Origin of the sequence: Klebsiella sp. P1CD1 (genome assembly GCF_003790505.1) — a bacterium.
GTDB lineage: Bacteria > Pseudomonadota > Gammaproteobacteria > Enterobacterales > Enterobacteriaceae > Klebsiella > Klebsiella variicola.
In genome coordinates this window covers 57,672-513,164 of record NZ_CP033631.1, presented here as the reverse complement: position 1 = coordinate 513,164, position 455,493 = coordinate 57,672, and the positions used below count along the sequence as shown (strand labels likewise).

Here is a 455,493-nt window from a genome sequence, read left to right as displayed (position 1 = left end):
GCTGGGTACCAAATATATCAGCCAGCAGGAATACGATCAGGCGGTGGCCACCGCACGCCAGGCCGACGCCGACGTCATCGCCACCAAAGCCGCCGTAGACACCGCCCGTATCAACCTGGCCTACACCAAAGTGACCTCCCCCATAAGCGGGCGCATCGGCAAATCGAGCGTCACCGAGGGCGCGCTGGTCACCAACGGTCAGTCGGATGCCCTGGCCACCGTCCAGCAGCTCGACCCCATCTATGTCGACGTGACGGAGTCCAGCAATGACTTTATGCGCCTTAAGCAGGAAAGCCTGCAGCGCGGCGGTGATACAAAAAGCGTTGAGCTGGTGATGGAGAACGGCCAGGCCTATCCGCTTAAAGGGTCGCTGCAGTTCTCTGACGTCACTGTCGATGAAAGCACGGGCTCTATCACGCTACGCGCTATCTTCCCTAACCCGCAGCATGCCCTGCTGCCGGGGATGTTCGTCCGTGCTCGCATAGACGAAGGTGTCGATCCGCAGGCCATCCTGGTGCCGCAGCAGGGAGTGACCCGCACGCCGCGGGGCGATGCCTCCGTGATGTTGGTGAATGACAAAAACCAGGTTGAAACCCGGGAAGTGGTCGCGACTCAGGCCGTTGGCGATAAATGGCTCATCACCAGCGGGCTGAAGCCGGGCGATAAAGTGATTGTCAGCGGCTTACAGAAAGTCCGTCCAGGCGTCACCGTCAAAGCGGAAGCGGAGCGTGCGGCACCGGCCGCACAATAAGGATACTCAGCCATGTCTAAGTTTTTTATCCATCGACCGGTCTTCGCCTGGGTGCTGGCCATCATTATGATGATTGCCGGCGGCCTGGCCATCCTGCAGCTACCGATAGCGCAGTATCCGACGATTGCGCCCCCTGCGGTGGCGATCTCCGCCACCTACCCGGGTGCGGATGCCCAAACCGTGCAGGATACGGTCACTCAGGTTATCGAACAGAATATGAACGGTATCGACAACCTGATGTATATGTCGTCGACCAGCGACTCCGCTGGCTCGGTAACCATTACGCTCACCTTTAAGTCCGGCACCGATCCGGATATCGCCCAGGTGCAGGTGCAAAACAAACTGCAGTTGGCTACGCCGCTGCTGCCTCAGGAAGTACAGCAGCAAGGGATTAGCGTCGAAAAATCCAGCAGCAGCTTCCTGCTGGTTGCCGGCTTTATCTCTGATAACCCGGCCACCACCCAGGACGATATTTCTGACTATGTCGCCTCCAACGTGAAAGACCCTATCAGCCGCCTCAACGGCGTGGGCGATGTGCAGCTGTTCGGCGCGCAGTACGCCATGCGCGTCTGGCTGGACGGCAATTTGCTGAATAAATACAACCTCACGCCGGTCGACGTCATCAATGCGCTGAAGGTTCAGAACGATCAGATCGCCGCGGGTCAGTTGGGCGGTACGCCGGCGCTGAAAGGTCAGCAACTGAACGCGTCGATCATCGCTCAGACGCGGCTTAAAGATCCGCAGGAGTTTGGCAAGGTTACACTCCGGGTCAATGCCGATGGTTCGGTCGTCCATCTGAAAGACGTCGCCCGCATTGAGCTGGGGGGAGAAAACTACAACGTCGTCGCGAGAATTAACGGTAAACCCGCCTCTGGTCTGGGTATTAAGCTTGCGACCGGCGCCAACGCGCTGGATACTGCCACCGCGATTAAAGCGAAGCTGGCCGAGCTACAGCCCTACTTCCCTCAGGGGATGAAGGTTGTCTATCCGTACGATACGACCCCTTTCGTCAAAATCTCCATCCACGAAGTGGTTAAAACGCTCTTTGAGGCAATTATCCTCGTCTTTCTTGTCATGTATCTGTTTCTGCAGAACATGCGCGCAACGCTCATTCCGACGATTGCCGTTCCTGTCGTGCTGTTGGGTACCTTTGCGGTACTGTCGATGTTTGGCTACTCCATCAACACCCTGACGATGTTTGGCATGGTGCTGGCGATAGGTCTGTTGGTCGATGACGCCATCGTGGTGGTGGAAAACGTCGAACGTGTAATGGTTGAGGAGAAGCTCTCGCCAAAAGAAGCGACAGAAAAGTCGATGTCGCAGATCCAGGGGGCGCTGGTGGGTATCGCCATGGTGCTCTCTGCGGTATTCGTCCCGATGGCCTTTTTCGGCGGCTCGACTGGCGCGATTTATCGTCAGTTTTCGATCACTATCGTCTCCGCCATGGCGCTCTCCGTGCTGGTTGCGCTGGTACTGACGCCGGCGCTCTGCGCCACGTTGTTGAAGCCAGCCTCAGCCGAACACCATGAGAAAAAAGGATTTTTCGGCTGGTTTAACGCCCGCTTTGACCAGAGCGTCAATCACTATACCAACAGCGTTAGCGGCATTCTGCGTGGAACAGGCCGTTATCTGGTGATCTACCTGGTGATAGTAGTGGGGATGGCCGTGTTGTTCATGCGTTTGCCCACGTCCTTTCTGCCCGACGAGGATCAAGGCGTCTTCCTGACCATGATCCAGCTGCCTTCCGGCGCGACCCAGGAGCGCACGCAGAAGGTGCTGGATACCGTAACCGACTACTATCTGCATAACGAGAAGGCCAATGTTGAAAGCGTCTTTACCGTTAACGGCTTCAGCTTCAGCGGCCAGGGGCAAAACTCCGGCATGGCGTTTGTCAGCCTGAAACCCTGGGAAGCGCGTAGCGGTGATGAAAACAACGTTGAGTCGATTATTAAACGAGCCACCATGGCCTTCAGCCAGATAAAAGACGCCATGGTTTTCCCGTTCAACATGCCGGCCATTATTGAGCTGGGTACCGCCACCGGCTTCGACTTTGAGCTGATCGACCAGGGTGGACTTGGCCATACCGCCCTGACCCAGGCGCGAAACCAACTGCTCGGTATGGTGAAACAGCATCCGGATCAGCTGGTCCGGGTACGGCCCAATGGGCTGGAAGATACGCCGCAGTTCAAACTGGATGTCGATCAGGAAAAAGCGCAGGCGCTGGGCGTATCCCTCTCCGATATCAATGAAACGATATCCGCGGCGCTGGGGGGGTACTACGTCAATGACTTTATCGACCGCGGCCGCGTGAAAAAAGTGTACGTCCAGGCTGATGCCCATTTCCGTATGCTGCCGAGCGACATTAACAACATGTACGTTCGTAGCGCCAACGGCGAAATGGTTCCGTTCTCCGCCTTTGTCACTTCACGCTGGATCTATGGCTCGCCGCGTCTGGAGCGCTACAACGGCTTGCCGTCCATGGAGATCCTCGGTGAAGCCTCGCCAGGAAAAAGTACCGGGGAAGCCATGGCCCTGATGGAACAACTGGCCAGTAAACTGCCGAGCGGCATCGGTTACGACTGGACCGGGATGTCTTACCAGGAACGGCTCTCCGGCAACCAGGCGCCTGCACTTTATGCCATCTCATTGATAGTCGTCTTCCTGTGCCTGGCAGCGCTGTATGAGAGCTGGTCGATCCCCTTCTCAGTCATGTTAGTGGTTCCACTGGGGGTCATTGGCGCGCTGTTAGCGGCCACGCTGCGTGGGCTGAATAATGACGTTTACTTCCAGGTCGGTCTTTTGACTACGATCGGTTTGTCGGCAAAGAATGCGATCCTGATCGTTGAGTTCGCCAAGGATCTGATGGAGAAAGAAGGGAAAGGGATCATTGAGGCTACGCTGGAGGCATCGCGGATGCGCCTGCGCCCTATTCTTATGACATCTCTGGCTTTTATCCTCGGGGTTATGCCGCTGGTGATTAGCCATGGTGCCGGTAGCGGGGCTCAGAATGCAGTGGGCACCGGCGTGATGGGCGGGATGCTTACCGCGACACTGCTGGCGATCTTCTTTGTTCCGGTGTTCTTCGTGGTCGTTAGGCGACGCTTTACCCGGCACGCTGAATAATTCGGCTATGTCTTGAAGGCGCCCCCTCCGGGCGCTTTTTTTTGCATGGAATATTGGACGCCAGCTAAACTAAACTCCCCGCAGTCTGGCAACCGCCATCGCACGCAGCATCGCTGAATCACAATCTTTCTCTCCATCTTTTCTGCATATTCCCGGGCTTATCTTCACGATATTTACGCGGCTCATAAATTGAGATGATTTCGGCATCCGGGCCGGACAATCCGCGGTGATAAAATAAGCCATTCCGTTCTGCACTGGCTCTCAGTACAACCCTGCGGATTATCCAGAGGTAATATCATGAAAAAGTATTTAATCGTGGCGCTGCTGGCCTCTCTGCTGGCAGGCTGTGCCCATGACTCTCCTTGCGTGCCGGTTTATGACTCGCAAGGCCGCTTAGTCCACACCAATACCTGTATGAAAGGCACAACAGAAGACAACTGGGACACCGCAGGTGCGATCGCCGGGGGGGCCGCCGCGGTAGCCGGCCTCACGTTAGGGATCGTCGCGCTGACTCGTTAGCAACTCCGCTCCACAAATGCTCAGCCTGGAGGCGTTCCCTTCGGCTCAGTCGCCAGAAAGACAAAAGGCCCAGTCACACGACTGGGCCTTTCATTTACGTTGATATGACCGCTGCTTTCCCCAGAGGCGGTGCTGCGCACCTTTTCCGGGCTACGGGGTCTGTAGCCCCGGTAAGCGCAGCGCCACCGGGGGAGCTGGCGGCGCGTCTGGCCGCAAAAAACAAAAAAGCCCGGTCTTCCGCTGAGCCTTTCGTTTTATTTGATGCCTGGGAATGATGGCGGGCGTCCTGCCCGCTACCCTCCGGCCGTTGCTGCGCAACGTTCAAATCCGCTCCCGGCGGATTTGTCCTGCTCCGGAGAGCGCTCATCGTCAAACAACAGATATAACAAAAACAAAAGGCCCAGTCTTTCGACTGGGCCTTTTGTTTTATTTGATGCCTGGCGATTCCCTACTCTCACATGGGGAGACCCCACACTACCATCGGCGCTACGACGTTTCACTTCTGAGTTCGGCATGGGGTCAGGTGGGACCGCCGCGCTATTGTCGCCAGGCAAATTCTTTACAACGTGCCGAACTTTAACCTAAAAAGTGGTGCTGATACCCAGAGTCGAACTGGGGACCTCACCCTTACCAAGGGTGCGCTCTACCAACTGAGCCATATCAGCACGCTAAATTTGATGCCTGGCAGTTCCCTACTCTCACATGGGGAGACCCCACACTACCATCGGCGCTACGGCGTTTCACTTCTGAGTTCGGCATGGGGTCAGGTGGGACCACCGCGCTATCGCCGCCAGGCAAATTCTGTTTTATCAACACGTCTCACGGACGCATCGAGTAATCTGTATCAGAGCTGAAAATCTTCTCTCAAATCGCCAAAACAGCTTCGGCGTTGTAAGGTTAAGCCTCACGGTTCATTAGTACCGGTTAGCTCAACGCATCGCTGCGCTTACACACCCGGCCTATCAACGTCGTCGTCTTCAACGTTCCTTCAGGAGACTTAAAGTCTCAGGGAGAACTCATCTCGGGGCAAGTTTCGTGCTTAGATGCTTTCAGCACTTATCTCTTCCGCATTTAGCTACCGGGCAGTGCCATTGGCATGACAACCCGAACACCAGTGATGCGTCCACTCCGGTCCTCTCGTACTAGGAGCAGCCCCCCTCAATTCTCCAGCGCCCACGGCAGATAGGGACCGAACTGTCTCACGACGTTCTAAACCCAGCTCGCGTACCACTTTAAATGGCGAACAGCCATACCCTTGGGACCTACTTCAGCCCCAGGATGTGATGAGCCGACATCGAGGTGCCAAACACCGCCGTCGATATGAACTCTTGGGCGGTATCAGCCTGTTATCCCCGGAGTACCTTTTATCCGTTGAGCGATGGCCCTTCCATTCAGAACCACCGGATCACTATGACCTGCTTTCGCACCTGCTCGCGCCGTCACGCTCGCAGTCAAGCTAGCTTATGCCATTGCACTAACCTCCTGATGTCCGACCAGGATTAGCTAACCTTCGTGCTCCTCCGTTACTCTTTGGGAGGAGACCGCCCCAGTCAAACTACCCACCAGACACTGTCCGCAACCCCGGTCAGGGGCCTACGTTAGAACATCAAACATTAAAGGGTGGTATTTCAAGGTTGGCTCCACGCAGACTGGCGTCCACGCTTCAAAGCCTCCCACCTATCCTACACATCAAGGCTCAATGTTCAGTGTCAAGCTATAGTAAAGGTTCACGGGGTCTTTCCGTCTTGCCGCGGGTACACTGCATCTTCACAGCGAGTTCAATTTCACTGAGTCTCGGGTGGAGACAGCCTGGCCATCATTACGCCATTCGTGCAGGTCGGAACTTACCCGACAAGGAATTTCGCTACCTTAGGACCGTTATAGTTACGGCCGCCGTTTACCGGGGCTTCGATCAAGAGCTTCTCCTTACGGATAACCCCATCAATTAACCTTCCGGCACCGGGCAGGCGTCACACCGTATACGTCCACTTTCGTGTTTGCACAGTGCTGTGTTTTTAATAAACAGTTGCAGCCAGCTGGTATCTTCGACTGGTCTCAGCTCCGTCCGCAGGGACTTCACCTACACACCAGCGTGCCTTCTCCCGAAGTTACGGCACCATTTTGCCTAGTTCCTTCACCCGAGTTCTCTCAAGCGCCTTGGTATTCTCTACCTGACCACCTGTGTCGGTTTGGGGTACGATTTAATGTTACCTGATGCTTAGAGGCTTTTCCTGGAAGCAGGGCATTTGTTACTTCAGCACCGTAGTGCCTCGTCATCACACCTCAGCGTTAAAAGGTACCGGATTTACCTGGAACCTCCGCCTACATGCTTAAACCGGGACAACCGTCGCCCGGCTAACATAGCCTTCTCCGTCCCCCCTTCGCAGTAACACCAAGTACAGGAATATTAACCTGTTTCCCATCGACTACGCCTTTCGGCCTCGCCTTAGGGGTCGACTCACCCTGCCCCGATTAACGTTGGACAGGAACCCTTGGTCTTCCGGCGAGCGGGCTTTTCACCCGCTTTATCGTTACTTATGTCAGCATTCGCACTTCTGATACCTCCAGCAACCCTCACAGGCCACCTTCGCAGGCTTACAGAACGCTCCCCTACCCAACAACACATAGTGTCGCTGCCGCAGCTTCGGTGCATGGTTTAGCCCCGTTACATCTTCCGCGCAGGCCGACTCGACCAGTGAGCTATTACGCTTTCTTTAAATGATGGCTGCTTCTAAGCCAACATCCTGGCTGTCTGTGCCTTCCCACATCGTTTCCCACTTAACCATGACTTTGGGACCTTAGCTGGCGGTCTGGGTTGTTTCCCTCTTCACGACGGACGTTAGCACCCGCCGTGTGTCTCCCGTGATAACATTCTTCGGTATTCGTAGTTTGCATCGGGTTGGTAAGTCGGGATGACCCCCTAGCCGAAACAGTGCTCTACCCCCGAAGATGAGTTCACGAGGCGCTACCTAAATAGCTTTCGGGGAGAACCAGCTATCTCCCGGTTTGATTGGCCTTTCACCCCCAGCCACAAGTCATCCGCTAATTTTTCAACATTAGTCGGTTCGGTCCTCCAGTTAGTGTTACCCAACCTTCAACCTGCCCATGGCTAGATCACCGGGTTTCGGGTCTATACCCTGCAACTTAACGCCCAGTTAAGACTCGGTTTCCCTGCGGCTCCCCTATACGGTTAACCTTGCTACAGAATATAAGTCGCTGACCCATTATACAAAAGGTACGCAGTCACACCCGAAGGTGCTCCCACTGCTTGTACGTACACGGTTTCAGGTTCTTTTTCACTCCCCTCGCCGGGGTTCTTTTCGCCTTTCCCTCACGGTACTGGTTCACTATCGGTCAGTCAGGAGTATTTAGCCTTGGAGGATGGTCCCCCCATATTCAGACAGGATACCACGTGTCCCGCCCTACTCTTCGAGTTCACAACCTGTGCATTTTGGTGTACGGGACTATCACCCTGTACCGTCGGACTTTCCAGACCGTTCCACTAACACACAAGCTGATTCAGACTCTGGGCTGCTCCCCGTTCGCTCGCCGCTACTGGGGGAATCTCGGTTGATTTCTTTTCCTCGGGGTACTTAGATGTTTCAGTTCCCCCGGTTCGCCTCGTTAACCTATGTATTCAGTTAACGATAGTGTGACGAATCACACTGGGTTTCCCCATTCGGACATCGCCGGTTATAACGGTTCATATCACCTTACCGACGCTTTTCGCAGATTAGCACGTCCTTCATCGCCTCTGACTGCCAGGGCATCCACCGTGTACGCTTAGTCGCTTAACCTCACAACCCGAAGATGTTTCGTAAAACACCATCGTGTCGCGAAAATTTGAGAGACTCGAACACACCATTAAAGATGTGTCGTTTCAATTTTCAGCTTGATCCAGATTTTTAAAGAGCAAAATTTCACAATGCACTTCGCAGTACATTTTGAAATTTATCATTTATCAAACAATCTGTGTGGACACTACAAAGGCAGGTTCTTTAAGGTAAGGAGGTGATCCAACCGCAGGTTCCCCTACGGTTACCTTGTTACGACTTCACCCCAGTCATGAATCACAAAGTGGTAAGCGCCCTCCCGAAGGTTAAGCTACCTACTTCTTTTGCAACCCACTCCCATGGTGTGACGGGCGGTGTGTACAAGGCCCGGGAACGTATTCACCGTAGCATTCTGATCTACGATTACTAGCGATTCCGACTTCATGGAGTCGAGTTGCAGACTCCAATCCGGACTACGACATACTTTATGAGGTCCGCTTGCTCTCGCGAGGTCGCTTCTCTTTGTATATGCCATTGTAGCACGTGTGTAGCCCTGGTCGTAAGGGCCATGATGACTTGACGTCATCCCCACCTTCCTCCAGTTTATCACTGGCAGTCTCCTTTGAGTTCCCGGCCTAACCGCTGGCAACAAAGGATAAGGGTTGCGCTCGTTGCGGGACTTAACCCAACATTTCACAACACGAGCTGACGACAGCCATGCAGCACCTGTCTCACAGTTCCCGAAGGCACCAATCCATCTCTGGAAAGTTCTGTGGATGTCAAGACCAGGTAAGGTTCTTCGCGTTGCATCGAATTAAACCACATGCTCCACCGCTTGTGCGGGCCCCCGTCAATTCATTTGAGTTTTAACCTTGCGGCCGTACTCCCCAGGCGGTCGATTTAACGCGTTAGCTCCGGAAGCCACGCCTCAAGGGCACAACCTCCAAATCGACATCGTTTACAGCGTGGACTACCAGGGTATCTAATCCTGTTTGCTCCCCACGCTTTCGCACCTGAGCGTCAGTCTTTGTCCAGGGGGCCGCCTTCGCCACCGGTATTCCTCCAGATCTCTACGCATTTCACCGCTACACCTGGAATTCTACCCCCCTCTACAAGACTCTAGCCTGCCAGTTTCGAATGCAGTTCCCAGGTTGAGCCCGGGGATTTCACATCCGACTTGACAGACCGCCTGCGTGCGCTTTACGCCCAGTAATTCCGATTAACGCTTGCACCCTCCGTATTACCGCGGCTGCTGGCACGGAGTTAGCCGGTGCTTCTTCTGCGGGTAACGTCAATCGGTGAGGTTATTAACCTCACCGCCTTCCTCCCCGCTGAAAGTGCTTTACAACCCGAAGGCCTTCTTCACACACGCGGCATGGCTGCATCAGGCTTGCGCCCATTGTGCAATATTCCCCACTGCTGCCTCCCGTAGGAGTCTGGACCGTGTCTCAGTTCCAGTGTGGCTGGTCATCCTCTCAGACCAGCTAGGGATCGTCGCCTAGGTGAGCCGTTACCCCACCTACCAGCTAATCCCATCTGGGCACATCTGATGGCATGAGGCCCGAAGGTCCCCCACTTTGGTCTTGCGACGTTATGCGGTATTAGCTACCGTTTCCAGTAGTTATCCCCCTCCATCAGGCAGTTTCCCAGACATTACTCACCCGTCCGCCGCTCGTCACCCGAGAGCAAGCTCTCTGTGCTACCGCTCGACTTGCATGTGTTAGGCCTGCCGCCAGCGTTCAATCTGAGCCATGATCAAACTCTTCAATTTAAGTTTGATGCTCGTGAATTAAACTTCGTAATGAATTACGTATGTTCACTCAGAGACTTGGTATTCATTTTTCGTCCGAGGACGTTAAGAATCCATGTCACTTTGAGTGCCCACACAGATTGTCTGATAAATTGTTAAAGAGCAGTTGCGACGCGCTTTAGCGCTCTGTCGCGAGGTGGCGTATATTACGCTTTCCTCTTTCAGAGTCAACCCTGAATTTCAGGATTTTTCTCTTCAACCGAACCGGCTGTTTGTGTGAAGTGATTCACATCTGCCGTGTCAGTGGGAGCGCATTATAGGGATCCCATTTTTTTGCACAAGCCTTTTTTCGATCTTTTTTTCTGAATGGTGATTTTTCACCCTTTTCGTCGCGTAATTGCACGATTTGCTCAATTTTCACCGTTTTCAGGGGTTGCACAGGGAGATAAAAGCCACCAAAGTCTTCTTACATTCCCGTATTTTGAGGTCTATATGTCTGCTCAGCTGCGCCCCTATAAAGCATTTTTCCCACAAATCGGTCTTCGCGTCATGATTGACGCATCCAGCGTTGTTATCGGTGATGTCAGAATTGCCGATGATGTCAGCGTCTGGCCTCTGGTGGCTATTCGCGGCGACGTCAACTATGTATCGATAGGTCAACGCAGCAATATTCAGGACGGTAGCGTTCTCCATGTGACTCATAAGTCCTCTTATAAGCCGGAGGGAAATCCGCTGATCATTGGTGAGGATGTAACTGTTGGTCATAAAGTGATGCTGCACGGCTGCACTATCGGCAACCGCGTGCTGGTTGGTATGGGTTCGATCTTATTAGATGGTGTCGTCGTTGGCGATGACGTCATGATTGGTGCAGGCAGTTTGGTACCGCAGAACAAACAACTGGAAAGCGGCTACCTTTACTTTGGCAATCCGGTCAAACAGATCCGCCCCCTGACGGAGACGGAACGGGAAGGACTGAAGTATTCAGCAAATAACTATGTGAAATGGAAAAATGAATACCTGGATCAGGATAACCAGATCCAGCCCTGAGCATCTTCCTGACCATCGCGGATCAATGCTTCCACCTCTTCCTCTAGATCCCAACGATGTTCCTGGAAGGCGGCCAGCCACTGCGCTGGCCCCTCTGCACCAAAACGCTGCTGCAGGCTCTGTCCTGAAATTGCGCAGGTTAATTGCATCCCATTGACCAGCACAGGAAAAACCACACCCTGCCGTTCGGCATCCCATGATTCCCGGTCAGGAAACTGAATCGCCTGATTCATGCATTCAGTTCCTGCTGCAGCGTTTCGATGACCGGAGCGATAGCCGGCAGGACGCCGTGCCATAGCAGAACAGCATGGGCGGCTTGCGCCACCAGCATTCCCAGCCCATCAGCACAGTGGACTGCGCCATACTGCTGGCACCAGTGAAGAAACGGTGTTGGCCCTTTCTGGTAAAACATGTCATAGCAATACACGTCAGCGTGGACAACAGATGCCGGGATAGCCGGTACATCACCGTCTATTCCACTGGACGTCGCATTGATGATCAGATCGAATGTTTCCCCGGATAAGGTATCCATCTCTCTTGCGCTGACGCTACCGGTATGGGCGAAGAGAGTGGCTAACTCATGGGCACGAGAATAGGTTCGATTCACGATCGTGACGGCACATCCCAGCGACAGAAGCGGCAAAAGAACCCCGCGTGATGCGCCACCAGCACCTACCAGCAGGATCCGCTGGCGCGGCTTAATGAACCCCAGGCGTTCCAGATCGCTCAGGAGGCCAATACCGTCGGTGTTGTCCCCCAGTAAACGGCCATCTTCCAGGCGTTTCAGGGTGTTTACTGCTCCCGCCAGCGCAGCGCGTTCTGTCAGCTCGTCCGCGCGCGCAAAAGCTTCCTCTTTAAAAGGAACGGTGACGTTGGCCCCCTTTCCTCCTTCTGCAAAGAACTGATTCAGAGAAGAGACAAAATCGTCCAGTGGCGCCAGCACACGTCCATAAGGATGAGTAATCCCTAACTGGCGGGCAAACAGCTGATGAATAGAAGGCGACTTGCTGTGCGCGATCGGATTACCAAAAACGGCATAGGTTTCCATGGTTCACCCCTGGCGGAACAGTTTACCCGTCAGGGCATCACGGATTTCAGATGGATTTTGCCGTCCACCCGTGGCGCCATCCACAACCGGGAAGCTGTCACCAAACTGAGCATGAACCTCTGCGGTGGTACGACACGGTGGTTGCCCGGTGAGATTGGCGCTCGTCGAGACCAGCGGTTTCCCGTAAGCTTCGCACAATTCAATCACCAGCGGATGGTTGGTCACGCGTACGGCCAGCGAATCAAAACGCCCCGTCAGCCAGCGCGGCGTTTCAGGACGCGCCGGGAATACAAACGTCACCGGTCCCGGCCAGCAGGAAAAGATAGCGTCCCGCTGCGAGTCACTTAACCGTGAATCATCAACATAAGGCTTCAACTGCTCAAAGCTGGCGGCGATAAGGATCAATCCCTTGTCAACAGGACGCTGCTTCAGCTCCAGCAGACGCATGACGGCCGTTTCGCTGTCTGGATCGCAGCCAACGCCAAAAACGGCTTCTGTGGGGTAGGCGATGACATGTTCATTTTTCAGTACCGCCACGGCATGGGCGACGGTTTCTGAGGGCAGGTTATTGTTCACTGATTTATTCCGCCGGGATCGGCTTTCCACATTGTTTACTGGCACAGAAGCGTCTGAGCCCCTGCGCCGTCTTCTTTTCAATTAACAGCGGGTAATGGCATTCAGGGCATTCGCCCGCTACCGGTTTAAAATTGATAACGAACTGGCAATCAGGGTAGCGATCGCAGGAATGAAAGGTTTTACCGAAACGAGAGCGACGCTGGACCAGATGCCCTTGTCCGCATTGCGGACAGGCGATAGCGGTCTCATCGGGTTTATCAATCAGCTCGGTATGCTCGCATTCGGGATAGCGACTGCAGCCGATAAACATACCAAAGCGCCCCTGGCGTAACACCATGACAGCGCCGCAAGATGGGCACTCCTGTCCCTCCAGCACCTTAACGATATGACCGTCCGCCTGACTTTTCAGGGGACGGATATAGTCACAGTCCGGATAATGCGAACAGCCGAGAAACGGGCCATGTTTCCCGGAACGGATCACCAGTTCAGCCCCGCACTGCGGGCAGGGCTCATTTTTACGCACCGAAAACAGTGCTGATTTGGTCATAACAACTCGATGTTGCTGCAAAAAGATTAATGCAGCATACCTTCATTTACTTCGAAGAGTAATTCTTCCATTTGCTGATAGGCGTTTTCACAGCCCGGAATGTTGAACAGTACCATCAGGATGACCCATTTCAGGTCTTCCAGTTCAAATTCTGCTGTATCCAGCGCCAGGACGCGCTCTATCACCATTTCTCGCGTTTCGAGGTTCAACACCTGAATCTGCTCGAGGAAGAGTAAAAATCCCCGGCAACTGGCATCCAGACGCTGGCACTCCTCTTCGGTATACACCCGAAGCGACAGCGGGTCGGAAGCGAGCTGCATGGGTTCAACGAGACCTTCCTGATAATCAGCCAGTTTCTCGAGCCACATTAACGCGTTATAGATATCTTCCCGCTCAAAGCCTGCATCGGTAAGATCCCGCGTCAGTTTGTCCTGATCCACGCGCATTTCTGCTTCGTTATGGATGTAAGTTTCAAACAAATACATGAGTACGTCGAACATGGCTTGCCCTCCTTAATCGGACATAGCCGCCGGGTACAGCTGCGATCCAGCCTGCTAACTCCAGTTCAAGTAGCTGAGCTACGGTTACTGGCACAGATTGGCCGGCACGTTCAGCGACAACGTCAACAGGTGTTACCTCATCTCCTACGTTAGCCAGGAGCTCCGGAAATGGCAATGCTACAGACGGCTGATCGGCGCAATTATTTATCGAATCAGACGTATCAGTAAGCCAGGCCAGCTCGTTTTGCCAGTACTCCACGATATCCTCTGGCGAGGTCACCGGTACCGCGCCTTGCTTGATTAACCAGTGCGGACCTTCAGATCCCGGATTACCAATCGGGCCAGGCAGGGCGAACACATCTCTTCCCTGCTCCAGGGCGCAACGGACGGTGACCAGCGATCCGCTTCGCAACGCCGCCTCAATCACCAGCACGCCCAAACTTAAGCCGCTGATAATACGGTTACGTCGGGGAAAATGAGCGGGAAGCGGCGGCGTAATGAGTGGAAATTCAGAGACCAGCGTACCGCCATTGTCGATGATCTGTTGGGCGAGGTTTGCATGGCGCCGCGGATAAACCTGTTCCAGCCCGTTGCCCAGCACCGCGATGGTTTTCCCCTCCGCGGCCAGCGCGCCGCGGTGCGCAACGCCATCAATGCCTAACGCCAGCCCACTGGTGATGGTGATCCCTCTACGCGCCAGCGTTTCGCTGAACAGTTTTCCCCAGCGGGCGCCATACCAGGAGTGCAAACGGCTGCCAATAACGGCAAGCTGCGCGCTGTGAAGCAGGGCGGGGTCGCCACTGACCAGCAACGCGCCGGGGTAATCAGCGATAGCCCTTAGCCGCAACGGATAGCGCGGATCGTCAGCCCGTAACAGATGATGATCCGGGTGTTCCAGCCAGCGCTGCGTCTCGTCAAGCTCTCGCTCGTCAAACCGTAAAAATGGCTTCACCTGCGCCGCGGTCATCCCAACGGCATGTAGCGCTTCACTATCCACGAAAGCGGCTGCGCATAACCGCTGCGCAATATCCAGCATCCTGTCGCCATACAAATTATTGACCTTCATCAGCCGCAGCCAAATCTCGTCGGGCGTCATCCTTACCCCCTGCCATAAGCGGCATTGACAATCTTTGCGATTGGACAGTGAGACTGTCAATTGCAGGGGGTTTTGTCTAGAATAGAGCTAATAATCTTATCAACTCCTGAATACGACTCTGGAACTTTATGGCAGTTTTGCAAGTGTTACATATTCCGGACGAGCGCCTTCGCAAAGTCGCCGAGCCGGTCAAAGAAGTGAATGCGGAAATTCAGCGTATCGTCGATGATATGTTCGACACCATGTACGCCGAGGAAGGCATCGGTCTGGCCGCAACCCAGGTCGATATCCATCAGCGCATCATCGTGATCGATGTGTCGGAAAATCGTGAAGAGCGGCTGGTGTTAATCAACCCGGAGCTGCTGGAAAAAGACGGCGAAACCGGTATTGAAGAAGGCTGCTTGTCCATTCCGGAACAGCGTGCTCTGGTACCCCGTGCGGAAAAAGTGAAGATCCGTGCGCTGGATCGCGACGGTAAGCCGTTTGAGCTGGAGGCCGATGGCCTGCTGGCGATCTGTATCCAGCATGAAATGGATCACCTGGTTGGCAAACTGTTTATTGACTATCTGTCACCGCTCAAACAACAGCGCATTCGTCAGAAGGTTGAGAAACTGGATCGTTTACGTTCCCGTGCCTGATAACAAGGAATACCGTGTCACATTCACTACGTATCATTTTCGCCGGCACCCCCGATTTTGCAGCGCGTCATCTTGACGCGTTGTTGTCGTCTGAACATCAGATCGTTGGCGTGTTTACTCAGCCAGACCGTCCCGCGGGACGCGGCAAAAAATTGATGCCGAGCCCGGTAAAAGTGCTGGCTGAAGCCCATGACGTCCCCGTATTCCAGCCATCGTCTCTTCGTCCGCAGGAGAACCAACAGCTCGTCGCCGATTTAGGCGCCGATATCATGGTGGTGGTGGCGTATGGTCTGATCCTGCCAAAAGCGGTGCTTGAGATGCCGCGTCTGGGCTGCATCAACGTTCATGGCTCCCTGCTGCCGCGCTGGCGTGGCGCCGCGCCGATCCAGCGTTCGCTGTGGGCGGGCGATAGCGAAACCGGCGTGACCATCATGCAGATGGACGTCGGCCTTGATACGGGTGACATGCTGTATAAGCTTTCCTGCCCCATTACCGCTGAGGATACCAGCGGCAGCCTGTACGATAAGCTGGCCGGCCTCGGCCCACAGGGACTGCTGACAACCTTAGCGCAACTGGCAAACGGAACGGCACAGCCTGAAGTCCAGGACGAGTCACTCGTCAGTTATGCCGAGAAGCTGAGTAAAGAAGAGGCCCGCATCGACTGGTCGCTTTCCGCTGCACAGCTGGAACGTTGCATCCGGGCGTTTAATCCTTGGCCAATGAGCTGGCTGGAGATTGACGGGCAGCCAGTCAAAGTCTGGCGGGCATCGGTTATTGCCGAAGTCACGCACGCCGAGCCGGGAACAATAGTGGCAGCAACCAAACAGGGTATTCAGGTCGCCACGGGTGATGGGATCCTCAGTCTGGAATCGCTACAGCCAGCGGGTAAAAAAGCGATGAGCTCGCAGGACTTACTCAATTCCCGCCGGGAGTGGTTCATCCCTGGTACCCGTCTCGCCTGACGGTTGTCTCTTTAAAAGCCCGGGTTAGCCGGGCATTTTTATTTTTGCGCTTATGAAAAACAAAATAAACTTACGCAGTCTGGCCGCCCAGGCTATCGAGCAAGTGATTGAACAAGGTCAGTCTTTGAGCAACGTTCTGCCCCCTCTGCAGCAGAAAGTCAGCGATAAAGACAAAGCGCTGTTGCAGGAGCTGTGCTTTGGCGTATTGCGTACGCTCAGTCAGCTTGAGTGGCTTATCAACAAGCTGATGGCGCGTCCGATGACCGGCAAACAGCGCACCGTGCATTTTCTGATCATGGTTGGGCTTTATCAGTTGCTCTATACCCGTATTCCTCCGCATGCCGCACTGGCGGAAACGGTAGAAGGCGCGGTGGCCATTAAACGCCCGCAGCTTAAAGGGCTGATCAACGGCGTGCTACGCCAGTTCCAGCGCCAGCAGGAAGCGTTATTAGTCGAATTTGCTGAGCATGAAAACCGCTATCTTCATCCCAAATGGCTGCTGAAACGCCTGCAGCAGGCCTGGCCGCAGCAGTGGCAGGAGATCGTCGATGCGAACAACCAGCGCCCGCCGATGTGGCTGCGCGTTAACCGCAACCATCATTCCCGGGATGAATGGCTTGCTCTGCTTAAAGAGGCCGGCTTAGAGGGCTTCACCCATCCTGACTATCCCGACGCCGTGCGTCTGGCCACCCCTGCCCCAGTCCATGCGTTGCCAGGTTTTGCCGAAGGCTGGGTCACCGTCCAGGATGCCTCGGCCCAGGGCTGTATGCGCTACCTGCTGCCGGAAAATGGCGAACGCATTCTCGATCTTTGCGCCGCACCGGGCGGCAAGACGACGCATATTCTGGAGGTTGCCCCGCAGGCTCAGGTCATGGCGGTGGATATTGATGAACAGCGTCTGTCACGCGTCTATGACAACCTGAAACGGCTGGGCATGAAAGCCGAAGTCAAACAGGGCGATGGTCGCTTCCCTGAGCAGTGGTGTGGCAACGAACAGTTCGATCGTATTCTGCTGGATGCCCCCTGCTCCGCCACCGGCGTCATTCGCCGCCATCCGGATATCAAATGGCTGCGCCGGGATCGGGATATCGCCGAGTTAGCCCAGCTGCAGGCCGAGATCCTGAATGCCACCTGGGAGCACCTGAAACCAGGCGGTACGCTGGTTTACGCTACCTGTTCTATTCTGCCGGAAGAGAATAGTCAGCAAATTTCCGCCTTCCTCGCACGAACCCCGGATGCTGAACTTCATGCAACCGGTACGCCGGCGAGCCCCGGGCAGCAAAATCTGCCGGGCCCGGAAGAAGGTGATGGCTTCTTTTACGCTAAGCTAATCAAACGTCGGAATTAATGGGTCACTGCAGATGAAGATTATTATTCTGGGCGCCGGCCAGGTCGGCGGCACGCTGGCGGAAAACCTTGTCGGCGAGAACAATGATATTACGCTGGTTGATACCAATGGTGACCGTTTGCGCAGCCTGCAGGATAAGTTCGACCTGCGTGTCGTCCAGGGACATGGCTCTCACCCTCGCGTACTGCGCGAGGCGGGAGCCGATGATGCCGATATGCTGGTAGCGGTCACCAGTTCGGATGAAACCAATATGGTGGCCTGTCAGGTCGCCTACTCATTATTCAATACCCCAAACCGTATTGCGCGTATTCGTGCGCCTGATTACGTTCGTGATGCGGATAAGCTCTTCAATTCTGAAGCGGTGCCCATCGATCACTTAATCGCCCCGGAACAGCTGGTCATCGACAATATTCACCGGCTGATCGAATATCCTGGCGCGCTTCAGGTCGTGAACTTCGCCGAAGGGAAAGTCAGCCTCGCCGTAGTAAAAGCCTATTACGGTGGTCCGCTGGTAGGGAATGCGTTGTCCACCATGCGGGAGCATATGCCGCATATCGATACGCGTGTGGCCGCTATTTTCCGCCACGATCGTCCTATTCGCCCACAGGGTTCGACGATTGTGGAAGCCGGCGATGAAGTATTCTTTATTGCCGCCTCGCAGCATATTCGCGCGGTCATGAGCGAACTGCAGCGACTGGAAAAGCCGTATAAGCGTATTATGCTGGTCGGCGGGGGCAATATTGGCGCGGGTCTGGCCCATAAGCTGGAAAAAGATTACAGCGTCAAGCTTATCGAACGTAATCAGCAGCGAGCCGCTGAGCTTGCGGAAAAGCTGCAGCATACAATCGTCTTCTACGGTGATGCATCGGACCAGGAGCTGCTGGCTGAAGAGCATATTGATCAGGTGGACCTGTTTATTGCCGTCACTAACGACGATGAAGCAAACATTATGTCGGCGATGCTGGCGAAGCGAATGGGCGCGAAAAAAGTGATGGTGCTGATCCAGCGCAGAGCCTACGTGGATCTGGTCCAGGGCAGTGTCATTGATATCGCGATATCACCTCAACAGGCCACAATTTCCGCACTCCTCAGCCATGTTCGTAAAGCCGATATTGTCGGCGTCTCCTCCCTTCGCCGCGGTGTTGCCGAAGCGATTGAGGCCGTGGCGCACGGTGATGAGAGCACCTCCCGGGTGGTCGGGCGTTCGATCGATGAGATCAAGCTGCCGCCAGGTACGATCATCGGCGCCGTTGTGCGGGGCAACGACGTAATGATCGCGAATAATAATCTGCGGATCGAGCAGGGCGATCATGTGATCATGTTTTTGACCGATAAGAAGTTTATTTCCGATGTAGAAAGGCTGTTCCAGCCAAGTCCTTTCTTCCTGTAATTCCCAGGGCGCCGAACAGGCGCCTTTTTATTATCCCTTATTATTCAAAGGTTAATATTTTGCGGTAACTATCTACTGGGAATGGCAAATGAAAATACATTTGTTAAACTTACAACGTCAGCTGGCACAAGGAGAATAAAATGAGTTTTTTAAAAGAGTTTCGCGAATTCGCGATGCGCGGGAACGTTGTCGATTTGGCAGTGGGTGTGATCATCGGTGCAGCATTCGGTAAAATTGTTTCATCGCTGGTCGCAGATATTATTATGCCACCACTCGGCCTGTTGATTGGCGGGATCGATTTTAAACAGTTTGCCGTCACGCTACGTGATGCCCAGGGCGATGTCCCGGCTGTCGTGATGCATTATGGGGTATTCATTCAGAACGTTTTCGATTTCATCATCGTCGCGTTTGCCATCTTCATGGCGATTAAACTGATGAATAAGTTAAATCGTAAGAAAGAAGAGGCTCCGGCGGCGCCGCCAGCTCCTTCTAAAGAAGAAGTCCTGCTGAGCGAAATTCGCGATCTGCTGAAAGAGCAAAACAACCGTTCTTAATCAGCACCGAAAGCAGAAGGCCAGTGGTAAAAAAGCGATTCGCTTGCTTGCCACTGGCCTCCCGGTCAACCCTTCCTGCATGTTTATCTTTACGTTGATAGCTTCCTTTCCCTTTCTTGTTTTTCTCTACACGCTGCCTGAATAACGGATCGTGGAGAAGTGCCTCAATGGCGTTATCTTTAATTTGCCCTTTAGTATGCTGATAGCGACTCATATAAACTCCAGTGCATGTGTGAATTCCGCGCGAGTGTAGATCCGCGCGATGAAAAAATCAACGTCCCGTAGCGCCATTGCTGGCGCCTTGTTCAAGGGCCTCAAGAATCGAACAATAAACACTACTGTGCGCAGTCCCACAGCAGGCATCATTAAGCCGCTGCAAAGAGCGACGCATCGTCTGTAACTCTTTGATCCGCGCCTCGACTTCGCTTAATCGCGCCTGAACGATCCCTTTCGATTCCTGGCAGGTATGGTGCTCCGGATCGATACGGATCGACAATAATTCGCGGATCGCTTCCAGAGTGAAGCCCAGCTGACGGGCATAGCGAATAAAGCGTAGCCGCTGAAGATCGTTATCCGAGTAAAGACGAAATCCCCCCTCGGTGCGCACGTCATGATCCATCATTTGCTGTTTCTCATAATAACGGATGGTATCTGGCGTGACGTCAGCCAGCTTAGCCAGCTCACCAATACGATACATATTTACTCCTGATTCATTCTTTGTAGCAAAGCCTCGGCATACTCACCGCGTAAAAAGTCGGTACTCAGGCCAGCCTGACGAAGCTTCAGTTCGAGCAAGGCAAGCCGTTTGCTCAGTTCAGCATGACGCGGATCGTCCTGGCGGACGCCCTTCAGTAAATCAGCCAGTGCCACCGCTTCTCTTCGCTGCTCCAGCTCCGGGGGAAGGCATCCAGCATTCTTCAGAAGGCGATAACCTGCCCGCAGCTCCGCCGGCACATGCGAATCGTCATCGAGAGTCAGCGGCTCGCCGCTGCCGGGTAAGTTATCGAACTCACCTTTAGTTTGGGCATCGAGGATATGGCGTTCCGCCCACTGATCCAGTAACCACATTCTACGGCTCCGGGGGATGAACAAAAAGAGTACAGATAGTGTAGTGAAGTGGGGATGCGGTAGATATAAAAAAACCCGCCGGGGCGGGTTTTTTTACGTTACTACAGATTACTCTGCAGCAGCTTCTGCTTTCGGCTCAGCACGATCAACCAGCTCGATGTATGCCATCGGCGCGTTGTCGCCTGCACGGAAGCCACACTTCAGAATGCGAGTGTAACCACCGGCGCGGCTCGCGAAACGCGGGCCCAGCTCGTTAAACAGTTTTGCCACGATCTCGTTATCACGAGTGCGGGCGAATGCCAGACGACGATTAGCAACGCTATCAGTCTTGGCAAGAGTAATCAGCGGCTCAACTACGCGACGCAGTTCTTTCGCTTTCGGCAGGGTCGTCTTGATGATTTCATGACGAACCAGCGAACCTGCCATGTTACGGAACATAGCCTGGCGATGGCTGCTGTTGCGGTTCAGTTGACGACCACTCTTACGATGGCGCATGACCTTATCCTTCTCAGTAAAACCTTAACCTGTGATCCGGTTACTCGTCAGCAATGCTTGCTGGTGGCCAGTTTTCCAGGCGCATGCCCAGAGACAGTCCACGGGAAGCCAGCACGTCTTTAATCTCAGTAAGAGATTTTTTACCCAGGTTCGGCGTTTTCAGCAACTCAACCTCGGTACGCTGTACCAGATCACCGATATAGTGGATAGCTTCTGCCTTGAGGCAGTTAGCAGAGCGGACAGTCAATTCCAGATCGTCAACAGGGCGCAGCAGGATCGGATCGAACTCTGGTTTCTCTTCTTTCACTTCTGGCTGACGTACATCACGTAAGTCAACAAAAGCTTCCAGTTGTTCAGCCAGAATGGTTGCCGCACGACGAATCGCCTCTTCAGGATCGATTGTGCCGTTGGTTTCCATTTCGATGACCAGCTTGTCCAGGTCGGTACGCTGTTCTACACGCGCAGCTTCAACATTGTAGGCAATACGCTCTACAGGGCTGTAGCAGGCGTCGACCAGCAGACGGCCGATTGGGCGCTCATCTTCTTCCGAATGAATTCGGGCAGAAGCCGGCACATAACCGCGACCGCGCTGAACTTTGATACGCATGCTAATAGCAGCGTTCTCATCAGTCAGGTGGCAAATCACGTGCTGCGGCTTGACGATTTCGACATCACCGTCGTGGGTAATGTCGGCTGCAGTCACAGGGCCAATGCCAGATTTATTCAAAGTAAGGATGACTTCATCTTTACCCTGAACTCTCACCGCCAGCCCTTTCAGGTTGAGCAGGATTTCAAGGATGTCTTCCTGAACGCCTTCTTTGGTGCTGTACTCGTGCAGTACACCATCAATCTCAACCTCGGTCACCGCGCAACCCGGCATCGATGAGAGCAGAATACGGCGCAGTGCGTTACCCAGAGTATGGCCGAAGCCACGCTCTAAAGGCTCAAGGGTCACCTTGGCGTGCGTCGAACTCACTTGCTCGATATCGACCAGGCGCGGTTTTAGAAACTCTGTCACAGAACCCTGCATTGTGTCCTCTCTTTGGTACTAAGCTTTACTTGGAGTAAAGCTCGACGATCAGGTGTTCGTTAATGTCCGCAGACAGATCAGAACGCTCCGGCTGACGCTTGAACGTACCTTCCATCTTGCCAGCATCAACTTCCAGCCAGGTTGGCTTTTCACGCTGCTCAGCCAGCTCCAGAGCGGCTTTCACGCGAGATTGCTTTTTCGCTTTCTCACGAATGCTGACAACGTCATTCGCTTTAACCTGATAAGAAGCGATGTTAACAACACGACCGTTTACCATAATCGCTTTGTGGCTAACCAGCTGGCGTGCTTCAGCACGAGTGGCGCCGAAGCCCATACGGTATACAACGTTGTCCAGACGACCTTCCAGCAGAGCCAACAGGTTTTCACCGGTGTTGCCTTTCAGACGTGCTGCTTCTTTATAGTAGTTACGGAACTGACGCTCCAGCACACCGTACATACGGCGAACTTTTTGCTTTTCACGCAACTGCACACCATAGTCAGACAGACGCGGTTTACGCGCACCGTGCTGGCCAGGAGCTTGTTCAATTTTACACTTGGTATCGATCGCGCGAACGCCAGACTTAAGGAATAAGTCGGTGCCCTCACGACGGCTCAGCTTGAGCTTAGGACCCAAATATCTTGCCATTTTCTTTCTCCAACTAACCTGGAAAACGTAGCGTTATACGCGACGTTTTTTCGGCGGACGACAACCGTTATGAGGGATCGGAGTCACATCAGTAATATTAGTGATGCGGAAACCAGCGGCGTTCAGTGCACGAATGGTAGATTCGCGACCCGGACCCGGACCTTTGACCATAACTTCCAGATTCTTGATGCCGTATTCTTTTACGGCTTCTGCGCAACGCTCTGCTGCAACCTGAGCTGCAAACGGAGTGGATTTGCGAGAACCACGGAAACCGGAACCACCGGCTGTTGCCCAACCCAGTGCGTTACCCTGACGATCAGTGATAGTAACGATGGTGTTGTTAAAAGAAGCATGGATATGAGCCACGCCATCAGAGACTTGTTTTCTTACACGCTTACGTGCACGAACTGGTGCCTTTGCCATTATTCAATCACCCCGATTATTTCTTGATCGGTTTACGCGGACCCTTACGGGTACGTGCGTTGGTCTTGGTACGCTGACCGCGAACCGGAAGACCACGACGATGGCGTAAACCACGGTAGCAACCAAGGTCCATCAGACGCTTGATGCTCAGGGTGATTTCACGGCGCAGATCACCTTCAACGACAAATTTACCTACTGCTTCACGCAGAATATCAATTTGTTCTTCAGACAGCTCACTGATCTTAACATTTTCAGCGATGCCCGTTTCAGCGCAGATAGCTTTAGAACGGGTTTTGCCGATACCGAAAATAGCGGTTAAAGCGATTACGGTATGTTTGTGATCAGGAATGTTAATGCCTGCTATACGGGCCACTATGCACTCCTACTATTTAATATGTACGTACCATGCTGAAAAGCCCGTTTTCAGGATACTCAAATGGAAACGTACAGACATACAAAAGATTGGCTGGCTAATCTAGCCAGCTCAATCCAACTTTGCAAGAAAAATATGCGAATAAATCAGCCTTGGCGCTGTTTATGCTTCGGCTCGGCACTGCAAATCACACGGATGACGCCATCACGCTTAACGATTTTGCAGTTACGGCATAATTTCTTGACGGAAGCACGAACTTTCATTTTTACTCTCCGTAACTTCTCGGGCGACCAGTTTTAACGGCCGTAGCCTTTCAGGTTCGCCTTCTTCAATGCAGACTCATACTGACTGGACATCATCAGAGTTTGCACTTGAGCCATAAAGTCCATAATCACGACAACAACGATAAGCAGCGATGTCCCACCGAAGTAGAACGGCACTTTCATCGCGTCACGCATGAACTCCGGGATCAGGCAGATAAAAGTAATATACAACGCACCAACCAGTGTCAGGCGAGTCATCACTTTATCGATATACTTCGCCGTTTGCTCTCCCGGACGAATTCCTGGTACAAATGCACCGGACTTCTTCAGGTTATCTGCTGTTTCACGCGGGTTGAAAACCAACGCCGTGTAGAAGAAACAGAAGAAGATGATTGCAGACGCATAGAGTAACACATAAAGCGGTTGCCCAGGCTGCAAATACAGCGAAATTGTTGTCAGCCAGTTCCAACCAGTACCACCCCCGAACCATGACGTGATGGTTGCCGGGAACAGTATAATACTGGAAGCGAAGATTGCCGGGATTACCCCCGCCATATTCACTTTCAGCGGTAAATGTGTGCTCTGTGCAGCATAGACACGACGACCCTGCTGCCGTTTCGCGTAGTTTACCACAATGCGGCGTTGACCACGTTCAACGAATACAACAAAGAAGGTCACTGCAAATACTAATACTGCAACCAACAGCAACAGGAGGAAGTGCAGGTCGCCTTGACGCGCTTGCTCGATAGTATGGGCGATGGCCGGCGGGAGTCCCGCAACGATCCCGGCGAAGATCAGGATCGAGATACCGTTACCGATACCGCGTTCAGTGATCTGTTCGCCGAGCCACATCAGGAACATAGTCCCTGTGACCAGACTTACAACAGCGGTGAAATAGAACGCAAAGCCTGGATTAATCACCAGGCCCTGCATACCAGGCATATTCGGCAGACCGGTAGCAATACCGATCGACTGGAATATCGCCAGCACCAGAGTACCGTAGCGGGTGTACTGGCTGATCTTACGACGACCAGACTCCCCTTCTTTCTTCAGCTCTGCCAGCGGTTGGTAAACCACCGTCAGCAGCTGCACGATGATAGATGCCGAGATATACGGCATAATCCCCAGTGCAAAGATAGAAGCACGGCTGAGAGCACCACCAGAGAACATGTTGAACATTTCAATGATGGTGCCTCGCTGTTGCTCAAGCAGTTTGGCAAGTACAGCGGCATCAATACCAGGGATCGGAATAAAAGAGCCAATACGGAACACTATCAGCGCACCGACCACAAACAGAAGTCTGCGTTTCAGTTCGCCAAGGCCACCTTTGGCACTTTGAAAATCTAATCCCGGTTGTTTAGCCATCTGCTACTTATTCCTCAATTTTACCGCCAGCAGCTTCGATAGCAGCACGAGCACCTTTAGTCACACGCAGGCCACGAACAGTTACCGGACGAGTTACCTCACCAGACAGGATCACTTTCGCGAACTCGATCTGGACACCGATAATGTTTGCCGCTTTCAGCGCGTTCAGGTCTACTACATCGCCTTCTACGTGAGCCAGATCGGAGAGACGGATCTCTGCGGTGATCATCGCTTTACGAGAAGTGAAGCCGAATTTCGGCAGACGACGGTACAGAGGCATCTGACCACCCTCGAAACCGCGACGTACGCCACCGCCAGAACGAGACTTCTGACCTTTGTGACCACGACCACCGGTTTTACCGAGGCCAGAACCGATACCACGACCCAGGCGTTTACCCGCCTTTTTGGAGCCTTCGGCCGGAGACAGAGTATTTAAACGCATCTCTTACTCCTCAACTTTAACCATGAAGGAAACCGCGTTGACCATACCACGAACAGCAGGAGTATCCTCGCGCTCTACGGTGTGACCAATACGACGCAGACCCAGGCCAAGCAGTGTTGCCTTGTGTTTCGGCAGACGACCGATTGCACTGCGGGTTTGAGTAATTTTAATAGTCTTTGCCATGGTTTATTTCCCCAGAATTTCTTCAACGGATTTACCACGCTTGGCAGCGACCATTTCTGGAGAATTCATATTTTCCAGGCCATCAATAGTTGCACGAACCACGTTGATCGGGTTGGTGGAACCGTATGCTTTAGCCAGAACGTTATGAACCCCAGCAACTTCCAGAACGGCGCGCATTGCACCACCGGCGATGATACCGGTACCTTCGGAAGCTGGCTGCATGAATACACGAGAACCCGTGTGAACACCTTTAACCGGGTGTTGCAGGGTGCCGTTGTTCAGCGCGACGTTAATCATGTTGCGACGGGCTTTTTCCATCGCTTTCTGGATCGCTGCTGGAACTTCACGCGCTTTACCGTAACCAAAACCAACGCGACCGTTACCATCACCAACTACAGTCAGAGCTGTGAAGGAGAAAATACGACCACCTTTAACGGTTTTAGATACGCGGTTTACCGCGATCAGCTTTTCCTGCAGTTCGCCAGCTTGTTTTTCGATGTGAGCCATCTTACACCTCTACCTTAGAACTGAAGGCCAGCTTCACGGGCAGCATCTGCCAGTGCCTGGACACGACCATGATATTGGAACCCGGAACGGTCAAAGGAAACATCTTTGATGCCTTTTTCCAGAGCGCGTTCAGCAACAGCTTTACCCACAGCTGCAGCCGCGTCTTTGTTACCGGTGTACTTCAGTTGTTCAGAGATAGCTTTTTCTACAGTAGAAGCAGCTACCAGAACTTCAGAACCATTCGGAGCAATTACCTGTGCGTAAATATGACGCGGGGTACGATGTACCACCAGGCGAGTTGCACCCAGCTCCTGGAGCTTGCGGCGTGCGCGGGTCGCACGACGGATACGAGCAGATTTCTTATCCATAGTGTTACCTTACTTCTTCTTAGCCTCTTTGGTACGCACGACTTCGTCGGCGTAACGAACACCCTTGCCTTTATAAGGCTCAGGACGACGGTAGGCGCGCAGATCTGCTGCAACCTGGCCGATCACCTGCTTATCAGCGCCTTTCAGCACGATTTCAGTTTGAGTCGGACATTCTGCAGTGATACCGGCCGGCAGCTTATGTTCAACAGGATGAGAGAAACCTAAAGCCAGGTTTACTACATCCCCTTTAACCGCTGCACGATAGCCTACACCAACCAGCTGAAGCTTTTTAGTGAAGCCTTCGGTAACACCGATAACCATTGAGTTCAGCAGGGCACGCGCGGTACCAGCCTGAGCCCATCCGTCTACGTAACCATCACGCGGACCGAAGGTCAGAGCATTATCTGCATGTTTAACTTCAACAGCATCGTTGAGAGTACGAGTCAGCTCGCCATTTTTACCTTTGATCGTAATAACCTGACCGTTGACTTTAACATCAACGCCGGCAGGAACAACGACCGGTGCTTTAGCAACACGAGACATTTTTTCCTCCGATTAGGCTACGTAGCAGATAATTTCGCCACCAAGACCAGCCTGGCGCGCTGCACGATCAGTCATAACACCTTTAGAGGTAGAAACAACTGCGATACCCAGACCCGCCATAACTTTCGGCAGCTCATCTTTACGTTTGTAGATGCGCAGACCTGGGCGGCTGACACGCTGAATGCTTTCTACAACAGCTTTACCCTGGAAATACTTAAGAGTCAGTTCCAGTTCCGGCTTGATGTCGCCTTCAACTTTAAAATCTTCAATAAAGCCTTCTTCCTTCAGCACGTTGGCAATTGCCACTTTCAGCTTGGAGGAAGGCATGGTGACCGCAGCTTTATTCGCGGCCTGACCGTTACGGATACGGGTCAGCATATCCGCGATCGGATCTTGCATGCTCATCTGTCTTTACTCCCGTGATTCAATTGGTGACAATTACCAGCTAGCCTTTTTCAGACCCGGGATTTCACCGCGCATAGCGGCTTCACGGACCTTAATACGGCTCAACCCGAACTTCCGCAGGAAACCATGCGGACGACCTGTTTGACGGCAGCGATTACGCTGACGAGACGGGCTGGAATCACGCGGCAGAGTCTGCAGCTTGAGAACAGCGTTCCAACGATCTTCGTCGGTTGCGTTCACATCAGAGATGATAGCTTTCAGTTCAGCGCGTTTAGCGAAGAATTTATCAGCTAAAGCCACGCGCTTTACTTCGCGTGCTTTCATTGATTGCTTAGCCATTAAGTAACCCTACCTTACTTGCGGAACGGGAAGTCAAAGGCAGCCAGCAGAGCGCGGCCTTCTTCATCAGATTTCGCAGTAGTGGTAATGGTAATATCCAAACCACGAACGCGGTCGACTTTATCGTAGTCGATTTCTGGGAAGATGATCTGCTCACGGACACCCATGCTGTAGTTACCACGGCCGTCGAAAGACTTAGCGGACAAGCCACGGAAGTCACGGATACGCGGTACAGCAATAGTGATCAGGCGCTCAAAGAACTCCCACATGCGCTCGCCGCGCAGAGTTACTTTACAGCCGATCGGATAGCCCTGACGGATTTTGAAGCCTGCAACTGATTTGCGTGCTTTGGTGATCAGCGGTTTTTGACCGGAGATTGCTGTCAGGTCAGCTGCTGCGTTATCCAGCAGTTTCTTGTCAGCGATCGCTTCACCAACACCCATGTTCAGGGTGATCTTCTCGACCCGAGGGACTTGCATGACAGAATTGTAGTTAAACTCAGTCATGAGTTTAGCGACTACTTCGTCTTTGTAGTAATCATGCAGTTTCGCCATCGTACTACTCCAAATTACTTGATAGTTTCGCTATTAGATTTGAAGAAACGGACTTTTTTGCCGTCTTCGAATCTAAAGCCTACACGGTCAGCCTTGCCGGTTGCCGCGTTGAAGATAGCAAGGTTAGAGATCTGAATAGCTGCTTCTTTCTCTACAATGCCGCCTGGTTGGTTCAGGGCCGGAACCGGCTTCTGATGTTTCTTAACCAGGTTGATACCTTCAACAATGACCTTGCCGGAAGACAGGACATTTTTTACTTTACCGCGTTTACCTTTATCTTTACCGGTTAACACGATAACTTCGTCATCACGACGGATTTTAGCTGCCATGATTCGCTCCTTAGAGTACTTCTGGTGCCAGAGAGATAATTTTCATGAACTTCTCGGTACGAAGTTCACGAGTTACCGGCCCAAAAATACGCGTACCGATAGGCTGCTCGCTGTTATTGTTCAGAATAACGCATGCATTACCATCGAAGCGAATGACAGAACCGTCCGGGCGACGAACACCCTTCTTGGTGCGCACCACTACCGCCTTCAGCACATCACCTTTTTTGACCTTACCACGCGGAATTGCTTCCTTGATGGTGATCTTGATGATGTCGCCTACGCCTGCGTAGCGACGGTGCGAGCCACCCAGAACCTTGATACACATTACGCGACGTGCACCGGAGTTGTCGGCGACGTTCAGCATAGTCTGTTCTTGGATCATTTTAGTGCTCCGCTAATGTCAACTACTACTGAGACCCGAAAATTAGGGTCGTTAAAAAGCCCCATATCGAGGGCGCGGCATTATAACACCACAAACCAGATATGGGTAGAAAAAATAAACGGCTCATCGCTGAGCCGTTTATCCGTATCGAGAATGCGTACTCTATTACAGAACCGCTTTCTCTACAACGCGAACCAGCGTCCAGGACTTAGTCTTGGACAGCGGACGGCATTCGCGGATTTCAACCACGTCACCGATACCGCATTCGTTGTTCTCGTCATGTACGTGCAGTTTGGTCGTACGTTTGATGAATTTGCCGTATACCGGGTGTTTCACCATACGTTCGATAGCAACAACAATGGATTTCTCCATTTTGTCGCTAACTACGCGACCTTGCAGAGTACGGATTTTATCGGTCATTACGCACCCGCCTTCTGAGTCAGTAAAGTCTTAACGCGTGCAACATCACGACGCACTTGCTTCAGCAGATGAGTCTGTTGCAGCTGGCCACTTGCAGCCTGCATACGCAGGTTGAACTGCTCACGCAGCAGGTTCAGCAGCTCAGCGTTCAGCTCTTCAACGCTTTTTTCACGCAGCTCTTTTGCTTTCATTACATCACCGTCTTAGTTACAAAGGTGGTTTTGATCGGCAGTTTCGCTGCTGCCAGGCCGAATGCTTCACGGGCCAGCTCTTCCGGTACGCCGTCCATTTCATACAGGACTTTACCCGGCTGAATCAAGGCAACCCAGTACTCCACGTTACCTTTACCTTTACCCATACGAACTTCCAGCGGCTTCTCGGTGATCGGTTTGTCCGGGAATACACGGATCCAGATCTTACCTTGACGCTTAACTGCACGGGTCATAGCACGACGTGCTGCTTCGATCTGACGGGCAGTCAGACGACCACGGCCAACAGCTTTCAGACCGAAAGTGCCGAAGCTAACATCCGTACCCTGCGCCAGACCACGGTTGCGGCCTTTGTGCACTTTACGGAATTTTGTACGCTTTGGTTGTAACATCAGCGACGCTCCTTATTTACGGCCTTTACGCTGCTGCTTTTTAGGTTGAGCAGCCGGTTCCGGTTGTTCAACAGCAGCCATACCACCCAGGATCTCACCTTTGAAGATCCATACCTTAACGCCGATTACACCGTAAGTGGTGTGCGCTTCAGAGGTGTTGTAGTCGATGTCAGCACGCAGAGTGTGCAGCGGTACGCGACCTTCACGGTACCATTCGGTACGTGCGATTTCCGCGCCGCCCAGACGGCCGCTAACTTCAACTTTGATACCTTTAGCGCCCAGACGCATTGCGTTCTGTACAGCACGCTTCATCGCACGACGGAACATAACGCGACGTTCCAGCTGAGAAGTGATGCTGTCAGCAACCAATTTAGCGTCCAGTTCAGGCTTACGAACTTCGGCAATATTGATCTGTGCAGGTACGCCAGCGATATCCGCTACGACCTTGCGCAGTTTTTCTACGTCTTCGCCTTTCTTACCGATAACGATACCCGGGCGAGCAGTGTGAATGGTCACACGGATGCTCTTAGCCGGACGCTCGATAACGATGCGAGATACAGACGCTTTAGCCAGTTCTTTTGTCAGGAACTGACGTACTTTAAAATCGCTGTCCAGGTTGTCAGCGAATTCTTTGGTGTTCGCGAACCAGGTAGAGTTCCATGGTTTGACAATACCCAGGCGAATACCATTAGGATGTACTTTCTGACCCATTGCTAGTCTCCAGAGTCTCAGCGATCGGACACAACCACAGTGATGTGGCTGGTGCGCTTCAGGATGCGATCTGCACGACCTTTAGCACGCGGCATAATGCGCTTCATGCTCGGGCCTTCGTCTACGAAAATTTTCGCAACTTTCAGATCATCAATGTCAGCGCCATCGTTGTGTTCAGCGTTAGCAATGGCAGATTCCAGTACCTTCTTGACCAGTACAGCAGCTTTTTTGTTGGTGTAGGTCAGAATATCCAGGGCCTGCGACACTTTCTTACCGCGAATCAGGTCAGCTACGAGGCGAACCTTCTGAGCAGAAGAACGAGCATGGCGATGTTGAGCTAAAGTTTCCATCTCTTCCTCCTACCTTATTTCTTCTTCGCTTTTTTATCAGCAGCGTGGCCGCGATAAGTACGAGTCGGTGCGAATTCACCCAGTTTGTGACCAACCATTTCGTCGGAAACAAAGACTGGAACGTGCTGACGACCATTATGGACAGCGATGGTCAAACCGATCATGTTAGGAAAGATCGTTGAACGACGGGACCAAGTGCGCAGGGGCTTCTTGTCTCCGCTTTCCACCGCTTTCTCTACCTTCTTCAGCAAGTGCAGGTCAATAAAAGGACCTTTCTTGAGAGAACGTGGCATGGCTTATCCTCTAAAATTATTTGCTACGGCGACGTACGATGAATTTATCAGTACGCTTGTTGCTGCGGGTCTTCTTACCTTTGGTCTGCAGGCCCCACGGGGATACCGGGTGCTTACCAAAGTTACGACCTTCACCACCACCATGTGGGTGGTCTACTGGGTTCATCGCAGTACCGCGAACGGTAGGACGAACACCACGCCAGCGTGCAGCACCTGCTTTACCCAGAACGCGCAGCATATGCTCAGCATTGCCAACTTCGCCCAGAGTAGCGCGGCAGTCTGCTTCGACTTTACGCATTTCACCAGAACGCAGACGCAGGGTGACATAAGCACCATCACGAGCAACGATCTGAACGTAAGTACCAGCGGAACGTGCCAGCTGACCGCCTTTACCTGGTTTCATTTCTACGTTATGAACGGTAGAACCAACCGGGATATTGCGCATCGGCAGGGTGTTGCCTGCTTTGATTGCAGCATCAACGCCAGACTGAATCTGGTCACCAGCTTTCAGGCCTTTCGGGGCCAGGATGTAACGGCGCTCGCCGTCTTTGTACAGAACCAGCGCGATGTTCGCGGAGCGGTTCGGATCGTACTCAAGACGTTCAACAACTGCCGGGATACCATCTTTGTTGCGTTTGAAGTCAACAATACGGTAAGCCTGCTTGTGGCCACCACCGATATGACGGGTGGTGATACGGCCATTGTTGTTACGACCACCGGATTTGCTGTTTTTTTCCAGCAACGGAGCAAAAGGTTTGCCCTTGTGCAGCTCTGGGTTAACCACTTTAACGACGTGGCGACGACCCGGAGATGTCGGTTTACATTTAACAACTGCCATTGTATTACTCCTCCGACTTACTCAGCGCCGCCAACGAAGTCCAGATTCTGGCCTTCCTTCAGGGTGACGTAAGCTTTTTTCCAGTCGCTACGACGACCGATACGCTGTCCGTGACGTTTAACTTTCCCTTTAACAACCAGGGTGTTAACGACTTCGACTTCGACTTCAAACAGTTTCTGCACAGCAGCTTTGATTTCTGCTTTGGTCGCGTCTTTAGCAACTTTGAGAACGATGGTGTTTGTTTTTTCCATCGCAGTAGACGCTTTTTCAGAAACGTGCGGTGCGCGCAGCACCTTCAGCAGACGTTCTTCACGAATCATGCCAGCATCTCCTCAACTTGCTTAACAGCATCAGCAGTCATTACGACTTTGTCGAAGGCGATCAGGCTAACCGGGTCGATACCGTTCGCATCACGTACGTCAACCTTGTGCAGGTTACGTGCGGCCAGGAACAGGTTCTCGTCCAGCTCACCGGTGATGATCAGCACATCTTCCAGAGCCATGTCTTTCAGTTTCTGTGCCAGCAGCTTAGTTTTCGGCGCTTCAACAGAGAACTTCTCGACAACGATCAGACGATCCTGACGTACCAGTTCGGACAGAATGCTTTTCAGCGCGCCGCGGTACATCTTCTTGTTAACTTTTTGACTGTGGTCCTGCGGACGAGCAGCGAAGGTCACGCCACCGGAACGCCAGATCGGGCTCTTGATAGAACCAGAACGCGCACGGCCGGTACCTTTCTGGCGCCACGGTTTTTTACCGGAGCCAGTGATTTCAGCACGAGTCTTCTGAGCACGAGTGCCCTGACGCGCACCAGCTGCATAAGCAACAACAACCTGGTGAACCAGCGCTTCGTTGAAATCACGACCGAAGGTAGTTTCGGAAACAGTCAGCGCGCTCTGCGCGTCTTTCAATACTAATTCCATTGCTATCTCCTCACGCCTTCACAGCTGGTTTAACGATCAGGTCGCTACCGGTAGCACCCGGGACAGCACCTTTAACCAGCAGCAGGTTGCGCTCAGCGTCAACACGTACTACGTCCAGGCTCTGAACGGTTACACGCTCATTACCCAGCTGACCTGCCATTTTCTTGCCTTTGAACACTTTGCCCGGAGTCTGGTTCTGACCGATAGAACCCGGAACGCGGTGAGACAAGGAGTTACCGTGAGTAGCGTCCTGGGTACGGAAGTTCCAGCGCTTAACGGTACCAGCAAAACCTTTACCTTTAGAGGTACCGGTTACGTCAACTTTTTTAACGTCAGCAAACAGTTCAACGCTAATGTTCTGACCTACGGTGAATTCTTCGCCGTCAGCAAGACGGAATTCCCACAGACCACGGCCAGCTTCAACGCCAGCTTTAGCGAAGTGACCCGCTTCCGGCTTGGTTACACGGTTAGCTTTTTTAGCACCGGTGGTAACCTGGATTGCGCGGTAGCCATCGTTAGCCAGGTCTTTAACCTGAGTAACGCGGTTTGCTTCAACTTCGATTACGGTTACTGGGATAGATACGCCATCTTCAGTGAAGATGCGGGTCATGCCCACTTTTTTACCGACTAAACCAATCATTGTTTCAACCTCTCAATCGCTCGATGACCTGATTAACCCAGGCTGATCTGCACGTCTACACCGGCAGCCAGATCCAGACGCATCAGAGCATCAACGGTTTTTTCAGTTGGCTCAACGATGTCAACCAGACGCTTGTGAGTGCGAATCTCGTACTGATCACGCGCGTCTTTGTTGACGTGCGGGGAGATCAGAACGGTAAAGCGCTCTTTGCGGGTCGGCAGCGGGATCGGACCACGGACTTGCGCACCAGTGCGCTTAGCAGTCTCGACGATTTCCGCGGTTGATTGATCGATCAGACGATGATCAAACGCTTTAAGGCGGATACGGATTCTTTGGTTCTGCATGAGACCAGAGCTCCAATTATTTTATAGACGAAATGATTACTCCTCATACCCATTACGATTGATGGGAGAGTGTAACCGTTCTTACATAGTCCCCCGATTGGGGACATTGTTTGATAGCAAAAAGCACTATCAGGGTTCATATCGAACCGGCTGTCAACTTTGACAGGCCCGCGCATTATACGCAAATTCTGGCACGACGCAAGCGCTGTTTAGAAAATCATCACCGGGATTTGCGCGTCTTCGCGATAGTGCGCTGTGCAAGCGCCGTAACGCTGCCAATAAATCCGCAAAGCGCCATCCACTCTCGAAAATTGCATTTTGCCCTGCGCCGAGCCGATAAGCATAGTGAGGCCATGTTCATTGCTCATCACGGGGTAACCTATGCTCGCCGCCCTCCCCTTCTTACTGTGCTATAGCGGATTGACGCTAGCATTATGTCAGCAGGACCTGCGTTACGGCTTGCTGCCAGACCGTTTCACCTGTCCCCTGCTATGGAGCGGCTTGCTTTTTTATCTCTGTCTGGCGCCGCATCAGCTCAACGAGGCTGTCTGGGGAGCACTAGCCGGCTATCTCTCGTTTGCCGCCCTTTATTGGCTATACCGCAGGGTCCGTGGGCATGAAGGATTAGGCTATGGCGATATAAAATATCTCGCCGCCCTTGGGGCCTGGCATGGCTGGCGAATGCTGCCGCAGCTGGTGCTGGTAGCGTCATTGCTCGCCAGCATGGCGTGGGTGATATTGGGACTGTCCGCCAGGTGCGGCGGCAACAGAAAATGGGAAAAGAATAACCCGCTGCCATTCGGGCCATTTCTGGCGGCAGCAGGTTTCTGGTGCGGGTGGCAAACGCTGGCTAATCTGACACTTTGATCTGCGACTGCAGGTAATTCTGCAGGCCAATTTTGCCAATGAGATCGAGTTCGGTTTCCAGCCAGTCGATATGGCCTTCTTCATCCGCCAGGATCTCAATCATCATATCGCGGCTGACATAGTCATGTACGCTGTCGGCATAGGCGATCGCTTCACGCAGGTTTTGCGCGCCTTCCAGCTCCAGGCGTAAATCTGACTGCAGCATCTCTTCCACATCTTCACCGATGCCAAGTTTGCCGAGATCCTGCAGATTAGGAATGCCTTCGAGGAAAAGAATACGCTCGATGTACTTATCGGCGTGCTTCATTTCATCAATTGATTCGTGGTACTCAATATCGTTGAGGCGCATCAGACCCCAGTTTTTGAACATTCTCGCATGGAGAAAGTACTGATTGATTGCGACCAGCTCATTTCCCAATAATTTATTGAGATAACTTATGATTTTGACATCACCTTTCATTATATAGTCCCTCCGCTTCCACTTATTGAAGCGTAGTCCGGCCTATAGGGATGTCAAAAGAGAAGCGCGGACTTCAGGCGATTTCTTTGAATTCCGGCATGGTGGTTAATTCATCTTCCATCACTTCACGTGCAGCTCGAACACACTTACCGCATTGATTTCCAACGGGAACAAACTTACGTAATTGCTGAAAAGATTGCGGTTGAAACTGGCGAACAACCTGGCGAATTTTTTTATCGCTAACGCCATTGCACAAACAAACGTACATATAAACTCCCGTTCAATTTATGCACAAATATTAAATGAGAATAGTTATGATTACAATAGACCATTTGCGCATTATCCGCCGCAGCGCACGTTATGAATGGTGTGTTGTACACGTTATTTCGCGGAACTGCGCGCAGCAAAAAGGGCGCCGAAGCGCCCTTTTTATTCGAAGCTAACGAATTAGCCCAGAACTTTAGCTACAACGCCCGCGCCAACGGTACGGCCGCCTTCACGGATTGCGAAACGCAGACCGTCGTCCATCGCGATCGGGTGGATCAGGGTAACAACCATTTTGATGTTGTCGCCCGGCATAACCATCTCTACGCCTTCCGGCAGTTCGATGGTGCCAGTCACGTCAGTAGTACGGAAATAGAACTGCGGACGGTAGCCTTTGAAGAACGGAGTATGACGGCCGCCTTCGTCTTTGGACAGGATGTACACTTCAGATTCGAACTTGGTGTGCGGCTTGATGCTGCCCGGCTTAGCCAGTACCTGACCACGTTCGATTTCTTCACGTTTGATACCACGCAGCAGAACACCAACGTTCTCACCAGCACGGCCTTCGTCCAGCAGTTTGCGGAACATTTCAACGCCAGTACAGGTGGTTTTCGCGGTATCTTTGATACCAACGATTTCAACTTCTTCACCGACTTTGATGATACCGCGCTCTACACGACCGGTAACAACGGTACCACGACCGGAGATGGAGAATACGTCTTCGATCGGCAGCAGGAACGGCTTGTCAATCGCACGCTCTGGTTCCGGGATATAGGTATCCAGGTGGCCAGCCAGTTCGATGATTTTCGCTTCCCACTCTGCGTCGCCTTCCAGCGCTTTCAGAGCAGAACCACGAACGATCGGGGTGTCGTCGCCCGGAAAATCGTACTGAGACAGCAGTTCACGAACTTCCATCTCAACCAGTTCCAGCAGCTCTTCGTCATCAACCATGTCGCATTTGTTCAGGAACACGATGATGTACGGAACGCCTACCTGACGACCCAGCAGGATGTGCTCACGAGTCTGCGGCATCGGGCCGTCAGTCGCAGCAACAACCAGGATCGCGCCGTCCATCTGCGCAGCACCGGTGATCATGTTTTTAACATAGTCGGCGTGGCCCGGGCAGTCTACGTGCGCGTAGTGGCGAGTCGGGGTGTCATATTCAACGTGAGAGGTGTTGATGGTGATACCACGAGCTTTTTCTTCCGGTGCGTTATCGATCTGGTCGAATGCACGAGCAGAACCACCGTAGGTTTTAGCCAGAACGGTAGTGATGGCAGCAGTCAGGGTAGTTTTACCATGGTCAACGTGGCCGATAGTACCAACGTTGACGTGCGGTTTTGTACGTTCAAATTTTTCTTTAGACACGGCTATATTCCTTACTATAGTGCTCTCCCCTTCGGAGAGAGCACGGGACTTAGGTTTTAATCCTGTGGATTATTTACCACGGGCTTCAATAACGGCCTGAGCAACGTTGTTCGGCGCATCATCATACTTCAGGAATTCCATGGTGTATGATGCACGACCTTTGGTCAGAGAACGCAGCTGAGTTGCATAACCGAACATTTCGGACAGCGGTACTTCAGCGTGGATCTTAACGCCGGTTACTTCGGATTCCTGACCGCGCAGCATACCGCGACGACGGCTCAAGTCACCGATAACGTCACCCGTGTTCTCTTCCGGAGTTTCTACTTCAACCTTCATGATCGGCTCAAGCAGAACTGGTTTTGCTTTCTTAAAGCCTTCTTTAAAGGCAATAGACGCAGCCAGTTTAAACGCCAGCTCAGAGGAGTCAACGTCGTGGTAAGAACCGAAGTGCAGACGGATACCCATATCAACTACCGGGTAACCTGCCAGCGGACCAGCTTTCAGCTGTTCCTGGATGCCTTTATCAACGGCCGGGATGTATTCGCCAGGAATTACACCACCTTTGATGTCGTTGATGAACTCGTAACCTTTCGGGTTAGAGCCCGGCTCCAGCGGGTACATGTCGATCACAACGTGACCGTACTGACCACGACCACCAGACTGCTTGGCGTGTTTACCTTCGATATCGGTAACTTTCGCGCGAATCGCTTCACGGTAAGCAACCTGAGGTTTACCGACGTTCGCTTCAACGTTGAATTCACGCTTCATACGGTCAACGATGATGTCGAGGTGCAGCTCACCCATACCGGCGATGATGGTCTGGTTAGACTCTTCGTCAGTCCATACGCGGAATGACGGGTCTTCTTTAGCCAGACGACCCAGAGCCAGACCCATTTTTTCCTGGTCAGCTTTGGTTTTCGGCTCAACGGCGATGGAGATTACCGGCTCAGGGAATTCCATACGCTCCAGAATGATCGGCGCATCCGGGTCACACAGGGTGTCACCAGTGGTTACGTCTTTCAGACCGATAGCAGCAGCGATGTCGCCCGCGCGAACTTCTTTGATCTCTTCACGTTTGTTAGCGTGCATCTGTACGATACGACCGAAACGCTCACGTGCAGCTTTCACGGAGTTCAGTACGGTATCACCAGAGTTAACCACACCGGAGTACACACGGAAGAAGGTCAGGTTACCAACAAACGGGTCGGTAGCGATTTTGAACGCCAGTGCAGAGAACGGCTCTTCGTCGCTTGCGTGACGCTCAGCCGGGGTATCTTTACCGTCGTCCAGAATACCGTTGATTGCCGGAACATCAACCGGGGATGGCAGGTAATCAATTACCGCATCCAGCATCGCCTGAACACCTTTGTTCTTGAACGCAGAACCGCAGGTTACCAGGATGATTTCGTTGTTCAGAACACGCTGACGCAGAGCTTTTTTGATCTCTTCTTCAGTCAGTTCTTCACCACCCAGGTATTTCTCCATCAGCTCTTCGGAAGCTTCCGCAGCGGACTCGATCAGGTTCTGGTGCCATTCGTCAGCCAGGTCCTGCATGTCAGCCGGGATATCTTCGTATTCGAAGGTAACGCCCTGGTCTGCATCGTTCCAGTTGATGGCTTTCATTTTCACCAGGTCAACAACACCGGTGAAACCTTCTTCAGCACCAATCGCCAGCTGCAGCGGAACCGGGTTCGCGCCCAGACGGGTTTTGATCTGACCAACAACTTTCAGGAAGTTCGCACCCATGCGGTCCATTTTGTTAACGAACGCAATGCGCGGAACTTTATATTTGTTTGCCTGACGCCATACGGTTTCAGACTGTGGCTGAACACCACCAACTGCGCAGTAAACCATTACCGCACCATCAAGAACACGCATGGAACGTTCTACTTCGATAGTGAAGTCAACGTGCCCCGGGGTGTCGATGATGTTTACACGGTGCGGTTCATACTGCTTAGCCATACCAGACCAGAATGCAGTAGTCGCAGCGGAAGTGATGGTGATACCACGTTCCTGCTCCTGCTCCATCCAGTCCATGGTAGCGGCGCCGTCATGAACTTCACCGATTTTGTGGTTTACACCGGTGTAGAACAGAATACGTTCGGTAGTAGTGGTTTTACCGGCGTCGATGTGCGCACTGATACCGATGTTACGGTAGCGTGCGATGGGTGTTGTACGAGCCATTTGATTCCTCGTTTATTTCTTTAGGCGTTCAGTTAAGTTATCCAGAGCGGGCGACTCATCTGAAGCGCCCGCCTGGTGACTATGACTCCGAAGGGATTACCAACGGTAGTGTGCGAACGCCTTGTTGGCTTCGGCCATACGGTGAACGTCTTCACGTTTCTTAACTGCAGTACCTTTGTTGTCTGCAGCATCAGTGAGTTCGTTCGCCAGGCGCAGAGCCATGGATTTATCACCGCGTTTACGAGCAGCTTCAACGATCCAACGCATTGCCAGAGCATTACGACGAACCGGACGAACTTCAACTGGAACCTGATAAGTAGAACCACCAACGCGGCGAGACTTAACTTCTACAGTCGGGCGCACGTTGTCGAGAGCGACTTCGAAAGCTTCCAGTTCATTTTTACCAGAGCGCTGAGCCAGGGTCTCCAGCGCGCTGTATACGATTGCTTCTGCAGTAGATTTTTTACCATCTACCATCAGGATATTGACAAATTTAGCCAGCAGTTCTGATCCGAACTTCGGATCCGGCAGAATTTTACGCTGACCAATGACGCGACGACGTGGCATGGAAATACTCCGTTGTTAATTCAGGATTGTCCAAAACTCTAAGAGTTTAGTATGACATTAAGGTAAATCAGTTTGGCCTTACTTAACGGAGAACCATTAAGCCTTAGGACGCTTCACGCCGTACTTGGAGCGAGCCTGCTTACGGTCTTTAACGCCGGAGCAGTCAAGCGCACCACGAACGGTGTGGTAACGAACACCCGGAAGGTCTTTAACACGACCGCCACGGATCAGGATCACGGAGTGCTCCTGCAGGTTGTGACCTTCACCACCGATGTAGGAGGTGACTTCGAAACCGTTAGTCAGACGCACACGGCAAACTTTACGCAGTGCGGAGTTCGGTTTCTTAGGAGTGGTGGTATATACGCGAGTACATACGCCACGTTTCTGCGGGCAGGCTTCCAGCGCAGGCACGTTGCTCTTTGCAACTTTGCGTGCGCGTGGTTTGCGTACCAGCTGGTTAATTGTTGCCATTAAATAGCTCCTGGTTTTAGCTTTTGCTTCGTAAACACGTAATAAATCGCCTCATATAATATGAGGACGCAGAATTTTAGGGCGGTGCCGAAAAGGTGTCAAGAAATATACAACGATCCCGCCATCACCAGGCCAGCTGACCGGCATGTTTTACCGTGAGTCTGACGAAATCAGTATAGCTAACCCTACCGACACTGTCCGCAATTTGACCAGCCAGCCCGCGGGCGTCAACGTCGTCTTGCAGCACATAGAGGGTTATGGGGGCGGATTGCAGGATCTCAAGGAAGCGACCGCCGGCGATGGCCGCCGTGACGCCATCAGACAGCAATAACAGATCGTCGCCGTGATCCATCACGCGAAGCATTGCTGCGATATCGGCATGCCAGGGAGAAACACTGAGCGTATGGAGCATGGGGGCCTCAGAAACGCAAAATCACATCAAATTCATGCAGACGGGCGCGCAGGGCATCCGGCGCCAGGCATTCGACATCCACCACCCACGGAGTAGCGGGGTCCAGACCGCGCTCCCGCGCGGAGTCGGCACACAGCCAGCACTGATCGATATCATACAGTGACAGCAGTTTAAAGGTGGCTATGTAGTCGCGAGCCAGCACTGCACCCGGCCGTTGATCGGGCAGCAGTTGAAAAACGCCGTCGCCTACAAAGAACACGCCAATCTCGTCGGTGAGCGCGGAGGTTGCTAATAAGGCATCGAGCCCTTCCCTGCCGGCGGCGCTGCCGTGCGGCGCGGAGGAAAAAATAAAAGCCACACGTTTCATCAGAACTGCACCATCCGATCGCAAGTGAGCGCGGCTTCCGCCAGCGCGCCGAGCCCGCTCAGCGTGAAACCCGGCTGCAAATTGTGGCTGGCCAGCGCGAGCTGTTGCGCTTCACGTTCGTCCGTTACGCCTCGACGTAAGGCTGCCGCCACGCAGATGTGCAATGCCACACCTTGTTTATCGTGCAGTGACTGCCATGCGCGCACCAGATCGAACTCATCGCTGGCGGGCGCCGTCAGCTGATTAGCGTTGAGTACGCCTTCGCGATAGAAAAAAACACATGCCAGTTCATGACCTTCCTGCAATACGGCCTGGGCAAACTGCCAGGCGCTGCTCGCCTGCTGGGTCCCATAGGCAGGGCCAGTCACCGTGAGGGCAAAACGCATTACTTATCCAGCCCCTGGAAATCGCCGCTCTTGAACTGGCGGATATAGAGGTAGACGGTATGCTTGGAGATATTCAGACGATCGGCCACCTGGTTAATGGCGTCTTTGATATCGAAGATCCCTTTTTCGTAGAGATTCAGCACGATTTGGCGGTTTTTCGCATTATTAGACACGCTGCGATCGGCGTTCACCTCTTCAATGGTGAATTCCAGCGTCTGCGCGACCAGATCGTCAACCGAGGAAGCAAAGTTCACCGGTGAGTTGACCTCCGGCGTTTCTGGCGGAATAAAGGTGCTCATGATCTGTGAAAAAGGCACATCCAGATTCATGTTGATGCACAGCAGACCGATCACCCGATGATCGCGATTGCGAATGGCAATCGTCACCGACTTCATCAGTACGCCGCTTTTGGCGCGGGTGAAGTAGCATTTGGAAACGCTGCTATCGGCGCCCGTCATATCGTGCAGCATGCGCAGCGCAAGATCGGTAATCGGTGAACCGATTTGGCGGCCGGTATGTTCACCATTGGCGATACGGATGGCAGAGCATTTAAGATCCTGCAAAGAATGCAGCACGATTTCACAGTGCGAACCGATGAGCATCGCCAACCCGTCCACCACCGCTTCATAAGATTTAAGGATATCGAAATCGGTCTGGTCAAAGGGACGTTGATCCAGCAGGTCAAGCTCGCTGGTTTCGTTGGTTAAAAGCGACCTGGACATGAAAAAAAGCACTCCTTTTCAGGAGCCTGTCGTTATTGTCAGGGCAGGCTCATCATCATTATTAAGCTATCTAAAGTAATACAGCGCCTGAGGATCTTTCCAGTTTTAATTATATCTGCGCTCAATAAAAAAGCCGCCGCCTCTGACGAGACGGCGGCCTGAACCCGATTACTTCTTAGCGTCAGCGTTCGCGTCTGCGGCTTTCGCGTCGCCAGCGGCTTCCGGCTGTGCATCCGCCTTCGGCGCCGGTTTGATATCCAGCAGTTCTACGTCAAAGACCAGCGTAGAGTTGGCCGGGATCCCCGGAACGCCGGTTTTGCCGTAAGCCAGATCCGGTGGAATGACCAGCTTGATTTTACCGCCTTTCTTGATGTTCTTCAGGCCTTCCGTCCAGCCCGGGATCACGCCGTCCAGGCGGAAAGAGAGCGGCTCACCGCGGGTATAAGAGTTATCAAACTCTTTACCGTCGATCAGGGTGCCTTTGTAGTTAACCACCACGGTGTCGCTGTCTTTCGGCGCATCACCAGTGCCTTCTTTCTCGACTTTATACAGTAGGCCAGTTTTCGAGGTTTTCACGCCCTTCTCTTTAGCAAAGCTATCGCGGAAGGTTTTGCCTTTGGCTTCGTTCTCAGTCGCGTCTTTTTCCATTTTCTGCTGAGCCGCGGTCTTCACGCGCGTTTCAAAGGCCTGCAGAGTCTGTTCGATCTCCTGGTCGGACAGCTTGCTCTTATCGGCAAACGCGTCCTGTACGCCGGCGATCAGCTGGGCTTTGTCCAGCTTAATGCCCAGCTTTTCTTGTTCTTTCAGGGAGTTTTCCATGTAACGCCCGAGAGACGCACCCAGTGCATAGGCGGATTTCTGATCGTCATTTTTAAATGCCGATTTACTCTCAGCCGCTGGGGCTGCCTTCGCCGCCGTATCTGCAGCAAAGGTCAGCGGTGCATTCAGGGCGACGGCCATTGTGGTCGCCAGCAGCGTTACTTTAAACAGTGATTTCATCCATTTCTCCAGGGCCGGGGCCTCTCACCCCAGGGTTATCGTAAAAAGCAAAAAACGTACTATAGAACGTTGCCGTTAAAATCTACATACGGACGTTCCTGAATATCGCCTCTTTTAGGACTATTTTTGTATGAATAAGTTTCCTGTCAGACGCAGCGATGCTGCGCGAAAAGAGAAACTTAAGTAGAATCCGCTCGCAGGATCAGACTAAAGAGGTTACCCATGCACGATAGCACATTAGAAACGCGCCTTGCAGAGCTGGAAAGCCGGCTGGCGTTTCAGGAAATCACCATCGAAGACCTCAATAAAACCGTGACCGCCCACGAGATAGAGATGGCGAAGATGCGGGAGCATATGCGTCTGATGATCGAGAAACTGAAGGCGACCCAACCGTCCCATATCGCCTCTCAGGCAGAAGAAACGCCGCCCCCCCATTATTGAGACGTAAAAAAAGCGGGTTTCCCCGCTTTTTTTGGCTATCCGCGCGAACGCGACGCCATTAGTGGCAACCGCAACCGCCGTTACCGCAACCACCTTTGCCGTGTTCATGGTCGTGACCATGATCGTGGCCGTGGCCGCCGCAGCAACCGTCATGACCATGGTCATGATCGTGGCCATGCGCGCCATGCACGTGACCATGCTCCAGCTCTTCAGCCGTTGCTTCACGAATAGCGACAACTTCCACATTGAACTTCAGATTCTGGCCAGCCAGCATGTGGTTGCCATCAACCACAACGTGGTCGTCTTCAACTTCAGTGATTTCTACCGGTACTGGGCCCTGATCGGTTTCCGCCAGGAAGCGCATACCAACCTGCAGTTCATCAACGCCCATAAAGACGTCTTTCGGTACACGCTGCACCAGGTTTTCGTCATACTGGCCGTAAGCGTCGTTAGCGCCGACGGCTACGTCAAATTTGTCGCCCACTTCGTGGCCATCCAGCGCGTTTTCCAGGCCGGAAATCAGGGAGCCGTGACCGTGCAGGTAATCCAGCGGCGCGCTTACCGGAGACTCATCAACCAACACACCGTCTTCTGTACGTACCTGATAGGCCAGGCTGACCACCAGGTCTTTTGCTACTTTCATGATATCTCCTGAGATGGGAAGAATAGTGGCGCAGATTGTAGCGGAATTCTGCAGCCGTGTACCCTCTAGCTTAAAAAAAGCCGACGGATAACGCTAGTCGGGATGAAAAATGCCAATCACCTGCTCCTCTTTGCGTACATGCTCACGGGCCTCTTTATCCGCCTCACGCATCTGATGACCGCACTTAACGCATTCAACGACATCGACATTATTCTCACGCCACATCGCCAGCGAATCCTGCGCCTGGCACGCCGGACATTTCGCCCCGGCAATAAAACGTTTACGCACTGCCATATGATTTACCTTTATTCAAACTCGTCCCAGCCGTCCAGCTGCCGGCTTTCTTTCTGCATTTCACGCTGAAAAATCTCTTCCAGTTCGCGTCGGGCTTCCCGCACGCGAGATACCTGTACCGTATCAGTATGCACTGGCATTAACTCGCGCAGCATTCGCATATCGAGCCGTCGGAAGTGCAGTTGCGCGCGCTGGGCCTGGTGAGGATGCATCCCCAGGGTGATGAGCGCTTTGCGCCCCAGTTCCAGTGCACTGGAAAAGGTTTCACGAGAAAACTGCGTCACACCGGCCTGCAGCAGCTCATGCGCCTCAACGCGACCGCGAGCGCGGGCCAGAATATGCAGATGTGGAAAATGTTGTTGACACATTTCCACCAGCCGCATGGTGTCTTCTGGCTCATTACAGGTGATGACGATCGACTGCGCCTCTTCCGCTCCCGCCGAGCGCAGCAGCTCCAGCTGGGTGGCATCGCCAAAATAGACTTTATAGCCATAGTTACGCATCAGATTCACCGCGCTGATGTCCCGCTCCAGCACCGTAATACGCATCTTATTGGCCATCAGCAGGCGACCGATAACCTGACCAAAGCGACCAAACCCGACAATAATCACCTGCGGCTTGTCATCCTCCACCCACGGCGCCTCATCGGTATCATCTGCCGGATTCAGCCGTCGCGACAATAGCTTATCTATCCCCTTCATCAGCAGCGGCGTCGTCATCATCGACAACGTCACCGCCACCAGCAGCAGCGCCATCTGGTCATGCTGGAACAACCGCTGAGAGGCGGGCAGCGAAAAGAGGACAAACGCGAACTCACCGCCCTGGCTTAATACGCCCGCGAACTGCATCCGCTCTGAACTTCGCAGGCCATAGAAGCGGGCCAGGAGATAGAGCACCAGCATTTTTACCGCCACCAGCACCGCCACGCTCACCGCCACCCACAGCAGATGGGTATACAGCACGCCAAGGTTCAGCGCCATGCCGACGGAGATAAAGAACAGCCCGAGCAGCAGCCCCTTGAACGGATCGATAGCGATTTCCAGTTCGTGGCGATACTCGCTTTCCGCCAGCAGCACGCCGGCGATAAAGGTACCCAGCGCCATCGACAACCCCAGCGCCTCCATAAACAGCGCCGACCCAAGGACCAGCAGTAGCGTGGCGGCAGTAAAGACTTCCCTGACCCCCGAGCTGGCGATAAAGCGGAACACCGGCCGCAGCAGATAGCGTCCGCCAATCAGCATCCCGGCAAAGGCCAGGACCTTCATACCGACCGTCAGCCAGTTAACATGCTCATCCACTGAACCGGCCAGCAGGGGCACCAGCGCCAGCGCCGGGATCACCGCCAGATCCTGAAACAGCAGGACCGAAAAGCCTAACTGCCCCGATTCGCTGCGGCTCATTCCCTTCTCACGCATCAGCTGCAGCGCCATGGCGGTGGAAGACATCGCCAGGCCGATCCCGCCGACCACCGCCGCCTGCCATGAAAACCCGGTCGTCATCAGCAGACCGCCGAGGATCGCCGCGCTGAGCATCACCTGCGCCGCGCCAACGCCGAAGATGGAGCTTCGCAGCCGCCATAGCTTGGCCGGATTAAGCTCCAGGCCGATGATAAACATCAGAAACACTACACCGAGCTCAGAGAAATGGAGAATTTCATCCACATCGCTGATAAACCCAAGTCCCCACGGGCCAATCGCAATGCCGGCCAGCAGATAGCCCAGCACCGCGCCAATACCCAATCTTGAGGCCAGAGGTACGGCAATAACGGCGGCGAACAAAAAAAGAACGCCCGCCAGCAGCAAATCAGATCCCGCCATGTATACCTCCGGCGGTAAGGGGATTGGCCAGCCAGTCCCGGTAGGCCCGAGCGCGGCTACGCAATTCCTCTGGCTGTTGCCGCCGGGCCCAGTAGACAATAATGGGGCTCATCCAGTGCATACGGCACATGCCGGCGGTCAGTTCAAAAGGACGTAAAATATCGTTCATCGGATAGCGATTGGCATCGCGACGGTAGGCGCTCTCAGGTTCGCCGGTGGTGATCACACTACGCCAGTACTTTCCCGCCAGTTCGTTCCCCCCGGCACCGCTGGCGAAGCCGCGGCTTAACACACGATCCAGCCACTCCTTGAGCAGCGCCGGACAGCTCCAGGTATATAAAGGATGCTGGAAAACAATCACCTCATGCTGGCGCAGCAGGTCCTGTTCATGAGCGATATCGATAAAAAAATCCGGATAGTGCGCGTAAAGATCGTGCACAGTGACGTTCGGCAACTGTAAGGCCGGCTCTAATAAAACCCGGTTGGCCACGGAATCATGAGATTCTGGGTGGGCATACAGCAGCAACACTTTCGCTGTCTGAGACATCATTCCCCTCCCGTAGGTCTTCTGGCGGCCTGCGCAGCCCCGGTGTTCTGACACCGCCAGAATGACTTTGTGTATCGTCTTCGTTTTGGGCTACCATGGCGGCCCGGTGAAGCGATTCGCTTCCACACTACATTATCATAATGACAAATTAACATAGTCTGAACATACGGCGCCTTATGATTGTTTTCTCCTCGTTACAAATTCGTCGCGGCGTACGCGTCCTGCTGGACAACGCCACCGCTACCATCAACCCTGGCCAAAAGGTCGGTCTGGTGGGGAAAAACGGCTGCGGGAAATCGACGCTGCTATCGCTTTTGAAAAACGAGATAAGCGCTGACGGCGGCAGTATGACCTTTCCAGGCAGCTGGCAGCTGGCATGGGTGAATCAGGAAACCCCGGCGCTGCCTCAGCCGGCTATCGATTATGTTATTGATGGCGATCGTGAATACCGCCAGCTGGAAGCCGCGCTCCAGCAGGCAAATGAGCGCAACGACGGCCATGCCATCGCCACGGTCCACGGCAAGCTGGACGCCATCGACGCCTGGACCATCCGTTCGCGCGCTGCCAGCCTGCTGCACGGTCTGGGATTCAGCAACGAACAGCTGGAGCGGCCGGTCAGCGATTTTTCCGGCGGCTGGCGTATGCGCCTTAACCTCGCCCAGGCGCTGATTTGCCGCTCCGATCTGCTGCTGCTCGATGAACCGACTAACCACCTCGACCTCGATGCCGTCATCTGGCTCGAAAAATGGCTTAAGGGTTACACAGGGACGCTGATCCTGATCTCCCACGATCGCGATTTTCTCGATCCTATCGTCGACAAAATTATCCATATCGAACAGCAGACGATGTTTGAGTACACCGGTAACTACAGCTCGTTCGAAGTGCAGCGCGCTACCCGTCTCTCTCAGCAGCAGGCGATGTACGAAAGCCAGCAGCAGCGCGTTGCGCATCTGCAAAGCTATATCGACCGCTTCCGCGCTAAGGCCACCAAGGCCAAGCAGGCGCAAAGCCGTATCAAAATGCTCGAACGGATGGAGCTTATCGCCCCGGCGCACGTAGATAACCCATTCCACTTCAGTTTCCGCCAGCCAGAGAGTCTACCTAACCCGCTGCTGAAGATGGAGAAAGTCAGCGCCGGCTACGGCGAGCGTATTATCCTCGACTCCATCAAGCTCAATCTGGTGCCGGGCTCGCGCATCGGCCTGCTGGGCCGCAACGGCGCCGGGAAGTCGACGCTGATTAAGCTGCTGGCAGGTGAACTCCAGCCGGTGAGCGGCGAGATCGGCCTCGCAAAAGGTATCAAGTTCGGCTACTTTGCCCAGCATCAGCTTGAGTTCCTGCGTGCCGATGAATCGCCGCTGCAGCACCTGGCTCGCCTGGCGCCGCAGGAGCTGGAACAAAAGCTGCGTGATTATCTGGGCGGCTTTGGTTTCCAGGGCGATAAGGTCAGCGAAGAGACCCGCCGCTTCTCTGGTGGAGAAAAAGCGCGCCTGGTACTGGCCCTGATCGTCTGGCAGCGCCCTAACCTGCTGCTGCTCGATGAACCGACCAACCACCTTGACCTCGATATGCGTCAGGCCTTAACCGAAGCGCTGATCGACTTTGAAGGGGCGCTGGTTGTCGTGTCGCACGATCGTCACCTGATCCGTTCCACCACCGACGATCTGTACCTCGTCCATGACGGTAAAGTCGAGCCGTTCGACGGCGATCTGGAAGATTATCAGCAGTGGCTCAGCGATTCGCAAAAACAGGAATCACAGAGCAGCGACGCGCCAAAAGAGAGCGGCAACAGCGCCCAGGCGCGCAAGGACCAGAAGCGTCGGGAAGCGGAACTGCGCAGCCAGACCCAACCGCTGCGCAAAGAGATCGCCCGTCTGGAAAAAGAGATGGACAAGCTCAACGCGCAGTTGGCCAGTGCGGAAGAAAAACTTGGCGACAGTGAGCTTTATGACGCCTCACGTAAAGCCGAACTAACCGAATGCCTGCAGCAGCAGGCCAGCGCGAAGTCCGGGCTGGAGGAGTGTGAAATGGCCTGGCTGGAGGCCCAGGAGCAGCTGGAGCAGATGCTTCAGGAAGGCTAATATTGACTTCCTCATCCTGCCTGCGCGTACGATGCCGCTGGCAGGGTGGGTTTCTGCCCTCTCCATGGCCTGCCATCAGTGACATCAATGATTTGTTTTTGCTGTAACCTGGCGTCGCTGGCCACAAGACCACATATTGGCTAACCCCTGTGCGCCCTGCGCGGTATAGTCATCATCACGTTTATTAATTGTTCTGGTGCTATGGTTGAAATCATCCCCACAGACATGACGCCCCCCGAAAACGATTCGCGTGAGTTCCATCCGATGCGCGGCGTGGGCAATCGTCATCTGCAAACCATGCTGCCGCGGCTGATCCGCCGTAAATTGCGCTTTACCCCGCACTGGCAGCGCCTTGAGCTGCCAGACGGCGATTTTGTCGATCTGGCCTGGAGCGAAGACCCGCATCAGGCGCGCCATAAGCCGCGCCTCGTCGTCTTTCATGGTCTCGAAGGAAGCCTGCACAGCCCGTACGCCCATGGTCTGATCCACGCGGCGATGCAGCGCGACTGGCTGGGCGTGGTTATGCATTTCCGCGGCTGCAGCGGCGAACCTAACCGCAATAACCGCATCTATCACTCCGGCGAAACAGAAGATGGCACCTGGTTTCTGCACTGGCTACAGCGCGAGTTTGGCCCCGCGCCGACCGCGGCCGTCGGCTATTCACTGGGCGGCAATATGCTGGGCTGCCTGCTGGCAGAAGAAGGCGACCGCTGCCCGCTGGATGCGGCGGTGATCGTCTCCGCGCCTTTTATGCTGGAAGCCTGCAGCTATCATATGGATAAGGGCTTCTCGCGGGTTTATCAGCGCTATCTGCTCAATCTGTTAAAAGCCAATGCCTCACGCAAGCTGAAAGCGTATCCTGGCTCACTGCCTGTCGATTTACGCCAGCTTAAAGGGATGCGCCGCATCCGGGAATTTGACGATATGATCACCGCCAAAATCCATGGTTTCGCCGATGCGCTGGATTATTACCGGCAATGCAGCGCCATGCCGCGGCTCAGCGATATCACTAAGCCAACGCTCATCATTCACGCGAAAGACGATCCATTTATGGATCACCACTCCATACCACCGCAGGAGCAACTGCCGGCGAACGTTGAGTATCAATTAACTGAGCAAGGCGGCCACGTTGGTTTCGTCGGCGGCACCCTGCGTAAGCCGGAGATGTGGCTGGAAAGACGCATCCCGGACTGGTTAAACCGTTGGCTGGAGGCCCCCGTATGATTATTCCCTGGCAGGATCTGGATCCCGAAACGCTGGATAACCTGATTGAAAGCTTTGTGTTACGTGAAGGCACCGATTATGGTGAACATGAACGTTCACTTGCCGATAAAGTCGCCGATGTAAAACAGCAGTTGAAACGCGGAGAGGCGGTTCTTGTGTGGTCGGAACTGCATGAGACGGTCAATATTATGCCGCGTGCGCTGTTTAACGGCTAAGGCGACGCCACTACATCGTTTAACCAGGGAGTTGTTATGTCTGCCAAACATCCGGTGATCGCCGTCACGGGCTCCAGCGGCGCGGGCACTACCACCACCAGCCTTGCCTTTCGCAAAATCTTCGCGCAGCTAAACCTGCACGCCGCGGAGGTGGAAGGCGATAGCTTTCATCGCTACACCCGCCCGGAAATGGACATGGCGATCCGCAAGGCGCGGGATCAGGGCAAACATATCAGCTACTTTGGCCCGGAGGCGAACGATTTTGGCCTGCTGGAGCAGACCTTTGTCGACTATGGCCGCCACGGAACAGGCCAGTCGCGGAAATACCTGCACACCTATGACGAAGCCGTACCGTGGAATCAGGTGCCAGGGACTTTCACCCCCTGGCAGCCGCTGCCGGAGCCGACAGACGTACTGTTCTATGAGGGGCTGCACGGCGGGGTTGTCACGCCGCATCATGATGTCGCCAGCCATGTCGACCTGCTGGTCGGCGTAGTGCCTATCGTTAACCTCGAGTGGATCCAAAAGCTTATTCGCGACACCAGCGAGCGCGGCCACTCCCGGGAGGCGGTGATGGACTCAGTCGTCCGCTCGATGGAAGACTACATCAACTTCATTACCCCGCAATTTTCCCGCACCCATATCAACTTTCAGCGCGTGCCGACGGTAGACACTTCCAACCCGTTTGCCGCGAAAACTATTCCCTCGCTGGACGAGAGCTTTGTGGTGATCCATTTCCGTAACCTGCAGAATATCGACTTCCCCTGGCTGCTGGCGATGCTGCAGGGGTCGTTTATCTCGCACATGAACACGCTGGTGGTGCCGGGCGGTAAAATGGGGCTGGCGATGGAGCTTATCATGACGCCGCTGGTCGAGCGCCTGATGGAAGGCCGCAAGATCGGCTAACAGAAAAAACCCCGGCCAGGCCGGGGTTGAGATGCTTCACAACGGCAGGCGAAGACTACGCCTCGATCACTTCATAGGAGTGGGTGATCTTCACTGCTTTTTCCAGCATCAGCGCCACCGAGCAGTATTTCTCTGCCGACAGATCCACCGCCCGGGAGACCGCGGCATCTTTCAGCGCCTTACCGGTGACGATAAAGTGCAGATTAATATGCGTAAACAGACGCGGCGCCTCTTCGCGGCGCTCCGACGTCAGCTTCACTTCGCAGTTGGTCACCTCATGGCGACCTTTTTGCAGAATAGAAACCACATCGATCGCACTGCAACCGCCCGCCGCCATCAGCACCATCTCCATCGGGCTGGGTGCCTTATCCCCGGAGTTGCCATCCATCAGAATCTGGTGTCCTGACGCGGACTCCCCGATAAAGGTTAACCCTTCAACCCATTTCACACGCGCTTGCATAAAATTTAACTCCAGTATCGCAATTTTCCTGTCAGATTACGCGCACATAACAATTCTCGCAACGGAAGGCGACCTGCGTCATGCTGAAGCGAGACACCAGGAGACATGCGGCGAAAGCTATGCTAAAACAGTCTGGATGCTACAGTATTACATTGATGTACTGCATGTATGCAGAGGAGTTCACATTACGGGCTGTCGAAAAATCATCAGCCAGCTTCCCAGGTATAGGGAAACAATACGATTGCATGCCCGGACGCCGTGTAGTGTCGGCGCCCGGAGATAGCTTATAACAGAGGATAACCGCGCATGGTGCTTGGCAAACCGCAAACAGACCCTACCCTTGAATGGTTCTTGTCTCATTGCCACATTCATAAGTACCCATCAAAGAGCACGCTGATCCACCAGGGTGAAAAAGCAGAAACGCTGTACTACATCGTTAAAGGCTCCGTGGCTGTACTCATCAAGGATGAAGAAGGTAAAGAGATGATCCTCTCCTACCTCAACCAGGGCGATTTCATCGGTGAATTAGGCCTGTTTGAAGAGGGTCAGGAGCGTAGCGCCTGGGTACGGGCGAAAACCGCATGTGAAGTGGCCGAAATCTCTTATAAGAAATTCCGTCAGCTGATCCAGGTTAACCCGGACATTCTGATGCGTCTCTCTTCGCAAATGGCTCGCCGTCTGCAGGTCACGTCTGAGAAAGTGGGCAACCTCGCCTTCCTCGACGTGACGGGCCGTATCGCCCAGACGCTGCTGAACCTGGCGAAGCAACCTGATGCCATGACCCACCCGGACGGTATGCAAATTAAAATTACCCGTCAGGAAATTGGTCAGATCGTCGGCTGCTCTCGTGAAACGGTTGGCCGTATTTTGAAAATGCTGGAAGATCAGAACCTGATTTCCGCACACGGTAAAACTATCGTCGTCTACGGCACCCGTTAAGTTGCTAAGCGGCGTATTGCTCCTGCAGTACGCCGTTTTTGTTTTTCCCTCATGTGGCGCAGGCTGATTTACCACCCGGAAGTCAACTATGCACTGCGGCAAACGCTGGTGCTGTGTCTGCCTGTGGCCATCGGTCTTCTGCTCGGCCATCTCCAGCAGGGGCTGTTGTTTTCCTTAGTGCCCGCCTGCTGCAACATTGCCGGTCTTGATACCCCACATAAGCGCTTTTTCAAACGTCTGATTATCGGCGGCTGTCTGTTTGCCGGATGCAGTCTGGTGGTGCAGTTGCTGCTCGCTCAGGCCATTCCCCTGCCGCTTATTCTCAGCGGCCTGGCGCTATTGCTCGGCGTCACCGCGGAGATCAGTTCGCTGCACGCGCGCCTGCTGCCCGCGTCGCTGATCGCCGCTATCTTTACCCTGAGCCTGGCGGGCAATATGCCCATCTGGGAACCACTGCTGATCTACGCTTTCGGTACGCTGTGGTACGGCGTGTTTAACTGGCTCTGGTTCTGGCTGTGGCGCGAACAGCCGCTGCGGGAGTCGCTCAGCCTGCTTTACCGGGAACTGGCTGACTATTGTGAAGCCAAATACAGTCTGTTGACCCAGCATACCGATCCGTCGACCGCCCTGCCGCCGCTGCTCACCCGCCAGCAGAAGGTAGTCGACCTGATTACCCAGTGCTATCAGCAGATGCATATGCTGGCCGCCAACCAACGCAACGACCACAAGCGTCTGCTGCGGGCGTTCCAGGTTGGGCTGGATCTACAGGAACATATTTCGGTTAGCCTGCATCAGCCAGAAGAGGTACAAAAGCTGGTGGAACGCAGCCATGCCGAAGCGGTGATCCGCTGGAATGCGCAAACCGTCGCTGCCCGCCTGCGCGTGCTGGCGGATGATATTCTCTATCATCGCTTTCCGCAGCGTTTTCAGATGGATAAACAGATTGAGGCTCTGGAAAAGATCGCCCGCCAGCATCCGGACAACCCGGTCGGTCAGTTCTGCGCCTGGCACTTTAGCCGTATCGCCCGGGTGCTGCATACCCAGCGCCCCCTGTATGCCCGGGATCTGATGGCCGACAAAGAGCGTCGTTTACCGCTGTTTCCCGCGCTAAAGAACTATCTGTCGCTGAAATCACCCGCACTGCGCAATGCCGCGCGCATCAGCGTCATGCTGAGCGTCGCCAGCCTGATGGGCAACGCCCTGCATTTGCCGAAGCCCTACTGGATCCTGATGACGGTGCTCTTCGTCACGCAAAATGGCTATGGCGCCACGCGGGTGCGAATTGTTCACCGGGCGGCGGGAACGCTCGCCGGCCTGGTCATCGCCGGGCTAACCTTGCACTTTCACGTTCCGGAGAGCTATACCCTGAGCGGGATGCTGCTGATTACCCTGCTCAGCTATCTGATCATCCGTAAACACTATGGCTGGGCGATGGTAGGCTTTACGGTGACGGCGGTGTATACCCTGCAACTGCTGACGCTCAACGGCGAACAGTTTATTGTCGCCCGGCTTATCGACACGCTTATCGGCTGCCTGATCGCCTTCGGCGGGATGGTCTGGCTATGGCCGCAGTGGCAGAGCGGCCTGCTGAAAAAAAACGCCCACGATGCGCTGGAGGCCGACCAGCAGGCGATTCGCCTGATCCTCAGCGCCGATCCAAAAGCCCCCGCGCTGGCCTACCAACGCATGCGCGTCAACCAGGCGCATAACGCGCTCTACAACTCCCTGAATCAGGCGATGCAGGAGCCCGGTTTTAATACCCATTATCTGGAAGATATGAAGCTGTGGGTGACGCACAGTCAGTTTATCGTCGAACACATCAACGCTATGACCACCCTGGCCCGGGAGCATACGATGCTCACCCCGGATCTTGCCCAGCGCTATCTCGAATCTTGTGAGATTGCCTTGCAACGCTGCCAGCAGCGGCTGGACAGCGATGGTCCCGGCAGCGCAGGGGATGCTAATATTCTGGAGTCGCCGGAAACAGAGGTGCCGAACGGTCCGTTAAGCACCCTGGAGCAGCACCTGCAACGCATTCTGGGCCATCTGAACACCATGCATACCATATCGTCAGTAGCATGGCGTCAGCGGCCGCATCATGGCATCTGGCTGCGGAAGATCAGCCGTTAATCACCTTTGCCACTGCCTGGGCAAAACGCGCCATCCCCTCGGCAATATCCTGCTCGTCGATGATCAGCGAGGGAACAAAACGCATCACGTCCGGCCCGGCGTTGAGCACCATGACGCCGGCTTGCGCAGCGGCATAGAGGAAATCACGCGCGCGGCCCTTGTGCTGCGGCTTGAGTTCGGCGCCAATCAGCAGGCCCATCCCGCGAATATCACTGAACAGATCAAATTCAGCATCCAGCTGCTGCAGGTGTTTGACGAACAGTTCGCGCTTCGCGCTCACGCCATCCAGCACCGCCGGGGTATTGATTAGATCGAAGGCGGCGTTGGCGACCGCGCAGGCCAGCGGGTTGCCGCCGTAGGTTGAACCGTGGGATCCCGCATGGAAGGCGCTGGCGATCTCATGGGTGGTCAGCATGGCGCTGACCGGGAAGCCGCCGCCGAGCGCTTTGGCGCTGGTCAGAATATCCGGCGTCACACCGTAATGCATATAGGCGAACAGCGATCCGGTACGCCCCATACCGCACTGCACTTCATCAAAGACTAACAGCGCCTGGTGCTGATCGCACAGCTCACGCAGCCCCTGCAGGAAGGCCGGCGTCGCCGCCGTCACGCCGCCTTCGCCCTGAATCGGCTCCACCACCACTGCGCAAGTGTGGTCATCCATCACCGCTTTTACCGCCTGCAGGTCGTTGAAGGGAACATGGACAATATCCGCCGGTTTCGGGCCGAAACCATCGGAGTACTTCGGCTGCCCACCGACGGAAACGGTAAACAGGGAGCGGCCATGGAAGGCATTATGGAAGGCAATGATTTTGGTTTTATACGGGCTATGGCGGGTCACCGCATAGTGACGCGCCAGCTTAAAGGCCGTTTCATTGGCTTCCGTACCGGAGTTCATAAACACCACGCGCTCGGCGAAGGTGGCCTCGACAAGTTTACGTCCCAGACGCAGCGCTGGCTCATTGGTAAAGACGTTGCTGGTGTGCCACAGCGTTTCGCCCTGCTCGTGGAGCGCCGCCACCAGCGCCGGGTGGCAATGGCCGAGCGCCGTCACCGCGATACCGCCGGCAAAATCAACATACTCTTTGCCCTGCTGATCCCAGACGCGGCTGCCTTTCCCTTTCACCGGGATGAATTCTGCTGGTGCATAAATCGGCAAAATAACTTCATCGAATGTGGCGCGGGTGATTGCCGGTTGTTCAGTTGCCATGTCTTGCCCATCCCTCTTCGTTATGCAGATGTAATCATGAAAATATAATCACAAAATATGCATAAAAAATCAGTCAATGGCAACTGAAAATCACCGCTTCAGAAAGTTTTCCAGCAATTGATGGCCCTGCTCGCTGAGGATGCTTTCCGGATGAAACTGCACGCCCTCAAGATCCCAGTCGCGGTGGCGGATCCCCATAATCTCAGCGCTGGCGCTGCGGGCGGTGACGATAAACTCGGGCGGGAGCGTCGGCGGATCAATCACCAGCGAGTGATAACGGGTCACCGTCAGGGGATTATTCAGCCCCTGAAACACCCCTTCGCCGTTATGCTCGATAAGCGAGGTTTTACCATGCATCACCTGTGCCGCCCGTACGATGGTCGCGCCAAACGCCTGGGCTATCGCCTGGTGCCCGAGACAGACGCCCAGTAGCGGCGTTTTCCCCGCATAGTGGCGGATAACCGCGAGGGAAATCCCCGCCTCATTCGGCGTGCAGGGGCCTGGCGAGATCACGATTTTCTCCGGCGCCAGCGCCGCTATCTCCTCCAGCGTCAACGCATCATTGCGCCTGATCAGTACTTCCGCACCCAGTTCGCAGAAGTACTGATACAGATTCCAGGTGAAAGAGTCATAGTTATCGATAAGCAGGATCATAGCGGCTCCGGAACAATCAAAACCGGGCTATTCTACTCAGATTCCCGCGCTTCGCTTACCACTTTGCGAAAGATCGCCACCAGCGGAGCCGGATCGCCCATCGCGCTCTGCTGGCAGGCCGCGCTCCAGCCGGCAGGGTCGACGTCACGCCAGTCAAGCAGGTAGCCGGCATGTATTGCCAGCTGTTCAAAGAAAATGCGCTGGGTCAGGCCATTGCCAAGACGAAAAGGGTGCAGCACATTAATTTCGCCATAGAACCAGCTCAGGCGTTCAATAAAGGTCTCGCGCGGCAGGCCATTGAGATAATCCTCCTGCTCAAGGGCCTGCATCAGGGCGTTCCCCTCCTCCTCGATCCGGGCAAAGTGGCAGAACGGCGTATCGCCCAGGTAGAGGTTCACTTCACGTAACCGGCCGGCCCAGTCAAACAGATCCTGATACAGCTGATGATGAATCGCGCACAGATAGGGTAAGCCGCGCACCCGCGGCCCCAGCGGCAAGGTTGCCGCCCGCAACGCCGTCATCTCAAAGGCGGCCTGTTGCAGATTTTTAGCCTGCCGGATGCCGAGGCGGTTGCGCAGGACATTCAGCGCCGGGTAGAGGTAAGGATCGCGTTCATCGCCGAATTTATCGCTCATACTCCCTCCGCAGCGTCGCCAGACGCGCCAGCGCCTCTTCGGCAGTTAACGTAACCAGCGGCACCGTCACGCCTTCAAGGCGACGACTGGCCTGAAAATTGGTATTGCGTGTCTGTTCCCAGAGTCGGGATTTTTGCTTTTCGGTGAGTGGACGCATCGTCGCCCCCCTTATCGTCCCCTGTGTGCCACAAGTATAAGCAGCAATTTCAGGTTATGCCGGGAGGCAACCGGGCGCGGCGATAGCACACCGCGCCGTGGAAGGATTAGGGCAGCACTTTCGCAGAGAGGATAACGACCGGTTTGGTCGGCACATTCTGGTATGGGCCGACGTTATGGGTCTGGACCTGGGAGATCTTATCCGCGACGTCCATACCTTTCACTACCTTGCCAAACACCGCATAGCCAAAGTCGCGCTGACCATGGTCAAGGAAGGCGTTATCCGCCACGTTGATGAAGAACTGGCTGGTGGCGCTATCCTGGTCGGCGGTACGCGCCATCGCGATGGTCCCGCGGGTGTTGCGCAGGCCATTGTCTGCTTCATTCTTGATCGGCGGGTTAGGCTGTTTCTGCTGCATCTGCTCGTTAAAGCCGCCGCCCTGCACCATGAAACCCGGGATCACGCGGTGGAAGGTGGTGTTGTTGTAGAAGCCGCTGTTGACGTACTTCAGGAAGTTATCCACGGAAATCGGGGCTTTCTGACTGTTTAACTCAAGCTCAATGTTCCCTGCCGAGGTGGTCAGCAGCACATGCGGATCGCCCTTTGCCGCCATGGCCGGGGAGAACGCTGAAATGGCGAAAACGGCAGCCATCGCCGCCAGTGTTGATTTGAGCATGGAAATTCCTTAACGGAGCAGAATAAAAGCGAGTGCCTTGATTCTAAAGAGCCTTTGCATCCTGGGCCAGCCTTTTACCAAATTTTACTTAGCTGTAATAATTGTAACCGCGCAAACGTTCTCCTGTGCGGCGAATAAAGTGTGATACATGTCACATTAAACCATGCAAAAGATAACCACTTTCACAATAAACATTTGATTACATCACCTGAACGAATAAAATCTGTCCGCCCGGCGCAGCGTCAACGCGCTTTACCTTTCTATTCACAGGCCAGTCATGACTAACAGCAACCGTATTAAGCTCACATGGATCAGCTTCTTCTCCTACGCCCTGACCGGCGCGTTGGTGATCGTCACCGGGATGGTGATGGGTAACATTGCGGATTATTTCCATCTGCCCGTTTCCAGTATGAGCAACACCTTTACCTTTCTGAACGCCGGTATTCTGATCTCTATCTTCCTCAATGCCTGGCTGATGGAAATCGTGCCGCTGAAAACTCAGCTGCGCTTTGGCTTTATTCTGATGGTGCTGGCGGTGGCCGGCCTGATGCTCAGCCACAGCCTGGCGCTGTTTTCCGCGTCGATGTTCGTTCTCGGGCTGGTGAGCGGGATCACCATGTCGATCGGGACCTTCCTGATCACCCATATGTATGAAGGCCGTCAGCGCGGAGCGCGTCTGCTGTTTACCGACTCCTTCTTTAGCATGGCGGGAATGATTTTCCCGATGGTCGCCGCCGTCCTGCTGGCGCGCAGCATCGAGTGGTACTGGGTCTACGCCTGTATTGGTCTGGTGTATGTCGCCATTTTCGTCCTGACTTTCGGCTGTGATTTTCCGGTGTTGGGCAAAAAAGCGCAGAGCGAAAACAGCCAGCCGGTAGTGAAAGAGAAGTGGGGCATCGGCGTGCTGTTCCTCTCCGTTGCGGCGCTGTGCTACATCCTCGGTCAGCTGGGCTTTATCTCCTGGGTACCGGAATATGCGAAGAGCCTGGGCATGAGCCTCGGGGATGCCGGTAAACTGGTGAGCGATTTCTGGATGTCCTACATGATCGGCATGTGGTCATTCAGCTTCATCCTGCGCTTCTTCGACCTGCAGCGTATCTTAACCGTCCTCGCCGGGCTCGCGACGGTGCTGATGTACCTGTTTATCAATGGTTCCCCGGAGCATATGCCGTGGTTTATTCTGACCCTGGGCTTCTTCTCCAGCGCCATCTACACCTCGATCATTACGCTCGGCTCGCAGCAGACGCGGGTCGCTTCGCCGAAGCTGGTGAACTTTATCCTCACCTGCGGCACCATCGGCACCATGCTCACTTTCGTGGTCACCGGCCCGATTGTGGCTGCCAGCGGTCCACTGGCAGCGCTGCACACCGCTAACGGCCTCTATGCCGTGGTATTCGTGATGTGCTTTATCCTCGGCTTCGTCTCCCGTCACCGCCAGAACAACGCTCAGGCGGCGTCTCACTAAGCCTTCGGCCCCTTTGCGTCCGCAAGGGGGCTGTTCCTCATAAAAGAGAGCTCCTCGCCACCGCGGTCGGTCTGGATCCAGGTTTGCGCCAGCTGGGTGGTCGCGATCACCCTTCCCTGACGAATTGACCAGCGCACAGGCACCTGGCAGCGGACGGCCTCAAAGCCATTCTCCGCCGGGAGAATGATCAGGTTAGCCGGGTTGCCGCTGACAATGCCGTAATCCTCCAGGCCAAACGTGCGGGCGCTGTTGGCGGTGATAAGCTTCAGACCGTCGTTGATCTGCTGGTAGCCCATCAGCTGGCAGACGTGCAGGCCCATATGCAGGACCTGCAGCATATTGCCGGTCCCCAGCGGGTACCACGGGTCAAAGACGTCATCATGACCAAAGCACACGTTGATCCCCGCCGCCATCAGCTCCTTCACCCGGGTAATCCCCCGTCGCTTAGGGTAGTCATCAAACCGGCCCTGCAGATGAATATTCACCAGCGGATTGGCGACAAAGTTGATACCGGAGAGCTTAAGCAGGCGGAACAGGCGCGAGGTATAAGCGCCATTATAGGAGTGCATGGCGGTGGTATGGCTGGCCGTCACCCGCGCCCCTATCCCCGCCTTTAACGCCAGCGCGGCAACGGTTTCAACAAAGCGCGACTGTTCATCGTCAATTTCATCGCAGTGAATATCCAGCGGGCGATCATATTTTTGCGCCAGCCGGAAGGCGATATGCAGCGACTCCACCCCATATTCACGGGTGAACTCAAAATGCGGGATGGCCCCAACAACATCCGCCCCCAGCTTGAGGGCCTCCTCCAGCAGCGCTTCGCCATTGGGGTAAGAGAGGATCCCCTCCTGTGGAAAAGCAACTATCTGCAACTCGACCCATGGCGCGACCTCCCGTTTGACCTCCAGCATCGCCTTCAGCGCCGTTAATGTGGGATCGGAGACGTCAACATGAGTGCGGACAAACTGCACGCCATTGGCGATCTGCCACTTCAGGGTTTTCCACGCCCGGGCTTTGACGTCCTCATGGCTGAGCAGCGCTTTTCGCTCCGCCCAGCGCTCAATCCCCTCGAACAGGGTGCCGGACTGGTTCCAGTGCGGCTCGCCGGCCGTCTGGGTGGTATCCAGGTGGATATGCGGCTCAATAAAAGGCGGGATCGCCAGCCCGCCGCGAGCGTTCAACACTTCGTAGCTTTCGTCGCGCGCCTCGCCCATCGGCGTGATCTCGCCAAAGCGGCCCTTATCAATCGCTATTTGCCACAGGCCGTCGCGGTCTGCCAGGCGTACGTTCTGAATTAACCAAAGCGGCGCTGCTGTCATATCACCTTCTCCATTCAATATGGCTAGTTTTCTGCCCAACCCCAATCGCGGCCCATCCAATTCTTGTACACAAAATCAGCAAAAAGGAAAAGCCAGCGTTTTCCATAACTTAGAAAAATACAGACAAATCAATTATATACCCATTAAGTGGTAGGTGAAGTTGTCATTGATTTGCATCAATAAGCCTGATGGCTGAATCGTTAAGGTAGGCGGTAATAGAAAAGAAATCGAGGCAAAAATGAGCAAAGTCAGAATCGCTATCATCGGTAACGGCATGGTTGGCCATCGCTTTATCGAAGAGCTTCTCGATAAGGCGCCTGCCGGACAGTTCGACATTACCGTGTTCTGTGAAGAACCGCGTATCGCCTACGACCGTGTCCACCTGTCGTCTTATTTCTCCCACCATACCGCAGAAGAGCTGTCGCTGGTGCGCGAAGGTTTCTATGAGAAACACGGCGTCAAGGTGCTGGTCGGCGAACGGGCCATCACCATCAACCGCCAGGAGAAGGTGATCCACTCCAGCGCCGGGCGCACCGTGTTCTACGACAAGCTGATTATGGCGACCGGCTCATACCCCTGGATCCCGCCGATTAAAGGCGCGGAAACTCAGGATTGCTTCGTTTATCGCACCATCGAAGATCTTAACGCGATTGAATCCTGCGCCCGTCGCAGCAAACGCGGCGCGGTGGTCGGCGGTGGCCTGCTAGGCCTGGAAGCCGCAGGCGCCCTGAAAAACCTCGGCGTGGAAACCCACGTGATCGAGTTCGCGCCGATGCTGATGGCCGAGCAGCTCGACCAGATGGGCGGCGAGCAGCTGCGGCGCAAAATTGAAAGCATGGGCGTGAAAGTTCACACCAGTAAAAATACCAAAGAGATCGTCCAGCAGGGCACCGAGGCTCGTAAAACCATGCACTTCGCCGACGGTAGCGAGCTGCAGGTCGATTTCATCGTCTTCTCAACCGGAATCCGCCCGCGCGATAAGCTGGCCACCCAGTGCGGGCTGGCGGTCGCCCAGCGCGGCGGCATCATGGTCAACGATAGCTGCCAGACCTCCGACCCGGACATCTACGCCATCGGGGAATGCGCCAGCTGGAACAACCGCGTGTATGGCCTCGTCGCCCCGGGTTATAAAATGGCCCAGGTGGCCGTCGACCATCTCCTCGGCAGTGAAAACAGCTTCACCGGCGCCGACCTCAGCGCCAAGCTGAAGCTGCTGGGTGTGGACGTGGGTGGGATCGGCGATGCCCACGGCCGTACGCCGGGCGCCCGCAGCTACGTCTATCTCGACGAAAGCAAAGAAGTTTATAAGCGCCTGATCGTCAGCGCCGACAATAAAACGCTGCTCGGCGCGGTGCTGGTCGGTGACACCAGCGACTATGGCAATCTGCTGCAACTGGTGCTCAACGCTATCGAGCTGCCGGAAAATCCGGATTCGCTGATCCTTCCGGCCCACGCCGGCAGCGGCAAGCCGTCGATCGGCGTCGATAAACTGCCGGACAGCGCGCAGATCTGCTCCTGCTTTGACGTCAGTAAAGGCGACCTGATCGCCGCCATCAACAAAGGCTGCCACACCGTCGCGGCGCTGAAAGCGGAAACCAAAGCCGGAACCGGCTGCGGGGGTTGTATCCCTCTGGTGACGCAGGTGCTCAATGCCGAACTGGCGAAACAGGGCATCGAGGTCAACAACAACCTGTGCGAACACTTCGCTTACTCCCGCCAGGAGCTGTTCCACCTGATCCGCGTGGAAGGCATTAAAACCTTCGACGAACTGCTGGAAAAACACGGTCAGGGTTATGGCTGCGAGATCTGTAAGCCGACCGTCGGCTCTCTGCTGGCCTCCTGCTGGAATGAGTACATCCTCAAACCGCAGCACACGCCGCTGCAGGACACCAACGACAACTTCCTTGCCAACATTCAGAAAGATGGCACCTACTCGGTGATCCCGCGCTCCGCTGGCGGCGAAATCACGCCGGAAGGGCTGGTCGCCGTGGGCCGTATCGCGCGTGAATTCAATCTGTACACCAAAATCACCGGCTCCCAGCGCATCGGCCTGTTTGGCGCGCAGAAAGACGACCTGCCGGAGATCTGGCGTCAGCTGATTGAAGCGGGCTTCGAAACCGGCCACGCCTACGCCAAAGCGCTGCGGATGGCGAAAACCTGCGTCGGTAGCACCTGGTGCCGCTACGGGGTCGGCGACAGCGTCGGCTTCGGCGTGGAACTGGAAAACCGCTACAAAGGCATCCGCACCCCGCACAAAATGAAGTTCGGCGTCTCCGGCTGCACCCGCGAATGTGCGGAGGCCCAGGGCAAAGACGTGGGGATCATCGCCACCGAGAAAGGCTGGAACCTGTACGTGTGCGGTAATGGCGGGATGAAGCCGCGCCACGCCGATCTGCTGGCCGCGGACCTTGATCGCGAGACGCTGATTAAGTATCTCGACCGCTTTATGATGTTCTACATCCGCACCGCCGATAAGTTGACCCGCACCGCGCCGTGGCTGGACAACATGGAAGGCGGCATCGACTATCTGCGCAGCGTCATCATCGATGACAAGCTGGGCCTGAACGACCATCTGGAAGAGGAGCTGGCTCGCCTGCGCGCCGCCTTCGCCTGCGAGTGGACCGAAACCGTCAACAACCCGGCGGCGCAGACCCGCTTCAAACACTTTATCAACAGCGACCAGCGCGACCCGAACGTACAGGTGGTGCCGGAACGTGACCAGCACCGCCCGGCCACGCCCTATGAGCGCATCCCGGTCACGCTGGTGGAGGAAAACGTATGAGCCAGTGGGTAAACATCTGCAAAATTGACGACATCCTGCCGGCCACCGGCGTCTGCGCGCTGCTCGGCCAGCAGCAGGTGGCAGTCTTCCGTCCCTACCAGGACGACAGGGTATTCGCCATCAGCAACATTGACCCGTTCTTCAACGCCAGCGTGCTGTCTCGCGGGATTATCGCCGAACATGACGGCGCGCTATGGGTTGCCAGCCCGCTGAAAAAGCAGCGCTTCCGCCTGAGCGACGGCCTGTGCATGGAAGATGCCAGCCACTCCATCGCCCGCTTCGACGCCCGGGTGAAAGACGGCCAGGTGCAGCTTAAAGCGTAAGTCCTCTTCCTCCCCCCGGCTACGGGGGGAGACATAAGCAACACTTCTGACCGACAACGCATGAGTGCGGGATAAGTCGCATGTTTTGTATTACCTTTGCTGCTATTCTACGACCACGCATTTTCTACCCCTTATTTTCATGAGGTTATTCTGTGGATCACTTACCCATATTCTGCCAGTTGCGCCAGCGGGATTGTTTACTGGTTGGCGGCGGGGATGTCGCCGAACGCAAGGCCCGTCTGCTACTGGATGCTGGCGCAAACGTCACGGTCAATGCGCTCGACTTCACCCCGCAGTTTCAGGTGTGGGCCGATTCACAGATGCTAACCCTGGTGCAGGGGGAGTTTATCCCCTCGCTGCTGGACACCTGCTGGCTGGCCATCGCCGCTACCGATAATGAGACGGTGAACCAGCAGGTCAGCGATGCAGCCGAAGCGCGGCGTATCTTCTGTAACGTGGTGGATGCCCCGCGCCAGGCCAGCTTTATTATGCCGTCCATCATCGACCGCTCGCCGCTGATGGTCGCCGTCTCTTCGGGCGGGACATCGCCGGTGCTGGCGCGCCTGCTGCGCGAGAAGCTGGAGTCAGTCTTACCCCTGCATCTCGGCCAGCTGGCCCGCTATGCCGGCCATCTGCGCGCGCGCGTTAAGCAGCAGTTTGCCAGCGTGGGCGAACGCCGCCGCTTTTGGGAGAAGCTGTTTGTGAACGACCGGCTGGCGCAGTCGCTGGCCAATGACGATCGGCAGGCGGTGGCGGATACCACCGAGCAGCTACTGACGGAGCCGTTGGAGCATCGCGGCGAGGTGGTGCTGGTTGGCGCCGGCCCCGGCGACGCCGGGCTGCTCACGCTCAAAGGCCTGCAGCAGATCCAGCAGGCCGACGTGGTGGTTTATGACCGGCTGGTTTCCGACGACATCATGAATCTGGTGCGTCGCGATGCCGACCGGGTGTTCGTCGGCAAACGTTCTGGCTACCACTGCGTCCCGCAGGAGGAGATCAACCAGATCCTGCTGCGTGAAGCGCAAAAAGGAAAACGCGTGGTCCGGCTGAAAGGCGGCGATCCCTTTATCTTTGGCCGCGGAGGGGAAGAGCTGGAAACCCTCTGTGAGGCAGGCATCCCCTTCTCCGTTGTTCCAGGCATCACCGCCGCCTCCGGCTGCTCCGCCTACTCGGGGATCCCGTTAACACACCGCGATTTCGCCCAGGGCGTCCGCCTGGTCACCGGCCACCTGAAAACCGGCGGCGAGCTGGATTGGGCGAACCTGGCGGTGGAGAAGCAAACCCTGGTGTTCTACATGGGCCTGAACCAGGCGCCGGCGATCCGCGAGAAGCTCATTGCTCACGGCATGGCTGAAGATATGCCCGCCGCCATCGTCGAGAACGGCACCGCCGTGTCGCAAAAAGTGGTCAGCGGCACCTTAGGGCAACTGGATATCCTGGCGCAGCAGATGGCTAGTCCGGCGCTGATCATCGTCGGCCGCGTGGTCGGCCTGCGGGATAAACTGAACTGGTTCTCGAACCACTAATCTTCGCCTCCCCCGCGTGGACGACAGACATAAAAAAGGCGGGATAATATCCCGCCTTTTTAGCTGTTGCGTCGCTTACGGCCTGGCGACAAAACCAATCGCTTCGTATACCGCTTTCAGGGTCTGAGATGCGCGCGCGCTGGCTTTCTCTGCGCCGTCTTTCATTACCTGGTTGAGAAACGCTTCGTCGTTACGGAAACGGTGATAGCGCTCCTGCAGCTCAGTCAGCATGCCCGACACCGCTTCAGCGACTTCGCCTTTCAGGTGGCCATACATTTTGCCTTCAAAATGCTGCTCCAGCTCAGGAATGGTTTTCCCGGTGACCGCGGAGAGGATATCCAGCAGGTTGGAGACACCCGCTTTTTCTTTCAGGTCGTAGCGTACCACCGGCGGCTCGTCGGAGTCGGTCACCGCGCGTTTGATCTTCTTGACCACCGATTTCGGATCTTCCAGCAGGCCGATGACGTTGTTGCGGTTGTCGTCGGACTTGGACATCTTCCTGGTCGGCTCCAGCAGCGACATCACGCGTGCGCCGGACTTCGGAATAAACGGCTCAGGCACTTTAAAGACATCGCCATAGATGGCGTTAAAACGCTGGGCGATATCGCGGCTCAGCTCCAGGTGCTGTTTCTGATCTTCCCCTACCGGAACCTGGTTGGTCTGATACAGCAGAATGTCAGCGGCCATCAGTACCGGGTAATCAAACAGACCGGCGTTGATGTTTTCCGCGTAGCGTGCGGACTTGTCTTTAAACTGGGTCATGCGGCTCAGTTCGCCGAAATAGGTGTAGCAGTTCAGCGCCCAGCCTAACTGGGCGTGTTCCGGCACGTGCGACTGAACGAAGATGGTGCTTTTTTGCGGATCGATGCCGCAGGCCAGATACAGCGCCAGGGTATCCAGGGTCGCCTTGCGCAGCTGCTGCGGATCCTGGCGCACGGTAATGGCGTGTTGGTCCACGATGCAATAGATGCAGTGGTAATCGTCCTGCATGTTTACCCACTGACGCAGCGCACCCATGTAGTTGCCAATGGTCAGTTCACCTGAGGGCTGTGCGCCACTAAAAACGATGGGCTTAGTCATGTTTCAATTCCTGAGTTTCACTGTGCGGTAACCCGAGAGCGGGTAAGAGTTCATTAAACTGGTCGAAGAGATAGTCCGGCTCGCTCAGCGCAAGCGGTTCGCCATAGTTATAACCGTAGGTCAGGCCGACAGAGCAGCAGCCTGCCGCTTTGGCCGCCTGAATATCATTGCGCGAATCGCCGACGAACAGCAGCTCGGCAGGAGTCAGAGAGAGCTTTTCCGCCACCAGCAGCAGCGGTTCCGGATGCGGCTTTTTATTCTGCACGTCATCGCCGCCAATCACCACGGTAAAATATTTCGCGATATCGAGCGCGTCCAGCAGCGGGGCGACAAACGGCGTCGGCTTATTGGTGACCAGTGCCAGCGGCAGGCCTTTGGCATGCAGCGCGCCGAGCGTATCGGCCACCGCCGGGAACAGGAAGCTACCCTCTTCCGCCGTTTCGGCGTAATAGCGGTCAAACAGTTTACGCAAAATGCGCAGCTGTTCGTCTTGCGGAATATCATGATCGTCGACGGAAGGCTTACCCATCGCCGCCCGTAACGTCGCACGCTCCTGACGAGCCCAGGTCAGCGCCCGCTCCATCAGGACATCGGCGCCGTTGCCGATCCAGGTGACAACGCGTTCTTCTCCCGCCACCGGCAACTCCAGGGCGTAGAGGGCGTTATCAACCGCCGAGGTTAGACCCGGCGCACTGTCCACCAGCGTGCCGTCGAGATCAAACGCGATGCCGCGGATCGCCTGTAATTTATCCATGACTCACCTTCGCTAATTCACTACGCATTTGATCAATCACTTTCTTGTAGTCCGGCTGACCGAAGATCGCCGAACCGGCAACAAACATATCCGCACCCGCCGCGGCGATTTCGCCAATATTGCTGGCTTTCACGCCGCCATCCACTTCCAGGCGAATATCGTAGCCAGAAGCATCGATGCGCTGGCGTACTTCACGCAGTTTATCCAGCGTCTGGGGAATAAAGGACTGGCCGCCAAAGCCCGGGTTAACCGACATCAGCAGGATCACGTCCAGCTTATCCATCACGTAATCGAGGTAGCTCAGGGGCGTCGCCGGGTTAAACACCAGGCCCGCTTTACAGCCGTGCTCTTTAATCAGCTGCAGGCTGCGATCGACGTGTTCGGAGGCTTCAGGATGGAAGGTGATGATGCTGGCGCCGGCTTCGGCAAAATCAGGAATGATGCGGTCGACCGGCTTCACCATCAGGTGGACGTCGATTGGCGCGGTAATACCGTAATTGCGCAGCGACTTCAGCACCATCGGGCCAATCGTCAGATTCGGCACGTAGTGGTTGTCCATGACGTCGAAGTGCACGACATCCGCACCCGCCGCCAGCGCCTTCGCGGTATCCTCACCCAGACGGGCAAAATCAGCTGACAGAATCGAAGGGGCAATCAAATACTGCTTCATCCGCATCTCCTTGAAATTTATTTGGTCTTAGGCGGACGGTAGAGCGCTAACAGCTCATCCACCTTTTTACGCGTACCACCGTTGCTGCTGATGCTGCGCCGAACCTTCACAATATGTGTTTCTGCCGCGTTTTTATACCATTCCTGCGTCAACGGTGTGCGGTGGTTGGAAATCAGCACCGGGATCCGCTTTTTCATCAGCGATTCCGCCTTTTGCGCCAGCAGTACCTGTTGTTCCAGATTGAAGCTGTTGGTGTGGTAGGCGGTAAAGTTCGCCGTCGCCGTCAGCGGCGCATAGGGTGGATCGCAATATACCACCGCGCGGCTATCTGCACGTTGCATGCACTCTTCATACGATTCGCAGTAAAACTCGGCGTTTTGCGCTTTCTCGGCGAAATGATAGAGCTCTGCCTCGGGGAAATAGGGCTTTTTATAGCGGCCAAACGGCACATTAAACTCGCCGCGCAGATTGTAGCGACACAGGCCGTTGTAGCCGTGGCGATTCAGATACAGGAACAGCACCGCGCGACGCAGCGGATCCTGGCTTTGGTTGAATTCATCACGATACTGGTAGTAGCGCTCAGCGACGTTGTTTTCCGGGACAAACATCTCACGCGCAGCGGCGACGTATTCGTCGGTACGCAATTTAACGATGTTGTACAGGCCAATTAAGTCACTGTTGATATCCGCGAGGATATAACGAGAAAAGTCGGTATTGAGAAATACCGACCCGGCGCCCACAAAGGGCTCGATTAAGCACTCGCCTTCCGGCAAATGCTTTTTAATATCGTCAAGCAGGGGGTACTTCCCCCCTGCCCACTTCAGAAAAGCGCGATTCTTTTTCATGCTGCCTAACTAATTACACGTTCTCCGGCTGTGGAGAAAGCTCCGACAGCATCCTGCGCTTAAGACTACCCCACGGCATTATTTCAGGTCAGCCTGTACCTGATGCAGTGGTTTTGCCCATGGATTTTTCGCCTGCACGTCCGCCGGCAGCGAGGTGACAGCGCGTTTCGCTTCTTCTTTCGAAGCATAGATACCGCTCACCAGCACGTACCACGGTTGGCCGTTACGCGACGTTTCATAGACAACATATCTATCCAGCTTCTCTTTCTTCGCCCAGTTGTTCAGGTTGTCGTAGTTAGAGGAGCTGCTGAGCTGCAGGGTATAGTTACCCGACGGCGCAGATTTCATTGAGCTCACGTCACCTGCCGTTTTACCGCTCTTCGCGGCTGGCGCTGCCGTTGCGGCTGGCGCGGCAGTGGTGGTGGACGCTGTTGCTACCGGTTTGCTCTGCGCTGTTGCCACCGGTTTGCTTTCGGTTACGGTGGTTTTCGCCGGGGCGGTAGTCGCCGCGCTTTCAACATGCTTCGGCTGAACCGGCTTCGTTTCTACCGGCGCTTTTGCCACGGCCTGAGGCTTCGTCTGCGGCTTCGCTTCGATAACGGTGTGCTTACGCTCTGCCGGACGCGGCGTTGCAGCCGTCTGACGCTCGGTCGCCTGGCGCGGCGCCGCAGTGCTATTGGCGCCATTACGGATCGGCGCGACGGTTGCCGGTTCAGTTGGCAGCGTCGAGTTAGCCACGGCGCCGTCCAGCTGGCCCTGCTGCTGGGTCAGCGCATTGTTCAGATCGCCCTGAACTTCAATACGCTGCTGGCCCTGCGGCTCTGATACTGCCTGGCCCTGCGTCGGGTTCGCGGCAATAGGCGGAACCGTTACGTCCTGCTGTGGGGTGGTGTTGGCAGCAGCAGTCTGATCCTGACCGGCAGCAGGCGTGCTGGTGGACTGATCGTCAGACAGATTAATGCTCTTCTCGCCGGAAGCGGTCTGCTGGCTGGACGAGGATGGCGATTTCAGCGCAGAACCAATACCCACGATTAACAGCAGCAGCACCAGAATCCCCACGCCCATCATGATGTACTGACGGGAGGCAGGTTTGGCCGGCGCTTTTTTACGCTTGCGCGGACGACGCTCTACAGGCTGCTCTTCGAGCAGTTCCTCGTCTTCCGCATCCAGTTCTTCTTCGAACTCTTCCTCTTCACGCTCGCGACGGGCCTTACCGGCGCGCGTCGGACGGCCTTCATCGGCATCAAGATCGACGTCGTCAAAATTGATCTGCGGATCGGCATCACGCTCGGAAGACTGACGGGAACGACCAGCACGACGATCGTTGCGATCGGCTTTCATATCGTCTTCTGGTTTGAAATCATCCATTTAACACCCCACTAAAAGGCTTATGCTCACGATTATTGCACATCACCCGAAATGATAACGCCGCGCGAACGCGGCCAGACCTTCTTATTGTTGCGCCTGCTGAGTATCAGCAATCGCGCCAAGAACCACATCGTGCGGCACTCCGCCGCGCAGCTCGCTGCTTCCTATTGCGAGCGGGAGCACCAGCCGCATGTCGCCCGCCAGTACTTTTTTATCGCGCATCATATGGGGCAAATACGCCTGCGCACTCATCTCCTGCGGGCCGCGTACCGGTAAGCCTGCACGCTTGAGCAGATCGATAATGCGCTGTGTATCCTGCGCGCGGAACTGCCCCAGCCGTTCGGACGTATGCGCCGCCATCACCATACCTGCCGCCACCGCTTCGCCGTGCAGCCAGTTACCGTAGCCCATTTCCGCCTCGATAGCATGGCCGAAGGTATGTCCAAGATTGAGTAAAGCACGTAACCCGGTTTCACGCTCGTCGGCAGCCACAACTTCCGCTTTCAGCTCACAGCAACGGCGAATACAGTACGCCATCGCTTTTTCATCCAGCGCCAGCAGCGCATCAATGTTGTTTTCCAGCCAGCTGAAGAATTCGCCGTCGAGGATCACACCGTACTTGATGACCTCAGCCAGTCCGGAAGCGAGTTCACGCGCCGGGAGGGTCTTCAGACAGTTAAGATCAACCACCACCGAAACCGGCTGCCAGAAGGCGCCAATCATATTTTTGCCGAGAGGATGGTTCACTGCGGTTTTGCCGCCGACCGACGAATCGACCTGTGACAGCAGAGTGGTAGGGACCTGGATAAAACGCACCCCGCGCTGATAGCTTGCCGCGGCGAAACCGGTTAAATCACCGATTACGCCACCGCCAAGCGCCACCAGCGTGGTGTCGCGGCCATGCGGTTTTTGCAACAGCGCGGTAAAAACAGTATCCATCACCGCCAGGCTTTTATACTGCTCGCCATCGGGCAGGATCACGCTGTCAACGTTGACCCCTGCCTGCTCCAGCACAGAGCGGACGGTATCCAGATAAAGCGGCGCCAGCGTTTCGTTGGTGACCAGCATAGCCTGGTCGCCCGACTTGAGTGGCAGGAAGGAAGCTGGATCGTTAAACAAACCAGCCGCGATGGTAATCGGGTAACTACGTTCCCCGAGGGTAACAGTAAGCCTCTCCATAACGCGACGTCCACCTCAGTGACTTTTACTCTGACGCACTTTTATTAAGCCAGAATCAATTGCTTTCCAGCATATGAATAATCTGGTTCGCGACGACTTTCGCACTCTGATCGTCTGTGCGGATAGTCACATCGGCGATCTCTTCATACAGCGGGTTACGCTCGTCAGCCAGCGCTTCCAGCACTTCACGAGGCGGCGCATCGACTTGTAGCAAAGGACGCTTTTTATCGCGCTGCGTACGGGCCAACTGCTTCTCGATTGTCGTTTCCAGGTAGACCACCACGCCGCGGGCGGAGAGACGGTTACGCGTTTCACGGGATTTTACAGAGCCGCCGCCAGTCGCCAGCACAATCCCCTGTTTTTCCGTCAACTCATTGATAATTTTTTCTTCACGGTCGCGGAAGCCTTCTTCGCCTTCAACATCGAAGACCCAGCCCACATCAGCGCCAGTGCGTTTCTCAATTTCTTGATCGGAATCGTAAAATTCCATGTTGAGCTGTTGGGCTAACTGGCGCCCAATAGTGCTTTTGCCGGCACCCATAGGCCCAACCAGAAAGATATTGCGTTTCTCTGCCATTTTTTCGGTACTACTAAGACTATTCGTTAATGATAAACCCGCTTCGCAGACACCCAGCGCCGCAGGGCATGAACTGAAACCTCATATGCAATAGAGCGAGAGTCAGACTAAAAATTATCTCAATACTCCGGCTGGTTTGGCAACTGAATAAAATCGCCGGACAATAAAGGGAGGATTGATGTCGTACCCGACTCTCAAATCGGTACCCCTTGTATGCTAAATCCGTCCTCACGTCAAACACCTGAAACGTGTTTAGCATGAAAAACCTGCTTAACGTACCGCCAGAATCCGTGGCGTAATAAAGACAACCAGTTCACGGCGTTCATTATCTTTCCAGTCGCGACGAAACAGACGCCCCAGCACCGGGATATCGCCAAGCAGCGGGACGCTGTCGCGGGCGGTTTTGTTTTTCTGCGAAAAGATGCCGCCCAACGCTAACGTCTCGCCGCTGCGAACTTCCACCAGGGTTTCTATCTCCTGTTTATCGATGGCCAGCGCCTCGCCATTATCCTGCTTCAGCACCTGACCCGGCGTATTTTCGCTGATCCTCAGCTTCAGCCGCACTCTTCCCTGCTGCAGCACCGTCGGCGTCACCTCCATGCCCAGCACGGCCTCTTTAAACTCCACCGACGTGGCGCCGCTTTCACCGCTGGAAACCTGATAGGGGATCTCGCTCCCCTGCTTGATGCTGGCGGGCTGCATATGCGAGGCCAGCAAACGAGGGCTGGCGATAATATCGACCTGCTGCTTGCGCTCCAGCGCGGAAAGTTCCAGTTCGAGTAAGCGACCGTTAATCTTGCCGATGTTAAACCCCGCACGGGTGCTGGCATCGTTCACCGACATATCGCTGCTCAGGGTGGTAATTTGTCCTGATCCCGGCGAGCCTCCGGCCTCCGCCAGCCGCCACTTCACCCCCAGCTCGCGAAGGCTGGTTTCGCTCATCGACACGATATGAGCGGCCAGCTCCACCTGTCCGACGGGCAAATCCATCTCCTGCGCCCAGTCTTTCAATGCCGGCAGATGCCGGGCATCATCGCGGATCAGCAGCCGGTTGGTCCGTTTGTCCGCCATCAGGTGCCCCCTGGCGCTCAGCAACTTACCGCCCGTTTTAGCCAGCTCCTCGGCATCGGCATAGTGCAGGGTCACGTTCTCGGCCTGCAGGGGCAGGTTCTGCAGGCGTTTCTCCTGTTCCGCTTCACGCTGCGCCTGATTCGCCTTTTGCCAGGCCTGGGTATGCGCGTAGATGACCGTCCCCTGCTGTTGCAAAGAGAGGCCTGCGCTATCCGCCACCGCCCGCAGCGCCTGGGTCCAGGGGACCGTTTGCAGATGCAGGGAGAGCGTACCGCTAACGTCCGGCGCCACAACAAGGTTCTTGTGGTTCATTTCGGCCAGCGCTTGCAGCACATGAGCCACCGGCGCGTCATCAACCACTAGCGAAATTGTCTTTTCATTTCGGGCGGCGGGCGCCGCCAGCGGCAGCAGCAGAAGCAGTAGGCTTATCCATCGCATCATATTGTTTCCCTTCACGTTGCCAGCGCCACGCTGGCGGTTCACACCCCGCAGGCGTGGCGATCTCCAACTCACCGGTCGTCAGCCGGCTCACCCGCCAGCCCGTGGGCAATTGATCATCCATGCGCACCCGCCGCCATTTGCCGCTCCCGTCCTGCAGAAACCCCGTCCAGCCTGCGCCATCCCCGGCCGCGCCGCCATAGCGCCATTGTGATAACTGCGCCGTGCGGCAGGGATCCTCTACCGGCTGAAAAGGATCGCGCTCGGCCGCCAGCAGCGACAGCGGCAGCCACAGTAAAGCCCAGCGTTTACGTCCCATCTTCCGCCTCCAGTTGCAAACGCAGGCGGAGCACCTGCGCCTCACGCTCCAGCGAGAACGATCGCGGGTTCATCCCGCAGCGCGCCAGCCAGGAAAAAAACGCGGGCAGCGTCTGCCAGGGCAGGGTCAGCTCCATCTCGCCCCCGCTTCCCTGAGGTCGCCAGGCGATAAGCTTCACCCCGGCAAGCGGAATGGCTATCGGCGAAAACGGCTGCTTGTCGATGCGCCCTCCGGGTGTTTCACCGGCAGGCATGCGCAATGCCATCACCCGGCGCCACTGCGTTTGCAGGACGGGGTCGCGGGACACAGCCGCCAGCGGCGGCCCGGCAGCACACCAGAGCGTAACGCCGAAGCCCAGCCCCCCCATCGCGAGCAGGGTCAGCAGCACCGCCTGGCTGCGCCGGCTGCTAATCCACATCGGCACGCTCTTCTGCAAGGGTAAAACTGAACTGCCAGCGTCCCTCGGCGTCGCGCTGCGTTCCGCCCGCTTTTGCCGGCGCGAATCCCGCCACATTGGTCAGAATGCGCTCCAGTCCGGCCAGCGCCTGAAGGTTGAGGGCCAGGCCATTCACGGTCAGAACCGCGCCCTGGTAATCCAGCCGCGTCAGCCACGCCTGCGCGGGCAGATCTGCCGCCAGCGCCAGCAGCCTGGGTTGCCAGGCGGCGATCGCCGCTCTACGCCGTTGCTGTTGACGATGACGCTGGTGCTGCTGCCACGCCTCGCGCATTGGAAGCTCGCGCTGTTTAAGCGAGGCGAGCAACTGCGCGTCGGCCGTCGCGTGGAGTGTCGCCAGGGCGAGATGCTGCAGACGGACCGTGCGACATACCTGCAGGATCATCAATCCCAGCAGCATAATGCCGGTAGCAATCAGCAGGATGAAGCGCAGGCGCTGGCGCCGCCGCAGGTCGCGCCAGGGGAGAAGATTAACGGCATGCGTCATGGTGTTCACTCCCCAGCGCCAGCCCAAGGGCGATAGCGTAGCGATCGCCATCGACCGGCAGAGGAGGCTGCCGGCGGTGAATGACCTGCCAGACATCTAAGTTGCTGGCCTCGTCGCCAGCGTCAGCGCACAGACGCAAAGGAACCTGAAGCTGCTCCGCCAGCTGGCTTAACGACTTCACCTCATCGCAGGTGACACAACCCCAGGCCTCCTGCGTCGCCCATAGCCAGTGATTTTCATCCCGCCACGCGAGGCCCTGCGACTGCGGGTTCAGCAAGGGGACAAACGCGCCGAGCGCGCTGGCATCCGGCACGATGGCCGCTACCCGCAGTCGTAGCCGTCCTGCCAGCGCCCGCAGGACATTGATGTCCAGCCGCTGCGCCGCCGTGACCTGCCAACCGTCATCCCGCGAGGTGGGAGCATAATCAATGCTTAAGGAGGCGGCGGGCATCGCCAGTTGCTGGGTCATCGCGCTGGCTATCCACGTCGCCTGTTCACGATCCCGCAGGGCGAACTGGGGATAAGGCAGGCGCTTTTGCAGCGTGCGAACGGCGGGGAAAGCGATACTGACCTGATGCTGCACCGGTAGCTCCCGCCGCCAGGCGCTAAGCTGTGCGCCAAGGGCGCTGACGTCCACCACCATCCCCTGCCGTACCAGGCCTGGCGGCAGCGGAATACGCCACCAGCGGCGCAGCGCCCAGTGTGAGCGTTCATGCAATAGCGCGACAATGGCGATGCTATCCTGCTGGATATGCATCCCGATCCGCCAGTTTCTGAAAGCCATGCTTACGATCTCCTTATCCGGCAAAACTGTCCGGCTATATCAATGCACCTGGCTTGCCTTTATACTACCGCGCGTTTGTTTATAAACTGCCCAAATAAAACTAAATGGGAAAACACCGGTGAAGTTCGTAAAGTATCTATTGATCCTTGCAGTCTGTTGCGTACTGCTGGGAGCAGGCTCGATTTTTGGCCTCTACAAATACATAGAGCCGCAACTCCCCGACGTCGCAACCCTGAAGGATGTGCGTTTGCAGATCCCGATGCAGGTCTATAGCGCCGACGGTGAGCTTATTGCGCAATATGGCGAAAAACGCCGAATCCCTGTGACGCTGCAGCAAATTCCCCCCGAGCTGGTGAAAGCGTTTATCGCCACTGAAGACAGCCGTTTCTATGAGCATCACGGCGTCGATCCGGTGGGTATTTTCCGCGCCGCCAGCGTGGCGATGTTTTCAGGCCATGCCTCCCAGGGCGCCAGCACCATCACCCAGCAGTTAGCACGTAACTTCTTCCTCAGCCCCGAGAAGACGTTGATGCGTAAGATTAAAGAGGCCTTTCTGGCTATCCGCATCGAGCAGTTGCTGAACAAAGATGAAATCCTTGAGCTGTATCTGAACAAGATCTACCTCGGCTACCGCGCCTATGGCGTCGGCGCCGCGGCGCAGGTCTATTTTGGCAAACCTATCGACCAGTTGACCCTGAGTGAGATGGCGGTGATTGCCGGTCTGCCGAAAGCGCCTTCTACCTTTAACCCACTCTATTCCATGGATCGCGCGACCGCCCGTCGCAACGTGGTGCTGTCGCGTATGTTGAGCGAGGGGTACATCACCCAGGCGCAATATGATGAGGCGCGCAGCGAAGCGATCGACGCCAGCTATCACGCGCCGAAAATCGCTTTCTCCGCCCCTTACCTGAGCGAAATGGTGCGCCAGGAGATGGTGAATCGCTACGGCGAGCAGGCCTATGAAGATGGCTACCGGGTTTACACCACCATTACTCGCAAGAATCAGCAGGCAGCCCAGCAGGCGGTACGCAATAACGTGCTGGATTACGATATGCGTCACGGCTACCGCGGCCCGGCCAGCGTGCTGTGGAAAGTCGGTGAAACGCCGTGGGAGACGAAGAAAATCATCGACTCGCTGAAGCGTCAGTCTGGCTACGGCCCGCTTTTCCCGGCGGTGGTCACTTCCGCGAATGCCCAGGAGGCCGTCGCGCTGTTGGCTAACGGCGACTCGGTTTCTCTGACGATGGACGGCGTGCGCTGGGCCCGGCGCTTTATCTCGGATACGCAGCAGGGGGCGACCCCGCGTAAAGTCAACGACGTCCTGCAGGCCGGGCAGCAGATCTGGGTTCGTAAAGTGGCTGACGGCTGGTGGCTGTCACAGGTCCCGGACGTCAACTCAGCGCTGGTCTCCATTAATCCGCAAAACGGCGCGATTATTGCTCTCGTCGGCGGGTTTGACTTTAACCAGAGCAAGTTCAACCGCGCCACTCAGGCGCTGCGTCAGGTCGGCTCCAACATTAAGCCGTTCCTCTATACCGCCGCGATGGATAAAGGCTTAACGCTGGCCAGTATGCTCAACGATGTGCCGATCTCGCGCTGGGACGCAGGCGCAGGATCCGACTGGCGGCCGAAGAACTCGCCGCCGCAGTATGCCGGTCCGATTCGTTTACGCCAGGGGCTTGGACAGTCGAAAAACGTGGTGATGGTGCGCGCTATGCGCGCCATGGGCGTTGACTATGCCGCCGAGTATCTGCAGCGCTTTGGCTTCCCGGCGCAAAACATTGTCCACACAGAATCGCTGGCCCTGGGCTCCGCCTCCTTTACGCCCCTGCAGGTTGCCCGCGGATATTCGGTGATGGCCAACGGCGGCTTCCTGGTCAACCCGTTCTTTATCAGTAAGATTGAGAATGATCAGGGCGGCGTTCTCTTCGAAGAACGTCCGAAAATCGCCTGCCCGCAGTGTGATTTACCGGTCATTTACGGTGATACGCCAAAATCCAACGTGCTGGAAAATAAAGATGTGGAAGATGTCGCCACCTCGACGGAACCGCAGAACGGCAACGTGCCGCCACAGCCGCAGCTGGAGCAGGCCAACCAGTCGCTGGTTGCACAGAGCGGCGCCCAGGAATACGCGCCGCATGTGATTAACACGCCGCTGTCGTTCCTGATAAAAAGCGCACTGAACAGCAACATCTTTGGCGAACCGGGCTGGATGGGAACCGGCTGGCGTGCCGGACGCGATCTGCAGCGGCATGACATCGGCGGGAAAACCGGGACCACCAACAGCTCGAAGGATGCCTGGTTCTCAGGCTACGGCCCAGGTGTAGTGACTTCGGTATGGATCGGCTTTGACGATCATCGTCGCGATCTTGGCCGCACCACCGCCTCCGGGGCGATTAAAGATCAGATCTCCGGCTATGAGGGCGGTGCTAAAAGTGCCCAGCCGGCCTGGGACAGCTTTATGAAGAGCGTGCTGGAGGGGGTGCCGGAAGAGCCGTTAACCCCGCCGCCGGGGATCGTCACGGTGAATATCGACCGCAGCACTGGTCAGTTGGCTAACGGGGGCAACAGCCGCGCGGAATACTTCATTGAAGGAACCCAGCCCACGCAGCAGGCGGTCCATGAGGTGGGCACCACCCTGACTGACGGCGGTGGTGAAACCCACGAACTGTTCTGACAAAAAAAGCGCCTGCGGGCGCTTTTTTATTGCTGCTAACGGCGCGCTTTCTCTCAGAGTCGGCCCTGAGCCAGCAGCCACTCGCGCACCAAAAACAGCGCGCTGACGTTACGGGCTTCGTTAAAATCTTCTTCATCCAGCAGCGACATCAGCTGCGCCAGCGGCCAGCGCACCTGCGGCAGCGGCTCAGGTTCATCGCCCGGCAGTGACTCAGGATAGAGGTCTTCCGCCACCAGGATATTCATTTTGCTGGAGAAGTAAGAGGGGGCCATACTGAGCTTCTTCAGAAACGTCAGCTTATTGGCGCCAAAGCCAACCTCTTCTTTCAGCTCGCGATTCGCTGCTTCATCCACGGTTTCACCCGGGTCAATCAGCCCTTTGGAGAAACCCAGCTCGTAGGATTCCGTGCCGACGGCATACTCGCGAATCAAAATAATGTGATCATCAACAATCGGCACAATCATCACCGCTTCACGGGTGGATGGCCGCATACGTTCATAAACGCGACGCACACCGTTGCTGAATTCCAGATCGACGCTTTCGACATTAAAGAGGCGCGAACGGGCGACAGTTTCAACATTGAGAATGGTGGGTTTTTGTAATGATTTGCTCATTGTCATCGGTCTATGCTGTGATTAAGCAGTCATTGTGCGATACGCAACACGCTTTCGGCAATCCAAATCGCTACTTATTTACAGAGTTGTAACCTTTTACCGGCAAAGGGGAAAGTAATAAAGATAAAAAAGTCAATAGCTTGAATTCTGTTTGAGAATTTACCGATTTCTGCGCATTAACGTTTTTGGTAAGCTTATACGTTGCTGCATGACATATTCACTACCCTGTAACCAGGTGCGCCACTAACACTGCAGCTTGACGTTAGTCTTCACGTTCACCGACGATATCGTAAGAAAAAATAACTATGATGGGATGGGCATGGGCACCTTTCTGATTTTCCTTACAGCTCTGCTAATCTGCGTATTGCTCATCGGATGGTGGTACCGCGCTCACGCCAGACGCCGACGCCTTCCTCTACTGCACGCCTTTAGCGACGCCACTACGCGGCCGCTTCCTGCCGATGAGCGTCAGGCTATCGAAAAGTATCTTGCGGAGCTCAGTCGCACCCTGCAGGTCCCGGCGTCCGGCGCAACGACCGCACCCGTCGCTTTGGCGCTGAATGAACAGAGTGATACGGTCTACGCGGTGACGCGAGCCATCACTCGCTACGGGATCACTACCGACGCGCCGAATAAATGGCGCTACTTTCTCGATTCGGTGGAAGTCCATCTGCCGCCGTTCTGGGAACAGCATATCAACGACGAAAACAGCGTTGAGCTGATCCCCACCGACAGCCTGCCGCTGGTTATCACCCTTAACGGACATAGCCTGAGCGACTATCGTCAGGAGGCGCAAAGCTACGCCCTGGAACGCGCATCGGCCACCCAGGCCTCCATTCGCGGCGAAGAGAGCGAACAGGTAGAGCTACGGCAGATCCGTCGGGAAAGTCGGGAAGAACACGCCCTCAACCGGCCGGATGGGCTGCGCGAAGCGATCCTGATCGTCGCCTCCTTTCTGTTCTTTTATTTCAGCCTGATTGGGCCAGCCGTTTTTACCCCCTGGCTGGTGGCCGCGGGGGTACTGCTTCTCGCCGCTGGCGTGGGGGGGATCTATGCCCCGCCGCGCCGCGCCGCGTTGCGCGAAATTCACTGCCTGCGGGGCGTTCCCAAACGCTGGGGTCTGTTTGGCGAAAACGATCAGGAACATATCAATAACATCTCGCTGGGTATTATCGATCTCATCTATCCGCGCCACTGGCAGCCATGGATCGCCCAGGACCTGGGACAGCAGACCGATATTGATATCTATCTCAACCGTCACGTGGCCCGCCAGGGACGCTACCTGTCGCTCCATGATGAAGTGAAAAACTTCCCGCTACAGTACTGGCTGCGCAGCGCGATTATCGCCGCCGGCGCGCTGGTAGTGGTGATCATGCTGTGGGTCAGCGTACCGCTAAATATGCCGTTTAAGTTCACCCTGTCGTGGTTGAAGGGCGCCCAGACGATTGAAGCGACAACCGTCGACCAGCTGGCAAAAGCCCATGTGCGCATTGGCGATACGCTGCGCCTGACAGGCACCGGGATGTGTAATATCCGTACGCCGGGTAGCTGGTCGGCCAAAGAGGATTCGCCGTTCCTGCCTTTCGATTGTTCACAGATTGTATGGAACGACGCCCCTCCTCTGCCGCTGCCGGAGTCTGATATTGTCAGCAAAGCGACCGCCCTGATGCAGTCCGTCCAGCGCCAGCTGCACCCGGAAACCGACGATGACTCCCGCGTCAGCCCGGCGCTGCGCTCCGCGATTCAGAAATCAGGCATGGTGCTGCTGGATGATTTCGGCGATATCGTCCTGAAAACCAACGATCTCTGCTCGGCAAAGGATGACTGCCTGCGCCTGAAAAACGCGCTGGTCAATCTCGGGAATACCCGTAACTGGGAGGCATTAACCAAGCGCGCCACCGCCGGAAAACTGGACGGCGTGAACGTGCTGCTGCGCCCGGTCAGCGCGGAGTCGCTGGAGAATCTGGTGACCACTTCCACCGCCCCCTTTGTAATGCGTGAAACTTCGCGAGCCGCGCAGGCGCTAAACAGCCCGGCGCCCGGCGGTTTCTTGATCGCCAGCGATGAAGGCAGCGTGCTGGTCAATCAGCCGTGGCCGGCGGTGAGCCTGTATGATTATCCGGCACATGAGCAGTGGAGCGAGCTGCGGCGGCTGGCCGGTATGCTCATGCATACCCCTTTCCACGCCGAAGGGATCGTCACCAATCTGTTTACCGACGCCAACGGCACCCAGCATATCAATCTGCACCGCATCCCCGACCGCAGCGGACTGTGGCGCTATCTGGGCATTACGCTGCTGCTGTTGTCGATGCTGGGATGCATGGCTTACCACGGCATACAGGCGCTGCGTCGTTATCAACGCCATCGCCAGCGTATGGAAGAGATTCAGAAATATTACGAAAGCTGCCTGAACCCGGTACTGCTCCCCGCGTCTGACCCGCAAGATTAATTTTCCCGGCGACAGGGTATGATACCCTGTCGCCCATTTTCTGCTCGCTGGAGAGTCATCATGCATTTTGATATCGCCTGGCAGGAGGTCGATACCGTTCTGCTGGATATGGACGGCACGCTCCTGGACCTCGCTTTCGACAACTATTTCTGGCAAACGCTGGTGCCTGAAACCTGGGGAGCCGCCCGCGGCCTCAATCTGCAGGAGGCGAAAGACGCCATGCGCCAGGAGTATCACGCCGTGCAGCATACGCTAAACTGGTACTGTCTGGATTACTGGAGCGAGCGCCTGGGTTTGGATATTTGTGCGATGACCAGCGAACAGGGTCCGCGCGCCACGCTGCGCGAGGATACGGTGCCGTTCCTTGATGCGCTCAAGGCCTGCGGTAAGCGACGCATTCTGTTGACCAATGCCCATCCCCACAATCTGGCGGTGAAGCTCAAACACACCGGCCTGGATGCGCACCTTGATTTATTACTTTCCACCCACACATTTGGTTATCCGAAAGAGGATCAGCGCCTGTGGCGCGCCGTGGCGGAGGAGACTGGCCTTGAGGCCCATAAAACGCTGTTTGTCGACGACAGCGAGGCGATTCTGGATGCCGCGAGGGAATTTGGCATTCGTTACTGCCTGGGCATTACCAATCCCGACTCCGGGCTGGCGGAAAAGCAGTATCTGCGCCACCCAGGATTGAATGATTACCGGCGACTGATCCCTTCGCTTACCCCGAAGGAGAGGCGATGAAAGAGAAGCCCAGCGAAACCGTCAGACTGGACAAATGGCTTTGGGCCGCCCGCTTTTACAAGACCCGCGCGCTGGCGCGGGAGATGATTGAAGGCGGCAAGGTGCATTACAACGGACAACGCAGCAAACCCGGGAAAATTGTCGAGCTGGACGCCATGCTGACGCTGCGCCAGGGCAATGACGAGCGTACGGTACGGATTGTCGGTATTACCGAACAGCGCCGCCCGGCAAGTGAAGCCGTCGCCCTGTATGAAGAGACGGCGGAAAGTATCGAGAAGCGTGAAAAAGTGGCCCTGGCGCGCAAAATGAACGCCCTGACCATGCCGCACCCTGACAGACGTCCGGACAAGAAAGAGCGCCGCGACCTGATGAGATTTAAACACGGCGAGAGTGAGTAACTCGCGCCAGAAAGAGAGATGATTATGACTCAACACGATCAATTACATCGTTATCTGTTTGAAAACTATGCCGTACGCGGCGAGCTGGTGACGGTGTCGGAAACCCTGGAACAGATTCTGGCCAATCACACCTATCCACAGCCGGTGAAAACGGTGCTGGCGGAGCTGCTGGTCGCCACCAGCCTGCTGACCGCGACGCTGAAGTTTGCTGGTGATATTACCGTTCAGCTGCAGGGCGATGGCCCTTTACAGCTGGCGGTGATCAACGGCAATAACCAGCAGCAGTTGCGTGGCGTCGCGCGCGTGCAGGGCGATATTGCGGACGATGCGGATCTGAAAACGATGGTCGGCAACGGCTATCTGGTCATTACCATCTCCCCGAAAGAGGGTGAACGTTATCAGGGTGTGGTCGGTCTGGAAGGCGATACGCTGGCCGCCTGCCTGGAAGATTACTTCCAGCGTTCAGAGCAGCTGCCGACGCGCCTCATCATTCGCACCGGGGAACATGAAGGTCAGCCGATGGCCGGTGGGATGCTGCTGCAGGTGATGCCGGCGCAGGATACCCAGACGACCGACTTCGAGCACCTGGCGACGCTCACCGAGACCATCAAGGCGGAAGAGCTGTTCACCCTGCCGGCGAACGATGTGCTGTGGCGCCTGTACCATGAGGAAGAGGTCACGGTCTACGAGCCGCAGAGCGTCGAGTTCAAATGTACGTGTTCTCGTGAACGCTGCGCTGGCGCGCTGAAGACCCTGCCGGATGAAGAGATAGATAGCATCCTCGCCGATGAAGGCGAGATTGATATGCACTGCGACTACTGCGGTAACCACTATATCTTCAATGCCATGGATATTGCCGAGATCCGTAATAACGCCTCTCCGGCCGACCCACAGGTCCATTAATCCCCGCTTCTTCCACAGGTACAGGGTGGCGATGTTGTTCGTCGCCTTGTGCCTGACTTTTATTTATTCACGAGTTGAATCGATTTTCCCTGAAAGAGTTACGTAATTTTATTCCAGGAAAGCGATTACATTCACAATTCAGTAGTTTTTTTAATTACTTTTTAACCATTAATAAACATCTACCCCCAACATCCGCCCATTTCCTGAGATAATCCACTTCACTTCGTGACAGGAGTCACCGTTTTTTTCGTCATTCTGAGGAATGTCGAGATACGTAAATCTATGAGCCTGGTCGCGGTCAATACCCGGTAAGAAACCCTACAATTTACAGCAGTACATCTTGGCTAAGGAGCAGTGACATGCGCGTTAATCATGGTTTAACCCCGCAGGATCTCAAGGCTTATGGTATCAATGACGTTCAGGATATCGTCCACAACCCCAGCTACGATATGTTGTTTCAGGAAGAGCTCGACCCCAGCCTGGAAGGTTACGAACGTGGCGTATTAACCAGTCTGGGTGCTATCGCCGTCGACACGGGCATTTTTACCGGTCGTTCTCCGAAAGATAAGTATCTCGTTCGCGACGACACCACCCGCGATACCGTCTGGTGGTCCGATAAAGGCAAAGGTAAAAACGACAACAAGCCGCTTTCACAGGAAACCTGGCAGCATCTGAAAGGGCTGGTGACCCAGCAGTTGTCCGGTAAACGGCTGTTTATCGTCGACGCCTTCTGCGGCGCCAACGCCGATACCCGTCTCAGCGTGCGCTTTATTACCGAAGTGGCCTGGCAGGCGCACTTCGTTAAAAACATGTTCATCCGCCCGAGCGATGAAGAGCTGGCGGACTTCGAGCCCGACTTCATCGTGATGAACGGCGCGAAGTGCACCAATCCGCAGTGGAAAGAGCAAGGTCTGAACTCAGAAAACTTCATCGCCTTCAACCTCACCGAGCGCATCCAGCTGATCGGCGGCACCTGGTACGGCGGCGAAATGAAGAAAGGGATGTTCTCGATCATGAACTACCTGCTGCCCCTGAAGGGCATCGCCTCCATGCACTGCTCAGCCAACGTCGGCGAAAAAGGCGATGTCGCTATTTTCTTCGGCCTCTCAGGCACCGGCAAAACCACCCTCTCCACCGATCCAAAACGCCGCCTGATTGGCGATGATGAACATGGCTGGGATGACGACGGCGTGTTTAACTTCGAAGGGGGCTGCTACGCCAAGACCATCAAGCTCTCTGAAGCGGCCGAGCCGGATATCTATCACGCCATTCGCCGCAATGCTCTGCTGGAAAACGTGGTGGTGCGCGCCGATGGCACTATCGATTTCGATGACGGTTCGAAGACTGAAAACACCCGCGTCTCCTACCCCATCGACCATATCGACAACATTGTTAAACCGGTTTCCAAAGCGGGTCACGCCACCAAAGTGATCTTCCTGACGGCCGATGCGTTCGGCGTCCTGCCGCCGGTCTCCCGCCTGACCGCCGATCAGACCCAGTACCATTTCCTGTCCGGGTTTACCGCCAAACTGGCCGGCACCGAACGCGGCGTGACCGAGCCCACGCCAACCTTCTCCGCCTGCTTTGGCGCCGCCTTCCTGTCGCTGCATCCGACACAGTACGCCGAAGTGCTGGTTAAACGTATGCAGGCGGCCGGCGCGCAGGCTTATCTGGTCAATACCGGCTGGAACGGCACCGGCAAGCGTATCTCGATTAAAGATACCCGCGCCATCATCGACGCCATCCTCAATGGCTCGCTGGACAACGCGGAGACCTTTACCCTGCCGATGTTTAACCTGCAGATCCCAACGGCGCTCCCGGGTGTGGATACCCAGATCCTCGATCCGCGCAGCACCTATGGTTCCCCGGAGCAGTGGCAGGAAAAAGCCGATCAGCTGGCGAAGCTGTTTATCGAGAACTTTGAGAAGTATACCGATACGCCAGCGGGCGCCGCGCTGGTGGCGGCAGGGCCGCAGCGCTAACGGGCGTAGAGGTGAAAAAGCCGGGCTTGCCCGGCTTTTTGTTGTGCAACGTCCTGATTAGCCAACCTCGGCCGCACTCAGCTCTCTTTGGCGGGTTTCATCGGCGCCAGCATCCGGTGCACCGGTAGCCAGGCGCGGATCAGTAATCCGCCGCGTTCGCTGGAGCCAATCTCCAGCCGGCCGTTGTGATTGTCGATAATACGCTGAACAATCGCCAGCCCCAGCCCGGTGCCGCTGGTACTGCGGGCGCTATCGCCGCGTACAAACGGCTGGAACAGATGTTCGCGCTGCTCAGGTTTGATCCCCGGCCCGTCATCTTCCACCTGGAACCAGGCCCGGCTCGCTTCGCTGCCGCTGCTGACCTTGATCCAGCCATTGCCGTAGCGGGCCGCATTCACCACCATATTCGCCAGCGCACGCTTGATAGACAGGGGATGCATGCGTACCGGGATTTCACCGGCCTGCAGGGCGGTGGCGATCTCACGTTCATAGCCGCTCTCTGCGGCGATCACTTCCCCCAGCACCGCATTGAGGTCCGCCAGCTCCATCGGCATCTCCTGCCCGGTGCGCAGATAGTCGATAAACTGCTCGATGATGGCGTTGCACTCTTCGATATCTTTGTTAATCGACTCAGCGAGATACCCGTCCTGCTCGCCCATCATCTCGGTGGCCAGACGAATGCGCGTCAGCGGAGTACGTAAATCGTGGCTGACCCCGGCCATCAGCAACGTACGGTCGTCAGCCAGCTGCTTCACGCCCGCGGCCATATGGTTAAAGGCGCGGGTCACCGAACGCACCTCAGAGGCGCCGTACTCTCGCAGCGGCGGCGGGATAATACCGCGCCCGACCTGCAGCGCCGCGTGTTCGAGATCTACCAGCGGACGGTTCTGAATACGGATAAACAGCCAGGCGCCGCCTATCGCCAACAGCATGATCGCCAGGGTATAGCGGAACAGCGGCGAGAAGTCGCCCTGATGGATCTCGGTCAGCGGTACCCGCACCCAGATATTGGGCGACAGCCAGGTCTTCAGCCACACCACGGGGGAGCTTTTATTGACCTCCACCCGCACCTCAGTGGGGCCGCCGAGCTGATGCGCCATCTGCTGGCTTAAGAATTCATAATGCTGCGCCCAGCGCAGCCCTGCGTCTTCCGCCGCTTCATTGGAATAGAGCGAAATCCCCAGCTCACGATAAATTTCACGACGAAACGCCGGGGGCACCACCAGCTGGGTGCCATCCTCCAGCTGCAGTTTGTCGGTCATCAGCATACGGACTTCGTAGGCTAATACTTTATTAAACTGCTGGAGACTCGGCAGGATCGCGAAATTCAGTACCACCAGATAGGTCGTCACCAGGCTGACGAACAGCAAGGTGACGATCAGGAGCAGCGTGCGAGCAAATGAGCTGCGCGGCGAAAAGCGCACGCGTTTCATGCCTTAGAGCCGTCCGGGACGAAGACGTAGCCCAGACCCCAGACGGTCTGGATATAGCGCGGATGCGCCGGATCCTCTTCCACCATGCGGCGCAGGCGGGAGATCTGAACGTCGATGGAGCGCTCCATCGCAGAATATTCGCGCCCGCGGGCGAGGTTCATCAGCTTATCGCGCGACAGCGGTTCGCGAGGATGACTCACCAGCGCCTTCAGGACCGCAAATTCGCCGCTGGTCAACGGCATCGGCTCGTCTTCACGGAACATCTCGCGGGTGCCCAGGTTCAGTTTGAATTTACCAAAGGCGATAACCGCCTCTTCCTGCGATGGCGCGCCCGGCAGTTCATTCGCCTGACGACGCAGCACCGCCCGAATACGGGCCAGCAGTTCACGCGGGTTAAACGGCTTCGGAATGTAGTCGTCAGCCCCGATTTCCAGGCCAACGATCCGGTCAACCTCTTCACCTTTCGCCGTCACCATAATGATCGGCATCGGGTTGCTCTGACTGCGCAGACGACGGCAAATCGAGAGACCATCTTCCCCAGGCAGCATCAGATCCAGCACCATCAGGTGGAAGGATTCACGGGTTAACAGACGATCCATCTGTTCGGCGTTCGCCACGCTACGAACCTGGAAGCCCTGCTCGGTCAGATAACGTTCGAGCAGCGCACGCAGGCGCATGTCGTCATCCACAACCAGAATCTTATAATTCTCTTGCATTGTTTGTACTCCCAAAGGTTCACTGCAATAGTCAGTGCGTATTCTCAAAAAAGCCCGGCACGCTCACCAGCTAAATCTGGTATATATTCCAGGCTAAATTGTTACAAAGCATATTTAACAGCAGGTTAAGTATACATTTAATCATAAGACACAGTATTTATCCTGTCGGTATTATTACGCGCTACAAATTGTGCGCAACGACAGACTGTCAGAAGGTTGAACTCACGATGAAAACGCCGCTGATCACCCGCGAGGGATATGAAAAACTGAAGCAGGAAATGGACTACCTGTGGCGCCAGGAGCGCCCGGAAGTGACCAAAAAGGTCACCTGGGCCGCCAGCCTTGGCGACCGCAGCGAGAACGCGGACTACCAGTACAACAAAAAGCGCCTGCGGGAGATCGATCGCCGGGTCCGCTATCTGACCAAATGTCTGGAACAGTTAAAGATCGTCGATTATTCCCCGCAGCAGGAAGGCAAAGTCTTCTTCGGCGCCTGGGTAGAGATCGAAAACGACGAGGGCGATACCAAACGCTTTCGCATCGTCGGCTACGATGAGATTTTTGGCCGCAAAGACTACATCTCCATCGACTCACCGATGGCGCGGGCCTTGCTGAAAAAAGAGGTCGGCGATCTGGCTATCGTTAACACGCCGGCGGGCGAAGCCAGCTGGTATGTCAACGAGATCGAATACGTAAAATAGACAAGAACTTTCCGAGAGACACCGGGCGCGACTGGCATTTTCAGCCGTCAGTCCGTATAACTAGTCCCTGATTTTTGACCCTAAAGATGAATTAAAAGCCATGATGAATGATTCGCTCTGCCGCATTATTGCGGGTGAACTTCAGGCCAGAGCCGAACAGGTAGAAGCTGCCGTTCGCCTGCTTGATGAAGGGAACACCGTGCCGTTTATTGCACGTTATCGTAAAGAAGTCACCGGCGGTCTGGATGACACGCAGCTGCGTAATCTGGAAACCCGCCTTGGCTATCTGCGCGAACTGGAAGACCGTCGTCAGGCGATCCTCAAATCCATCGCTGAACAGGGCAAACTGACCGACGCGCTGGAAAAAGCCATCACCACCACGCTCAGCAAAACCGAACTGGAAGACCTCTACCTGCCGTACAAGCCGAAGCGCCGTACCCGCGGGCAGATCGCCATCGAAGCCGGGCTGGAGCCGCTGGCTGACCTGCTGTGGAACGAACCGGCCCACGATCCGGAAGCGGAAGCCGCAAAATATATTAACGCTGACAACGGCATCGCCGACAGCAAAGCGGCCCTGGACGGCGCGCGCTATATTCTGATGGAGCGGTTTGCCGAAGACGCCGCGCTGCTGGCGAAGGTCCGCGACTATCTGTGGAAAAACGCCCACCTGGTCTCCACCGTCGTCAGCGGCAAAGAAGAGGAAGGCGCCAAATTCCGCGACTACTTCGATCACCATGAACCGATCGCCACCGTGCCGTCGCATCGCGCGCTGGCGATGTTCCGCGGTCGCAACGAAGGCGTGCTGCAGCTCTCTTTAAACGCCGATCCGCAGTTTGACGAGCCGCCGAAAGAGAGCCACGGCGAGCAAATTATTATCGACCACCTTGGCCTGCGCCTGAATAACGCCCCGGCGGACAGCTGGCGTAAAGGTGTCGTCAGTTGGACCTGGCGTATCAAAGTGCTGATGCACCTCGAAACCGAGCTGATGGGCACCGTGCGCGAGCGCGCGGAGGACGAAGCCATCAACGTCTTCGCCCGTAACCTGCACGACCTCCTGATGGCCGCGCCCGCCGGGTTGCGCGCCACCATGGGACTCGATCCGGGTCTGCGCACCGGGGTGAAAGTGGCCGTCGTCGACGCCACCGGTAAACTGGTCGCCACCGATACCATCTATCCCCATACCGGCCAGGCCGCCAAAGCGGCCGTCGTCGTCGCCGCGCTGTGTGAAAAGTACAATGTTGAGCTGGTGGCCATCGGCAATGGTACCGCCTCGCGTGAAACCGAGCGTTTCTTCCTCGACGTGCAGAAGCAGTTCCCGAAAGTCACCGCCCAGAAGGTGATCGTCAGCGAAGCCGGGGCTTCCGTTTACTCCGCCTCCGAGCTGGCGGCCCAGGAGTTCCCGGACCTCGACGTGTCGCTGCGCGGCGCGGTCTCCATCGCCCGCCGTCTGCAGGATCCCCTGGCCGAGCTGGTGAAAATCGACCCGAAATCGATTGGCGTCGGCCAGTATCAGCACGATGTCAGCCAGACCCAACTGGCGCGTAAGCTGGACGCAGTGGTGGAAGACTGCGTGAACGCCGTCGGCGTTGACCTGAATACCGCCTCCGTTCCGCTGCTGACCCGCGTCGCCGGCCTGACCCGCATGATGGCGCAGAACATCGTTGCCTGGCGCGACGAGAACGGCCAGTTCCAGAATCGCCAGCAGTTGCTGAAGGTCAGCCGTCTGGGGCCGAAAGCCTTTGAACAGTGCGCCGGCTTCCTGCGTATCAACCATGGCGACAACCCGCTGGATGCCTCCACCGTGCACCCGGAAGCCTATCCGGTGGTCGAGCGCATTCTGGCCGCCACCCAACAGGCGCTGAAAGATCTGATGGGCAACAGCAGCGAACTGCGTCATCTGAAGGCCGTGGATTTCACCGATGAGAAGTTCGGCGTTCCGACCGTCACCGACATTATCAAAGAGCTGGAAAAACCGGGCCGCGATCCGCGTCCGGAGTTTAAGACGGCGAAGTTCGCCGACGGCGTAGAGACCATGAGCGATCTACTGCCGGGGATGATCCTGGAAGGCGCCGTCACCAACGTCACCAATTTCGGCGCGTTTGTCGATATCGGCGTCCATCAGGATGGACTGGTACACATTTCGTCGCTTTCTGACCGGTTTGTTGAAGATCCGCACACCGTGGTGAAAGCGGGCGACATCGTGAAGGTCAAGGTCATGGAAGTCGATCTGCCGCGTAAACGTATCGCCCTGACCATGCGTCTCGACGAGCAGCCAGGCGACAGCAACGCCCGCCGCGGCGGCGGTCAGGATCGCCCCCAGGGTAACCGCCCGGCCGCGAAGGCCGCCAACCCCCGCGGTCGCGAGGCACAGCCTGCCGGTAACAGCGCAATGATGGATGCCCTCGCTGCGGCGATGGGTAAAAAACGCTAATCTCTCTCTGCCCCTTTTCAGGGGCAGTTTTCATTTTTCATCCCCTGGCGATACGGCCGCCATTACGCGCAAAACGGGTTCAGTCATTTCTGATAACCTGCATTAATTCCGTTAAGGAAAGGTCGCGAAATTATTATTTTCATTTCGTTAACTTAAGAAACCTTAATTAAACATTAGATCGCCGAAATAATATTTTGCGCCTATTTGATCACCGACTGGATTTTGCGGCATATCAATAAAAAGGTGATTTTCGCTATAAAAATAGCGCGAAGCGCATCATATGTATTGATGATAAAAACCATTCTCATTATCATCACTTTCAGAACGTTTTTTCCTTTTTCGTTGGCTACGGTCCCCGGCGCAGCTGCCTCCAGGCGTCCGGAAAATTCTTCTTCGGTTAGCGATAGACAAGTAGGCCCTATGCAATTCACACCTGATAGTGCGTGGAAAATTACCGGATTCTCCCGCGATATTAGCCCAGCATACCGTCAGAAATTACTCTCCCTCGGCATGCTGCCCGGTTCCTCTTTTCATGTGGTTCGCGTAGCGCCGCTCGGCGATCCTGTTCATATTGAAACCCGACGCGTCAGTCTGGTATTACGCAAAAAAGATCTCGCCTTAATCGAACTGGAAGCGGTTGCACAATAACGGCTGGCCCGGCACAAGAGTCTGAAATATGAAAAAATTAACCGTTGGTTTAATTGGTAATCCTAATTCTGGCAAGACCACCTTATTTAATCAGCTGACCGGCGCCCGCCAGCGCGTAGGCAACTGGGCCGGGGTCACCGTTGAGCGTAAAGAGGGCGTTTTCGCCACCACTGACCATCAGGTCACGCTGGTCGACCTCCCGGGAACCTACTCCCTGACCACCATCTCTTCGCAGACCTCGCTGGACGAGCAGATTGCCTGCCACTACATCCTGAGCGGCGACGCCGACATGCTGATTAACGTGGTTGATGCCTCCAACCTCGAGCGAAACCTCTATCTGACGCTGCAGCTGCTCGAGCTGGGGATCCCCTGCGTCGTCGCGCTGAACATGCTGGATATCGCCGAAAAGCAGCAGGTGCGTATCGATATCGACGCCCTCGCCGCCCGTCTCGGCTGCCCGGTCATTCCGCTGGTCTCAACCCGCGGACGCGGAATCGAAGCGCTGAAGATTGCCCTCGACCGTCATCAGGCGAACAGCGATATTGAGCTGGTTCACTATCCGCAGCCGCTTCTGCGCGAAGCTGACCTGCTGGCGCAGCAAATGTCAGCGCAGATCCCGACCCGGCAGCGGCGTTGGCTGGGTCTGCAGATGCTGGAGGGCGATATCTACAGCCGGGCCTATGCCGGCGACGCCGCCGATAAACTGGATATTGCTCTGGCGAATCTCAGCGACGAGATCGACGACCCGGCGTTGCATATCGCAGACGCACGCTATCAGACCATCGCCGCCATTTGCGACGCCGTCAGCAACACCCTGACCGCCGAGCCGAGCCGCTTCACCGCGGCGATGGACAAAGTGATCCTCAACCGCTTCCTCGGGTTGCCGATTTTTCTCTTTGTCATGTACCTGATGTTCCTGCTGGCGATAAACATCGGCGGCGCGCTGCAGCCGATTTTTGATGCCGGCTCGGTCGCGGTCTTTATTCACGGTATTCAATGGCTGGGCTACACCCTGCACTTCCCGGACTGGCTGACCGTGTTCCTCGCCCAGGGGATCGGCGGCGGTATCAACACCGTGCTACCGCTGGTGCCGCAGATCGGCATGATGTATCTGTTCCTCTCCTTCCTTGAGGACTCCGGCTACATGGCGCGCGCCGCCTTTGTCATGGACCGCCTGATGCAAGCCCTCGGCCTGCCGGGGAAATCCTTCGTCCCGCTGATTGTCGGTTTTGGCTGCAACGTGCCGTCGGTGATGGGCGCCCGCACCCTTGACGCGCCGCGCGAGCGTCTGATGACCATTATGATGGCGCCGTTTATGTCCTGCGGCGCGCGGCTGGCGATCTTCGCCGTCTTCGCGGCCGCGTTCTTTGGGCAGAACGGCGCGCTGGCGGTCTTCTCGCTCTATGTGCTGGGCATTGTGATGGCCATCCTCACCGGCCTGATGCTGAAGCACACCATTATGCGCGGCGAAGCCTCGCCGTTCGTGATGGAGCTGCCGGTGTACCACGTCCCGCATATCAAGAGCCTGATTATCCAGACCTGGCAGCGCCTGAAAGGCTTTGTGCTGCGCGCCGGGAAGGTGATCGTCATCGTCAGCATCTTCCTCAGCGCGCTGAACAGCTTCTCACTGAGCGGTAAGGTCGTCGACAACATCAACGACTCCGCGCTGGCCTCGGTGAGCCGGGTCATTACGCCGGTGTTTAAACCGATCGGCGTGCATGAAGATAACTGGCAGGCCACCGTCGGCCTGTTTACCGGCGCGATGGCGAAAGAGGTGGTAGTGGGTACGCTGAACACCCTCTATACCGCCGAAGATATCCAGAATGAGGAATTCAATCCGCAGACCTTCAGCCTCGGCGAAGAACTGCTCGCCGCCGTCGATGAGACATGGCAGGGACTGAAAGACACCTTCAGCCTCAGCGTCCTGGCCAACCCCATCGAAGCCAGCAAAGGCGATGGCGAAATGGCCACCGGCGCCATGGGGGTGATGGGCAGTAAATTTGGCAGCGCGGCGGCGGCATACAGCTACCTGATCTTCGTCCTGCTCTATATTCCCTGCATCTCGGTGATGGGCGCCATCGCCCGCGAATCAAGCCGCGGCTGGATGACCTTCTCCATCCTGTGGGGGCTGAATATCGCCTATTCGCTCTCGACGCTCTATTACCAGACCGTTAGCTTTAGCGATCACCCGCGCTACAGTCTGGTGTGTATCCTGGCGGTAGTGTTGTTCAACGTGGTGCTCTTCGGCCTGTTGCGCCGGGCGCGCAGCCGGGTGGACGTCTCGCTGCTTGCCACGCGAAAAACGCCGGCCTCCTGCTGTTCCAGCCCGGCTGGCGATTGCCACTAAGGAGGGACTGTGGCGTCGTTAATGGAAGTCCGCGATATGCTGGCCCTGCAGGGCCGCATGGAGGCGAAACAGCTCAGTGCTCGCCTGCAGACGCCTCAGCCGCTGATTGACGCCATGCTTGAGCGAATGGAAGCCATGGGTAAGGTGGTCCGGATCAGCGAAACGAGCGAGGGCTGCCTCTCCGGCAGCTGTAAAAGTTGCCCTGAAGGGAAAGCGGCGTGCCGGCAGGAGTGGTGGGCGCTGCGATGAAAGGAGTCAGGCCAGGTCGCGCAACGAGGTAAAACGAGTAAGACAGCTATGAAAAACGGGCCAGCAGGCCCGTTTTCTTATGACTGGATTATTTATAAACGTCAGCGTTAGCGTGTACGGTTTTTTCGTTTTTCTGCCCGGCAATCACCACAAAGTATTTCCCACCCAGCTCATCGGCTTTTTTCGACAGATCGCGTCGGGCATCCATCGGCGACGTCGTCCTGGAGGTCGTAATGCTACCGACCTTGGTCAGATTCATCTTCGCCACGTCTTCTTTTTGGATCTCTTTCGCGGCGAATGCGCCGAAAGAGAGGGTGCCTATCACCAGAGATGCAACCATTCCTGTAACAAGTTTCATAGCCTCTACTCTCCATAAGGTTGTTATTGTAGGTCACGGTGGCGGATTGAAATAATCAACCACCGTAACAACCTAAGTATTGCTAGGAATGGCCCTTTTACCATGGCGCGGCAAAAAAAATTACCCCAGCCGCGTCTTCAGCGCCAGCAGCGGCTCGCAGAAGGCCGCGGGATGGGAAACAAACGGCGCATGCGCGGCCTTATCGAAGAGGATTGACTCGCTTTCCGGCCACAGGTCATCCAGCAACGGGACGATCTTGCGCGGCACCAGTCCATCCAGCCGGCCATACAGCCGCAGAAACGGCATCGGCAGCCTGACCAGCGCCTGACGCAGATCGACGGTTCTGAGGATCTCCAGTCCGCCATTCAGCGCCTCGGCGGAAGGCATCGGCAGCGAAAGCACCGCCTGCTTTAACGCCCGCGCATCCTGACGCGCGCTCTCTGTGCCCATGGTTTGCAGGGCGAGGAATCGCTCGACGGTGCGCTGGAAATCGTCGCTCAGCTGCTGCTGAAATCCGGCCAGCACCTCGGGCTTGATGCCGGGCCAGTCGTCACGAGCCGCGAAACAGGGGGAAGAGGCAACCGTCACCAGCGCCTGCATGCGTTCCGGACGCATAATCGCGACCTGGCTGGCCACCAGCCCGCCCAGGCTCCAGCCCAGCCACACCGCCTGTGGAGGGGCCTGCTCCAGCACCCGCTGCGCCATCGCCTCCAGCGACATCGCCCCAAACCCGCCGCTGCGGCCATAGCCCGGCAGATCCACCAGGTGGAGGGTAAAATGCGAAGCCAGGTGCGGCGTGATGCAATCCCATACCTGAGCGTTCAGCCCCCAGCCGTGCAGCAGCACAAGATGACAATCTCCTTCGCCGATTGTTTGCCACCAGATGTCGTTCATCCGTTACCGTTCTCTTTTTACTGGACAGAAGGCCAAATATGCTAACAGCACACAGCTTATGCTGGCTATGCCAAATGCCGCTGGCAGTCGCCCGCTGGGGGATCTGCTCCCGCTGCAGCCGCGTCCTGCTCGCCTGTCCCCCGCTCTGCCCGCAGTGCGGCCTGCCGGCGGCGGCATCCCGTCACCCCTGCGGCCGCTGCCTGCAAAAGCCGCCTCCCTGGCATCGGCTGGTGGCGGTCAATGACTATCGCCCGCCGCTGAGCGGTCTGGTGCAGCAGCTGAAGTTTCACCATCGCCCGGAGCTGGGCCCCGCCCTCGCGCGTCTGCTGCTGCAGCGCCTTCTGCAGCGTGACGATTTGCCGCCAGTAGACGCTCTGGTCGGCGTGCCGCTATGGCATCGCCGTCGCTGGCGCCGGGGTTATAATCAGTGCGACGAACTGTGCCGACCGTTAGCCCGCTGGCGAGGATGCGTCTGGCATCGCGAAGGCCTGACTCGCCAGCGAGCCGGCGCCGTCCAACATTCGCTCAATGCCCGCCAGCGCAGGCAGAACCTGAAAAATGCCTTTCAGCTTGAATTTGCCGTGCAGGGACTCCATATCGCTCTGGTGGATGATGTCGTCACGACCGGCAGCACCGTCGCCGAGATATCCCGCCTGCTTTTGCGAAACGGCGCCGCGACGGTTCAGGTATGGTGTTTGTGCCGTACCTTGTAGACCCCCGCTGATGGGCGTATTATAACCCAGTAAAATAGTCAACTATTAGGCCAACGCTATGATCCGTATTTCCGATGCTGCACAAGCGCACTTTGCCAAACTGCTGGCAAATCAGGAAGAAGGGACGCAAATTCGCGTATTTGTGATTAATCCCGGCACCCCAAACGCTGAGTGCGGCGTATCCTACTGCCCACCGGATGCGGTGGAAGACACCGACACGGCGCTGAAATTTGAACAGCTGACCGCCTATGTCGATGAGCTCAGCGCGCCCTATCTGGAAGACGCTGAAATTGATTTCGTCACTGACCAGCTCGGCTCGCAGCTGACGCTGAAAGCGCCGAACGCCAAAATGCGCAAAGTCTCTGACGATGCCCCGCTGATGGAGCGCGTCGAGTACCTGCTGCAGTCGCAGATTAACCCGCAGCTGGCAGGCCACGGCGGCCGCGTATCGCTGATGGAGATCACCGACGACGGTCTGGCTATCCTGCAGTTCGGCGGCGGATGCAACGGCTGCTCGATGGTCGACGTGACCCTGAAAGAAGGTATTGAAAAACAGCTGCTGAACGAGTTTCCGGAGCTGAAAGGGGTTCGCGATCTGACCGAGCACCAGCGTGGCGAGCACTCCTACTACTAAACCCTTCCTCCGGCGGCAGCCTGCCGCCGGATCGCCGTGATCCATTCTGTGTTACCGCGCAACATCTCTCGCTAAACGACCGGCAAAAACCGGGGAAAGAGTATGACTTAAGTCTCATATTTAACATTTTCCCCCGTCAGGTGATTCTCAACCCTCACATGTTACCCGTATCATCCATTTCAGGCGCCACCGGCAAAAAAATAGCCAGCTATCCTTTCTCTGGGTAAGGATAATGCAAGCGTTTACGGTGCCAGACTATTTTGCTCCCTGACGGAGCGGATGCTCTACAGGTTCGAACTTTGACGTTACCCATAACAAATTAAGGCCAGGTAAATCATGCCATTAGTCATCGTTGCTATCGGGGTTGCCCTGTTGTTGCTGTTAATGATCCGTTTCAAAATGAACGGCTTCATTGCGCTGGTTCTGGTGGCGCTCGCCGTCGGATTAATGCAGGGTATGCCACTGGATAAAGTGATCGTCTCCATCAAAAACGGCGTTGGCGGCACCCTTGGCAGCCTCGCGCTGATCATGGGCTTCGGCGCTATGCTCGGTAAGCTGCTGGCAGACTGCGGCGGCGCCCAGCGTATCGCCACCACGCTTATCAATAAGTTCGGTAAGAAGCATATTCAGTGGGCGGTGGTCCTGACCGGCTTCACCGTTGGCTTCGCCCTGTTCTATGAAGTGGGCTTCGTGCTGATGCTGCCGCTGGTGTTCACCATCGCCGCCTCGGCCCGTATTCCGTTGCTGTACGTCGGCGTACCGATGGCAGCCGCGCTCTCCGTCACCCACGGCTTCCTGCCGCCGCATCCGGGTCCGACCGCGATTGCCACCATCTTCCATGCCGATATGGGCAAAACGCTGCTCTACGGCACCATTCTGGCTATCCCGACGGTTATCCTGGCAGGGCCGGTGTTTGCGCGCTTCCTGAAAGGCATTGATAAGCCGATCCCGGAAGGCCTGCATAACCCGAAAGTGTTCACAGAAGAAGAGATGCCTGGCTTTGGCGTCAGCGTCTGGACCTCGCTGGTACCGGTGATCCTGATGGCGATGCGCGCCGTGGCCGAGATGATCCTGCCGAAGGGCCACGCCTTCCTGCCGATTGCTGAGTTCTTCGGCGACCCGGTGATGGCCACCCTGATTGCGGTACTGATCGCCCTGTTCACCTTCGGTTTGAACCGCGGCCGCTCCATGGAGCAGATCAACGATACCCTGACTTCTTCTATTAAAATCATCGCGATGATGCTGTTGATCATCGGCGGCGGCGGCGCCTTCAAACAGGTGCTGGTGGATAGCGGCATGGATAAATACATCGCCTCTATCATGCACGAATCGAACATGTCTCCGCTGTTTATGGCGTGGTCAATCGCCGCAGTGCTGCGTATCGCGCTGGGTTCGGCGACCGTTGCCGCCATCACCGCAGGCGGGATTGCCGCGCCGCTGATCGCCACCACCGGCGTCAGCCCGGAACTGATGGTTATCGCCGTTGGCTCCGGCAGCGTTATCTTCTCTCACGTCAACGATCCGGGTTTCTGGCTGTTCAAAGAGTACTTTAACCTGACCATCGGCGAGACCATCAGGTCCTGGTCGGTGCTGGAAACCATTATCTCAGTATGCGGCCTGGTAGGCTGTCTGCTGCTGGGGATGGTGGTGTAAGGAGACTCCCGCACAGAAAAAGGCCGGTCCGCATAATGCGGACCGGCCTTTTTTATCGGACATGCTCATCGCCGCGCAGCAAACGACGCGGCGGGAAGTCATCTGGCGGCGGCTTTCTTGCTCGCCGCCTTGCGCCGTTTATCCAGATCCTTAATCAGCTTATTGACCTGTTCATCGGCAAACATCTGTTCCAGGGTGACGGACAGCTTCCGGCGCCAGTTCGGGTACTCAGTGCTGGTGCCCGGAATGTTAACCGGCGACGCCATCTCCAGCCAGTCTTCCGGCTGCAGGCCCAGTAGCGCACTGTTACTGTCGGCAATGTAACGCTGCATCCCCCGGTTGAGGATCCCGGTCATGCTCATCAGCGAGGCCTTATGCCCGGCACGTTTGGGCAGACAGCCATACTTATGCAACGCATCCAGCAGCCCTTGCTTCGCCAGCTCGCGGTCCTGGTACAGCCCGCGCAGCACCACCTCATCAGGATAGAGCCCCAGCGCTTTACCTAGCGTCAGATCGCCGCTTTCCCAGTAGCCGCGGAGGGTGGGCAGGTCGTGCGTCGTCGCCACAGCCATTGATTGCTCCGGGTACAGCGCCGGCGCGCGGAACGTTTTCTCTGCATCACTCTCAAAATAGAGCACCTTATAAGAATAGACGCCGCTGTTGCGTAACTTGCTGACAATCTCCACCGGTACCGTGCCCAGGTCTTCGCCGATCACCATGCAGCGATGACGCTGGCTTTCCAGGGCCAGGAGCGACAGCAGATCGTCGACGGGATACTGAACGTAAGCGCCATGGTCGGCGGTTTCACCATAGGGGATCCACCACAAACGCAGCACCGACATCACGTGATCGATGCGCAGCGCGCCGCAGTTCTGCATATTGGCGCGCAGCAGGTCGATAAACGGCTCATAGGCGCGAGCGGCAATAATATGCGGATCCATCGGCGGCAGGCCCCAGTTCTGGCCCAGCGGGCCCAGAATATCCGGCGGCGCGCCCACGGACGCTTTCAGGCAGTACAGCTCACGGTCGCACCAGGTCTCCGACCCGCCTTCGGCGACGCCCACCGCCAGATCGCGGTAGAGGCCAATCGGCATCCCGTCGCGCTGGCTGGTTTCCCAGCAGGCGGCAAACTGGCTCCAGGCCAGCCACTGCAGCCAGAGATAGAAACTGACGTCGTCCTCATGCTCAATGCAGAAGGCTTTCACCTCCGGGCTGTCGATATCCTGAAAGGCCTTCGGCCAGGCCGGCCAGCCCCAGCGCAGCAGGTCCTGTTGTACCTGCCAGGCGTGCAGCGCATCGAAAGCGGCCTGCCAGTAGAGGCTTTCCCCTTCGCGCAGAACAAACTCGCGGAACGCTGTCATCTGCTCATCTTCACGACGAGAGAATCGTTTCCACGCCATACGCAGCGCGGTCATTTTCAGCGTGGTGACCGCGGTATAGTCGACATCATCCGTTTGCCGCGCCGCCTGCAAGGCCTGCTGGGTCGCTGCGGACTGCCACCACGCCTGCGCCTCTTCGCTACGCTGGAAATCTTCAACCGCATTAACGTCGATGTAGATGACGTTCAGCCAGCGACGTGAAGACGGGCTATACGGACTGGCGCTCTCCGGGTTCGCCGGATAGAGAGCATGTATCGGGTTAAGGCCAATAAACGACCCGCCGCGGCGGGCGATTTCCGGCAACATGGCCCGCAGATCGCCAAAATCGCCGATCCCCCAGTTTTTCTCCGAGCGCAGGGTATAAAGCTGCACGCAGGTGCCCCACAGCTTTTTCCCCTCTTTCAGCGGCTGCGGTTCGTAGCAGCGCGCCGGCGCGACAATGGTCCGGCAGTGCCAACGCTCTCCCTCCTGGGTGAGCGTCAGGGAGTGGTACCCCTCCGGCAGTTTAGCCGGCAGCGGCAGCGTCTCGCCGCCGCGGGTTTTCCCTTGATACTGCTTACCGTCCTCAGTGGTCAGGATCCACTGATACTCACCGCGTCCTGCCACCGGCAGCGACATTTTTTTGCCGTGGGTGAAAATTTTCACGTTCGGCAGCGGGTTAACCGCCACTTTCGTGGCGGCGGTAGAGCGATGCATCGCATCCAGCAGGCGCTGTTTGGTGACAGCCGCGATAGACTGCGGCTTACCGTGCGCATTGATATAGCTGGGGCTGATGCCCGCCGCCAGCGCGGCATTATCGAGGCGTTTACTCTCCATAGGCCTTCCTTTAGCGTTTCGCCTGCCAGATACGTTGCTGATAATCGCGGATCGAGCGGTCGGAGCTGAACATGCCGCAGCGCGCGGTGTTGAGGATAGCCGCGCGGGTCCAGGCCTCCTGGTCGCGATACAGCTCATCTACCCGTTTTTGCGCCGCTACGTAGGCTTCGAAATCGGCCAGCACCAGGTACGGATCGCCGCCCTGCAGCAGGCTGTGCAGCATCTGATCGAAGGCATGCTTGTCGCCGTTGCTGTAGGTGCCGTTCTCCAGCTCCTTAAGCACCGCATCGAGCAGCTTGTCTTTTTTACGCCATTTCAGCGGATCGTAGCCTTTCGCTTTCAGGGCTTTCACCTCTTCAACCGTGTGGCCGAAGATAAAGATGTTTTCCTCGCCCACCTGCTCAGCGATTTCCACGTTAGCGCCATCCAGCGTCCCGACGGTCAGCGCGCCGTTCAGCGCCAGCTTCATGTTGCCGGTGCCAGAGGCTTCTTTACCCGCGGTGGAGATCTGCTCGGAGATATCCGCCGCCGGGATCAGTTTTTCCGCTGCCGATACACAATAGTCCGGCAGGAAGACCACCTTCAGCTTATCGCCGACTTTCGGGTCATTGTTGATCGCTTCCGCTACCTTATTGATGGCAAAAATAATGTTTTTCGCCAGATAGTAGCCCGGCGCCGCTTTCGCGCCGAACAGGAAGACGCGCGGCACGCGGTCCGCCTGCGGGTTTTCGCGGATCTCTTTGTACAGCGCAAGAATATGCAGCAGGTTAAGGTGCTGACGCTTGTACTCGTGCAGGCGTTTGATCTGAATATCGAAAATCGCCTGCGGGTTGATCTCAATCCCGGTACGCTGCTTCACAAACTCGGCCAGATGAACTTTGTTGGCCTGCTTGATATCGCGATAGGTCTGACGGAATGCCGCATCGTCAGCGTATTTTTCCAGATTGATCAGCTGGTCGAGGTCATTGGCCCACTCTTTTTTCAGCGTCTCATCCAGCAGCGAGGCCAGCGCCGGGTTGCACTGCTTGATCCAGCGGCGCGGCGTGATGCCGTTGGTCACGTTATGGAATTTGTTCGGCCACAGCTGGTTATATTCCGGGAACAAATCTTTTACCACCAGGTCCGAGTGCAACGCCGCCACGCCGTTGACAGCAAAGCCGCCCACCACGCACATGTTGGCCATCCGAACCTGCTTGTCATGCACCACCGCCAGCTTCGCCCAGACCTGCTTATCGCCCGGCCAGGTTTTGTCCACCAGCTGTTTAAAGCGGTCGTTGATCTCTTTAATGATCTGCATATGGCGCGGCAGCAGCGCTTTCACCAGCTTCTCATCCCAGCACTCCAGCGCTTCCGGCATCAGGGTGTGGTTGGTGTAAGCAAAGGTTTTACTGGTGATCGCCCAGGCGTCGTCCCAGCTCAGCTGGTGCTCGTCGATCAGCACGCGCAGCAGCTCCGGAATGGCGATGGTCGGGTGCGTATCGTTCAGCTGGATCACTTCGTAATCCGCCAGCTCGGCCAGCTTGCGGCCTGCCAGATGATGACGACGCAGGATATCGGCCACTGAGCAGGCGCACTGGAAGTACTGCTGCATCAGGCGCAGTTTTTTACCGGCCTGATGGTTGTCGTTCGGGTACAGCACCTTGGTCAGTTTTTCCGCGTCGATGCCCTGCTGCTCGGCGCGCAGGAAATCGCCATCGTTGAATTTGGTCAGGTTGAACGGATGAGCGTGTTTGGCCTGCCACAGACGCAGCGGCTGGGCGACGTTGTTGCGATAGCCAAGCACCGGCAGGTCCCAGGCTTCGCCGGTAATGACGAACGCCGGCTGCCATTCGCCGTTTTTGCTGACTTTCCCGCCGATGCCGACCTGGACATCCAGCGCTTCGTTATGACGGAACCACGGGTAGCTGTTACGCCCCCAGTCGTCCGGGGCTTCCATCTGCTGGCCATCGTCAAATGACTGGCGGAACAGGCCATACTGGTAATTGAGACCGTAACCGGTCGCCGACTGCCCCACCGTCGCCATGGAGTCGAGGAAGCAGGCTGCCAGACGTCCCAGGCCGCCGTTACCCAGCGCCGGGTCTGTCTCTTCTTCCAGCAGATCGGTGAGGTTGACGTCGTAGCCTTTCAGCGCGTCGCTAACGCCCTCGTACCAGCCCAGGTTGAGCAGGTTGTTGCCGGTCAGGCGACCAATCAGAAACTCCATCGAGATGTAGTTAACGTGACGCTGTCCTTGCGCCGGTTTCGCTACCGGCTGCGCCGCCAGAAGTTCCGCCAGCGCTCCGCTGACCGCGCGCCACCATTGACGCTGTGTCATCTCGGAAGCGGACTGTAAACCAAAATGCTGCCACTGACGCGTCAGTGCAGCCTGAAACTGAGCTTTGTTAAATGAAGTCTGTGACATAATGAGATCCGGGTCCTTTACTAAAACGATGGCGCTAGTGTGCCGACCTCCCGATTCATCGTCCTCATCCCGACGGGGATTAGACAGGGAGGAGTGGCGGGGATGAGCGAAAAGTGTGATCCTGGACACTATAGTGTGGGTGAGAAGGCAAAAATATGCTGTAAAAATCACCGCGATATGACAATCGAGAGGTTACGTCCGCAGGGAAAAAATTTGTTACAGGCCAATACGCGCTAAAAATCTTTCCGCCTCTCGCCAGGTTATTAAAAAAATAAATAGAGAGCTCTGGAGAAATAAGCACATTTCATCACATTGATCCGCAAAAAAGATTACTTCTAAGAAATCACTGACAATAATTTAATAAAAACAAACAACTACTCTTCACATAAAATAAATCTCTCCCCGCTCCGCCAGCCGCCGCCTGAAAACCGCTGGCGGCGAGTTCTGCCTGCGATTTTTCCCCATTCTCAACCAATGTCAAAATTTGTGACATAGAGCAAATTCAAGAGCATAAAGTTCGGACATAACTTGCAATAAATTTCATAATCACCGACCTTATTAGATATTAATTACGAAGCGCAAAAAAAATCGCAACCTCTCTCTTGCACAGCGAAATGTAGAACTATGTTGATTCCGTCCAAATTAAGTCGTCCGGTCCGCCTTGAACACACTGTGGTTCGTGAGCGTTTACTGGCGAAACTTTCCGGCGCGAACAATTATCGTCTCGTGCTGATCACCAGCCCTGCCGGGTACGGTAAAACAACGCTCATTTCTCAGTGGGCCGCGGGTAAAAACGATCTCGGGTGGTTTTCGCTGGACGAAGGCGACAATCAGCAGGAGCGTTTTGCCAGCTATCTGATCGCGGCGATCCAGCAGGCTACCGGCAACCACTGCGCGGCCAGTGAAGCGATGGTGCAAAAGCGCCAGTACGCCAGCCTCTCCTCTCTTTTTGCGCAGCTGTTTATTGAACTCGCCGACTGGCAGCGCCCGCTGTACCTCGTCATTGATGATTATCACCTGATCAATAATCCGGTGATCCATGACGCGATGCGCTTTTTCCTCCGCCATCAGCCGGAGAATATGACCCTGGTGGTGCTGTCGCGTAACCTGCCGCAGTTGGGCATTGCCAACCTGCGCGTCCGCGATCAGCTTCTGGAGATTGGCAGCCAGCAGCTGGCCTTTACCCACCAGGAAGCGAAACAATTTTTCGACTGCCGTCTGACGTCGCCAATCGAAGCCGACGACAGCAGCCGGCTGTGCGACGATGTCGCCGGGTGGGCCACCGCGCTGCAGCTCATCGCCCTCTCCGCCCGCCAGAATAACTCTTCCGCCCAACACTCCGCCCGCCGCCTCGCCGGGATTAACGCCAGCCATCTGTCGGATTATCTGGTGGATGAAGTACTGGATAACGTCGACGCCCGCACGCGTAACTTTTTGCTGAAGAGTTCTCTGCTGCGCTCGATGAACGACGCGTTAATCGTGCGCGTCACCGGCGAAGAGAATGGCCAGATGCAGCTGGAGGAGATCGAACGCCAGGGGCTGTTCCTGCAGCGGATGGATGATTCCGGTGAATGGTTCCGCTATCACCCGCTGTTTGGCAGCTTCCTGCGCCAGCGTTGTCAGTGGGAGCTGGCGGTTGAACTGCCGGAGATCCACCGCGCTGCGGCGGAAAGCTGGATGGCGCAAGGGTTCCCCAGCGAGGCCATTCATCATGCTCTGGCCGCTGGCGATGCCAAAATGCTGCGCGATATCTTACTCAACCACGCCTGGGGCATGTTTAACCATAGCGAACTGGGGCTGCTGGAGCAGTCGCTGTCGGCGCTGCCCTGGTCAAATCTGCTGGAAAATCCGCGCCTGATCCTGCTGCAGGCCTGGCTGATGCAGAGCCAGCATCGTTACAGCGAAGTCAACACCCTGCTGGCGCGCGCCGAGCAGGAGATGAGTGTGGAAATGGACACCGCGATGCATGGCGATTTCAACGCGCTGCGCGCACAGGTAGCGATTAACGACGGCGACCAGGACGAAGCGGAACGTCTGTCGATGGTGGCCCTGGAAGAGTTGCCGCTGGCCAACTATTACAGCCGCATCGTCGCCACCTCGGTGCATGGCGAAGTCCTCCATTGCAAGGGGAAACTGACCAAATCCCTCGCCGTGATGCAGCAGACCGAACAGATGGCCCGCCGTCACGACGTGTGGCATTACGCGCTGTGGAGCATTATTCAGCAAAGTGAAATTCTCTTTGCCCAGGGCTTCCTGCAGGCTGCCTGGGAGAGCCAGGAGAAAGCCTTCCAGCTGGTGCGTGAACAGCACCTTGAGCAGTTGCCGATGCATGAGTTCCTGCTGCGCATCCGTTCTCAGCTGCTGTGGGCATGGGCGCGCCTCGACGAAGCTGAAGCCTGCGCCCGCCAGGGAATGGACGTTCTCTCAACTTATCAGCCGCAGCAGCAGCTGCAGTGTCTGGCGCTGATGGTCCAGTGCTCGCTGGCGCGCGGCGATCTCGATAATGCCCGTAGCCACCTGAACCGGCTGGAAAACCTGCTCGGTAACGGTCACTATCACAGCGACTGGGTCTCCAACGCCGATAAGGTGCGGGTGATCTACTGGCAGATGACCGGCGATAAAACCGCGGCGGCCAACTGGCTGCGCCAGACGCCGAAGCCGGAATTCGCCAACAACCACTTCCTGCAGAGCCAGTGGCGCAACATTGCCCGGGCGCAGATCCTGCTGGGCGATTTCGAACCGGCGGAAATGGTGCTGGAAGAGCTGAACGAAAATGCGCGTTCGCTGCGTTTGATGAGCGATCTCAACCGCAACCTGCTGCTGCTCAACCAACTGTACTGGCAGGCAGGACGCAAGAGCGAAGCGCAGAAAGCCTTGCTCGAAGCCCTGACGCTCGCCAACCGCACCGGCTTTATCAACCACTTTGTGATTGAAGGCGAGGCGATGGCTCAGCAGCTGCGCCAGCTGATCCAGCTGAACACTCTGCCGGAGCTGGAGCAACACCGCGCCCAGCGTATTCTGCGCGACATCAACCAGCATCATCGCCACAAATTCGCCCACTTTGACGAAGGGTTCGTCGAGCGGCTGCTGAATCACCCGGAGGTGCCGGAGCTTATCCGCACCAGCCCGCTGACCCAGCGCGAATGGCAGGTGCTTGGCTTAATCTATTCCGGTTACAGCAACGAGCAGATTGCCGGCGAGCTTGACGTGGCGGCTACCACCATCAAGACCCACATTCGCAACCTGTATCAGAAACTGGGCGTCGCCCACCGGCAAGACGCGGTGCAGCATGCTCAGCAGTTACTCAAGATGATGGGATACGGCGTCTGACGACGCCGTTGCCGTTTAGCACAGCTCCAGCTGGAGGTTGTTATCGGTGATGACCTTCAGCACGCCCGCCGGCGGCAGCACGTCGGTATAGACCGCATCGACCATACTGATACTACCCATATTGACCATCGCATTGCGGCCAAACTTGGTATGATCCACCACCAGCATCACGTGGCGTGAATTCTCAATGATCGCGCGCTTGGTGCGCACTTCATGATAATCAAACTCCAGCAGCGAGCCATCGCTGTCGACGCCGCTGATGCCAAGAATGCCGAAGTCGAGACGGAACTGCGAGATAAAATCCAGGGTCGCTTCCCCAATGATCCCGCCGTCGCGACTACGCAGTTCACCACCGGCGAGAATAATGCGGAAGTCCTCTTTAACCATCAGCGTGTTGGCCACGTTCAGGTTATTGGTGACAATGCGCAAATCGTGATGATCGAGCAGGGCGTGCGCCACCGCTTCCGGCGTGGTGCCGATATCAATAAACAGCGTCGCCCCATCGGGGATCTCGCTGGCTACCCGCCGGGCGATACGCTCTTTTTCCGCCGTCTGGGTCGCTTTGCGATCGTGCCAGGAGGTGTTCACCGAGCTGGAGGGCAGCGCCGCGCCGCCGTGATGGCGGAGGATCATTTTCTGTTCGGCTAAATCATTCAGGTCGCGGCGGATGGTCTGCGGGCTGACCGCGAACTGCTCAACCAGCTCTTCCGTGCTGACGTAACCCTGTTTTTTTACCAGCTCGATAATCGCGTCATGACGTTGTGTTTGTTTCATGAAATATCCCTGGAAAAATGTCGCCTACCCGACCCCTGTCGGTAAGTCTTTATGCGCGTTTTCGCCCATGCAAGGTATCAACAAACGCCATCGCCAGGCCGGTCGCCAGACCAGCCACATGCGCGCCGTTAGCGATCGCCATGCCGAAAACGTCAAACCAGCCAGCAATTAACCACACTAAAGAAAAGAGTATCAACCCGCGCTGCAGATAAATACCGCTCTGCGGATCGCGCTCGCCCCGCAGCCAGACGTAGCCCATCAGCGCATAGACCACGCCCGATAAGCCGCCAAACCACGGGCCGCTAAACTGATGCTGCACGAAGCCGCTCAACAGGGCGCTGATAACGGTGATCACCACCAGTTTGCCGCTGCCGATGCGTTTTTCCACCGCGCCGCCGAGATACCACCACCATAGCAGGTTGAAGAGAATATGCATCAGCGAGAAATGCATGAAAGCATGGCTGAAATAGCGCCAGGCTTCGAACTGCAGCGAAGGATCGTAGGGCCAGGCCAGCCAAATCATCACCGGCTGATCGCCCAACAGATTTTGCAGGATAAACACCGCGATGCAGATGAGCAGAATGGCCCAGGTGAACGGGCCGGCGTTATGCCGCAGCGTGGCAAAGAAAGGAAAGCGCTGATAGCGCAACCCGCTATTGGTCTGTCCGGACTGCCAGCTCGCCGCCAGATAACGCGGATCCGCCGGGTTCTCAAGGAAGCGGGCCAGCTCAGCCCTGACACGCCCGGCCTGACTCTCATCAGCCAGCCAGACGTCGCTCTGAGCGTGCTGCTGAATGGTCAGGATAATCCCCTGCGTCGCCATATAATCGACAAACGCCTGGGCCACCCGTGGATTGGCAAAAGAGGTAATCATTAACATGCAGCGAATCGCTTATTCCACACAAAGGGGGATAGTATACCTGCCAGCCGTTAAAACGTCCCGTGCGCCACTTCCGCCGGGAAATGGCGATGCCAGGCGTCGAACCCGCCATCAACGCTGTAGACCTTATCAAACCCCTGCTGCAGCAGATACTGCGCGGCGCCCTTGCTGCTGTTGCCGTGATAGCACATCACCATCACCGCCGTGTCAAAGTCGTGGTCACGCATAAACGCGCCCAGCGTATCGTTGGTCAGATGAAACGCGCCCGGCGTATGGCCCATCGCATAGCTTTGCGGATCGCGGATATCCACCAGCACCGCCGTCTGCTGATGCAGCTTCTGGTGCGCTTCTTCAACGTTGATACATTCAAACTGTTCCATGGTTCTCTTCTCTTTCTCGTCATGACGGGCGATGGCCGGCCCAATTTTACCCTGTAGTGTACCGTCAGGCGGTAAAGAAACGCCAATATGTTACACCCATCACTCCAAAATGTTTTTTTGATGTTACCAAAAGCGCGTTTGTTTGCTATAGTGAGCGATATCGAGCATTTGTGAGCTTAAACGAAAGTGTGAGAGGGTAAGAACGTGGAAACCAAAGATCTGATTGTGATAGGCGGAGGCATCAACGGTGCCGGTATCGCGGCAGATGCCGCCGGGCGGGGTTTATCCGTACTGATGCTGGAAGCGCGCGATCTCGCCTGCGCTACCTCCAGCGCCAGTTCCAAACTTATCCACGGCGGGCTACGCTACCTCGAACACTATGAGTTCCGCCTGGTCAGCGAAGCGCTGGCCGAGCGTGAAGTGCTGTTAAAAATGGCTCCGCATATCGCCTTCCCGATGCGCTTTCGTCTCCCGCATCGTCCGCATCTGCGTCCGGCATGGATGATCCGTATCGGCTTGTTTATGTACGATCATCTGGGCAAACGCACCAGCCTGCCGGGCTCCACCGGCTTGCGTTTTGGCGCAGAATCGGTACTTAAGCCGGAAATTGTGCGCGGTTTCGAATATTCCGACTGCTGGGTCGACGATGCCCGCCTGGTGCTGGCCAACGCGCAGATGGTTGTCCGCAAAGGCGGCGAAGTGCGGACCCGCACTCGCGCCATCTCGGCAAAACGAGAGAATGGCCTGTGGGTGGTGGAAGCGGAAGATATCGATAGCGGCGAGAAGTTTACCTGGAAGGCGCGCGGTCTGGTCAATGCCACCGGTCCATGGGTCAAACAGTTCTTCGACGAAGGGATGCATCTGCGCTCGCCTTACGGTATCCGCCTGATCAAGGGCAGCCACATCGTGGTGCCGCGAGTGCATACTCAGAAGCAGGCCTATATTCTGCAAAACGAAGATAAACGTATTGTGTTTGTTATCCCGTGGATGGATGAGTTCTCCATCATCGGCACGACGGACGTCGAGTATAAGGGCGATCCGAAAGCGGTAGCCATTGATGATAAAGAGATTAATTACCTGCTGAACGTCTATAACGCGCACTTTAAAAAGACTCTCAGCCGGGACGATATCGTCTGGACCTACTCCGGCGTCCGTCCGCTGTGTGATGACGAGTCGGATTCGCCGCAGGCGATCACCCGCGACTACACGCTGGATATTCACGATGAGAACGGCCAGGCGCCGCTGCTCTCCGTCTTCGGCGGGAAGCTGACCACCTATCGCAAGCTGGCCGAGCATGCGCTGGAAAAACTGACTCCCTATTACAAAGGAATCGGCCCGGCATGGACCAAAACCGCGGTGCTCCCCGGCGGCGATATCGGCGGCGACCGCGACGACTATGCAGCAAAACTACGCCGTCGCTTCCCGTTCATCAGCGAATCACTGGCCCGCCATTATGCCCGCACCTACGGGAGCAATAGCGAGTGGATCCTGAAGGAAGCCAGCGCCCTGAGCGATCTGGGGGAAGATTTCGGCCATGAGTTTTATGAAGCCGAGCTGAAGTATCTGGTTGAGCACGAATGGGTGCGCAGCCTGGATGACGCCATCTGGCGTCGTACCAAACAGGGCATGTGGCTGAATGGCGAGCAGCAAGCGCGCATCAGCGAATGGCTGGCGCAGCATGCGGGAAAGTCTGAACTGTCGTTAGCGTCCTGACATCGCGTGGCGCCAGGAGAGAAATACCCGGGCTATGGCTTGCGCTTGGCCCGGATACCTGTTCACAAATTAAACGAGACTTTTTTTCCAGTCGGCAACGTGACATTTATACTGAGTTCTCCCCCCAATGCCGCAATGTAGCGTTTTAGGGTCGAAAGCCGCGGATCGTTATCAGCCTGTTCCATTTTAGCGATCGTTGGCTGCTTTACCCCCATAGCCGCAGCCATCTCTGTTTGCGACATTTGCAACTCTTCTCGAAGCAAGTTTAAAGCGACAGACTGGCGTATCTCTGCCGCTTTCGCTGCAATACGCTGCTGGCTTTCAGGACTCTGTTTCGCCATGAGTTCTTTTAGCGTGGCCATTATCGCTCCTTAGTCAGGTGTTGGCTGAATTCTCTGTCAGCCAGAGTAATCATCTCTTTGTAAAAACGTTTCTCATTCATGCCATCCTTATTGCCCGCACATAAAACGATAGCTTTCCGCAGAGGATCAAAAGCAAAAAAGCGCGGATGGGGAGCCCATGATGCTGAACCCGGAGTTCTTTCATATTCTGAAACGTTGAATCTTTCACCGTATCAACATACGGGCGCCCAAGCTGCGGACCAAAATCAGATAAGATGAGCATCGTGGCCAACATATCCTCTTTTAAAGCTCTACTTTGTAATTCGAACCAGGCATCAAACGTATCCGTCGTTTCTACATCCCACATAGGCGATCCCTCATAGCCTAAAGGCTATCATCCATATTATAGCCATTAGGCTATGAACGTAAACTTATTGAGCATTTATCGTACTGCTGGCGAATTCACGTCAATAGTATATTCCCGCAATAGCCTGAATCCTCCCCGGCACTTTTCCGAATAAAACGTTCTCCGCACAGACAGAAACGGGGCCAAATGGCCCCGTTGAGTTGCATTGACTGGCTTACAGCCTTACCGGGTCGATATGCCAGATATATTTCGCGTACTCCTGGATCGTCCGGTCAGAGGAGAAGTAGCCCATGTTGGCAATATTCAGCATCGCCTTATAGGCCCACTCTTCCGGATGTTGATACAGCTCGTCGACGCGATCCTGACAGTCCACATAGCTGCGATAGTCCGCCAGCACCTGGTAGTGGTCGCCAAAGTTAATCAGCGAATCCAGCAGGTCGCGGTAGCGCCCCGGTTCCGCCGGGCTGAACACGCCGGTACCGATCTGCGTCAGCGCCTGGTGAAGCTCTTCATCCTGCTCGTAGTATTCGCGTGGTTTATAGCCGCTGCGACGTAGCTCCTCCACCTCTTCCGCGGTGTTGCCGAAGATAAAGATATTCTCTTCGCCCACGTGCTCCTGCATCTCCACGTTCGCCCCGTCGAGGGTGCCGATAGTCAGCGCTCCGTTAAGGGCAAACTTCATATTGCTGGTGCCGGAAGCTTCAGTGCCTGCGAGGGAGATCTGTTCCGACAGGTCTGCCGCCGGAATAATCAGCTGCGCCAGGCTGACGCTGTAGTTGGGGATAAAGACCACCTTCAGCTTGTCGCCAATCTGCGGATCGTTATTGATCACCGCGGCCACATCGTTGATCAGGTGAATAATATGCTTGGCCATGTAGTAAGCCGAGGCCGCCTTACCGGCGAAAATGTTCACTCGCGGCACCCACTCCGCCTGCGGATCGGCTTTGATCCGGTTATAGCGGGTAATGACGTGCAGCACATTCATCAGCTGGCGTTTGTACTCGTGGATGCGTTTGATCTGCACATCAAACAGCGCCTTCGGATTCACCACCACATTAAGCTGCTGCGCAATATAGCTGGCCAGCCGCTGTTTGTTTTCCAGTTTAGCCTGACGCACCGCCTGATTGACCGTCGGATAGTCGATATGCTGCTTCAGCTCGTCAAGCTGGCTCAGATCGGTCCGCCAGGTGCGGCCGATATGCTCATCCAACACTTTCGACAACGGCGGGTTGGCCAGCGCCAGCCAGCGGCGCGGCGTGACGCCGTTGGTGACGTTGGTAAAGCGCATCGGGAAGATTTTAGCGAATTCGGCAAACAGCGACTCCACCATCAGCCGCGAATGCAGCTCCGACACGCCGTTGACCTTGTGGCTGACCACCACCGCCAGCCAGGCCATCCGCACGCGACGGCCGTTGGACTCGTCGATAATCGAGGTTCGGCTGAGCAGCGCGGTATCATTGGGATACTGCTCCTGCAGGGTCTTGAGGAAGTAATCGTTAATCTCGAAGATAATCTGCAGATGGCGCGGCAGAATTTTGCCCAGCATATCCACCGGCCAGGTCTCAAGCGCCTCGCTCATCAGCGTATGGTTGGTATAGGAGAAGACCTGACAGGTCACCTCGAACGCCTCGTCCCAGCTGAATTTATGTTCGTCGATAAGCAGGCGCATCAGCTCCGGTATTGACAGCACCGGGTGGGTGTCATTGAGGTGAATGGCAATCTTGTCCGCCAGGTTGTCAAAGGTCTTATGCAACATGTAATGGCGGCTCAAAATATCCTGTACCGTCGCCGACACGAGGAAATACTCCTGGCGCAGACGCAGCTCGCGTCCGGAGTAGGTCGAGTCATCCGGATAGAGCACGCGGGAGACGTTTTCGGAGTGGTTTTTATCCTCTACCGCAGCGAAGTAGTCGCCCTGGTTGAATTTACCAAGGTTAATTTCGCTACTGGCCTGCGCGCTCCACAGACGCAGCGTGTTGGTGGCGTCGGTGTCAAAGCCGGGGATGATCTGGTCGTAGGCTTCCGCAATAATCTCTTCCGTCTCAATCCAGCGGGTTTTCTTTCCTTCCTGCTGAATGCGGCCGCCGAAACGCACTTTATAGCGGGTGTTGTGGCGCTCAAACTCCCACGGGTTACCGTACTCCAGCCAGTAGTCAGGGGACTCTTTTTGTCGGCCATCGACGATATTCTGTTTAAACATCCCGTAGTCGTAGCGGATCCCGTAACCGCGTCCCGGCAGGCCCAGCGCCGCCAGGGAATCCAGGAAGCAGGCCGCCAGACGGCCCAGACCACCGTTGCCAAGACCAGGGTCATTCTCTTCATCGATCAGCTCTTCCAGATCGAGCCCCATCTCCGCCAGTGCGCTGCTCACATCGTCATAAATGCCCAGCGACAGCAGCGCGTTAGAGAGGGTACGGCCAATCAGGAACTCCATCGACAGATAGTATACCTGGCGCACTTCCTGCGAGAGCTGCGCGCGGTTGGAGCGCAGCCAGCGCTCCACCATGCGATCGCGGACGGCAAACAGCGTGGCGTTAAGCCATTCATGCTTGTTGGCGATGGCCGGATCTTTACCGATGATAAACATCAGCTTATAGGCAATAGAGTGCTTTAACGCCTCAACGCTCAGCGTCGGTGATGCATAGCTAAAGGGTACATTCATAACAATGACTCCAGTGGTTACATCAAGCGTTGATAAAGTTCGCGATAGGAGTTCGCGGCAACCTGCCAGCTAAAATCCATATTCATCGCCTGACGCTGCACATAGCGCCAGAGCGACGGGCGCGACCAGAGAACAAAGGCGCGACGGATAGCGCGCAGCAATGACAGCGCATTGCTGTCCTCAAAGACAAACCCTGTCGCCAGACCATCGGCAAGGTTCTCCAGCGAACTGTCAGAGACCGTGTCCGCCAGCCCCCCGGTGCGGCGCACCAGCGGCAGCGTGCCGTACTTCAGACCATACAGCTGAGTTAAGCCGCACGGTTCAAAGCGGCTCGGCACCAGAATGACGTCGGCGCCGCCCATAATGCGATGGGAGAAGGCCTCATGGTAGCCAATCTGCACCCCCACTTTGCCCGGATGTTCGGCGGCGGCGGCGAGGAAACCTTCCTGCAGCACCGGATCGCCGGCGCCCAGCAGCGCCAGCTGGCCGCCCTGCTCAAGCAGACCCGGCAGCGCTTCGAGCACCAGATCCAGCCCTTTCTGGCTGGTCAGGCGGCTGACCACGGCAAACAGCGGCGCTTTGTCATCGACCTTCAGGCCCATCGCAATCTGCAGCTGACGCTTGTTCTCCGCCTTCTCCTCCAGCGTGTCGCGATCGTAGCGCATCGGCAGCAGCAGATCGTTTTGCGGACTCCAGATACCGTCGTCAACGCCGTTGAGGATCCCCGACAGCCGTCCTTCATGATGGCGCTGGCGCAGCAGCCCTTCCATGCCGTAGGCGTATTGCGGTTCGGTGATCTCGCGCGCGTAGGTCGGGCTTACCGCCGTAATATGGTCGGCGTAGTAAAGACCGGCCTTCAGAAACGAGATCTGACCGTTAAACTCGAGGCCATGCATGTTGTAAAACGACCACGGCAGCTCGATATCATTCATATGCCAGGAGTAAAACATCCCCTGGTAGGCCAGGTTGTGCACGGTAAAGACCGATTTAGCCGGGCGTCCGCGCGCCGCCAGGTAGGCCGGCGTCAGGCCGGCGTGCCAGTCATGGGCATGCACCACATCCGGGCGCCAGAACGGATCCAGTCCGCTGGCCATTTCGCTTCCCACCCAGCCCAGCAGCGCAAAGCGCAGGACGTTGTCGGTATAAGCGTGCTGGTTGGTATCGTGGTATGGGCTCCCCGGCCGGTCATAGAGATGCGGGGCGTCTATCAGGTAGATCCCCACGCCGTTAAAGTGGCCGTACAGCAGCGTGATCCGCCCGGCGAAGGTATCGCGGCGGGTTACCACCTGGGCATCCACCACGCCGCGGCGGATATCGGGAAACGCCGGCAACAGCACGCGGGTGTCGATACCCTCCGCAATTTGCGCCGCCGGCAGTGCGCCGATGACGTCCGCCAGACCGCCCGTCTTTAACAGCGGGAACATCTCAGAACATACATGTAAGACCTGCATTAGCGCTCCTGTTTGTGCCCCAATTTCCGCAGCATGTCGCGGGTCACCAGCACGATACCTTCCTCTGAGCGATAGAAGCGGCGTGCATCCTCTTCCGCGTTCTCACCAATCACCATACCTTCCGGGATGACGCAGGCGCGGTCAATCACGCAGCGACGCAGGCGGCATGAGCGCCCCACCCAGACATCTGGCAACAAGACTGCCGAATCAATGTTACAGAATGAGTTCACCCGCACGCGCGGGAACAGCACCGACTGCACCACCACCGACCCGGAGATAATGCAGCCGCCGGAAACCAGCGAGTTCAGGGTCATGCCGTGGCTACCGGAGCGGTCCTGGACGAACTTCGCCGGCGGCAGCGATTCCATATGGGTGCGGATCGGCCAGTTCTGGTCGTACATATCCAGTTCCGGCGTGACTGACGCCAGATCGAGGTTGGCCTTCCAGTAGGCCTCCAGCGTTCCCACATCGCGCCAGTACGGCTCAGCGTTCGGGTCAGACTGCACGCAGGAGAGCGGGAAAGGATGTGCATAAGCCATGCCAGCTTCAGTGATCTTCGGAATGATATCTTTGCCGAAATCGTGGCTGGAGTTTTCGTTGCGATCGTCTTCTTCCAGCAGCTCATAAAGATAGGCGGCGTCAAAGATATAAATGCCCATACTGGCCAGTGATTTGGTCGGGTCGGTTGGCATCGCCGGCGGGTTAGCGGGTTTCTCGACGAACTCAATGATTTTTTCGTTTTCATCGACCGCCATGACGCCGAAGGCGGATGCCTCTTCAATGGGCACCGGCATGCAGGCCACGGTGCAACGCGCCCCTTTTTCGACATGGTCAATCAGCATGCGCGAGTAATCCTGCTTATAAATATGATCGCCCGCGAGGATCACCACGTACTCCGCTTTGTAGCGACGGATGATGTCCAGGTTCTGCGTCACTGCGTCCGCCGTGCCGCGATACCAGTTTTCGCCGTGCACGCGCTGCTGGGCTGGCAGCAGATCGACAAACTCATTCATCTCTTCGCTGAAGAACGACCAGCCGCGCTGGATATGCTGCACCAGCGTGTGCGACTGATACTGGGTGATGACGCCGATACGGCGGATCCCTGAGTTAATGCAGTTAGATAATGCGAAATCGATAATACGGAACTTGCCGCCGAAGTGAACGGCAGGTTTCGCACGCTTAATGGTGAGATCCTTGAGCCGGGTGCCACGCCCGCCCGCGAGGATCAACGCCACGGATTTGATGGGTAATTGACGCGCCAGCATCAGCGGATCGTTTTTTTCAAGCCTAACCATGATTAACTCCTTTTTACACCCCAGCTTTCCTTCTCATCCCGCCGCGCCGCCGCCACGAGTTCAACCGGAAGCTTCAGGGATTACGACCTTTGAAATACGCACACTCCGTGCGCGGGCCCATGCCAGACAGCCATGATGACCGGATTATCCTCTCCGGCGAAGGGAGGAACGGCGCGCCATTCCCCCTCAGGTAACACCATATCGACCACCTCTGCGGTGGCGTTCAGCGTGAGCAGCCAGCGATCAGACAACTGGATCTGCATACACGCTGCGCCCTGCTGCCACTCCCCGGCAGTCAGCGGCTGGGCGTTGCGATTAAGCCAGCGGACATTGCCATCGCCCTCCTGCCACCAGCGGTTGCGGGTGAGCGCTGGAATGCGACGGCGCAGGTGGATCAGCGCCGCGGTAAACGCGGTTAATCCCGGGTTCGCCTGACGCCAGTCCAGCCAGGTCAACGCGTTATCCTGGCAGTAGGCATTATTGTTGCCGTGCTGGCTGTGGCCCTGCTCATCGCCCGCCAGCAGCATTGGCGTGCCCTGAGCCAGCAGCAGCGTCGTCAATAGCGCATGCACGCTGGCACGCCGCCGTTCAATCACCGCAAGATTGGCGTCTAAACCCTCTATACCATGATTGTTGCTGTAGTTATTGTTAGTCCCATCGCGATTCTCCTCCCCGTTTGCCTCATTGTGTTTCTGATTGAAACAGACGCAGTCGCGGAGCGTGAAGCCATCGTGGGCCGTCACCAGGTTCACCGTCGCCGATGGCCGTTTGCCATCGCGAGCAAAGAGATCGCTGGAGGCCGCGAAGCGTTGCGCAAAGTCACCGAGGGAGACGTTTTGCTGCAGCCAGAAACGACGGGAAATATCGCGAAAATGGTCATTCCATTCGGCGAACAGCGGTGGGAAATTAGCCACCTGATAGCCGCCCGGGCCGATATCCCAGGGTTCCGCAATCAGTTTCACCTGCGACAGCACGCTGTCGCGGCGGATAGCCTCGAACAGCGGCGCATCCTGGCGGAATTCCGGCGTCCGCCCCATCACTGAGGCGAGGTCGAAGCGAAAGCCGTCAACATGGCACTCATCCACCCAGAAGCGCAAACACTGGCGCGCCCATTCCACCACCCCGGGGTGGCTGAGATTGAGCGTATTACCGCAGCCGGTCCAGTTGTGATAATCGCCATCCTCCCTTACCCAATAATAGCTACGGTTGTCGATTCCGCGCAGGGAGACGGTGGGCCCTTCGAGATCAATTTCCGCGCTATGGTTGAGCACGATATCCAGAATCACCTCGATGCCGGCGGCATGAAGCGCCTTAACCGCATCACGAAACTCATCGAGGGCACGCGCGGGCTCGCTGGCATAGCGCGGATCCAGCGCGGACCATGCCAGCGGGTTGTAGCCCCAGTAGTTGCTCAAGCCCATCCGCTGCAGTCGCGGCTCGCTGGCGAACTGCGCTACCGGCAACAGCTCGAGGGCGCTGATGCCCAGCGATTTGAAGTAAGCGATCATCACCGGGTGGCCCAGCGCCTTATAAGTTCCGCGAATGGCTTCCGGCAGCTGCGGGTGCAACAGGGTGAGCCCTTTCACGTGCGCTTCATAAATCACCGTTTCCCCCCACGGGGTACGCGGCGGCTTATCGCCCCGCCAGTCGTAATGCAGATCCACCACTTGCGATTTTGGCGCGATTGCGGCGCTGTCGCGATGATCCGGCTCCCACATTCCACCATGCAGGCGTTCGTCATCCGGCAGATCGCCCTCGACCCGATACGCGCAGGGATCGAGCAGCAGCTTCGCCGGGTTAAAGCGGTGCCCCTGCGCCGGGTCCCAGGGACCATGCACCCGATAGCCGTAGCGCAGGCCCGGCCCGGCAGCGTCCAGCCAGCCGTGCCAGATGTCGCCGCTGCGCGCCGGGAGATCGACGCGTTGCTCGTTGCCCTGCTCGTCGAATACGCACAGCTCCACCCGCTCCGCATGGGCGGAGAAGAGGGCGAAATTCACGCCCTTGCCGTCATAGCTGGCGCCCAACGGCGCAGGTTTGCCTGCCGCCAGTGAGGTCATTGCGCCTCCCGGACCAGCCAGATCGTCGCCAGCGGAGGCAGGGTCAACGATAGCGAATGTTCGCGGCCATGGCTGGCGATCGCGTCGCTCTCCACCACACCGCCGTTACCCTGGTTGCTGCCGTGATAGTGCATGGAGTCGGTATTCAACGCCTCGCGCCAGCGTCCCGGCTGGTTAATGCCGAAGCGGTAGTCATGGCGCGGCACCGGCGTGAAGTTGCTGGCGACGATAATCTCATTCCCGGCCCGGTCGCGGCGCACAAAGACAAACACCGAACGCTCATGGTCGTCGACCACCAGCCATTCGAAACCGTAGGGGTCAAAATCCAGCTCGTGCAGCGCTTTATGGTGACGGTAGGTATGGTTCAGGTCACGCACCAGTCGCTGGACGCCATGGTGCCAGTTGTCGCCGCCCTCCAGCAGATGCCAGTCGAGGCTGCCGTCGTGGTTCCACTCGCGGCCTTGAGCGAACTCATTGCCCATAAACAGCAGTTTTTTACCCGGGAAGGCGAACAGCCAGCCGTAGTAGGCGCGCAGGTTGGCAAACTTCTGCCAGGCATCCCCCGGCATGCGGTCGAGAATCGATTTTTTGCCGTGCACCACTTCATCGTGGGAGAGCGGCAGCACAAAATTCTCGGTGTAGTTGTAGAGCATGCCGAAGGTCATTTTGTCATGATGGTAGCGGCGATGCACCGGATCGAGCTTCATGTAATCCAGGGTGTCGTGCATCCAGCCGAGGTTCCATTTGAACCAGAAACCGAGGCCGCCGCCGGCTGGCGGACGGGTCACCCCGGCAAAATCGGTGGACTCTTCCGCCATCGTCACCGCGCCCGGCGTCTGTTCGCCGAGGATGCGGTTGGTGCTGCGCAGAAACTCAATAGCTTCCAGATTTTCCCGGCCGCCGTATTCGTTGGGGATCCACTCACCTGCCTTGCGGCTGTAATCGCGATAGATCATTGAGGCCACCGCGTCGACCCGCAGGGCATCAATACCGAAGCGCTCGATCCAGTACAGCGCGTTACCGACGAGGAAGTTGCTGACTTCGCGGCGACCATAGTTGTAGATCAGGGTATTCCAGTCCTGGTGATACCCCTCGCGTGGATCGCTGTGCTCATACAGCGAAGTACCGTCAAACGAGGCAAGGGCAAAATCATCCGCCGGGAAGTGGCCGGGCACCCAGTCAAGAATGACGTTCAGCCCGGCGGCGTGCGCGGCGTTGATAAAGTAACGGAAATCGTCGCGGGTGCCGAAACGGCGGGTCGGCGCATAGAGCCCGGTGGGTTGATAGCCCCAGCTGCCGTCGAACGGGTGCTCGTTAACCGGCAATAGTTCGAGATGGGTGAAGCCCATCCATTTCGCGTAGGGCACCAGCTGGTCGGCCAGCTCGCGGTAGCTCAGCCAGAAATTATTATCGGTATGACGGCGCCAGGAGCCGAGATGCACTTCATAGATAGAGATCGGGGCATCAAACTGGTTCGCCGCTTTGCGGTCCGCCGGCTGTTCCACTTTGGGCGGCAGGTCGCAGATAAGCGAGGCGCTTTCCGGACGCATTTGCGACTCAAAGGCGTAAGGGTCGGCTTTGACCCGCAGATGGCCGTGGGCGTCAATCAGTTCGAATTTATACAGCTGGCCATTATGCGCGCCGGGAACGAACAGCTCCCAGATCCCGGACTCTTTGCGGAATCGCATCGGGTGGCGTCTGCCATCCCAGTAGTTAAACTGCCCCACCACCGACACGCGGCGGGCATTCGGCGCCCACACCGAGAAACGCGTACCAGTGACGCCGTCCATGGTGGCAGCGTGCGCGCCCAGCGTTTCGTAAGGACGCAGGTGGGTCCCTTCGGACAGCAGCCAGACGTCAAGATCCTGCAACAGCGGACCAAAGCGATAAGGGTCATCAATCAGATTCTGCTGCCCGTGCCAGGTGACGGCCAGCTGATAGCGAAAGGCGTTTTTGCGACGTGGCAGGACGCCGCTGAAGAAACCACGCGAGTCGAGGCATTCGAGCTTGCCGACTTTGCGTCCGGTTTTCGGTTCAATAACCCACACGTCGGTGGCGTCGGGTAATAATGCGCGTACTTCCAGCCCGGCGTCAGTTCGGTGCATGCCGAGCACGGAAAAGGGATCCGCGAAATGACCGGCGATTAGCGCATTAATCACGTCTCTATCAATATGATTAGACATGCTTTCATCCTGTTGTAAGTGTCGCTCATTCCTGTAACTGGCGACTTTTTTTGACCTGAACGGCGCAGTGCTCTCAGCATCCTCCTGCTCCGTCCCACCTTCAGGTAAGGAATTCCTTACTTAAAGCATAGCCAAGGCTGAGTTACCTCCGTGGGGAAAAATCTAACATCCGCGTTTACTCCTTGTATTACGCAAAAAAAAAGGGGGCTTGAAGACCCCCTTTCTGTTCATCCTGCGCTTACGCCAGCTGGCGAAGCATCCGGCGCAGCGGCTCCGCAGCGCCCCACAACAGCTGGTCGCCAACGGTAAAGGCCGACAGATACTCCGGCCCCATGTTCAGTTTACGCAGGCGTCCGACCGGGGTGGTCAGGGTGCCCGTCACCGCGGCTGGGGTCAGCTCGCGCATGGTAATCTCACGATCGTTCGGTACCACTTTGGCCCACGGGTTGTGCGCGGCCAGCAGCTCCTCAACGGTCGGGATAGACACATCTTTCTTCAGCTTGATGGTGAACGCCTGGCTGTGGCAGCGCAGCGCGCCAACGCGGACGCACAGGCCGTCTACCGGGATAACGGACGAGGTGGCGAGGATCTTGTTGGTCTCCGCCTGGCCTTTCCACTCTTCGCGGCTCTGGCCGTTATCCAGCTGTTTGTCGATCCACGGGATCAGGCTGCCCGCCAGCGGTACGCCGAAGTTATCCACCGGCAGCTCGCCGCTGCGGGTCAGCGACGTCACTTTGCGCTCGATATCCAGAATGGCGGAAGCCGGATTCGCCAGCTCTGCCGCAACATGGTTGTGCAGCTGACCCATCTGGCTCAGCAGCTCGCGCATATGACGCGCGCCGCCGCCGGAAGCCGCCTGGTACGTTGCCACGCTGACCCACTCCACCAGATCCTGGGCAAACAGGCCGCCGAGGGACATCAGCATCAGGCTAACGGTACAGTTGCCGCCGACAAAGGTTTTGATGCCGTTATTCAGGCCGGCGGTGATCACGTCCTGGTTAACCGGGTCGAGGATAATGATCGCATCATCCTTCATGCGCAGCGAAGAGGCGGCGTCAATCCAGTAACCCTGCCAGCCGCTTTCGCGCAGCTTCGGGTAAATCTCGTTGGTGTAATCGCCGCCCTGGCACGTGACAATAATGTCCAGTGCCTTCAGCGCGTCCAGATCGAACGCATCCTGAAGCGTGCCACCGGTGCTACCGCCGAATGACGGCGCTGGCTGTCCCAGCTGGGAGGTAGAGAAGAACACCGGGCGAATGGCGTCGAAATCGCGCTCTTCAACCATGCGTTGCATGAGAACAGAGCCGACCATTCCGCGCCAGCCGATAAAACCAACATTTTTCATAACGTATTCCTGCGAGGTGTGTGCTGTTTGTGCCTGGCCAGTTTCCAACTGGATTATCCCTCACCTTACAAAATGCAGCTAAAGTCGCAAGTGAAATTAATCAATGATTGCTGAACAATCAGAAAAGCAACTTATCCTGCACATTGTCCACCGTCGCTGGTCGTCGTCAAAAACGCAACGATTATCGGGGAAATCCCCTGCGCAATGGAATATTTTCCGTTGCTATTTTATTGATCCTGATTATGGATTGAGCGCGAAATCAGGTGATTTACCGCTTGCCAAATAAACGCATCAAACCCAGGCACAGCAAGGGCTGACGAGGGATACGAGTATCGTCGTAGCGCTAATAAGGGCGAATAGCAGGCAAGGAAAAGGGGGAAAAAGGGCGGCTTATTACAAAGAAGCCAGGGTAAGCAGCGTTACCCTGGCTTTTTATACCCCGCGAGCGGGAGGTGAGCGGGCTTAGCTCAGCAGCTGGAAAGCGATCATACCGACAATCGCCCCGGTGGTACCCAGGATGGTTTCCATCATGGTCCAGGTTTTCAGCGTCTGGGCTTCCGTCGCACCGGTAAATTTACCGAACAGCCAGAAGCCGGCATCGTTCACGTGGCTCACCACAATCGAGCCGCCGGCGATACAGATAGACAACGCTGCCATCTGCGCGCCGCTGTAGTTCAGTTGCTCAATGACCGGCATCACCAGGCCAACCGCCGTCAGACAAGCAACGGTGGCAGAGCCCTGAATGATACGGACGGCAGCCGCCAACACGAAGCAGGTAATCGCAATCGGCAGACCCAGGCCTGTCAGCGCTTCGCCGAGCGCCGGGCCGACGCCGGAGTCAACCAGCACCTGCTTGAAGACGCCGCCGGCGCCGATCACCAGCAGGATAATCCCCGCCGGCTGCAGCGCGTGGCCACAGATCTCCATCACGCGGTCTTTCGCCATCCCCTGGCGCATCGCCAGGCCGTAGATCGCGACCAGGCAGGCAACCAGGATCGCGGTGAACGGATGGCCGATAAACTCGAACCATTCGTAGGCAGTGGAACCCACCGGCACAAAGCGCGCGGCGATGGTTTTTAGACCCACCAGCACCAGCGGCAGCAGGATCAGCGACAGGCTAAAGCCGAAGGAGGGCATTTTTCCTTCGCCGAGATGCGGTTCGCTGATATCGTCAGGAATATGCAGCTCAACGTAGCGGCTAATGAAGTTACCCCACAACGGACCGGCGATAATCATCCCCGGGATCGCGGCGCACAGGCCAATCAGGATCATCCAGCCAAAGTCGGCGTGCATTTGCGACGCCAGCAGCATCGGCGCCGGCCCGGGAAGCAGGAACGCGGCGGCGGCGGCCACCCCTGCAAACAGCGGGATCACCAGCTTCACGAGGTTAGTGCCGGTATGGCGCGCCATCGAGAAAGCGACGCTGATCAGCAGGACAATGGCCACTTCGAAGAACAGCGGCAGCGCGCAGATAAGACCGGCAAGACCAATCGCATAGTGCGCGCGGTTGTGGCCGAAGGATTTGAGCATCTTGACGGCAATCTGATCGACCGCCCCCGTTTCATGCAGGATCTTACCGAACATCGCGCCGAGCGCGACGACGATCGCCAGGAAGCCCAGCGTACCGCCCATCCCTTTCTCCATCGTCGCCGCGATTTTATCCAGCGGCATGCCGGAGAAAAGACCTGCACCAATAGAAACCACCATCAAAGCCACGAAGGCGTGCATCCGCGCTTTCATGACTAAAAACAGCAGCAGCAATACCGAGCCGACTGCTGTTAAAACAAGCGTTAAAGTACTCACTAGTGACTGCCTTTGTTGATCACCTCGATGGTGCTGGCCACCACGCCTTCCAGCGGCTGGTCGATATCGACGATAAGCACATCGCTCTCGTCGGCGCCTGGTTCCTGCAGCGTTTCAAACTGCGTCACCAACATTTGGGTTTTGAAGAAGTGTCCTTTGCGTGCCTTCAGACGGTTTTCGATCACGTCGAAATCGCCTTTCAGATAGATGAAGGAGAGGTTCGGGTTGCCCTTGCGCAGAATGTCGCGGTAGCTCTTCTTCAGCGCCGAGCAGACGATCAGCGACACCTTGTTGGTACGCTGCATAGCAAACGCGGCGTCATTCAGCGCCTGCAGCCACGGCGTGCGGTCATCATCGTTCAGCGGCTCACCGGAGGCCATCTTGGTGATGTTGCTGCGCGGATGCAGAAAGTCGCCGTCGAGAAACGCGGCATGCAGTTGATGCGCCACTTCGCTGGCGACAGCGGATTTCCCGCTGCCGGAAACGCCCATCAGAACATAGACGTGGTGATCATGATTAGTCGTGCTCAAAGCATCCTCCCACCGGACAGGTACGCCGCGCCATGGCTGACTCATCCAGCGCGAAGGCGGCGTATCGGTTAATTGTTACGGGTAACTGTTATCGGTAACATTGTCATGCCGGACCTGTGGAGAAGCAATATCCATTCGTGCCAGATGTGAATATGTGTGATCTACTTCAAACTTGTCAGTTTAAATTGATCCGCCCGGTGACAATGTGAAACCTAAATCTAACATCTTAGGGGTAATCGCTTCACCACGAATGCGCGCCAGCAGCCGTTCGGCGCCGATGCGTCCCATCCGCTCGCGCGGGGTCAGGACGCTGGCGAGACGCGGCTCCATCACCTGGCCGATATCATGGCCGTGGAACCCGGCGATCGCCATATCATCGGGGATCTTCAGCCCCAGACGCTGGCATTCAAACGCCGCGCCGACCGCAAGGTCATCGTTGGTACAGAAGATACCGTCGAGCTGCGGATATTCGCGGCGCGCCTGACGCATCAGCTCAATACCCGACGAGTAGGACGAAGACTGCTCCACCATCACGCTATAGGGCGTCATCCCGGCGTCGAGCATCGCCTGCTCGTACCCCTTCTGTTTGATGATAGTTCGTTCATCGAGACGCGCCCCCAGATAGGCGACGTGGCGGTGGCCGCGGGCGATAATCGCTGCGGTCATCTGCCGGGCGGCTTCAAAGTTATCAAACCCGACGGCGATATCGAGGCACGGCGACCGGCTGTCCATCAGCTCCACCACCGGAATGCCGGCGACTTCAATCATCTTCAGGGTGCGAGGCGTATGAGTTCGTTCGGTGAGGATCAGGCCGTCAATGTTCCAGGAGAGCATCGATTCGAGGCGTTTCTCTTCCATTTCCGGCTTATAGCCGTAGTGCGCCAGCATGGTTTGATAGCCGAAGGCGTCGGTGACGCTTTCGATACCGCGCAGCACTTCCGAGAAGACCTGGTTAGTTAACGACGGCAGCAGCACGCCGATGGCGCGGCTGGTCGCGTTGGAGAGAATGTCAGGGGCGCGATTGGGAATATAACCCAGTTCATCGAGGGCAACGGCAATCTTGCCACGCAGCGCTTCGGAGACCTGCTCCGGGTTGCGTAAATAGCGACTGACCGTCATTTTGGTCACGCCGACAAGATCGGCTACATCCTGAAGTACGGGTCTTTTCTTTTTCATCGTCCTGACTGTGATCAACGGGGAAACATTTTCTCAGTTTATCACGGACAAAGCGCAACCTTCGCCGATGTTGGAGAAGGTTGCGCAATTTATTTAACCTGGCTCAGATAACTATCAAACCGGCGGCAGATCGAACAGCAGGATCTCGCTATCGCTGTCGGCATGAACCGAAATCGCCTGCTCGTCCCAGATGGCCAAACCGTCGCTGGTGGTGGCTTTGGTACCGTTGATGGTCACTTCGCCTTTGACCACCTGGATCCACACGCGGCGTTCCGCGGCAATCTGGTGAACCGACTGCTCATCTTTCAGCAGCGCCCAGCGATAGAGTTCCATATCCTGGTACACCTTCAGCGAGCCATCTCGCGCATCTGGCGACAACACCAGCTGTTTGCCCTGGGCGGCGTCGAAGCGGCGCTGCTCGTAGCGCGGGGTAATGCCGGTTTCTTCCGGAATAATCCAGATCTGATACAGACGCAGACGATCGGTTTTGCTCGGGTTGTACTCAGAGTGGCGCACCCCGGTACCCGCACTCATGATCTGGAACTCGCCTGCCGGCACCTGCTCTTTGTTGCCCATACTGTCCTGGTGCTCCACCGCCCCTTCCAGCACATAAGTCAGGATTTCCATGTCTTTGTGTGGATGGGTACCGAAGCCCTGACCAGCGTCGATGACGTCGTCGTTAATCACCCGCAGGGCAGAGAAGCCCATAAAATTCGGGTCATAATAGTTGGCGAAAGAGAAAGTATGCCAGGAATCCAGCCAACCATGGTTAGCGTGGCCACGTTCGTTCGCTTTGCGTAAGTAGATCATGTTGCACCCCCGTATGTTTTCGATGGAGTCAGTGTGGACCCATTTCGCCGTCGATCATAGAGGGTGAAAATTGACTCCTCTGTTCAAAAAATATGAACAAGCGTCGAGGAGCCCGTTTTGCTTATTTTGCCAGGGTGATGGTGGCCGGAGAAGGCTGTTCAAAGCCGCGCTCCAGGATCTCCATATTGGTGAGAACGTCAGATTCCTTGACGTAATTCGGCTGGCCGTTGACGAGAGTGTCATACAGCGCGTCGTACACCCGACCGTAGTCGCCGGTCTCCAGCGGCACCGCTTCACGCACCGTCTCCCCCGCCTCGTTGACGTACACCAGCTCGCCGACGCTGTCGTCCGCGCCAAAACCCGGCTCGCCCGGCATGATATTGGCCTTCAGGCTGGTCTCCTGCTGGTCAATGCCGTATTTCACAAACGAACCTTTATGGCCGTGAACGATGAATTTCGGGTAGTCGATCTGCACCAGGTGGCTGGTTTTGACGATGGCCTTCAGATCGCCGTAGAACAGTTGGGCCTCAAAGGTGTCATCCGGGTTGGCTTTATTGCGCAGCGAGCGCAGATCGTAAGAGACATGGTCCGGACGGCCGAACAGCGAAATGATCTGATCCAGGGTATGCACGCCGAGACCATAGAACTCGCCGTTTTGCGGGCCGCCGGGGTTGGTCTCCGCCACCGGGCGGTAGTTATCGAAATGACTTTCGATCTCCACCAGTTCGCCGAGTTTCCCGCTCTCAATCACCTTTTTGGTGGTCAGGAAGCAGGAGTCGAAGCGACGATTCTGGTAGGGCGTCACCGTGAGGCCCTTGCTGTTTGCCAGGGAAAACAGGGTTTTTGCTTCCTCAAGCGTCGGGGTGAACGGCTTTTCCACCAGCACGTTTTTCCCCGCCTCCAGCGCCTTTTTCGCATATTCGAAATGACTGTCGGCGTGGGTGCAGACCACCACCAGTTTGACCTGTGGGTCGTTTAACACGTCATCAAGATCGCTGGTGAAATGGATATGGGAATACTGCGGCGCCTGCTCCTCGGGCTTCGCCCGGCGGCGGTAGATATGCGCCACATGCCAACGGTCTTTGCGGTGCAAAACGTAAGGAAGATGGTAGCGGGTGGTGCTTTTACCAAAGCCAATAAATGCGCAGTGCAGAGTCATAACGCTGTCCTTAGTTGATGAGCTACCTTCAACCATAGCGCAAGCCGGGCCATCACTTCATCCTCTCTGTCCGCTTTCCTGGAAGATTCGCCAGCAAAATAGTTCAAGCATCACTTATACGAAAATATTAATAACCAATTGATTAACCAAGAATTAATTCGCCATTTTCCAGCTAAAAAACTTGATCCTAACGGCGAAACTACGGATAAGTGGAGGGCAAACCAGGACGTTACTGATGACTAACGGAGTAGCCAGCCGCTGCTAATGGACAAACAGTATTTCGCCATAAACGGCACCCTTTTTTTCTGGCTTCTTGGACTGATCGCCTGGTCTGTCGATGCCATCGCGCTGGCGCGCCTGGCGGCCGCCTGCGCGCTTGTCGCTTTCCTCCTCCATAGCCAACGGAACAAGATTAACGCGATGTTTATTAAGAAAAATAAAACGGAACCTCAAGCGTCAGAAGCAGCCACACTTCCGGCAATAAACCCAGAACCCGAAGCGGTCGCCAGCAAAAAACACGAGACCACGATCATCGCCAGCGGGGTACATTTCGTCGGCAATATCGTCGCCAGCGGCCATGTCTATATTCACGGCCAGTTGACCGGCAACATTGAGGCCAAAGAGCATCTGATTAAGGTAATGCGTGAAGGCCAGGTGGAGGGCAACATCAGCTGCCGGGAGCTGATTATTGACGGCAAGGTGCAGGGCCAGTGTCATGGCGATAGCATCACCATCGAGGAGCACGGCCATCTGGATGGTACCCTCGCCTATCGCGCGCTGGCGATCAAGAAAGGCGGGGTTTTTAGCGGTCGCGCTGAAATGCTGGCCGCAGCGGAGAACAAAAGTCATATTCTCGGTCTGGTAGCAGACACGCCATCCAAAGCCGACGCGGAGCCCGCCAGGCCGCAGAGCGCCTGAAATAGCGGCAAAAAAAAAGCCAGCACCCGGCTGGCTAAAGTAATACTGGAAGCAATGTGAGCAATGTCGTGCTTTCAGGCTTTCCGCAAGGGTCTCCCTGAATGCAGGACAATAATAATCATTCTCATTCGCACTTGTCTACTTTTTTTTGCAAATAATGCGTGTTGACTCGAACGCCGTAGTCAGTGATGTTTAAAGGGACTTTTCACCTGAATGAGGAACAAGGAATGAGTGACATCGTGATACGCCATGCTGAACCGAAAGATATTGACGCGATTCGTCAAATTCACGCCCAGCCGGAGGTGTATCACAACACGCTACAGGTCCCTCATCCATCCGAACATATGTGGCGGGAGCGGCTAACCGATACGCCCGGCGTGAAGCAGCTGGTGGCCTGTATCGATGAGCAAGTCGTCGGCCATTTAAGCATTGCCGTCGTCCAACGTCCCCGCCGTAGCCACGTCGCCGATTTTGGTGTCAGCGTGGATTCGCGCTGGCACAACCGCGGCGTCGCCAGCGCGCTGATGCGTACCATGATTGATATGTGCGACAACTGGCTGCGGGTTGAACGTATTGAGCTGACGGTGTTCGCCGATAATGCCCCGGCGATTGCGGTGTATAAGAAGTACGGCTTTGAGATCGAAGGCACCGGCAGGCGTTACGCGCTGCGCAACGGTGAGTATGTGGATGCGTATTATATGGCGAGAATGAAGTAGCGTGTTGCCGGGTGGCGGCTTCGCCTTACCCGGTCTACGGTCTGTGCGGCCTGTCTTTAATTTATTCACCGTGCTGGCTGAAACCGCCGGTGTTGGTGGCCTCAAAATCGCTGAGACGTTCCCGGCAGGCCGGGATAAGTCGAAGGTACCACGAAGTGGCGATTTTGGCGGCCAGAGCCCGGGAGTACAGAGGGTGGCGGCGACTGGCCGCCCTCTGTGCGCTCCCTGCGCCATGAGAGTCATAACGCAGAAGAAATATCGGGAGCGCAATGTGCTCTGAATTAACACAAAGCACATATTTTTCCCGGACCAAAAAGTTGCAAACCGATAACAGTATCTACGTTCGCACAGTTGTAGGCCCGGTAAGCGCAGCGCCACCGGGCAACACATCAATACCCCGCCGTTAAATCATCCGGCGAACGCGGATCGGAGGCGCCATACAGCATGCCGTCCGGCCCTACCATGATGCTTTGGGTACTGCCCATCGCCTCTTTCAGCGCCACTTTCTGCCCCTTCGTCTCGAGCAGCTTCAGGGTATCCGGGCTAAAGCCTTTCTCCACCCGCAGCTCATCCGGCAGCCATTGATGGTGGAAACGCGGCGCATTGGTGGCTTCCGCGACGTTCATCCCGAAATCGATGGTATTGACCACCATCTGCAGTACGGTGGTGATGATCCGACTGCCGCCCGGGCTGCCTGTCACCAGCCAGGTTTTGCCGTCTTTCACCACAATGGTCGGCGACATCGACGACAGCGGGCGTTTTTTCGGCTCCACCGCATTGGCGTCGCCGCCCACCAGACCATAAACGTTAGGCACGCCGGGCTTCGCCGAGAAGTCATCCATCTGGTTATTCAGCAGAATGCCGGAGTCCCCCGCCACGATGCCGGTGCCAAAGGTGGTATTCAGCGTATAGGTCACCGCCACCGCATTACCCTCTTTATCGACCACCGAGAAGTGGGTGGTCTGGTTACTTTCATACGGCGCCAGCTTGCCCGGGCGGATCTGACTGGAAGGTTTGGCCTTGTTGACATCAATCTCGGCGGCAATTGCTTTGGCGTAAGCTTTGCTGGTCAGCGCCTGCCACGGCACTTTGACGAAGTCAGGGTCGCCGAGATATTCAGAACGGTCGGCATAGGCGTGTTTCTCCGCCTCCGCCATCACCTGCATAGCATCGGCACTGCCAAAGCCATATTTCTGCATATCGAAGTTTTCGAGGATATTGAGGATCTGCACGATGTGGATCCCGCCGGAAGACGGCGGCGGCATGGAATAAACCTCATACCCGCGATATTCGCCGCTAACCGGCGTACGCTCCACGGCCTTATAGCTGGCAAGATCGGCTTTGGTGATTAGCCCGCCGTGCTTTTTCATCTCGTCAGCGATCTGGTCGGCGATGGCCCCTTTATAGAAGGCCTCCGGGCCGTGCTCGGCAATCAGCTCCAGGCTCTTACCGAGATTCTTTTGCACCAGCCGGTCGCCCTTTTTCAGCGGCTCGCCGTTCTTCCAGAAGATCGCTTTACTGTTTTCATGCTGCGGGATCACTTCGCTGCCATAGGTCTTCAGATCGTCCGCCAGCGCATCGTTAACGATAAAGCCCTCTTCTGCCAGCTTAATCGCCGGGCGGATCACTTTGTTCAGCGGCATGGTGCCGTACTTTTCCAGGGCGAGGGAGAAACCGGCGACGCTGCCTGGCGTGCCGGAGGCCAGATGCGAAGTCAGTGATTTTTTACTGTCCGGGTTGCCCTGGTCGTCAAGGAACATGTCGCGGGTGGCCTGTTCCGGCGCCATTTCGCGGAAATCGATCGCCGTGGTCTTGCCGTCTTTAGTCCGCAGCATCATAAAACCGCCGCCGCCGATATTCCCGGCCTGCGGATGCGTGACCGCCAGCGCGTAGCCAACCGCCACCGCCGCATCGACAGCGTTGCCGCCCTGGCGCAGAATATCCACGCCGACTCGGGTCGCCAGCGCGTCCACCGACGCCACCATCCCCTGCCGGGCGCGTACCGGGTGGAACACATCTTCCTCTACGCCATAAGAGACCGGCGGCGGCGGTGGCGGATTGGCGGCGACGGTGAAACTACCGCCCGCCAGCAACGCAGCGATGACCACCTGGCGCCATATTGTTGTTTTTATCATTGTCTTACTCCTGAAAGGTAGGTTTCATTCCCCGCTTAAGCCTGGTTGATAACTCCTAAAAAATCATTGTTATGGCGGATTCGAGGTACACTTAAGTGATCCCACGCACGGGAGGAGAAAACCATGAAAGCGATTCTGTTTCTGGCGGCGCTGATGCCGCTTGGCGTATTAGCCCAGCCGATCAATATTAATAACAACCCTAACCAGCCGGGTTACGTGGTGCCCAGCCAGCAGCGCATGCAAAATGAGATGAAGGTGCAGCAACAGCAGCAGCAGAGCATGCTGAAGCAGGATCTGAACAATCAGACCCGCTCGCAGCAGCAGCATTTGCAAAACCAGTTGCAGACGAATCAGCAGCGCGCGGCCCAGGGCGGCAATCTCAATCCGCCGCAGCAGGTGCTACCGAACAATAACGGTGGAATGCTGCGGCAGACCAACCCGTAAAGGTCAGCCGCCGCAAATCCGTCTTAAGGGTGGAAATTCGGCCCGATGACGTCAATGGCATCGGTGCAGATGCAATCTACACCCCAGCGCAGCAGCTCGGCGGCGCGCTGGGGTTTATTGACCGTGTACACCAGAATATGCAGGCCGGCCTGTTTCAGGCTCGCCACCCGCGCCGCATCCAACAGCTTGTGATTGAGGTGAATCGACACGCAGCCCAGCCGGGTGGTCAATTCGCGCCAGTCATCGCGCCACTCATCCAGCAGCAGCCCGCGCGGCAGCTCGGGCGCGGCTTCCTGCGCCGCCTCCAGAGCATCGATTTCAAAAGAGGAGAGCAGCGGCGCGGCCATGCCTTGCCACAGATCGCGCGCAGCCAGGGCCACCACGTTGCCGGTCTGCGGCCCCAGCCCGGTGGTCGGCTTAATTTCGATATTCGCCATCATACCGTGACGGCGGCAGCGCTCCGCCACCTGAGAGAGCAACGGCAGCGGCTCGCCCTTAAATTCACGGCTGAACCAGCTGCCGGCATCGACCTTCAGCAGATCGTCCCACGCCAGCTCCCCCGCCACGCCCCAGCCGTTGCTGGTGCGTTCGAGATTATCGTCGTGCAGCAGAAAGATCTGCCCGTCCTTCGACAGCTTGACGTCAAATTCAATCATCGTGTGCCCGTAGCGGGCGCCAACGTCTATAGCCGCCAGGGTGTTCTCCGGCGCCAGTTTACCGCCGCCGCGATGGGCGACGATGCGGGGATAAGGCCAGTTACTCATGCGCGTTGTCCTGTTTCACCATCAAAGAGATGCAGATGTTCCAGGGGCAGATGCAGCCATAGCGTGCTGCCGCCCGCCGGGCGCTGCTGATGCGGCAGTCTGACCACCAGCTTCTGCTCGCCCCAGCGCCCGTGGGCGAGGTTATCGGCACCTAAAATTTCCAGGGTATCCATCAGCAGCGGGATGCCGCCTTGCGCCTGCGAGCTTAAAATAAAGTGCTCCGGGCGGATACCGAGCGTCATTTTACGCCCGGCGTAGCGCCGATGCTCGTGATTCATCGGCAACGCCATGCCACCGGCCAGCTCGAAGCGGCCGCCGTCATCGCTCACCCGCCCTTCCAGCAGATTCATGGCCGGGCTGCCGATAAAGCTTGCCACAAAGCGGCTGGCGGGCTTCTCATACACTTCCACCGGGGTGCCGATCTGCTCGGCAACGCCTTTATTCATCACCATCACCCGCTGGGCCAGGGTCATCGCTTCGACCTGATCGTGGGTGACGTACAGCGAAGTCGTTTTCAGGCGGCGATGCAGCTGCTGCAGTTCCAGACGCATCTGCACGCGCAGCTTGGCGTCGAGATTTGACAACGGTTCGTCGAACAGGAATACCGCCGGATCACGCACGATAGCGCGGCCCATCGCCACGCGCTGGCGCTGACCGCCGGAGAGCTCCCGCGGGCGACGCTTGAGCAGACCATCCAGCTCCAGAATACGCGCCGCCTCCTGCACCCGCTCGGCAATCAATCCCTTACCCATGCCGCGGATCTTCAGCCCCCACGCCATGTTCTCTTCCACGCTCATATGCGGATAAAGCGCATAGTTCTGGAACACCATGGCGATGCCGCGATCTTTCGGTTCCATCTCAGTCACCCGTTTGCGATCGATCCAGATATCGCCGCTGGTCACTCGTTCAAGCCCGGCGACCATCCGCAGCAGCGTTGATTTCCCGCAGCCCGACGGGCCGACCATGACGATAAATTCCCCGTCCGCCACGTCCAGCGTCAGCGGTTGAATCACCTGGGTTTTGCCATCCCAGCTTTTGCTTACTGCCTGTAGTTTTAAACCAGCCATTTTATTTCTCACTATCGACCAGGCCGCGCACAAACGCGCGCTGCATGGCTAAAACGATGACGACCGGCGGGATCAGGGTCAGCAGCATCGCCGCCATCACCTGATTCCACTGGGTAGTACCTTCACCGGTGGCGATCATGCCTTTAATACCGGCGACGGCGGTGCCAAGATTCACATCCTGAATAATCAGCAACGGCCATAGATACTGGTTCCAGCCGTAGATAAAGGTGATGACGAACAGCGCGGCGAGGTTGGTTTTCGACAGCGGCAGCACGATGTCGCGAAAGAAGCGCATCGGCGAAGCGCCATCGATACGCGCCGCTTCAATCAGCTCGTCCGGCAGGGTCATAAAGAACTGGCGGAACAGGAAGGTGGCGGTAGCCGAAGCCATCAACGGCAGCGTTAACCCGGCATAACTGTCGAGCATTTTGAGGTTGGCGATCACTTCCACCGTCGGGAAAATACGCACCTCGACCGGCAGCATCAGAGTGATGAAGATCATCCAGAAGAACAGGTTACGCAGCGGAAAGCGGAACCAGACGATGGCGAAAGCCGAAAGCATCGACACCACGATTTTGCCTACCGTAATGGCGAACGCCATGATGAAGCTGTTGAGCATCATCAGCCAGAACGGCGCGCTGTTGACGCCGACGCCGTTCACCCAGATGGTCTTCATGTTCTCCAGCAGATGGCCGCCGGGGATCAGGGTCATCGGCGTTTCAAACACCGATTGGTTATCCAGCGTCGCCGCCACGAAGGCGACGTACAGCGGGAATAAAATGACGGCAATACCCAGAATGAGCATGGTGTGGCTGAAAATCGTCAGCCCGCGACGGTTCTCAATCATTGGTAACGCACCTTACTTTCAACGTAACGGAACTGCACCACCGTCAGAATAATGACGAGGAACATCAGCACCACCGACTGTGCGGCGGAAGCGGAAAGATCGAGTCCGGCAAAACCTTCGCGATAGATTTTGTAGATCAAGGTGGTGGTGGCCTGCACCGGGCCGCCGGCGGTGGCGGCATCGATCACCGGGAAGGTGTCGAAGAAGGCGTAAACCAGGTTGACCACCAGCAGGAAGAAGCTCACCGGCGCAATCAATGGCAGCGCCAGCTTAAAGAAGCGACGAATCGGCCCGGCGCCGTCGATGGCGGCGGCCTCAACCAGCGAACGCGGGATCGACTGCAGCGCGGCGAAGAAGAACAGGAAGTTATAGCTTATCTGCTTCCATACCGAGGCGAAGACCACCAGGAACATCGCCTGGCCGCTGTTTTGCGCGTGGTTCCAGTCGTAGCCCAGCTCGCCGAGGAAATGGGTGATCAGCCCGCGCCCGGGGTTAAAAAGGAAGATCCACAGCACCGCCGCGACGGCGGGGGCCACGGCGTACGGCAGCAGCATCAGCGTTTGATAAAAGCGGCTGCCTCGCACCACATAGTCGACCAGCGCGGCAAAAAACAGCGAAACGAGCAGGCCGCTGACAGTCACCAGGGTGCTGAATTTTATAGTGGTCCAGAACGAGTCCAGATAGTACGGGTCGTGGAACAGCGCAACGAAGTTATCCAGGCCGACAAACTGGCTGGAGAGACCAAACGGATCGACACTCTGCAGCGAGTACCACAGCGCTTCGCCCGCGGGCCAGATAAAGAAAATCAGCGTGATAATCAGCTGCGGCGCGACCAGCACATAGGGCAGCCAGCGCGAGCGGAATACCGGACGGGATGATGACATTGAGATTGGGTTCCTGAACAATGCCGGGAGGCGGCTACGCCTTACCCGGCCTACATAGGGCACATCGTAGGCCCGGTAAGCGCAGCGCCACCGGGCAAGTTACAGATTACGATTTGGTCGCTTGCTCGAAGCGACGCAGCAGCTGATTCCCACGCTGAACAGCGGAATCCAGCGCCTGTTGCGGGGTTTTCTTGCCGGTCCACACGCTCTCCAGCTCTTCATCGACGATGGTGCGGATTTGCGGCATGTTGCCCAGACGCAGGCCTTTGGTGAACGGCAACGGCGGCTTGTTCAGCATCTGGCGGGTGGCGATATCGGCGCCCGGGTTCTTATCATAGAAGCCCTGCTGGCGCGTCAGATCGTAGGCCGCAGTGGTGATCGGCAGATAGCCGGTTTTCTGGTGCCATTCGGCGGCGATTTCCGGTTTGGTCAGGAAGTCGAGGAACTTCGCCACGCCGGTGTAAGTCTCTTTGTCTTTACCCTGCATCACCCACAGGCTGGCCCCGCCGATGATGGCGTTCTGCGGCGCGCCTTTCACGTCGGCATCGTATGGCATCATGCCGACGCCGTAGTTGAATTTGGCATACTGACGAATATCGGCCAGCGAGCCGGATGACGCGGTAGTAATCCCGCAGTCGCCGTTATAGAACTTCTCGGTGGATTCGTCTTTACGCCCGAAGTAGCTGAAATCGCCCTTCTTGTTCATCTCTTCGAGCAGGGCGATATGCTTCACCTGCTCCGGCTTATTGAACTCCAGTACCGCATCGGTACCGTCGAAGCCGTTATTTTTCGTGGCCACCGGCAGACCATGCCAGGCGCTGAAGTTTTCAATCTGGATCCAGCCCTGCCAGCCGCTGGCGTACCCGCACTTCATCCCGGCGGCTTTCAGCTTCGCGGTATAGGCCGCCAGATCCTGCCAGGTCTTCGGCGGCTGCTCCGGATCTAAGCCGGCTTTTTTGAAGGCGTCTTTGTTGTAGTACAGCACCGGCGTAGAGCTGTTAAATGGCTGGGAGAGCAGATGGCCGGTTTTCGAATCGGTGTAATACCCGGATACCGTCGGCACGAACTGCGATTCATCAAACTTGATGCCCGCCTCGCTAAACACCTGGTACACCGGCTTAATGGCTTTTGACGCCATCATGGTGGCGGTGCCGACTTCATACACCTGCAGGATCGCCGGGGCGTTGCCGGTACGGAAAGCGGCGATACCAGCACTCAGGCTCTGTTCATAGTTGCCTTTGTATACCGGAACGATTTTGTAATCAGGATTGGCCGCGTTAAAGCGTTGCGCCAGAGAATCCACTTCTTTACCCAGCTCGCCTTCCATTGAGTGCCAGAATGGGATGGTGGTAACCGCCAGGGCCTGACCGGCAAAAGCCAGGCTCAGCGCCAGTCCTAAAGCTGTATGTCGTAACGATATCATCGGTTATCTCTCTTGTTGTGCCGGATGCGCGATTTCACGCGTTTTATGCTCGCGGGGTAACATGACATGTTCGAATTACAGAAAAATAACTTTTTTATTACAAAAAAAAGATAGTAACGGGTCAGAGAGATGACAAGCCGATGAAAGGACGGGGGAAGTAAAGTGGGAGCTGAGACACGGATAATAGTTGCGCGATCGGCTCCCGGGGTCGGCGCAAGCGCCTCGCCCGGGCTACAACGGCTTGGGTAGCCCCGCCAAGCGAAGCGCCGCCGGGTTGCAACGATTTAACCGTCATCCGCGCAAGCGCGCGACAATCTGTTCCAGGGTAAGTTGCCCCGCTGCCGCCTCGACGGTCATGCCGACGAAGTCCGGATTCGCCGGCAATATAATTCCATTTCGCTTTAAAAAAAGCAGGGTAATAAACAGTGCCGTACGCTTATTTCCATCATTGAAAATATGGCCGCGAGAAATCGCCAGCAGGTGCATCGCAGCGAGTCGCCACACGTCTGTCACACCTTCATATTCAATTTTGTTTAGCACCCTATACATTATCGCTTCGGCACGCCCCGGGTCGGGCATACCGGCAACGTCAGGCGTGACGCGGAGCAGCCTGTCGTGAAACTGTATTATCTCTTCCGCTGAGATAATCTGCAGCGTCATTTATCCGCAAGCTCCCTGATCTCATCACCATGAACCGCCATAATAGCCGCGAACTCATCATCCATTCTGGCCGCCTGGTAGCGTTCAAACTCTTCTGCACTAATGATGACCGCAGATTTATGCCCACGACGGGTAATGGTCACAGGTACACCTGTCACTGCGCTTTCCAGCACATCGGCCAGATTTTGTCGGGCTTCGCTATAGTTAACCGTTCTCATAAATACCTCCAAAGCTGTACTCTTTTATTGTACAACATACATGTACAAAAAAGAGCCATCAGGCTCTTTTAAAGGTATTTGTGCGATCGGCTCCCGGGGTCGGCGCAAGCGCCTCGCCCGGGCTACAAACCGGCGAAGCGAACGACGCCGGGTTGCGATGAATTAACCGCCGAGATAGGCGCTGCGCACCGCCTCGTTGGCCAGCAGCGCGTCGCCGGTATCCTCCAGCACCACGTGGCCGTTCTCCAGCACGTAGCCGCGGTCGGCCAGCTTTAGCGCCTGGTTGGCGTTCTGCTCAACCAGGAAGATCGTCATCCCCTGCTCGCGCAGCTGCTCGATGGTGTCGAAAATCTGCTGAATGATAATCGGCGCCAGCCCTAATGAGGGCTCATCAAGCAGCAGCAGGCGCGGCTGGCTCATCAGAGCGCGACCGATCGCCAGCATCTGCTGCTCGCCGCCGGACATAGTGCCGGCGCGCTGAATACGGCGTTCATGCAGACGCGGGAACAGCTCATACACCCATTTGATGCGGGTCTGGAACTGATCGCGGTCGGCAAAGAAACCGCCCATCGCCAGGTTCTCTTCCACCGTCATACGCGAAAAGACGCGCCGCCCTTCCGGGACGATCGCCACCGCTTCACGCATGATTTTCGCCGTCTGCCAGTCGGTAATATCCTTACCGTCAAAGACAATGCGCCCGCTGGAAGCGCGCGGATCGCCACACAGCGTGCCGAGCAGGGTGGTTTTCCCCGCGCCGTTGGCGCCGATCAGCGTGACGATTTCACCCTGTTTGATATGCAGGCTGACGTTGTGCAGCGCCTGAATCTTGCCGTAGTGGGCGCTGACATTGTCAAAAGTTAACATCGCGTTTTCCATCTTATGCCTCACCAAGGTATGCGCGGATCACGTCCGGGTTATTACGAATCTCTTCCGGCGTCCCGTTGGCCAGCGGCGTCCCCTGGTTCACGACGTAGATGCGATCGGAAATGCCCATCACCAGCTTCATATCGTGTTCGATAAGCAGAATGGTGGTGTTGTGATGGTTACGCAGCTCGGCGATAAGCTCGTCCAGCTCTTTGGTCTCTTTCGGGTTCAGCCCCGCCGCCGGTTCATCAAGCATAAGAATTTCCGGCTGGGTCACCATGCAGCGGGCAATCTCCAGCCGGCGCTGGTCGCCGTAGGCCAGGTTGCTGGCCTGGCGGTTGGCGTGCTCCAGCAGGCCGATACGCTCCAGCCAGGTGGCGGCCCGGTCCAGCGCTTCGCTCTGCGCCCGACGGAAGGCCGGCGTTTTCAGCAGGCCGGAGAAGAGCCCGGTTTTCAGCTGCTGATGTTGCGCCACCAGCAGGTTTTCAATCACCGTCATTTCGCGGAACAGACGCACGTGCTGGAAGGTTCGCACCACCCCCATCCGCGCAATCTGCTGACCCGGCAGCCCTTCCAGGTGCTGGTCGCGCAGCATAATGGTGCCGCCAGTGGGCTTGTAGAAACCGGTCAGGCAGTTAAAGACGGTGGTCTTCCCGGCGCCGTTGGGGCCGATCAGCGAGACAATCTCGCGCTCTCTGAGCTCCAGCGACACATTGTTGACGGCCAGCAGGCCGCCGAAACGCATCATCAGGCCGCTGACGGATAATAATGGCTGACTCATGCCTGCTCTCCTTTCGCCTGACCGTTTTTCAGCTTCAACTGCACGCGCGTCATTGGCAGAAGCCCCTGCGGACGCCAGATCATCATCAGCACCATCAGGCCGCCGAGCATTAACATGCTGTATTCGTTGAAGTCACGCATCAGCTCGCGCGAGACCACCAGCAGAATAGCCGCGAGGATCACCGCGAACTGCGAGCCCATCCCGCCCAGCACCACGATCGCCAGTACGAAGGCCGACTCAGCGAAGGTGAAGGACTCCGGGCTGACAAAGCCCTGGCGCGCAGCGAACAGCGTCCCGGCGAAGCCAGCAAACGCGGCGCTGATGGTAAAGGCGGTCAGCTTGATGCGCGTCGGGCTCAGGCCCAGCGAACGACAGGCGATCTCATCTTCACGCAGCGCTTCCCACGCCCGCCCCAGCGGCATTCGCAGCAGGCGGTTGATGACGAACAGGCTGAGCACGACCAGCAGCAGCGCCACCAGGTAGAGGAAAATCACCCGATCGGAGGGATCGTATTTGACGCCGAAGAAGTTGCTGAAGGTATCCCAGCCGCCTTCGCGGGCGGTACGGCTAAATTCAAGGCCGAAGAAAGTCGGTTTCGGGATCTGGCTGATGCCGTTCGGCCCGCCGGTGATCTCGGTATTGTTGAGCAGCAGAATACGCACAATTTCACCGAAGCCTAAGGTCACAATCGCCAGATAGTCGCCGCGCAGACGCAGCACCGGGAAGCCCAGCAGGAAGCCGGCCGCCGCGGAGACCAGGCCAGCCAGCGGCAGACAGGTCCAGAAGCCGAGACCGTAATAGTGGTTCAGCAGCGCGAAGGTATACGCGCCGATGGCGTAGAACCCGCCGTAGCCCAGCACCAGCAGGCCGGAAAGGCCGACCACCACGTTCAGCCCGAGGCCGAGGATGATATAGATCATCGTCAGGGTGGCGATATCCACCGTGCCGCGCGACACCATAAACGGCCAGGCCACGGCGATCACCAGCAGGGCTATCAGGAACAGCTTCTGCTTCACCGTTGAGCCGTCAATCGCCGGCATAATAAACTTCGGCCCGGAGACGTTCTTAACCGCTTTCTGGAACAGCGGCCGCAGCAGCTGGAAGAAAAAGACCACCGCGGTGCCGATAAAGATCCACTGCCAGCGAATATCGGCGGCGGTATCGACCACCAGCTTGGTGCCGTCCAGCTCCAGCTGCACGCCCATAAAGACGCCCGCCAGAATGAAGAACATCACGGCAGACAGCAGCGCCATTGCAATTTGCATCGGTTTCATACTTTTTCCACCTCCGGGCGGCCCAGAATGCCGGTCGGCATCACTAACAGCACCAGAATCAGCAGCGCGAAGGAAACGACGTCCTTATATTCAGTGCTGAGATAGGCAGAAGAGAGCGCCTCGGCAATACCCAGGATCAAGCCGCCGATCATTGCGCCAGGAATACTGCCGATACCGCCGAGCACGGCGGCGGTGAAGGCCTTCATCCCGGCCATAAAGCCGATATAGGGGTTAATCACGCCGTAGAACTGGCCGAGCAGCACGCCCGCCACCGCCGCCATCGCTGCGCCGATGACAAAAGTCAGGGCGATGACGCGGTCGGTGTTAATCCCGAGCAGGCTGGCCATTTTCAGGTCTTCGGCACAGGCGCGGCAGGCGCGCCCCATCCGCGAGTAGCGAATAAACAGCGTCAGGGCCAGCATGGCGATAAAGGTCACCACCCAGATCACCAGTTGCATGGTGGTGATCGTCGCGGAGAAGCTGTCGCTGTGGCCGACGATCCACTGGCCGTTAAACAGGCTTGGCAGCGCCACGTCGCGCGACCCCTGGGTCAGGCTGACGTAGTTCTGCAGGAAGATAGACATCCCGATAGCGGAGATCAGCGCAATCAGACGCTTAGAGTTACGCACCGGCCGATAGGCAACGCGCTCGATACTCCAGCCGTAGGCGCTGGCAATCACAATGGCGCCCACGAATCCGGCGGCGACCAGCAACCAGCTGGTGTCGATGCCCATCATCATCAGCGCGGCGATGATCATGAAGGAGACATAGCTGCCAATCATGTAGACCTCGCCGTGGGCGAAGTTGATCATGCCAATAATGCCGTACACCATCGTGTAGCCGATGGCGATCAGCGCGTAGGTACTGCCCAGCGTGACGCCGTTAAACATCTGCTGCAGAAAATAGAGAAACTGCTCGGACATAAGGTAACCTTTTTCAAACCGCCCGCGGTTCGCGGGCGGAGGGATAACTCGTCTTCAGCGCTTATTTCGCCGCGCTCGAAGAGCCGTCGGCGTGCCACTGGAAGACACCAAACTCAAATCCCTTCAGATCGCCTTTTTCATCCCAGGTCAGCGGCCCAATCACGGTTTTCGCCCCGTGCGCTTTCAAATCTTTGATTAAATCCAGCGGCTGCTGGCTGCCGGTTCTGTCCATCGCCTGCGCCAGCGACTGAACGGCGGCATAGGTGATCCAAACATACGGCCCGCTCGGATCTTTCTTCTCCGCTTTCAGCGCGTTGACGATGGCGCTATTGGCAGGGTCCTGATCGTAGCGTTTTGGCATTGTCACCAGCATGCCTTCCGCCGCGGCGCCCGCGATATTGGACAGCGAGGCGTTGCCGACCCCTTCCGGCCCCATAAACACGGTTTTCAGCCCGACGGAGCGCGCCTGGCGCAGCATCTGGCCCATTTCCGGGTAGTAGCCGCCGTAGTAGACGAAGTCAATGTTCTCTTTCTTCAGGCGCGCCAGCAGGGCGGAGAAATCTTTTTCCCCCGCGGTGATGCCGTCGAAGAAGACGATATTGGCCCCGGCTTTCTTCAGGTTGTCCTGCACCGAACGCGCCAGCCCTTCGCCGTACTGCTGCTTGTCATGAATGATGGCGATACGCTGCGGTTTCACTTTCTCGACGATATATTTCGCCGCGGTCGGCCCCTGCGAGGAGTCGAGGCCGGCGGTACGCATGATGTACTGATAACCGCGCTGGGTCAGCTCCGGATTGGTCGCCCCGGGGGAGATCATCAGGATGCCTTCATCCTCATAGATGTCGGAAGCCGGCTGGGTGGAAGAGGAGCAGAGGTGGCCGATAACGTACTGAATGCCGTCGTTGACGATTTTGTTGGCCACCGCGACCGCTTGCTTCGGATCGCAGGCGTCGTCATATTCGACGGCCACCAGCTTGTCACCCTTAATACCGCCGCTGGCGTTGATGTCTTTAATCGCCTGACGCGCGCCATTGAACTCCATGTCGCCCCACTGGGCCACCGGACCCGACATCGCGCCGACCACGGCGACCTTAATATCCTTGGCCATCGCCGCGTGCGACATCGCTAATGCGACAATGCCCGCGACGATGGTTTTCGCGTTCCTTTTCATGCTGCAGAACCCCGTTCGTGATGTGGTGTAAATGTTTTGTATTTTTATGGTTAAAAAGCATTCTGTGCTTTTATTAAACAACGCCATTTTTACCATTGAGTTTAATGGTTTAGCGCAGCTTTTCACTAAAAAACAGATTAAAATCTCTATTTTTCAGTCGATTAAGCAAAGATAATATTCTGTATTTTGGTGAAGATAAACAAAAAAAAGTCCATCCTGCAGCATAAAATAACGATACATAAGGCGGAATAAAACGCTGCGCATTAGGTTAAAATTCTGCTTATTTTTCGATCCATGACGGATTGCGCTACCCTGACAACGTCAGGAAAACGAATCCCCTGATGTACGCGCAAAAAACAGCGCTCCGCCAGACAGCAATTTTGGGTACACTGGCGCCTCTGTTTTGCACTGGATTTGCCGCCCATGAAACTGACCATTATCCGTTTACAGCACTTCAGCGATCAGGATCGCATCGACCTGGGGAAAATCTGGCCGTCGCAGGATCTGTCGACCCTAACCCTGGACGAGAATCATCGTCTCTACGCCGCCCGCTTTAACGAACGCCTGCTGGGCGCCGTGCGCGTCACCCTGCGCGGCGTCGAAGCCGAGCTCAGCGATCTGTGCGTGCGTGAAGTGACCCGCCGCCGCGGCGTCGGGCAATACTTAGTGGAAGAGACGTTGCGTGATAACCCGGCCATCAATAGCTGGCGCGTCGCCGACCAAGGGGTGGAGGACCGCGGCGTGATGGCCGCATTTATGCAGGCGCTCGGCTTTAGCGCCCAGCAGACCGGTTGGGAAAAGCATTAAGCCGTAGCCCCAATATGCGGAGCATGACCAAGGAAGAACCCGGCGGCGCTTCGCTTAGCCGGGCTACCTGGAAATTGTAGCCCCGGTAAGCGCAGCACGACTGGGGTCTGACAACGCATCTGTGGCGTGAAAGGCCCCCCCCATTTAACCCAGCATTTCGCGTTGCAAAAAGGCGTCAAGACCCGAAATCCCCGGGAGCTTACATCAGTAAGTGACCGGGGTTGAGGGCCGCAGACAACGCATCGGCAGCGGGAAAGGCGCCCCCCACCCATTTAACCCAGCATTTCGCGTTGCAAAAAGGCGTCAAGACCCGAAATCCCCGGGAGCTTACTCAGTAAGTGACCGGGGTTGAGGGCCGCAGACAACGCATTTGCAGCGTGAAAGGCGCCCCCCATTTAACCCAGCATTTCGCGTTGCAAAAAGGCGTCAAGACCCGAAATCCCCGGGAGCTTACATCAGTCAGTGACCGGGGTTGAGGGCCGCAGACAACGCATCGGCAGCGGGAAAGGCGCCCCCCACCCATTTAACCCAGCATTTCGCGTTGCAAAAAGGCGTCAAGACCCGAAATCCCCGGGAGCTTACATCAGTAAGTGACCGGGGTTGAGGGCCGCAGACAACGCATTTGCAGCGTGAAAGGCGCCGGTTAAATTATTTGGCGTCGGTCGCCGTACCGTTAGCATGCCAGGTAAAGACACCGAACTCGAAGCCTTTCAGGTCGCCTTTCTGATCCCACGACAGCGGGCCCATCACAGTGTCTACCGTCGCGCCTTTCAGGTATTTAGCGATTTCCGCCGGATCGTCAGACTGATTCAGGCCCGCCTGCAGCGACTGCAGCGCCGCGTAGGTGGTCCACACGAAGGCGCCGCTCGGATCCTGTTTCTTCGCCTTGATCGCATCCACGATCGGTTTGTTCGCCGGCACCTGGTCGTAGTTCTTCGGCTTGGTCACCAGCAGGCCTTCCGCCGACTCGCCGGCGATGTTAGACAGGGAGACGTTCGCTACGCCTTCCGGGCCCATAAACTGGGTTTTCAGACCGGCAGCACGGGCCTGACGCAGGATCTGGCCCATTTCCGGGTGGTAGCCACCGTAGTAAACGAAATCGATATTCTCTTTCTTCAGGCGCGCCACCAGGGTGGAGAAATCTTTCTCACCGGCGGTGATGCCGTCGAAGAAGACCACGTTCGCCCCGCCTTTTTTCAGGCCATCCTGCACCGCACGGGCCAAACCTTCACCGTACTGCTGTTTATCATGTACCACAGCGATACGCTGCGGCTTCACTTTGTCGAGAATGTATTTCGCTGCGGTGGGTCCCTGATCGGAGTCCAGGCCGGTGGTGCGCAGGATCAGCTTATAGCCGCGCGCGGTCAGCTCCGGGGCAGTCGCTGCCGGCGTGATCATCAGAATGCCTTCGTCTTCATAGATGTCAGACGCCGGCTGAGTGGAAGAGGAGCACAGATGGCCAATAACGTACTTGATGCCGTCGTTGACCACTTTGTTGGCGACCGCTACCGCCTGTTTCGGGTCGCAAGCGTCATCATATTTGACGATCTGCAGCTTATTGCCCTTGATGCCGCCCTTAGCGTTGATATCCGCTACCGCCTGCTCGGCACCGGTAAACTCCTGGTCGCCGTACTGAGCCACCGGGCCGGACATCGCCCCGACGACCGCGATTTTGATGTCTTCCGCCAGCGCCGCGCTGCTCATAACTAAGGCAATACATCCTGCCAGTAACGCTTTACCCTTCATATTCATCCTGAGGCTCCCCATTATTATGGTTTTTGCATTTGTTGTGATGTTGTTTGTTAGCGCATTATTTTGTTTATATCGATAGGAAAAGCATATGATAGCTAATCCACCGGGGGCTGCTCGCGCTTTTGCAGCACACTATGCTAAACATACCGTCATTCTGAGGAATTTGAAACGACTAAATTGCGGGCTATGTAACAGATAAGTGACAAATAAAAAAACCGCGCCAGCATGAACCGGACGCGGTGCAAAACAGGCCCTGATTACCAGCCAGCGGGCAGGTAGCCTACCGCGGACGCTATCGCGTAGACGGCGCTGCAAAGATACAACAACACAATGAAGCATTGGATAAGCGGATGGGTCATCCAGGCCGGACAGGTCCAGCCTGGGGTCAGGTCGCCACGCTGGCGGGCGCCCTTCAGCATCAGGATCGGCATAATTGATAAAATGACGCCGCTGAACACTCCGGCAAAATAGAGCGCGTTGACGAAAGAAACCATGCCGCTATAGGCCAGCACGAACGGCGGGATCGCCACCACCAACAGCACCATCAGGCGCCGGGCGGGCTGTTCGTCATTCCCCAGGCGGAACTGATCGAAGATATTGGTCAGAAAGCTGCCGCCCAGCCCCCAGTAAGAGGTCAGCATGGCGCACAGCGCAAACAGGTTGGCCGAGAAGAACGCCCATTCGCAAAGCGCCCGGCCCCAGGAGATGGTGGCCACATCCGAGATATTGTCCAGGCCATTAAGCGAGATAACCGATAGCGGCACCAGCGCCAGCAGGGCAAAGGTCAAAGCCATACCGACCATAATGGCCCTGGGCAATTTTTCCGGTTTGTCGGCGAAGCCCCGCGCCATCTCCGGCACGATATACTGTGCCGAGAAGCAGAATGCCACGACGTTGAAGACCGGAACCATATACAGCCAGTTGCCGTCGAGCAGATAGCCCACGCGGGTGGTCTCTTTCAACAGCGTGGCAATCACCAGCACCGAGATCATCACCACCATGCCGATGCTGATAAATTTCTCGCCGCGGCCGATCGCCTTCAGGCCCAGGTAGAGCACCCCTGCCGCCGGGACGAAAAACAGCACGCTGCCCAGCGCCGGCGAGATGCCAAACAACGAGTGCAACAGCTTGCCGCTGCCGGTCATATAAGCCGTCAATGCGCCGACGCTGTTAACGCAAACGGAGAGGAACATCATCAGCGCGCCAAAGCCGCCGACGTAGCGCTTCGATAAACCACTGAGCTGCAGATGTTTACGGGTGCGGAGCGTGGATTCCGCGACATAGAGCATAGTCACCGTCGTCAGGCTGCCCACCAGCACCAGCCAGAACAGCAGCGGTAAGAAGCCCGCTTTGCTCGACGCATAGGCGATAGAGAGGACACCCGCACCGATATTGGTACCGACAATCATCGATACCCCTTCGATGAAGCTCAGAGATTTTGTAGGGACAGCCGTACGTTCCCGGCCGGTGAGGACGGGAGAAAAGGTGGAGTTTTCAGACATAATACTTTCCGTTTTACTCCGGCGGTTTTTACCGCCGGAAAAAAGGTGATATCAGGGTGATAAACCACTCACGCTGAGCATGAACAGCCGGCTGCGGCGTCCTGTTTCTGTTCGGCTTCCCTGCCGCCGCAGCCCGCCGGGGAGACGTTAGCTCTTCAGGATGCGCGCCAGAATATCCAGCGCTTTCGAGAACTGGGCGTCGGGGATAGTCAACGGATACAGGAAGCGGATCACGTTGCCGTAGACGCCACAGCTCAGCAGCAGCAGGCCGTTTTCCTGCGCTTTCTGTTGCACAAGGCGGGTGAACTCCGGCGACGGCTCGCCTGTTTGCGGATCGTTAAACTCCACCGCCACCATCGACCCCCGGCCACGGACATCCACGATCGCCGGGCAGGTAGCGCGCGCCTGGTTGAGCACTTCCTGCAGATGGCTACCCAACTGCTCAGCGCGCTGGCACAGCTGTTCTTCGGCAATGACATCCAGCACCGCGTGCGCCGCGGCCACCGCCAGCGGGTTACCGGCATAGGTTCCGCCCAGCCCGCCTGGGGCTGGCGCATCCATCACCTCGGCGCGACCGACAACGCCCGACAGCGGGAAACCGCCGGCGAGGCTTTTCGCCATCGTCATCAGATCCGGTTTCACCTCATAGTGCTGCATAGCGAACAGCTTGCCGGTGCGGGCGAAACCGGTCTGCACTTCATCAGCGATCAGCAGAATACCGTGGGTATCGCACAGATCGCGCAGCGCCTGCATAAAATCGGCCGGCGCGACGTTAAAGCCGCCTTCCCCCTGGATCGGCTCGAGGATGATGGCCGCTACCTGGTCCGGCGCAATATCCGCTTTGAAAATGCGCTCCAGGCTTTTCAGCGCATCCGCGGTGGTCACGCCGTGCGCCTCATTGGGATAAACGCCGTGATACACCGATCCCGGGAACGGCCCGAAGCCGATTTTGTAGGGCGCGACCTTACCGGTGAGGGCCATGGTCATAAAGGTACGGCCGTGGAAGCCGCCGCCGAAAGTAATCAGCCCCGGGCGGCCGGTGTAAGCGCGGGCAATTTTCACTGCGTTCTCAACCGCTTCCGCGCCGGTGGTGAAGAAAGCCGTTTTTGCCGGCCCGTCAATTGGCGCCAGATCGTTGATACGCTCCGCCAGCGAAACATAGCTTTCGTACGGCACAATCTGATAGGCGGTGTGGGTGAACGCCTGCAGCTGATCGGCGACCGCGGCGACCACTTTCGGATGACGGTGACCGGTATTTAACACGGCGATCCCGGCGGCGAAATCGATCACCTCATTACCTTCGATATCCCACAGCGTGGCGTTTTCCGCCTTCTCGACAAAGTAGTTACACATTACGCCTACGCCGCGCGGCGTCGCCTGCTGGCGACGTTGATTCAGTTCTGAGCTTTTCACCTGCGAATCTCCTGTCGTGTATGTCACGTTATCGCAACAAATTAGAAACGATGTCGTTTATTTACACAGGAGTTGGCCCTATAATCGAGTACCAATTTAGAATATCTGAGGGATCCAATTGCGTTCGCTGGTGGGTGACCTGGTGCTGGTCCGTCTGCAGGAAGAGCGGGATCCTCTTCTGCACAAACGCTTATATAACGCGCTGCGCCGCGCGATCCTCGATGGTTCGCTGGCGCCGCAAAGCCGCCTGCCGCCGTCGCGCGATCTGGCGGGTGAACTCGGCGTATCAAGAAACACCATATTAACAACTTATGAACAATTACTGGCGGAAGGATATGTGGTTTCCCGCCGGGGAAGTGGAACATTCGTTGCCCAAACCGCCCCTGAGAGCTCATTGACGGCTAAAGGTCAGCAAGAAAACAGCAGTATCGCGGCACCGACGGTGCATCTTTCACGCCGAGGCCAACATCTGCTCGGCCAGGTCAGCGCCAGCCCGCGCCAGTGGGGGGCGTTTATACCCGGCGTGCCGGACGTTAACGCCTTTCCCCACCCGCTGTTCAGTAAGATCCAGGCCCGTATCAGCCGTCGGCCCAAGCCGGAGCGGCTCAGCTATAGCTGCAACGGTGGCACCCCGGAACTGCAGCAGGCGCTGGTGGATTATCTGCGCGTGTCGCGCGGCGTCCACTGTCAGGCAGATCAAATTCTTATCACCGAGGGGATCCACCAGGCGATCGATCTGGTCACCCGCATGCTGTGTGATAACGGCGATCTGGCGTGGGTGGAGGAGCCTTCCTATTGGGGGATCCGCCACGTGCTGGCGATGAACGACGTTCGGGTGGAACCCCTGACCGTCGATGCCAACGGCCTGTGCCCGCCGGAAACGGTTGACGACGCGCCGAGGCTCATCTTCGTTACGCCTTCCCACCAGTACCCGCTGGGCGCGGTGATGAGCCTTGAGCGCCGCCAGCGACTGCTGGCGCTCGCCCGTCAGCAGGGGAGCTGGATCGTCGAAGATGATTATGACAGTGAGTTTCGCTTTTCCGGCCAGCCGATCCCCGCCCTGCAGGGTCTGGTCCCCGATGCCCCGGTGGTCTATATCGGCACCTTCAGCAAAACGCTCTATCCCGGCCTGCGCCTGGGCTACGTGGTGCTCCCCCGTCCGCTGGTCAGCGATCTGAAGCACGCCCATGCCGAGCTTTACCGCGGCGGCCATTCGCTGATCCAGATGGCGCTGGCGGAGTTTATTACCGCCGGCCACTATTCGGCCCATATCCGCCGTATGCGGTTGCTCTACAGCCGTCGCCGCGCCTTTTTAACTGAGCTTATCCAGCGGCACTGTATGCCGTACGCCCTGTCTGACTTCAGCGATAATGCCGGGCTGCATTTGATCCTCAATTTGCCCGCAGAGGCTGACGATGTGGCGATTGCCAAAGAGGCTAATGCGCGCCACATTCTGGTGCGGCCACTGTCGCGCTACTACCTGACGGCGGCGCGGAAGAAAGGATTACTGATGGGATTCGCCAGCCAGCCCGAAGAGCAGATGGCGCCGGCGTTCAGCATCTTACTCGGCTGCCTGCAGACGCACTGCCCGCAGATGCTCCTGCCCCGGGAGGACGCAGAAAAACAAAACGCCCCAACCTGAGGCGGGGCGTTATCGGGGAGCCTGATATCAGGTATCAGGCAGGCGTGGCGTATCAGGCTTCGATAGCGGCACGCAGTTTTTTCATGGCGTTCTTTTCCAACTGACGCACACGCTCTGCGGAGACGCCGTAGCGGTCGGCCAGTTCCTGAAGCGTGGACTTGTTGTCTTCGTCCAGCCAGCGGGCGCGGATGATGTCCTGGCTACGCTCGTCCAGGCCCTGCATCGCGTCAGTCAGCTTATTCGCCGCCTGCTCTTCCCAGTTGTCGTCTTCGATGCCGTCGGCAAAGTTAGACGTTTTGTCCTGCAGATACAGGACCGGCGCCATCGGCTGGCTGTCGGACTCATCGTCGGAAGACATGTCGAAGGTCATGTCCTGGGCCGCCATGCGGGATTCCATCTCGCGGACGTCTTTGCTCGACACTCCCAGCTCACGGGCCACCATTTCCACTTCATCCTGGTTGAACCAACCCAGACGCTGTTTGGTTTTACGCAGGTTAAAGAACAGCTTACGCTGTGCTTTGGTGGTAGCGACCTTCACAATACGCCAGTTACGCAGCACGTATTCGTGAATTTCGGCTTTAATCCAGTGCACGGCGAAGGAGACCAGGCGCACACCCACTTCCGGGTTGAAGCGACGCACGGCTTTCATCAGGCCGATATTGCCTTCCTGGATCAGATCCGCCTGCGGCAGGCCATAGCCCGAGTAGTTACGAGCAATGTGAACAACAAAGCGCAGGTGAGACAGAATCAGCTTTTTCGCTGCTTCCAGATCGCCCTGGTAATGCAGCTTTTCAGCAAGCTCCCGCTCTTCATCAGCCGACAGCATCGGCCAAGTGTTAGCGGCCCGGATGTACGATTCCAGGTTACCAACGGGGGCTAAAGCTAAAGTTTGCATTTCTTTGGTCATTCAAATCCTCTCAATTGATATCTTCTGACGCGTTCTTGTCCCCATCAGGCAACAAGCATGCCAGCATTCATGAGCAACGAGAATATCACTCACATTAGTATCAGACAGTGATTTTATCCACAAGTTCCATGCAACGGTGTGAATAAATTACGCACAAAATGTGACACCACGATGAACAAGTGAGGGCAGGAAAAGGAGAACAAGCTTGCGGTATCTTTCCCTGCGAACAGGAACTCATTGCAGCAGGGAAAGATTATATCACGCTTTTTTTAATCGGGAGTAAAGTGACGTAAATGTTGCACTGTCGCCAGCCAGGCGGCGACCCACCCGATCATCGAGCAGACAATCAGCATCAACAGGCACTCGTCGAAGCCCAGGCCGCTCAGCTCAAACTGGGTGCCGAACACTTTCGCCACTTCGGTCACTGCCGACGAGAGGCGCATCACCAGAATCTCCGACAGGATCAGCGATAAAAACGCGCCGGAGAATCCCAGCATCGCCCCGCCGTAGAGGAACGGACGCAGGATAAAGCCGTCGGTGGCGCCGATCAGCTTCTGCACGTTAATGGTATCGCGGCGGGCAAAGATGCTCAGGCGCACGCTGTTGCCGATCACCAGGAACACCGCCGCCACCATCAGCACGCCGATCATCGCCGACACGCGGCCTACCAGCCCGGTAAGCGAGGAGAGACGGGCAAACCAGCTGTCGTCCATCCGCACCTCATCCACCCCCTGGATCCGCGATACCCGCTCGCGCAGGGTATTGAGCGCTTCCGTGCTCTGGAAATCCAGCTTCGGCACCACGATGGCGACCGCCGGCAGCGGGTTCTCTTCCAGCATATCCAGTGCGCCGCCAAAGCCTGACCAGTTACGGAATTCACCCAGCGCCTCGTCACGGGACAAATAGTTTACCTTGTCGACGCCCTGCTCCGCCTGCAGCTGGCCCACCACCCGCGCCGCGGCGTCGTCATCCAGCGTTTTTTCCAGATAAACGGTGATCTGCGGCGATGGATAGTACTGTGACGCCGCGCTGCTGACGTTTTTGTAGACCATGTAGCAGACGCTTGGCAGGGTCAACGAAATGGCGATGACCATCACCGTCAGGAAGGTCGCCAGCGGCGTGCTTTTGAGATCCTGCAACGCGCCGTGCCAGGCATAGCGCACCTGTTCGTTGAACACGTTACTCTTACGCGAGGCCGGGTTAGGCGCCGCTTTCGGCCGTTTTGGCGCATTGCGCCCGCCGCCGCTGCCACCCGCCGCGTTGCGCAGGCGATCGAACTTACTGCCGAACTGGCGAATCTGGTTCATTGCGTCGCGCTTATTCACCCCGAATGCCTCCATGCAGATGGCCGTCGCTGAGCGACAGCACGCGGTACGGACGACTGGAGATAAGCCCCAGATCGTGCGTCGCCATCAGTACCGTCACCCCAACGCGGTTAAACTCTTCAAACAGACGTAAAATCCCCTCCGAGAGCGCCTCGTCGAGGTTACCGGTCGGTTCATCCGCCAGCAGCACCGCCGGCTTGTTGACCACCGCGCGGGCAATACCGACGCGCTGCTGCTCACCGCCGGAGAGCTGAATCGGAAAGTTCTTCGCTTTGTCCAGCAGGCCGACCTTGTCCAGCGCCGCCGAGACGCGGCGACGAATGTCATCGCCGCTGGCGCCAGCGATAATCAGCGGGATCGCCACGTTGTCATACACGGTACGATCCATCAGCAAATGGTGGTCCTGGAAAATCATGCCGATCTGGCGGCGCAGGAATGGCACCTCACGGCTCTTCAGGCGGCTGATTTCATGACCGCTGAAGAAAATTTTCCCGGCGCTGGGCCGTTCGATACCACAGATAAGCTTCAGCAGGGTACTCTTCCCTGCGCCGGAATGGCCGGTCAGAAACGCCATCTCGCCCGGCTGCAGGTGGAAGGTCACCCCCTGCAGCGCTTGTCTCCCACCGAGATAGGCTTTGCTGACTTGTTCAAAGCGAATCATTCTTAATCCTCTCGGGCAAAAAGTGCCTCAATAAAGTCGCCCGCATTAAACGGACGCAGATCCTCAATACGCTCGCCGACGCCAATATAGCGAATCGGAATGCCGAACTGATCGGCCACCGAGAAGATCACGCCGCCTTTGGCGGTGCCGTCCAGCTTGGTCAGGGTGATCCCGGTCAATCCTACCGCCTCATGGAACAGTTTGGCCTGGCTAATGGCATTCTGCCCGGTGCTGGCGTCAATAGTTAACATCACCTCATGCGGCGCGTCGACGTCCAGTTTTTTCATCACCCGGACAATCTTCTTCAACTCTTCCATCAGGTGCGATTTATTCTGCAGACGCCCGGCGGTGTCGGCAATCAGTACGTCAACATGGCGCGCCTTCGCCGCCTGAATGGCGTCGAAAATCACCGAGGCGGAGTCCGCGCCGGTATGCTGGGCGATCACCGGGATATTGTTACGCTGACCCCAGACCTGCAGCTGTTCCACCGCCGCCGCGCGGAAGGTATCCCCCGCCGCCAGCATCACCGATTTACCCTGCTGCTCAAACTGACGCGCCAGCTTGCCGATGGTGGTGGTTTTCCCCACCCCGTTTACGCCGACCATCAAAATAACAAATGGCGTTTTGCCTTCTACGTTCAGCGGCTCATCCACTTTGGCGAGAATCTCGCCCATCTCTTCTTTCAGCAGGCCGTACAGCGCTTCCGCATCGCGCAGTTGCTTACGGCTAGCGCCTTCCGTCAGGTTAGTAATGATCTTGCGGGTGGTTTCCACCCCGACGTCGGCGATCAGCAGTTGCTCTTCCAGCTCTTCAAACAGATCATCGTCGATCTTCTTGCCGCGGAACAGGCTGATAAATCCGGAACCGAGATTTTCTTTGGTTTTCAGCAGGCTACGCTTGAGGCGGGCAAAAAAGCCTTCTTTCGTCGGTTTTTCCTGCTCCTGAGCCAGCGCTTCCACCGGCGCCTCGTCCTCGGGCTCCGGCACTACGACCGCCGCCTCTTCGGCCGCCTCGGCCGCCAGCGCCAGTGCTTCCAGCTCTTCATCGCTTAACGGGGCGTCCTCTTCAGGGACCTCCGTCTCCTGCGGCTCGGCGATAACGTCTGCCACAGGCTGCTCTGCTACGGCTTCCGCCACCACCGGTTCGGCGATCACCTCTTCCGCCAGCGGCTCAACCACCGCAGGCTGTTCAGGCGGTTCGCTGACCGCGGGCTCCGGTTCAACAACAGGCGCGTCTTCGACCAGAGCAGGCGTTTCCACCCACTCTTTTTCCTGCACGCTGGCAGGCTCCGCGAGGTGCGCTTTTTCGCTTTCGACCACCGTCTCGGTCACTTCGACGACATCTTCGGCAAACGCCTCCGGGTCTGCTTTCGGCGCGCTCGGCTCAGCAGGGGTTTCCGCTACCGGCGACTCATCGGCAACCGCTTGTTGTTCTTCTACTTTTTGTTCAGTCTCGGTTTCCTGTGCCTGTTCTTTCTGTCCAAAGCCCAGCCAGGAAAAGAAGCCACGTTTTTTCTCTTTTGCCATTTGCGACCACACTCCTCGCTGTTTTATTCATGGCGCAGCTTCATCAGAAGCTGAAAAAATGATGAAATTAGTCGGATAGTCTATCACTTAACTTAACTCGCAGCACCGCCCCCGGATTAAGGTTTCGTCAACCGCCGTCGATCGCTAGAATAGCAGGCCGGAAGTTGAGACTTGAGCAGAGAGATGAAAAAACCAAACCACGCGGGCAGCGGCCAGATCCGCATTATCGGTGGGCAATGGCGCGGCCGTAAATTACCGGTGCCGGAGAGCCCGGGCCTGCGGCCGACCACCGACCGGGTTCGCGAAACCCTTTTTAACTGGCTGGCGCCGTCCATCGTTGACGCGCACTGCCTCGACTGCTTTGCCGGCAGCGGCGCGCTGGGGCTGGAGGCGCTGTCCCGCTATGCGGCCAGCACCACGCTACTGGAGATGGAGCGCGGCGTAGCCCAGCAGTTGCAAAAAAATCTCGCCACCCTGAAAGCGGATCGCGGCAAGGTGATCACCACCAACACCCTCAGCTTCCTGAGCCAGCCGGGGACACCGCACCAGATCGTGTTCGTCGACCCGCCGTTCCGTCAGGGGCTGCTGGAGGAGACGCTACGTCTGCTGGAGACACAAGGCTGGCTGGCCGATGAGGCCCTGGTGTATGTCGAAAGCGAAGTCGAAAACGGTTTACCGCCGGTGCCCGCTAACTGGCAGCTGTATCGTGAAAAAGTGGCCGGACAGGTCGCCTACCGTCTTTACCAACGTGAGGCCCAAGGAGAGCACCATGCTGATTAATTTAGGCCGCCTGCTGATGCTGTGCGTCTGGGCCTTTCTGTTATTGAACCTGTTTCAGCCCTTCCCGAAGCCGCTGAATATCTTCGTCAACGTCGCGCTGATTTTCATGATCCTGATGCACGGACTGCAGTTGACGCTGCTCAAGGCGACGCAGCCGAAAGAGGCGCCGCCGCTGAGCCGCTTTGAGCAAATCCGCATTTTTATCTTCGGCGTGTTTGAGCTCGTCGCATGGCAGAAAAAACTGAAGGCGACGCTGAAAAAGTAGTCCTGAAAAGGGCTCAGGGGTCGGGCGTAAACGCCACGAACGCTGTGCCCTTATAACTCAACATCCCGCGATCGCCCACGCTCAGCGCATGATATTGCGGCGCGTCGAGGCGAAACATCACCTCCAGTCCACCGTTTTCGGGGCGAAAGCTCGCTTCATAGCGCATCTCACTGCCTGCGGGCGTCACCGTCTGCTGCCGCGAGCGCCGATCGTTAATCACTTTTTCCCGTTTATTGCTGACGATAACCCGCTTTTGTAGCAACGGCGCGGCGTCATTCGCCTGTTTCTCACGGCGCTGCTGGACATAGCGAAACGAAGCCGCCACCACAATCACCGCGACGACCAGAACAAAAAAGAGGGGCATTTTACTCATCAAGGTTACCCATAAAAAATATCAGGAATCAGCATACTGCGTCGGGAATAACATTGTCATCTGCTACGCCAAACCACTACACTGAGTTGTAGCATCACGCATCCGTAACTTTCTTTATGATAACAGATACAGGGACTTACTATGCTTTGGTCATTTATTGCTGTCTGTTTCTCCGCATGGCTTTATGTCGATGCATCCTATCGTGGGCCGGCCTGGCGACGCTGGGTATTTAAACCAGTCACCCTGATTCTGTTGCTGTTACTGGCCTGGCAGGCGCCGATGTTCAATGCCATCAGCTATCTGGTGCTGGCTGGCCTGTGCGCCTCGCTGCTCGGCGACGCCCTGACCCTGCTGCCGCGCCAGCGGGTGATGTACGCGGTGGGCGCTTTCTTCCTGTCACATCTGCTGTATACCATCTGGTTCGCCAGCCAGCTGACGCTGTCGTTCTTCTGGCCGCTGCCGCTGGTGCTGCTGGTATTCGGCGCCCTGCTGATGGCGGTGATCTGGAGTCGGCTGGAAGAGATGAAAATGCCGGTGCTGACCTTTATCGGAATGACGCTGGTGATGGTCTGGCTGGCCGGTGAGCTGTGGTTCGCCCGCCCCACCAACACCGCGCTGTCCGGTTTCGCCGGCGCGGCCTTGCTGCTGCTGAGTAATGCCGTGTGGCTGGTGAGCCACTATCGTCGCCGCTTCCGCGCCGATAACGCCATTGCCGCCGCGTTCTACTTTGCCGGCCACTTCCTGATCGTGCGCGCGCTATACCTGTAATTTAGTCCTTGACTCTGGAGTCGACTCCAGAGTGTATCCTACGGCTAATGAGAAAATTATCATTTCCCGGAGGGTGCCATGTCGACTCCAGACGCGCAGGATAAAAAAGTCCCACAATTCTCGTCATTCACCATGCGGCCAGCGACCGCGCCGGCGGAGAGCTGCTGTACAGATCACGCCTGCGCCACAGAATCCGCCCCTGCCGCCGAAGCGCTCGACGACGCCCGCTATAGCTGGCAGGTTGATGGCATGGACTGCGCCGCCTGCGCCCGCAAGGTGGAAACCGCGGTTCGCCAGGTACCCGGCGTCAGTCAGGTCCAGGTGCTGTTCGCCACAGAAAAGTTGCTGGTTAACGCCGAGGGTGATATCCGCGCTCAGGTTGAGAACGCGGTCCGCCAGGCGGGCTATACGCTGCGCGATGCCGATGCTCCCGCAGCAGAGAAAACCCGAGGGTCGCTGCTGCGCGACAATCTGCCGTTACTGACGCTGGTTATCATGATGGCCCTGAGCTGGGGGCTGGAGCAGGCCAACCACCCCGCCGGTCAGTTGGCCTTTATTGCCACCACCCTGGTTGGCCTGTGGCCGGTTGCTCGCCAGGCGCTGCGCCTGATCAAAAGCGGGAGCTGGTTTGCCATTGAAACGCTGATGAGCGTCGCCGCCATCGGGGCGCTGTTTATCGGCGCCACTGCGGAAGCGGCGATGGTCCTGCTGCTGTTCCTGATCGGCGAGCGTCTCGAAGGCTGGGCCGCCAGCCGCGCACGGCAGGGGGTGAGCGCGCTGATGGCGCTGAAGCCCGACACCGCCATCCGTCTGCGCAACGGCGTGCGGGAAATCGTCGCCCAGCGCGACCTGCGTCCCGGAGATGTGATTGAAGTGGCCGCCGGCGGGCGTCTGCCGGCGGATGGCCAGCTGCTGTCGCCGTTTGCCAGCTTTGATGAAAGCGCCCTGACCGGTGAGTCGGTGCCGGTGGAGCGTCAGGCCGGGGAACGAGTCGCGGCGGGCGCCACCAGCGTCGATCGCCTGGTGCAGCTTACCGTGATATCCGAACCGGGCGACAGCGCCATCGACCGCATCCTGAAGCTGATTGAAGAGGCAGAGGAACGTCGGGCGCCAATCGAGCGTTTTATCGATCGCTTCAGCCGGATCTACACCCCGGCCATTATGGTCGTAGCTTTGTTGGTCGCCATTGTCCCACCGCTGTTCTTCGCCAGCGCCTGGCTGCCGTGGATTTATAAAGGGCTGACGCTGCTGCTGATCGGCTGTCCGTGCGCGCTGGTCATCTCCACGCCGGCGGCCATCACCTCCGGCCTGGCGGTCGCCGCCCGCCGCGGGGCGCTAATCAAAGGCGGCGCGGCGCTGGAACAGCTGGGCCAGGTGCGGCAGGTGGCGTTCGATAAAACCGGCACCCTGACCGTCGGCCAGCCGCAGGTGACTTCGGTGATCGCCACGGCTGAGTTTGACGACAACGCGCTGCTGGCGCTGGCGGCGGCGGTGGAGCAAGGCTCCAGCCACCCGCTGGCGCAGGCCATCGTCCGTGAAGCACAGCGGCGTCAGCTGAGTATTCCGCTTGCCAGCGGCCAGCGGGCGCTGGCGGGCTCTGGCATCGAAGCCGAGGTGAACGGCAGCCGCATCTTGATCTGCGCCGCCAGCAAAGCCGCCCCGGCAGAACATGAGGCGCAGATCCAGCAGCTGGAAAGCGCCGGGCAAACGGTAGTGCTGGTGATGCGCGGCGAGACGCTGCTCGGTATTCTGGCGCTGCGCGACACCCTGCGCGACGACGCGCGTCAGGCGGTGGATGCTCTGCATCAGTTGGGGGTTCAGGGGGTGATCCTTACCGGGGATAACCCGCGCGCCGCGGCAGCCATCGCCAGCGAACTGGGGCTGGAATTCCGCGCCGGTCTGCTGCCGGCGGACAAAGTGAAAGCCGTCATGGCGCTGAATGCCGATGCGCCGCTGGCGATGATCGGGGACGGAATCAACGACGCCCCGGCGATGAAAGCGGCCACCATCGGCATCGCCATGGGCAGCGGCACCGATGTGGCGCTGGAGACGGCCGACGCCGCGCTGACCCATAACCGTCTGACCGGCCTGGCGCAGATGATTTCCCTGGCGCGCGCCACCCATGCCAATATTCGCCAGAACATCGCGATTGCCTTAGGGCTGAAGGGGATTTTCCTCGTCACCACCCTGCTTGGCCTGACCGGGTTGTGGCTGGCGGTGCTGGCGGATACCGGCGCCACCGTGCTGGTAACGGCTAACGCGCTGCGGTTATTGCGTAAGAAGTTGTAGCATAGATACCGGCTTCCCTGCTCGCGCTACGCTTAGCAGGGCTACGGTTCCGGACCGTCGGGTAGCCCGGATAAGGCGCTACGCGCCGCCATCCGGGATATTCCCTGCTCGCGCTACGCTTAGCAGGGCTACGGTTCCGGACCGTCGGGTAGCCCGGATAAGGCGCTACGCGCCGCCATCCGGAGTATTCCCTGCTCGCGCTGCGCTTAGCAGGGCTACGATTCCGGACCGTCGGGTAGCCCGGATAAGGCGCTACGCTCCGCCATCCGGGATATTCCCTGCTCGCGCTACGCTTAGCAGGGCTACGGTTCCAGACCGTCGGGTAGCCCGGATAAGGCGCAACGCGCCGCCATCCGGGGTATTCCCTGCTCGCGCTACGCTTAGCAGGGCTACGATTCCGGACCGTCGGGTAGCCCGGATAAGGCGCTACGCGCCGCCATCCGGGATATTCCCTGCTCGCGCTGCGCTTAGCAGGGCTACGGTTCCGGACCGTCGGGTAGCCCGGATAAGGCGCTACGCGCCGCTATCCGGGAAAAGCTCAGTGGCTTTTGCGGATCAGATAGCGGTACGGCAGGGCTTCGGTTTCCTGGGCCACCAGCTCATGCTCCATAAAGCGGCAGAATCCCGGGATATCGCGGGTGGTGGCCGGATCGTCAGCAATAATCAGCAGCGTCTCGCCGACCGGCATCGTCCGCACGGTTTTACGCACCATCATGACCGGCTCCGGGCAGCGGAGCCCCAGGGCATCCAGGGTATGGTCAGGAGTGGAGAAAAGTTCGCTCATTTTAGTCTCACGTTAACAAAACGGCCCTAGTTTACCCCCAGTTCGCCAGTACGCAAGCCAGGTTAACGTTTGCGCGAAAAACAACCATTGCATTACGCCGACAACGCAGTATCATGCAGCCGTTTTTTATTGGGTTCCCTCACCCCAACGTTCCGCTGCCGATTGCTCATTCACCTGAAGCATGACGGGCATAAAAAGGTCACAATATGAATCCGTTTACTACCGTACAGCGCAAAAAAGCGCTCGTCTGGCTTTCGCTATTTCATCTGCTGGTCATCACCTCCAGCAACTATCTGGTTCAGCTGCCGATCTCCATTTTTGGTTTCCATACCACCTGGGGCGCGTTTAGTTTTCCGTTTATCTTTCTCGCCACCGATCTGACGGTACGCATTTTTGGCGCACCGCTGGCGCGACGCATCATTTTCGCGGTGATGGTCCCGGCGCTGGTTATCTCTTACGGCATCTCTGCGCTGTTCTACATGGGCGAGTGGCAGGGCTTTGCCGCGCTGGGCACCTTTAATCTCTTCGTCGCGCGCATCGCCATCGCCAGCTTTATGGCCTATGCACTGGGGCAGATCCTCGACGTCCACGTCTTCAACCGCCTGCGGCAGAGTCGCCACTGGTGGCTGGCCCCCACCGCCTCGACGCTGTTCGGCAACATCAGCGATACCGTCGCGTTCTTCTTTATCGCTTTCTGGCGCAGCCCGGACCCGTTTATGGCCGCCCACTGGGGGGAAATCGCCCTCGTCGACTACAGCTTTAAAGTGCTTATCAGCATTATTTTCTTCCTGCCGATGTACGGCGTGCTGTTAAATATGCTGTTGAAAAGACTGGCGGATAAATCTGATTTGTCGGCATTACAGCCGAGTTAAAGGTACTCGCGGGCCGATGTGTTAAGATAGCCGGATGAGCCATTAGTGGCCGTTTATCGAAAGGAAGATGTCAATGCGCAATTTGGTTAAATATGTCGGTATTGGCCTGCTGGTAATGGGGCTTGCCGCCTGCGATAACAGCGATTCAAAAGCGCCAACCGTTGGCGCAGCAGCGGAGAGCAATGCCAGCGGCCAGGCAATCAGCCTGCTGGATGGCAAACTGAGCTTCACCCTGCCTGCGGGCATGGCCGACCAGAGCGGCAAACTGGGTACCCAGGCGAACAACATGCACGTCTACTCTGACGCTACCGGCCAGAAAGCGGTCATCGTCATCGTCGGCGACAGCACCAATGAAGATCTGGCGATACTGGCGAAACGACTGGAAGATCAGCAGCGTAGCCGCGACCCGCAGCTGCAGGTGGTGAGCAACAAATCGCTGGAGATGAAAGGCCATACCCTGCAGCAGCTGGACAGCATCATCTCTGCCAAGGGGCAGACCGCCTGGTCTTCAGTGATCCTCGGCAAAGTGGATGACAAACTGCTGACCCTGCAGGTGACCCTGCCGGCGGACAACCAGCAGCAGGCGCAGACCGAAGCAGAAAGCATCATCAACACCCTCACCATCCAGTAATTACTGGCCTGGTGCGATGGCCTCCGGTTCGCTAACCGGGGGCCGTTTTTTTAGCCGCCAGCCCAACAGCAGCGCCGCCATCACCAGCCCAGCCGCGGCGAGATAAATCATCGAGATCCCGGTCCACGCCATCAACAATCCGGCCAGCGGCCCGGTGACCCCCAACGACAAATCCATAAACACGGTATAGGTCGCCAGCGCCGACCCCTGATTGTGCTGCGGCACCGCTTTGACCGCCACCACCCCCAGCGCCGGGAAGACCAGCGAGAACCCCGCCCCGGTAAGGAAGGTACCGATTTTCGCCAGCAACGGCGTATCGGCAAAGCCGACCAGCAGTAGTCCGATAATCTCCACGCTAAAGCAGAGCATCGCCACGTTCAGTCCACCGAGGCGATTAATGCCGTTAGGAAACAGCAGCCGCGTGCCAACGAACGCGCAGCTGAATAACGTCAGAGCGAAAGCCGCGCCGTCCCAGCCTTTGGCGTCATAAAACAGCGTGATAAAGGTGGCGATCACCCCGAAGCCGGCGGAGGCCAGCGCCAGCGCCATACCGTAGGGCCAGACCCGGCCAAGCACCGCGCGAAACGACATCGCTTTACCTTTGGTAGCCTTCACCGCCGCGCGGGGCAGCGCACAGAGGATCGCCACCAGCGCCACCGCCATAATGACTACCGCCAGGCCGCTGAGGCCAATGTGTGAATAGCACAGCACGCCGAGCGGCGCGCCCATCGCCATCGCCCCGTAGGTCACAATCCCGTTCCACGAGATCACCCGCCCGATATGCAGCGAACCGACCACGCCGACGCCCCACAGCGTCGAGCCTGTGCCGGCGAAGCTCTGGCCGATACCAAGGATCACCCGTCCGAGGCATAACAGCAGCAAGCTAACCAGAGGCCAGCCGCTGCTCCAGGCCGCCAACAGATAGCTCAAACCGCTCAAAAAACAGCCGCAGAGACCGAAGACGACAATCTTTTTAGGCCCCAGCAGGTCGGCATAGCGCCCGGCATGCGGGCGGCTGAGCAGCGTGGCGAAATATTGCAGACTAATCACCAGCCCGGCCCAGAAAGCGCTAAAGCCCATGACATCATGCACATAGCCGGGCAGCACCGCCAGCGGCAGGCCGATGGTGAGATAGCTGGCAAAGTTAAAGATAACGACAGAGACAATCCGCAGATTGAGGCGCAGTCCATTGAGCGCCGGCTCGGCGACGGGTTCGGGCATCAGGTTCCACCAGATTTCGACAATCAGCTTTCACTATTACCACGCTGTCGGCGGAAAAGCAGCCCTCCTTTCGGAATATTGGCAGTCGGCGAACCGCTACACTTATCTGGCGCGACTCATAAAAGGAATCCCTATGTCCTCTCCGCAGGCTGATAAAGCCGGGCTCCATATTTTACTTAAGCTGGCAGCGTTAGTGATTATCCTCGCCGGGATCCACGCCGCCGCCGATATTCTGGTGCAGCTGCTGCTGGCGCTGTTTTTCGCTATTGTTCTCAACCCGCTGGTCACCTGGTTCATTCGCCGCGGGGTGCGGCGTCCGTTCGCCATTACCCTGGTGGTGACGGCGATGTTGGTGATGCTCACCGCGCTGCTTGGCGTACTGGCGGCGTCGCTCAATGACTTTGTCGCCATGCTCCCCGATTTCAACCGCGCCCTGACGCGCAAGATCCTCCAGCTCCAGGAGTATCTCCCCTTCCTTAATCTGCATATCAATCCGGAGCGCATGCTGCGGCGCATGGATTCAGAACGGCTGATGACCTGGGCCACGACGCTAATGACCCAGCTTTCCGGGGCGATGGCCAGCATCGTGCTGCTGGTGATGACGGTGATCTTTATGCTGTTTGAGGTTCGCCACCTGCCCTACAAACTGCGTTTTGCCCTCAATAACCCGCGCCTGCATATCGCCGGCTTGCACCGGGCGCTGAAAGGCGTCACCCATTATCTGGCGCTGAAGACGCTGATTAGCCTGTGGACCGGGCTGATTGTCTGGCTGGGGCTGCTGGCGATGGGGGTACAGTTCGCCCTGATGTGGGGGGTGCTGGCGTTTCTGCTGAACTATGTGCCGAACATTGGCTCCGCTATCTCCGCTATCCCCCCGATGCTGCAGGCGCTGCTGTTTAGCGGCATTTATGAGTGCCTGTTGGTCGGGGCGCTGTTTCTGGTGGTGCATATGGTGCTGGGCAACATGGTGGAGCCGCGCATGATGGGCCATCGGCTGGGAATGTCGACCCTGGTGGTGTTCCTGTCGTTGCTGGTCTGGGGCTGGCTGCTGGGGCCGGTGGGGATGCTGCTCTCGGTACCGTTAACCAGCGTCTGTAAAATCTGGATGGAGACCACCGTCGGAGGCAGCAAGCTGGCGATCCTGCTCGGCCCGGGCCGTCCCAAAAGCCGGCTCCCCGGCTAGCGGCGTTTGACCGGCCAGAAGATGGTCAACACGCCGGCGACAATGATCGTCACGCCCAGCAGCGATTGCCAGTAGAACGGCTCATGCCAGCCGGGCAACCAGATGGCGGCGGCCCACACGAGGATATAGCTCAGGCTCAGCAGGGCATACGCTTTCGACAGCGGCAGGCGATGCAGGGCAAAGTACCAGCAGACCATCGACAGCAGGTAGCCCAGCAGGCCGAAAAACAGGCCGAAGGTCCCGGGCTGGAAATGCAGAAGATGCTGGAGAAATGCCACAATATCGGTCAGCGGCGGCAAGGCCACCATGGCGCTGCGCAGCAGCAACTGCGCGGCGCTGACGAGGCCGACGCTGAATAATGCCCAGAGAAAGCCCATCAGACGCTGGTCCCCAGAATGACAATGCCCACGACGATCAACCCGACGCCAAGCCAGTGACGGCGAGCGACCGGCTCATGCCAGATGCCCCAGCCCGCGAGGGTAACCCAGACGAAATTCAGGCTCAGCATCGGATAGGCGATGCTGACCGGAATAGACTGCAGCACGCTCAGCCACAGCAGCATGCCGCAGCCCAGGCATAACAGCGCCATCCCCAGCCAGAAGAGTATATGGCGACTCCGCCGTCCGCGACGGGACGGGCGGGTCGCCTGTTTCTGGCATAGTTGCCCGGCGCAGCTCAGCAGGCTGGCGAACACCAGACAGATCCAGACGCTCATTGCGGCAGATACTGAAGGAAGACCACCCGACCCAGCTCGTAGGCGTTATCTGGCTTCGGTAACGGTAAGTCAACCATACTCTCTCCTTTATCCATCAACAGCACCAGCGAGACCGGCCCCTGCTGACGGTGCGTGGCCAGCCAGTCGGCAAAACCGGCCTGGCTGACAAAGCTTCCCTGAGCATCCGGCCAGTCGAGACCGTACTTCAGCTCACCCTGTTTGTCGAACATAATAATATCGCTGCGCTTCAGCTCCCAGGCCAGGCCGCCGGCGATCCCAACGTTGTTGGTCAGGACGTAACGGCTGGGCTGCAGGGATTCACTGACGATATCCACGAGGAACTGCGGCTGTTTGCTGTCGATAACCCGGTCCGGGATGGCGAAGCCCACCAGCAGCGCCAGGCCGAGCGGACAGAGCGCGGCGAGGCTCCAGCGGCGGCACGGTTTTTTCATCGCCAGCCAGCCCATCAGCGCCCAGACGGCGAAGGCGATCGCCGCCAGCAGACATTTATACAGCTCAATCTTGGTCCACACCGGCTTGTGCATCACGCCCCAGGGTGAGACCACCAGCACGGCGATCAGCCCCAGCAGGCCAACGCCCAGGTTGATCATCCCGTTGATGCGCAGCGCTTTTGCGCCGGTCTTTGCGGCCTCCAGCGCGTAGCGGGCCATCAGAATCGACAGCGGCGCAAAGCACGGCAGGATATAGGTCGGCAGTTTGCCTTTGGCGATACTGAAGAACAGGAACGGCATCGCCACCCAACCCAGCAGATACAGCGCGCCGCGAGCCTCATCGCGCTCAAGCCAGCCGCGCTTCAGCGCCCCCGGCAGCAGAGCCAGCCACGGCAGGCTGCCGGCGATCAGGAACGGAATGTAGTACCAGAACGGCGCTTTGTGCTGGGCATCTTTTTCGGCAAAACGCTGAATATGCTCGACCCAGAAGAAGTAGCGCCAGAAGTCCGGCTCGCGCTGGGCGATAGCCAGCCCCCAGGGCAGCACCACCAGCGTACAGACGATCACCGCCAGCCAGCCGTAGGTCAGCACTTCACGCCAGCGTTTACGGGCGATCACCCACGGCAGCACGCCCACCACCGGCACCGCCAGCGCCAGGAAGCCCTTGGTCATCACCCCCATACCGCAGGCGACGCCCAGCAGCGCGTAGCCCAGTATTTTGCCGCTGCGGCTCTGCGCCTGCGCCGCGCCCCAGAAGCTGCACATCGCCAGTGCCAGCCACAGGGTGATCATCGGGTCCAGCACCGCATAGGTGCCAATCGCATACACCAGCATCGCGGTAAGGAAAATCACCGGCGACAGGACAGCCACCTTTTTGTCGCGAAAGACGCGCCACGCCAGCCAGGCCACCAGCAGGGCAGTCATGGTGATAGCGAAGACCGACCCAAAGCGTACGCCGAAGTTATTATGGCCAAACAGCCACTGACCGATACTGTTGATCCAGTAACCGGCAATCGGCTTTTCGAAGTAGCGCAATCCGAGAAAATGCGGCACCACCCAGTCACCGGTGGCCAGCATTTCACGGCTGATCTCCGCATAGCGGGTTTCATCGGGTTGCCAGAGCAAACGAAAATTAAGCGGCAGCAGGTAATACAGCGCAAACAGCGCAATCAGAGAGACGCCATAGCGAATGCTTTTCATCAAACACCCGAAGTCAGTAATTGTTCACGTCCGAGCCAGCCTTCTCGGCCAGCCAGTTCACCCCGAACCACTTTGCCAGACGGCAGCTCGCTAAAGTCAGCGGGCAGCAGCTGGCTCAGTGGGCAAAACTGAATTTCCTCTTCCGCCGCCATGGTCAGCAGTTCATTGAACTGATCGGCGTAAGCAATACCTTCCACTTCGGCGTGAATGGTATAGACCGGCACGCCCGGGTCGCGATGGATGCAGTCGAGCAGGTAGCGGTTAAAGCCGGCGATATCGACCGCCGTGCCCACCGCCTCATCCCAGGTCGGCAGCGTGACCGGGATCTGCACCGTACCAAACGTGCCGCTACCGAGCTGGGGCAGGAACGGCCGCGTGCCGCGACAGTCGCTGTTGTAGAGAAAATCGAAGGATTCTTTGGCTTTGACCACCCGCTGATCGGCGCGCCAGCCGGCGACAGCCGAACAGGTGACCGGCCGGCCGATGATGCGTTCCAGTTCGAGCAGGCCGCGCTCAACCTCCAGCGCCAGCCGTTCCTGCGGCCAGACGCCGCTCCACGCCTGCCAGCTGTAGTGATCCCAGGCGTGCAGCCCGACTTCATGAGACTCGGCGGCCGCGCGGATCACCGCTTCGTTCCCCGCGCCGATGCGGCGTCCCGGCCACGCGGTGCCAGCCAGCAGAATATCCCAGCCGTACAGCGAAGCCGCTCTGGAACGCAGCATCTTCCACAGAAACTTCGGTTTTACCAGGCGCCACAGATGGCGCCCCATATTGTCCGGCCCGACGCTGAAGAAGAAGCTTGCCTGGATCCCGTGCTGGCCCAGCAGGTCCAGCAGCCGCGGAACGCCGTCCCGCGTTCCGCGAAAGGTATCGACATCTATGCGTAAGCCGACCTGTTTCATGGATTTTTATCGTCCACCAGTTCAACTGTACGCAGGAAGAAGTCCAGCGTGTGTTCGACCGTTTCTTCCATCTCCACCTTCGGTTCCCAGTTCAGGCAGCGTTTGGCGTTGCGAATGCTCGGCTTACGATGCTCAACGTCCTGGTAGCCCTTCCCGTAGTAATCGCTGCTTTCCACTTCACGGAAGCCGGCAAACGGCGGGAAGCGATCGCGCAGCGGATGGCGTTCGAAGCAGGCGAGCAGCATTTCGGCCAGCTCTTTGATGCTCGCTTCGTTTTCCGGGTTGCCGATGTTGATGATCTGCCCGTCGCAGCGGCCGTCTTTGTTCTCGATGATGCGGAACAGCGCTTCGATACCGTCGCTGATATCGGTGAAGCAGCGCTTCTGCTTGCCGCCCTCGATGAGCTTGATCGGCGACCCTTCCACCAGGTTGAGGATCAGCTGGGTGATGGCGCGGGAACTACCGATACGCGCGGCGTTGAGGTTATCCAGGCGCGGTCCCATCCAGTTGAACGGACGGAACAGGGTGAACTTAAGATCGTACTTATCGCCGTAGGCCCAAATCACGCGGTCCAGCAGCTGTTTAGAAACCGAGTAGATCCAACGCTGTTTGTTGATCGGCCCGACCACCAGATTGGAGGTATCTTCGTCGAAGTTTTTGTCGGTGCACATGCCGTACACTTCAGAGGTCGACGGGAAGATGATGCGCTTATTGTATTTCACGCAATCGCGGATGATCTTCAGGTTCTCTTCGAAATCCAGCTCGAACACGCGCAGCGGGTTGCGGGTGTATTCGATAGGGGTGGCGATGGCCACCAGCGGCAACACCACGTCGCATTTCTTAATGTGATACTCGATCCACTCGGAGTGAATGCTGATATCGCCTTCCACGAAGTGGAAACGCGGGCTCTCAAGGAAACGGCTGATGGCGTCGGAGCCGATATCCAGGCCGTAAATTTCATAGTTGTCGTCCTGCAGCAGGCGCTCGGTCAAATGGTTACCGATAAAGCCATTGACGCCAAGGATCAGCACGCGGGTGCGACGCTTAATCGCCACCACCGGTTTGCTGCTGATCACCGCCCCGGACACCAGGCCCAGCGCCTGCGCCAGCTGAGCGCCCTGCATGTACACACCGCGTTCGGTCTGGCCGGTGACAATTTCCAGCGCCCCGTCCTGGCACGCCACGATCAGCGGCGCAACGGAGATAACGGTACCCGGTTTGGCTGCCGGCAGATCGTGGCGGACGCGGGATTTCCAGACGATAAACTTGTTCGCGCCAGCGTAGCCGAAGGCGCCCGGCCACGGATCCGAGACGGCACGCACCAGATTGTGCAGGGTCTGCGCCGGCTGCTCCCAGTCGAGGCGGCCATCCTCCGGGGTACGACGCCCCACGTAGGTCGCCTGGCTGTGATCCTGCGGGCGCTCTGCGGTTTTTCCTTCAAGGATCGCCGGCAACGCCTGGCCCAGCAGCTCAGTGGCGGCGGCGCACAGCTTACGATGCAGCGTCAGGGCCGCGTCATCCGGGCCAATCGCCACGGTTTGCTGGGCGACGATATCGCCGGCATCCGCGCGGTTCACCATGCGGTGCAGGGTGACGCCGGTTTCGCTTTCGCCATTGACCAGCACCCAGTTCAGCGGCGCACGGCCACGATATCTCGGCAGCAGCGAACCGTGCAGGTTGAACGCCCCTTTCGGCGCCAGATTGAGGATCTCATCGCCCAGCAGGTTGCGGTAGTAGAAGGAGAACAGCACGTCCGGCTTCATCTCGCGGATACGCTCAATCCACAGCGGATGGTTCACGTCTTCCGGCGCCCACACTGGAATGCCCTGCTCGGCGGCAAGGCGCGCCACGGAGCCAAAGAAATGGTTTTCGCCAGGGTTATCCGGGTGGGTGAAAATAGCAGCGATATCATACCCGGCGTCCAGCAGGGACTGGATACCGGTGCAGCCCATATCGTGATAAGCGAAGACTACGGCTTTCATGAACGATCTTCCTCTTTAGATGCCGTTTCCGGCTGGCGAACAACACGTTGAATAAAGTAGCGGGGACGAGCGCGAACGTCGTTATAGATGCGTCCGATATACTCGCCGAGCAGGCCCATACCGATAAACTGGGCGCCGATGAACATAAACAGCACGGCGAAGAGCATGAACACCCCTTCTGCCGCCCACTGCGGCCCAAAGGCCAGGCGCAGCACCACCAGCAGCAGGCCGAAGGCGAAGCCCAGCAGGGCAATCACGCTGCCGAAAATGCTGAGCAGACGCAGCGGCGTGGTGGTCAGACAGGTCACCAGGTCGTACATCAGGTTGATCAGGCGCATGAAGCTGTATTTGGAGTCGCCGAATTCGCGCTCGGCATGCATCACCGGGATCTCGACCGCGCGACGGGCGAAGGTATTCGCCAGGATCGGGATAAAGGTGCTGCGCTCGTGGCAGTTGAGCATCGCGTCGATAATATGGCGGCGGTAAGCGCGCAGCATGCAGCCGTAGTCGCCCATCGCTTTGCCGGTGGTGCGCTGGATCAGGCGGTTGATCATCTTCGAGGCGCTTTTGCGGAAGATGCTGTCCTGACGGTTCTGGCGGACGGTGCCCACCACGTCGTAGCCTTCATCAGCCTTCTCTACTAACCGCGGAATTTCCTCCGGTGGGTTTTGCAGATCGGCATCAAGGGTAATAATCAGATCGCCCGTCACATGGCTAAAGCCGGCCATGATCGCCGAGTGCTGGCCGTAGTTACGGTTTAACAGCACGGCGACGACGTGACTGCCTTCCGCCTCGGCGGCTTCGGTCAGCATGCGCGCAGAATCGTCGCTGCTGCCATCGTCGATCAGCAGAATTTCATATTGCCGCCCCAGCGTGGCGCAGGCGGTATCCGTACGACGAAGCAGTTCCGGCAGACTATCCTGTTCGTTATAAACCGGGATAACCACCGAGACCTTCTTCACGGGAGGGTAAGTAAGCATATCAACGTCCTGACAGCTGGCGCAGTGCGGAAATGACGCGAGTGACATCGTCATCGGTCATGTCCGGGAACAACGGGAGAGAACAGATGCGGGCGCTGTTCCATTCGGTATTTGGCAGGGAAACCTCAGGGAAGCGCTCGCGGTAATATTTTTGCGTATGAGCCGCACGGAAATGCAGACCCGTGCCGATACCCATCGCCTTCAGCTTTTCCATCAGCGCGTCGCGGCTGATGCCGCATGCGGCCTCATCGACGCGGATGATAAACAAGTGCCAGGCGTGCTGGTGATCCCATGCCGGGACGGTCAGCGGTTTAAACGGCGTGTCCGCCAGCTCGCGCAGGTAGCGCTGGGCAATCTCCGTCCGGCGCTGATTGGCGTGGCTCAGTTTTTCCAGCTGGACCAGCGCCAGAGCGGCGTTGATATCGGCAAGGTTGTACTTGAAGCCCGGGGTGATCACCTCCGCCTGCGGCGCGCGGCCGTGGGTCTGACGATCATAGGCGTCCACGCCCAGACCATGGAATTTCAGACTGCGGATACGGGAGGCCAGCTCGTCGTCGTCGGTGACAATCAGCCCGCCTTCGGCGCAGGTCATGTTCTTGATCGCGTGGAACGAGAAAATGGCGGTCCCCTGCCAGCCAATGTGGCGGCCTTTATAATGGGTACCCGCCGCATGGGCGGCATCTTCAATCACCGGAATGCCGTGGCGCTCGCCCACCGCGCGAATGGCGTCGATGTCGGCTGGCGCGCCCGCGTAGTGCACGGGAATTATCGCTTTGGTACGCGAAGTGATCGCCGCTTCCACCGCGTCAGGGGTAATCATCAGATTGTCGTTATCGACATCGATCATCACCGGCGTAGCGCCCAGCAGGCAGATCATATTGAGAGTGGAGACCCAGGTCTGGGACGGCGTAATGACTTCATCGCCGGGGCCAATACCCAGCGCCATCAGGGTCACATGCATCCCGCCGGTCGCTGAACTGACGGCAATCGCGTGGCGGTTGCCGGTCAGCTGGCAGAATGCCGCTTCGAGTGCCTGATTCTTCGGTCCGGTGGTGATCCAGCCCGACGCTAAAACTTCACGCAGCGCAGCCAGCTCTGCGTCGCCCATCGACGGGCGCGAAAACGGCAAAAAATCGCTCATCATCATCCTGTTCTGTAGTTGACCCACGCACAAATCAGGGTCGTTAGAATAAAATATCCTGCGCCTGCGGACTTAAACGAAATTAAAATGAAGTGAGTTCAGCGCGGCATTCCATTTCAGGGTATTTCGACCACTATTAATGTAGTCGACCTTGCTTAGGATAATATTAAGAAATTAATATTTTCTCAGAATAAGTAATAACTCATTACTAAACAGTATGATAGGAATTTTTTATGGCAGGGGTATGACAGGAAAGCGTTCCTGTTAAGCGGCAAGAAACAGGAACGCAATAGCAAAAAGTAAACGGGAATTAAACCAATACACAATACTTAAATTAGCGATCGTCACGCTTAATGACAAAATGTTAGCGCAGATCACAAAGTTATTTCTGCTGAATTACAAATTTGCAGGAAAATCCGCAGGTAATTCGCTCGCCGGGCAATTAATGACCTCGTCATTATCGGCGCCACAGTCGCGAATGAAGGTGATAGTGGCGAACTCGTCAATCACTTCCGTTGGATAGGCCGGGCCGGCATCACGGTACGAATTCATCAGCGGAATATGGTCGTTCTGGAAGCAGACGGTTTTTTCCGGGTTATTCATGATCCAGCGCGGGAAGAAAATGGTGCCGTGGAACAGTTTGTCGCCCAGGTTGACGATCAGGCTGACGTCGGTGCCGGTCGGTTCGGTCCAGGAGATTTTGTAGATACTTTCCCCCACCCGCACGATGTACGCTTCCTGATCTTTCACCCAGCGATTGCCGACGATGCCGCTGTGAATACGGTAGTCGAGGGTGTGGCCATTTTTGACGTAAATCTCGTAGTTCCAGCCGTTGTCGTAGGTATAGACCAGATGTTTACCGATAAAGCCGCTGAGGTCATGTTTGTCGAAAGTGCTCATCATTTATTCTCCTCTGTTTTGTTGAGGACAGCATACGTCTTTAAAAAATGAATGAATAACGCTATGTTTGGATTAAATACATCCAAATTTTAGATTGATTATGCACAAGACAACCCTGGAGCAGTGGGCGTTACTCGAAAAGGTAGTGGAATTGGGGAGCTTTGCCAGAGCGGCGGAGGAGACCAACCGCAGTCAGTCTTCGGTGAGCTATAACCTCGCGCTGCTGCAGGAGCGCTTAGGCGTGGCGCTGCTGGCGCCGTCCGGCCGGCGGGCGGTGCTGACCCCGGCCGGCGAACTGCTGCTAAATCAGGTCAAACCGCTGCTGCAGGCCTTCGCCTACGTCGAGACCCACGCCGCCACCTTACGCAACGGGGCGCGTACCCGCCTGGATCTGGTGGTCGACAGCATTTTCCCTCGTCAGCGACTATTCGCCATTCTGCGCCAGTTTCAGCAGCACTATCCGCAGACCCAGGTCAGACTCACCGAAGTGCTGGAAAACGTTGATGACGAGAGCGCGGCGCGGACGGAAGCTGATGTGATGGTGCTGACCCGCCGCCAGGATATTACCGGCCGCGGAGAGTGGCTGATGAATATTGATTTTATCGCCGTCGCCCACCGCGACCACCCTCTCGCCACGCTCGACGGGCCGCTGGAGGACAGCACGCTGGCGCCGTGGCCGCTGGTGCGCATTGCCGATCAGACCGGCGATGGCCAGGCGACGCGTGACGCCTGGACCTTCTCCACCATTGACGCCGCCATTGATGCGGTGATGTATCAGGTCGGGTTCGGCTGGCTGCCGGAAGAGCGCATTCGCCCCCATCTCGACCAGGGCGTGCTGAAGCGGCTGCCCCTCAGCCACGGCGCGCGCCGCGCGACGCCGCTGCACCTGATCGTTAAGCGGGACCTGGCGCCGATCGACGAGCAGGTAGCCACGCTGCTGGGCTTATTCCGGGCGCCCTGAGAAGCGCAGGCGGTGTTTACCGCCCGCGTGTAATGATACGATTTTCTTATACTTTCCGGCGCAATATTGATCCAGGTTACTCCCAAAGTATGATGAATCACTAAAATCGTCATACTTTCCTGTCGCTGAGATCACCGTCTTGTCTACTATCCGCCTCACCCTGCTGGCGCTGGTTGCCTGCGTCCCTTTACTGGCTCAGGCCGCGCCGCACCAGCTCACCACCGCCTGGCCGGTTAACGTCGGCCCGCTGAATCCCCATCTCTATACACCCAACCAGATGTTTGCCCAAAGCATGGTCTATGAACCGCTGGTGAAGTATCAGGCTGACGGCAGCGTACAGCCCTGGCTGGCGACCCGCTGGCGTCACGCCGCCGATGGTAAAACCTGGTGGTTCACCCTGCGCGACGATGTGACCTTCTCCAATGGCGAACCGTTTAACGCCCAGGCCGCGGCGGCCAATTTCCAGGCGGTGCTGGCCAACCGCCAACGCCATGCCTGGCTTGAGCTCGCCAACCAGATCACCGACGTGCGGGCGCTCAGCGCCACTGAGTTGCAGATCACTCTGAAAAGCGCCTACGCGCCCTTACTCCAAGAGCTGGCCCTGCCCCGCCCGTTCCGCTTCATCGCGCCCTCGCAGTTTATCGATGGCGGCACCGCCAGGGGCATTAAAGCCCCGATCGGCACCGGTCCGTGGCGACTGGCGAGCTCGCAGCTCAATCAGCGCGATGTGCTGGTACGCAATGAGCGCTACTGGGGTCGTAAACCGGCACTGCAGCAAATCACCATCAAGGTGATCCCCGACGCCACCAGCCGGGCGGTGGCGTTCGAAACCGGGGAAATCGATATGCTCTACGGTGACGAAGGGCTGCTGCCGCTGGACACCTTCGAACGTTTTCGCCATCACCCCGGCTACGTGGCGCGCCTGTCCGCCCCGGTGGAAACGGTGATGCTGGCGCTGAACGCCAGCCAGGGCCCGACCCGCGAGCAGGCGGTTCGTGAGGCGCTCAACTACGCCGTCGATAAACAGACCCTTGTCGATAGCGTGTTGTATGGCACCCAGCAGGTTGCCGACACCCTGTTTGCCCCCTCGGTCCCCTACGCGCCGCAGGATCTGACGCCGCGCCGTTACGACCCGGCAAAAGCCCGCGCCCTGCTGGAGCAGGCTGGCTGGCAGCAGCCAGAGGGCCAGCCCTGGCGACAAAAAGCCGGGCAACCGCTGGCGATTGAGCTGGCGTTTATCGGCACCGACGCGCTGGCTAAATCAATGGCCGAAATTATTCAGGCCAATCTGCGGCAGGTCGGCGTCCAGGTCACCCTGGTGGGTGAGGAGGAGAGCAGCATTTACGCCCGCCAGCGCGAAGGCCGCTTCGGTATGATCTTCAATCGCACCTGGGGCGCGCCCTACGATCCGCATGCCTTTTTAAGCTCGATGCGCGTCCCGTCGCATGCGGATTACCAGGCCCAGCGAGGCCTGCCGGACAAGGCGCTGATTGATAAAGAGATTAGCGAAGTACTGACCACGGGGGACGAGGCGCTGCGGAGAAAACGGTACCACGATGTGCTGACCCGCCTGCATCAGGACGCGGTGTATCTGCCCATCAGCTATGTCTCGCTGATGTCGGTTGCGCACCAGGAGGTCGGGGAGATCCCGTTCGCCCCGGTGACCACCGAGATCCCTTTCGATCAGATTAACCCGGTAACGCCATAATGCTACGCTATATTTTACGCCGCCTGCTGCTGCTGATCCCGCTGCTGCTCGCCGCCTCCGCCATCATCTTTCTGCTGCTGCGGCTCGGCACCGGTGACCCGGCGCTGGATTATTTACGCCTGTCGAACCTGCCGCCCACTGAAGAGATGGTTGCCTCGACCCGCGAGCTGCTGGGGCTCAACCAGCCGCTGGCGATGCAGTATCTGCACTGGCTGTGGCGGGCGCTGCACCTGGATTTCGGTCTCTCCTATGCCACCCAGCGTCCGGTCCTGGATGACCTGCTGCACTTCCTGCCTGCCACCCTGCTGCTCACCGGCGCGGCGCTGGCGCTGATCCTCGTCACCTCGCTGCCGCTGGGCATCTGGGCGGCGCGCCATCGCGATCGCCTGCCGGACTATGTGGTACGGCTGATTGCCTTTCTTGGCGTCTCAATGCCGAACTTCTGGCTGGCCTTTCTGCTGGTGATGCTCTTTTCCGTGCATCTGCAGTGGCTCCCGGCGATGGGGTATGGCGACTGGCAGCACCTGATTTTGCCCGCCGTCTCCATCGCCTTTATGTCGCTGGCGATCAACGCCCGCCTGCTGCGCGCCAGCATGCTGGACGCCGCCAGCCAGCGTCACGTGATATGGGCGCGGCTACGCGGATTGAGCGCGCGCCAGGTGGAGCGCCGACATATCCTGCGCAATGCCACCCTGCCGGTGGTGACCGCCATGGGCATGCACATTGGCGAGCTGATCGGCGGCACCATGATTATCGAAAATATCTTTGCCTGGCCCGGGGTCGGCCGCTACGCAGTTTCCGCCATTTTCAATCGCGATTACCCGGTGATCCAGTGCTTTACCCTGATGATGGTGACGGTGTTCGTGCTGGCTAATCTGGCGGTAGATGTGCTTAACGCGGCGCTCGACCCGCGCCTGCGCCGCCACGAGGAGGTGAGCGCATGAGATGGCTACAAAGCTTTCGCTGGCCGGTAAAACTGGCCATGCTGGTTATCGCGCTGTTGGCAGTCATCGCCATCGGCAGCGGCTGGTGGCTGCCCTGGGATCCAGCGGCGATTGACCTTCAGCAGCGGCTGCTACCGCCGGGCGCAGCGCACTGGCTCGGCACCGATCATCTCGGCCGGGATATTTTCTCACGCCTGCTGGCCGCCACCCGCGTTTCGCTGGGGGCGGTGATGGCTTGTCTGCTGCTGGTGCTGCTGATCGGTCTGGCGGTCGGCGGCAGCGCCGGGCTGCTGGGCGGTCGCGCCGACCGCGGCCTGATGCGCCTCGCCGAACTGTTTATGACCTTTCCGACCTCGATCCTGTCGTTCTTTATGGTGGGGGTGCTGGGTACCGGGTTGACCAATGTGATCCTCGCCATTGCGCTGTCGCACTGGGCCTGGTATGCCAGAATGGTGCGTAACCTGGTGGTTTCCCTGCGCCAGCGCGAATTTATCCTCGCCGCCCGACTGAGCGGCGCCAGCCAGTGGCGGCTGTTCAGCGACCATCTGGCCGGGGCGGTGATCCCCTCGCTGCTGGTGCTCGCCTCGCTGGATATCGGCCATATGATGCTTCACGTGGCCGGCATGTCGTTCCTCGGTCTCGGCGTCAGCGCGCCGACGGCGGAATGGGGGGTAATGATCAACGACGCCCGACAGTATATCTGGACCCAGCCGCTGCAAATGGTCTGGCCGGGGCTGGCGCTGTTCATCAGCGTGATGGCTTTTAACCTGCTGGGCGACGCGCTGCGCGATCGTCTCGATCCCCACCTGATCGCGGAGCATAGCCACTGATGCCGCAGAAGATCCAACTGGAACAGATCTCGCTTGCCGCTGACCGACCGCTGGTCAGCGACGTTTCCTTCACCCTGCGCCGCGGGCAGGGGCTGGCGCTGCTCGGCAGCAGTGGCTGCGGAAAATCGCTGACCTGCGCCGCCGCGCTGGGCATGTTGCCGCCTGGCGTCAGGCAAACCGCCGGCCGGGTGCTGCTCGACGGCATTCCGGTGCACGGCGAACAACTGCGCGGCACGACTATTGCCACTATCATGCAAAACCCACGCAGCGCCTTTAATCCACTGCAGACCATGGCCGCGCACGCCCGGGAAACCTGCCGGGCAGCGGGTCGTGAAACGAATGACGCCGTGCTGCTGGCAGCGATGGAGGAAGTGGGTCTGGACAATCCGCGGGCGCTGCTGAAGCGCTACCCCTTTGAGATGAGCGGCGGCATGCTGCAGCGGATGATGGTCGCTCTCGCCCTGCTCAGCCGCGCGCCCTTTATCATCGCCGACGAGCCGACGACCGATCTCGATGCCATCGCCCAGGCGCGCATTCTCGATCTGCTGGCGGATATCGTCGCCAGGCGCGGTCTGGGGCTGCTGCTGGTGACGCATGATATGGGCGTCGTGGCGCGGCTGGCGCATCACGTGACGGTCATGGAGAACGGTCGCCTCGTTGAACACTGCGATGTGAATACGCTATTTAGCGCCCCGCGGCACCCGCTCAGCCAGCGCCTGCTGGCCGCGCATCTGGCGCTGTACGGCCTGGAGAAAACACCATGAATTTACTCAGCGTCACCGGAGTGAGTCACGATTATCCTCACCACGGCAGGGTCCTGCATGCGATCCATCTCGCCATCGCCCCCGGCGAAACGGTGGCCCTGCTCGGACGCAGCGGCTGTGGGAAAAGCACCCTGGCGCGGATGCTGGTGGGTCTGGAAACGCCGCAGCACGGTGATATTGCCTGGCGCGGCACGCCGCTGACTGCCCTCAAGGGCGAGGCCATCGGCGCCTTCCGCCGTGATATTCAGCTGGTATTTCAGGATGCCTTCAGCGCGGTGAATCCGCGCAAAACGGTGCGCGAGATCGTCAGCGAGCCGCTACGCCATCTGTTACGCTTGTCGCGTGAGGCGCGTTCGCGGCGGGTGGAAGAGATGCTGCTGGCCGTCGACCTCGCGCCGTCGCTGCTCGATAAGCGCCCGGCGCAGCTCAGCGGCGGACAGCTGCAGCGCGTCTGCCTGGCACGCGCCCTGGCGGTACGGCCGCAGCTGTTGATCCTGGATGAAGCGGTTTCAAATCTCGATCTGCTGCTGCAGGCGGAGATTATCGCCCTGCTGAAGCGTCTGCAGGCGCAGTTTGACACCGCCTGCCTGTTCATCACCCACGACCTGCGGCTGGTGGAGCGCTTTTGCCAGCGAGTGCTGGTGATGGAGCACGGGCGCATCGTCGAAACCGCGACGGTCAGCTTACCGCTGCGCCTGCACTCCCCTGCCGGACAGGCGCTCCAGCAAGCGGTGCTCCCCCCTTTTCCTGCCACTCTGCTAAACGAGGCCATGCCATGCAGCGCGTAACCCTGACCCTTGATGATGACCTGCTGGCCGCCCTCGATGCGCTCAGCGCCCGCCGTGGCTACCACAATCGCTCGGAGGCGGTACGCGATATTCTGCGCGACGCCCTCAACCAGGATCCTCCGTCGCCGGAATCACGGCGCGGGTATGCCGTCCTGTCGTACGTGTATGAACATGAGAAACGCGAACTGGCGAGCCGGCTGGTGGCCACCCAGCATCATCATCACGATCTCTCCGTCGCCACGCTGCATGTGCATATCAGTCATGACGACTGCCTCGAGATTGCGGTGCTGAAAGGTGACATGGCCGAGGTACAGCATTTTGCCGACGACGTGATTGCCCAGCGCGGCGTGCGCCATGGGCATTTGCAGTGTTTAGCGGATGAAAATTAAAACGATGGCGAGCTGCTGCATACTGTTTTAAGCCTGTTTGAGACGTTCATTGAGCGTCTCAAGGATCCAGGTATTTACGGAAACCTGCTCCTCCGCAGCGGCGGAGCTAAGACGCTCGCCAAATGACTCAGGATAGCGCAGCGTGAAGGTTTTCATCTTTTCCGGGTGAGCATAAGGCTCAATCCCCGCTTCATGACAATCTGCGAGATACTCCTGTAATGATATCTCGCCCTCCTGTTGTAACCCTTGAATACTATCGGAAACAAAATCGCAATATCCTGATAATCCAAGGAACTTACCGCGGAATGCATTGAGCTCAGGCACGTAATTGATAACGGCAGGCTGGCCGGCAATCTCCATTGAGTTTGGCGTTTTAGGTTTGATCATGGTTTTACCCCTATAGTGATTAACCAATCGCGCACGCTCTCCACGGCGCCTTTGTCGGTATCCGGCGAAGGATGAGGCCTGTGAAAGCTGGCAATGCTGTGGTTCAACAAAAATTTACAGCGCGAGCCGCGTCCTTCTTTAATCTCCCCGCCTAACGCTTTAATTAGCGATTCAATGTCGGCCCATTTAATGCCCTGTGGCACAGGGATTTTAAACAGTTGCTCCAGCGTGTGGCGCTGTTTATTACGTAAAGATAAAACCTGCTGCTCCATCGCCCTGCCCCATGACTTCATCCATTGAAGTCAAGCTAATGATAGCACAAGATGAAGTCAAGCCAAATTCTGATGAAGTTTGTTTATCAACAGTTGATAAACCACATAAATTATACGCTTTGTGAATTATCCCGCTTCGCCAATAATGGCGCCTCATTTAACGATCTCGTTATGGCGAGGCTCCTGCATAAATACAAGTTACCGCCCTGTTGGTATCGAGAGAGACCACTCAGGGAAATACAGGCTTCCATCGAATCAAGGTGTTGCCAAGGTAACTTCTGGCGGTCATGACCGTTCAGATACGTTATGCAGTGCTAAAACCAGGACGTAGGGATCTGCCTGCGCTAACCCTGTCTTGTTCGCCCCTATGAGTGATTTTTTATAGGGATTTTAATCATGTCTTCCATTCAACTCTGCGCCGCCCATCAGGCGACCTCTGGCTTCGACGGCGATGCGATCGCCCAGTACATGCGTACCGATTTTATTACGCTGCAGGAACATCTCAGCGTCCATGAGGCGCGCGAACACTTTATCTCCCAGCTGGACAGTGATGACATTCCCGGCCAGGTGTTTGTCGTCGCCGGCAGGAAACTGCGCGGCAGCCTGTCGGTCAAAAAGCTCCTGCAGGAAGGGGATGTCGGGCAGTCTATCCGCTACCTGATGGACAGCTGCCTGTTTCGCGTCAAACCTGACGACGAGCGCCCGCAGGTGATTGCCGAACTCACCGAGCGCGGCCTCGACCTGGTACCGGTTGTCGATAAAGGCGAGCTGGTCGGCTGCCTGATGGAAAAGGAGATCGCCCATCTGCTGGAGGATGACGTCACCGAAGACGCCCAGCTGCAGGGGGCGACGCTACCGCTGGAAAAACCGTATCTGGAAATCAGTCCGTGGACGCTGTGGAAGAAACGTTCGGTCTGGCTATTGCTGCTGTTCGTGGCCGAAGCCTATACCAGCAGCGTGCTTCAGCATTTCGAAGAGGCGCTGGAATCGGCCATCGCCCTCGCCTTCTTTATTCCGCTGCTCATCGGCACCGGCGGCAATAGCGGAACGCAGATCACCTCGACGCTGGTGCGCTCGATGGCGCTGGGGGAAGTGCGGCTGCGCGATATGGGGCGGGTGATCCGCAAAGAGGTGTCGACCTCGTTTCTGATTGCCCTGACCCTGGGTCTGGCGGGCTGCCTGCGCGCCTGGATGATGGGGATTGGCATGGAAATCACGCTGATCGTCAGCCTGACGCTGGTATGCATTACCCTGTGGAGCGCGATTGTCTCGTCGATCATTCCGATGGTGCTTAAGCGGATCGGCATCGACCCGGCGGTGGTTTCCGCGCCGTTTATCGCTACGCTGATTGATGGCACCGGGCTGATTATCTATTTCAAAATCGCCCAGTATTTTCTTGGGTTGAACTGATCAAGTAAGCCCGGGTGCCACAGTACCCGGGCCCTTGGATTACCCTTCCACCAGCGCCTGCGCGCAGGCCCAGGCGCTTGACCACGCCCACTGGAAGTTATAGCCGCCGAGCCAGCCGGTGACGTCCATCACTTCGCCGATAAAGTAGAGACCCGACGCCTTACGCGCCTCCATGGTACGTGACGAAAGTTCGTTGGTATCCACGCCGCCGAGGGTCACCTCCGCCGTCCGGTAGCCTTCGGTGCCGTTCGGCTGCACGCGCCAGGCGGTCAGTGTCTCCACCAGCGTCTGCTGATCGCGAGCGTTCAGTTGCTTCAGTGTTACATCAGGTATCTGTCCCAGCTGCTGCAGACACTCCACCAGCCGCTTCGGCAGCTGCATCGCCAGGGTATTTTTCAGGCTCTGGTTGGGATGCGCGCTGCGCTGCTCGTTAAGGAAGTCCTCAAGATTGCAGTCCGGCAACAAGTTAACAGTGACGAACTCGCCGGGCTGCCAGTAGCTGGATATCTGCAGCACCGCCGGCCCGGAAAGGCCACGATGGGTAAACAGCAGATTTTCGCGGAACAGGGTGCCGTTCTCGGCGGTAATGGTAGAAGGCACCGAAACACCGGAGAGCACCTGAAGCTGCTCGAGCAGCGGCTTATGCAGGGTAAACGGCACCAGCCCGGCGCGGGTCGGCAGCACCTTCAGGCCGAACTGCTCGGCCACCTTGTAGCCAAACGGCGAGGCGCCGAGCCCCGGCATCGACAGACCGCCGGAGGCAATCACCAGCTTTTTGGTCATCAGCGTTTCGCCGTTCACCTGTAGCCGGTAGCCTTGTTCATCTCGCTCGACGCTGAGAATTTCGCTGCGCAGGCGGATCTGCACGTCGCCCTTTTCGCATTCCGCGAGCAGCAGATTGACGATCTGCTCCGCCGAATCATCACAAAACAGCTGGCCGAGCGTCTTCTCATGCCAGGCGATGCCATATTTGCCGACCAGCTCGATAAAGTCCCACTGGGTGTAGCGCGCCAGGGCAGATTTGCAAAAATGCGGGTTTTGGCTCAAATAGGCCGCCGGCTCAACATACATGTTGGTAAAGTTGCAGCGGCCGCCGCCGGACATCAGAATTTTTCGTCCCGGCTTTTTGCCGTTATCGAGCAGCAGGACGCGGCAGCCGAGCTGGCCCGCCTGCGCTGCGCAAAACATTCCCGCCGCTCCGGCGCCAACGACAATGGCATCAAACCTTTCCACACCGCGTTCCTCGTTCCCCAATTGTCGGGTTTTGTAAATATTTCACTCTGGTCACACCAGCGGGAAAAATCCCGCATTAGATACATCATTGAAAGATATAGGATTACTCCCAACAGGGTAAAACCTAAACAGGAAGAAAATCAAAAAAAGTCTATATTTCACTTTGCCCGCGCCGCTAAAGTCACTGATAATGCGCCGCGTTCATGTCCTCAAAATGGCGTAACGTCCTATGCTACATTTATTTGCCGGTCTGGATTTACATACCGGACTATTATTATTGCTTGCTTTAGCTTTTGTACTGTTTTACGAAGCGATTAACGGTTTCCATGATACCGCAAACGCGGTGGCTACGGTTATCTACACTCGCGCAATGCGGTCGCAGCTTGCTGTGGCGATGGCGGCGCTCTTCAACTTCTTCGGCGTTCTGCTGGGCGGTCTCAGCGTAGCCTATGCCATTGTGCATATGCTGCCCACCGATCTGCTGCTTAACATGGGTTCCGCACATGGCCTCGCCATGGTGTTCTCTATGCTGCTGGCGGCGATCATCTGGAACCTCGGCACCTGGTATTTCGGCCTCCCGGCCTCCAGTTCTCACACCCTGATTGGCGCCATCATCGGTATTGGTTTAACCAATGCGCTAATGACCGGTACTTCAGTGGTTGATGCGCTGAATATCCCGAAAGTCATCGGCATTTTTGCTTCGCTTATCATCTCGCCGATCGTCGGTCTGGTGATTGCGGGCGGCCTGATTTTCATTCTCCGTCGCTACTGGAGCGGTACCAAAAAACGCGCGCGTATCCACCTGACCCCCGCAGAGCGTGAAAAGAAAGACGGTAAGAAAAAACCGCCGTTCTGGACCCGTATCGCCCTGATCCTGTCCGCTATCGGCGTGTCGTTCTCCCACGGCGCCAACGATGGGCAGAAAGGCATTGGTCTGGTGATGCTGGTGCTGATTGGCGTCGCCCCGGCGGGCTTCGTGGTGAATATGAACGCCTCCGGTTACGAAATCACTCGTACCCGCGATGCGGTCAACAACGTGGAAACCTTCTTCCAGCAGCGCCCTGACCTGCTGAAGAAAGCCACCGGTGTTGACCAACTGGTTCCGTCTCCGGATACCAATACCGCGGCCAACGGTGAGTTTCATTGCCATCCAGCAAATACTATCAACGCGCTTGACCGCGTGAAGACTATGCTGACCGGCGTTGAAACCTACGATTCACTGTCACCGGATCAGCGCGGTCAGCTGCGTCGCATTATGCTCTGCATCTCCGACACCACTGATAAAGTGGCGAAGCTGCCGGACGTCAGCGCTGACGACCAGCGTCTGCTGAAGAAACTGAAAACCGATATGCTGAGCACCATCGAGTACGCGCCAATCTGGATTATTATGGCGGTCGCGCTGGCGTTAGGTATCGGCACCATGATCGGCTGGCGCCGCGTGGCGACCACCATCGGCGAGAAGATTGGTAAGAAGGGCATGACCTACGCTCAGGGGATGTCGGCACAGATGACCGCAGCGGTTTCTATCGGTCTGGCGAGCTACACCGGAATGCCGGTTTCCACCACCCACGTGCTCTCCTCCTCGGTGGCGGGGACAATGCTGGTGGATGGCGGTGGTCTGCAGAAAAAGACCGTGACCAGCATCCTGATGGCCTGGGTGTTGACCCTTCCGGCAGCGATTATCCTTTCAGGCGTCCTTTACTGGCTCTCCCTGAAACTGATTTAAACGTCATTCGATCAAAACGGGTCAGCTTGCTGGCCCGTTTTTTTATCCCGAAGATGTCGTTAGTGCCAGATCATCAGCGCAATCAGGCTCACCACCACCAGACCGCACAGCGCGCTGGTCAGGATAAACTGACGACGGACACGTTCGCAGCGACGAATAAATTCATCATCGTGATGGTCACGGTAACGCTGGGCGTAGATATACCAGACCAGCCGCATCTGTTTGCTGGGCTGCCCATGCGAGGTAAAAAAGCCGCCGCCATCAACATACTGATAGAGCAAGGGATCGCAACCACGTAGCACCACCAATAATGCACGCAACGATGAGAAGTAGCGTGCCATATTCACCACACAAACGACACACAGGGCCCAAAACAGCGCAATAGTGCTGATCATACCTCCTCCCCGGCGACCCGCCCACGGAGAAATCCTCCGCGGCTACCGCTCCCCAAATAACCCACGACGATACCGTAAAGAGTGCGATTCCGATCACATTTATTTTTCCGACCGGCTCATTAAATAGTGTAGGAGATCCATTAATTTTTTTACCACAAGGTTATTCGTTATCAATACGTAAGACGGATAAATTTGTTTAACTTTTAGGTGAACCCAGTGCATTGACGGAGTGCGGGGGGCGCTATAAGGTAGGAAATATCTTCTACAATGAAGTCCTTAAAGGCTACCCTCCCGCGAATGTAGCACGCAGGACGCGGGCGAAACGGCAGCGCCAGCTGTCAGGTCCAATGGTCATCGACAAACTTATGGAAGGAGTAACACTATGGCTTACAAACATATTCTTATTGCAGTAGACCTGTCCCCGGAGAGTAAAGTACTGGTTGAAAAAGCCGTTTCTATGGCCCGCCCGTATAACGCAAAAGTGTCCCTGATCCACGTGGATGTGAATTACTCCGACCTCTACACCGGGCTGATTGACGTTAACCTCGGCGACATGCAAAAACGCATCTCCGAAGAGACCCATCACGCGCTGACCGAGCTCTCCACCAACGCGGGCTACCCGATCACCGAGACCCTGAGCGGCAGCGGCGACCTCGGCCAGGTGCTGGTCGATGCGATTAAAAAATATGATATGGATCTGGTGGTCTGCGGCCACCATCAGGACTTCTGGAGCAAGCTGATGTCTTCTGCCCGCCAGCTGATCAACACCGTCCATGTCGACATGCTGATCGTCCCGCTGCGCGACGAAGAAGACGAATAACCGTCCCGTTTTATCCGCGTAAGACGCCCGCCGATGCGGGCGTCTTTATTTTCGCTTTCCCCTCACCGCATGGCAGAGATTAAAGCCATAAAATCGCCATTCAATTAGTGTGATCAACCAGTTATTCGCCAAAACATCTATATAATAATCTATTCACTAAGCCAATAACCGCAGCATGGCGAGTTATCAGACATTTTCGGCGCGTTCTGGCATACGCGTTCATACTTTTTGGGAAAGTAAAACAAGGCGAAGGAATATGAATACAACTGCACCTACGGGCTTGCTGCAGCAACCTCGTCCGTTCTTCATGATCTTCTTTGTGGAGCTCTGGGAACGTTTTGGCTATTACGGCGTTCAGGGGATCCTGGCGGTCTTCTTTGTCAAACAGCTGGGCTTCTCTCAGGAACAGGCCTTTATCACCTTCGGTGCCTTCGCGGCGCTGGTTTACGGGCTGATCTCCATCGGCGGCTACGTGGGCGACCATCTGCTGGGGACCAAACGCACGCTGGTGCTCGGCGCCATTGTGCTGGCTATCGGCTACTTTATGACCGGGATGTCGCTGCTGAAACCGCAGCTGATCTTTATCGCTCTCGGCACCATCGCCGTCGGCAACGGTTTGTTTAAAGCCAACCCGGCGAGCCTGTTGTCAAAATGCTATCCGCCTAAAGACGCCCGTCTCGACGGGGCGTTTACCCTGTTTTATATGTCGATAAACATCGGTTCACTGCTGTCGCTCTCGCTGGCGCCGGTGATCGCCGAAAAGTTTGGCTATGCCGTGACCTATAACCTGTGCGGCGCGGGGCTGATTATCGCGCTGCTGGTCTACTTCGCCTGCCGTGGGATGGTGAAAGATATTGGCTCCGAGCCGGATCATCGCCCCCTCAGCCTGCGCAATCTGGCGCTGGTGCTGGCCGGGACGGTGGTAATGATTTTTCTCTGCGCCTGGCTGATGCATAACGTGATGGTCGCCAACCTGGTGCTGATTGTCCTGTCGATCGTGGTCATTGCGTTCTTTTTCCGCGAAGCGTTTCGCCTCGATAAAACCGGACGCAACAAAATGTTCGTCGCCTTTATCCTGATGATCGAGGCGGTGTTGTTCTACATTCTGTATGCCCAGATGCCGACCTCGCTAAACTTCTTCGCCATCAACAACGTCCATCATGAGATCCTGGGCTTTACCATCAATCCGGTCAGCTTCCAGGCGCTCAATCCCTTCTGGGTGGTGGTTGCCAGTCCGGTGCTGGCGGCGATCTACACCCATCTCGGTCACAAAGGGAAAGACCTGACCATGCCGGTGAAGTTTACCCTCGGGATGTTGCTCTGCGCGCTGGGCTTCCTGACCGCCGCAGCCGCCGGGATGTGGTTTGCCGACGCCCAGGGATTAACCTCGCCGTGGTTTATTGTGCTGGTCTATCTGTTCCAGAGCCTGGGCGAACTGCTGATCAGCGCCCTGGGGCTGGCGATGGTTGCCGCGCTGGTGCCGCAGCATCTGATGGGCTTTATTCTGGGGATGTGGTTTCTGACCCAGGCCGTCGCGTTCCTGCTGGGCGGCTATGTGGCGACCTTCACCGCAGTGCCGGAAAACATTACCGATCCGCTGCAGACCTTGCCGGTCTATACCAATGTGTTCAGTAAAATTGGCCTGGTGACGCTGGGCGTCACGGTGGTGATGGCGCTGATGGTGCCGTGGCTGAACCGGATGATTAATACCCCGGCCAGCGCCGAGTAACCGTTTAAGATGGCCGATCCGCGCTGGCGCCGTTTGTTCAGATATTGCGGTTCCCGGCTTGCGCTACGCTGAGCCGGGCGACAATTCGGTAGCCCGGATAAGGCGCGTTGCGCCGCTATCCGGGAGATACCACCACGGCGTAATATTACTCCGGCGTACCGGCGTAAATATCAAACCGATGCCCTTTGGTCACCACCGCGTTCGGCGTGGCGACCTCCGCCAGCGGCGGCGCGTAATCCGGGCGCTTCACCACCACCCGTTTGGTCGCCAGCTGGCGCGCCGGGGCCAGCAGGCCATCGGCGTCTAAATCGGGCCCCACCAGCGACTGAAAGACGCGCATCTCTTTCTTCACCAGCGCGCTTTTCTGCTTATGCGGGAACATCGGATCGAGGTACACCACCTGCGGACGCGGGGTGATATCGGTCAGCGCCGTCAGGCTGGAGGCGTGGATCAGCTGCAGCCGCTCCTCCAGCCAGCCGCCAATTTCCGCATCGGCATAGCCGCGCGCCAGGCCATCGTCGAGCAGCGCGGCGACCACCGGATTACGCTCCAGCATTCGCACGCGACAACCGACCGACGCCAGCACGAAGGCATCGCGTCCCAGCCCGGCGGTGGCGTCGACGACATCCGGCAGGTAATCACCTTTAATACCCACCGCTTTGGCGACCGCTTCACCGCGGCCGCCGCCAAACTTGCGCCGGTGGGCCATCGCCCCGCCGACAAAGTCGACGAAGATGCCGCCAAGTTTGGGCTCATCGCGCTTACGCAGCTCCAGATGCTCCGTCGTCAGCACCAGCGCCATCGGGTTATCTTCATCCTGCTCCAGCCCCCAGCGGGCGGCTAAAACAGATAAGGCGCCGTCTCCGGCGCCTGTTTCATCAATTAAGCAGATCTTCACCGCAGACTTAACCCTTGATCCCGTAGTGCTCCAGCATCGCGTCCAGCTGCGGCTCACGGCCGCGGAAGCGTTTGAACAGCACCATCGGCTCTTCGGAACCACCGCGGCTCAGGATATTGTCGAGGAACGACTGACCGGTTTCGCGGTTGAAAATCCCCTCTTCTTCGAAGCGTGAGAAGGCGTCCGCCGCCAGCACGTCGGCCCACAGGTAGCTGTAGTAACCTGCCGCATAGCCGCCGGCGAAGATGTGGCTGAACGCATGCGGGAAACGGCCCCAGGTCGGGCCCGGCACCACAGCGACCTGCTTTTTAATCTCGGCCAGGGTCTCAAGAATTTTCGCCCCCTGCTCCGGCTTGTATTCCGCATGCAGGCGGAAATCGAACAGGCCGAACTCCAGCTGGCGCAGAATAAACATCGCCGCCTGGTAGTTTTTCGCCGCCAGCATTTTCTCCAGCAGCTCCTGCGGCAGCGGTTCACCGGTTTCATAATGACCGGAGATAAACGCCAGCGCTTCCGGCTCCCAGCACCAGTTTTCCATAAACTGGCTCGGCAGTTCGACTGCATCCCACGGCACCCCGCTGATGCCGGAAACGCCGGCGGTATCAATGCGGGTCAGCATGTGGTGCAGACCGTGGCCGAACTCGTGGAACAGGGTAATCACTTCGTCGTGGGTGAACAGCGCCGGTTTGCCGTTGACCGGGCGGTTGAAGTTACAGGTCAGGTAGGCGACCGGCTTCTGCAGGGAACCATCCAGTTTACGCATTTGGCCGACGCAGTCGTCCATCCACGCCCCGCCGCGTTTATGTTCGCGGGCATACAGGTCAAGATAGAAGCTGCCGCGCAGCTCGTTGTGTTCGTCATACAGCTCGAAGAAGCGCACTTCCGGATGCCACACATCGACATCGGTACGCTCTTTGGCGGTAATGCCGTAAATGCGCTTAACCACTTCGAACAGGCCGTTAACGGCTTTGTTTTCCGGGAAATAGGGGCGGAGCTGCTCATCGCTGATGCTGTAGAGGTGCTGCTTCTGTTTTTCGCTGTAGTAGGCAATGTCCCACGGCTGCAGTTCATCAACGCCAAACTCGGCTTTGGCGAAGGCGCGCAGCTGGGCCAGCTCTTTCTCGCCCTGCGGACGGGCGCGTTTTGCCAGGTCGGTGAGGAAGTCGAGCACCTGCTGTGGATCCTCCGCCATTTTGGTGGCGAGGGATTTAAAGGCATAGCTGTCAAAGCCCAGCAGCTGCGCCAGCTCATGGCGCAGAGCGAGGATCTCCGCCATCACCGGGCTGTTATCCCATTTACCGGCGTTCGGCCCCTGATCGGAGGCACGCGTGGAGTAGGCGCGGTACATCTCTTCGCGCAGCGCCTGGTTGTCGCAGTAGGTCATCACCGGCAGGTAGCTCGGGATATCCAGGGTCAGCAGATACCCTTCCTGCTCTTTCGCCTGGGCCTGAGCCTGAGCGGCGGCCAGCGCGCTTTCCGGCATACCGGCCAGATCGGCGACGTCGGTCACCAGCTTGTTCCAGCCCATGGTGGCGTCGAGGACGTTGTTGCTGTACTGGTTACCCAGCTCAGAGAGGCGCGCGGCGATTTCACCGTAGCGTTTCTGCGCCTCCGGCGGCAGGCCAATACCGGATAATTCAAAATCGCGCAGCGCGTTGTCGACCGCTTTTTTCTGCGCGGTATTCAGCGTGGCGTAGTTATCGCCATCGCGCAGGTCACGGTAGGCTTTATACAGGCCTTCATGCTGGCCGACCCAGGTGCTGTACTCGGAGAGCAGCGGCAGGGTCTGTTCGTAAGCTTCGCGCAGTTCCGGGCTGTTTTTTACCGAATTCAGATGGCTGACTGGCGAGAAGATGCGTCCCAGCACATCGTCCACTTCCGCCAGCGGCTGGCAAAGATTTTCCCAGCTATACGGCGCGCCGTGCGCCACCGCGCTTTCCACCGCGGCCCGGCAATCATCCAGCGCTTTGGTGACCGCAGGGACCACGTGTTCCGGTTTGATCGCAGAAAAAGGCGGCAGGGAAAAAGGCGTCAGTAATGGATTGGTCATATGCGCTGTCCTGTTGAAAAGGGTGAATGAAGCGCGCGTCCGGCGCTTATGCATGAGATCTAGAATGGGGGATAGTTGGGGGAATTTCAATGACGGGCGGTGCGTCATCCTGGGTATTACTGCGATAAGTCCGCCCGTTGCGGGAAAAGGCCGACACGCGGTGCAGCGTGCCGGAAACCGCATTAATGCCTTTTTTGCGCCATCTCCCAGGCCGCCGACAGATTCAACCGCTGCCAGAACTGTTGTTCGGGGGTGGTGCCGGAAAGGGGGTAACCCGCCGGCAGCGCGGTGTTGACCATCAACGCCCGACGCTGGGCCGCTGACAGTTGCGGCAGGGCAGCCTCCAGCAGCACTTCCGCCCCCTCAGGCACCTGCAGACGCGGCTGCGGCCCCTTCTGCTGCGGCAGGTCGTAGGTCATGGTGAAACGAGAGAAATCACGCATCGCCGGATCGCGCCAGGGATCGTCTTTCACGCTGCTCTTCGCGCACTCAGCAAGCGATGTGCCGCAGGCTTTCGCCAGCGCGGCGCGCAGCTGATCGCGGGCTTCGTTAAATAATACCCGGTAGTGCGGATCGTTAAGATAGTGGGCCACGTTGCGCTCGGCCACCATCCGCGAGCCGATCACGTCCAGCGGATAGTGGACGCCCAGCACGATGCGCGAGTAGCCATAGCGGGCGCCGCGGGTTACCAGCGCGTCGTAGCGCTCCGGGATCATCGCCGCCAGCAGCAGAGCATCGGTATAGCCGGTGTTGGTGTGGCCGCTGGGGAACGAGCCGCCGTCAGCGGTGTAGGGCTGGTTATCCTTCACCACCACATCGTCAGGCACCAGGTGAATGGTGTTGCCCTGAACCAGAAACGGCCGCGGATTGTTGAAGTGCTTTTTCGCCTCGCCGGTGCTGACTTCCGAGGCTTTGATCAATGCTGCCGCTTTCCCCAGCGCGCCCTGGTCATAGGCGGTCAGAAACGCTTTGCCCAGCCGCGGCCCCAGCGCATCGCTGAGGAAGTAGAGGTAGCTAATCCCTTCCGCATCGGCCAGCGCCTGACGGCGTGTCGTCTGCACGGCATCGCGATTGATGCTAGTCACCGTCGCCAGATTCTGCTTCACGACGGTCTCCGGCAGGGTGCTGAACGCCGACAACAGCGCAATACCCGCCTGCTGGTTGGCCCGGGTCTGGAAGTCATAGCCGCTGGCCTTCAGCCAGGCGGTATCGGCCTGAGTTTTGTTTTGTTTCGTGTGCGCCAGCCGATCGCGGGTCAGCGTGGCGGCATCCCCCTGCAGAGCGTGACGTAGCTGCGTCAGCGCCTGTTGCTCAAGATCGTCATACGCCTGGCTGGAGGCAGCCGGCGTCACGCTATTAGCGAGGGCCGCCGCCCTGTCCAGCGGAATGTCTTTGGCCAGAACCGGTTGCGCCAGCAGCAGCGCGACGGCCAGCAGTGAGAGTTGCCTTTTCATTATTTTTCCTTTTATTCAGATAATTACCTTGCCTGCACCCGACGCTAGCGCGGCCGTTTGACGTTTTTATGACAGCGTTATGTTTTGCAACGCTTTTGGCAGAAATGAAACAGCGCGGCGGCGCAGCGGTAATCTCGGCCGATCTGCGGTAAACTATCGGTTAACTTGTTTACTTCCCGGAATCTCTGTATCCATGCTCAGTTATCGCCACAGCTTTCACGCAGGCAACCACGCCGACGTCCTCAAACACACCGTTCAGAGCCTGATCATCGAAGCGCTGAAAGAGAAAGAAAAACCGTTTCTCTACCTGGACACCCACGCTGGCGCGGGCCGCTATCAGCTGAGCGGCGAGCACGCCGAGCGTACCGGCGAGTATCTCGAAGGCATCGCCCGCATCTGGCAGCAGGACGACCTGCCGGCAGAGCTGGAGCCGTATATTTCCGTGGTCGAACACTTCAACCGTAATGGCCAGCTGCGCTACTACCCGGGCTCGCCGCTGATCGCCCGCCAGCTGCTGCGCGAGCAGGACAGCCTGCAGATGACCGAGCTGCACCCGAGCGACTTCCCGCTGCTGCGCGCTGAATTCCAGAAAGACAGCCGCGCGCGCGTCGATAAAGCCGATGGCTACCAGCAGCTGAAAGCCAAGCTGCCGCCGGTATCGCGCCGCGGTTTGATTCTGATCGACCCGCCGTACGAAATTAAAACCGACTATCAGGCGGTGGTGACCGGGATCCACGAAGGCTACAAACGCTTCGCCACCGGCACCTACGCCCTGTGGTATCCGGTCGTGCTACGCGCACAGATCAAACGCATGATCAAAGAGTTAGAAGCCACCGGCATTCGCAAAATTCTGCAAATCGAGCTGGCGGTGCGTCCGGACAGCGACCAGCGCGGCATGACCGCCTCCGGGATGATCGTCATCAACCCGCCGTGGAAGCTGGAGCAGCAGATGAACAATGTGCTGCCGTGGCTGCACAGCAAGCTGGTTCCGGCCGGCACCGGCCACGCCACCGTCAGTTGGATCGTACCGGAGTAATCGCAACCATCGGTGGAACCTTTTAAGCCTCGCGCTACAATCGCGGCAATCAACGATTAAGGACATATGGGCATGAGCAAACATTATGATTACCTCGCCATCGGCGGCGGTAGCGGCGGTATCGCCTCGATTAACCGCGCGGCCATGTACGGCCAGAAGTGCGCGCTGATTGAAGCCAAAGAACTGGGCGGCACCTGCGTCAACGTCGGCTGCGTGCCGAAAAAAGTAATGTGGCATGCGGCGCAGATCCGCGAAGCGATTCATCTTTACGGCCCGGACTACGGTTTCGATACCACCATCAACCATTTCGACTGGGAGAAGCTGGTCGCCAGCCGTAGCGCCTACATCGACCGCATCCATACCTCCTACGACAACGTACTGGGTAAGAACAACGTCGACGTGATCAAAGGCTTCGCGCGCTTTGTCGATGCCCATACCGTGGAAGTGAACGGCGAGACGATCACCGCTGACCATATCCTGATCGCCACCGGCGGCCGGCCGAGCCACCCGAATATTCCGGGTGTGGAATACGGTATTGATTCCGACGGTTTCTTTGAACTGCCGGCGCTGCCGAAGCGCGTGGCGGTGGTCGGCGCGGGCTATATCGCCGTTGAGCTGGCGGGGGTGATTAACGGCCTCGGCGCCGAAACGCACCTGTTCGTGCGTAAACACGCGCCGCTGCGCAGCTTCGATCCGCTGATCGTGGAGACCCTGGTGGAAGTGATGAACGCCGAAGGCCCGCAGCTCCACACCAACGCGATCCCGAAAGCGGTAGTCAAGAATGCCGACGGCAGCCTGACGCTGGAGCTGGAAGATGGTCGCAGCCAGACCGTAGATTGCCTGATTTGGGCGATTGGCCGCGAACCGGCGACCGATAACTTCAACCTGGCGGCTACTGGCGTCAAAACCAACGAAAAAGGCTACATCGTCGTTGATAAGTTCCAGAACACCAACGTGCCGGGCATCTACGCGGTGGGCGATAACACTGGCGCCGTCGAGCTGACCCCGGTGGCCGTGGCCGCAGGCCGTCGCCTCTCCGAACGCCTGTTTAACAACAAGCCGGAAGAGCATCTGGACTACAGCAACATCCCGACCGTGGTCTTCAGCCACCCGCCTATCGGCACCGTCGGCTTAACCGAGCCGCAGGCGCGCGAGCAGTACGGCGACGACGCCGTGAAGGTCTACAAATCCTCCTTCACCGCGATGTACACCGCCGTCACCTCGCACCGCCAGCCGTGCCGCATGAAGCTGGTGTGCGTCGGCCCGGAAGAGAAGATTGTCGGGATCCACGGCATCGGCTTTGGGATGGATGAGATGCTGCAGGGCTTTGCGGTGGCCCTGAAGATGGGCGCCACCAAAAAAGACTTCGACAACACGGTTGCCATTCACCCGACGGCGGCAGAAGAGTTCGTCACCATGCGCTAAGACGCGATCGCCGGATGATAAAAAGAAGCCCCAGGGGCTTCTTTTTTTATGTTCAGGCCACGCCGTTATTGCCGTGGCGCATAAACGCCGGGCGCTGGTTGAGCGCCATATACCAGCGTTCCACGGCCGGCATCTCCGGATGGGCAAAAGGGGTCATCTTCCAGCGATGCACCGACAGCCCCAGCACGATATCGGCGAGAGTGAAGCGCTCGCCGGCTATCCACGCCCCGGTACGCTGCAGTTGCGCTTCGACAATGCGCACGCAGTGGGTCCAGGTGGCAATACTCTCTTTAATCGCCGCCGGATCCTGAAAGCGCGGATCTTTACGCACCAGCCCCATAAAGGCATGGCGCCAGGCAGTGTTAAACTCGGTCGCCTGCCAGTCCATCCAGTGCTCCACCTCGGCGGCGGGCTGTGGCTCGGCGGGCAGCAGATCCCAGCGCTCCGCTTTCCGCGCCAGATAGCGGCAGATACTGTTCGACTCCCAGAGCACGAAGTCACCGTCCAGCAGCACCGGCACCAGGCTGTTAGGATTCAGGCGCTGAAACTCAGGCGTATCCAGAGGCTTAAATCCGCTGCCGTAATCCTCCTGCTGGTACGCCAGCCCGGCTTCCTCGCAGGTCCACAACACTTTCCGTACATTGATTGAAGAGCGTTTGCCCAGAATTGTTAGCATTGTCAGCGATTCCTCAGCCATAAAAGAGAGATCTTTCACTCTACTCTATTGTCAGCCTTGCCAGCCAGCAACAAGGCAGAGTAGTGGATAATGTGTATAGTTGATTCCAGCCTGTTTGCCGAAAAGGAACCCGACATGTTGACCCCTTTTACCGTTTTGATGCCCGCAAATATTCGTTTTGGCCGTGGTCAGGCCCTGAGCGCTGCCCCCTGGCTGGCGCAGCAGGGCGGCCCCATTCTGCTGGTGCATGGCGCCAGCCCGCAGCGGGCGGCGTTTCTGCGCCATCAGCTGGAGGCGCTGCAGCTGGAGGTCACGATGCTGGCGATAAGCCGCGAACCCTGGCTTATCGATATCGAGCAGGGCGTCCAGCTGGCGCGCGAGAAAGGCGTCCGGGCAGTGGTCAGCCTCGGCGGCGGCGCGGTGATTGACGCCGGTAAGGCGATTGCGGCGCTGGTGCCCGCCGCCGGCCCGCTGGTCGACTATCTGGAGGTGGTGGGAACGGGTCGTCAGCTGGAAGCCAGTCCGCTGCCGTTCGTGGCGATCCCGACCACCGCCGGGACGGGCGCGGAGGTCACCAAAAATGCGGTGATCAACGTCCCGGAACAACAGCGGAAAGTGAGCCTGCGCGACGACCGAATGCTGCCTGACCTGGCGATTGTCGACCCGGCGCTGACCGACAACGCGCCGCGGAGCATCACCCTGAGCTCCGGCCTCGATGCCCTGACCCAGGTGATCGAGCCCTGGCTCTGCAGCCGGGCCACTCCCTTCACCGATGCCCTCTGCCAGCAGGCGATCCCGCGGGGCATCCGCGCGCTGAAAATCCTGATGGAACAAGAGTGTCCGGCCAGCCGCGACGAGATGGCCTGGGTCAGCCTGTGCGGTGGACTGGCGCTGGCGAACGCCGGGCTGGGAGTGATCCACGGCCTTGCCGGCCCGCTGGGCGGCCTGAGCCGCGCCTCGCACGGTGCTTTATGCGGCAGCCTGCTGCCGTTTGGCCTGGCGCTCAATGAGTCGCAGATAAGCGACCCTGCCCTGCGCCAGCGCTTCAACGACGTTCGCCGCTGGCTGGCCGACGGGCTGGACGTCCCTGTGGATCGGGTCTGGGACAGTCTGCGGGAATGGAGCCATCGCGCTGGCCTTGGCACCCTGCGCGACCTCGGCGTAGCGCGCGATGCGCTGGAACCGGCGGCGCTGGCCGCCAGCACCTCCTCATCAATGAAGGCCAATCCGGTCAGCCTGAGCGGCGAACAGCTGCTGGAGATGCTGGAGGCGGCGTGGGAGTGAGCGCCCCGGGATAAAATTTTGTTGCATAATGAATGCTCCGAATTTCATCTGTGCCAGGATGTACAATTTTTAATTAATTATCAACAGCATACTTTAAAATGACAGCTTTTCTTCTCGGCGGAAAAGCGTGATCTCACGCACAGTTTGCTTCACACTCACCGAAGCGACTGTCTACGCTTAATAGACAAGGCCGGGTATGCCCGGCCCCGAACTCACGCTATCCGGAGGTCCGTATCGCTATGTTCAGCCAGAAATTACGCCACGTTGAAGACGACGAGTTAAGGATCGACATCGATCCCTGCTACGAAGCCGATCCGTACGAATTAAAGCTGGATGAGATGATAGACGCTGAACCGGAGCCTGAGGTGATCGAGGGGCTTCCGGCGTCCGATGCCCTTACCCCGGCGGATCGCTATCTTGAGCTGTTTACCAACGTGCAGAAATCACGCATCTTTGCCGACAGCAAAACCTTCCCCGACTGCGCGCCGAAACACGATCCGCTGGACATCCTGCGCAACTACCGCAAGGTCAAACGTCAGCCCGACTTCGACCTGCGACAGTTCGTGGAAGACAACTTCTGGCTGCCGGAGAACCAGACCGACGTCTACACCTCGGACCCCAGCCTGACGCTGAAAGAGCACATCGATAAGCTGTGGCCGGTGCTGACCCGCGAGCCTCAGGATCATATTCCCTGGTCGTCGCTACTGGCGCTGCCGCAGGCCTATATTGTGCCTGGCGGTCGCTTTAGCGAAACCTATTACTGGGACTCTTATTTCACCATGCTGGGGCTGGCGGAGAGCGGCCGGGAAGATCTGCTGAAATGCATGGCCGATAACTTTGCCTGGCTGATTGAAACCTACGGTCACATTCCGAACGGCAACCGCACCTACTACCTCAGCCGATCGCAGCCGCCGGTGTTTGCCCTGATGGTCGAACTCTTTGAAGAGGATGGCGTGCGCGGCGCGAAGCGCTATCTGGACCATTTGAAGATGGAGCACGCCTTCTGGATGGACGGCGCCGAGTCGTTGATCCCGCACCAGGCGTATCGCCACGTGGTGCGTATGCCGGATGGCTCCCTGCTCAATCGCTACTGGGACGACCGGGACACGCCGCGGGATGAGTCCTGGCGCGAGGACGTGGAGACCGCCCGACACTCCGGGCGGCCCGCCAATGAAGTGTACCGCGACCTGCGGGCGGGCGCCGCGTCCGGCTGGGACTACTCCAGCCGCTGGCTGCGGGATATCACGCGGCTGGCCAGCATCCGCACGACGCAGTTTATCCCCATCGACCTGAACGCCTTCCTGTTCAAGCTGGAGACGACCATCGCCAATCTCTCCGGCCTGAAGGGCGATCGCGAGACAGAGGCGGCCTTCCGCCAGAAGGCTCAGGATCGGCGGGCGGCGGTCAACCGCTATCTGTGGGATGATGAGAACGGCTGTTTCCGCGATTATGACTGGCGCCGTGAACAGCTGGCGCTGTTTTCCGCGGCCAGCATCGTCACCCTTTACGTCGGCCTGGCGACTCACGAGCAGGCAGAACGCCTTGCCGATGCGGTGCGGGCCCGCCTGCTCACCCCCGGGGGGATCATGGCCACCGAATATGAAAGCGGTGAGCAGTGGGATAAACCTAACGGCTGGGCGCCGCTGCAGTGGATGGCGATCCAGGGATTTAAACGTTACGGCCAGGATCCGCTGGGGGATGAGATTGCCTGGAGCTGGCTGCAGACGGTCAATCACTTTTACAAGCAGCATCACAAGCTGATTGAGAAATACCATATTGCCACCGGCGTCCCGCATGAGGGTGGCGGCGGGGAGTATCCCCTGCAGGATGGCTTTGGCTGGACCAACGGCGTGGTGCGCCGACTGATTGGCCTGTACGGTGAGCCAACCTAGTCGGGCTGTTCCCGGCGGCTTTCTCCTGCTATGTTCAGAGGATTCGCCCTGCCTGGAATGACGCTTATGCCTGAACTCCTGACGCCGCGCCTGCGCTGCTCACCGCTGCAGCTGGACGACTGGTCGTTTTTTCTTTCCCTGCAGCAGGATCCGCAGGTCATGCTCTACGTCGCCGACCCCCGGCCGCAGGCGGCCATCCGCGAGGCGTTCGATTCGCGGCTGCCGCCGTGGGCGCCGGGGGATGAACACTGGCTGTGCCTGGTGGTGCGCGACAGGCTCACCCATACCCCGCTCGGCCTGACCGGTTACCAGCATCATCAGCGCGACATTGCCGAGGTCGGCTTTCTCTTCGCTCCGGCGGCGCAGGGCCGGGGCTACGGCTACGAATCGCTGCGCGCGCTGTGCGACTACGCCTTTGCCACCGGCGGCGTCCGCCGCCTGACCGCCAGCGTCACCGCCGGCAACGAGGCGTCTAAGCAGTTGTTGCTCAAAGCCGGCTTCCGGCTGGAGGGGGAGTTGCGGGAGAACTACTGGCTGAACGGCCGCTGGCACAATGACTGGCTGTTCGGTCGGCTGCGTGGGGAGGGCGATGCGCCGTAGCGCACCGCCCGGCGTCAGTCTGGCTCAGAGGAACATCCCGCCCGAGACTTCCACGCGCTGCGCGTTCATCCACGCCAGCTCATCGCTGAGCAGGGCGGCGATGGCGTCGCCGATATCATCCGGCAGCCCGACGCGCCCCAGCGCGGTCTGGGCGGCGATATGCCGATTCACCTCGGCGTTATCGCGCACCACGCCGCCGCCAAAGTCGGTCTCGATGGCTCCCGGCGCAATGATATTCACCGAAATACCGCGCCCGCCCAGCTCTTTCGCCTGATAGCGGGTCAGGACCTCCATCGCCCCCTTCATCGCGGCGTAGGCCGCATAGCCCGGCAGGGCAAAGCGCGCCAGGCCGCTGGAAACGTTGAGGATCCGTCCCCCGTCCTGCAGGAGGGGCAGCAGCCGCTGGGTCAGGAAAAATGGCCCTTTGAACTGGATGTTCATCAGCTCGTCAAACTGCGCTTCGCTGGTCTCGGCGAAGGGGACGTTAAGGCCGATCCCGGCGTTGTTCAGTAAATAATCAAAGGTGGTTCGCCCCCACTTCTGCGCCAGCACCTGTGCCACCTCGCTGGCGAAAGCGTCAAAACTTGATATATCCCCGACGTTCAGCGCTAATGCTGCCGCTTTGACCCCTTTTTGCTCGATTTCTGCTACCACGTCGAGGGCCGCCTGGCGGTTGCTGTGGTAAGTCAGAAGAATATCGGTTCCCTTCGCCGCCAGCTTCAACGCGGCGTTTTTACCCAGACCGCGGCTGCCGCCGGTCACTAAAGCGATACGTTGTGTCATCAGAAAACCCCTTTCAGGTTGCGTTGTGATTGTGTTCTAGCTTATTAACTGCCAGTGAAACAATAAATACGCTACATTACGTTTTACTGTTTCATTCATAACAACAATAGGCGATCGGCATGGATAAAATTCATGCAATGCAGTTATTCATTCGCGTAGCGGATCTGGAGAGTTTTTCCCGCGCCGCCGAGACCCTGGCGCTGCCGAAAGGCAGCGTCTCGCGGCAGATTCAGGCCCTGGAAAGCCATCTTGGCGTGCGGCTCCTGCACCGTACCACCCGTCGGGTTCAGCTCACCCAGGATGGGATGGTCTACTACGAGCGGGCGAAGGATCTGCTGAGCAACCTCGACGAACTGGACGGCATGTTCCAGCACGATCCGGCGAGCATCAGCGGCCGGCTGCGGGTGGATATGCCGGTCGGTTTTGCTAAAAAACTGGTGATCCCTCATCTGCCGACTTTTTTACAGCAGTATCCGGGCATCGAACTGGAGCTGAGCAGCAGCGACCGGCTGGTGGACGTGATCCGCGAGGGGTTTGACTGCGTGGTACGCGTCGGCGCGCTCAAAGACTCAGGGCTTATCGCCCGCCCACTGGGCAAGCTGACGCAAATTAACTGCGCCAGCCCGGACTACCTTGCGCGATTTGGCTATCCGCAATCCCTTGAGGATCTGGCGGATCATGCCCTGATCCACTACGCCAGCACCCTCGGGGTCCGTCCCCCCGGCTTTGAGGTGGTGATCGATGGCGCGGTGCGCTGGGTAAAAACCGGCGGCATATTGACAGTCAACAGTACGGAAACCTATCAGGCAGCCTGTATCGCCGGGCTGGGGATCATTCAGGTGCCGCGTACCGGCGTGCGCGAGGCGTTACGCGCCGGCGACCTGACGGAGATCCTGCCCCAGTACCGCGCCGAGCCGCTGCCGGTCTCGCTTATCTACCCCCATCGGCGCAATCTCTCCCGTCGCGTACATCTGTTTATGGAGTGGCTGGGCGGGTTGATGAAAGATTATGTCGATTGATCCCCGCGGATGGTGAACGGGTGGCGGGTAGATGCGTTCCTGCAGGATACGCCATTTAAGGTATACTTTTTGCTGAATCTCGCGGTAAAAAAGGAAGAAATCACGTATGACGCCGGAAAACGACGATCGACGCCCACCACAGGAACCGGACACGCAGCCGGAGAAAAACAAAAGCCCCCTCGACGCTCTCAATGACACGGCCGTCGGGCAAAAAGCCAGCCAGGCGCTGAAGACCGTCACCGGAACGGCGGCCAAAGTGCAGCGCAACCCGGTGATCGCCCACTTACTGCGCGCCGCAGAACGTTTCAATGACCGGCTGGGCAATCAGTTCGGCGCGGCCATCACCTACTTCTCGTTCCTGTCGATGATCCCAATCCTGATGGTCTCCTTTGCCGCCGCCGGTTTCGTGCTGGCCTGGCACCCGACCCTGCTGCAGGACATTTTCGACAAGATTCTGCAAAACGTCAGCGACCCGACGCTGGCGGCGACGTTGAAAAACACCATCAACACCGCGGTGCAGCAGCGCACCGCCGTCGGTCTGGTCGGCCTGCTGGTCGCCCTCTATTCCGGTATTAACTGGATGGGCAATTTGCGCGAAGCGATCCGCGCCCAGTCGCGCGACGTCTGGGAGCGCCGGCCGCAGGACGAAGAGAAAATCTGGATAAAATACTTCCGCGATCTTATCTCGCTGATCGGTCTGCTGGTGGCGCTGATTATTACGCTGTCCATCACTTCTGTCGCGGGTTCCGCCCAGCAGTTGATTATCTCCGCGCTGTATCTCGACAACATTGAATGGCTGAAGCCCGCCTGGCGGCTGATCGGCCTCGCCATCTCGATTTTTGCCAACTATCTGCTCTTTTTCTGGATCTTCTGGCGGCTGCCGCGCCATCGTCCGCGGCGCAAAGCCCTGTTTCGCGGCACGCTTATCGCGGCGATTGGCTTTGAAATCATCAAAATCGTCATGACCTGGACGCTGCCGGCGCTGGTGAAATCCCCCTCCGGGGCGGCGTTCGGTTCGGTGCTGGGGCTGATGGCTTTTTTCTATTTCTTCGCCCGCCTGACGCTATTCTGCGCCGCATGGATCGCCACCGCGGAGTATAAAGACGACCGGCGGATGCCTGGCAAAACCCACCGTTAACGCATTGCGAGGATGAATTGAAGAGGCAAAATTCATCCTCGCGCTTTATTTCAGTAGATAAATCCACCCATTAACTTTTATTTAACCAAAAACTGGTTTTATCCTCTATCTTTTTAATTGTGTGAAGCATTTCATAGAACCATTTTTACTGGTGTAAAAATTATCCGCTTTTTGCCTGTTTTTTACCCACTTTCCACGTTTGTTACAGATTGAAATGTCCCTGTGGCTGTGGCTATATGGCTTTTCGTTCGCGCAAAAATAAGAAAGATCTATGCAAGCCACAGCCACCACACTCGAAAACTCGCAGGAAACCGCCCCGGTCAATTCACGCAACAAAGTCGTTGTCGCCTCGCTCATTGGCACCGCCATTGAGTTTTTCGACTTCTACATCTATGCCACTGCCGCGGTCATCGTCTTCCCGCATATCTTTTTCCCGCAGGGCGATGCCGCCGCGGCCACCCTGCAGTCGCTGGCCACCTTCGCCATCGCCTTCGTCGCCCGGCCGATCGGCTCCGCGCTGTTTGGTCACTTTGGCGATCGCGTCGGCCGCAAGGTCACTCTCGTGGCCTCGCTGTTAACCATGGGGATCTCCACCGTGGTGATCGGCCTGCTGCCCGGCTATGAAAGCATTGGCATTGTCGCGCCGATGCTGCTGGCGCTGGCGCGCTTCGGTCAGGGGCTTGGCCTCGGAGGGGAATGGGGCGGCGCAGCGCTGCTGGCAACGGAAAACGCCCCGGCGCGCAAGCGCGCCCTGTACGGCTCCTTCCCGCAGCTGGGCGCGCCGATCGGCTTCTTCTTCGCCAACGGCACCTTCCTGCTGCTCTCCTGGCTGTTAACCGATCAGCAGTTTATGGAGTGGGGCTGGCGCGTGCCGTTTATCTTCTCCGCGGTGCTGGTGATCATCGGTCTGTACGTGCGCGTCTCGCTGCACGAAACGCCGGTCTTCGCCAAAGTGGCAGCGGCGAAAAAACAGGTCAAAATCCCGCTGGGTACCCTGTTGACCAAACACGTCCGCGTGACGGTGCTGGGCACCTTCATCATGCTGGCAACCTATACCCTGTTCTACATCATGACCGTCTACTCGATGACCTTCAGCACCGGCGCCGCGCCGAATGGCCTGGGCCTGCCGCGTAACGAAGTGCTGTGGATGCTGATGATGGCGGTGATTGGCTTCGGCGTGATGGTGCCTGTCGCCGGCCTGCTGGCGGACGCCTTTGGCCGTCGCAAGAGCATGATTGTCATCACCACGATGATTATTTTGTTCGCCCTGTTCGCTTTTAAACCGCTGCTGGGTTCCGGTAACCCGCTGCTGGTCTTCGCCTTCCTGCTGCTGGGTTTAAGCCTGATGGGACTGACTTTTGGCCCGATGGGCGCGCTGCTCCCGGAGCTGTTCCCGACGGAGGTGCGCTACACCGGCGCGTCGTTCTCCTATAACGTTTCGTCGATCCTCGGCGCCTCGGTCGCGCCGTATATTGCCGCCTGGCTGCAGGGCAACTATGGCCTGGCGGCGGTCGGCACCTATCTGGCGGCGATGGCGGCGCTGACGCTGATCGCCCTGCTGCTGACCCACGAGACCCGCCACCAGTCGTTGTGATCCTTCGCCCTGACGCCGCTGGCGTCAGGGCTCTCCCCTACTTTTTCATCTGTGACAAAATGGTCCGACACTGGTTGCTATCGCCCTCCGCCGGGGAGACCAGCGCCAGCAGCGCGGCAGCCGGCGTCACCAGGGTCGCCAGCGCCGCCGCTACCGCACCGCGGACAATCAGCGGCCCGGCCTTCACTCCCGCCTGCGGCGATTTAAAGGTGCCCCGTACATACAGCGGTGAACGCAGGGTGATCACCCGGAAGCCTTTGCTTTCCGGATCGATGGTCAGGTCCAGCTGCTCGGAGGCGAAGCTGGCGGTTCCGGTCACATTGATCAGCGCGTTTTCCGTATCGAAGGCAAAAATCTGCGGCCGGGCGACGCCGTTGGTCACGTCGATATTGGCCGCCGCACAGTTCACCCGAACTTCCTCATCACCAAAAATCTGGCCGATCAGGTAGTTGCCGACGTTAAGACCGAGAATTTCCATCAGGTTACGACTGATCAGGCCGTCGTTCATCAGCAGTTTCAGGTTGCCATTACTGTTGCCGAGCAGGGCCGCCACCGAGTTGCCGCTGCCGCGCAGCTGAACATCGCCATTCATCTCGCCAAGGGTTTTCTGCATCATCTCGACGTTCGGCATCAGCGCCTTCAGCTTCAGGCGTCGCGCCTGCAGATTGGCCTCACCCTGCAGCGGCTTTTTATCGCCCTGCAAGTGTACGCTGCCGGCAATCGACCCGTTGGCCAGGCCAAAGCGCACCGGCTGCAGGCGCAGGTCGCCATCTTCCAGGATCACATGGGTCGACAGATCGCTGATCGGCAGGGTGCCGCCGTGCTCAATTCTCCGGCCCTTAAAGCGTACATCGGCATCCATCACCTGCCATTTATCGGTTTCAAAACGGTCTGCCGGCAGCACTTTACCCGCCGGCTGCGGTCGGTCGCCCGCCTGGCGCGCAGCGCCTTTCTTCGTCCCTTTGCCGGAATCGACGCCGATTAACGGCCCGAGATCCGCCAGCCGCAGCTGCTTCGACTCCATATCGCCGCTGAGTTTCGGTCGCGGTTTGCCGGTGGTATAGGTGAGGGAGCCATGAATGTCGCTATCGCCGATCCGACCATTAAAATCCTGGTAGTCAAAACGCATGCGGTTTTTCTGCTTAAAGTCGGCGCGCAGGCGGCCATCGGTAGAGAACGATGGCGTCTCCGGCAGCAGCACACCGGTCAGGTCGTAGAGATCGCGCAGCGAGTCGCCGGCGAATTTCAGCCGCAGGTCAATACCGCCGACGTTGAGCGGGTCGCTGACCGTGCCGCTGAATGCCACCCGGGTGTTGCCGGAGTGGAAGTCGCCCTGCAGCGGGAAAGGCGTGCTTGCGCTGCGCAGGGCCAGCATGCCGCCGATTTTACCGTTACCGGTGACCGGCTGGTCCTTGTAGCGGCCCTTCAGCGACAGGCCAAAGACGTAATCGCCCACTTTCGCCGCGCTATGCTGATCCTTCGTGCCGGTCACTTCGCTGAACGGCAGCGGTTTGCCGAGGGGATCGACAAGGATGGTGATATCGCTGCGGGTGATCTTGTCATCGATGGCGATAGTCCCGCGGTCAAAGAGAATATTATCGAGGCGAAAGGACCAGCTGGAGGGCGCGCTGTCGCCCGACGTACGCTGATCGCCAGCCAGCTGAAAGGTCCAGTTATTATTGTCTTCCGCCAGGCGGATCAGCCGCACGTCGGGCTGTTCCAGCTTGATCCACGGCAGGTACACCGTTTTGCTCAGCAGCGCCAGCGGGGCGAGGGTCGCCTCCACCCGCGGCAGGTGGATCATAGTCACCTGGGGGATGGCCGGCGGGTTGCCCAGCACGATATCTTCCGCGTGCACATGGGGCCACGGGATCCAGCTGCGCCAGCCGCGCTCGTCCGGCTGCCGCTCCCAGACCACGCCGAGATCGCCGCGGATGGCGAACGGGCGGTTAAGTTCGGCGGACACTTTCTGATTGATCGTCGGCTTCAGCCGGTTCCAGTCAAAGGTGGCCAGCACGATAAAGAAGAGAACGATCAGCAACAGTATCGTTCCTGTGATGATAACCAACGTTTTACGGGTTCTGCTCATCCCTACTCCGCTCCTTTTGCATCACGTCAGTCCTGAATATAGTCAAAACGCGGCGTTTATCCTGGAAATGCGCTTTTCGTCACATTACGCGCGTCAGGTCAAAAAAATAATGGAACGATGTTTTAATATGATTGACCAGCAAAACAGCGCAGCGCACACTAGCGCTTATATCGATTCCATTGCAGGTTCTGGCTATGTCTAAAAAAATTGCCGTTATTGGCGAATGCATGATTGAGCTGTCAGAGAAGAACGGGGCCGTTAACCGCGGCTTTGGCGGCGATACCTTAAACACCTCGGTCTATATCGCGCGGCAGACCGATGCCAGCGCACTGAGCGTCCACTATGTCACCGCGCTGGGAACCGATGCGTTCAGCCAGCAGATGCTCGACAGCTGGCAGCAGGAAAACGTCAACACCGATCTTATCCAGCGGATGGCCGACCGCCTGCCGGGGCTGTATTACATTGAAACCGATGACACCGGCGAGCGCACCTTCTACTACTGGCGCAACGAGGCGGCGGCAAAGTTCTGGCTGGAGAGCGATCGCGCGGCGGCGATTTGCGAAGAGCTGGCCACTTTCGACTATCTCTATCTGAGCGGCATCAGTCTCGCCATTCTCAGCCCGGCCAGCCGCGACAAGCTGTTCACGCTGCTGCGTGAGTGCCGCGCCAACGGCGGCAAGGTGATCTTCGACAACAACTATCGTCCACGCCTGTGGGCCAGCCAGGCGGAGACGCAGCAGGTCTATCAGGAGATGCTTGCCTGCACCGATATCGCGTTTCTGACGCTCGATGATGAAGACGCGCTGTGGGGGGAAAAACCGGTTGCTGAGGTGATCGCCCGCACGCATGCCGCCGGCGTGGAAGAGGTGGTGGTGAAGCGCGGGGCGGATGCCTGCCTGGTCTCGGTTAGCGGGCAACCGCTACAGGAAGTGCCGGCTGTCAGGCTGGCCAAAGAGAAGGTGGTGGATACCACCGCCGCCGGAGACTCCTTCAGCGCCGGCTACCTGGCCGTTCGCCTGACCGGCGGCGATGCTGAATCCGCCGCCAAACGCGGACACCTGACCGCCAGCACGGTGATCCAGTATCGCGGGGCGATCATCCCGCGGGAAGCGATGCCGCAGTAATTCTCCGCAGGAAGCGCTCTCCGGCCGCCGCTGGCGCGCCGGAGAGGCGTTAGTTACTGCCCTGGCGGGATGTCGCTGGCCTCGCTGTGGGCATCAACTGTATCAGCGCTGCCGCTGACCGCCGCGGCCGCCGGATTCGGCGCCATCAGTTTTTCCCACGTGGCCTGCAGCTCCTTCATGTTGTATTCCGGTTCGCCTTTCGGCTGTTGTAGCACCAGCGCCATATCCTGGGACAGCTGCTGACGCAGGTACTGATTCAGCATGTCTACCGTCAGGGAGTTGAGGAACTCCTGGCGCAGCTTCTGATACTGCTCCGGCGCGATATCCACCACCTGATTCTGCAGGGAGCGCATGCGCTGGCTCATCAGAATATCGGTGTCAGTGCGCGCATAGGTGGCAAACAGCCTCTGCAGCTCGAGGCTTTTCTGGGCGATAAGCGCGTCAAACTCCTCCTGCGGCAGGCCGTTGTCCCGCACTTTCGCCAGCTCGCGCGAGACCACGCTCAGGTTGTTGTTCAGACGCTCGCCCGGCGATTCGATGTTGATCGCGCACTGCGCGCGTTGATAGAGCACCCGGCAGTCAAAGCCAAGACCAATATCCTTCACGTTATTTTTGCTCAGGCTCTGCTGCACGTGCCAGAACAGCGCTTCGCGGGCGAGGTCGTCGCGCCAGTAGCGCTGCAGCGCCGCGGAGTCGCGGATTGGCTGCCAGGGCGCATCCCACATGATGGACAGTTTGTCCTGACGCACCGCGCTGGTCATGATGCTGACCGGCACGGTAGGCAGTGGCGATAAGGTCGGCACCGCCGCGGGCGTTTCCCGCTTGCCCTTCAGATCGCCGAAGGTTTTGCTGATTTGCTCAGCGACGCTGCGGCTGTCGACGTTACCGACCACAATCAGCGTCATGGCGTCGGGGGTGTACCATTTATGATAAAAGTCTTTCAGTTGCGCCACGTCTATCGGCTGCTTCAGCGGCGCGGCAGGATCATGGCCCAGCATGGTGGACCCTTTCAGGCGGTAGCGCCACCAGCCCTCTTTGGTATCCAGCGGCCACGTCGCCACCATGTCGCTGCCCTGCAGCGCATGATTGATCGATTCAGGCGTAATGGTCAGCTTACCGCTGGCGTCCGCCAGCCAGCTCAGCGCCTCTTTCAGCAGATCGTTGCGGTTATTGGGCAGACTGAGATTAAACATTGTGTAATCGTAGGAGACGATGGCCGGCGGCAGAGGACGCTTCGGGTCAATACTCTGCTGCCATAAAGAGCGCGCCTGCATCGTCGGCAGGCTGCCGCTTTGCGTCAACGCCAGGCGAGGAACAAAGCGGCTGAAACCACTCTGCTGAGTGCTTTCGCTCAGCGAGCCAATATTCACGGACAGACGGACTTCAATACGGTCGCTGGGACGCTGCGGCGTGGCCAGCACCTGCCACGTCAAACCATTCGCTAAGGTCCCTTGTTGCCAGGCCGGATCAGGCTGGAGCGCTTCTGCCTGCACATAACCGGCCGCCGCTACCATCAGCAAACCGCCCGTTAAGAGTTTAATTGTTGTGCCCTGCATGTGAACCCCTGATGAACATTCCTGGTTACAACAGCACCCCACTGACGGGCTGCCGAAAAAAAGTGAGAGTGAAATACGTCGGTTAGACCACACGGAGACGAAAATGTCGCATGACAACGCAAAATAATCATTTCGTGTCATTTCCGCCAAGCGGAAATGACCTCTAATTATGCGCAGGAGCCCGTACTCCAGCAAGGGAGTACGGGCCTAAGAGGAGGATTTAAGAGGATAATTCGTGCGATTTGTTCGCTGGAACACGGTTATTCAGAACATCATCCATCTGTTTGGCATCGAGTTCTTTGACCCATTTAGCCACCACCACCGTAGCGACGCCGTTACCCACCAGGTTGGTCAGCGCACGGGCTTCGGACATAAAGCGGTCGATACCGAGGATCAGCGCCAGGCCCGCCACCGGCAAATGCCCGACGGCGGAGATGGTCGCCGCCAGCACGATGAAGCCGCTGCCGGTCACCCCCGCCGCCCCTTTCGAGGAGAGCAGCAGCACCACCAGCAGGGTGATCTGATGGAAAATATCCATATGGCTGTTGGTCGCCTGGGCGATAAAGACCGCGGCCATCGTCAGGTAGATGGAGGTGCCATCGAGGTTGAACGAATAGCCGGTCGGGATCACGAGGCCCACCACCGATTTGCGGCAGCCCAGCTTCTCCATCTTGTCGAGCATTCTCGGCAGCGCTGATTCTGACGAGGAGGTTCCCAGCACAATCAGCAGCTCCTCACGGATATAGCGGATAAATTTGAAGATGCTGAAGCCGGTAGCCCGGGCGATACTCCCCAGCACCACCACCACGAACAGAATACAGGTGATGTAGAAGCAGATGATCAGCTGCCCCAACTGCACCAGGGTGCCGACGCCATATTTACCGATGGTAAAGGCCATGGCCCCGAAGGCGCCAATCGGCGCCAGGCGCATGATCATATTGATGATGCCGAAGATAACCTGGGAGAAGCTTTCAATGACGTTGAAAATCAGCTGGCCCTTGCTGCCCAGACGGTGCAGGGCAAAACCAAACAGGACGGCGAACAGCAGCACCTGCAGAATGTTGCCGCTGGCGAAGGCGCCAATGACGCTGCCCGGGATCACATCCAGTAAAAAGGCCACCACCCCCTGGTCTTTCGCCTGCTCAGCGTACACCGCCACCGCTTTCGCATCGAGCGTTGACGGGTCGACGTTCATCCCGGCGCCAGGCTGCACCACGTTGACGATAATCAGACCGATAATCAGCGCGATGGTGCTGACCACTTCGAAATAGAGCAGCGCCACCGCCCCGGTACGGCCGACGGCTTTCATGCTTTCCATCCCGGCGATCCCCGTCACGACGGTACAGAAGATAACCGGAGCAATCACCATTTTAATCAGCTTAACGAAGGCGTCGCCGAAGGGTTTCATTTGCGCGCCCAGTTCCGGGTAAAAATGGCCCAGCAGAATACCGATCGCTATGGCCGTCAGAACCTGGACATAGAGGCTTTTAAAGATAGAGGTTTTCATAGGGTGTCCTTTGGGAATAACCACAGAGCAAGAAGGGATATTTGACGTCTGTGGCTTAAAAATAACACCCTGGAAACATTTCAGAAATAACTAACGCCGAAAGTGCAACGCAATTGTTAAAATCTTTGAGCTGACTCGCACAAGTCAACAAAACATTTACAAATTTTCATCCTCACGAACCGGGGAGAGATAGCGCGCGCTGAATGCCTCCAGCGGCAAAGCGCAACCGAACAGATGGCCCTGGAGCACCTCGACGCCCGCGGCTTGCAACCAGCGGTACTGGGCGTCGTTCTCCACCCCTTCCGCCACGATACGCAGCGACAGGCCGCGCGCGAGCTGGATCATCGCCGGCACCATGCTGACATCCTCCGGCAGCATATCGATGAATACTTTATCGATTTTCAGAATATCCACCGGCAGAGCTTTCATCTGCTGCAGCTGGTGCAACCCGGCATAACCCATGCCAAAATCATCCAGCGCAATCTGTACCCCGGCCTCGCGCAGCGGTCGCAACCGCGCCATCACATCCTGCGGATCGTCCATCCGGCAGCTCTCCGTCACCTCGAGGATGAGGGTGCCAGGGGCGATACGGTAGCGGGCGATCAGCTTTAGCATCTCCTCGCCACGGTCGTGTTCCAGCAGCTGGAGCAGGGAAACATTGACCGACAGCGGCAGCATAATCCCCTGGCTTTGCCAGGCCGCCAGCTGGCGGCAGGCCTCTTCCATCACCCAGTAGCCGACCGGGATAATCAGCCCGCAGGACTCAATGCGCTCAATCAGCGACGGCGGTAGCGACCAGCTGCCATCCGCCTGCCGCTGGCGCAGCAGCACTTCGGCGCCGCAGATCTCGCCGCTGGCGCAGGCCACCTGCGGCTGCAGCCAGATAGCGAACTGCTGGTTGTCGAGGGCGGTAATAATGTCGTGCTCTTCCATCAGACGGCGCTGAGCCTTTTCCATCTGCTCGGGATCGAAGAACTCAATCTGGTTTTTGCCTTTACGTCGTGCGGTGACGGCAGCCGACACCGCGCGCCGGTAAAACTGCTCGGCGCTGAGCCCGGCGTGGAACATGGCGATCCCGACGCTGGCGTAGGGCCGCAGCTGCAGCCCATGCAGCGGCAAACGCTCATTAATAATAGTGAGCACTTGCTTACTTAACGTCACCGCCTGCCACGGTTCGGCAAGGCCATCGGCGAGAATCGCGAAGTCATACCCGCTCACCTGAGCCAGCACCATTTGCGGCGGAATGGCGGCTCGCAGCTTCTCCACCAGCGTCAGGAGCAGCATTTCGCGCTGGCTCTCCTTGAGGACCCCGGCGGCATCCTGCAGGGTTTCGCAGGCGACGACGATTAGCGCGGCGCTCTGGGGGCGGGCCACCGTCTGCTCCAGCATCGCCAGCAAAAAGGCTTTATTCGGCAGCTCTGAGACCGGGAAGCGGGTCGACTGGATGGACAGTTCATCATGCTGGCGCACCAGGCTCTGCTGGTTGCGGTTATAGCTGCGCACCAGCATACCGATCTCGTCGTCATGGTGCAGGCGCGGGAGCGTTAGCTGATGGCCGAGACGATCCTGCTGGGAGAGATCGTTCAGCTCGCGGGCGATACGCCGCAGGGGGCGCACCATCAGCCGGTTGATGCACCAGGTAAGCGCCACCGTCAGCATCAGCACCAAAAGTAAGTAAGCCGTCACTAACGTAGCAAGGGCGCTCATGACGAATTTATACATGCGGTATGAATCCGCCTGCAGCACCAGATAGGCCAGCGGCTGGGGATTAGCCGGCCGTTCCAGTGAATAAATAGGCAGCGAAATCTGCACCGGCAGCTCAAACAGCCGGGTGATGGTCACCGGCACCGGCCGCTCGGGGATAAATCGCATCCGCAGCGCCTGGAACTGGTTCGGCAACACCACATCCGCCCGGCTGACGATGCCAGCAGGCTGGATACGGCTTAAAATGGCTTCCGCTTCCGGAATATCGGCTTTCAGAATAGCCGCAGACAGCGGTTCGCGAACGGATCGCGCGATACTTTCTAACTGCGTGGCCGTGGTAAAGCGACTCTGTTGCACAAAGTGAAACAGCAAAATAGTGCAAAAAACCAATACAAAGGCCATGGACACGCTCGCGACCATCGCCATCTGTTTGATTGTAAGTGAACGGCTGACGCGCAACGGTGTTCTCCACTGATACTGAATGCATACCCGGTATCAATCCTTCAATGCCGGTCGTTTCAGGCTGATTATATACTCAAATCCTTCGCCCACGCCCGCGAGGGATGAAGTGACGGGATATTTCCGCGCGGTGGCGCAGACGCCGGGGAAATCGCCCCGGCGGCCGACGGTGGGCAATGCCTCACGAGTATACGCGAAGCGCGTCGTGGAGTGGCGCTCTGTGACGTAATTCAGCCTATTCTGCTACCAGTCGGCGTAGGGCACCAGCGGCTGGGGCGGCATATCCAGATCCCCCTGCCAGCCGGCCGCCGAGTAGCGGACGTAAAGCAGCGCATGGCTCGGGGTGTAATCCTTCGCCTGCTGAATATCGACCGCGGCGCCGACGAACCAGTTGCTGGTCACCCGCCGCTCCACCAGCGCTCTGGCGGTGTAACCGAATCCCTGACTGCTGCTCCCCTCCTCCGTCAGCTCGCTGGCGCGCTGGCGGTAGTCGGACGGGATCAGGTTCAGCAGCGGATAACGGGCTTGCGTCTGGGTGCGCGAATGGGACCATGACACCGACCCGCCGAGCTCCCAGGACCAGTTCTCGGTACGCTGACGCCAGGTCACCGGCACGGCGAATGAGAGATACTCCTGCGGGCTGTAATAGCCGCCCTGGCCGAGGGTGTAACCGCTGAGATCTTTGTCGTAGTGCCAGATCATATTGTTGAGGCCGACGGTGACGCGACGATTATTCTCGTTGATGACCTTGTAGTAGTACCCGGTCATCCAGCGCACGCGCCAGTTATCCGCCACGTTTTTACCGGTCAGCGAATCGGCCCCCAGCGAGGACCAGATGCCGTGCGCTTCGCCCCGGTCATAACTGAGGCTCAGGCCGCCGCCGTCGGCGCGGACGCCGCCCCAGGTGGTGCCGGTATGGCTGCTGCTGTCTTTCTGCCCGCCAAAGGAGAGCAGCGAGCTGGAGATGGGGCGCCGGTGGACGTTGACCGTGTACCCCACCGGCCCGACGTCGCTGCTGTAGCTCAGCCCCCCCACCACATCGACGACATTGAAGCCCATCGGGGTGGTGCCGATATCGCCGCTCCAGGTGTCATTCTTCCAGCCAACCGCCACGCTGGCCCCGCTGTCGGTCTGGTTTTTACTGCCGCTGGTACAGGCGATCTCCCCGCAGGTGCCCCAGCTGGGCGAGTAGCTCCCGTCGCTGTGGGTGGAAAAGCTGCCGGCATCCATATTGACCAGATCGGTGCGAAAGAACATCCGGCCATCCGCCAGCGGAGCATCCACCTGCAGCATGGTGGTATGCGCCTTCAGGTCGGAATAGCCGCCGGTGCCGCTGGAACCCCAGAAGTCGTGTTCCAGGGTGACGTTCAGATCCTGCTGGCGATAAAGATCGGCGGCATCGCTACGGATCCCGCGCTTCAGCCAGTCATCCTGGCTGTCGTTGCGCGTCAGCCGCGTAAAGGTATCGTTATTCTGCGGCTGCACGGGGGCGATGCCGGAGGCCACCATCGCCTCCCGGTAGTGCGTCAGCGCCTGCTGCGGCGCCCCGGTCTGGGTGGCAAAGCGCGCGGCATCGCGCAGCACCAACGCGCTCTCCATCGAGGGCGGCTGCGCCTTCGCCTGCGGCACAATCTGGTTAAAAATCTGTTGGGCATCAGCGGTATCGCCAAGGCCGGCTCGCGCCAGCGCGACCCGACGCTGCATATTCATGGATTCGGTCTCTGCGCCTTTCAACTGCATGACCTGCGCCCGGGCGGCCTGTTTATCGCCCTCGGCCAGGTAGACTTCCGCAAGGCCGAGGCGCGCATCGCCATTGTCGGCCTCCTGGCGCAGCACCCGCTGATAGTCGGCAATCGCCGTCTGGCTGTCGCCGCGCTGCTGCGCCCAGTCGGCCAGCGTCAGGTCATAGCGCACCGAGGCGGGCTGCTGTTGGATAAGGGCGATCGCCTGCGCTTCGTTACCGCTGTCGCGCAGCTGGTTGGCCTGGCGCAGCACCCGGTCGCTTTGCAAACGCGCTTCGAGCTCACGAATATTATCCGTCCACGCGCTGCGCGGCAGAGCGGCGATTTGCGCCAGGGCCAGATCGTCCTGGTCGTTTCCCGACAGGTAGAGCCCCGAGGCGTAGACCCGTTCAGCATCCTGCGGCTGGCGGTTGACCATCGCCCGCATCAGCGCGTCGGCCTCCTGGCGTTCACCGGCGCTAACCAGATCGCGCGCCAGACGGTAGGTTATCCACACGCTGTCCGGATCCAGCGCCAGGCGCCGACGCTGGACTTCCGCCGCCTGCGCCCAGTTGCCCTGACTTTCCAGGGCCTGCGCCTGTTTCTCCAGCCGGTCGTTGGTCAGACTGCGCTCAATATCATCGATGCTCCGCCGCTGAGCGGGAGGGAGGCCGGCGATCCAGGCGCTGGCTTTCTCCGGCGATTCGGCGCGATAGAGGTTGGCCAGACCGCGCACCGCCAGATTATTACCGCGATCCAGGCGCAACGCCTGCTGGTAATAGCGCTCCGCCGCTGCCGACTCTTTGCGCGCCGCCGCGACGTCCCCCAATCCCAGCACGGCATAACTGTCGGTGCGATCGACCCGCTGCGCCTGGGCATAATAGTTCTGCGCCTGCGAAAGCTGGCCGGCTTTCAGGGCGTTATCCCCCTGCTTGATCAGCAGCCAGTAACGGTTGGTTTGCAGCAGGCTGTCCCATTTGCCGCGGTTCGGGCTGTCGGGGTCCATGGCAATCGCTTTATTGAGCTGCGCCACTGCCCGCGCGCGATCGCCGCGCTGGGAATAGGCCTGGCCGAGGGCGCCCACCGCATCGCTGTCGCGGCTGTCGGCCTGAACGGCTTTCTGAAGATCCGCGACCGCCTGCGAGGCATTCCCGGACTTGACCGCCGCCAGCCCTTCCGAGCGGGCGCGGAAGGTCGGATCCTGCAGCTGCGCCTGCTGCTGGTCGAGCAGAACGCGGGCGTTCGCCGCCACCGAGCCGGTGGGAAACTGCAGGAGAAATTGCTGCAGCGCCTGCACGCTGGCCTTGCTCACCGGCATGCTTTTCACTTCACTGAACCACATGTCGGCGGCGATGCCGCGTCCTGAGGCCGAGCGGGCCATCTCCGCCAGATAGGCAAACCCTTCCTGCGGTTTGTTATCGGCAAACATCTGCTTCGCCAGCGAAGTCAGCAGGCTGACGTTGCCCGGCGCGCTGGCGTTCAGTTTTTTCAACTGGCTGACGCCTTCGCTATGGCGAGCGGGCAGGCGCGCCACCAGCGTCCAGTATTCAATGGCGACGTCAACGTCATCCGGCACCCCGCCGTACAGTTGTTCATAGGCGGCGATGGCTTCATCGACCTTCCCGGCCACGCCCAGCAGTCGCGCCTGCTGCAGCGCCTGCCGGCCCTCGCCGGTGTTGCTTTTCATCTCATTGCGCGACGCCTTCAGCTCCGGGGAGTCCGGCGCCAGCTTCGTCAGTCGTTCCAGCTCTTTTTGCGCCCCGGCGGCATCCCCCTGACGCAGCAGGTAGCGCATCCGCGCGGCAATCAGATCCGGGTTGTTGGGATCAATCAGCTCCAGGCGGTACAGCGACTGGCGCACCAGGTCTTCACGATTACTGGCCTCGCCAAGGCGGACCTGCTCCAGCAGATGCTCCTGGGCAGGCGTCGTCGCCGCCTGCGCTAACGGCAGCAGCGCCACGCCGAGGGACAGCGTGAGTAAACTTAGTGAGAGCTTGCGCATTCCTGGTTCCAGTCAGGTTGTAATTCGCCACCCGCAGTGAAACGAAAACGGTGTTGATCCCAACCCTGGCCGAACAGCGTCAGAACTGCGCTGTAGTAGGCATCCGCGCCGGGATAGTTATCGGCGACGCGCTGGCGTTGCACCGACCGGGCCTCGTCGTCCTGTAAAAACGGTAGCATCACCGCGGAGAAGCCCACGGGCCCCTGGCCGCTGGTTTTGCCGGTGGCGATATTCACTTTCTCCGGCGGTACCCCCTGCTCCGTGGTCTGCGCCGCCATCGGCGCGAAGCGTTGCAGCAGGCGCGCTTTCTGCTTATCGCCATCATGGAGCATGCCCACCCACAGGTAGACGCGAATCGCGTCATAGCTACCGATCAGCGGCTTTTCGGTTTTCAGCTGCCAGCCTTTCCCTTTCTCATAGCGCACCCAGTCCGGGGTAAAGCCTTTCGGCGCGGTCTCCAGCAGCAGGCGCAGGTTGCTGTCGCGCAGGGCAGGCCACGGCGCGCCAAAACGCACAAAGTAGGTGGCCAGCTGCGGCGGAAGATAGCTGGGGTTAAACCGCCAGCCGCTGTCATCGGCAAAACCGACTTTTCCCGGCAGCAGCATCGTGCCAAGACCGGGCACCGCCACCGTCTCTTCCTCGACAATCCGCGCCAGCAGTGCTTTGCCGGTCTCGGTGTACTGCGGCTGCTGCCACAGGCGGCCCGCCTCCAGCAGCGCCCAGGCTATCCACAGATCCGAGTCGGAGGCCGAGTTGCTGTCCAGCAACGTCCACTGCTCATCGTCCTTTTTGCCCCACAGCCAGCCCGGCAGATGTTGCCGCAGGTCGCCTTCCGCCAGGTTGTTCTGCGTCCAGGTCAGCAGTTTGTCGAACCCCGCGCGATCGTTGGCGGCCAGGGCGAAAAACAGGCCATAGCTCTGTCCTTCCGAGGTGGAGATTTTGCGCGCATCGCTGGGGTCAATCACCCGTCCCTCAGGGCTGACGTACGCTTTTTTAAACTGCTCCCAGGCGGGCCACTGGCAGGCGGCGCTCACCGGGCCCGCCGCCAGCAGCAGCGCGGAGAGCACCGCACCACAAAGTACTTTCATCATGGTTTATTCATCATCCAGGCTAAGACGGCGGCGACTGATGATGCGCAGCATGCGCCACAGCACCCACGCCAGCAGCACAATACTGATAGCGGCGAAGATCGCCAGCAGTATCGGGTGGTTAGAGAGCGCGAACCAGATGCGCTCGAACCAGGGCAGATGACCCACGTAGTAGATATCCCCTACCCGCAGACTGTTGACGCCGGACTCGCGGATCACCGCTACCGAGCCAAACATTGCTGCCCGCTTACCGCTGTCGTTGAGGGCGTTGGTCAGCAGTTCATTACCGCGCGGGCTGTCGGCCAGCAGGGCCACCACGCTGCGCTGATCGTTATACGGCGACTGGAAGCCAATCACCGCCGCCATCGGCCCGGAAGAGGTAATGTCGGTGCGGGTATTGGGCGTGCGGGCATCGTCATCGGGATAAATGCTCGCCAGGTCATAGTGGCGCATCGGCATTTTCACCCAGCTTTTGGTCGCCTCGACCAGCAGGTTGATTTTGGTGTCGTCCTTGAGGGACGACGGGATCGCGCCGATCAGCAGCAGATCCGCATCTTTGTTCTTGATCTGGTTGCCATCGTCGGTCATCTGCAGATTAATCGCCGCCAGACCGGTCTGCGAACCGATACCGCCCAGCGCCTGCAGCAGCGTCGCCACCTGGCCCTGGGTCGGCGCTTTCGGCACCACCACCAGCGTGTCGGAGAGGTCGGCCATACGGCTGTAAGGGAAGCCCGCATTGGCGAAGACGCGCAGGTCCGGCAGGGCGATAAAGTGATAATACTTCGAGAAGTCGATGGTCGAATCGTCGCCAATCACCACATGGTTCTGCACCGGCTGGAAGGTAATACAGTTGTCGATGGAGCCGCCCGGCATCGGGTTCATGTACTGGAAGTCAAAGCGCAGCTGGTTGACCGCCCCGAGACGCAGCGCGGGGATGGTGACCTCTGATTTGCCGTCCAGCAGCCCCTGCAGCACCGGCAGGCGCAGGATCAGTTTGTTCACGTCCTGAGCGCTGTTCAGGCTGAACGACTGCAGGAACTGGTCGTTGAGGCTGATATCCATCCGCGAACTGTCCTTCACCGGCGGCATGGTGTAGCGATATTTCAGATCCATATCGATGCCGTTGGCCCGCAGCAGATAGAGATCCGGCGGCAGATTAAGCGCCACGGTGATGGCATCCGGCACCAGCCCGCTGGACTGCAGCTGTTGCTCATAGGTTTTCAGCTCAGCGAAGGTGACCGAGCGGTCGGTGCGCACCCAGTTCGGTGCGTCGTAAGGCTGACGCGGCTGCAGGGTTTTGATGCCGTCCACGGTGACGCTGCTGCCGCGGAACAGAATATTGCCCTGGGCAATCCCCTTCGCTGCCAGCAGCAGGTCGTTATCATCGCGGCCGAAAATTACCAGCAGCTTGACGTAAGGATCGTTCGGGTTGTCGATCATTTCGATGGTCGGCGCCTTGACCGGCGGATGATCGCGCAGGAAGTCCGGGCGCTTGTCGTTGGTGGCGAAGACAATGGCGTTACGATCCGGCAGTTCGTTGAAATAGACCGGGAACTGCTGGCCGCGCCAGCCGGCCTTGCTGCCGAACCAGGAGGCGACAATCGCCGCCGCCTGCTGCTGGGCCACCGCTGGCGAGCCCGGGAAAATCATCGGTAGCGTCAGCGGGCGGTTATCGCGCGGATCGTAGAACGGCACCGGGAAGTGTGACAGATCGTTATGCACCTTCAGCGACTGGTAGGTGAGATCCAGATAGCTTTCGCGCCCGACGTCCAGCCACAGCGTGCTGCTGGCGGGGTTTTCGCAGACATCGCGGTAGTGACCGACAAACTCCAGCCGTACGCGGTTGAAGTCGGTGATGTACAGCGGGTCAATCGGCAACTGCGCGCGGATCTTTTTCCCCAGCTGCTCTTTGGTCACGGGCAGGACGCCCATCAGCTCATCGTTGAGATAGACTTTCAGCTGCGACTGCACGGGCAGCAGCGAAGGCGATGGGGTGTATTCCAGGTTGAGCAGCGCGTTGGCGACCAGCTCATCGCTGCGCATGCCGAATTCGACCGACGCGTCAGGCCGTGAGCCTCGCAGCACGATGCTGCCGGGCGGCGGCGCGATGGTGGCAAAAGTCAGCTTCACCTCCCGCTGCGGGACGTTCTCGGCCACCGCCGCCGGGGCGGTCGGTTCGGCAAGGGCCGCCGTTGGCTCGCCCACCACGATCGGCGCGCCCGGGGTCGCTACCTGCGGCTGAACGCCAGGGGCGGCGTTCGCCACGACGGCCGGCGCCGCATAAGAGGCCAGCGGATACCAGCTGCACATGCCCACCGCTACTGCACACATCCAGGAAAGTTTTCTTTTCATCGCATTATCATCATTGTTGAGCCATTGCCGGGTCTGCGGAGAGCGTCGGCGCGGCGCGTTCAGGGCGTCGGGGTACAAACGACACTATCCAGGCCACCAGCGAAGTGAGCGCGCGGAAAACCACCTTCACCGACGGCGGCGAAAACTCCGCCAGGTGACGATAGCCACGGAAGCCCAGCTTGAGGATATCCAGCAGGCTTTCCATCGGCTTGTCTTCCGGGAAGCTATCCTGCCAAAGCGCCCACGTATCAGCGCGGGCAAACGTACACTGCACAAAATCGATATGCTGTTGGTTGGTCAACGGCAGTAGCTGGAGCCCCACCTCGCTGCCGTTGACCCGCGCGACCCTTACCGGGAAGGCATACTCCTGCTGTCCTCGTTTGAGCAACAGCCTGGCGTTCTGGCCTTCCAGCACCTGCGCGTCGCCGTGAATTTTGATCCCCAGCCCGCCGTCGGAATAGTCGTGAACCGTGCAGGAGAACAGATGGCCATCTTCGCGGGCAATCGCCGCCGGCATGCTCATTTCGACACGATGCGAACGGCGAACCTGCTTGCTTTCGACCGAGACCGCCACCGCGCCGCCAAGAATAATCAGGTTGTAGAACACCCAGACAATACTCACCCAGACGGTGAGAATTTCGTTTTCCGGGCCATACATAAATCGCCAGATCCCCACCGCGACGCCGACCAGATTGAGCAGTACAAGGTAGATATAGGGCCGGGAGATCACCCAGTCGACATACTCTTCTTCCACCAGCCCGCCCTTCGCGGTGACGTTGAACTTACCTTTATGCGGGTTAATCAGCGCCACAAAGGTGGGCGGCGCGATATACCAGGCCAGCACCGTCTCGTAGATTTCACTCCAGAACGAATGGCGGTATTTGCCCTGAATCTTCGAGTTGGTCAGGCTGGCGTGGATCATGTGCGGCAGCACGAACAGCGCGATCATCAGCGCGGGCGCATAAATGATATAGGCATGGAGCAGCAAAAAGGCCAGCGGCGCCGTGAGGAAGATGAGGCGCGGAATACCGGAGAGGAAGTGGAGCATGGCGTTGGCGTAGCAGACGCGCTGCGCCAGCTTCAGGCCTTTGCCAAACAGCGGGTTATCGAGCCGGAAAATCTGCACCATCCCGCGCGCCCAGCGGATGCGCTGGCCGATATGCGCGGACAAACTCTCCGTCGCCAGCCCCGCCGCCTGCGGGATCCGCATATAGGCTGAGGTGTGTCCCCGCCGGTGCAGACGCAGAGAGGTATGGGCATCTTCGGTTACCGTTTCGACGGCTATCCCGCCAATCTCATCCAGCGGGCCGCGACGGATAACGGCGCAGGAGCCGCAGAAGAAGGTGGCGTCCCACATGTCGTTCCCGTCCTGCACCAGGCCGTAGAACAACGTCCCTTCGTTCGGCGTTTTGCGAAAGCGGCCAAGGTTGCGCTCAAAGGGATCGGGCGAGAAGAAGTGGTGCGGGGTCTGCATCATCGCCAGCTCTTTCTCTTTCAGGAACCAGCCCATGGTCATCTGCAGAAACGAGCGCGTCGGCACATGGTCGCAGTCAAAGATCGAGACGAACTCCCCTTTGGCGTATTTCAGCGCATTGTTGATGTTACCGGCCTTGGCGTGCTCGTGGCTGGTACGGGCGATATAGTGCACCCCGACATCTTTGGCAAACTGGCGAAACGCTTCCCGTCCGCCGTCGTCGAGGATCCAGATGTTCAGCTTGTCCTTCGGCCAGTCGATGCCCTGCGAGGCGTAAATAGTGTTTTTCACCACGTTGAGATCTTCGTTATAGGTGGGGACGAAGATGTCCACGGTTGGCCACAGATCCATATCCTCCGGCAGCGGCACCGGCTGGCGGTTCAGCGGCCAGACCACCTGGAAGTAGCCCAGCACCAGCACCACCCAGGCGTAGGTCTCTGCGAACAGCAGAATGATCCCGCACACCAGGCTTACCGGGTCGTTCCAGTTCAGCGTCGAGGTGTAGCGCCACCAGATATAGCGGCACGACACCGTCAGCGACAGCACGATAAGCATCAGCGCCGAGAAACGCCCCGGGATGCGGCGCACCAGCAGCGCCACGCCCCACAGCAGCATCAGGAAGATAAACTGCGACAGCGGGTTAAAGGGCTGCGTAATACACATTAGCGCCAGCACCAGCGAGCAGAAGGTCACCCCCCCAAGGATTGCCCGGCGCAGCTTCGGATTAAGGTGCGCCAGCTCTTTCTGTTTATCCAGATGGCCGGTGCGGGCGTTCACCTGTTCAGGCAGTTTCTCCAGCCATTGCGTATAGCGACCGTGCACCCCTTCCAGGGCCGCCAGCGAGCGCCAGTTGACCTTTTTTTCCGGCTCCGGCACGCGCGTCGCCAGCAACCACAGGGATTGCAGCAGGTAGCGCAGCGGATCCAGCGGACGCGGGCGATGCGGATTAATATGGGGAAAATAGGTTTCATGGTGGGCCAGAATCGCCTGCCAGCGCGGCGTCTCCAGCGGCATCAGCGCCCAGACCAGCGACGCCCACAGACAGCCAAGCGACGCCGAAAGCCAGGAGGCCCCGTGCTGCCGATAGTCGTCATAGCGCGCGCGCAGCCGTTCCCCCACCGGCGGAGCCAGCAGCAGCGTGCTGAGGCGGATCATGCCGGCCTCCCGCCGGAATAGTGGATCAGGCACCAGTTCGCCAGGGTCAGCACCTCTTCCGCCGCCAGGGAGTCCTGACGATACTCCCCAAGAGGCTGTTTCGCCGCCAGGCACTCGGCCATCGCCTCGTCGCGGTGAATCGTCACCGGCAGGATGCGCGGCTGGCTCTCCAGCCACAGCTGGTAGAGATCTTCCTGTAGCTGGCTGCCGACCCGCAGATCGTTAATCAGAATGTCGCTGTTGGCCGGGAGGGGCTGCTGGTGTAGACGGATATGGCTATTGGCGTCGGGATGAACCACCACCAGTGTGCGATCGCACAGCGTCAGCAGCTCGCGGGTTAATGGCGAATAACCGTTCGGCAGATCCAGCAGCAGCCAGCGGTACTGGCTCTGCAGCTGCTGCACAGCCTCCGCCATCGCCCCCAGCGCGGGCTGCAGCTGGTCAGCATTTTCTCTTTCGCCGGCGCTGAGCTGGCCAAACGGCAGCAGATCGATATGTTGCGTATAGCGCAGACCCGCGTCGCGCCAGTCCCGGCCGTCGAGCAGCGCCCGCGCCCAGCCGTCCTGATGATGGACATCGGTATTGAAAAAAAAGCGCAGCATATTATCCGGGCTGGCGTCGATCGCCAGCACCGTTTCACCGAGCAATTGCAGCGCCCAGGCGAGTGCAGCCGTAATGGACGTGACGCCAGTCCCCCCGCGCACGCCCTGTAATCCCAGAATAGCCATCTCCGGCTTCCTTATTTTTTCTCTGCAAACTCTGCCAGTAACGGCCAGCGCTTCAGCGCCGCATTCAGCTGCTCGCGCCGGGAAATATCATGATAATCAATATCCGGCAGGGAAAATGCCCGGCTTAGCGCCAGAAAATCATTTTGAAAGGTGTACCCCAGCGTGGCGTCCGTGGGTACTGCAGGATCTTTTGCTGGCATATCTCTGTCCGTTTGAAATTTATTATTAAACCAGAGGACGAATACAGCGCATCCTTAAAAGCAGGTGTACATGCTAAAACTGATGACCTTTAATTTCAATGTTAGGTTTACTCTGCCGGTTTCGCTAGTAAACTTATCCAGTGTCAATCAGGGCGCACGAGGGATGCCGTGGATAGTGTATTTACTTTGGGTATTTCATCATTATGGGATGAAGTGTGCCATATGCCGGTCGGTGGGGTATGGTGGCTCAACGTTGACCGTTATACCGATGCCGTCAGTCTGTTTAATCAGACGCTGGCCGCGCAGGCGAAAAACAGCAAGATCGCCGCGCTGGTAATGGGAGACAAACCTAATAATATCATTTCATTAGATAATGAAGGTGGCCCGGATAATATCGCGCTGTTCACCCTGCCGAATCGTCCGGAAGCACTGGAAGAAATACATCGTGATTTAGTCTGCTCCCTCGAACCTGGCAATTACTTGTTTATTCTGCTATGCGCTGAAAATACCTGGCAAAATATAAATAAAGATAAGCTATGCGCGTGGGTGGAAAAGACCAGCCGCTGGGCGCAATATCACCGTTGCGCTTTCCTGGCGATCAATTCCGCCCAGGATATCGATCGACAGCTCACCCCATTATTACGCGAGTACCGTTCCCTTTCCGGCCTGGCAAGTATTCGTTACCAGGGCGACCGGCATCTCTTTGATATTGCCTGGTGGGGAAGCGACAAAGGCATCAGCGCTCAGCAGCAGCTGATGGTGCAACACGATGATGCCGGCTGGCGGCTGGCGCAGGAGGCTGAAACCAACGTTCAGCCACGTAGTGATGAGAAGGTGATCCTCAGCAATATGCGCGTGCTGGAAGGCGCCCCGCCGCTGTCGGAATACTGGACCCTGTTCGATACCAACGACGAGGTTTTCAACGCCGGGCGCACCGCACAAGCGGCCACGGTACTTTTCTCCATCACCCAGAATACGCAAATTGAACAGCTGGGCCGCTATATTCATACCCTGCGTCGCCAGCGCGGTACGGCGCTGAAAATTATTGTCCGTGAACAAACGCCCAGCCTGCGCGCGACAGATGAGCGGCTACTGCTTAGCAGCGGCGCCAGTCTGGTGATCCCCAGCAGCGCGTCGCTCTCCCGCTGTCTGACGTTGATCGAAAGCGTGCAGAACCAAAAATTCTCCCGCCATATTCCGGAGGATTTCGCCACGCTGTTGACCTGGAGCCAGCCGTTAAAGCTGCGCGGCTACCAGAAGTGGGATGCTTTCTGCGAGGCGGTACAGAACGTGATGGCCAATACCCTGCTGCCCGCCGACAGCAAAGGCGTAATGGTGGCCCTGCGCCCGGCGCCAGGGCTGCGCGTTGAGCAGGCGCTGACGTTATGCAAACCCAACCGGATGGGCGATATCATGACCATCGGCAATAACCGGCTGGTGCTGTTTTTGTCGTTTTGCCGGATTAATGACCTCGATACCGCGCTAAACCACATTTTCCCGCTGCCGACCGGCGATATTTTTTCTAACCGCATGGTGTGGTTTGAAGACAAGCAGATCCTCTCGGAAATCGTGATCATGCGCGGCGTCGAACCGGCGCGCTGGAACACGCCGCTGCCGCTGTCGGTGGGTAAAAACGAGACCATCAACGCCACCCACGATGGACGCCACTGGCGACGCTACCCCGAGCCGCACCGGTTAACCACCCGCGAGGAGCAAGCCTGATGATGTCTATCGCCGATATTCTGCAACTGGTGGTGCTCTGCGCCCTGCTGTTTTTTCCGCTGGGCTACCTGACGCGCCATTACCAGCGCCGTATTCGCACGACGTTAAGATTGATGTTCTTTAAACCCCGTTACGTGAAACCGGCAGGCGTATTACGCCGGGGAGCCACGGTTAAGCAAGGCAAAGCGAACAAATGACAAACACTAAACCGACCGCGACACCGCTTCCGCTCTGGCAGTACTGGCGCGGCCTTGGCGGCTGGAACTTCTACTTTCTGGTCAAATTTGCCCTGCTGTGGGCCGGGTATCTCAATTTCCACCCGATGCTGAACCTGGTGTTTCTCGCCTTTCTGCTGGTGCCGATCCCGCGCGAAAAGCTACACCGTATCCGCCACTGGATCGCTATTCCGCTCGGCTTCGCGCTGTTCTGGCACGATACCTGGCTGCCCGGTCCGGAGACGCTTCTTAGCCAGGGTTCGCAAATCGCCGGCTTCAGCGCCAGCTATATCTGGGATCTGATCGTCCGGTTTATTAACTGGAGCATGGTCGGCGCCTTCTTTGTTTTACTGGTCCTGTGGCTGTTTATCAGTCAGTGGCTGCGCGTCACCGTGTTTGTCTCCGCGATGGTCGTCTGGCTGGCGGTCAGCCCACTGCTGCCGGCCTTTACCCTGTGGCCCGCCGGTCAGCCCACCACGGCCGCCGCCACGACCGCGCCGGCCAATACCGGGGCCAACGCCGCCGCTGGCACCGCGACCAGCCCCGCCAGCAGCGATATTCCACCGCAGACCGAGCCGCCGACGTCAGCCAATCTCACCAACTGGCTGAACGGTTTCTATGCCGCCGAGCAGAAGCGCAAAACGCCGTTCCCGGACCAGCTGCCGGCGGATGCCCAGCCGTTTGACCTGCTGGTGATCAATATCTGCTCGCTCTCCTGGTCGGATATTGAAGCCGCCGGTCTGATGGACCATCCGCTGTGGAAGCATTTCGATATTGTCTTCAAAAACTTTAACTCCGCGACCTCCTACAGCGGCCCGGCGGCGGTGCGCCTGCTGCGCGCCAGCTGCGGCCAGCTGTCGCATACCAACCTGTATCAGCCGTCCGGCGCCGATTGCTACCTGTTTGAAAACCTGGCGAAACTCGGCTTCAACCAGCAGCTGATGCTCGGCCATAACGGTCTGTTCGGCGACTTCCTGAAAGAACTGCGTTCGCTGGGCGGCATGCAGAGCCCGCTGATGGACCAGACCGGGTTGCCGGTCAGCCTGCAGGCGTTTGACGGCTCCCCGGTGTATGAGGATCTGGCGGTCCTCAACCGCTGGCTGAAGACCGAAGAGGCCAGCAGCAATCCGCGGAGCGCCACCTTCTATAACACCCTGCCGCTGCATGACGGCAACCACTTCCCGGGGCAAAGCAAAACTGCAGACTACAAAGTGCGTGCGCAGAAGCTGTTTGATGACCTGGATAACTTCTTCACCGAGCTGGAGAAATCGGGGCGGAAAGTGATGGTGGTGGTGGTGCCGGAACACGGCGGCGCGCTGAAGGGCGATAAGATGCAGGTCTCTGGCCTGCGCGATATCCCGAGCCCGTCGATCACGAACGTCCCGACGGCGGTAAAATTCTTCGGCATGAAAGCGCCGCATGAAGGGGCGCCGATTATCATCGATCAGCCCAGCAGTTACCTGGCGGTGTCGGAGCTGGTGGTGCGTGCCCTCGACGGCAAAATGTTCAGCGAGGACAGCGTCAACTGGCAGCAGTATGTCGCAAACCTGCCGCAGAGCGCAGCGGTGTCCGAAAACGCCAACGCCATCGTCATCCAGTATCAGGGCAAGCCTTATGTCCAGCTGAATGGCGGTAGCTGGGTGCCTTATCCGCAATAAGCGACAAGGCCGCCCAAACTGGCGGCCTTACATCGTGAGACGTTCCCATTCTCCCTTCCCCACCCTCATGCCTACGGGCGGGGAAGGCGGCAAATCAATCACCGTCTCTAACGCTGATCCTGTTTCGCCAGCCAGACCAACTGCTTGAGGCTGGCAGAGTAATAATCATCCTTGTCGTCAATCTGCGGCGCCTCCTGCGGTTCACCCAGCGTCAGATCGCGCACCGCCAGCAGGCCGCCGGCCATATACCAGGGTGCCACCTCGTTGGTGCTGACGTTGATCCACGCCGGGGTTTGCAGGCGCGGGTAACTCTGCATCCAGGCCTTCCACGGCGCGAGCAAAGCGCTTTGCGGATCGGCCCATGAGAGATACAGCGGGATACGAATCGCATCGAAACTCATCCGCGGCGGCCACTCTTTGGCTGGCAGCATCTTGCCATCTGCCCGCAGCGCCACCCAGTCGCTGGGCAGGTGTGATTTCCCCCACCCCATCTGCCCCAACAGCGCCTGTCCGTCGGTCTGCAATGTCCGCCAGGCGGTCAGATGCGTCCGCTCCGCGAAGGCGCGCCAGGCCGGAAAGATGAAATAGGAGGGATTAAGGTTCAGATGGTCGTTGAGATTGAACCCTTTCACGCCCGGGAGCATCACCTGACGACCGGCGAAGGTCACCACCGTATATTTCAGCAGGGAGGCGGTGATGGCATCCGAGGCAATCGCGTAGCGCTTGTCCTGCCACTGCTTTTGCGCACGCAACAGCGCCCAGGCGATCAGAGTATCGCCATCAGAGGCGTTGTTTTTATCGGCGATAGGGTCCGGTGCCACCGGGTTATAACGCCAGTAAAACAGCCCGTTAGACTTATCGCGCAGGGTGCTGTCCGTCCACTGCCACAGCTTGTCGAACGCCGGGCGATCGTTATTCGCCACCGCCAGGAGCATGGCAAAGCCCTGACCTTCCGTATGCGACACATTGCCATTGGCGGTATCAATGATACGGCCGTCCGACATCATAAAACGGGCCTTATAGCGCTCCCAGGCCGTATCCGCCCACGCCCGGGGCACCAGCATCACTGCCGTTGTCACTATCACCGCCACTAAAGCACGCAGGGGCATACATTCACTCATTATGGATGGTAGTAAAGAAACTGAACGTCAGAGACAGAGAACACCCGCTCACGTTGTAAAACGACATGAGCACTGCCTCCCTGACTCTGCAGCCAGCGAGAATATAACCCCTCCAGTATGGCACAGAACGCGTTGCACCAGCGCACGCGTCCCGCGTCGTCCCGGCAGACCGGCAACGCCTGATGGCGCAGGCGCAGGCCATCCTCACCGACATCAATCGTCACCACGCCCCAGTGGAAATGGGTCAGCAGCCGGTTGATATTCGCCTCCAGCTCTCCCACCGTCTCCGACGCCGGCAGCGGATGGGTCTCCGCCAGCGAGGCGCCCATCTGACGCAGGAAGGGCTGGCTTTCCAGCTCGCCGGCATTATTTAACATACCTTCGACCATAATAACCAACAGATCGAACCATCCGGCAGGCGTCTGCTGCTGCTGGAACCAGGTCGTGACCACCGGGTTATTGTTCTCCGTCATCATCAATGATCTCCCAACATATAGCGGATATAGAGCCCGGCGGTGCTTTCGTTATAATCCCCGAAGGTGTCATAGCCAATCTGGCCCCCCAGCGTCATCTGTTTGTTAACCTTGTAGTCCGCCCCGGCGCGCAGGGTATAGCCGATGCCGCTCTTCGAGGTCGCGGAATAGTAGGCTTCCTTGGCAAACCCATTGCTCACCGCCGTCTCCAGGGTCTGCTGCCACTCTGAATTGGTCGGGAAATAGGCGCTCTTATCCTGACTGTAAGACTGGTAGCCCACCGAGCCGCCAAGCTTCATGGTCCAGTTATCATATTTCTCCGTCAGACTGACCGGCAGCGACACGCTGACATAGTTTTGCGGGCTAAAGTAGCCCCCCTGGCCATAGGTGAAGTAGCTGAGGTTCTTGGAATAATCCATATAGCTCATGCTCAACCCGGTCTGTAACTGGCGGTATTCGTCATGATAGGGCCGCAGATAGACCCCGGCATTGGCGTTAATGCTGGTGTTGCTGGCGACGTTCTGCCCCAGATAGCTGTATCCGCCACCGCCGACATAGAAGCCCGCGTCGCCGTCGTCATAGCTCAGCTGCAGGGTGCCGCCGTTTTTCGTCACCTGCCCCCAGGTTTTACCGGAATAAGTGTCCTTCAGACCAACGTAAGAAAGCAGGCTGTCGGTCAGTGAGCGGCGTTCGCCGGTCAGGATCAGCGACAGGTAGTTGCTCAGCTTAGGCGACCATTTCACCCCACCGACAACGGTATTGAGATCCTGGCCCAGCGGCGTGCTGCCAATATCGACGCGATAATCGTCACCGCTTAACGCCAGCGCCAGCTCGACGCCGTTAGCCTTCTGCGAATCGGTTGAGCCGCTGGTCTGGTCAACGTTCGGCTTAAGGCTGGAAGAGGCCAGATAGCTGGCGACCTGTCCCGAATCATAGCTCCCGAGCTTCGCCAGGTTTTCCATCCCGCTGCTGGTGGTCGGATTGAAATCTGCCGCATTCAGGGTGCCCAGGCCGCTTAAGGCTTCGGCCCCCGGATTGCTGGCAAAATAGGCCGTCCGCTCCGCCTCGGTCATCGAGGCGATCGCCGCCTGCTCGCTGGTGGCGGTACTCACCATATTGGAGACCGCGTTAGCCAGCGGGTTGGCGCCGTAGCGACGCCAGGCGTCGCCGCTGGCGGTTCCGGCGTTCAACGACACCGGGGTGACGGTAAAGTCAAAGCGCGAATCGCCAAATGGCGAAGAAGACCAGGTCAGCGGCGTCCGGAGCTCCGTCAGCTTGCTGGTACCCGATTCGCCGTCGCGCCCGCGCACGTCCATACCGCCCTGCAGCCAGCTGCCGGTTTTCTCCTGCAGAGACTCCATCATGGTGTCCACCTGGCGCAGCATCCGCGTCTCGGCGGTGTCCACTGGCAGATCGGGGCGCTGGATCCCCGGCAGCGTGGAACCGGGCGCGGCGGCCGACTGGGCGACCTGCCACGGCATATACTGTCCGTAGGTGGAAGCGGTCCGCGTCGGCGCCGACGTTTGCGACACGCCGATAAAGGGGTTGTCTGCCGCCAGCACCCCGCCGACGGTTGGCGTTTCGCTGCTGTTGGTGCTTTGCATACCCAGCAGTTTGCCGCGGGCGCTACGCAGGTAGGTCATCGCCTGCTGATGATGGCCCTGCGCCTCTGCGACTCTCGCCAGCAGCAGTAAGCGATCCGGGGAGTTATCCTGGCGCAAACCGCCGGCCAGCTGTTCGGCACGATCGTTGTTCCCCGCCGACAGCGCCACGTCGATGGCCCCGGCGCGCGCGTCCTGGTTCGGCGTATCGCGCGTCATCAGGTAGTCATAGACCACCCCGGCCTCTTTGTTCATTTTGCCGCTCTGGTACAACCGCGCCATCGCGAACATCAGATCGGTATTCTGCGGATCGCTTTGCATGGCGCGGATCAGCTTGTCATACGCCGCAGCGTAATTGCCCTGCTCGCGCAGGCGATCGGCTTCGTTGATCACATAGCCATTGCGAATACTCGCCAGCTGCGTCGGCGTACTGCTGGCCTGCAGCTGCGGATTGCTGAGCAAGTTCTGCGCCTCGCCGGTCAGCCCGGCCTGATTCAGCACCGCAATCTGATCGGCGTAATCACCGGCGTTGCCGGACACCCCGCTGCTGATATTGTTGCGCACCAGCGAGACCGCGGTAGTCAGATCGCCGCTCTCGGCCAGCAGCCGCGCCAGCTTGCCGGCGTCCGCCGGGGCTTTCGGCGGCGTGGAGGCCATCGCCCGCAGGGTATTGCTGGCGGCAGTGCGGTTGCCCTGCGCCAGATAGTTTTCGGCGGTCGCCAGCTGCAGGTTGTAGTTCACCCGCTGGCGTAAATCGCGCATGTCGCTGGTCTGGCTGCCGCCGGGAATGCGCGCCAGCAGCGTCTGCGCCTGCTGCCAGGCGCCGTTTTCGCTGGCAAACAGGGCGGCGGCATACAGCGCATTGTTGCTGGCGCCGGGGCGATAGGCCGCCGACATCAGCGAAGAGGCCTCGCTGCCGTTACCCGATTTTTGCAACAGCCGGGCCAGATCAAGGCGCAGCCAGGGATCGTCCGGATAGCGGGCGACGCCTTCGCGCAGAGTGGCAATCGCGCCGGCTGGATTACCGCTGCTGACCTGCGCCTGGGCCTGACGGCGCACGGCATCGCCCGGCATACCGGCCACCACCCGCGGCTGCAGTTTTTGCTGCAGGCTCTGCGGGAGCGTCTGCAGCATCGCCTGCGCCTCGGCGGATTTATTCTGCTCGCGCAGCACGTAATAGAGGTTTTCCCGCCCCGCCGCGTTCTGCGGATCGTCGCTTAACAGCGAACGTAGCGTTTGCTCCGCCTGGGGCAAATCTTTGTTATGCCGCAGCACATCGGCGCGGAACAGCTTCGCCGAGGCGCCCCGCGCCCCGCTCTGCTGCGCCAGCGGCGCGGAGAGCGCCAGCGCCTGGCTAATATTGCCCTGCTTATAAGCCTGCTGAGCCTGCGCCAGCTGGCCGTAGAACAGCGCATCGGCCGCCTGCTGACGACGGGTCGCCGAGGCGTCGCCGCCGAGATCCGCCGCCCGGCTCAGATACTGCGACGCGGCCTGGTAGTCGCCGCTGCGCTGCGCGATATAGCCCATGCCCGCCAGCGCATCGGCATCCTGCGGGTTGGTCTGCAGCACCTCTTCAAATTGCTGCTTCGCGGCGGCGGTATTGCCGCTGTTGAGATTGGCATAGCCCTGGCCGCGCGCCTGACCGCTGCGCCGTTCGCGAAAGTAATTCTGAACTTCGCTATCCTGCGGATGCCGCTGCATCCAGGTATCGTAATACTGCTCATCCCCGGCCTGCGGGCCCAGCCAGAGCAGCGCCTGACGCAAGCCGCTGTCCGCCTCTTTATTGCCGCTGGCCATCGGCTCAAGCAGAGCGATCCCTTCCCGGCGGGTCTCTTCCCGCCAGGTTAAGGCTTTGCCCAGCGCCACCCGCGGGGCGTTCTCCTGCGGATGCTGGGCCACGTACTGGCGCAGTTCGCTGATGGCCTGCGGATAAAGCGATTTGTCGCTGGCCATGGTCAGGTAATATTCCGCCGCCAGCCCGGCAGGCGGCGTATTGCCATTAAACATGCTGCGCCAGGTCGCCAGCGCCCCGGGGATATTGCCGCCGCGCGCCTGCTGGCGGGCCAGGCTGAGCTGCCCCTGCGGCACCTGCGACATCTTTTTAGCGTTGTCTAAATCCTGCAGCCCCGGGCTGTCCGGCGCCGCTTTCGCCAGCCGGGCGCGCCACTGCGCCGCCGCCTGCATATCGCCACCCTGCTGCGACCAGAGCGCCATCAGATACAGCGCCTGGGTGTTATTGGCATCGACCGAAAGCACCTTCTGCAGGGACTCCATCGCCAGTTCGTCATGGGATTTCTCATGCCAGTAGTTGGCCTGGGCGAACAGCGCCTGCAGCGCCGCGTCGTTACCTGCCGCCAGCGCGCCGCCAGAAGCACCGAGAGTCAACGCGCCGGTGAGGCAGAACGTCGTGAGCCGGCGGGAGGTTTTCATCGTTATTGTTATCTTTCTTTTCATTAGTTATCCCCCGAACCCAGACGCTTACGGGCATGACGTTTAAACATCGCGGTCAGCGCCAGTCCCATTATCGAGGTGGCAATCAGCCCCAGCACCGCCAGGAAACCGGAATGCTGGCTGGCATACCAGACAGCCATCATGTACCACGGCATCTGACCGCTGGGGAACGGCGTGCTGACCTGGAAGCTGCGCATCCCGTTATCACTGGTGATCACCGCGGTATCGCCACGGATCCCGGCGTTGATACGCGGCGAGTCCAGATCGGTCTTCAATCGCGCCAGCTGGTCATCATTGCTGGCCATCGCCACCACCACCAGGCGAGTCGCGTTCCACGGCGAACGATAGCTGATGAACCCGCGCCAGGCGCTGCTGGACGAGAAGTAGCGATCGGCATCGAGGCTGGCCGAGGTCCAGTCGCCGGTGAGCCGACGCTGCACTTTTTGCCACAGGTCAGGCTCACGGACGCTCAGTGTGTTATCCACCGGACGATACGGTGAATCAGCCAGCAGGCTCTGGTTAAAGGCCTGCTGATCGAGAGCGGTGACTGCCAGCACGTCACGTTCGCGCAGCGACTGCAGATCCGCGCCACCGGTCGGCATCCCGAGCACGACGCGGTTATTCGCCAGCGCAGTGCCGGTCGCATTTCCGGAGCGCGCCGCCAGATTCAGCAGGGTGGCCACCTGGGTCTCAGACGGGTCCGCCGGCAGCATAAGCGTCGTTTGCGAATAGTCCGCCAGTCGCGAGAAAGGGAATGAGGCGCCAACGAAATAGGAGAGGTTTGGCAGCAGCGAGAAGTGTCGCGTTTTGCTCAAATCAATCCAGGAATCGTCAGTGATCCGGCTCTTGATATTGTTATTCAGCAGTACCGAGCACGGAACATCATCCTTCGGCACCACATTGAAGTACATCGACAGCTGGTTATCGCCGTAGATCAGATAGGGCGCCAGCGGGATGGTAAAGCGCTCCTGGCGCGCATCGCCCCCGAGGTGGCGCCAGACTTTCTCCAGCGGCCCCTGCTTGTTCATCGCCAGGTTATTGAGGAAGGTACCGTTGAGCGTGACGCTCAGCAGGGACTTGTCCTCATTAATCCAGCTTTCCGATGGGAAGCGGTAGCCAACCTGTAGCGGGATCGTCTCGCCATCCCAGAGATAGAGGTCGGGCGCGGCGCGAAAGGCGATACGTAAAGGCTCATGCCAGACGCCGCTGACGGTCGGGCTTTGATCCTTACGCAACAGTTCGCTGAGCCTGACCGGACGATCGGTGGGGATCCAGCGCGGCGCATCGTACGCTTTACCAACCGGGATGGTCTGCGGTTCGACATCCTGCGTCGCGGTTTGCGGGGCGAAGTTGCCGCGGGTCAACCGCCAGGCGGCCATGCGCAGCGCCATATCGTTTTTACCGACAATCAGCAGCAGTTTGTAGGCCGGATTGGCGGGGTTGGCGATGATGCGCAGCAGCGGTTTATCGGTTTCCGGCAGCGTCATGCCGCCCACCTGCTCGCCCGGATGGCCAATCACAATACCATGGCGTTCCGGCAGGCGATCGCGCAGGGCGCTGAAGGCGATGCCGCGATAGTCCGCCTGGATACCCAGCCATGAAGAGACCAGCGCCGCGGCGCTGAAGACGTCAGCCGACGGCTTCGCCCCATAGGCGACCGCGATGTCCGCCGGGGTCATCTGCATACTGTCAAAGAAGGGGCGTGGGAAGTGGCTCAGGTCGTCGCTGATGTTCAGTTGCTGGCTTTCCCAGCTGAAATGCGACGTGGGCAGCACCGTCACCCGCGACGAATCATGAATATCACGCTGGCACTGCAGGGTATCGCCATCGTTGATCTTCACGCTCAGGTTATTGCTGGAGACCATCAGCGCGGGCGGAATATCCAGCTGATAATGGGAGACATCCTCGCCATCGGCACCCAGCGGCAGAGTGCCGAGGGGCTGACCGTTGAGCATCAGCTGCAGGGTGGCATTGCGGCTCGCCATTTCCGGCGATACGCGGACGGCAAGGCTGAGCTGGGAATGGATCACCACCTGGTCGGAAGGCAGCGTAAAGCTAACGCCCCCCTGCCGCTGGCCGCCGCTGAGGATAATGCCATCCGGCATCCCCATTTGCGCCAGATTCAGATCGCCTCCCCAAACCGGGGCGACGGGGATGACATCGGGCGCAACCGTGTCGCTCACCGGCGGGGTTACTGCGGGCATCTCAGGCACAGGCGTTGTCAACGCCGCATCGCCTGCGGGGGCGGGCGCTACCGCTGGCGTGGCCTCTTCCGGAGCGGCCGCCGGAGGTTCGTCACCGGGCTCATTGTCCGCCGCGCCGTTGAGCTGCGGAAAACTCAGCGGGGCTGAAGCGCCAGTAGCCGGCTCTTCACTGTGCAGCGCAGGCGCAGAGAACATCCCTGCCAGCAGCGCCAGCGTCGTTAATCGCTTCATAACGTCCCATCCTCCTGCGCCGTTTTCGCCACAGCCGTCCGGCTGCGCTGGCTGCGACGGGTTTTCCACGTCAACCAGAACAGTTCGAACACGCAGCGCAAAATGGTGAAGAAGGAGCGGAACGGGTTATCCTGCGGGCGCGGCGGATTAATCCAGGCATCCGCGCGGGCCAGCACCACCCGCACCAGTTCACGGCGGCGTGAGAGAGGAATATCTTCATCAAACTTGAGGCGCAGGAAGCGCTCATCCGAGGTGACCAGCTGAGCCGGGATGGAGATAGCCCCGGACTGCAGGATCAGCTCAATCTCTTCGATATCATCCTCCAGATGGCGCATATCCGGCGCGGCCACGCGGCAGCCGCCCATCGACAGGTCCGCGGTATGGCTGCGGGAAACGATACCGCTGGCGTAATGGATCACCACCGGAATGTCGACATCGATACGAATGGTTTTTCGCACCTGCCGCGTTTCGCGCGCTACGGCAATCGCCGCCAGCAGGAAGATCAGACTGTAGATCCCCCACCCGACGTTGAGGGCGATAACGTTGGGATCCGAGCCAAAGTAGTCATGGCCAATCGCCCGGACGATGCCGACCACCACCCCCAGGGCTAGCAGGCAGGCCACCACCAGGTGCGGCCGCACCACGGTGAAATCGAAGTAACCGACGTCAAGCAGCCCACCCTTATCGGTAACGTTGAATTTGCCGCGTTTGGGGAAAATCATCGTCACCAGTGTCGGCAGCACCAGGTGGAAGGCCAGCACAATATCGTAGATCTCCCCCCAGAAGCTGTAGCGATAGCGGCCGTTCATTCGCGAACCAACGTAAATAGCGAGGAACAGATGCGGCAGGGCATAGGAGACAATCAGGCTCGCTGAAGAGTAAATAATATTGAGGTTAAACAGCAGATAAGCCAGCGGGGCGGTGACAAACACCACCCTCGGGAGCGCGAACTGGTAGTAGAGCATGGCGCTCAGGTAGCACAAGCGCTGCTGGAAGGTCAGGCCGCGACCAAACAGGGGATTATCGACGCGAAAGATCTGCGTCATCCCGCGCGCCCAGCGGGTTCGCTGGATGACGTGCACCACCAGACGTTCGGTGGCGAGACCAGCCGCCAGCGGAATATCGAGAAAGGCCGACTTCCATCCCAAACGCTGAAACTTCAGCGCCGTATGGGCATCTTCGGTCACCGTTTCGACAGCGAAACCGCCGATCTGCGCCAGCGCCTCGCGGCGGATCACCGCGCAGGAGCCGCAGAAAAAGGTGGCGTTCCAGTTGTCGTTCCCCTGCTGAATCGGGCCATAGAACAACATCCCTTCGTTCGGGATGTTGCGCCCGACGGAGAGGTTACGTTCAAACGGGTCCGGGGAATAGAAATAGTGCGGCGTCTGCACCAGAGCCAGCATCGGATCTTTCAGGAAACCGCCGACGGTGGCCTGCAGGAAGACGCGCGTGGCGACGTGGTCGCAGTCGAAAACGCAGATAAGCTCCCCGTGGGTCAGGGTCAGCGCATGGTTAAGGTTCCCCGCTTTGGCGTGCTTGTTGTCGTTACGGGTGATATAGCCCACGCCGACGTCGGCGGCGAACACGGCAAACTCACTGCGTTTGCCATCATCCAGAAGATAGATCTTCATTTTATCTTTTGGATAATCAATGCATTGTGCCGCCAGGACGGTATCGCGCACCACCTCTAACGGTTCGTTATAGCTCGGAATATAGATATCGACCGTCGGCCACTTGCTCATATCATCCGGCAGTGGAACAATGCCGCGCTTCAGCGGCCAGACCGTCTGCAGGTAGTTAAGCAGCAGCATCACCCAGATATAGACCTCCGCCAGAAAGAGTCCCATTCCGAGAATGGCTTCAATGGACGAGTTGAAGTGCAGGGTCTGCGTGAGGCGAAAATACATGTAACGCGTGGACATCAGCAGCGACGTGACGACCATAATGACCGATACGCTGCGGCGCTTGCTGAAGCCCATCAGAAAGAGAATACCGATACTTAGCAGACCAAAAATATACTGCTTTTGGCTGTCCATCGGCGTGATCACCACCAGCACGGCGACGGGAGACAGCACCAGCGCCAGCAACCAAAAAAGAGATTTTTTCATTCAGCAGCCCTGCAATAAGTTAAAGCCCTGACATGCGTGGCTGGCTGTGCACCGTGCCATCGCCAATGTGGATACCCAACAGCGAAGATATTTTTTTAGCCATGATTTCAATATCAAAGGCCGCTGCGGAGGAGGCGTTGAAGTCCAGGATCGACTTCTGCGAGGCATTAGCCTCTACCACGCTTTCATCACGATGGATCACGCCAAGCAGTCGCTCGCCCAGTTTCTCTTCCATCAGGCTGGTGACGTCCCGGCTGACCTGGCGACGGCTATCGCTTTGGTTTATGACGAAATAGTGCCCGTGCTTGTGATTCAGCGCCCCGCCGGTCAGGCGCTGCTTTTCCACGTGCGCCAGGGTCGACATTGAGGCGGTATCCGCCAGCAGCGGGATCAGATGCAGATCCGCCAGCCCCGTCAGGGCCTTCAGCGCCGGTGAAGGCCCTGGCGGCATATCGGCGATGGTGATAAGCCCGGGATAGTTGAGCAGCGCCGACAGACCGCGCTGGAGAAAATGGTCATTGTGGGTCAGTTGCTCATCAAACGCCTGACGCTGCGCTTCGCTCACTTCGCCGTAAGGCAGGACGAAAATATTGCTGCCGGCGCTCAGCACACACTGGCTCCAGTCATGCAGTTCCAGCGCCTTCGCCACGTAGCCCCGCTCATCGCTCAACGGCACGCCAAAATGCAAACGCAGCGCATTCTGGACGTCAAAATCCAGCGCCAGGACTTTGCTGCCGGTCCGCGCCAGCGAATAAGCTAAATTGGCCGCAAGGGTCGTTTTCCCCACGCCACCTTTCGGTGAACAGACGCAAATCAACGGCATGTAGCGATCCTTTCCAGAAGAGATTTCAAAGGCTGGTCTTTATTTTTCGCCACCGGCTCCGCGGTTTTTGCCGCGAACAGGTGGGCATAGTTGTCGGCGCCCGGCGCAGGCCGCGGGGCCATCCTCGGCGGCGGGGACATCACCGGTTCAGGTACTGGCGTCGCTGCCAAGGGCTCTGACGTCATCGCCGGCGCCGGAGCGACAGGTTCCGGCATTGCAGGTTCTGCGACCGGCAGTGGGATCGCGGCAATAACTGGGGGGACTGGCGCAACCGGAGGTGATGCTGGCGCGGCGACCACAGGGTCGACACGCTGGAAGAGATCCGCAGGCACGGGCTGCGGCAGCGGCGCGGAGACCGACCCTCCCAGCGCCAGAGAAGCGGGTTTCCCGGCGTCGGGATTCAGCTGATTGAGGATCGCCCAATCCCCATGTTCCCGCGTGGCGGCTTGCGAAGAAAGATCCTGAAATTTGAGGTTTTGCGTCCGCGTTTTTTCTTGAAAGCGCTGCAGATCATCATAATGGTTCATTGATAACCTCATGATTTTAAAAATTTCATATTAAGTTTGTTGTTATTTTCTGGGTATATTAAAAATATCGTGACGCTTCTGGTATGGCAGATAAAGCGCCGGTGGTGACGTACCAATACACACGATTGACAGGGTTATAATAGTTTAGAATTTGATTTTTGGGATGATTCCACGGCAGAAGTATCGCTACACTAACACTTCCCTTTCAGAAGGATAGCCCCATTTTTTAGGTATGCGTACATCCTTAACCCCCGCAACCATCGCGCTTCCCAGTCGTTTTTATATAAAAGTATTACGCCATGATGAAATCATAGCGTCAGTTGAGCGAAAGAATAAACCTGAACCATTTTAATTTCTCTTTAATTCTATAAAAATGGACTGAAAGGCTTATTTTTTCGGATAATCGACGAAGAATGCTCCGAGAGTATGGCAGAAACTGCGGTAATAAACGGTGTTGCCAGGTTTCCTCTCCGGCGGAAGAGAAACTCCCGGTCCTGGGACCGGGAGTGTGCCATCAGGCGTGGGGTTTTTGCGGATTCTCATCCTGATCGACGGCAAAACAGGCTACCAGCTGGCCGCCGTAATCCTTAAGCTGCGGCTGAAGCTGGGTGCAGGGACCAAAGCGTCGGCGGCAGCGCGCGTTAAAGGCGCAGCCCGGCGGTGGGTTCAGCGGGCTCGGCAGTTCGCCGGTCAGCTTGATCCGCTCGCGCCGATCGTCCGGATTCAGACGCGGCGTCGCCGACAACAGCGCCTGGGTGTACGGATGACGCGGATTGTTGAAGATCTGGTCCTTGGTGCCCTTCTCCACGCAGCGGCCGAGATACATCACCATCACTTCATCAGCGATGTGCTCGACGACCGACAGGTCGTGGGAGATAAACACGTAGGACAGCCCTAAATCCTGCTGCAGATCCATCATCAGGTTCAGCACCTGGGCACGTACCGAAACGTCCAGCGCGGAAACCGGCTCATCGGCAATCACCACGTCCGGATCCAGCATCAGCCCGCGGGCAATAGCGATACGCTGGCGCTGACCGCCGGAAAACATATGCGGGTAGCGATCGTAATGCTCGGTTTTCAGGCCGACCTTCGCCATCATCGCCAGCGCTTTTTCACGGCGCTGCTCTTTACTCAGGCTACTGTTAATCAACAGCGGCTCTTCCAGAATCTGCCCCACTTTTTTACGCGGGTTTAGCGAACCATACGGGTTCTGGAACACAATCTGGATTTTCTGCCGCCGCAGCTTCTGCGCCTGCGGGTCGTGCTTAAGCAGATCCTGCCCCTGATAATACAGCTCACCGCCGGTGGGGATCTCAATCATTGTCAGCAGACGACCGAGGGTCGATTTGCCGCAGCCCGACTCCCCCACCACCGCCAGCGTTTTACCACGCTCAAGGGTAAAGGAGACGCCGTCCAGTGCTTTCACCAGTCGTTCCGGGGCGAATATTCCCTTCTTCACCGGGTAGTGTTTTTTCAGATCAATGGCCTGCAACAGCGGTTGTTGCGCGGCGGCCTTTTGCGTACTCATAATCCAGGCCTCCCGGCATCATCGAGTGGGTAGTGACATTTAGACTGACGGCCGCCGGTAAGATCCGCGAGCGCGGGCTCTTCGCTCCGGCATTTATCCGTGGCATAGGGGCAGCGCGGGTTCAGCAGACAGCCGACAGGACGGTCATATTTCCCCGGCACCACGCCCGGCAGCGACGCCAGACGCGCCTTATCCTGGGCGAACTCCGGCAGCGCGCGCAGCAGCGCCTGGGTGTACGGATGACGCGGCGCGCGGAAGATATCCTTCGCATCACCGGTCTCCACCACCTGACCCGCATACATGACGATAATTTTATGCGCCGCCTCGGCCACCAGCGCCAGGTCGTGGGTGATCAGCACCAGCGCCATATTCTCTTGCTGCTGCAACTCCAGCAGCAGCTCGATGATCTGCGCCTGAATAGTCACGTCCAGCGCGGTGGTCGGTTCATCGGCAATCAGCAGTTTTGGCCGACAGGCAATCGCCATCGCGATCATCACGCGCTGACTCATCCCGCCGGAAAGCTGGTGCGGGTAAACGTCGAGCCGCGACGCCGGATCGGGAATGCCCACCAGGTTCAGCAGGTCGATGGCCCGCTGACGGCGAGTTTGCTTATTGCCGCCCTGATGAACTTTGATCGCTTCCATAATCTGGTAGCCGACGGTATAGCACGGATTGAGGCTGGTCATCGGATCCTGGAAGATCATCGCCACTTCCGCCCCCACCAGCTGACGCCGCTCTTTTTCAGAGATGCGCTGCAGGTCGCGGCCATTGAACTCCAGTTTGTCCGCCATCACCCGGCCGGGATAGTCAATCAGGCCCATAATCGCCAGCGAACTGACGGATTTACCGGAACCGGACTCCCCCACAATACCGACCACTTCACCCTGATTCACGCTATAGCTGATGCGGTCTACGGCGCGGAACGGCGCGTTCTCATCGCCGAAATGCACCGATAATTTATCTACATTTAATAACGCCATCTCGAACCTCTTACTGCTTCAGTTTGGGATCGAGCGCGTCACGCAGACCGTCACCCATCAGGTTAAATGCCAGCACCGTCAGCAGGATCGCCACGCCCGGGAAGGTCACCACCCACCAGGCGCTTTGCGCGAACTGCAATACGTCGGAGAGCATGGTGCCCCACTCAGGCGTCGGCGGCTGCGCGCCCATGCCGAGGAACCCCAGCGCTGCCATGTCGAGAATGGCGTTAGAAAAGCCCAGCGACGCCTGAACGATCAGCGGCGCGAGACAGTTGGGAAGAATATTGACGAACATCTGGCGCATCGCGCCGGCGCCCGCTACGCGGGAAGCGGTCACGTAGTCGCGGTTGACCTCCACCAGCACCGCGGCGCGCGTCAGACGCACATAGTGCGGGAGCGCCACGAAGGTTAGCGCCAGCGACGCGTTGACGATAGATGGCCCGAAGATAGCCACCAGCACCAGCGCCAGCAGCAGGCTCGGCAGCGCCAGCATAATATCGACGACGCGCATGATGATGGAATCCACCGCCCCGCCGAAATAGCCCGCCACCAGACCGAGCACCACGCCAAGGATCAGCGACAGGACCACCACCAGGCAGCCCACCAGCAGCGACAGGCGGGCGCCGTACATCAGACGCGACAGAATATCGCGGCCCACGTCGTCGGTGCCGAGCAGATGCGCCAGGCTGCCGCCATCCTGCCAGAACGGCGGCGCCAGCAGCGAATCACGGAACTGATCCGCCGGGTTATACGGGGCGAGGAAGTTGGCGAACACCGCGATGATAATCATCACCGCCACGTATACCAGACCGACGACCGCGCCTTTGTTGCGTTTGAAATAGTGCCAGAACTCCTGCAGCGGGGTCATTGGCACCGGTGCAGCAATCGCTTTATTCTCAGAAACTTGTGACATGATGGCCCCTTACTTCTTATGCCGGATACGCGGGTTCACCACGCCATACAGCAGGTCGACCAGCAGGTTGACGAGGATAATCATCGTCGCCACCAGCAGCACCCCGCCCTGCACCACCGGATAATCGCGACGCTGCAGCGCGTCGATCAGCCAGCGGCCTAAACCAGGCCATGAGAAAATGGTTTCCGTCAGGATGGCGCCCGCCAGCAGCGTGCCCACCTGCAGGCCAATGACCGTGACCACTGGCAGCATCGCGTTGCGCAGCGCGTGGACCACAATCACTCGCATCCGGGTCAGCCCTTTGGCGCGCGCGGTACGAATATAGTCTTCGCCGAGCACTTCCAGCATCGACGAACGGGTCATACGCACAATCACCGCCAGCGGGATGGTGCCCAGCACGATAGCCGGCAGGATCATATGCATTAAGGCGTCAATAAAGTCGCCCTGCTCGCCCCAGATGGCGGTGTCGATCAGCATGAAGCCGGTCAGCGGCAGAGTATCGTCAAGGAACACCGTATCGCTGATACGCCCGGAGACCGGCGTCAGGTTCAGCTGCACCGAAACCAGCATAATCAGCATCATGCCCCACCAGAAGATAGGCATGGAGTAGCCGGTCAGCGCCAGACCCACGGCGGTGTGGTCAAAGATGGATCCGCGTTTTACCGCAGCCAGCACGCCCACCGGAATACCGACGGCGACAGCGAAAATCATCGCGCAAACGCCCAGCTCAAGGGTGGCTTTAAAGCGCGGGACAAACTCTTGCCACACGGGAATGCGGCTTTTCAGCGAGATGCCTAAATCACCGTGCAGTACGCCCCAAATGTAATGGGCATATTGCTGCCACAGCGGCTTATCAAGGCCCATTTCGGCCAGCAGCTGCGCGTGACGCTCGGGGGAAATACCACGTTCACCTGCCATAATCATCACCGGATCGCCGGGGATCATATGGACGAAGGCAAAGGTGAGAAGGGTGATACCGATAAATGTCGGGATGACGAGTCCCAGACGTCGGAGAATAAACTGCAACATAACCCGGATTCTCTCTAGTGACGCCCCGCCTGGCGACAGGGCGTCTGTATTGCTCACAAAAGCATTCCCCGGAATAGCGGGAATACGCCCCCTACCTCTCCCGCGCGGGGAGAGGGGGTCAGGCATCGTGCTTATTATTCGACGGAGACGTTATCGAAGTGGTGTTTGCCCAGCGGATCCACCACATAGCCTTTGACTTCTTTACGCACCGGCTCATAGACGGTGGAGTGGGCGATGATCAGCGCCGGAGCCTGGTCATGCATCACTACCTGAGCCTGTTTGTACAGTTCAATACGCTTGTTGTGGTCGTCGGTAGCGCGGGCCGGCTGAATCAAATCTTCAAACGGCTTATAGCACCAGCGCGAGTAGTTGGAGCCGTCTTTCGCTGCGGCGCAGCTGAACAGGGTCGCGAAGAAGTTATCCGGATCCCCGTTGTCACCGGTCCAGCCCATCATTACGGTCTGGTGCTCGCCCGCTTTCGCCCGCTTCAGATACTCACCCCACTCATAGGTGACAATCTTGGCCTGGACCCCGACTTTCGCCCAGTCAGCCTGGATCATTTCAGCCATACGGCGAGCATTCGGGTTGTACGGACGCTGTACTGGCATTGCCCACAGGTCGATGGTGAAGCCTTTTTCCAGGCCCGCTTCTTTCAGCAGCTGTTTCGCCTTCTCCGGATCGTAGGTGTAATCCTTAACGTCGTCGTTATAGCCCCACATAGTCGGCGGGATCAGGTTCTTCGCCGCCTGGCCTGCGCCCTGGTAAACGGCTTTGATGATCGCTTCTTTGTTGACCGCGTAGGTCAGCGCCTGACGAACTTTGACGTCGTCCAGCGGTTTCTTCTCGGTGTTGAAGGAGAGATAACCGACGTTCAGGCCCGGCTGTTCCAGCAGGGTAATGTTCTTATCTTCCTTCATGCGCGCGATGTCCGCCGGGTTCGGGTACGGCATCACCTGGCACTCATTTTTCTGCAGTTTGGCATAGCGCACGGAAGCGTCCGGGGTGATGGAGAAGACCAGACGATCGATCTTCGGCTTGGTACCCCAGTAGCCCGGGAAGGCTTTATACAGAATGCGGGAATCTTTCTGGTACTGCAGCAGCTGGAATGGGCCGGTACCGATAGGATTGAGGTCCACTTTTTCCGGCGTGCCGGCTTTCAGCATGTTATCGGCATACTCTTTCGAGAGGATAGAGGCGAAGTCCATGGCCAGGTCAGCGAGGAACGGCGCTTCCGGGCGAGTCAGGACGAACTGGACGGTTTTATCGTCCACTTTCTTCACTTCGCTAATCAGGTCCGGTAACCCCATCCCTTCAAAGTATTCATAGCTGCCGCCAGAAACTTTATGGTACGGGTTATTGGTATTCTTCTGGCGATCGAAGGAGAACACGATGTCATCGGCGTTCAGGTCACGGGTGGGTTTGAAGTCTTTATTATCTTGCCACTTCACGCCCTGGCGCAGATGGAAAGTATAGGTTTTGCCATCAGGACTGACTTCCCATTTCTCAGCAAGCCCTGGAATAACTTCCGTGGTACCGGTTTTAAATTCGACCAGGCGGTTATAGATCGGTACGGAACTGGCATCATAGGTGGTGCCAGAGGTGAAGAGCTGTGGGTTAAAGCCTTCCGGCGAGCCTTCAGAACAATAAACCAGGGTTTTCGCTTGCACGCTGGCGGCGACGGTCATGGCGACCAGGCTCAGACCAAGCTTCAGCATCCCTGATTTCTTCAAGGAAATACTCATTATTCTGCTCCAAAACTGTGATGTTGTTTGCATATATCCGCCGGACCTTTATTTATTTTTATTCGTCCTATTTCAAACAACGGATGCGTTGGCTGCGCTCGATCATCCCAGTCACATCGTTATCTATGCTCAGGGGAGCTCGTACACTTGCCGCCTTTCCGCAGCTCGAACTATTTAGAATATACCCGGTCCAGTCGGTGGTGCCCGAAGGCGTAGAGAGAGATGGGGATTCCTTTCGCAAAAACGACTGAGTTGCAGTACGGATTCTCCATGAAATGCCCCTCATGCCCTACAATCTGTCAACAGAATGGGGAAACGTCAATACAGCCAGCCGGGTTTTACATCCAGCGTGAGAAACGGCAGGCAAAGATTAAAAAAACTTCAAGGCGCTATTTTCAGCAGAGAAATTTATGCTACGGGTCAATAAGCAGAATAATGACCTTAATAATTTGCAACACGCAGAGGGAAACAATTCCAACAAATGAGAAAAATTTCTTGCCGTGTGACCAATATGTGAGCGATTAATAGCGCGAACGTTAAAGCGCACAGCGGAAAATGCTACATTTAGCCATAAGCTTCGCGAAAAAAGATCTGTTCATCGATAAAAAAATGCAATGGAAGATGTCACAAAATAGCGAATAGCTGGCTGGAAACGTGGGTAAAGACGTTTATTGTGATTTTGGTGGAATTTTTGGCCGGTCCCTACTTACGGAACCAGACGGCACGGCATGTATATCGTCCTGACAAATGGCAAAAGGGGTATTGCGCGAATCATAAAAACGAAGGGCGGCATTGCGTCGGAAGCTCACGAACAAAAGGCTAGACCACCGTATACCCTTGTCGAGGTGAGTTAGGCTTGTTGGGAAACGCCAGTTTGAGTTGCCTCGCATCCACCATGGGCTTTAAGTAATTCTGGCGAATACTCTGCGCCTTACGTCCCAATAATTTCTCCATAACTGCGACGGATAAGTAATGACCAGCGCACAACTGGACAAGCAACGCCTTCATCACCTCGGTTTCCAGTCGTCGTTGCGCCCGGGATGGCGCGGTTAACACTTCAAGCTCATGCCGGAATCCATCACTTAATGCGTCAAGATCATCAATGAACGGCTTATCTAAAAAGTGGCTGATGAACCGACCATATTCATCCCTTCCCTGAGGGTTACCGACTAAATCAGGAACGCTATGCGTTAAGCTGTTGCCACTATGCGTTAAGCCCTGAGCGTTATGCGTTAAGCTCGATGTAGAACTTAACGCATTTGCAAATATGTCTTCCGGCGATGGCAGTGCCATTCCAGGTAAACTATATGATTTATCTCGCTTTTGACCGCTGGCAACCAGAAATCCCCTATCGACTAATTTGGGAAATGCCAGGGTGACATCACGCGAATGTCTGCTCGTTAGCTGACAGGCTCGCTCATGGTTTACCCATCCCTCTGTCGCCGCGGTGATAACGATCATCCTTTCAAGATCATCAAGCAGAGAAAAACGGTGCCCAAACAAACCATTGAGCCGCTCAGTCACTACCTGTGATACAAGGCTTACTGTGGACAGTTCAAGCAACGTTTGTTCAGAGGGTTCCGTTTTTTCATATAACTTTGGTGTGCGCCAGTTTGCCCATTTCCAGCCGCTTATAATTTTCGGAACCCCGGACCCCGCTCGCTCCCCCGCCCCAATCATTAAAAACATCTGATGCATACGGCGGTTACGACAGTCGCTTTCTCCACCTTTCACTGCGATTTCCGGCGGTATTCGCATCAGCCCTGGATTACGGAAGCCAAAAAGATCCGGCCGTCTGACCACTAAGATTGAGCTTCGACCCGTATAATCAGCATGCACCAGGGTATTAACAAGCGCCTCTCGGATAGCTTCATGAACTTTGGTTTCATCCAGCCGAATACCGTCCTGCAATTCAAAAGGTACCTTAAGATCAGTGATCAGTTTTCGATAAGTCCGGCGGTAAAAATCAAAAACATTGCCTGACCATGAGCCATCCGGATAGATACGGTCGATCCAGCGGGAATCAGGTTGTGCATCGTCCCGTTCACGATAATCAACAAAATAGTTAGGGACCGCATCCTGAATGGCATTCCAGGTGCCAAACATCAGGATACCAGCAAGAGTTATGCCCTCCTCCCCGCTCTGACGATTTTGACGCCAGCCGCCGATATTCTTAAATAAATCAACGAGATTTAGTTCCTGCCATGGATGCTGAGGTTTCGCCACCGCAAAGAGATTACGGTAGGCGCGCAAACTGTCCTGATCGATATCACTGAAATCAAACCCGGTCAGGATCCGGTCATCACGGCTATCCTCGACCTGCTCTGCAAGCATTCTTTTGATTTGCTCTGCAGAGCAGTGGCAGTCCGCTTCATGACGGCGGAGATAGGTTTCCGTCATCGGCTGATTATTGAGATAGACGGGTTTTTGTTCTCGTCTTGCTATGGGAATCTCAATGACAATGACTTCTTTATTATCAAGTTTGATGACTTGTAGCGACTCTTCGGTCAGTAAATTGACATTGACTTTCTTCTTATTGTTAGCAATATCAAAAAGTTGCTTCGTAACAGTAGCCATATCGCTAATCCCTTCAACGATAAAGTTTCCTTTCTTTTCCCTGACACCTAACACGACATAGCCACCGCGGGTGTTCGCCATCGCACTGTACGTCCGCCAGAAATCCTCTGGCAGTTTACCTTTACCCTCCGCTCCCTGCGCCAGCTTAAACTCCAGTTCAACTGATTCAGAAAGCGTTTGTAAGTCCAGCAAATCACTGACAGGAAACATAATCGAATTGGCACCTGTTTGATTTTTCAATCAAGGGATGAAAAGGACAACCTGAGCGCTCAGTTAATCTCATTACCAATACATTTGCCTGCTGTGCCTGCAAAAACTTCGGCTTAATACGCAAAAAAAGCCTGCTCATTGAGCAGGCTTTCAGATTGCGGTTAAACGCACGCCCGGCGGCGCTGCGCTTGCGCGGGCCTACGGAACACAAGTCGAACTCTGCCCCCGGAGGTTCTCATCCTCGCAGGCCACAGATGCAAAAAAGCCTGCTCGTTGAGCAGGCTTTCAGATTGCGGTTAAACGCATGCCCGGCGGCGCTGCGCTTGCGCGGGCCTACGGAACACAAGTCGAACTCTGCCCCCGGAGGTTCTCATCCTCACAGGCCACAGATGCAAAAAAGCCTGCTCGTTGAGCAGGCTTTTCGAATTTGGTCGGTGATAGAGGATGACTCGCCACTTCGTGGCTCGCCCTGCGGGCCGTTGCTGACGCAACGTTCTCTCGCTTCGCTCGAGTCGAACCTCCTGCCCCCGGAGGTTCTCATCCTCACAGGCCTCAGATGCAAAAAAGCCTGCTCATTGAGCAGGCTTTTCGAATTTGGTCGGTGATAGAGGATGACTCACCACTTCGTGGCTCGCCCTGCGGGCCGTTGCTGACGCAACGTTCTCTCGCTTCGCTCGAGTCGAACCTCCTGCCCCGGAGGTTCTCATCCTCACAGGCCTCAGATGCAAAAAAGCCTGCTCATTGAGCAGGCTTTTCGAATTTGGTCGGTGATAGAGGATTCGAACCTCCGACCCCTTCGTCCCGAACGAAGTGCGCTACCAGGCTGCGCCAATCACCGAATGCGGGGCGCATCTTACTGCTGGGATGCCTACCCGTCAATGCCTTATTTTCAAAAAATCGCTCAACCGGCGAGAAACTCAGCAGCCTGAGCAGCGAATCGCCGGTTGGTTATCGTTTTCAGCGGCAGGTCACCTCAAACGCTTTGCGATACTCGGATACCTTACAGGTCACCGGCTCACCGAGATAGGTCGAGCCCGCCGGGTTGAATTTAAATTCCCCCAGCAGCATCGTCAGTTCCCCCAGCTCCGGGCAGGATTGCTGATGACGCATAATATCCGGGCGGGTATCGTTATTCACCGCGCGGGCGATGTCGCTGTATGCCAGCTTGTCGGCAAAGGCATTAGCACAAAACTGCAGTTCGCTTTGCGCCATATGCGCGGCCTGCCCCTTCAGCTCGGCATGCTGCGCCAGCAGCAGCTGGCGAACCTCGCCGGCCCGGCTGTAACCGATCGCCGTATAGCCGGCCTTATTGCTGAGGTTGACGCTGGCGCCAGCCTCAAGCAGCGCCTCGACATTGGCTTTATTATTCATTTTGACCGCCAGCATCAGCGGGCTGAGGTCGTTGGCGGAGAGCTGGTCCACCTTTGCGCCGCGCTGCACCAGCGCCGCGATCACCGCAGGCGACCCCTGACCCGCCGCCACCTGCAGCGCCGTGAGTCCTTCACGGTTCGGCTTATCCACCTCCACACCGGAGGCCGACAGCGCCAGCACCAGATTGGGATCATCCCCCGCCGCCGCCAGCATCAGCGGGGTGGTGCCGGATTTATCCGCCAGGCTGGTGTCCGCCCCGGCGTTAGCCAGCGTCGTGATGGTTTCCGTCGAACGCGCGTGATCGACCGCGAGGAAAAAGGCCGATTCCCCTGACGCATTGACGGCCTTCACGTCCGCCCCATGCCTGATCAGCAGCGCCACGATCTCGTCGACATTCTTCTTAAACGCGCCGGGCGCCAGTTGTAACGCCATGTCTTCGGTCATCAGCGCGCGGTTACCCGTCGCCAGCGATTTCGCCGCCGTTGCGCCGACAATTTTATCCAGCGCGCTCTCCTTCTCGACAGGCGCATCGGGCTTTTTCATCGCCAGAATATGCTGATAGTCGTTTCTGACGTCCCCGCCGTCGGCAATGGCGGACATCAATGCCGTACTCTTCTCGACGCTGGTCTGATTTACCGACGCGCCGGCCTGGAGAAGATCGCCGATAATCGCGGCATCGCTGCCGCGCGCCGCCGCCAGCATCAGCGCCGTGACGCCCTGGCGCGTCTGGAGATTCGGCTTCGCCTGACGCTTAAGCAGTAACGCTACCACATCACGACGATTTTCCGCGGCAGCGACCATCAGGCCACTTAAGCCGGTTTTATCCTGACCATCCACATCGATGCCATTATTCAGCATGGCTTCGATCGTCGCTGGCGCATCGTATTTACAGGCCAGCAGGAACTGGCTGGTCTCTTCCTCAGACTGGCAGCCCGCGAGCATCAACAGGCACAGTAAGGCCAACCCCTTTATCACCTTCATCCTTTCTCTCCATGAAAAGTTCGTGCACAGGGGGAGCGAGAAAACTGGAGGGTAATCAAAGAAGAAGAGGCAACCTGCCAGACACATCCACTGTGCGAAAAAAATCCCTCGCGCGGCGTCTGCCGGCGAGGGATTAGCTTATCCTGGGCTCAGGAAGGGAGAACAGACCCGAGAATCTGAAAATAAACCCCGAGCCTTACTTTTTCCACCGGCACCAGTTGTTATTCTCATTGATCCCGCCATCCGGCGAGGTATAGCCGAGACAGCCCATAATGGTGTCATACAGCTCGACGTGACGGCGCGGCACCTTCATCGCAGCCTGCTGCTGCAGATGGGCAAACGCGGCGGCATGATCGGGGTTCTCCAGGTATTTATCCGACATCCACACCATCATCGGCACGCGGAACTGCTCCGGCGGCGCCATCTTGCGCGGCGTTCCGTGCAGGTGTTCGCGTTCATTAATCGACTCCCCATGATCGGCGGCATAGAACACAATCGCTTTCTTATCCCGCAGCTGGTCGAGGACGCTGACGATAAAGTGATCGACGTAGGTCACGCTGTTATCGTAGGAGTTAATCAGCTCCGCTTTCGAGCACTTGTTGTCGACGCCGACGCACTCCGGCTTCCACTGGGCGAAGCTGCGCGGGTAGCGTTGGGTGTAGTTAAAGTGAGACCCTTTGGTGTGGAGAATGATCAGGTGCTTACCGGAGGCGTTGCCCTGCGCCATACCGCGCTTCATCTCATCCACCAGCAGCATATCGTCAACGCTCTTACCGCGGTTGCGCGGCTCGGCGCCAATTTGCTCGCGGTAGGCGATATTGTTGGCCATCGTGTTGCTGTAAAACCACATCTCGCTCTGCATGGCATAGAGATTGCCGTTGAAGCCCAACTGATGAAGCACGGCAAAGACGTTCTGCTCTTTGAGCGTTCGCTGCGGGTTATCCTCCGCCCCGCCCTGACGCACAAACATACAGCGTAACGACAGCTTGGTGGCGGTATCGCAGGAGTAGCCGCGGAAAGCGACAAGATTCTTCTCTTTCTCCAGCTCTGGCGTAGTATTGCGGCTATAGCCGAGGATGCCCATATGGTCCCAGCGGGTCGTTTCGCCAATGATAAACACCACGTAGGTGTCATCCAGGCCTTCCGGCGCGACGTAGGTAAACTTCTTCGCCGGGTTAATCAGCGATTTATTATCCGAGGATTCATCCACCTGCGCCCAGGCGTACAGCCCCAGCGCCGACAGCCAGTTTGATGGCAGATAGGAGTTGGCGATCACCCCGCCATAGCTCGGCATATCCACTTCCGAATGGCGCTCCACATCATGCTGACGCAGCTCAAGCAGGCGAATGGGACCCCAGACGATGAGCCCGGCCAGCACGACGATCAATACGTTTTTAACCCGCTGCCCCGGGGTGCGCAGTTGGCGCAGCAGCGTATGGCGGCAGCGGTTGCTCCAGATGAACAGCAGCGGCGGCGCGCTCACCACCACCAGCCAGAGGATCAGGTGCCAGCCAATGACCTCTTTCGACAGGTCGATATCGGTGGTCATCACCGAAGCGATAATTCCGTAGCCAATCACCACATTGAGGAACGTCATGTAGTAACTGGCGGCGGCGGAAAACAGGACAATCAGCGTCGCCAGAATGCGCCAGATGCGGCGACCAAACAGTGACAGCAGACGTAACAGGAAGAAGGTGACAAAGACCGTGGCGACCAGTTCAACGACACCGGAAAGCCCTTTCCAGAAAGTGAACTCTTGAGCATAACCATCGAAACGCCGGAAAAAAACGGCGATGTTCATAAACCAGCCGATGTACAGCGCCAGCCAAAAACTAAGCTTCTGCTGCGTCATCGTTCTAATATATTTCATGCAAGCAAACCTGGAAAAAGAAGAATAAAACACCGCCTGACGCTGTGGCACGAGTCAGTAGGCTAATAGGGTGCGTTAGGGTTGGTTATCAGAAACCTCTACAAAGCGCGATAAGTAGACCACAGGGAACGGGAAAAGTATCAGGAGGGAATGTGATCCAGCCAAACATTTACAAAACATTTGGCTGGATTGGCACTATTTGCTTAGGGGATTAACCAGGGGCACGTTTCGCGCTGCAGGTTTCAGGCGTGCGCCTCGCTATAAACACTGCCTTTCGGCTGACGGATGGTGGTGGACAGCGCCAGCGACAGAATCAGCAGGGCGAAGATCACGCAGAAGGTCACGTAGAAGCCGCCGAACAGCGAAGCGATGAGAGAGCCGCAGATGCTGCCGATACCAAAGCCCAGATAAATCACGCCGTAGTTTTTCGCCAGATTGTTCAGGCCAAAGAACTCACTCACCAGCGACGGGAAGACGGTGATGGTGCCGCCGAAGTTAAAGGCGACGCAGGCGATGGCGGCGAAGAAAGTCATGGCATTCAGCGGGGCGAACAGCAGCGCGGCCATCCCTACCAGCGACACGATCTGACCGAGGGTAATCACACGAATGCGGGAGATCTTGTCGGACAGGATGCCTAACACCAGGCGGCCGCTAAGGTTAGCAATCGAGATAACGGTTACCGCGTTTGCCGCCGTGGCGACATCCAGGTGGACCATCCCCTGGGCAATATCTTTCGCCACGCCAATCACGTACAGTCCGCTCATGCAGGCCGTCAGGAACATCACCGCCAGCATCCAGTACTGCGGTTTGCGCATCGATTCGGCGAGAGTAAAGTCATTTTCCACAACGCCGTTGGCCGCGGTGGTCGCCGTATGATTCGGCGCATCTTTCATCAGGGTCGCGCCAAAGACGATCATCACCAGCACGATAGCGCCCCAGATGACGAAGGTTTTTTCCAGGCCGACGGTGGCCAGCAGATGGGAATCAATGAATTTGAACCCCAGGCTGCCGAGCCCATAGGAACCAATGGAGAAAGCAGAGATCAGCCCTTTACGCTCCGGGAACCACTTCACGCAGTTCGACAGGGTCAGCAGATAGCCGGCGCCGTCCGCCAGCCCCACCAACACGCCCGCGCTCAGCCACAGCATCATCAGGCTGTTGGAGTGCGCGGTCAGGAAGAAGCCCAAACCGAGCAGTATCCCGGAGGCCATGGTCACACGCTTAACGCCAAAGCGTTCCTGCAACTTCCCGGCGACCGACGAGGAGAGCGCCAGCCCGAGGCTCAGCAGGCCAAAGGAGAAAGCCACCTGGCTGACCGGCTCGCCCAGTTTGTCAGACAGCGAACTATTAAACAGGCTCCAGGTATAGACCGAACCGAGAGCAAATTGGGTGATGATGGTGCCGATTAGCGTAAGCCAGCGGATCGATTGACGGTTTGCAGCGTTCATAGCAGTTGTCCTGATAAATTAACTGCCGCCACAATAGCGAAGGCCCCTCATCCTGTGGGGAAAAAGGCATGAACTGCCACCAGCAGGGAATGAAATGCATTAATGGCGGAACGAATGACATTGCAAAACATTCATTCCGCGAATTTCAGGAAAAAAGTTAGTGTGCGCTATCTCACAGAAATGCGCCATTACTGAGATTTAACAATAACCGCGTCGTTTCAAACGCGTAACAATATCGGTCAAAAGTTGGCGCTGACGCCCATCAAATAGAGCGTATTTTCCCCGGATGGGACATTGTCCGCCTGCGACAGCGTCGCCCATGCCGCAACATGGGATCCCAACCGCATATCGGCGCCCAGGGTGACATCACTCCAGCCACCCTCTCTGGCGCGGGTCGTCGGCGACCAGGCATCGCTGGTAAGCGACTGGTTATAGCTCACCTGAGCCCAGGGATGCACGCCCCACAGCGACTGATAATCCATGCGCCAGCCGAGCGTGTTGACATACCCCGTCTCGCCAGCGCTTCTCGTCACTGGCGCGGTGACGTCACTGCGCAGGCTGGCCACCGGCCCGGAGGTCATGCCATTTGCCAGCAGATAATTCCAGCCAACGCTCTGACCACGGCTGCTGTCCGGTGGCGCCAGCGCCTGGTTTAATGCCAGCCCGCCAGGCGTCTCTGAGGACTTCATCCGCTCAGCGAGAATATCTTCGTAACGTGGTTGGTGATCGCTATCCCATGTATAGCGTTCCGGCGTATTACTTTTTGTATCGATAGCGATATATTCCTGTTGCCAGGCATTCGCTCCAGAGACACACGTCATCCAGACGGATACGCTCGCCGGGAACAAGAAGCCCCGGAGGCCATTGCATTTCTTTATTATCATTAATGCGACTCCAGAAAAGAGCCGAATCGGCAATATTGCTGTGTTTTTTTTGGGGATACGATTTCCCTGTATTAACTATTATCTTTATCTTTCAGCCGTCAAGCCGGGGCGTCCACTTTTTTAGCGCAGAGGGAGAAATAGCTATGCAACGTTGCGGATGGGTGAGTCAGGATCCGTTATATATCGAATATCACGATACCGAATGGGGTGTGGCGCAAAAAGAGGGCCGCCAGCTGTTTGAAATGATCTGCCTGGAGGGCCAGCAGGCCGGTTTGTCATGGATCACGGTGTTAAAAAAACGGCAGAACTACCGTCAGGCTTTTCACCAGTTCGACCCGGTGCGCGTGGCAGCGATGGGGGAAGACGATGTCGAGCAGTTGCTGCAGAATGCCGGCATCATTCGCCATCGGGGAAAAATCCAGGCCATTATCGGCAATGCCCGCGCCTATCTGGCGATGGAAGAAAATGGCGAGTCGTTCACTGATTTTGTCTGGTCCTTCGTCAACAATGAGCCGCAGGTGACCTGCGCCGCGACGCTGGCGGAGATCCCCACCACGACGCCGGCCTCCGATGCGCTGTCGAAGGCATTGAAAAAACGCGGCTTTAAATTTGTCGGCTCGACAATCTGTTATTCCTTTATGCAGGCCTGTGGGCTGGTCAACGACCATATCACCGGCTGCTTCTGTCACCCTGGAGGTCAGGATGATCCGCAAGTGGGACACTAAAGATACCGCGCCGCTGCTGGCCCTGTGGCTGGACAGCACGATTCATGCCCATCCTTTTATCAGCGAAAGTTACTGGCGCGACAGCGTCGCGGTGGTACGGGATGTCTATCTTCCCGCCGCCAGCACCTGGGTCTGGGAACGCGATGGGGAATTAAAAGGCTTTGTTAGCGTGCTGGACTCCCGCTTCGTCGGCGCGCTGTTTGTCGCGCCGGACGCCATCCGCCAGGGCATTGGCCGGGCGCTGCTGGATGAAGTCAAACAGCACTACGCCTGGCTGAGTCTCGAGGTTTACCAGAAGAACGAATCGGCGGTCAGTTTCTACCATGCGCAGGGCTTCCGGATTGAAGACTGCGCATGGCAGGACGACACTCAGCACCCGACGTGGATTATGCGTTGGCCGGCGGATCAAATGCTGTAAGCGGCAGCGTCGGGCCGGTATATTTCTCCAGCCACGCCAGGGCGGTGTTCCCGGCACAGCCGTTGCCCAGCCGGGATGTCGGGATATCTTTGGTTAAGACATTCACCGCCCCGTTTTTGCAGATGCCCACCCGCGGATCCAGGTCGGGCCATGCCCCTTCATGCAGGCAAATCACCCCCGGGCGGATCCCCTCCGTCACCACCGCGCCGGCCAGCACCTGACCGCGGGCGTTCCACACCCGCACCAGATCGCCATCGGCAATCCCCCGGGCCCGGGCATCCTGCGGATGAATAGTCACCGGTTCGCGTCCGGCGACAGCATAGCGTTCGCGCAGCGTGGTGTGGTTCAGTTGACTGTGCAGACGGTGGGCCGGATGGGCCGACAGCAGCTGCAGCTGCCCCGCCTCAGCGTTGCCATGCCACTCGTCGGGCTCCAGCCACATCGGGTGCGGCGGGCAATCGGCGTAGCCAAAGGCGGCGATGGTCGGCGAGTGGATCTCAATTTTACCGCTCGCCGTTTTCAGCGGATTAGCCTGCGGATCGGCGCGGAAGGCGGCGAAGCGCGCAAAACGGGCATTCTCCGGCTCCTCTGGCATCTCAATCAGCTGGTTAGCCTGCCAGAATTCGGCAAACGGCGGCAGCGTCACCTGCTGGTGAGCCCCGCGCTGGGCGGCGATCTGATAGAAGGTCTCCAGCCACTGCAAATCACTCTTCCCTTCGGTGAAGCGCTCGCGGCCGCCCACCTCCCAGCGTTCGCTGAGGTCGGCAAAGACCGCGAAATCGTCGCGCGCTTCATCTCGCGGGGCGACCACCTGCTTCATCGGCACCAGATGCTGATTGCTGTAATCTCCAGTCATGGTCAGATCGTTGCGCTCAAACGAGGTGGTCGCCGGCAGGACGATATCGGCATGGCGCGCGGCGGCGGTCCAGAAGCATTCGGAGATGACGATCAGCTCCGGCTTCTGCCAGGCCTGAATCAGGCGGTTGGTGTCCTGATGATGAGTAAAGTTGGCCCCGCCGGCCCACCAGATAAAGCGAATATCGGGGAAGCGACGCGCCATGCCGTTGTGCTGATACTCTGCCCCCGGATTCTCCAGCGCCTCGACGATCCGCGCGACCGGGATCTTCTCCACCGCGTCCACGCCCCCGGCGACGCTTCCCTGCATCGAGCCCAGTACCGCCGCGCGGCGCGTCGGGTTGCCGCCGTTGGCGAAATGATAGGAAAGACCAAACCCGCCTCCCGGGGTGCCAATCTGCCCCAGCATGGCGGCCAGGGTGACCAGCATCCAGTGCTTCTGCTCGCCATACTGCTGGCGCTGCATGCCCCAGCCAGACATCAGCATGGTGGTATTTTCATGGAAAATTTTCGCCAGTTCACGGATCTTATCCGCTTTCACGCCGCAGATCGCCGCCGCCCAGTCAGCGGTTTTCGCTACGCCGTCGCTTTCGCCGGTCAGATAGCGGGCAAAAATATCGTAGCCGCTGGTGCAGCGGGTAAGAAACGCATCATCCTGCCAGCTATTCTCCACCAGCGTATGGGCGATCCCCAGCATCAGCGCGACATCGGTGCCCATATGCGGGGCGATCCATTCCATCGAATCGCCAAAGAAATCGACGGTTTCCGATCGCATCGGATCGATGCAGATCAGGCGCTTACCGCTCTGGCGCAGCCGGTCGAACCACGGGATCCCCTGCTCGTCGGAGGCGTTCCAGGCAATTTTCAGGGTGTTCAGCGGGTTGGCGCTCCACAGCACCACCACTTCGCTGTGCTCGAGCACCAGCGGCCAGCTGGTCTGCTGCTGATATACCTCATTCCCGCCCACGACGTAAGGCATGATCGCCTGCGCCGCGCCAGTGGAGTAATCGCCAAGATGGCCGGTATAGCCGCCCGCCAGGCTCATGTAGCGCTGCAGCAGGGTGGCCGCCTTATGCAGGACGCCGTTAGAGCGCCAGCCGTAGGAGCCGGCGAAAATCGACTGCGGACCGTAGCTTTCGCGGATCCGCCGATGCTGGGCGTCAATTAAATCCAGCGCCTGATCCCAGCTCACCCGCACGAATTCATCCTGACCGCGGACCCCCTGGGGCTTGTCCGGTGAAGCAAGGAAGCCTTTGCGCACCATCGGATAGCGCACGCGGGTTTTGCTGTGGACCTGATCGCGCACCGCCGTTTGCAGCGAGTTGGCAAACGGTGTCGCCAGCGCGCCGCGGGAAGAGAGGACGTTTTCACCGTCCGTTTCCACCAGCATCGGTCCCCAGTGGGCGGCGGTTAAGATGGTTTTGGTTGCAGATGAGGTTGGCAAGGGCGGCTCCTGGTCAGCGAATGCAGGTGTCATGACGGCGTGATGGGCAACCGTTCAATGTTATTTACAAAATGAGATGGTATCCGGGGAATTTTCTACGTAATCACGCGTCATAATCAACCGTCACGTTCGCTGTGACAAAGAATAAAAAGGATTAAGGACATTAAATGAAAAAACGCGTACTTATGATTGCGGCGCTGGTCAGCGGCACTCTGGCCATTTCTGGCTGCACCACCAACCCCTATACCGGTGAACGTGAAGCAGGTAAATCCGGTATTGGCGCAGGTATTGGCTCCTTAGTGGGCGCTGGCGTCGGCGCGCTCTCCTCTTCCAAACATGACCGCGGCAAAGGCGCGCTGATTGGCGCAGCGGCCGGCGCGGCGCTCGGCGGCGGCATTGGTTACTACATGGACGTGCAGGAAGCGAAGCTGCGCGACAAAATGCAGGGAACCGGGGTCAGCGTGACGCGAAATGGCGACAATATCGTGCTGAACATGCCGAATAACGTCACCTTCGACAGCAATAGCGCCAACCTGAAGCCGGCCGGCGCCAACACCCTGACCGGCGTGGCCATGGTGCTGAAAGAGTACGAGAAAACCGCTGTTAACGTCGTCGGCTACACCGACAGCACCGGCAGCAAGGATCTGAATATGCGTCTGTCGCAACAGCGTGCAGACAGCGTCGCCAGCGCGCTGATCACTCAGGGCGTGGCGGCCAATCGCATTCGCACCACCGGCATGGGGCCGGCGAATCCTATCGCCAGCAACAGCACGGCGGAAGGCAAAGCGCAGAACCGTCGCGTGGAAATTACCCTCAGCCCGCTGCAATAAGCGCATCCTCATGTCGCCCGGCAGCCGCTCTGCCGGGCAAAATGCTTGATATCGCTATTTTTCGCGCTAAGGTGTTGGCAGATTTTCAGCAAAGGAAGCCACCATGGCGAAAGCGGCGCGTGCAACTATCAGCGATGTGGCGAAAGCCGCAAAGACCGGCAAAACCAGCATTTCACGTTATCTTAACGGCGAGAAGCATCTGCTTTCCGACGATCTGTTATCACGTATTGAAAAAGCCATTGCCGAACTCGACTACCGCCCCAGCCTGATGGCCCGCGGCCTCAAGCACGGCCGAACCCGCCTTATTGGCCTGATCATCGCCGATATCACCAACCCCTACTCGGTCAATGTCATGAGCGGCATTGAAGCGGCCTGCCGGGAAAAAGGCTTCACCCTGCTGGTGTGTAATACCAATAACGAGCTGGATCAGGAACTGCACTACCTGGACCTGCTGCGCAGCTACCAGGTGGAAGGCATCGTGGTCAACGCAGTCGGTATGCGGGAGGATGGCCTGAACCGCCTGCAGCAGTCGGCCCTGCCGATGGTGCTGATTGACCGTAAAATCCCCGACTTCGCCTGCGATGTGGTCGGGCTTGATAACGCCCAGGCCGCCACCACCGCCACCGAACACCTGGTGGAGAAAGGGTTTGAGGCCATCCTGTTTCTCAGCGAACCGCTGGGCTCGGTGAATACCCGCCGCGAGCGTCTGAGCGCTTTTCGCGCTACCCTCACTCGTCACCACGGCGTGGTGGCTGAAAACGCCGAAGTGCAGCTCAACGACGGCGCGATGATGGACAACGTCCTGCGCCAGTTCCACGCCCGTCACCGCGGGATGCGCAAAGCGGTCATCTCCGCCAACGGCGCCCTGACGCTGCAGGTGGCCCGCGCTCTGAAGCGCGTCGGCCTGATCTGGGGGAGCGATATCGGCCTGCTGGGCTTCGACGAACTGGAGTGGGCGGAGCTGGCTGGCGTCGGTATTACCACCCTCAAACAGCCGACGTGGCAGATCGGCTACGCCGCGGTCGAACAGGTGATTCGGCGCATTGCCGGCACTAACGACCCCATCCGCGAGCGGGTCTTCTCCGGCGAGCTTATCGTCCGCGGATCAACCTCCCGTTAACGATCCTTCGTGATGCCGATCATAAATTAAACATCTCGCCCTTTCTTATGGAACCGATACCATCTAGCGTATTAAGGAGATTAAGCAACAAACGCCGGGAGTAAGAGCGCGATGGCCAGAAAAATTATTGTCGTTACCGCTGCGTATGGTAATGACCATGTTAAATCCTTAGGCGGCCAGGCCGCTGTCCTGCCGTTCATCGCCGACGCCGGTGCGGACGGTGTCGAAATCCGCCGCGAGCTGTGCAGCGCGGAAGAGCTCAACGCTCTGCCGTCGCTGGCGGCCACCATTGAGCGCCACGGCCTGCTGGCCTGCTACTCCGCGCCGCAGGCGCTGTTCGCCGATAACGGCGAGCTCAACCCGGAACTCCCGGCGCTGCTCGCGGAAGCGCAAACCCTTAACGCCCTGTGGCTAAAGCTCTCCCTTGGCCATTTCCTTCACAATCAGCAGTTGGATGAGCTGCGCGAGATCCTCCGCGACAGCGGCATGGCGTTGGTGGTAGAGAATGACCAGACCGACTGCGGCCAGCTGGCGCCGATGCAGCGCTTCAAAGCCGCCTGCAGGGTCCATCAGTTGCCGGTCACCTTAACGTTTGATATGGGCAACTGGCTGTGGGTCGGCGACTCGCCGGAAGAGGCGGCACGCCACCTTGCGCCGGCGGTCAGCTATATTCATGTGAAAGCGGCGGAGCCTCATCATGAGAAATTCCGCGCGGTACCGCCGGATCAGGCCGCCGATCGCTGGCTGGCCCTGCTCGATAATCTTCCTGCCGACGCGCCGCGTGGAATCGAGTTCCCGCTGACTGGCCATGACCTGACGGCCGTGACCCGCCGCTACGTCAACCTGTTACGCGAGGATTAAGCCGTGGAAAATTTAGATGTCATCACCATCGGCGAAGCCATGGCCATGTTTGTCGCCACCGAAACCGGCGATCTGGCCGAGGTGGAGCATTTCATGAAGCGTGTCGCCGGCGCCGAACTGAACGTCGCCACCGGCCTGGCGCGCCTGGGTCTGAAGGTCGGCTGGGTCAGCCGCGTCGGCAACGACAGCTTTGGCCGCTTCGTACTGCAATCGCTGGCGAAAGAGGGGATCGATAGCCACGCTGTCGCCATCGACAACCGCTTCGCTACCGGTTTCCAGATGAAATCGAAAGTCGAAAATGGAACCGATCCCATTGTGGAGTATTTCCGCAAAGGCTCTGCCGCCAGTCATCTGTCGCCGGACGATTTTCGCGCCGACTACTTCACCAGCGCCCGCCATCTGCACCTGAGCGGCGTGGCCGCCGCGCTCTCTGAAAGCTCATATGCGCTGCTGGAGCATGCGGCGAAGGTGATGAAAGCCGAGGGAAAAACCCTCTCTTTCGACCCTAATCTGCGCCCGGTGCTGTGGAAAAGCGAAGCCGAGATGGTGGAGAAACTCAACCGTCTCGCCTTCCAGGCTGACTGGGTTTTGCCAGGCTTAAAAGAGGGCGTGATTCTCACCGGCCAGCAGACCCCGGAAGGGATCGCCGATTTTTATCTCTCCCGCGGCGTCAAGGCGGTAGTCATTAAAACCGGCTGCGACGGCGCCTGGTTCAAGAGCGCCAGCGGCGAACAGGGAACGGTTGATGCCATTAAAGTCGAAAACGTCGTCGATACCGTCGGCGCCGGCGACGGCTTTGCCGTCGGGGTGATTAGCGCCCTGCTGGAAGGCAAAACCCTGCTTCAGGCGGTGAACCGTGGCAATAAAATCGGTTCGCTGGCGATTCAGGTCCAGGGCGACAGCGAGGGGCTCCCCACCCGCGATGCGCTGGGCGAATAACATTTATACGCAACAATAACAGCCGTCCTGTACCCTACCTGCAGCGCGGCACAGCAGCGTCCGTTTCGACGGACGGATGTCACCTCATTGACAGAGGCAAGCCTATGAATAGCTCAACAAATGCAACGAAACGCTGGTGGTACATCATGCCTATCGTGTTTATCACGTATAGCCTGGCGTACCTCGACCGTGCCAACTTCAGCTTCGCCTCCGCGGCAGGCATTACCGAAGACCTGGGCATCACCAAGGGGATCTCCTCCCTGCTGGGGGCCCTGTTCTTCCTCGGCTACTTCTTCTTCCAGATCCCCGGCGCTATCTATGCGGAGCGCCGCAGCGTTCGCAAACTGATCTTTATCTGCCTGATCCTCTGGGGCGGCTGCGCCTCGCTGACCGGTGTTGTGCATAATATCCCGGCGCTGGCGGCCATTCGCTTTATCCTCGGCGTCGTCGAAGCGGCGGTGATGCCGGCGATGCTGATCTATATCAGCAACTGGTTCACCAAATCAGAGCGCTCTCGCGCCAACACCTTCCTGATCCTCGGTAACCCGGTGACGGTCCTGTGGATGTCGGTGGTCTCCGGCTACCTGATTCAGGCCTTCGGCTGGCGGGAAATGTTCATCATCGAAGGGGTGCCGGCAGTGATCTGGGCCTTCTGCTGGTGGGTGCTGGTAAAAGACAAACCGTCGCAGGTTAACTGGCTGGCGGAGAGTGAAAAAGCCGCGCTGCAGGAACAACTGGATCGTGAACAGCAGGGCATCAAAGCGGTGCGTAACTATGGCGAAGCCTTCCGCTCCCGCAACGTGATCCTGCTCTGCGCGCAGTACTTTGCCTGGAGTATCGGCGTGTACGGTTTTGTACTGTGGCTGCCGTCGATTATCCGCAGCGGCGGTGAAAATATGGGGATGGTGGAAGTGGGCTGGCTCTCTTCGGTTCCGTACCTGGCGGCCACTATCGCCATGATCGTGGTCTCCTGGGCCTCCGATAAAATGCAGAACCGTAAGCTGTTCGTCTGGCCGCTGCTGCTGATTGGCGGACTGGCCTTCATCGGCTCCTGGGCGGTCGGCGCCAACCACTTCTGGGTGTCTTATACCCTGCTGGTGGTGGCCGGTGCGGCAATGTATGCGCCTTACGGCCCCTTCTTCGCCATTATTCCGGAAATGCTGCCGCGTAACGTCGCCGGAGGCGCCATGGCGCTGATCAACAGTATGGGCGCTCTGGGCTCCTTCTGCGGCTCGTGGTTTGTCGGCTACCTGAACGGTGCCACCGGCAGCCCCGCAGCCTCCTATATTTTTATGGGGGTGGCGCTTTTCGCCTCAGTATTGCTGACTTTGATTGTTAAGCCTGCTAATAATCAAAACATTCCGCTTGGCGCTCACCACGCCTGAACTATTTCTACTACGGAGATTCGCATGAAGCCGTCTGTCATTCTCTATAAAACGCTTCCCGACGACCTGCTACAGCGCCTGGAGGAGCACTTTTCCGTCACTCAGGTAAAAAACCTGCGGCCGGAGACCGTTTCGCAGCATGCAGAGGCCTTCGCCCAGGCTGAAGGCCTCCTGGGCTCCAGCGAAAAGGTTGACGCCGCGCTGCTGGAGAAGATGCCGAAGCTGCGTGCGACCTCTACCGTTTCCGTTGGCTATGACAACTTTGACGTCGAGGCGCTGAACGCTCGCCGGGTGCTGCTGATGCATACCCCGACCGTACTGACCGAGACCGTCGCCGATACGGTCATGGCGCTGGTGCTGAGCACCGCGCGCCGGGTAGTGGAAGTGGCGGAGCGCGTCAAAGCGGGCGAGTGGACGAAGAGCATTGGCCCGGACTGGTTCGGCAGCGACGTGCACCATAAAACCTTAGGTATCGTCGGCATGGGCCGCATCGGTATGGCGCTGGCGCAGCGCGCCCACTTCGGGTTCGGCATGCCGATCCTGTATAACGCGCGCCGCCAGCATCCGCAGGCGGAAGAGCGCTTCAATGCCCGCTATTGCGATCTCGATACCCTGCTGCAGGAAGCCGATTTCGTCTGCCTGATCCTGCCCCTGAGCGAAGAGACCCACCATCTGTTCGGTCAGGCGCAGTTTGCCAAAATGAAATCTTCCGCCATCTTCATTAACGCCGGACGTGGCCCGGTGGTGGACGAGCAGGCGCTGATCGCTGCTCTGCAGGCGGGTGAAATTCATGCTGCCGGCCTTGATGTCTTCGAACACGAACCGCTGGCAAAAGACTCGCCGCTGTTAACCCTACCAAACGTTGTCGCGCTGCCGCATATCGGCTCTGCCACCCATGAGACGCGCTACAACATGGCGGCCTGCGCGGTGGACAACCTGATCGATGCCCTGAACGGTAATGTAGAGAAAAACTGCGTTAACCCGCAGGTCAAATAAGCCATAAAAAAACCCGGGTAGCGGCGGCAATCGCCCTCCCCGGGTTCTTTTTGCATCTTATCCATCATCCTGCTCGTTCGCCGCAGCCAACGTCAGTCAGATGAGACATTAACGGGTGGCGTTCACCGCTGCCGTCCATGCCTGATTAAACGCCTGATGCTGCGCCGCCAGCGGCCCAATCAGCGCATTGTACTGGCTGGCCTGCTGCGAGGTGGGGAACTGAATGCCGTTGGCCACAAAGCTCACCTGGGTCCCCTGCTGAGCGACAAAATCCCCCACCTGAACCAGCTGCTGGGTAAAGATTTGCGCGGCCGGGATCAGCGGCTGCAGCGCGTCAGCTGGCGCGGTCACCACCTTGGCGTAAACCTGATCGAAGACCGGCTTAAGATCGTCAGCCTGCTTCAGAGCGCTATGCGCGGCATCGGCCTGCATTTTCGCATTCTGCAGCTGCTGGCTGAGCACGCCCAGCGCGCCGTTCGCCTGACGCAGCGGCTCACGCTGGGTCATATAGTCCTGCGGGACGCGGATAGCATTGACGCTGTCCACCACCGGGCGCAGACCAGCGTCCATCGCCTGGCTCACCTGCTGCGAGTAACCGTAGATCACCGCGTAGTCAGAGACAAAAGGCCCAAACTGTTTTTTCTGATCGGCGGTCAGCGTCGGCAGACGTTCACCGCTACGCATCGCCGTATTCTGCAGGAAGTCGATAAACGCTTTGCGCTGATCGCCTTCTTTATCAAAACACCCACTCAGGCTAACCACCATCAATAAGGCCGCCATAGCCGCAAACCAGCGAGAGCAGGACTTTCCTGTCGCCATTTTTTTACTCCTTTCAGCCAAAAAAAGCGCACAACGACACACACGTGCCAGACGCTGACAAGGATAGTCCAGCTCGGCCTCGCAGGATACCCTTTACTGCTAATCTTACGCAGGAAAAACGCCATTTCGCACGCCATCGTCGCGGTGTAGAACGTCTGTTATGCACATCACAAATATAGTCATCACATTCTGCGAGCGAAGTTTATATAACCATCTGATTTTTATGGCACTAAAAAAGTTTCCGTACGACGTGGCGTCCTAAAACGGACGATAATCGCACGCTTTGGCGCGCGCCTGCATTGCCTGCCCCCCACTTCAATGATTTGATGAATGAGCGATTAACGGCGATACGTTCGATTATCGCACAAATCAAACTCAATGACGCGAGGACGACGATAAAAACAGACCTCTGTCCCTCGCTCACTCTGCCAGGAAAGCCGTATGACTAAGACAACCATCGACATTCAGGCCTTTATCAACGAGCACCCCTTCACCCGCTACCAGTGGATGATCCTTGCGCTCTGCTTTATCACCGTCGCGATGGACGGATTCGACACCGCGATCATCGGATTTATCGCCTCCGACCTGGTACAGGAATGGGGCGTGGAAAAATCGGCGCTCGGCCCGGTGATGAGCGCCGCGCTGGTGGGCCTGGCGGTCGGCGCCTTAACCGCGGGGCCGCTGGCTGACCGCATCGGCCGCAAAAAAGTGCTGATTATGTCGATCGTGGTGTTCGGCGGATTCAGCCTGCTTACCGCCTTCGCCACCAGCCTTAATCAGCTGACGCTGCTGCGTTTCCTGACCGGTCTCGGGCTCGGCGCGGCGATGCCGAATGCGGCCACCCTGATGAGCGAATATGCGCCGGAGCGCCGTCGGGCGCTGCTGGTGAACCTGATGTTCGTCGGCTTTCCGATGGGATCATCGCTGGGTGGCTTTTTATCCGCCTGGATGATCCCGCACTATGGCTGGCAGAGTGTGCTGGTGCTGGGCGGCGTGATGCCCCTCCTGCTGGCCGTAGCGTTAATTTTTCTGCTGCCGGAGTCTGCCCGCTATCTGGTGGTGAAGCAGCAGCCGGCGCAGCGCATTGCCGCCATCCTGAAACGCATCGCGCCGCTGCCGGAGGCGGTGGAATTTGAGCTGCGCGAAGCAGGCCAGGTGAAAGAGAAATCGGCCATCGGCGTCATTTTCTCCCCACGCTACGCGGTGGGTACCGTGATGTTGTGCCTGACCTACTTTATGGGCCTGCTGATTTTCTACCTCCTGACCAGCTGGCTGCCGCTGCTGATCCGCGAAACCGGCGCCTCGATGAGTCAGGCCTCCATCATCACCGCCCTGTTCCCGCTGGGCGGCGGGATTGGCGTACTGATCCTTGGCGCCCTGATGGACAAGATCAATCCCAACAAGGTGGTGGCCGTCGGCTGGTTGCTGACCGGCGTTTGCGTCTGCCTGGTGGGTTTCTCCACCAGCAGCCTGGTGCTGATGGGGGTGATGGTGTTTATCGCCGGTAGTATTATGAATGGCGCGCAGTCGTCGATGCCCGCGCTGGCGGCAGGCTTCTACCCGACGCAGGGGCGCGCCACCGGCGTCGCCTGGATGCTGGGTATCGGCCGCTTCGGCGGGATCCTCGGCGCGTTCAGCGGCGCCTTCCTGATGCAGGCGCAGCTCTCCTTTGAAACCATCTTCACTCTGCTGGCCATCCCGGCGTTCCTGTCAGCCCTCGCGCTGCTGATCAAATACCGGGTCAGTAAATCCGCGCCGGCGACGAAAGACGACGCGAGAGGTCTGCAGAAAGCCTGATTGTTAAGCCGGCGGCCCGCGCCGGCTTTGCCGCTTTTTTCTTATCCGTTTACAAAAATTTTCGAAGCCATCTCATCGCGTTAGTAATCATTCTCTTAGGCTCCACTGCCGTTTGGCTGCCGGGGCCGATTCGATAGCCTGTTGGCAAATAATCACGGACGTTACCATCCGCTGCACGATTTTCTGACTATTCTTAAAGAGCTTTATAAAAAATCTCTTCCGCTGTGTGATAAGAGGAGTTCTCAATGGAATATAAAGATCCCGTGTTTGAACTGCTGAGCAGCCTGGAACACATCGTATTTAAGGATGATAATCAGAAACTTACCTCAAACCGTAAGTCCACTGTGTTTAGTGAATTTGAGCAGCTGCGTAAAGGCACTGGACTTAAGATTGACGACTTTGCCAACGTCATGGGCGTGAGCGTCGCCATGGTAAGAGAGTGGGAGTCGAGACGGGTTAGACCGTCTCCCACCGAGCTGAAATTGATGCGCCTGATTCAGGCCAATCCACAGCTTTCACGACAGTTACTCGATTAATCCAGCGCGCAGCGGCATGGGTCAGTAAGGGGGCTTTTGCCGCTGCACCGTAAAAAAAAGTTTGCTATCAGGTGCTGAACGTGCGTTAATGCTCGCAGGTTTGATGTACAGACCACAGAGCAGTCGAATAGAGCAGTCCTTCTAAGGTTATCCAAAGATACCCCCGTAGTGAACTTTCCCTTTATCGCTTTAAATCTGTAGTCCAGACCGCTACGCCGCAAGGCTCACTTATTTTTTTAAAGGTAATTCACTATGTCCGGTAAAATGACTGGTATCGTAAAATGGTTCAACGCTGACAAAGGTTTCGGCTTCATCACTCCTGACGATGGCTCTAAAGACGTGTTCGTACACTTCTCTGCTATCCAGAACGATGGCTACAAATCCCTGGACGAAGGTCAGAAAGTTTCCTTCACCATCGAAAGCGGCGCTAAAGGCCCGGCAGCTGGCAACGTAACTTCTCTGTAAGTTCAAGCCGCTAAGAATCGAGAATCCCTGCCTGATGGCGGGGATTTTTTTTATCTGTCGCCAACAGCCGCCAGCATACGATGGCGGCTGTTGGGCATTCAGAGCAGGGAAAAGTGCCAGCCCGTCTCCCGCCACGCCAGGCTATGGGTCAGCTTCAGACCGTGTAAAAAAGCCTCATCATGTGACACCACCAGCATCGCGCCTGGAAACGCCGCCAGCGCGCTTTCAATAGCCTGTGTCGATGCTAAATCGAGATGGTTGGTCGGCTCATCCAGCAAAAGCAGCTGAGCGGGATCGCGTCGCCAGAGCACGCACGCCAGGGCCGCTTTCAGACGCTCGCCGCCGCTGAGCGTCGCCAGCGGCAGAGTGACCTTATCCGCGCCAAGCTGGAGCTGCGCCAGACGGGTGCGCAGAAGGCCCTCATCCAGCGGGGTATCGTCCAGGCTCAGGTGCGCCATGACCGATAACGACAGATCCAGCTGCGTCAGATGTTGATCCAGATAAGCCGCGCTCACCGACAGCCGGACATCGCCTGAGACGGCCTGCTCCAGCCCCAGCAGCGTTTTCAGCAAAGTGGTTTTGCCACAGCCGTTCGGTCCCTTTAGCGCAATACGCATCGGACCATCCATACGCCAGTCCAGCGGCGCAGCGGGTGAATGGGCGAGCTGCAATGCTTCCACCACCAGAACCTGCTTGCCGGCGGCCACTTCGCTACCCGGCAGGGTGAACATCACCGGATTGTCGTCTTCTACCCGCTCCCGTGCCTGCTGCACGGCGGCATTCAGACTGCTGTTCTGTTCACGATGCTGACGGCGCAGCGTTCCCGGGCGCTCTTTTGCCGCACCTTTGTACTTCACACGTTCAAACGAGGCGATATTTAGCGTATCAACGGTCCGCAGCGTCTGAGCCGAGCGCCGCTGGGCGGCGTCATGCTCCTTTTGCATTCGCGCGCGGGTGCGCCGTCGCTCGGTCACAGCATGCTCCAGCGCCGCGCGCGCAGCCTGCTGCTCCGCCATACGCTGGCGCTGATATTCATCATAGTTGCCGCCGTAGCTGTGCAGCGCCGTCGGCGTCAGCTCAATAATCCTCGGCATCCGCGTCAGTAACTCGCGGTCGTGGCTGGCGATCAGAGCCCCACCCTGCCAGCTTTCCAGTTGGTGATAGAGCCACTCCCGCCCCTGGCGGTCCAGATGGTTGGTGGGCTCATCCAGCAGCAGATAATCGGCGCCGGAGACAAAGGCGCCGCACAGCAGAGCCTTCATCCGCTCGCCGCCGCTGAGTGAAAAAGCGGGACGATCGGCAGAGAACGGCGGGAGAGCGGCTTCACGGAAAGCTAAACTCAGGCGATCGGGGAGATCCCAGTGGCCATCCAATAGATCGAAATCGGCAGCCAGCACTTGACCCTGTTCAAGGCGAGACAAGGCATCAAATATCGGCGCATAGCCCAGCAGCGCCGCGAGGGTCATCTCTGGCGTGACGTTCGGCTGCTGCGCCACCCAGGCAATGGAAGCCGCGCGTTCAATATGACCGTCGGCGGGGGAATCCAGACCGGCCAGCAGACGTAGCAGACACGTCTTGCCGACGCCGTTCCGGCCGACCAGGCCGCAAAGCGACGATTCCAGCGATAAATTCAGCGGACCAAATAGCGTATCTCCCGTCGCAAACTGACAGGTGACCTGATGTAAAACAAAAGCGGGGATATGGGCGCAATGAGCCATAAGCACTCCTGAATGAAATCAATACTCCCCTACCCGCAACATCTGCGAGGTAAGGCGTGAAATTCATCAGTCGTGTTTGTTCATTTGTGGGGCGCGCTCCGGTGAGACGAGGAATTCGTCGGGACATAGGATAGCCACACTCCGGTATGCGTTGCAAGCCTGTTTTATTCAACGATCGTGTAAAAATAAAAAGGCCTCCTGATATCAGGAGGCAAATGATTTATTTGGTGAACAATGAAAGGGTGCATTGAGAATGCCTGACACTGCAAGCATGGTGGGGATAGATCCCCACCAGATGCTCTTACTGTTTAATATCACAGGCTAAGAATGCCACCAGCTCAATATTTCCCTGCCTGAGCTGTAATTCACATAGCGAATCACGAACCATCCAGGTCAATAATAAAATAGTGAAGCAAATCACTACTAAGCCAAACAACAGATACTTTTGCGGCATTCCTCGCCTCCAGTGTTGATTTTCAACAAGTAAGAGGCTACTCTTATGGTGTTCATGCATAGGGGAGCCTCACTTTGATTACTATCAGGTGGGGCTTTTCTCTGTCTGTCTCCCGCTGAATACCTGAGACACACAGTCTCAAGCACCCGCCGCCATTCTAGCGTAAATACCTCACGGAATTATGTTTATATATTCCTAAAACATTTCTTATCGATGAATGTAAATAATGGAGATATCAATGACAGAATTATTAACGGTTCATCTATTTATATTTCCCGTATAAAAAAACCTGCCCTGAGGCAGGTCTTTTATTATTACCGATACGCTTACTGCAGCAGAGAAATATCCGCGACCTGCAGGAACAGTTCACGCAGTTTGGACAGCAGCGTCAGACGGTTGATGCGAACATCTTTGTCTTCAGCGTTAACCATCACGTTCTCGAAGAACTCATCCACCGGCTCGCGCAGCGCAGCCAGCTCAATCAGCGCATCCTGATAACGGCCTGCGGCGAAATACGGCTGCAGTTTGTCGCGCAGCACCACCAGATTGCCCGCCAGCTTGATTTCCGCCGCTTCTTTCAGCACTGAAGCGTGAACGATGTCGTTCAGCGTCTCGTCGGATTTCGCGAGGATGTTGGAGACACGTTTGTTTGCCGCCGCCAGCGCGGAGGACTCTTCCAGGGTACGGAAGTGCGATACGGCTTTCATGCGCGCATCAAAATCCGCCGGGCGGGTTGGACGACGCGCCAGTACCGCCTGGATCGTGTCGACGCCGTAACCTTCGTCCTGATACCAGGCGCGGAAGCGGCCCAGCATAAAGTCGATCACATCATCAACCACGTTGGCGTTGGTCAGCTTCTCACCGTACAGACGCACCGCTTCTTCGGTCAGCGTTTGCAGATCGAGATTCAGGTTCTTCTCAACGATGATACGCAGCACGCCCAGCGCGGCGCGGCGCAGCGCAAACGGGTCTTTATCGCCTTTCGGATGCTGCCCGATACCAAAGATACCCGCCAGGGTGTCCATCTTATCGGCAATCGCCACCGCGCAGGCCACCGGGTTAGACGGCAGCGCGTCGCCGGCAAAGCGCGGCTGATACTGCTCGTTCAGCGCTACGGCCACGTCTTCCGCTTCGCCGTCATGGCGCGCGTAGTGCATCCCCATCACGCCCTGGGTGTCGGTGAACTCGAAGACCATGTTGGTCATCAGGTCGCACTTGGACAGCAGGCCCGCGCGGGTCGCATGGTTCACATCAGCGCCAATCTGCCCGGCAATCCAGCCCGCCAGCGCCTGGATGCGATCGGTCTTGTCGCGCAGAGTCCCAAGTTGCTGTTGGAACAGCACGGTTTCCAGACGCGGCAGGTTATCTTCCAGACGTTTTTTACGGTCGGTGTTGAAGAAGAATTCAGCATCGGCCAGACGCGGACGAACCACCTTCTCGTTACCGGAGATGATCTGCTGCGGATCTTTGGACTCGATGTTGGCCACGAAGATAAAGTTCGGCAGCAGTTTGCCGGCATTGTCGTAGACCGGGAAGTACTTCTGGTCGCCCTTCATGGTGTAAACCAGCGCTTCGGACGGCACCGCGAGGAATTTTTCTTCGAACTTCGCCGTCAGCACCACCGGCCATTCCACCAGCGAGGTGACTTCTTCCAGCAGGCTTTCGCTCAGATCGGCTTGACCGCCAATCTTACGCGCCGCTTCTTCCGCATCGGCTTTGATTTTGGCTTTACGCTGTTCGTAATCGGCGATGACTTTACCGCGCTCCAGCAGGATCTGCGGGTACTGGTCGGCATGATCGATAGTGAACTCCGGCTCACCCATAAAGCGATGCCCGCGAATCACGCGATCGGACGGAATACCGAGGATAGTGGCCGGGATCACTTTGTCACCCAGCAGCAAAGTCACCGTGTGAACCGGACGCACGAAGTGGACGTCAGACGCGCCCCAGCGCATCAGTTTCGGGATCGGCAGCTTCGCCAGCGAGCTGGCAATCATGTTCGGCAGCAGCGCTTCAGTGCTTTCGCCCTTTACATGGGCGCGATACAGCAGCCACTCGCCTTTGTCGGTGGTCAGACGTTCGGCCTGATCGACGGTGATACCGCAGCCGCGCGCCCAGCCTTCGGCCGCTTTGCTTGGCTTGCCTTCGGCATCGAACGCCTGGGCAATAGCCGGGCCGCGTTTTTCCACTTCGCGATCGGCTTGCGCCGCCGCCAGGTTGGCTACCTTCAGCGCCAGACGACGCGGGGCGGCAAACCATTCCACTTTACCGTGTGCGAGGCCGGCATTATCCAGCTCCGCGGTCACGTTCGCAGCAAAAGATTCCGCCAGGCTGCGCAGCGCTTTTGGTGGCAGCTCTTCAGTGCCGATTTCCACCAGAAAAGTATTCTCAGACATGGCCGCCTCTTATTTATTCTTGTTGCACATCGGGAAGCCGAGCGCTTCACGGGAAGCGTAGTACGCTTCCGCCACTGCTTTAGTCAGGGTGCGAATGCGCAGAATATAGCGCTGACGCTCGGTGACGGAGATGGCTTTACGCGCATCCAGCAGGTTAAAGCTGTGAGCCGCTTTCAGAATACGTTCATAGGCCGGCAGCGGCAGCGGGGTCTCCAGCGCCAGCAGCTGCTGGGCCTCTTTCTCATACTGCTCAAAGCAGGAGAACAGGAAGTCGACGTCGGCGTATTCGAAGTTATAGGTGGACTGCTCCACTTCATTCTGGTGGAACACGTCGCCGTAAGTGGTTTTACCCAGCGGGCCATCGCTCCAGACCAGGTCATAAACGCTGTCCACGCCCTGGATGTACATCGCCAGACGCTCCAGACCGTAGGTGATCTCGCCGGTCACCGGCTTACACTCGAGGCCGCCCACCTGCTGGAAGTAGGTGAACTGCGTCACTTCCATGCCGTTGAGCCACACTTCCCAACCCAGACCCCAGGCGCCCAGCGTCGGGTTTTCCCAGTTGTCTTCGACAAAACGAATATCGTGAATGGTCGGGTCCATACCCAGCTCTTTCAGCGATCCGAGGTACAGCTCCTGAATGTTGTCCGGAGAGGGCTTAATCACCACCTGGAACTGATAGTAGTGCTGTAAACGGTTCGGGTTTTCGCCATAGCGGCCATCGGTTGGACGACGGGAAGGCTGCACGTAGGCGGTCGCCATTGGCTCCGGCCCTAACGCGCGCAGGCAGGTCATCGGGTGAGAGGTGCCGGCGCCGACTTCCATGTCCAGTGGTTGAACAATGGTGCAGCCCTGACGAGCCCAGTAATCCTGTAAGGTCAGGATCAGGCCCTGGAAGGTCCTGGTATCAAACTTTTGCATATGATTTCGTGCTGGATACGTGTGGATTTAAAGGAAGGAGTCAGTATACCCGCTGGCTGCGAGATATACAGTACGAAACGGCGTTGTTTCAGGAAAACGGACGAAATTTACGCCAGCCGGGGTCGATTCAGCGCATCGAAAGATGCATAAACTGGCCGTCCGGGTCAAAGGAACAGATGAAACGCTCATTCTTGCCGGTCCGCCCCGAAAGCTCATAGCTCGCCTGGAATTGTTCAAAATGGTTCACGTCAACGAGCTGCGTTTGCGTGTTGTAGCGAATAGCGGCCTGATCCTTGCAAAGCTGGGCCATATTGAGCGTCGTTTGCGGAGTAATGCGTGCGCGCTGCGCTTTTTGCGCCGGGGGAGAAATGGTCTCGCTGCAGCCCGCGAGGAGCAGCACCAGCATAATGGAAACAACACCTTTCACCACGTACTCCTCCACCGCCTTGTTAGCAAGTTGTTATCGTAAAGATTCAGTATTACAGGTATTTTGCGAATATCATAAAACCGCGACAAGTCTGTGACCGAAAACTCAGACTAATCTATTGCGACACCGGGACATAAGGCGGGTCAGACCTTATTTCGCCAGCAGACTTTGAGGGACTGATGCAAGAAAAGATACACTGGATCACCAACCTGCGCGGTATCGCCTGCATGATGGTGGTGATGATCCACAGTACCAGTTGGTATATCACTCATCCGCATGCCATCACCCTTATGGAATGGGACATCGCCAATCTGCTCAATTCCGCCTCCCGCGTCAGCGTGCCGCTGTTTTTTATGATCTCGGGATACCTGTTTTTTGGCGAGCGCAGCGCCCAGCCGCGCCATTTCTGGCGAATTGGTTTGTGCATTGCGTTCTATAGCGCGCTGTCTCTGCTGTATATCGCGCTGTTTACCCATATCAACGTCGAGCTATCGTTAAAGAATTTGCTGCAGAAGCCCGTCTTCTACCACCTGTGGTTTTTCTTTGCTATCGCCGTCATCTACCTGCTCTCGCCGCTGATTCAGGTTAAGTCCGTCAGTGGCAAAATGCTGCTGGTGCTGATGGCGATCCTCGGTATTCTGGCCAACCCCAATATGGTCAGCGTCAAAGCCGCCGGGATTGAGTGGCTGCCAGTCAACCTCTATATCAACGGCGATACCTTTTATTACGTGCTCTACGGCGTGCTGGGCAGAGCCATTGGCACCCTGGACACCAATAAAAAATGGCTGACCCCGTTCTGCGCCGCGCTGTTCATCGCCGCCGTGTGGGTTATCTCCCGCGGCACGCTGCATGAGCTGCGCTGGCGCGGAGACTTTGGCGACACCTGGTATCTCTACTGCGGGCCGGCGGTGTTCGTTTGCGCGGTCGCCCTGCTGACGCTGGCCAAAAACTGGCTTAACGCACGTCCCCTGCCCGGTATCGCCTGCATTGCGCGACATTCACTGGGGATCTACGGTTTCCATGCCCTGATAGTGCATGCGCTGCGCGCCAGCCATCTGGAGCTGTCCCGCTGGCCGCTGCTGGACATTGTGTGGATATTTAGCGCCGCCCTGCTCGGCAGCCTGCTGCTGTCAGGCCTGGTGCAGCGGATTGATAGCCGCCGGCTGGTCAGCTAACGGTCCGCCACCCGGAGGGGCCCGAATTACGACTCAGGCCCCTCTTCCGTCACGCTGAGAGGTTCCCGTAAGCGCGTCGGGTCCCAGGCATCACGCACGTTTTTCTGCACCGCAACAGCGCCAAACAGGCTCAAAAAGTACGCCAGCCCATAGAACCCTTTCTCGCTGAGCAGCAGAGTGGCATTCCACAGTCCGATAACCAGCAGACCTACAGCGATAACGAAGACCACCAGGCAGGTGGTGTAGTACAGCGCGGTGGTCGGAATGGCTTCATACTTATCGCGCACCGTCTTTTGATAAGATGCCGCGGCAAACAGCCCCAGTACCAGGACAGCAAAATAATAGCCTTTCTCATTCAACTGCATATCGGCATTCCACAGCCCCACCAGATAGGTGACGATGCCGCCGATCAGGGCAATCCAGGAGATCAAATGAAACGCCGGAGAATACGTCGCGTGCTTGTTTTCCATCACTTTTTACCTTTTACGCGCCTCGGAGCGGCGCTTATTCCGTTTTTTGCATCGCCCGGGCGACGCGGGTCCGTTCGGGGGTTGCCGATGCGCCATATAAGCAGACAAACCATGCCGCGATATAGACGGCTTTTTCATGCCAGTCTGCCGGCACATACCAGGCGCCGACCAGCAGCAGGCCGACCGATAGCAGCAGCACCAGCCGACATAAGGCAATAAAACCGTCGTCCTGTTCCTGCCACTGGCTGGCGCGCTGATGGGCGAGGACGGCAAACATCCCCATCACCAGTACGCCAAGAAAATAACCTTTACCGCTAAACAACGGGCAGGTTCGCCAGATACCGAGCAGATAAACCAGCGATCCTGCTGCCATCATCACCCTGGCAATGTTGCGTTTTGTGTTCATCTCACCTCCCTGGTCGACAGGGGCTGATTATGACCGAGTCACCCGACGATGCCGCAGGTTATGCACGGCAAAGCGGTGATTTCGGAATAAACAAATACGCTTTTTTGGATGGATGTAGCCGGGACATTCAGGGAGGGAATCCGCCCGGCGCTGCCGGACGGACTGAGGCTAAGACATCAGCGATTTCAGCTGCTGATAAATCTGGCGGAAGGTTTCCCGCTGTGGCGCATAGTGGGCCACACGGCGATCGTCCGGGCGATGGGCTTGTTCAAGCGGCAGCGGCTTCAGCAGCCCGGCGCGGTCTGCCTCGTCGTGCACCGCCAGCTGCGCCAGCCGGGCCGCCCCCAGCGCCGGGCCGACATCGCCCCCGGTACGGTAATCGAGCTGCAGGCCGCTAATATCCGCCAGCATTTGCCGCCAGTAAGCGCTGCGCGCCCCGCCGCCGATAAGCGTGATGCTCTGCGGCTTGATGCCGCAGGCGTGTACCACGTCCATGCCATCCGCCAGCGCATAGCCCACTCCCTCCAGCACCGCCCGCGCCAGCTCTGCCGGCCCATGCTGATGCGTCAGGCCAAAAAAGACGCCCTTGGCCTGCGGGTTGTTGTGCGGCGTGCGTTCGCCCGACAGATAGGGCAGGAACCACACCGGACCGGCGCTTTCATCCGCCGTCTGCGCCGCCGCGATCAGCGCCGGCACGCTGGCCAGGCCGGTTAATTTCGCCGCCCAGTCCAGGCAGGAGGCCGCGCTGAGCATCACCGACATCAGATGCCAACGGCCCGGCAGCGCATGGCAGAAGCTGTGCACCGCGCTTTCGGGTTTGCTGAGGAACCCTTCGCTGACGGCGAAGTAGACGCCTGAGGTGCCCAGCGACAGCATTGCCTGCCCGGCGTCGGCCATTCCGACCCCGACCGCGCCTGCGGCGTTGTCGCCGCCGCCGCCCACCACCAGCGCCTGCGGCATATTCCACGCCTGCGCCACCTCAGGTCGCAGTTGTCCGGTGACGTCGCTGCCTTCAAACAGCGCCGGCATCGCATCCCGACTGAGATCGCAGGCGGCGAGCATCTCATCGCTCCAGTCACGCCGGGCGACGTCCAGCCACATCGTACCGGCGGCGTCAGACATGTCGCTGGCAAGCTCGCCGGTCATGCGCAGGCGCAGATAGTCCTTCGGCAGCAGCACTTTATCGACCTGGTTGAACACCGCCGCCTCGTGGCGCTGCACCCAGAGTAACTTCGGCGCCGTAAAGCCCGGCATCATCAGGTTGCCGGTGATCTGCCGGGAAGCGCTGACTTTTTCCTCCAGCAGCTGGCACTCTTCGGCGCAGCGGCCGTCATTCCATAAAATGGCCGGACGCAGCACCTGTAACGATTTATCCAGCAACGTGGCGCCGTGCATCTGACCAGCGATGCCCAGCGCCTTCACGTCGCGCAGGCTATACTGCGCGCCCAGGGCTTTCATCGCCGTGTCTGTCGCCAGCCACCACTGTTCGGGATCTTGTTCCGACCACAGCGGATGAGGACGCGAGACGGTGAGTTTTTCGGTATGCGATGCCACTACCTCACCCTGCTCATTCAGCAGAATGGCTTTGACGCCCGATGTTCCCAGATCGATGCCGATATACATACTACCTCTCCTTAAACGCGCGCCACGGCTAAGCGTGGCGCGAACAGAGCATCCTGGTTGCGACGCCGGTCACGCCGGGCGCCGCCGCATGATTACTTATCAAACAGATAATGGTTGACCAGGTTTTCCAGTTGTTCCTGCTGGCCGCTGCGATGCTGCGGCGCCAGCTGATGCTGAGTGGCATACTGGGCTATGTCGCTGAGGGTCATCTGCCCGTTAAGGATCTGCTGCCCCAGCTCACCGTTCCAGCCGGCGTAGCGTCTGGCCACGCGTTTATCCAGCTCACCGTCCTCAATCATCCGCGCCGCAACTTTCAGCGACAGCGCCATGGTATCCATCGCGCCAATATGACCATAGAACAGGTCGTATTTGTCGGTACTCTGCCGGCGCACTTTCGCATCAAAGTTGAGGCCACCGGTGGTGAAGCCGCCCGCTTTAAGAATTTCATACATCACCAGCGCATTCTCTTCGACGCTGTTCGGGAACTGGTCGGTATCCCAGCCCAGCTGCGGATCGCCGCGGTTGGCGTCGACGGAGCCGAACAGCCCCAGCGCGATGGCCGTCGCGATTTCATGATGGAACGAATGGCCGGCGAGCGTGGCATGGTTAGCTTCAATATTCAGTTTAATCTCTTTTTCCAGACCAAACTGTTTGAGGAAGCCGTAAACGGTAGAGGCATCATAGTCATACTGATGCTTGGTCGGTTCCTGCGGTTTGGGCTCAATCAGCAGCGTGCCTTTAAAGCCAATTTTATGCTTATGCTCCACCACCAGTTGCATGAAGCGGCCAATCTGTTCACGCTCCTGGCGCAGGTCGGTATTCAGCAGGGTTTCATAGCCCTCGCGACCGCCCCACAGCACATAGTTTTCGCCTCCCAGCTGATGAGTGGCATTCATGGCGGTGACCACCTGGGTGGCCGCCCAGCTAAACACTTCCGGATCCGGGTTGGTGGCCGCGCCAGCGCCGTAGCGCGGGTTGGTAAAACAGTTTGCGGTCCCCCACAAAAGCTTCACGCCGCTCTGCTGCTGTTTCTCTGCCAGCACCTCGACCATGCGGGCGAAGTTATTGCTGTACTCCTTGAGCGAAGCGCCTTCCGGCGAGACGTCAACGTCGTGGAAGCAGTAGTAAGGCACGTTGAGTTTGTGGAAGAATTCAAACGCCACATCGGCTTTACGTTTGGCCATCTCCAGGGCGTCGCCAGGCTGCTGCCATGGACGGTCGAAGGAGCCCACGCCAAACATATCGGCGCCATTCCAGCAGAAGGTATGCCAGTAACAGGCCGCAAAACGCAGATGATCTTCCATCCGTTTGCCCAGCACCAGTTCATCCGGGTTGTAGTGACGGAAAGCCAGCGGGTTAGTGGATTTCGGGCCTTCGTAACGAACGCGATCGAGTTGATCGAAATAGGTCTGCATAGAGAACTCCATATTCAGAGATGCGGCGAATAACCAATCAGATACCCTAAATAATTCGAGTTGCAGGAAGGCGGCAAGAGCGTGAACCTCCAGGCGCTGGTACCAGCAAGAGGTCGGAGCAACGAATGTCACCAACCCACCTACAACTTGAAGTATGACGGGTTTAAGCCAATATAGAATTTCACTTTCCATCTCCTCAATTACGTTATTTCACACCGCCATTGAGAGAATCCACAAACGTGCGCCAGCTCGCAAAAAATAATATACTTCCGCCTTCTCCGTGCCCTGTCGGACAAGTCCAGTGCAATAATAAGAGTGTGCATGAATAAAATACGATCGCCGTCATAATTTGCACATTAAACGAAATTTCATAACGGCAAAATAAGAACCGGTAATTGCCAGCCCTGCTTTCCGCGTTAAGAATCTGTAACGTATCCGCAACCTCATGTATCAAACATTATTTTTCCGTTCGTCTTATCTACCCTTACAAAAAAGGTATCATTATTATGAAGATAAAGAACCTTTGCCTTACACTTTGCGCCAGCTCCCTCCTGCTCGCCAGCATGGCGGGGATGGCGAAAGAAGTGAAGATTGGCATGGCCATCGACGATCTGCGTCTGGAGCGCTGGCAGAAAGACCGTGATATTTTCGTCAATAAAGCGGAATCCTTAGGCGCCAAAGTTTTTGTCCAATCCGCCAACGGCAATGAAGAAACGCAGATGTCGCAAATTGAAAATATGATCAACCGCGGCGTCGATGTGTTAGTCATTATTCCTTATAACGGTCAGGTACTCAGCAACGTGATTAAAGAAGCCAAGCAGGAAGGTATTAAAGTCCTGGCCTATGACCGTATGATTAATAATGCTGATATTGATTTCTATATTTCTTTCGACAATGAAAAAGTTGGTGAAATGCAGGCGCAAAGTCTGGTCGACAAAGTGCCGCAGGGTAATTATTTCCTGATGGGCGGCTCGCCGGTGGATAATAACGCCAAACTGTTCCGCGCCGGGCAGATGAAGGTCCTCAAACCGTATGTGGATGAAGGCAAAATTAAGATTGTCGGCGATCAGTGGGTTGACGGCTGGCTGCCGGAGAACGCGCTGAAAATAATGGAAAACGCGCTGACGGCGAATAATAACAAGATCGATGCCGTGGTCGCCTCCAATGACGCCACCGCCGGCGGCGCCATCCAGGCCTTAACCGCCCAGGGGCTGGCCGGTAAAGTGGCGATCTCCGGTCAGGATGCTGACCTGGCGGGTGTGAAGCGCATTATTTCCGGTACTCAGACGATGACCGTCTATAAACCGATTACCACCCTGGCCACCAACGCCGCTGAAATCGCCGTTGAGCTGGGTAACGATAAGCAGCCGAAGGCCGATACCACGCTGAATAACGGCTTAAAAGATGTCCCTTCGCGCCTGTTAACGCCCATTGAGGTGAATAAAGAGAATATTGACGCCACGGTGATTAAAGACGGTTTCCATAAAAAGAGTGAATTGTAATGGCTGACGCCCCGCTCCGGGGCGTCATTTTCATCCCGCCGGATATCACTTTTGCGGAGTCTTTATGGCCTGGCTACTCGAAATGAAGAACATCACCAAAACCTTCGGCGCCGTTAAAGCCGTGGATAACGTCAGCCTGCGTCTGAACGCTGGCGAAGTGGTCTCGTTATGCGGTGAAAATGGGTCGGGGAAATCGACGCTGATGAAGGTGTTGTGCGGTATCTATCCGCACGGAAGCTATGAGGGCGAGATTATTTTTGCCGGCGAAACGCTGCAGGCAAACCATATTCGCGATACCGAACGCAAAGGCATCGCCATTATTCACCAGGAGCTGGCGCTGGTGAAACATCTCACCGTGCTGGAGAATATTTTCCTCGGCGCCGAGATCTCCCGCCACGGTCTGCTGGATTATGAAACCATGACGCTGCGCTGTCAGAAGCTGTTGGCGCAGGTCAATCTGCCCATATCGCCCGACACCCGCGTCGGCGACCTCGGCCTTGGCCAGCAGCAGCTGGTGGAGATAGCCAAGGCGCTGAATAAACAGGTTCGTCTGCTGATCCTCGACGAACCGACCGCTTCCTTAACCGAACAAGAGACCGCGACGCTGCTGACGATCATTCGCGATCTGCAAAACCACGGTATCGCCTGCATTTATATTTCTCACAAGCTCAATGAGGTCAAAGCGATCTCCGACACGATCTGCGTGATCCGCGATGGCCAGCACATCGGCACCCGCGACGCCAGCGGCATGAGCGAAGACGATATCATCACCATGATGGTCGGCCGCGAGCTCACCGCGCTCTATCCCAGCGAGCCGCACGCCCACGGCGAGGAGATCCTGCGGGTCGAACATTTAACCGCCTGGCACCCGGTAAACCGCCATATTAAACGCGTCAATGACGTCTCGTTTTCCCTGCGTCGCGGGGAAATCCTCGGCATCGCCGGGTTGGTCGGCGCCGGACGTACCGAGGCGGTACAGTGCCTGTTCGGCGTCTGGCCGGGGCGCTGGCAAGGGGAGATCTTTATTGATGGCCAGCCGGTGAGCATTTCTAACTGCCAGCAGGCCATTGCCCACGGCATCGCCATGGTGCCGGAAGACCGCAAAAAAGACGGCATCGTGCCGGTGATGGCGGTGGGCAAAAACATTACCCTGGCGGCGCTCAACCAGTTCACCGGCGCGATGAGCAGCCTGGACGACGCCGCCGAGCAGCACTGCATTCAGCAGTCCATTCAGCGTTTGAAAATTAAAACCTCCTCGCCGGAACTGGCGATTGGCCGCCTGAGCGGCGGCAACCAGCAAAAGGCGATACTCGCGCGCTGTCTGCTGCTCAATCCGCGCATTCTGATCCTCGACGAACCCACCCGTGGCATCGATATCGGGGCGAAGTATGAAATTTATAAACTGATTAACCAGCTGGTGCAGCAGGGCATCGCGGTCATTGTCATTTCATCAGAACTGCCCGAGGTGCTCGGTCTCAGCGATCGGGTGCTGGTCATGCACGAAGGTAGACTAAAAGCCAATTTGGTTAATCAACATCTGACCCAGGAACAGGTGATGGAAGCCGCGCTGAGGAGCGAACGCCATGTCGAAGAACACGTCGTCTGAAATCAAACTCACCCCAACCGCCCCCGCCGCCTTGCCGGCGCTGAAGGGGCTGAATCTCCAGGTCTTTGTGATGATCGCCGCCATCGTCGTCATTATGCTGTTTTTCACCTGGGTTACCGATGGCGCCTACCTGAGCGCACGCAATATCTCCAACCTGCTGCGCCAGACGGCCATCACCGGCATCCTCGCCGTTGGCATGGTGTTTGTGATTATTTCGGCAGAAATCGACCTGTCCGTCGGCTCGATGATGGGGCTGCTGGGCGGCGCCGCGGCAATCTTTGACGTCTGGCTCGGCTGGCCGCTGCCGCTCACCATCCTGGTGACCCTGGTGATGGGCCTGCTGCTCGGGGCGTGGAACGGATGGTGGGTGGCCTATCGCAAGGTTCCCTCGTTTATCGTCACCCTCGCCGGGATGCTGGCGTTTCGCGGCATTCTGATCGGCATCACCAACGGGACCACCGTCTCGCCCACCAGCCCGGCGATGGCGCAGATCGGCCAAAGCTATCTGCCAGACGGTATTGGGTTTGGCATCGGCGTTGTCGGCATGGCGGCGTTTATCGTCTGGCAGTGGCGCGGGCGGATGCGCCGTCAGGCGTTAGGTCTGGCGACCTCGTCCTCCACCGCCGCCGTTGGCCGTCAGGCCATTACCGCGGTGATTGTGCTGGGCGCAATCTGGCTGCTCAATGACTATCGTGGCGTGCCCACCCCGGTGCTGATCCTCGCTGCCCTGCTGCTGGCAGGTCTGTTTATGGCCACCCGCACCGCCTTTGGTCGTCGCATCTATGCCATCGGCGGCAACCTGGAGGCGGCCCGCCTCTCAGGGATCAACGTCGAGCGAACCAAGCTGGCGGTGTTTGCCATTAACGGCCTGATGGTCGCCATTGCCGGGCTGATCCTCAGCTCGCGCCTCGGCGCCGGGTCGCCCTCGGCGGGCAATATCGCCGAACTGGACGCCATCGCCGCCTGCGTCATCGGCGGCACCAGCCTGGCGGGCGGCATCGGCAGCGTCGCCGGAGCGGTAATGGGGGCGTTTATTATGTCAGCCCTGGATAACGGCATGAGCATGATGGACGTCGCCACCTTCTGGCAATATATCGTTAAAGGCGCCATTTTGCTGCTGGCGGTGTGGATGGACTCCGCCACCAAGCGGCGCGCGTGAGGAGAGACTCTCTGGAGAATGTCTGAATTCTTTGCGCTACCGCCAAACTTCGCCACAAGGCGCTTGAAATATCTCGGGCATTAGCCGGTAGTGTATACCCAACAGCATTCGGGTTGCAGACGGCGCCCCCGGGCTGCGTACCGGCGTACGTGGCCCGGGTGAGTGAGGAAGCCAGGCCATCGGCAACATCATGAATGAAGGGGTATGACCGGGGTTAGAGCAGGAACATTATCTATGTTTGAAAAGCGTCACCGTATTACGCTGTTATTCAATGCCAACAAAGCTTATGACCGCCAGGTGGTTGAGGGCGTCGGCGAGTATCTGCAAGCCTCCCAGCTGGAGTGGGATATCTTTATTGAAGAGGATTTTCGGGCACGAATCGAAAACATCAAAGAGTGGTTGGGCGATGGCGTTATCGCCGACTATGACGATCCCGAAATTGAAAAGCTGCTGGCCGATGTCCACGTGCCCATCGTCGGCGTCGGCGGCTCTTATCATCAGCCAGAGCAGTACCCGCCGGTCCACTATATTGCCACGGACAACGCCGCGCTGGTGGAAAGCGCCTTTCTTCATTTGAAGGAAAAAGGGGTGCACCGCTTCGCGTTTTACGGACTCCCCACCTCCAGCGGTAAACGCTGGGCGGTAGAGCGCGAGTATGCCTTCTGCCAGCTGGTCGCGAAGGAGAAGTATCGCGGCGTGGTCTACCAGGGGCTGGAGACGGCGCCGGAAAACTGGCAGCACGCGCAAAACCGGCTCGCCGACTGGCTGCAAACCCTGCCGCCGCAAACCGGCATCATCGCCGTCACCGACGCCCGCGCCCGCCACGTCCTGCAGGCCTGCGAGCTGCTGCATATCCCGGTGCCAGAGAAACTGTGCGTTATTGGCATCGATAACGAGGAGCTGACCCGCTATCTCTCTCGCGTCGCCCTCTCCTCCGTCGCCCAGGGCACCCGCCAGATGGGTTATCAGGCGGCAAAATTACTCCACCGGCTGCTGAATAACGAGGTGCTCCCGCTGCAGCGCCAGCTGATCCCGCCGATGCGCGTCGTTGAGCGACGCTCCACCGACTACCGGTCATTGAACGATCCCTCCGTGATTCAGGCGATGCATTACATTCGCAACAATGCCTGCAAAGGCATCAAGGTGGAACAGGTGCTCGACGCCGTGGGCATCTCTCGCTCCAATCTGGAGAAACGCTTCAAAGAGGAAGTCGGGGAGACCATCCACACGGTGATCCACAGCGAGAAACTGGAAAAGGCGCGCAGCCTGCTGGTGTCCACCAGCCTGTCGATCAATGAGATATCACAGATGTGCGGCTACCCATCGCTGCAATATTTTTATTCGGTGTTTAAGAAGGAGTACGACGTGACGCCGAAGGAGTACCGTGACCGGCACAGCGAGGTGATGCTGTAGGGCAAAAAAATGCCCGGCGACAAGGCCGGGCATCCGGATTACAGATGGGCGGCGATGAGCCGCTGATTGTCCTGATACATCGCGAAGAGATAGTTGTTGTAGCTCGACCCTTTGGTCGAATAACCCTTCAGCTTATGAATCATGGTACTGGCCGTCACTTCCTGATCCGCCTTGCGCAGCTGCAGGCGCGATTTGCGGAATGAAGAATAAGCCGGGTGGGTGTTCAGGTTGGTGACATAAGCCTGCACCGACTGCTCCACTGATTCGAACTGCGAGTAGCCTTTCATCGCCCCGCGGCAGCGACCGGCGCCGCACTTCATGCCAAACAGGTTGTTGTTCTCACGCGCCAGCTTGGAGGTACCCCAGCCACTTTCCGCCGCCGCCATGGTTGCCACCATGCTGTTCGGAATAATGTCGACACGCTCAAGCAGCGCGTTCCAGGGCACATGACGCGTATTGCCTGACCACTTCACCTTATAACGGGCAGCGATATCTTTCAGACGCGCCTTCTCAGTCGGCGACCAGCGAGCATCGTACTGCTTGGAAACAAGCCAGTTACGATCCGCAGTAATCGCCTGATTCTGCTTGGTAATATAAGGCATGACCGTCCGGAGAAACGCTTTTTTCCTTGGTGTTCCGGAAGGGTATTTTCGCAAGTCAGGAAGTGAACTGCTCTTTACACTATTGCGAGAATACTCTTGTTTACTGCTTACCTTAGTACTACTGATCTTCTTAACCGTTGGGGCTTTATGACTCTTTGTTGCTGTGTGCGTTGTTGCCAACACACTACCTGAAAATACACAGGTTAGTAACATAAGTATGGCGGCCCCATATCGTCGTATGGGATTCGATATCATCAGGTCTCCTGGTCGGATATATGCATTCCAACACCTTGTTTTTCACAAAAAAACGATAGCTGAATCGCTAATAGTATCAAAAATACGCAATGAGAGCATCAACAGAAATAGTCCAATTCCGAATTGGTGTCATCTGAAATCGGTTTCTGCGCCGCATCGCCAGTGCGAAAATGCTAGCTTCGTCTCATTTTTAGCCTATTTTTTGAGCGGTGTCACTCACCCCTTTTCATCCTCCTGGTAAAACGCCCGCCAGGAGGAGTTCACCCGTGCGGCAACAAGGCACACTAGATAAAAACCGCTCACAGGATCCCGCAATGAAACTCGCTGCGCTTGCCACGTTATTCGTGCCTGGGATGGCCTTTGCCGCCTGGACTACTACCGACTTCCCTGCCTTTACCGAAGAAGGGACGGGCCGATTCATCAGCCAGAAAGTGGTTGAGAAGGGTACACGTCCTCTGCAGCTAAATTTTGACCAGCAGTGCTGGCAGCCTTCCGGCGGCATTAAGCTCAACCAGATGCTGTCCATGGAGCCCTGCCGTGGCACCCCGCCGCAATGGCGTATCTTCCGCCAGGGGTTGTATACCCTGGAGGTGGATACCCGCTCCGGCACACCGACAATGATGATTTCGCTGGAGGAAAAAGAGGCCAGCGCCGCGGCGCCGCAGATCCGTCAGTGTCCGAAGTGGGATGGAAAACCGCTGACCATCGACGTCAGCAAAACCTTCGCCGAGGGCAGCAAGGTCCGCGATTTCTACAGCGGCAATGTCGCGACCGTCAGCGGCGGCAAAATCACCCTGCAGCCCGCCTTCGGCAGCAATGGCCTGCTGCTGCTCGAGCGTGCCGAGACCGCCGCCCCGGCGCCGTTTGACTGGCACAACGCCACTGTCTACTTCGTCCTGACCGATCGCTTTGTAAATGGCAACCCGGCCAACGACAACAGCTATGGCCGTCATAAAGACGGCATGCAGGAGATCGGCACCTTCCACGGCGGTGACCTGCAGGGATTAACCAGCAAGCTGGATTATCTGCAGCAGATGGGGGTTAACGCCCTGTGGATCAGCTCCCCGCTCGAGCAGATCCACGGCTGGGTCGGCGGCGGCACGAAGGGCGATTTCCCGCACTACGCCTACCACGGCTATTACACCCAGGACTGGTCGAAACTGGACGCCAACATGGGGACCGAAGCGGATCTCCGCCGACTGGTGGATGAAGCGCATAAGCGCGGCATACGCATCCTGTTTGACGTGGTGATGAACCATACCGGTTACGCTACCCTGGCCGACATGCAGGAGTTCCAGTTCGGCGCCCTGTATCTGCAAGGCGATGAGCTGAAAAAAACCCTTGGCGAGCGCTGGACGGACTGGAAACCGGGCGCGGGCCAGACCTGGCATAGCTTTAACGACTACATCAACTTCAGCGACAAAGCCGGCTGGGAGAAATGGTGGGGCAAGAAGTGGATCCGCACCGATATCGGCGATTATGACAACCCAGGCTATGACGATCTCACCATGTCGCTGGCCTTCCTGCCGGACCTGAAAACCGAATCGAAGGAAGCCTCAGGCCTGCCGAACTTCTATAGCCATAAACCAGACACCGCAGCGAAAGCGATCCCGGGCTATACGCCGCGCGACTACCTGACCCACTGGCTGAGCCAGTGGGTACGCGACTACGGCATCGATGGCTTCCGCGTCGATACCGCCAAACATGTGGAGATGGACGCCTGGCAGCAGTTAAAAACCCAGGCCACCGCCGCGCTGGCGGAGTGGAAGAAAGCCAATCCGGATAAAGCGCTGGATGCGGCGCCGTTCTGGATGACCGGCGAAGCCTGGGGACATGGAGTGATGCAGAGCGATTATTATCGCCACGGTTTTGATGCGATGATCAATTTCGACTATCAGGATCAGGCGGCGAAAGCGGCGACCTGTATGGCTAATATTGACCTCACCTGGCAGCAAATGGCGGACAAGCTGCAGAGCTTTAACGTCCTGAGTTACCTCTCCTCGCACGATACGCGCCTGTTCCGCGAAGGCGGCACCACCGCGGCGGAGCTGTTGCTGCTGGCCCCTGGCGCCGTGCAGATTTTCTATGGTGACGAATCATCGCGCCCGTTCGGCCCCACCGGCTCGGACCCGCTGCAGGGCACCCGTTCGCAGATGAACTGGCAGGATGTTAACGGCAAGGCGGCCCGCAGCGTCACTCACTGGCAGAAGATCGGTCAGTTCCGCGCTCGCCATCCGGCAATCGGCATGGGCAAACAGACAACGCTGTCGATGCCGCGTGGTTACGGGTTCGTGCGTGAGAGCGGTGAAGACAAAGTGATGGTCATCTGGGCCGGACAACAGCAGTAATCCACAGGTGGCTCTCCGCCCTGGCGGGGAGCCATTCAGAACAAAACGCTAACAAAATAGCAATTTACAGGATAAAGATAAAAAGCCGTCTCCTCCCGCCGATTTGCACCACGCTAGCGCTGGCGTTATGGTTAGCCACTTTCCAGAACCACCGATAGACTATTCGCGATGACATTTTCCCTTTTCGGCGACAAATTCACCCGTCATTCAGGCATCACCCGCTTGATGGAAGACCTTAATGACGGTCTGCGCACGCCGGGCGCTATTATGCTGGGCGGCGGCAACCCCGCTCAGATCCCGGAAATGAATGACTACTTCCAGCAGCTGCTGTCCGACATGCTGGATAATGGCAAAGCCCTTGATGCGCTTTGTAATTATGATGGTCCGCAGGGCAAAAGCGAGCTGCTGAGCCTGCTGGCGAACATGCTGCGCGACGAGCTGGGCTGGGAGATCGAACCACAGAATATTGCGCTAACAAACGGCAGTCAGAGCGCATTTTTCTACTTATTTAATCTGTTTGCAGGCCGTCGGGCAGATGGCACCACGCGTAAGGTACTGTTCCCACTGACGCCGGAATATATTGGTTACGCCGATGCCGGTCTGGAAGAGGATCTGTTCGTTGCCACCCGGCCGAACATCGAACTGCTGCCGGAAGGCCAGTTCAAATACCACGTTGATTTTGAACATCTGCAGGTGACGGAAGAGACCGGGATGATCTGCGTCTCGCGCCCCACCAACCCGACCGGCAACGTCATCACTGATGAAGAGCTGATCAAACTGGATGCGCTGGCGAATCAGCACGGGGTCCCGCTGGTGATTGATAATGCCTACGGCGTGCCGTTCCCGGGCATTATCTTTAGCGACGCCCGACCGCTGTGGAATCCAAACATCGTGCTGTGTATGAGCCTGTCCAAACTGGGCCTGCCGGGCAGCCGCTGCGGGATTATCATCGCCAACGAGAAAATCATCACCGCCATCAGCAACATGAACGGCATTATCAGCCTCGCCCCTGGCGGCATTGGGCCGGCAATGATGTGCGAAATGATTAAACGACAGGATCTGCTGCGCCTGTCAGAGACGGTGATCAAGCCCTTCTATTACCAGCGGGTGCAGGAAACCATCGCCATTATTCGCCGTTATTTACCGGAGGAGCGCTGCCTGATCCACAAACCGGAGGGAGCCATTTTCCTCTGGCTATGGTTTAAGGACCTGCCGGTCTCCACCGAGCTGCTGTATCAGCGGCTGAAAAAGCGCGGCGTGCTGATGGTGCCGGGGGATTACTTCTTCCCGGGTCTGGATAAGCCGTGGCCGCACACTCACCAGTGTATGCGCATGAACTATGTGCCAGACCCGCAAAAAATTGAGGCCGGGGTGAAAATTCTCGCCGAAGAGATTGAATTCGCCTGGCGCGAACAGGAAGCATAGCCTCTGACGCCACGGGCGGTTAACGCCCGTCAGCGCCCCCACTCACGCCAGCGCCAGCCGCTGGCGTTTTTGCGCACATAGCGCCTCCAGCTCCGCGGGAACCATCACCCGCAGCGCCTGCGTCGGGCAGGCGGCCACGCAGGCTGGTCCTTCAGCGCGGTGATGGCATAAATCGCATTTCAGCGCCTGCGCCTGCTCCTTCACTACCGTAACGGTCATCGCGCCGTACGGGCAGGCCACCATGCAACTTTTGCAGCCGATGCAGCGCCGCTGGTCGACCCACCAGACGTCATTGTCGCGCTGAATCGCCCCTTGCGGGCAAACGCTGGCGCAGGGCGCATCCTCGCATTGCCGGCACGCCGTCGCCGTCGATATGTCACCGCTTTTCACCACCCGGATACGCGGCGCGAAATGGTTCGTCGACAGGGCGGCGACATCCTGCGCCTGCTGGTGCGCCACCGCACAAGCCACTTCACAGGTACGACAGCCAATACACCGCTGGGCATTGGCAATAAGAAACTGGTTCATCCTCTGCTCCCTGGGGATAAAACCGCAGGGTGCCAGAATAGTCCCTGCCCGCGCTTTGATCCTGAATGGAATCAGCGCTGTTTTTTGTCAGATGGCCTGCAGGATGTGGTCATTTGCCTGACGCTTCACGCACCGTGAAACCCAGCTCACGCGAAATTGCTTCGGCGGTCTCACGCAGCGGTTTTAACAAGTTCTTTTCGCCTATCTGCTTGAGGCGCGACGTCGAAAGAGAAATAGAGATGGCATAGGGCACGCGCTGATGAATATCGAAAACCGGCACCGCCAGACAGGACACCCCCAGCTCATTCTCTTCCCGATCCATGGCCATGTTACGTTCACGGATCTGCGCCAGCTCATCATGCATGGCCGGTAAGCCGGTGATGGTGTTGCGGGTCAGCGGCTGAATAACATCCTGATGAGTATTCCAGTAATGCTCAACATAATCAGGATGGCCGAACGCCATGTAAATCTTCCCCATCGCGGAACAGTAGAGCGGCATATGCTGGCCAATGTAAGCACGGGTACGCAGCATTCCGGTTGTCGGCTCGAGCTTGTAAATCAGGATCGCATGATCGTCTTCCCGACTGGAAAAGTTCACCGTCTCGCCCGTCGCCAGATTAAGCGTTTCAAGATGGGGGGCCGCCACATGAATGATATTCAGCGAGGACAGCGCCTTCTGTCCAACCGCGATGAACTTGGTGGTGAGCCGATAGCTACCCGCAGCCGGCGCTGGCGTGACATACCCGCAGGACTGCAAGCCCTGCAGCAATCGATGGACCGTGCTTTTATTCAGCCCCGCCAGCTCTGACAGATGCGCCAGCGGGCAACCGTTTGGATAGTTGCTCAGGATTTCAATCAACATCAGTCCACGGAACAGGCTCTGACTTCCCGCCGGCCTCTCTTTGTCTTGCCCTGTCTCGCTCTCTTTCATCACCATCGCTTCCGCTCCCCTTTCGTTGCGTTCTGATGGTAGCGCAAAGTGTGTGTCAGTTCACGATCTGAGATCAAAAAACATAACCAATTGATTTTTATTGTTTTTAAAAAACACCCCTGCCGTTGATCTGACAAATTTTGATCGTTATATTTGAAATCAGATTTCGCATTGTGAAATTTAACGATAAAAAAGCGATCAAAACTCACCAGGGAAACTCGTATGAAAGTAACTTTTTCGCAGTTAAAAGAGGCCTTCAATCAGGTACTGCTTAAACGCGGCGTGGCGGCGGAAACCGCCGATGCCTGCGCGGACATGTTCGCCCGCACCACGGAATCCGGCGTCTATTCACACGGCGTGAACCGCTTTCCCCGCTTTATCCAGCAACTGGACAATGGCGATATCATCCCTGAAGCCAAACCGCAGCGTATTACCAGCCTCGGCGCGATTGAGCAGTGGGACGCCCAGCGGTCCATCGGCAACCTGACGGCAAAAAAGATGATGGACCGGGCGATGGAACTGGCATCCGATCACGGCATTGGGCTGGTGGCGCTGCGGAACGCCAACCACTGGATGCGCGGGGGGAGCTACGGCTGGCAGGCGGCGGAAAAAGGCTACATCGGCATCTGCTGGACCAACTCCATCGCCGTGATGCCGCCGTGGGGCGCCAAAGAATGCCGTATCGGTACCAACCCGCTGATCGTCGCCATTCCTTCCACACCAATCACCATGGTGGATATGTCGATGTCGATGTTCTCCTACGGCATGCTGGAGGTGAACCGCCTGGCGGGCCGTGAACTGCCGGTAGACGGCGGATTCGACGATGAGGGCAACCTGACCAAAGAACCGGGCGTCATCGAGAAAAATCGCCGCATTTTACCGATGGGCTACTGGAAAGGCTCCGGCCTGTCGATCGTGCTGGATATGATCGCCACCCTGCTTTCCAATGGATCTTCTGTTGCCGAAGTGACCCAGGAAAACAGCGATGAATATGGCGTTTCGCAGATTTTCATCGCCATTGAGGTCGATAAGCTTATCGACGGCGCAACCCGCGATGCCAAGCTGCAACGGATTATGGATTTCATCACCACCGCCGAACGGGCCGATGAAAACGTGGCCATCCGTTTACCGGGACATGAGTTTACCCGCCTGCTGGAAGAGAATCGTCGCGACGGTATCACCGTCGATGACAGCGTCTGGGCGAAAATTCAGGCGCTGTAAGGAGTTAAGCCATGATCTTTGGACATATCACGCAGCCTAATCCGTGTCGGTTGCCTGCGGCAATTGAGCGAGCCCTGGATTTCCTGCGCAGCACCGATTTCAGCAAACTGGCCCCCGGCGTCGTGGAGATCGACGGCAAAAATATCTTCGCGCAGATTATCGACTTAACCACTCGCGAAGTTGCCGAAAATCGCCCGGAAGTGCATCGCCGCTATCTGGATATCCAATTTCTGGCCTGGGGCGAAGAGAAAATAGGTTTCGCTATTGATAACGGTAATAACGCCATTAGCGAATCGCTATTAGCACAGCGCGATATTATTTTCTTTCACGGTTGCGAACATGAATCGTTCCTTGAAATGATCCCGGGAAGCTACGTCATATTTTTCCCACAGGATGTTCATCGCCCCGGATGCCATAAGTCGGTCGCCACGCCGATCAGAAAAATCGTGGTTAAAGTGGCCATCGACGCTTTATAAAAGAATTATATTCAGGAGCACATTATGAAAAATAATACCGGTTATATTATCGGTGCGTATCCCTGTGCACCCTCTTTTCACCAGAAAAGTGAAGACGAAGAAAAAGCATTCTGGCGGCAACTGGCCGACACCCCGGATATTCGAGGGCTGGAGCAGCCCTGTCTTGAACATCTCCACCCACTGGGCGACGAGTGGTTATTGCGCCATACGCCTGCCGACTGGCAAATCGTCGTCACGGCGATTATGGAAACCATGCGCCGCCGCGGAGGTAACGACGGCTTTGGGCTGGCGTCCAGCGACGAAGAACAGCGTAAAGCCTGCGTGGCGTACTATCGCCACCTTTACCAGAAAATCAACACGATCAATGCGGCAAACGCCGGGAAAATCGTGGCGCTTGAACTCCATGCCGCCCCTTGCGCCAGCAACCCTAACGTCACCCAGGCTACCGACGCCTTTGCCCGTTCGCTGAAGGAAGTCGCCAGCTGGGACTGGTCGTGCGACCTGGTGTTGGAACATTGCGATGCGATGACCGGCCCCGCGCCGCGCAAGGGATTTCTGCCTTTAGATAATGTGCTGGAAACCCTTGCCGGTTATGAGATCAGCGTTGGCATTAACTGGGCACGCTCTGCCATTGAAGGCCAGGACACCACCCTGCCGCTGGCCCATACCCGGCAGGCCAGCCAGGCCGGTAAGCTTGGCGCACTGATGTTCTCCGGTACCACGCAACATGGCGAATACGGTGAATGGCAGGATTTACACGCACCGTTCTCCCCCTTCTGTGCAGAAAGTTTAATGACCCACACACATGTGCGTGAATTATTAGCCTGTACTGACAGCAAGCCTTTGCAATTTCTCGGTATTAAATTACTGGAAATTAATCCTGATGCGGACGTCAATCATCGCATAGCGATATTACGCGACGGCATTACTGCCTTAAATAAAGCACAACAATAATAAAAAACAGAACACTTACTCTACGAGGCTACAACTATGAATATGACCTCTCGACCAGGACTAAAAGATATCCCTCGTCAGCGTTGGCTGCGAATTATTCCACCAATTCTGATCGCCTGTATTATCTCTTATATGGACCGCGTCAATATCGCCTTTGCGATGCCGGGCGGCATGGATGCAGAACTGGGTATTTCCGCCACCATGGCGGGACTGGCAGGTGGTATTTTCTTTATTGGTTATCTGTTCTTACAGGTTCCCGGCGGCAAAATTGCCGTTCACGGAAGCGGCAAGAAGTTTATTGGCTGGTCGCTGGTCGCCTGGGCGGTAATCTCCGTCCTGACGGGATTAATCACCAACCAGTATCAGTTGCTGGTGCTGCGCTTCCTGCTGGGGGTGGCGGAAGGTGGGATGCTCCCGGTAGTGCTAACCATGATCAGCAACTGGTTCCCGGACGCCGAACGCGGGCGCGCTAACGCCATTGTCATTATGTTTGTCCCCATCGCCGGGATTATCACCGCCCCGCTTTCGGGATGGATCATCACCGTACTCGACTGGCGCTGGCTGTTCATTATCGAAGGTTTGCTCTCAGTGGCCGTTCTGTTGCTCTGGGCCTATACCGTCTATGACCGCCCACAGGAAGCGCGCTGGATCTCTGATGCCGAGAAGCACTATCTGGTGGAAACGCTGGCCGCAGAACAAAAGGCGATTGCCGGAACCGAGGTGAAAAACGCTTCGCTCAGCGCAGTGCTTTCCGATAAAACCATGTGGCAGCTTATCGCGCTGAACTTCTTCTATCAGACCGGGATTTACGGCTACACCTTGTGGCTGCCCACCATCCTCAAAGAGCTGACCCACAGCAGCATGGGTCAGGTCGGGGTGCTCGCCATTCTGCCCTACGTCGGCGCCATTGCCGGCATGTTCCTGTTCTCCTCCCTCTCGGATCGCACCGGCAAACGCAAGCTGTTTGTCTGCCTGCCGCTGATTGGCTTTGCCCTGTGCATGTTCCTGTCGGTGGCGCTGAAGAATCAGATCTGGCTGTCCTACGCCGCGCTGGTCGGCTGCGGGTTCTTCCTGCAATCGGCGGCTGGCGTGTTCTGGACCATTCCGGCACGGCTGTTCAGCGCTGAAATGGCCGGCGGCGCGCGCGGGGTTATCAACGCCCTCGGCAACCTCGGCGGCTTCTGCGGTCCCTACGCGGTGGGCGTACTGATCACTCTCTACAGCAAAGACGCGGGGGTGTATTGCCTGGCTATCTCCCTGGCTCTGGCCGCGCTGATGGCTGTGCTGCTGCCGGCGAAATGCGATGCCGGCGCCACTCCCGTCAATACAGTGAACTCGCGGAAGCACGCCGCCTAAAAAATCGCCAGGCCTGTGGGTCATCTTCCCGCAGGCCGGCTAAGCGCAGCGCCATCCGGCAACATTGAGAGATAAAAAATGAGTGAGAAAGCACGCTTCTGGCTGGGCATTGACTGCGGTGGTACCTATCTGAAAGCCGGATTATATGACGCGCAAGGCCGTGAACATGGCATTAACCGACAATCACTGCAGACGCTGTCGCCTTTGCCAGGTTATGCCGAACGCGACATGGACCAGCTCTGGCAGCAGTGCGCCGCCACCATCGCCGGGCTGTTACGACGTACCGGTATCTGCGGTGAACAAATTAAAGGCGTGGGCATCTCCGCGCAGGGCAAGGGGCTGTTCCTGCTTGATAAACAGGATCGCCCGCTGGGCCATGCCATGCTCTCTTCCGACCGCCGGGCGCTGGCGATCGTCCAGCGCTGGCAACAGGATGGGATCCCGGAAAAGCTCTATCCCGTCACCCGCCAGACCCTATGGACCGGACATCCGGCCTCGCTGCTGCGCTGGGTGAAAGAACATGAACCGCAGCGCTACGCGCAAATTGGCTGCGTGATGATGGGCCATGACTATCTGCGCTGGCGCCTGACCGGCGTGAAAGGGTGCGAAGAGAGCAACATCTCTGAATCCAATCTCTACAACATGACCAGCGGCCAGTACGACCCGCGTCTGACCCAATGGTTGGGTATCGGCGAAATTGACGGTGCGCTGCCACCTCTCGTCGGTTCAGCAGAAAAAGGCGGGGAGATCACCGCTCAGGCAGCCGCCATCACCGGTCTGGCGGCGGGAACCCCCGTCGTCGGCGGTCTGTTTGATGTGGTCTCCACCGCACTCTGCGCCGGTATCAAAGATGAATACACGCTCAACGCGGTGATGGGCACCTGGGCCGTCACCAGCGGGATCACCCGTGGCCTGCGCGACCATGAAGCGCACCCTTACGTCTACGGCCGCTACGTCAACGACGGGCAGTACATTGTTCACGAAGCCAGCCCCACCTCGTCGGGCAACCTCGAATGGTTCACCGCCCAGTGGGGCGAACTCTCTTTTGACGATATCAATCAGGCCGTCGCCGGCCTGCCAAAGGCCGGTAGCGACCTCTTTTTTCTGCCGTTTCTCTACGGCAGCAACGCCGGGCTGGAGATGACCTGCGGCTTCTATGGCATGCAGGCGCTCCACACCCGCGCGCATCTGCTGCAGGCGGTCTATGAGGGCGTGGTGTTCAGCCACATGACCCACCTCAACCGCATGCGCGAACGCTTTACCCACGTGCAGGCCCTGCGCGTCACCGGCGGCCCGGCGCACTCCGACGTCTGGATGCAGATGCTGGCGGACGTCAGCGGCCTGCGCGTCGAGCTGCCGCAGGTAGAGGAGACCGGCTGCTTTGGCGCCGCGCTCGCCGCCCGGGTCGGCACTGGCGTTTATCGCGATTTCAACGATGCCTGCCGCCACCTTCAGCACCCGGTGCGCACGCTGCTGCCTGACATGTCCGCCCACGCGCGCTACCAGCAAAAATATTGCCATTACCAACATTTGATTGAAGCACTACAGGGCTACCACGCCCGTATTAAGGAGCATGCATTATGAGCCGACCATTACTGCAACTGGCGCTCGACCATACCAGCCTTGAAGCGGCCAGCCGCGATGTCGCCCTGTTACAGGACCACGTCGATATCGTTGAAGCCGGCACCATCCTCTGCTTAACAGAAGGCCTTAGCGCGGTGAAAGCCCTGCGCGCCCAGTGTCCGGATAAAATCATCGTCGCCGACTGGAAGGTTGCCGATGCGGGAGAAACGCTGGCTCAGCAGGCCTTTGCCGCTGGCGCCAACTGGATGACCATCATCTGCGCCGCGCCCCTCGCCACGGTGGAAAAGGGCCACGCCGTCGCGCAAAGCTGCGGCGGTGAAATACAGATGGAGTTGTTTGGCAACTGGACGCTGGATGACGCTCGCGCCTGGTACCGCACCGGCGTCCGCCAGGCGATTTACCATCGCGGCCGCGACGCCCAGGCCAGCGGCCAACAGTGGAGTGACGTCGATCTGGCGCGGATGAAAGCACTCTCAGATATCGGCCTTCAGCTGTCGATCACCGGTGGCATCACCCCAGCCGATCTGCCCTTGTTCAAAGATATTCAGGTAAAAGCGTTTATTGCTGGTCGCGCGCTAGCCGGAGCACCGCAACCGGCGCAGGTCGCCGCGGCGTTCCATGCGCAGATCGACGCGATCTGGGGAGATAAGCATGCGTAACCATCCGTTAGGGATCTATGAGAAAGCACTGGCGAAAGATCTCAGCTGGCCGGAACGGCTGGTGCTGGCGAAAAGCTGCGGTTTCGATTTCGTCGAGATGTCGGTGGATGAGACCGACGAGCGGCTGTCGCGTCTCGACTGGAGCGCAACACAGCGCGCCTCGCTGGTCACCGCTATGCTGGAAACCGGCGTGGCGGTCCCGTCGATGTGCCTCTCCGCGCATCGCCGTTTCCCTTTTGGCAGCCGCGATGCGGCCGTGCGCCAACGGGCACGAGAGATCATGAGTAAAGCCATCCGTCTGGCGCGCGATCTCGGCATCCGCACCATTCAGCTGGCAGGGTATGACGTCTATTACGAAGCGCATGATGAAGGTACCCAACAGCGCTTTGCCGAAGGGCTGGCGTGGGCAGTGGAACAGGCCGCAGCGGCGCAGGTGATGCTGGCGGTGGAGATCATGGATACCGCTTTTATGAACTCCATCAGCAAATGGAAAAAGTGGGATGAGATGCTCGCCTCGCCGTGGTTCTCGGTCTACCCCGACGTGGGCAATCTTAGCGCCTGGGGAAACGACGTCACCGCCGAGCTGAAGCTGGGTATCGATCGCATCGCCGCCATTCATTTAAAAGATACCCAGCCGGTGACCGCGCAGAGCCCAGGTCAGTTCCGCGACGTACCGTTTGGCGAAGGCTGTGTGGATTTCATTGGCATCTTCAAAACGCTGCATGAGCTGAACTATCGCGGCGCATTTCTGATTGAGATGTGGACGGAAAAAGCCAAAGAGCCGGTACTGGAAATTATCCAGGCCCGACGCTGGATAGAAGCGCGGATGCAGGAAGGAGGATTCGCATGTTAGAACAGTTAAAAGCCGACGTGCTGGCGGCCAACCTGGCGCTCCCGGCGCACCAGCTGGTGACGTTTACCTGGGGCAACGTCAGCGCGGTCGATGAAACCCGCACGCTGATGGTGATCAAACCTTCCGGCGTGGAATACGACGTGATGACCGCCGAGGATATGGTGGTGGTCGAGATCGCCAGCGGCAAGATAGTGGCTGGCGGTAAAAAGCCGTCATCGGACACGCCGACCCATCTGGCACTCTATCGCCGTTATCCGCAGATCGGCGGGATCGTGCATACCCACTCCCGCCACGCGACGATCTGGTCGCAGGCGGGTCTCGATCTGCCCGCATGGGGCACCACCCACGCCGACTACTTTTATGGCGCGATCCCCTGTACCCGCCTGATGACCGAAGAGGAAATTAACGGGGAATATGAGTATCAGACCGGCGAAGTGATTATTCAGACCTTCGAAGAACGACACCTCGATCCAGCACAGATTCCGGCGGTACTTGTCCATTCACACGGTCCGTTCGCCTGGGGAAAAGACGCCGCAGACGCCGTACATAATGCCGTGGTGCTTGAGGAGTGCGCGTATATGGGGCTGTTCTCGCGCCAGCTCTCGCCTCAGTTGCCGGAGATGCAGTCGGTATTGCTGGATAAACACTATTTGCGCAAGCACGGCGCGAACGCCTATTACGGGCAAAACTGACGCCAACCGCCTCTCTTCCCCGGCAGGACGCCGGGGAGCTGGCGTGAATGATTACAGAAACAACGCCTTATCGCGCAGGATATGATCGTTACCGCGACGGCGGGTGAAGCCAATCCGATCGAAATACTCCAGGATCTGAATCGCCAGCTTACGCCCGACGTTTAAGGTGTCGCGGAAATCCGCGGCGCAGGTTGATCCGCGCAGCTGATCCAGCTCGCGCACCCGTTGGGCGAACTGCACAATGCGATCGTTGCGGTAGTAACGATCCTTGACGATCGCAGTAATCATCCCCTGCTGCGCCGCCTGGCGCAGCACCGCGCGCATCAGGGACTCTTCAACATGGACTTCGCGCGCGAGATCGCGCACCCACCACGGATCGTCGCCGAAAAGAGCCTCCACCTTCTGCCAGACCGCCTGCTGCTCGTCGGTAAACCCGGCTTTATGCTCCGGCAAATGCAGCCAGCCGTGATGGCTGTGGACTAAGCCACTCTCACGCATCTGCTCAATCAGCAGCAGCACCAGCGCTTCATCTTCCATCGGCAGCGCGATGCGGCGCAGGCGCTCCCGGCCAGGGCCCGGCTCGTCGCGATGCTGCTCATGGTAGCGCGCCAGGGCATCCAACAATTTTCGCTGCCAGCGGGCGGCAAGCGGCGCACTGAGCAGGCGCTGTCCGGCCTGCAGATAGTCCGGTCGCTGGATCAGGGCCGCCATTCCGGCTTCGCTGAGCTGCCGCGCCCAGGCGAAGCGCTCAAGCCGGACGGCATCCCGCTGCAGATGCAACTCCAGCGCCGGCGCATCGTCAGCGCCAACTGCCGCCAGGGCGTGCAGCCACTGCAGATACTCCGGTTTACGTTTGCCACGACGCGGGGGATCCAGCGTCACCACCCGTGCGCCGGCCAGCGTCATACGCGCAGAGATATCGCGGAGCACCAGCCGGTCGTTATCCGCCAGCCACAGCGGGGTATCCAGCACCAGCTCCGCCAGGTTGTCCTCGAGGAGCGACACCCGGCCGGTAATGTGGCTGGCAGCATGGTGAATATGCAGCGGTTGCCACTGGCTGAGCGGCGTATGGCACTGCAGCTCGACAATCACCCGTTCCGCAGGCTCCGGCGGCGGTGAGGACAACAGCCAGTCGCCGCGGTGCACTGCCTCTTTCTGTGCATCGCCGACAATATTCAGCGCAATGCGCTGCCCGGCGTGCGCCTGCTCAACCGCTTGATTCTGGGCATGCAGACCCCGCACGCGCATCGGCGTGTTCACGCCGGTGAGCCACAGAGTATCCCCGACCCGTACTTCACCGGAGAGCGCCGTCCCGGTGACCACCAGCCCTGCCCCTTTGACGGTAAAAGCGCGGTCCAGCGCCAGGCGAAACCGCTGCTGCTGCGGGCGGGGGCGCTCTGCAAGCTGCAGCAGATGGCTGCGCAGTTCGGCAATACCGATGTTTTCCGCCGCCGCGGTGGGAAAGAAAGCGACGGCGTCAAAGCCCAGCTCGCGCAGAGTCTGCTCGACCTCCGCCCGGACCTCCTCCACCCTGGCGGCCGCCACGCGGTCCGTTTTGGTGAGCGCCACGGTCAGCGTCGGCTTTCCGGTCAACTGCAGGATCGCCAGGTGTTCGCGGGTTTGCGCCATCACCCCGTCATCGCAGGCCACCACCAGCAGCGCATGGTCAATACCCCCTACCCCCGCCAGCATGTTGGACAAAAACTTTTCGTGCCCGGGAACGTCAATAAATCCCAGCACCCGCCCGTCCGGCTGCGGCCAGTAGGCATAGCCGAGATCGATCGTCATTCCCCGCGCTTTCTCTTCCGGCAGACGATCGGCATTTACGCCGGTTATCGCCTGCAGCAGCGTCGTTTTGCCGTGGTCAACATGTCCAGCGGTGGCAATAATCATCGTAACAACATCTCCATAAACCGGGTTTCATCTTCCAGACAGCGCAGGTCCAGCCAGAGCCGACCATCATCAATGCGGCCAATCACCGGACACGGCAGCGCGCGCCAGCGGGCAGCCAGCGCCTCCAGCCGGCTGCCGCGGCCGTCATGCGGGGTAAAGGTCAACGCCGCGCTGGGCAGGCGGTCAACGGGTAACGAACCGCTGCCAATCTGCGACTGGCAGGCTGCCACGCTGACGGCAAAGTCAGCATAGTGTGCCGCCAGGTCAGGCAGCAGGCGTTCAGCCAGCCGGCGGATCTCTTCCGCCGGACGGGTGAGCAAGCGCAGCGTCGGTAATCTCTCCGTCAGCACCTCCGGGTGCTGATAGAGGCGCAGCGTGGCTTCCAGCGCCGCGAGGGTCATTTTATCCGCGCGCAGGGCCCGCTTCAGCGGATGGCTTTGCAGCCGGGCAATCAGCGCGCGTTTGCCGACGATAATTCCGGCCTGCGGGCCGCCGAGCAGCTTGTCGCCAGAGAAACTGACCAGGCTCACCCCGGCGGCGATCATCTCCTGCGGCATCGGCTCCTTCGGCAGGCCATACTGGCTGAGATCCACCAGCGACCCGCTGCCCAGGTCGGCCACCACCGGGATGTCCAGTTCGCGGCCAATGGCCGCCAGCTCCGCTTCGTCGACGGCTTTAGTAAAGCCTTCAATGCTGTAGTTGCTGGTGTGAACCTTCATCAGCAGCGCGGTATTGTCATTCACCGCCTGACGATAGTCTTTGGCATGGGTGCGGTTGGTGGTACCCACTTCGTGCAGCTGACAACCCGCCTGACGCATCACATCAGGAATGCGAAATGCGCCGCCGATCTCCACCAGTTCGCCGCGGGAAACCACCACTTCGCGGCCGCTGGCGGTGGCCGCCAGCATCAGCAGAACGGCCGCCGCGTTGTTGTTCACGATACAGGCATCTTCCGCGCCGGTGATCTGGCACAGCAGATCGGCAATGGCGCGATCGCGATGGCCGCGCCCGGCGTCGTTGAGATCATATTCGAGCGTCACCGGCGCGCGCATCGCGCTGGCAACCGCCTCCACAGCCGACTCCGCCTGGATGGCGCGCCCCAGATTGGTATGCAATACCGTACCGGTGAGATTAAACACCGGACGCAGGGCGCTCCGCTGGCCGGCGGTGAGCCGCTGCTCACAGGCGTGCAGCCAGTCATGGCTCCAGTCAGGGAGCGTCTGCCGTTGGCTAATCTGTTCCCGCGCCTCATCCAGCATCTGGCGCAGCTGCGCCACCACCTGCGAATGGCCGTGCTGCGCCAGCAGGGGAGAAAAAGCGGGGTCGCGTAGTAAGCGGTCAATGGCCGGAAGCCGGGTATAAAGCGCACGAATATCGGTAGTCATGAATGGGCCTGGCGGTAAGTTATTTTCCCCCCTCCCGACGGGAGAGGGAGTCAACAATCAGCGGCGATTGTAACGCCTCCTTGCGCAAACTGTTACCTGCCTGGGTCAAGTCCGCGGCGGTTCGGTACGCGCAAAGCTGGCGCGCTGGAACAACGCATCCACCAGCTTCACCAGTTGCGGCCGGGTGGCGCACCAGCCGGGCGCGACCCGGCGAAAGTTCAGATAAGCAATGGCGCAGGCCGTTGAAATGGTCGCCAGATTAACCTCGTCGCCGCGCAGCGTTCCGTCTGCCGCGCAGGCTTCCAGCCGGTCGAGGCCGCGAGCCACTTTCTCCCGCTGGCGGAGCAGCTCTTGCTCTGACTGTTGCGCGCCCGGGCGAGCCTTTTCACGCACCAGCGCCTGGGCGGCCTCCATCACCCCATCCGCAAGCGCCTCTAGCTGACGCATCCTGAGAGCGGCTCTGGGGTCGGCGGGGATCATCGGCGGCGCCACGCCCAGCAGCTCCAGATACTGGGCGATGACCGGGGAGTCAAACCAGCACTCACCGTCGTCCGTCACCAGCGCCGGTACCTTGCCCAGCGGGTTATAGCGCGCCACACCGTTGCTTTCGCTGTAGGGGGATTCGTTGACAAACTCAAAAGGGATGCGCTTTTCCAGCAGGATCACGGAGATTTTGCGCACAAAGGGACTGGTGTAGCTGCCGATCAGTTTCATAACCTGCTCCTTATCGCCAACAAATTATCGCCAACAAAGATATGAGTATGGCTCAGGGCGGGGCAAAAGGCAGGTGAGCGTCCCGCTCAACCTGCCGCCGATCGCATTAATGATCGAGATAGAGGTAGTGCATCCAGCTGGTCATCCGCAGCAGCACTTTACGCATCACCGAGACGTGGGCGAAATGGTCGGAGTAGACCGCCACCTGCGCGTAGATACCATCAGGCAGCGCATCAATTTCGGCATTGGGGTCGAGCTCGATGGTCGCCAGCACGCCATCGCTGCCCGGCGTCACGGTCAGCGACTGTAACGCCCCTTGCGCCTGATAACTTCCTCCCGGCACCACCGGTAAAATACTCACCAGTTTGCCGTGGAACACCTGCCCGGGCAGGGCGTTAAACACCGCTTCCGCGTCGTCGCCTTTCTCCAGCCTTAACAGGGAATTTTGCCGAAACTGGGCGACGATCAGCCGTTTTTGCTCGGGGATAAACACCATCACCGGACGCAGCGGCAGCGAGGCGGCATAGGTCCCCGGACGGATCAGCACCTGGGTGATATACCCATCGCTTGGCGCCCGCACGGTGGTCTGATCGAGATTATATTTCGCCTCCGCCAGCTGGGCGCGCAGGCTGGCCACTTACGACTGCTCGCCGTTGATCATGCTGTCCAGCTGGCTCTGGATCTGCGCCTGCTCCGCCACCGACGCCTTGACCAGCGCGTCCTGGGCAAGGTAATTCTGCCTGGCGTTATCGATGTCGCTTTCCGAGAACGGGTTCACCCGCGCCTGGCTCCCTTTCAGGTAGCGCTGATAGTCCTTGTATAAGCGATCGCGTTCCGCCGACACGCGGGTGGTGTTGGCCTGGGCTTCAGAGAGCTGCGCTTTGAGGGTGTTAATACTGTGCAGCGCCGTCACCAGGTCGGCCTGCAGACGGTCGACCCGCGCCTGATAGCGCGCCGGGTCAATAGTAAAAAGCACCTCACCCTTTTTGACGCGCTGATTCGCTTTGTCGGTGACGCTGTTAACCACTCCGGTAACCTGCGGCGTAATAGGAATAGATATCACCGCCTTTTGCGCCAGAAAGGTGTAAGGGTGGTTATAGTTCATTAATAAAATAAGCGCGCTAACAATAAATACGCCCCCCAGCGCCGCGGTAGGTACCGTCCATTTATTTACCGGTATTTTGAAGATTTTAAATATCGACCAGGCGATGGCCACGTAGGTCAAAATTATCAACAGATCCATAGATTATTTCTCCGCCGCAGAGGTGGACTGCGGCCGCTGGATGGCCGCCACCTGGTGTTCAAGGTCGCTCAGTCGTTGGCGAAGCTGTTGTATATCGGTCTCTTTTTCAGGTTCATCAGGGGCCGTATTCGCCTTATGCTGCATGCCCCAGCCGCGCTCAGGCTGGTACAACGTGGCCCAAATCCATAAAAACGGCCAGATGACGTGGAGAGTAAAAAGACTGACCCATCCGGCGACATGAATAGCATCGGAATGAGGGTGGTTGCGTTTTTTGGCGATCAAATAAGGAATATCGTGAATAATGATAATCCCATAAAAAATGACCAGAAAAACGAAGATCAGAACGCCCAGCGCAAAATAATTGAGAAACATAATTCCCTCGGCTTTACGCTAATAATTTATATGAATTTTATTCACGACCCACTGACATTCGGGCCGCTATTTTGAGCATAATTCACGCCTTTCATTTTTGCCATCCGGCGTAAAAAAGTTATTCGGCAGTTAAGGTTGCTTAGTTACAGAGCCATCTCGCCCTGGCCGCAAAACCGGGCCGAGATCACAGCGGCAAAAATCCACCGTGAAATTCTTTGTGATCAAAATCACAAACAAACAACAAAACCACGAAACAAAATTGTGACAAACATCACACAAAAAGGCAGATCAGCGGCTAAAAAGGCGCTGTGTTGTTTTTTTACACAGGAATTATGTGATCAGCGTCACTACAAAAAGCGCTTTGCCCCCTATATTCATGTGATCCGAATCACACAAAAAGGCGCTGGCTGGACAGCTAAACGATTCAGTGCCAGATTTCGCACTATCAATCAGGGCCCGGCTACCTCTGCCGCCACATTAACAACAAACCTCGGGCTTTAAGCCTGCGCGATACGCAAAACAGAAGAAGGGGTGTTTTATGTCATCCGATATCAAGATCAAGGTGCAAAGCTTTGGTCGTTTCCTCAGCAATATGGTGATGCCGAATATCGGCGCGTTTATCGCGTGGGGTATCATCACCGCGCTTTTCATTCCGACAGGGTGGTTGCCAAACGAAACGCTGGCGAAGCTGGTCGGTCCGATGATCACCTACCTGCTGCCGCTGCTGATCGGTTACACCGGCGGTAAATTAGTCGGCGGCGAACGTGGTGGCGTGGTCGGGGCGATCACCACCATGGGCGTTATCGTCGGCGCGGATATGCCGATGTTCCTCGGCTCAATGATTGCCGGCCCGCTGGGCGGCTACTGCATCAAGAAGTTCGATAACTGGGTAGACGGTAAGATCAAATCCGGTTTTGAAATGCTGGTGAATAATTTCTCCGCTGGCATCATCGGGATGATCCTCGCCATTCTGGCCTTCCTCGGCATCGGCCCGGCGGTTGAAGTTCTGTCGAAAATTCTGGCGGCTGGCGTTAACTTTATGGTGGCGCACGACATGCTGCCGCTGGCGTCTATCTTCGTGGAACCGGCAAAAATCCTGTTCCTCAATAACGCCATTAACCACGGTATCTTCTCGCCGCTGGGTATTCAGCAGTCCCACGAGCTGGGTAAATCTATCTTCTTCCTGATTGAAGCTAACCCGGGTCCGGGGATGGGCGTTCTGCTGGCATACATGTTCTTTGGTCGCGGCAGCGCAAAACAGTCAGCAGGCGGGGCGGCTATCATCCACTTCCTGGGGGGTATCCATGAAATCTACTTCCCGTACGTGCTGATGAACCCACGTCTGATCCTGGCCGTTATCCTCGGCGGGATGACCGGTGTCTTCACCCTGACCATCCTCAATGGCGGTCTGGTCTCTCCGGCTTCCCCTGGCTCTATCCTGGCGGTGCTGGCGATGACGCCGAAAGGCGCCTACTTCGCTAACATCGCCGCGATTATCGCAGCGATGGCGGTCTCCTTCGTGGTCTCTGCGGTTCTGCTGAAGACCAGCAAGGTAAAAGAAGAAGACGATATCGAAGCCGCAACGCGTCGTATGCATGACATGAAAGCGGAATCCAAAGGTGCCAGCCCGCTGGCGGCCGGTAATGTCACCAACGACCTGAGCCATGTGCGTAAAATCATCGTCGCCTGCGACGCCGGGATGGGTTCCAGCGCCATGGGTGCCGGGGTGCTGCGCAAGAAAGTGCAGGATGCCGGACTGAGTAACATCTCGGTTACCAACAGCGCGATCAATAACCTGCCGCCGGATGTTGACCTGGTCATCACTCACCGTGACCTGACCGAGCGGGCGATGCGCCAGGTACCACAGGCGCAGCATATTTCGCTGACCAACTTCCTCGACAGCGGTCTGTACACCAGCCTGACCGAGCGTCTGGTCGCGGCCCAGCGCCACATCGAGAATGAAGTGAAAGTTACCGATAGCCTGAAAGACAGCTTTGATGATGGTGACAAAAACCTGTTCCAGTTGGGTGCGGATAACATCTTCCTCGGGCGCAAAGCAGCCACCAAAGAAGAAGCCATTCGCTTCGCCGGCGAGCAGCTGGTGAAAGGCGGCTACGTCGAGCCGGAATATGTGCAGGCGATGCTGGACCGCGAAAAACTGACCTCGACCTATCTCGGCGAGTCCATCGCGGTCCCGCACGGCACCATCGAAGCGAAAGACCGTGTGCTGAAAACCGGCGTCGTCTTCTGCCAGTACCCGGAAGGCGTGCGCTTCGGGGAAGATGAAGACGATGTCGCCCGCCTGGTGATCGGTATCGCGGCCCGCAACAACGAGCATATTCAGGTTATCACCAGCCTGACTAACGCCCTGGATGACGAAACCGTGATTGAGCGCCTGGCGAAAACCACCAGCGTCGACGAAGTTCTGGCACTGTTGAATAAATAACCAAAGCGGTCCATTCCCTCTCCCTTTGGGAGAGGGTTTGGGTGAGGGGAAAAGCCTCACCCCAGCCCTCTCAGGTAAAAACATTAATTGAAGGTTAATACTATGAAAGCATTACATTTTGGCGCAGGTAATATCGGACGTGGCTTTATCGGTAAATTGCTGGCCGACGCGGGCATTGAACTGACGTTCGCCGATGTCAATCAGACCGTACTTGATGCCCTGAATGCCCGTCATAGCTATCAGGTTCACGTCGTCGGTGAGAATGAGCAAGTGGATACTGTCTCCGGCGTCAATGCCGTCAGCAGCATCGGCGATGAGGTTGTGGACCTGATCGCTGAGGTGGATCTGGTCACCACCGCCGTCGGTCCCGTCGTACTTGAGCGCATCGCCCCGGCCATCGCCAAAGGACTGGCGAAGCGCAAAGCGCAGGGCAGCGAACGTCCGCTGAACATTATCGCCTGCGAAAATATGGTGCGCGGCACCACGCAGTTAAAAGGCCACGTGTTTAACGCGCTGGCGGAAGAAGATAAAGCGTGGGTTGAAGCCCATATCGGCTTTGTCGACTCTGCCGTTGACCGTATTGTGCCGCCATCGGCTTCCGCCACCCATGACCCGCTGGAAGTCACCGTGGAAACCTTCAGCGAGTGGATTGTCGATAAGACGCAGTTCAAAGGAGCGCTGCCGACTATCCCGGGAATGGAATTAACTGATAACCTGATGGCATTTGTCGAACGCAAGCTCTTCACCTTGAACACCGGGCATGCTATAACCGCCTACCTCGGAAAACTGGCGGGCCACCAGACGATTCGCGACGCGATCCTCGACGAGAAAATTCGTGCCGTCGTGCAGGGCGCGATGGAAGAGAGCGGCGCGGTGCTGATCAAACGTTACGCCTTTGACCCGCAGAAACACGCGGCTTATATCCAGAAAATTCTTGGACGTTTCGAGAACCCGTACCTGAAAGACGATGTTGAGCGCGTTGGCCGTCAGCCGCTGCGCAAACTGAGCGCTGGCGACCGTTTAATTAAGCCGCTGCTGGGTACCCTGGAATACGGTCTGCCGCACCGCAACCTGGTGAAAGGGATTGCAGCGGCGATGCATTTCCGTAGCGAAGACGATCCGCAGGCGCAGGAGTTGGCAGCCCTGATCGCCGACAAGGGGCCGCAGGCCGCGCTGGCGCAGATTTCCGGCCTGGATGCCGCAAGTGATGTCGTCGCGGAGGCCGTTAACGACTACAACGCGGAAAAATGATGCACAACCTGGCGCGACCAACGTCGCGCCCATTACGACTCCTGTCAGATATGCAGGCAATGATGGAAGAAACACAAGCATTTGAAAACCGTGTGCTTGAGCGTCTGAATGCTGGCAAAACCGTACGAAGCTTCCTGATCGCCACCGTCGAACTGTTAACGGAAGCGGTCAATATTCTGGTGCTTCAGGTGTTCCGTAAAGACGACTACGCGGTGAAATACGCCGTCGAGCCCTTGCTGGAGGGCAGCGGGCCGCTCGGCGATCTCTCTGTACGCCTGAAGCTGATTTATGGCCTTGGGGTGATAAGTCGTGCCGAATATGAAGACGCCGAACTGCTGATGGCCCTGCGCGAAGAGCTTAACCACGACGGCAATGAGTACAGCTTTACCGACGACGAAATTATCGGGCCGTTCGGCGAGCTGCACTGCGTCGCCGCCCTGCCGCCAACGCCGCAGTTTGATGACAGCGATGCCGAACTGCTGGCAATGCAGAAGCTGCGTTACCAGCAGATGGTGCGCTCAACAATGGTGTTGTCCCTGACTGAGCTGATTTCGCGAATCAGCTTAAAAAAAGCCTTCCAGAAATCAACGCTCTGACTCCGGCTCCGTCTGGTCGCAGGTCGGCCGGTAAAGCTGACGATAATATTCCAGACGCTGCAGAAACAACGCTTCCTTATCCTGGGGAATATCTCGCGGTATATGCTGCAGACGCGGAGATTTTTTCAAATACTCCATAAACGCCTGACTGGAAGCCATAAAATCAACCGCTTTATCGATTAAACGTGGTACGCCGTCGCCGATCTTTGCCATCACGTCCTCCTTTTGGGAATAATCTGATTAAGCATTAGCCAAATCACCGGCGCGGGTTAAGGAAAACGTGCTTATCTGCCGACGGGCTTCACAGAAATGAAATTAGAACGGGTATTAGGTGGAATATTAATAAAATTCAAATTATTAGCGAGCGCTGGTATAGCATTCTGCGGGCGATAAACGGCGAATTTTTGATAAATAACTATCAACAATGGCGGTCACGGCACATACTATAGGCGAATGAAGCCCCTTTATTAACAGATTAAGTCACCATGAAAGAAGTCGAAAAAAATGAAATCAAGCGCCTGAGCGACCGTCTCGACGCCATCCGCCATCAGCAGGCCGAGCTGTCGCTGGTGGAAGCCGCCGACAAATACGCCGAGCTGGAAAAAGAAAAAGCCACCCTGGAAGCGGAGATTGAACGTCTGCGTTCCGTCCAGAGCCAGAAGCTGAGCAAAGAGGCGCAGAAACTAATGAGCCTGCCGTTCCGCCGCGCGATCACCAAAAAAGAGCAGGCCGATATGGGCAAGCTGAAGAAAAGCGTTCGCGGTCTGGTGGTCGTCCATCCGATGACCGCCCTGGGCCGGGAAATGGGTCTGAAAGAGATGACCGGTTTCGCCCGCAGCGAATTCTGATCCCCTGCCCTCTCCGCCCGGAGAGGGTCATTCTGTCTTCACTTCCCACATTTTTACCCTCAGCCAGGTCGATTGGTCCAACCAATAATTTCATCTACCCCCCAGCAGTTCACAAATCCATCAAAATACATCACAAACACGTTGCTTAAGAGCAACATCTGATTAACCATTCGTTGTCATCAACCCTGATACCCTTAATTGGCCGGGCCAATTTTACCTACGATGGGATCGGCAATGAGCGCAGACTCAGCCCTCCTCTCCTGGCGGCCCGATGGAGACCCTGCATGAATCTCTGGCAACAAAACTACGATCCCGCCGGTAATATCTGGTTATCCAGTCTTATCGCATCGCTACCGATTCTGTTTTTCTTTTTTGCGCTGATTAAGCTCAAACTGAAAGGCTACCTCGCAGCCACCTGGACCGTCGCTATTGCGCTGGCCGTCGCCTTGCTGTTCTATAAAATGCCGGTGGACCGCGCCTTAGCCTCGGTGGTCTACGGCTTCTTCTACGGCCTGTGGCCTATCGCGTGGATTATTATCGCCGCGGTCTTCGTCTATAAAATCTCGGTGAAGACCGGGCAGTTCGACATCATCCGCTCATCGATTCTGTCGATTACGCCGGACCAGCGCCTGCAGATGCTGATCGTCGGCTTCTCGTTCGGCGCCTTTCTCGAAGGGGCGGCGGGTTTCGGCGCGCCGGTGGCGATTACCGCCGCGCTGCTGGTCGGCCTTGGGTTTAACCCGCTGTATGCGGCTGGCCTGTGCCTGATCGTCAACACCGCGCCGGTGGCCTTCGGCGCGATGGGCATCCCGATCCTGGTCGCCGGCCAGGTGACCGGTATCGACAGCTTTGCTATCGGCCAGATGGTGGGCCGCCAGTTGCCGTTCCTGACCATTATCGTCCTGTTCTGGATCATGGCCATCATGGATGGCTGGCGCGGCATCAAAGAGACCTGGCCGGCGGTGATGGTGGCAGGCGGTTCGTTCGCTATTGCCCAGTACCTCAGCTCTAACTTCCTTGGCCCGGAGCTGCCGGACATCATCTCGTCGCTGGTCTCCCTGGTCTGTCTGACCCTGTTCCTCAAACGCTGGCAGCCGGTACGCATCTTCCGCTTCGGCGATATCGGCGCCTCGCAGGTGGATATGACGCTGGCCCGCACCCGCTACACGGCGGGACAAGTGATCCGCGCCTGGTCGCCGTTCCTGTTCCTGACCGCCACCGTGACCCTGTGGAGCGTACCGCCGTTTAAAGCGCTGTTCGCACCGGGCGGCGCAATGTATGACTTCGTGATCAATATTTCGGTGCCGTTCCTCGACAAAATGGTTGCCCGTATGCCGCCGGTGGTTAGCGCCGCGACGCCATACGCCGCGGTGTATAAATTCGACTGGCTGTCGGCAACCGGCACCGCCATTCTGTTCGCCGCCCTGCTGTCCATCGTCTGGCTGCGCATGAAGCCAAAAGACGCGCTGACCACCTTCGCCGGGACGCTGAAGGATCTGGCGCTGCCGATCTACTCTATCGGCATGGTGCTGGCGTTCGCCTTTATCTCCAACTACTCCGGGCTGTCGTCGACCCTGGCCCTGGCGCTGGCGCATACCGGCCACGCGTTTACCTTCTTCTCGCCGTTCCTTGGCTGGCTGGGGGTATTCCTGACCGGTTCGGATACCTCGTCTAACGCCCTGTTCGCCGCACTGCAGGCAACGGCCGCGCAGCAGATTGGCGTCTCCGATATTCTGCTGGTCGCGGCCAACACCACCGGCGGTGTCACCGGCAAGATGATTTCCCCTCAGTCGATCGCCATCGCCTGCGCCGCGGTAGGCCTGGTGGGTAAAGAGTCGGATCTGTTCCGCTTTACCGTCAAACACAGCCTGATCTTCACCTGCATGGTGGGCCTGATCACCACGCTGCAGGCCTACGTTTTAACCTGGATGATCCCGTGATAGTGATGCCTAAACGCCTGGCCGACGACGTGGCGCGTCGCGTCCGGGCGCTGATTGAAGAACAACAGCTGGAGGCGGGCATGCGACTGCCCGCTGAACGCCAGCTCGCCGCCCAGCTCGGCGTCTCGCGCAATTCCCTGCGCGAAGCGCTGGCGATGCTGGTCAATGAAGGCGTGCTGCTGAGCCGTCGCGGCGGCGGCACCTTCGTCCGCTGGCAGCATGAACCGTGGTCGGAGCAAAACATCGTCCAGCCGCTGAAGACGCTGCTGGCCGATGACCCGGACTACAGCTTCGACATCCTCGAAGCCCGCCACGCCATCGAGGCCAGCACCGCGTGGCACGCAGCGATGCGGGCCACCGACGCCGATAAAGAAAAAATTCGTCTGTGCTTTGAAGCGACCCAGAGTGAAGACCCGGATATCGCCTCGCAGGCGGATGTCCGCTTCCATCTGGCCATCGCCGAAGCCTCGCATAACGTGGTGCTCCTGCAAACCATGCGCGGTTTTTTCGACCTGCTGCACTCCTCCGTTAAGCAGAGCCGCCAGCGCATGTATCTGGTGCCGCCGGTGTTTGCCCGCCTGACTGAACAGCACCAGGCCGTTATGGAGGCTATTGTTGCCGGTGACGCCGAGGCGGCGCGCCAGGCGATGATGGGCCACTTAGGTTTTGTCCACGCCACGATTAAACGTTTTGATGAAGACCAGGCCCGCCAGGCGCGAATTACCCGCCTGCCCGGTGACCACAATGAAAATTCCAGGGAGAACTCGTGATGATTATTTCCGCCGCCAGCGACTATCGCGCCGCCGCACAGCGTATCCTGCCGCCGTTTCTGTTCCACTATATCGACGGCGGCGCCTACGCCGAACATACCCTGCGCCGTAACGTCGAGGACCTGTCCGATGTGGCCTTGCGCCAGCGTATTTTGCGCAATATGTCGGATCTGAGTCTCGAGACCACTCTGTTCAATGAGAAGCTGGCGATGCCGACGGCGCTGGCGCCGGTCGGGCTGTGCGGCATGTACGCTCGCCGCGGCGAAGTGCAGGCCGCCGGCGCGGCGGACGACAAAGGCATTCCGTTCACCCTCTCTACCGTTTCCGTTTGCCCGATTGAAGAGGTCGCCCCGACCATCAAACGCCCGATGTGGTTCCAGTTATACGTCCTGCGCGACCGCGGCTTTATGCGCAATGCGCTGGAGCGCGCCAAGGCCGCCGGCTGCTCGACGCTGGTCTTTACCGTCGATATGCCGACCCCTGGCGCCCGCTACCGCGACGCCCATTCCGGCATGAGCGGCCCGAACGCCGCCCTGCGCCGCTACTGGCAGGCGGTGACTCATCCGCAGTGGGCGTGGGACGTCGGCCTTAACGGTCGCCCGCACGATCTGGGCAATATCTCCGCCTATCTCGGCCAACCGACCGGTCTGGAGGATTACATCGGCTGGCTGGCGAATAACTTCGATCCGTCGATTTCATGGAAAGACCTCGAGTGGATCCGCGATTTCTGGGACGGTCCGATGGTGATCAAAGGGATCCTCGATCCGGAGGACGCCCGCGACGCGGTGCGCTTCGGCGCTGACGGCATTGTGGTCTCTAACCACGGCGGCCGCCAGCTCGATGGCGTGCTCTCCTCGGCCCGCGCCCTGCCGGCGATTGCCGACGCGGTGAAAGGCGACATTACCATTCTCGCCGACAGCGGCATCCGCAATGGTCTCGATGTGGTGCGGATGATTGCCCTGGGCGCCGACAGCGTACTGCTGGGCCGCGCGTATCTGTACGCCCTGGCGACCCACGGTAAGCAGGGCGTGGCGAATCTGCTGAACCTGATCGAAAAAGAAATGAAAGTGGCGATGACCCTGACCGGGGCGAAAACCATCCGTGAAATCAGCCGTGATTCGCTGGTGCAGAACGCCGAAGCGCTGCAGACCTTCGATGCGCTCAAGCAGAATAACGCCGCGTAGGCGGCGGCGTCATTCTCTCCCCTCACCCTAACCCTCTCCCTCAGGGAGAGGGGACTGTCCGGCAGACAGGTTAGCGGCGGCGTTTCCCTGAGCCTCTGTCCACGAGAAGTATCGACTGATGGGTGAGTCCTTTACCCGCACCCTCCGATCCACCGACCGGCGCCGGTTTTCCCCCTCTCCCTCAGGGAGAGGGTCGGGGTGAGGGTTCGCCAAATATCTGCTATTCTGCCCCCCGCAATTAAGGGGGCAGTATGCTGAACATCGTGTTATTCGAACCAGAGATCCCGCCGAACACCGGGAATATTATCCGCCTGTGCGCCAACACGGGCTTCAGTCTGCATATCATTGAGCCGATGGGCTTTACCTGGGACGATAAACGCCTGAGACGCGCCGGACTGGACTATCACGAGTTCACTGCCGTGCAGCGCCATGCGGATTACGCGGCGTTTCTCGCCAGCGCGCAGCCACAGCGGTTGTTCGCCCTGACCACCAAAGGCACGCCGGCGCACAGCGCAGTGAGCTATCAGGATGGCGATTTCTTGATGTTTGGCCCGGAAACCCGCGGTCTGCCGGCCAGCATCCTCGATGCCCTGCCGCCAGAGCAGAAAATCCGTATTCCGATGATGCCGGACAGCCGCAGCATGAACCTGTCAAACGCGGTGTCGGTGGTGGTGTATGAAGCCTGGCGCCAGCTGGGGTATCCGGGCGCCGTGTTGCGCAGCTAACCTGAGCCATTCCCGGATGGCGGCGCACCGCGCCTTATCCGGGCTACATATCTAAGCTTAACAGCGGCAAATGGCAATACATCAAATCCCGTCGCCGTACTCGAAGGTGTGGTGGATGCCGTTGAAATGCTGATCCATGTCCATCGCCGGCTTGTCGCTCTCCGGCTTGCCAACGATGCGCGCCGGTACGCCCGCCGCGGTGGTGTGCGGCGGAACCGGCTGCAATACCACCGAACCGGCGCCAATCTTCGCCCCACGTCCCACTTCGATGTTACCGAGGATCTTCGCCCCGGCGCCAATCATCACGCCTTCGCGAATTTTCGGGTGACGGTCGCCGCTGGTTTTACCGGTACCGCCGAGGGTGACCGACTGCAGAATAGAGACGTCATCTTCAATCACCGCCGTTTCGCCGACCACAATGCCGGTGGCGTGGTCGAGCATGATCCCGCGGCCGATTTTCGCCGCCGGGTGAATATCCACCTGGAAGGAGACGGAGACCTGATTTTGCAGGAAAATCGCCAGCGCACGTCGGCCCTGAGTCCACAGCCAGTGGCCGATACGGTAGGCCTGCAGCGCATGGAAACCCTTCAGGTAGAGCAGCGGCGTGGAGTATTTATCCACCGCCGGGTCGCGCGTGCGCACCGCCTGAATATCGCAGGCGGCGGAGGCGATCATTTCCGGATCGGCGGCATAGGCCTCTTCGACCACTTCGCGAATGGCGATCGCCGGCATAATCGGCGAAGCCAGCTTGTTGGCCAGCATATAGCTCAGCGCACTGCCCAGATTTTCATGCTTGAGTAGCGTAGCGTGGTAAAAACTGGCGAGCATCGGCTCACAGTCAGCCAGAGCCCGGGCTTCGGCTTTAATATTATTCCAGACGATATCCAGTTCTTCACACGGCATTGCATACTCCAGACGATATGATAATGACCTGCCAGTTCTGCGCTGGCAGGGTCATTCAGGTGACAAAGGAAAGCTAATTGCTGCTGCGCTCGTCCTTGCGGGCGCGACCCAATAAGGTCAATGCTGCCTCGCGCGCAATTTTTCCGCAATACAATACCTGATAAATTTCCTCGGTTATTGGCATTTCGACACCTAAACGCTGTGCCAGAACGCGAACCTCCTTGGTATTGCGGTAGCCTTCGACCACCTGGCCAATCTTGTCCTGGGCGCTCTGCACGTCCATACCCTGGCCGAGCATCATGCCGAAGCGACGGTTACGGGACTGGTTGTCGGTGCAGGTGAGCACCAGGTCACCGAGGCCGGCCATGCCCATAAAGGTTTCCGGATCGGCGCCCAGCGCCGCGCCGAGACGGGACATTTCCACCAGCCCACGGGTAATCAGCGCCGTACGCGCATTGGCGCCGAAGCCGATGCCATCCGACATACCGGCCCCGATGGCAATGACGTTTTTCACCGCGCCGCCGAGCTGCACGCCGATAAAGTCCGGATTGATGTAGACGCGGAAACTTTTGCCGCAGTGCAGCAGGTGCTGCAGATCCTCGGCAAACTGCGGATCCGTCGCTGCCAGCGAAATCGCCGTCGGCAGACCGGCGGCCAGCTCTTTGGCGAAGGTTGGTCCCGAGATCACCGCCAGCGGGATATCATCGCCCAGCGCTTCACGCGCCACGTCCTGCAGCAGGCGGCCGGTTTCAGCCTCGAGGCCTTTGGTCGCCCACACCAGACGTGCGTCGGGACGCATCAGCGGTTTAATCTGACGTAATACCTGGCCGAACACATGGCTTGGCACCACGACAAGGATGTCGCGGCTGGCGGCCAGCGCGGTGGCCAGGTCGCTCTCAAGATGCAGCGTATCCGGGAAAGGCACATCGGGAAGGAACGCGGCGTTGCAGCGATCGTGTTGCAGCGTCGCGATATGTTTCGGGTCATGGCCCCAGAGCACAACGTGGTGGCCATTTCTTGCCAGGGTGATGGCAAGAGCGGTGCCGTAAGAGCCGGCACCGATCACAGTCATTGCAGCATTAAGTGCGTTCATCAGGCATCCTGATGTTGTTCAGCACCTTCGCCAGCCTGCTGCTGCAGATAGTTCATAAACAGCGCGTCGAAGTTCACTGGCGCAAGGTTAAGTTGCGGGAAGGTGCCGCGGGAAACCAGGCTGGTGATGCACTCACGCGCGTACGGGAACAGAATGTTCGGGCAGTATGCGCCGAGGCAGTGCGCCATCTGGGTGCCTTCGATGCCGTCGATGGAGAAAATACCGCCCTGCTGTACTTCACAGAGGAACGCGGTTTCTTCGCCCAGCGCGGCGGTCACGGTCACACGCAGCACCACTTCATAAACGCCTTCAGCCAGCTGGGTGGAGGCGGTATCCAGATCAAGTTTAACTTCCGGCTGCCAGTCTTTCTGGAAAACTTGCGGCGCGTTCGGCGCTTCAAAAGAGATATCTTTGGTATAGATACGCTGGATCTGGAAGGTCATTTCGGTGCTGTTTTGTTCTGACATAGTAAAACCCTTTCGTGTTGTCCTTAAATACGCGCTTCCGCCAGGGAAAGCGCGCAAAAATTAGCGCAAGAGGGGATCAAGTCCACCACGTGAATCAAGCGCATACAAGTCGTCACAGCCGCCAATGTGCTGCGCATCAATAAAAATCTGCGGAACCGTCGTCCGTCCGCTGCGCTGGATCATCTCCTCACGCTTCGCGGCATCGCCATCGATCGGCAACTCATGGAACGTTACGCCTTTGCTGTTCAACAGCGCTTTCGCGCGTACGCAGAACGGGCAGGTCGCTTTGGTGTAGATCTCAATATTGGCCATGACTTTACTCCTGTTTTTACCCTGGGGTTTTACGCCGCAGCCTGAGCTTCCCCTCACGTCAGGCATGAAGGGGAAAGCGCGGCGGCATTACCACGCGAGGTAAGTTATTTGCCGCGTACCAGAGGAAGGTTTTCGCCGCTCCAGCCTGCGATGCCCTCTTTCAGTACAAAGACTTTTTCAAACCCGGCTTTGTTCAGCGCGCTGGCTGGCTCTTGCGCCTGCATGCCGGAACCGTCTACCACAATAATGGGTTGCGATTTGTGTTTTTCCAACTCGCCGACGTTATTGGCTTTGATATCGGCAGGCAGCAGGTTGATGGCGCCGGCAATATGGCCTTTACGGAAATCGTCACGCTGACGCAGGTCGACCACCACCGCATCTTCTTTATTGATAAGACGCGTCGCTTCACCACGGGTGATGACTTTAACTTTCGACATCAACCCTTTAAAGGTGGTGAAGAGTACCGCACCCAGCAGCGCGATCCACGCGATGCTCAGGACCGGGTGACGGCCGATGAATTGCATAATTTCTTGCATGGGGGGTTACAACTCCCGACTAAGTGATAAAAAACCAGGGAAGGAGTATACCTGTGCATTGCGGCAAATACAGCCAGTGAGCGCGATGTAATGTATTTTCTGCGGGCGGTCACGAAAAAAAAGCCGCCTTCATCATCGCCTCTGACGCCGCCCCTTCCCTTTCTTTGATCTTTCACGGGGATTTAAACGATTCAGCTGTAGTAAAATTACGCAAAATTTCTGTCTTTGAGCATGAGGTTGTCGCAATGTCGGTTTCTAAAAAACCTATGGTACTGGTGATTCTGGATGGCTACGGCTATCGCGAAGACCAACAGGATAACGCCATTTACAGCGCTAAAACGCCGGTAATGGACGCCCTGTGGGCCAAACGTCCGCATACCCTGATCGATGCATCTGGCCTGGAAGTCGGCCTGCCGGACCGTCAGATGGGGAACTCCGAAGTAGGCCACGTCAACCTGGGCGCCGGTCGTATCGTCTACCAGGACCTGACCCGTCTCGATGTTGAAATTAAAGAACGCACCTTCTTCGCCAACCCGGTACTCACCGCCGCGGTCGACAAAGCGGTTGCCGCCGGTAAAGCGGTCCACATCATGGGCCTGATGTCCCCGGGCGGCGTCCACAGCCACGAAGATCACATCATGGCGATGGTGGAGCTGGCAGCAGAGCGCGGCGCTGAGAAAATCTATCTGCACGCCTTCCTTGATGGCCGTGATACGCCGCCGCGCAGCGCGGAAAAAACGCTGGCGACATTCGAAGCCAAATTTGCCGCGCTGGGCAAAGGCCGCATCGCGTCTATTATTGGCCGCTACTATGCAATGGATCGCGATAACCGCTGGGATCGCGTGGAACAAGCTTATGATCTGATGACCCTGGCGAAAGGCGAATTCCAGGCCGATACCGCCGTCGCGGGTCTGCAGGCCGCCTACGCCCGTGACGAAAACGACGAATTCGTCAAAGCCACCGTTATCCGCGCCGCCGGCCAGGCCGATGCCGCGATGGAAGACGGCGACGCGCTGATCTTCATGAACTTCCGTGCTGACCGCGCGCGTGAAATCACCCGCGCCTTCGTCAACGCCGACTTCGACGGCTTCGCGCGTAAGAAAGTGGTTAACCTCGACTTCGTGATGCTCACCGAATACGCCGCCGACATCAAAGTCGCCTGCGCTTATCCGCCCGCCTCACTGGCTAACACCTTCGGCGAGTGGATGGCGAAGCACGATAAAACCCAGCTGCGCATCTCCGAAACCGAGAAATACGCTCACGTCACCTTCTTCTTCAACGGCGGCGTAGAAGAGCCGTTTAAAGGCGAAGAGCGTATTCTGATTAACTCACCAAAAGTGGCAACCTACGATCTGCAGCCAGAAATGAGCTCCGCCGAGCTGACCGAGAAACTGGTCGCCGCCATCAAAGGTGGCAAATACGACACCATCATCTGTAACTACCCGAACGGCGATATGGTTGGCCATACCGGGGTGATGGAAGCGGCAGTGAAGGCGGTTGAAGCGCTGGATCACTGCATCGACCAGGTGACTCAGGCGGTGGAATCCGTTGGCGGCCAGTTGCTGATCACCGCCGACCACGGCAACGCCGAGCAGATGCGCGACCCGGCCACCGGTCAGGCGCACACCGCCCATACCAACCTGCCGGTTCCGCTGATCTACGTCGGTAACAAAGCGGTCAAAGCGGTCAATGGCGGTAAACTTTCCGACATCGCCCCGACCATGCTGTCGCTGATGGGAATGGAAATCCCGCAAGAGATGACTGGCAAGCCGCTGTTCATCGTGGAATAATCCTTCCCCATGAGGGGAAAGGCGACGTATTCAACTACATGGATCGCAACGGCAGTTCGATCCGTCCTTTACGCCAGCGCGCTCAGCGCTGGCGTATTGCTGTGCGCGTCATCTGCGCACGCCGACGATCGCGATCAGCTAAAGTCCATCCAGGCCGACATCGCCGCCAGGCAGCGGGCGATTAAGCAACAGCAGCAGCAGCGCGCAAGCCTGCTCGCCCAGCTCAAAGCGCAGGAAGAGGCGATCGCCGCCGCGGCCCGCAAACTGCGTGAAACCCAGGACAGCCTGAACCAGCTCAATAAGCAGATTGACGAGATGAACGCTTCTCTCGCGAAGCTGGAGCGTCAGCGCGCGTCTCAGGAACGTAACCTCGCCGCGCAGCTTGACGCCGCGTTCCGCCAGGGGCCGCATACCGGCATCCAGATGGTGCTGAGCGGTGAAGAGGGCCAGCGCAATCAGCGGATGCAGGTCTACTTCAGCTATTTCAACCAGGCCCGTCAGGAGACTATTGCGGAGCTGAAGAAAACGCGCGAAGAGATGGCGGTGCAAAAGTCGATGCTCGAAGAGAAGCAGAGCCAGCAGCAGACGCTGGTCTACGAACAAAAAGCCCAGCAGGCGAAGCTGGAGCAGGCGCGTAACGAACGGAAAAAGACCCTTTCCGGTCTGGAGTCCGCCATTCAGCAGGGTCAGCAACAGTTAAGTGAATTGCGGGCTAACGAATCGCGCCTACGCGGTCGTATCGCCCAGGCGGAGGCTGCCGCCAAAGCCCGAGCCGATCGGGAAGCTCGCGATGCGCAGGCGGTGCGCGACCGCCAGCAGGAAGCATCGCGCAAAGGCACCACCTATAAACCAACGGAAAGCGAGCGTTCGCTGATGTCACGCACCGGCGGGCTGGGCTCGCCGCGCGGCCAGGCGTTCTGGCCGGTTCGCGGTCCGCTCCTTCATCGATATGGCGAACAGCTGCAAGGTGAACTACGTTGGAAAGGGATGGTTATCGCCGCGTCTGAAGGCACCGAAGTCAGAGCCATTGCCGATGGTCGGGTCATTCTGGCTGACTGGCTGCAGGGCTATGGTCTGGTGGTGGTGGTCGAACATGGCAAAGGCGACATGAGCCTGTATGGCTATAACCAAAGCGCGCTGGTCAGCGTCGGTACGCAGGTTCGTGCTGGTCAGCCTATCGCGCTCGTAGGCAGCAGCGGCGGTCAGGGCCGTCCGTCGCTCTATTTCGAAATTCGCCGCCAGGGTCAGGCGGTCAATCCACAGCCGTGGTTGGGAAGATAAGTTTTGCTTCAATTTCGCGCAATTGCTCTTGCCGTAGCCGGTTCGCTGGCTCTGGCGGCGCCAGCGTTCGCTGGCAAACTCTCCATCGTTATTGACGATTTTGGCTACCGCCCGCAGACCGAGAATCAGGTGCTGGCGCTGCCGTCAACTATCTCCGTCGCCGTGCTGCCGAACGCGCCGCACGCCCGGGAAATGGCCACGAAAGCGCATAATCTGGGCCATGAAGTGCTCATCCACCTGCCGATGGCGCCGCTCAGCAAACAGCCGCTGGAAAAAGACACCCTGCGTCCCGAAATGAGCAGCGAGGAGATCGAGCGCATCATTCGCGAGGCTTACGGCAAAGTTCCCTACGCCGTCGGGCTGAATAACCATATGGGCAGCGCGATGACCTCCAACCTGTTTGGTATGCAGAAGGTGATGCAGGCCCTGGAGCGCTACAATCTCTATTTTCTCGATAGCGTCACCATCGGCAACACCCAGGCCATGCGCGCCGCGCAGGGCACCGGGGTGAAGGTGATTAAGCGCAAGGTGTTTCTTGACGATACGCAGAATGAAGCCGATATCCGCACCCAGTTCAATCGCGCCATCGCCCTGGCGCGGCGCAACGGTTCGGCAATAGCCATTGGCCATCCGCATCCGACGACGGTGCGGGTGCTGCAGCAGATGGTCTATAACCTGCCGCCGGATATCACGCTGGTGCGCCCGAGCAGCCTGCTCAACGAGCCGCAGGTCGACAACTCGACGCCAAACTACGCTCAGCCGCCCGCGCAACAAACGCCGCCGCAGCAGCAGAAGCCGCGTAATCCGTTCCACGGCGTGAAGTATTGCAAGCCGAAGCGCCCGCTGGAGCCCGTGAACGCCAGCCGCTTCTTCACTATCCTCAGCGACAGCATCAGCCAGAGCGCGCTGGTCCAGTACTATCGCCTCAAATGGCAAGGCTGGGACAATCCCGGCAACTAGACCACTCAGGGGTCCGTTCGCTTTTGCGCGACGGGCGCCTGGTTATCTTCGTGGGCGTACCACGCCTTAAAATATTTGAGAAAGCTGTAAAACGTGGCGTACAGGCCGGTGACCACGCCGACTTTGCCAAAGCGCCACGCTCCGCTAAAGAGATACCACTTAAAGAAAGCGCCAATGGCGCTGACGATCCCCCGCGTCAGCGAAGGTTTGATCTGCTGGTACTTCACCAGCCGGGTGGTATAGCTGTTCAGCTTATTAAACACTTCATGCAGCGAATAAAAGGTGTCATGGCGTACAAAGCCCGGCAGCCTGACGGAGCGTGCGTGTCCGACCACCTGGTCATCCACCGGCCGGTCGTTAAACCGCGCCTGCTGGCGGTTAAAGAGACGCACCGGGTAATCCGGCGAAGAAATAGGGTAGATCGTTCGCACCTGCGTGCCGAGCACAAACCAGTAGCGCGGCAGACGCCAGGCGCAGGTTGGGTCCGGCTCCTCCCCCGCTTTTAGCGCCTGAATGGCCGCCACTACGTCATTATCAAGAATCTCATCGCTATCCATACACAGCACCCAATCATGGCTGGCCAGCCCGATGGCGTAGTTCATCTGGGCGCCGTGGGCTTTATAGGCATGATGATGGACGGTGAGGCCAAACTGCTGACAAATAGAGACCGTTTCGTCGGTGCTGCCGGAGTCGACGACGATACATTCATCGGCCACCTTCAGCAGCGGCGGCAGCACCTCCATCAGCAGGCGCGCAGAGTTACAGGTCAGTAAGCATACGGAGAGTTTAAGCATGATAGTTACAAAGTTAAACCGCGACTAAACACACTGTATAAGCGAATAACCGTAAAATCGATGTAGAAATTGTGCGCTTAATATTAAGCAGGCTAAAAATGTTATCCAAATCTAAATTAAGGCGCCCGCAGGCGCCTTTTTTGCTGATTTTTACAACAGCCCGGAGGCGTTATTCCCAGCTCAGAACCACTTTACCGGACTGGCCGGAGCGCATCGCGTCAAAACCTTTCTGGAAATCATCAATGCCGAAGCGGTGGGTGATGATCGGTGAAAGGTCCAGACCAGACTGGATCAGCGCCGCCATTTTGTACCAGGTTTCGAACATTTCGCGACCATAGATCCCTTTAATAAACAGCCCTTTGAAGATGACCTTGGTCCAGTCGATGGACATATCCGACGGCGGGATACCCAGCATCGCGATACGGCCGCCGTGGTTCATGGTATCGAGCATGCTGCGAAACGCCGGCGGCGCGCCGGACATCTCCAGGCCCACGTCGAAACCTTCGGTCATGCCCAGCTCGGCCATCACGTCGTTGAGGTTCTCTTTCGCCACGTTCACCGCGCGGGTGACGCCCATTTTGCGCGCCAGCTCCAGACGGTACTCGTTGACGTCGGTGATCACCACGTTACGCGCGCCGACGTGTTTCGCCACCGCCGCCGCCATCACGCCGATCGGACCGGCGCCGGAAACCAGTACATCTTCCCCGACCAGATCGAAGGAGAGCGCGGTGTGCACCGCGTTGCCGAACGGGTCGAAGATAGACGCCAGGTCATCAGAGATATTGTCGGGGATTTTAAAGGCGTTAAAAGCCGGGATCACCAGATACTCGGCAAAGCAGCCCGGGCGGTTGACGCCCACGCCGATGGTGTTGCGGCACAAATGGGTGCGGCCCGCGCGGCAGTTGCGGCAGTGGCCGCAGGTGATATGCCCTTCGCCGGAGACGCGGTCGCCAATCTTAAAGCCGCGCACTTCCTGACCAATCCCCACCACTTCGCCGACGTATTCGTGACCGACCACCATCGGCACCGGAATGGTCTTCTGCGACCACTCATCCCAGTTGTAGATGTGCACGTCGGTTCCGCAAATGGCGGTTTTGCGGATTTTAATCAGCAGATCGTTATGGCCGACTTCCGGTTCCGGTACGTCGGTCATCCAGATGCCTTCTTCCGCTTTCAGTTTGGATAACGCTTTCATCTCACACCCTTATTAGGCGATGACGCCCAGTTGTTTGCCGATGCGGGTAAAGGCTTCCACCGCACGCTCAATTTGTTCAGGGGTATGCGCCGCCGACATCTGGGTGCGAATACGCGCCTGGCCTTTCGGTACCACCGGATAGAAGAAGCCGGTGACATAGATCCCTTCTTTCTGCAGCTCGCGGGCAAAGTTCTGCGCCACCACCGCTTCACCCAGCATCACCGGAATGATGGCGTGGTCGGCGCCCGCCAGCGTGAAACCTGCCGCGGTCATTTTTTCGCGGAACAGACGCGCGTTAGCCCACAGCCGATCGCGCAGGTCTGCCCCCTCTTCAACCATCTCCAGCACTTTGATGGAGGCGGCCACAATGGCCGGCGCCAGAGAGTTGGAGAACAGATACGGACGGGAACGCTGGCGCAGCCACTCAACCACCTCTTTGCGTGCGGCGGTGTAGCCCCCGGAGGCGCCGCCCAGCGCTTTACCCAGCGTGCCGGTGATGATGTCGACGCGACCCATCACGTCGCAATATTCATGAGAGCCGCGGCCGTTTTCGCCGACGAAGCCGACGGCGTGGGAGTCATCGACCATCACCAACGCATCGTATTTATCCGCCAGGTCGCAAACGCCTTTCAGGTTGGCGATCACGCCATCCATCGAGAAGACGCCATCGGTGGCGATCAGCACGTGACGCGCGCCGGCCTCGCGCGCTTCTTTCAGACACGCTTCCAGCTCCTGCATGTCGTTGTTGGCATAGCGGAAGCGCTTCGCTTTACACAGGCGCACGCCGTCGATGATCGAGGCATGGTTCAGGGCGTCGGAGATAATGGCGTCTTCCGGCCCGAGCAGCGTTTCAAACAGGCCGCCGTTGGCGTCAAAGCAGGAGGAGTAGAGGATCGCGTCTTCCATACCGAGGAAATCGGCCAGCTTCTTCTCCAGCTGCTTATGCGTGTCCTGGGTACCGCAGATGAAGCGCACCGAGGCCATCCCGAAGCCGTGGCTGTCCATACCGGATTTCGCTGCGGCAATCAGTTCCGGGTGGTTCGCCAGACCCAGATAGTTATTGGCGCAGAAGTTAATCACATGGCTGTCGCCGACGGTAATGTCCGCCTGCTGCGCCGAGGTGATGATCCGCTCTTCTTTGAACAAGCCTTCGGCCCGAGCGGTTTCCAGATTACTCGTTAACTGTTTGTAGAAATCACCACGCATTGCAACTCTCCAGATTCGGCAAAATTTGGCACATATTACCCAAAGCTATACGCTGATACGAGATGATGCAGGCCTGAATGAATTATTTGCAGCATAAATCACGTCAGCCCAGCACCTTATTCTGCGAATGGCTGTAGGCTTGCTCATGTGGTGATATGATATGAGCATTCATGCCCGGATTGTCTTCGGGCTCCCAACTTCAAAGGTACAGTTATGATCATCGTTACCGGCGGCGCAGGCTTTATCGGCAGCAACATCGTTAAAGCGCTGAATGACAAAGGCATCACCGACATTCTGGTTGTCGACAATCTGAAAGACGGCACCAAGTTTGTGAATCTGGTTGACCTGAACATCGCTGACTACATGGATAAAGAAGACTTTCTGATCCAGATAATGGCGGGTGAAGAGTTCGGTGAAATCGAAGCGATCTTCCACGAAGGCGCGTGCTCTTCCACCACAGAGTGGGATGGCAAGTACATGATGGATAACAACTATCAGTACTCTAAAGAGCTGCTGCACTACTGCCTGGAGCGCGAAATCCCGTTCCTGTACGCCTCTTCCGCCGCCACCTACGGCGGACGCACCAGCGACTTCATCGAGTCCCGTGAGTACGAACAGCCGCTGAACGTCTACGGCTACTCCAAATTCCTGTTCGACGAATACGTCCGCCAGATCCTGCCGGAAGCCAATTCGCAGATCGTCGGCTTCCGCTACTTCAACGTCTACGGGCCGCGCGAAGGCCACAAAGGCAGCATGGCGAGCGTCGCTTTCCACCTCAACACCCAGCTGAATAATGGCGAAAGTCCGAAACTGTTCGAAGGCAGCGACGGCTTCAAGCGCGACTTCGTCTACGTGGGCGACGTGGCAGACGTCAACCTGTGGTTCTGGGAAAACGGCGTGTCCGGGATCTTCAACCTTGGCACCGGCCGCGCGGAATCCTTCCAGGCGGTTGCCGATGCGACCCTGGCTTTCCATAAAAAAGGCAGCATTGAGTACATCCCGTTCCCGGACAAACTGAAAGGCCGCTACCAGGCATTCACCCAGGCCGATCTGACTAACCTGCGCAAAGCGGGCTATGACAAACCGTTCAAAACCGTTGCCGAAGGCGTAACGGAATATATGGCCTGGCTGAATCGGGATGCGTAAGAGATAACATGAAAATTCTGGTGGTAGGCCCGTCTTGGGTGGGCGACATGATGATGTCGCAAAGTCTTTATCGTACGCTCAGGGCGCGCTATCCCCAGGCGATTATCGACGTGATGGCGCCAGCCTGGTGCCGTCCGTTGCTATCGCGCATGCCGGAAGTGAATGAAGCGATCCCGATGCCGTTGGGCCACGGCGCGCTGGCTATCGGCGAACGCCGCAAGCTCGGCCATAGCCTGCGCGAGCGTCGCTACGATCGCGCTTACGTGCTGCCGAACTCGTTTAAATCGGCATTAGTCCCCTTCTTTGCCAACATCCCGCTGCGCACCGGCTGGCGCGGCGAGATGCGCTACGGTCTGCTCAACGACGCCCGGGTACTGGACAAAGACGCCTGGCCGCTGATGGTGGAACGCTACGTGGCGCTGGCCTACGACAACGGCGTGATGCGCTGTGCCAACGATCTGCCGCAGCCGCTGCTGTGGCCGCAGCTGCAGGTCAACGATGGCGAAAAATCACAGGCCTGCAACGCCTTTAATCTCTCAAACGAGCGGCCGATCATCGGCTTCTGCCCCGGCGCGGAATTCGGTCCGGCCAAACGCTGGCCGCACTATCACTATGCTGCGCTGGCTAAAAAGCTTATCGACGATGGCTATCAGATTGCGTTATTCGGCTCGGCGAAAGATAACGAGGCCGGCAAAGAGATCATCGCCGCCCTCAGCAGCGAGCAGCAGGCCTGGTGTCGTAATCTGGCGGGTGAAACCCAGCTGGAGCAGGCGGTCATTCTGATCGCCGCCTGTAAAGCTGTAGTGACTAACGATTCGGGGCTGATGCACGTCGCCGCCGCGCTGGACCGCCCGCTGGTGGCGCTGTATGGCCCGAGCAGCCCGGACTTCACCCCGCCGCTGTCGCATAAAGCGCGGGTTATCCGCCTGATTAGCGGCTACCACAAGGTGCGCAAAGGCGATGCCGCGGAAGGCTATCATCAGAGCCTGATCGACATCACCCCAGAACGCGTCCTGCAAGAGCTGAACGAACTGTTAGCGGAAAAAACCGAGCACGAGGAAGCGTAACGGATGCGGGTATTGATCGTAAAAACCTCGTCCATGGGCGACGTGCTGCACACGCTGCCCGCGCTAACCGACGCTGCGCAGGCCATCCCCGGCATTCGCTTCGACTGGGTGGTTGAAGAGGGTTTCGCGCAGATCCCCTCCTGGCATGAAAGCGTCGAGCGGGTGATCCCGGTGGCGATTCGCCGCTGGCGTAAAGCCTGGTTTTCCGCGCCGATTAAAGCGGAGCGTCAAGCCTTCCGCGAGGCCGTTCAGGCGGTAAAGTATGACGCCATCATCGACGCCCAGGGGCTGGTGAAAAGCGCCGCGCTGGTTACTCGCCTGGCGCACGGCGTCAAGCACGGTATGGACTGGCAAACGGCCCGCGAGCCGCTGGCCAGCCTGTTTTACAACCGCCGCCACCATATCGCGAAACAGCAGCACGCGGTGGAGCGTACCCGCGAGCTGTTCGCCAAAAGCCTTGGCTACGCGAAACCCCAGACCCAGGGGGATTACGCCATTGCGCGCCATTTCCTGCAGCACGAGGCTAGCGCTGCCGCGCCCTATCTGGTGTTTCTGCACGCCACCACCCGCGATGATAAGCACTGGCCGGAAACCCGCTGGCAGGAGCTTCTCGATCTGCTGGCCGACAGCGGCGTCCGCATTAAGCTGCCGTGGGGCGCCCAGCACGAAGAGGCGCGGGCAAAACGACTGGCGGAAGGCCGGGAGTATGTTGAAGTGCTGCCGCGCATGAGCCTTGAGCAGGTGGCGCAGGTTCTGGCCAGCGCCCGGGCTGTTGTCTCGGTCGATACCGGACTGAGTCATTTGACCGCCGCGCTGGATAAACCGAACTTCACGCTCTACGGCCCGACCGATCCGGGGCTGATTGGCGGATACGGTAAAAACCAGCATATCGTCAGGCCGGAAAACAGCACCAGCACCAGCGATATTCCGGCCAGCCGGGTTCATCTTCTCCTGCAAAATCAGGGGCTGCGCTGATGGGATCCCTGTTTAAACAGATCTACCGCTATACGCGCCCTCGCGCTTATCGCCACAATGAAAATCTGTGGCCTTTTACCCGTATTACGCGCGCGCCAAGCGGCGAAATCAGCGCGTTACGCTATAAAGGGAAAACGGTGCCGCTGGTCAGCCTGAGCGCGCTGAAAAACAGCATGCAGGGCGAAGTCCTGCTGACCGCCACCGGCCCCTCAACCCGCAATATCGATTTTTCCCTGTTGTCGAAAACGATCCCGGTGATGGGCGTCAATGGCGCCTGGCATCTTGCCGACCGGCTACACTTTTCGCTCTATACCATCGTCGACATGGAATTTTTCGATAAGAAGCCTGATATTATCCGCGCCATTGTCAGCCAGCCGGAGATTCTGCTGTTCACCACCATGCACGGGATCGCCAAAATCCTCGATCGCTATGGGGACGCACTACGCTGCCGTTTGGCGTTGATTGAGGACGGTTGCTATAAGATTTACCAGCCGAAAGTCGCCAGCGAAGCGATAAAGCGCACTTACCAGCAGAATGCGGCGATGTGCTTTCATCCTCAGCGCCCGGATATCTGTTTTAGCACCGATATTCGCCAGGGCATCTTTGATGCCGGCACGGTGGTCTACTGGGCGCTGCAAATTCTCGCCTGGCTGGGCTTCAATACTATCCTGGTGAGCGGCCTGGATATGACCAACTTTAACCAGCCGCGATTCTACGAAACACAACAAGAAAAATTGCCTTCTTACCTGGCAACAAAAGTGGATACCCTCGTCATGCCCTCCTTTGCGCATGCCGCGCAGGTACTGCAGCAACGTCAGATTCGGGTGATTAATTTTTCCCCAGAAAGCGCTGTGCCGGATACTATCTTCGAAAAGGTTGCGTTTAATGAGTACTTTAAAAGTGAGTAACTTCGCCAGACAGGGTTACTCGATTGTCTTTCCTTTGTTTTTATTTTTCAGCGCGATTTTTTGCATGTCCACCCGGACCAATAATCTGCTGCATTTATCGATCCTGCTGCTATTGCTGTCGCTGGTACGCCAGGAAAACCGCCAGGCGCTGGCCGGGGTGTTACGCGAGCAGTGGCAGACCTGGACGCTGCTGGCAGCTTTCTTTATCTATTACGCCCTCAGTAACCTGTGGGGACATACGCCACAGCATATTGACTCGCCGATCACCCACGGCGTGTATCTGACGGGGTATCTGTTGCTGATGACGATGCTGCTCAGCGACGAACGAACCCGCCGCCTGGCCATGCTGGCGGTGGTTGGCGGGATCACCGTGCTCTCCCTGTGGACGCTGATTATCGACCATACGCTGGTCCTCACCGAACGAGCGGTCTCCCCCGAGAACCCCGGACCAACGAACGTTATCGACCTTGCCGGTTACTGCGGCATCGGCATTTTAATCTGCGGCATGCTACTGAAAGAAAAAGCCAGCCACTGGCTCTATCTGCCGGTGGTCATCATGCTGGTGATGCTGCTGCTCACCCAAAGCCGTGGGCCGATCATCGCCCTGGTGCTGGCGGTCGGCTGCACGTTGCACCTGCACGTCTTCACCCGCCGCAACCTGCTGATCGCCGCGGCGCTGGCTGTGCTGGTAGCGCTGCTTTTGGTCATGACGCCGGTGGGTGACATGCTGCTCGCCCGTTTCGAAGAGCTTGGCACCCAAAGCGGGCTGCGCCTGAGCATCTGGCACCATACGCTGTCGGAGATGGCCAGCCAGCCATGGCTGGGGCGCGGTTTCAGCTATGAACTGGATTTCATCAACTACAGCGGCGAGCACATCACCACCACCCACAGCGTGTATATGGGCGCCCTGCTGAAAGGCGGCATCCTGGGGTTACTGCTGCTGCTGGCGGTCATTGCCTGCGGGCTATGGCAGGCGTGGCGCAAGCGCCACACCGACAGCCGCTACAGTCTGGCGATCCTGTTTTACGCGCTGGTGTTTATGGCCTCGCAGGGGATGTTTATCATCAGCAACCCCCGGGAAACCTGGGTGCTGTTCTGGCTGCCGCTGGGCATCGCGCTCAGCAAAGGGCTGGCGGAAAAACGCTAACAAAAAGGGCCGTCAGCGGCCCTTTTTTATATTCACTTTTAAATCAACTGCGGGCGGCGACCAGCCGGTCGGCCTGCTCTTTAATCACGGGCCACACTGACTCAATCGCCACATCGGCGACATTCGCTTCTTCACAGACGATCTGTTTCGCCTTGTCATAGCCCGGCGCCCAGATGTGATAGCCGGGCAGCCCGGTATCCTTGAGTTTGCGCTTGTTATAGACCGCCACCATCGGTTTATCGAAGGCCCGGGCGATATGCACGATCGAGGTGTCTGGCGTAATGACTAAATCACAGCTGCGGATCACTTCGACGGCGGAGTTGATGGTACTGTCGGCGATATACAGCGCCATATCCAGCCCCAGCTGGCGGATTTTCTCACTACGCCCCACCATCACGATACAGACCCGGTAAGGTAGGGCGCGTAACCGCTCGACCAGGGTCGCCACCTGGTGACGACAGAAGTCTTTATCCTCGGACGCGGTAAAAGGGTTAATGGCGATACGCAGTTCGACCTCTCCGGCCTGGGAAAGCAAGCGAGCCACTTTCTCCCGCTCATGGCGGCAGCCGGGGAGATGATAGTGATACGGGTGGTCGTCAACGATGCCAAACAGTTTCACCACCTGTTTATAGCGCTGGGAAATATGGCTGTTGCTGTCAAAAAAAGCGATCGAATGATCGTAAAGTTTATATTGATCTTTATTAAAACCAATCACGCTGGCCGCCCGTAAATCGGCGAGTAATTTAAAGCGTTCATAGCTGGTGACGTCATCAAAATCGATAACTGCATCAAAACCTACCGCCCGCAACGTATTTAAGGACATGCGCGGCCGATATAAATATACTTGCTGAATGAATTCTGAGCCTGCTAATATTTCGCAGCATATTGGTCCGGTTAACACCGAAACCTGATATCCCCGTTCGGCCAGTATTCTGGCGCAGCCGGTCGTGACCACCATATCCCCGACTTTATCGTCCAGGCGCAATAGCAGTACGCGGCGGACAGCCGCTGGGTCGAAGGCTTTACGCGCCGGCTTATTTCTGTATCGATAGTTAATTAAATTAAATTTAATGCCGCGGAAAAAAGCATTCTTTTTCCGCGTTAATTGTTTAAGGATACGCATACGGTACCTTGAGCTGTGTTAGCGCTGTGTGATTTTCCGCTGGTAATATTCTGCCAACGTCATGCCCTTCACCTGCGGCGCCAGCCAGCTAAAAAAGGCTTCAAGGTCAGCGTATAAACGCTCAATATCCCGTTCATTCTGGAACGTGGGGCTGCCGCCGGGCATATACTCTGAAGAGTGGAGCATATATTCCACGTAGTCATTGCCCTGCGTCAACGTTTGTTCGACGACTTTTTTCATCGTCTCCACGTTGCCGCCCATCGGACGCAGCCAGTGTACGGAGGGGGAACGCACTTTACCCCGCAGGCGATCGTAGCCCTGCTTCACGCTGTTCATCCACGCTGAGTGCTTGTACTGAATGCTCATCGGCACTTCCAGCAGCGGAGAGTGGCCTTCGCGGCTGATATCATTTTCATCGAGAAAATAGGCATGCTGCGGGAAGCGGCGATAATCGGTCCCGCCATCGCCCTGCGGCGCTCCCTTGGCGGTCTTCCAGTTCACCCGCGGGGTCACCGAGCAATCCACCTGATAACCGTGCTCCACCAGCAGACGCGCATAGCGCTCGTCAAAGGCCCAGCGCCCGGCGCGATGGCTGACCATTTTGGTCTGGAAAGTATCCTCCAGCAGATGCGTCATATAGTCGACCTTCTCACGCATCATGGCATCGCTGTATTCAATGAGATAAGGCTTATGCCGCCAGTCATCGGCGGTCAGCGGCTCGGTCGGCGGGCTGTTCCACGCATGCAGATGCATGCCGACTTCCGCGGTGCCGCGGGCAATCACGTCTCTGGCGAATTCGATATAAAAGGGGTCGATGGCCATTTCATAGTTGGTCAAATAGACCGGTTTAAAGCCATACTTTTCGCAAAGCTGCTGAAAACGCGGGAGATAACGCGCATTCTCGGTGGTGATGCTGTCATGTTTTTGCCAGAGGTTATCGCCCTCTGTATCAATCGTGATGAGAAATGCGGGATTGTGCACGAAAACGTCCTCAGGCCATACGTATCGGGTCATGGTAGAGCAATACAACGCTTCTCTCAATCTGTCTGATCCCCTAGAATCGGAACCCTTATCCTGGATGAAGAACAGAGTATGACGCCTGAAACCCTCTCCCGCGGCCCGTTGAACCCGGCGCGGATCCTGGTCATTAAGCTGCGCCATCATGGCGACATGCTGTTGATCACGCCGCTTATTCACGCGCTGAAACAGCAGTATCCCGCCGCCAGCGTGGATGTGCTGCTGTATGAAGAGACCCGGGATATGCTCGCCGCCAACCCCGATATCCATCATATTTATGGTCTCGATCGCCGCTGGAAAAAGCAGGGAAAAAGGCATCAGTTGAAGATGCAATGGCAGCTCATTCAGACGCTGCGTCAGCAGCGATACGATATGGTGCTTAACCTTGCTGACCAGTGGCCGAGCGCGATTATCAGCAAACTGACCGGCGCCGCGACGCGGATTGGTTTTGATTTTCCGAAGCGCCGCCACCCGGTCTGGCGCTATTGCCACACCGCGCTGGCCTCCACCCAACAGCACAACCAGCTGCATACGGTACAGCAGAATCTCTCTATTCTCGCTCCGCTCGGTCTCCCGTTGAACGACGCGCCGGCGCGGATGGGCTACAGCGAAGCAGACTGGGCCACCAGCCGCGCCCTGCTGCCGGAGGAGTTCCGGGAAAACTACATCGTCATCCAGCCAACGTCGCGCTGGTTTTTTAAATGCTGGCGCGAAGATCGTATGAGCGCCCTGATCAACGCGCTGTCCGCCGAGGGGTACGCGGTGGTGCTCACCTCCGGCCCCGACGATCGAGAGAAGAAGATGGTGGACACCATCATCGCCGGCTGCCCGCAGGCGCGTCTGCACTCTTTAGCCGGCCAGTTAACGCTGCGCCAGCTGGCGGCGGTGATCGATCACGCCCGCCTATTTGTCGGCGTCGACTCGGTGCCGATGCATATGGCTGCGGCGCTCGGCACTCCGCTGGTCGCCCTGTTCGGCCCCTCGAAGCTAACTTTCTGGCGTCCGTGGCAGGCGAAAGGCGAGGTGATCTGGGCCGGCGACTTCGGTCCACTGCCCGATCCGGACGCCATCAACACCAACACCGAAGAACGTTATCTCGATTTAATTCCTACCGACGCCGTGATCGCGGCGGCGAAAAAGGTACTGGCATGAGTAAATTCAGGCTGGCTCTGGTGCGGCAGAAGTACCGCCCGGACGGCGGCGCAGAACGGTTTGTCTCCCGCGCGCTGGAAGCCCTCGACAGCAGTCATCTGCAGCTGAACGTCATCACCCGCGAATGGCAGGGGCCGGTGAAACCGGACTGGCAGATCCATATCTGTAACCCACGTAAATGGGGGCGCATCAGCCGCGAGCGCGGCTTTGCCAACGCCGCGCGCGCGCTCTGGCAGCGTGAGTCTTTTGACCTGGTGCAGAGCCATGAACGTATTCCCGGCTGCGATCTCTACCGCGCTGGCGATGGCGTTCATCGCCGCTGGCTGCAGCAGCGCTCGCGCATTTTACCGGCCTGGAAAAGCCGCCTGCTGTTCGCCGACCGTTACCACCGCTACGTCATGCAGGCGGAGCGCGAGATGTATGAAGACTCACACCTGCGCGGGGTGATCTGCAACGCCGAGATGATCAAGCGCGAGATCATCGAAGACTTTGGCCTGCCGGCGGAGAAGATCCACGTTATTTACAACGCCATTGATAACCAGCGCTTCCTGCCGCCGGGCGAAGAGACCTTTGCCGCCTTACGCGCCAAATGGCAGCTACCGCTGCAGGCAACCTGCCTGATCTACGTCGGCTCCGGCTTTGAGCGCAAGGGACTGGCGGCGGCAATCCGCGCCATCGCCCCCACCAATCGCTATCTGCTGGTGGTTGGCAAAGATAAGGATCAGCCGCGCTATCAGGCGCTGGCGAAGAGTCTCGGCTGCGAAGCGCGGGTGCGCTTCTTCGGCATGCAGTCGGAGACGCTGCCCTTCTATCAGATGGCCGATGGTCTGCTGCTGCCCACCCTCTACGATCCGTTCCCCAACGTCATTCTCGAAGCGATGGCCTGCGGTCTGCCGGTGATCACCACCACCGGCTGCGGCGGGGCGGAGTTTATCGTCGACGGCCACAACGGTTACGTCTGCGACGCCCTGGATATCCCGGCGCTGCAGCAGGCGGTGATGGCTCTGCCGCCGCGCGCGCTGGGCTCTGCGCAAGGCGGTCACGCCCGCAAGCGCATCATGGCCTGCACCAGCGAGCGACTCTCAACCCAGCTGCTTTCTCTTTATCAGGATCTGGTGAAATAACGATGCGCATCTTATTTGTGATTGACGGTTTACCCGGCGGCGGCGCGGAAAAAGTGGTCCTGACCCTAGCGGCACAGTTCCTGCGCGACGGCGATCGGGTGTCGCTCATTTCGCTGCGCGATGTCTGCGAGTATCCGTTGCCCGAGGGTCTCGACTATCAGGTGGTGGCCGATCGCTGCCGTAAACCGTGGCGCAAGCTGACCGAGCTGTCCCGCCGCGCCCGCCAGCTGGACGCCGCGGTCATCCGGGCCGAACAGCAGGGGCAATTTGACCTTGTACTTTCCAACCTGCACAAAACCGACCGCATCGTCGCCCGCAGCCGGGCGCTGCGCGAGCGTAACGTCTGGTTCTGCCTGCACGGCGTATTCTCTGCCTCCTATCTCGGGCACCGCACCGGCTTTGACCTCTGGATGAAGCAGCAGAAAATTAAGCGAATTTACCAGGGTCGCAACGTGGTGGCGGTTTCCGACGCCGTGGGACGCGATCTGGTGGAAGCCTTCGCCCTGCGTCCGGCACAGCTGAAAACCATCTACAACCCCTTCGATATCGCCACTCTGCGCGCCGAGGCGGAAGCCGACAGTGAGCGACCGGCCGGTGACTATCTGATTCACGTCGGCCGCTTCCATCCAGGCAAACGCCACGACCGCCTGCTTGAAGCCTATGCGCAAAGCGGCATTGACGCGCCGCTGGTGCTGTTAGGCCAGGGAAAACCGGAGCAAGAGCAGCGCCTGCGCCAGCTGGCCAAAACGCTGCAGGTTGACGATCGGGTGTGGTTCAAGGGTTTTCAGAAAAACCCCTTACCGTGGATCAAAGGCGCACGGATGCTGGTTTTAAGCTCCGATAGCGAAGGATTCGGCAATGTGGTGGTGGAAGCGCTGCTGTTGCATACGCCGGTTGCCAGCACCCGCTGCCCCGGCGGCGTCACCGAGATCCTCACCGGCGAACTTGCCCGCGGTCTGGCGGATCTGACCAGTCCGGCGCTGGCTCAGACGATGCAAAGCATTTACCATAACCCGCCGACTATCGACGACGCCGCGCTGGAAAAATTCAGCGTCGTGTCCATTTGTCAGCAGTACCGTCAGCTGCAGCGCACCTGACGCCGTTAGTTAACCAGGATCGAAGATTTATGAGTCAAACGCCTTTATTGAGCATCGTGGCTGCCGTCTACAACGGTGAGAAATTTCTTGCGCAGTTCTTTGAGTGCCTTGAACAGCAGCAGCTGGAAAGCTATGAACTGATCCTGGTGAACGATGGTTCGACGGACAACAGCCTGGCGGTGATCGCCGAATGGCGGGATCGGCTGCAGAACGTCCAGGTACTGGAGCAGGAAAACCAGGGCGTCTCGGTCGCGCGCAATACCGGCCTCGCCGCCGCCAGCGGCAAATATCTGGCGTTTCCGGATATCGACGACAAACTCTATCCGGGCATGTATCGCACGCTGCTGGAGATGGCCGAGAAAGAACATCTCGATATCGCGACCTGCAACGGCACCTACGTGTATGAAAAGCGCCGCGAGAGCCACCCGATCTTCCCGCTGGATCGCCTGCCCTCGACCGGCGTGCTGCCGGGCCATGTCTGGCTCAAGCAGGCCCTGGACTCGCGGAAGTTTCTGCACGTCACCTGGCTCAACATCTATCACCACGACTTTATCCGCCAGCACCACTTCCATTTCGAGCCCGGCCTGCGCCATCAGGATATCCCGTGGACAACAGAGGCGCTGCTGGCCGCGGAGCGCGTGCAGTACACCAGCCAGCAGTTCTATGATTACTACATCCACTCTGAGTCGGTGTCGCATAAGCCGGACAACGACGACACGCTGATGCGTTCGGCGCGCCACTATATGAAGATTCTGGAGATGCTGGAGGCGATCAACCAGCGCTACCCGGATAAAGTGCGCCATATCGCCGCCTGTCGCTGGCAGATCGCCAAAGAAGGCCTGGGGATCATCCACACCTTCGACAGCATGAAAGATGAGTCGAAAAAGCATGTTATTATTAACGAATTCTTCGACCGCGGTATCTGGCGGTTAATCTGGAAAAACGCCTGTACTTTCCGTTTACGCTGGCGCCTGGGACGCCGTTATCTGCGTATTAAGCGTTATCGCCACGCGGTATAGACCAAAAACCCGCTGTTTCCGCCAAAGAGATAGCTTTACGCGGGCTAAATGCTTAGAATTTGCCCGCCAAAACAGAGAACGGATAAATAGTTTGGAATTGCTTTATACCACCCTACTTTACCTTATTCAGCCGCTGGTGTGGCTGCGGCTGCTGCTGCGCAGTCGTAAGGCTCCTGCCTATCGTAAACGCTGGGCGGAACGCTATGGCTTCTGTCAGAACAAGGTAGAGCCGGATGGCATTCTGCTGCACTCCGTTTCCGTCGGAGAAACCCTGGCCGCCATTCCGCTGGTTCGCGCTCTGCGCCACCGCTACCCTTCGATGCCGATCACTGTCACCACCATGACGCCGACCGGCTCCGAGCGCGCCATGTCGGCGTTCGGCAAAGATGTCCATCACGTCTATCTGCCCTACGATCTGCCCGGCGCCATGAACCGCTTCCTGAATACCGTTCAGCCGAAGCTGGTTATCGTGATGGAAACCGAGCTATGGCCGAATATGGTGGCCGCGCTGCATAAGCGTAAGATCCCGCTGGTGATCGCCAACGCCCGCCTTTCTGAACGTTCCGCCAAAGGCTATGCCAAACTGGGCGGTTTTATGCGCCGTCTGTTAAGCCGTATTACGCTTATCGCCGCGCAGAATGAAGAGGATGGCAACCGCTTCCTTGCTCTCGGACTGAAGCGCAACCAGCTGGCGGTCACCGGAAGTCTGAAATTCGATATCTCCGTCACCCCGGAGCTGGCGGCCCGCGCGATTACGCTGCGCCGCCAATGGGCGCCGCACCGCAAGGTCTGGATTGCCACCAGCACTCACGACGGCGAAGAACAAATCATCCTGCAGGCGCATAAAAAACTGCTGGAGACCTTCCCGAACCTGCTGCTGATCCTCGTTCCCCGGCATCCGGAGCGCTTCCCCGACGCGCGTGAGATGGTGCAAAAGGCCGGAATGAGCTTTACTCTGCGCAGCACCGGCGAGATCCCCTCCTCCAGTACCCAGGTGGTGATTGGCGATACCATGGGTGAACTGATGCTGCTCTACGGCATTGCCGACCTCGCCTTCGTTGGCGGCAGCCTGGTGGAGCGCGGCGGCCATAACCCGCTCGAGCCGGCGGCGCATGCCATTCCGGTGCTGATGGGGCCGCATACCTTCAACTTCAAAGATATCTGCGCCAAGCTGCAGCAGGATGATGGCCTGATCACGGTCACCGACGCCGACTCGCTGGTCAGGGAAGTGTCCACGCTCCTGACCGATGAAGACTACCGCCTGTGGTATGGCCGTCACGCGGTGGAAGTGCTGCACCAGAACCAGGGCGCGCTGTCGCGTCTGCTCAAGTTACTGCAACCTTACATGCCGCAACGGAGTCATTAATGTCGAACCGGCTTTCCGTGGTGATGATCGCCAAAGATGCAGCGGACCTGCTGCCGGATTGTCTGGACTCCGTTAGCTGGGCAGATGAAATCATCGTCCTCGACTCTGGCAGTACCGACAACACCGTCGAGCTGGCCCGCCGCCTCGGCGCCCAGGTCTATACCCATACCGACTGGCGAGGCTATGGTATTCAGCGCCAGCGCGCGCAGGACTATGCCACCGGCGACTGGGTGTTGATGATCGATACCGATGAGCGCGTCACGCCAGAACTCAGGCAGGCTATTCTTAAGGTGCTGGCAGCGCCGCAGCGCGGCGCTATCTACAGCATCGCTCGTCGCAACTACTTTCTCGGACGCTTTATGCGCCACAGCGGTTGGTATCCCGATCGCGTGCTGCGCCTGTACGAACGCGCCCGTTACCGCTATAACGATAATCTGGTCCATGAATCGCTGGATAGCCTGGGCGCTGAGGTCATTCCGCTAACCGGCGATCTCCTGCATCTGACCTGCCGCGACTTCGCTGGCTTCCAGCAAAAACAGCTGGCGTATGCTGCCGCGTGGGCGCTTGAGCGCCACCGCAAGGGCAAGAAGACCTCGATGGCGGGCATTTTCAGCCATACCCTGGGCGCGTTCCTGAAAACGCTGCTGCTGCGCGGTGGGGTGCTGGACGGTAAGCAGGGCTGGTTACTGGCGATGGTCAACGCGCAGTATACGTTTACGAAATATACCGAGCTGTGGGCGCTGAGCCACGGCTACTCGGAGAAAGGGTAATCATGAGCACAAAAGCGATCTATCCGGGTACCTTTGATCCCATCACCAACGGTCATATCGACATTGTCACCCGCGCGGCGAGCATGTTCGATAAAGTGGTGCTGGCTATCGCCGCGAGCCCGAGCAAAAAGCCGATGTTTACCCTCGACGAGCGTATCGCGCTGGCCACTCAGGCAACAGCGCATCTGGTTAACGTGGAGGTTATCGGCTTTAGCGACCTGATGGCCAGTTTCGCCCGCGCGCAGCAGGCCAATATTTTAATTCGCGGCCTGCGGGCGGTGGCGGATTTCGAGTATGAGATGCAGCTGGCCCACATGAACCGCCACCTGATGCCCACCCTTGAGAGCGTGTTCCTGATGCCGTGCAAAGAGTGGTCATTTATCTCTTCCTCACTGGTGAAGGAAGTGGCGCGTCACCAGGGCGACGTTTCTCATTTCCTGCCAGCTAACGTCCACCAGGCGCTGTTGAATAAGCTGAAGTAACGCATCTATCTGCTGGGGCATGAGCCACGCAGGCTGGCGCTGCACTGCGCCGCCCATCCACACCGGCTCTGTCCCGGTCTTTGTGCCAGGTGGCGCTACGCTGACCTGGCCTACAAACGTTCCTGTTCCTGAGAACTACTTCTGGCACTGACGGCAATAAAAGGTCGCCCGCTGGGCATGTTTGGTCCCGACAACCGGCGTGCCGCAGATCCGGCACGGTTCGCCCTTGCGGCCATAGACCTGCAGCTCCTGGGCAAAATAGCCCGGCTTGCCATCGCTTTGCAGGAAATCCTTCAGCGTGGTGCCGCCCTGCTCTATCGAACGCAGCAGGACCAGCTTAATCACTTTCACCAGCTGCTCACACTCTTCCCGCGACAGTGAAGAAGCCAACCTGTCGGGATGGATCCCGGCCGAGAACAGCGACTCGCTGGCGTAGATATTGCCGACCCCTACCACCAGCTTGTTATCCATCAGCCAGGGTTTGATCGCAGTTTTTTTCTTCGCGCATTTCTGCTGAAGATAGTCGGCGTTAAATTCATCGCTGAGCGGCTCCGGGCCAAGGTGGGCCAGTACCGGATGGTCTTCCAGCGTTTTGGTCCACAGCCAGGCGCCAAAGCGGCGCGGATCGGTATAGCGCAGCACCTTGCCATTACTCATGACCAGGTCAACGTGATCGTGTTTTTCGGCCGGTAGCTCTTCGCTCAGGATACGCAGGCTTCCCGACATCCCGAGATGAACGATGATCCAGCCGTCCGGCAGTTCCAGAAGCAGGTATTTGGCACGACGCCGCACGCTGAGTACCGGAACGTCGCTCAGGCGATAAATCTCTTCGGAAACCGGCCAGCGCAGCCGTCCATTGCGCACAATGGCGTGCAGAATAGTTGCGCCAACCAGGTGCGGCTCGATGCCGCGGCGGCTGGTTTCAACCTCTGGTAATTCAGGCATGATTTTCCTCCATTTACCCGACGTATTGTGCTTCACGGACAGGTGACTGAAAAGGGAGTATGTGAAAGCAATATGGGGGAGTTTTAAAAACAAAAAACCCCGCCGAAGCGGGGTTTTTATACAAGGAGGCTAAAATTATTTGATTTTAGCTTCTTTGTAGATAACGTGCTGACGTACAACCGGATCGTACTTTTTCAGTTCCATTTTTTCCGGTTTGGTACGCTTGTTCTTCGTGGTGGTATAGAAGTGACCAGTACCAGCGGAAGAAACCAGCTTGATTTTCTCACGAATACCTTTAGCCATGATTTATTTCCTCTAAGTACTTAGTACTTTTCGCCACGGGCACGCAGTTCAGACAGAACTGTATCGATGCCTTTCTTATCGATTACACGCATACCTTTAGCAGATACGCGCAGGGTGACAAAACGCTTCTCGCTCTCAACCCAGAAACGGTGAGAGTGCAGGTTCGGCAGGAAACGGCGTTTAGTCGCGTTCAGTGCGTGGGAACGGTTGTTACCGGTCACCGGACGCTTGCCAGTAACTTGGCAGACTCGGGACATGTCTATTCTCCAAAAATCAAATTAGCTCGAGCTTCGTATGGGGTATTGGCGCCTCGTCAGGCTTTACAGCCTGGTCATCGCAGTTCAATGTGAACTCTCGACTGCCAGGCCCAAATGCCAAACCCGAGATTCTCAAAGGTGGCGTAGTATACGCTGACTCGGCGATGTGCTCAAGTCCCGAACAGACAAAGATCCCGAAGGATCGCCAGTTCGGGGCTAAATCCAGCCACGCTCGGCAAAAGATACATACGCACCGCGGCCGATAACCAGATGGTCAAGCACGCGTATCTCCATGAATCGACAACATTTTACCACCCTTTCGGTAATCAGCCTGTCTGCCTGGCTCGGCTCCGGACTACCGGAGGGATGATTATGCGCAAGGATCACGGCGGCAGCGTTCACTTTGATGGCTTCGCGTACAATTTCTCGCGGATGCACCTCAACGTGGCTAAGAGTACCAGAAAAAAGGCGACTATGTTTCAACACCCGGTTCTGATTATCTAAAAAGATCACCATAAAGATCTCGCGCTCTTCTTCCGTAAGCTGGCTTTGTAAAAATTCCCGCGTCGTCGAGGGACTGACCAGCGCAGCCTCCTCGACCAGCTGTGAGCTAAAATAGCGTCGCGCCAGCTCGGCAATACCCTTCAGTTGCGCATATTTCGCCAGCCCCAGTCCATCCACGGCAATCAGCTGCGCTTTATCCGCGGAAAGCAGAGCGTAGAGCGAGCCAAAACGCTGCAGTAACGCCTGCGCATAGCCGAGCACATCCTGACGACGCGTGCCGACGCGCAGAAACAGCGCCAGCAGCTCAACATCCGTTAGCGCTTCGATGCCGTACTGCAACATCTTCTCTCGTGGCATCAGATTTTCCGTTTCGTCCATGCGCCCTCCTGGGTGAATTTGCCTATCCTGGCACAGCCTGACGGCGCTGCCGACCCGCGGCTTTTCACCCTGCGTAGCCGCTCGCAAAGTGAATGCCCGCCAGAGGCACGACGACGACAGGATTGTGATAAGATGCGCGGATTCTGGTCTACGGCAACAGGAAGACATCATGATGACTCTGGCGGGTAAAAAAATCGTCCTGGGCGTCAGCGGCGGTATCGCGGCGTATAAAACCCCGGAACTGGTGCGCCGACTGCGCGAACGCGGCGCGGAGGTGCGTGTCGCGATGACGGAGGCGGCAAAAGCGTTCATCACCCCACTCAGCCTGCAGGCGGTATCCGGCTATCCGGTTTCCGACAGCCTGCTCGATCCGGCGGCGGAAGCGGCCATGGGCCATATTGAGCTCGGGAAATGGGCCGACCTGGTGATCCTCGCCCCGGCAACCGCTGATTTAATCGCCCGCGTGGCGGCCGGCATGGCCAACGACCTGGTGTCGACGATCTGTCTTGCCACCCCTTCCCCGGTTGCCGTGGTGCCCGCCATGAACCAGCAGATGTATCGCGCGCAGGCCACCCAGCAGAATCTGCAGACGCTGGCTTCCCGCGGCCTGCTGCTGTGGGGACCGGACAGCGGCAGCCAGGCCTGCGGCGACGTCGGCCCGGGGAGAATGCTCGATCCGTTAACCATCGTGGAGATGGCCGCGCAGCATTTCGCCTCCCCTGTCAAAGATTTGCAACATCTCAACCTCATGATTACCGCGGGCCCGACCCGTGAGCCGTTGGATCCGGTGCGTTACATCAGCAACCACAGCTCAGGCAAAATGGGCTTCGCGATTGCCGCCGCCGCCGCGCAGCGGGGCGCGAACGTGACCCTGGTCAGCGGCCCGGTATCACTACCGACACCGCCGTTTGTTCAGCGCATTGATGTCACTACCGCACTGGAAATGGAAGCCGCCGTCCAGGCCGGCGCTCAGCAGCAGCATATTTTTATTGGCTGCGCCGCGGTGGCGGATTACCGCGCCGCCGTCATCGCCGAAGATAAAATTAAAAAACAAGGTGATGAATTAACAATAAAAATGATTAAAAACCCGGATATCGTGGCCGGGGTTGCGGCGCTAAAAGCCCATCGCCCTTACGTCGTTGGGTTTGCCGCCGAAACGAATAATGTGGAAGAATATGCGCGGCAAAAACGTGCCCGCAAAAACCTCGACCTGATTTGCGCTAACGATGTTTCTCAGCCTGATCAGGGCTTTAATAGCGATAACAACGCATTACACCTTTTCTGGCAGGATGGGGAAAAGCGCTTACCACTTGAGCGCAAGGAACTCCTGGGCCAATTATTACTCGACGAGATCGTGACCCGTTATGATGAAAAAAATCGACGTTAAGATTCTGGACCCGCGTGTCGGCCAGCAATTTCCGCTGCCGACCTATGCCACCTCCGGCTCCGCCGGACTTGACCTGCGAGCCTGTCTCGACGACGCCGTAGAGCTGGCGCCGGGTGCAACCACGCTGTTGCCGACGGGCCTTGCGATTCATATCGCCGATCCCTCTCTGGCGGCGGTAATTCTGCCACGCTCCGGCCTGGGCCATAAGCATGGCGTAGTACTGGGCAATCTGGTGGGCCTCATCGACTCCGATTACCAGGGGCAACTGATGGTGTCCGTCTGGAACCGCGGTCAGCAGAGCTTTATTATCGAGCCGGGCGAACGTATCGCGCAGATGGTCTTTGTGCCGGTCGTGCAGGCGGAATTTAACCTGGTGGAAGAGTTTGACGCCACCGACCGCGGCGAAGGCGGCTTCGGTCACTCAGGGCGTAAATAAGCCCAGCAACACGGAACCTGCATCCCAACGCGCATAACGCAATAACATCACCGCAAACTCCGGTTTGCGGTCGCGTTGTGGATGTCTGCCTGACAAGTGCTTATTTTCAGGGGTATTTTAAAACATGGCAGAAAAGCAAACTGCGAAACGGAATCGTCGCGAAGAAATACTTCAATCTCTGGCGCTCATGCTGGAATCCAGCGATGGTAGTCAACGTATTACCACCGCGAAACTGGCGGCTTCCGTCGGCGTCACCGAAGCCGCGCTGTATCGCCATTTTCCCAGCAAAACCCGCATGTTTGACAGCCTGATCGAGTTCATTGAAGACAGTCTGATTACGCGCATCAATTTGATTTTGAAAGATGAAAAGGACACCACCGCGCGCCTGCGCCTGATCGTTCTGTTGATTCTTGGGTTTGGCGAGCGTAATCCTGGGCTGACGCGTATCCTCACCGGGCACGCGCTAATGTTCGAACAGGACCGGCTACAGGGCCGCATCAACCAGCTTTTTGAGCGCATCGAAGTGCAGCTGCGTCAGGTGATGCGCGAGAAAAAAATGCGTGAAGGCGAAGGCTACACCCTCGACGAAACCCTGCTGGCCAGCCAGCTGCTGGCCTTCTGCGAGGGTATGCTGTCGCGCTTTGTGCGCAGCGAGTTCAAATATCGTCCGACGGATGATTTCGAGGCCCGCTGGCCGCTGGTCGCCGCACAGCTGCAGTAAATCCTCACATGCAGCCGCCAGGCTGCATGATTCTCCTCGCAATCTGCGTAAGTTTGTTGCAAATCCCAGGGCCATTGGTTGAATTGCCCAATGCGCGTTTCCGCTTTCCTTTCCTACTATCCAGCTTGCTGATCGTTTCACCCTCCCCCAACACCACCCGACAAGGAGAGATTTGATGGCGACGTCACGGCGGGATTTATTGAAGATAGGCGGGTTGGCAACCGCATCGCTACTAGTCAGTCAAAAAAGCTTCGCAGCATGGGCCCCTTCTGAACGCTATCCTGACCCACGCATCGTGGCCGTCGATGACAGCTTTCGTCGCTATATGCTTGCCAGCGCAAAGGTTGAACGCATCGCCAGCGGCTTCCGTTGGGCGGAAGGCCCGGTCTGGTTCGGCGACATGCGAATGCTGCTGTGGAGCGACATTCCGAATAACGCCATCATGCGCTGGGATGAAATCAGTGGAGAAACCAGCGTCTTTCGCTACCCGGCCAATTATAGCAATGGCCACGCCCGCGACAGACAGGGGCGCTTAATCAGTTGCGAGCACGACACCCGCCGCATTACGCGTACCGAATACGATGGATCTGTCACCGTACTGGCCGATAGCTACCAAGGTAAGCGCCTCAATTCCCCAAACGATATCGTTGTGAAGTCAGACGGTACCATCTGGTTTACCGACCCGCCATTTGGCATCAGCGGCTTTTACGAAGGCCACAAAGCAACGCCAGAATTGCCGCAAAACGTCTATTGCCTGGAGCCGGAAAGCCGCAAACTAAGCGTGGTATTGGGCGACATAAAAGGGCCAAATGGTTTGTGTTTCTCGCCGGACGAAAAGACCCTGTACGTGGTGGAAAGCCGGGCGACACCGAACCGCTTAATTCTGGCGTGGGACGTGGAAGGCAATACGCTGAAAAATAAACGGGTGTATCTCGACTGTGGCAACGGTACCGCCGATGGGATCGCCTGCGACGCAGACGGCAATCTGTGGTGCGGATGGGGAAGCGGAAACGAAGAACTCGACGGCGTGCGGATCTTTAACCCTCAGGGTAAGCATATCGGCACCATTCAACTGCCGGAGCGCTGCGCGAACTTGTGTTTTGGCGGCGAACAGCGCAATCGGCTGTTTATGGCGTCCAGTACGTCAATCTATTCGCTGTACGTCAATGCGCAGGGCGCTAAGCTGGTATAGAGGAAATATCCGGCAGCCGAGGCTGCCGGATGCATCATCAGATGCCGTAGGCTTCACGATAGGCACGAACTGACGCCAGATATTCCGCCATCTCGGGTTTCTCTTCCAGATAAGCAATCAGCTCTTTCAGAGTGATGATTGAGATAACCTGGCAGCCGTAATCCCGCTCCACTTCCTGAATAGCGGAAATCTCGCCGCGGCCGCGCTCCTGACGATCCAGGGAGATCAGTACGCCCGCCAGCTGGGCGCCCTGGGCCTGGATAATCTCCATGGATTCGCGGATCGCCGTACCGGCGGTGATCACGTCATCCACCAGCATCACACGCCCCTGCAGCGGGCTACCGACCAGGTTGCCGCCTTCGCCGTGGGTTTTTGCCTCTTTGCGGTTAAAGCAGTAAGGCAGATCGCGGTCATGATGCTCAGCTAACGCCACCGCGGTGGTGGTGGCGATCGGAATACCTTTATAGGCCGGGCCAAACAGCAGGTCGAACTCAATCCCGGAATCCACCAGCGCCTCGGCATAAAAACGGCCCAGCAGTGCCAGATCGCGCCCGGTGTTAAACAGGCCGGCGTTGAAGAAATAGGGGCTCTTGCGCCCGGATTTCAGCGTGAACTCGCCAAACTTAAGAACCTGCTTGCTAAGCGCAAACTCAATAAACTGGCGCTGATACGGCTTCATGGATTCGCTCCTTTTGGTACTTTCATCATTGTCAGACTACGCGCTCATCCTTCGCAGGTGTAATGAAGGATGAAGCGCAAAAAAAAGGCGACTTCTCAGTCGCCTTAATCATTAATTTTCTAACGCCGCCTTCTGCGTCGTGATGATGGATTCGATCCCCCCTCGGGCTAACGCCAGGAGAGTGAGGAGCTCTTCATGGGTGAACGGCTCGCCTTCTGCCGTCCCCTGCACCTCAATAATGCGGCCATCTTCGGTCATCACCACGTTCATGTCGGTTTCCGCTGCGGAATCTTCGATGTACTCCAGATCGCAAATGGCTTCGCCGTTAACGATACCAACGGACACCGCGGCAACCATCCCCTTCATTGGGTTGGTTTTCAGCTTGCCGGCTGCCACCAGTTTGTTCAGCGCATCGGCCAGCGCCACGCAGGCCCCGGTAATCGACGCCGTACGGGTGCCGCCATCGGCCTGCAGCACATCGCAGTCGAGTGTGATGGTGAATTCACCCAGCGCTTTCAGGTCAACCGCCGCGCGCAGCGCGCGAGCGATCAGACGCTGAATTTCCATCGTCCGGCCGCCCTGCTTGCCTTTTGCTGCTTCACGCGCGTTACGCGTGTGCGTTGAGCGCGGCAGCATGCCATATTCAGCGGTGATCCAGCCCTGCCCCTGTCCTTTCAGGAAACGCGGAACGCCTTCGTCAATGGAAGCGGTGCACAACACTTTGGTATCACCGAATTCGACCAGCACGGAGCCTTCAGCGTGTTTTGTGTAATTACGGGTCAGGGTGACGGGACGCACCTGATTAGCGCTACGGCCTGCTGGACGCATGATAGAAATCTCCGGCTTGAAACGAATGTGGGGCGCATTATACGAATTTCATGGCGAAAAGCCTATGCCAACACGTGCCGGGCACGCACATAATGTCAGTCCAGTGTTTTACGATAAGATTTCAACCCCACGCCAATCACTATCACCGCCAGGCCGATCAGTGGCAAAAGGTCGGGTAATAATGCCATCGCAGAATAGCCTTTCAGCATGATGCCCTTAACCAGTCGGATGAAATAGGTCAGCGGTAAACAGGAGCCAATGGCTTTCGCCCAGTCAGGCATACTAATAAAGGGGCTGATAAAGCCGGAAAGCATAATGGAAGGAATAAAGTAAAATGACGACATTTGCAGCGCCTGCAGTTGGTTTTGTGCCAGGCCAGAAATACCAATGCCAATTGACAGGCAGAGGAAAACATATATTAACAGCACAAAAAAAAGCAGAAAAACGCTACCATGAAGGGGAATATCGAACAATAGCACAGCGGCAATCAGAATTAACGTCGCCTGGAACAAACCGATGACAACAAAAGGCGTTATCTTCCCGACAATGACCTCAAACCCGGTCAAAGGAGAGACCAGTAAATTTTCTAACGCCCCGTTTTCTCGCTCACGGGTAATAGACAGGGCGGTCATCAGGATCAAGGTGGTACTGAGTATCGATCCCATAATACCTGGAATAGTATTAAACTGGGTAATCCCCTCAGGGTTAAACATCCGATGGATAATAAGCTCGAAATCATCCTCTTTTTGCGAGACACGCATGTCGCCCGGCAAGTCGTGTTGAAACATCGATTTCGCCACCTGTACAAGGGCACTTAGCGCATTCCCCGTGGTTATCGGATCGATGGCATCCCCCTGAATTAACAGCTGAGGCTTTTCTCCACGCAGCATCTTGCGCGTAAACCCCTCAGGAATCGTCACGATAAAAGTGACATCTCCCCGAACGAACGCTTTCTGCGCCGCCTCTTCTGAATCGACAGGAATCATTGAAAAATACCCTGTATTTTGCGCTTCCGTCACAAAAATATGACTCATGCGTTCGGTATCGTAATTTAATAACGCGGTAGGAAGATTATGGGGATCCATATTGATCGCATAGCCAAGAATGATCAGCTGAAAAATAGGTGTCAGGAGCACCATACTAATGCTGACTTTATCACGACGTAATTCGTGGATTTCCTTAATAACCACGCCGATCCAACGGGTAAAGGAGAAGCTTAAATTAATTTTTTTCACAATCGTTTTTCATCAAGTAGGTAAATGCATCTTCCAGATTGGTAGCCACCTGACAGAACTCATAGCCCTGTTGTGTAAATGCAAAAAGCGTGGACTTTAATTTGGCTTCATCTCTGGAAGTAATATAAAGCTGATTGCCAAAAATGACCGTTTGCTCAATCTCCGGCAAGCGTTGTAGCTGGTTTTCAAGCAGCGTCAGACCGGTGCCGCTGGTTCGCATGGTGATCAGATTCTGGGACGCGATAATCGACGAAATAGTGCCATTCGCCAACAGACGGCCATAAGACAGATAGGCAACCTTATGGCAGCGCTCGGCCTCATCCATATAATGCGTGCTCACCAGGATTGAGATCCCTCTGTCCGATAACTGATGCAGCATTTGCCAGAACTCTCGCCGCGCTTTCGGATCCACGCCAGCGGTTGGTTCATCGAGAAACAACAAAACGGGTTCATGCAACATGCAAGCGGCGAGGGCCATTCTTTGCTTCCAGCCGCCAGAAAGCTCCCTGGCCTGCTGATGCTGTCGGGTAGTGAGGCCTAACTCTGAAAGCGCGCGTTCAACCCGGGCTTTACGTTGGTCGAGGCTATACAACTGCGCGATAAAAAGTAAGTTTTCCCGGATGGTTAAATTTCCCCACATTGAGAAATACTGGGTCATATAACCTATCTTTTTTTTTATTTTTTCCCGCTGCGTAAAGATGTCCATGCCCAGACAAGAGCCTTCACCTGAATCCGGGGTAATCAAACCACACATCATCCGAATCGATGTTGTTTTCCCGCTACCGTTCGGCCCAAGAAAACCATAAATTTCGCCTTTTGCCACCTGCAAAGAGAAATCCTTTACGACGTGATGCTCACCAAAATACTTATTGAGATTTTTTACATCAATACAAAGATTATTCATTACCAATAACCTCCACATCAAACGGCTGGCCGATTTTCATCCGCTCAGCCTGCTTCCGGGCAGGAACAGCCTCAGCCATAAAAATGAGTTTCTCCCGGCGTTTCGTACTATAAATAACCGGAGGCGTAAATTCCGCTTCAGGACTGATGTAGTTAATCACGCCAGCAATGGGCTCAGCGCAACCATCGCATATCAGTTTTACCTTAGTTCCGATTTTAAATTTACCAAGCATCGCCTCGGGTATAAAAAAGCGTACTTTTATATTCTCAGGAGGTAACAGACTAATTATTGGTCTGCCGGCAGTGGGCCGTTCCCCGGCACGATAAATAATATCGAAGACTTTAGCATTGACCGGAGAAACAATCGTCGTTTGCTGGACATCCCAAAGCGCCTTGTCACGTTCGAGTTTTGCCGCGGCCACCATCGAGAGCTGTTTGCTAATCTCATCCTGACGGGCAGGCAGTTGCCGCGCTTTGAGTTGATTAATTAACTCTTCAACCTGCGCGCCTTTTTGCGTTAACTCATCCCGGATATCCTCCCATTCTGCGAGCGAGATGGCGCGACTGGCGTAAAGATTACGATACCGCTCAAGCTGACGCTTTACCTGGGATTCCGCCGATCGTGCTTTTTTAATCTGGGCACGAATAATATCCAGCTCTTCAGGCCGCTCTCCCGACTCCAGATTTCGCAATAATGCGCTCTCTGCAGAAAGTTTTTCCTCAGCTCGCAGGAAAATATTTTGCGCATCAAAGGACTCAATCTTCACTAACTCTTGCCCAGGCGTGACATTATCTCCTTTCTTAATGAATAGCTGTTCAATTTTTGCAGTGGAAGAATAAGAAAGATAGACAAATTCGCCATGTGAATAACCAGATAACCTGTTCTCCGGTTTGTTATCACACCCCGTTATCATCAGCATCGCTATCACAACAATAAATATATTTACTGGCTTTTGCATTAAAACGCATCCGTACGCATAGAGTTTTTCATTACTGATGTCTGGATTGAATTATTCTCATTCCAAACCCTAACGTTATCGTCAGTTTAATCCTTTAAATAATGCTTAAAGTATATTTCATTCAATTTATCGAGAGCACTCAGGTTTAAACCAGCGATCGAGTGAAAAGCATCATCTTTTGTGAATGCAAGAATCGACGATCCGCCTGGAGAAAACCATTTAGCGCTCTGTTTAAAAGGCCATGGTAGTTCATAACCTTTTTCTCTCAGTAAATCGTTAAGCACACGCCAGTCGTCTCTAAAATCATTTCCGGAAAATGGGCTATCACTTTGTGCACCTTCTGCAGTGAATAATTGAATTGGCGTACAAAAGTTAACCGAACTGGGAAAGTACATATTATAAAAGCTTACAATGAGTTTCTGCACCTCTTCAGGAAAAGAGCCGGGGATCGTCAACACACCTAACAAATATTTATAGTCTGGATATCTTTTTATAAAATCAAATATCCCGCGCCATAAATAATCAAGAACATTACTTTTTTGATAAGGCTTCTGGATAAATCCACGGCCGATTTCCACACACTGGCTTAAACAGGAATAGGCATTATTATGGTACTTGAACAGGCTGTTGCTATAGAGGCCTGTTATTCCATGTTGCGCTAACTGCTCACCAACGGGTATTAGACGATAGGCACCCAGTATTTCTTCATCAGAAGGATCCCATAAAATGATATGGTAATAGGTTTCATCAAAAACATCATTATCTCTGTCTTTACCGGATCCAGCGCCAATATCGCGATAACAGCGCTCGCGTAAGCGCCCTAGCTCATCAATAATGGGTGAGTCTCCGAGGGTATTGCAGCGAAATATCAATAATTTTCTACCATCATCAAATTGTCTTAATACTTCGCACTCTTCTATTGCGTTTATTAAACTCTCTCGACTACCTGTTAATTGTTGCGGAGAAACCGTATCTACCAGCGCCGGGCCATTCTCTCCGATGCTCTGGAGATGCATCAAGCATACACTTGACGCGGCAGACAGATCTTTATTAAATCGATTAAACGAAGATAAGGCTATTTGCTGCCCTACTTTGATTTTCATGGTCTTACCACGATGGCGTAGCGCTTCACGAATAATCATTATATTTGACAGTTGCCGCCAGACCGTCGCAGTTATATAATAAGTTTTGCTGTTTGATCCCGTAATATGGACAGGTACCAGCGCCGCGTTGTTTCTCATCGCCAGTTGTAAAAAACCGGGATTCCATTGATGTTCCTGTAAACCTGAAAGAGACCAGCTAGCCAACTTACCTGCAGGACAAATAATCAACACACCACCGTTCTTCAGGTGATCGTTCATTTCCCTGAATTTCTTATGGCTCATCTTACCAGCCATATTCTCAATACCAATGGTAAGTTCTGCCACCTGTGGGAATATCATTGGCAAAATATGGTTAGCCACTATTTTTATATCTTTCCTGACCTGAGCGATAGTATGTATTAAAGCAATACCATCCATTACCGTCGGATGATTTGAAATAACAACTGTAGCACCCTGTCGGGGTATATTATTAAAGTCAGAGTATTCCGTTTCACATTGGACGTTAAAAAAATCAATGACCGAACTAACCCAATGCACACCATTTTTATCAATTAACCGTTCGTCGTTTATTAAACGAGAGAATATCCTATTGCCAAATGCGGCTCTGAAAACCCATTTTTTCCAGTGTGGAATATGGGTATCCGGGAAAAACTCTCTAATGACTCTGTCAAAGATAGCGTTCATATTAAAATCCTTTTTATAGAACTAATCTAAAACGACTATACTCGTGATCCTTCTGTCGGACAATACCGCCCAAAATGAAAACCCACTAATACAAAATTAATGAATATAGTTGAAGTGATAATATTCATGAAGACAATATAAACAATAGCAGGTTTAATATATTCGCCGCAATAAATTCAAAAAAAGCATACATAATACTTAAAGATAATACACCGTAGTATTTCCAGTGGTTATATTTGACACGAAAGCATCACTCTGATCAGATTTTCCGCCAAGAAACTAGCTCGTATAGCATCATCTGTATTTGATGTTCACGCCAAATAACATAAAACCATTAACTACAGCAAAAAGTAATATCTCCCCGCGGTCAACAAAGCGCAGAAAAACCATTTCTTCAGTAACCCCAAATAATTAACCACATATAACTTAACAGCGTCATTGACGTAAAATTGCCAATACAAAACGTCTTATTTTTACCCACAACAGAAGCATACCGCTCGCTTAACTTAGTAATTGCATGAAATAGATTGCGGCTATGCCCCTCAAAACAATCGCCATCCAGGTATTTCATCACTATTCCTGTTAAGTCACCGCCCGCATAGCTATAATCCTTGCATTCATTATTACGAAAACAGGAACGTCTATGATCCGCAGTATGACCGCCTATGCCCGCCGTGAAATCAAGGGTGACTGGGGTAGCGCCGCATGGGAGCTGCGCTCGGTAAACCAGCGCTATCTGGAAACGTACTTCCGCCTGCCGGAGCAGTTCCGTAGTCTGGAGCCCGTGGTACGCGAGCGCATTCGCGCCCGCCTGACTCGCGGTAAAGTCGAATGCACCCTGCGTTTTGAACAAGATCCCAGCGCTCAGGGTGAACTTATCCTCAACGAAAAGCTGGCTAAACAGCTGGTCAATGCTGCCAACTGGGTGAAAATGCAGAGCGATGAAGGGGAAATCAACCCGGTTGATATCCTGCGCTGGCCGGGCGTGATGGCCGCCAAAGAGCAGGATCTCGACGCCATCGCCGCCGACATTCTGGCCGCTCTTGATGGCGCGCTGGACGACTTCATCGTCGCCCGCGAAACGGAAGGCCAGGCCCTGAAAGCGCTTATCGAGCAGCGGCTTGAAGGGGTGAGCGGCGAAGTGACCAAAGTTCGCGCCCATATGCCGGAAATCCTCCAGTGGCAGCGCGAGCGTCTGGTTGCCAAACTGGAAGACGCGGAAGTGCAGCTGGAAAATAACCGTCTTGAGCAAGAGCTGGTGCTGATGGCGCAGCGTATCGACGTTGCCGAAGAGCTGGACCGCCTTGAAGCGCACGTTAAAGAGACCTACAACATTCTGAAAAAGAAAGAGGCTGTGGGTCGCCGTCTCGACTTTATGATGCAGGAGTTCAACCGTGAGTCGAACACCCTGGCGTCAAAATCGATTAACGCCGAGGTCACCAACTCCGCGATTGAGCTGAAGGTACTGATCGAGCAAATGCGCGAACAGATCCAGAATATCGAGTAACGCTTTCTCACCCATCCAGGCACTACCGTATAAAAGGTCATGATCAATCATGGCCTTTTTATTTATCTCTCCCGCCGGCTGACGATAAGAATCTACGTATAAAAATAGTCGTCCAGTTTTCGGTTGTGGCAAATGAGCCCAACGCGGCACAGTCTGGGGACACACCACCGCGGGAGAAAAGAATGAACTTCAACGCGCTTCACCAGCAAAACCAACCGTTGTTGCTTGCCAACGTCTGGGATGCCAGCAGCGCTCAGGCCGCTCAGCAGGCCGGTTATCAGGCGCTGGGCTCCTCCAGCGCTGCTATCGCCGCAATGTTAGGGTATGAAGATGGCGAAGAGATGAGTTTTGACGAGCTGTTATATATCGTCTCACACATCAAAGCTGTTAGCGAACTGCCGTTAAGCGTCGATTTAGAGGCGGGCTACAGCGCCACAACCAGCCACATCATTGACAATATCCAGCGTCTGGCGCATCTCGGCGTGAGCGGAATAAACCTCGAGGATAGTCATGTGGTGAATAATACGCGTCGTCTTGACGATGCCGTGGTCTTTGCCGCCAAAATCCAGGAAATCACCCACGCTTGTCCCGATATGTTTGTTAATGTCCGCACCGATACCTTTCTTCTCAACATACCAAATGCACTGGATGAGACGCTCTATCGCGGTCAGTTATACGCTAACCATGGTGGATGCGGTTTTTTTGTGCCTTGCGTCACCCGCGCGGAAGATATTACCGCCATTGTCCGCCACGTGCCTTTACCCTTAAACGTAATGTGTATGCCTGAGCTGGCAGACTTCAGTACCTTATCGGCACTGGGCGTAAAACGAATTTCGATGGGCAATTTTATTCATGCTGCCACACAGGCCAGACTGAAAGACTTATTATGTCAGGTGCAAGCTAACTACTCTTTCTCGGGTGTTTTTTGACCATGAAAATTACCGACAGCATCCAGTGCGATATCTGGTATCAGGCGCTGCTTGAACGCGCTGTGGAGTTTACCGGCGTCTTTTTCGTTGGCGTGAAAACCACCGGCGTATTTTGTATCTCGGTCTGTCGGGCGCGAAAACCCAGGCGGGAAAACGTCGAATTCTATAATGACGTTAAATCCGCGCTGGATGCCGGGTTCCGGCCATGCAAAGTCTGTCGCCCGACGGAGAATGCCCGGACAGCCCCCGCCTTTGTTGAGCAAGCGCTCCGCCTGCTGCGAGAAGACCCGAAGGTTCGCCTCAGTGATAGCGAACTACGTCAGCACGATATTAGCCCGGAACGCGTTCGCCGCTGGTTCCTGCAAAACCACGGGATCACCTTTCAGGCTTTTCAACGGATGCAGCGCGTTAATATGGCGCTTCAGGAGCTGAAAGCAGGCCGATCAACCACCGATGTCGCTTTCGATAGCGGCTATGAGTCCTTAAGCGGTTTCGGCTATACCTGCAAAAAATTGACCGGTTCCGCACCCAGCGCGCAACGCCAGGTTGTTTTAATTCATCGTTTTACCACCCCGTTAGGGCCAATGTTTGTTTGTGCAACGCAGCGGGGGATTTGTCTGCTGGAGTTTGTCGACAGACGAGCGCTGGAGACAGAATTCAGCGACCTGCAGCGACGGTTCGACGCCAGCATCATCGCCGGTGAAAACGCCCACACCCGGCAGGCGCAACAGGAAATAACGGAGTATTTTGCCGGGCGGCGTCAATCGTTCGAGGTGGCGCTTGATACCCCTGGCAGCGAATTCCAGCGAGCGGTCTGGCGCCATTTACAGTACGTTAGCTTCGGTGAGACGACGCATTATCAATCGATTGCGATGGATATCGGTAAACCAACGGCCACGCGCGCGGTGGCTGCTGCAAACGGCGCTAACCGCGTCGCGATTATCATCCCCTGCCATCGAATTATCGGCAAAGATGGTTCGATGACCGGTTACGGCGGCGGCATTGCACGTAAAAAATGGCTTATTAACCATGAGGCAACCATCAGGGAAAAATGCGGCTGATTTTACTTCCCGGATGAAGGGCCCCTCCCTGTTCACTTTCACTGCGGCTCGGTAAACCTATTTTTTGTCCAGCGCCCGGCAGGTTAAAAACGCCCCTGCCGCGCACAGCAGCGCCGGAGCCAGATAGCTGTGATCCATGTGGGTGAACTCCATCACCAGCGCCACCGCGGTCAGCGGCATCTGCATGGAGGCGGCGAGAAACGCGGCCGCCCCCACCAGAGCGAAGCTGCTTTTATCTCCGCCAGGGAAGCCGAGCTGCCAGAGCGCGCAGAGCAGCAGACTGACCAGTCCGCCTACCGCCAGCCCCGGGGTTAACAATCCACCCTCCGCGCCGCCGCGCAGCACCGCCAGGATCACCACCATCTTCAACACTAACAGGATAGCGACCATAGAGAGAGGCAGCCCGTCGCTGAGCGCCAGCTGCATTGGTCCCTTGCCGTTGCCCGGAAGTTCCGGGAAATAAAGGCTCAGGATGGCAAGAAGGGAAAACCCCAGCAGACAGAACACCGGCATCTGCCAGTTACTTCGGACGCGTGAACGCGCTGCGCTGGTCGCTTTACGAAAGAGCCAGGCGCCGGTGCCAAGAATCGGGCCCGCCAGAATCGCCCACCAGAGAAAGGAATGCGGAAGCGTGCTGGAAACAAAATGGTATTGCGATTCATCCCCTAACCCCAGGGTAGCCGTCCACGCGGCAATCGCCGAGGTCATTATCGCCGCCAGCGTTTTTTCCCAGCTAAACGACAGCAGCATGACCTCAAGGCTGAACAACGCCCCTGCCAGCGGGACGTTATAGACCGCCGCCAGACCGGCGCCCGCCCCACAGGCGATCAGGGTGCGGGTTTCATCTTCCAGCAGGCCCAGCTTACGCGCCACCATCCCCGCCCCCAGCGCGCCCATTTCCCGGGGCGCCACTTCGCGGCCAAGCGGGGAACCCAGCGCTACGGTGACGATCTGCAGCAGGGCGTGGATCGTCGTGGTGCCTGCTGGCATGGGTACGGAAGGGTTGGCCACCGCCGCCGCAATGGAAACCCGCTTCTGCCCATAGCGACCAAGCAGCCACCAGCCAAATCCGGCGACGACGCCGCCGGCCACGATTGCCGCGATGCGGCGTGGCCAGGACGACTCCGTGACGCCCTGTAAAAATGACACCGAACCGACGATCTGCCCGGCACTGTAGCCAAAAGCCAGGTGCTGTATCGCGTGTAAAATCAGCGCCAGCACCATGCCGGCCAGGCCAGCCAGAATCCCGGTTAATACCACGGCTATCAGGCGGGTCAGATTGTTTTTATTCCCGGCGGCGACGCTCATTTTCTCAGGCCTTGAAAAGGAAAAATAAAAGAATAAAGGACGAGACTTAAACATTGCGTAATCATAGTGTCTTCGATAGTGATACCCGTCGCTTCACTTAGCATTACTTTTTCTAATCAATAAAAATACCTAAAAAATCAATAAACCTTTAAATCAAGCCATCACAGATACTACTTCCATTAATTTTTCCTGGCGTAAATGATTCGCTTTAGAAAATCTCAATCGTGATCCTGCGCACAAATCGTTAACCTGCCCGCCATTATCTGGGGGGATCTATGCTGCTTCATGTTCTGTATTTAATCGGTATCACCGCGGAAGCCATGACCGGCGCGCTGGCTGCCGGGCGTCGGCGGATGGACACGTTTGGCGTCATCATTATCGCCACCGCGACCGCGCTGGGCGGGGGTTCCGTTCGCGATATCCTGCTGGGACATTATCCTCTCGGCTGGGTGAAACATCCGGAATATGTCATTATTGTCGCTGTCGCCGCTGTCCTCACCACCATTGCCGCTCCAGTGATGCCTCACCTTCGCCGGCTGTTTCTGGTGCTGGACGCGCTGGGGCTGATCGTGTTTTCCATCATCGGCGCGCAGATCGCCCTGGATATGGGCGAAGGTCCGATCATCGCCTCTATCGCCGCGGTCATCACCGGCGTTTTTGGCGGCGTACTGCGCGATATGTTCTGCAAACGCATTCCGCTGGTCTTCCAGAAAGAGCTCTATGCCGGGATCTCGTTTGCCGCAGCCGTACTCTATATTGCCCTGCAACATTACGTCAGCAGCCACGATGTGGTGGTGCTGGCTACGCTGCTGTTCGGCTTTACCGCCCGCATGCTGGCACTGCGCTGGAAACTGGGGCTACCGGTCTTCCACTACACCCATGATAGCCACTAACCGCCTCAAAATCCGGGGATGCGCTGACCACTGAGCCATTGCGCCAGCGCCACCACATCCGGATGGTGCAGGAAGGCCACCAACTGGCGGGCTCTGATCTCCCCCACGTCCGGCAGCGCGCGCCATTGCGCTTCACTTTTTGCCGCCAGCAGATGCCAGTTTTCGCTTTCGAGCTGCGTCAGCGCCCCCTGAGGCACCGGGAGCCCCATCGCCAGCACCCAGCGGATAAAAGGCCGTTTGCGAACGAGATCAAATTGATGCCAGAGGTGCTGCCCGCGGGCGGCGGAGATCCCTGGCACCGCCTGCAGCTGCTCCACCGTAAGCGCCAGCCAGGAAAAAATATGCGTCATCGGGTTTTGCTGCTGAATGGCGCGCCATAAATGTTCCCCCACGCCATCGACATCCAGCGCGGACTTTGATGACAGCCAGATCAGCCGGGAAAGAAACTGTTCGCTGCACTCAGGGGTGGCGAAATAGCAGGTTAGCGCATTGAATTTCGCCGCCGGCGGCGTCGGTTTATGGCGCTCGGCCGTCCGCCAGACGACGGCGTCGATCCGAGGAATCCCCTGCCCTGCCAGACTGATCTGCAGCTGATCGCCAACCCCAATATCCAGCGCCTGCCAGCGGGCCACAGAGCCAACATTAACCCGCTGCACGCGTTTATCATCCAGCCGCTGGGGCTCAAGCTGGGCCACGACGTTGAGCCTGCCGCTGCGGCCAGTGCTGAAATGGATCGCCCGTACCTCCATCACTTGCGAGGCCGGAGGATACTTCCAGGCCGCCAGCCACTCTCCCTTTCCGGGAGACCAGGCACGTCCCGGCGGTTCGCGCCCTTCGCGCACAATCACGCCATCGCTGACGAAGGGAAGCGGCGAGCGATACCAGCGCTGGCGCCACTGCGCCACCTGTTCGACGCGCGTCACCGGGTGGGTATATTGCCCGCTGTACTTAAACCCCGCCTGCGTCAGCAGCTGCTGTCGACGGCGCATATCCGACGGGCCGTCTGGCCAGGCCCAGATAAAAACGTCCAGTTGACTGAGCGCCGCCGCCGCGTCGGCTCGCATCATCAACCCGGCGACTTTCGCCCGCGCGTTCATCCCCCCAGCCTGCTGCTGAACATGGCCGTCCCGGCGCAGAAACAGCTCCCCCTGCAGCACGCTGTTGGCCAGTTCACCGGTCGTCACTTTCGCCAGCGCCGGGATCTGCCGCGCTCGGGCGGTCCATGCCTCACCGCGCAGACCATCGCCGCGGCTAATGGCCTGAACCAAACTCCCCTGGCGATAGACCAGGGTCACCGCCACGCCGTCCACTTTAGGCTGTATCCACAGGTCGGTTTTATTTTTCATCCAGTGGGCCACGCTGACCTCATCCGCCAGCTTGCGCACGCCGGTATGGGCCACCGGATGACGCGCATCGCCGGTGGGCGGAGGCAGATCGTCATCTTCAGGCGTCGCGCCCGGAAAGCATTGTCGCCACTGCGTCAGGCGCAGGGTGAGCTGGTCGTAAACCTCATCGCTCACTTCGCTGGCGCCTTGTCGCCAGTAGTCCTCTTTCCAGGCGACAATTTGCTGATGAAGGCGTGAAATCTCCTGCCTTCCTCTGGCCGGCGGCCAGTCCGGACACGTCGCCAGCGCGCTGGCAGAGAACATCCCTAGCGCCAGCCACCACCCTCCTTTACGCATTGCAGTCCCTCCTTCATCACCTGGCGGAGAGTCTGCTGTAGAACACCGCGAGCCGCGACGGGTACTTTTTCGCCTTGCGAAGCGTCTTCCAGGATTTACGCTTCATTGCAGCAACGGCTAGCGAATTCAGGAAAACGGCAGGCAAAATGAAAGAAACAGCGGCAAAAAGTGTGACAATGACTGCGTCACGCCGCGGCGACGTGTATAATAGGCTCGTATGTAGGACCTCTTTCGATAACCACATACAAAAGACACTCATGGCTCAAGGCACGCTTTATATTGTTTCCGCCCCTAGCGGCGCGGGTAAATCCAGCCTGATTCAGGCTTTATTAAAAACCCAACCGTTGTATGACACCCAGGTATCGGTTTCCCATACCACGCGGGCGCCGCGTCCGGGTGAAGTGCACGGCGAACACTATTTCTTCGTGAATCACGACGAATTCCGCTCGATGATTGGCGAAAACGCGTTTCTGGAACATGCAGAGGTCTTTGGCAACTATTACGGCACGTCGCGTAAAGCGATCGAGCAGGTGCTGGCGACCGGCGTCGATGTCTTCCTCGATATCGACTGGCAAGGTGCGCAGCAGATCCGTAAAAGCATGCCCGGCGCACGCAGCATTTTTATTCTGCCGCCGTCAAAAGATGAACTGGACCGTCGCCTGCGCGGCCGCGGCCAGGACAGCGAAGAGGTGATCGCGAAACGGATGGCCCAGGCCGTTGCGGAAATGAGCCATTACGCGGAATATGATTACCTGATTGTGAACGATGATTTTGACACCGCCCTGAGCGACCTGAAAAATATCATCCGCGCTGAACGTCTGCGCATGAGCCGCCAAAAGCAGCGACATGGCGCTTTAATCACCAAACTATTGGCAGACTGAACCCACATTCAGTATCATGCCCAGTCATTTCTTCACCTGTGGAGCATTTTAAGTATGGCACGCGTAACTGTTCAGGACGCTGTAGAGAAAATTGGTAACCGTTTTGACCTGGTACTGGTCGCCGCGCGTCGCGCTCGTCAGATGCAGGTAGGCGGAAAGGATCCGCTGGTACCGGAAGAAAACGATAAAACCACCGTTATCGCACTGCGCGAAATCGAAGAAGGTCTGATCAACAACCAGATCCTCGACGTACGTGAGCGCCAGGAACAGCAAGAGCAGGAAGCCGCTGAATTACAAGCCGTTACCGCGATTGCTGAAGGTCGTCGTTAATCACACAGCGGGTCGCCCTTGTATCTGTTTGAAAGCCTGAATCAGCTGATTCAAAACTACCTGCCGGAAGAGCAAATCAAGCGCCTTCGGCAGGCGTATCTCGTTGCACGTGACGCTCACGAGGGTCAGACACGTTCAAGCGGTGAACCCTATATCACGCACCCGGTCGCGGTAGCCTGCATTCTGGCCGAGATGAAGCTCGACTATGAAACGCTGATGGCCGCGCTGCTGCATGATGTGATTGAAGATACCCCCGCCACCTACCAGGACATGGAACAGCTTTTTGGTAAAAGCGTTGCCGAACTGGTAGAGGGGGTGTCGAAACTTGATAAGCTCAAGTTTCGCGATAAGAAAGAGGCGCAGGCCGAAAACTTTCGCAAAATGATCATGGCGATGGTGCAGGACATCCGCGTCATCCTCATCAAGCTTGCCGACCGCACCCACAACATGCGTACTCTGGGCTCGTTACGCCCGGATAAACGCCGCCGCATCGCCCGCGAAACGCTGGAAATTTACAGCCCGCTGGCGCACCGTTTAGGTATCCATCACATCAAGACCGAGCTCGAAGAGCTGGGCTTTGAAGCGCTGTACCCTAACCGCTACCGCGTCATTAAAGAGGTGGTCAAAGCGGCGCGCGGCAACCGTAAAGAGATGATCCAAAAAATCCTCTCCGAAATCGAAGGACGGTTGCAGGAAGCGGGCATCCCCTGCCGCGTCAGCGGTCGCGAAAAGCATCTGTACTCCATCTACTGCAAAATGGTGCTTAAAGAGCAGCGTTTTCACTCGATCATGGATATCTACGCCTTCCGCGTTATCGTCCATGATGCCGATATCTGCTATCGCGTGCTCGGCCAGATGCACAGCCTCTACAAACCGCGTCCAGGTCGTTTCAAAGATTACATCGCCATTCCGAAAGCGAACGGCTATCAGTCTTTGCATACCTCGATGATCGGCCCCCACGGCGTCCCGGTCGAGGTACAAATTCGTACCGAAGACATGGACCAGATGGCGGAGATGGGGGTTGCGGCGCACTGGGCTTATAAAGAGCACGGCGGCGAAAGCAGCACCACCGCGCAAATCCGCGCTCAGCGCTGGATGCAAAGCCTGCTGGAGCTGCAGCAGAGCGCCGGCAGCTCGTTTGAATTTATCGAGAGCGTAAAATCCGATCTGTTCCCCGATGAGATTTACGTTTTCACCCCGGAAGGTCGCATTGTCGAACTGCCCGCTGGCGCCACGCCGGTGGACTTCGCCTATGCGGTGCATACCGATATCGGCCATGCCTGCGTTGGCGCGCGCGTCGACCGCCAGCCTTATCCGCTGTCGCAGCCGCTCTCCAGCGGCCAGACTGTCGAAATTATCACCGCGCCGGGCGCACGCCCGAATGCCGCCTGGCTGAACTTTGTCGTCAGCTCGAAAGCGCGCGCCAAGATCCGTCAGCTGCTGAAAAACCTTAAGCGCGACGATTCGGTCAGCCTTGGCCGTCGTCTGCTCAATCACGCGCTGGGCGGAAGCCGCAAACTCGCCGAGATCCCGCCGGAGAATATACAGCGCGAACTCGATCGCATGAAGCTGGCCACGCTTGACGATCTGCTGGCGGAAATCGGTCTGGGCAACGCCATGAGCGTCGTGGTGGCGAAAAATCTGCAGCAGGGCGAAGCCGCTGCGGCGCCGGTACCGGCTAACGCGTCGAACCACGGCCATCTGCCGATCAAAGGCGCCGATGGCGTGTTGATCACCTTCGCCAAGTGCTGTCGCCCGATCCCAGGTGACCCGATTATCGCCCACGTCAGTCCGGGTAAAGGGCTGGTTATCCACCATGAATCCTGTCGTAACATTCGCGGCTACCAGAAAGAGCCGGAGAAATTTATGGCGGTTGAGTGGGATAAAGAGACCGCTCAGGAGTTCATCACCGAAATCAAGGTGGACATGTTTAACCACCAGGGCGCGCTGGCTAACCTGACGGCGGCGATCAACACCGCGTCTTCCAATATCCAGAGCCTGAATACGGAAGAGAAAGATGGCCGCGTATACAGCGCCTTTATCCGCCTGACCGCGCGTGACCGCGTGCATCTGGCGAATATCATGCGCAAAATCCGCGTCATGCCGGACGTGATTAAAGTCACCCGTAACCGAAACTAGCTTTATGAACTCAAAGCGCTACGAGCGTATCTGCGAGATGCTCGCCAGGCGTCAGCCTGACCTGACGGTCTGCATGGAGCAGGTCCATAAGCCTCATAACGTCTCTGCGGTCATTCGGACCGCAGATGCCGTTGGCGTACACGAAGTGCATGCCGTCTGGCCAAGCAGCCGGATGCGTACCATGGCCTCCGCCGCCGCGGGCAGCAACAGCTGGGTGCAGGTGAAAACCCACCGCACCATCGCAGATGCCGTCGGCCACCTGAAAGGCCAGGGTATGCAAATCCTCGCCACTCACCTTTCCGACAAAGCCATCGATTTTCGTGAAATCGACTATACGCGTCCAACCTGCATCCTGATGGGCCAGGAGAAAACCGGCATCACCCAGGAAGCGCTGGCGCTGGCCGATCAGGACATCATTATCCCGATGATCGGCATGGTGCAGTCGCTGAACGTCTCCGTCGCCTCGGCGCTGATCCTTTACGAGGCGCAGCGCCAGCGGCAAAACGCCGGGATGTACCAACGCGCCAACAGCATGCTGCCGCCGGAAGAGCAGCAGCGCCTGCTGTTCGAAGGCGGTTATCCGGTGCTGGCCCGCGTCGCCCGACAAAAAGGTCTGCCTTACCCCCACGTCAACGAGCAGGGCGAAGTGGAAGCCGATGACGCATGGTGGGCTACCATGCAGGCAACGAGGTAAACCTGATGTCAGGCCGCCTGCTCGATGCCGTTCCGCTCAGCTCACTCACCGGTGTGGGCGCTGCGCAAAGCAGTAAACTGGCGAAGATCGGCCTGCATACGGTTCAGGACCTGCTGCTGCACCTGCCGCTGCGTTACGAAGATCGCACCCATCTTTACCCGATAGCCGAGCTGCTTCCCGGGGTTTATGCCACCGTGGAAGGCGAAGTGCTCAACAGCAATATCACCTTCGGCGGCCGGCGGATGTTGACCTGCCAGATCAGCGACGGCACCGGCATCCTCACCATGCGCTTTTTCAACTTTAACGCGGCGATGAAAAACAGCCTCGCGACTGGTCGTCGGGTGCTGGCCTACGGTGAAGCCAAACGCGGGAAGTACGGCGCCGAGATGATCCACCCGGAATACCGCGTCCAGGGCGATATGAGCACCCCGGAGCTTCAGGAAACGTTAACTCCGGTCTATCCGACCACCGAAGGCATCAAGCAGGCGACCCTGCGCAAGCTCACCGACCAGGCGCTTGAGCTCCTGGAAACCTGCGCGATTAGCGAACTCCTCCCACCGGAGCTGGCGCAGGGGATGATGAGCCTGCCGGAAGCGCTGCGTACGCTGCACCGTCCGCCTCCCTCCTTGCAACTTAGCGAGCTGGAAAGCGGCAAGCACCCGGCGCAGCAGCGTCTGATTCTGGAAGAGCTGCTGGCGCATAACCTCAGCATGCTGGCGCTGAGGGCAGGCGCCCAGCGCTATCACGCCCTGCCGCTCGGCGCCAACGATACCCTGAAAAACCAGCTGCTGGCCTCCCTGCCCTTTAAGCCCACCGGCGCGCAGGCGCGGGTTACCGCCGAGATCGAACACGATATGGCGCTGGACGTGCCGATGATGCGCCTGGTGCAGGGCGATGTTGGCTCCGGTAAAACGCTGGTCGCCGCGCTGGCCGCCGTGCGCGCTATCGCCCACGGCAAACAGGTGGCGCTGATGGCGCCCACCGAACTACTTGCCGAACAGCACGCCAATAACTTCCGCAGCTGGTTTGAACCGCTGGGCATAGAAGTCGGCTGGCTGGCGGGCAAACAGAAAGGCAAAGCCCGTCAGGCGCAGCAGGAGGCTATCGCCAGCGGCGAAGTGCAGATGATTGTCGGCACTCACGCCATCTTCCAGGAGCAGGTGCAGTTTAACGGCCTGGCGCTGGTGATTATCGACGAACAGCACCGCTTCGGCGTGCATCAGCGGCTGGCGCTGTGGGAAAAAGGTCAGCAGCAGGGGTTCCACCCGCATCAGCTGATCATGACCGCCACGCCTATCCCCCGCACCCTGGCAATGACCGCCTACGCCGATCTGGACACCTCGATTATCGACGAGCTGCCGCCGGGCCGAACCCCGGTGACCACCGTCGCCATCCCGGACACCCGGCGCAGCGATATTATCGACCGCGTACGCAACGCCTGCACCCACGAAGGGCGCCAGGCCTATTGGGTTTGTACGCTAATTGAAGAGTCCGATCTGCTGGAAGCCCAGGCGGCGGAAGCGACCTGGGAAGAGCTCAAACTGGCGCTGCCGGAACTGAATATCGGCCTCGTCCACGGGCGGATGAAACCGGCCGAGAAGCAGGCGGTAATGCAGGCCTTCAAGCAGGGCGAGATGCATCTGCTGGTGGCCACCACGGTGATTGAAGTCGGTGTTGACGTGCCTAACTCAAGCCTGATGATTATCGAAAACCCGGAACGTCTGGGTCTGGCGCAGCTGCACCAGCTCAGAGGGCGCGTCGGGCGCGGCGCGGTCGCTTCCCACTGCGTGCTACTCTATAAATCGCCGCTCTCCAAAACGGCTCAGAAACGCCTGCAGGTCCTGCGCGACAGCAACGACGGTTTCGTCATCGCCCAGAAAGACCTCGAAATCCGCGGTCCCGGCGAGCTGCTCGGCACCCGCCAGACTGGCAACGCCGAATTTAAAGTGGCGGACTTGCTGCGCGATCAGGCGATGATCCCCGACGTTCAACGCATTGCTCGCCATATTCATGAACGCTATCCGCTGCAGGCCCAGGCGCTTATCGAGCGCTGGATGCCGGAAACCGAACGCTATTCCAACGCGTAGCGCGCGCTTTTGCCGCGCTGCGGGCAATTTTTCTACACAACGAGTGGATTATGAAACGAGAACTGGCCATCGAATTTTCGCGTGTCACCGAAGCCGCCGCGCTGGCGGGCTATAAATGGCTGGGCCGCGGCGATAAGAATACCGCCGACGGCGCAGCGGTTAACGCCATGCGCATTATGCTTAACCTCGTCAATATCGACGGCACCATCGTCATCGGCGAGGGCGAAATCGATGAAGCGCCGATGCTCTATATCGGCGAAAAAGTGGGTACCGGCAAGGGCGATGCGGTAGATATCGCTGTCGATCCCATCGAAGGCACCCGCATGACGGCGATGGGCCAGGCCAACGCCCTGGCGGTGATGGCGGTCGGCGATAAGGGCTGCTTCCTCAACGCGCCGGATATGTATATGGAAAAGCTGATCGTCGGCCCGGGCGCTAAAGGCGCTATCGATCTCAATCTGCCGCTGGAAGAGAACCTGCACAATATCGCCCGCGCCCTGAACAAGCCGCTGGGCGAGCTGACCGTTACCGTGCTGGCGAAACCGCGCCACGACGCGGTCATTGCCCAGCTGCAGCAGCTGGGCGTGCGTGTATTCGCGATTCCCGATGGCGACGTCGCGGCCTCTATTCTCACCTGCATGCCGGATAGAGAAGTCGACGTACTGTACGGCATCGGCGGCGCGCCGGAAGGGGTGGTTTCCGCCGCGGTGATCCGCGCCCTCGACGGTGATATGCAGGGGCGTCTGCTGGCTCGCCACCACGTGAAGGGCGATAACGAAGAGAACCGCCGCATCGGTGAAAACGAACTGGCGCGCTGCAAAACCATGGGCATTGAAGCAGGCAAAGTGCTGCGTCTGGATGAAATGGCGCGCAGCGATAACGTCGTCTTCTCCGCCACCGGGATCACCAAAGGCGATCTGCTGGACGGCATCACCCGCAAGGGCAACATGGCCACCACCGAGACGCTACTGATCCGCGGCAAGTCGCGCACTATCCGTCGTATTCAGTCGATTCATTACCTCGACCGTAAAGATCCGGACATCCAGCAGCACATCCTGTAATACCGCTTTTTCTCTCCCAGGCAACCGTCCGCAGGCGGTTGCCCTGTTCTTCGTTTATATTTGATCAATAGAGCTTTCTTGTGCCTTCGGGGTGGAAATCTTACTCGTCTGGACCGAAGATAAGGCATCGCTTGGCAACAGGAGAAGACGATGGCGGACTGGGTTAGCGGCAAAGTGACAAAAGTGGAGTACTGGACGGATGCCTTGTTCAGTTTATACGTGCGGGCGCCTGTTCATCCCTTTACCGCCGGGCAGTTTACCAAGCTCGGACTGGAAATCGACGGAGAACGCGTGCAGCGCGCCTACTCCTACGTCAATGCCCCCGGCAATCCCGATCTCGAGTTCTATCTGGTCACCGTCCCGGAAGGCAAGCTGAGCCCGCGTCTGGCGGCGCTGAAGCCGGGCGATGAAGTCCTGGTGGTGAGTGAAGCGGCAGGTTTCTTCGTCCTCGAGGAGGTACCGGATTGCGATACCCTGTGGATGCTGGCGACCGGCACTGCCCTCGGGCCGTACCTGTCAATTTTGCAGGAAGGCAAAGATCTTGAACGCTTTAACAACCTGGTGCTGGTCCACGCCGTCCGCTACGCCGCGGACCTGAGCTATCTGCCTCTGATGCGCGAGCTTGAGCAGCGCTACGCCGGTAAATTACGCATCCAGACGGTGGTCAGCCGCGAAACCGTGGAAGGCTCGCTGACCGGCCGGGTGCCGTTCCTGATTGAAACCGGCGCGCTGGAAGAGGCGGTTGGCCTGCCGATGACCACCGACACCAGCCATGTGATGCTGTGCGGCAACCCGCAAATGGTGCGCGATACCCAACAGCTGTTAAAAGAGACCCGGCAGATGACCAAACATCTGCGTCGCCGGCCAGGCCACATGACGGCTGAGCACTACTGGTAATCAGGCGTCCGCTTTCCAGCGCACGTCCTGGGTCTCCTTGCCGAACTTATTCTCGCCCTGGGTGCCGACAAACGCCCCCAGGTCGATCAACATCATGACGATAATCAACGTCGGCACAAAGCGCCCGACGCCCCACTGCCAGACCTGCGGCAGCATCGCCCAGTTCCCCGCCAGCAGCATCCACGCCAGAATCATCAGCAGCGCCCACAATCCGGATTTGCCGCGATCGTGCAGCCGCTTGACCACCACCGCCGCCGTCGGCCACAGCAGGCAGACGATAATAAACGCCGCCGTCTGCAGGTTGAGAAGATTGCTGCCTGCCAGGGTAAACAGGGCGCTCATGGTCACCAGCCAAATGGCAATCCAGATCCAGAAATCGCGGCGGCCAATGCGCCCTTTAATTGAGAATAACCACTGCTGTAGGGTCATGCGTTTTTCCTTATCATCATCGTCTGCGTAGTTTACCCTGGCGTCGTGACTTTTTGACAAGCGCCGCGCTTCCCGATTTAATCGTCAGCAGGCAAAAAAAGGAACGACGGGCATGAAGAAGTGGACAATCTTGTGTTTAAGTGGGCTGATGGGCCTGACCGTCGGCCCGCACGCGTTGTCCGCAGAAAGCGAATCGGCGACAGCGGCGCCCTATCTGCTCTCTGGCGCCCCGAGTTTTGACCTGTCGATCAGCCAGTTCCGGGAAAAATTTAACGCCGATAACCCGAAGCTGCCCCTGAACGAATTCCGTTCCATCGCCACCAGCCGGGATCAGGCTAATCTGACCCGCGCCGCCAGCAAAATTAATGAAAATCTCTATGCCTCGACCGCGCTGGAGCGCGGCACGCTGAAGATCAAATCTATGCAGATCACCTGGCTGCCAATCCAGGGGCCGGAGCAAAAAGCGGCGAAGGCCAAAGCGCTGGAGTATATGAGCGCCATGATCCGCGCCTTCGTGCCCACTCTTAGCCCAGCGCAAAGCCAGCAAAAGCTGCAGAAACTGCTGACTGCCGGCAAGGGCAAACGCTATTTCGCCGATACCGAAGGCGCCGTTCGCTATGTGGTGGCAGATCATGGCGAAAAGGGTCTGACCTTCGCCATTGAACCGATTAAGCTGGCGTTATCTGAAACGCTGGAAGGTAACAATAAATGACAAAAAGCAAAGCCTTTCCAGTGACGAGTCTCTATACTGTTTCACAGACCATGCTGCCCTCTGGGGCGGCTATATTCCTTAATTCGCTTAAGTAGCGTGGAGAATTAAAATGCGACATCCTTTAGTGATGGGTAACTGGAAACTGAACGGCAGCCGCCACATGGTAAACGAACTGGTTGCGAACCTGCGTACCGAACTGGCTGGCGTAAGCGGCTGTGCAGTTGCCATCGCCCCGCCGGAAATGTATCTGGACCTGGCTAAACGTGCGGCAGAAGGCAGCCACATTCACCTGGGCGCGCAGAACGTTGACGTGAACCTGTCCGGCGCATTCACCGGTGAAACCTCCGCCGAAATGCTGAAAGATATCGGCGCACAGTACATCATCATCGGCCACTCTGAGCGTCGTACCTACCACAAAGAATCCGACGAGCTGATCGCGAAGAAATTCGCTGTGCTGAAAGAGCAGGGTCTGACTCCGGTACTGTGCATCGGTGAAACCGAAGCGGAAAACGAAGCGGGCAAAACCGAAGAAGTTTGCGCACGTCAGATCGACGCCGTGCTGAAAACGCAGGGCGCTGCCGCTTTCGAAGGCGTGGTTATCGCTTACGAACCGGTATGGGCTATCGGTACCGGCAAATCAGCGACCCCGGCTCAGGCTCAGGCGGTGCACAAATTCATCCGTGACCACATTGCTAAAGCTGACGCGAAAATCGCTGAGCAAGTGATCATCCAGTACGGTGGTTCCGTTAACGCTGGCAACGCAGCAGAGCTGTTCACCCAGCCGGACATCGACGGCGCGCTGGTTGGCGGCGCCTCCCTGAAAGCTGACGCTTTCGCGGTGATCGTTAAAGCAGCAGAAGCAGCGAAAAAAGCGTAATTCGCTTTTCCCGGTGGCGACACGCGACCGGGGTGACTGACAAAACTCGGGAGCCCGGCTTAGCACAGCGCAAGCCGGGCTTTCTTTTGCCGTTACAGTTTCCCCAACAGCTGATACCACGCGTAGTCCAGCGGCAGTAAAATCAGATAACTCACCGCCGCCAGCACCAGACATAGTTGCATCCCCGCCCTCGCCGGGACCTTGCCTAACCCCATCGCCACCACGATCGGCGACGCCTGATAGGGCAGCAGCGGCGTGGAATACCCCAGCACCTGAATCATGATCACGCTGAGCAGCGGAAAGCCGGTCGCGTCGGCAAAGCTCTGCGCAAAAGTGGTATACAGCGCCGGCACGCCGTTGGCGGTCATAATAAAGTTCAGCGCGCTGGTTATCCCGGTCAGGGCGAGGAAGCTGGTGAACGGATTGTCTTTATCCAGCGGCATCACCTGCAGCAGCGCATTGCCCACCGCACCGCCAATTCCGGTTTGGGTAACGGCGATCGCCAGTCCCAGAATCCCGGCAACATAAATGCAGGTGCGCATATTCACCCCGCTGGCAAACTCCTCACCGTTGATAAAGCCCACCCGCGGCAGCAGCGTGACCACTGCCGCCGCCAGGCCGGTCCACGCCGGGCCGACGCCGTGCCAGCTCTCGGTCACCCATAGCGTAAGGACTACCGCCAGCAGCCACGCCAGACGTTTCTCGTCGCGGCTCATCGGCGGCAGCGGCGCCAGGTCACGAGGTGGATGCGGCTTGCCGGGAAACAGCCAGCAAATCAGCGCCACCAGCACCGCCCCTTTCAGCCAGCCAAGCACCGGCGTATGCAGCAGCAAATAGGGAACATAATTCAGATGGATACCGTACGAGCCTTCCGCCGCGCCGCTCATCACCAGATTTGGCACGTTAGCGGGCAAAATCGTCGCCGAAAGCTGAAAGGTGCCGAACCCCACCGCCAGCGCCAGGCCGAACCAGCCGCGGCTGCCATCGACAATGCCCGCGCGGCGGGCCATCGCCGCCACGATCGGCATCAGCAGCGCGATACGTCCCATGTTGGAAGGCATGACAAACGCCAGCGCGTAGCTCAGCAACACCACGCTGCCGACCATCCGCGGCCAGGAGTCAGTGAGCCGCGCAGACAGCGCCTGCGCCGCCCGGTCTGCCAGCCCGGTTTTACGGATCGCGATGCCGAGCACAAAGCCGCTGAACACCAGCCAGAACGCCGAAGAGGCAAAGCCGCCGAAGATCACCTCCGGTGGAGCGATTTTCGCCATCATCGCCGCTGCGAAGAACAGCAGCGCGGTGATAAATTCCGGCAGCAGCGACGTCGCCCAGAGCACAATGGTGACGCCGACAATCAATGAAGGAAGGAACAGCGGGTGGGTAAGCCAGAGCGACATGCCTGTCTCCTGTCGTTTTTTTCAGCAAGAATACGACGACAGGTAAGACAGGTAAACGCCAGAACTAGTGGCTTGCGTTAAGAATGGCGCAGCGATGATCCTGAATTTCTTCCGCTGAAGCCCGGTTCAGGGTCAGCAGGTTACGCTCCGTCGCCAGCAGCACCAGCGAGCCGTCGCTCTGCTGCGCCATCGCCAGCGCGAAGCGTCCCATATGTTCGCGCGCCTCCGGCACCTCTTCCGCCAGCATCAGGAACGGGCTGCGCTGGGCCAGTTCGGCCTCCGTCACCCGGCGCGCCAGGTATTCATGGCCCTGAAGCCCGCCCGGCAGCGGCAGCCAGCGGCTGCTGACCGCGCCCGCATCCTTATCTAACTGCGCGCGCACATCGGGGCGCAGGCAGGAGATATGAATATGGAAATGGTTTTGCGTGCGTCCGCTGCGCGAGTTAATCGCCAGTGATATCGCGTTATCAGGAACCGGCGCGCCGTGACGCTGACTCATGATTTCACGTCCCTGCCAGGCCTGCCAGAAGAAGTTCGGCGTCAACGGGTCCAGCAGCAGCGGGCTTTCGGTGCCGTTAATGCGGTAGGTCGGCATTAGCAAATACTGCAGCGGGCCGTTACGGTCTTTAAACAGCACATAGCCGCCCTTGAGGTTCACTTCCGCGCACGGCGACGGGTTTTGCTGCTGTTGCTGATGGGGTACGCACTGCTGCAGGACAATCTTGCGTAATGCGTCCGGGTTGCCGGAGTGCAGCCAGTAGTAGCCGCCCGCCAGCGCCGCGAGGATCGCCACCAGCAGCGCCAGCAAAAAGTATCTTACTCTTCTCATTTTCATTCCCTGTTAAGCCTGAAGCGGAAGAGTAACGTAATTTGATGACTAAATGAAAACAGATGGCGGGCGGGGCGTTATCCCGGGTAGCGGCTGACGCCTTACCCGGGCTACGGACGGTGCAAATAGTAGCCCGGCTAAGCGCAGAGAAAGCCGGGGATTCCCCGGGTTGCGGCGTTCCGCCTTACCCGGGCTACCAGACGAAGCAGAACTGTAGCCCTGCTAAGCGTAGCGCAAGCAGGGACAAGAGGATTAACGCTGGCTAATCTGGTCGAAGGTGCCGCCGTTGGAGAAGTGCTCTTTCTGCGCTTTCGTCCAGCCGCCGAACTCCTGATCGATAGTAAACAGCTTCAGTTTCGGGAACTCGTTAGCATATTTCTTCGCCACATTCGGATCGCGCGGGCGGTAGAAGTTCTTCGCCGCAATCTCCTGGCCTTCCGGCGAGTAGAGATACTTCAGGTACGCTTCCGCCACCTGGCGCGTGCCTTTTTTATCCACCACTTTGTCGACCACCGAGACGGTCGGCTCAGCCAGAATCGACTCACTCGGGGTCACGATTTCAAACTTGTCTTTGCCCAGTTCGTTGGTCGCCAGCAGCGCTTCGTTTTCCCAGGCAATCAGCACATCGCCGATGCCGCGTTCTACGAAGGTATTGGTCGAACCACGCGCGCCGGAGTCCAGCACTTCCACGTTTTTATACAGCGCCTTGACGAATTCCTGGGCTTTGGCCTGGTCGCCGTGATTCTGATGCAGAGCATAGCCCCAGGCTGCCAGATAGTTCCAGCGGGCGCCGCCGGAGCTTTTCGGGTTCGGGGTAATGACCGACACGCCCGGTTTGATCAGGTCGTTCCAGTCATGGATCTGTTTCGGGTTGCCCTTGCGGACGAGGAACACGATGGTTGAGGTATACGGTGCGGAGTTATCCGACAGGCGTTTCAGCCAGTTTTTATCGATACGGCCGCGTTCAGCAATGGCGTCTACGTCGTAGGCCAGCGCCAGCGTGACCACATCCGCTTCAATACCGTTAATCACTGAGGTCGCCTGTTTGCCAGAACCACCGTGCGACTGGCGGATCACCACGTTGTCGCCGGTCTCTTGCTTCCAGTGCGCGCTAAACGCTTTGTTGTACTGTTCGTACAGCTCGCGCGTTGGATCATAAGAAACGTTTAAAAGCTGAATGTCTTTTGCCAGAACGCTGGCGGATGCCAGCAACAGAGTTAACCCTACGCCCCACTTATTCATCGCACCGCTCTCTTTATGTGTGTTGTGATGGGCTAAGCGTGCCAGAAAGCGATTCAATGATTAAAGAATAAAAAAAGATTGGCTATAACTTGTGGATATAAAGAGGTGAATAAGGATTGCCCCCTCCCGGCCGGGAGAGGGCGCGAAGCGATTAGACTTCTTCCATACGGCCCAGCAGCGCCTGCAGGCGATCCTGCCAGCCCTGCTGTTGCTCTTTCAGCTGGCTGTTTTCGCGCTCCAGCTCTTCACGACCGTGCTGCGCGCTCTGAACTTCCTGAACCAGGGTGTTGTTCTTTTCTTTCAGCTCTTCGATTTCCATCTGCAACAGAGTGATGGTATCAATCGCCTGCTGAACTTTAGATTCTAATTTCTCAAACACTTCTAATGACATCGTCATACCTCTCCTGAACTTGCAAGGCGTTGATAGAAACTCGTGTTTCGTATACGCGGTCCCGCCTTAACGAAAATTAGCGCACATAGCGGTGTTATCGTCGATTGTATGAATCCCCGCCGCCCCTGTCCAGCGGCAAGCCGCGCAGATTGCGGTTTGCAACACTTTTCAGTCTTTACCTGGTGCTTTCAGCGCAGTTCGCTCGTACTTCATGGGTCATTGTTAATTTTATGGTTAACAAAATGCGAGGTGAAACGCTCCGTCACCGGTCTCAATGCGCGCGGATGGCGCGAAAACGCTCATTTTCTTGACGCGGCACACACATTTGAAGTTCGATATTTCTCGTTTTTGCTCGTTAACGATAAATTAACACTATGCCTACATGGCAATATGGTCGTCTGTGACCACCCTACATACAATAATCATCACCACGCTTCAGGATTCGATTATGAGCCAAACATCAACCTTAAAAGGCCAGTGCATCGCAGAGTTCCTCGGTACCGGGTTGTTGATCTTTTTCGGCGTTGGGTGCGTGGCTGCGCTCAAGGTCGCGGGAGCCAGCTTCGGGCAATGGGAAATCAGCATCATCTGGGGTCTGGGCGTCGCCATGGCGATCTACCTGACCGCTGGGGTCTCCGGTGCGCACCTTAACCCTGCGGTAACTATCGCACTGTGGCTGTTCGCCTGCTTCGATGGCCGCAAAGTGGTCCCTTTTATCATTTCGCAATTCGCTGGCGCCTTTTGCGCTGCGGCATTAGTTTACGGGCTTTACTACAATCTTTTCCTCGATTATGAAACCACCCACCATATGGTCCGCGGCAGCGTAGAAAGCCTCGATCTGGCCGGCATCTTCTCCACCTATCCGAACCCGCATATCAATTTTGTGCAGGCCTTCGCGGTAGAGATGGTGATTACCGCTATCCTGATGGGCGTCATCCTGGCGCTGACCGACGATGGCAACGGCGTGCCGCGCGGCCCGCTTGCTCCGCTGCTGATCGGCCTGCTGATTGCGGTGATTGGCGCCTCCATGGGACCGCTGACCGGCTTCGCCATGAACCCGGCGCGTGATATCGGCCCGAAAGCTTTCGCCTGGCTGGCCGGCTGGGGCGACGTCGCCTTCACCGGCGGCAAAGATATTCCTTATTTTCTGGTGCCGCTGTGCGCACCGGTGGTCGGCGCGGCGCTGGGCGCATTCAGCTATCGTAAGCTGATTGGCCGTCACCTGCCTTGCGACACCTGCGTGGAGGAAGAGCAACAGAGCCCCTCCTCTTCCACCACTCAACATAAAGCTTCGCTGTAATCTGACTACGGGACACCGACTATGACCGACAAAAAATATATCGTTGCGCTTGACCAGGGCACTACCAGCTCCCGGGCCGTTGTGATGGATCATGATGCCAATATCGTCAGCGTCTCCCAGCGAGAATTTGAACAAATTTATCCTAAGCCAGGCTGGGTCGAACATGACCCGATGGAAATCTGGGCTTCCCAAAGCTCGACGCTGGTCGAAGCGCTGGCCAAAGCGGATATCAACTCCGATCAGATCGCGGCCATCGGCATCACCAACCAGCGTGAGACCGTGGTGGTGTGGGAGCGTGAGACCGGTAAACCCATCTACAACGCCATCGTCTGGCAGTGCCGCCGTACCGCGGAGATCTGCGAGCAGCTCAAGCGTGACGGAATGGAAGAGTATATCCGCAAGGCCACAGGCCTGGTGGTGGACCCCTACTTCTCCGGCACCAAGGTAAAATGGATCCTCGACCATGTCGAAGGTTCCCGTGAACGTGCGAAACGCGGCGAGCTGCTGTTCGGCACCGTTGACACCTGGCTTATCTGGAAGATGACCCAGGGCCGCGTGCACGTTACCGACTACACCAACGCCTCACGTACCATGCTATTCAACATCCACGAGTTGGACTGGGACGACAAAATGCTCGACGCGCTGGACATTCCGCGCGCCATGCTGCCGGAAGTGCGTAAATCATCCGAAGTGTACGGCCAGACCAACATCGGTGGTAAAGGCGGGACCCGTATCCCTATCGCCGGGATCGCCGGTGACCAGCAGGCGGCCCTGTTCGGCCAGCTATGCGTCAAAGAAGGGATGGCGAAAAACACCTATGGCACCGGCTGCTTTATGCTGATGAACACCGGTGAAAAAGCGGTTACCTCCACCCACGGTCTGCTGACCACCATCGCCTGCGGCCCGCGCGGCGAGGTGAACTACGCGCTGGAAGGGGCTGTGTTTATGGCCGGCGCGTCCATTCAGTGGCTGCGTGACGAGATGAAGCTCATCAGCGATGCCTTCGATTCTGAGTACTTCGCCACCAAAGTGAAGGATACCAACGGCGTATACGTGGTACCCGCGTTCACTGGTCTTGGCGCACCATACTGGGACCCGTATGCCCGCGGCGCGATTTTCGGCCTCACCCGCGGCGTGAACTCCAACCACATTATCCGTGCGACGCTGGAGTCCATCGCCTATCAGACCCGCGATGTGCTGGAGGCGATGCAGGCAGACTCTGGCATTCGTCTGCACGCCCTGCGCGTGGACGGCGGCGCGGTGGCTAACAACTTCCTGATGCAGTTCCAGTCCGATATCCTCGGCACCCGTGTCGAGCGTCCGGAAGTACGCGAAGTGACGGCGCTGGGCGCAGCCTATCTGGCGGGTCTGGCGGTCGGTTTCTGGCAGAATCTGGACGAGCTGCAGGAGAAAGCGGTGATTGAGCGCGAATTCCGCCCGGGGATTGAAACCACTGAGCGTAACTATCGTTACAGCGGCTGGAAGAAAGCGGTGAAACGCGCGTTAGCGTGGGAAGAGCACGACGAAGCGTAAGATTGTGGAGGTATTCCCGGCTTGCGGCGTAAACGCCTTAGCCGGGCTACAAAACCCCAAACAGCACGATCTTGTAGCCCGGACAGGTGCGCAGCACCGCTTCCGGGTTTTTTATCAGCCAAACATCGGCAGCAGCAGGTATAGCTTAATCACCAGTGCGTTGACGATGTCGATAAAGAACGCTCCCACCATCGGCACCACCAGGAAGGCCATATGTGACGGGCCAAAGCGGTCGGTAATCGCCTGCATATTAGCAATCGCCGTCGGCGTTGCGCCCAGACCAAACCCGCAGTGGCCCGCCGCCAGCACCGCGGCATCGTAATTCTTGCCCATCATCCGGTAGGTAACGAATACCGCATACAGCGCCATCGCCAGCGCCTGCACCGCCAGGATAATAATCATCGGCAGCGCCAGCGAGGCCAGCTCCCACAGCTTGAGGCTCATCAGCGCCATGGCGAGGAACAGCGACAGGCTGACGTTGCCCAGCACCGATACCGCCCTATCGAACACCCGATACAACCCCGCCAGCGCCAGGCTGTTGCTGAGGATCACACCGATAAACAGCACGCAGACGAAGGTCGGCAGCTCGAAGACGCTGCCCGCCAGCAGTTGCGCAACCACCTTGCCCACCGTCAGACAGATAGCGATCAGGGCGATACTTTCGATCAGCACCAGCGAGGTGATCACCCGCCCCACGTCCGGTTTTTCAAAGGCGGTTGGCGCCACCAGATCGTCCGGTGTGCCGTCCGGAGAGGAAGAGTGCTTCACCAGGTAGCGAGCCACCGGGCCGCCGATCAGGCCGCCCAGCACCAGGCCGAAAGTCGCGCAGGCCATCGCCACTTCGGTGGCGTTGGCAAAACCGTAGCGTTCAACGAACAGCTTGCTCCACGCCGCCCCGGTGCCGTGGCCGCCGGATAAGGTAATCGACCCGGCCAGCAGGCCCATCAGCGGATCCAGCCCCAGCAGCGTCGCCATGCCGATACCGAGGGCATTCTGCAACAGCAGCAGGCCAACTACCACGATCAGGAAAGTGCCCAGCACCTTGCCGCCGGCCCGCAGGCTGGCGAGGTTGGCGTTAAGACCGATGGTGGCGAAGAACGCCAGCATCAGCGGGTCTTTCAGACTCATATCGAAATCAATTTCGATATCCATGCTTTTCTTCAGCACCAGCAACGCCAGCGCCACCAGCAAACCGCCGGCGACAGGTTCAGGGATGGTGTATTTCTTGAGGAAGGGAACGGTTTGCACGAGTTTTCTGCCGAGCAATAGCACAAGCGTTGCGGCAACGAGCGTCGATAAGGTATCGAGGTGAAACATAAAAAGCTCCTTATGGGCGCATGATCCATTCACACGCGACGTAATTCCTGGTGTCTTTAGCTTCTCATCATGAGGAGTCAGAAGGGGATTTTACGCAGAACGGCGGAAAAAATGACAGAAAAAGATATTTTGTATCCTTAATGATGCGATTTAGCATACAAAATGTTAATAACCTCGTTGCGCATATTCACGGCATAAATTTTTATGACCAAATGCTGGCAAACGTTTGCTTTTGGTCTACAGTCCGATAAAATTCCCGCTTTGCCACCTTGGGATTGCTTGTGATGTCCGTTAACACCGCAGAGTCAGAAAATGCGCAACCGGTTGCGCATAAATCAGCTAGCGAATTAATCTACCGCCTCGAAGATCGCCCACCGCTACCGCAAACCCTGTTCGCCGCCTTCCAGCACCTGCTGGCGATGTTTGTCGCGGTGATCACTCCAGCGCTGTTAATCTGCCAGGCTCTCGGTCTCCCGGCGCAAGATACCCAACATATCATCAGCATGTCGCTGTTCGCTTCCGGTGTCGCCTCTATTATTCAGATCAAAGCCTGGGGCCCGGTCGGCTCCGGATTGCTCTCCATCCAGGGCACCAGCTTTAACTTTGTCGCCCCGCTGATCATGGGCGGTACCGCATTGAAAACCGGCGGCGCCGACGTCCCCACCATGATGGCCGCCCTGTTCGGCACCCTGATGCTGGCCAGCTGCACGGAAATGGTCCTCTCCCGCGTCCTGCACCTGGCGCGCCGCATCATTACCCCGCTGGTCTCCGGCGTGGTGGTGATGATTATCGGCCTGTCGCTGATTCAGGTCGGACTGACTTCCATCGGCGGCGGCTACGCGGCGATGGCCGACCACACTTTCGGCGCGCCGAAGAACCTGCTGTTGGCGGGCATCGTGCTGGCGCTGATCATTATTCTCAACCGCCAGCGTAATCCCTATTTGCGCATTGCTTCGCTGGTGATTGCCATGGCGGCGGGCTATCTGGCGGCATGGTTCCTCGATATGCTGCCAGCCAATACCGCCCCGACCAACAGCAGCCTCATCACCGTGCCGACGCCGCTCTACTATGGTCTCGGTATCGACTGGAGCCTGCTGCTGCCGCTGATGCTGGTGTTTATGATCACCTCCCTGGAAACCATCGGCGATATCACCGCCACCTCAGACGTCTCCGAACAGCCGGTTTCCGGCCCGCTGTATATGAAACGCCTGAAAGGCGGTGTGCTGGCTAACGGCCTGAACTCCTTTGTTTCCGCGGTCTTCAACACTTTCCCGAACTCCTGCTTCGGCCAGAACAACGGCGTGATCCAGCTGACCGGCGTCGCCAGCCGCTACGTCGGATTCGTGGTCGCCCTGATGCTGATCGTCCTCGGTCTGTTCCCGGCGGTGAGCGGCTTCGTGCAGCACATCCCTGAGCCGGTGCTCGGCGGCGCCACGCTGGTGATGTTCGGCACCATTGCCGCGTCCGGCGTGCGCATCGTCTCCCGTGAGCCGCTGAACCGTCGGGCGATCCTGATTATCGCCCTGTCGCTGGCGGTGGGCCTCGGCGTGTCGCAGCAGCCGTTGATCCTGCAGTTCGCCCCAGACTGGCTGAAAAACCTGCTCTCTTCGGGGATTGCCGCCGGCGGTATCACAGCGATTGTTCTGAATTTAATTTTCCCGCCAGAAAAAGCCTGATCTGACGCGCTCCCGGTCGCGCCATTGGCCGGGACGCTCTCCACGACCTGCCTCATCACGGAAATAAACCACGCCCGCCTTGAGAAGTGCGCCTAAATCGGGCATAACACGGTGATGTGCATCTCACAGAATGGAAGACCATGAAATTTCTTGGAAAGCTGATTCTCTGGCTGCTAGTCGCTCTGCTGCTCGTCATTGTTGGCGCGTGGTCCCTGCTGCAAACCCACTGGGGCGCCCGCCAGGCCAGCGCCTGGCTCAGCAATGGCACCGGCTGGCAGGTCTCCTTCGATGCGATGGAACACGATTTCTCCTCCCCTCTTCATGTGCAGTTGCAAAACGTCACCTTTGGCCGGGAAGGCAAGCCGGCCACCCTGGTGGCAAAAACGGTCGATATTGGCTTCAGCACCCGCCAGTTTAGCGATCCGCTGCATGCGGATGAGATAGTCCTTAACGACGGCACTCTGAATCTGTCACCCCACTCTGCCGACCTGCCGTTCGCTGCCGACCGGCTGATGTTGCGCAATATGGCTTTCAACAGCCCGGAAACCGGCTGGGCGCTCAGCGCGCAGCGCGTCACCGGCGGCGTCAGCCCATGGACGCCGGAAGCGGGCAATGTGCTGGGGAAAACGGCGCAGATCCAGATGAGTGCGGGCTCGATGACGCTCAATGGCGTCCAAGCCAGCAACGTTCTGATTCAGGGCAGGATTGATCAGGGCGAAGTGACCCTCTCCACCCTCGGCGCCGATGTCGCCCGCGGCACCTTAACCGGCAATGCGAAACGCAGCGCCGACGGCAGCTGGCTGGTGGATAACCTCCAGCTCAATGAGATTCGACTGCAGAGCCCCGCCTCGCTGGCCGACTTTTTCGCGCCGTTAACCACGGTCCCCTCTCTGCAGATTGGCCGCCTGGATATCACCGACGCCCGCCTGCAGGGGCCGGACTGGGCGGTAACCGACCTCGACCTGAGCCTGCGCAACCTGACGCTCAGCCACGGCGGCTGGCAGAGCCAGGACGGCACGCTGTCGATGAACGCCAGCGAATTTATCTACGGCTCGCTGCACTTCTTCGATCCGATTTTGAATGCTGAATTCTCTCCCCAAGGTATTGCGCTGCGCCAGTTCTCCTCGCGCTGGGAGGGCGGCATGGTGCGCACCTCCGGCAACTGGCTGCGCGCTGGTAACGCGCTGGTGCTCGACGACACCGCCTTCGCCGGACTGGAGTACACGCTGCCGGCGAACTGGAAACAGATGTGGATGGCGCCGATGCCAGCCTGGCTGCAAAGCCTGACGCTGAAAAAATTCAGCGCCAGCCGTAACCTGATCATCGATGTGGATCCTGCCTTCCCGTGGCAAATTACCGCCCTCGATGGCTATGGCGGCGAGCTACAGCTGGTGAAAAACGGCAACTGGGGAGTATGGAACGGCAGCGCGACGCTGAACGCCGCGGCGGCGACTTTTAACCGGATCGACGTGCGCCGCCCGTCACTCAAGCTGAGCGCGACGGCGTCGACGGTCAATATCACTGAGCTTAGCGCCTTCACCGAGCGCGGCATTCTGCAGGCCACCGCCGCGGTATCCCAGCTGCCGCAGCGTCAGGTCAATCTGAGCTTTACCGGCCGCGGCGTGCCGCTGAATATTCTGCAGGCCTGGGGCTGGCCGTCGCTACCGATAAGCGGGGATGGCAATCTCCAGCTGACCGCCAGCGGCAGCGTGCAGGCCGATGCCCCGCTCAAGCCGACGGTCAACGGGCAGCTCAGCGCCGTGAATATGGAGAAACAGCAGGTGGCGCAAATCATGCGCAACGGCGAGGTCAGCCCCGCCCCCGCCGCGCCGCAGTAAAATCCCCCTCATCTGGCCCTCTCCCCACGGTGAGAGGGCATGCTTTCCGACAAACTCCGCTCTGGCCACTCCCTCTCCCTTTCAGGGAGGGGGTTGGGGTGCGAGTCCTGAAACCTGTGTGCAATACGCGGCTATCTGTACCTATTTAGCGCAACAGGTTCCTTTCAAATATCAGAATTGCTATAACCAAATTACTGGAAGTCGATAAAAAACCGCTCCCTGTACCTACAAAAATATAAAAGGATCAATCATGCCTGAAATACGTCAGCGTATTCTGGAGAATATGCAAAAATTCTCCCGGGCCATGATCGGCGCCGTATTGTTCTTGCCGGTCATTGGCTTAATTCTGGCCCTCAGTTCAGTATTAACTAATCCGACATTAATTGCTGAAACCAGTTTCTTACATCAGCTTGGGCAAATGCTCGGCGACACTTTTTGGCCTTTATTTGGCAACCTCGGCTTATTATTTTGCGTCGGCATTAGCTATGGCCTGGCAAAGGATAAAAAAACCGAAGTCGCGCTGGTTGCAGTGATGTGCTTCATTATGTTCCTTGGCGCCAACCACTCCTGGCTGGAACACACCCACGGACTCGCCGAAAAAATTAACGGTGAATATTATGGCACCGGGCAAACCCAGCTGCTGGGCTTTGTGGTGGTGGATATGGGCGTTTTCCTGGGCATTATTCTCGGCTGCACGATTGCGTGGGTGCACAATAAAGTCTCTGCCATTGAGCTGCCTGGCGCGCTGTCGATGTACGGCGGCGCCAAGCTGACGCTGGTGGCGATGACGCCGGTGGTTATCTTCTACGCCATCGCCTTTACCTGGATTTGGCCCTTTATGACCCACGGCATCTCCGCGCTCACCGGTTTTATGAAAAATGCCGGGGTCGCCGGGGTCTTCGTCTATGGTTTCTTTGAAAAATTCCTTATCCCCACCGGCCTGCACCATTTCGTCTGGTCCCCCTTCCAGCTCACCCAGATTGGCGGCACCCTGAACGTGGACGGTCAGGTGGTCTCCGGGACCCAGGCCATTTTCCTCGCCTATATGCGCCATCCCGACCTGACGCCGGTCATGAACGACGCATTACGTTTTTCGCAGCAAGGGATGACCACTATCTTTGGCCTGGCGGGCGCCTCGCTGGCGTTCTACCACACCGCGAAACCGGAGAAGAAAGTGATGGCGAAGGCGATCCTGCTGCCGGCGATTATCACCTCGATGCTGACCGGTATCACCGAACCGATTGAGTTCACCTTCTTGTTTGTCTCGCCGCTGCTGTGGGTGATCCACGCGACGTTAACCGCCGCCTCGCAGGCCATTTGCGACATCTTCACCGTACTTCCCTGGGGAGCATCGGGCCTGATCGAGTTTCTGATCTATAACCTGCCGCTGCCGGTCTCCTTAACGCGCTGGCCGGGCTATGTCCTTATTGGTATCGGCCAGTTCGCCGTCTACTACGTGATTTTCCGCACCCTGGTGGTGAAGCTGAACCTGAAAACGCCGGGCCGGGAAGATGACGAGAACGTGAAGCTTTACAGCAAAGCAGAGTACCGCCAGAAAGTCGCGCAACCGCAGTCGGTCACCGATGACATCATCCGCGGCCTCGGGGGCAAGGAGAATATTCTCTCCGTCGATAATTGTTTTACTCGCCTGCGCGTGGCCGTGCGCGATATGGCGCGGGTTGATGACACGCAATTAAAAAATACTGGCGCCAACGGCGTCGTACGAAATCGAAATGAAGTTCAGGTTATTTATGGCGTCAAAGTGGGACAGGTACGTTCCCGGGTTGATAACTGGTTAGCAGAAAATTAATGAGGAGTTTGTATGAAATTAACCGTATTAGGCGGGGGCGGCGTTCGCTCTGCATTTTTAGCGAAATCTCTGGCCTATAACGCTCACCGCATTGGTTTAACAGAAGTGGTTTTTCTCGATAACTCTGCTGATAATCTGGCGATATTTGGCGAAATTGCCCGCTATGTATTTAATACTATTCGCCCGGATATTCAGTTTAGTACCACTACCGACCCGGTCGCGGCGCTGCAGGATGCCAACTATATCATTACCACCCTACGGGTTGGCGGTGACGAAAGCCGCATTCGCGACGAACGCATTGCGCTACAGCATAACACCCTCGGCCAGGAGACCACCGGCGCCGGCGGTTTCGCGATGGCCATGCGTTCGATCCCGGCGATCCTTCGCTATTGCCGGCTGATCGAAGAACATGCCGCCGAAGACGCTATTCTGTTTAACTTTACCAACCCGTCAGGCCTGGTGACGGAAGCGATCGTCAAGTCCGGTTTTAAGCGCCGGGTCTATGGGATCTGCGATGCTCCCTCCGAGCTGATTCGTGAACTGCCGGCGATCCTTGGTTGTGAAGAACGCGACCTCAGCGTGGAATGCTATGGGCTGAACCATTTCTCATGGTTTACCCACTTCACCGTACGCGGGGAAGAGGTAACCGAACGGCTGATCGCCAGCCCGGAACTGTACCAGAAGACGGCGATGCAGTACTTCTCCCCGGAGCTGGTGCGGCTTTGCGATAATCAGCTCCTCAATGAATATCTCTATTATTACTACTATCGAGAGGTGGCGCTGAAGGCGATTCAGGAAGCCGGCGAGACGCGCGGAGAGCAGATCGCCCGTATCAATCAGGAGATGCGCGAAGCGCTGCGCACTGTGGATGCCAGAACGCAACCGGAAGCCGCTTTCACCATCTGGATGCAGCATTACCTGCGCCGGGAAAACAGCTATATGCAGAATGAGTCGCAGCAGGAAAAATTCCACACCCGCGAACCGCTGACGCTGCGCCAGTTTATCGAAGAGCCGGACACCGGCGGCTATGCCGGGGTGGCGCTGGATATCCTGGAAGCGGTGAACAGCACCACCACCAAGCGTATCGTGGTATCGATCCAGAATCACGACACGCTCGACTTTTTGCGCCCTGACGACGTGATCGAGATCAGCTGCGACCTGAGCCGGGATGGCCTCAAGCCGGTGACGCCGGTGAAGGTGCCGACGGCGCAGAAGAATATGATTTCCTGCGTGAAGGAGTATGAGCGGCTGGCGGTGGCGGCAATCCTGCAGCAGGATAAATCGCTGGCGGTGCGGGCGCTGATGGCGCACCCGCTGATCGGTTCCTATTCGCTGGCGAAAACCCTGGTCGAAGCCTATCTCGACGATGAGCAATTCGCCGCCTGGCAGTAACCCGCATTGCCGATGGGATTCCCCCCCGCTCGCGCTGCGCTTAGCGGGGCTACGAACGGAGCGGTTTGTGTTTTATGTAGGCCGGGTCAGGCGTAAGCCGCCTCCCGGCAAAATTGCCGCATCACCCGGTAGCCCGGATAAGGCGCCAGCCGCCATCCGGGAGTTCCCCCCGCTCGCGTCGCGCTTAGCGGGGGCTAACTATTGCTGCGTAGGCTGGTAAACCACATCTTCAACAGTCGCTCAAAGCCTAAGATGCAGTAGCCGAAAAACGGGTTGCTCCAGTAAATATCATCGTCGAACTTCTGCGGGTCGTGAATAATAAACGCCGTATCTGCAGCCTGCGCCAGCGGGCTTTGGTAGTCGCCGGTAAAGCAGACCAGATTAATCTCCTTCCCCTCCAGGGCCTTCACCCAGTTGAGCGCCGAGCTGCTGCGCCCGGATTTAGAAATGATCCAGATGGAGTCGAAGCGGGCGGCGTTTTTCTGTTCGAGGATTTCATAATCCGGCCACAGCGCCAGGCTGGCATTCACGCCGGTGACGAGGAACTTGTTGTAAATATACTGGGCGATTAGCTGCGAAAAGCCGCTGCCGTGGATCAGGATGCGCTGCTGTTTAAGGCTTGCCAGCAGCGGCGTCAGCGCTTCTTCCGGCTGAACGCTCATGTAGTCGATATCGTTGGTGACATCGAGCTTCGGCATGGTGATATTGAACTTGATGAAATAGACCAGCTCCAGCCAGCCGCTGAACTTCAGTTTCTTTGCCAGCCGGACCAGGGAAGAGGGGTTGCTGTAGCACTGTTCGGCCACAGCGCGAACTCCCTGGCGGATACACTGCTCCGGGTCGTTCTGAATAAAGCGCAGCACGGTCATTTCCGTTTTGCTTAGCTTCACGTCACGAAAGATATTTTCTACGTCCATGGCGGGCTCCTCTCAGCGGCAGAATACGCTAACACCGTTCGACAACCGCGTCTGCGGCCTGAGTCACCACAATGAAATGAACGTTACTTTTTGTACAAAAATGGAATAAAAAAACCCTCTCCGCCTGGCGAAGAGGGCTGCTGCTGTTAACCTATTTACAACGTAATCGTCAGCGTATTGCCCTCGGCGCTCACTACCACCCCCCATTCGCTGCCGGTCTGCGTACCGCCCTGCACGCCCGCGACCTGCGGGATATTGCGCAGACATAACGTCCAGCCGCGGGCCTCGCCTTCGCCGCTCACGGCGATGGCGTTACCCTGGCGCCTGGCCTTCAGGGTGAAGATCGTCGAGCCGTCTGCCGCCGGAACGTCACAGCGTGCCTCGCGTCCATCCTCAAGGTGGAACAGCTGGAAGGCGGTGCCCTCATGCCAGGCGTAATCCGGCTTCTGGTCATTGTTGCCCAGCGCCAGCAGGCTGTTGTCGCGAACGTAGACCGGCAGGCTCAGCGCATCGTGATGCTGCTTATGCCAGCGGCTACCCGGTAATTCATCGTTATGCCACAGATGCGTCCAGTGCCCTTCCGGCAGATAAAATTGCACCTCGCCCGCTTCGGAGAACACCGGCGCCACCAGGACCGAATCACCGAGCATATACTGGCGGTCAAGATAGTCGCAGGCCGGATCGTCCTGAAACTCGAGCATCATCGCACGCAACATCGGCGTGCCGAACTCGTTGGCCAGCGCCGCCTGGCGATAGAGATACGGCATCATGCGGCATTTCAGCTGCGTGAAGTGGCGCACCACGTCGCAGGACTCTTCGTCGTAAGCCCATGGCACCCGATAGGATTTGCTGCCGTGCAGCCGGCTGTGGCTGGAGAGCAGGCCGAAGGCGCACCAGCGCTTGTAGACGTGGGCCGGCGCGGTGTTTTCGAAACCGCCGATATCGTGACTCCAGAAACCGAAGCCGGACATGCCGATCGACAGCCCGCCGCGCAGGCTTTCCGCCATCGATTCGTAGTTGGCGTAGCAGTCGCCGCCCCAGTGCACCGGGAACTGCTGCGCGCCCACCGAGGCGGAACGGGCGAACAGCACCGCCTCCTGCTCGCCGACGGTCTCTTTCAGCACCTTCCACACTAGCTCGTTATAGATGAAGGCGTAGTGGTTGTGCATTTTCTGCGGATCGGAACCGTCAAACCACTGGACGTCGGTCGGGATACGCTCGCCGAAGTCGGTCTTGAAGCAATCGACCCCCATCGCCACCAGGCCTTTTAGTTTGTCAGCATACCACTGGCAGGCTTCCGGGTTGGTGAAGTCATAAATCGCCAGCCCCGGCTGCCACTTATCCCACTGCCACAGCGAACCGTCCGGGCGCTTCAGCAGGTAGCCCTTCTCTTTCAGCTCCTTGAACACCGGCGAGCGCTGGCCGATGTACGGGTTGATCCACACGCAGACCTTCAGCCCTTTCGCCTTCAGGCGTTTGATCATCCCTTCCGGGTCCGGGAAAGTTAGCGGATCCCATTCAAAATCGCACCACTGGAAGGCCTTCATCCAGAAGCAGTCGAAGTGGAAGACGTGCAGCGGCAGATGGCGCTCAGCCATGCCGTCGATAAAGCTATTTACCGTCGCTTCGTCATAGTTGGTGGTGAACGAGGTCGTCAGCCACAGACCGAACGACCATGCCGGCGGCAGCGCCGGGCGGCCGGTGAACTGCGTATAGCGGTTAAGCACCGCTTTCGGCGTCGGGCCGTCGATCACGAAGTACTCAAGGTATTCGCCTTCAACGCTGAACTGGACTTTAGAGACCTTCTCCGAGCCCACCTCGAAGGAGACGCGCTGAGGATGATTGACCAGCACGCCGTAGCCGCGGTTGGTCAGATAGAAGGGGATATTTTTGTAGGATTGCTCGGTGCTGGTACCGCCGTCTTCGTTCCAGGTTTCTACCGTCTGGCCGTTGCGCACCAGCGCGGTAAAGCGCTCGCCGAGGCCGTAGACGGTTTCGCCGACGCCGAGGTCGAGGCGCTCAAACATGTAGTTGCGCTGGGTCTTACTATCCTGCACGTAGCCGTTGTTTTTCAACTGGCTACCGGTGATGCGCACGCCGTCGCGCAGAAAATCCAGCGCCCAGAATTCACCTTTAGTGACGCGCACGCTGAGGTTGCCGCTTGTCAGCTCGGCGAACTCGGCCGTATTTTCTATTTCGACATGGACGTCTTTCTGCACGTTCAGCGGATAGTGCGGGCCGTTATCCAGCGCGCCCTGGAAGTGCGCCATGCGCACGCCGATTATCCCTTCCTGAGGCGAGAAAAAGCGCAGGGTGAACAATGGCGTATCCAGCTGCCAGGCACGTTCGCGAACATCGCGCGGCGCGGCATAGACCACCATTTCATTCCCCTGCTGTTCCACCTCGTAAACCTGTACGGGTTGGATCAGGTTGAGCCCTGGTTGAATGAGCCAGTTTCCATCACTGATTTTCATTAAAACGTCCTCTTAGTTTTGCCATTCTTTATCGATCGGGGCTGCGGTGAAATCTTGTTCGTTGCGACGCGCGCCCTCGGCCAGCTCGGCCATCATTTTTTTCAGGAACGGCGTTTTCAGCGTGTAGTAGCGTTTGGCGATCACCGCGCTCAGCAGGTAGCACACCGCCGGAACGAGGGTGAACAAGGCGATAATGATGGTGAGGGTGGCGCTGTTCTGGGTTTTGGCGGCGGCGTCATAGCCACCGCCGGCCAGCATCCAGCCGATCAGCGCGCCGCCCAGCGCCAGCCCCAGCTTGAGCACAAACAGGGTGCCGGCGAAGCTGATGCCGGTCAGGCGTTTGCCGTTACACCATTCGCCGTAGTCGACGGTGTCGGACATCATCACCCACTGGATTGGCGTCACCAGCTGGTGCAGTACGCCAATGATGAAGATAAAGACGAACATGGTGATTTCGGCGTCCATCGGTACGAAGAACATCGCCACGCTGAGCACCGCCAGGAGGGCGTTGGTCCACCAGAAGACGCTGACTTTGCATTTCCAGTCGGTCAGCGGTTTCGCCAGCGCCGAGCCAATCAGGTTGCCGACGCAGTAGGTGGTGAGGAAGACGGTGAACAGCGCCGCCGAGCCCATGATCCAGGTGGTGTAGTACATCATCGCGCCGCCGCGAACGCAGACCGCGAGGATATTGAGGATGGTGAGCACGCCAACCACCCGCCACTGGTCATTGCACCAGATATCGTGCAGGTCTTCACGCATCGAGGTGCTGCTCGGCGGCGCTTCGACACGCTCTTTGGTGGTGAAAAAACAGAAGGCCAGCATCAGGAAGGCAATCACCGACAGCACCGCGATGCCGCCCTGGAAGCCGAGCGCTTTGTCTTCGCCGCCGATAAAGTTGACCAGCGGCATCATCAGCACGGTGGAGAGCATGCCCCCCGCCGTCGCCAGCACGAAGCGCCAGGACTGCAGCGAGATGCGCTGTGTGGGGTTGTCGGTGATCACGCCGCCCAGCGCGCAGTAGGGGATATTCACCACGGTGTAGAGCAGGGTCAGCAGCGTGTAGGTCACGGCGGCGTAGATCAGCTTGCCGTTGTGGCTTAAATCCGGCGAGCTGTAGGCCAGCACGCAGACGAGGCCGAACGGGATAGCGCCGAAGAGGATCCACGGGCGGAACTTACCCCAGCGGCTACGGGTGCGGTCGGCAAGCAGGCCCATGCACGGGTCGGAAATCGCGTCCAGCGCGCGCGCCAGCAGGAACATGGTGCCGACAAAGCCGGCGGGGATACCGAAAATATCGGTGTAGAAAAACATCATGTACAACATGACGTTATCAAAAATAATGTGGCTGGCGGCATCACCCATGCCGTAACCAATTTTCTCTTTGACGGACAAAATGTGATCTTTCATATGCGCACTATTCCCTTAGCGGCACCGCGGATTGGTACCGGTTACGATTTTTGTAAACCTTTGCCGCAGTAAGATGAATTGCGATATCTCGTTATCAGATTACGTTTCTTGTTTTCTGTGATCGTGGTAGGGAATCAGGGAGTGAAAAAGTGTAACTCACGGATTTTGTGAGGATTTGTCCAGGACTGTTCTGTAAAGTCCAGTTTTAACAGTAAAAAAGTGCGTTTAGGTATGTGGTAAACGGCTGAAAGTAGCTATAATGCGCCCCGCCTCCATGTAGCAATCGAGGCGCGGAAGATCGTCATCTCCGGTGAGGTGGCTGGACTTCAAATCCAGTTGGGGCCGCCAGCGGTCCCGGGCAGGTTCAACTCCTGTGATCTTCCGCCAGTTTGCCTCTGCTCCCCCAAAGCCACGCCATACCAACCTGAGCACCCCCAAACTCATCATCCCAGCCAATCATTTTCATCCAAACCCTGCGTTATTTTGTCTCTCGCAAACCCGTTACACTGGCGCGGTGGCCGCGTGCCGTTGCCAACCGAAACAGGAGAGCCATAATGACCCCCGAACTCAGACACTGTTTTTCCATTACCATCCAGGTTGATAAACCGATAATTGTCTCCCGCAGCCCGCAGACCGGTAAGCGCCAGCTGATCCCGATTATCGGCGGCAGCGTCTGCGGTCAGCTTCGCGGCCACGTGCTGCCCGGCGGCGTCGACAGCCAGATAATCGAACCCGACGGCACCTGCAGGCTGTCCGCCCGCTATGCCCTGCAGGTGGCGGAAGGCACGGTCTATGTGGAAAACAATGGCATCCGCCGGGTGCCGGCCCAGTATCATGACCAGCTATTCGCCGACGATATGCGCTTTTTTAGCGATATTCCGCCAGAAGCCATCTATTTTCGCACCGTTCCCTCCTTCGAGGTGGATACCCCCGCGCTCAGCTGGCTAACCACCTCGCTGTTTATCTGCGCCGGTGGCCGGACCCAGGATGGGGTAATGCTCGATTTCTATCAGGTGGGCTGATTTTCACTTTCTGCATATAACTGTTATTGCCGTTAGCCCGTTTTTCCCCTCCCGGCAGCGGTCTACTATCGCGTCATCTTTTCATTCACACGAATCACAGACCGGAGCAGTTATGAAAGCTATCGCCATTACTCAAGCCGCCGCTGACGGCAACAACATCCCTTCTTTAACTGAGATCGACCTGCCGGTCCCCACCGCCCACGGGCGTGACCTGCTGGTCGCCGTGAAAGCCATCTCGGTCAATCCGGTAGACACCAAAGTGCGCGCCGGCTTCCAGGGCGACACACCGCGGGTGCTGGGCTGGGACGCCGTTGGCGTGGTGCAGTCCGTCGGTGAGGAGGTGACGTTGTTCGCCCCGGGTGATGAGGTCTGGTACGCCGGCGCGCTGGGCCGGGCCGGCAGCAACAGTGAATATCAGCTGGTGGACGAGCGCCTGGTGGCGCACAAACCGCGCACCCTCGATAACGCCGCTGCCGCCGCGCTGCCGTTGACGGCGATCACCGCCTGGGAGCTGCTGTTTCACCGTCTCGGCGTTAAGGAAGGCGGCAATGCGGGCGACACGCTGCTGATCGTCGGCGCGGCGGGCGGCGTGGGGTCAATCCTGACCCAGTTGGCCAGCAAACTGACCGCCATGACGGTGATCGGCACCGCCTCGCGTCCGGAGAGCCAGCAGTGGGTCCGCGAGGCGGGCGCGCACCATGTGATCGATCACAGCAAGCCGCTCGCCAACGAGCTGGCGCGCATTGGCATCAGCGCGGTGACCCATGTCGCCAGCCTGACCAACACCGAGCAGCACTTCAACGCGCTGATCGACGCCCTCGCCCCGCAGGGCAAGCTGGCGCTGATTGATGACCCGGAGACCCTCGACGTGGTGCCGCTGAAAGCGAAAAGCCTGTCCCTGCACTGGGAATTTATGTTCACCCGTTCAATGTTTGAGACGGATGATATGATCGCCCAGCATCAGTTGCTCACCCGCGTGGCGGCGCTGATCGACAGCCACACGATCAAAACCACCCTCGGCGAACACTACGGCGCCATCACCGCCGCTAATCTGCAGAAAGCGCATCGCCAGCTGGAAACCGGGCGTGCCGTCGGCAAGATTGTGCTCGAGGGGTTTTAAGATGATATCGCTTATCGCCGTGCTCAAGGCGAAACCGGGCCAGACGGACGCCCTGCGCCAGGCCCTGCAGGCGCTGCTCCTGCCGACAAGACAGGAGCCGGGCAATCTCGACTACGCTCTGTTTCAGCTGCGCGACGCGCCGGACACCTTCTACATGCGCGAGGCGTGGCAGGGACAGGACGCCCTCGATGCGCATGTCGCGATGCCCTATTTTCAGGCGTTTATGACGCAAATGGAGTCCCTGCTGGCTGAGCCGCTGCGGCTGGACTACCTGACGGCGATTGAGCCTTAGCAGGTTCGATTCACGAGGGGTGGGAAAATCACGCCCCTCCGCCGCACGGGCTTAAAAGTGGGCGGGAAGCGGGTGAGCAATGGTCCTCAGCACACCGCGATGGATCGTAATATAATCACCTTTACGCAGCTCCGACAGAATCGACATAATGCGGCTACGCGACAAGTTGGTACGGCGCTGAATAAAGCTCAGGACGTTGATTTGGCGACGATATGCCTCCGGATAGTCCGCCAGCTCTGTTAGCAGGGTTCGCACCATCAGGTAAGAATCCACCCCCATCATCTCCTGCGAACGCATGCTCAACACCATCAGCCGCTGCGCCAGAACATGGGCCATCTCCTGCCACAAGTTTTGCGCATTGAGGATCTCGACCGCGGCCTGATGCGCTATCCAGTGTCCGCGCAAATCTGTCTCAGCAAACAGAGAGCAGTGGTGTTTTTCCGGAATACCGTTAAAGACGCCGTAACCATCGATTAATCCCAATAGCGAAGGGGAAAATATCGTTGATATCACCATGTTGTTTTCCGCATGGCATAGCGAGGCAATCCCCTCTTCGAGCAGAATTAATCCGGATTCAGCCTGGATCGGCGGAAAACGATAATAGGTCGATCGCGGCAGCGCAAAGGGTGAGCTGGCGGGCAGGAACGCAGATAACAGGGATTCCACCGCGAATAACGGCTTTGTCTGTCTTCCGTAATAAAAAGACGGTAACGCCTGGTCGGTAGAGAGGCTGGCTGCAGGTATCGACATGGTTTTATGCCATCGGTCAGGTTGAAAAAGTGATTCGTTGAGAATCATAGTATCAACAGGTGAAATAACGAATAAAAGACAAGACGTTACGGGGATAAAAAGAGTGTAAGCATCATTATCTGCAATAACTATTTATCTCTATTCTACAGGAATAAATAATACTATTTGCCGTAAATACCTATAAGGCTTAGCGGCGATAAAGATAAGGCCACCTTATTATTTACTGCGCTGGCTAACGCCGCGCCTGAGGGTTTCTCAACCGCTTTCCCCCTCGCATCTCGGCCAGTCCAGGCTACGCTTATCGATGCCACTGACCACCCGCATTCCCCTCCCGTTCTATTGAGTCCATTCATCAAGAAGAGGTTTCGCTATGCTGATCAATGCTATTGGTACCTACTCCGCCAGCCAGCCGCTGGAATCAATGGCCATCACCCGCCGCGAGCCGGGGCCACAGGATGTACAGATCGCCATCGCTTACTGCGGCGTCTGCCACTCCGATCTCCACCAGGCGCGTTCGGAATGGGCGGGAACGCTCTATCCCTGCGTGCCGGGGCATGAAATTGTGGGTCGGGTGACCGCGGTCGGCAACGCCGTCTCGCGCTACGCCGTCGGCGATCTGGTGGGCGTCGGCTGCATGGTCGATAGCTGCCAACAGTGCGAAGAGTGCGCTGAGGGGCTGGAAAACTACTGCGACCACATGGTGCTGACCTATAACGGCCCGACCCAGGACGCGCCGGGCCACACTCTGGGCGGCTATTCCCAGCAGATCGTGGTCAAAGAACACTACGTGCTGCGGATAACCCATCCCGAAGCGCAGCTGGCCGCCGTCGCGCCGCTGCTGTGCGCCGGGATCACGACATACTCGCCGCTGCGCCACTGGCACGTTGGGCCGGGTAAAAAAGTCGGCGTGGTCGGCATCGGCGGCCTCGGGCATATGGGGATCAAGTTGGCCCACGCCATGGGGGCCCACGTGGTGGCCTTTACCACCTCCGAATCCAAGCGTAATGCAGCCAGAGCGCTGGGCGCCGATGACGTAGTGGTGTCGCGCAACGACGACGAAATGGCGGCCCACGTCAAAAGCTTCGACTTCATCCTTAATACCGTGGCGGCGCCGCATAATCTCGATGCCTTCACCACGCTGCTGAAACGCGATGGCACCATGACCCTCGTAGGCGCTCCGGCCACGCCGCATCCGTCGCCGGAAGTGTTCAATCTGATCTTCCGCCGCCGGTCGATTGCCGGCTCGATGATCGGCGGTATTCCGGAAACTCAGGAGATGCTCGACTTCTGCGCCGAACACGGCATCGTCGCCGATATCGAGCTGATCCGCGGCGATGAGATCAACGAAGCCTGGGAAAGAATGGTCAAGGGTGACGTGAAATACCGCTTCGTGATCGACAGTGCGACCCTCGCCGGCTAAGCGCCGCGACGAAAGGTGCGCCGCCACTCCGTCGGGCTGACGCCAAAGCGCGCCTTAAACTGCTGGCGCCAGGTGACCGCTGAAAGATAGCCCACCGCCTCCGCCACCTGTTCGACCGGCAGATCGCCCGCCTCAAGCAGACTCTGGCTGCGGCGCAGACGTTCGGCGGTCAGCCAGTCGGTAATGCTCATCCCGGTCGCCCTGGCGAAGTGGCGGGTCAGGGTACGGCGGCTCATCGCCACCACCCGGGCCAGCGAATCGAGACTGTGCGGCTCGGCAATATGCTGCTGCAGATAATCCAGCAGGCAGTTGATTCGCGCATCGCGGGTGTTTTTCGGCACCGGCTGGGCGATAAACTGCGCCTGGCCGCCTTCGCGGTGCGGCGAAACAATCATCCGCCGGGCGATCTGGTTGGCCGCGAGGCTGCCGAAACGCTGGCGGATGAGGTACAGGCAACAGTCCAGCGCCGCCGCGGTGCCCGCCGAGGTGATCACCCGCTGGTCATCGACATACAGGGCATTGATATCCAGCTGCACCTGCGGAAACAGGCGCTGGAAATCCTGCTCGAACTCCCAGTGGGTCGCCGCTCGCCTGCCGTCCAGCAGCCCGGCGTAGCCGAGGACAAACGCGCCGAGACACAGGCCGACGATTTCCGCGCCGTTATCCCGCGCCCGCACCAGGCTATCAAGCAGTGCCTGCGGCGGACGCCGATCGACCTCGCCCCAGTAAGGCACCACCACGATATCCGCCTGTTCCAGCGCGGCGAAATCGCCGGTGGCGTACAGCGCAAAACCATCGCGGGCGCGCAGCAGCCCCGGCCGCTCGGCGCAAATGTGCAGATGAAAGCGTTTGATTTCAGAGACCGAATCGCCAAACAGCATGCAGGGGACGGCGTAGTGAAACGGGCTAAAGCCCTCTACAGCGACAATCGCCACGTCGGTGAGTTTCATCGTCCTTTCCCCTTGCGCATGTTAATAAACCACGGTTTCCCCATCCTGCGGGATACTCACCACATCGGCAATCTGATTATCCAGCGCATACTGGCGCATCTCTTCCCGGCTCACCAGACAATGGTTGACCGCCTCGAGGTGGATAGCCATGATTTTCGCTTCCGGCAGGGCGAAGTGCACGTTAAGAAGATCTTCCTTGCCCATGATTATCGGGCCAAAGCCGATGACGTGGGCGTAGCCGGCGTTCAACACCACCACGTCCGGGCGCAGCTTCAGCAGATCAGCTTCAATTTCATCACGCCAGATGGTATCCCCCATCAGCCACAGCGTCTTCTCCTGTGGATGGCGAAACACCACGCCGCAGGCTTCTCCCAGGCGCTCAGCCATCGCCGGCACCGCGTAGGTCCGGTCGCTGCCGTGTTGGCCGGAGGTGGTTTTCTGCAGGCGCACGCCGGCAAATTCGCTGTCTGCCGACAGCAGGCGCAGATCCTGAAATCCCTGGCTGCGCAGCAGCGCGGCGTCGGCCTCATGCTGGACGAACACCGGCAGGGTTTTCGGGATCGCGGCGATCGCCGCCGCGTCCCAGTGATCGTCATGGGTATGGGTGACGATCACCGCATCAACGTCGATAATTTTATCGCGGGAAAACGGCAGCTCAACCAGCGGATTGCGCAGCTCGCTGCGCGCAGTGCCAGGAAAACCTGGCCAGGCGCCCTTGTCAGCCAGCATCGGGTCGATGAGAAATCTTTTCCCGGCGTAGTCAATCCTCTGGGTCGCATTACGGATGTGGGTGATGTTCATGTTGGTGTTCCTCAGTGGGGTCATCTGACGAACATCGTACTGAGTACTAGCCTGGCTCAACAGGGGCATTTGGACAATGATCGATGAAATCGGGCCAACCTGCGGCAGTTGCCATCCGCCTCCGGCTATGTTGTTCTTAAGGCTCAATTTTTGACAGGAGTGGCACGATGAAAAAGAAACTGACCGCCGCCGATATGCACGACCCGCAGGTCATCGCCGAGACGCCGTGGTTCAGCATGCGTAAGGTGGGGATTGATGTCGCCTCCGGCGAGCGCCGCGACTTTTATTCCATTCATTACCCGCGCCCGGCGGTGGGGATTGTGGCTATCCAGGATGAGAAAGTACTGCTGATTCGCCACTACCGCTATCTGATCGATCAGGTGGTGTGGGCCATTCCCTCTGGCGGCGTCGATGAAGGGGAAGATCCGGCGGTCGCCGCGCTGCGCGAGCTGCGGGAAGAGACCGGCTGGCAGGCGCAACGCGTCGAGGAGATCATTCGCTTCAACCCCTCCTACGGCAGCAGCGATCAGCTGTTTATCACCTGGCTGGCCACCGGTTTACGCTGGGTGGGGATGGATGCAGATCAGGATGAGGTGATGGAGACCGGCTGGTTTACCTTCGACGAGATAAACCAGCTGATCGCCCGCGGCGAGATGCCGGACGGGCTGTCGCTGGTGCCGCTGCTGCAGCTGATGGCGCAGCGGCGAAGCGGCCCGCTTACGGCTTAAGCATCCGCCAGCGGAACCACAGCTGGGCCACCAGGATCAGCACGCCGCCGATAATCTTCTGTAGCGGCAGCTGTTCGCCGTACCACAGCGCGGCGGCAATGACCGTCAGCAGCGGTTCGAGCACCATGATGATCGCGGCGCTGGCCACCGCCGCGTACTTTTGCCCCTTCATCTGCAGACCGAAGCGCAGGCTGGTGGCGATGACAATGCTGGCCACCAGCCAGCCGAGAGTCGGCAGGGTCATCGGCTGGTCCCAGCGTTCAACGGCAGCGGAGATGGTCAACCCGACGATACCGGTGATCGCCAGCTGCACGGTGGTCAGGGGGATCAGCGGTACTTCACGCGCGCAGCGGCTGGTGTAACAGAACCAGATCGACTGCACCAGCGCCGTCAGCAAAAACCAGCCCTGGCTGGGGTGGAAGGCTATCGGCATATGCAGACTGAGCAGCCCCAGGCCTACCACCGCGATCGGCAGGCACTCCCACCAGGCGCGAGGCGGGCGCACCTTCATCATCACCCACGCGGTCAGCGGGACGAACATCATCGACAGGCTCATGATAAACGCCCCTTCGCCGAGCGACGCCGTCGTGGAGACCGAATAGATCCACAGGCAGAGGTTGAGCGCAAACCAGAGTCCGCTGATGATGAGTTTTGGCCAGTGCTGCTTTTGCGGGCGAAAACCGCGGCAGAACGGCAGCAGAAGCAGCGCGGCGAAGAAAAAGCGCAGCCCAAGGAACGCGAATACCGGCATGCCGGCGATCGCCTCGCGGGAAAAAATCCAGCCGCAGGCGGCAATCACCGTCGCGGCAATCAGCAGCAGGTCAGCCTGCCGTTGGCGTACCATACGCGCCTCTCCCTGTGTGTAGGCTTACCAGCCCGGCACCGCGCCGCCGTTGAAGATAGTCTCTGCCGCCTTCGCCACCTCCGGCGACTGGTACGACTGCATAAACTCCTTCACGTTTTCCGCGTCTTTATTGTCTTCCCGGGTCACGATGATGTTCACGTAGGGCGAGTTTTTATCTTCGATAAAGATGCCGTCACGAACCGGCGACAGCCCGGTTTGCTGCAGGTAGGTGGTGCTGATGATGGCCACATCGACTTTGGGATCGTCGAGTACGCGCGGCAGTTGCGCCCCTTCCAGCTCCATGATCTTCAGGTTATGCGGGTTGTCGGTGATATCCACCGCCGTCGGCAGCAGGCCGGTCCCGGCTTTGAGGGTAATCAACTTCTCTTTTTGCAGCAGCAGCAGCGCCCGCCCGAGATTGGTCGGGTCGTTGGGAATGGCGATCGTCGCGTCGTCTTTCAGTTCGGCGACTGACTTGATCTTGCGCGAATAGCCGGCCATCGGGAAGACGAAGGTATTGCCGACCGCCACCAGATGATAGTTATGCGCTTTGTTGTCCTGCTCAAGGAAAGGCCGATGCTGGAAGACGTTGGCGTCCAGATCGCCGGCATTGGTCGATTCGTTAGGCAGCAGCGAGCCGCTGAATCCCACCAGTTCGACGTCCAGACCGTACTTCTCTTTGGCCACCTTCTTCGCCACTTCCGCCACATCCTGCTCGGCGCCGTTAATCACACCGACCTTAATGTGCTTCGCTTCATTACCCTTTTGGTCGCAGCCGACCAGCGCCAGACCCGCCAGCATCACTGCGGCGGCGGCCCGTAAACGTAATCTCATCCTCTTCACCCTGTCTGTCCTGACTGTCATTGTTTTTTTCGTGCAAAACTATAGCGACTTTCGGGTCGGGTAATAAACAGCAAACCACGCAACTGGAAATAAAATCATCTTCGCGAAACGCGAGGCGCTAGCCCCGTCGCCACTCGCCCGGCGTCACGCCATAGCGCATTTTGAAGCGCTTCGAGAAGGACGCCAGCGACTGAAAGCCGCAGCGTTCGGCAATGACCTCGAGGTTGGTCTGACGCTCCAGGCGCAGCAGCCGGGCGGCCAGCGCCATTCGCAGCTGCGACAGCCACGCCTGCGGCGTCAGGTGATAAACGCGGGCAAAATGACGGGCAAAGGTGGCCCGCGAAAGAAAGGCACGGGCGGCCATGGTTTCCAGCGTCCACGGCTGCTCCGGGGTCGCCATCACCGCCAGCACCGCCGGCATCAGGCGTTCATCGCTCATCAGACGCAGCAGTCCACCGGGCGGCTGTTGCTCACCAAGCAGCATGCGCAGCAGGAGCACCAGCAGCGTATCGCCGAGGCTGCGCACGATAGCGCTGCCGCCGGGACGCTGCGCCAGGCTCTCGCGCACCAGTATATTAAGCAGCGCGTCCAGCTCCGGGCAGTCTTCACGCGCATCGGTATGGAGATGGATCAGCGTCGATGCTTCACTGAACAGCCAGCTGACGTGCGGACCAAAATAGAATTCGCCGCACAGCATCTCCAGCGCCCCTTCCGCCGGGCCGGCGCGCATTTCCGTCACCGTGCCGTTAAACCGGTGCGCTACCGGCAGCACCTGGCCCCACTCCACCAGGCTCTCCATCAGATGCGGCGAACCGTGCGGCAGGAGGACCACATCTCCCGCGCGCAGGTGATGAGTCTGGCCGCCGACGTTGAGCCGCCCCTCACCGCGCAGCACCACGTGCCAGGGCACCACGCCGCTGCGCATTTGCTGGTGCCCGGCCTGCCAGCGGCCGCCGAAGCGACAGTGCAGGTTCACTTCGCAGCGCGGCGCCAGCAGCGCCAGCAGATGACTGAGACTGTCCATGCTTCTCCTGAGACGATAAGACAAAAAGGTGAGACGAAGACCGCCAGTCTAGCATGCGGCAAGCGCCTAAGATGACCCCATTGCCAACACACCCTCGATAACAACAGGAGTTAACCATGAGCCGTTTAGCAGATATCCGTGAACAAGACGCCACCGGCAAAGCCGCCGATATTTTCGCCGGGATCAAAAAAGCGATGGGCAAAGTGCCGAACGCCTATCTCACCATCGGCGGCCACTCGCCGGCGGCGCTGCAGCAGGCGCTGGCGCACAATGCGATGCTCCATAAAGGCAGCCTCAGCGCCCAACAGCTGGAAGCGATTAACCTGTCGGTCAGCGAAGCCACCGGCTGTGACTACTGTCTGGCCGCGCATACCCTGATGGCGAAAAAAGCCGGCTTCAGCAGCGAACAAATCCACGCCCTGCGCCGCGGGGAGTATGCGGAAGAGGCGCAGCTTGATGCGCTGGTGAAATTCGCGCAGACCCTGGTGACCACCACCGGTACGCTGCCGGAAGCCGACGTCGCCGCGCTGCGCAACGCCGGTTTTAGCGACCAGCAGGTGATTGAGATTATCAGCGCCGTCAGCGCCATCCTGTTCACCAACATGGTGAACCGGGTTAACGACACGGTGGTCGACTTCCCGAAAGCCGATTAACCCGTCGTCGCGCGCCTGTTTACAGTCCCAATTCGCTTAGCCCCGGATGATCGTCCGGGCGGCGCCCCTGGGGCCAGTGGAACAGGCGCTCGCTTTCGGCGATCGGCAGATCGTTGATGCAGGCGTAGCGCGTCTGCATCAGCCCGTGCTTATCAAACTCCCAGTTCTCATTGCCATACGAGCGAAACCAGTTGCCGCTGTCGTCGCACCACTCATAGGCGAAGCGCACGGCAATGCGATTCTCCTGCCATGCCCACAGCTCCTTAATCAGCCGGTATTGCTGCTCCTTGCGCCATTTTCGCTGCAGGAACTCAACAATTTGCCCCCTGCCGTGGACAAATTCGCTGCGGTTGCGCCATTCGCTATCGACGGTGTAGGCCAGAGCGACTTTTTCGGCATCGCGACTGTTCCAGCCATCTTCCGCGGCGCGGACCTTCTGGATAGCGCTGTCGCGGGTAAACGGCGGTAACGGGGGACGTTGCTCATTCATCAGGAGTCTCCTTTTGAGGCTAATTGCTGCTGCAGGCGCTGATTCTCCTGCTCCAGGTCATGAATACGTTGCTGCAGGTTCTGGCTGTACTCCGCCACCTGCTGCGCGCTGTAGCGCGGCGTAATGTGCTGCGGGCAGTTCCAGTCAAACGCCTGCAAATGAAAAAGAAACAGACGTTCGATGCGAGCGCGATAGTTTACCGGCGCCACCTGCGCCAGCAGCTGCGGATGGTCCTCTGCCGCCACGACTTCGACGGTGGCGTAGATTTTCAGCCTGGCACGGCGCGGATAATCCATCAAAAACAGGCAGGCCCGGTCGCTGCCACGCAGATTGCCGGTAGTGATGTACTGGCGGTTACCGCCGAAATCGGCCATCGCCAGGGTGGTGTCATCCAGCAGATGCAGAAACCCCGGCGGGCCGCCGCGATGCTGCATGTAGGGCCAGCCGCTCTGCGACACCGTCGCCAGATAAAAGCTGTCGCGGGTGGCGATCATCCCCACTTCGCTGTCGCCGAAGCGGTCGGCCTGGCGGCGACTGTGCGGCGTTTGCCACAGCGAGTCGCTGCCCATTTCATGCTGCACATCCATCACGTCCGGGGTGATGGCGATATCGAGAAAGGTTGCTGCCATAGCGCCTCCTGTTGTCTGGCGCCATCATGGACTGTACTGTGAAGAATGATAATACGGGTAAAGTGGCAATCATCTTTCCGAAAAACGGGAGAATAATGGATCGATTAAGCGCGATGGCGCTGCTGGTGAAAGTGACCGAGCTGGGGAGCATGTCGGCGGCGGCGCGGGCGCTGAATATGCCGTTGACCACCGTCAGCCGCCATATTGGTGAACTGGAGAGCGCGCTGGGCGTGCGCCTGCTGGCGCGAACCACCCGCAAACTGACGCTCACCGACGCCGGGGTCGATTATGTCGCTGCCGCCCGGCGGATCCTTGAGGAGGTGGAAAACGCCGAACGCCAGGCGACGGGCGAATATCAGGAGCCAAAAGGCGAGCTGGTGATCTCCGCGCCAACGATGTTTGGACGCCAGCACGTTCTTCCGGTAATCAGTGAATTTATCGCCCGCTACCCGCAAATTCGCGTCCGTTTGCTGCTCAGCGATCGCAATGCCGACCTGGTGAGCGACCATGTCGATCTGGCGGTGCGGATTGGCGACCTGGCGGACAGCAGCATGGTGGCCACCCGCCTCGGCACTATGCGGATTGTGGCCTGCGCCCATCCGGCGCTGCTGGCGAAATACGGCGAGCCGCAGCGGCCGCGCGATCTGGCGGCGTTGCCGATCATCCGCATTGAATCGCCGATGCCCTATCGCGGCTGGCGCTTTCGCGCCGCTGAGCGCGAGGACCAGCTGATTAACCTGCCGCCGGTGCTATCCGTCACCACGCCAGAGAGCGCCGCCGATGCTGCGCGCCTGGGGGTGGGGGTGGCCCGCTTACTGCACTATCAGGCGCTGGATGGCCTGCGCCACGGGGAGCTCCGTCTGCTGCTGGAAAGCGTCGAGCCGGATCCGGCGCCGGTCCATTTGCTGTATACCGCGCGGGATCTGGCGCCGCTTAAGCTGCGGAAATTTATCGATTTTGCCGCGCCGGCGCTGCGTCAGGCACTGCTGCGCATCGCCGGGGCCGCTTAATGCGTCGCGGTCTTCAGCGGTGCCTCCTTTAACAGCCATGAGAGGACAAACGCCACCGCCATAATGCAGGCCGCCATCAGGAACGCCGCGTGGATCGCCGCGCCGAAGGCGTCGAGGTAGTCGAGGCGGATATCCGCGGGCAGGTGCTGAACCGCCACTGGATTCATTCCCGGCGGCAGCACCGCGCCTTCCGGCAGCAGTTGTTGCAGGTTGCTCTGCAGCACGTGCGTGAACACCGCGCCAAACAGCGCCACGCCGATCGAGCCACCAATCGAGCGGAACAGGGTCACGCCGGAGGTGGCGACGCCGTACATCTGCGCTGGCATCGCGTTCTGCACCGCCAGGACCAGCACCTGCATCACCAGCCCCAGACCCGCTCCCAGCACACCGGTAAACAGATACAGCTGCCACAGCGGCGAGTGAATGGTGATGCGGGTCAGCAGTACCATGCCGGTCACGCCGAGCAGGGTGCCGAGGATGGGGAACAGGCGATATTTACCGGTACGGCTGATAATCCGCCCGCTGATAATCGAGGTCAGCAGCAGGCCGCCCATCAGGGGGATCAGCTGCAGCCCGGCCTCGGTGGGCGTCGCCTCCTTCACCACCTGCAGATAGAGCGGCAGGAAGGTGACTGACCCGAACAGCGACATGCCGATGACGAAGCCGATCAGGCTGCACAGCAGGAAGCTGCGGTTGCGGAACAGCGCCAGCGGAATAATCGGCTCGGCAGCCAGCCGCTCTTCGTAAATAAAGCCGATGATCCCCACGATGCCGAAGGCCAGAATGCACCACAGCTGCGGGTCATTCCACGCGTGGACGCTGCCCCCTTCCGAGGTAAACAGAATGATGCACAACAGCGCCATGCTGAGGTAAATCGCCCCCAGCCAGTCAATCTGATGCTGGCTGCGTTTATTGCTGCTGTGGAATACCGCGCCGATCACCAGCAGCGCGAACAGGCCGAGCGGCAGGTTGATATAGAAGATCCAGCGCCAGGAGGCGTGCTGCACCAGAAAACCGCCGATCAGCGGGCCGATCACCGTCGCGAGGCCAAAAACGCCGCCGAACAGCCCCTGATAGCGGCCACGATTGGCGGGTGGGATGACGTCGGCGACCGCCGCCATGCTGATCACCATCAGGCCGCCGCCGCCGAGCCCCTGCAGGCCGCGCATCAGCACCAGCTGGGTCATGTTCTGCGCCAGCCCGCAGAGCGCAGAGCCGACGAGAAACAGCCCAATCGCCACCTGCAGCACGATTTTGCGACCGAACAGATCGCCGAATTTCCCGTACAGCGGCACCGCGATGGTGGAGCTGAGAATATAGGCCGTGACCACCCAGGAAAGCTTGTCCAGCCCGCCCAGTTCGCCGACAATCGTCGGCAGCGCGGTGGAGACAATGGTCTGATCCAACGCCGAGAGCAACATCACCAACAGCAATGCGCTGAACAGCAGGCGTATCGACTGCACCGGTGGGTTAGCGACTTCAGAAGTCATTACAACGCTCGCTTGAAATTAATTAAATGCATAATTAATATTTAGTGAAAGAATGAGTCGGGTCAAGAGATCGCCATACCATGACAGCACAAAAGGATCAGGATGCCCCCCGCCGCCCGGGTCGGCCGCGCGGTAAAAAACCGGATACTGCCAATCGCGAACAGCTGATGGACATTGCCCTGATGCTGTTTGCCCGCGACGGGGCGGGCCGCGTATCGTTGAACGCCATCGCCAAAGAGGCTGGGGTGACGCCGGCGATGCTGCATTACTACTTCAGTTCCCGGGATGCGCTGGTGACCCAGCTGATTGAGGAGCGCTTTATGCCGCTGCGCAATCACATCAGCCGCATTTTTGTCGATCATCCGCAGGACCCGGTGCTGGCGCTGACGATGATGGTCGAGACGCTGGCGCATATGGCGGAGAAAAACGCCTGGTTTGCGCCGCTGTGGATGCAGGAGATCATCGGCGAGATGCCGATCCTGCGTCAGCATATGGATGCCCGCTTCGGCGAGGAGCGTTTTCAGGTGATGCTGGAGACGGTGCGTCGCTGGCAGCTGGAGGGCAAGATCAATCCGGCGCTGTCGCCGGAGCTGCTGTTTACCACGGTGATTAGCCTGGTGCTGGTGCCATTTTCACGCATTCACAGCGATCCGCGTTTACAGGCGGTCAACCGCCAGACCATCATCAGCCACGCGCTGGCGTTAATGGGCCACGGCGTCGGAGGTTAAGGCGTGGTTTTGACGCTTTTGTAGCCCGGATAAGGCGCCACGCGCCGCCATCCGGGAGTTTCCCTGCTCGCGCTACGCTTAGCAGGGCTACAGAAATAACGGCACAACCGTAAATTTCCCTGCTCGCACTGCGCTTAGCAGGGCTATCACTCCCGTGTTATGTCCGGGCAGATTGCGCTCCCGATATTTCTTCTGCGCTATGTCTCTTATGGCGCAGGGAGCGCACAGGGGGCGGCCAGTCGCCGCCGCCCCCTGTACCCCCGGGCTCCGGCCAGCAAAATCGCCGCTACGCGGTCCCTTCGACTTATCCCTGCAGGCTTCGGGTCGGGCCGAGGCAGCGTCCGTGCAAAACACGGCCCTCAGCCCGCATCCATGCGGGCTGCCCCGGCCTTCCGGGAACGTCTCAGCGATTTTGAGGCCGCCAGCACCGGCAGTTTCAGTCGCGCAAGTGGGTATATCAATAACAGGCCGCACGAACCCCAGGACGGGTAAGGCGACAGGCGCCACCCGGCAAGAATACTGGTGCCGTGCCTGATATCCTGCCCGGCGGCGCTGCGCTTGCCTGTCCTGGGTGGGGCGAAACGACGGGAGGACTGTGTAGGCCGGATAAGGCATTTATGCCGCCATCCGGCACAACCACAGGTAGGGTACCTGACCGCCCGGGGATACCAGGATCGTTACAGCGCCTTCGACAAATAGTGGCGCTGCATGCCTGCGTGGGGGAAGTCGGGCAGCGACATCTGCAGCTGATAGCCTAATTTCTGATAAAACGGCAGCGCCTGGAAGCTAAAGGTATCCACCAGCAGATGGCTGCAGCCTAGCGCCTGCGCCTGCTGTTCCGCCTCCTGCATCAGCTCGCTCCCCAGCCCGCGCCCGCGCGTCGCCTCGCTAACCCACAGATACTCAATGCACAGCCAGTTGCCCTTGCGTTTGGCAATCAGCCCGCCCTGCATCACCCCTTGCCCATCGCGGGAGTAAACCCCCAGATCGCCAAACTGCGCCGCATCGAGATACTGCTGATTATAGTGCCGCAGACCGGCAAACAATTCTTGTTGATCGTCGGGATTAATGCTTTTTGTAATGATTAGCGTCATTAACTATCTCCAGTATCGCGATGCCGAATGGTTATTTTCCCTCTCCACTTTCACAAAATATTCTTATTTTCTCCATGATTATTTGCCTTAATTTTTTGCGTTCTAAAAGTAAGCAAAAAAACCTTTCCATTATCGCGACGGATCGTATAATGGATAAAAATGAGAATGATCATTCTCACCAAAAGACCAGAGGAGATGCGCTTTTCACCTCCTGAAGACCGAAGAGGTTGGCTTCAACGGAGACACAATAACAATCACGTTCAGGAACATCTGTGTTCCTTTTTTGTCATTTTCGCTCACCCGAAAATGCCTCAGCGCCCAACCTATTCCCTCGTTTTTAAATAAACGGGGCGGACGTCTTATATCTTGAGAAAATATAATGAAATACATCATAGCTCCCATCGCGACAGCATTATTTCTCCTTAGCGGATGCGATAATGCGCAGACATCTGCCCCGCAGCAACCCACGCCGGAAGTGGGCGTGGTCACCCTGCAAAGCCAGCCGGTGCCGGTAGTCAGCCAGCTCACCGGGCGCACCACCGCCTCGCTCAGCGCCGAAGTTCGCCCCCAGGTGAGCGGCATCATCCAGAAGCGCCTGTTTACCGAAGGCGATATGGTGAAGGCCGGGCAGGCCCTTTACCAGATCGATCCCTCCAGCTATCGCGCGACCTGGAACGAAGCGGCGGCCGCGCTGAAACAGGCCCAGGCGCTGGTGGTCTCCGATTGCCAGAAGGCCCAGCGCTACGCGTCGCTGGTCAGGGATAACGGCGTTTCCCGCCAGGATGCCGACGACGCCGCCTCCACCTGCGCCCAGGACAAGGCCAGCGTGGAATCGAAGAAAGCGGCGCTGGAGAGCGCGCGCATCAACCTGAACTGGACCACCGTCACCGCACCGATAGCCGGGCGCATCGGCATCTCGTCGGTTACGCCGGGGGCGCTGGTCTCCGCCGATCAGGATACCGCGCTGGCGACGATCCGCGGGCTCGACACCATGTATGTCGATCTGACGCGATCCAGCGTCGATCTCCTGCGTTTACGCAAACAAAGCCTGGCCAGCAACAGCGACACCCTCAGCGTGACGTTAACCCTGGAAGATGGCAGTACCTACCAGGAAAAAGGGCGTCTGGCGCTCACCGAAGTCGCCGTCGATGAATCCACCGGCTCGGTGACCCTGCGCGCTATCTTCCCCAACCCGCAGCACGTCCTGCTGCCGGGGATGTTCGTCCGCGCGCGCATCGATGAAGGCATCATGAACGACGCGATCCTCGCCCCACAGCAGGGGATCACCCGCGATGCCAAAGGCGACGCCACGGCGCTGGTGGTCGATGCCGCCAACAAAGTTGAGCAGCGTACCGTGGAAACCGGCGACACCTATGGCGATAAATGGCTGGTGCTGAGCGGCCTGAAAGCAGGCGATAAGCTGATTGTCGAAGGCACCAGTAAAGTGGCCCCCGGACAGACAGTGAAGGCCGTTGCCGTCAACAATAACGGAGGCAATGCCTGATGTTCTCCCGTTTCTTCGTGCGTCGCCCGGTCTTTGCCTGGGTGATCGCCATTCTGATTATGCTCGCCGGGGTGCTGGCGATCCGCACCCTGCCGGTAGGCCAGTATCCGGACGTCGCCCCGCCGGCGGTGAAAATCTCCGCCACCTATACCGGGGCGTCCGCCGAAACCCTGGAGAACAGCGTCACCCAGGTGATCGAGCAGCAGCTTACCGGCCTCGACCATCTGCTCTACTTCAGCTCCACCAGCAGCTCCGATGGCTCGGTCAGCATCACCGTCACCTTTGAGCAAGGGACCGACCCGGACACCGCCCAGGTGCAGGTGCAAAACAAAGTCCAGCAGGCGGAATCGCGGCTGCCGAGCGAAGTCCAGCAGTCCGGCGTAACGGTGGAAAAATCGCAGAGCAGCTTCCTGCTGATCCTCGCGGTGTATGACAAAACCAATCGCGCCACCAGCTCCGATATCTCCGACTGGCTGGTCAGCAATATGCAGGACCCGCTGGCGCGCGTGGAGGGTGTCGGCAGCCTGCAGGTATTCGGCGCCGAATACGCGATGCGCGTCTGGATGGACCCGACCAAACTCGCCTCCTACTCGCTGATGCCTTCCGACGTTCAGTCGGCGATTGAGGCGCAGAACGTGCAGGTTTCCGCCGGTAAAATCGGCGCGCTACCGTCGTCCAATGCCCAGCAATTGACCGCCACCGTGCGCGCGCAATCCCGGCTGCAAACCCCTGACCAGTTCAAAGCGATCATCGTGAAAAGCCAGGCCGACGGCTCGGTAGTGCGCCTGAGCGATGTCGCGCGGGTGGAGATGGGCAGCGAGGATTATACCGCCACCGCCAATCTGAACGGCCATCCGGCCGCCGGGATCGCGGTGATGATGGCCCCCGGCGCCAACGCACTGGACACCGCGACCCTGGTGAAAAGCAAGATCGCCGAATTCCAGCGTCAGATGCCGCAGGGCTACGATATCGCCTATCCGAAGGACAGCACCGAGTTCATCAAAATCTCGGTCGAGGATGTGATTCAGACCCTGTTCGAAGCGATCATTCTCGTGGTCTGCGTGATGTATCTGTTCCTGCAGAACTTCCGCGCGACGCTCATTCCGGCGGTGGCGGTGCCGGTGGTGCTGCTTGGCACCTTCGGCGTGCTGGCGCTGTTCGGCTACTCGATAAACACCCTGACGCTGTTCGCCATGGTGCTGGCGATCGGCCTGCTGGTGGATGACGCCATCGTGGTGGTGGAAAACGTCGAGCGCATTATGCGCGACGAAGGGCTCCCCGCCCGCGAAGCCACCGAAAAATCGATGGGCGAAATCTCCGGCGCGCTGGTGGCGATCGCCCTGGTGCTGTCGGCGGTGTTCCTGCCGATGGCCTTCTTCGGCGGATCGACCGGGGTCATCTATCGCCAGTTCTCGGTAACCATTATTTCGGCAATGATGCTGTCGGTGGTGGTGGCGCTAACCCTCACCCCGGCGCTGTGCGGCGCGCTGCTCAGCCACTCCAAACCACACACCAAAGGGTTCTTTGGCGCCTTTAACCGCCTGTGGGGGCGCACGGAAGCAGGCTACCAGCGCCGCGTACTCGGCGGCCTGCGCCGGGGCGCAGTGATGATGGGCGCTTACGCGTTGATTTGCGGGGCGATGGCGCTGGCGATGTGGAAGCTGCCGGGCAGCTTCCTGCCGGTGGAGGACCAGGGGGAGATCATGGTCCAGTACACCCTGCCCGCCGGGGCCACCGCGGTGCGTACCGCTGAGGTGCGCCGCCAGGTGACCGACTGGTTCCTCACCAAAGAGAAAGCCAATACCGACGTCATTTTCACCGTCGACGGCTTCAGCTTTAGCGGCAGCGGCCAGAACGCCGGGATGGCCTTCGTGTCGCTGAAAAACTGGTCGCAGCGCAAAGGGGACGACAATACCGCCCAGGCCATTGCCCTGCGCGCCACCAAAGAGCTGGGGACGATCCGCGACGCCACCCTGTTCGCCATGACCCCGCCGTCGGTGGACGGCCTCGGACAGAGCAACGGCTTCACCTTCGAGCTGATGGCCAGCGGCGGTACTGACCGCGACAGTCTGATGAAGCTGCGCAGCCAGCTGCTGGCGGCGGCCAACCAGAGCAGCGAGCTGCAGTCGGTGCGCGCCAACGACCTGCCGCAGATGCCGCAACTGCAGGTGGATATCGATAATAACAAAGCCGTCTCGCTGGGGCTGTCGCTGAGCGATGTGACCGATACGCTCTCCAGCGCCTGGGGCGGTACCTACGTGAATGACTTTATCGATCGCGGCCGGGTGAAAAAGGTCTATATCCAGGGCGAAAGCGACGCGCGCGCGGTGCCGTCGGACCTCGGCAAATGGTTCGTTCGCGGCAGCGATAACAGCATGACGCCGTTCTCCGCCTTCGCCACCACCCACTGGCAATACGGCCCGGAAAGCCTGGTGCGCTACAACGGCTCCGCCGCCTTTGAGATCCAGGGCGAAAACGCCGCCGGCTTCAGCTCCGGCGCGGCGATGGACAAGATGGAAAAGCTGGCCGACAGCCTGCCGGCGGGCTCCACCTGGGCGTGGAGCGGCATTTCGCTGCAGGAAAAGCTCGCCAGCGGCCAGGCGATGAGCCTCTACGCCATCTCGATTCTGGTGGTGTTCCTGTGCCTGGCGGCGCTGTATGAGAGCTGGTCGGTGCCGTTCTCGGTGATCATGGTTATCCCGCTCGGCCTGCTCGGCGCGGCGCTGGCGGCGACGCTGCGCGGTTTAAGCAACGACGTCTACTTCCAGGTGGCGCTGCTGACCACCATCGGCCTGTCGTCGAAAAACGCCATCCTGATCGTGGAGTTCGCTGAATCCGCCGTGGATGAGGGGTATTCGCTCTCCCGGGCGGCGATCCGTGCCGCGCAGACCCGTCTGCGCCCGATTGTCATGACCTCGCTGGCGTTTATCGCCGGGGTACTGCCGCTGGCCATCGCCACCGGCGCCGGAGCCAACAGCCGCGTGGCGATCGGCACCGGCATCATCGGCGGCACCCTGACGGCCACCCTGCTGGCGGTGTTTTTCGTACCGCTGTTCTTCGTGCTGGTGAAACGTCTCTTCACCCGCCAACGTCCTTCTCAGGAGTAAGGTATGTTTCGTTTGAGTTTTATGTTTATCGCGCTCCTGACCGCGGGCTGCGTCTCGCTTGACCCGCATTATGATCGCCCGGCCGCGCCGGTGCCGGCCACCCTGCCCGGGGCGCACGGCGAATCGACGGCGGTGGTCGGCGACTGGCAGAAAGTGGTCAATGACGCGCGGCTGAAAAAAGTGGTCAGCATCGCGCTAAACAGCAACCGCGATGTGCAAAAAGCGCTGGCCGATATCGAGGCCGCGCGCGCCCAGTACGGCGAGACGCGGGCGTCGCTGTTTCCCACTGTCGATGCCGAGCTGAGCCATACCCGCAGCAAAACGGTAGCCAGCGGCCTGAGCTCCGCTTCGCAGGCCGACGGCGCGGTCTCCAGCTTCGAACTGGACTTGTTCGGCAAGAACCAGAGCCTGTCGCGCGCGGCGCGCGAAACCTGGCTTGCCAGCGAATTCACCGCGCAGAATACCCGGCTGACGATGATTGCCGATTTGACCACCGCCTGGGTGACGCTGGCGACGGATAACAGCAATCTGGCGCTGGCGCAGCAGACCATGGACAGCGCAGCAAACTCGCGCAACATCGTCGCCCGCCAGATGGCGGTGGGTACCGCTTCCGCCGGCGATGTAAGCTCGGCGGAAAGCGTCTATCAGCAGGCCCGCGCCAGCGTCGCCAGCTATCGCACGCTGGTGGCGCAGGATAAAAACGCCATTAACCTGCTGGCGGGGGAAACCGTGCCGGAGAGCCTGTTGCCCGGCACCCTCGAGAGCCTCGGGGATAACAGCATCGCGCTGGTGCCGGCGGGCGTGTCGTCGTCGGTGCTGCTGCGCCGGCCGGACATTCAGGAAGCGGAGCACAATCTGAAGAGCGCCAATGCCGATATCGGCGCGGCGCGGGCGAACTTCTTCCCGTCGATTTCCCTGACCGCCAGCGCCGGGGTCGGCAGCGACTCGCTGTCGTCGCTGTTCAGCCACGGGATGCAGGTGTGGTCGTTCGCCCCCTCCATCAGCCTGCCGCTGTTCACCGGCGGCAGCAACCTGGCGCAGCTGCGCTATGCGGAAGCGGAGAAAAAGGGGTTGATTGCCACCTACGAGAAATCGATTCAGAGCGCCTTTAAGGACGTTGCCGATGCGCTGGCGCGCCGGGAAACGCTGAGCGAAGAGCTCGATGCCCAGCGGCAGTACGTCGCCGCCGAGCAGACATCGCTGGATATCGCCATGAAGAGCTATCAGGCCGGAGTCGGCGATTATCTGTCGGTGCTTACGGCCCAGCGCACGCTGTGGTCGGCGAAGACGACGCTGCTGTCCCTGCAGCAGACCGACCTCAATAACCGGATCACCCTCTGGCAGTCGCTGGGCGGCGGCGCCAGTTAATTTCACCCGCCGGGCGGCCGCGCCCGGCTTCTGTAAGGAATCGTTATGCCACGTGTCTCCCTCTCCTGGGCGCTGATCCTCGGCCTGCTGTCGGGTATCGGCCCGCTGTGCACGGATTTTTATCTGCCGGCGCTGCCGGAGATCACTCAGCAGCTGCAGGCCACCAGCACCCAGACCCAGCTGTCGCTGACCGCCGCGCTGATTGGCCTCGGCCTGGGTCAGCTGTTTTTCGGCCCGCTGAGCGATCGCATTGGCCGCCTGAAACCGCTGGCGCTGTCTCTGCTGCTGTTTATCTTTGCTTCGGCGATGTGCGCCCTGACCCGGGATATCAACATGCTGATTGTCTGGCGCTTTTTACAGGGCTTCGCCGGCGCCGGCGGCTCGGTGCTGTCGCGATCCATCGCCCGCGATAAATACCAGGGCACCCTGCTGACCCAATTTTTCGCCCTGCTGATGACCGTGAACGGCATTGCGCCGGTGCTGTCCCCGGTGCTGGGCGGCTACGTTATCACCGCCTTCGACTGGCGAATTCTCTTCTGGACGATGGCCGCCATCGGCGGCGTGCTGCTGGTGATGAGCCTGACGATCCTGCGGGAAACGCGCCCGGCCACAGCAACGCATGCCGCCCGCCAGCAACGCGGCCAGCCGGTGCTGAAAAATCGCCGCTTTCTGCGCTTCTGCCTGATTCAGGCCTTTATGATGGCCGGGCTGTTCTCTTACATCGGCTCCTCTTCCTTCGTGATGCAGAGCGAATACGGCATGAGCGCCATGCAGTTCAGCCTGCTGTTCGGTCTGAACGGTATCGGGCTGATTATCGCGGCGATGATCTTTTCCCGCCTGGCGCGCCGCTTTAACGCCGAAAGCCTGCTGCGCGGCGGCCTGACGCTGGCGGTGAGCTGTGCGGCGATCATGCTGCTGTTTGCCTGGCTGCAGCTGCCGGTGCTGGCGCTGGTCGGCCTGTTCTTTACCGTGTCGCTGATGAGCGGCATCAGCACCGTCGCTGGCGCGGAGGCGATGAGCGCCGTCGATGCCGCGCAGTCCGGGACCGCGTCCGCGCTGATGGGCACCCTGATGTTTGTCTTCGGCGGCATCGCCGCGCCGCTGGCAGGCCTCGGCGGCGAAACGATGCTGAAAATGAGCCTCGCGATGACCATCTGCTACCTGCTGGCGCTGCTGCTGGGCCTCAGCAAACCGCGCAGCGCGCGCTAATCTCCTGCTGCGGTAATAAAATATTCCAGATTTATTACCGCACTATTTCCCGCCATATCTACCATTCTCCTATTATTCTCCGCGTACTAATCGTGATACTCTTCACAGGAAAGGAATAAATAATTCCTTATACTGCGCGCCACTGAGAATAACGAGGTTTCTATGAGTATCGACCTGAGCAAACTGCTGACCGAGCGACGCAACGCCAACAGCGCCAACATTGACACCCTCTCCACCCTCGACATGCTGACGGTGATAAACCAGGAAGACCAGCAGGTAGCCCAGGCGATTACGCCCTATCTGCCGCAGATTGCCGAGGTGGTGGATAAGGTCGCGACGGCGCTGCAGGCCGGTGGCCGCTTGATTTATATCGGCGCGGGTACCTCAGGGCGTCTGGGGATCCTCGATGCCAGCGAATGCCCGCCAACCTTCGGCACCCGCCCGGAGCAGGTGGTGGGGATCATCGCCGGCGGACATAAAGCGATTCTCAGCGCCGTGGAAAACGTGGAAGACAACAAAGCGCAGGGGGCGATGGATCTGCAGAACCTGAACTTCAGCCACCGCGATGTGCTGGTGGGACTGGCGGCCAGCGGACGCACGCCGTACGTCATTGGCGCCATGGAATACGCCCATAGTCAGAATGCCTTTGTCGCCATCGTCAGCTGTAACCCGCATGGCGAAATGGCCCAGCTGGCGGATGTGGCGATCACCCCGGTGGTCGGCCCGGAAGTGGTCACTGGCTCTACCCGTCTGAAAGCCGGTACCGCGCAGAAGCTGGTGCTGAACATGATCTCCACCGGGGCGATGATCCGCGTCGGCAAGGTGTACAGCAACCTGATGGTCGACGTCGAAGCGACCAACGCCAAGCTGATTGAGCGCCAGGTCTCTATCGTGATGGAGGCGACCGACTGCGATCGTCCCACTGCCCGGAAGGCGCTGGAGGCCTGCGGCCGCCACTGTAAAACGGCGATCGTGATGGTGCTGGCGGACTTAAGCGCCGAAGACGCGCAGTCGCTGCTGGCAAAAAACAACGGCTATATCCGCAAGGCGCTCAGCAACACCTGAGCACCGACAGACAGGTAACGGGCAATGGCAAAAATAACGAAAGAAATGATAGCGCGGATCCTCGCCCACGTAGGCGGCGCCGCAAACGTCGCGCAGGCGGGCAACTGCATGACGCGCCTGCGCTTGACCCTGCGCGATGAAAGTCTGGCCGACAGCGCCGCCATCCGCCAGATTGACGGCGTAATGGGGGTGATCGTCAGCGACGAGCAGTTCCAGGTGGTGCTCGGCCCCGGCAAGGCGCAAACCGCCGCCGAGATGATGAACGTCCTGCTGGAGGAGGCGCCCGCCGCGCCGACGCTGGCCGACGTCGCAGCGGAGAAAAAGCAGGCGCTGAAGGGCAAGCAGACCAGCGCGGTGCAGAAGTTTCTCGCCAAATTCGCCACCATCTTTACGCCGCTGATCCCCGGCTTTATCGCCGTCGGGCTGCTGCTGGGCTTTGCTACCCTGGCGGAACAGGTCTTCGTGCTGGAGAACGCCCATCCGAACGCCAGCCTGGTAGCGCTGATTGGCTATATGAAGGTCTTCAGCAAAGGGATGTTCACCTTCCTGAGTATCCTGATTGGCTATAACGCGCAGAAGGCGTTCGGCGGCTCCGGCGTGAACGGCGCGATTATCGCCTCGCTGTTCGTGCTGGGCTACAACCCGGAGGCAACCAGCGGCTTCTACGCCGGCATTTCCACCTTCTTCGGCCACGGCATCGATCCGCGCGGCAATATCATCGGCGTATTGATCGCCGCTATCCTTGGGGCGTGGGTTGAACGCCAGGTGCGGCGGGTTATGCCGGCCAACCTCGATATGATCCTCACTTCGGCGGTGACGCTGCTGATCATGGGCGCGGTGACCTTTACGGTGATCATGCCGATTGGCGGCTGGTTGTTTACCGGCATGTCGTGGCTGTTCCTGCATCTTAACGGCAACCCGTTTGGCTCGGCGGTGCTGGCCGGCCTGTTCCTGCTGGCGGTAATGTTCGGCGTCCATCAGGGGTTTGTCCCGGTCTATTTTGCGCTGGTGGACGCCCAGGGCTTTAACTCGCTGTTCCCGATCCTGGCGATGGCCGGGGCCGGGCAGGTGGGGGCGGCGCTGGCGCTGTTCTGGCGGGCGAAGCGCGATTCGCTGCTGCGAACCCAGATTAAAGGGGCGATTATTCCGGGCTTCCTCGGGATTGGCGAGCCGCTGATCTACGGCGTCACCCTGCCGCGGATGAAGCCGTTTGTCACCGCCTGCCTCGGCGGCGCCTGCGGCGGGTTCTTCGTCGGACTGATCGCCTGGCTGGGGCTGCCGGTCGGCCTGAACACGGTGTTCGGCCCGTCCGGTCTGGTGGCGCTGCCGCTGATGACCTCCGGCAGCGGAATTTACGCCGGGATGGCGGTCTACGCCGGCGGGCTGGCGATCTCCTACCTGTGCGGCTTTGTCCTCACCTGGCTGTTCGGCAGTAAAAATGTCGATTTAAGCTAGAACGCGACTATCGGTTAATGCCCGGCGGCGGCTTCGCCTTACCGGGCCTGCAACATCGTTACGCCGCCGCGCCCGACTACCATTACCTGCCCCGCCGCCCGGGCTGGCGCATGCTATGATTCCCCTTTGTCATATTTCGCTTGAGGAAAAGATGGGCTCCAGCAAAAAAGGGATGCTGAACGTACTGATTGCCGCCGTGCTGTGGGGCAGTTCCGGGGTGTGCGCACAGTTTATTATGCAGGAAAGCCAGATGTCGTCGCCGTTTCTGACCATGACGCGTCTGCTGTTCGCCGGGCTGATCCTGTTGATGCTCGGCTTTGTTCACGGCGACCGCATTTTCCGCGTGCTGCAAAACCGCCGCGACGCCCTCAGCCTGCTGTTTTTCTCGCTGTTTGGCGCGTTAACCGTGCAGTTCACCTTTCTGATGACCATTGAAAAATCCAATGCCGCCACGGCCACGGTGCTGCAGTTCCTGTCCCCAACGATCATCGTCGCCTGGTTCGCCCTCGCCCGCAAAGCGCGTCCCACTCCGCTGGTGCTGGGGGCTATATGCACCTCGCTGGCGGGCACCTTTCTGCTGGTGACCCACGGCAACCCAACGACGCTGTCGATTTCGCCGGCGGCGCTGTTCTGGGGGATCGCCTCGGCGTTTGCCGCCGCGTTTTATACCACCTATCCCTCGACGTTGATTGCCCGCTACGGGACGCTGCCCATCGTCGGCTGGAGCATGCTGTTCGGCGGCGCGATGCTGCTGCCGTTTTACGGCGGCCAGGGCACCGATTTTGTGGTGAACGGTAGCCTGCTGTTAGCCTTTTTCTACCTGGTGGTGATCGGTACTTCGCTGACCTTCAGCCTCTATCTCAACGGCGCGCAGAAAATTGGCGGCGCGAAGGCCGGGATCCTCAGCTGCGCCGAACCGCTGAGCAGCGCCCTGCTGTCGCTCCTGCTGCTGGGGATCACCTTCACGCTGCCGGACTGGCTGGGCACTCTGCTGATCCTCGCGTCGGTGGTGCTGATCGCCATCGACTCGCGGCGGCGGGTGAGAGCCGCCTGAGAAGGCGATAAAAAGCGCATTTTCAACAAGTTAAACTGACCACTATTTGCGTGTTTTCACGCCTGCGCATATAGTTGACGGAAGCGATTACGGAAGGAGAAGCCTGATGAAAGCATGTTGGATGGTATGCCTGGTCACCGCCCTGAGCGCCACGTCGGCGTGGGCCGAATCACCGCTGCAAAGCCTGCAGTTCGAACAGCAAAAACAGCTGGTGCTCAAAGCGGTGAAGGAAAAATGTGCGCCAGCAAGCCACCTCAGCGATAACGATTTTGCCAATAAAGTGCTGGCGACCGACGGTAACAAGAACGCGGTCCGCGAAGCAACGCTGGCGAAAGAGCGCAATAACCAAAAAAGCTACCAGGCCGCAATCGACAAAATCGTCTGTCCGGCCAAATAGCGGTTATTTCAGCCTGGCGACCAGCGTTTTCCAGTCAAACGGCGTCAGCTGCCTGTAGCTCAGGCTACGGGCGGCCATCTGCTCCGGCAGCTGGCGCTGGCTTTTCGCGATCGCCTCGCTCATTATCCTGGCGCTCCCCACGTCACGCAGGGTTTTCACCACCTCTTCCATCTCTTCGCTGCGCCGAATGCCATGTTCCGCCACCCGGCTGATCAGATAGTCGGGGAACGCTCCTGTCCAGCCCAGAGAGGGGAAACTATGATGCAAGGAACTAAGCACCTCCTCCTCGACGCCATATTCACGGGCCGCGAACAGGCATTCTGTGGTGAGCGCTTCAAGACCTTTGATTATCACGCTACGGCACATTTTTATCGCCGACACCTGGCCCACCGTACTGGCGCCATAGCGGGCATTCAGCCCCAGCCCCTGCAGACGCGGCGCGATCGCCTCCGCCTGCGGCCCGCCGATCAATAACGGTGTCTGCAATCGGGCCGGCGGTACCGGCGCCATCACCGCGACATCGATGTAGGCGCCGGGCAGAAAATGTTCAGCCGCCTGCCGTTTCGTCTCCGGCGCCACGGAGTTGAGATCGAGGAAGTATTGCCCCGGCTGCAGCAGCGCGGCGGCCTGCTGCGCCACCTTTAGCGCCTCACCCGCGGTCACAGTAGAAAAAACCAGCGTGGCGCTCTCCAGCGCCTGCGCCAGCGAACTTCCCACCTGAACGCGCGAGTCACGGGCTTTTTTGCCCATCGCCTCTCGCGCCGGGCCATTGAGCTTGCAATCCCAAATGGTCACCGCATGCTCACGGGCCAGATCCGCCGCCAGAATGCCACCCGCCTCGCCAAAACCAATAAACGCGATCGTCATCATTACTCCTCACGCGGCCAGACGCGGGCCGGAATAAAAACCTCGCCAGCAAACAGCAGTCGCGCCGTGCGTAACAGGCCGCAGCCAGCCAGGGCGCCGTCAGCATCAAGCTGAAGCGTTACGCTAAATTCGCCTGTCGGATGCTCAACGCTGAGCAGCGGCGTATCGCCTGGCGCTACCTGCGCCAGGCCCTGCGCGACAGAGCCGGGGAGCAGACAAGCGCTGGCCACGCTCACCGCGCCAAACACGCCGATTGACGCGTGGCAGCGGTGCGGGATAAAGGTGCGGCTGCTGATGGCGCCGCCGTGTCGCGGTTCGGCGATCAGGGTCATCTTGGGCACCGTGCGCTGGCTGACGTCGCCAAGCTGCATCAGCGGCCCGGCCTGCAGGCGAATCGACTCCAGGCGACGTTTAAGCGCGTCGTCATTATCCAGCTGTTCGCGCGTCTCATAGCCGGTGCAACCGAGGTCGCAAGCGCGCAGCAGGATCACCGGCATACCGTTATCGATGCAGGTCACCTCAACGCCGTCAAAACGGTCACGAACCCGGCCGGTCGGCAGCAGCGCCCCACAGCTGGAGCCCGCTACATCAAGAAAATGGAGCAGGATCGGGCTGGCGCTGCCCGGCACGCCATCGATACAACTCTCGCCGGCGTAGTCGACCCCGTCGGCATCGCAGGGGATCTCTGCCACCGCCAGTTGCCCCGTGTTCTCCATATAAATACGCACCCGAGTGAGCGGCGCATCGTGGCGAACCAGACCACGCTCGATGGCGAAAGGGCCAACGGCGGCAAGAATATTGCCGCAGTTTTGGCCGTAATCCACGGTGGCCGCCGCCACGTTCACCTGGGCAAACAGATAGTCCACATCGGCGTCAGACCGTGCGGAGCGGCGGATAATTGCCACTTTACTGGTCAGCGGATCGGCGCCGCCGATCCCGTCAATTTGCCGGGGATCAGGCGAGCCCATCACCGCCAGCAGCACCGCATCACGTTGCACCGGATCGGCAGGCAGATCGTCAGCCAGAAAACAGGCTGCCTTCGAGGTGCCGCCGCGCATCCATAGACAGGGGATTCCGCGTTGCGCCATTTATTCCTCCACCTCGTCTGCGCGGTCGTAATACCGCAGCCCCTTTTCCGCCAGACGCGGGCGCATCGCGTAAATATCCAGCCCCAGCTCGCCATGGCGCATCCGCTCACGCTTCGCGAGCTCATTGCTCATGCGGGCTTCCGCTTTATCAAGCACATCACGGACCTGCGCGTGAGGCAGCACCACGACGCCATCGTCGTCGGCCACCACGACATCGCCCGGCTGTACAAGCTGGCCTGCGCAAATCACCGGGACGTTAACCGAACCGAGGCTCTCTTTCACCGTTCCCTGGGCATAAACCTGACGGGACCAGACGGCGAATCCCATCTCCCGCAAAGTCTGCGAATCACGAATGCCGATATCGCCCACCAGACCGACCACGCCGCGCGATTGGAGAGACGTCGCCAGCAGATCGCCGAAGAAGCCATCGCCGCACGGCGACGTCGGGGCCACCACCAGAATATCGCCGGCGCGGCACTGCTCGACCGCCACATGAAACATCCAGTTGTCGCCTGGCGTCACCAGCACGGTTACCGCGTTGCCCGCCCGGCTGACGCCCTGCTGAATCGGACGGATTGTCGGCCCCATCAGCCCCTGGCGATCCCAGGCTTCATGGAGCGTCGCCACCCCGGCCGCCTCACAGCGGCGCAAAACCGCCTCGTCATGGCGCGGCAGATGGCGGATCACAAGGCCTTTTTTATTTAACAAGTTCATGCCAGGTTCTCCGTTACGCGGGGGAAGATGCTCTGGAAGGCTTCGCCGTGAACGATATCGCGCGCGGCCGTGATGCCGATATTGCGCTTGGCCTGCACCCCGCGCTGCAGCGCCACGCGGGTGTAGTATTCCCACAGATGCTCCTGACCCTGCATACACTGAATGGCCTGATACTTTTTCTCCCAGACGGCGGTGATGTCCAGCAACACATCGGGCTTCCAGTTGCACTGCTCCGGCTGGTGCGGTTCGAAACAGTAAACCGGGGGAGCAGCGACAATTTTCTCACCGGGGCGATAGCCCTCTGCCTGGGCGATAATTCGCGCTTCCTGCGCCAGATGGGAGGCCAGGGGGTGATCGTAGTTATAGGGATCGTGCAGGGAGTGCGTCAGGACAAAGTGGGGCTGGATGCGACGATACACATCCGCCAGACGAAATAGCGTCTCTTTATCGGCGCGCAGCGGATAGTCGCCGATATCAAAGAATTCGACGCTGGCGCCCAGGATCTCAGCGGCGGCCTGCGCCTCTTCGCGACGCACCTGCTTCACCGCCTCCTCGGTCATGTTGCCTTTGCGCCACAGTTTGGCGGACTCGCCGCGCTCGCCAAAGGATAAACAGACCACATGGACCTGATAGCCCTGCAGGGCATGCAGCGCTATCGCACCGCCCGCGCGCCAGACGAAATCGGCCGAGTGGGCGCTGACGACAAGGGCACTTTTTTCGCTAACCGGATGAGACATGATGGCTTCCTCTGTTGTTTTTTTCAGCTTGTCATGTCCCGTCGCAGGGAGGTAATTCGTTAACTTGCGAAGGCTATGATTTTTATTTATGTTGTCGACTCACTCACTGTTTCAGGCCTGACGAACCATGCTGAAGAAAAAGCACGATAAAATCATAAATATCATGCAGCTGCGCTTTTTCTGTCAGGTCGCGCTGCGCGGAAGTGTCTCGCGTGCGGCCGATGACTTATTCCGCACGCAGTCAGCGATAACCCGGGCGATCCGCGACCTTGAATCCGCCTTGAACGTCACGCTGTTCGAACGCCATTACAGCGGCATGGTGCCCACCGAGTATGGCAAGTGCATCCTGCCGCGCGCCCGGCGGGCGATTGACGACCTGCAGGCCATTCCGGCGCTGTTGCAGAAACACCATACCCGCACCAGCGGCCCGCTGGCGGACGCCGGCTGGCTGTTCAATACCCGCCGGTTAGCCATATTTATTCAGCTCTATCACGTCAACCATACCCAAACCGTCGCGCAACAGTTGGGGATCACCCAGCCGGCGGTCAGCGCCGCGCTGAAGGTCCTGGAGAAAGGGGCGGATTCGGCGCTATTTCGCCGGACGCCAGAAGGGGTGCGCCCCACGCCCGCCGCGGAGCTACTCTATCCCCCGGTAAGCAGAGCGCTCAACGAGCTGGAAAACATCTGGAGCGATATCGCCGCCCGTCGCGGGGTGCTGGAGGGCACCGTGCGCATTGGCGCCCTGCCGCTGAGCCGGACCCGGCTACTGCCCTCCGCCATCGCCGCCTTTCTGGCCCAGCACCCGGGCATTACCCTCATGACCAATGAAAGCCCGTATGAGTCGCTGGTCGCCGATATGCGGGCAGGTAATATCGATTTTATTATCGGCGCCCTGCGTCAGGATGAAGATCTTCCGGACCTCTGTAGCGAGGCGTTATTCGAAGAGGATATGTTGATTTTACTGCGTAATAACCACCCGCTGCTGCGCCATCCGGATCCGCGCAGCCAGCTGGCGACCGCGCAATGGGTGCTGCCGCGCGCCAACGCGCCGGCGCGCCATTTGCTGGATAAGGCGTTTGTCACCCTGGGGCTGCCGCTGCCCCAGCCGACGGTGGAGACCGGGGACGCGGCGATGGTGCGAGGATTGCTGCAGGACTCCGACATGCTGGCGGCGGTCTCCGCCAGCCAGATGCGTTTTGAAACTGACAATGGGCTGCTCAGCGTGTTGCCGGTCCCCCTGCCCGATACCACCCGGCGTATCGGGCTGACGTTTCGCGCCGGCAGCCTGCCCTCCCCGGCGACGCAGGCGCTGTTGCGTTTTATCTATCAGCAGGTTCAGGACGGGACCGTTTAACGCTTACCCGCCACCGAATAGGTTACCTGTTGGTTGCGCGTTTGCTGAAACGCCTCCAGCGTCTGCCCGCGCATCGCGGCGTAAATATGCAGGTTGGATACGCCGACCACCGCGCCCATTTTCTCCAGCAGGAAGAAACTGGCGCCATACTGAATCAATCCCCGCCAGTCGCGTGCGTTGAGCAACTGCTGTTCCTCCTCACTCAGTCCGGCTTCGGCATAAAGCGACTGAGGCGACTGCAGAAAACGTTCGCGCCAGGCAGGCTCAATCAGCCGATGCAGGAAACGGTTAAGCCGCAAGCCATTCAGGCTGCGCTCGTGGGTAAAAGGATAGGTTCCCGGCAGTTTCTCCACCCCGGCCAGCTGCTGCGCCATATGCTGGCGATGGCGCGTCAGGGTATCGACGGGGGGCAGGCGCGCATTGTTCTCAAGGATCAGCGTGGCGATACCGGTCATCGACGGCAGGTAATAGTCGCGCCAGGTTTCGGTGACATTGGCTGATAGCGCGCCGCGCATCACCAGCCACATGATCACTTCGGACCCCTCCATCCCCCCCAGCTCAGCATATTCGCCAAGGGTCATTTCGGTGAGCTTTTCCGGGTCATTAACCAGCATGTCAACAAACTGGGCATCCCAGTCGGGATTATTAAATCCGCAGCGCTCGCCATGAACCTGATGCGAGAGCCCGCCGGTCGCGACAATCGCCACATTGATATCTTCCGGGAAGCTTTCAATTGCCCGGCGCAGCGCCTGGCCGAGTTTGTAACAACGGCGCGCGCTCGGTACCGGAAATTGCAGCACGCCGATCTGTAACGGGATCACCGCCGTCGGCCACCCCTGCGCTTCATCCCAGGGCAGCAGCGCCGAAAGCGGCGAGAAAAGGCCGTGGTCGAGCTTTTTATCCATAAAGAACGACATATCAAACTCATCGGCCATCAGGCTGGCGCCAATGTGCCTTGAGAGCGCCGCGTTGCCCTGGACCGGCGGCAGGCAGCGCGGTCCGCCGCCCTCATCGGCAACATCATATTGACTGTCGATTCCCAGCGTAAAAGTCGAATAGTGATCGAAGAAAAAGGCGGTCACATGGTCATTAAAGATGTACACCAGCGCATCCGGCTTTTTCTCCTCCAACCAGCGCTGCAGCGGTTCGAAGCTCTGGAAGATCGGCGACCACGCCGGGTCCTGCTGTTTATGATGATCGACCGCGAAGCCGATAGTCGGGGTATGAGAGACGGCGATACCGCCGAGAATGTTAGCCATCAGATAACTCCACTTATCGGTGTTCCAGGGGGGATGACAAAGCGTCCAGTTCTGCCTCTGTGAGTCGAGGCTTAGCGTGATTCATACGGTGCAACAAAATACAGATCCCCGCCAGGCAGGCCGGCAGCGCAAGCACCAAAAAGATCGACGAGTGTCCCGGCACAGCCAGCATCAGCATCCCGCCCAGCGTGGAGCTGAGAATAGCCCCGGTACGGCCGATACCATGCATCCAGCTGACGCCGGTAGCACGGATCTCGGTTTGATAATAGGCTGGCGAATAGGCCTGCAGACCGTTCTGCGCGCCGTTAATGCACATCCCGCTGATAAAAATCAGCACCGACAGCGCCGCCGATCCGAAATCCATCACCCCCTGGGACAACAGGCACAGGCAGCCGAGGAAATAGGTTGCCGCAATCACGGCTTTCGCCGAAGCGCGATCCATCAGCATACCGACAAGGATCCCGCCCAGCGGGCCGCCGAGCTGGAACAAGCCGGTCATCATCGCCGCCTGCTGCAGCGACAGCCCGCCGGAGCGGAGAATGGTTGGCAGCCAGCCGTTCAGCAGATATATCACGAACAGCCCCATAAAATAGGTCAGCCACAGCGCTATCGTGCCGCGGGCATAGCCATGCCGAAACAGCTGCGCCACTTTGCTGCTCCGCGTGATGGGCGGCGCATTCAACTGAAAAACGGTTTCCGCCGTAAACTGGCCCCCAAGCCGGTTAAGCGCCCTGGCGATCTGCTCGCCCGGTAGCCGGCGCGCCACCATGTTCATCGCCGACTCCGGCAACATCACGATCATAAAGGGGAGCACCACGAGCGGCAGCACGCCGCCAAAAATCAGCGCCGAGTGCCAGCTGTAATGCGATAACAACCCGGCGGCGATAAAGCCGCCGAGGCCAGAGCCCACGTTAAAACCGCTGTACATCAGGGTGATCATCACCCCTTTACGCCGCTCCGGCATATATTCCGCCACCAGCGTGACGCAGTTGGGCATCACCGCGCCAAGGCCAAGGCCAGTAAGAAAACGCATCAGCGCCAGTTGCGATGGGCTTTGCGCCACGGCGCCGGCCAGGCTGAACAGCGCAAACAGCGCCACCGACCAGAGTAAAATGCGTTTTCGGCCGTAGCGGTCAGAAAGCGGGCCCGCCACCAGGGCGCCAATGGCGACGCCGAACATGGCCGCCCCAAGAATCGGCCCCATTTCAGCCCGGCTGATGCCCCAGTCCTCAATGAGCGCCGGGGCGACAAAGCCCATCACCGCGGCGTCATACCCATCCAGCATAATGATGATGAAACAGAGCAGCAGCACGTTCCATTGAAAGCGCGAGACCGGACGGGCATCTATCCACGCTTTCACATCGACAACGTTCATGTGATTCATAGGGTCACTTCCTTAAGCAGGCGGTACGAATGTTCTGGTTAGTGTTTTTTGAGTGGAACTTTCGTACTCAACTTAAGGCAGGTCACGCAGGCTGTCCGGTTCGAAAACCCGGCGTCAGATATGAGTTTTATTTATAATGTGAGGGATACGACAAAAACCAGCCAGCAAAAAACCCGCAGCCAACGGCGGCGGGTCAGGGCAAGAGCGGAGTTCAGTGCTTCGGAATAATTAAATCGCCGCGCAGCGGGCTGCCGCCCGGGTTGTCCGTTTTCTCGGTCAGCCAGTTGACGATCCGCGACGCCATCGCGTCCATGGAATATTCAATGGCCGGAATGGTGGGGATACCGGGCAGCTGTAACGATCCGGCGAGGCTAAACACCATCACATTTTGCGGAACGGCGCGGTTAAACGCCTGCAGCTGCGGCACCACGCGCTGCGCCTGCTGTTCATCGCTCACCAGCAGCGCGTTAAAGTTCAGCGTCGTGGCGTTATTGACCAGCTCCTGCACCGCCACCGACGGCGAGGTGTTATCCAGAAACACCAGGTTGCGATTAAACGGCAAAAAGTTTTTTTCCAGCGCGTGCTTGTAGCCCAGCAGCACCTGGTCGGCAAAGCCGCTGCTCTGCGGATGAATCAGCGCAATCTGCCGTCTGCCCTGGCTAATCAGATAGTGACAGGCGGTTTCGGCAGCGAAGGCATGATCGAACTGAATGCTGTTGTCGCCCTCGCTGTCGAGGCAGTCCACCAGCACCACGTCCGGGCGGTTAATATTCAGGGGAAAACGCGCGCCGATGATCAGCACGTTATCGCACAACCCGCAGGTCAACTCCTCCAGCGAGCTCATCACGCCGTTGCTGGTGTTGGCGAAGCGCAGCAGCAGGTGCTTCTGGTGCTGGCTGAGCTGTTTTTCCAGGGCGTAGAGATAGCTGGTGGTTTGATTGATGTTGTCCTGGGCGCAAATGACGCCGATACAGCCGGTGGACTGGCTGAGCAACGACTGGGCTATCATGTTTGGCCGGTAATTGAGCGCTTCCGCCGCCTGCAGCACCGCCTGACGACTGGCTTCCTTCACGCCACGTGAGCCGCTCAACACTCGCGACACCGTGGCTTTGGAAACCCCGGCAAGTCGTGAAACATCATTGATTGTCGACATCATTTTCCCCTGCGCGGGCGCCGCGTCCCGCCAAAATCCTGTAAACCTGAATCGCTTCAATTGTGACCAGCGCAGTATATCCATTTCACCATTTGTTTGGAAACCGATTTTCCATTTCAGCGCAAAACATCGCCAAATCGACAGAATAATGTGAGCGAAATCCAATAAATCCGCCCCATAAGCAGGAGATCTTGACCACTATCACAGTTCTGCTTTTTATGAATGGAAACCGGTTTCCGTCTGATATCAAATCATCCACGCAATAACTTTTTACATTTTGAGGATGGTCGTCGATGTACAAGATTATGCTGTGCTGCTCTGCCGGGATGTCCACCAGTCTGCTGGTCAGAAAGATGGTGGAGGCGGCGAATGAACGTGACCTGCCGGTGCAGATTGATGCCTATGGCGTTTCCGAATTTGACATGCAGTTTCCGCAGTATCAGGTGGTGTTGCTTGGCCCCCAGGTGAAATACATGTTGAAAACCCTGTCTGACAAAGCGGCTTCCCTGAACATTCCTGTTCAGCCCATCGATACGATGGACTACGGTATGCAGCGGGGAGACAACGTCCTGAATTATGCTCTGTCGCTGATCCCAGCGGCGCACTGAGAGGTGTTGAAATGAGTTCTCTGTATCAGTCCATGATTGCCGTGATCGAGCAATCTATTACTCCGCTGGCAGGACGCCTTGGGCAGCAGAAATACGTTATCGCTATCCGCGATGGCTTCACTGCCGCCTTGCCGTTTATGATCATCGGCTCTTTCATGCTGGTATTTATCTTTCCGCCGTTTTCACCCGATACCACCAACGGCTTTGCCCGCGGCTGGCTTGATTTCTCACAGCACTACCGCGAACAGCTGATGCTGCCGTTTAACCTCAGCATGGGCGTGATGACCTTCTTTATCTCGGTCGGCATTGGCGCCAGCCTCGGTCGTCAGTTTCAGCTCGATCCGGTAATGTCCGGTCTGCTGGCGTTTATGGCCTTCCTGCTGGTCGCCGCGCCCTATGCCGATGGCAAAATTTCCACTCAGTATCTGTCCGGTCAGGGCATTTTCACCGCGCTGATCACCGCCATCTACTCCACCCGCGTTTATGCGTGGCTGAAGCAAAACAACATTACGATTCGTCTGCCGAAAGAGGTCCCCACCGGCGTCGCCCGTTCGTTTGAAATCCTGATCCCGGTGCTGGTGGTCATTGCGACTCTGCATCCGCTGAACCTGTTTATCGAAGCGCAGACCGGGATGATCCTGCCGCAGGCGATCATGCATCTGCTGGAGCCGCTGGTTTCCGCCTCCGACTCGCTGCCGGCGATTTTGCTCTCCGTTCTGATGTGCCAGATTTTCTGGTTCGCCGGGATCCACGGCTCACTGATTGTTACCGGCATTATGAACCCGTTCTGGATGGCCAACCTGTCGGCAAACCAGGCGGCGCTGGCGGCGGGTACGGTGCTGCCGCACGTCTATCTGCAGGGCTTCTGGGATCACTATCTGCTGATTGGCGGCGTCGGTTCGACCCTGCCGCTGGCTTTCCTGCTGCTGCGTAGCCGGGCCACGCATCTGCGCACCATCGGCAAGATGGGCATTGTGCCGAGCTTCTTTAATATCAACGAGCCGATTCTGTTCGGGGCGCCAATCATCATGAACCCGATGATGTTTATCCCCTTCGTCTGCGTACCGATGGTCAACGCGGTGCTGGCTTACGGCGCGACGCGTCTTGGCTGGCTGAGCCAGGTGGTGTCCCTCACTCCGTGGACCACGCCGGCACCAATTGGCGCGTCATGGGCGGCCAACTGGACCCTGAGTCCGGTGGTGATGTGTCTCATCTGCATGGTGATGTCGGCGGTCATTTACCTGCCGTTCTTGCGCGCCTATGAACGTTCCTTAATGAAAACCGAAGTTGAGAAAGCCAAAAATAGCGTTCCAGTGGCAGAAACCGTTAGCTAATCCCTCCCCTTCCGGAGAGATAATAAGATGACAGCGTAATAATGCAGAAAATGGACTTTCACTGCATTATTAAATAATAAATACCTCAGGAATACACATGATTGAATTAGAAGATGCGGTAATGGAAATTATCGTTAATGCGGGACAGTCACGCTCATTATGTTTTGAAGCGTTGCATGCGGCCCGAACCGGAAATATCGACGAAGCGCGCTTACTCTTAAATGAGGCCGACGGCTACGCCCGCCGGGCGCATCAGATGCAGACCCAGCTCATCGAGCAGGATGCCGGTGAAGCGCGTCAGCCTATGACGCTGATTATGGTACATGCCCAGGATCATCTGATGAACTCGCTGCTGGCCCGTGAGTTCTCAGAAGAATTAATCCATCTGTACCAGCGTTAATTAATATGGAATAACGTCAGCGAGAATATTATTCTCCGGCGTCGCTGTACCCTAAAAAACAAATCAGCTTATTTTGGTTATTTATTTTAGCCAGAATGGGATGGTTATTATCTGAAATATATTAATTATTAAAGCGAGATAACCATGAATACTGTGAAAAAACTGCCTTTAGCCATGGCGGTTGTCGCCGCGCTGTGCCCAATTTCTGTCATGGCGCAAGAATTTACGCAGGAACAGATCGACGCCATCGTTGCCAAAGCCGTTGATAAAGCGCTGGCCGACCGCCAGGCGAAAATCGACGCCGCGGCCAACAAAAAGGTCGACGTGATCACTAACCCGCAGACCACCGCCGCCTCGCCGGATATGGCCATTCCGTTCGGCCTCAAGTTCAGCGGCTATGCCCGCTATGGCGCCCACTTCCAGACCGGCGACCAGAAATATGTCGGCGTCGACGGCTCCTATAACGGCGCCTCGGCGATCGGCCGTCTCGGCAACGAAAGCAACGGCGGCGAATTCCAGATCAGCAAGGCCTTCAAAAGCGCGCAGGGGGCTATCTGGGATCTCAACGTGATGTTCGACCACTGGAGCGACGAAGTTAACCTGAAGAAGGCCTACGTCGGCGTCACCAACGTGCTGGAATCCAACCCCAACGCCTATATCTGGGCCGGCCGCGACTTCCACCAGCGTCCGCAACAGGGGATCAACGACTACTTCTGGATGAACCACGACGGCCAGGGCGCCGGGGTGAAGAACTTTGATATCGGCGGCGTGCAGTTCGACGTGGCGATGGTCTCGCAGGTGAAATCCTGTAGTCCGGAAGTGATGGCCGATGAAACCAACCCGTCGCGCATCACCTGTACCGGCAGCTCCGACACCGGCGATAACGGCCACTACGCGCTGACCACCAAAACCCACAACATCAAGGCCGGGCCGATCGACGTCGAGGTGTACGCCAACTACGGCTTTGACTCAAAGGCGGTGGACAGCGACGCGCGCCTCGAAGCCTGGCAGGGCGGCCTGGTGCTGAGCCACACCAACGACAGCGGGGTGAACAAGGTGATCCTGCGCTACTCCGACAACTCGGATAACAGCGTCTACAACAAAACCGACGACCTGACCACGGTCTACGCCAGCTTCGAGGGCAGCCATAAGTTCACCCAGCAGGCGCAGATCGAATACCTGCTGGCCTTCCACGACTACGACAACGGCAAGGACAACACCGACAACCGTAAAAACTACGGCGCCATCGTGCGGCCGATGTACTTCTGGAACGACGTGCACTCCACCTGGCTGGAAGCGGGCTACCAGCGCGTGGATTACGACCAGGGCGGGGATAACCACGGCTGGAAGCTGACGCTGTCGCAGAACATCGCCATCGGCATGGGGCCGGAGTTCCGTCCGATGCTGCGCTTCTATGTGACCGGCGGTCAGGTGGACAACGAGCATACCGCGAAGGTTAACGGCACCCAGGACCAGCAGCTGGATTCACTGAACGTCGGTGGAATGTTTGAGGCGTGGTTCTGATGCGATAGCGTTGTCGAAGGAGCGTTCCCGGCTGGCGCTACGCTTAGCCGGGCTACGACTGAGGAGGCCTGCGGGATACCACCCGTAGGCCCGGCAAGCGCAGCGCCGCCGGGCGGTCAGGCGCCGTACCCGCGGTAGTGCCGGCTGGCAAAAGGCGAACGGCCGTAAGCGGGTTAATTCACCTTCACTTTGATCGTCACCAGCAACCCGGTAAACAGCATTAATATTCCTGACAACACCAGCGGCGACAGCAGGCCTAAGTGGTCGAGCGCCACGCCGCCGACCGCGGCGCCGCAGGTGTTGGCCAGCTGGATCACCGCCACCTGAATCGACCCGGCTTTTTCCGCCTGATCGGAGAGCGAACGGGTGATCCACGTTGACCACCCCACCGGGATCAGCGCAAACGCGAAGCCCCAGATAATCGCCACCGTCGAGGCGACGATTTTGCTTTCTCCCCACAGCACCAGCGCCACCGCGCAGGCGGTCAGCACCAGCGGCGAGATCGCCAGCGCCGCTTTTACCGAACGCTTGAGAAGCACCGAGGAGAGCGAGGTGCCGATAAAGCTGGCGATACCAAAGCTCAACAGCACCAGCGTCAGGCCGTCGACGTCAAAACCGGCGAGGGTCATGTAAACCGGGCGAATATAGGTAAAGAAGGCGAACTGCCCGGCAAAGGCCATGAAAATGGCGCACATCCCGGCCATCACCCCCGGACGCTTCAGCAGACCAAACATATTTTGCTGCTGAGAAGCCGATTCACCGGGCAGCGACGGCAGCGCTTTCAGCACCCAGAGCGTACACAGCACGCCCATCACCGCCGCGCCGTTAAAGACGTTGCGCCAGCCGATAAGCCCGCCAAGGAAACTGCCCAATGGGGCGGCGATCACCAGCGCGATTGATACCGCGCCGAAGATAATCGACAGCGCTTTCGGCACCACGCGCATCGGCACCAGCCGCATGGTCAGCGAGGCCGACATCGCCCAGAAACCGCCGAGCGCCAGGCCCAGACAGGCTCGTCCCAGCAGCAGCAGGGTGAAGCTATCGGCAAACGATACCAGCAGGCAGGAAAGGGTCAGCAGCAGCGAAAACAGGATCACCACGTAGCGGCGATCGGTTTTGCCAATGATGGAGGTGATAAACAGGCTGGAGAACATCGCTACGAATGCCGTCGTCGTCACCGACTGCCCGGCCATCCCTTCGGAGATGCCTAAATCCAGCGCCATCGGCGTCAGCAGACTGACCGGTAGAAATTCGACGGTAATCAGGCAGGCAACGCAGAAAGCAACCGCGAAAACCGCCGACCAGTTTGGTCGCGCCAGCTCGCGTGCATGGGGTTTGGCTTCATTTGAATGACTCATGAGTGACCTGCGAAGAAAGTGGCTGAAAGCCGCGCAGTGTAACATTTTGTTTGTGACGAATTTAACGTTTTCACAACTCTCATCGCTTTTCACGGCATGATACAAAGGGATAGCCTGAGAATATAGCCTTCGCCATTCTGCCGGATGGCGCTTACGCTTATCCGGCCTACAAGTGACGAGTGCGGAAACCGTAGGCCGGATAAGGCGCAGCCGCCATCCGGCACTCGGATTTACTCACCGCGAGCCGATTTCACCAGCCCGCAGATCCACTCCTGGTGACCGTTAATCATCGGATTGGGCAAGGTACGCGCCAACTCCTGCGCCGGAACGCCTTTTTGCGACTCCTGGGTGAGGATACGTACGCGCCCGCCGGGCAAATCTTCAAATAGCCACGCGTGGATCACATCAAGACGCGTCGTTGCATCCCCTTCCGCCCAGCCGTGCCAGGCTACGCGCGCCGCCTGCCCGGCAGCGGGAGGTACATACTCTGTAATCTGCGCCTCAATCGGGAAGCCGAAGGTGCTGAAGCGGAAACGGGCGTTGGCGCTGAGGGTCGGGCCGCTGCCGTCATGGAAATGGATATCGGCAACGTTGCTGTAATAGCCCGGCCACAGCGTGGTGTCATCGAGCTGCGCCCATATCTGAGCTGCCGTCAGGCCGCTGACGATAATTTCATTAGAGGCAAAATTGTCGGTCGTGCCTGGCAGATACTCTTCCGGCCAGACGATGGCGCTTTGCAGCAGGGGCTGTTTCATGATTAACCTCGTGAACGATTGTTTTAACGAGGTTAATCATGCGTCGGTGAGTGATATAAATCGAATCACCATCCTTGATAATACACATAAGCAATTATGATATCAGTGCAGCCAGTGCACGCCGTCTTCCGGCAGAAACAGCGCGTTATAACGCTGCTGTAGGTTATGCAAATCGCTTGCATCCGGATCCAGCTCGCGCAGAAACCCTTGCGCAAGACGAATTTGCGCGTCGGTAATCGGCGCCGCTAAACGCGCTTTTTGCATCAGGCGATACCAGTAATGCAGGTTTTTTTCGCTGGCATCGACGATAGCGGTCTGCCAGATCAGCAGTACCTGTGCGGCGTTCTGCAGATGCGCTTCATTCGGCCGCTCCAGGTAGCGCAAATACTCATTACCGGCGGTTTTTCCCAACTGATCGATCATCGATTCCAGCGGAACAGGCGTTATGCCAAGGCGTTCGCTCAGGCGACGAATCGCGCGGCGTGAATCAGAGGTAAGCACCCGAAATCCCACAACAAATACCACTACCAGGGTGGCCAGTCCTATCCAGATCATGCATCCTCTCATCCAATCGCAGCCTCACTATCATAATGGGAATTTGCCTGCTGTCGACTACCGGGCATACCATAATGTGACTTATCGCGTTTGCGGATAGCTATCATGAAATCTGATATCAGAAACCTCGATCTCAACCTGCTGAAAGCCCTGGATGCGCTGCTCGATGAGCGCAGCGTCACCCGGGCGGCAGCGCGGCTGGCGCTCACCCAGCCGGCGGTCAGCGGCATGCTCACCCGCCTGCGCGACGCCTTTAATGACCCGCTGTTTATCCGCGCCCCGCACGGTATGGTGCCGACGCTGCGCGCTCAGGCGCTGGCGGCTCCGGTAAAGCAGCTGCTGATCGATGCTGAAACCCTGCTGCAACCCGCCATCTTCGAGCCGCTGGAAGCCAATTTTACCTGGACCATCGCCGCGACGGATTATGCGTTGAAAGCAGTGATCGTGCCATTTATCGCCGCGCTGAAGCCACTGGCGCCGGGTATCCGCGTGCGCATCATTCCCGAATCACCGGCCACGCTGCTGGCACAGTCCGAACGTGGTGAAGTGGATATTGCGCTATTGACGCCCCACGATACGCCGCCGGCGCTGCACAGCCGGGCGCTGTATCAGGAAGACTATGTCTGTCTGATGCGCGAAGACCATCCGCAGGCCAGCCAGCCGCTGACGCTCGACCGCTTCTGTGCGCTGGAACATGTGCTGGTTTCATGGCAGGGCGATAGCTTTCGCGGCGTGACCGACGACGCGCTGGCGGCGCTTGGTCGAACCCGGCGGGTGGGATTGTCGGTGAGCAGTTTCCTGGTGTTGCCGGAAATACTGGCGGTGAGCGACATGATCGCCGTGGTACCGCGCCGACTGGCGAAAAGAGCCAGCGGCATGAAAATAGCCCCACCGCCGCTGACGATCCCGGGTTTCACCAAAAGCATGGCCTGGCACGAGCGTAACCATCATGACCCGGCGCAGCAGTGGCTGCGGGAGCTACTCCTGCAATCCAGCCAGCAAGAACAATAAAAAAGCCCGGCGCAATGGCCGGGCAAGGTTACCAAATACCTGGTGAATCAGGCAGTCTGCAAAATACGGTTCTTTTTCTCGCGGCGAATTTTACGCTCTTCAAAGATAGCCACGATGGCCATCAGGCAGATACAGCCGATGGCGGCGGCGTCCAGCGCCGCAAAGGTGCCGGCCCAGCCGGTCAGGCCGAAGACCGGCGTGCCGTCGGCGATCATCCCAAGACCCAGCTTGGCGAAGCTATCGCCGATCAGATAGGCGAAAGTGCCCTTGATTCCATCGGCGGCGCCGATCGCTTTTTTCGGCACAAAGCCGACGGCGGCGACGCCGATCAGCAGCTGCGGACCAAACACCAGGAAGCCCAGCGCAAACAACGAGGCCAGATAGACGTACTGGTTGCTGGCGTGTTGGTAAACCCCGAGGGTGGCGATAATCAGCGCCAGCGCGATGCAAGCCACCAGCGCGCGGCGGCCGTTGGCCAGATCCGACAACCAGCCCCACAGCAGCGTGCCGACCAGCGCGCCGACCTCAAACAGGGTAAAGCCCTGAATCGCCACCTCTTTAGACAGCTTCAGCTCCTGGAAGGCATACACGGTGGACCACTGATCGATACCGATACGCACCACGTAGAGGAAGATGTTGGAGAAGCACAGCAGCCAGATCACTTTGTTTTTCAGCACGTACTCAACAAAGATCTGCCACTTGGTCATCGCATTTTCTTCGGTCTCTTTGTCCTCTTCGCTGATCGCTTCGCCAAACAGCTCTTCCGCCGTGCCGAGGCCATAGGATTCCGGCGAGTCGCTACCGTAGCGCAGGCCAATAAAGCCGACGATCAGCGCAATAATCGACGGGAAGATAAACATACCGATCACATGGCCGTCGAACAGATAGTTGGCGCCAAACAGCGCCACGCCCGCCGCGCCCGCGCCGCCGAGGTTGTGGGAGATATTCCAGAAGCCGAGGAAGGTGCCGCGTTTGCGTCTGGGCGTCCACTTGGTGATGGTGGAATAGCTGCACGAGCCGCCGGTGCTCTGGAAGAAGCCGCTCAGCGCATAGAAGGCGATCATCAGGAACAAGCTGGTGGAGCCCGCGCCCATGCTGGCGCTAAAGCCCAGCATACAGATGGCGGAGAGGATCAGCATAAACGGCAGGAACTGCTTGGTGTTTTTACCGTCGGCATAATAAGACACGAGCGTCTTGCCCACGCCGTAGGTGATGGAGAAGCCCAGGCCAATCATCCCCAGCTGCGTCATGCTCAACCCGTAGGTGGAGATCATGTCGTTCTGCGCGATGTTAAAGTTCTTGCGGATCAGGTACATGGTCAGGTAGCCGATGAAGACCACCAGATAGGACTGCATGAAAGGTTTGAACCACATTTTGCGCCGCACATCGAGCGGCAGATCCAGGGTCGGCTTGCGCACCTGATTCAGAAAGGCCAGCATGGGTATCTCCTGAGCTGATTTTTTATGCCTGCGTAATAACCAGGCATTGTAAAAACCAGCGCGCCATCTGGCCTGAGACGGCTTCCAGGTAAAACCGGGAAAATTTCTTAGTTTTGCTCCGTTCGCGGCCAAAGGGTGAGCTACATCACGCTTCGCTGGCGGTACGCGGCGCCTGCGCGTTTAAAAACGGCAGCAGCAGCAGCGCGGAAATGCCGGCGGCAATCGCAATCACCACGAAGAATCCGGTCCAGTGCCAGATATCCATCACCTGCGCCAGCGGCCAGCCGGAAAGCGAGGCGCCAAGATAAGCGAACAGGCCGACAAACCCGGTTGCCGCCCCGGCGGCTTCTTTATGCGAACATTCCGCCGCCGCCATGCCGATCAGCATCTGCGGGCCGAAGACGAAGAACCCGGTGGTGAAGAAGCAAGCCGCCTGCATGACGTAGCTGGCAAACGGCATCAGCCACAGCCCGCCAACCGACAACAAAATTCCGGCGGCGAAAATCAGATTCATCGGCCCACGGTTGCCGTTAAACAGCTTATCCGAGCCCCAGCCCGCCACCAGCGCGCCGATAAAACCGCCCAGCTCAAACATGGTCACCGCCGAGTTAGCGGTCACCAGATCGACGCCGAGCGTCTCCGACATATACAGATTACCCCAGTCGTTAATCGCCGCCCGCACCACGTACACCAGCACATAGCACAGCGACAGCAGCCAGATATAGGGATTGGCCAGCACGTAGCGGGTCAGGATCGCTTTGCGCGTCAGCCCGGCCCCCTCCTGCTGCTGGGCGATTTCCAGCGCATCGTGACGCCAGTCGCCCACGGCGGGTAACCCCACCGCCTGCGGGCGATCGCGCAGCCGCCAGCACAGATACAGCCCGGCGAGGATCGCCAGACAGCCGGCAATCGTCATCCCTGCACGCCAGCCGTAGTGCAGCGCCGCCGCCCCCACCACCATCGGGATCAGCGCGCCGCCGACGTTATGCGCGGTATTCCATAGCGCCCACCAGCCGCCGCGTTCGGTCCGCGAATACCAGGCCGTCAGCAGCCGGGCGCAGACCGGAGAGCCCCAGCCCTGGAAGAAGGCATTCAACGCCCACAGCAGCGCAAAAGCCCACAGCGAGGTGGAAAAACCGAACAGAATATTCACCACCCCGGTAGCGATAAGCCCCAGGCCCATAAAATAGCGGGCGTCGGAGCGGTCGCTAACGATACCGGAGAAAAATTTCGACAGCCCGTACGTGATATAGAACAGCGTGGCCAGCAGGCCAATATCGCTACGAGTCAGCACATTGCTGGCAAGAATTTCAGGCACCGCGGCATTAAAGCTTTTGCGGGTGAAATAAAACAGCGCGTAGCCAAGCCAGATAGTGAGCAGAATATGTCGACGCCAGTAACGATAACGTTCGTCCAGCTCGCGTTTATCGCTAACTGGCGCGGCGTCCGGCGGCGCTTTTAAAAAGGCAAACATCGGCGCTCCTCTCAGGCGTAACGCAGCGGTAGATTGACGCACACGCGGGTACCGTGTGTGCAGGAGATAGTTAACGTACCGCCCAGCGCGGTCACACGTTCGCGCATGCCGGTCAGGCCGAACCCCTGCAGATTCGACCCCGGCGGCAGGCCGCAACCGTCATCTTCCAGCACCAGCATTAGTCGCTCATCCTGCTGCCAGCCCTGCAGGGTGACAGCGCTGGCGCTGGCGTGCTTGACGATATTATTCAGCCCCTCCTGGCAAACGCGAAACAGCGTCACACGCTGGTTTTCGCTCAGCCCCGCCTCGTTAATCCGCCAGTCGAGATGGCTGACAATGCCGCGGTCCTCCAGCTCCATCTCGCGCATCAACGAACGTACCGCCTGCTCCAGCGGCAGGTCGTCGAGCTGACGCGGACGCAGACGGCCTAGCAGTCTACGCACCGAGTCGTAAACTCCCAGCGACAGCTGTTCTATCAGCTGGCCGCTCTGGCGCACGCTGGCGTTATTCGGCGCCAGCCGTTGCACGATCCCCGCCTGGGTGCGAATTGCCGTGATAGTCTGGCCAATATCATCATGGAGCTCGCGCGCCACGTCGCGCCGCACGCTCTCTTCGGTCTCCAGCAGACGTTCCGCCAGCCGCCGATTTCGCGCCAGCTCGTTCTGTAGCGACAGGTTAAGCTCGCGCAATCGCTGGATCCCCGCGCCCAGCAGCAGCCCGGTGAGGCTCTGCGCCAGCAGCGAAAGCAATAGATCGACCGGGTGATCGTGCCAGGTCTGGCTGGCAATCAGCGCAATCGCGTTCATCAGGGTGGCGATCAGCGCCCCCTGCCAGCCGTAGTGCCAGGCGAGGGCAATAATCGGCAGCGCGAGGCAAAATGGGGTAAAGCGGGAGAGCTCGGCGGGCAGCCCAAGCTGCAGCCACAGGCTAATGGTGAATAACAGCAGGTACCAGATCAGATGCCGACCGCGCCAGTTAATCGGCTGGGAGACCAGCGCGGGCCCCAGTGGCCTCCAGACGGTACTGGTAAGATAGTGCCAGATAACCAGGCAGGTCGGCGCCAGCGTCAGACCGCCGGTCAACGTCAACAACAGCGCGGTCAGTCCCTCACTGCCTTCTTGCGCCAGCCACGGCAGCGATTGCAGCAGCGAGGCGGCGATCAGCGCCCCGCCCTGGCGCAACAATGTCAGCCAGTCTCGCTGCTGGCGATAGCGTGAAATCAATGCCACCGGCAGCAGGGTCAGCAGACTTCCGGTCATCAATATTATCGGATGCGCCAGCGCCACCTCCTGCGCCAGCCAGAAGATAAGCAGCCACTCGGCGCCCAGCAGCACCGGCCAGTAGCCACGCGGGCATTGCAGCATCAGCCCTAAACGCAGGCCAAAGGGAAACAGCAACACCGCTAAATCCGCACGCTCCACCAGATGCAGACTGATGCTCCACAGGCAGAACCAGGCTGCGGAGAAGATAAAGGCGCAGCCGATCACCGACAGCAATCGTGAGACGACAGCCTTCATTGCCAGCTATCGAACATGCGGCGCGCCAGCTCAACGTCGTTGCTGACGCCCAGTTTTTCCAGCAGGTTGGCGCGGTGAACGTGAACGGTTTTCGGCGACAGGCCGAGCTCGGCGGCAATCTCTTTCACCGCCATGCCCTGCGCCAGCTTTTCCGCCACCTGGCGTTCGCGTTTGGTGAGCGGATCCTGGCGCCCGGCGGCCAGCTTCATGGCGATATCCGGCGTGAGATAGCAACCGCCCGCCGCCACCGTGCGGACCGCGGCAATCAGTTCATCCGGGCTGCAGCGTTTCGACAGGAAGCCGCGCGCGCCGGCGTTCAGCGCCTGCTCGATCAGCGCCGGGCTGTCGTGTACCGACAGCATGATGGTCGCCATCCCCTTCGGCAGCTGGCTGAGCAGCTCCAGCCCGGAAATATCCGGCATGGAGATATCGCAGATACAGACCTGTACGCCGCGCCCCGGTAGCCCCGTCAGCGCCTCGCGGCCGCTACCAAATTCAGCGACAACCTGAAAATCAGCTTCCAGCCCCAGCAGCTGAGCAAAGCCGGAGCGGACAATCAAATGATCGTCAATAAGGGCGATGGTAGTCATGGTGTTTCCTGGTGCCTGAAAGCGCCGGATGGCGGCGTAAACGCCTTATCCGGCCTACGGATCCACTCCCTGTAGGCCGGATAAGCGCAGCGCCATCCGGCAAAGGCGCTTACCTTAACCATAAGCACCTTACCGTTCAAGCCTTGCGCGATTTACTCGAAGAACACCGCAATTTTGTTAAACATGGTGGGATCGGACTGGTTACGCACCACTTTGGTGACATCTTCCAGCTTTTCAATCTGGCTAATCATCTGCCCCAATCGCTGGTCATCATTCACCAGCAGCCAGATACGGCTGTGTTCACTGCCCTGAATTGGCAGACAGAGAATGCCTTCGACGTTAAACGCCCGACGGGCAAATAGCCCGCAAACGTGGGTCATGACGCCGGGATGGTTGCGGACGGTGAGTTCCAGAATGACGTTATCACATTGTTTTTGCATGGCTTATTCCCCCACCATTTCAGTATTGGCCGCACCCGGCGGTACCATCGGATACACTTTCTGCTGCGCGTCGATACGCACGTGGATCAACGCCGGCCCCGGACGGTCGATAATCGCCTGCAGCGCCGCCTGCGGATCGGCTTCGTTATTTAAATCACAGGTTTGCAGGCCAAAACCGGCGGCAATCTGCATAAAGTTAATCATCCCCGGATAGGTGGCGGCGAACACGCCCTGCTGATAGAACAGGCTCTGCTGCTGGTGCACCAGCCCCAGCGCTTCGTTGTTCAGCAGGATAATTTTGACATCCAGCTGATTTTCGGCAGCGGTAGCCATCTCCTGAATATTCATCATCAGGCTGCCGTCGCCGGAGAAGCAGATAACCTTGCGCTGCGGATTCGCCAGCGCCGCGCCGATGGCCGCCGGCAGGCCGAAGCCCATGGTGCCGAGGCCGCCGGAAGTCAGCCACTGGCGCGGACGGTTGAGCGGGTAGGCCTGCGCTGTCCACATCTGATGCTGACCCACATCGGTGGTGATGATCGCCTCATCGTCAACGCAGGCGGCCACGGCGTTAATCAGGCCGTAATGGGAGAGCGGGTCGCTTTCCTGCGGGATGGCGCAAGGGAATTCACGCTGCAAATCGGCCACCAGCTGGCGCCACTCATCGCGCGGCTGCGCCTCAATCTGCGGGATCAGCTGGGCTAAGACTTCCGCCACATCGCCCTGAATCGCGACGTGCGGTTGCTTGATTTTACCCAGCTCAGAGCGGTCGATATCGACGTGGATAATCTTCGCGTTCGGGCAGAACTGCTCGGTCTTGCCAATCGCCCGGTCATCAAAACGCGCGCCTAAAACAATCAGTAAATCCGCTTCCTGCAAAATGAAGTTGGTGCTGCGCGCGCCGTGCATGCCCAGCATCCCCAGCGACAACGGATGCGCCTTCGGCAGCATCCCCAGCGCCATCAAGGTCATGGTGGTCGGCAGGTTGGCTTTTTCCGCCAGGTCCCGAATCGGCTGCGGCGCGTTAATCACGCCGCCGCCCAGATAGAGCACCGGGCGCTTCGCCGCATTGATCATTGCCGCCGCTTCGCGCACGCTTTCGGGGGCGAATGCCGGTGCCGGGGCGCGCTCGCCCGGCTCTGGCAACGTTTCCAGCTCAATGGTCGCCGCCTGTACGTCCTTAGGAATGTCTATCCACACCGGTCCGGGACGCCCGGACTGGGCAATACGGAAGGCGTCGCTAATCACCTGCGGCAGCTCGGCGATGTCGCGCACCAGGTAGTTATGCTTGGTGATGGGGATAGAGATGCCGTAGGTGTCCACTTCCTGGAAAGCGTCGGTGCCGATCATGGAGGCCGGCACCTGGCCGGTGATGCAGACCAGCGGGATTGAATCGAGGCGGGCATCGGCGATCGCCGTAATCAGGTTGGTGGCGCCAGGGCCGCTACAGGCCATACAGACTGCGGGTTTGCCTTCGGTTCGCGCCATCCCCTGAGCGATAAAACCCGCGCCCTGCTCGTGGCGCGCCAGGATGTGGCGGATCTGCGTGCTCTGGCTCAAGGCATCGTAGATGGGCAGGATAGAACCGCCCGGGATGCCGCTGACCATAGTGATGCCCTGGCGTTCCAGTAAATGAACAACCAGCTGCGCGCCGGTAAAGCACATTGTGTTTGATGTGGTGCCCGAACTTGCCATGCTCCAGTCCTTTTCTTCTGGGCCGACTTTACCGGGGGGCTCGCCAACAAAAAACCCCGCTCGGTTTGCGCCGGCGGGGTTTGGAATTCGTGTTGTTCCGGACCCTACGGCGCGTTGCCGACGACGACCACCACAGACACGACGACCACCGCGGCTGGCGCGGTTTTTAGTAGGGTCGAAGCGATCAGGGTTGCGTTCATTAGGGACCTGTTGTGTCGAAAAATAAGCTGAATTTATACAAACACAGGTTTTACGATTTCACAATGGATTTATTTTCATCCACGATAATTTGCGTGAAAGATCACAATTCGGCGCAAAAGGGCAGAAAACAAAAAACCCCGCCGGAGCGAGGTTTTTATCAGCATGGTTACAGGTGGTAGCCGCAAGCACACTGTATTACGTCAACGCCAAAAGTATACGCGATCGCTGCAGTTCGCGCAATTTAAGGTCGGTTTTTCTCTGTCATAGAGTATGGATGAGAGGGGCGTATTTGTCCAAAAAATACTGTTCATCCATACAGTATTTATCTATACTGGGTGTGTTCACTTTGTGCCATTCGGGGGCCGCAAGTTTGACCGGCGCAACGAAGTCCTGGCTGAAACGGGTGGTGCCGTCAGTGCCTTAACCCCGAGAGAGCACACTGTGTTACGTCAACAACGTGCAGTCACTGGCCCGCGCGGCAACGCGTGGCTCAGCGCTGCGCACCCCTGTCGTTGCAGGCGGCGGGCCGGGAAGCCGTTCATGGAAAGGATGAACTATCGGCCAGGGCAGACGCCGCCGGCGACAGGCAGGGATAAGCTGGCAACGGGCAGCGGAAAGGTACGTCAGCTTATTGTGCTCCTTAACCACAGGAGACGCGCGTATGGGCGGAATGGATATTATTATTTTAATCCTGAAACTCATGGTTGCTGTGTTGCAACTACTTGATGCAGTCCTGAAACAGTTCCGCTGATTCAGGTTCAAGTCGCACCTGAGGGGGGCGGGAAACCGCCCCCCTGCAGGCGCCCGCCGGGCGTCCCGGGATGACTTGATGGAGGAAACTATGCCACCCCTGTTAATTGCCGCCACAACGCCGGACGATCCGGGGTTCGTTGCGCTGCGCACTGAAAGCCTTGAACAGCATTTCAACATGCTGCGCCGCCTGGCGGAAAACTGGCAGAGCGGCAAAAACCGCTTTAACGCGCCGGGCGAAACGCTGCTGGGCGCCTTCGTCAACCACCAGCTGGTAGGGGTATGCGGCATCAATAGCGATCCCTTCAGTCCGCAGCCGCGGGTTGGGCGCATTCGCCATCTCTACATTAGCGAACGTTACCGTCGCCGGGGCATCGGCCAGCAGCTGCTGGTCTCGGTCATTACCCACTCCAGCGCCTGGTTCGATTTTCTTAACACCCATGCCCCGGCGCAGGCCTGGCCCTTTTATGAAAGGCTTGGTTTTCGCCCGGTGTACGATGAACCGCGGGTGACACATCGCCTGTTTTGTTCGCTTTAACCCCCCCGCTGGCAGGCAGCGCGGGCGCGTGTTACATTCCGGTGACCTTCACTGTTGAACCTGTCTGCGATGACCCTCACCGTATTCTGCATTTTGCTGTTCGCCGCCCTGCTGCACGCCAGCTGGAACGCTATCGTCAAAGCCAGCGGCGATAAAATGTACGCGGCGATCGGCGTCAGCGGCTCGGCCGCGCTGATCGCCCTGGTGATGCTGCCCTTTGCCCCGCAGCCCGCGCTTGCCAGCGCCCCCTATCTGCTGGCGTCGTGCGCGTTACAGGTGGTGTATACGGTGCTGGTGGCGAAGACCTATCAGGTGTCGGATATGAGCCAGACCTACCCGCTGATGCGCGGCACCGCGCCGCTGCTGGTCGCGGCGATAAGCGTGCTGTTCCTAGGCGATCGTCTGTCGCCGCTGGCCTGGCTGGGCATCGGCGTTATCTGCCTGGCGATTCTGGCGATGGCCTTTCACGGCAGCGTTAGCTCCCGCAAAGGCATCGTGCTGGCGCTCATCAACGCCTGCTTTATCGCGGGATATACACTGGTGGACGGCACCGGCGTCCGGCTGGCGGGCTCGGCGCTAGGCTACACCCTGTGGACCTTTTTTATGAACGGTTTCTGCCTGCTGTGCTGGGCCATGGTGGCGCGACGGCGAGAGGCCAGTCGTTATTTACGTCAGCACTGGAAAAAGGGCATCCTCGGCGGTGTCGGCACCATGGGCTCCTACGGCCTGGCACTATGGGCGATGACCCAGGCCCCGCTGGCGGTGGTCGCCGCGCTACGTGAAACCTCCATTCTGTTCGGCGCGCTGATCGCCTTTATCGTTCTGAAAGAACAACTGATGCCGCTGCGCATCGTGGCCGCCTGCGGGATTGCCGCCGGGGCGATCCTCCTGCGCCTGGCGTAGCCTGAAATGGCAACATTAGTTGCCGTTCCTGTTTACATAATCTGCCTGGAATTCCCTCAACAATCGGCGCTTTGCAGTTGTCCTGTCATTTTAATATGGTAGATTCCTCCATCGTTTACGGGATGTGCCAGTCACATATTCTTTATTTCTCTTTACTCGCAAAGTATTCATCGACATGAAACGGCATAAGAACTTCAATTTGTTGTTGATGCTGGTACTGCTGGTGGCCGTCGGCCAGATGGCGCAGACCATTTATATTCCGGCCATCGCCGACATGGCGGTCGCGCTGAACGTCCGCGAAGGAGCGGTACAAAGCGTGATGGCGGCCTATCTGCTGACCTATGGTATTTCACAGCTGTTCTACGGCCCGCTCTCGGACCGCGTCGGTCGCCGTCCGGTGATCCTCGTCGGGATGTCGATTTTTATGCTGGCGACGCTGGTAGCTATTACCACCCATAGCCTGCCGGTGCTGATCGCCGCCAGCGCCATGCAGGGGATGGGCACCGGGGTCGGCGGCGTAATGGCGCGCACCCTGCCCCGCGACCTGTACGAAGGCGCGCAGCTGCGTCATGCCAATAGCCTGTTAAATATGGGTATTCTGGTCAGCCCGCTGATTGCGCCGCTGCTCGGCGGCATCCTCGACACTCTGTGGAGCTGGCGCGCCTGCTACGCCTTCTTGCTGGTGCTGTGCGCGGGCGTGACCTTCAGCATGGCGAAGTGGATGCCGGAAACGCGCCCGGAAGGGGCGCCACGCACCAAACTCCTGACCAGCTACAAAACGCTGTTCGGTACCGGGGCGTTTAACTGCTATCTGCTGATGCTGATCGGCGGCCTGGCCGGGATTGCGGTGTTCGAAGCCTGTTCCGGGGTGCTGATGGGCGCGGTGCTCGGCCTGAGCAGCATGGCGGTGAGTATTCTGTTTATTCTGCCGATCCCGGCGGCGTTCTTCGGCGCGTGGTTTGCCGGCCGGCCGAACAAGCGTTTCCCGACGCTGATGTGGCAGTCGGTGATCTGCTGCCTGCTGGCAGGTTTGATGATGTGGATCCCTGGACTGCTGGGCATCATGACCGTCTGGACCCTGCTGGTGCCGGCGGCGCTGTTCTTCTTCGGCGCCGGGATGTTATTCCCGCTGGCCACCAGCGGCGCGATGGAGCCGTTCCCGTTTCTCGCCGGAACCGCCGGGGCCCTGGTGGGCGGCTTGCAGAATATCGGCTCCGGCGTGCTGGCCTGGTTGTCGGCGATGATGCCGCAAACTGGTCAGGGCAGCCTCGGCCTGCTGATGATGCTGATGGGCCTGTTGATTCTGCTGTGCTGGCTGCCGCTGGCCTCGCGCTTCACCCACCATCAGCAGCCGGTATAAGCGCGGCGGTCGTTCCCCGGATGGCGGCTGACGCCTTATCCGGGCTACCGGACGGGTCGTCTGTAGGCCCGCGTAAGCGCAGCGCCGTCATTTTGCCGGGTGGCGGCTCACGCCTTACCCGGCCTGGCCAACAACACAGAGGGGTAGCCCGGCTCATTTTCAGGTCAGGCTATGCAGCCACTCGATAAAGGCGTCGATTTTCGGCCACTGACGGCCCGGCAGGGTCGTCACGTAATAATGCTGATGGCATTTCAGCGTCATGTCGCCAAAAGGCGCAATCAGCTCGCCGCTCTCCAGCCGCTTCTGCACCAGCCGTTTACGTCCCATCGCCACCCCTACATGGTTCATCGCCGCAATAACCGCTAAATCGGATCGATCGAAGCCGATGCCCGACGATGGCGGCAGTTCCACCGCAAATTTCTGCGCCCAGCTATACCACTCATCGGTCCCCGAGTCGTTGCTCCATGCCTGGCGATCGTGGAGCAGCGTACAGTGGCGCAGACTGGCAGGATTTGACGTTAACTGCAGCTGGCGGGCGTAATTCGGCGTACATACCGGCACGATCGCCTCATCCATCAGAAAATGATGGCTCAGCTGCGACGACGGCGCATCATCAAAATAGATTGCCAGATCGATACCCGCCCGCTGCAGGTTGACGTTATCGTTGCCGGTCAGCACAGTCAGCGAGATGGCCGGGTAGCGGTGAGTGAAATCCCCCAGCGCCGGCACCAGCCAGCATTGGGCTATCGACGGGCGCGAATAGACCGTCAGGCTGCCAGAGAGCTCCTGGTTTTTGATGTCCAGAATCTCCTGATTGAGGCCATCCAGCGACGACTTCAGCGCCCAGTAAACGCGCTTCCCTTCTCGCGTCAGCTCCACTTTGCGGTGCGAGCGGACAAAGAGCTGGATCCCCAGCTCCTCTTCCAGCTGATTAATCCGGTGACTGACGGCGCTTGGGGTGAGCGCAAGCTCGTCTGCGGCCAGGGCGAACGACTCGTGCCGCGCCGCCACCTCAAACGTCGACAGCCTGGAGAGTTGCCAGCCGTTGAGCAACCGGGTACCTAAGGTTTTGAGTACATCCATTATGCGCTCCTGGCAAAAAAGGGGATCTGGATGATAAAAAAATAACGCCAGAACTTCCGCTCAAGGATGAATTAATTTGACCCATAGCATATTCATAGGTCGATTTTAGAGCTAAATCACCTTTTTGATTCAATTTGACTCACCTGAAAGGCCATTTATATCGTTTGTCAGCCCATGCCGAGTTTCTGTTCAATAACCACACGTTACTTACGGCGAGGTGGGGTATGGAATCGCAAATCTGGGTTGTGAGCACGCTGCTGATTAGCATCGTGTTAATCGTCTTAACGATCGTCAAACTGAAGTTTCATCCGTTTCTGGCGCTGCTGCTGGCGAGCTTTTTCGTCGGGGCGATGATGGGGATGGGCCCGCTGGAGATGGTCAACGCCATTGAGAGTGGGATCGGCGGCACGCTGGGCTTCCTGGCGGCGGTGATCGGTCTCGGTACCATCCTCGGCAAGATGATGGAAGTCTCCGGCGCGGCGGAGCGCATCGGCCTGACGCTGCAGCGCTGCCGCTGGCTGTCGGCGGACGTGATTATGGTGCTGGTCGGCCTGATCTGCGGTATTACCCTGTTTGTCGAAGTCGGCGTGGTGCTGCTGATCCCGCTGGCGTTCTCCATCGCTAAAAAAACCAATACCTCGCTGCTGAAGCTGGCTATTCCGCTGTGTACGGCCCTGATGGCGGTGCATTGTGTGGTGCCGCCGCATCCGGCTGCGCTGTTCGTGGCGAATAAACTGGGCGCCGATATCGGGACGGTTATCGTCTATGGCCTGCTGGTCGGTCTGATCGCCTCGCTGGTCGGCGGCCCGCTGTTCCTCAGGCTGCTCGGCAACCGCCTGCCGTTTAAATCGGTGCCAGCCGAGTTTTCCAACCTCGACGTTCGCGAAGAATCGACGCTGCCCTCGCTCGGCGCTACGCTATTTACCGTGTTGTTACCGATTGGGCTGATGCTGGTGAAAACCGTCGCTGAACTGAATATGGCGCAAGGCGGCACGCTGTATACAGTGCTGGAATTTATCGGCAACCCCATCACCGCGATGTTTATTGCCGTTTTTGTCGCCTATTACATTCTCGGCATTCGTCGGCAGATGGGGATGGGCGTCCTGCTGACTCATACTGAAAACGGCTTCGGATCGATCGCCAACATCCTGCTGATTATTGGCGCTGGCGGCGCGTTCAACGCGATTTTGAAATCCAGCGGCCTGGCCGATAGCCTGGCGGTGATCCTCTCGAATCTGCATATGCATCCGATTCTGCTGGCCTGGCTGGTGGCGCTTATCCTGCACGCCGCCGTCGGCTCCGCTACCGTGGCGATGATGGGCGCTACCGCCATCGTTGCGCCGATGCTGCCGCTTTATCCTGGCGTAAGCCCGGAGATCATCGCCATTGCCATCGGTTCCGGCGCCATTGGCTGCACGATCGTCACCGATTCCCTGTTCTGGCTGGTAAAACAGTACTGCGGCGCCAGCCTCAGCGAAACGTTCAAGTACTACACGACAGCGACATTTATCGCGTCACTACTTGCACTGGCCGCCACCTTCCTGCTTTCTTTCATTATCTGAGCGCAAAGAGACGTATGATGAAACACGCTGACCTGACCACCTTAACCGCGACCTTCCCGCTTGTGCAGGATCTGATCGCCCTGAAAGAAACCACCTGGTTTAACCCGGCCACCACCACCCTGGCGCAAGGGTTACCTTACGTCGGTCTGACCGCCGACGATGTGCAAGACGCCCATGCCCGCCTTCAGCGCTTCGCGCCCTATCTGGCGGAAGCTTTCCCGGAAACGGCCGCCAGCGGCGGGATTATCGAATCGGAAGTGGTTGCCATTCCGGCAATGAAACGCAGCCTTGAGCAAAAGTTCGGCCAGCCGATTAGCGGCGATCTGCTGCTGAAAAAAGACAGCCACCTGCCGATTTCGGGTTCCATTAAGGCGCGTGGCGGGATTTATGAAGTGCTGACCCATGCGGAAAAGCTGGCGCTGGAGGCCGGACTGCTCACCACCGCAGATGATTATCGCAAATTGCTGACACCGGAATTTAAACAGTTCTTCAGCCAGTACAGCATCGCTGTCGGCTCCACCGGCAACCTCGGGATGTCGATCGGCATCATGAGCGCGCGCATCGGCTTTAAGGTTACGGTACATATGTCGGCGGATGCCCGGGCGTGGAAAAAAGCCAAACTGCGCAGCCACGGCGTGACGGTCATTGAGTACGAAGAGGACTACGGCGTCGCCGTCGAACAGGGGCGCAAGGCAGCGGAATCCGACCCGAACTGCTTTTTCATTGATGATGAAAACTCGCGCACGCTGTTCCTCGGCTATGCCGTAGCCGGCGAGCGCCTGAAGGCGCAGTTTGCCAAAGCAGGGCGCGTGGTCGATGCCGATCACCCGCTGTTCGTCTACCTGCCGTGCGGCGTTGGCGGCGGCCCCGGCGGCGTGGCATTCGGCCTGAAGCTGGCCTTCGGCGACCACGTTCACTGCCTGTTCGCCGAACCGACCCACTCGCCCTGCATGCTGCTCGGCGTCTATACCGGGCTCCACGACCAGATAGCGGTGCAGGATTTAGGCATTGATAACCTGACCGCCGCCGACGGTCTGGCGGTCGGCCGGGCGTCCGGGTTCGTTGGCCGGGCAATGGAGCGCCTGCTCGACGGGTTCTATACCCTTGATGATCAGACGATGTACGACATGCTGGGCTGGCTGGCGACAGCGGAAAACATTCGCCTTGAACCGTCCGCGCTGGCCGGAATGGCCGGGCCGCAGCGGGTCTGCGCCAGCCAGGCGTACCATCAGCTACAAGGTCTGAGTGAACAACAGCTGCAGCAGGCCACCCACCTGGTGTGGGCCACCGGCGGCGGCATGGTGCCGGAAGAGGAGATGGCGCAATATCTGGCGAAGGGGCGCTAATCTTCAGCGCAGCAGCGGCATCAGCGCCTCTGGCGGCCGCTGCTGTCGGCGCAGGTCCCGCATCACTCGCATATAGGGCCCGCTAAGATCGTAGAACTGCCGGTAACCCGCGCACAGCGGGTCTTCCTGTTCGCCGCAGCGGCACAGGCGCAACCACGGGCAGCCGTAGCAGGTACTGTTGGCCGCTGGCGCGCCTGGCTGGGTCAGCGTCTCGCCGCACCAGGCGCTCAGCGTCTCACTAAACAGCAAAATATGGATGCGCCCAATATCTTCCCGCACCCAGCGGTGAAAGACAGCACAGAGAAACTCCCCCCAGAGCGCGGCGTCGCCGGCCGCCAGCTGCGGAATAAAATGGATAGCGGTGAGCCCCTGTTGACGCAGTTGTGCATAGAACGCCTGCGGCTGATGGCAATGATGCGCCTCCACCACGACAGCCTGAAAGGGTGTGTCATGTTGCTGGCCGGGGGCATGAGTGAGAGGCAAATTCGCCGGACATCCTGTCATGACATATCCCTAATGAATAAAACGATCGGTTGAAGGTGAGTAACAGCAAACAGGAATGCCAGAGAAAGTACTGCGAGTGCGATCAAAAATTTGTCACGAACCGCCCGCGGCTGTAAAAAATCGCTATCGTCGACGTCCATCAGATGACGACGGCGGGTATAGCCCCAGAGGATCACCGCCACTATCGCCAACACGCCGATCGACAGCCAGAACGGCAGGCCGGCGCGGTGCCAGCTGTGTTTAATCGCCAGCGCCATCAGCGCGCCATAGCCCAACAGAGTGCGAAACCAGGCCAGCGAGGTGCGCTCTGGCTGTAGTCCCGGATCGCCTTCCCGCCGCGCCCGGCGTTTATCCGCCATACACCACCAGCAGCATCACCGCGGCCACCACCGCCAACAGCAGGATGCTAATCACCAGCAGCGTGCGGGTATAGGGAAGGTCCTGTTTCAGACGCATCGCTTTCTCGTTATTCAGCCAGCGCAGATAGCCATAGATGGCCATGCCGCCGGCAAAGAGACACAGCAGCAGGGCAAGAATTTCACGGATCAGCGGCGTGGCAAAGTCCGGCGCTAACTGGTCAAGGCCGACGCCGGCGGCGAGAAAACCGAGCGCCGTGCGGATCCACGCCAGAAAGGTGCGTTCGTTAGCCAGCGAAAAGCGGTAATCCGGCGCTTCGCCGAGGCGGGAGATTTTCATTACAGTTCCTTGTTCATCGCGCTGCAGGCTTCAGCATAGCGTAAATCAGGAACCGGGGAGAAGAACCGGCGCCCCGCGGGCGCCGGTCAAACAGCGGGGATTAATGCAGCTCAGGCCAGTAATCTTTGTTGGCCGCAATCAGGTCGTCGAGGATCGCTTTCGCCACCGAGGCGCTCGGTACGGTTTTCGACAGGGTAATCGCCTGCCACAGCTTGTGGTAAGAGCGCTGCTCCCAGGCATCGACCACCAGTTTTTCCACTGCTACCTGCTGGCTCATCATCCCTTTCTGGAAGTGCGGGATGTCGCCAACCGTCAGCGGTTCCGGTCCGTTGTGACCCACCAGACAAGGGATCTCCACCATCGCGTCAGCGTCAAAGTTATGGATCGCGCCGTTGTTTGGCACAATCAGCAGCATCCTTTCCTGCGTATTAAAGGCGATGGCCGTCGCCAGATCGACGATATACGACGCATGCTCGTCAATCTCCAGATCGCCAGCGGTGGATTTCCCGGCGGCAATAATCGCCCGGCAGGCGCTGAAGACGTTTTTCTCCCGATGATCCATCACCTCATTGGCGCGAGTACGCTCCGGGTTGGAGTGAGCCACCACGTAGTCCGGGAACAGGTAATATTTCAGGTAGGTGTTCGGCATGGTCTGCGGATCCAGCGCCTGCACGTCTTTCGCTTTAGCAAAGGTATCGTTCCAGCTGGCCTCGGTGTGCGGATCGTTAGAGGGCGGCACATAGCCATATTTCGCCACATATTCACGCAGTTTCGGCATCAAATCGTTGCCGTCGAGGTCCTCAATCGATGTCCACCAGCCGAAGTGATTGAGGCCGTAGTAGCGCACGCGCATCTGTTTGCGATCTTTGAGGCCGACAATCTGTGCCATCCGCCCTTCAATGCCGATCGGCATATCGCAGATATTGAGGATTTTGGCGTTCGGCCGCAGACGTCGGGTGGCTTCCGCCACAATCGCCGCCGGGTTGGAGTAGTTAAGCATCCAGGCGTTCGGCGAATATTTTTCCATATAATCCACCAGCTCCAGCACGCCGCCGATAGAGCGCATACCGTAGGCGATCCCCCCCGGACCGCAGGTCTCCTGGCCCAGCACGCCGTGGCGCAGCGGGATTTTCTCATCCTGTTCACGCATCGGATATTTACCGACGCGGATATGTGCCATGACGAAATCAACATCGGTAAACGCCGCCTGCGGATCGGTGGTATAGCTGAATTCAATCTCCGGCGCCTGCTCTTTGAGGATCACTTTGCACGCCTCGGCGATGGTCTCCTGACGCGCGCCGTCGTTGTCGTAAAATTTCAGCGACCGCAACGGAAAACGATCCTGGTTTGCCAGCAGCATCAGAACAATGCCCGGGGTGAAGGTGCTGCCGCCGCCTGCGATAACAACTGAGAATTTTTTCATGATACTGCCTCCGTCATGGTGGTATGTTCGGTCGAAAGAGAATCTTTCATCAGGTTTTCCAGCTGGTCGCGCACCTGGGGAACGTGCAGGCCGACGATGACCTGAATCCCGTTGCCGCGGCGTACTACCCCGTGGGCGCCCAGCGCTTTAAAGACGTCGTCACTTTGCGTTTTCGCCATATCGACCAGCGCGATGCGCAGTCGGGTGGCGCAGTTGTTGATGCTTTCAATGTTGTCGGCGCTGCCGAGGGCCTGCAGGAAGCCAGCGGCCTGACCCAGCCGGGTCTCTGGCGCGGCGGCGGCCGTGGTTTTACCTCGTGCCGCCTGGTAATCGGCCTTGCTGTAGAGCTTGATTTCGCTCTCTTCCCGGCCAGGCGTCTTCAGGTTCAGACGCAGGATCAGGGTGCGGAAGACCACGAAGTAGAGGGCGGTGAAACAGAGGCCGATGCCTATCTGAATGAACATCATCGAGGCGTGGTGATGGAACATCGGGATCCAGTTTTGCGGCAAGAACTGGTCGAGCAGACCGCCGCCGAAATTGCCTACCACGCCGCAGATGTACATCACCGTCGCCATGGTCGCCGCCAGCACCGCGTGAACGGCGAACAGCAGCGGCGAGATGAACAGGAAGGTGAACTCCAGCGGTTCGGTGATCCCGACCAGCATCGCGGTCAGGGTGGCGGGGATCAGCAGGCCGGCGACCTTGACGCGATTTTCCGGCGCGGCAGTGAAGTAGAGCGCCAGCGCAATCCCCACCGAACCAAACACTTTCGAGTTACCGTGCAGAGCAAAGCCGCCCTCCGGGAACAACGTCTTCAGCGGTTCCGTACTCTGACTGAACGCCTGCAGATGCTCCGCCCAGTAGACCTGCAGACCGCCCTCCACCACCGCCGGGCCAAAGATGAACGGGCCATAGACGAAGTGGTGCAGGCCGGTGGGGATCAGAATGCGCTCAAGGAAGATGTAGACCCACACCCCAAGCGCCCCGGCTGAGCGCAGGAAGGCCTGCAGCGATTCAATGCCCAGCTGAACCTTTGGCCAGCCGAGCAGGGTCAACCAGGCACAGGGGATCATCGCGAGGAAAGCGACAATGACCACAAACGATGATCCCTGAAAGATGCCGAGGAACACCGGCAGGGGTTTATCGAAATAGCGATTGTGCAGGGCCGTCACCAGACCGGAGATGACGATGGCGCCGATAATGCTGGTGTCGAGGGTTTTGATCCCGGCAATCATCGTCAGGCCGCTGCCTGCCGTGGGTTCAACGGAAAAGTCGACGCCGAAGAAGTGGCCCCAGGTCATCCCCATGGCGTTAATAAAGTAGTTCCAGGTGAGAAAACTCACCAGCACCGCCAGACAGGCCCGGCCCTGGGCCTGTTTCGCCAGGCCGATCGGCAGACCGACGGCGAAAATCAGCGGCATATTACGAAAGACGGTCCAGCCGCCCTCTTCAATGATGTGAACGATCTGGGCAAACAGGCTGTCGGGTGCGGTCAGCGCTTCGCCGACGAACATCGGGTTGCGCAGCATGATGGCGATACCGACCACGATTCCGGCAAAAGGAAACAACAAAACCGGAGTAAACATGGCGCCGCCAAAGCGTTGTATTTGACTGAGCATTTGAAAATCCTCATGTAACAACTCGTAGGGTGAGTGGCCTTCTTTTTCTTGATTACCGGCCTGACTCGAGAATAGAAATTTGCCCGTCCGACAACATGTCGCGCCGTTGCGATTCGTGATCCCATTCATGGTTTTAATTTGGCCAAAGTTGTCTACTTCAATAACCAAAGTTAGACATCGATAAGTCAAACAGTGGAATTAACGAAATGAATGAGTATTAATTACTTGTAATAAATCTATTTTTTTAACGAAAAGAGAAGACAGCGACATTCCACTTTCCTGCACAAGAGGACTACTGGTGATCTACAAATCCATTGCTGACCGCCTGCGGCTGCGGCTGAATTCCGCCGACTTCGCCATCGGTAGCCCGCTACCGGGAGAGAAAAAACTGGCCGAGGAGTTCGGGGTGGCGCGCATGACTATCCGCAAAGCCATCGACCTGCTGGTGGACTGGGGATTGGTTGTGCGTCGCCACGGCTCGGGGACGTTCGTGGCGCGTAAGGACGTCCATCATGAAACCAGCAATCTCACTGGCCTGGCGGAAGTGCTGCGCAAGCAGGGTAAAGAGGTGGTGAGTCAGGTGCTGGCCTTCGAGGTGATGCCTGCTCCGCCGGCCATCGCCAGCCTGCTGCGGATTAAAATTGATGAACGGATCTACTTCTCACGGCGGGTGCGCTACGTCGATGGCAAGCCGCTGATGCTGGAGGATAGCTATATGCCAGTGAAGCTGTTCCGCAACCTGTCGCTGAGCCATCTGGAGGGTTCGAAATTTGATTATATTGAGAAGGAGTGCGGGATCATCATCAGCGGGAATTATGAAACGCTGACGCCAGTGCTGGCGGACAAGCAGCTGGCGCGCTCAATGAATGTCCCTGAGCAGACGCCGCTGCTGCGTATTACCTCCCTTTCCTACAGCGACAGCGGCGAGTTTCTTAACTATTCCGTCATGTTCCGCAACGCCAGCGAGTATCAGGTGGATTACCACCTGCGCCGCGTCCAGGCGCAAAGCCCGCTAGCTCAGCCCCCAGAACAGCACGGCGAGTAGCTGCGGGGTGATAATCCGCAGGAACATCACCAGCGGATAGACGGTGGCGTAAGAGAGCGCCGCCGCGCCGCTGGTGGCGTGCAGATTGTTGGCGAAGGCCAGCGCCGGTGGGTCGGTCATGGAGCCGGCCAGCATGCCGCACAGCGTCAGATAGTTCATTTTTGCCAGCATGCGCGCGAGAATGCCTACCGTTAGCAGCGGAATGGCGGTGATGAAAATGCCGTAGGCGATCCAGCTCAGGCCCTCGCCCTGGGTCAGAGTGGCGACAAAGTCGCCCCCCGATTTTAGCCCGACCACCGCCAGAAACAGCACGATCCCCAGCTCGCGCAGCGCCAGGTTGGCGCTCGGCGGCATAAACCAGTACAGCTTGCCGATGCTGCCGATACGCCCGAGGATCAGCGCCATAATCAGCGGCCCACCGGCCAGCCCCAGCTTCAGTGCGGCAGGAAAGCCGGGAATAAACAACGGGATAGACCCCAGTAGTACCCCGAGTCCGATGCCGATAAACACCGGCAGCATCTGGACCTGCTGCAGCTTCTGCTGAGCGTTACCCAGTTCGGCGGCCACGGCGTCAATCGCCTCCTGACGACCGACCAGGTTGAGGATGTCACCAAACTGCAGGCTGGCGCTGCTGCTGGCCACCAGCTCGACGCCAGCGCGATTCAGCCGGGAGATCACCACGTCATAGCGCTGTTTGACGTGCAGATCGCGTATTTTCTTCCCCAGCACTTTTTCGTTAGTGACCACCACCCGCTCGACTTTCAGATCGGTGCCGCGCGTCGACAGCGAGGTGGCCACCTCCTGGCCAATCACCAGCTGCGCATTGTGCAGATCCTCCGGTCGCCCCACCAGGTGCAACAGGTCGCCCGCCTGAATAAGGGTGCCCGGAGCAGGTACCATCAACAGCTCACCGCGCTTCAGCCGAGAACAGACGATGTTGTCGCTATTGAGCATCGGCACATCCTGAATCGCCATCTGGTTGAGGTTGGGGTTCTCCACCCGCACGTTAATGGTGTGCAAATGAGCGTGGCCGTTGCCGCTGCTCTCCTCAAACCGCTGGGCCTCTTTCTCCACATTGATTCGGAAGAACAGGCGCACCAGCCACATGGTCAGCAGAATGCCGCAGATGCCGAACGGATACGCCATCGCGTAACTCATCCCCATCTGATCGACCACCTCGAACGGTACGCCGAGATCGCGGAGAATTTGCTGCCCGGCCCCCAGCGCTGGCGTGTTGGTCACCGCACCGGAGAAGATACCGAGCACCACCGGGAGAGGAATATCGAACAGTTTATGCAGCACCGCGGTCACCAGGCCGCCGAGGATAACAATAAGGATAGCGACCAGATTGAGCCGCAGGCCTGAGACCCGCAGCGAGGCGAAAAAGCCCGGCCCCACCTGAATACCGATGGTGTAGACGAACAGGATCAAGCCGAATTCCTGAATAAAATGCAGCATCGGGCTGCTGAGGGCGACACCCGCCTGATCGACAAAGTGGCCGACAATAATCCCGCCAAACAGGACACCGCCAATGCCAAAGCCGACGCCGCGGATTTTGACATTGCCGATCCACAACCCCACTACCGCCACCAGCGCCAGCACGCTAACCGTCAATGCTATCTCACTCATGGTATCGTCCCTGTGAATAACACCATTAACTACAGGGATTATGACCGCTGCCAGGTGGGTTGTATGCCGCCTGGCGCACAATACCAGCAAACAGACCGGCACAAAAAAGCCCCGAAAAACGGGGCCTTATCAGTAGGTTACTTTATTAGCTATTTAGCGCCGGTCGTTCGCTGATGGCGATACGCTGCGGGGCAATCTGCTCAGGCTCATTGCGGGTCAGATCGATATGCAGCAGGCCATTGGTGAAGGTCGCGCCAGAGACCTCCATGTTGTCGGCGAGGGTGAAGCTCAGGCTGAAGGCCTGGCTCACCAGCCCCTGGTGCAGCCATGTGGTCTCTTTTTCCGGCTGCTGCGGCGTGCCTTTCACCACCAGACGGGTGCCTTCCAGTTGAATATCCAGATCTTCCTGACGGAAACCGGCCAGCGCAAGGGTAATGCGATAGTGGTTATCGTCGCTTTTTTCGATGTTATAGGGCGGGAAGCTCTGGCTTTCACCGGCGGTTTGCAGGGCGTTGGCCAGTTTGTCAAAACCGATCCATTGACGCAGCAGGGGGGATAAATCGTAGTTACGCATAGTGTTTTCTCCTTCTAAGAAGCGAGTGAATACCTGCGAATTTTGTAAATTCGCATCTGCTCCCTGACGGCGAGCAGGTTGTGACATCAGGCCGCCACGCGGCCTGAAACGGACAATTAGTTGATTTCGATGCGGCGCGGCTTGTTCGCTTCCGGGATCACGCGTTCCAGATCGATATACAGCAGGCCGTTCACCAGGTTGGCGCCGCGGACGTGAATATTTTCCGCCAGCTGGAATTTGCGCTCGAAGTTGCGCTCGGCGATCCCCTGATACAGGTAGGTCCGCTCTTTCTGCTCGGCGGCGTGGGCGCCTTTGACGATCAGCAGATTGTCCTGGGCCGTGATCTCCAGCTCGCTTTCAGCAAAGCCAGCCACCGCGATAGCGATGCGATAGTGGTTTTCGTCTACCAGCTCGACGTTATACGGAGGGTAGCCGCCGTTGCTCTGGCTTTGATTGTTTTCCAGCAGGTTGAACAGGCGGTCGAAACCAATGGCTGAACGATATAGCGGGGAAAGATCGAAGTTACGCATAGTAAATAGCTCCTGAAAATCAGCGAGAATCAAATGACCTTCCATCGTGGACAGGCCGCGGTAATCCGGAATACCCCTCAGGCGTATTCTCAGTGGGTTACACCTATAAAATGGGTTTCTCCCCGTGCTTTTCAAGGGATTGAGGGCGAATTTTTTTGCAGTTTGCCGATGATTGCTTAGACTGGGGGGAGGAGCACAAAAAGCAAAGTGCGATGCCCGCCACAGTGCGGCGCAATAACGCTATGCATTCACGGGTTGGCCCGATATAACCGCTGGAAGGTTATCTCAACGCCCGAAACGACGATGGAAGAACAATGAAAAGCAGACGACTGTTAAAGCTGGTCCTGTTCAGCGGGATAATAAGCCTGAGCGGTTGCTCCAGCGTAATGTCACATACCGGTGGCAAAGAGGGAACCTATCCGGGCACGCGATCCAGTGCGCAAACGCTGGGAGACAGCGATACCAACTGGGGTGTGAAATCACTGGTGGCGCTGGACATGCCGTTCACCGCCGTCATGGATACCCTGCTGCTGCCGTGGGATATGTTCCGCACCGACAGCTCAATCAAATCACGGGTCGAAAAAAGCGAGAAGGCCACGCTGGCGACCAACTCGGTGATACCGCCAGCGCCGATGCCTGCCCAGTAAGTTATCGTCCGGTCTGTGTGACCCACAGCTGGCGATAACCGTCCACCTCCTCCATCCAGGCAATCTGTTTACCGTCTGGCGAAAAGACGATCGCATCAGCCGAGGGCGCATGCGCATGCACCTTGGTTAAAAAGGTGATATCGCCTGTGCCGGCATGGCAGCAGGCAATCCGATCCTCCAGCACAAAGCCCAGCCACTCTCCTGATGGATGCCAGTTAAACGCCGACTGGATACCCGACGCATGATACGTCAACTGACGCGGCTCGCCCCCCTGCGGTGAAATAAGCCACAGCTGCACCACGCCGGCGTCATCGCACATCAGAAAGGCTATCGCCGTCGCCTGGGGATTGGCGCGCACCCAGTGGCGCGGGACGTTCACCAGTCCCGGGTAGCGGCGATGGTGGGTGAAGGTCAAACGACGCTGACTGACGCCCGCCGGCGGCGCCGGCATTGTGGTTGCGGTACCGGCCAGCGGCGCCCCGCCAGGCTGCTTCCAGCCGGCTTCATCCTGCGGCAGATCGACAATAAACAGCTCAGGCACTTTATCGCCATTTTCCGCCAGGGTATCGCCAATAAACGCCAGCGCATGGTTCCCGACCCAGCCCTCTTCATAGGCGCGATTAATCTCATCGCTGCCTGGCACGGGAGTCGGTGTCGTGCGGCTTACCAGCACGCACCAGTGGCTGCCGCTATATTCGCGCGGATGCTTTCCCTGCGGCGTCACCGGCCCATATGGCGCCGCCACGCCGACGTTGCGCAAGTCCAGCGCCGGGTCGCGCTCGTGCAGCACGTGGTCGTTATAGGTAAAGCTGACGAACTGACCGTTGGGGCTATAGACATGGACGTGGCTGCCGCCGCGCAGCGCGCCGGGCGTGTAAGGGGCGGTAATGTCCATGGCGTCCAGATTCTCGACGGCCCCCTGAAAGGCCACCACCCCGCGGCGATGATGAAAATCATACTGCCACTGCGCATCCGGCTGCTCGGGGCCATGAATAAACACATAGCGCTCCTGGGTTGGATGCACGGTCACCACGCCAACGCGCGCGCCTTGCGTGGCATGATAGACGGTCTCCACAGTACCGCTGTTTACGTTCACTCGCTCAATGGTTTCACCGGTGAACGACGCGCCGGACGGGCGAACGTCGAACACCAGCCACTGGCTGTCGGGGGTCCAGGTGCGGGTGTTAGTGAGCTGGTGGTTGCGAGGGGCAAAGGTAACTTGTTTCATGGCGTGCTGACCGGGACGATATAAGAGTGGCGTTAGCATACCGCAATCCGCGCGGGGTTGAATGCCCGACAATGTGCTTAAAACGCTTCTCCAACCTGGAAATAGAACCCGCTGCTGCCTTTGCCGATGCCGTAATCAAGACGGATATTGACCCGCGGCTTGAACTCGAAACGATAGCCAACGCCGCCGGTAGGCAGCCAGCGGCCATTGTTCAGCGATGACAGCGACGGCCCCATGGTTCCCGCCCCGACCCAGGCCACAATCCCGTGCCGCCAGGTGAGCTGCCGACGGTATTCCAGTTGGCTGCTAACGACGTTTTTATCCCGGTAGCGCCCCTGATAGTAGCCGCGCATCCGCTCATCGCTGCCCAGCAGAGGCATCATGCTCCACGGTACATCCCCTTGGGTGAAGGCGCCATCGGCCTCCCAGGCGAGCACGCTTTTCTCGCTCAGGGCATGATAATGGCTATAGTGCAGCTGAAATTCATCAAAACGGGTATCGCTGCCTAACCCGGGGGCGTAATGGGTGTAGCGGAAGTTGGCATACTGGCCCCGGCGCGGGTTGGGGACAAAGTCGCGATCGTCCCAGTTGATATCGATGCTGGCGCCAGAGCTGAATACCGACGGTCCCTGTGGGGTACTTTCTATTTTCGGTAAATCGTCGTGGTCCATCTCATCGGCATTCTGCGCCGCCAGCGACCACCCCGTGCCCAGATAAACATTGTCGATCAGTTGCCGGTAGATTGTCGGGCGCAGGGTCAGCACCTGGGCGGTATATTTTTCCTTCTCGTTGTCTTTATCTCCGGCGTGAAAACCCTGCCCCCAGTAGTAAGTCGGGGTATTGGCCATCGACCCTTCAACAAATACGCGCCACAGATCGTTGTCGAAAAAGGCGTAGTTTTTCACGCTGAGGCCAAACGCGCCGGTGGAGCTGGCGTAGCCGCTGAGCGTCAGGGTGGAATTCTGGCTGGTGGTATCCTGCGGATCGGGGCGATACATGCCGACGACCGCGGTGCCGATGCCCAGCCCCAGCTCCGGCGTATAGAACGGACCGGGCATCACGCCCCAGTCGATGCCTTTGCTGGCGTCGAACTTATCGCTGGCGCCGAGATGCTGCAGCCAGCCGTCGATTTTCTCGCGGCTGAGCGTCTCGGCCTGGCTGCAGATCGGGTAGGTTAACAGCAGCAGAAAAAGGATAAACAGTCGGCTCAAAAGCGATACTCACCGGCGATAAAAAAACTGTTACGTTCGGCAAAGCCAAACTCGGTAGTAATATTGAAATGCTGCGTCAGCTCGTACTGCGCGCCCACCAGTACGTTCCACGGCGACTGTAAATGCTGTTTCACATCGAAGCGGCCGTTATTGTCCTGATTGGCCAGATTGACCATATTTTGCAGCATCGGCGACGGCATTGAGAGATCGTTGAGACTGCCCTTAAACTCCTGCTGTACGTCCTGATACATGCTGCCGACCCACAGGTTCAGCTTTCCGGCGGGGAGATGCAGCGTATCGACCGATGGCGTAGTGAAACGATAGCCTACGCGTGGCGAAAAGGTAAACGCGTCGATACTGCCGTCGAGGATATCAAAGCGCGTTTGCGTGTAGTTGGCGTCCAGCACGGTAAACCAGTTGCCGACGCCGCCCACCAGGGTGGTGCCCATCCCGTAGGTGGTGCCTTTAAAATCGAGGCGAAAGTCGAGATCCTGCATCCCCGGCAGGGGGACCACTTTACCATTCGGCCCCTTCAGGCCGACGGCAATCTGCGAAATCGAATGTCCTTCGGTGTGTCCGACGAGGCCATAAACGTTCATAAATGGCAGCAGCCAGGCATCCAGCTTAAGCGTCTCGGTTTTGCTGCTTTCCCGCGTATTACCGACGCCAATCTGGAAGGCGTTATCCAGCGAGACCGGCCCATTAGCGAAAATGTTATTCACGGCGTGTTTGCAGACAGGATCCTTACCGCAATCGATGTTACGGCCATGCAGCGACAGCCCGGTGAAGTTAATGCTGTCGACATTAATATTCTGCCGCATATCCATATAGTTCATGCTGACGCCGAACGGCAGCGGCAGGACGTAGCCGCGTTTTCTGGCCTCATCGCCTAAAAAAGGCAATATCGCGGTTGGTTCCGCTACTGCGGTCTCGGTTTTGACCGGCGCAGACAGATCCGCCGGTTCTGCGCCGTGATAGGCGTATACCGGCTCAAGCGGCGCCGTTGGTTCCGCGGCCACGCAAATCTGTACAGAGGCGAATGGCAGCGCAACCAACATCAAACGGTGGTATATATTCATGAAAATTATGATGTTAGTGAAGCATGGCGAAAAAGAGGGCGGGTAGCTTATAGAATCCCCTGTACGGAATAAGGGATTTAAATGCGGATTAACATCTGTTCATGAAAAAAGAGAAGATCGGCCCGGACAACGCCGGGCCTGAAGAACGCTTACGCTAAAACGTATTTTTCAATGGCGAAGGCGACGCCATCTTCGAGGTTAGA

The 455,493-nt window shown here is 57.9% G+C and carries 429 protein-coding genes, 3 tRNA genes, 4 rRNA genes, 2 other RNA genes, 6 pseudogenes, 1 riboswitch and 1 other annotated feature (2 of these 446 running past the window's edge); of the genes and pseudogenes, 178 read left to right on the top strand and 266 right to left on the bottom strand.

The window, feature by feature from the left end; all coding sequences use genetic code 11:
• The 3 genes from DTA24_RS02530 to DTA24_RS02520 form a co-directional block, all read left to right on the top strand.
• On the top strand, nt 1-751 hold the 3' portion of the coding sequence (locus DTA24_RS02530; RefSeq protein WP_008806702.1) for an efflux RND transporter periplasmic adaptor subunit. The gene continues 389 nt to the left of window position 1, outside the view; the window shows 751 of its 1,140 coding nt (coding positions 390-1,140); its start codon lies beyond the left edge, outside the window; the stop codon is at nt 749-751.
• Between the two features lie 12 nt (nt 752-763).
• Complete coding sequence (locus DTA24_RS02525; RefSeq protein ID WP_023340768.1) at nt 764-3,874, top strand: efflux RND transporter permease subunit; 3,111 nt, start codon at nt 764-766, stop codon at nt 3,872-3,874.
• A 297-nt stretch (nt 3,875-4,171) separates the two neighbouring features.
• On the top strand, nt 4,172-4,393 hold the full coding sequence (locus tag DTA24_RS02520; RefSeq protein ID WP_004206262.1) for a membrane protein: 222 nt from the start codon (nt 4,172-4,174) through the stop codon (nt 4,391-4,393).
• 435 nt (nt 4,394-4,828) lie between these two features.
• On the opposite strand, the gene rrf (DTA24_RS02515) is transcribed toward DTA24_RS02520, so the two are convergent.
• The 5 genes from rrf (DTA24_RS02515) to DTA24_RS02495 all read right to left on the bottom strand — a co-directional run bounded on the left by rrf (DTA24_RS02515) (nt 4,829) and on the right by DTA24_RS02495 (nt 9,937).
• Nucleotides 4,829-4,944: ribosomal RNA gene (gene rrf, locus DTA24_RS02515) — 5S ribosomal RNA — on the bottom strand.
• Nucleotides 4,945-4,982: 38 nt separating this feature from the next.
• Nucleotides 4,983-5,058, bottom strand: a tRNA-Thr gene (locus DTA24_RS02510).
• 14 nt (nt 5,059-5,072) lie between these two features.
• A 5S ribosomal RNA gene (gene rrf, locus DTA24_RS02505) occupies nt 5,073-5,188 on the bottom strand.
• A gap of 98 nt (nt 5,189-5,286) precedes the next feature.
• Nucleotides 5,287-8,190, bottom strand: a 23S ribosomal RNA gene (locus DTA24_RS02500).
• Nucleotides 8,191-8,397: 207 nt separating this feature from the next.
• A 16S ribosomal RNA gene (locus DTA24_RS02495) occupies nt 8,398-9,937 on the bottom strand.
• Together the 16S, 23S and 5S rRNA genes with 1 tRNA gene alongside form the textbook arrangement of a ribosomal RNA operon.
• Nucleotides 9,938-10,408: 471 nt before the next feature.
• On the opposite strand from DTA24_RS02495, the gene DTA24_RS02490 reads away from it, so the two are divergent.
• Nucleotides 10,409-10,963 carry a gamma carbonic anhydrase family protein gene (locus tag DTA24_RS02490; protein WP_008807065.1) on the top strand — a complete coding sequence of 185 codons (555 nt, stop codon included), beginning with the start codon at nt 10,409-10,411 and terminating at the stop codon, nt 10,961-10,963.
• On the opposite strand, the gene DTA24_RS02485 is transcribed toward DTA24_RS02490, so the two are convergent.
• Genes DTA24_RS02485 through dprA form a run of 6 tightly spaced genes read right to left on the bottom strand, consistent with a single transcriptional unit; the run spans nt 10,939 to nt 14,730 of the window.
• Entirely contained in the window at nt 10,939-11,196 is a 258-nt protein-coding gene (locus DTA24_RS02485) for a DUF1488 domain-containing protein (protein WP_008807064.1), read from the bottom strand. The genes DTA24_RS02490 and DTA24_RS02485 overlap by 25 nt on opposite strands.
• Nucleotides 11,193-12,011: a shikimate dehydrogenase gene (gene aroE / locus DTA24_RS02480; protein WP_008807063.1), complete on the bottom strand. Its 819-nt coding sequence runs from the start codon at nt 12,009-12,011 to the stop codon at nt 11,193-11,195. The genes DTA24_RS02485 and aroE overlap by 4 nt, the downstream gene beginning before the upstream one ends.
• Before the next feature lie 3 nt (nt 12,012-12,014).
• Nucleotides 12,015-12,587, bottom strand: a complete 573-nt coding sequence (tsaC, locus tag DTA24_RS02475) for an L-threonylcarbamoyladenylate synthase type 1 TsaC (protein ID WP_008807062.1) — start codon at nt 12,585-12,587, stop codon at nt 12,015-12,017.
• A 4-nt stretch (nt 12,588-12,591) separates the two neighbouring features.
• Nucleotides 12,592-13,134 carry a type I DNA topoisomerase gene (locus DTA24_RS02470; RefSeq protein WP_004145330.1) on the bottom strand — a complete coding sequence of 181 codons (543 nt, stop codon included), beginning with the start codon at nt 13,132-13,134 and terminating at the stop codon, nt 12,592-12,594.
• A gap of 26 nt (nt 13,135-13,160) precedes the next feature.
• Nucleotides 13,161-13,634, bottom strand: coding sequence for a DUF494 family protein Smg (gene smg, locus DTA24_RS02465; protein ID WP_008807060.1), 474 nt, complete (start codon nt 13,632-13,634; stop codon nt 13,161-13,163).
• Nucleotides 13,606-14,730 (bottom strand): DNA-protecting protein DprA, encoded by a 1,125-nt coding sequence (gene dprA, locus DTA24_RS02460; protein ID WP_012967155.1) that lies wholly within the window; start codon nt 14,728-14,730, stop codon nt 13,606-13,608. The genes smg and dprA overlap by 29 nt, the downstream gene beginning before the upstream one ends.
• Before the next feature lie 128 nt (nt 14,731-14,858).
• On the opposite strand from dprA, the gene def reads away from it, so the two are divergent.
• The 5 genes from def to mscL all read left to right on the top strand — a co-directional run bounded on the left by def (nt 14,859) and on the right by mscL (nt 19,622).
• Nucleotides 14,859-15,368, top strand: a complete 510-nt coding sequence (gene def / locus DTA24_RS02455; protein ID WP_008807058.1) for a peptide deformylase — start codon at nt 14,859-14,861, stop codon at nt 15,366-15,368.
• 14 nt (nt 15,369-15,382) lie between these two features.
• The gene (gene fmt / locus DTA24_RS02450) at nt 15,383-16,330 is read left to right on the top strand and encodes a methionyl-tRNA formyltransferase (RefSeq protein WP_012967154.1); all 948 of its coding nucleotides are present in this window, start codon (nt 15,383-15,385) and stop codon (nt 16,328-16,330) included.
• 52 nt (nt 16,331-16,382) lie between these two features.
• Nucleotides 16,383-17,678, top strand: coding sequence for a 16S rRNA (cytosine(967)-C(5))-methyltransferase RsmB (rsmB, locus tag DTA24_RS02445; RefSeq protein WP_012967153.1), 1,296 nt, complete (start codon nt 16,383-16,385; stop codon nt 17,676-17,678).
• Nucleotides 17,679-17,691: 13 nt separating this feature from the next.
• Nucleotides 17,692-19,068: a Trk system potassium transporter TrkA gene (gene trkA, locus DTA24_RS02440; RefSeq protein ID WP_008807055.1), complete on the top strand. Its 1,377-nt coding sequence runs from the start codon at nt 17,692-17,694 to the stop codon at nt 19,066-19,068.
• A 140-nt stretch (nt 19,069-19,208) separates the two neighbouring features.
• Nucleotides 19,209-19,622 (top strand): large-conductance mechanosensitive channel protein MscL, encoded by a 414-nt coding sequence (mscL, locus tag DTA24_RS02435; RefSeq protein ID WP_004145325.1) that lies wholly within the window; start codon nt 19,209-19,211, stop codon nt 19,620-19,622.
• Here mscL and DTA24_RS02430 read toward each other — a convergent pair.
• The 32 genes from DTA24_RS02430 to DTA24_RS27880 form a co-directional block, all read right to left on the bottom strand.
• The gene (locus DTA24_RS02430) at nt 19,558-19,836 is read right to left on the bottom strand and encodes an alternative ribosome-rescue factor A (protein WP_123836539.1); all 279 of its coding nucleotides are present in this window, start codon (nt 19,834-19,836) and stop codon (nt 19,558-19,560) included. The genes mscL and DTA24_RS02430 overlap by 65 nt on opposite strands.
• A 57-nt stretch (nt 19,837-19,893) precedes the next feature.
• The gene (zntR, locus tag DTA24_RS02425; RefSeq protein WP_123836538.1) at nt 19,894-20,319 is read right to left on the bottom strand and encodes a Zn(2+)-responsive transcriptional regulator; all 426 of its coding nucleotides are present in this window, start codon (nt 20,317-20,319) and stop codon (nt 19,894-19,896) included.
• Between the two features lie 2 nt (nt 20,320-20,321).
• Nucleotides 20,322-20,690, bottom strand: coding sequence for a DUF1992 domain-containing protein (locus DTA24_RS02420; RefSeq protein ID WP_008807052.1), 369 nt, complete (start codon nt 20,688-20,690; stop codon nt 20,322-20,324).
• Nucleotides 20,691-20,798: 108 nt separating this feature from the next.
• Complete coding sequence (rplQ, locus tag DTA24_RS02415) at nt 20,799-21,185, bottom strand: 50S ribosomal protein L17 (protein WP_002919206.1); 387 nt, start codon at nt 21,183-21,185, stop codon at nt 20,799-20,801.
• Between the two features lie 40 nt (nt 21,186-21,225).
• A complete protein-coding gene (locus tag DTA24_RS02410) occupies nt 21,226-22,215 on the bottom strand; it encodes a DNA-directed RNA polymerase subunit alpha (protein ID WP_002919219.1) in 990 nt (329 codons plus the stop codon).
• 25 nt (nt 22,216-22,240) lie between these two features.
• Nucleotides 22,241-22,861, bottom strand: coding sequence for a 30S ribosomal protein S4 (gene rpsD, locus DTA24_RS02405; RefSeq protein WP_002919224.1), 621 nt, complete (start codon nt 22,859-22,861; stop codon nt 22,241-22,243).
• A gap of 33 nt (nt 22,862-22,894) precedes the next feature.
• Nucleotides 22,895-23,284: a 30S ribosomal protein S11 gene (gene rpsK, locus DTA24_RS02400; RefSeq protein ID WP_004388621.1), complete on the bottom strand. Its 390-nt coding sequence runs from the start codon at nt 23,282-23,284 to the stop codon at nt 22,895-22,897.
• A gap of 16 nt (nt 23,285-23,300) precedes the next feature.
• Nucleotides 23,301-23,657, bottom strand: a complete 357-nt coding sequence (rpsM, locus tag DTA24_RS02395; RefSeq protein ID WP_002919259.1) for a 30S ribosomal protein S13 — start codon at nt 23,655-23,657, stop codon at nt 23,301-23,303.
• 146 nt (nt 23,658-23,803) lie between these two features.
• Nucleotides 23,804-23,920: a 50S ribosomal protein L36 gene (gene rpmJ, locus DTA24_RS02390; RefSeq protein WP_000868187.1), complete on the bottom strand. Its 117-nt coding sequence runs from the start codon at nt 23,918-23,920 to the stop codon at nt 23,804-23,806.
• Nucleotides 23,921-23,953: 33 nt separating this feature from the next.
• Entirely contained in the window at nt 23,954-25,285 is a 1,332-nt protein-coding gene (gene secY, locus DTA24_RS02385) for a preprotein translocase subunit SecY (RefSeq protein ID WP_008807050.1), read from the bottom strand.
• Between the two features lie 7 nt (nt 25,286-25,292).
• Nucleotides 25,293-25,727: a 50S ribosomal protein L15 gene (rplO, locus tag DTA24_RS02380; RefSeq protein ID WP_002919516.1), complete on the bottom strand. Its 435-nt coding sequence runs from the start codon at nt 25,725-25,727 to the stop codon at nt 25,293-25,295.
• Nucleotides 25,728-25,730: 3 nt separating this feature from the next.
• The gene (gene rpmD, locus DTA24_RS02375; RefSeq protein ID WP_001140434.1) at nt 25,731-25,910 is read right to left on the bottom strand and encodes a 50S ribosomal protein L30; all 180 of its coding nucleotides are present in this window, start codon (nt 25,908-25,910) and stop codon (nt 25,731-25,733) included.
• Between the two features lie 3 nt (nt 25,911-25,913).
• Nucleotides 25,914-26,417 (bottom strand): 30S ribosomal protein S5, encoded by a 504-nt coding sequence (rpsE, locus tag DTA24_RS02370; RefSeq protein WP_000940121.1) that lies wholly within the window; start codon nt 26,415-26,417, stop codon nt 25,914-25,916.
• A gap of 14 nt (nt 26,418-26,431) precedes the next feature.
• Nucleotides 26,432-26,785 carry a 50S ribosomal protein L18 gene (gene rplR / locus DTA24_RS02365; protein ID WP_006817270.1) on the bottom strand — a complete coding sequence of 118 codons (354 nt, stop codon included), beginning with the start codon at nt 26,783-26,785 and terminating at the stop codon, nt 26,432-26,434.
• 9 nt (nt 26,786-26,794) lie between these two features.
• Complete coding sequence (rplF, locus tag DTA24_RS02360; RefSeq protein WP_008807049.1) at nt 26,795-27,328, bottom strand: 50S ribosomal protein L6; 534 nt, start codon at nt 27,326-27,328, stop codon at nt 26,795-26,797.
• A gap of 12 nt (nt 27,329-27,340) precedes the next feature.
• On the bottom strand, nt 27,341-27,733 hold the full coding sequence (gene rpsH / locus DTA24_RS02355) for a 30S ribosomal protein S8 (RefSeq protein WP_008807048.1): 393 nt from the start codon (nt 27,731-27,733) through the stop codon (nt 27,341-27,343).
• Between the two features lie 33 nt (nt 27,734-27,766).
• Nucleotides 27,767-28,072, bottom strand: a complete 306-nt coding sequence (rpsN, locus tag DTA24_RS02350) for a 30S ribosomal protein S14 (RefSeq protein ID WP_002919667.1) — start codon at nt 28,070-28,072, stop codon at nt 27,767-27,769.
• A 14-nt stretch (nt 28,073-28,086) separates the two neighbouring features.
• The gene (gene rplE / locus DTA24_RS02345) at nt 28,087-28,626 is read right to left on the bottom strand and encodes a 50S ribosomal protein L5 (protein WP_003031123.1); all 540 of its coding nucleotides are present in this window, start codon (nt 28,624-28,626) and stop codon (nt 28,087-28,089) included.
• A 14-nt stretch (nt 28,627-28,640) separates the two neighbouring features.
• Nucleotides 28,641-28,955, bottom strand: coding sequence for a 50S ribosomal protein L24 (gene rplX, locus DTA24_RS02340; protein ID WP_003031122.1), 315 nt, complete (start codon nt 28,953-28,955; stop codon nt 28,641-28,643).
• A gap of 10 nt (nt 28,956-28,965) precedes the next feature.
• Complete coding sequence (rplN, locus tag DTA24_RS02335; RefSeq protein WP_002919748.1) at nt 28,966-29,337, bottom strand: 50S ribosomal protein L14; 372 nt, start codon at nt 29,335-29,337, stop codon at nt 28,966-28,968.
• A gap of 165 nt (nt 29,338-29,502) precedes the next feature.
• On the bottom strand, nt 29,503-29,757 hold the full coding sequence (gene rpsQ, locus DTA24_RS02330; RefSeq protein WP_004106347.1) for a 30S ribosomal protein S17: 255 nt from the start codon (nt 29,755-29,757) through the stop codon (nt 29,503-29,505).
• Entirely contained in the window at nt 29,757-29,948 is a 192-nt protein-coding gene (gene rpmC / locus DTA24_RS02325) for a 50S ribosomal protein L29 (RefSeq protein ID WP_002919754.1), read from the bottom strand. The genes rpsQ and rpmC overlap by 1 nt, the downstream gene beginning before the upstream one ends.
• Nucleotides 29,948-30,358 (bottom strand): 50S ribosomal protein L16, encoded by a 411-nt coding sequence (gene rplP, locus DTA24_RS02320; RefSeq protein ID WP_002919759.1) that lies wholly within the window; start codon nt 30,356-30,358, stop codon nt 29,948-29,950. Before rplP ends, rpmC begins: the two co-directional genes overlap by 1 nt.
• 12 nt (nt 30,359-30,370) lie before the next feature.
• Nucleotides 30,371-31,069 carry a 30S ribosomal protein S3 gene (rpsC, locus tag DTA24_RS02315; RefSeq protein WP_002919766.1) on the bottom strand — a complete coding sequence of 233 codons (699 nt, stop codon included), beginning with the start codon at nt 31,067-31,069 and terminating at the stop codon, nt 30,371-30,373.
• A gap of 17 nt (nt 31,070-31,086) precedes the next feature.
• On the bottom strand, nt 31,087-31,419 hold the full coding sequence (gene rplV / locus DTA24_RS02310; RefSeq protein WP_002919773.1) for a 50S ribosomal protein L22: 333 nt from the start codon (nt 31,417-31,419) through the stop codon (nt 31,087-31,089).
• A gap of 14 nt (nt 31,420-31,433) precedes the next feature.
• The gene (gene rpsS / locus DTA24_RS02305) at nt 31,434-31,712 is read right to left on the bottom strand and encodes a 30S ribosomal protein S19 (RefSeq protein ID WP_001138115.1); all 279 of its coding nucleotides are present in this window, start codon (nt 31,710-31,712) and stop codon (nt 31,434-31,436) included.
• Nucleotides 31,713-31,728: 16 nt separating this feature from the next.
• Complete coding sequence (gene rplB, locus DTA24_RS02300) at nt 31,729-32,550, bottom strand: 50S ribosomal protein L2 (RefSeq protein WP_002919786.1); 822 nt, start codon at nt 32,548-32,550, stop codon at nt 31,729-31,731.
• A 17-nt stretch (nt 32,551-32,567) separates the two neighbouring features.
• Nucleotides 32,568-32,870, bottom strand: coding sequence for a 50S ribosomal protein L23 (rplW, locus tag DTA24_RS02295; protein WP_000617546.1), 303 nt, complete (start codon nt 32,868-32,870; stop codon nt 32,568-32,570).
• Nucleotides 32,867-33,472, bottom strand: coding sequence for a 50S ribosomal protein L4 (rplD, locus tag DTA24_RS02290; RefSeq protein WP_002919794.1), 606 nt, complete (start codon nt 33,470-33,472; stop codon nt 32,867-32,869). Before rplD ends, rplW begins: the two co-directional genes overlap by 4 nt.
• 10 nt (nt 33,473-33,482) lie before the next feature.
• Complete coding sequence (rplC, locus tag DTA24_RS02285; RefSeq protein WP_002919796.1) at nt 33,483-34,112, bottom strand: 50S ribosomal protein L3; 630 nt, start codon at nt 34,110-34,112, stop codon at nt 33,483-33,485.
• A 32-nt stretch (nt 34,113-34,144) separates the two neighbouring features.
• On the bottom strand, nt 34,145-34,456 hold the full coding sequence (gene rpsJ / locus DTA24_RS02280) for a 30S ribosomal protein S10 (protein WP_001181005.1): 312 nt from the start codon (nt 34,454-34,456) through the stop codon (nt 34,145-34,147).
• Between the two features lie 209 nt (nt 34,457-34,665).
• Nucleotides 34,666-34,824, bottom strand: coding sequence for a hypothetical protein (locus DTA24_RS27880; RefSeq protein ID WP_153242722.1), 159 nt, complete (start codon nt 34,822-34,824; stop codon nt 34,666-34,668).
• Between the two features lie 13 nt (nt 34,825-34,837).
• On the opposite strand from DTA24_RS27880, the gene DTA24_RS02275 reads away from it, so the two are divergent.
• Entirely contained in the window at nt 34,838-35,323 is a 486-nt protein-coding gene (locus DTA24_RS02275) for a prepilin peptidase (protein WP_070611430.1), read from the top strand.
• Here DTA24_RS02275 and bfr read toward each other — a convergent pair.
• The 11 genes from bfr to fkpA form a co-directional block, all read right to left on the bottom strand.
• Nucleotides 35,307-35,783, bottom strand: a complete 477-nt coding sequence (gene bfr, locus DTA24_RS02270) for a bacterioferritin (RefSeq protein WP_004206792.1) — start codon at nt 35,781-35,783, stop codon at nt 35,307-35,309. The genes DTA24_RS02275 and bfr overlap by 17 nt on opposite strands.
• A gap of 73 nt (nt 35,784-35,856) precedes the next feature.
• Complete coding sequence (gene bfd / locus DTA24_RS02265) at nt 35,857-36,051, bottom strand: bacterioferritin-associated ferredoxin (protein ID WP_004152415.1); 195 nt, start codon at nt 36,049-36,051, stop codon at nt 35,857-35,859.
• A 179-nt stretch (nt 36,052-36,230) separates the two neighbouring features.
• Entirely contained in the window at nt 36,231-37,415 is a 1,185-nt protein-coding gene (gene tuf, locus DTA24_RS02260; protein ID WP_012540432.1) for an elongation factor Tu, read from the bottom strand.
• Between the two features lie 69 nt (nt 37,416-37,484).
• Nucleotides 37,485-39,599, bottom strand: a complete 2,115-nt coding sequence (gene fusA, locus DTA24_RS02255; RefSeq protein WP_008807045.1) for an elongation factor G — start codon at nt 39,597-39,599, stop codon at nt 37,485-37,487.
• 96 nt (nt 39,600-39,695) lie between these two features.
• Nucleotides 39,696-40,166: a 30S ribosomal protein S7 gene (gene rpsG, locus DTA24_RS02250; protein ID WP_008807044.1), complete on the bottom strand. Its 471-nt coding sequence runs from the start codon at nt 40,164-40,166 to the stop codon at nt 39,696-39,698.
• Nucleotides 40,167-40,262: 96 nt separating this feature from the next.
• On the bottom strand, nt 40,263-40,637 hold the full coding sequence (gene rpsL / locus DTA24_RS02245; protein WP_002920115.1) for a 30S ribosomal protein S12: 375 nt from the start codon (nt 40,635-40,637) through the stop codon (nt 40,263-40,265).
• 124 nt (nt 40,638-40,761) lie between these two features.
• On the bottom strand, nt 40,762-41,049 hold the full coding sequence (gene tusB, locus DTA24_RS02240; protein WP_008807043.1) for a sulfurtransferase complex subunit TusB: 288 nt from the start codon (nt 41,047-41,049) through the stop codon (nt 40,762-40,764).
• Nucleotides 41,050-41,056: 7 nt separating this feature from the next.
• Complete coding sequence (gene tusC / locus DTA24_RS02235; protein ID WP_012540431.1) at nt 41,057-41,416, bottom strand: sulfurtransferase complex subunit TusC; 360 nt, start codon at nt 41,414-41,416, stop codon at nt 41,057-41,059.
• Nucleotides 41,416-41,802, bottom strand: a complete 387-nt coding sequence (tusD, locus tag DTA24_RS02230; RefSeq protein WP_023298288.1) for a sulfurtransferase complex subunit TusD — start codon at nt 41,800-41,802, stop codon at nt 41,416-41,418. The genes tusC and tusD overlap by 1 nt, the downstream gene beginning before the upstream one ends.
• A complete protein-coding gene (locus DTA24_RS02225; protein WP_002920130.1) occupies nt 41,802-42,524 on the bottom strand; it encodes a transcriptional regulator in 723 nt (240 codons plus the stop codon). The genes tusD and DTA24_RS02225 overlap by 1 nt, the downstream gene beginning before the upstream one ends.
• Nucleotides 42,525-42,692: 168 nt before the next feature.
• Nucleotides 42,693-43,523 carry an FKBP-type peptidyl-prolyl cis-trans isomerase gene (gene fkpA / locus DTA24_RS02215; protein ID WP_022064590.1) on the bottom strand — a complete coding sequence of 277 codons (831 nt, stop codon included), beginning with the start codon at nt 43,521-43,523 and terminating at the stop codon, nt 42,693-42,695.
• A 222-nt stretch (nt 43,524-43,745) separates the two neighbouring features.
• Between fkpA and DTA24_RS02210 the strand changes: the two genes are divergently transcribed.
• Entirely contained in the window at nt 43,746-43,964 is a 219-nt protein-coding gene (locus DTA24_RS02210; protein ID WP_002920136.1) for a protein SlyX, read from the top strand.
• A 58-nt stretch (nt 43,965-44,022) separates the two neighbouring features.
• Here the strand turns inward: DTA24_RS02210 and slyD are convergent, their stop codons facing one another.
• The 4 genes from slyD to kefG form a co-directional block, all read right to left on the bottom strand.
• Nucleotides 44,023-44,607: a peptidylprolyl isomerase gene (gene slyD / locus DTA24_RS02205; RefSeq protein WP_104458985.1), complete on the bottom strand. Its 585-nt coding sequence runs from the start codon at nt 44,605-44,607 to the stop codon at nt 44,023-44,025.
• Nucleotides 44,608-44,700: 93 nt separating this feature from the next.
• The gene (locus DTA24_RS02200) at nt 44,701-44,901 is read right to left on the bottom strand and encodes a YheV family putative zinc ribbon protein (RefSeq protein ID WP_002920143.1); all 201 of its coding nucleotides are present in this window, start codon (nt 44,899-44,901) and stop codon (nt 44,701-44,703) included.
• Nucleotides 44,902-44,912: 11 nt separating this feature from the next.
• Complete coding sequence (gene kefB / locus DTA24_RS02195) at nt 44,913-46,718, bottom strand: glutathione-regulated potassium-efflux system protein KefB (RefSeq protein WP_110196536.1); 1,806 nt, start codon at nt 46,716-46,718, stop codon at nt 44,913-44,915.
• Nucleotides 46,705-47,268, bottom strand: coding sequence for a glutathione-regulated potassium-efflux system ancillary protein KefG (gene kefG / locus DTA24_RS02190; RefSeq protein WP_008807037.1), 564 nt, complete (start codon nt 47,266-47,268; stop codon nt 46,705-46,707). Before kefG ends, kefB begins: the two co-directional genes overlap by 14 nt.
• A gap of 173 nt (nt 47,269-47,441) precedes the next feature.
• On the opposite strand from kefG, the gene DTA24_RS02185 reads away from it, so the two are divergent.
• The 4 genes from DTA24_RS02185 (at nt 47,442) to DTA24_RS02165 (ending at nt 51,691) form a co-directional block, all read left to right on the top strand.
• A complete protein-coding gene (locus DTA24_RS02185) occupies nt 47,442-49,346 on the top strand; it encodes an ABC transporter ATP-binding protein (RefSeq protein WP_123836537.1) in 1,905 nt (634 codons plus the stop codon).
• A 225-nt stretch (nt 49,347-49,571) separates the two neighbouring features.
• Nucleotides 49,572-50,570 (top strand): hydrolase, encoded by a 999-nt coding sequence (locus DTA24_RS02175; protein ID WP_162823400.1) that lies wholly within the window; start codon nt 49,572-49,574, stop codon nt 50,568-50,570.
• Complete coding sequence (locus tag DTA24_RS02170; protein ID WP_002920151.1) at nt 50,567-50,785, top strand: YheU family protein; 219 nt, start codon at nt 50,567-50,569, stop codon at nt 50,783-50,785. The genes DTA24_RS02175 and DTA24_RS02170 overlap by 4 nt, the downstream gene beginning before the upstream one ends.
• Before the next feature lie 36 nt (nt 50,786-50,821).
• Nucleotides 50,822-51,691, top strand: a complete 870-nt coding sequence (locus DTA24_RS02165) for a phosphoribulokinase (RefSeq protein ID WP_064180487.1) — start codon at nt 50,822-50,824, stop codon at nt 51,689-51,691.
• 55 nt (nt 51,692-51,746) lie between these two features.
• On the opposite strand, the gene DTA24_RS02160 is transcribed toward DTA24_RS02165, so the two are convergent.
• A complete protein-coding gene (locus tag DTA24_RS02160) occupies nt 51,747-52,151 on the bottom strand; it encodes an OsmC family protein (RefSeq protein ID WP_004202200.1) in 405 nt (134 codons plus the stop codon).
• A 306-nt stretch (nt 52,152-52,457) separates the two neighbouring features.
• Here DTA24_RS02160 and crp point away from each other — a divergent pair, with 306 nt between their 5' ends.
• A complete protein-coding gene (crp, locus tag DTA24_RS02155) occupies nt 52,458-53,090 on the top strand; it encodes a cAMP-activated global transcriptional regulator CRP (protein WP_000242758.1) in 633 nt (210 codons plus the stop codon).
• A 51-nt stretch (nt 53,091-53,141) separates the two neighbouring features.
• A complete protein-coding gene (locus DTA24_RS02150; protein ID WP_012540426.1) occupies nt 53,142-55,220 on the top strand; it encodes a YccS/YhfK family putative transporter in 2,079 nt (692 codons plus the stop codon).
• On the opposite strand, the gene argD is transcribed toward DTA24_RS02150, so the two are convergent.
• The 5 genes from argD to ppiA form a co-directional block, all read right to left on the bottom strand.
• Complete coding sequence (gene argD, locus DTA24_RS02145) at nt 55,210-56,430, bottom strand: bifunctional acetylornithine/succinyldiaminopimelate transaminase (protein WP_008807030.1); 1,221 nt, start codon at nt 56,428-56,430, stop codon at nt 55,210-55,212. The genes DTA24_RS02150 and argD overlap by 11 nt on opposite strands.
• A gap of 90 nt (nt 56,431-56,520) precedes the next feature.
• Nucleotides 56,521-57,084, bottom strand: a complete 564-nt coding sequence (gene pabA, locus DTA24_RS02140; RefSeq protein ID WP_123836536.1) for an aminodeoxychorismate synthase component 2 — start codon at nt 57,082-57,084, stop codon at nt 56,521-56,523.
• A 32-nt stretch (nt 57,085-57,116) separates the two neighbouring features.
• Nucleotides 57,117-57,719 (bottom strand): putative adenosine monophosphate-protein transferase Fic, encoded by a 603-nt coding sequence (locus DTA24_RS02135; protein ID WP_008807028.1) that lies wholly within the window; start codon nt 57,717-57,719, stop codon nt 57,117-57,119.
• Entirely contained in the window at nt 57,709-57,876 is a 168-nt protein-coding gene (locus tag DTA24_RS02130) for a YhfG family protein (protein WP_012540423.1), read from the bottom strand. Before DTA24_RS02130 ends, DTA24_RS02135 begins: the two co-directional genes overlap by 11 nt.
• A 106-nt stretch (nt 57,877-57,982) precedes the next feature.
• A complete protein-coding gene (ppiA, locus tag DTA24_RS02125; RefSeq protein ID WP_002920238.1) occupies nt 57,983-58,552 on the bottom strand; it encodes a peptidylprolyl isomerase A in 570 nt (189 codons plus the stop codon).
• Nucleotides 58,553-58,829: 277 nt separating this feature from the next.
• Between ppiA and tsgA the strand changes: the two genes are divergently transcribed.
• Nucleotides 58,830-60,017 carry an MFS transporter TsgA gene (gene tsgA / locus DTA24_RS02120; protein ID WP_002920240.1) on the top strand — a complete coding sequence of 396 codons (1,188 nt, stop codon included), beginning with the start codon at nt 58,830-58,832 and terminating at the stop codon, nt 60,015-60,017.
• Here the strand turns inward: tsgA and DTA24_RS02115 are convergent.
• A complete protein-coding gene (locus DTA24_RS02115; RefSeq protein WP_012540421.1) occupies nt 60,014-61,336 on the bottom strand; it encodes a cytosine deaminase in 1,323 nt (440 codons plus the stop codon). The genes tsgA and DTA24_RS02115 overlap by 4 nt on opposite strands.
• Nucleotides 61,337-61,574: 238 nt before the next feature.
• Between DTA24_RS02115 and nirB the strand changes: the two genes are divergently transcribed.
• From nirB to cysG, 3 genes are all read left to right on the top strand, one after another.
• Entirely contained in the window at nt 61,575-64,118 is a 2,544-nt protein-coding gene (nirB, locus tag DTA24_RS02110; protein WP_008807025.1) for a nitrite reductase large subunit NirB, read from the top strand.
• Complete coding sequence (nirD, locus tag DTA24_RS02105) at nt 64,115-64,441, top strand: nitrite reductase small subunit NirD (RefSeq protein ID WP_012540420.1); 327 nt, start codon at nt 64,115-64,117, stop codon at nt 64,439-64,441. The genes nirB and nirD overlap by 4 nt, the downstream gene beginning before the upstream one ends.
• A gap of 152 nt (nt 64,442-64,593) precedes the next feature.
• Nucleotides 64,594-65,967 carry a siroheme synthase CysG gene (gene cysG / locus DTA24_RS02100; protein WP_012967144.1) on the top strand — a complete coding sequence of 458 codons (1,374 nt, stop codon included), beginning with the start codon at nt 64,594-64,596 and terminating at the stop codon, nt 65,965-65,967.
• A 75-nt stretch (nt 65,968-66,042) separates the two neighbouring features.
• Here the strand turns inward: cysG and trpS are convergent, their stop codons facing one another.
• The 12 genes from trpS to DTA24_RS02035 form a co-directional block, all read right to left on the bottom strand.
• The gene (trpS, locus tag DTA24_RS02095) at nt 66,043-67,047 is read right to left on the bottom strand and encodes a tryptophan--tRNA ligase (RefSeq protein ID WP_008807022.1); all 1,005 of its coding nucleotides are present in this window, start codon (nt 67,045-67,047) and stop codon (nt 66,043-66,045) included.
• On the bottom strand, nt 67,040-67,801 hold the full coding sequence (gene gph / locus DTA24_RS02090) for a phosphoglycolate phosphatase (protein WP_008807021.1): 762 nt from the start codon (nt 67,799-67,801) through the stop codon (nt 67,040-67,042). Before gph ends, trpS begins: the two co-directional genes overlap by 8 nt.
• A complete protein-coding gene (gene rpe, locus DTA24_RS02085; protein ID WP_004202179.1) occupies nt 67,794-68,471 on the bottom strand; it encodes a ribulose-phosphate 3-epimerase in 678 nt (225 codons plus the stop codon). Before rpe ends, gph begins: the two co-directional genes overlap by 8 nt.
• A gap of 17 nt (nt 68,472-68,488) precedes the next feature.
• Nucleotides 68,489-69,316 (bottom strand): adenine-specific DNA-methyltransferase, encoded by an 828-nt coding sequence (dam, locus tag DTA24_RS02080; protein ID WP_008807019.1) that lies wholly within the window; start codon nt 69,314-69,316, stop codon nt 68,489-68,491.
• A 78-nt stretch (nt 69,317-69,394) separates the two neighbouring features.
• Nucleotides 69,395-70,684 (bottom strand): cell division protein DamX, encoded by a 1,290-nt coding sequence (gene damX / locus DTA24_RS02075; protein ID WP_012967143.1) that lies wholly within the window; start codon nt 70,682-70,684, stop codon nt 69,395-69,397.
• 84 nt (nt 70,685-70,768) lie between these two features.
• A complete protein-coding gene (aroB, locus tag DTA24_RS02070) occupies nt 70,769-71,863 on the bottom strand; it encodes a 3-dehydroquinate synthase (RefSeq protein WP_008807017.1) in 1,095 nt (364 codons plus the stop codon).
• 55 nt (nt 71,864-71,918) lie between these two features.
• On the bottom strand, nt 71,919-72,440 hold the full coding sequence (gene aroK, locus DTA24_RS02065) for a shikimate kinase AroK (protein ID WP_002920267.1): 522 nt from the start codon (nt 72,438-72,440) through the stop codon (nt 71,919-71,921).
• 270 nt (nt 72,441-72,710) lie between these two features.
• The gene (hofQ, locus tag DTA24_RS02055; RefSeq protein WP_123836535.1) at nt 72,711-73,952 is read right to left on the bottom strand and encodes a DNA uptake porin HofQ; all 1,242 of its coding nucleotides are present in this window, start codon (nt 73,950-73,952) and stop codon (nt 72,711-72,713) included.
• The gene (locus DTA24_RS02050) at nt 73,888-74,268 is read right to left on the bottom strand and encodes a HofP DNA utilization family protein (RefSeq protein WP_038421864.1); all 381 of its coding nucleotides are present in this window, start codon (nt 74,266-74,268) and stop codon (nt 73,888-73,890) included. The genes hofQ and DTA24_RS02050 overlap by 65 nt, the downstream gene beginning before the upstream one ends.
• Nucleotides 74,258-74,686, bottom strand: a complete 429-nt coding sequence (locus tag DTA24_RS02045) for a hypothetical protein (protein ID WP_008807014.1) — start codon at nt 74,684-74,686, stop codon at nt 74,258-74,260. The genes DTA24_RS02050 and DTA24_RS02045 overlap by 11 nt, the downstream gene beginning before the upstream one ends.
• Nucleotides 74,676-75,209 carry a PilN domain-containing protein gene (locus tag DTA24_RS02040; RefSeq protein ID WP_012540413.1) on the bottom strand — a complete coding sequence of 178 codons (534 nt, stop codon included), beginning with the start codon at nt 75,207-75,209 and terminating at the stop codon, nt 74,676-74,678. Before DTA24_RS02040 ends, DTA24_RS02045 begins: the two co-directional genes overlap by 11 nt.
• On the bottom strand, nt 75,193-75,993 hold the full coding sequence (locus DTA24_RS02035) for a hypothetical protein (RefSeq protein WP_012967139.1): 801 nt from the start codon (nt 75,991-75,993) through the stop codon (nt 75,193-75,195). The genes DTA24_RS02040 and DTA24_RS02035 overlap by 17 nt, the downstream gene beginning before the upstream one ends.
• Before the next feature lie 118 nt (nt 75,994-76,111).
• On the opposite strand from DTA24_RS02035, the gene mrcA reads away from it, so the two are divergent.
• Nucleotides 76,112-78,670: a peptidoglycan glycosyltransferase/peptidoglycan DD-transpeptidase MrcA gene (gene mrcA / locus DTA24_RS02030; protein WP_008807011.1), complete on the top strand. Its 2,559-nt coding sequence runs from the start codon at nt 76,112-76,114 to the stop codon at nt 78,668-78,670.
• Between the two features lie 53 nt (nt 78,671-78,723).
• On the opposite strand, the gene nudE is transcribed toward mrcA, so the two are convergent.
• The gene (gene nudE, locus DTA24_RS02025; protein ID WP_012967138.1) at nt 78,724-79,284 is read right to left on the bottom strand and encodes an ADP compounds hydrolase NudE; all 561 of its coding nucleotides are present in this window, start codon (nt 79,282-79,284) and stop codon (nt 78,724-78,726) included.
• A gap of 319 nt (nt 79,285-79,603) precedes the next feature.
• Between nudE and DTA24_RS02020 the strand changes: the two genes are divergently transcribed.
• The 5 genes from DTA24_RS02020 (at nt 79,604) to pckA (ending at nt 85,760) form a co-directional block, all read left to right on the top strand.
• A complete protein-coding gene (locus tag DTA24_RS02020; protein ID WP_012540410.1) occupies nt 79,604-81,733 on the top strand; it encodes an intracellular growth attenuator family protein in 2,130 nt (709 codons plus the stop codon).
• 60 nt (nt 81,734-81,793) lie between these two features.
• Nucleotides 81,794-82,477 (top strand): GMP/IMP nucleotidase, encoded by a 684-nt coding sequence (yrfG, locus tag DTA24_RS02015; RefSeq protein ID WP_004181456.1) that lies wholly within the window; start codon nt 81,794-81,796, stop codon nt 82,475-82,477.
• A complete protein-coding gene (hslR, locus tag DTA24_RS02010; protein WP_008807008.1) occupies nt 82,474-82,875 on the top strand; it encodes a ribosome-associated heat shock protein Hsp15 in 402 nt (133 codons plus the stop codon). The genes yrfG and hslR overlap by 4 nt, the downstream gene beginning before the upstream one ends.
• Nucleotides 82,876-82,893: 18 nt before the next feature.
• A complete protein-coding gene (gene hslO, locus DTA24_RS02005; RefSeq protein WP_008807007.1) occupies nt 82,894-83,778 on the top strand; it encodes an Hsp33 family molecular chaperone HslO in 885 nt (294 codons plus the stop codon).
• A gap of 359 nt (nt 83,779-84,137) precedes the next feature.
• The gene (gene pckA / locus DTA24_RS02000) at nt 84,138-85,760 is read left to right on the top strand and encodes a phosphoenolpyruvate carboxykinase (ATP) (protein WP_016161903.1); all 1,623 of its coding nucleotides are present in this window, start codon (nt 84,138-84,140) and stop codon (nt 85,758-85,760) included.
• Between the two features lie 77 nt (nt 85,761-85,837).
• On the opposite strand, the gene envZ is transcribed toward pckA, so the two are convergent.
• Nucleotides 85,838-87,193, bottom strand: coding sequence for a two-component system sensor histidine kinase EnvZ (envZ, locus tag DTA24_RS01995; RefSeq protein ID WP_012540408.1), 1,356 nt, complete (start codon nt 87,191-87,193; stop codon nt 85,838-85,840).
• Nucleotides 87,190-87,909, bottom strand: a complete 720-nt coding sequence (gene ompR, locus DTA24_RS01990; RefSeq protein WP_001157751.1) for a two-component system response regulator OmpR — start codon at nt 87,907-87,909, stop codon at nt 87,190-87,192. The genes envZ and ompR overlap by 4 nt, the downstream gene beginning before the upstream one ends.
• Before the next feature lie 227 nt (nt 87,910-88,136).
• On the opposite strand from ompR, the gene greB reads away from it, so the two are divergent.
• From greB to feoC, 5 genes are all read left to right on the top strand, one after another.
• Nucleotides 88,137-88,610, top strand: coding sequence for a transcription elongation factor GreB (greB, locus tag DTA24_RS01985; RefSeq protein WP_008807004.1), 474 nt, complete (start codon nt 88,137-88,139; stop codon nt 88,608-88,610).
• A 100-nt stretch (nt 88,611-88,710) separates the two neighbouring features.
• Entirely contained in the window at nt 88,711-91,041 is a 2,331-nt protein-coding gene (locus tag DTA24_RS01980; RefSeq protein ID WP_123836534.1) for a Tex family protein, read from the top strand.
• Between the two features lie 420 nt (nt 91,042-91,461).
• Nucleotides 91,462-91,689, top strand: coding sequence for a ferrous iron transporter A (feoA, locus tag DTA24_RS01975; RefSeq protein WP_002920506.1), 228 nt, complete (start codon nt 91,462-91,464; stop codon nt 91,687-91,689).
• Nucleotides 91,690-91,717: 28 nt separating this feature from the next.
• Nucleotides 91,718-94,036 carry a Fe(2+) transporter permease subunit FeoB gene (feoB, locus tag DTA24_RS01970; RefSeq protein ID WP_008807002.1) on the top strand — a complete coding sequence of 773 codons (2,319 nt, stop codon included), beginning with the start codon at nt 91,718-91,720 and terminating at the stop codon, nt 94,034-94,036.
• A 9-nt stretch (nt 94,037-94,045) separates the two neighbouring features.
• Nucleotides 94,046-94,285 (top strand): [Fe-S]-dependent transcriptional repressor FeoC, encoded by a 240-nt coding sequence (gene feoC, locus DTA24_RS01965; RefSeq protein WP_002920509.1) that lies wholly within the window; start codon nt 94,046-94,048, stop codon nt 94,283-94,285.
• Between the two features lie 88 nt (nt 94,286-94,373).
• Here the strand turns inward: feoC and DTA24_RS01960 are convergent, their stop codons facing one another.
• Together DTA24_RS01960 and bioH are read right to left on the bottom strand one after the other, a co-directional pair.
• Entirely contained in the window at nt 94,374-94,643 is a 270-nt protein-coding gene (locus DTA24_RS01960; RefSeq protein WP_002920510.1) for a YdgH/BhsA/McbA-like domain containing protein, read from the bottom strand.
• A gap of 120 nt (nt 94,644-94,763) precedes the next feature.
• A complete protein-coding gene (bioH, locus tag DTA24_RS01955) occupies nt 94,764-95,537 on the bottom strand; it encodes a pimeloyl-ACP methyl ester esterase BioH (RefSeq protein ID WP_110196531.1) in 774 nt (257 codons plus the stop codon).
• A gap of 38 nt (nt 95,538-95,575) precedes the next feature.
• Here bioH and gntX point away from each other — a divergent pair, with 38 nt between their 5' ends.
• The 3 genes from gntX (at nt 95,576) to gntT (ending at nt 98,537) form a co-directional block, all read left to right on the top strand.
• Complete coding sequence (gene gntX / locus DTA24_RS01950; RefSeq protein WP_023288044.1) at nt 95,576-96,250, top strand: DNA utilization protein GntX; 675 nt, start codon at nt 95,576-95,578, stop codon at nt 96,248-96,250.
• A 58-nt stretch (nt 96,251-96,308) separates the two neighbouring features.
• Nucleotides 96,309-96,884, top strand: a complete 576-nt coding sequence (gene nfuA, locus DTA24_RS01945; protein ID WP_002920540.1) for a Fe-S biogenesis protein NfuA — start codon at nt 96,309-96,311, stop codon at nt 96,882-96,884.
• A gap of 336 nt (nt 96,885-97,220) precedes the next feature.
• The gene (gene gntT / locus DTA24_RS01940) at nt 97,221-98,537 is read left to right on the top strand and encodes a gluconate transporter (RefSeq protein WP_004202142.1); all 1,317 of its coding nucleotides are present in this window, start codon (nt 97,221-97,223) and stop codon (nt 98,535-98,537) included.
• 98 nt (nt 98,538-98,635) lie between these two features.
• On the opposite strand, the gene malQ is transcribed toward gntT, so the two are convergent.
• The 3 genes from malQ to DTA24_RS27875 form a co-directional block, all read right to left on the bottom strand.
• The gene (malQ, locus tag DTA24_RS01935) at nt 98,636-100,732 is read right to left on the bottom strand and encodes a 4-alpha-glucanotransferase (RefSeq protein WP_123836533.1); all 2,097 of its coding nucleotides are present in this window, start codon (nt 100,730-100,732) and stop codon (nt 98,636-98,638) included.
• A gap of 10 nt (nt 100,733-100,742) precedes the next feature.
• Nucleotides 100,743-103,133 (bottom strand): maltodextrin phosphorylase, encoded by a 2,391-nt coding sequence (gene malP, locus DTA24_RS01930; protein ID WP_012540401.1) that lies wholly within the window; start codon nt 103,131-103,133, stop codon nt 100,743-100,745.
• Nucleotides 103,134-103,476: 343 nt separating this feature from the next.
• A complete protein-coding gene (locus DTA24_RS27875; protein WP_012540400.1) occupies nt 103,477-103,626 on the bottom strand; it encodes a hypothetical protein in 150 nt (49 codons plus the stop codon).
• Between the two features lie 131 nt (nt 103,627-103,757).
• On the opposite strand from DTA24_RS27875, the gene malT reads away from it, so the two are divergent.
• Nucleotides 103,758-106,463: an HTH-type transcriptional regulator MalT gene (gene malT / locus DTA24_RS01925; protein WP_008806996.1), complete on the top strand. Its 2,706-nt coding sequence runs from the start codon at nt 103,758-103,760 to the stop codon at nt 106,461-106,463.
• Between the two features lie 15 nt (nt 106,464-106,478).
• Here malT and DTA24_RS01920 read toward each other — a convergent pair whose 3' ends face one another.
• From DTA24_RS01920 to glpE, 3 genes are read right to left on the bottom strand one after another with little or no spacing between them, the layout of a single operon-like run.
• The gene (locus tag DTA24_RS01920; protein ID WP_008806995.1) at nt 106,479-107,237 is read right to left on the bottom strand and encodes a DeoR/GlpR family transcriptional regulator; all 759 of its coding nucleotides are present in this window, start codon (nt 107,235-107,237) and stop codon (nt 106,479-106,481) included.
• Nucleotides 107,238-107,286: 49 nt separating this feature from the next.
• Entirely contained in the window at nt 107,287-108,117 is an 831-nt protein-coding gene (gene glpG / locus DTA24_RS01915; protein WP_008806994.1) for a rhomboid family intramembrane serine protease GlpG, read from the bottom strand.
• 50 nt (nt 108,118-108,167) lie between these two features.
• Entirely contained in the window at nt 108,168-108,497 is a 330-nt protein-coding gene (gene glpE, locus DTA24_RS01910; RefSeq protein ID WP_004202138.1) for a thiosulfate sulfurtransferase GlpE, read from the bottom strand.
• 204 nt (nt 108,498-108,701) lie between these two features.
• Between glpE and glpD the strand changes: the two genes are divergently transcribed.
• Nucleotides 108,702-110,210, top strand: a complete 1,509-nt coding sequence (gene glpD, locus DTA24_RS01905; RefSeq protein ID WP_004202136.1) for a glycerol-3-phosphate dehydrogenase — start codon at nt 108,702-108,704, stop codon at nt 110,208-110,210.
• A gap of 62 nt (nt 110,211-110,272) precedes the next feature.
• On the opposite strand, the gene DTA24_RS01900 is transcribed toward glpD, so the two are convergent.
• The 8 genes and pseudogenes from DTA24_RS01900 to asd all read right to left on the bottom strand — a co-directional run bounded on the left by DTA24_RS01900 (nt 110,273) and on the right by asd (nt 121,911).
• Nucleotides 110,273-110,572: a helix-turn-helix domain-containing protein gene (locus DTA24_RS01900; RefSeq protein ID WP_008806992.1), complete on the bottom strand. Its 300-nt coding sequence runs from the start codon at nt 110,570-110,572 to the stop codon at nt 110,273-110,275.
• Nucleotides 110,572-110,918 (bottom strand): annotated as a pseudogene (locus DTA24_RS01895) (type II toxin-antitoxin system RelE/ParE family toxin). Before DTA24_RS01895 ends, DTA24_RS01900 begins: the two are co-directional and overlap by 1 nt.
• A 214-nt stretch (nt 110,919-111,132) precedes the next feature.
• Nucleotides 111,133-113,580, bottom strand: a complete 2,448-nt coding sequence (glgP, locus tag DTA24_RS01890; protein WP_008806990.1) for a glycogen phosphorylase — start codon at nt 113,578-113,580, stop codon at nt 111,133-111,135.
• A 17-nt stretch (nt 113,581-113,597) separates the two neighbouring features.
• Nucleotides 113,598-115,031, bottom strand: a complete 1,434-nt coding sequence (glgA, locus tag DTA24_RS01885; protein WP_004202133.1) for a glycogen synthase GlgA — start codon at nt 115,029-115,031, stop codon at nt 113,598-113,600.
• Nucleotides 115,031-116,326, bottom strand: a complete 1,296-nt coding sequence (gene glgC, locus DTA24_RS01880) for a glucose-1-phosphate adenylyltransferase (protein WP_008806989.1) — start codon at nt 116,324-116,326, stop codon at nt 115,031-115,033. Before glgC ends, glgA begins: the two co-directional genes overlap by 1 nt.
• 80 nt (nt 116,327-116,406) lie before the next feature.
• On the bottom strand, nt 116,407-118,383 hold the full coding sequence (gene glgX / locus DTA24_RS01875; RefSeq protein ID WP_072125612.1) for a glycogen debranching protein GlgX: 1,977 nt from the start codon (nt 118,381-118,383) through the stop codon (nt 116,407-116,409).
• Nucleotides 118,380-120,566 carry a 1,4-alpha-glucan branching enzyme gene (gene glgB / locus DTA24_RS01870; RefSeq protein ID WP_008806987.1) on the bottom strand — a complete coding sequence of 729 codons (2,187 nt, stop codon included), beginning with the start codon at nt 120,564-120,566 and terminating at the stop codon, nt 118,380-118,382. Before glgB ends, glgX begins: the two co-directional genes overlap by 4 nt.
• A gap of 238 nt (nt 120,567-120,804) precedes the next feature.
• Nucleotides 120,805-121,911, bottom strand: coding sequence for an aspartate-semialdehyde dehydrogenase (asd, locus tag DTA24_RS01865; protein ID WP_008806986.1), 1,107 nt, complete (start codon nt 121,909-121,911; stop codon nt 120,805-120,807).
• 103 nt (nt 121,912-122,014) lie between these two features.
• Between asd and DTA24_RS28680 the strand changes: the two are divergent.
• Nucleotides 122,015-122,377, top strand: a pseudogene (locus DTA24_RS28680) (hypothetical protein).
• On the opposite strand, the gene gntU reads toward DTA24_RS28680, so the two are convergent.
• From gntU to DTA24_RS01835, 5 genes are all read right to left on the bottom strand, one after another.
• Complete coding sequence (gene gntU, locus DTA24_RS01855) at nt 122,374-123,714, bottom strand: gluconate transporter (RefSeq protein ID WP_008806984.1); 1,341 nt, start codon at nt 123,712-123,714, stop codon at nt 122,374-122,376. The pseudogene DTA24_RS28680 and the gene gntU overlap by 4 nt on opposite strands.
• Nucleotides 123,714-124,244 carry a gluconokinase gene (gntK, locus tag DTA24_RS01850; RefSeq protein ID WP_012540395.1) on the bottom strand — a complete coding sequence of 177 codons (531 nt, stop codon included), beginning with the start codon at nt 124,242-124,244 and terminating at the stop codon, nt 123,714-123,716. The genes gntU and gntK overlap by 1 nt, the downstream gene beginning before the upstream one ends.
• A gap of 180 nt (nt 124,245-124,424) precedes the next feature.
• Entirely contained in the window at nt 124,425-125,420 is a 996-nt protein-coding gene (gene gntR, locus DTA24_RS01845) for a gluconate operon transcriptional repressor GntR (RefSeq protein WP_002920777.1), read from the bottom strand.
• 114 nt (nt 125,421-125,534) lie between these two features.
• A complete protein-coding gene (locus DTA24_RS01840; protein WP_002920779.1) occupies nt 125,535-126,230 on the bottom strand; it encodes a pirin family protein in 696 nt (231 codons plus the stop codon).
• A gap of 121 nt (nt 126,231-126,351) precedes the next feature.
• Entirely contained in the window at nt 126,352-127,389 is a 1,038-nt protein-coding gene (locus tag DTA24_RS01835) for an oxidoreductase (RefSeq protein ID WP_012967125.1), read from the bottom strand.
• A gap of 264 nt (nt 127,390-127,653) precedes the next feature.
• Between DTA24_RS01835 and DTA24_RS01830 the strand changes: the two genes are divergently transcribed.
• Together DTA24_RS01830 and yhhY are read left to right on the top strand one after the other, a co-directional pair.
• The gene (locus DTA24_RS01830) at nt 127,654-128,307 is read left to right on the top strand and encodes a bactofilin family protein (RefSeq protein WP_008806981.1); all 654 of its coding nucleotides are present in this window, start codon (nt 127,654-127,656) and stop codon (nt 128,305-128,307) included.
• A gap of 227 nt (nt 128,308-128,534) precedes the next feature.
• Nucleotides 128,535-129,023 carry an N-acetyltransferase gene (gene yhhY, locus DTA24_RS01825; protein WP_004181470.1) on the top strand — a complete coding sequence of 163 codons (489 nt, stop codon included), beginning with the start codon at nt 128,535-128,537 and terminating at the stop codon, nt 129,021-129,023.
• Nucleotides 129,024-129,412: 389 nt separating this feature from the next.
• Here the strand turns inward: yhhY and ggt are convergent, their stop codons facing one another.
• Entirely contained in the window at nt 129,413-131,158 is a 1,746-nt protein-coding gene (gene ggt / locus DTA24_RS01810; RefSeq protein ID WP_008806980.1) for a gamma-glutamyltransferase, read from the bottom strand.
• A 123-nt stretch (nt 131,159-131,281) separates the two neighbouring features.
• On the opposite strand from ggt, the gene DTA24_RS01805 reads away from it, so the two are divergent.
• On the top strand, nt 131,282-131,602 hold the full coding sequence (locus tag DTA24_RS01805; RefSeq protein ID WP_008806979.1) for a DUF2756 family protein: 321 nt from the start codon (nt 131,282-131,284) through the stop codon (nt 131,600-131,602).
• A 23-nt stretch (nt 131,603-131,625) separates the two neighbouring features.
• Here the strand turns inward: DTA24_RS01805 and ugpQ are convergent, their stop codons facing one another.
• From ugpQ to livK, 12 genes are all read right to left on the bottom strand, one after another.
• Nucleotides 131,626-132,366: a glycerophosphodiester phosphodiesterase gene (ugpQ, locus tag DTA24_RS01800; protein WP_022066273.1), complete on the bottom strand. Its 741-nt coding sequence runs from the start codon at nt 132,364-132,366 to the stop codon at nt 131,626-131,628.
• Nucleotides 132,363-133,433 (bottom strand): sn-glycerol-3-phosphate import ATP-binding protein UgpC, encoded by a 1,071-nt coding sequence (locus DTA24_RS01795; protein WP_008806977.1) that lies wholly within the window; start codon nt 133,431-133,433, stop codon nt 132,363-132,365. The genes ugpQ and DTA24_RS01795 overlap by 4 nt, the downstream gene beginning before the upstream one ends.
• A 1-nt stretch (nt 133,434) precedes the next feature.
• Complete coding sequence (gene ugpE / locus DTA24_RS01790) at nt 133,435-134,280, bottom strand: sn-glycerol-3-phosphate ABC transporter permease UgpE (RefSeq protein ID WP_044643074.1); 846 nt, start codon at nt 134,278-134,280, stop codon at nt 133,435-133,437.
• Nucleotides 134,277-135,164: a sn-glycerol-3-phosphate ABC transporter permease UgpA gene (gene ugpA / locus DTA24_RS01785; protein ID WP_012967120.1), complete on the bottom strand. Its 888-nt coding sequence runs from the start codon at nt 135,162-135,164 to the stop codon at nt 134,277-134,279. Before ugpA ends, ugpE begins: the two co-directional genes overlap by 4 nt.
• A gap of 106 nt (nt 135,165-135,270) precedes the next feature.
• Entirely contained in the window at nt 135,271-136,587 is a 1,317-nt protein-coding gene (ugpB, locus tag DTA24_RS01780; protein ID WP_022066271.1) for a sn-glycerol-3-phosphate ABC transporter substrate-binding protein UgpB, read from the bottom strand.
• A 291-nt stretch (nt 136,588-136,878) separates the two neighbouring features.
• Nucleotides 136,879-137,247, bottom strand: a complete 369-nt coding sequence (locus DTA24_RS01775) for a type II toxin-antitoxin system death-on-curing family toxin (RefSeq protein WP_032733892.1) — start codon at nt 137,245-137,247, stop codon at nt 136,879-136,881.
• On the bottom strand, nt 137,244-137,465 hold the full coding sequence (locus DTA24_RS01770; RefSeq protein ID WP_004174006.1) for a type II toxin-antitoxin system Phd/YefM family antitoxin: 222 nt from the start codon (nt 137,463-137,465) through the stop codon (nt 137,244-137,246). Before DTA24_RS01770 ends, DTA24_RS01775 begins: the two co-directional genes overlap by 4 nt.
• 162 nt (nt 137,466-137,627) lie before the next feature.
• Nucleotides 137,628-138,341, bottom strand: a complete 714-nt coding sequence (livF, locus tag DTA24_RS01765; RefSeq protein WP_004145133.1) for a high-affinity branched-chain amino acid ABC transporter ATP-binding protein LivF — start codon at nt 138,339-138,341, stop codon at nt 137,628-137,630.
• 1 nt (nt 138,342) lies between these two features.
• Nucleotides 138,343-139,110 carry a high-affinity branched-chain amino acid ABC transporter ATP-binding protein LivG gene (gene livG / locus DTA24_RS01760; protein ID WP_008806972.1) on the bottom strand — a complete coding sequence of 256 codons (768 nt, stop codon included), beginning with the start codon at nt 139,108-139,110 and terminating at the stop codon, nt 138,343-138,345.
• Complete coding sequence (livM, locus tag DTA24_RS01755; protein ID WP_008806971.1) at nt 139,107-140,384, bottom strand: branched chain amino acid ABC transporter permease LivM; 1,278 nt, start codon at nt 140,382-140,384, stop codon at nt 139,107-139,109. The genes livG and livM overlap by 4 nt, the downstream gene beginning before the upstream one ends.
• Nucleotides 140,381-141,307 carry a high-affinity branched-chain amino acid ABC transporter permease LivH gene (gene livH, locus DTA24_RS01750; protein WP_012540389.1) on the bottom strand — a complete coding sequence of 309 codons (927 nt, stop codon included), beginning with the start codon at nt 141,305-141,307 and terminating at the stop codon, nt 140,381-140,383. Before livH ends, livM begins: the two co-directional genes overlap by 4 nt.
• A 61-nt stretch (nt 141,308-141,368) precedes the next feature.
• Nucleotides 141,369-142,478, bottom strand: coding sequence for a high-affinity branched-chain amino acid ABC transporter substrate-binding protein LivK (gene livK, locus DTA24_RS01745; RefSeq protein WP_002920808.1), 1,110 nt, complete (start codon nt 142,476-142,478; stop codon nt 141,369-141,371).
• Between the two features lie 423 nt (nt 142,479-142,901).
• On the opposite strand from livK, the gene panM reads away from it, so the two are divergent.
• The gene (panM, locus tag DTA24_RS01735; protein ID WP_012540387.1) at nt 142,902-143,285 is read left to right on the top strand and encodes an aspartate 1-decarboxylase autocleavage activator PanM; all 384 of its coding nucleotides are present in this window, start codon (nt 142,902-142,904) and stop codon (nt 143,283-143,285) included.
• Between the two features lie 648 nt (nt 143,286-143,933).
• Here panM and livJ read toward each other — a convergent pair.
• The 3 genes from livJ to DTA24_RS01720 form a co-directional block, all read right to left on the bottom strand.
• On the bottom strand, nt 143,934-145,037 hold the full coding sequence (gene livJ / locus DTA24_RS01730) for a branched chain amino acid ABC transporter substrate-binding protein LivJ (RefSeq protein WP_002920812.1): 1,104 nt from the start codon (nt 145,035-145,037) through the stop codon (nt 143,934-143,936).
• Between the two features lie 257 nt (nt 145,038-145,294).
• Entirely contained in the window at nt 145,295-146,539 is a 1,245-nt protein-coding gene (locus DTA24_RS01725; RefSeq protein WP_123836531.1) for an aromatic amino acid transport family protein, read from the bottom strand.
• Nucleotides 146,540-146,686: 147 nt separating this feature from the next.
• Nucleotides 146,687-147,952, bottom strand: coding sequence for a 4-aminobutyrate--2-oxoglutarate transaminase (locus DTA24_RS01720; protein ID WP_012540384.1), 1,266 nt, complete (start codon nt 147,950-147,952; stop codon nt 146,687-146,689).
• A 118-nt stretch (nt 147,953-148,070) separates the two neighbouring features.
• Between DTA24_RS01720 and DTA24_RS01715 the strand changes: the two genes are divergently transcribed.
• Nucleotides 148,071-149,594 (top strand): PLP-dependent aminotransferase family protein, encoded by a 1,524-nt coding sequence (locus tag DTA24_RS01715; protein WP_032740292.1) that lies wholly within the window; start codon nt 148,071-148,073, stop codon nt 149,592-149,594.
• Nucleotides 149,595-149,646: 52 nt separating this feature from the next.
• On the opposite strand, the gene rpoH is transcribed toward DTA24_RS01715, so the two are convergent.
• From rpoH to ftsY, 4 genes are all read right to left on the bottom strand, one after another.
• Nucleotides 149,647-150,501 carry an RNA polymerase sigma factor RpoH gene (gene rpoH / locus DTA24_RS01710; RefSeq protein WP_002920815.1) on the bottom strand — a complete coding sequence of 285 codons (855 nt, stop codon included), beginning with the start codon at nt 150,499-150,501 and terminating at the stop codon, nt 149,647-149,649.
• Between the two features lie 269 nt (nt 150,502-150,770).
• Entirely contained in the window at nt 150,771-151,826 is a 1,056-nt protein-coding gene (gene ftsX / locus DTA24_RS01705) for a permease-like cell division protein FtsX (RefSeq protein WP_008806965.1), read from the bottom strand.
• Nucleotides 151,819-152,487: a cell division ATP-binding protein FtsE gene (ftsE, locus tag DTA24_RS01700; protein WP_008806964.1), complete on the bottom strand. Its 669-nt coding sequence runs from the start codon at nt 152,485-152,487 to the stop codon at nt 151,819-151,821. Before ftsE ends, ftsX begins: the two co-directional genes overlap by 8 nt.
• A 2-nt stretch (nt 152,488-152,489) precedes the next feature.
• Entirely contained in the window at nt 152,490-154,013 is a 1,524-nt protein-coding gene (gene ftsY / locus DTA24_RS01695) for a signal recognition particle-docking protein FtsY (RefSeq protein WP_044650079.1), read from the bottom strand.
• A gap of 183 nt (nt 154,014-154,196) precedes the next feature.
• Between ftsY and rsmD the strand changes: the two genes are divergently transcribed.
• Entirely contained in the window at nt 154,197-154,793 is a 597-nt protein-coding gene (gene rsmD, locus DTA24_RS01690) for a 16S rRNA (guanine(966)-N(2))-methyltransferase (RefSeq protein ID WP_002920820.1), read from the top strand.
• Nucleotides 154,783-155,058 (top strand): DUF1145 family protein, encoded by a 276-nt coding sequence (locus DTA24_RS01685; protein WP_002920822.1) that lies wholly within the window; start codon nt 154,783-154,785, stop codon nt 155,056-155,058. Before rsmD ends, DTA24_RS01685 begins: the two co-directional genes overlap by 11 nt.
• A gap of 13 nt (nt 155,059-155,071) precedes the next feature.
• Here DTA24_RS01685 and DTA24_RS01680 read toward each other — a convergent pair whose 3' ends face one another.
• Nucleotides 155,072-155,422 (bottom strand): DUF2500 domain-containing protein, encoded by a 351-nt coding sequence (locus DTA24_RS01680; RefSeq protein ID WP_023340790.1) that lies wholly within the window; start codon nt 155,420-155,422, stop codon nt 155,072-155,074.
• 150 nt (nt 155,423-155,572) lie between these two features.
• Here DTA24_RS01680 and DTA24_RS01675 point away from each other — a divergent pair, with 150 nt between their 5' ends.
• Both DTA24_RS01675 and zntA read left to right on the top strand, forming a co-directional pair.
• Nucleotides 155,573-156,199 carry a lysoplasmalogenase gene (locus tag DTA24_RS01675; protein ID WP_004173987.1) on the top strand — a complete coding sequence of 209 codons (627 nt, stop codon included), beginning with the start codon at nt 155,573-155,575 and terminating at the stop codon, nt 156,197-156,199.
• Between the two features lie 78 nt (nt 156,200-156,277).
• Nucleotides 156,278-158,488 (top strand): Zn(II)/Cd(II)/Pb(II) translocating P-type ATPase ZntA, encoded by a 2,211-nt coding sequence (gene zntA / locus DTA24_RS01670; protein ID WP_040968930.1) that lies wholly within the window; start codon nt 156,278-156,280, stop codon nt 158,486-158,488.
• Between the two features lie 538 nt (nt 158,489-159,026).
• Here the strand turns inward: zntA and tusA are convergent.
• Nucleotides 159,027-159,272 (bottom strand): sulfurtransferase TusA, encoded by a 246-nt coding sequence (tusA, locus tag DTA24_RS01665; RefSeq protein ID WP_002920858.1) that lies wholly within the window; start codon nt 159,270-159,272, stop codon nt 159,027-159,029.
• Nucleotides 159,273-159,478: 206 nt separating this feature from the next.
• Here tusA and DTA24_RS01660 point away from each other — a divergent pair, with 206 nt between their 5' ends.
• Both DTA24_RS01660 and DTA24_RS01655 read left to right on the top strand, forming a co-directional pair.
• On the top strand, nt 159,479-160,144 hold the full coding sequence (locus DTA24_RS01660; RefSeq protein WP_008806961.1) for a 7-cyano-7-deazaguanine/7-aminomethyl-7-deazaguanine transporter: 666 nt from the start codon (nt 159,479-159,481) through the stop codon (nt 160,142-160,144).
• Nucleotides 160,145-160,217: 73 nt separating this feature from the next.
• The gene (locus tag DTA24_RS01655; protein ID WP_023340793.1) at nt 160,218-160,775 is read left to right on the top strand and encodes a DcrB family lipoprotein; all 558 of its coding nucleotides are present in this window, start codon (nt 160,218-160,220) and stop codon (nt 160,773-160,775) included.
• On the opposite strand, the gene DTA24_RS01650 is transcribed toward DTA24_RS01655, so the two are convergent.
• A complete protein-coding gene (locus tag DTA24_RS01650; RefSeq protein ID WP_008806959.1) occupies nt 160,776-161,996 on the bottom strand; it encodes an MFS transporter in 1,221 nt (406 codons plus the stop codon).
• 133 nt (nt 161,997-162,129) lie between these two features.
• On the opposite strand from DTA24_RS01650, the gene DTA24_RS01645 reads away from it, so the two are divergent.
• Entirely contained in the window at nt 162,130-163,179 is a 1,050-nt protein-coding gene (locus DTA24_RS01645) for an AI-2E family transporter (protein WP_008806958.1), read from the top strand.
• Here DTA24_RS01645 and arnF read toward each other — a convergent pair.
• The 8 genes from arnF to DTA24_RS01605 form a co-directional block, all read right to left on the bottom strand.
• On the bottom strand, nt 163,176-163,556 hold the full coding sequence (arnF, locus tag DTA24_RS01640; RefSeq protein WP_008806957.1) for a 4-amino-4-deoxy-L-arabinose-phosphoundecaprenol flippase subunit ArnF: 381 nt from the start codon (nt 163,554-163,556) through the stop codon (nt 163,176-163,178). The genes DTA24_RS01645 and arnF overlap by 4 nt on opposite strands.
• A complete protein-coding gene (gene arnE, locus DTA24_RS01635; RefSeq protein WP_008806956.1) occupies nt 163,556-163,894 on the bottom strand; it encodes a 4-amino-4-deoxy-L-arabinose-phosphoundecaprenol flippase subunit ArnE in 339 nt (112 codons plus the stop codon). The genes arnF and arnE overlap by 1 nt, the downstream gene beginning before the upstream one ends.
• Nucleotides 163,891-165,546: a lipid IV(A) 4-amino-4-deoxy-L-arabinosyltransferase gene (gene arnT / locus DTA24_RS01630; RefSeq protein ID WP_110196254.1), complete on the bottom strand. Its 1,656-nt coding sequence runs from the start codon at nt 165,544-165,546 to the stop codon at nt 163,891-163,893. Before arnT ends, arnE begins: the two co-directional genes overlap by 4 nt.
• A complete protein-coding gene (gene arnD / locus DTA24_RS01625) occupies nt 165,546-166,448 on the bottom strand; it encodes a 4-deoxy-4-formamido-L-arabinose-phosphoundecaprenol deformylase (RefSeq protein WP_008806954.1) in 903 nt (300 codons plus the stop codon). The genes arnT and arnD overlap by 1 nt, the downstream gene beginning before the upstream one ends.
• Nucleotides 166,445-168,430: a bifunctional UDP-4-amino-4-deoxy-L-arabinose formyltransferase/UDP-glucuronic acid oxidase ArnA gene (arnA, locus tag DTA24_RS01620; RefSeq protein ID WP_123836530.1), complete on the bottom strand. Its 1,986-nt coding sequence runs from the start codon at nt 168,428-168,430 to the stop codon at nt 166,445-166,447. Before arnA ends, arnD begins: the two co-directional genes overlap by 4 nt.
• Nucleotides 168,427-169,410: an undecaprenyl-phosphate 4-deoxy-4-formamido-L-arabinose transferase gene (arnC, locus tag DTA24_RS01615; protein WP_008806952.1), complete on the bottom strand. Its 984-nt coding sequence runs from the start codon at nt 169,408-169,410 to the stop codon at nt 168,427-168,429. The genes arnA and arnC overlap by 4 nt, the downstream gene beginning before the upstream one ends.
• Before the next feature lies 1 nt (nt 169,411).
• Nucleotides 169,412-170,551: a UDP-4-amino-4-deoxy-L-arabinose aminotransferase gene (arnB, locus tag DTA24_RS01610; RefSeq protein WP_012540377.1), complete on the bottom strand. Its 1,140-nt coding sequence runs from the start codon at nt 170,549-170,551 to the stop codon at nt 169,412-169,414.
• Nucleotides 170,552-170,947: 396 nt separating this feature from the next.
• Nucleotides 170,948-171,454: a phenolic acid decarboxylase gene (locus DTA24_RS01605; RefSeq protein ID WP_012540376.1), complete on the bottom strand. Its 507-nt coding sequence runs from the start codon at nt 171,452-171,454 to the stop codon at nt 170,948-170,950.
• A gap of 97 nt (nt 171,455-171,551) precedes the next feature.
• Between DTA24_RS01605 and DTA24_RS01600 the strand changes: the two genes are divergently transcribed.
• The 7 genes from DTA24_RS01600 to nikR all read left to right on the top strand — a co-directional run bounded on the left by DTA24_RS01600 (nt 171,552) and on the right by nikR (nt 177,835).
• On the top strand, nt 171,552-172,412 hold the full coding sequence (locus DTA24_RS01600; RefSeq protein WP_099217182.1) for a LysR family transcriptional regulator: 861 nt from the start codon (nt 171,552-171,554) through the stop codon (nt 172,410-172,412).
• A 139-nt stretch (nt 172,413-172,551) separates the two neighbouring features.
• The gene (nikA, locus tag DTA24_RS01595; RefSeq protein WP_022066417.1) at nt 172,552-174,120 is read left to right on the top strand and encodes a nickel ABC transporter substrate-binding protein; all 1,569 of its coding nucleotides are present in this window, start codon (nt 172,552-172,554) and stop codon (nt 174,118-174,120) included.
• The gene (gene nikB / locus DTA24_RS01590) at nt 174,120-175,064 is read left to right on the top strand and encodes a nickel ABC transporter permease subunit NikB (RefSeq protein WP_016161924.1); all 945 of its coding nucleotides are present in this window, start codon (nt 174,120-174,122) and stop codon (nt 175,062-175,064) included. The genes nikA and nikB overlap by 1 nt, the downstream gene beginning before the upstream one ends.
• Entirely contained in the window at nt 175,061-175,894 is an 834-nt protein-coding gene (nikC, locus tag DTA24_RS01585) for a nickel ABC transporter permease subunit NikC (RefSeq protein WP_012967107.1), read from the top strand. The genes nikB and nikC overlap by 4 nt, the downstream gene beginning before the upstream one ends.
• The gene (locus DTA24_RS01580; protein ID WP_048272087.1) at nt 175,894-176,658 is read left to right on the top strand and encodes a nickel import ATP-binding protein NikD; all 765 of its coding nucleotides are present in this window, start codon (nt 175,894-175,896) and stop codon (nt 176,656-176,658) included. The genes nikC and DTA24_RS01580 overlap by 1 nt, the downstream gene beginning before the upstream one ends.
• Nucleotides 176,655-177,446 (top strand): nickel import ATP-binding protein NikE, encoded by a 792-nt coding sequence (gene nikE / locus DTA24_RS01575; protein WP_012540373.1) that lies wholly within the window; start codon nt 176,655-176,657, stop codon nt 177,444-177,446. Before DTA24_RS01580 ends, nikE begins: the two co-directional genes overlap by 4 nt.
• A complete protein-coding gene (gene nikR / locus DTA24_RS01570; protein ID WP_004181488.1) occupies nt 177,434-177,835 on the top strand; it encodes a nickel-responsive transcriptional regulator NikR in 402 nt (133 codons plus the stop codon). The genes nikE and nikR overlap by 13 nt, the downstream gene beginning before the upstream one ends.
• Before the next feature lie 27 nt (nt 177,836-177,862).
• Here the strand turns inward: nikR and DTA24_RS01565 are convergent, their stop codons facing one another.
• Both DTA24_RS01565 and DTA24_RS01560 read right to left on the bottom strand, forming a co-directional pair.
• Nucleotides 177,863-178,222, bottom strand: a complete 360-nt coding sequence (locus DTA24_RS01565) for a type II toxin-antitoxin system HicB family antitoxin (RefSeq protein WP_004181489.1) — start codon at nt 178,220-178,222, stop codon at nt 177,863-177,865.
• A complete protein-coding gene (locus DTA24_RS01560; protein ID WP_044650325.1) occupies nt 178,219-178,494 on the bottom strand; it encodes a type II toxin-antitoxin system HicA family toxin in 276 nt (91 codons plus the stop codon). The genes DTA24_RS01565 and DTA24_RS01560 overlap by 4 nt, the downstream gene beginning before the upstream one ends.
• A 158-nt stretch (nt 178,495-178,652) precedes the next feature.
• Nucleotides 178,653-178,834: riboswitch (M-box (ykoK) riboswitch) on the top strand.
• A gap of 56 nt (nt 178,835-178,890) precedes the next feature.
• Between DTA24_RS01560 and DTA24_RS01555 the strand changes: the two genes are divergently transcribed.
• Nucleotides 178,891-179,904 carry a magnesium transporter gene (locus DTA24_RS01555; protein WP_012540371.1) on the top strand — a complete coding sequence of 338 codons (1,014 nt, stop codon included), beginning with the start codon at nt 178,891-178,893 and terminating at the stop codon, nt 179,902-179,904.
• Nucleotides 179,905-179,943: 39 nt separating this feature from the next.
• On the opposite strand, the gene DTA24_RS01550 is transcribed toward DTA24_RS01555, so the two are convergent.
• Complete coding sequence (locus tag DTA24_RS01550) at nt 179,944-181,137, bottom strand: NAD(P)/FAD-dependent oxidoreductase (protein WP_082227781.1); 1,194 nt, start codon at nt 181,135-181,137, stop codon at nt 179,944-179,946.
• Nucleotides 181,138-181,366: 229 nt separating this feature from the next.
• On the opposite strand from DTA24_RS01550, the gene pitA reads away from it, so the two are divergent.
• Nucleotides 181,367-182,863 carry an inorganic phosphate transporter PitA gene (gene pitA, locus DTA24_RS01545; protein ID WP_008806938.1) on the top strand — a complete coding sequence of 499 codons (1,497 nt, stop codon included), beginning with the start codon at nt 181,367-181,369 and terminating at the stop codon, nt 182,861-182,863.
• A gap of 59 nt (nt 182,864-182,922) precedes the next feature.
• Here pitA and uspB read toward each other — a convergent pair whose 3' ends face one another.
• Nucleotides 182,923-183,258: a universal stress protein UspB gene (uspB, locus tag DTA24_RS01540; RefSeq protein WP_002921203.1), complete on the bottom strand. Its 336-nt coding sequence runs from the start codon at nt 183,256-183,258 to the stop codon at nt 182,923-182,925.
• Between the two features lie 382 nt (nt 183,259-183,640).
• Here uspB and uspA point away from each other — a divergent pair, with 382 nt between their 5' ends.
• The gene (uspA, locus tag DTA24_RS01535) at nt 183,641-184,078 is read left to right on the top strand and encodes a universal stress protein UspA (RefSeq protein WP_004145166.1); all 438 of its coding nucleotides are present in this window, start codon (nt 183,641-183,643) and stop codon (nt 184,076-184,078) included.
• Between the two features lie 256 nt (nt 184,079-184,334).
• Nucleotides 184,335-185,807 (top strand): dipeptide/tripeptide permease DtpB, encoded by a 1,473-nt coding sequence (dtpB, locus tag DTA24_RS01530; protein ID WP_123836529.1) that lies wholly within the window; start codon nt 184,335-184,337, stop codon nt 185,805-185,807.
• A 145-nt stretch (nt 185,808-185,952) separates the two neighbouring features.
• Here the strand turns inward: dtpB and rsmJ are convergent, their stop codons facing one another.
• From rsmJ to DTA24_RS01515, 3 genes are all read right to left on the bottom strand, one after another.
• On the bottom strand, nt 185,953-186,705 hold the full coding sequence (gene rsmJ, locus DTA24_RS01525; protein WP_012967105.1) for a 16S rRNA (guanine(1516)-N(2))-methyltransferase RsmJ: 753 nt from the start codon (nt 186,703-186,705) through the stop codon (nt 185,953-185,955).
• Nucleotides 186,706-186,712: 7 nt separating this feature from the next.
• Nucleotides 186,713-188,755 carry an oligopeptidase A gene (prlC, locus tag DTA24_RS01520; protein ID WP_008806935.1) on the bottom strand — a complete coding sequence of 681 codons (2,043 nt, stop codon included), beginning with the start codon at nt 188,753-188,755 and terminating at the stop codon, nt 186,713-186,715.
• Nucleotides 188,756-188,937: 182 nt separating this feature from the next.
• On the bottom strand, nt 188,938-190,209 hold the full coding sequence (locus DTA24_RS01515; RefSeq protein ID WP_055323086.1) for an acid phosphatase: 1,272 nt from the start codon (nt 190,207-190,209) through the stop codon (nt 188,938-188,940).
• Between the two features lie 193 nt (nt 190,210-190,402).
• On the opposite strand from DTA24_RS01515, the gene DTA24_RS01510 reads away from it, so the two are divergent.
• Together DTA24_RS01510 and gorA are read left to right on the top strand one after the other, a co-directional pair.
• Entirely contained in the window at nt 190,403-191,245 is an 843-nt protein-coding gene (locus DTA24_RS01510; protein ID WP_008806933.1) for a 23S rRNA (adenine(2030)-N(6))-methyltransferase RlmJ, read from the top strand.
• Between the two features lie 72 nt (nt 191,246-191,317).
• Entirely contained in the window at nt 191,318-192,670 is a 1,353-nt protein-coding gene (gorA, locus tag DTA24_RS01505) for a glutathione-disulfide reductase (RefSeq protein WP_012967102.1), read from the top strand.
• 52 nt (nt 192,671-192,722) lie between these two features.
• On the opposite strand, the gene DTA24_RS01500 is transcribed toward gorA, so the two are convergent.
• Nucleotides 192,723-193,346, bottom strand: a complete 624-nt coding sequence (locus tag DTA24_RS01500) for a glutathione S-transferase family protein (protein ID WP_012540364.1) — start codon at nt 193,344-193,346, stop codon at nt 192,723-192,725.
• 135 nt (nt 193,347-193,481) lie between these two features.
• Between DTA24_RS01500 and DTA24_RS01495 the strand changes: the two genes are divergently transcribed.
• From DTA24_RS01495 to DTA24_RS01485, 3 genes are all read left to right on the top strand, one after another.
• Nucleotides 193,482-194,630, top strand: a complete 1,149-nt coding sequence (locus DTA24_RS01495; RefSeq protein WP_023323366.1) for an iron-containing alcohol dehydrogenase — start codon at nt 193,482-193,484, stop codon at nt 194,628-194,630.
• 239 nt (nt 194,631-194,869) lie between these two features.
• Nucleotides 194,870-196,522, top strand: coding sequence for an alpha,alpha-trehalase (locus DTA24_RS01490; RefSeq protein ID WP_008806929.1), 1,653 nt, complete (start codon nt 194,870-194,872; stop codon nt 196,520-196,522).
• Nucleotides 196,523-196,588: 66 nt separating this feature from the next.
• Nucleotides 196,589-197,122 (top strand): GNAT family N-acetyltransferase, encoded by a 534-nt coding sequence (locus DTA24_RS01485; RefSeq protein WP_023298314.1) that lies wholly within the window; start codon nt 196,589-196,591, stop codon nt 197,120-197,122.
• Nucleotides 197,123-197,146: 24 nt separating this feature from the next.
• Here the strand turns inward: DTA24_RS01485 and DTA24_RS01480 are convergent, their stop codons facing one another.
• A complete protein-coding gene (locus DTA24_RS01480; RefSeq protein WP_012967099.1) occupies nt 197,147-197,905 on the bottom strand; it encodes an SDR family NAD(P)-dependent oxidoreductase in 759 nt (252 codons plus the stop codon).
• Nucleotides 197,906-198,024: 119 nt separating this feature from the next.
• On the opposite strand from DTA24_RS01480, the gene DTA24_RS01475 reads away from it, so the two are divergent.
• From DTA24_RS01475 to DTA24_RS01465, 3 genes are all read left to right on the top strand, one after another.
• On the top strand, nt 198,025-198,924 hold the full coding sequence (locus DTA24_RS01475) for a LysR family transcriptional regulator (RefSeq protein ID WP_022065187.1): 900 nt from the start codon (nt 198,025-198,027) through the stop codon (nt 198,922-198,924).
• Nucleotides 198,925-199,030: 106 nt separating this feature from the next.
• Nucleotides 199,031-200,062, top strand: a complete 1,032-nt coding sequence (gene yhjD, locus DTA24_RS01470) for an inner membrane protein YhjD (RefSeq protein ID WP_008806925.1) — start codon at nt 199,031-199,033, stop codon at nt 200,060-200,062.
• 271 nt (nt 200,063-200,333) lie between these two features.
• The gene (locus DTA24_RS01465) at nt 200,334-201,656 is read left to right on the top strand and encodes an MFS transporter (protein WP_012967096.1); all 1,323 of its coding nucleotides are present in this window, start codon (nt 200,334-200,336) and stop codon (nt 201,654-201,656) included.
• 37 nt (nt 201,657-201,693) lie between these two features.
• Here the strand turns inward: DTA24_RS01465 and DTA24_RS01460 are convergent, their stop codons facing one another.
• Nucleotides 201,694-203,745, bottom strand: a complete 2,052-nt coding sequence (locus tag DTA24_RS01460) for an AsmA family protein (protein ID WP_012967095.1) — start codon at nt 203,743-203,745, stop codon at nt 201,694-201,696.
• 194 nt (nt 203,746-203,939) lie between these two features.
• On the opposite strand from DTA24_RS01460, the gene DTA24_RS01450 reads away from it, so the two are divergent.
• The gene (locus DTA24_RS01450) at nt 203,940-204,869 is read left to right on the top strand and encodes a sugar kinase (protein WP_012967094.1); all 930 of its coding nucleotides are present in this window, start codon (nt 203,940-203,942) and stop codon (nt 204,867-204,869) included.
• A 53-nt stretch (nt 204,870-204,922) separates the two neighbouring features.
• Here DTA24_RS01450 and DTA24_RS01445 read toward each other — a convergent pair whose 3' ends face one another.
• The 9 genes from DTA24_RS01445 to bcsR form a co-directional block, all read right to left on the bottom strand.
• Nucleotides 204,923-206,425: a M16 family metallopeptidase gene (locus DTA24_RS01445; protein WP_008806921.1), complete on the bottom strand. Its 1,503-nt coding sequence runs from the start codon at nt 206,423-206,425 to the stop codon at nt 204,923-204,925.
• 220 nt (nt 206,426-206,645) lie between these two features.
• Nucleotides 206,646-207,932 carry a dicarboxylate/amino acid:cation symporter gene (locus DTA24_RS01440; protein WP_008806920.1) on the bottom strand — a complete coding sequence of 429 codons (1,287 nt, stop codon included), beginning with the start codon at nt 207,930-207,932 and terminating at the stop codon, nt 206,646-206,648.
• Nucleotides 207,933-208,088: 156 nt separating this feature from the next.
• Nucleotides 208,089-210,095 carry a biofilm formation regulator HmsP gene (hmsP, locus tag DTA24_RS01435; protein WP_032736514.1) on the bottom strand — a complete coding sequence of 669 codons (2,007 nt, stop codon included), beginning with the start codon at nt 210,093-210,095 and terminating at the stop codon, nt 208,089-208,091.
• 243 nt (nt 210,096-210,338) lie between these two features.
• The gene (gene bcsC, locus DTA24_RS01430; protein WP_080835692.1) at nt 210,339-213,818 is read right to left on the bottom strand and encodes a cellulose synthase complex outer membrane protein BcsC; all 3,480 of its coding nucleotides are present in this window, start codon (nt 213,816-213,818) and stop codon (nt 210,339-210,341) included.
• A complete protein-coding gene (bcsZ, locus tag DTA24_RS01425; RefSeq protein ID WP_023298318.1) occupies nt 213,800-214,909 on the bottom strand; it encodes a cellulose synthase complex periplasmic endoglucanase BcsZ in 1,110 nt (369 codons plus the stop codon). The genes bcsC and bcsZ overlap by 19 nt, the downstream gene beginning before the upstream one ends.
• Before the next feature lie 3 nt (nt 214,910-214,912).
• The gene (bcsB, locus tag DTA24_RS01420) at nt 214,913-217,258 is read right to left on the bottom strand and encodes a cellulose biosynthesis cyclic di-GMP-binding regulatory protein BcsB (RefSeq protein ID WP_008806916.1); all 2,346 of its coding nucleotides are present in this window, start codon (nt 217,256-217,258) and stop codon (nt 214,913-214,915) included.
• 10 nt (nt 217,259-217,268) lie between these two features.
• The gene (gene bcsA / locus DTA24_RS01415) at nt 217,269-219,887 is read right to left on the bottom strand and encodes a UDP-forming cellulose synthase catalytic subunit (protein WP_012540356.1); all 2,619 of its coding nucleotides are present in this window, start codon (nt 219,885-219,887) and stop codon (nt 217,269-217,271) included.
• On the bottom strand, nt 219,884-220,615 hold the full coding sequence (gene bcsQ, locus DTA24_RS01410; protein ID WP_022064695.1) for a cellulose biosynthesis protein BcsQ: 732 nt from the start codon (nt 220,613-220,615) through the stop codon (nt 219,884-219,886). Before bcsQ ends, bcsA (DTA24_RS01415) begins: the two co-directional genes overlap by 4 nt.
• 11 nt (nt 220,616-220,626) lie before the next feature.
• Nucleotides 220,627-220,815, bottom strand: coding sequence for a cellulose biosynthesis protein BcsR (gene bcsR, locus DTA24_RS01405; protein WP_002921513.1), 189 nt, complete (start codon nt 220,813-220,815; stop codon nt 220,627-220,629).
• A gap of 168 nt (nt 220,816-220,983) precedes the next feature.
• Here bcsR and bcsE point away from each other — a divergent pair, with 168 nt between their 5' ends.
• Genes bcsE through bcsG form a run of 3 tightly spaced genes read left to right on the top strand, consistent with a single transcriptional unit; the run spans nt 220,984 to nt 224,410 of the window.
• Nucleotides 220,984-222,537 (top strand): cellulose biosynthesis protein BcsE, encoded by a 1,554-nt coding sequence (gene bcsE / locus DTA24_RS01400; RefSeq protein WP_012967088.1) that lies wholly within the window; start codon nt 220,984-220,986, stop codon nt 222,535-222,537.
• Complete coding sequence (gene bcsF, locus DTA24_RS01395) at nt 222,537-222,734, top strand: cellulose biosynthesis protein BcsF (RefSeq protein WP_008806912.1); 198 nt, start codon at nt 222,537-222,539, stop codon at nt 222,732-222,734. The genes bcsE and bcsF overlap by 1 nt, the downstream gene beginning before the upstream one ends.
• Nucleotides 222,731-224,410 (top strand): cellulose biosynthesis protein BcsG, encoded by a 1,680-nt coding sequence (gene bcsG, locus DTA24_RS01390; protein ID WP_023298321.1) that lies wholly within the window; start codon nt 222,731-222,733, stop codon nt 224,408-224,410. Before bcsF ends, bcsG begins: the two co-directional genes overlap by 4 nt.
• Before the next feature lie 107 nt (nt 224,411-224,517).
• On the opposite strand, the gene DTA24_RS01385 is transcribed toward bcsG, so the two are convergent.
• From DTA24_RS01385 to DTA24_RS01290, 21 genes and pseudogenes are all read right to left on the bottom strand, one after another.
• A complete protein-coding gene (locus DTA24_RS01385) occupies nt 224,518-225,519 on the bottom strand; it encodes a glycosyl hydrolase family 8 (RefSeq protein WP_008806910.1) in 1,002 nt (333 codons plus the stop codon).
• An 11-nt stretch (nt 225,520-225,530) separates the two neighbouring features.
• Complete coding sequence (gene bcsD, locus DTA24_RS01380) at nt 225,531-226,007, bottom strand: cellulose biosynthesis protein BcsD (RefSeq protein ID WP_047667128.1); 477 nt, start codon at nt 226,005-226,007, stop codon at nt 225,531-225,533.
• Nucleotides 226,007-230,059 carry a cellulose biosynthesis protein BcsC gene (locus DTA24_RS01375; RefSeq protein ID WP_022064958.1) on the bottom strand — a complete coding sequence of 1,351 codons (4,053 nt, stop codon included), beginning with the start codon at nt 230,057-230,059 and terminating at the stop codon, nt 226,007-226,009. Before DTA24_RS01375 ends, bcsD begins: the two co-directional genes overlap by 1 nt.
• Nucleotides 230,059-232,491: a cellulose biosynthesis cyclic di-GMP-binding regulatory protein BcsB gene (gene bcsB, locus DTA24_RS01370; RefSeq protein ID WP_123836528.1), complete on the bottom strand. Its 2,433-nt coding sequence runs from the start codon at nt 232,489-232,491 to the stop codon at nt 230,059-230,061. Before bcsB (DTA24_RS01370) ends, DTA24_RS01375 begins: the two co-directional genes overlap by 1 nt.
• Nucleotides 232,488-234,599 carry a UDP-forming cellulose synthase catalytic subunit gene (gene bcsA / locus DTA24_RS01365; RefSeq protein ID WP_008806906.1) on the bottom strand — a complete coding sequence of 704 codons (2,112 nt, stop codon included), beginning with the start codon at nt 234,597-234,599 and terminating at the stop codon, nt 232,488-232,490. The genes bcsB (DTA24_RS01370) and bcsA (DTA24_RS01365) overlap by 4 nt, the downstream gene beginning before the upstream one ends.
• 19 nt (nt 234,600-234,618) lie before the next feature.
• A pseudogene (locus DTA24_RS01360) lies at nt 234,619-235,411 on the bottom strand (cellulose synthase operon protein YhjQ/BcsQ).
• A 1-nt stretch (nt 235,412) separates the two neighbouring features.
• Complete coding sequence (gene bcsO / locus DTA24_RS01355) at nt 235,413-235,949, bottom strand: cellulose biosynthesis protein BcsO (RefSeq protein ID WP_016161937.1); 537 nt, start codon at nt 235,947-235,949, stop codon at nt 235,413-235,415.
• Between the two features lie 316 nt (nt 235,950-236,265).
• Nucleotides 236,266-236,439 (bottom strand): annotated as a pseudogene (locus tag DTA24_RS27870) (hypothetical protein); the annotation flags it as partial.
• 24 nt (nt 236,440-236,463) lie between these two features.
• Nucleotides 236,464-237,477, bottom strand: a complete 1,014-nt coding sequence (gene dppF / locus DTA24_RS01350; protein ID WP_012540348.1) for a dipeptide ABC transporter ATP-binding subunit DppF — start codon at nt 237,475-237,477, stop codon at nt 236,464-236,466.
• Nucleotides 237,474-238,457, bottom strand: coding sequence for a dipeptide ABC transporter ATP-binding protein (gene dppD, locus DTA24_RS01345; protein WP_012540347.1), 984 nt, complete (start codon nt 238,455-238,457; stop codon nt 237,474-237,476). The genes dppF and dppD overlap by 4 nt, the downstream gene beginning before the upstream one ends.
• A 10-nt stretch (nt 238,458-238,467) precedes the next feature.
• Entirely contained in the window at nt 238,468-239,370 is a 903-nt protein-coding gene (gene dppC / locus DTA24_RS01340) for a dipeptide ABC transporter permease DppC (protein WP_012967081.1), read from the bottom strand.
• A gap of 9 nt (nt 239,371-239,379) precedes the next feature.
• Nucleotides 239,380-240,399: a dipeptide ABC transporter permease DppB gene (dppB, locus tag DTA24_RS01335; RefSeq protein WP_008806900.1), complete on the bottom strand. Its 1,020-nt coding sequence runs from the start codon at nt 240,397-240,399 to the stop codon at nt 239,380-239,382.
• 134 nt (nt 240,400-240,533) lie between these two features.
• Nucleotides 240,534-242,141 (bottom strand): dipeptide ABC transporter periplasmic-binding protein DppA, encoded by a 1,608-nt coding sequence (gene dppA / locus DTA24_RS01330; RefSeq protein WP_012540345.1) that lies wholly within the window; start codon nt 242,139-242,141, stop codon nt 240,534-240,536.
• Between the two features lie 819 nt (nt 242,142-242,960).
• On the bottom strand, nt 242,961-244,928 hold the full coding sequence (locus DTA24_RS01325) for an RNA-binding domain-containing protein (protein WP_023323375.1): 1,968 nt from the start codon (nt 244,926-244,928) through the stop codon (nt 242,961-242,963).
• A 428-nt stretch (nt 244,929-245,356) separates the two neighbouring features.
• A non-coding RNA gene (locus DTA24_RS01320) (RtT sRNA) lies at nt 245,357-245,489 on the bottom strand.
• Between the two features lie 34 nt (nt 245,490-245,523).
• Nucleotides 245,524-245,655, bottom strand: a non-coding RNA gene (locus tag DTA24_RS01315) — RtT sRNA.
• Nucleotides 245,656-245,689: 34 nt separating this feature from the next.
• A tRNA-Pro gene (locus DTA24_RS01310) sits at nt 245,690-245,766 on the bottom strand.
• A gap of 119 nt (nt 245,767-245,885) precedes the next feature.
• Nucleotides 245,886-247,280: an ankyrin repeat domain-containing protein gene (locus tag DTA24_RS01305; protein ID WP_032731439.1), complete on the bottom strand. Its 1,395-nt coding sequence runs from the start codon at nt 247,278-247,280 to the stop codon at nt 245,886-245,888.
• 196 nt (nt 247,281-247,476) lie between these two features.
• The gene (eptB, locus tag DTA24_RS01300; protein ID WP_032733927.1) at nt 247,477-249,150 is read right to left on the bottom strand and encodes a kdo(2)-lipid A phosphoethanolamine 7''-transferase; all 1,674 of its coding nucleotides are present in this window, start codon (nt 249,148-249,150) and stop codon (nt 247,477-247,479) included.
• A 242-nt stretch (nt 249,151-249,392) separates the two neighbouring features.
• Nucleotides 249,393-250,598 carry an MFS transporter gene (locus DTA24_RS01295; RefSeq protein ID WP_032736523.1) on the bottom strand — a complete coding sequence of 402 codons (1,206 nt, stop codon included), beginning with the start codon at nt 250,596-250,598 and terminating at the stop codon, nt 249,393-249,395.
• 239 nt (nt 250,599-250,837) lie between these two features.
• Nucleotides 250,838-251,419, bottom strand: coding sequence for an autotransporter outer membrane beta-barrel domain-containing protein (locus DTA24_RS01290; protein WP_162493230.1), 582 nt, complete (start codon nt 251,417-251,419; stop codon nt 250,838-250,840).
• Between the two features lie 206 nt (nt 251,420-251,625).
• Here DTA24_RS01290 and tag point away from each other — a divergent pair, with 206 nt between their 5' ends.
• Together tag and DTA24_RS01280 are read left to right on the top strand one after the other, a co-directional pair.
• A complete protein-coding gene (tag, locus tag DTA24_RS01285) occupies nt 251,626-252,207 on the top strand; it encodes a DNA-3-methyladenine glycosylase I (protein WP_008806894.1) in 582 nt (193 codons plus the stop codon).
• Nucleotides 252,185-252,625, top strand: a complete 441-nt coding sequence (locus DTA24_RS01280) for an N-acetyltransferase (protein ID WP_008806893.1) — start codon at nt 252,185-252,187, stop codon at nt 252,623-252,625. Before tag ends, DTA24_RS01280 begins: the two co-directional genes overlap by 23 nt.
• On the opposite strand, the gene DTA24_RS01275 is transcribed toward DTA24_RS01280, so the two are convergent.
• Complete coding sequence (locus tag DTA24_RS01275; protein WP_008806892.1) at nt 252,594-254,924, bottom strand: molybdopterin guanine dinucleotide-containing S/N-oxide reductase; 2,331 nt, start codon at nt 254,922-254,924, stop codon at nt 252,594-252,596. The two genes, DTA24_RS01280 and DTA24_RS01275, sit on opposite strands and share 32 nt — an antisense overlap.
• Nucleotides 254,925-255,091: 167 nt before the next feature.
• On the opposite strand from DTA24_RS01275, the gene DTA24_RS01270 reads away from it, so the two are divergent.
• The 6 genes from DTA24_RS01270 (at nt 255,092) to ghrB (ending at nt 261,055) form a co-directional block, all read left to right on the top strand.
• On the top strand, nt 255,092-255,754 hold the full coding sequence (locus tag DTA24_RS01270; RefSeq protein ID WP_002921917.1) for an OmpA family lipoprotein: 663 nt from the start codon (nt 255,092-255,094) through the stop codon (nt 255,752-255,754).
• 103 nt (nt 255,755-255,857) lie between these two features.
• On the top strand, nt 255,858-256,874 hold the full coding sequence (locus DTA24_RS01265; protein WP_008806891.1) for a LacI family DNA-binding transcriptional regulator: 1,017 nt from the start codon (nt 255,858-255,860) through the stop codon (nt 256,872-256,874).
• Nucleotides 256,875-256,985: 111 nt separating this feature from the next.
• Nucleotides 256,986-257,735 (top strand): sugar phosphate isomerase/epimerase family protein, encoded by a 750-nt coding sequence (locus tag DTA24_RS01260; protein ID WP_008806890.1) that lies wholly within the window; start codon nt 256,986-256,988, stop codon nt 257,733-257,735.
• Between the two features lie 3 nt (nt 257,736-257,738).
• The gene (locus DTA24_RS01255; RefSeq protein WP_008806889.1) at nt 257,739-258,674 is read left to right on the top strand and encodes a sugar kinase; all 936 of its coding nucleotides are present in this window, start codon (nt 257,739-257,741) and stop codon (nt 258,672-258,674) included.
• Between the two features lie 104 nt (nt 258,675-258,778).
• The gene (locus DTA24_RS01250; protein WP_008806888.1) at nt 258,779-260,059 is read left to right on the top strand and encodes an MFS transporter; all 1,281 of its coding nucleotides are present in this window, start codon (nt 258,779-258,781) and stop codon (nt 260,057-260,059) included.
• Between the two features lie 24 nt (nt 260,060-260,083).
• Nucleotides 260,084-261,055: a glyoxylate/hydroxypyruvate reductase GhrB gene (gene ghrB, locus DTA24_RS01245; protein ID WP_012540338.1), complete on the top strand. Its 972-nt coding sequence runs from the start codon at nt 260,084-260,086 to the stop codon at nt 261,053-261,055.
• A gap of 108 nt (nt 261,056-261,163) precedes the next feature.
• Here ghrB and DTA24_RS01240 read toward each other — a convergent pair whose 3' ends face one another.
• The gene (locus tag DTA24_RS01240; RefSeq protein ID WP_012540337.1) at nt 261,164-261,874 is read right to left on the bottom strand and encodes a DUF3053 domain-containing protein; all 711 of its coding nucleotides are present in this window, start codon (nt 261,872-261,874) and stop codon (nt 261,164-261,166) included.
• Nucleotides 261,875-262,315: 441 nt separating this feature from the next.
• On the opposite strand from DTA24_RS01240, the gene DTA24_RS01230 reads away from it, so the two are divergent.
• The 3 genes from DTA24_RS01230 to cspA all read left to right on the top strand — a co-directional run bounded on the left by DTA24_RS01230 (nt 262,316) and on the right by cspA (nt 264,672).
• Nucleotides 262,316-263,671 (top strand): MFS transporter, encoded by a 1,356-nt coding sequence (locus DTA24_RS01230; protein ID WP_008806885.1) that lies wholly within the window; start codon nt 262,316-262,318, stop codon nt 263,669-263,671.
• A gap of 245 nt (nt 263,672-263,916) precedes the next feature.
• Nucleotides 263,917-264,207: an HTH-type transcriptional regulator gene (locus DTA24_RS01225; RefSeq protein WP_002921931.1), complete on the top strand. Its 291-nt coding sequence runs from the start codon at nt 263,917-263,919 to the stop codon at nt 264,205-264,207.
• A gap of 252 nt (nt 264,208-264,459) precedes the next feature.
• A complete protein-coding gene (cspA, locus tag DTA24_RS01220) occupies nt 264,460-264,672 on the top strand; it encodes an RNA chaperone/antiterminator CspA (protein ID WP_000014594.1) in 213 nt (70 codons plus the stop codon).
• Between the two features lie 98 nt (nt 264,673-264,770).
• On the opposite strand, the gene DTA24_RS01215 is transcribed toward cspA, so the two are convergent.
• The 5 genes from DTA24_RS01215 to DTA24_RS01190 all read right to left on the bottom strand — a co-directional run bounded on the left by DTA24_RS01215 (nt 264,771) and on the right by DTA24_RS01190 (nt 270,588).
• Nucleotides 264,771-266,390 (bottom strand): ATP-binding cassette domain-containing protein, encoded by a 1,620-nt coding sequence (locus tag DTA24_RS01215; protein ID WP_049139833.1) that lies wholly within the window; start codon nt 266,388-266,390, stop codon nt 264,771-264,773.
• A gap of 301 nt (nt 266,391-266,691) precedes the next feature.
• Entirely contained in the window at nt 266,692-266,844 is a 153-nt protein-coding gene (gene hokA / locus DTA24_RS01210) for a type I toxin-antitoxin system toxin HokA (protein ID WP_012967075.1), read from the bottom strand.
• 326 nt (nt 266,845-267,170) lie between these two features.
• A complete protein-coding gene (glyS, locus tag DTA24_RS01205) occupies nt 267,171-269,240 on the bottom strand; it encodes a glycine--tRNA ligase subunit beta (RefSeq protein WP_012967074.1) in 2,070 nt (689 codons plus the stop codon).
• A 9-nt stretch (nt 269,241-269,249) separates the two neighbouring features.
• Nucleotides 269,250-270,161: a glycine--tRNA ligase subunit alpha gene (glyQ, locus tag DTA24_RS01200; RefSeq protein ID WP_004205014.1), complete on the bottom strand. Its 912-nt coding sequence runs from the start codon at nt 270,159-270,161 to the stop codon at nt 269,250-269,252.
• Nucleotides 270,162-270,288: 127 nt separating this feature from the next.
• Complete coding sequence (locus DTA24_RS01190; protein WP_077598881.1) at nt 270,289-270,588, bottom strand: YsaB family lipoprotein; 300 nt, start codon at nt 270,586-270,588, stop codon at nt 270,289-270,291.
• A 179-nt stretch (nt 270,589-270,767) separates the two neighbouring features.
• On the opposite strand from DTA24_RS01190, the gene DTA24_RS01185 reads away from it, so the two are divergent.
• On the top strand, nt 270,768-271,763 hold the full coding sequence (locus tag DTA24_RS01185) for an acyltransferase (protein WP_012540332.1): 996 nt from the start codon (nt 270,768-270,770) through the stop codon (nt 271,761-271,763).
• Nucleotides 271,764-271,789: 26 nt separating this feature from the next.
• Here the strand turns inward: DTA24_RS01185 and yiaA are convergent, their stop codons facing one another.
• From yiaA to xylA, 4 genes are all read right to left on the bottom strand, one after another.
• Nucleotides 271,790-272,236 (bottom strand): inner membrane protein YiaA, encoded by a 447-nt coding sequence (gene yiaA, locus DTA24_RS01180; RefSeq protein ID WP_008806879.1) that lies wholly within the window; start codon nt 272,234-272,236, stop codon nt 271,790-271,792.
• Nucleotides 272,237-272,267: 31 nt separating this feature from the next.
• Nucleotides 272,268-272,639, bottom strand: coding sequence for an inner membrane protein YiaB (gene yiaB / locus DTA24_RS01175; RefSeq protein ID WP_008806878.1), 372 nt, complete (start codon nt 272,637-272,639; stop codon nt 272,268-272,270).
• Between the two features lie 168 nt (nt 272,640-272,807).
• On the bottom strand, nt 272,808-274,262 hold the full coding sequence (xylB, locus tag DTA24_RS01170; RefSeq protein WP_012967071.1) for a xylulokinase: 1,455 nt from the start codon (nt 274,260-274,262) through the stop codon (nt 272,808-272,810).
• Between the two features lie 92 nt (nt 274,263-274,354).
• Nucleotides 274,355-275,677 (bottom strand): xylose isomerase, encoded by a 1,323-nt coding sequence (gene xylA, locus DTA24_RS01165; protein ID WP_023298333.1) that lies wholly within the window; start codon nt 275,675-275,677, stop codon nt 274,355-274,357.
• A 506-nt stretch (nt 275,678-276,183) separates the two neighbouring features.
• Here xylA and xylF point away from each other — a divergent pair.
• From xylF to xylR, 4 genes are all read left to right on the top strand, one after another.
• Nucleotides 276,184-277,179 carry a D-xylose ABC transporter substrate-binding protein gene (xylF, locus tag DTA24_RS01155; RefSeq protein WP_004210164.1) on the top strand — a complete coding sequence of 332 codons (996 nt, stop codon included), beginning with the start codon at nt 276,184-276,186 and terminating at the stop codon, nt 277,177-277,179.
• Between the two features lie 64 nt (nt 277,180-277,243).
• A complete protein-coding gene (locus tag DTA24_RS01150) occupies nt 277,244-278,785 on the top strand; it encodes a xylose ABC transporter ATP-binding protein (RefSeq protein ID WP_012540329.1) in 1,542 nt (513 codons plus the stop codon).
• Nucleotides 278,763-279,944: a xylose ABC transporter permease XylH gene (xylH, locus tag DTA24_RS01145; protein ID WP_008806873.1), complete on the top strand. Its 1,182-nt coding sequence runs from the start codon at nt 278,763-278,765 to the stop codon at nt 279,942-279,944. Before DTA24_RS01150 ends, xylH begins: the two co-directional genes overlap by 23 nt.
• A 234-nt stretch (nt 279,945-280,178) precedes the next feature.
• Entirely contained in the window at nt 280,179-281,357 is a 1,179-nt protein-coding gene (gene xylR / locus DTA24_RS01140; RefSeq protein WP_008806872.1) for a D-xylose utilization transcriptional activator XylR, read from the top strand.
• Nucleotides 281,358-281,395: 38 nt separating this feature from the next.
• Here the strand turns inward: xylR and DTA24_RS01135 are convergent, their stop codons facing one another.
• On the bottom strand, nt 281,396-282,214 hold the full coding sequence (locus DTA24_RS01135) for a protein bax (RefSeq protein ID WP_008806871.1): 819 nt from the start codon (nt 282,212-282,214) through the stop codon (nt 281,396-281,398).
• A 314-nt stretch (nt 282,215-282,528) separates the two neighbouring features.
• On the opposite strand from DTA24_RS01135, the gene DTA24_RS01130 reads away from it, so the two are divergent.
• Nucleotides 282,529-284,562 carry an alpha-amylase gene (locus tag DTA24_RS01130; protein WP_008806870.1) on the top strand — a complete coding sequence of 678 codons (2,034 nt, stop codon included), beginning with the start codon at nt 282,529-282,531 and terminating at the stop codon, nt 284,560-284,562.
• A gap of 168 nt (nt 284,563-284,730) precedes the next feature.
• Nucleotides 284,731-285,987, top strand: coding sequence for a valine--pyruvate transaminase (gene avtA, locus DTA24_RS01125; protein ID WP_008806869.1), 1,257 nt, complete (start codon nt 284,731-284,733; stop codon nt 285,985-285,987).
• 42 nt (nt 285,988-286,029) lie between these two features.
• Here the strand turns inward: avtA and DTA24_RS01120 are convergent, their stop codons facing one another.
• The gene (locus DTA24_RS01120; RefSeq protein ID WP_016161946.1) at nt 286,030-286,515 is read right to left on the bottom strand and encodes a 4Fe-4S dicluster domain-containing protein; all 486 of its coding nucleotides are present in this window, start codon (nt 286,513-286,515) and stop codon (nt 286,030-286,032) included.
• Between the two features lie 109 nt (nt 286,516-286,624).
• Nucleotides 286,625-287,452 carry an IclR family transcriptional regulator YiaJ gene (gene yiaJ, locus DTA24_RS01115; RefSeq protein WP_012540327.1) on the bottom strand — a complete coding sequence of 276 codons (828 nt, stop codon included), beginning with the start codon at nt 287,450-287,452 and terminating at the stop codon, nt 286,625-286,627.
• A gap of 216 nt (nt 287,453-287,668) precedes the next feature.
• Here yiaJ and yiaK point away from each other — a divergent pair, with 216 nt between their 5' ends.
• The 8 genes from yiaK to araD all read left to right on the top strand — a co-directional run bounded on the left by yiaK (nt 287,669) and on the right by araD (nt 295,241).
• On the top strand, nt 287,669-288,667 hold the full coding sequence (gene yiaK / locus DTA24_RS01105) for a 3-dehydro-L-gulonate 2-dehydrogenase (protein WP_039102635.1): 999 nt from the start codon (nt 287,669-287,671) through the stop codon (nt 288,665-288,667).
• 11 nt (nt 288,668-288,678) lie between these two features.
• Nucleotides 288,679-289,143, top strand: a complete 465-nt coding sequence (locus tag DTA24_RS01100) for a YhcH/YjgK/YiaL family protein (RefSeq protein ID WP_039102636.1) — start codon at nt 288,679-288,681, stop codon at nt 289,141-289,143.
• Nucleotides 289,144-289,167: 24 nt separating this feature from the next.
• The gene (locus DTA24_RS01095; protein WP_039102637.1) at nt 289,168-290,097 is read left to right on the top strand and encodes a DUF4862 family protein; all 930 of its coding nucleotides are present in this window, start codon (nt 289,168-289,170) and stop codon (nt 290,095-290,097) included.
• 36 nt (nt 290,098-290,133) lie between these two features.
• Nucleotides 290,134-291,453, top strand: a complete 1,320-nt coding sequence (locus tag DTA24_RS01090) for an MFS transporter (protein WP_039102638.1) — start codon at nt 290,134-290,136, stop codon at nt 291,451-291,453.
• A 78-nt stretch (nt 291,454-291,531) separates the two neighbouring features.
• The gene (locus tag DTA24_RS01085) at nt 291,532-293,037 is read left to right on the top strand and encodes an FGGY-family carbohydrate kinase (protein WP_039102639.1); all 1,506 of its coding nucleotides are present in this window, start codon (nt 291,532-291,534) and stop codon (nt 293,035-293,037) included.
• Nucleotides 293,034-293,696, top strand: a complete 663-nt coding sequence (gene ulaD, locus DTA24_RS01080; RefSeq protein WP_032736534.1) for a 3-keto-L-gulonate-6-phosphate decarboxylase UlaD — start codon at nt 293,034-293,036, stop codon at nt 293,694-293,696. Before DTA24_RS01085 ends, ulaD begins: the two co-directional genes overlap by 4 nt.
• A complete protein-coding gene (locus tag DTA24_RS01075) occupies nt 293,689-294,549 on the top strand; it encodes an L-ribulose-5-phosphate 3-epimerase (RefSeq protein WP_032736535.1) in 861 nt (286 codons plus the stop codon). The genes ulaD and DTA24_RS01075 overlap by 8 nt, the downstream gene beginning before the upstream one ends.
• Nucleotides 294,543-295,241, top strand: a complete 699-nt coding sequence (gene araD / locus DTA24_RS01070; protein WP_043874966.1) for an L-ribulose-5-phosphate 4-epimerase — start codon at nt 294,543-294,545, stop codon at nt 295,239-295,241. The genes DTA24_RS01075 and araD overlap by 7 nt, the downstream gene beginning before the upstream one ends.
• A gap of 51 nt (nt 295,242-295,292) precedes the next feature.
• Here araD and selB read toward each other — a convergent pair whose 3' ends face one another.
• The 5 genes and pseudogenes from selB to DTA24_RS01045 form a co-directional block, all read right to left on the bottom strand.
• Nucleotides 295,293-297,134 carry a selenocysteine-specific translation elongation factor gene (gene selB, locus DTA24_RS01065; RefSeq protein ID WP_023340821.1) on the bottom strand — a complete coding sequence of 614 codons (1,842 nt, stop codon included), beginning with the start codon at nt 297,132-297,134 and terminating at the stop codon, nt 295,293-295,295.
• Nucleotides 297,131-298,519: an L-seryl-tRNA(Sec) selenium transferase gene (gene selA / locus DTA24_RS01060; RefSeq protein WP_046882244.1), complete on the bottom strand. Its 1,389-nt coding sequence runs from the start codon at nt 298,517-298,519 to the stop codon at nt 297,131-297,133. The genes selB and selA overlap by 4 nt, the downstream gene beginning before the upstream one ends.
• A 105-nt stretch (nt 298,520-298,624) precedes the next feature.
• Nucleotides 298,625-299,233: a glutathione S-transferase gene (locus DTA24_RS01055; protein ID WP_004145238.1), complete on the bottom strand. Its 609-nt coding sequence runs from the start codon at nt 299,231-299,233 to the stop codon at nt 298,625-298,627.
• 106 nt (nt 299,234-299,339) lie between these two features.
• Nucleotides 299,340-300,476: pseudogene (locus DTA24_RS01050) on the bottom strand (HlyD family secretion protein).
• 3 nt (nt 300,477-300,479) lie between these two features.
• The gene (locus DTA24_RS01045; RefSeq protein ID WP_004152044.1) at nt 300,480-300,848 is read right to left on the bottom strand and encodes a DUF3302 domain-containing protein; all 369 of its coding nucleotides are present in this window, start codon (nt 300,846-300,848) and stop codon (nt 300,480-300,482) included.
• Between the two features lie 538 nt (nt 300,849-301,386).
• Here DTA24_RS01045 and mtlA point away from each other — a divergent pair.
• From mtlA to mtlR, 3 genes are all read left to right on the top strand, one after another.
• On the top strand, nt 301,387-303,294 hold the full coding sequence (gene mtlA, locus DTA24_RS01040; protein WP_004173919.1) for a PTS mannitol transporter subunit IICBA: 1,908 nt from the start codon (nt 301,387-301,389) through the stop codon (nt 303,292-303,294).
• Between the two features lie 102 nt (nt 303,295-303,396).
• On the top strand, nt 303,397-304,545 hold the full coding sequence (gene mtlD / locus DTA24_RS01035; RefSeq protein ID WP_008806863.1) for a mannitol-1-phosphate 5-dehydrogenase: 1,149 nt from the start codon (nt 303,397-303,399) through the stop codon (nt 304,543-304,545).
• Complete coding sequence (gene mtlR / locus DTA24_RS01030) at nt 304,545-305,141, top strand: mannitol operon repressor MtlR (RefSeq protein WP_002922401.1); 597 nt, start codon at nt 304,545-304,547, stop codon at nt 305,139-305,141. Before mtlD ends, mtlR begins: the two co-directional genes overlap by 1 nt.
• On the opposite strand, the gene DTA24_RS01025 is transcribed toward mtlR, so the two are convergent.
• Nucleotides 305,130-305,354, bottom strand: a complete 225-nt coding sequence (locus DTA24_RS01025; protein ID WP_012540317.1) for a hypothetical protein — start codon at nt 305,352-305,354, stop codon at nt 305,130-305,132. The two genes, mtlR and DTA24_RS01025, sit on opposite strands and share 12 nt — an antisense overlap.
• Before the next feature lie 272 nt (nt 305,355-305,626).
• Here DTA24_RS01025 and DTA24_RS01020 point away from each other — a divergent pair, with 272 nt between their 5' ends.
• The 5 genes from DTA24_RS01020 to trmL all read left to right on the top strand — a co-directional run bounded on the left by DTA24_RS01020 (nt 305,627) and on the right by trmL (nt 310,608).
• A complete protein-coding gene (locus tag DTA24_RS01020) occupies nt 305,627-305,989 on the top strand; it encodes a YibL family ribosome-associated protein (RefSeq protein ID WP_008806861.1) in 363 nt (120 codons plus the stop codon).
• A 284-nt stretch (nt 305,990-306,273) separates the two neighbouring features.
• Nucleotides 306,274-307,929, top strand: a complete 1,656-nt coding sequence (gene lldP / locus DTA24_RS01015; RefSeq protein ID WP_008806860.1) for an L-lactate permease — start codon at nt 306,274-306,276, stop codon at nt 307,927-307,929.
• On the top strand, nt 307,926-308,699 hold the full coding sequence (gene lldR, locus DTA24_RS01010; RefSeq protein WP_008806859.1) for a transcriptional regulator LldR: 774 nt from the start codon (nt 307,926-307,928) through the stop codon (nt 308,697-308,699). The genes lldP and lldR overlap by 4 nt, the downstream gene beginning before the upstream one ends.
• On the top strand, nt 308,699-309,883 hold the full coding sequence (gene lldD / locus DTA24_RS01005; RefSeq protein ID WP_008806858.1) for an FMN-dependent L-lactate dehydrogenase LldD: 1,185 nt from the start codon (nt 308,699-308,701) through the stop codon (nt 309,881-309,883). Before lldR ends, lldD begins: the two co-directional genes overlap by 1 nt.
• 251 nt (nt 309,884-310,134) lie before the next feature.
• Nucleotides 310,135-310,608 (top strand): tRNA (uridine(34)/cytosine(34)/5-carboxymethylaminomethyluridine(34)-2'-O)-methyltransferase TrmL, encoded by a 474-nt coding sequence (gene trmL, locus DTA24_RS01000; RefSeq protein ID WP_004205043.1) that lies wholly within the window; start codon nt 310,135-310,137, stop codon nt 310,606-310,608.
• A gap of 81 nt (nt 310,609-310,689) precedes the next feature.
• Here trmL and cysE read toward each other — a convergent pair whose 3' ends face one another.
• The 5 genes from cysE to DTA24_RS00975 all read right to left on the bottom strand — a co-directional run bounded on the left by cysE (nt 310,690) and on the right by DTA24_RS00975 (nt 313,919).
• Nucleotides 310,690-311,511: a serine O-acetyltransferase gene (gene cysE / locus DTA24_RS00995; protein WP_002922426.1), complete on the bottom strand. Its 822-nt coding sequence runs from the start codon at nt 311,509-311,511 to the stop codon at nt 310,690-310,692.
• 73 nt (nt 311,512-311,584) lie between these two features.
• Complete coding sequence (gpsA, locus tag DTA24_RS00990) at nt 311,585-312,604, bottom strand: NAD(P)H-dependent glycerol-3-phosphate dehydrogenase (RefSeq protein ID WP_008806857.1); 1,020 nt, start codon at nt 312,602-312,604, stop codon at nt 311,585-311,587.
• Nucleotides 312,604-313,071, bottom strand: coding sequence for a protein-export chaperone SecB (gene secB / locus DTA24_RS00985; protein ID WP_002922428.1), 468 nt, complete (start codon nt 313,069-313,071; stop codon nt 312,604-312,606). The genes gpsA and secB overlap by 1 nt, the downstream gene beginning before the upstream one ends.
• Nucleotides 313,072-313,131: 60 nt before the next feature.
• Nucleotides 313,132-313,383: a glutaredoxin 3 gene (gene grxC / locus DTA24_RS00980; RefSeq protein WP_008806856.1), complete on the bottom strand. Its 252-nt coding sequence runs from the start codon at nt 313,381-313,383 to the stop codon at nt 313,132-313,134.
• A gap of 104 nt (nt 313,384-313,487) precedes the next feature.
• On the bottom strand, nt 313,488-313,919 hold the full coding sequence (locus tag DTA24_RS00975) for a rhodanese-like domain-containing protein (protein WP_008806855.1): 432 nt from the start codon (nt 313,917-313,919) through the stop codon (nt 313,488-313,490).
• A gap of 245 nt (nt 313,920-314,164) precedes the next feature.
• Here DTA24_RS00975 and gpmM point away from each other — a divergent pair, with 245 nt between their 5' ends.
• From gpmM to DTA24_RS00960, 3 genes are read left to right on the top strand one after another with little or no spacing between them, the layout of a single operon-like run.
• Complete coding sequence (gpmM, locus tag DTA24_RS00970) at nt 314,165-315,709, top strand: 2,3-bisphosphoglycerate-independent phosphoglycerate mutase (RefSeq protein WP_008806854.1); 1,545 nt, start codon at nt 314,165-314,167, stop codon at nt 315,707-315,709.
• A gap of 9 nt (nt 315,710-315,718) precedes the next feature.
• Entirely contained in the window at nt 315,719-316,990 is a 1,272-nt protein-coding gene (gene envC, locus DTA24_RS00965; protein ID WP_008806853.1) for a murein hydrolase activator EnvC, read from the top strand.
• Nucleotides 316,991-316,993: 3 nt separating this feature from the next.
• Nucleotides 316,994-317,950: a divergent polysaccharide deacetylase family protein gene (locus tag DTA24_RS00960; protein ID WP_008806852.1), complete on the top strand. Its 957-nt coding sequence runs from the start codon at nt 316,994-316,996 to the stop codon at nt 317,948-317,950.
• Nucleotides 317,951-317,955: 5 nt separating this feature from the next.
• Here DTA24_RS00960 and DTA24_RS00955 read toward each other — a convergent pair whose 3' ends face one another.
• The 3 genes from DTA24_RS00955 to kbl all read right to left on the bottom strand — a co-directional run bounded on the left by DTA24_RS00955 (nt 317,956) and on the right by kbl (nt 321,145).
• The gene (locus DTA24_RS00955; protein ID WP_032740328.1) at nt 317,956-318,744 is read right to left on the bottom strand and encodes a glycosyltransferase family 2 protein; all 789 of its coding nucleotides are present in this window, start codon (nt 318,742-318,744) and stop codon (nt 317,956-317,958) included.
• A gap of 169 nt (nt 318,745-318,913) precedes the next feature.
• A complete protein-coding gene (gene tdh / locus DTA24_RS00950) occupies nt 318,914-319,939 on the bottom strand; it encodes an L-threonine 3-dehydrogenase (protein WP_004205051.1) in 1,026 nt (341 codons plus the stop codon).
• A gap of 12 nt (nt 319,940-319,951) precedes the next feature.
• Nucleotides 319,952-321,145, bottom strand: coding sequence for a glycine C-acetyltransferase (gene kbl, locus DTA24_RS00945; RefSeq protein ID WP_008806850.1), 1,194 nt, complete (start codon nt 321,143-321,145; stop codon nt 319,952-319,954).
• A 213-nt stretch (nt 321,146-321,358) separates the two neighbouring features.
• On the opposite strand from kbl, the gene rfaD reads away from it, so the two are divergent.
• Genes rfaD through DTA24_RS00920 form a run of 5 tightly spaced genes read left to right on the top strand, consistent with a single transcriptional unit; the run spans nt 321,359 to nt 326,388 of the window.
• Nucleotides 321,359-322,291 (top strand): ADP-glyceromanno-heptose 6-epimerase, encoded by a 933-nt coding sequence (gene rfaD / locus DTA24_RS00940; protein ID WP_008806849.1) that lies wholly within the window; start codon nt 321,359-321,361, stop codon nt 322,289-322,291.
• 8 nt (nt 322,292-322,299) lie between these two features.
• On the top strand, nt 322,300-323,358 hold the full coding sequence (gene rfaF, locus DTA24_RS00935; protein WP_032736543.1) for an ADP-heptose--LPS heptosyltransferase RfaF: 1,059 nt from the start codon (nt 322,300-322,302) through the stop codon (nt 323,356-323,358).
• Between the two features lie 3 nt (nt 323,359-323,361).
• A complete protein-coding gene (rfaC, locus tag DTA24_RS00930; protein ID WP_123836527.1) occupies nt 323,362-324,333 on the top strand; it encodes a lipopolysaccharide heptosyltransferase RfaC in 972 nt (323 codons plus the stop codon).
• A complete protein-coding gene (locus tag DTA24_RS00925) occupies nt 324,333-325,241 on the top strand; it encodes a sugar glycosyltransferase (RefSeq protein WP_012540313.1) in 909 nt (302 codons plus the stop codon). The genes rfaC and DTA24_RS00925 overlap by 1 nt, the downstream gene beginning before the upstream one ends.
• Entirely contained in the window at nt 325,219-326,388 is a 1,170-nt protein-coding gene (locus DTA24_RS00920; protein ID WP_022064893.1) for an O-antigen ligase family protein, read from the top strand. The genes DTA24_RS00925 and DTA24_RS00920 overlap by 23 nt, the downstream gene beginning before the upstream one ends.
• 43 nt (nt 326,389-326,431) lie before the next feature.
• Here the strand turns inward: DTA24_RS00920 and DTA24_RS00915 are convergent, their stop codons facing one another.
• A complete protein-coding gene (locus DTA24_RS00915) occupies nt 326,432-327,511 on the bottom strand; it encodes a glycosyltransferase family 9 protein (RefSeq protein WP_008806844.1) in 1,080 nt (359 codons plus the stop codon).
• Nucleotides 327,512-327,529: 18 nt separating this feature from the next.
• Nucleotides 327,530-328,492 carry a polysaccharide deacetylase family protein gene (locus DTA24_RS00910; RefSeq protein WP_012540311.1) on the bottom strand — a complete coding sequence of 321 codons (963 nt, stop codon included), beginning with the start codon at nt 328,490-328,492 and terminating at the stop codon, nt 327,530-327,532.
• A 111-nt stretch (nt 328,493-328,603) separates the two neighbouring features.
• On the opposite strand from DTA24_RS00910, the gene rfaQ reads away from it, so the two are divergent.
• From rfaQ to coaD, 7 genes are all read left to right on the top strand, one after another.
• Complete coding sequence (rfaQ, locus tag DTA24_RS00905) at nt 328,604-329,680, top strand: putative lipopolysaccharide heptosyltransferase III (RefSeq protein WP_046882242.1); 1,077 nt, start codon at nt 328,604-328,606, stop codon at nt 329,678-329,680.
• On the top strand, nt 329,677-330,804 hold the full coding sequence (locus tag DTA24_RS00900) for a glycosyltransferase family 4 protein (protein WP_123836526.1): 1,128 nt from the start codon (nt 329,677-329,679) through the stop codon (nt 330,802-330,804). The genes rfaQ and DTA24_RS00900 overlap by 4 nt, the downstream gene beginning before the upstream one ends.
• Before the next feature lie 2 nt (nt 330,805-330,806).
• Nucleotides 330,807-331,901 (top strand): glycosyltransferase, encoded by a 1,095-nt coding sequence (locus DTA24_RS00895; RefSeq protein ID WP_110242986.1) that lies wholly within the window; start codon nt 330,807-330,809, stop codon nt 331,899-331,901.
• 29 nt (nt 331,902-331,930) lie between these two features.
• The gene (locus DTA24_RS00890; protein ID WP_116696406.1) at nt 331,931-332,920 is read left to right on the top strand and encodes a glycosyltransferase; all 990 of its coding nucleotides are present in this window, start codon (nt 331,931-331,933) and stop codon (nt 332,918-332,920) included.
• 91 nt (nt 332,921-333,011) lie between these two features.
• Entirely contained in the window at nt 333,012-334,286 is a 1,275-nt protein-coding gene (waaA, locus tag DTA24_RS00885; protein ID WP_008806838.1) for a lipid IV(A) 3-deoxy-D-manno-octulosonic acid transferase, read from the top strand.
• The gene (locus DTA24_RS00880) at nt 334,286-335,056 is read left to right on the top strand and encodes a glycosyltransferase family 2 protein (RefSeq protein ID WP_008806837.1); all 771 of its coding nucleotides are present in this window, start codon (nt 334,286-334,288) and stop codon (nt 335,054-335,056) included. The genes waaA and DTA24_RS00880 overlap by 1 nt, the downstream gene beginning before the upstream one ends.
• A gap of 2 nt (nt 335,057-335,058) precedes the next feature.
• Nucleotides 335,059-335,538 carry a pantetheine-phosphate adenylyltransferase gene (gene coaD / locus DTA24_RS00875; RefSeq protein ID WP_008806836.1) on the top strand — a complete coding sequence of 160 codons (480 nt, stop codon included), beginning with the start codon at nt 335,059-335,061 and terminating at the stop codon, nt 335,536-335,538.
• A 135-nt stretch (nt 335,539-335,673) separates the two neighbouring features.
• Here coaD and mutM read toward each other — a convergent pair whose 3' ends face one another.
• The 4 genes from mutM to radC form a co-directional block, all read right to left on the bottom strand.
• Complete coding sequence (mutM, locus tag DTA24_RS00870) at nt 335,674-336,483, bottom strand: bifunctional DNA-formamidopyrimidine glycosylase/DNA-(apurinic or apyrimidinic site) lyase (protein WP_008806835.1); 810 nt, start codon at nt 336,481-336,483, stop codon at nt 335,674-335,676.
• A 135-nt stretch (nt 336,484-336,618) separates the two neighbouring features.
• On the bottom strand, nt 336,619-336,786 hold the full coding sequence (gene rpmG / locus DTA24_RS00865) for a 50S ribosomal protein L33 (RefSeq protein ID WP_002922510.1): 168 nt from the start codon (nt 336,784-336,786) through the stop codon (nt 336,619-336,621).
• 20 nt (nt 336,787-336,806) lie between these two features.
• Entirely contained in the window at nt 336,807-337,043 is a 237-nt protein-coding gene (gene rpmB, locus DTA24_RS00860) for a 50S ribosomal protein L28 (RefSeq protein WP_002436699.1), read from the bottom strand.
• 216 nt (nt 337,044-337,259) lie between these two features.
• Nucleotides 337,260-337,925 (bottom strand): RadC family protein, encoded by a 666-nt coding sequence (gene radC / locus DTA24_RS00855; protein ID WP_008806834.1) that lies wholly within the window; start codon nt 337,923-337,925, stop codon nt 337,260-337,262.
• A 172-nt stretch (nt 337,926-338,097) separates the two neighbouring features.
• On the opposite strand from radC, the gene coaBC reads away from it, so the two are divergent.
• The 4 genes from coaBC (at nt 338,098) to DTA24_RS00835 (ending at nt 341,661) form a co-directional block, all read left to right on the top strand.
• On the top strand, nt 338,098-339,312 hold the full coding sequence (coaBC, locus tag DTA24_RS00850) for a bifunctional phosphopantothenoylcysteine decarboxylase/phosphopantothenate--cysteine ligase CoaBC (RefSeq protein WP_032691473.1): 1,215 nt from the start codon (nt 338,098-338,100) through the stop codon (nt 339,310-339,312).
• The gene (gene dut, locus DTA24_RS00845; protein ID WP_012540306.1) at nt 339,290-339,748 is read left to right on the top strand and encodes a dUTP diphosphatase; all 459 of its coding nucleotides are present in this window, start codon (nt 339,290-339,292) and stop codon (nt 339,746-339,748) included. Before coaBC ends, dut begins: the two co-directional genes overlap by 23 nt.
• A 124-nt stretch (nt 339,749-339,872) precedes the next feature.
• A complete protein-coding gene (gene slmA, locus DTA24_RS00840; protein WP_123836525.1) occupies nt 339,873-340,469 on the top strand; it encodes a nucleoid occlusion factor SlmA in 597 nt (198 codons plus the stop codon).
• Nucleotides 340,470-340,644: 175 nt separating this feature from the next.
• Entirely contained in the window at nt 340,645-341,661 is a 1,017-nt protein-coding gene (locus tag DTA24_RS00835; protein ID WP_008806830.1) for an SMP-30/gluconolactonase/LRE family protein, read from the top strand.
• Between the two features lie 37 nt (nt 341,662-341,698).
• On the opposite strand, the gene pyrE is transcribed toward DTA24_RS00835, so the two are convergent.
• The 7 genes from pyrE to DTA24_RS27860 all read right to left on the bottom strand — a co-directional run bounded on the left by pyrE (nt 341,699) and on the right by DTA24_RS27860 (nt 348,623).
• On the bottom strand, nt 341,699-342,340 hold the full coding sequence (pyrE, locus tag DTA24_RS00830; RefSeq protein WP_008806829.1) for an orotate phosphoribosyltransferase: 642 nt from the start codon (nt 342,338-342,340) through the stop codon (nt 341,699-341,701).
• A 111-nt stretch (nt 342,341-342,451) separates the two neighbouring features.
• Nucleotides 342,452-343,168, bottom strand: coding sequence for a ribonuclease PH (rph, locus tag DTA24_RS00825; protein ID WP_002922602.1), 717 nt, complete (start codon nt 343,166-343,168; stop codon nt 342,452-342,454).
• 95 nt (nt 343,169-343,263) lie between these two features.
• Nucleotides 343,264-344,403 (bottom strand): ABC transporter permease, encoded by a 1,140-nt coding sequence (locus DTA24_RS00820; protein WP_012540305.1) that lies wholly within the window; start codon nt 344,401-344,403, stop codon nt 343,264-343,266.
• On the bottom strand, nt 344,390-345,307 hold the full coding sequence (locus tag DTA24_RS00815) for an ABC transporter ATP-binding protein (protein WP_123836524.1): 918 nt from the start codon (nt 345,305-345,307) through the stop codon (nt 344,390-344,392). Before DTA24_RS00815 ends, DTA24_RS00820 begins: the two co-directional genes overlap by 14 nt.
• A complete protein-coding gene (locus DTA24_RS00810) occupies nt 345,300-346,265 on the bottom strand; it encodes an HlyD family secretion protein (RefSeq protein WP_012967055.1) in 966 nt (321 codons plus the stop codon). Before DTA24_RS00810 ends, DTA24_RS00815 begins: the two co-directional genes overlap by 8 nt.
• Before the next feature lie 86 nt (nt 346,266-346,351).
• Nucleotides 346,352-348,052: a lysophospholipid acyltransferase family protein gene (locus DTA24_RS00805; RefSeq protein WP_110196240.1), complete on the bottom strand. Its 1,701-nt coding sequence runs from the start codon at nt 348,050-348,052 to the stop codon at nt 346,352-346,354.
• A gap of 394 nt (nt 348,053-348,446) precedes the next feature.
• A complete protein-coding gene (locus tag DTA24_RS27860; protein ID WP_164481317.1) occupies nt 348,447-348,623 on the bottom strand; it encodes a hypothetical protein in 177 nt (58 codons plus the stop codon).
• A 72-nt stretch (nt 348,624-348,695) separates the two neighbouring features.
• Here DTA24_RS27860 and DTA24_RS00800 point away from each other — a divergent pair, with 72 nt between their 5' ends.
• The 3 genes from DTA24_RS00800 to DTA24_RS00790 all read left to right on the top strand — a co-directional run bounded on the left by DTA24_RS00800 (nt 348,696) and on the right by DTA24_RS00790 (nt 351,549).
• A complete protein-coding gene (locus tag DTA24_RS00800; protein WP_008806823.1) occupies nt 348,696-349,559 on the top strand; it encodes a YicC/YloC family endoribonuclease in 864 nt (287 codons plus the stop codon).
• Between the two features lie 182 nt (nt 349,560-349,741).
• Nucleotides 349,742-350,488: an isocitrate lyase/PEP mutase family protein gene (locus DTA24_RS00795; protein ID WP_048268326.1), complete on the top strand. Its 747-nt coding sequence runs from the start codon at nt 349,742-349,744 to the stop codon at nt 350,486-350,488.
• A 2-nt stretch (nt 350,489-350,490) separates the two neighbouring features.
• On the top strand, nt 350,491-351,549 hold the full coding sequence (locus tag DTA24_RS00790; RefSeq protein WP_022064900.1) for a bifunctional transcriptional activator/DNA repair enzyme AdaA: 1,059 nt from the start codon (nt 350,491-350,493) through the stop codon (nt 351,547-351,549).
• A 57-nt stretch (nt 351,550-351,606) separates the two neighbouring features.
• Here the strand turns inward: DTA24_RS00790 and DTA24_RS00785 are convergent, their stop codons facing one another.
• Nucleotides 351,607-352,857 carry a chloride channel protein gene (locus DTA24_RS00785; RefSeq protein WP_042948069.1) on the bottom strand — a complete coding sequence of 417 codons (1,251 nt, stop codon included), beginning with the start codon at nt 352,855-352,857 and terminating at the stop codon, nt 351,607-351,609.
• Nucleotides 352,858-353,132: 275 nt separating this feature from the next.
• On the opposite strand from DTA24_RS00785, the gene DTA24_RS00780 reads away from it, so the two are divergent.
• Nucleotides 353,133-353,750, top strand: coding sequence for a trimeric intracellular cation channel family protein (locus DTA24_RS00780; RefSeq protein ID WP_012540300.1), 618 nt, complete (start codon nt 353,133-353,135; stop codon nt 353,748-353,750).
• 5 nt (nt 353,751-353,755) lie between these two features.
• On the opposite strand, the gene ligB is transcribed toward DTA24_RS00780, so the two are convergent.
• Nucleotides 353,756-355,432, bottom strand: coding sequence for an NAD-dependent DNA ligase LigB (gene ligB, locus DTA24_RS00775; RefSeq protein ID WP_042948067.1), 1,677 nt, complete (start codon nt 355,430-355,432; stop codon nt 353,756-353,758).
• Between the two features lie 257 nt (nt 355,433-355,689).
• Between ligB and gmk the strand changes: the two genes are divergently transcribed.
• The 7 genes from gmk to fpr all read left to right on the top strand — a co-directional run bounded on the left by gmk (nt 355,690) and on the right by fpr (nt 363,521).
• Complete coding sequence (gmk, locus tag DTA24_RS00770) at nt 355,690-356,313, top strand: guanylate kinase (protein ID WP_002922664.1); 624 nt, start codon at nt 355,690-355,692, stop codon at nt 356,311-356,313.
• 54 nt (nt 356,314-356,367) lie between these two features.
• Complete coding sequence (gene rpoZ, locus DTA24_RS00765; protein ID WP_000135058.1) at nt 356,368-356,643, top strand: DNA-directed RNA polymerase subunit omega; 276 nt, start codon at nt 356,368-356,370, stop codon at nt 356,641-356,643.
• Nucleotides 356,644-356,661: 18 nt separating this feature from the next.
• The gene (spoT, locus tag DTA24_RS00760; protein WP_008806818.1) at nt 356,662-358,782 is read left to right on the top strand and encodes a bifunctional GTP diphosphokinase/guanosine-3',5'-bis pyrophosphate 3'-pyrophosphohydrolase; all 2,121 of its coding nucleotides are present in this window, start codon (nt 356,662-356,664) and stop codon (nt 358,780-358,782) included.
• Between the two features lie 4 nt (nt 358,783-358,786).
• The gene (gene trmH / locus DTA24_RS00755) at nt 358,787-359,476 is read left to right on the top strand and encodes a tRNA (guanosine(18)-2'-O)-methyltransferase TrmH (RefSeq protein WP_008806817.1); all 690 of its coding nucleotides are present in this window, start codon (nt 358,787-358,789) and stop codon (nt 359,474-359,476) included.
• Nucleotides 359,477-359,481: 5 nt separating this feature from the next.
• The gene (recG, locus tag DTA24_RS00750; RefSeq protein ID WP_008806816.1) at nt 359,482-361,563 is read left to right on the top strand and encodes an ATP-dependent DNA helicase RecG; all 2,082 of its coding nucleotides are present in this window, start codon (nt 359,482-359,484) and stop codon (nt 361,561-361,563) included.
• 50 nt (nt 361,564-361,613) lie between these two features.
• The gene (gene glpX, locus DTA24_RS00745) at nt 361,614-362,624 is read left to right on the top strand and encodes a class II fructose-bisphosphatase (protein ID WP_042948065.1); all 1,011 of its coding nucleotides are present in this window, start codon (nt 361,614-361,616) and stop codon (nt 362,622-362,624) included.
• A gap of 150 nt (nt 362,625-362,774) precedes the next feature.
• Nucleotides 362,775-363,521, top strand: a complete 747-nt coding sequence (fpr, locus tag DTA24_RS00740) for a ferredoxin--NADP(+) reductase (RefSeq protein ID WP_004173895.1) — start codon at nt 362,775-362,777, stop codon at nt 363,519-363,521.
• On the opposite strand, the gene DTA24_RS00735 is transcribed toward fpr, so the two are convergent.
• The gene (locus DTA24_RS00735; RefSeq protein ID WP_004173894.1) at nt 363,522-363,950 is read right to left on the bottom strand and encodes a DUF805 domain-containing protein; all 429 of its coding nucleotides are present in this window, start codon (nt 363,948-363,950) and stop codon (nt 363,522-363,524) included.
• A gap of 112 nt (nt 363,951-364,062) precedes the next feature.
• Here DTA24_RS00735 and DTA24_RS00730 point away from each other — a divergent pair, with 112 nt between their 5' ends.
• Together DTA24_RS00730 and tpiA are read left to right on the top strand one after the other, a co-directional pair.
• The gene (locus DTA24_RS00730; RefSeq protein WP_008806815.1) at nt 364,063-364,662 is read left to right on the top strand and encodes a YiiQ family protein; all 600 of its coding nucleotides are present in this window, start codon (nt 364,063-364,065) and stop codon (nt 364,660-364,662) included.
• A 109-nt stretch (nt 364,663-364,771) separates the two neighbouring features.
• The gene (tpiA, locus tag DTA24_RS00725) at nt 364,772-365,539 is read left to right on the top strand and encodes a triose-phosphate isomerase (protein WP_002922909.1); all 768 of its coding nucleotides are present in this window, start codon (nt 364,772-364,774) and stop codon (nt 365,537-365,539) included.
• A gap of 92 nt (nt 365,540-365,631) precedes the next feature.
• Here the strand turns inward: tpiA and DTA24_RS00720 are convergent, their stop codons facing one another.
• From DTA24_RS00720 to zapB, 4 genes are all read right to left on the bottom strand, one after another.
• Complete coding sequence (locus DTA24_RS00720; protein WP_016161971.1) at nt 365,632-366,936, bottom strand: SLC13 family permease; 1,305 nt, start codon at nt 366,934-366,936, stop codon at nt 365,632-365,634.
• A 64-nt stretch (nt 366,937-367,000) separates the two neighbouring features.
• Nucleotides 367,001-367,771 (bottom strand): CDP-diacylglycerol diphosphatase, encoded by a 771-nt coding sequence (locus DTA24_RS00715; protein WP_162499948.1) that lies wholly within the window; start codon nt 367,769-367,771, stop codon nt 367,001-367,003.
• 246 nt (nt 367,772-368,017) lie between these two features.
• On the bottom strand, nt 368,018-369,007 hold the full coding sequence (locus DTA24_RS00710) for a sulfate ABC transporter substrate-binding protein (RefSeq protein WP_123836523.1): 990 nt from the start codon (nt 369,005-369,007) through the stop codon (nt 368,018-368,020).
• Between the two features lie 151 nt (nt 369,008-369,158).
• A complete protein-coding gene (gene zapB / locus DTA24_RS00705) occupies nt 369,159-369,404 on the bottom strand; it encodes a septal ring assembly protein ZapB (RefSeq protein WP_008806812.1) in 246 nt (81 codons plus the stop codon).
• Between the two features lie 442 nt (nt 369,405-369,846).
• Between zapB and DTA24_RS00700 the strand changes: the two genes are divergently transcribed.
• Both DTA24_RS00700 and glpK read left to right on the top strand, forming a co-directional pair.
• Entirely contained in the window at nt 369,847-370,698 is an 852-nt protein-coding gene (locus tag DTA24_RS00700; RefSeq protein ID WP_012540293.1) for an MIP/aquaporin family protein, read from the top strand.
• Nucleotides 370,699-370,719: 21 nt separating this feature from the next.
• Nucleotides 370,720-372,231, top strand: a complete 1,512-nt coding sequence (gene glpK, locus DTA24_RS00695; protein ID WP_008806810.1) for a glycerol kinase GlpK — start codon at nt 370,720-370,722, stop codon at nt 372,229-372,231.
• Nucleotides 372,232-372,345: 114 nt separating this feature from the next.
• On the opposite strand, the gene gltS is transcribed toward glpK, so the two are convergent.
• Nucleotides 372,346-373,548, bottom strand: coding sequence for a sodium/glutamate symporter (gene gltS, locus DTA24_RS00690; protein WP_123836522.1), 1,203 nt, complete (start codon nt 373,546-373,548; stop codon nt 372,346-372,348).
• 284 nt (nt 373,549-373,832) lie between these two features.
• On the opposite strand from gltS, the gene DTA24_RS00685 reads away from it, so the two are divergent.
• From DTA24_RS00685 to DTA24_RS00670, 4 genes are all read left to right on the top strand, one after another.
• Nucleotides 373,833-375,224, top strand: coding sequence for a nucleobase:cation symporter-2 family protein (locus DTA24_RS00685; RefSeq protein ID WP_008806808.1), 1,392 nt, complete (start codon nt 373,833-373,835; stop codon nt 375,222-375,224).
• 140 nt (nt 375,225-375,364) lie between these two features.
• Nucleotides 375,365-377,062, top strand: a complete 1,698-nt coding sequence (locus tag DTA24_RS00680) for an AsmA family protein (protein WP_032740345.1) — start codon at nt 375,365-375,367, stop codon at nt 377,060-377,062.
• 250 nt (nt 377,063-377,312) lie between these two features.
• Nucleotides 377,313-378,872 carry a PTS transporter subunit EIIC gene (locus DTA24_RS00675; protein ID WP_032740346.1) on the top strand — a complete coding sequence of 520 codons (1,560 nt, stop codon included), beginning with the start codon at nt 377,313-377,315 and terminating at the stop codon, nt 378,870-378,872.
• Nucleotides 378,873-378,884: 12 nt separating this feature from the next.
• Nucleotides 378,885-380,264 (top strand): glycoside hydrolase, encoded by a 1,380-nt coding sequence (locus tag DTA24_RS00670; RefSeq protein WP_008806805.1) that lies wholly within the window; start codon nt 378,885-378,887, stop codon nt 380,262-380,264.
• Nucleotides 380,265-380,458: 194 nt separating this feature from the next.
• On the opposite strand, the gene DTA24_RS00665 is transcribed toward DTA24_RS00670, so the two are convergent.
• The 3 genes from DTA24_RS00665 to DTA24_RS00655 form a co-directional block, all read right to left on the bottom strand.
• On the bottom strand, nt 380,459-381,181 hold the full coding sequence (locus DTA24_RS00665) for a MurR/RpiR family transcriptional regulator (RefSeq protein ID WP_123836521.1): 723 nt from the start codon (nt 381,179-381,181) through the stop codon (nt 380,459-380,461).
• Nucleotides 381,182-381,336: 155 nt separating this feature from the next.
• Nucleotides 381,337-383,655 carry an alpha-xylosidase gene (gene yicI / locus DTA24_RS00660; RefSeq protein WP_123836520.1) on the bottom strand — a complete coding sequence of 773 codons (2,319 nt, stop codon included), beginning with the start codon at nt 383,653-383,655 and terminating at the stop codon, nt 381,337-381,339.
• A 12-nt stretch (nt 383,656-383,667) separates the two neighbouring features.
• Nucleotides 383,668-385,062: a glycoside-pentoside-hexuronide family transporter gene (locus DTA24_RS00655; protein ID WP_123836519.1), complete on the bottom strand. Its 1,395-nt coding sequence runs from the start codon at nt 385,060-385,062 to the stop codon at nt 383,668-383,670.
• A gap of 292 nt (nt 385,063-385,354) precedes the next feature.
• On the opposite strand from DTA24_RS00655, the gene DTA24_RS00650 reads away from it, so the two are divergent.
• From DTA24_RS00650 to DTA24_RS00630, 4 genes are all read left to right on the top strand, one after another.
• Nucleotides 385,355-385,449, top strand: a tRNA-Sec gene (locus DTA24_RS00650).
• 167 nt (nt 385,450-385,616) lie between these two features.
• Entirely contained in the window at nt 385,617-386,084 is a 468-nt protein-coding gene (locus tag DTA24_RS00640; RefSeq protein WP_012967039.1) for a DUF3237 domain-containing protein, read from the top strand.
• 112 nt (nt 386,085-386,196) lie between these two features.
• Nucleotides 386,197-387,204 (top strand): zinc-binding alcohol dehydrogenase family protein, encoded by a 1,008-nt coding sequence (locus tag DTA24_RS00635; protein ID WP_008806800.1) that lies wholly within the window; start codon nt 386,197-386,199, stop codon nt 387,202-387,204.
• Between the two features lies 1 nt (nt 387,205).
• Nucleotides 387,206-387,496, top strand: coding sequence for a putative quinol monooxygenase (locus DTA24_RS00630; protein WP_008806799.1), 291 nt, complete (start codon nt 387,206-387,208; stop codon nt 387,494-387,496).
• A 51-nt stretch (nt 387,497-387,547) separates the two neighbouring features.
• Here the strand turns inward: DTA24_RS00630 and DTA24_RS00625 are convergent, their stop codons facing one another.
• Nucleotides 387,548-388,246: a winged helix-turn-helix transcriptional regulator gene (locus DTA24_RS00625; RefSeq protein WP_032731502.1), complete on the bottom strand. Its 699-nt coding sequence runs from the start codon at nt 388,244-388,246 to the stop codon at nt 387,548-387,550.
• A gap of 370 nt (nt 388,247-388,616) precedes the next feature.
• Between DTA24_RS00625 and DTA24_RS00620 the strand changes: the two genes are divergently transcribed.
• Nucleotides 388,617-389,666: an NAD(P)-dependent alcohol dehydrogenase gene (locus DTA24_RS00620; RefSeq protein ID WP_022065263.1), complete on the top strand. Its 1,050-nt coding sequence runs from the start codon at nt 388,617-388,619 to the stop codon at nt 389,664-389,666.
• On the opposite strand, the gene DTA24_RS00615 is transcribed toward DTA24_RS00620, so the two are convergent.
• Nucleotides 389,663-390,616, bottom strand: coding sequence for a GlxA family transcriptional regulator (locus DTA24_RS00615; RefSeq protein WP_012540290.1), 954 nt, complete (start codon nt 390,614-390,616; stop codon nt 389,663-389,665). The two genes, DTA24_RS00620 and DTA24_RS00615, sit on opposite strands and share 4 nt — an antisense overlap.
• 21 nt (nt 390,617-390,637) lie before the next feature.
• Entirely contained in the window at nt 390,638-391,417 is a 780-nt protein-coding gene (locus DTA24_RS00610; RefSeq protein WP_032731505.1) for an MBL fold metallo-hydrolase, read from the bottom strand.
• A gap of 167 nt (nt 391,418-391,584) precedes the next feature.
• On the opposite strand from DTA24_RS00610, the gene DTA24_RS00605 reads away from it, so the two are divergent.
• Nucleotides 391,585-392,145 (top strand): NUDIX domain-containing protein, encoded by a 561-nt coding sequence (locus DTA24_RS00605; protein ID WP_016161989.1) that lies wholly within the window; start codon nt 391,585-391,587, stop codon nt 392,143-392,145.
• On the opposite strand, the gene DTA24_RS00600 is transcribed toward DTA24_RS00605, so the two are convergent.
• The 3 genes from DTA24_RS00600 to DTA24_RS00590 all read right to left on the bottom strand — a co-directional run bounded on the left by DTA24_RS00600 (nt 392,135) and on the right by DTA24_RS00590 (nt 394,856).
• Entirely contained in the window at nt 392,135-392,989 is an 855-nt protein-coding gene (locus DTA24_RS00600; protein ID WP_002922972.1) for a DMT family transporter, read from the bottom strand. The two genes, DTA24_RS00605 and DTA24_RS00600, sit on opposite strands and share 11 nt — an antisense overlap.
• A gap of 24 nt (nt 392,990-393,013) precedes the next feature.
• Nucleotides 393,014-393,823 (bottom strand): lipoprotein NlpA, encoded by an 810-nt coding sequence (gene nlpA / locus DTA24_RS00595; protein ID WP_016161991.1) that lies wholly within the window; start codon nt 393,821-393,823, stop codon nt 393,014-393,016.
• A gap of 127 nt (nt 393,824-393,950) precedes the next feature.
• Nucleotides 393,951-394,856: an AraC family transcriptional regulator gene (locus DTA24_RS00590; protein ID WP_008806791.1), complete on the bottom strand. Its 906-nt coding sequence runs from the start codon at nt 394,854-394,856 to the stop codon at nt 393,951-393,953.
• A gap of 116 nt (nt 394,857-394,972) precedes the next feature.
• Between DTA24_RS00590 and DTA24_RS00585 the strand changes: the two genes are divergently transcribed.
• On the top strand, nt 394,973-395,509 hold the full coding sequence (locus DTA24_RS00585) for a carboxymuconolactone decarboxylase family protein (RefSeq protein WP_008806790.1): 537 nt from the start codon (nt 394,973-394,975) through the stop codon (nt 395,507-395,509).
• A 19-nt stretch (nt 395,510-395,528) separates the two neighbouring features.
• Here the strand turns inward: DTA24_RS00585 and DTA24_RS00580 are convergent, their stop codons facing one another.
• Nucleotides 395,529-395,999, bottom strand: a complete 471-nt coding sequence (locus DTA24_RS00580) for a DUF1348 family protein (protein ID WP_016161992.1) — start codon at nt 395,997-395,999, stop codon at nt 395,529-395,531.
• Nucleotides 395,999-396,628, bottom strand: coding sequence for a pyridoxamine 5'-phosphate oxidase family protein (locus tag DTA24_RS00575; RefSeq protein ID WP_123836518.1), 630 nt, complete (start codon nt 396,626-396,628; stop codon nt 395,999-396,001). Before DTA24_RS00575 ends, DTA24_RS00580 begins: the two co-directional genes overlap by 1 nt.
• A gap of 38 nt (nt 396,629-396,666) precedes the next feature.
• Here DTA24_RS00575 and DTA24_RS00570 point away from each other — a divergent pair, with 38 nt between their 5' ends.
• Nucleotides 396,667-397,638 carry a LysR family transcriptional regulator gene (locus DTA24_RS00570; RefSeq protein WP_164481316.1) on the top strand — a complete coding sequence of 324 codons (972 nt, stop codon included), beginning with the start codon at nt 396,667-396,669 and terminating at the stop codon, nt 397,636-397,638.
• Here DTA24_RS00570 and DTA24_RS00565 read toward each other — a convergent pair.
• Entirely contained in the window at nt 397,635-399,128 is a 1,494-nt protein-coding gene (locus DTA24_RS00565; protein ID WP_038421916.1) for an MDR family MFS transporter, read from the bottom strand. The genes DTA24_RS00570 and DTA24_RS00565 overlap by 4 nt on opposite strands.
• A gap of 80 nt (nt 399,129-399,208) precedes the next feature.
• Between DTA24_RS00565 and DTA24_RS00560 the strand changes: the two genes are divergently transcribed.
• Nucleotides 399,209-399,856 carry a TetR/AcrR family transcriptional regulator gene (locus tag DTA24_RS00560; RefSeq protein WP_023298366.1) on the top strand — a complete coding sequence of 216 codons (648 nt, stop codon included), beginning with the start codon at nt 399,209-399,211 and terminating at the stop codon, nt 399,854-399,856.
• Nucleotides 399,857-400,533: 677 nt separating this feature from the next.
• On the opposite strand, the gene DTA24_RS00550 is transcribed toward DTA24_RS00560, so the two are convergent.
• Nucleotides 400,534-400,950 (bottom strand): GNAT family N-acetyltransferase, encoded by a 417-nt coding sequence (locus tag DTA24_RS00550; RefSeq protein ID WP_023298368.1) that lies wholly within the window; start codon nt 400,948-400,950, stop codon nt 400,534-400,536.
• On the opposite strand from DTA24_RS00550, the gene DTA24_RS27855 reads away from it, so the two are divergent.
• Nucleotides 400,925-401,041 (top strand): hypothetical protein, encoded by a 117-nt coding sequence (locus DTA24_RS27855; protein WP_012540280.1) that lies wholly within the window; start codon nt 400,925-400,927, stop codon nt 401,039-401,041. The genes DTA24_RS00550 and DTA24_RS27855 overlap by 26 nt on opposite strands.
• Here the strand turns inward: DTA24_RS27855 and DTA24_RS27850 are convergent.
• A complete protein-coding gene (locus DTA24_RS27850) occupies nt 401,001-401,123 on the bottom strand; it encodes a hypothetical protein (RefSeq protein ID WP_012540279.1) in 123 nt (40 codons plus the stop codon). The genes DTA24_RS27855 and DTA24_RS27850 overlap by 41 nt on opposite strands.
• A 206-nt stretch (nt 401,124-401,329) precedes the next feature.
• Between DTA24_RS27850 and eefA the strand changes: the two genes are divergently transcribed.
• The 8 genes from eefA (at nt 401,330) to DTA24_RS00505 (ending at nt 412,109) form a co-directional block, all read left to right on the top strand.
• Nucleotides 401,330-402,454, top strand: a complete 1,125-nt coding sequence (eefA, locus tag DTA24_RS00540; RefSeq protein ID WP_064143084.1) for a multidrug efflux RND transporter periplasmic adaptor subunit EefA — start codon at nt 401,330-401,332, stop codon at nt 402,452-402,454.
• Nucleotides 402,454-405,561, top strand: coding sequence for a multidrug efflux RND transporter permease subunit EefB (gene eefB, locus DTA24_RS00535; protein WP_004151514.1), 3,108 nt, complete (start codon nt 402,454-402,456; stop codon nt 405,559-405,561). The genes eefA and eefB overlap by 1 nt, the downstream gene beginning before the upstream one ends.
• Before the next feature lie 3 nt (nt 405,562-405,564).
• Nucleotides 405,565-406,929, top strand: a complete 1,365-nt coding sequence (eefC, locus tag DTA24_RS00530; RefSeq protein ID WP_004889164.1) for a multidrug efflux RND transporter outer membrane subunit EefC — start codon at nt 405,565-405,567, stop codon at nt 406,927-406,929.
• Nucleotides 406,930-406,974: 45 nt separating this feature from the next.
• Entirely contained in the window at nt 406,975-408,138 is a 1,164-nt protein-coding gene (locus DTA24_RS00525) for a multidrug effflux MFS transporter (RefSeq protein WP_110197385.1), read from the top strand.
• 162 nt (nt 408,139-408,300) lie between these two features.
• On the top strand, nt 408,301-409,203 hold the full coding sequence (gene murQ, locus DTA24_RS00520; protein ID WP_012967024.1) for an N-acetylmuramic acid 6-phosphate etherase: 903 nt from the start codon (nt 408,301-408,303) through the stop codon (nt 409,201-409,203).
• 24 nt (nt 409,204-409,227) lie between these two features.
• Nucleotides 409,228-410,658: a PTS N-acetylmuramic acid transporter subunit IIBC gene (murP, locus tag DTA24_RS00515; protein ID WP_123836517.1), complete on the top strand. Its 1,431-nt coding sequence runs from the start codon at nt 409,228-409,230 to the stop codon at nt 410,656-410,658.
• Between the two features lie 151 nt (nt 410,659-410,809).
• Nucleotides 410,810-411,712, top strand: a complete 903-nt coding sequence (locus tag DTA24_RS00510; protein WP_002923118.1) for a DMT family transporter — start codon at nt 410,810-410,812, stop codon at nt 411,710-411,712.
• Between the two features lie 106 nt (nt 411,713-411,818).
• Nucleotides 411,819-412,109, top strand: coding sequence for a YicS family protein (locus DTA24_RS00505; protein ID WP_023298372.1), 291 nt, complete (start codon nt 411,819-411,821; stop codon nt 412,107-412,109).
• A gap of 3 nt (nt 412,110-412,112) precedes the next feature.
• On the opposite strand, the gene DTA24_RS00500 is transcribed toward DTA24_RS00505, so the two are convergent.
• Genes DTA24_RS00500 through galB form a run of 4 tightly spaced genes read right to left on the bottom strand, consistent with a single transcriptional unit; the run spans nt 412,113 to nt 415,515 of the window.
• Nucleotides 412,113-412,976, bottom strand: coding sequence for an NAD(P)-dependent oxidoreductase (locus tag DTA24_RS00500; RefSeq protein ID WP_123837159.1), 864 nt, complete (start codon nt 412,974-412,976; stop codon nt 412,113-412,115).
• A 2-nt stretch (nt 412,977-412,978) separates the two neighbouring features.
• Nucleotides 412,979-414,064 carry a 4-oxalomesaconate tautomerase gene (locus tag DTA24_RS00495; protein WP_023298374.1) on the bottom strand — a complete coding sequence of 362 codons (1,086 nt, stop codon included), beginning with the start codon at nt 414,062-414,064 and terminating at the stop codon, nt 412,979-412,981.
• The gene (locus DTA24_RS00490) at nt 414,065-414,778 is read right to left on the bottom strand and encodes a 4-carboxy-4-hydroxy-2-oxoadipate aldolase/oxaloacetate decarboxylase (RefSeq protein ID WP_023298375.1); all 714 of its coding nucleotides are present in this window, start codon (nt 414,776-414,778) and stop codon (nt 414,065-414,067) included.
• Nucleotides 414,775-415,515 carry a 4-oxalmesaconate hydratase gene (galB, locus tag DTA24_RS00485; RefSeq protein ID WP_008806774.1) on the bottom strand — a complete coding sequence of 247 codons (741 nt, stop codon included), beginning with the start codon at nt 415,513-415,515 and terminating at the stop codon, nt 414,775-414,777. Before galB ends, DTA24_RS00490 begins: the two co-directional genes overlap by 4 nt.
• Before the next feature lie 127 nt (nt 415,516-415,642).
• Between galB and DTA24_RS00480 the strand changes: the two genes are divergently transcribed.
• Nucleotides 415,643-416,869 carry a LysR family transcriptional regulator gene (locus tag DTA24_RS00480; RefSeq protein WP_123836516.1) on the top strand — a complete coding sequence of 409 codons (1,227 nt, stop codon included), beginning with the start codon at nt 415,643-415,645 and terminating at the stop codon, nt 416,867-416,869.
• Here DTA24_RS00480 and DTA24_RS00475 read toward each other — a convergent pair.
• From DTA24_RS00475 to DTA24_RS00465, 3 genes are all read right to left on the bottom strand, one after another.
• A complete protein-coding gene (locus DTA24_RS00475) occupies nt 416,866-418,128 on the bottom strand; it encodes a gallate dioxygenase (protein ID WP_008806772.1) in 1,263 nt (420 codons plus the stop codon). The two genes, DTA24_RS00480 and DTA24_RS00475, sit on opposite strands and share 4 nt — an antisense overlap.
• A gap of 13 nt (nt 418,129-418,141) precedes the next feature.
• Complete coding sequence (locus tag DTA24_RS00470) at nt 418,142-419,512, bottom strand: MFS transporter (protein WP_064143087.1); 1,371 nt, start codon at nt 419,510-419,512, stop codon at nt 418,142-418,144.
• Nucleotides 419,513-419,723: 211 nt separating this feature from the next.
• Nucleotides 419,724-420,665, bottom strand: coding sequence for a LacI family DNA-binding transcriptional regulator (locus DTA24_RS00465; protein WP_032691298.1), 942 nt, complete (start codon nt 420,663-420,665; stop codon nt 419,724-419,726).
• Nucleotides 420,666-420,958: 293 nt separating this feature from the next.
• On the opposite strand from DTA24_RS00465, the gene DTA24_RS00460 reads away from it, so the two are divergent.
• The 4 genes from DTA24_RS00460 to DTA24_RS00445 all read left to right on the top strand — a co-directional run bounded on the left by DTA24_RS00460 (nt 420,959) and on the right by DTA24_RS00445 (nt 424,531).
• On the top strand, nt 420,959-421,273 hold the full coding sequence (locus tag DTA24_RS00460; protein WP_004145041.1) for a PTS sugar transporter subunit IIB: 315 nt from the start codon (nt 420,959-420,961) through the stop codon (nt 421,271-421,273).
• Between the two features lie 11 nt (nt 421,274-421,284).
• Entirely contained in the window at nt 421,285-422,607 is a 1,323-nt protein-coding gene (locus DTA24_RS00455) for a PTS cellobiose transporter subunit IIC (protein ID WP_002923156.1), read from the top strand.
• Nucleotides 422,608-422,704: 97 nt separating this feature from the next.
• On the top strand, nt 422,705-423,007 hold the full coding sequence (locus DTA24_RS00450; protein ID WP_004205145.1) for a PTS lactose/cellobiose transporter subunit IIA: 303 nt from the start codon (nt 422,705-422,707) through the stop codon (nt 423,005-423,007).
• Nucleotides 423,008-423,151: 144 nt separating this feature from the next.
• Nucleotides 423,152-424,531 (top strand): carbohydrate porin, encoded by a 1,380-nt coding sequence (locus tag DTA24_RS00445; RefSeq protein WP_123836515.1) that lies wholly within the window; start codon nt 423,152-423,154, stop codon nt 424,529-424,531.
• 173 nt (nt 424,532-424,704) lie between these two features.
• On the opposite strand, the gene nepI is transcribed toward DTA24_RS00445, so the two are convergent.
• The 3 genes from nepI to DTA24_RS00430 form a co-directional block, all read right to left on the bottom strand.
• Nucleotides 424,705-425,889 (bottom strand): purine ribonucleoside efflux pump NepI, encoded by a 1,185-nt coding sequence (gene nepI, locus DTA24_RS00440; protein ID WP_042947102.1) that lies wholly within the window; start codon nt 425,887-425,889, stop codon nt 424,705-424,707.
• A 230-nt stretch (nt 425,890-426,119) separates the two neighbouring features.
• A complete protein-coding gene (locus DTA24_RS00435; protein ID WP_016162009.1) occupies nt 426,120-426,644 on the bottom strand; it encodes a hypothetical protein in 525 nt (174 codons plus the stop codon).
• Nucleotides 426,645-426,746: 102 nt separating this feature from the next.
• A complete protein-coding gene (locus DTA24_RS00430) occupies nt 426,747-427,199 on the bottom strand; it encodes a DUF1198 domain-containing protein (RefSeq protein ID WP_032691299.1) in 453 nt (150 codons plus the stop codon).
• A gap of 105 nt (nt 427,200-427,304) precedes the next feature.
• On the opposite strand from DTA24_RS00430, the gene DTA24_RS00425 reads away from it, so the two are divergent.
• A complete protein-coding gene (locus DTA24_RS00425) occupies nt 427,305-428,210 on the top strand; it encodes a LysR family transcriptional regulator (protein WP_022064559.1) in 906 nt (301 codons plus the stop codon).
• A gap of 47 nt (nt 428,211-428,257) precedes the next feature.
• On the opposite strand, the gene uhpT is transcribed toward DTA24_RS00425, so the two are convergent.
• The 7 genes from uhpT to ivbL form a co-directional block, all read right to left on the bottom strand.
• Nucleotides 428,258-429,649 carry a hexose-6-phosphate:phosphate antiporter gene (gene uhpT / locus DTA24_RS00420; RefSeq protein ID WP_004202242.1) on the bottom strand — a complete coding sequence of 464 codons (1,392 nt, stop codon included), beginning with the start codon at nt 429,647-429,649 and terminating at the stop codon, nt 428,258-428,260.
• Nucleotides 429,650-429,794: 145 nt separating this feature from the next.
• Nucleotides 429,795-431,123 (bottom strand): MFS transporter, encoded by a 1,329-nt coding sequence (locus DTA24_RS00415; RefSeq protein WP_012967017.1) that lies wholly within the window; start codon nt 431,121-431,123, stop codon nt 429,795-429,797.
• An 11-nt stretch (nt 431,124-431,134) separates the two neighbouring features.
• Nucleotides 431,135-432,619 (bottom strand): signal transduction histidine-protein kinase/phosphatase UhpB, encoded by a 1,485-nt coding sequence (gene uhpB, locus DTA24_RS00410; protein ID WP_162493297.1) that lies wholly within the window; start codon nt 432,617-432,619, stop codon nt 431,135-431,137.
• A 17-nt stretch (nt 432,620-432,636) separates the two neighbouring features.
• Nucleotides 432,637-433,230 carry a transcriptional regulator UhpA gene (gene uhpA, locus DTA24_RS00405; RefSeq protein ID WP_002923282.1) on the bottom strand — a complete coding sequence of 198 codons (594 nt, stop codon included), beginning with the start codon at nt 433,228-433,230 and terminating at the stop codon, nt 432,637-432,639.
• A 152-nt stretch (nt 433,231-433,382) separates the two neighbouring features.
• A complete protein-coding gene (ilvN, locus tag DTA24_RS00400) occupies nt 433,383-433,670 on the bottom strand; it encodes an acetolactate synthase small subunit (protein ID WP_123836514.1) in 288 nt (95 codons plus the stop codon).
• Nucleotides 433,671-433,673: 3 nt separating this feature from the next.
• The gene (gene ilvB / locus DTA24_RS00395; protein ID WP_123836513.1) at nt 433,674-435,362 is read right to left on the bottom strand and encodes an acetolactate synthase large subunit; all 1,689 of its coding nucleotides are present in this window, start codon (nt 435,360-435,362) and stop codon (nt 433,674-433,676) included.
• Between the two features lie 104 nt (nt 435,363-435,466).
• Complete coding sequence (gene ivbL / locus DTA24_RS00390; protein WP_002923286.1) at nt 435,467-435,562, bottom strand: ilvB operon leader peptide IvbL; 96 nt, start codon at nt 435,560-435,562, stop codon at nt 435,467-435,469.
• A 12-nt stretch (nt 435,563-435,574) separates the two neighbouring features.
• Here ivbL and DTA24_RS27845 point away from each other — a divergent pair, with 12 nt between their 5' ends.
• From DTA24_RS27845 to emrD, 5 genes are all read left to right on the top strand, one after another.
• The gene (locus DTA24_RS27845; RefSeq protein WP_162535969.1) at nt 435,575-435,742 is read left to right on the top strand and encodes a hypothetical protein; all 168 of its coding nucleotides are present in this window, start codon (nt 435,575-435,577) and stop codon (nt 435,740-435,742) included.
• 452 nt (nt 435,743-436,194) lie between these two features.
• Nucleotides 436,195-436,314 (top strand): type I toxin-antitoxin system toxin TisB, encoded by a 120-nt coding sequence (gene tisB, locus DTA24_RS00385; RefSeq protein ID WP_004145059.1) that lies wholly within the window; start codon nt 436,195-436,197, stop codon nt 436,312-436,314.
• Nucleotides 436,315-436,404: 90 nt separating this feature from the next.
• On the top strand, nt 436,405-436,851 hold the full coding sequence (locus DTA24_RS00380; RefSeq protein WP_012540266.1) for a GNAT family N-acetyltransferase: 447 nt from the start codon (nt 436,405-436,407) through the stop codon (nt 436,849-436,851).
• A gap of 69 nt (nt 436,852-436,920) precedes the next feature.
• On the top strand, nt 436,921-437,754 hold the full coding sequence (locus DTA24_RS00375) for a DMT family transporter (RefSeq protein ID WP_012967016.1): 834 nt from the start codon (nt 436,921-436,923) through the stop codon (nt 437,752-437,754).
• A gap of 175 nt (nt 437,755-437,929) precedes the next feature.
• Nucleotides 437,930-439,114: a multidrug efflux MFS transporter EmrD gene (gene emrD, locus DTA24_RS00370; protein WP_012540264.1), complete on the top strand. Its 1,185-nt coding sequence runs from the start codon at nt 437,930-437,932 to the stop codon at nt 439,112-439,114.
• Nucleotides 439,115-439,273: 159 nt separating this feature from the next.
• On the opposite strand, the gene dsdC is transcribed toward emrD, so the two are convergent.
• Both dsdC and DTA24_RS27840 read right to left on the bottom strand, forming a co-directional pair.
• Nucleotides 439,274-440,197 (bottom strand): DNA-binding transcriptional regulator DsdC, encoded by a 924-nt coding sequence (dsdC, locus tag DTA24_RS00365; RefSeq protein WP_012967015.1) that lies wholly within the window; start codon nt 440,195-440,197, stop codon nt 439,274-439,276.
• Between the two features lie 13 nt (nt 440,198-440,210).
• Nucleotides 440,211-440,330 (bottom strand): annotated as a pseudogene (locus tag DTA24_RS27840) (hypothetical protein); the annotation flags it as partial.
• A gap of 91 nt (nt 440,331-440,421) precedes the next feature.
• Between DTA24_RS27840 and dsdX the strand changes: the two are divergent.
• Both dsdX and dsdA read left to right on the top strand, forming a co-directional pair.
• Nucleotides 440,422-441,759 carry a D-serine transporter DsdX gene (dsdX, locus tag DTA24_RS00355; RefSeq protein WP_012967014.1) on the top strand — a complete coding sequence of 446 codons (1,338 nt, stop codon included), beginning with the start codon at nt 440,422-440,424 and terminating at the stop codon, nt 441,757-441,759.
• 17 nt (nt 441,760-441,776) lie between these two features.
• Entirely contained in the window at nt 441,777-443,105 is a 1,329-nt protein-coding gene (gene dsdA / locus DTA24_RS00350; RefSeq protein WP_012967013.1) for a D-serine ammonia-lyase, read from the top strand.
• 3 nt (nt 443,106-443,108) lie between these two features.
• Here the strand turns inward: dsdA and DTA24_RS00345 are convergent, their stop codons facing one another.
• The 5 genes from DTA24_RS00345 to DTA24_RS00325 all read right to left on the bottom strand — a co-directional run bounded on the left by DTA24_RS00345 (nt 443,109) and on the right by DTA24_RS00325 (nt 447,347).
• Nucleotides 443,109-443,531: a hypothetical protein gene (locus DTA24_RS00345; protein WP_032741475.1), complete on the bottom strand. Its 423-nt coding sequence runs from the start codon at nt 443,529-443,531 to the stop codon at nt 443,109-443,111.
• A gap of 74 nt (nt 443,532-443,605) precedes the next feature.
• Complete coding sequence (locus DTA24_RS00340) at nt 443,606-443,968, bottom strand: DUF202 domain-containing protein (protein WP_008806755.1); 363 nt, start codon at nt 443,966-443,968, stop codon at nt 443,606-443,608.
• On the bottom strand, nt 443,958-444,305 hold the full coding sequence (locus DTA24_RS00335) for a YidH family protein (RefSeq protein WP_002923305.1): 348 nt from the start codon (nt 444,303-444,305) through the stop codon (nt 443,958-443,960). The genes DTA24_RS00340 and DTA24_RS00335 overlap by 11 nt, the downstream gene beginning before the upstream one ends.
• Before the next feature lie 100 nt (nt 444,306-444,405).
• On the bottom strand, nt 444,406-445,728 hold the full coding sequence (locus tag DTA24_RS00330) for a 6-phospho-alpha-glucosidase (RefSeq protein WP_008806754.1): 1,323 nt from the start codon (nt 445,726-445,728) through the stop codon (nt 444,406-444,408).
• Nucleotides 445,725-447,347 carry an alpha-glucoside-specific PTS transporter subunit IIBC gene (locus DTA24_RS00325; RefSeq protein ID WP_123836512.1) on the bottom strand — a complete coding sequence of 541 codons (1,623 nt, stop codon included), beginning with the start codon at nt 447,345-447,347 and terminating at the stop codon, nt 445,725-445,727. The genes DTA24_RS00330 and DTA24_RS00325 overlap by 4 nt, the downstream gene beginning before the upstream one ends.
• Nucleotides 447,348-447,645: 298 nt before the next feature.
• On the opposite strand from DTA24_RS00325, the gene DTA24_RS00320 reads away from it, so the two are divergent.
• Nucleotides 447,646-448,392, top strand: a complete 747-nt coding sequence (locus tag DTA24_RS00320) for a GntR family transcriptional regulator (RefSeq protein WP_008806752.1) — start codon at nt 447,646-447,648, stop codon at nt 448,390-448,392.
• Here the strand turns inward: DTA24_RS00320 and DTA24_RS00315 are convergent.
• The 3 genes from DTA24_RS00315 to ibpA all read right to left on the bottom strand — a co-directional run bounded on the left by DTA24_RS00315 (nt 448,360) and on the right by ibpA (nt 451,125).
• A complete protein-coding gene (locus DTA24_RS00315) occupies nt 448,360-450,021 on the bottom strand; it encodes a putative transporter (protein ID WP_123836511.1) in 1,662 nt (553 codons plus the stop codon). The two genes, DTA24_RS00320 and DTA24_RS00315, sit on opposite strands and share 33 nt — an antisense overlap.
• A 145-nt stretch (nt 450,022-450,166) precedes the next feature.
• Nucleotides 450,167-450,595: a small heat shock chaperone IbpB gene (gene ibpB, locus DTA24_RS00310; RefSeq protein ID WP_008806750.1), complete on the bottom strand. Its 429-nt coding sequence runs from the start codon at nt 450,593-450,595 to the stop codon at nt 450,167-450,169.
• A 116-nt stretch (nt 450,596-450,711) separates the two neighbouring features.
• Nucleotides 450,712-451,125 (bottom strand): small heat shock chaperone IbpA, encoded by a 414-nt coding sequence (gene ibpA, locus DTA24_RS00305; RefSeq protein ID WP_004151523.1) that lies wholly within the window; start codon nt 451,123-451,125, stop codon nt 450,712-450,714.
• Nucleotides 451,119-451,194 (bottom strand) — a sequence feature (ROSE (Repression Of Heat Shock gene Expression) occurs in the 5'-region of heat shock genes and acts as an RNA thermometer to modulate expression.). (Overlaps the previous gene by 7 nt.)
• 245 nt (nt 451,195-451,439) lie before the next feature.
• On the opposite strand from ibpA, the gene DTA24_RS00300 reads away from it, so the two are divergent.
• Complete coding sequence (locus DTA24_RS00300) at nt 451,440-451,772, top strand: YceK/YidQ family lipoprotein (protein ID WP_004151524.1); 333 nt, start codon at nt 451,440-451,442, stop codon at nt 451,770-451,772.
• A gap of 1 nt (nt 451,773) precedes the next feature.
• Here the strand turns inward: DTA24_RS00300 and DTA24_RS00295 are convergent, their stop codons facing one another.
• The 4 genes from DTA24_RS00295 to yidA all read right to left on the bottom strand — a co-directional run.
• A complete protein-coding gene (locus DTA24_RS00295) occupies nt 451,774-453,000 on the bottom strand; it encodes a DUF3748 domain-containing protein (protein ID WP_016162020.1) in 1,227 nt (408 codons plus the stop codon).
• A 77-nt stretch (nt 453,001-453,077) separates the two neighbouring features.
• A complete protein-coding gene (locus DTA24_RS00290) occupies nt 453,078-454,211 on the bottom strand; it encodes a BamA/TamA family outer membrane protein (RefSeq protein ID WP_023298386.1) in 1,134 nt (377 codons plus the stop codon).
• Nucleotides 454,208-455,290 carry a hypothetical protein gene (locus tag DTA24_RS00285; protein WP_072121754.1) on the bottom strand — a complete coding sequence of 361 codons (1,083 nt, stop codon included), beginning with the start codon at nt 455,288-455,290 and terminating at the stop codon, nt 454,208-454,210. Before DTA24_RS00285 ends, DTA24_RS00290 begins: the two co-directional genes overlap by 4 nt.
• A gap of 149 nt (nt 455,291-455,439) precedes the next feature.
• On the bottom strand, nt 455,440-455,493 hold the 3' end of the coding sequence (yidA, locus tag DTA24_RS00280) for a sugar-phosphatase (RefSeq protein WP_008806746.1). The gene runs 759 nt beyond the window's last position; the window shows 54 of its 813 coding nt (coding positions 760-813); its start codon lies off the right edge, out of view; its stop codon occupies nt 455,440-455,442.

Bases quoted from the DNA above. Each gene is read 5' to 3' on its own strand.
- DTA24_RS02525 (WP_023340768.1), top strand. From the start codon at position 764: ATGTCTAAGTTTTTTATCCATCGACCGGTCTTCGCCTGGGTGCTGGCC.
- DTA24_RS02520 (WP_004206262.1), top strand. From the start codon at position 4,172: ATGAAAAAGTATTTAATCGTGGCGCTGCTGGCCTCTCTGCTGGCAGGC.
- DTA24_RS02490 (WP_008807065.1), top strand. From the start codon at position 10,409: ATGTCTGCTCAGCTGCGCCCCTATAAAGCATTTTTCCCACAAATCGGT.
- DTA24_RS02485 (WP_008807064.1), bottom strand. From the start codon at position 11,196: ATGAATCAGGCGATTCAGTTTCCTGACCGGGAATCATGGGATGCCGAA.
- aroE (WP_008807063.1), bottom strand. From the start codon at position 12,011: ATGGAAACCTATGCCGTTTTTGGTAATCCGATCGCGCACAGCAAGTCG.
- DTA24_RS02470 (WP_004145330.1), bottom strand. From the start codon at position 13,134: ATGACCAAATCAGCACTGTTTTCGGTGCGTAAAAATGAGCCCTGCCCG.
- smg (WP_008807060.1), bottom strand. From the start codon at position 13,634: ATGTTCGACGTACTCATGTATTTGTTTGAAACTTACATCCATAACGAA.
- dprA (WP_012967155.1), bottom strand. From the start codon at position 14,730: ATGACGCCCGACGAGATTTGGCTGCGGCTGATGAAGGTCAATAATTTG.
- def (WP_008807058.1), top strand. From the start codon at position 14,859: ATGGCAGTTTTGCAAGTGTTACATATTCCGGACGAGCGCCTTCGCAAA.
- rsmB (WP_012967153.1), top strand. From the start codon at position 16,383: ATGAAAAACAAAATAAACTTACGCAGTCTGGCCGCCCAGGCTATCGAG.
- trkA (WP_008807055.1), top strand. From the start codon at position 17,692: ATGAAGATTATTATTCTGGGCGCCGGCCAGGTCGGCGGCACGCTGGCG.
- mscL (WP_004145325.1), top strand. From the start codon at position 19,209: ATGAGTTTTTTAAAAGAGTTTCGCGAATTCGCGATGCGCGGGAACGTT.
- DTA24_RS02430 (WP_123836539.1), bottom strand. From the start codon at position 19,836: ATGAGTCGCTATCAGCATACTAAAGGGCAAATTAAAGATAACGCCATT.
- zntR (WP_123836538.1), bottom strand. From the start codon at position 20,319: ATGTATCGTATTGGTGAGCTGGCTAAGCTGGCTGACGTCACGCCAGAT.
- DTA24_RS02420 (WP_008807052.1), bottom strand. From the start codon at position 20,690: ATGTGGTTACTGGATCAGTGGGCGGAACGCCATATCCTCGATGCCCAA.
- rplQ (WP_002919206.1), bottom strand. From the start codon at position 21,185: ATGCGCCATCGTAAGAGTGGTCGTCAACTGAACCGCAACAGCAGCCAT.
- DTA24_RS02410 (WP_002919219.1), bottom strand. From the start codon at position 22,215: ATGCAGGGTTCTGTGACAGAGTTTCTAAAACCGCGCCTGGTCGATATC.
- rpsD (WP_002919224.1), bottom strand. From the start codon at position 22,861: ATGGCAAGATATTTGGGTCCTAAGCTCAAGCTGAGCCGTCGTGAGGGC.
- rpsK (WP_004388621.1), bottom strand. From the start codon at position 23,284: ATGGCAAAGGCACCAGTTCGTGCACGTAAGCGTGTAAGAAAACAAGTC.
- rpmJ (WP_000868187.1), bottom strand. From the start codon at position 23,920: ATGAAAGTTCGTGCTTCCGTCAAGAAATTATGCCGTAACTGCAAAATC.
- secY (WP_008807050.1), bottom strand. From the start codon at position 25,285: ATGGCTAAACAACCGGGATTAGATTTTCAAAGTGCCAAAGGTGGCCTT.
- rplO (WP_002919516.1), bottom strand. From the start codon at position 25,727: ATGCGTTTAAATACTCTGTCTCCGGCCGAAGGCTCCAAAAAGGCGGGT.
- rpmD (WP_001140434.1), bottom strand. From the start codon at position 25,910: ATGGCAAAGACTATTAAAATTACTCAAACCCGCAGTGCAATCGGTCGT.
- rpsE (WP_000940121.1), bottom strand. From the start codon at position 26,417: ATGGCTCACATCGAAAAACAAGCTGGCGAACTGCAGGAAAAGCTGATC.
- rplR (WP_006817270.1), bottom strand. From the start codon at position 26,785: ATGGATAAGAAATCTGCTCGTATCCGTCGTGCGACCCGCGCACGCCGC.
- rplF (WP_008807049.1), bottom strand. From the start codon at position 27,328: ATGTCTCGTGTTGCTAAAGCACCGGTCGTTGTTCCTGCCGGCGTTGAT.
- rpsH (WP_008807048.1), bottom strand. From the start codon at position 27,733: ATGAGCATGCAAGATCCGATCGCGGATATGCTGACCCGTATCCGTAAC.
- rpsN (WP_002919667.1), bottom strand. From the start codon at position 28,072: ATGGCTAAGCAATCAATGAAAGCACGCGAAGTAAAGCGCGTGGCTTTA.
- rplE (WP_003031123.1), bottom strand. From the start codon at position 28,626: ATGGCGAAACTGCATGATTACTACAAAGACGAAGTAGTCGCTAAACTC.
- rplX (WP_003031122.1), bottom strand. From the start codon at position 28,955: ATGGCAGCTAAAATCCGTCGTGATGACGAAGTTATCGTGTTAACCGGT.
- rplN (WP_002919748.1), bottom strand. From the start codon at position 29,337: ATGATCCAAGAACAGACTATGCTGAACGTCGCCGACAACTCCGGTGCA.
- rpsQ (WP_004106347.1), bottom strand. From the start codon at position 29,757: ATGACCGATAAAATCCGTACTCTGCAAGGTCGCGTAGTTAGCGACAAA.
- rpmC (WP_002919754.1), bottom strand. From the start codon at position 29,948: ATGAAAGCAAAAGAGCTGCGTGAAAAAAGCGTTGAAGAGCTGAACGCT.
- rplP (WP_002919759.1), bottom strand. From the start codon at position 30,358: ATGTTACAACCAAAGCGTACAAAATTCCGTAAAGTGCACAAAGGCCGC.
- rpsC (WP_002919766.1), bottom strand. From the start codon at position 31,069: ATGGGTCAGAAAGTACATCCTAATGGTATTCGCCTGGGTATTGTCAAA.
- rplV (WP_002919773.1), bottom strand. From the start codon at position 31,419: ATGGAAACTTTAGCTCAACATCGCCATGCTCGTTCTTCTGCTCAGAAG.
- rpsS (WP_001138115.1), bottom strand. From the start codon at position 31,712: ATGCCACGTTCTCTCAAGAAAGGTCCTTTTATTGACCTGCACTTGCTG.
- rplB (WP_002919786.1), bottom strand. From the start codon at position 32,550: ATGGCAGTTGTTAAATGTAAACCGACATCTCCGGGTCGTCGCCACGTC.
- rplW (WP_000617546.1), bottom strand. From the start codon at position 32,870: ATGATTCGTGAAGAACGTCTGCTGAAGGTGCTGCGCGCACCGCACGTT.
- rplD (WP_002919794.1), bottom strand. From the start codon at position 33,472: ATGGAATTAGTATTGAAAGACGCGCAGAGCGCGCTGACTGTTTCCGAA.
- rplC (WP_002919796.1), bottom strand. From the start codon at position 34,112: ATGATTGGTTTAGTCGGTAAAAAAGTGGGCATGACCCGCATCTTCACT.
- rpsJ (WP_001181005.1), bottom strand. From the start codon at position 34,456: ATGCAGAACCAAAGAATCCGTATCCGCCTTAAAGCGTTTGATCATCGT.
- DTA24_RS27880 (WP_153242722.1), bottom strand. From the start codon at position 34,824: ATGAGCAATGAACATGGCCTCACTATGCTTATCGGCTCGGCGCAGGGC.
- DTA24_RS02275 (WP_070611430.1), top strand. From the start codon at position 34,838: ATGCTCGCCGCCCTCCCCTTCTTACTGTGCTATAGCGGATTGACGCTA.
- bfr (WP_004206792.1), bottom strand. From the start codon at position 35,783: ATGAAAGGTGATGTCAAAATCATAAGTTATCTCAATAAATTATTGGGA.
- bfd (WP_004152415.1), bottom strand. From the start codon at position 36,051: ATGTACGTTTGTTTGTGCAATGGCGTTAGCGATAAAAAAATTCGCCAG.
- fusA (WP_008807045.1), bottom strand. From the start codon at position 39,599: ATGGCTCGTACAACACCCATCGCACGCTACCGTAACATCGGTATCAGT.
- rpsG (WP_008807044.1), bottom strand. From the start codon at position 40,166: ATGCCACGTCGTCGCGTCATTGGTCAGCGTAAAATTCTGCCGGATCCG.
- rpsL (WP_002920115.1), bottom strand. From the start codon at position 40,637: ATGGCAACAATTAACCAGCTGGTACGCAAACCACGCGCACGCAAAGTT.
- tusB (WP_008807043.1), bottom strand. From the start codon at position 41,049: ATGCTCCATACGCTCAGTGTTTCTCCCTGGCATGCCGATATCGCAGCA.
- tusC (WP_012540431.1), bottom strand. From the start codon at position 41,416: ATGAAACGTGTGGCTTTTATTTTTTCCTCCGCGCCGCACGGCAGCGCC.
- tusD (WP_023298288.1), bottom strand. From the start codon at position 41,802: ATGCGTTTTGCCCTCACGGTGACTGGCCCTGCCTATGGGACCCAGCAG.
- DTA24_RS02225 (WP_002920130.1), bottom strand. From the start codon at position 42,524: ATGTCCAGGTCGCTTTTAACCAACGAAACCAGCGAGCTTGACCTGCTG.
- fkpA (WP_022064590.1), bottom strand. From the start codon at position 43,523: ATGAAATCACTGTTTAAAGTAACGCTGCTGGCGACCACAATGGCCGTC.
- DTA24_RS02210 (WP_002920136.1), top strand. From the start codon at position 43,746: ATGCACGATAGCACATTAGAAACGCGCCTTGCAGAGCTGGAAAGCCGG.
- slyD (WP_104458985.1), bottom strand. From the start codon at position 44,607: ATGAAAGTAGCAAAAGACCTGGTGGTCAGCCTGGCCTATCAGGTACGT.
- DTA24_RS02200 (WP_002920143.1), bottom strand. From the start codon at position 44,901: ATGGCAGTGCGTAAACGTTTTATTGCCGGGGCGAAATGTCCGGCGTGC.
- kefB (WP_110196536.1), bottom strand. From the start codon at position 46,718: ATGGCGGGATCTGATTTGCTGCTGGCGGGCGTTCTTTTTTTGTTCGCC.
- kefG (WP_008807037.1), bottom strand. From the start codon at position 47,268: ATGATGTCTCAGACAGCGAAAGTGTTGCTGCTGTATGCCCACCCAGAA.
- DTA24_RS02185 (WP_123836537.1), top strand. From the start codon at position 47,442: ATGATTGTTTTCTCCTCGTTACAAATTCGTCGCGGCGTACGCGTCCTG.
- DTA24_RS02175 (WP_162823400.1), top strand. From the start codon at position 49,572: ATGACGCCCCCCGAAAACGATTCGCGTGAGTTCCATCCGATGCGCGGC.
- DTA24_RS02170 (WP_002920151.1), top strand. From the start codon at position 50,567: ATGATTATTCCCTGGCAGGATCTGGATCCCGAAACGCTGGATAACCTG.
- DTA24_RS02165 (WP_064180487.1), top strand. From the start codon at position 50,822: ATGTCTGCCAAACATCCGGTGATCGCCGTCACGGGCTCCAGCGGCGCG.
- DTA24_RS02160 (WP_004202200.1), bottom strand. From the start codon at position 52,151: ATGCAAGCGCGTGTGAAATGGGTTGAAGGGTTAACCTTTATCGGGGAG.
- crp (WP_000242758.1), top strand. From the start codon at position 52,458: ATGGTGCTTGGCAAACCGCAAACAGACCCTACCCTTGAATGGTTCTTG.
- DTA24_RS02150 (WP_012540426.1), top strand. From the start codon at position 53,142: ATGTGGCGCAGGCTGATTTACCACCCGGAAGTCAACTATGCACTGCGG.
- argD (WP_008807030.1), bottom strand. From the start codon at position 56,430: ATGGCAACTGAACAACCGGCAATCACCCGCGCCACATTCGATGAAGTT.
- pabA (WP_123836536.1), bottom strand. From the start codon at position 57,084: ATGATCCTGCTTATCGATAACTATGACTCTTTCACCTGGAATCTGTAT.
- DTA24_RS02135 (WP_008807028.1), bottom strand. From the start codon at position 57,719: ATGAGCGATAAATTCGGCGATGAACGCGATCCTTACCTCTACCCGGCG.
- DTA24_RS02130 (WP_012540423.1), bottom strand. From the start codon at position 57,876: ATGCGTCCACTCACCGAAAAGCAAAAATCCCGACTCTGGGAACAGACA.
- ppiA (WP_002920238.1), bottom strand. From the start codon at position 58,552: ATGCTCAAATCAACACTGGCGGCGATGGCTGCCGTTTTCGCCATTTCA.
- tsgA (WP_002920240.1), top strand. From the start codon at position 58,830: ATGACTAACAGCAACCGTATTAAGCTCACATGGATCAGCTTCTTCTCC.
- DTA24_RS02115 (WP_012540421.1), bottom strand. From the start codon at position 61,336: ATGACAGCAGCGCCGCTTTGGTTAATTCAGAACGTACGCCTGGCAGAC.
- nirB (WP_008807025.1), top strand. From the start codon at position 61,575: ATGAGCAAAGTCAGAATCGCTATCATCGGTAACGGCATGGTTGGCCAT.
- nirD (WP_012540420.1), top strand. From the start codon at position 64,115: ATGAGCCAGTGGGTAAACATCTGCAAAATTGACGACATCCTGCCGGCC.
- trpS (WP_008807022.1), bottom strand. From the start codon at position 67,047: ATGACTAAGCCCATCGTTTTTAGTGGCGCACAGCCCTCAGGTGAACTG.
- gph (WP_008807021.1), bottom strand. From the start codon at position 67,801: ATGGATAAATTACAGGCGATCCGCGGCATCGCGTTTGATCTCGACGGC.
- rpe (WP_004202179.1), bottom strand. From the start codon at position 68,471: ATGAAGCAGTATTTGATTGCCCCTTCGATTCTGTCAGCTGATTTTGCC.
- dam (WP_008807019.1), bottom strand. From the start codon at position 69,316: ATGAAAAAGAATCGCGCTTTTCTGAAGTGGGCAGGGGGGAAGTACCCC.
- damX (WP_012967143.1), bottom strand. From the start codon at position 70,684: ATGGATGATTTCAAACCAGAAGACGATATGAAAGCCGATCGCAACGAT.
- aroB (WP_008807017.1), bottom strand. From the start codon at position 71,863: ATGGAGAGGCTTACTGTTACCCTCGGGGAACGTAGTTACCCGATTACC.
- aroK (WP_002920267.1), bottom strand. From the start codon at position 72,440: ATGGCAGAGAAACGCAATATCTTTCTGGTTGGGCCTATGGGTGCCGGC.
- hofQ (WP_123836535.1), bottom strand. From the start codon at position 73,952: ATGATGCGATGGATAAGCCTACTGCTTCTGCTGCTGCCGCTGGCGGCG.
- DTA24_RS02050 (WP_038421864.1), bottom strand. From the start codon at position 74,268: ATGGGACGTAAACGCTGGGCTTTACTGTGGCTGCCGCTGTCGCTGCTG.
- DTA24_RS02045 (WP_008807014.1), bottom strand. From the start codon at position 74,686: ATGTGGATTAGCAGCCGGCGCAGCCAGGCGGTGCTGCTGACCCTGCTC.
- DTA24_RS02040 (WP_012540413.1), bottom strand. From the start codon at position 75,209: ATGACGCATGCCGTTAATCTTCTCCCCTGGCGCGACCTGCGGCGGCGC.
- DTA24_RS02035 (WP_012967139.1), bottom strand. From the start codon at position 75,993: ATGGCTTTCAGAAACTGGCGGATCGGGATGCATATCCAGCAGGATAGC.
- nudE (WP_012967138.1), bottom strand. From the start codon at position 79,284: ATGAGCAAATCATTACAAAAACCCACCATTCTCAATGTTGAAACTGTC.
- DTA24_RS02020 (WP_012540410.1), top strand. From the start codon at position 79,604: ATGGGCACCTTTCTGATTTTCCTTACAGCTCTGCTAATCTGCGTATTG.
- yrfG (WP_004181456.1), top strand. From the start codon at position 81,794: ATGCATTTTGATATCGCCTGGCAGGAGGTCGATACCGTTCTGCTGGAT.
- hslR (WP_008807008.1), top strand. From the start codon at position 82,474: ATGAAAGAGAAGCCCAGCGAAACCGTCAGACTGGACAAATGGCTTTGG.
- hslO (WP_008807007.1), top strand. From the start codon at position 82,894: ATGATTATGACTCAACACGATCAATTACATCGTTATCTGTTTGAAAAC.
- pckA (WP_016161903.1), top strand. From the start codon at position 84,138: ATGCGCGTTAATCATGGTTTAACCCCGCAGGATCTCAAGGCTTATGGT.
- envZ (WP_012540408.1), bottom strand. From the start codon at position 87,193: ATGAAACGCGTGCGCTTTTCGCCGCGCAGCTCATTTGCTCGCACGCTG.
- ompR (WP_001157751.1), bottom strand. From the start codon at position 87,909: ATGCAAGAGAATTATAAGATTCTGGTTGTGGATGACGACATGCGCCTG.
- greB (WP_008807004.1), top strand. From the start codon at position 88,137: ATGAAAACGCCGCTGATCACCCGCGAGGGATATGAAAAACTGAAGCAG.
- DTA24_RS01980 (WP_123836534.1), top strand. From the start codon at position 88,711: ATGATGAATGATTCGCTCTGCCGCATTATTGCGGGTGAACTTCAGGCC.
- feoA (WP_002920506.1), top strand. From the start codon at position 91,462: ATGCAATTCACACCTGATAGTGCGTGGAAAATTACCGGATTCTCCCGC.
- feoB (WP_008807002.1), top strand. From the start codon at position 91,718: ATGAAAAAATTAACCGTTGGTTTAATTGGTAATCCTAATTCTGGCAAG.
- DTA24_RS01960 (WP_002920510.1), bottom strand. From the start codon at position 94,643: ATGAAACTTGTTACAGGAATGGTTGCATCTCTGGTGATAGGCACCCTC.
- bioH (WP_110196531.1), bottom strand. From the start codon at position 95,537: ATGAACGACATCTGGTGGCAAACAATCGGCGAAGGAGATTGTCATCTT.
- gntX (WP_023288044.1), top strand. From the start codon at position 95,576: ATGCTAACAGCACACAGCTTATGCTGGCTATGCCAAATGCCGCTGGCA.
- nfuA (WP_002920540.1), top strand. From the start codon at position 96,309: ATGATCCGTATTTCCGATGCTGCACAAGCGCACTTTGCCAAACTGCTG.
- gntT (WP_004202142.1), top strand. From the start codon at position 97,221: ATGCCATTAGTCATCGTTGCTATCGGGGTTGCCCTGTTGTTGCTGTTA.
- malQ (WP_123836533.1), bottom strand. From the start codon at position 100,732: ATGGAGAGTAAACGCCTCGATAATGCCGCGCTGGCGGCGGGCATCAGC.
- malP (WP_012540401.1), bottom strand. From the start codon at position 103,133: ATGTCACAGACTTCATTTAACAAAGCTCAGTTTCAGGCTGCACTGACG.
- DTA24_RS27875 (WP_012540400.1), bottom strand. From the start codon at position 103,626: ATGTCACAAATTTTGACATTGGTTGAGAATGGGGAAAAATCGCAGGCA.
- malT (WP_008806996.1), top strand. From the start codon at position 103,758: ATGTTGATTCCGTCCAAATTAAGTCGTCCGGTCCGCCTTGAACACACT.
- DTA24_RS01920 (WP_008806995.1), bottom strand. From the start codon at position 107,237: ATGAAACAAACACAACGTCATGACGCGATTATCGAGCTGGTAAAAAAA.
- glpG (WP_008806994.1), bottom strand. From the start codon at position 108,117: ATGTTAATGATTACCTCTTTTGCCAATCCACGGGTGGCCCAGGCGTTT.
- glpE (WP_004202138.1), bottom strand. From the start codon at position 108,497: ATGGAACAGTTTGAATGTATCAACGTTGAAGAAGCGCACCAGAAGCTG.
- DTA24_RS01900 (WP_008806992.1), bottom strand. From the start codon at position 110,572: ATGGCCACGCTAAAAGAACTCATGGCGAAACAGAGTCCTGAAAGCCAG.
- glgP (WP_008806990.1), bottom strand. From the start codon at position 113,580: ATGAATGTACCCTTTAGCTATGCATCACCGACGCTGAGCGTTGAGGCG.
- glgA (WP_004202133.1), bottom strand. From the start codon at position 115,031: ATGCAGGTCTTACATGTATGTTCTGAGATGTTCCCGCTGTTAAAGACG.
- glgC (WP_008806989.1), bottom strand. From the start codon at position 116,326: ATGGTTAGGCTTGAAAAAAACGATCCGCTGATGCTGGCGCGTCAATTA.
- glgX (WP_072125612.1), bottom strand. From the start codon at position 118,383: ATGACCTCACTGGCGGCAGGCAAACCTGCGCCGTTGGGCGCCAGCTAT.
- glgB (WP_008806987.1), bottom strand. From the start codon at position 120,566: ATGTCTAATCATATTGATAGAGACGTGATTAATGCGCTAATCGCCGGT.
- asd (WP_008806986.1), bottom strand. From the start codon at position 121,911: ATGAAAAATGTTGGTTTTATCGGCTGGCGCGGAATGGTCGGCTCTGTT.
- gntR (WP_002920777.1), bottom strand. From the start codon at position 125,420: ATGAAAAAGAAAAGACCCGTACTTCAGGATGTAGCCGATCTTGTCGGC.
- DTA24_RS01840 (WP_002920779.1), bottom strand. From the start codon at position 126,230: ATGATCTACTTACGCAAAGCGAACGAACGTGGCCACGCTAACCATGGT.
- DTA24_RS01835 (WP_012967125.1), bottom strand. From the start codon at position 127,389: ATGACTCTGCACTGCGCATTTATTGGCTTTGGTAAAAGCACCACCCGC.
- DTA24_RS01830 (WP_008806981.1), top strand. From the start codon at position 127,654: ATGGACAAACAGTATTTCGCCATAAACGGCACCCTTTTTTTCTGGCTT.
- yhhY (WP_004181470.1), top strand. From the start codon at position 128,535: ATGAGTGACATCGTGATACGCCATGCTGAACCGAAAGATATTGACGCG.
- ggt (WP_008806980.1), bottom strand. From the start codon at position 131,158: ATGATAAAAACAACAATATGGCGCCAGGTGGTCATCGCTGCGTTGCTG.
- DTA24_RS01805 (WP_008806979.1), top strand. From the start codon at position 131,282: ATGAAAGCGATTCTGTTTCTGGCGGCGCTGATGCCGCTTGGCGTATTA.
- ugpQ (WP_022066273.1), bottom strand. From the start codon at position 132,366: ATGAGTAACTGGCCTTATCCCCGCATCGTCGCCCATCGCGGCGGCGGT.
- DTA24_RS01795 (WP_008806977.1), bottom strand. From the start codon at position 133,433: ATGGCTGGTTTAAAACTACAGGCAGTAAGCAAAAGCTGGGATGGCAAA.
- ugpE (WP_044643074.1), bottom strand. From the start codon at position 134,280: ATGATTGAGAACCGTCGCGGGCTGACGATTTTCAGCCACACCATGCTC.
- ugpA (WP_012967120.1), bottom strand. From the start codon at position 135,164: ATGTCATCATCCCGTCCGGTATTCCGCTCGCGCTGGCTGCCCTATGTG.
- ugpB (WP_022066271.1), bottom strand. From the start codon at position 136,587: ATGATATCGTTACGACATACAGCTTTAGGACTGGCGCTGAGCCTGGCT.
- DTA24_RS01775 (WP_032733892.1), bottom strand. From the start codon at position 137,247: ATGACGCTGCAGATTATCTCAGCGGAAGAGATAATACAGTTTCACGAC.
- DTA24_RS01770 (WP_004174006.1), bottom strand. From the start codon at position 137,465: ATGAGAACGGTTAACTATAGCGAAGCCCGACAAAATCTGGCCGATGTG.
- livF (WP_004145133.1), bottom strand. From the start codon at position 138,341: ATGGAAAACGCGATGTTAACTTTTGACAATGTCAGCGCCCACTACGGC.
- livG (WP_008806972.1), bottom strand. From the start codon at position 139,110: ATGAGTCAGCCATTATTATCCGTCAGCGGCCTGATGATGCGTTTCGGC.
- livM (WP_008806971.1), bottom strand. From the start codon at position 140,384: ATGAAACCGATGCAAATTGCAATGGCGCTGCTGTCTGCCGTGATGTTC.
- livH (WP_012540389.1), bottom strand. From the start codon at position 141,307: ATGTCCGAGCAGTTTCTCTATTTTCTGCAGCAGATGTTTAACGGCGTC.
- livK (WP_002920808.1), bottom strand. From the start codon at position 142,478: ATGAAAAGGAACGCGAAAACCATCGTCGCGGGCATTGTCGCATTAGCG.
- panM (WP_012540387.1), top strand. From the start codon at position 142,902: ATGAAACTGACCATTATCCGTTTACAGCACTTCAGCGATCAGGATCGC.
- livJ (WP_002920812.1), bottom strand. From the start codon at position 145,037: ATGAATATGAAGGGTAAAGCGTTACTGGCAGGATGTATTGCCTTAGTT.
- DTA24_RS01725 (WP_123836531.1), bottom strand. From the start codon at position 146,539: ATGTCTGAAAACTCCACCTTTTCTCCCGTCCTCACCGGCCGGGAACGT.
- rpoH (WP_002920815.1), bottom strand. From the start codon at position 150,501: ATGACCAAAGAAATGCAAACTTTAGCTTTAGCCCCCGTTGGTAACCTG.
- ftsE (WP_008806964.1), bottom strand. From the start codon at position 152,487: ATGATTCGCTTTGAACAAGTCAGCAAAGCCTATCTCGGTGGGAGACAA.
- ftsY (WP_044650079.1), bottom strand. From the start codon at position 154,013: ATGGCAAAAGAGAAAAAACGTGGCTTCTTTTCCTGGCTGGGCTTTGGA.
- rsmD (WP_002920820.1), top strand. From the start codon at position 154,197: ATGAAAAAACCAAACCACGCGGGCAGCGGCCAGATCCGCATTATCGGT.
- DTA24_RS01685 (WP_002920822.1), top strand. From the start codon at position 154,783: ATGCTGATTAATTTAGGCCGCCTGCTGATGCTGTGCGTCTGGGCCTTT.
- DTA24_RS01680 (WP_023340790.1), bottom strand. From the start codon at position 155,422: ATGCCCCTCTTTTTTGTTCTGGTCGTCGCGGTGATTGTGGTGGCGGCT.
- DTA24_RS01675 (WP_004173987.1), top strand. From the start codon at position 155,573: ATGCTTTGGTCATTTATTGCTGTCTGTTTCTCCGCATGGCTTTATGTC.
- zntA (WP_040968930.1), top strand. From the start codon at position 156,278: ATGTCGACTCCAGACGCGCAGGATAAAAAAGTCCCACAATTCTCGTCA.
- tusA (WP_002920858.1), bottom strand. From the start codon at position 159,272: ATGAGCGAACTTTTCTCCACTCCTGACCATACCCTGGATGCCCTGGGG.
- DTA24_RS01660 (WP_008806961.1), top strand. From the start codon at position 159,479: ATGAATCCGTTTACTACCGTACAGCGCAAAAAAGCGCTCGTCTGGCTT.
- DTA24_RS01655 (WP_023340793.1), top strand. From the start codon at position 160,218: ATGCGCAATTTGGTTAAATATGTCGGTATTGGCCTGCTGGTAATGGGG.
- DTA24_RS01650 (WP_008806959.1), bottom strand. From the start codon at position 161,996: ATGCCCGAACCCGTCGCCGAGCCGGCGCTCAATGGACTGCGCCTCAAT.
- DTA24_RS01645 (WP_008806958.1), top strand. From the start codon at position 162,130: ATGTCCTCTCCGCAGGCTGATAAAGCCGGGCTCCATATTTTACTTAAG.
- arnF (WP_008806957.1), bottom strand. From the start codon at position 163,556: ATGGGCTTTCTCTGGGCATTATTCAGCGTCGGCCTCGTCAGCGCCGCG.
- arnE (WP_008806956.1), bottom strand. From the start codon at position 163,894: ATGAGCGTCTGGATCTGTCTGGTGTTCGCCAGCCTGCTGAGCTGCGCC.
- arnT (WP_110196254.1), bottom strand. From the start codon at position 165,546: ATGAAAAGCATTCGCTATGGCGTCTCTCTGATTGCGCTGTTTGCGCTG.
- arnD (WP_008806954.1), bottom strand. From the start codon at position 166,448: ATGAAACAGGTCGGCTTACGCATAGATGTCGATACCTTTCGCGGAACG.
- arnA (WP_123836530.1), bottom strand. From the start codon at position 168,430: ATGAAAGCCGTAGTCTTCGCTTATCACGATATGGGCTGCACCGGTATC.
- arnC (WP_008806952.1), bottom strand. From the start codon at position 169,410: ATGCTTACTTACCCTCCCGTGAAGAAGGTCTCGGTGGTTATCCCGGTT.
- arnB (WP_012540377.1), bottom strand. From the start codon at position 170,551: ATGAGCGATTTTTTGCCGTTTTCGCGCCCGTCGATGGGCGACGCAGAG.
- DTA24_RS01605 (WP_012540376.1), bottom strand. From the start codon at position 171,454: ATGATGAGCACTTTCGACAAACATGACCTCAGCGGCTTTATCGGTAAA.
- DTA24_RS01600 (WP_099217182.1), top strand. From the start codon at position 171,552: ATGCACAAGACAACCCTGGAGCAGTGGGCGTTACTCGAAAAGGTAGTG.
- nikB (WP_016161924.1), top strand. From the start codon at position 174,120: ATGCTACGCTATATTTTACGCCGCCTGCTGCTGCTGATCCCGCTGCTG.
- nikC (WP_012967107.1), top strand. From the start codon at position 175,061: ATGAGATGGCTACAAAGCTTTCGCTGGCCGGTAAAACTGGCCATGCTG.
- DTA24_RS01580 (WP_048272087.1), top strand. From the start codon at position 175,894: ATGCCGCAGAAGATCCAACTGGAACAGATCTCGCTTGCCGCTGACCGA.
- nikE (WP_012540373.1), top strand. From the start codon at position 176,655: ATGAATTTACTCAGCGTCACCGGAGTGAGTCACGATTATCCTCACCAC.
- nikR (WP_004181488.1), top strand. From the start codon at position 177,434: ATGCAGCGCGTAACCCTGACCCTTGATGATGACCTGCTGGCCGCCCTC.
- DTA24_RS01565 (WP_004181489.1), bottom strand. From the start codon at position 178,222: ATGATCAAACCTAAAACGCCAAACTCAATGGAGATTGCCGGCCAGCCT.
- DTA24_RS01560 (WP_044650325.1), bottom strand. From the start codon at position 178,494: ATGGAGCAGCAGGTTTTATCTTTACGTAATAAACAGCGCCACACGCTG.
- DTA24_RS01555 (WP_012540371.1), top strand. From the start codon at position 178,891: ATGTCTTCCATTCAACTCTGCGCCGCCCATCAGGCGACCTCTGGCTTC.
- pitA (WP_008806938.1), top strand. From the start codon at position 181,367: ATGCTACATTTATTTGCCGGTCTGGATTTACATACCGGACTATTATTA.
- uspB (WP_002921203.1), bottom strand. From the start codon at position 183,258: ATGATCAGCACTATTGCGCTGTTTTGGGCCCTGTGTGTCGTTTGTGTG.
- uspA (WP_004145166.1), top strand. From the start codon at position 183,641: ATGGCTTACAAACATATTCTTATTGCAGTAGACCTGTCCCCGGAGAGT.
- dtpB (WP_123836529.1), top strand. From the start codon at position 184,335: ATGAATACAACTGCACCTACGGGCTTGCTGCAGCAACCTCGTCCGTTC.
- prlC (WP_008806935.1), bottom strand. From the start codon at position 188,755: ATGACCAATCCATTACTGACGCCTTTTTCCCTGCCGCCTTTTTCTGCG.
- DTA24_RS01515 (WP_055323086.1), bottom strand. From the start codon at position 190,209: ATGAAAAGGCAACTCTCACTGCTGGCCGTCGCGCTGCTGCTGGCGCAA.
- DTA24_RS01510 (WP_008806933.1), top strand. From the start codon at position 190,403: ATGCTCAGTTATCGCCACAGCTTTCACGCAGGCAACCACGCCGACGTC.
- gorA (WP_012967102.1), top strand. From the start codon at position 191,318: ATGAGCAAACATTATGATTACCTCGCCATCGGCGGCGGTAGCGGCGGT.
- DTA24_RS01500 (WP_012540364.1), bottom strand. From the start codon at position 193,346: ATGCTAACAATTCTGGGCAAACGCTCTTCAATCAATGTACGGAAAGTG.
- DTA24_RS01495 (WP_023323366.1), top strand. From the start codon at position 193,482: ATGTTGACCCCTTTTACCGTTTTGATGCCCGCAAATATTCGTTTTGGC.
- DTA24_RS01490 (WP_008806929.1), top strand. From the start codon at position 194,870: ATGTTCAGCCAGAAATTACGCCACGTTGAAGACGACGAGTTAAGGATC.
- DTA24_RS01485 (WP_023298314.1), top strand. From the start codon at position 196,589: ATGCCTGAACTCCTGACGCCGCGCCTGCGCTGCTCACCGCTGCAGCTG.
- DTA24_RS01480 (WP_012967099.1), bottom strand. From the start codon at position 197,905: ATGACACAACGTATCGCTTTAGTGACCGGCGGCAGCCGCGGTCTGGGT.
- DTA24_RS01475 (WP_022065187.1), top strand. From the start codon at position 198,025: ATGGATAAAATTCATGCAATGCAGTTATTCATTCGCGTAGCGGATCTG.
- yhjD (WP_008806925.1), top strand. From the start codon at position 199,031: ATGACGCCGGAAAACGACGATCGACGCCCACCACAGGAACCGGACACG.
- DTA24_RS01465 (WP_012967096.1), top strand. From the start codon at position 200,334: ATGCAAGCCACAGCCACCACACTCGAAAACTCGCAGGAAACCGCCCCG.
- DTA24_RS01460 (WP_012967095.1), bottom strand. From the start codon at position 203,745: ATGAGCAGAACCCGTAAAACGTTGGTTATCATCACAGGAACGATACTG.
- DTA24_RS01450 (WP_012967094.1), top strand. From the start codon at position 203,940: ATGTCTAAAAAAATTGCCGTTATTGGCGAATGCATGATTGAGCTGTCA.
- DTA24_RS01445 (WP_008806921.1), bottom strand. From the start codon at position 206,425: ATGCAGGGCACAACAATTAAACTCTTAACGGGCGGTTTGCTGATGGTA.
- DTA24_RS01440 (WP_008806920.1), bottom strand. From the start codon at position 207,932: ATGAAAACCTCTATCTTTAAAAGCCTCTATGTCCAGGTTCTGACGGCC.
- bcsC (WP_080835692.1), bottom strand. From the start codon at position 213,818: ATGCGCAAGCTCTCACTAAGTTTACTCACGCTGTCCCTCGGCGTGGCG.
- bcsZ (WP_023298318.1), bottom strand. From the start codon at position 214,909: ATGATGAAAGTACTTTGTGGTGCGGTGCTCTCCGCGCTGCTGCTGGCG.
- bcsB (WP_008806916.1), bottom strand. From the start codon at position 217,258: ATGAAAAGAAAACTTTCCTGGATGTGTGCAGTAGCGGTGGGCATGTGC.
- bcsA (WP_012540356.1), bottom strand. From the start codon at position 219,887: ATGATCCGCCTCAGCACGCTGCTGCTGGCTCCGCCGGTGGGGGAACGG.
- bcsQ (WP_022064695.1), bottom strand. From the start codon at position 220,615: ATGGCTATTCTGGGATTACAGGGCGTGCGCGGGGGGACTGGCGTCACG.
- bcsR (WP_002921513.1), bottom strand. From the start codon at position 220,815: ATGCCAGCAAAAGATCCTGCAGTACCCACGGACGCCACGCTGGGGTAC.
- bcsF (WP_008806912.1), top strand. From the start codon at position 222,537: ATGATGTCTATCGCCGATATTCTGCAACTGGTGGTGCTCTGCGCCCTG.
- bcsG (WP_023298321.1), top strand. From the start codon at position 222,731: ATGACAAACACTAAACCGACCGCGACACCGCTTCCGCTCTGGCAGTAC.
- DTA24_RS01385 (WP_008806910.1), bottom strand. From the start codon at position 225,519: ATGCCCCTGCGTGCTTTAGTGGCGGTGATAGTGACAACGGCAGTGATG.
- bcsD (WP_047667128.1), bottom strand. From the start codon at position 226,007: ATGATGACGGAGAACAATAACCCGGTGGTCACGACCTGGTTCCAGCAG.
- DTA24_RS01375 (WP_022064958.1), bottom strand. From the start codon at position 230,059: ATGAAAAGAAAGATAACAATAACGATGAAAACCTCCCGCCGGCTCACG.
- bcsB (WP_123836528.1), bottom strand. From the start codon at position 232,491: ATGAAGCGATTAACGACGCTGGCGCTGCTGGCAGGGATGTTCTCTGCG.
- bcsA (WP_008806906.1), bottom strand. From the start codon at position 234,599: ATGAAAAAATCTCTTTTTTGGTTGCTGGCGCTGGTGCTGTCTCCCGTC.
- bcsO (WP_016161937.1), bottom strand. From the start codon at position 235,949: ATGAACCATTATGATGATCTGCAGCGCTTTCAAGAAAAAACGCGGACG.
- dppF (WP_012540348.1), bottom strand. From the start codon at position 237,477: ATGAGTACGCAAAAGGCCGCCGCGCAACAACCGCTGTTGCAGGCCATT.
- dppD (WP_012540347.1), bottom strand. From the start codon at position 238,457: ATGGCGTTATTAAATGTAGATAAATTATCGGTGCATTTCGGCGATGAG.
- dppC (WP_012967081.1), bottom strand. From the start codon at position 239,370: ATGTCACAAGTTTCTGAGAATAAAGCGATTGCTGCACCGGTGCCAATG.
- dppB (WP_008806900.1), bottom strand. From the start codon at position 240,399: ATGTTGCAGTTTATTCTCCGACGTCTGGGACTCGTCATCCCGACATTT.
- dppA (WP_012540345.1), bottom strand. From the start codon at position 242,141: ATGAGTATTTCCTTGAAGAAATCAGGGATGCTGAAGCTTGGTCTGAGC.
- DTA24_RS01325 (WP_023323375.1), bottom strand. From the start codon at position 244,928: ATGTTTCCTGTCAGTGATTTGCTGGACTTACAAACGCTTTCTGAATCA.
- DTA24_RS01305 (WP_032731439.1), bottom strand. From the start codon at position 247,280: ATGAAGGTGATAAAGGGGTTGGCCTTACTGTGCCTGTTGATGCTCGCG.
- eptB (WP_032733927.1), bottom strand. From the start codon at position 249,150: ATGAAATATATTAGAACGATGACGCAGCAGAAGCTTAGTTTTTGGCTG.
- DTA24_RS01295 (WP_032736523.1), bottom strand. From the start codon at position 250,598: ATGAACGCTGCAAACCGTCAATCGATCCGCTGGCTTACGCTAATCGGC.
- DTA24_RS01290 (WP_162493230.1), bottom strand. From the start codon at position 251,419: ATGACGTGTGTCTCTGGAGCGAATGCCTGGCAACAGGAATATATCGCT.
- tag (WP_008806894.1), top strand. From the start codon at position 251,626: ATGCAACGTTGCGGATGGGTGAGTCAGGATCCGTTATATATCGAATAT.
- DTA24_RS01280 (WP_008806893.1), top strand. From the start codon at position 252,185: ATGATCCGCAAGTGGGACACTAAAGATACCGCGCCGCTGCTGGCCCTG.
- DTA24_RS01270 (WP_002921917.1), top strand. From the start codon at position 255,092: ATGAAAAAACGCGTACTTATGATTGCGGCGCTGGTCAGCGGCACTCTG.
- DTA24_RS01265 (WP_008806891.1), top strand. From the start codon at position 255,858: ATGGCGAAAGCGGCGCGTGCAACTATCAGCGATGTGGCGAAAGCCGCA.
- DTA24_RS01260 (WP_008806890.1), top strand. From the start codon at position 256,986: ATGGCCAGAAAAATTATTGTCGTTACCGCTGCGTATGGTAATGACCAT.
- DTA24_RS01250 (WP_008806888.1), top strand. From the start codon at position 258,779: ATGAATAGCTCAACAAATGCAACGAAACGCTGGTGGTACATCATGCCT.
- ghrB (WP_012540338.1), top strand. From the start codon at position 260,084: ATGAAGCCGTCTGTCATTCTCTATAAAACGCTTCCCGACGACCTGCTA.
- DTA24_RS01240 (WP_012540337.1), bottom strand. From the start codon at position 261,874: ATGGCGACAGGAAAGTCCTGCTCTCGCTGGTTTGCGGCTATGGCGGCC.
- DTA24_RS01230 (WP_008806885.1), top strand. From the start codon at position 262,316: ATGACTAAGACAACCATCGACATTCAGGCCTTTATCAACGAGCACCCC.
- DTA24_RS01225 (WP_002921931.1), top strand. From the start codon at position 263,917: ATGGAATATAAAGATCCCGTGTTTGAACTGCTGAGCAGCCTGGAACAC.
- cspA (WP_000014594.1), top strand. From the start codon at position 264,460: ATGTCCGGTAAAATGACTGGTATCGTAAAATGGTTCAACGCTGACAAA.
- DTA24_RS01215 (WP_049139833.1), bottom strand. From the start codon at position 266,390: ATGGCTCATTGCGCCCATATCCCCGCTTTTGTTTTACATCAGGTCACC.
- hokA (WP_012967075.1), bottom strand. From the start codon at position 266,844: ATGCCGCAAAAGTATCTGTTGTTTGGCTTAGTAGTGATTTGCTTCACT.
- glyS (WP_012967074.1), bottom strand. From the start codon at position 269,240: ATGTCTGAGAATACTTTTCTGGTGGAAATCGGCACTGAAGAGCTGCCA.
- glyQ (WP_004205014.1), bottom strand. From the start codon at position 270,161: ATGCAAAAGTTTGATACCAGGACCTTCCAGGGCCTGATCCTGACCTTA.
- DTA24_RS01185 (WP_012540332.1), top strand. From the start codon at position 270,768: ATGCAAGAAAAGATACACTGGATCACCAACCTGCGCGGTATCGCCTGC.
- yiaB (WP_008806878.1), bottom strand. From the start codon at position 272,639: ATGAACACAAAACGCAACATTGCCAGGGTGATGATGGCAGCAGGATCG.
- xylB (WP_012967071.1), bottom strand. From the start codon at position 274,262: ATGTATATCGGCATCGATCTGGGAACATCGGGCGTCAAAGCCATTCTG.
- xylA (WP_023298333.1), bottom strand. From the start codon at position 275,677: ATGCAGACCTATTTCGATCAACTCGATCGCGTTCGTTACGAAGGCCCG.
- xylF (WP_004210164.1), top strand. From the start codon at position 276,184: ATGAAGATAAAGAACCTTTGCCTTACACTTTGCGCCAGCTCCCTCCTG.
- DTA24_RS01150 (WP_012540329.1), top strand. From the start codon at position 277,244: ATGGCCTGGCTACTCGAAATGAAGAACATCACCAAAACCTTCGGCGCC.
- xylH (WP_008806873.1), top strand. From the start codon at position 278,763: ATGTCGAAGAACACGTCGTCTGAAATCAAACTCACCCCAACCGCCCCC.
- xylR (WP_008806872.1), top strand. From the start codon at position 280,179: ATGTTTGAAAAGCGTCACCGTATTACGCTGTTATTCAATGCCAACAAA.
- DTA24_RS01135 (WP_008806871.1), bottom strand. From the start codon at position 282,214: ATGATATCGAATCCCATACGACGATATGGGGCCGCCATACTTATGTTA.
- DTA24_RS01130 (WP_008806870.1), top strand. From the start codon at position 282,529: ATGAAACTCGCTGCGCTTGCCACGTTATTCGTGCCTGGGATGGCCTTT.
- avtA (WP_008806869.1), top strand. From the start codon at position 284,731: ATGACATTTTCCCTTTTCGGCGACAAATTCACCCGTCATTCAGGCATC.
- DTA24_RS01120 (WP_016161946.1), bottom strand. From the start codon at position 286,515: ATGAACCAGTTTCTTATTGCCAATGCCCAGCGGTGTATTGGCTGTCGT.
- yiaJ (WP_012540327.1), bottom strand. From the start codon at position 287,452: ATGGTGATGAAAGAGAGCGAGACAGGGCAAGACAAAGAGAGGCCGGCG.
- yiaK (WP_039102635.1), top strand. From the start codon at position 287,669: ATGAAAGTAACTTTTTCGCAGTTAAAAGAGGCCTTCAATCAGGTACTG.
- DTA24_RS01100 (WP_039102636.1), top strand. From the start codon at position 288,679: ATGATCTTTGGACATATCACGCAGCCTAATCCGTGTCGGTTGCCTGCG.
- DTA24_RS01095 (WP_039102637.1), top strand. From the start codon at position 289,168: ATGAAAAATAATACCGGTTATATTATCGGTGCGTATCCCTGTGCACCC.
- DTA24_RS01090 (WP_039102638.1), top strand. From the start codon at position 290,134: ATGAATATGACCTCTCGACCAGGACTAAAAGATATCCCTCGTCAGCGT.
- DTA24_RS01085 (WP_039102639.1), top strand. From the start codon at position 291,532: ATGAGTGAGAAAGCACGCTTCTGGCTGGGCATTGACTGCGGTGGTACC.
- ulaD (WP_032736534.1), top strand. From the start codon at position 293,034: ATGAGCCGACCATTACTGCAACTGGCGCTCGACCATACCAGCCTTGAA.
- DTA24_RS01075 (WP_032736535.1), top strand. From the start codon at position 293,689: ATGCGTAACCATCCGTTAGGGATCTATGAGAAAGCACTGGCGAAAGAT.
- araD (WP_043874966.1), top strand. From the start codon at position 294,543: ATGTTAGAACAGTTAAAAGCCGACGTGCTGGCGGCCAACCTGGCGCTC.
- selB (WP_023340821.1), bottom strand. From the start codon at position 297,134: ATGATTATTGCCACCGCTGGACATGTTGACCACGGCAAAACGACGCTG.
- selA (WP_046882244.1), bottom strand. From the start codon at position 298,519: ATGACTACCGATATTCGTGCGCTTTATACCCGGCTTCCGGCCATTGAC.
- DTA24_RS01055 (WP_004145238.1), bottom strand. From the start codon at position 299,233: ATGAAACTGATCGGCAGCTACACCAGTCCCTTTGTGCGCAAAATCTCC.
- DTA24_RS01045 (WP_004152044.1), bottom strand. From the start codon at position 300,848: ATGTTTCTCAATTATTTTGCGCTGGGCGTTCTGATCTTCGTTTTTCTG.
- mtlA (WP_004173919.1), top strand. From the start codon at position 301,387: ATGTCATCCGATATCAAGATCAAGGTGCAAAGCTTTGGTCGTTTCCTC.
- mtlD (WP_008806863.1), top strand. From the start codon at position 303,397: ATGAAAGCATTACATTTTGGCGCAGGTAATATCGGACGTGGCTTTATC.
- mtlR (WP_002922401.1), top strand. From the start codon at position 304,545: ATGCACAACCTGGCGCGACCAACGTCGCGCCCATTACGACTCCTGTCA.
- DTA24_RS01025 (WP_012540317.1), bottom strand. From the start codon at position 305,354: ATGGCAAAGATCGGCGACGGCGTACCACGTTTAATCGATAAAGCGGTT.
- DTA24_RS01020 (WP_008806861.1), top strand. From the start codon at position 305,627: ATGAAAGAAGTCGAAAAAAATGAAATCAAGCGCCTGAGCGACCGTCTC.
- lldP (WP_008806860.1), top strand. From the start codon at position 306,274: ATGAATCTCTGGCAACAAAACTACGATCCCGCCGGTAATATCTGGTTA.
- lldD (WP_008806858.1), top strand. From the start codon at position 308,699: ATGATTATTTCCGCCGCCAGCGACTATCGCGCCGCCGCACAGCGTATC.
- trmL (WP_004205043.1), top strand. From the start codon at position 310,135: ATGCTGAACATCGTGTTATTCGAACCAGAGATCCCGCCGAACACCGGG.
- cysE (WP_002922426.1), bottom strand. From the start codon at position 311,511: ATGCCGTGTGAAGAACTGGATATCGTCTGGAATAATATTAAAGCCGAA.
- gpsA (WP_008806857.1), bottom strand. From the start codon at position 312,604: ATGAACGCACTTAATGCTGCAATGACTGTGATCGGTGCCGGCTCTTAC.
- secB (WP_002922428.1), bottom strand. From the start codon at position 313,071: ATGTCAGAACAAAACAGCACCGAAATGACCTTCCAGATCCAGCGTATC.
- grxC (WP_008806856.1), bottom strand. From the start codon at position 313,383: ATGGCCAATATTGAGATCTACACCAAAGCGACCTGCCCGTTCTGCGTA.
- DTA24_RS00975 (WP_008806855.1), bottom strand. From the start codon at position 313,919: ATGCAAGAAATTATGCAATTCATCGGCCGTCACCCGGTCCTGAGCATC.
- gpmM (WP_008806854.1), top strand. From the start codon at position 314,165: ATGTCGGTTTCTAAAAAACCTATGGTACTGGTGATTCTGGATGGCTAC.
- envC (WP_008806853.1), top strand. From the start codon at position 315,719: ATGAGGGGAAAGGCGACGTATTCAACTACATGGATCGCAACGGCAGTT.
- DTA24_RS00955 (WP_032740328.1), bottom strand. From the start codon at position 318,744: ATGCTTAAACTCTCCGTATGCTTACTGACCTGTAACTCTGCGCGCCTG.
- tdh (WP_004205051.1), bottom strand. From the start codon at position 319,939: ATGAAAGCGTTATCCAAACTGAAAGCGGAAGAAGGCATCTGGATGACC.
- kbl (WP_008806850.1), bottom strand. From the start codon at position 321,145: ATGCGTGGTGATTTCTACAAACAGTTAACGAGTAATCTGGAAACCGCT.
- rfaD (WP_008806849.1), top strand. From the start codon at position 321,359: ATGATCATCGTTACCGGCGGCGCAGGCTTTATCGGCAGCAACATCGTT.
- rfaF (WP_032736543.1), top strand. From the start codon at position 322,300: ATGAAAATTCTGGTGGTAGGCCCGTCTTGGGTGGGCGACATGATGATG.
- rfaC (WP_123836527.1), top strand. From the start codon at position 323,362: ATGCGGGTATTGATCGTAAAAACCTCGTCCATGGGCGACGTGCTGCAC.
- DTA24_RS00925 (WP_012540313.1), top strand. From the start codon at position 324,333: ATGGGATCCCTGTTTAAACAGATCTACCGCTATACGCGCCCTCGCGCT.
- DTA24_RS00920 (WP_022064893.1), top strand. From the start codon at position 325,219: ATGAGTACTTTAAAAGTGAGTAACTTCGCCAGACAGGGTTACTCGATT.
- DTA24_RS00915 (WP_008806844.1), bottom strand. From the start codon at position 327,511: ATGCGTATCCTTAAACAATTAACGCGGAAAAAGAATGCTTTTTTCCGC.
- rfaQ (WP_046882242.1), top strand. From the start codon at position 328,604: ATGACGCCTGAAACCCTCTCCCGCGGCCCGTTGAACCCGGCGCGGATC.
- DTA24_RS00900 (WP_123836526.1), top strand. From the start codon at position 329,677: ATGAGTAAATTCAGGCTGGCTCTGGTGCGGCAGAAGTACCGCCCGGAC.
- DTA24_RS00895 (WP_110242986.1), top strand. From the start codon at position 330,807: ATGCGCATCTTATTTGTGATTGACGGTTTACCCGGCGGCGGCGCGGAA.
- DTA24_RS00890 (WP_116696406.1), top strand. From the start codon at position 331,931: ATGAGTCAAACGCCTTTATTGAGCATCGTGGCTGCCGTCTACAACGGT.
- DTA24_RS00880 (WP_008806837.1), top strand. From the start codon at position 334,286: ATGTCGAACCGGCTTTCCGTGGTGATGATCGCCAAAGATGCAGCGGAC.
- coaD (WP_008806836.1), top strand. From the start codon at position 335,059: ATGAGCACAAAAGCGATCTATCCGGGTACCTTTGATCCCATCACCAAC.
- mutM (WP_008806835.1), bottom strand. From the start codon at position 336,483: ATGCCTGAATTACCAGAGGTTGAAACCAGCCGCCGCGGCATCGAGCCG.
- rpmG (WP_002922510.1), bottom strand. From the start codon at position 336,786: ATGGCTAAAGGTATTCGTGAGAAAATCAAGCTGGTTTCTTCCGCTGGT.
- rpmB (WP_002436699.1), bottom strand. From the start codon at position 337,043: ATGTCCCGAGTCTGCCAAGTTACTGGCAAGCGTCCGGTGACCGGTAAC.
- radC (WP_008806834.1), bottom strand. From the start codon at position 337,925: ATGGACGAAACGGAAAATCTGATGCCACGAGAGAAGATGTTGCAGTAC.
- coaBC (WP_032691473.1), top strand. From the start codon at position 338,098: ATGACTCTGGCGGGTAAAAAAATCGTCCTGGGCGTCAGCGGCGGTATC.
- dut (WP_012540306.1), top strand. From the start codon at position 339,290: ATGATGAAAAAAATCGACGTTAAGATTCTGGACCCGCGTGTCGGCCAG.
- slmA (WP_123836525.1), top strand. From the start codon at position 339,873: ATGGCAGAAAAGCAAACTGCGAAACGGAATCGTCGCGAAGAAATACTT.
- DTA24_RS00835 (WP_008806830.1), top strand. From the start codon at position 340,645: ATGGCGACGTCACGGCGGGATTTATTGAAGATAGGCGGGTTGGCAACC.
- pyrE (WP_008806829.1), bottom strand. From the start codon at position 342,340: ATGAAGCCGTATCAGCGCCAGTTTATTGAGTTTGCGCTTAGCAAGCAG.
- rph (WP_002922602.1), bottom strand. From the start codon at position 343,168: ATGCGTCCAGCAGGCCGTAGCGCTAATCAGGTGCGTCCCGTCACCCTG.
- DTA24_RS00815 (WP_123836524.1), bottom strand. From the start codon at position 345,307: ATGAATAATCTTTGTATTGATGTAAAAAATCTCAATAAGTATTTTGGT.
- DTA24_RS00810 (WP_012967055.1), bottom strand. From the start codon at position 346,265: ATGCAAAAGCCAGTAAATATATTTATTGTTGTGATAGCGATGCTGATG.
- DTA24_RS00805 (WP_110196240.1), bottom strand. From the start codon at position 348,052: ATGAACGCTATCTTTGACAGAGTCATTAGAGAGTTTTTCCCGGATACC.
- DTA24_RS27860 (WP_164481317.1), bottom strand. From the start codon at position 348,623: ATGAAATACCTGGATGGCGATTGTTTTGAGGGGCATAGCCGCAATCTA.
- DTA24_RS00800 (WP_008806823.1), top strand. From the start codon at position 348,696: ATGATCCGCAGTATGACCGCCTATGCCCGCCGTGAAATCAAGGGTGAC.
- DTA24_RS00795 (WP_048268326.1), top strand. From the start codon at position 349,742: ATGAACTTCAACGCGCTTCACCAGCAAAACCAACCGTTGTTGCTTGCC.
- DTA24_RS00790 (WP_022064900.1), top strand. From the start codon at position 350,491: ATGAAAATTACCGACAGCATCCAGTGCGATATCTGGTATCAGGCGCTG.
- DTA24_RS00785 (WP_042948069.1), bottom strand. From the start codon at position 352,857: ATGAGCGTCGCCGCCGGGAATAAAAACAATCTGACCCGCCTGATAGCC.
- DTA24_RS00780 (WP_012540300.1), top strand. From the start codon at position 353,133: ATGCTGCTTCATGTTCTGTATTTAATCGGTATCACCGCGGAAGCCATG.
- ligB (WP_042948067.1), bottom strand. From the start codon at position 355,432: ATGCGTAAAGGAGGGTGGTGGCTGGCGCTAGGGATGTTCTCTGCCAGC.
- gmk (WP_002922664.1), top strand. From the start codon at position 355,690: ATGGCTCAAGGCACGCTTTATATTGTTTCCGCCCCTAGCGGCGCGGGT.
- rpoZ (WP_000135058.1), top strand. From the start codon at position 356,368: ATGGCACGCGTAACTGTTCAGGACGCTGTAGAGAAAATTGGTAACCGT.
- trmH (WP_008806817.1), top strand. From the start codon at position 358,787: ATGAACTCAAAGCGCTACGAGCGTATCTGCGAGATGCTCGCCAGGCGT.
- recG (WP_008806816.1), top strand. From the start codon at position 359,482: ATGTCAGGCCGCCTGCTCGATGCCGTTCCGCTCAGCTCACTCACCGGT.
- glpX (WP_042948065.1), top strand. From the start codon at position 361,614: ATGAAACGAGAACTGGCCATCGAATTTTCGCGTGTCACCGAAGCCGCC.
- fpr (WP_004173895.1), top strand. From the start codon at position 362,775: ATGGCGGACTGGGTTAGCGGCAAAGTGACAAAAGTGGAGTACTGGACG.
- DTA24_RS00735 (WP_004173894.1), bottom strand. From the start codon at position 363,950: ATGACCCTACAGCAGTGGTTATTCTCAATTAAAGGGCGCATTGGCCGC.
- DTA24_RS00730 (WP_008806815.1), top strand. From the start codon at position 364,063: ATGAAGAAGTGGACAATCTTGTGTTTAAGTGGGCTGATGGGCCTGACC.
- tpiA (WP_002922909.1), top strand. From the start codon at position 364,772: ATGCGACATCCTTTAGTGATGGGTAACTGGAAACTGAACGGCAGCCGC.
- DTA24_RS00720 (WP_016161971.1), bottom strand. From the start codon at position 366,936: ATGTCGCTCTGGCTTACCCACCCGCTGTTCCTTCCTTCATTGATTGTC.
- DTA24_RS00715 (WP_162499948.1), bottom strand. From the start codon at position 367,771: ATGAAAATGAGAAGAGTAAGATACTTTTTGCTGGCGCTGCTGGTGGCG.
- DTA24_RS00710 (WP_123836523.1), bottom strand. From the start codon at position 369,007: ATGAATAAGTGGGGCGTAGGGTTAACTCTGTTGCTGGCATCCGCCAGC.
- zapB (WP_008806812.1), bottom strand. From the start codon at position 369,404: ATGACGATGTCATTAGAAGTGTTTGAGAAATTAGAATCTAAAGTTCAG.
- DTA24_RS00700 (WP_012540293.1), top strand. From the start codon at position 369,847: ATGAGCCAAACATCAACCTTAAAAGGCCAGTGCATCGCAGAGTTCCTC.
- glpK (WP_008806810.1), top strand. From the start codon at position 370,720: ATGACCGACAAAAAATATATCGTTGCGCTTGACCAGGGCACTACCAGC.
- gltS (WP_123836522.1), bottom strand. From the start codon at position 373,548: ATGTTTCACCTCGATACCTTATCGACGCTCGTTGCCGCAACGCTTGTG.
- DTA24_RS00685 (WP_008806808.1), top strand. From the start codon at position 373,833: ATGTCCGTTAACACCGCAGAGTCAGAAAATGCGCAACCGGTTGCGCAT.
- DTA24_RS00680 (WP_032740345.1), top strand. From the start codon at position 375,365: ATGAAATTTCTTGGAAAGCTGATTCTCTGGCTGCTAGTCGCTCTGCTG.
- DTA24_RS00675 (WP_032740346.1), top strand. From the start codon at position 377,313: ATGCCTGAAATACGTCAGCGTATTCTGGAGAATATGCAAAAATTCTCC.
- DTA24_RS00670 (WP_008806805.1), top strand. From the start codon at position 378,885: ATGAAATTAACCGTATTAGGCGGGGGCGGCGTTCGCTCTGCATTTTTA.
- DTA24_RS00665 (WP_123836521.1), bottom strand. From the start codon at position 381,181: ATGGACGTAGAAAATATCTTTCGTGACGTGAAGCTAAGCAAAACGGAA.
- yicI (WP_123836520.1), bottom strand. From the start codon at position 383,655: ATGAAAATCAGTGATGGAAACTGGCTCATTCAACCAGGGCTCAACCTG.
- DTA24_RS00655 (WP_123836519.1), bottom strand. From the start codon at position 385,062: ATGAAAGATCACATTTTGTCCGTCAAAGAGAAAATTGGTTACGGCATG.
- DTA24_RS00640 (WP_012967039.1), top strand. From the start codon at position 385,617: ATGACCCCCGAACTCAGACACTGTTTTTCCATTACCATCCAGGTTGAT.
- DTA24_RS00635 (WP_008806800.1), top strand. From the start codon at position 386,197: ATGAAAGCTATCGCCATTACTCAAGCCGCCGCTGACGGCAACAACATC.
- DTA24_RS00630 (WP_008806799.1), top strand. From the start codon at position 387,206: ATGATATCGCTTATCGCCGTGCTCAAGGCGAAACCGGGCCAGACGGAC.
- DTA24_RS00625 (WP_032731502.1), bottom strand. From the start codon at position 388,246: ATGTCGATACCTGCAGCCAGCCTCTCTACCGACCAGGCGTTACCGTCT.
- DTA24_RS00620 (WP_022065263.1), top strand. From the start codon at position 388,617: ATGCTGATCAATGCTATTGGTACCTACTCCGCCAGCCAGCCGCTGGAA.
- DTA24_RS00615 (WP_012540290.1), bottom strand. From the start codon at position 390,616: ATGAAACTCACCGACGTGGCGATTGTCGCTGTAGAGGGCTTTAGCCCG.
- DTA24_RS00610 (WP_032731505.1), bottom strand. From the start codon at position 391,417: ATGAACATCACCCACATCCGTAATGCGACCCAGAGGATTGACTACGCC.
- DTA24_RS00605 (WP_016161989.1), top strand. From the start codon at position 391,585: ATGAAAAAGAAACTGACCGCCGCCGATATGCACGACCCGCAGGTCATC.
- DTA24_RS00600 (WP_002922972.1), bottom strand. From the start codon at position 392,989: ATGGTACGCCAACGGCAGGCTGACCTGCTGCTGATTGCCGCGACGGTG.
- nlpA (WP_016161991.1), bottom strand. From the start codon at position 393,823: ATGAGATTACGTTTACGGGCCGCCGCCGCAGTGATGCTGGCGGGTCTG.
- DTA24_RS00590 (WP_008806791.1), bottom strand. From the start codon at position 394,856: ATGGACAGTCTCAGTCATCTGCTGGCGCTGCTGGCGCCGCGCTGCGAA.
- DTA24_RS00585 (WP_008806790.1), top strand. From the start codon at position 394,973: ATGAGCCGTTTAGCAGATATCCGTGAACAAGACGCCACCGGCAAAGCC.
- DTA24_RS00580 (WP_016161992.1), bottom strand. From the start codon at position 395,999: ATGAATGAGCAACGTCCCCCGTTACCGCCGTTTACCCGCGACAGCGCT.
- DTA24_RS00575 (WP_123836518.1), bottom strand. From the start codon at position 396,628: ATGGCAGCAACCTTTCTCGATATCGCCATCACCCCGGACGTGATGGAT.
- DTA24_RS00565 (WP_038421916.1), bottom strand. From the start codon at position 399,128: ATGACTTCTGAAGTCGCTAACCCACCGGTGCAGTCGATACGCCTGCTG.
- DTA24_RS00560 (WP_023298366.1), top strand. From the start codon at position 399,209: ATGACAGCACAAAAGGATCAGGATGCCCCCCGCCGCCCGGGTCGGCCG.
- DTA24_RS27855 (WP_012540280.1), top strand. From the start codon at position 400,925: ATGCTTTTTGTAATGATTAGCGTCATTAACTATCTCCAGTATCGCGAT.
- DTA24_RS00550 (WP_023298368.1), bottom strand. From the start codon at position 400,950: ATGACGCTAATCATTACAAAAAGCATTAATCCCGACGATCAACAAGAA.
- DTA24_RS27850 (WP_012540279.1), bottom strand. From the start codon at position 401,123: ATGATCATTCTCATTTTTATCCATTATACGATCCGTCGCGATAATGGA.
- eefA (WP_064143084.1), top strand. From the start codon at position 401,330: ATGAAATACATCATAGCTCCCATCGCGACAGCATTATTTCTCCTTAGC.
- eefB (WP_004151514.1), top strand. From the start codon at position 402,454: ATGTTCTCCCGTTTCTTCGTGCGTCGCCCGGTCTTTGCCTGGGTGATC.
- eefC (WP_004889164.1), top strand. From the start codon at position 405,565: ATGTTTCGTTTGAGTTTTATGTTTATCGCGCTCCTGACCGCGGGCTGC.
- DTA24_RS00525 (WP_110197385.1), top strand. From the start codon at position 406,975: ATGCCACGTGTCTCCCTCTCCTGGGCGCTGATCCTCGGCCTGCTGTCG.
- murQ (WP_012967024.1), top strand. From the start codon at position 408,301: ATGAGTATCGACCTGAGCAAACTGCTGACCGAGCGACGCAACGCCAAC.
- murP (WP_123836517.1), top strand. From the start codon at position 409,228: ATGGCAAAAATAACGAAAGAAATGATAGCGCGGATCCTCGCCCACGTA.
- DTA24_RS00510 (WP_002923118.1), top strand. From the start codon at position 410,810: ATGGGCTCCAGCAAAAAAGGGATGCTGAACGTACTGATTGCCGCCGTG.
- DTA24_RS00505 (WP_023298372.1), top strand. From the start codon at position 411,819: ATGAAAGCATGTTGGATGGTATGCCTGGTCACCGCCCTGAGCGCCACG.
- DTA24_RS00500 (WP_123837159.1), bottom strand. From the start codon at position 412,976: ATGACGATCGCGTTTATTGGTTTTGGCGAGGCGGGTGGCATTCTGGCG.
- DTA24_RS00495 (WP_023298374.1), bottom strand. From the start codon at position 414,064: ATGGCGCAACGCGGAATCCCCTGTCTATGGATGCGCGGCGGCACCTCG.
- DTA24_RS00490 (WP_023298375.1), bottom strand. From the start codon at position 414,778: ATGAACTTGTTAAATAAAAAAGGCCTTGTGATCCGCCATCTGCCGCGC.
- galB (WP_008806774.1), bottom strand. From the start codon at position 415,515: ATGTCTCATCCGGTTAGCGAAAAAAGTGCCCTTGTCGTCAGCGCCCAC.
- DTA24_RS00480 (WP_123836516.1), top strand. From the start codon at position 415,643: ATGCTGAAGAAAAAGCACGATAAAATCATAAATATCATGCAGCTGCGC.
- DTA24_RS00475 (WP_008806772.1), bottom strand. From the start codon at position 418,128: ATGGCTAACATTCTCGGCGGTATCGCCGTCTCTCATACCCCGACTATC.
- DTA24_RS00470 (WP_064143087.1), bottom strand. From the start codon at position 419,512: ATGAATCACATGAACGTTGTCGATGTGAAAGCGTGGATAGATGCCCGT.
- DTA24_RS00465 (WP_032691298.1), bottom strand. From the start codon at position 420,665: ATGTCGACAATCAATGATGTTTCACGACTTGCCGGGGTTTCCAAAGCC.
- DTA24_RS00460 (WP_004145041.1), top strand. From the start codon at position 420,959: ATGTACAAGATTATGCTGTGCTGCTCTGCCGGGATGTCCACCAGTCTG.
- DTA24_RS00455 (WP_002923156.1), top strand. From the start codon at position 421,285: ATGAGTTCTCTGTATCAGTCCATGATTGCCGTGATCGAGCAATCTATT.
- DTA24_RS00450 (WP_004205145.1), top strand. From the start codon at position 422,705: ATGATTGAATTAGAAGATGCGGTAATGGAAATTATCGTTAATGCGGGA.
- DTA24_RS00445 (WP_123836515.1), top strand. From the start codon at position 423,152: ATGAATACTGTGAAAAAACTGCCTTTAGCCATGGCGGTTGTCGCCGCG.
- nepI (WP_042947102.1), bottom strand. From the start codon at position 425,889: ATGAGTCATTCAAATGAAGCCAAACCCCATGCACGCGAGCTGGCGCGA.
- DTA24_RS00435 (WP_016162009.1), bottom strand. From the start codon at position 426,644: ATGAAACAGCCCCTGCTGCAAAGCGCCATCGTCTGGCCGGAAGAGTAT.
- DTA24_RS00430 (WP_032691299.1), bottom strand. From the start codon at position 427,199: ATGATCTGGATAGGACTGGCCACCCTGGTAGTGGTATTTGTTGTGGGA.
- DTA24_RS00425 (WP_022064559.1), top strand. From the start codon at position 427,305: ATGAAATCTGATATCAGAAACCTCGATCTCAACCTGCTGAAAGCCCTG.
- uhpT (WP_004202242.1), bottom strand. From the start codon at position 429,649: ATGCTGGCCTTTCTGAATCAGGTGCGCAAGCCGACCCTGGATCTGCCG.
- DTA24_RS00415 (WP_012967017.1), bottom strand. From the start codon at position 431,123: ATGTTTGCCTTTTTAAAAGCGCCGCCGGACGCCGCGCCAGTTAGCGAT.
- uhpA (WP_002923282.1), bottom strand. From the start codon at position 433,230: ATGACTACCATCGCCCTTATTGACGATCATTTGATTGTCCGCTCCGGC.
- ilvN (WP_123836514.1), bottom strand. From the start codon at position 433,670: ATGCAAAAACAATGTGATAACGTCATTCTGGAACTCACCGTCCGCAAC.
- ilvB (WP_123836513.1), bottom strand. From the start codon at position 435,362: ATGGCAAGTTCGGGCACCACATCAAACACAATGTGCTTTACCGGCGCG.
- ivbL (WP_002923286.1), bottom strand. From the start codon at position 435,562: ATGAACGCAACCCTGATCGCTTCGACCCTACTAAAAACCGCGCCAGCC.
- DTA24_RS00380 (WP_012540266.1), top strand. From the start codon at position 436,405: ATGCCACCCCTGTTAATTGCCGCCACAACGCCGGACGATCCGGGGTTC.
- DTA24_RS00375 (WP_012967016.1), top strand. From the start codon at position 436,921: ATGACCCTCACCGTATTCTGCATTTTGCTGTTCGCCGCCCTGCTGCAC.
- emrD (WP_012540264.1), top strand. From the start codon at position 437,930: ATGAAACGGCATAAGAACTTCAATTTGTTGTTGATGCTGGTACTGCTG.
- dsdC (WP_012967015.1), bottom strand. From the start codon at position 440,197: ATGGATGTACTCAAAACCTTAGGTACCCGGTTGCTCAACGGCTGGCAA.
- dsdX (WP_012967014.1), top strand. From the start codon at position 440,422: ATGGAATCGCAAATCTGGGTTGTGAGCACGCTGCTGATTAGCATCGTG.
- dsdA (WP_012967013.1), top strand. From the start codon at position 441,777: ATGAAACACGCTGACCTGACCACCTTAACCGCGACCTTCCCGCTTGTG.
- DTA24_RS00340 (WP_008806755.1), bottom strand. From the start codon at position 443,968: ATGGCGGATAAACGCCGGGCGCGGCGGGAAGGCGATCCGGGACTACAG.
- DTA24_RS00335 (WP_002923305.1), bottom strand. From the start codon at position 444,305: ATGAAAATCTCCCGCCTCGGCGAAGCGCCGGATTACCGCTTTTCGCTG.
- DTA24_RS00330 (WP_008806754.1), bottom strand. From the start codon at position 445,728: ATGAAAAAATTCTCAGTTGTTATCGCAGGCGGCGGCAGCACCTTCACC.
- DTA24_RS00325 (WP_123836512.1), bottom strand. From the start codon at position 447,347: ATGCTCAGTCAAATACAACGCTTTGGCGGCGCCATGTTTACTCCGGTT.
- DTA24_RS00315 (WP_123836511.1), bottom strand. From the start codon at position 450,021: ATGAGTGAGATAGCATTGACGGTTAGCGTGCTGGCGCTGGTGGCGGTA.
- ibpB (WP_008806750.1), bottom strand. From the start codon at position 450,595: ATGCGTAACTACGATTTATCCCCCCTGCTGCGTCAATGGATCGGTTTT.
- ibpA (WP_004151523.1), bottom strand. From the start codon at position 451,125: ATGCGTAACTTCGATCTTTCCCCGCTATATCGTTCAGCCATTGGTTTC.
- DTA24_RS00300 (WP_004151524.1), top strand. From the start codon at position 451,440: ATGAAAAGCAGACGACTGTTAAAGCTGGTCCTGTTCAGCGGGATAATA.
- DTA24_RS00295 (WP_016162020.1), bottom strand. From the start codon at position 453,000: ATGAAACAAGTTACCTTTGCCCCTCGCAACCACCAGCTCACTAACACC.
- DTA24_RS00285 (WP_072121754.1), bottom strand. From the start codon at position 455,290: ATGAATATATACCACCGTTTGATGTTGGTTGCGCTGCCATTCGCCTCT.